The organism is Shewanella baltica, from assembly GCF_900456975.1.
GTDB lineage: Bacteria > Pseudomonadota > Gammaproteobacteria > Enterobacterales > Shewanellaceae > Shewanella > Shewanella baltica.
In genome coordinates this window covers 1-461,373 of record NZ_UGYM01000002.1, presented here as the reverse complement: position 1 = coordinate 461,373, position 461,373 = coordinate 1, and the positions used below count along the sequence as shown (strand labels likewise).

At 46.9% G+C, this 461,373-nt stretch carries 380 protein-coding genes, 5 tRNA genes, 3 rRNA genes, 1 other RNA gene, 8 pseudogenes and 2 riboswitches (1 of these 399 only partly in view); of the genes and pseudogenes, 173 read left to right on the top strand and 224 right to left on the bottom strand.

Annotated features, from left to right (window positions below; all coding sequences use genetic code 11):
• Positions 1-29 carry the end of a GNAT family N-acetyltransferase gene (locus DYH48_RS02070; protein WP_115333919.1) on the top strand. Its footprint begins 385 nt before the window's first position, so only the last 29 of its 414 coding nucleotides appear in the window; its start codon lies off the left edge, out of view; its stop codon occupies positions 27-29.
• A gap of 134 nt (positions 30-163) precedes the next feature.
• Here DYH48_RS02070 and prmC read toward each other — a convergent pair whose 3' ends face one another.
• Genes prmC through hemA form a run of 3 tightly spaced genes read right to left on the bottom strand, consistent with a single transcriptional unit; the run spans position 164 to position 3,371 of the window.
• Positions 164-1,012, bottom strand: a complete 849-nt coding sequence (prmC, locus tag DYH48_RS02065) for a peptide chain release factor N(5)-glutamine methyltransferase (protein ID WP_115333918.1) — start codon at positions 1,010-1,012, stop codon at positions 164-166.
• Between the two features lie 2 nt (positions 1,013-1,014).
• Complete coding sequence (gene prfA / locus DYH48_RS02060) at positions 1,015-2,106, bottom strand: peptide chain release factor 1 (RefSeq protein ID WP_006080259.1); 1,092 nt, start codon at positions 2,104-2,106, stop codon at positions 1,015-1,017.
• Positions 2,107-2,120: 14 nt separating this feature from the next.
• Positions 2,121-3,371: a glutamyl-tRNA reductase gene (gene hemA, locus DYH48_RS02055; protein ID WP_006084077.1), complete on the bottom strand. Its 1,251-nt coding sequence runs from the start codon at positions 3,369-3,371 to the stop codon at positions 2,121-2,123.
• Between the two features lie 253 nt (positions 3,372-3,624).
• Between hemA and lolB the strand changes: the two genes are divergently transcribed.
• From lolB to DYH48_RS02040, 3 genes are all read left to right on the top strand, one after another.
• Positions 3,625-4,269, top strand: a complete 645-nt coding sequence (lolB, locus tag DYH48_RS02050; protein ID WP_006080257.1) for a lipoprotein insertase outer membrane protein LolB — start codon at positions 3,625-3,627, stop codon at positions 4,267-4,269.
• A gap of 1 nt (position 4,270) precedes the next feature.
• On the top strand, positions 4,271-5,125 hold the full coding sequence (gene ispE / locus DYH48_RS02045) for a 4-(cytidine 5'-diphospho)-2-C-methyl-D-erythritol kinase (RefSeq protein ID WP_115333917.1): 855 nt from the start codon (positions 4,271-4,273) through the stop codon (positions 5,123-5,125).
• Between the two features lie 112 nt (positions 5,126-5,237).
• On the top strand, positions 5,238-6,185 hold the full coding sequence (locus DYH48_RS02040) for a ribose-phosphate pyrophosphokinase (protein WP_006080255.1): 948 nt from the start codon (positions 5,238-5,240) through the stop codon (positions 6,183-6,185).
• Between the two features lie 215 nt (positions 6,186-6,400).
• Here DYH48_RS02040 and DYH48_RS02035 read toward each other — a convergent pair whose 3' ends face one another.
• The gene (locus tag DYH48_RS02035; RefSeq protein ID WP_115333916.1) at positions 6,401-8,263 is read right to left on the bottom strand and encodes a methyl-accepting chemotaxis protein; all 1,863 of its coding nucleotides are present in this window, start codon (positions 8,261-8,263) and stop codon (positions 6,401-6,403) included.
• A 438-nt stretch (positions 8,264-8,701) separates the two neighbouring features.
• On the opposite strand from DYH48_RS02035, the gene DYH48_RS02030 reads away from it, so the two are divergent.
• The 3 genes from DYH48_RS02030 to DYH48_RS02020 are packed head-to-tail and all read left to right on the top strand — an operon-like array spanning position 8,702 to position 10,772.
• Positions 8,702-9,235: an RNA polymerase sigma factor gene (locus DYH48_RS02030; RefSeq protein ID WP_115336074.1), complete on the top strand. Its 534-nt coding sequence runs from the start codon at positions 8,702-8,704 to the stop codon at positions 9,233-9,235.
• Entirely contained in the window at positions 9,235-9,819 is a 585-nt protein-coding gene (locus tag DYH48_RS02025) for an anti-sigma factor (protein WP_115333915.1), read from the top strand. The genes DYH48_RS02030 and DYH48_RS02025 overlap by 1 nt, the downstream gene beginning before the upstream one ends.
• On the top strand, positions 9,816-10,772 hold the full coding sequence (locus DYH48_RS02020; RefSeq protein ID WP_115333914.1) for a DUF4097 family beta strand repeat-containing protein: 957 nt from the start codon (positions 9,816-9,818) through the stop codon (positions 10,770-10,772). The genes DYH48_RS02025 and DYH48_RS02020 overlap by 4 nt, the downstream gene beginning before the upstream one ends.
• Positions 10,773-10,848: 76 nt before the next feature.
• Here DYH48_RS02020 and rsuA read toward each other — a convergent pair whose 3' ends face one another.
• Positions 10,849-11,601 carry a 16S rRNA pseudouridine(516) synthase RsuA gene (gene rsuA / locus DYH48_RS02015; protein ID WP_172481136.1) on the bottom strand — a complete coding sequence of 251 codons (753 nt, stop codon included), beginning with the start codon at positions 11,599-11,601 and terminating at the stop codon, positions 10,849-10,851.
• A 77-nt stretch (positions 11,602-11,678) separates the two neighbouring features.
• On the opposite strand from rsuA, the gene DYH48_RS02010 reads away from it, so the two are divergent.
• The 5 genes from DYH48_RS02010 (at position 11,679) to DYH48_RS01990 (ending at position 16,705) form a co-directional block, all read left to right on the top strand.
• On the top strand, positions 11,679-12,233 hold the full coding sequence (locus tag DYH48_RS02010) for a sugar O-acetyltransferase (protein ID WP_012090161.1): 555 nt from the start codon (positions 11,679-11,681) through the stop codon (positions 12,231-12,233).
• Between the two features lie 262 nt (positions 12,234-12,495).
• Positions 12,496-14,580, top strand: a complete 2,085-nt coding sequence (locus DYH48_RS02005; protein WP_115333913.1) for a M13 family metallopeptidase — start codon at positions 12,496-12,498, stop codon at positions 14,578-14,580.
• A gap of 226 nt (positions 14,581-14,806) precedes the next feature.
• A complete protein-coding gene (locus DYH48_RS02000) occupies positions 14,807-15,592 on the top strand; it encodes a RelA/SpoT domain-containing protein (protein WP_115333912.1) in 786 nt (261 codons plus the stop codon).
• A 174-nt stretch (positions 15,593-15,766) separates the two neighbouring features.
• Positions 15,767-16,174, top strand: coding sequence for an SMI1/KNR4 family protein (locus DYH48_RS01995; protein WP_011845817.1), 408 nt, complete (start codon positions 15,767-15,769; stop codon positions 16,172-16,174).
• Between the two features lie 30 nt (positions 16,175-16,204).
• Positions 16,205-16,705 (top strand): DUF4447 family protein, encoded by a 501-nt coding sequence (locus DYH48_RS01990; protein WP_006084089.1) that lies wholly within the window; start codon positions 16,205-16,207, stop codon positions 16,703-16,705.
• 148 nt (positions 16,706-16,853) lie between these two features.
• On the opposite strand, the gene DYH48_RS01985 is transcribed toward DYH48_RS01990, so the two are convergent.
• Both DYH48_RS01985 and DYH48_RS01980 read right to left on the bottom strand, forming a co-directional pair.
• The gene (locus tag DYH48_RS01985; protein WP_115333911.1) at positions 16,854-17,486 is read right to left on the bottom strand and encodes a glutathione S-transferase family protein; all 633 of its coding nucleotides are present in this window, start codon (positions 17,484-17,486) and stop codon (positions 16,854-16,856) included.
• Between the two features lie 159 nt (positions 17,487-17,645).
• Positions 17,646-20,231, bottom strand: a complete 2,586-nt coding sequence (locus DYH48_RS01980) for a TonB-dependent receptor (protein ID WP_115333910.1) — start codon at positions 20,229-20,231, stop codon at positions 17,646-17,648.
• Positions 20,232-20,474: 243 nt separating this feature from the next.
• Between DYH48_RS01980 and DYH48_RS01975 the strand changes: the two genes are divergently transcribed.
• From DYH48_RS01975 to DYH48_RS01960, 4 genes are all read left to right on the top strand, one after another.
• The gene (locus tag DYH48_RS01975) at positions 20,475-21,014 is read left to right on the top strand and encodes a PH domain-containing protein (protein ID WP_115333909.1); all 540 of its coding nucleotides are present in this window, start codon (positions 20,475-20,477) and stop codon (positions 21,012-21,014) included.
• A 151-nt stretch (positions 21,015-21,165) separates the two neighbouring features.
• Positions 21,166-22,437, top strand: a complete 1,272-nt coding sequence (locus tag DYH48_RS01970; RefSeq protein WP_115333908.1) for an NRAMP family divalent metal transporter — start codon at positions 21,166-21,168, stop codon at positions 22,435-22,437.
• Between the two features lie 152 nt (positions 22,438-22,589).
• On the top strand, positions 22,590-23,054 hold the full coding sequence (locus DYH48_RS01965; RefSeq protein WP_006080239.1) for a YehS family protein: 465 nt from the start codon (positions 22,590-22,592) through the stop codon (positions 23,052-23,054).
• Between the two features lie 275 nt (positions 23,055-23,329).
• Positions 23,330-25,018 (top strand): NAD-dependent malic enzyme, encoded by a 1,689-nt coding sequence (locus DYH48_RS01960; protein WP_011845811.1) that lies wholly within the window; start codon positions 23,330-23,332, stop codon positions 25,016-25,018.
• A 128-nt stretch (positions 25,019-25,146) separates the two neighbouring features.
• On the opposite strand, the gene DYH48_RS01955 is transcribed toward DYH48_RS01960, so the two are convergent.
• Both DYH48_RS01955 and DYH48_RS01950 read right to left on the bottom strand, forming a co-directional pair.
• Positions 25,147-25,581, bottom strand: coding sequence for a DUF3069 domain-containing protein (locus DYH48_RS01955; RefSeq protein ID WP_006084096.1), 435 nt, complete (start codon positions 25,579-25,581; stop codon positions 25,147-25,149).
• Between the two features lie 36 nt (positions 25,582-25,617).
• A complete protein-coding gene (locus tag DYH48_RS01950; RefSeq protein WP_011845810.1) occupies positions 25,618-26,142 on the bottom strand; it encodes a phosphatase PAP2 family protein in 525 nt (174 codons plus the stop codon).
• A gap of 155 nt (positions 26,143-26,297) precedes the next feature.
• Between DYH48_RS01950 and DYH48_RS01945 the strand changes: the two genes are divergently transcribed.
• Positions 26,298-28,220, top strand: coding sequence for a tetratricopeptide repeat-containing diguanylate cyclase (locus tag DYH48_RS01945; RefSeq protein WP_115336072.1), 1,923 nt, complete (start codon positions 26,298-26,300; stop codon positions 28,218-28,220).
• On the opposite strand, the gene DYH48_RS01940 is transcribed toward DYH48_RS01945, so the two are convergent.
• Entirely contained in the window at positions 28,217-29,014 is a 798-nt protein-coding gene (locus DYH48_RS01940) for a substrate-binding periplasmic protein (RefSeq protein ID WP_115333907.1), read from the bottom strand. The genes DYH48_RS01945 and DYH48_RS01940 overlap by 4 nt on opposite strands.
• A gap of 175 nt (positions 29,015-29,189) precedes the next feature.
• Between DYH48_RS01940 and queG the strand changes: the two genes are divergently transcribed.
• Positions 29,190-30,377 carry a tRNA epoxyqueuosine(34) reductase QueG gene (queG, locus tag DYH48_RS01935; protein WP_115333906.1) on the top strand — a complete coding sequence of 396 codons (1,188 nt, stop codon included), beginning with the start codon at positions 29,190-29,192 and terminating at the stop codon, positions 30,375-30,377.
• A gap of 98 nt (positions 30,378-30,475) precedes the next feature.
• On the opposite strand, the gene DYH48_RS01930 is transcribed toward queG, so the two are convergent.
• Positions 30,476-31,000: an inclusion body family protein gene (locus DYH48_RS01930; RefSeq protein WP_011845805.1), complete on the bottom strand. Its 525-nt coding sequence runs from the start codon at positions 30,998-31,000 to the stop codon at positions 30,476-30,478.
• A 268-nt stretch (positions 31,001-31,268) separates the two neighbouring features.
• Complete coding sequence (gene metE, locus DYH48_RS01925) at positions 31,269-33,539, bottom strand: 5-methyltetrahydropteroyltriglutamate--homocysteine S-methyltransferase (RefSeq protein ID WP_115333905.1); 2,271 nt, start codon at positions 33,537-33,539, stop codon at positions 31,269-31,271.
• Between the two features lie 200 nt (positions 33,540-33,739).
• Here metE and DYH48_RS01920 point away from each other — a divergent pair, with 200 nt between their 5' ends.
• Positions 33,740-34,645: a LysR family transcriptional regulator gene (locus tag DYH48_RS01920; RefSeq protein ID WP_006080231.1), complete on the top strand. Its 906-nt coding sequence runs from the start codon at positions 33,740-33,742 to the stop codon at positions 34,643-34,645.
• 100 nt (positions 34,646-34,745) lie between these two features.
• Here the strand turns inward: DYH48_RS01920 and DYH48_RS01915 are convergent, their stop codons facing one another.
• The 3 genes from DYH48_RS01915 to DYH48_RS01905 form a co-directional block, all read right to left on the bottom strand.
• Positions 34,746-35,474: an HDOD domain-containing protein gene (locus DYH48_RS01915; RefSeq protein ID WP_115333904.1), complete on the bottom strand. Its 729-nt coding sequence runs from the start codon at positions 35,472-35,474 to the stop codon at positions 34,746-34,748.
• A 284-nt stretch (positions 35,475-35,758) separates the two neighbouring features.
• Positions 35,759-37,720 carry a TonB-dependent receptor gene (locus tag DYH48_RS01910; RefSeq protein ID WP_115333903.1) on the bottom strand — a complete coding sequence of 654 codons (1,962 nt, stop codon included), beginning with the start codon at positions 37,718-37,720 and terminating at the stop codon, positions 35,759-35,761.
• A 109-nt stretch (positions 37,721-37,829) separates the two neighbouring features.
• Positions 37,830-38,063, bottom strand: a riboswitch (cobalamin riboswitch).
• Positions 38,064-38,199: 136 nt separating this feature from the next.
• Complete coding sequence (locus DYH48_RS01905) at positions 38,200-38,868, bottom strand: hypothetical protein (protein WP_006080228.1); 669 nt, start codon at positions 38,866-38,868, stop codon at positions 38,200-38,202.
• A 478-nt stretch (positions 38,869-39,346) separates the two neighbouring features.
• On the opposite strand from DYH48_RS01905, the gene rihA reads away from it, so the two are divergent.
• The 3 genes from rihA to azu all read left to right on the top strand — a co-directional run bounded on the left by rihA (position 39,347) and on the right by azu (position 42,038).
• Positions 39,347-40,303 (top strand): pyrimidine-specific ribonucleoside hydrolase RihA, encoded by a 957-nt coding sequence (gene rihA, locus DYH48_RS01900; protein ID WP_115333902.1) that lies wholly within the window; start codon positions 39,347-39,349, stop codon positions 40,301-40,303.
• A 19-nt stretch (positions 40,304-40,322) separates the two neighbouring features.
• Positions 40,323-41,234 carry a ribokinase gene (rbsK, locus tag DYH48_RS01895; RefSeq protein WP_115336071.1) on the top strand — a complete coding sequence of 304 codons (912 nt, stop codon included), beginning with the start codon at positions 40,323-40,325 and terminating at the stop codon, positions 41,232-41,234.
• 327 nt (positions 41,235-41,561) lie between these two features.
• Positions 41,562-42,038 (top strand): azurin, encoded by a 477-nt coding sequence (azu, locus tag DYH48_RS01890; protein ID WP_006080224.1) that lies wholly within the window; start codon positions 41,562-41,564, stop codon positions 42,036-42,038.
• A 96-nt stretch (positions 42,039-42,134) separates the two neighbouring features.
• Here azu and DYH48_RS01885 read toward each other — a convergent pair whose 3' ends face one another.
• On the bottom strand, positions 42,135-43,319 hold the full coding sequence (locus DYH48_RS01885) for a DUF3103 domain-containing protein (RefSeq protein ID WP_115333901.1): 1,185 nt from the start codon (positions 43,317-43,319) through the stop codon (positions 42,135-42,137).
• A 366-nt stretch (positions 43,320-43,685) separates the two neighbouring features.
• Positions 43,686-43,988 carry a DUF3622 domain-containing protein gene (locus tag DYH48_RS01875; RefSeq protein ID WP_006080221.1) on the bottom strand — a complete coding sequence of 101 codons (303 nt, stop codon included), beginning with the start codon at positions 43,986-43,988 and terminating at the stop codon, positions 43,686-43,688.
• A 370-nt stretch (positions 43,989-44,358) separates the two neighbouring features.
• Here DYH48_RS01875 and DYH48_RS01870 point away from each other — a divergent pair, with 370 nt between their 5' ends.
• Positions 44,359-45,636 (top strand): glycerophosphodiester phosphodiesterase family protein, encoded by a 1,278-nt coding sequence (locus DYH48_RS01870; RefSeq protein WP_115333900.1) that lies wholly within the window; start codon positions 44,359-44,361, stop codon positions 45,634-45,636.
• Positions 45,637-45,961: 325 nt separating this feature from the next.
• Here DYH48_RS01870 and DYH48_RS01865 read toward each other — a convergent pair whose 3' ends face one another.
• The gene (locus tag DYH48_RS01865; protein WP_006080219.1) at positions 45,962-46,528 is read right to left on the bottom strand and encodes a phosphoribosyltransferase; all 567 of its coding nucleotides are present in this window, start codon (positions 46,526-46,528) and stop codon (positions 45,962-45,964) included.
• Positions 46,529-46,813: 285 nt separating this feature from the next.
• Entirely contained in the window at positions 46,814-48,580 is a 1,767-nt protein-coding gene (locus DYH48_RS01860) for an alkaline phosphatase D family protein (RefSeq protein ID WP_115333899.1), read from the bottom strand.
• 255 nt (positions 48,581-48,835) lie between these two features.
• Between DYH48_RS01860 and DYH48_RS01855 the strand changes: the two genes are divergently transcribed.
• Positions 48,836-49,261 carry a CBS domain-containing protein gene (locus DYH48_RS01855; protein ID WP_011845794.1) on the top strand — a complete coding sequence of 142 codons (426 nt, stop codon included), beginning with the start codon at positions 48,836-48,838 and terminating at the stop codon, positions 49,259-49,261.
• A 59-nt stretch (positions 49,262-49,320) separates the two neighbouring features.
• On the opposite strand, the gene DYH48_RS01850 is transcribed toward DYH48_RS01855, so the two are convergent.
• On the bottom strand, positions 49,321-50,682 hold the full coding sequence (locus tag DYH48_RS01850; RefSeq protein WP_115333898.1) for an MATE family efflux transporter: 1,362 nt from the start codon (positions 50,680-50,682) through the stop codon (positions 49,321-49,323).
• A 533-nt stretch (positions 50,683-51,215) separates the two neighbouring features.
• Between DYH48_RS01850 and DYH48_RS01845 the strand changes: the two genes are divergently transcribed.
• The gene (locus DYH48_RS01845; RefSeq protein WP_115333897.1) at positions 51,216-52,133 is read left to right on the top strand and encodes an alpha/beta hydrolase; all 918 of its coding nucleotides are present in this window, start codon (positions 51,216-51,218) and stop codon (positions 52,131-52,133) included.
• Between the two features lie 83 nt (positions 52,134-52,216).
• Here DYH48_RS01845 and lgt read toward each other — a convergent pair whose 3' ends face one another.
• Both lgt and DYH48_RS01835 read right to left on the bottom strand, forming a co-directional pair.
• Complete coding sequence (gene lgt, locus DYH48_RS01840; RefSeq protein WP_006080213.1) at positions 52,217-52,996, bottom strand: prolipoprotein diacylglyceryl transferase; 780 nt, start codon at positions 52,994-52,996, stop codon at positions 52,217-52,219.
• A gap of 226 nt (positions 52,997-53,222) precedes the next feature.
• Positions 53,223-53,693, bottom strand: a complete 471-nt coding sequence (locus DYH48_RS01835) for a cupin domain-containing protein (protein WP_006084120.1) — start codon at positions 53,691-53,693, stop codon at positions 53,223-53,225.
• A gap of 378 nt (positions 53,694-54,071) precedes the next feature.
• Between DYH48_RS01835 and DYH48_RS01830 the strand changes: the two genes are divergently transcribed.
• A complete protein-coding gene (locus DYH48_RS01830) occupies positions 54,072-54,980 on the top strand; it encodes a GGDEF domain-containing protein (protein ID WP_115333896.1) in 909 nt (302 codons plus the stop codon).
• A 158-nt stretch (positions 54,981-55,138) separates the two neighbouring features.
• Here DYH48_RS01830 and DYH48_RS01825 read toward each other — a convergent pair whose 3' ends face one another.
• Positions 55,139-57,328 (bottom strand): OsmC domain/YcaO domain-containing protein, encoded by a 2,190-nt coding sequence (locus DYH48_RS01825; RefSeq protein WP_115333895.1) that lies wholly within the window; start codon positions 57,326-57,328, stop codon positions 55,139-55,141.
• A gap of 259 nt (positions 57,329-57,587) precedes the next feature.
• Positions 57,588-57,818, bottom strand: a complete 231-nt coding sequence (locus DYH48_RS01820; RefSeq protein WP_115333894.1) for a hypothetical protein — start codon at positions 57,816-57,818, stop codon at positions 57,588-57,590.
• A gap of 320 nt (positions 57,819-58,138) precedes the next feature.
• Here DYH48_RS01820 and DYH48_RS01815 point away from each other — a divergent pair, with 320 nt between their 5' ends.
• The gene (locus DYH48_RS01815; RefSeq protein WP_071939915.1) at positions 58,139-59,803 is read left to right on the top strand and encodes a methyl-accepting chemotaxis protein; all 1,665 of its coding nucleotides are present in this window, start codon (positions 58,139-58,141) and stop codon (positions 59,801-59,803) included.
• A gap of 222 nt (positions 59,804-60,025) precedes the next feature.
• Entirely contained in the window at positions 60,026-60,205 is a 180-nt protein-coding gene (locus DYH48_RS01810) for a DUF6435 family protein (RefSeq protein ID WP_028759324.1), read from the top strand.
• A gap of 31 nt (positions 60,206-60,236) precedes the next feature.
• On the opposite strand, the gene DYH48_RS01805 is transcribed toward DYH48_RS01810, so the two are convergent.
• Positions 60,237-60,653 carry a ribosome recycling factor family protein gene (locus tag DYH48_RS01805; RefSeq protein ID WP_115333893.1) on the bottom strand — a complete coding sequence of 139 codons (417 nt, stop codon included), beginning with the start codon at positions 60,651-60,653 and terminating at the stop codon, positions 60,237-60,239.
• Between the two features lie 317 nt (positions 60,654-60,970).
• Here DYH48_RS01805 and DYH48_RS01800 point away from each other — a divergent pair, with 317 nt between their 5' ends.
• The gene (locus DYH48_RS01800) at positions 60,971-61,216 is read left to right on the top strand and encodes a DUF3297 family protein (RefSeq protein WP_006080205.1); all 246 of its coding nucleotides are present in this window, start codon (positions 60,971-60,973) and stop codon (positions 61,214-61,216) included.
• A gap of 92 nt (positions 61,217-61,308) precedes the next feature.
• Here the strand turns inward: DYH48_RS01800 and thrS are convergent, their stop codons facing one another.
• The gene (gene thrS, locus DYH48_RS01795) at positions 61,309-62,508 is read right to left on the bottom strand and encodes a threonine--tRNA ligase (RefSeq protein WP_256613016.1); all 1,200 of its coding nucleotides are present in this window, start codon (positions 62,506-62,508) and stop codon (positions 61,309-61,311) included.
• Between the two features lie 579 nt (positions 62,509-63,087).
• On the opposite strand from thrS, the gene DYH48_RS23635 reads away from it, so the two are divergent.
• From DYH48_RS23635 to DYH48_RS01780, 4 genes are all read left to right on the top strand, one after another.
• The gene (locus DYH48_RS23635) at positions 63,088-64,002 is read left to right on the top strand and encodes a nuclease-related domain-containing protein (protein ID WP_172481135.1); all 915 of its coding nucleotides are present in this window, start codon (positions 63,088-63,090) and stop codon (positions 64,000-64,002) included.
• A 204-nt stretch (positions 64,003-64,206) separates the two neighbouring features.
• Positions 64,207-64,656 carry a DUF6119 family protein gene (locus DYH48_RS24170; protein WP_218565660.1) on the top strand — a complete coding sequence of 150 codons (450 nt, stop codon included), beginning with the start codon at positions 64,207-64,209 and terminating at the stop codon, positions 64,654-64,656.
• Positions 64,614-65,726 carry a TIGR04141 family sporadically distributed protein gene (locus tag DYH48_RS01785; protein WP_218565659.1) on the top strand — a complete coding sequence of 371 codons (1,113 nt, stop codon included), beginning with the start codon at positions 64,614-64,616 and terminating at the stop codon, positions 65,724-65,726. The genes DYH48_RS24170 and DYH48_RS01785 overlap by 43 nt, the downstream gene beginning before the upstream one ends.
• Before the next feature lie 533 nt (positions 65,727-66,259).
• Positions 66,260-66,838, top strand: a complete 579-nt coding sequence (locus DYH48_RS01780) for a hypothetical protein (protein WP_115333891.1) — start codon at positions 66,260-66,262, stop codon at positions 66,836-66,838.
• A gap of 768 nt (positions 66,839-67,606) precedes the next feature.
• Here DYH48_RS01780 and gcvP read toward each other — a convergent pair.
• The 6 genes from gcvP to DYH48_RS01750 all read right to left on the bottom strand — a co-directional run bounded on the left by gcvP (position 67,607) and on the right by DYH48_RS01750 (position 75,627).
• Positions 67,607-70,495 carry an aminomethyl-transferring glycine dehydrogenase gene (gene gcvP, locus DYH48_RS01775; protein WP_115333890.1) on the bottom strand — a complete coding sequence of 963 codons (2,889 nt, stop codon included), beginning with the start codon at positions 70,493-70,495 and terminating at the stop codon, positions 67,607-67,609.
• A 122-nt stretch (positions 70,496-70,617) separates the two neighbouring features.
• Positions 70,618-71,007, bottom strand: a complete 390-nt coding sequence (gcvH, locus tag DYH48_RS01770) for a glycine cleavage system protein GcvH (RefSeq protein WP_006080188.1) — start codon at positions 71,005-71,007, stop codon at positions 70,618-70,620.
• A gap of 25 nt (positions 71,008-71,032) precedes the next feature.
• The gene (gcvT, locus tag DYH48_RS01765) at positions 71,033-72,127 is read right to left on the bottom strand and encodes a glycine cleavage system aminomethyltransferase GcvT (RefSeq protein WP_115333889.1); all 1,095 of its coding nucleotides are present in this window, start codon (positions 72,125-72,127) and stop codon (positions 71,033-71,035) included.
• 254 nt (positions 72,128-72,381) lie between these two features.
• A complete protein-coding gene (locus tag DYH48_RS01760) occupies positions 72,382-73,590 on the bottom strand; it encodes an FAD-dependent monooxygenase (RefSeq protein WP_115333888.1) in 1,209 nt (402 codons plus the stop codon).
• Positions 73,591-73,634: 44 nt separating this feature from the next.
• Positions 73,635-74,861: a 2-octaprenyl-6-methoxyphenyl hydroxylase gene (gene ubiH, locus DYH48_RS01755; RefSeq protein WP_115333887.1), complete on the bottom strand. Its 1,227-nt coding sequence runs from the start codon at positions 74,859-74,861 to the stop codon at positions 73,635-73,637.
• Between the two features lie 190 nt (positions 74,862-75,051).
• The gene (locus DYH48_RS01750) at positions 75,052-75,627 is read right to left on the bottom strand and encodes a UPF0149 family protein (protein WP_006080183.1); all 576 of its coding nucleotides are present in this window, start codon (positions 75,625-75,627) and stop codon (positions 75,052-75,054) included.
• Positions 75,628-75,862: 235 nt separating this feature from the next.
• On the opposite strand from DYH48_RS01750, the gene DYH48_RS01745 reads away from it, so the two are divergent.
• From DYH48_RS01745 to DYH48_RS01735, 3 genes are all read left to right on the top strand, one after another.
• Complete coding sequence (locus DYH48_RS01745; protein WP_006080182.1) at positions 75,863-76,165, top strand: cell division protein ZapA; 303 nt, start codon at positions 75,863-75,865, stop codon at positions 76,163-76,165.
• A gap of 117 nt (positions 76,166-76,282) precedes the next feature.
• A non-coding RNA gene (gene ssrS / locus DYH48_RS01740) (6S RNA) lies at positions 76,283-76,463 on the top strand.
• Between the two features lie 8 nt (positions 76,464-76,471).
• The gene (locus DYH48_RS01735) at positions 76,472-77,179 is read left to right on the top strand and encodes a 5-formyltetrahydrofolate cyclo-ligase (protein ID WP_115333886.1); all 708 of its coding nucleotides are present in this window, start codon (positions 76,472-76,474) and stop codon (positions 77,177-77,179) included.
• Positions 77,180-77,209: 30 nt separating this feature from the next.
• Here the strand turns inward: DYH48_RS01735 and folM are convergent, their stop codons facing one another.
• Positions 77,210-77,956, bottom strand: coding sequence for a dihydromonapterin reductase (gene folM, locus DYH48_RS01730; protein WP_115333885.1), 747 nt, complete (start codon positions 77,954-77,956; stop codon positions 77,210-77,212).
• Positions 77,957-78,239: 283 nt separating this feature from the next.
• Between folM and DYH48_RS01725 the strand changes: the two genes are divergently transcribed.
• A complete protein-coding gene (locus DYH48_RS01725) occupies positions 78,240-78,638 on the top strand; it encodes a thiol-disulfide oxidoreductase DCC family protein (RefSeq protein WP_012588567.1) in 399 nt (132 codons plus the stop codon).
• Positions 78,639-78,734: 96 nt separating this feature from the next.
• Here the strand turns inward: DYH48_RS01725 and mdh are convergent, their stop codons facing one another.
• Positions 78,735-79,670 (bottom strand): malate dehydrogenase, encoded by a 936-nt coding sequence (gene mdh / locus DYH48_RS01720; protein ID WP_115333884.1) that lies wholly within the window; start codon positions 79,668-79,670, stop codon positions 78,735-78,737.
• A gap of 294 nt (positions 79,671-79,964) precedes the next feature.
• On the opposite strand from mdh, the gene argR reads away from it, so the two are divergent.
• The gene (argR, locus tag DYH48_RS01715) at positions 79,965-80,435 is read left to right on the top strand and encodes a transcriptional regulator ArgR (protein WP_006080175.1); all 471 of its coding nucleotides are present in this window, start codon (positions 79,965-79,967) and stop codon (positions 80,433-80,435) included.
• Between the two features lie 140 nt (positions 80,436-80,575).
• Here argR and DYH48_RS01710 read toward each other — a convergent pair whose 3' ends face one another.
• Entirely contained in the window at positions 80,576-81,208 is a 633-nt protein-coding gene (locus DYH48_RS01710) for an NAD(P)-dependent oxidoreductase (RefSeq protein WP_006084142.1), read from the bottom strand.
• Positions 81,209-81,314: 106 nt separating this feature from the next.
• On the opposite strand from DYH48_RS01710, the gene DYH48_RS01705 reads away from it, so the two are divergent.
• The gene (locus tag DYH48_RS01705; protein WP_115333883.1) at positions 81,315-82,217 is read left to right on the top strand and encodes a LysR family transcriptional regulator; all 903 of its coding nucleotides are present in this window, start codon (positions 81,315-81,317) and stop codon (positions 82,215-82,217) included.
• Positions 82,218-82,289: 72 nt separating this feature from the next.
• Here DYH48_RS01705 and DYH48_RS01700 read toward each other — a convergent pair whose 3' ends face one another.
• The 5 genes from DYH48_RS01700 to DYH48_RS01680 form a co-directional block, all read right to left on the bottom strand.
• On the bottom strand, positions 82,290-83,225 hold the full coding sequence (locus DYH48_RS01700; protein ID WP_011845757.1) for a Dyp-type peroxidase: 936 nt from the start codon (positions 83,223-83,225) through the stop codon (positions 82,290-82,292).
• 246 nt (positions 83,226-83,471) lie between these two features.
• The gene (ggt, locus tag DYH48_RS01695; RefSeq protein WP_115333882.1) at positions 83,472-85,184 is read right to left on the bottom strand and encodes a gamma-glutamyltransferase; all 1,713 of its coding nucleotides are present in this window, start codon (positions 85,182-85,184) and stop codon (positions 83,472-83,474) included.
• Between the two features lie 177 nt (positions 85,185-85,361).
• Positions 85,362-86,411, bottom strand: coding sequence for an ABC transporter ATP-binding protein (locus DYH48_RS01690; protein ID WP_115333881.1), 1,050 nt, complete (start codon positions 86,409-86,411; stop codon positions 85,362-85,364).
• Entirely contained in the window at positions 86,411-88,042 is a 1,632-nt protein-coding gene (locus DYH48_RS01685) for an ABC transporter permease (RefSeq protein WP_115333880.1), read from the bottom strand. The genes DYH48_RS01690 and DYH48_RS01685 overlap by 1 nt, the downstream gene beginning before the upstream one ends.
• An 84-nt stretch (positions 88,043-88,126) precedes the next feature.
• A complete protein-coding gene (locus DYH48_RS01680; protein WP_115333879.1) occupies positions 88,127-89,134 on the bottom strand; it encodes a Fe(3+) ABC transporter substrate-binding protein in 1,008 nt (335 codons plus the stop codon).
• A gap of 219 nt (positions 89,135-89,353) precedes the next feature.
• Here DYH48_RS01680 and DYH48_RS01675 point away from each other — a divergent pair, with 219 nt between their 5' ends.
• The gene (locus DYH48_RS01675) at positions 89,354-89,776 is read left to right on the top strand and encodes a hypothetical protein (RefSeq protein ID WP_115333878.1); all 423 of its coding nucleotides are present in this window, start codon (positions 89,354-89,356) and stop codon (positions 89,774-89,776) included.
• 14 nt (positions 89,777-89,790) lie between these two features.
• Here the strand turns inward: DYH48_RS01675 and DYH48_RS01670 are convergent, their stop codons facing one another.
• The 3 genes from DYH48_RS01670 to DYH48_RS01660 form a co-directional block, all read right to left on the bottom strand.
• Complete coding sequence (locus DYH48_RS01670) at positions 89,791-90,387, bottom strand: glutathione S-transferase N-terminal domain-containing protein (protein ID WP_006084149.1); 597 nt, start codon at positions 90,385-90,387, stop codon at positions 89,791-89,793.
• A gap of 84 nt (positions 90,388-90,471) precedes the next feature.
• Entirely contained in the window at positions 90,472-91,221 is a 750-nt protein-coding gene (locus tag DYH48_RS01665; RefSeq protein WP_012090214.1) for a ferredoxin--NADP reductase, read from the bottom strand.
• 113 nt (positions 91,222-91,334) lie between these two features.
• Entirely contained in the window at positions 91,335-91,961 is a 627-nt protein-coding gene (locus DYH48_RS01660) for a DUF5610 domain-containing protein (RefSeq protein ID WP_115333877.1), read from the bottom strand.
• 225 nt (positions 91,962-92,186) lie between these two features.
• On the opposite strand from DYH48_RS01660, the gene DYH48_RS01655 reads away from it, so the two are divergent.
• The 3 genes from DYH48_RS01655 to DYH48_RS23900 all read left to right on the top strand — a co-directional run bounded on the left by DYH48_RS01655 (position 92,187) and on the right by DYH48_RS23900 (position 94,667).
• Positions 92,187-92,804 carry a histidine phosphatase family protein gene (locus tag DYH48_RS01655; RefSeq protein WP_115333876.1) on the top strand — a complete coding sequence of 206 codons (618 nt, stop codon included), beginning with the start codon at positions 92,187-92,189 and terminating at the stop codon, positions 92,802-92,804.
• Between the two features lie 11 nt (positions 92,805-92,815).
• The gene (locus tag DYH48_RS01650) at positions 92,816-94,306 is read left to right on the top strand and encodes an FMN-binding glutamate synthase family protein (RefSeq protein ID WP_006084153.1); all 1,491 of its coding nucleotides are present in this window, start codon (positions 92,816-92,818) and stop codon (positions 94,304-94,306) included.
• Between the two features lie 151 nt (positions 94,307-94,457).
• The gene (locus DYH48_RS23900) at positions 94,458-94,667 is read left to right on the top strand and encodes a hypothetical protein (RefSeq protein WP_006080153.1); all 210 of its coding nucleotides are present in this window, start codon (positions 94,458-94,460) and stop codon (positions 94,665-94,667) included.
• A 157-nt stretch (positions 94,668-94,824) separates the two neighbouring features.
• On the opposite strand, the gene DYH48_RS01640 is transcribed toward DYH48_RS23900, so the two are convergent.
• Complete coding sequence (locus tag DYH48_RS01640; protein WP_006080152.1) at positions 94,825-95,085, bottom strand: hypothetical protein; 261 nt, start codon at positions 95,083-95,085, stop codon at positions 94,825-94,827.
• 80 nt (positions 95,086-95,165) lie between these two features.
• Complete coding sequence (locus tag DYH48_RS01635; RefSeq protein ID WP_115333875.1) at positions 95,166-96,962, bottom strand: ABCB family ABC transporter ATP-binding protein/permease; 1,797 nt, start codon at positions 96,960-96,962, stop codon at positions 95,166-95,168.
• Positions 96,963-97,446: 484 nt separating this feature from the next.
• Between DYH48_RS01635 and DYH48_RS01630 the strand changes: the two genes are divergently transcribed.
• Entirely contained in the window at positions 97,447-97,623 is a 177-nt protein-coding gene (locus DYH48_RS01630) for a hypothetical protein (protein WP_006080150.1), read from the top strand.
• 103 nt (positions 97,624-97,726) lie between these two features.
• On the opposite strand, the gene aroG is transcribed toward DYH48_RS01630, so the two are convergent.
• The 5 genes from aroG to DYH48_RS01605 all read right to left on the bottom strand — a co-directional run bounded on the left by aroG (position 97,727) and on the right by DYH48_RS01605 (position 102,632).
• A complete protein-coding gene (aroG, locus tag DYH48_RS01625) occupies positions 97,727-98,782 on the bottom strand; it encodes a 3-deoxy-7-phosphoheptulonate synthase AroG (RefSeq protein WP_115333874.1) in 1,056 nt (351 codons plus the stop codon).
• A gap of 376 nt (positions 98,783-99,158) precedes the next feature.
• The gene (locus DYH48_RS01620; protein WP_115333873.1) at positions 99,159-100,352 is read right to left on the bottom strand and encodes a tetratricopeptide repeat protein; all 1,194 of its coding nucleotides are present in this window, start codon (positions 100,350-100,352) and stop codon (positions 99,159-99,161) included.
• A 127-nt stretch (positions 100,353-100,479) separates the two neighbouring features.
• Positions 100,480-100,818, bottom strand: a complete 339-nt coding sequence (locus DYH48_RS01615) for a hypothetical protein (RefSeq protein ID WP_115333872.1) — start codon at positions 100,816-100,818, stop codon at positions 100,480-100,482.
• Between the two features lie 214 nt (positions 100,819-101,032).
• Entirely contained in the window at positions 101,033-102,283 is a 1,251-nt protein-coding gene (locus tag DYH48_RS01610; protein ID WP_006080145.1) for an ammonium transporter, read from the bottom strand.
• Between the two features lie 10 nt (positions 102,284-102,293).
• A complete protein-coding gene (locus DYH48_RS01605) occupies positions 102,294-102,632 on the bottom strand; it encodes a P-II family nitrogen regulator (protein ID WP_006080143.1) in 339 nt (112 codons plus the stop codon).
• Positions 102,633-102,976: 344 nt separating this feature from the next.
• On the opposite strand from DYH48_RS01605, the gene DYH48_RS01600 reads away from it, so the two are divergent.
• On the top strand, positions 102,977-103,519 hold the full coding sequence (locus tag DYH48_RS01600; protein ID WP_115333871.1) for a hydrolase: 543 nt from the start codon (positions 102,977-102,979) through the stop codon (positions 103,517-103,519).
• A gap of 81 nt (positions 103,520-103,600) precedes the next feature.
• Here DYH48_RS01600 and DYH48_RS01595 read toward each other — a convergent pair whose 3' ends face one another.
• On the bottom strand, positions 103,601-104,353 hold the full coding sequence (locus DYH48_RS01595; RefSeq protein ID WP_115333870.1) for a putative porin: 753 nt from the start codon (positions 104,351-104,353) through the stop codon (positions 103,601-103,603).
• Between the two features lie 308 nt (positions 104,354-104,661).
• On the opposite strand from DYH48_RS01595, the gene DYH48_RS01590 reads away from it, so the two are divergent.
• Positions 104,662-105,984 carry an IS4-like element ISSba6 family transposase gene (locus tag DYH48_RS01590; RefSeq protein ID WP_115333869.1) on the top strand — a complete coding sequence of 441 codons (1,323 nt, stop codon included), beginning with the start codon at positions 104,662-104,664 and terminating at the stop codon, positions 105,982-105,984.
• 56 nt (positions 105,985-106,040) lie between these two features.
• On the opposite strand, the gene nrfA is transcribed toward DYH48_RS01590, so the two are convergent.
• Positions 106,041-107,444 (bottom strand): ammonia-forming nitrite reductase cytochrome c552 subunit, encoded by a 1,404-nt coding sequence (gene nrfA / locus DYH48_RS01585; protein WP_115333868.1) that lies wholly within the window; start codon positions 107,442-107,444, stop codon positions 106,041-106,043.
• Between the two features lie 225 nt (positions 107,445-107,669).
• Here nrfA and narQ point away from each other — a divergent pair, with 225 nt between their 5' ends.
• On the top strand, positions 107,670-109,505 hold the full coding sequence (narQ, locus tag DYH48_RS01580) for a nitrate/nitrite two-component system sensor histidine kinase NarQ (protein WP_006084161.1): 1,836 nt from the start codon (positions 107,670-107,672) through the stop codon (positions 109,503-109,505).
• Positions 109,498-110,127, top strand: coding sequence for a response regulator (locus DYH48_RS01575; RefSeq protein ID WP_006084162.1), 630 nt, complete (start codon positions 109,498-109,500; stop codon positions 110,125-110,127). The genes narQ and DYH48_RS01575 overlap by 8 nt, the downstream gene beginning before the upstream one ends.
• 90 nt (positions 110,128-110,217) lie before the next feature.
• Here the strand turns inward: DYH48_RS01575 and DYH48_RS01570 are convergent, their stop codons facing one another.
• The gene (locus DYH48_RS01570; RefSeq protein ID WP_041411501.1) at positions 110,218-110,592 is read right to left on the bottom strand and encodes a YacL family protein; all 375 of its coding nucleotides are present in this window, start codon (positions 110,590-110,592) and stop codon (positions 110,218-110,220) included.
• Between the two features lie 197 nt (positions 110,593-110,789).
• Here DYH48_RS01570 and DYH48_RS01565 point away from each other — a divergent pair, with 197 nt between their 5' ends.
• Positions 110,790-111,755 carry a zinc transporter ZntB gene (locus tag DYH48_RS01565; protein WP_115333867.1) on the top strand — a complete coding sequence of 322 codons (966 nt, stop codon included), beginning with the start codon at positions 110,790-110,792 and terminating at the stop codon, positions 111,753-111,755.
• A gap of 105 nt (positions 111,756-111,860) precedes the next feature.
• On the opposite strand, the gene DYH48_RS01560 is transcribed toward DYH48_RS01565, so the two are convergent.
• The 3 genes from DYH48_RS01560 to DYH48_RS01550 all read right to left on the bottom strand — a co-directional run bounded on the left by DYH48_RS01560 (position 111,861) and on the right by DYH48_RS01550 (position 115,200).
• Complete coding sequence (locus DYH48_RS01560) at positions 111,861-112,982, bottom strand: succinylglutamate desuccinylase/aspartoacylase family protein (protein WP_115333866.1); 1,122 nt, start codon at positions 112,980-112,982, stop codon at positions 111,861-111,863.
• A gap of 1 nt (position 112,983) precedes the next feature.
• On the bottom strand, positions 112,984-114,339 hold the full coding sequence (gene lysC, locus DYH48_RS01555) for a lysine-sensitive aspartokinase 3 (RefSeq protein WP_063881752.1): 1,356 nt from the start codon (positions 114,337-114,339) through the stop codon (positions 112,984-112,986).
• A 150-nt stretch (positions 114,340-114,489) separates the two neighbouring features.
• A riboswitch (Lysine riboswitch) is annotated at positions 114,490-114,664 on the bottom strand.
• Positions 114,665-114,765: 101 nt separating this feature from the next.
• A complete protein-coding gene (locus DYH48_RS01550; RefSeq protein ID WP_006084167.1) occupies positions 114,766-115,200 on the bottom strand; it encodes a DUF3293 domain-containing protein in 435 nt (144 codons plus the stop codon).
• A 588-nt stretch (positions 115,201-115,788) separates the two neighbouring features.
• On the opposite strand from DYH48_RS01550, the gene arcA reads away from it, so the two are divergent.
• Entirely contained in the window at positions 115,789-116,505 is a 717-nt protein-coding gene (arcA, locus tag DYH48_RS01545; RefSeq protein ID WP_006080127.1) for a two-component system response regulator ArcA, read from the top strand.
• 337 nt (positions 116,506-116,842) lie between these two features.
• Here arcA and DYH48_RS01535 read toward each other — a convergent pair whose 3' ends face one another.
• Complete coding sequence (locus DYH48_RS01535) at positions 116,843-119,146, bottom strand: S9 family peptidase (protein ID WP_115333865.1); 2,304 nt, start codon at positions 119,144-119,146, stop codon at positions 116,843-116,845.
• A gap of 266 nt (positions 119,147-119,412) precedes the next feature.
• Between DYH48_RS01535 and DYH48_RS01530 the strand changes: the two genes are divergently transcribed.
• The 8 genes from DYH48_RS01530 to DYH48_RS01495 all read left to right on the top strand — a co-directional run bounded on the left by DYH48_RS01530 (position 119,413) and on the right by DYH48_RS01495 (position 127,005).
• Positions 119,413-120,405 carry a class 1 fructose-bisphosphatase gene (locus DYH48_RS01530; protein WP_115333864.1) on the top strand — a complete coding sequence of 331 codons (993 nt, stop codon included), beginning with the start codon at positions 119,413-119,415 and terminating at the stop codon, positions 120,403-120,405.
• 559 nt (positions 120,406-120,964) lie between these two features.
• On the top strand, positions 120,965-121,954 hold the full coding sequence (locus DYH48_RS01525; RefSeq protein ID WP_115333863.1) for a nuclease-related domain-containing protein: 990 nt from the start codon (positions 120,965-120,967) through the stop codon (positions 121,952-121,954).
• Between the two features lie 274 nt (positions 121,955-122,228).
• Positions 122,229-122,606: a hypothetical protein gene (locus DYH48_RS01520; RefSeq protein WP_115333862.1), complete on the top strand. Its 378-nt coding sequence runs from the start codon at positions 122,229-122,231 to the stop codon at positions 122,604-122,606.
• Positions 122,607-122,608: 2 nt separating this feature from the next.
• A complete protein-coding gene (locus DYH48_RS01515) occupies positions 122,609-123,220 on the top strand; it encodes a hypothetical protein (RefSeq protein ID WP_115333861.1) in 612 nt (203 codons plus the stop codon).
• Entirely contained in the window at positions 123,217-123,756 is a 540-nt protein-coding gene (locus DYH48_RS01510; protein WP_115333860.1) for a hypothetical protein, read from the top strand. The genes DYH48_RS01515 and DYH48_RS01510 overlap by 4 nt, the downstream gene beginning before the upstream one ends.
• Before the next feature lie 223 nt (positions 123,757-123,979).
• Positions 123,980-124,996, top strand: a complete 1,017-nt coding sequence (locus DYH48_RS01505; RefSeq protein ID WP_115333859.1) for an IS110-like element ISSba19 family transposase — start codon at positions 123,980-123,982, stop codon at positions 124,994-124,996.
• A gap of 593 nt (positions 124,997-125,589) precedes the next feature.
• Positions 125,590-126,084, top strand: a complete 495-nt coding sequence (locus DYH48_RS01500) for a TIGR00645 family protein (RefSeq protein WP_006084177.1) — start codon at positions 125,590-125,592, stop codon at positions 126,082-126,084.
• A 450-nt stretch (positions 126,085-126,534) separates the two neighbouring features.
• Entirely contained in the window at positions 126,535-127,005 is a 471-nt protein-coding gene (locus DYH48_RS01495) for a hypothetical protein (RefSeq protein ID WP_115333858.1), read from the top strand.
• A gap of 94 nt (positions 127,006-127,099) precedes the next feature.
• On the opposite strand, the gene DYH48_RS01490 is transcribed toward DYH48_RS01495, so the two are convergent.
• The 7 genes from DYH48_RS01490 to DYH48_RS01460 form a co-directional block, all read right to left on the bottom strand.
• A complete protein-coding gene (locus DYH48_RS01490; RefSeq protein WP_115333857.1) occupies positions 127,100-128,344 on the bottom strand; it encodes a dicarboxylate/amino acid:cation symporter in 1,245 nt (414 codons plus the stop codon).
• Between the two features lie 401 nt (positions 128,345-128,745).
• Positions 128,746-129,618 carry a DUF7281 domain-containing protein gene (locus DYH48_RS01485; protein WP_115333856.1) on the bottom strand — a complete coding sequence of 291 codons (873 nt, stop codon included), beginning with the start codon at positions 129,616-129,618 and terminating at the stop codon, positions 128,746-128,748.
• Positions 129,606-130,826 carry a hypothetical protein gene (locus DYH48_RS01480; protein WP_011845750.1) on the bottom strand — a complete coding sequence of 407 codons (1,221 nt, stop codon included), beginning with the start codon at positions 130,824-130,826 and terminating at the stop codon, positions 129,606-129,608. The genes DYH48_RS01485 and DYH48_RS01480 overlap by 13 nt, the downstream gene beginning before the upstream one ends.
• A 48-nt stretch (positions 130,827-130,874) precedes the next feature.
• Positions 130,875-131,528 (bottom strand): hypothetical protein, encoded by a 654-nt coding sequence (locus DYH48_RS01475; RefSeq protein WP_006080105.1) that lies wholly within the window; start codon positions 131,526-131,528, stop codon positions 130,875-130,877.
• Entirely contained in the window at positions 131,528-135,202 is a 3,675-nt protein-coding gene (locus DYH48_RS01470; protein ID WP_115333855.1) for an ATP-binding protein, read from the bottom strand. The genes DYH48_RS01475 and DYH48_RS01470 overlap by 1 nt, the downstream gene beginning before the upstream one ends.
• Positions 135,203-135,562: 360 nt before the next feature.
• Complete coding sequence (locus DYH48_RS01465) at positions 135,563-136,183, bottom strand: response regulator transcription factor (protein ID WP_006080101.1); 621 nt, start codon at positions 136,181-136,183, stop codon at positions 135,563-135,565.
• A complete protein-coding gene (locus DYH48_RS01460; protein WP_115336069.1) occupies positions 136,183-138,135 on the bottom strand; it encodes a sensor histidine kinase in 1,953 nt (650 codons plus the stop codon). Before DYH48_RS01460 ends, DYH48_RS01465 begins: the two co-directional genes overlap by 1 nt.
• A gap of 408 nt (positions 138,136-138,543) precedes the next feature.
• On the opposite strand from DYH48_RS01460, the gene dsrO reads away from it, so the two are divergent.
• The 4 genes from dsrO to DYH48_RS24065 all read left to right on the top strand — a co-directional run bounded on the left by dsrO (position 138,544) and on the right by DYH48_RS24065 (position 145,181).
• On the top strand, positions 138,544-139,326 hold the full coding sequence (dsrO, locus tag DYH48_RS01455; protein ID WP_115333854.1) for a sulfate reduction electron transfer complex DsrMKJOP subunit DsrO: 783 nt from the start codon (positions 138,544-138,546) through the stop codon (positions 139,324-139,326).
• Positions 139,316-140,398: an NrfD/PsrC family molybdoenzyme membrane anchor subunit gene (gene nrfD, locus DYH48_RS01450; RefSeq protein ID WP_115333853.1), complete on the top strand. Its 1,083-nt coding sequence runs from the start codon at positions 139,316-139,318 to the stop codon at positions 140,396-140,398. The genes dsrO and nrfD (DYH48_RS01450) overlap by 11 nt, the downstream gene beginning before the upstream one ends.
• Positions 140,399-140,433: 35 nt before the next feature.
• A complete protein-coding gene (locus DYH48_RS01445; RefSeq protein WP_115333852.1) occupies positions 140,434-143,541 on the top strand; it encodes a tetrathionate reductase subunit A in 3,108 nt (1,035 codons plus the stop codon).
• 329 nt (positions 143,542-143,870) lie between these two features.
• Entirely contained in the window at positions 143,871-145,181 is a 1,311-nt protein-coding gene (locus tag DYH48_RS24065; RefSeq protein WP_115333851.1) for a methyl-accepting chemotaxis protein, read from the top strand.
• A 78-nt stretch (positions 145,182-145,259) separates the two neighbouring features.
• On the opposite strand, the gene DYH48_RS01435 is transcribed toward DYH48_RS24065, so the two are convergent.
• The 7 genes from DYH48_RS01435 to DYH48_RS01405 all read right to left on the bottom strand — a co-directional run bounded on the left by DYH48_RS01435 (position 145,260) and on the right by DYH48_RS01405 (position 154,764).
• Positions 145,260-145,961, bottom strand: a complete 702-nt coding sequence (locus tag DYH48_RS01435) for a DUF3581 domain-containing protein (protein ID WP_006084189.1) — start codon at positions 145,959-145,961, stop codon at positions 145,260-145,262.
• A 211-nt stretch (positions 145,962-146,172) separates the two neighbouring features.
• Complete coding sequence (locus DYH48_RS01430) at positions 146,173-146,403, bottom strand: hypothetical protein (RefSeq protein WP_006080092.1); 231 nt, start codon at positions 146,401-146,403, stop codon at positions 146,173-146,175.
• Between the two features lie 157 nt (positions 146,404-146,560).
• Complete coding sequence (locus tag DYH48_RS01425; protein WP_063881784.1) at positions 146,561-146,956, bottom strand: DUF2391 family protein; 396 nt, start codon at positions 146,954-146,956, stop codon at positions 146,561-146,563.
• 90 nt (positions 146,957-147,046) lie between these two features.
• Positions 147,047-147,325 carry a peptidylprolyl isomerase gene (locus DYH48_RS01420; protein WP_006084190.1) on the bottom strand — a complete coding sequence of 93 codons (279 nt, stop codon included), beginning with the start codon at positions 147,323-147,325 and terminating at the stop codon, positions 147,047-147,049.
• Between the two features lie 152 nt (positions 147,326-147,477).
• The gene (gene mrcB, locus DYH48_RS01415) at positions 147,478-149,802 is read right to left on the bottom strand and encodes a penicillin-binding protein 1B (RefSeq protein WP_172481133.1); all 2,325 of its coding nucleotides are present in this window, start codon (positions 149,800-149,802) and stop codon (positions 147,478-147,480) included.
• Positions 149,803-149,891: 89 nt separating this feature from the next.
• A complete protein-coding gene (gene hrpB, locus DYH48_RS01410; RefSeq protein WP_172481132.1) occupies positions 149,892-152,462 on the bottom strand; it encodes an ATP-dependent helicase HrpB in 2,571 nt (856 codons plus the stop codon).
• An 82-nt stretch (positions 152,463-152,544) separates the two neighbouring features.
• On the bottom strand, positions 152,545-154,764 hold the full coding sequence (locus DYH48_RS01405) for a putative bifunctional diguanylate cyclase/phosphodiesterase (protein WP_115333850.1): 2,220 nt from the start codon (positions 154,762-154,764) through the stop codon (positions 152,545-152,547).
• Positions 154,765-154,963: 199 nt separating this feature from the next.
• Between DYH48_RS01405 and thpR the strand changes: the two genes are divergently transcribed.
• Positions 154,964-155,509, top strand: a complete 546-nt coding sequence (gene thpR, locus DYH48_RS01400) for an RNA 2',3'-cyclic phosphodiesterase (RefSeq protein WP_115333849.1) — start codon at positions 154,964-154,966, stop codon at positions 155,507-155,509.
• Positions 155,510-155,617: 108 nt separating this feature from the next.
• Here thpR and DYH48_RS01395 read toward each other — a convergent pair whose 3' ends face one another.
• Positions 155,618-156,397, bottom strand: coding sequence for a tetratricopeptide repeat protein (locus tag DYH48_RS01395; protein ID WP_115333848.1), 780 nt, complete (start codon positions 156,395-156,397; stop codon positions 155,618-155,620).
• Between the two features lie 430 nt (positions 156,398-156,827).
• Between DYH48_RS01395 and crp the strand changes: the two genes are divergently transcribed.
• The 4 genes from crp to DYH48_RS01375 all read left to right on the top strand — a co-directional run bounded on the left by crp (position 156,828) and on the right by DYH48_RS01375 (position 159,873).
• Positions 156,828-157,463 (top strand): cAMP-activated global transcriptional regulator CRP, encoded by a 636-nt coding sequence (gene crp / locus DYH48_RS01390; protein ID WP_006080082.1) that lies wholly within the window; start codon positions 156,828-156,830, stop codon positions 157,461-157,463.
• A gap of 82 nt (positions 157,464-157,545) precedes the next feature.
• Positions 157,546-157,893 (top strand): PepSY domain-containing protein, encoded by a 348-nt coding sequence (locus DYH48_RS01385; RefSeq protein ID WP_006080081.1) that lies wholly within the window; start codon positions 157,546-157,548, stop codon positions 157,891-157,893.
• Positions 157,874-158,548: a response regulator transcription factor gene (locus DYH48_RS01380; RefSeq protein WP_006080080.1), complete on the top strand. Its 675-nt coding sequence runs from the start codon at positions 157,874-157,876 to the stop codon at positions 158,546-158,548. The genes DYH48_RS01385 and DYH48_RS01380 overlap by 20 nt, the downstream gene beginning before the upstream one ends.
• Positions 158,545-159,873 carry an ATP-binding protein gene (locus DYH48_RS01375; protein WP_012090248.1) on the top strand — a complete coding sequence of 443 codons (1,329 nt, stop codon included), beginning with the start codon at positions 158,545-158,547 and terminating at the stop codon, positions 159,871-159,873. Before DYH48_RS01380 ends, DYH48_RS01375 begins: the two co-directional genes overlap by 4 nt.
• Positions 159,874-159,972: 99 nt before the next feature.
• On the opposite strand, the gene DYH48_RS01370 is transcribed toward DYH48_RS01375, so the two are convergent.
• The 28 genes from DYH48_RS01370 to orn form a co-directional block, all read right to left on the bottom strand.
• Positions 159,973-160,776 carry a DUF1338 domain-containing protein gene (locus DYH48_RS01370; RefSeq protein WP_115333847.1) on the bottom strand — a complete coding sequence of 268 codons (804 nt, stop codon included), beginning with the start codon at positions 160,774-160,776 and terminating at the stop codon, positions 159,973-159,975.
• Positions 160,777-160,984: 208 nt separating this feature from the next.
• Entirely contained in the window at positions 160,985-162,445 is a 1,461-nt protein-coding gene (gene astD, locus DYH48_RS01365; RefSeq protein ID WP_115333846.1) for a succinylglutamate-semialdehyde dehydrogenase, read from the bottom strand.
• Between the two features lie 9 nt (positions 162,446-162,454).
• The gene (astA, locus tag DYH48_RS01360) at positions 162,455-163,474 is read right to left on the bottom strand and encodes an arginine N-succinyltransferase (protein ID WP_115333845.1); all 1,020 of its coding nucleotides are present in this window, start codon (positions 163,472-163,474) and stop codon (positions 162,455-162,457) included.
• Positions 163,475-163,601: 127 nt separating this feature from the next.
• A complete protein-coding gene (locus DYH48_RS01355; RefSeq protein WP_006080073.1) occupies positions 163,602-164,819 on the bottom strand; it encodes an aspartate aminotransferase family protein in 1,218 nt (405 codons plus the stop codon).
• Between the two features lie 308 nt (positions 164,820-165,127).
• Positions 165,128-166,039: an alpha/beta hydrolase gene (locus DYH48_RS01350; RefSeq protein ID WP_011845732.1), complete on the bottom strand. Its 912-nt coding sequence runs from the start codon at positions 166,037-166,039 to the stop codon at positions 165,128-165,130.
• A gap of 55 nt (positions 166,040-166,094) precedes the next feature.
• Positions 166,095-167,240 (bottom strand): HDOD domain-containing protein, encoded by a 1,146-nt coding sequence (locus tag DYH48_RS01345; RefSeq protein WP_115333844.1) that lies wholly within the window; start codon positions 167,238-167,240, stop codon positions 166,095-166,097.
• 204 nt (positions 167,241-167,444) lie between these two features.
• Entirely contained in the window at positions 167,445-169,925 is a 2,481-nt protein-coding gene (locus DYH48_RS01340; RefSeq protein WP_115333843.1) for a S9 family peptidase, read from the bottom strand.
• Between the two features lie 207 nt (positions 169,926-170,132).
• Positions 170,133-170,717: an anthranilate synthase component II gene (locus DYH48_RS01335; RefSeq protein WP_063881804.1), complete on the bottom strand. Its 585-nt coding sequence runs from the start codon at positions 170,715-170,717 to the stop codon at positions 170,133-170,135.
• A 192-nt stretch (positions 170,718-170,909) separates the two neighbouring features.
• A complete protein-coding gene (locus DYH48_RS01330; RefSeq protein ID WP_006080066.1) occupies positions 170,910-171,347 on the bottom strand; it encodes a ClpXP protease specificity-enhancing factor in 438 nt (145 codons plus the stop codon).
• On the bottom strand, positions 171,347-171,976 hold the full coding sequence (gene sspA, locus DYH48_RS01325) for a stringent starvation protein SspA (RefSeq protein ID WP_006080065.1): 630 nt from the start codon (positions 171,974-171,976) through the stop codon (positions 171,347-171,349). The genes DYH48_RS01330 and sspA overlap by 1 nt, the downstream gene beginning before the upstream one ends.
• Before the next feature lie 96 nt (positions 171,977-172,072).
• Positions 172,073-172,768 carry a cytochrome c1 gene (locus tag DYH48_RS01320; RefSeq protein WP_115333842.1) on the bottom strand — a complete coding sequence of 232 codons (696 nt, stop codon included), beginning with the start codon at positions 172,766-172,768 and terminating at the stop codon, positions 172,073-172,075.
• Positions 172,768-173,982, bottom strand: coding sequence for a cytochrome b (locus DYH48_RS01315; RefSeq protein ID WP_011845727.1), 1,215 nt, complete (start codon positions 173,980-173,982; stop codon positions 172,768-172,770). The genes DYH48_RS01320 and DYH48_RS01315 overlap by 1 nt, the downstream gene beginning before the upstream one ends.
• Positions 173,982-174,572, bottom strand: coding sequence for a ubiquinol-cytochrome c reductase iron-sulfur subunit (gene petA / locus DYH48_RS01310; protein WP_006080059.1), 591 nt, complete (start codon positions 174,570-174,572; stop codon positions 173,982-173,984). Before petA ends, DYH48_RS01315 begins: the two co-directional genes overlap by 1 nt.
• A gap of 370 nt (positions 174,573-174,942) precedes the next feature.
• Complete coding sequence (gene hflC / locus DYH48_RS01305) at positions 174,943-175,836, bottom strand: protease modulator HflC (protein WP_006080058.1); 894 nt, start codon at positions 175,834-175,836, stop codon at positions 174,943-174,945.
• 3 nt (positions 175,837-175,839) lie between these two features.
• Positions 175,840-176,979, bottom strand: coding sequence for an FtsH protease activity modulator HflK (gene hflK, locus DYH48_RS01300; protein ID WP_006080057.1), 1,140 nt, complete (start codon positions 176,977-176,979; stop codon positions 175,840-175,842).
• A gap of 36 nt (positions 176,980-177,015) precedes the next feature.
• Positions 177,016-178,323, bottom strand: coding sequence for a ribosome rescue GTPase HflX (hflX, locus tag DYH48_RS01295; RefSeq protein ID WP_006080055.1), 1,308 nt, complete (start codon positions 178,321-178,323; stop codon positions 177,016-177,018).
• 23 nt (positions 178,324-178,346) lie between these two features.
• Positions 178,347-178,619 carry an RNA chaperone Hfq gene (gene hfq / locus DYH48_RS01290; RefSeq protein ID WP_006084207.1) on the bottom strand — a complete coding sequence of 91 codons (273 nt, stop codon included), beginning with the start codon at positions 178,617-178,619 and terminating at the stop codon, positions 178,347-178,349.
• 92 nt (positions 178,620-178,711) lie between these two features.
• Positions 178,712-179,638 (bottom strand): tRNA (adenosine(37)-N6)-dimethylallyltransferase MiaA, encoded by a 927-nt coding sequence (gene miaA / locus DYH48_RS01285; protein WP_115333841.1) that lies wholly within the window; start codon positions 179,636-179,638, stop codon positions 178,712-178,714.
• Complete coding sequence (gene mutL, locus DYH48_RS01280; protein WP_115333840.1) at positions 179,631-181,544, bottom strand: DNA mismatch repair endonuclease MutL; 1,914 nt, start codon at positions 181,542-181,544, stop codon at positions 179,631-179,633. The genes miaA and mutL overlap by 8 nt, the downstream gene beginning before the upstream one ends.
• A 13-nt stretch (positions 181,545-181,557) precedes the next feature.
• Positions 181,558-182,979, bottom strand: coding sequence for an N-acetylmuramoyl-L-alanine amidase (locus DYH48_RS01275; protein ID WP_115333839.1), 1,422 nt, complete (start codon positions 182,977-182,979; stop codon positions 181,558-181,560).
• Between the two features lie 8 nt (positions 182,980-182,987).
• A complete protein-coding gene (gene tsaE / locus DYH48_RS01270) occupies positions 182,988-183,446 on the bottom strand; it encodes a tRNA (adenosine(37)-N6)-threonylcarbamoyltransferase complex ATPase subunit type 1 TsaE (protein WP_006084210.1) in 459 nt (152 codons plus the stop codon).
• Between the two features lie 102 nt (positions 183,447-183,548).
• Positions 183,549-185,033, bottom strand: a complete 1,485-nt coding sequence (locus tag DYH48_RS01265; protein ID WP_115333838.1) for an NAD(P)H-hydrate dehydratase — start codon at positions 185,031-185,033, stop codon at positions 183,549-183,551.
• A 270-nt stretch (positions 185,034-185,303) separates the two neighbouring features.
• Positions 185,304-185,759 (bottom strand): hypothetical protein, encoded by a 456-nt coding sequence (locus DYH48_RS01260; RefSeq protein WP_006080046.1) that lies wholly within the window; start codon positions 185,757-185,759, stop codon positions 185,304-185,306.
• Between the two features lie 492 nt (positions 185,760-186,251).
• A tRNA-Gly gene (locus DYH48_RS01255) sits at positions 186,252-186,327 on the bottom strand.
• A 41-nt stretch (positions 186,328-186,368) separates the two neighbouring features.
• Positions 186,369-186,444: transfer RNA gene (locus tag DYH48_RS01250), tRNA-Gly, on the bottom strand.
• A gap of 42 nt (positions 186,445-186,486) precedes the next feature.
• Positions 186,487-186,562: transfer RNA gene (locus tag DYH48_RS01245), tRNA-Gly, on the bottom strand.
• Positions 186,563-186,596: 34 nt separating this feature from the next.
• Positions 186,597-186,672 (bottom strand) — tRNA-Gly (locus DYH48_RS01240).
• A 270-nt stretch (positions 186,673-186,942) separates the two neighbouring features.
• Positions 186,943-187,488, bottom strand: coding sequence for an oligoribonuclease (gene orn, locus DYH48_RS01235; RefSeq protein ID WP_006080044.1), 546 nt, complete (start codon positions 187,486-187,488; stop codon positions 186,943-186,945).
• A 112-nt stretch (positions 187,489-187,600) separates the two neighbouring features.
• Between orn and rsgA the strand changes: the two genes are divergently transcribed.
• The 4 genes and pseudogenes from rsgA to DYH48_RS01215 all read left to right on the top strand — a co-directional run.
• On the top strand, positions 187,601-188,665 hold the full coding sequence (gene rsgA / locus DYH48_RS01230; protein WP_115333837.1) for a small ribosomal subunit biogenesis GTPase RsgA: 1,065 nt from the start codon (positions 187,601-187,603) through the stop codon (positions 188,663-188,665).
• Positions 188,666-188,727: 62 nt separating this feature from the next.
• Positions 188,728-189,606 (top strand): archaetidylserine decarboxylase, encoded by an 879-nt coding sequence (gene asd, locus DYH48_RS01225; RefSeq protein ID WP_011845719.1) that lies wholly within the window; start codon positions 188,728-188,730, stop codon positions 189,604-189,606.
• A 6-nt stretch (positions 189,607-189,612) separates the two neighbouring features.
• Positions 189,613-190,494: a DMT family transporter gene (locus DYH48_RS01220; RefSeq protein ID WP_115333836.1), complete on the top strand. Its 882-nt coding sequence runs from the start codon at positions 189,613-189,615 to the stop codon at positions 190,492-190,494.
• 68 nt (positions 190,495-190,562) lie between these two features.
• Positions 190,563-193,376 (top strand): annotated as a pseudogene (locus tag DYH48_RS01215) (mechanosensitive ion channel domain-containing protein); the annotation flags it as partial.
• A 19-nt stretch (positions 193,377-193,395) separates the two neighbouring features.
• Here the strand turns inward: DYH48_RS01215 and DYH48_RS01210 are convergent.
• A protein-coding gene (locus DYH48_RS01210) for an IS3 family transposase (RefSeq protein WP_086014843.1) occupies positions 193,396-194,612 on the bottom strand; the annotation gives its coding sequence in 2 pieces (ribosomal slippage) (positions 193,396-194,264 and positions 194,264-194,612; 1,218 coding nt in all).
• A 54-nt stretch (positions 194,613-194,666) separates the two neighbouring features.
• Between DYH48_RS01210 and DYH48_RS01205 the strand changes: the two are divergent.
• Positions 194,667-195,074 (top strand): annotated as a pseudogene (locus DYH48_RS01205) (mechanosensitive ion channel family protein); the annotation flags it as partial.
• A 14-nt stretch (positions 195,075-195,088) separates the two neighbouring features.
• Positions 195,089-195,811 carry a glycerophosphodiester phosphodiesterase gene (locus DYH48_RS01200; RefSeq protein ID WP_115333835.1) on the top strand — a complete coding sequence of 241 codons (723 nt, stop codon included), beginning with the start codon at positions 195,089-195,091 and terminating at the stop codon, positions 195,809-195,811.
• 20 nt (positions 195,812-195,831) lie between these two features.
• Here DYH48_RS01200 and DYH48_RS01195 read toward each other — a convergent pair whose 3' ends face one another.
• On the bottom strand, positions 195,832-196,164 hold the full coding sequence (locus DYH48_RS01195) for a DUF3392 domain-containing protein (RefSeq protein ID WP_006080036.1): 333 nt from the start codon (positions 196,162-196,164) through the stop codon (positions 195,832-195,834).
• 94 nt (positions 196,165-196,258) lie between these two features.
• Between DYH48_RS01195 and DYH48_RS01190 the strand changes: the two genes are divergently transcribed.
• Positions 196,259-197,194 carry a D-2-hydroxyacid dehydrogenase gene (locus DYH48_RS01190; RefSeq protein ID WP_115333834.1) on the top strand — a complete coding sequence of 312 codons (936 nt, stop codon included), beginning with the start codon at positions 196,259-196,261 and terminating at the stop codon, positions 197,192-197,194.
• Positions 197,195-197,317: 123 nt separating this feature from the next.
• On the opposite strand, the gene DYH48_RS01185 is transcribed toward DYH48_RS01190, so the two are convergent.
• Positions 197,318-198,892 (bottom strand): methyl-accepting chemotaxis protein, encoded by a 1,575-nt coding sequence (locus tag DYH48_RS01185; RefSeq protein WP_115333833.1) that lies wholly within the window; start codon positions 198,890-198,892, stop codon positions 197,318-197,320.
• Positions 198,893-199,153: 261 nt separating this feature from the next.
• On the opposite strand from DYH48_RS01185, the gene DYH48_RS01180 reads away from it, so the two are divergent.
• Entirely contained in the window at positions 199,154-199,345 is a 192-nt protein-coding gene (locus DYH48_RS01180; RefSeq protein ID WP_006080031.1) for a bacterioferritin-associated ferredoxin, read from the top strand.
• 327 nt (positions 199,346-199,672) lie between these two features.
• Here the strand turns inward: DYH48_RS01180 and DYH48_RS01175 are convergent, their stop codons facing one another.
• Both DYH48_RS01175 and DYH48_RS01170 read right to left on the bottom strand, forming a co-directional pair.
• Positions 199,673-200,329 carry a thiopurine S-methyltransferase gene (locus DYH48_RS01175; protein WP_115333832.1) on the bottom strand — a complete coding sequence of 219 codons (657 nt, stop codon included), beginning with the start codon at positions 200,327-200,329 and terminating at the stop codon, positions 199,673-199,675.
• Positions 200,330-200,431: 102 nt separating this feature from the next.
• Entirely contained in the window at positions 200,432-200,773 is a 342-nt protein-coding gene (locus DYH48_RS01170; protein ID WP_106651699.1) for a hypothetical protein, read from the bottom strand.
• A 249-nt stretch (positions 200,774-201,022) separates the two neighbouring features.
• On the opposite strand from DYH48_RS01170, the gene DYH48_RS01165 reads away from it, so the two are divergent.
• Positions 201,023-202,831: a protein kinase domain-containing protein gene (locus DYH48_RS01165; protein ID WP_115333831.1), complete on the top strand. Its 1,809-nt coding sequence runs from the start codon at positions 201,023-201,025 to the stop codon at positions 202,829-202,831.
• Between the two features lie 20 nt (positions 202,832-202,851).
• Here DYH48_RS01165 and DYH48_RS01160 read toward each other — a convergent pair whose 3' ends face one another.
• From DYH48_RS01160 to DYH48_RS01150, 3 genes are all read right to left on the bottom strand, one after another.
• Positions 202,852-205,260, bottom strand: a complete 2,409-nt coding sequence (locus tag DYH48_RS01160) for a zinc-dependent metalloprotease (protein WP_115333830.1) — start codon at positions 205,258-205,260, stop codon at positions 202,852-202,854.
• 129 nt (positions 205,261-205,389) lie between these two features.
• Positions 205,390-209,106 carry a response regulator gene (locus tag DYH48_RS01155; protein WP_012090267.1) on the bottom strand — a complete coding sequence of 1,239 codons (3,717 nt, stop codon included), beginning with the start codon at positions 209,104-209,106 and terminating at the stop codon, positions 205,390-205,392.
• 215 nt (positions 209,107-209,321) lie between these two features.
• Complete coding sequence (locus DYH48_RS01150; RefSeq protein WP_006080025.1) at positions 209,322-210,716, bottom strand: PhoH family protein; 1,395 nt, start codon at positions 210,714-210,716, stop codon at positions 209,322-209,324.
• A 406-nt stretch (positions 210,717-211,122) separates the two neighbouring features.
• Between DYH48_RS01150 and rapA the strand changes: the two genes are divergently transcribed.
• Both rapA and DYH48_RS01140 read left to right on the top strand, forming a co-directional pair.
• Entirely contained in the window at positions 211,123-214,029 is a 2,907-nt protein-coding gene (gene rapA, locus DYH48_RS01145; RefSeq protein WP_115333829.1) for an RNA polymerase-associated protein RapA, read from the top strand.
• 257 nt (positions 214,030-214,286) lie between these two features.
• Positions 214,287-215,183 carry a DUF3530 family protein gene (locus tag DYH48_RS01140; RefSeq protein WP_115333828.1) on the top strand — a complete coding sequence of 299 codons (897 nt, stop codon included), beginning with the start codon at positions 214,287-214,289 and terminating at the stop codon, positions 215,181-215,183.
• Between the two features lie 35 nt (positions 215,184-215,218).
• Here the strand turns inward: DYH48_RS01140 and DYH48_RS01135 are convergent, their stop codons facing one another.
• Entirely contained in the window at positions 215,219-216,025 is an 807-nt protein-coding gene (locus tag DYH48_RS01135; protein WP_115333827.1) for a crotonase/enoyl-CoA hydratase family protein, read from the bottom strand.
• Between the two features lie 542 nt (positions 216,026-216,567).
• On the opposite strand from DYH48_RS01135, the gene DYH48_RS01130 reads away from it, so the two are divergent.
• Together DYH48_RS01130 and DYH48_RS01125 are read left to right on the top strand one after the other, a co-directional pair.
• Complete coding sequence (locus tag DYH48_RS01130; protein WP_006080020.1) at positions 216,568-217,563, top strand: response regulator; 996 nt, start codon at positions 216,568-216,570, stop codon at positions 217,561-217,563.
• A gap of 18 nt (positions 217,564-217,581) precedes the next feature.
• Positions 217,582-218,568 carry a sensor domain-containing diguanylate cyclase gene (locus DYH48_RS01125; RefSeq protein ID WP_006080017.1) on the top strand — a complete coding sequence of 329 codons (987 nt, stop codon included), beginning with the start codon at positions 217,582-217,584 and terminating at the stop codon, positions 218,566-218,568.
• Positions 218,569-218,647: 79 nt separating this feature from the next.
• On the opposite strand, the gene rraB is transcribed toward DYH48_RS01125, so the two are convergent.
• From rraB to DYH48_RS01090, 6 genes are all read right to left on the bottom strand, one after another.
• On the bottom strand, positions 218,648-219,058 hold the full coding sequence (gene rraB, locus DYH48_RS01120) for a ribonuclease E inhibitor RraB (RefSeq protein ID WP_107403569.1): 411 nt from the start codon (positions 219,056-219,058) through the stop codon (positions 218,648-218,650).
• Positions 219,059-219,364: 306 nt separating this feature from the next.
• The gene (locus DYH48_RS01110; protein WP_012090274.1) at positions 219,365-220,108 is read right to left on the bottom strand and encodes a 1-acylglycerol-3-phosphate O-acyltransferase; all 744 of its coding nucleotides are present in this window, start codon (positions 220,106-220,108) and stop codon (positions 219,365-219,367) included.
• Positions 220,109-220,269: 161 nt separating this feature from the next.
• The gene (locus DYH48_RS01105) at positions 220,270-221,070 is read right to left on the bottom strand and encodes a metal ABC transporter permease (RefSeq protein WP_115333826.1); all 801 of its coding nucleotides are present in this window, start codon (positions 221,068-221,070) and stop codon (positions 220,270-220,272) included.
• A 4-nt stretch (positions 221,071-221,074) separates the two neighbouring features.
• Positions 221,075-221,983, bottom strand: a complete 909-nt coding sequence (locus DYH48_RS01100) for a metal ABC transporter solute-binding protein, Zn/Mn family (protein WP_172481130.1) — start codon at positions 221,981-221,983, stop codon at positions 221,075-221,077.
• Positions 221,967-223,151, bottom strand: a complete 1,185-nt coding sequence (locus tag DYH48_RS01095) for a hypothetical protein (protein ID WP_107403566.1) — start codon at positions 223,149-223,151, stop codon at positions 221,967-221,969. The genes DYH48_RS01100 and DYH48_RS01095 overlap by 17 nt, the downstream gene beginning before the upstream one ends.
• 82 nt (positions 223,152-223,233) lie before the next feature.
• Positions 223,234-223,524 (bottom strand): hypothetical protein, encoded by a 291-nt coding sequence (locus tag DYH48_RS01090; protein ID WP_006080010.1) that lies wholly within the window; start codon positions 223,522-223,524, stop codon positions 223,234-223,236.
• A 290-nt stretch (positions 223,525-223,814) separates the two neighbouring features.
• Here DYH48_RS01090 and DYH48_RS23885 point away from each other — a divergent pair, with 290 nt between their 5' ends.
• Positions 223,815-223,940, top strand: a complete 126-nt coding sequence (locus tag DYH48_RS23885; protein WP_086010635.1) for a hypothetical protein — start codon at positions 223,815-223,817, stop codon at positions 223,938-223,940.
• Between the two features lie 120 nt (positions 223,941-224,060).
• On the opposite strand, the gene DYH48_RS01080 is transcribed toward DYH48_RS23885, so the two are convergent.
• Positions 224,061-224,390: a hypothetical protein gene (locus tag DYH48_RS01080; protein ID WP_006084232.1), complete on the bottom strand. Its 330-nt coding sequence runs from the start codon at positions 224,388-224,390 to the stop codon at positions 224,061-224,063.
• 245 nt (positions 224,391-224,635) lie between these two features.
• Between DYH48_RS01080 and DYH48_RS01075 the strand changes: the two genes are divergently transcribed.
• Positions 224,636-226,285 (top strand): mechanosensitive ion channel family protein, encoded by a 1,650-nt coding sequence (locus tag DYH48_RS01075; protein WP_115333825.1) that lies wholly within the window; start codon positions 224,636-224,638, stop codon positions 226,283-226,285.
• Between the two features lie 170 nt (positions 226,286-226,455).
• Here DYH48_RS01075 and DYH48_RS01070 read toward each other — a convergent pair whose 3' ends face one another.
• Positions 226,456-228,228 carry a formate--tetrahydrofolate ligase gene (locus DYH48_RS01070; RefSeq protein ID WP_115333824.1) on the bottom strand — a complete coding sequence of 591 codons (1,773 nt, stop codon included), beginning with the start codon at positions 228,226-228,228 and terminating at the stop codon, positions 226,456-226,458.
• 204 nt (positions 228,229-228,432) lie between these two features.
• Between DYH48_RS01070 and DYH48_RS01065 the strand changes: the two genes are divergently transcribed.
• Positions 228,433-229,323: an aldo/keto reductase gene (locus DYH48_RS01065; RefSeq protein WP_115333823.1), complete on the top strand. Its 891-nt coding sequence runs from the start codon at positions 228,433-228,435 to the stop codon at positions 229,321-229,323.
• 80 nt (positions 229,324-229,403) lie between these two features.
• On the opposite strand, the gene DYH48_RS01060 is transcribed toward DYH48_RS01065, so the two are convergent.
• Positions 229,404-230,234, bottom strand: coding sequence for a MaoC/PaaZ C-terminal domain-containing protein (locus tag DYH48_RS01060; RefSeq protein ID WP_011845701.1), 831 nt, complete (start codon positions 230,232-230,234; stop codon positions 229,404-229,406).
• 415 nt (positions 230,235-230,649) lie between these two features.
• Here DYH48_RS01060 and DYH48_RS01055 point away from each other — a divergent pair, with 415 nt between their 5' ends.
• Positions 230,650-231,423, top strand: a complete 774-nt coding sequence (locus DYH48_RS01055) for a methyltransferase domain-containing protein (protein WP_115333822.1) — start codon at positions 230,650-230,652, stop codon at positions 231,421-231,423.
• 34 nt (positions 231,424-231,457) lie between these two features.
• Here the strand turns inward: DYH48_RS01055 and DYH48_RS01050 are convergent, their stop codons facing one another.
• Entirely contained in the window at positions 231,458-232,360 is a 903-nt protein-coding gene (locus DYH48_RS01050; RefSeq protein ID WP_115333821.1) for a TraB/GumN family protein, read from the bottom strand.
• 48 nt (positions 232,361-232,408) lie between these two features.
• Between DYH48_RS01050 and DYH48_RS01045 the strand changes: the two genes are divergently transcribed.
• Together DYH48_RS01045 and DYH48_RS01040 are read left to right on the top strand one after the other, a co-directional pair.
• The gene (locus tag DYH48_RS01045) at positions 232,409-232,717 is read left to right on the top strand and encodes a hypothetical protein (protein WP_006079998.1); all 309 of its coding nucleotides are present in this window, start codon (positions 232,409-232,411) and stop codon (positions 232,715-232,717) included.
• Positions 232,718-232,877: 160 nt separating this feature from the next.
• Positions 232,878-234,635, top strand: coding sequence for a GGDEF domain-containing protein (locus DYH48_RS01040; RefSeq protein WP_115333820.1), 1,758 nt, complete (start codon positions 232,878-232,880; stop codon positions 234,633-234,635).
• Between the two features lie 38 nt (positions 234,636-234,673).
• Here the strand turns inward: DYH48_RS01040 and DYH48_RS01035 are convergent, their stop codons facing one another.
• Entirely contained in the window at positions 234,674-235,198 is a 525-nt protein-coding gene (locus tag DYH48_RS01035; RefSeq protein WP_115333819.1) for a DUF3016 domain-containing protein, read from the bottom strand.
• Between the two features lie 277 nt (positions 235,199-235,475).
• Here DYH48_RS01035 and DYH48_RS01030 point away from each other — a divergent pair, with 277 nt between their 5' ends.
• Both DYH48_RS01030 and DYH48_RS01025 read left to right on the top strand, forming a co-directional pair.
• Positions 235,476-235,784 (top strand): hypothetical protein, encoded by a 309-nt coding sequence (locus tag DYH48_RS01030; protein ID WP_012090285.1) that lies wholly within the window; start codon positions 235,476-235,478, stop codon positions 235,782-235,784.
• Positions 235,785-235,919: 135 nt separating this feature from the next.
• Positions 235,920-236,231, top strand: coding sequence for a hypothetical protein (locus DYH48_RS01025; protein ID WP_115333818.1), 312 nt, complete (start codon positions 235,920-235,922; stop codon positions 236,229-236,231).
• Between the two features lie 16 nt (positions 236,232-236,247).
• Here the strand turns inward: DYH48_RS01025 and DYH48_RS01020 are convergent, their stop codons facing one another.
• Positions 236,248-236,757: a DUF4240 domain-containing protein gene (locus DYH48_RS01020; RefSeq protein WP_115333817.1), complete on the bottom strand. Its 510-nt coding sequence runs from the start codon at positions 236,755-236,757 to the stop codon at positions 236,248-236,250.
• 130 nt (positions 236,758-236,887) lie between these two features.
• On the opposite strand from DYH48_RS01020, the gene DYH48_RS01015 reads away from it, so the two are divergent.
• From DYH48_RS01015 to DYH48_RS00995, 4 genes are all read left to right on the top strand, one after another.
• Complete coding sequence (locus DYH48_RS01015; RefSeq protein ID WP_115333816.1) at positions 236,888-237,268, top strand: hypothetical protein; 381 nt, start codon at positions 236,888-236,890, stop codon at positions 237,266-237,268.
• An 83-nt stretch (positions 237,269-237,351) separates the two neighbouring features.
• On the top strand, positions 237,352-238,149 hold the full coding sequence (locus tag DYH48_RS01010) for a response regulator (RefSeq protein WP_115333815.1): 798 nt from the start codon (positions 237,352-237,354) through the stop codon (positions 238,147-238,149).
• Between the two features lie 159 nt (positions 238,150-238,308).
• Positions 238,309-238,581 (top strand): HU family DNA-binding protein, encoded by a 273-nt coding sequence (locus tag DYH48_RS01005; protein WP_006079990.1) that lies wholly within the window; start codon positions 238,309-238,311, stop codon positions 238,579-238,581.
• 289 nt (positions 238,582-238,870) lie between these two features.
• Positions 238,871-239,563, top strand: a complete 693-nt coding sequence (locus DYH48_RS00995) for a TorF family putative porin (protein WP_115333813.1) — start codon at positions 238,871-238,873, stop codon at positions 239,561-239,563.
• A gap of 85 nt (positions 239,564-239,648) precedes the next feature.
• Here the strand turns inward: DYH48_RS00995 and rimK are convergent, their stop codons facing one another.
• From rimK to DYH48_RS00975, 4 genes are all read right to left on the bottom strand, one after another.
• Positions 239,649-240,554: a 30S ribosomal protein S6--L-glutamate ligase gene (gene rimK, locus DYH48_RS00990; protein WP_006079988.1), complete on the bottom strand. Its 906-nt coding sequence runs from the start codon at positions 240,552-240,554 to the stop codon at positions 239,649-239,651.
• Between the two features lie 161 nt (positions 240,555-240,715).
• A complete protein-coding gene (locus tag DYH48_RS00985; protein ID WP_012090289.1) occupies positions 240,716-242,449 on the bottom strand; it encodes a putative bifunctional diguanylate cyclase/phosphodiesterase in 1,734 nt (577 codons plus the stop codon).
• Positions 242,450-242,458: 9 nt separating this feature from the next.
• Entirely contained in the window at positions 242,459-242,893 is a 435-nt protein-coding gene (locus DYH48_RS00980) for a response regulator (RefSeq protein WP_006079986.1), read from the bottom strand.
• Complete coding sequence (locus DYH48_RS00975; RefSeq protein WP_115333812.1) at positions 242,890-245,043, bottom strand: CHASE domain-containing sensor histidine kinase; 2,154 nt, start codon at positions 245,041-245,043, stop codon at positions 242,890-242,892. The genes DYH48_RS00980 and DYH48_RS00975 overlap by 4 nt, the downstream gene beginning before the upstream one ends.
• A gap of 324 nt (positions 245,044-245,367) precedes the next feature.
• On the opposite strand from DYH48_RS00975, the gene DYH48_RS00970 reads away from it, so the two are divergent.
• Complete coding sequence (locus DYH48_RS00970; RefSeq protein ID WP_006079984.1) at positions 245,368-245,544, top strand: PA3496 family putative envelope integrity protein; 177 nt, start codon at positions 245,368-245,370, stop codon at positions 245,542-245,544.
• Positions 245,545-245,726: 182 nt separating this feature from the next.
• On the opposite strand, the gene DYH48_RS00965 is transcribed toward DYH48_RS00970, so the two are convergent.
• Positions 245,727-246,689, bottom strand: coding sequence for a PDC sensor domain-containing protein (locus tag DYH48_RS00965; RefSeq protein ID WP_006084247.1), 963 nt, complete (start codon positions 246,687-246,689; stop codon positions 245,727-245,729).
• A gap of 278 nt (positions 246,690-246,967) precedes the next feature.
• Between DYH48_RS00965 and DYH48_RS00960 the strand changes: the two genes are divergently transcribed.
• The gene (locus tag DYH48_RS00960) at positions 246,968-248,323 is read left to right on the top strand and encodes a flavohemoglobin expression-modulating QEGLA motif protein (protein ID WP_006079982.1); all 1,356 of its coding nucleotides are present in this window, start codon (positions 246,968-246,970) and stop codon (positions 248,321-248,323) included.
• A gap of 86 nt (positions 248,324-248,409) precedes the next feature.
• Here DYH48_RS00960 and DYH48_RS00955 read toward each other — a convergent pair whose 3' ends face one another.
• From DYH48_RS00955 to DYH48_RS00915, 9 genes are all read right to left on the bottom strand, one after another.
• Positions 248,410-249,786: an alanine/glycine:cation symporter family protein gene (locus DYH48_RS00955; RefSeq protein WP_006079981.1), complete on the bottom strand. Its 1,377-nt coding sequence runs from the start codon at positions 249,784-249,786 to the stop codon at positions 248,410-248,412.
• Between the two features lie 290 nt (positions 249,787-250,076).
• Positions 250,077-251,519 (bottom strand): MBL fold metallo-hydrolase RNA specificity domain-containing protein, encoded by a 1,443-nt coding sequence (locus DYH48_RS00950; protein WP_115333811.1) that lies wholly within the window; start codon positions 251,517-251,519, stop codon positions 250,077-250,079.
• A gap of 117 nt (positions 251,520-251,636) precedes the next feature.
• Positions 251,637-252,521 (bottom strand): DUF2927 domain-containing protein, encoded by an 885-nt coding sequence (locus tag DYH48_RS00945; protein WP_172481129.1) that lies wholly within the window; start codon positions 252,519-252,521, stop codon positions 251,637-251,639.
• A 6-nt stretch (positions 252,522-252,527) separates the two neighbouring features.
• Positions 252,528-253,796 (bottom strand): organoarsenical effux MFS transporter ArsJ, encoded by a 1,269-nt coding sequence (gene arsJ, locus DYH48_RS00940; RefSeq protein ID WP_115333809.1) that lies wholly within the window; start codon positions 253,794-253,796, stop codon positions 252,528-252,530.
• A 10-nt stretch (positions 253,797-253,806) separates the two neighbouring features.
• A complete protein-coding gene (locus tag DYH48_RS00935) occupies positions 253,807-254,820 on the bottom strand; it encodes an ArsJ-associated glyceraldehyde-3-phosphate dehydrogenase (RefSeq protein ID WP_006079977.1) in 1,014 nt (337 codons plus the stop codon).
• A 203-nt stretch (positions 254,821-255,023) separates the two neighbouring features.
• A complete protein-coding gene (locus DYH48_RS00930; protein WP_006079976.1) occupies positions 255,024-255,260 on the bottom strand; it encodes a thioredoxin family protein in 237 nt (78 codons plus the stop codon).
• A gap of 9 nt (positions 255,261-255,269) precedes the next feature.
• Positions 255,270-256,265, bottom strand: a complete 996-nt coding sequence (locus tag DYH48_RS00925; protein ID WP_012090296.1) for a permease — start codon at positions 256,263-256,265, stop codon at positions 255,270-255,272.
• A 168-nt stretch (positions 256,266-256,433) separates the two neighbouring features.
• Complete coding sequence (locus DYH48_RS00920; protein ID WP_011845683.1) at positions 256,434-256,778, bottom strand: metalloregulator ArsR/SmtB family transcription factor; 345 nt, start codon at positions 256,776-256,778, stop codon at positions 256,434-256,436.
• Between the two features lie 501 nt (positions 256,779-257,279).
• Positions 257,280-257,891: a LysE family translocator gene (locus DYH48_RS00915; protein WP_006079973.1), complete on the bottom strand. Its 612-nt coding sequence runs from the start codon at positions 257,889-257,891 to the stop codon at positions 257,280-257,282.
• Between the two features lie 99 nt (positions 257,892-257,990).
• Here DYH48_RS00915 and DYH48_RS00910 point away from each other — a divergent pair, with 99 nt between their 5' ends.
• On the top strand, positions 257,991-258,857 hold the full coding sequence (locus tag DYH48_RS00910; protein ID WP_115333808.1) for a LysR family transcriptional regulator: 867 nt from the start codon (positions 257,991-257,993) through the stop codon (positions 258,855-258,857).
• A 246-nt stretch (positions 258,858-259,103) separates the two neighbouring features.
• On the opposite strand, the gene DYH48_RS00905 is transcribed toward DYH48_RS00910, so the two are convergent.
• From DYH48_RS00905 to DYH48_RS00875, 7 genes are all read right to left on the bottom strand, one after another.
• Positions 259,104-260,111, bottom strand: a complete 1,008-nt coding sequence (locus DYH48_RS00905; RefSeq protein WP_006079971.1) for a GlxA family transcriptional regulator — start codon at positions 260,109-260,111, stop codon at positions 259,104-259,106.
• A 91-nt stretch (positions 260,112-260,202) separates the two neighbouring features.
• Positions 260,203-260,898, bottom strand: a complete 696-nt coding sequence (locus DYH48_RS00900; RefSeq protein WP_011845680.1) for a cysteine hydrolase family protein — start codon at positions 260,896-260,898, stop codon at positions 260,203-260,205.
• A 494-nt stretch (positions 260,899-261,392) separates the two neighbouring features.
• On the bottom strand, positions 261,393-262,280 hold the full coding sequence (locus DYH48_RS00895; RefSeq protein ID WP_115333807.1) for a radical SAM protein: 888 nt from the start codon (positions 262,278-262,280) through the stop codon (positions 261,393-261,395).
• A 28-nt stretch (positions 262,281-262,308) separates the two neighbouring features.
• The gene (locus tag DYH48_RS00890) at positions 262,309-262,635 is read right to left on the bottom strand and encodes a putative quinol monooxygenase (RefSeq protein ID WP_006084260.1); all 327 of its coding nucleotides are present in this window, start codon (positions 262,633-262,635) and stop codon (positions 262,309-262,311) included.
• Between the two features lie 99 nt (positions 262,636-262,734).
• Complete coding sequence (locus DYH48_RS00885; RefSeq protein WP_006084261.1) at positions 262,735-263,190, bottom strand: GNAT family N-acetyltransferase; 456 nt, start codon at positions 263,188-263,190, stop codon at positions 262,735-262,737.
• 163 nt (positions 263,191-263,353) lie between these two features.
• Positions 263,354-264,982, bottom strand: coding sequence for a DHA2 family efflux MFS transporter permease subunit (locus DYH48_RS00880; RefSeq protein ID WP_006079966.1), 1,629 nt, complete (start codon positions 264,980-264,982; stop codon positions 263,354-263,356).
• 1 nt (position 264,983) lies between these two features.
• A complete protein-coding gene (locus tag DYH48_RS00875; RefSeq protein WP_115333806.1) occupies positions 264,984-266,042 on the bottom strand; it encodes an HlyD family secretion protein in 1,059 nt (352 codons plus the stop codon).
• Between the two features lie 94 nt (positions 266,043-266,136).
• Between DYH48_RS00875 and DYH48_RS00870 the strand changes: the two genes are divergently transcribed.
• Together DYH48_RS00870 and mscL are read left to right on the top strand one after the other, a co-directional pair.
• Positions 266,137-267,081, top strand: coding sequence for a LysR family transcriptional regulator (locus DYH48_RS00870; protein ID WP_172481128.1), 945 nt, complete (start codon positions 266,137-266,139; stop codon positions 267,079-267,081).
• Between the two features lie 217 nt (positions 267,082-267,298).
• A complete protein-coding gene (gene mscL / locus DYH48_RS00865) occupies positions 267,299-267,709 on the top strand; it encodes a large-conductance mechanosensitive channel protein MscL (RefSeq protein WP_006084265.1) in 411 nt (136 codons plus the stop codon).
• 92 nt (positions 267,710-267,801) lie between these two features.
• Here the strand turns inward: mscL and DYH48_RS00860 are convergent, their stop codons facing one another.
• The 7 genes from DYH48_RS00860 to DYH48_RS00830 form a co-directional block, all read right to left on the bottom strand.
• Positions 267,802-268,125, bottom strand: coding sequence for an antibiotic biosynthesis monooxygenase family protein (locus DYH48_RS00860; RefSeq protein WP_006079962.1), 324 nt, complete (start codon positions 268,123-268,125; stop codon positions 267,802-267,804).
• 171 nt (positions 268,126-268,296) lie between these two features.
• The gene (locus tag DYH48_RS00855) at positions 268,297-271,503 is read right to left on the bottom strand and encodes an efflux RND transporter permease subunit (protein ID WP_115333805.1); all 3,207 of its coding nucleotides are present in this window, start codon (positions 271,501-271,503) and stop codon (positions 268,297-268,299) included.
• 30 nt (positions 271,504-271,533) lie between these two features.
• Positions 271,534-272,871 carry an efflux RND transporter periplasmic adaptor subunit gene (locus DYH48_RS00850; RefSeq protein WP_115333804.1) on the bottom strand — a complete coding sequence of 446 codons (1,338 nt, stop codon included), beginning with the start codon at positions 272,869-272,871 and terminating at the stop codon, positions 271,534-271,536.
• Between the two features lie 10 nt (positions 272,872-272,881).
• Positions 272,882-274,369 carry a TolC family protein gene (locus DYH48_RS00845; protein ID WP_115333803.1) on the bottom strand — a complete coding sequence of 496 codons (1,488 nt, stop codon included), beginning with the start codon at positions 274,367-274,369 and terminating at the stop codon, positions 272,882-272,884.
• Positions 274,370-274,738: 369 nt separating this feature from the next.
• Positions 274,739-275,191: a hypothetical protein gene (locus DYH48_RS00840; RefSeq protein WP_115333802.1), complete on the bottom strand. Its 453-nt coding sequence runs from the start codon at positions 275,189-275,191 to the stop codon at positions 274,739-274,741.
• Between the two features lie 176 nt (positions 275,192-275,367).
• Complete coding sequence (locus DYH48_RS00835; RefSeq protein ID WP_006079957.1) at positions 275,368-275,577, bottom strand: DUF3012 domain-containing protein; 210 nt, start codon at positions 275,575-275,577, stop codon at positions 275,368-275,370.
• Between the two features lie 36 nt (positions 275,578-275,613).
• Complete coding sequence (locus DYH48_RS00830) at positions 275,614-275,979, bottom strand: SpoIIAA family protein (protein ID WP_011845671.1); 366 nt, start codon at positions 275,977-275,979, stop codon at positions 275,614-275,616.
• A gap of 136 nt (positions 275,980-276,115) precedes the next feature.
• Here DYH48_RS00830 and arfB point away from each other — a divergent pair, with 136 nt between their 5' ends.
• The 4 genes from arfB (at position 276,116) to DYH48_RS00810 (ending at position 278,465) form a co-directional block, all read left to right on the top strand.
• On the top strand, positions 276,116-276,547 hold the full coding sequence (gene arfB, locus DYH48_RS00825; protein WP_011845670.1) for an alternative ribosome rescue aminoacyl-tRNA hydrolase ArfB: 432 nt from the start codon (positions 276,116-276,118) through the stop codon (positions 276,545-276,547).
• Positions 276,548-276,780: 233 nt separating this feature from the next.
• Entirely contained in the window at positions 276,781-277,221 is a 441-nt protein-coding gene (aroQ, locus tag DYH48_RS00820) for a type II 3-dehydroquinate dehydratase (protein WP_006084274.1), read from the top strand.
• A gap of 35 nt (positions 277,222-277,256) precedes the next feature.
• Positions 277,257-277,706, top strand: a complete 450-nt coding sequence (gene accB, locus DYH48_RS00815; protein WP_115333801.1) for an acetyl-CoA carboxylase biotin carboxyl carrier protein — start codon at positions 277,257-277,259, stop codon at positions 277,704-277,706.
• A gap of 81 nt (positions 277,707-277,787) precedes the next feature.
• Complete coding sequence (locus tag DYH48_RS00810; protein ID WP_115336064.1) at positions 277,788-278,465, top strand: SDR family NAD(P)-dependent oxidoreductase; 678 nt, start codon at positions 277,788-277,790, stop codon at positions 278,463-278,465.
• 88 nt (positions 278,466-278,553) lie between these two features.
• Here the strand turns inward: DYH48_RS00810 and DYH48_RS00805 are convergent, their stop codons facing one another.
• Positions 278,554-279,777 (bottom strand): MFS transporter, encoded by a 1,224-nt coding sequence (locus tag DYH48_RS00805; protein WP_115333800.1) that lies wholly within the window; start codon positions 279,775-279,777, stop codon positions 278,554-278,556.
• Between the two features lie 109 nt (positions 279,778-279,886).
• Positions 279,887-280,696, bottom strand: coding sequence for a hypothetical protein (locus DYH48_RS00800; RefSeq protein WP_115333799.1), 810 nt, complete (start codon positions 280,694-280,696; stop codon positions 279,887-279,889).
• A gap of 159 nt (positions 280,697-280,855) precedes the next feature.
• Between DYH48_RS00800 and ubiD the strand changes: the two genes are divergently transcribed.
• Both ubiD and fre read left to right on the top strand, forming a co-directional pair.
• A complete protein-coding gene (gene ubiD, locus DYH48_RS00795) occupies positions 280,856-282,337 on the top strand; it encodes a 4-hydroxy-3-polyprenylbenzoate decarboxylase (RefSeq protein WP_006079949.1) in 1,482 nt (493 codons plus the stop codon).
• A gap of 114 nt (positions 282,338-282,451) precedes the next feature.
• Entirely contained in the window at positions 282,452-283,162 is a 711-nt protein-coding gene (gene fre, locus DYH48_RS00790) for an NAD(P)H-flavin reductase (protein WP_006079948.1), read from the top strand.
• 159 nt (positions 283,163-283,321) lie between these two features.
• On the opposite strand, the gene DYH48_RS00785 is transcribed toward fre, so the two are convergent.
• The 4 genes from DYH48_RS00785 to DYH48_RS00765 all read right to left on the bottom strand — a co-directional run bounded on the left by DYH48_RS00785 (position 283,322) and on the right by DYH48_RS00765 (position 287,559).
• On the bottom strand, positions 283,322-283,855 hold the full coding sequence (locus DYH48_RS00785) for a hypothetical protein (protein ID WP_115333798.1): 534 nt from the start codon (positions 283,853-283,855) through the stop codon (positions 283,322-283,324).
• Between the two features lie 905 nt (positions 283,856-284,760).
• Positions 284,761-285,663 (bottom strand): FRG domain-containing protein, encoded by a 903-nt coding sequence (locus DYH48_RS00775; protein WP_107403486.1) that lies wholly within the window; start codon positions 285,661-285,663, stop codon positions 284,761-284,763.
• A 27-nt stretch (positions 285,664-285,690) separates the two neighbouring features.
• A complete protein-coding gene (locus tag DYH48_RS00770) occupies positions 285,691-286,284 on the bottom strand; it encodes a hypothetical protein (protein WP_115333796.1) in 594 nt (197 codons plus the stop codon).
• Positions 286,285-286,929: 645 nt separating this feature from the next.
• The gene (locus tag DYH48_RS00765) at positions 286,930-287,559 is read right to left on the bottom strand and encodes a flavin reductase family protein (protein WP_115333795.1); all 630 of its coding nucleotides are present in this window, start codon (positions 287,557-287,559) and stop codon (positions 286,930-286,932) included.
• A gap of 262 nt (positions 287,560-287,821) precedes the next feature.
• On the opposite strand from DYH48_RS00765, the gene DYH48_RS00760 reads away from it, so the two are divergent.
• Complete coding sequence (locus tag DYH48_RS00760; RefSeq protein WP_115333794.1) at positions 287,822-290,215, top strand: fatty acid cis/trans isomerase; 2,394 nt, start codon at positions 287,822-287,824, stop codon at positions 290,213-290,215.
• 51 nt (positions 290,216-290,266) lie between these two features.
• Here the strand turns inward: DYH48_RS00760 and DYH48_RS00755 are convergent, their stop codons facing one another.
• The 12 genes from DYH48_RS00755 to sirA all read right to left on the bottom strand — a co-directional run bounded on the left by DYH48_RS00755 (position 290,267) and on the right by sirA (position 303,848).
• A complete protein-coding gene (locus DYH48_RS00755) occupies positions 290,267-292,381 on the bottom strand; it encodes a M13 family metallopeptidase (RefSeq protein ID WP_115333793.1) in 2,115 nt (704 codons plus the stop codon).
• Between the two features lie 233 nt (positions 292,382-292,614).
• Positions 292,615-293,898 carry a winged helix-turn-helix domain-containing protein gene (locus DYH48_RS00750; protein ID WP_115333792.1) on the bottom strand — a complete coding sequence of 428 codons (1,284 nt, stop codon included), beginning with the start codon at positions 293,896-293,898 and terminating at the stop codon, positions 292,615-292,617.
• Between the two features lie 219 nt (positions 293,899-294,117).
• Positions 294,118-294,993, bottom strand: a complete 876-nt coding sequence (locus DYH48_RS00745; protein ID WP_115333791.1) for an ABC transporter permease — start codon at positions 294,991-294,993, stop codon at positions 294,118-294,120.
• Positions 294,990-296,027, bottom strand: a complete 1,038-nt coding sequence (locus tag DYH48_RS00740; protein ID WP_115333790.1) for an ABC transporter ATP-binding protein — start codon at positions 296,025-296,027, stop codon at positions 294,990-294,992. Before DYH48_RS00740 ends, DYH48_RS00745 begins: the two co-directional genes overlap by 4 nt.
• Entirely contained in the window at positions 296,024-297,313 is a 1,290-nt protein-coding gene (gene nosD / locus DYH48_RS00735; RefSeq protein WP_115333789.1) for a nitrous oxide reductase family maturation protein NosD, read from the bottom strand. The genes DYH48_RS00740 and nosD overlap by 4 nt, the downstream gene beginning before the upstream one ends.
• Positions 297,314-297,323: 10 nt before the next feature.
• Complete coding sequence (locus DYH48_RS00730; RefSeq protein WP_006084293.1) at positions 297,324-297,815, bottom strand: nitrous oxide reductase accessory protein NosL; 492 nt, start codon at positions 297,813-297,815, stop codon at positions 297,324-297,326.
• A 109-nt stretch (positions 297,816-297,924) separates the two neighbouring features.
• Positions 297,925-298,872 carry an NrfD/PsrC family molybdoenzyme membrane anchor subunit gene (gene nrfD / locus DYH48_RS00725; protein WP_115333788.1) on the bottom strand — a complete coding sequence of 316 codons (948 nt, stop codon included), beginning with the start codon at positions 298,870-298,872 and terminating at the stop codon, positions 297,925-297,927.
• A 2-nt stretch (positions 298,873-298,874) separates the two neighbouring features.
• Positions 298,875-299,582, bottom strand: coding sequence for a 4Fe-4S dicluster domain-containing protein (locus tag DYH48_RS00720; RefSeq protein ID WP_115333787.1), 708 nt, complete (start codon positions 299,580-299,582; stop codon positions 298,875-298,877).
• A gap of 74 nt (positions 299,583-299,656) precedes the next feature.
• Complete coding sequence (locus tag DYH48_RS00715; RefSeq protein ID WP_115333786.1) at positions 299,657-300,343, bottom strand: tetratricopeptide repeat protein; 687 nt, start codon at positions 300,341-300,343, stop codon at positions 299,657-299,659.
• Positions 300,344-300,410: 67 nt separating this feature from the next.
• Positions 300,411-301,193 (bottom strand): FKBP-type peptidyl-prolyl cis-trans isomerase, encoded by a 783-nt coding sequence (locus DYH48_RS00710; protein ID WP_115333785.1) that lies wholly within the window; start codon positions 301,191-301,193, stop codon positions 300,411-300,413.
• Between the two features lie 89 nt (positions 301,194-301,282).
• Positions 301,283-301,723, bottom strand: coding sequence for a rhodanese-like domain-containing protein (locus tag DYH48_RS00705; protein WP_006084301.1), 441 nt, complete (start codon positions 301,721-301,723; stop codon positions 301,283-301,285).
• Between the two features lie 61 nt (positions 301,724-301,784).
• Positions 301,785-303,848, bottom strand: a complete 2,064-nt coding sequence (sirA, locus tag DYH48_RS00700; protein WP_115333784.1) for a dissimilatory sulfite reductase SirA — start codon at positions 303,846-303,848, stop codon at positions 301,785-301,787.
• Between the two features lie 425 nt (positions 303,849-304,273).
• Here sirA and DYH48_RS00695 point away from each other — a divergent pair, with 425 nt between their 5' ends.
• The 5 genes from DYH48_RS00695 (at position 304,274) to DYH48_RS00675 (ending at position 308,576) form a co-directional block, all read left to right on the top strand.
• Complete coding sequence (locus DYH48_RS00695; protein WP_115333783.1) at positions 304,274-306,349, top strand: heme lyase CcmF/NrfE family subunit; 2,076 nt, start codon at positions 304,274-304,276, stop codon at positions 306,347-306,349.
• Complete coding sequence (locus DYH48_RS00690) at positions 306,349-306,783, top strand: cytochrome c-type biogenesis protein (RefSeq protein WP_115333782.1); 435 nt, start codon at positions 306,349-306,351, stop codon at positions 306,781-306,783. Before DYH48_RS00695 ends, DYH48_RS00690 begins: the two co-directional genes overlap by 1 nt.
• Before the next feature lie 15 nt (positions 306,784-306,798).
• A complete protein-coding gene (locus DYH48_RS00685) occupies positions 306,799-307,383 on the top strand; it encodes a TlpA family protein disulfide reductase (RefSeq protein WP_115333781.1) in 585 nt (194 codons plus the stop codon).
• A 194-nt stretch (positions 307,384-307,577) separates the two neighbouring features.
• Complete coding sequence (locus DYH48_RS00680; protein WP_115333780.1) at positions 307,578-308,156, top strand: nucleoside triphosphate pyrophosphohydrolase family protein; 579 nt, start codon at positions 307,578-307,580, stop codon at positions 308,154-308,156.
• 123 nt (positions 308,157-308,279) lie between these two features.
• On the top strand, positions 308,280-308,576 hold the full coding sequence (locus DYH48_RS00675; RefSeq protein WP_115333779.1) for a helix-hairpin-helix domain-containing protein: 297 nt from the start codon (positions 308,280-308,282) through the stop codon (positions 308,574-308,576).
• Between the two features lie 3 nt (positions 308,577-308,579).
• Here DYH48_RS00675 and DYH48_RS00670 read toward each other — a convergent pair whose 3' ends face one another.
• The 5 genes from DYH48_RS00670 to DYH48_RS00650 all read right to left on the bottom strand — a co-directional run bounded on the left by DYH48_RS00670 (position 308,580) and on the right by DYH48_RS00650 (position 313,948).
• Positions 308,580-309,662: an AI-2E family transporter gene (locus tag DYH48_RS00670; protein ID WP_011845652.1), complete on the bottom strand. Its 1,083-nt coding sequence runs from the start codon at positions 309,660-309,662 to the stop codon at positions 308,580-308,582.
• 223 nt (positions 309,663-309,885) lie between these two features.
• Positions 309,886-310,803 carry a TlpA family protein disulfide reductase gene (locus DYH48_RS00665; RefSeq protein WP_115333778.1) on the bottom strand — a complete coding sequence of 306 codons (918 nt, stop codon included), beginning with the start codon at positions 310,801-310,803 and terminating at the stop codon, positions 309,886-309,888.
• 330 nt (positions 310,804-311,133) lie between these two features.
• A complete protein-coding gene (locus tag DYH48_RS00660) occupies positions 311,134-312,336 on the bottom strand; it encodes a hypothetical protein (RefSeq protein ID WP_115333777.1) in 1,203 nt (400 codons plus the stop codon).
• A gap of 132 nt (positions 312,337-312,468) precedes the next feature.
• A complete protein-coding gene (locus tag DYH48_RS00655) occupies positions 312,469-313,518 on the bottom strand; it encodes an NAD(P)H-dependent flavin oxidoreductase (RefSeq protein WP_115333776.1) in 1,050 nt (349 codons plus the stop codon).
• 34 nt (positions 313,519-313,552) lie between these two features.
• On the bottom strand, positions 313,553-313,948 hold the full coding sequence (locus tag DYH48_RS00650) for a VOC family protein (RefSeq protein WP_006079934.1): 396 nt from the start codon (positions 313,946-313,948) through the stop codon (positions 313,553-313,555).
• Positions 313,949-314,246: 298 nt separating this feature from the next.
• Between DYH48_RS00650 and torT the strand changes: the two genes are divergently transcribed.
• Positions 314,247-315,365: a TMAO reductase system periplasmic protein TorT gene (gene torT / locus DYH48_RS00645; protein WP_256613014.1), complete on the top strand. Its 1,119-nt coding sequence runs from the start codon at positions 314,247-314,249 to the stop codon at positions 315,363-315,365.
• Here torT and ubiA read toward each other — a convergent pair.
• The 3 genes from ubiA to DYH48_RS00630 all read right to left on the bottom strand — a co-directional run bounded on the left by ubiA (position 315,362) and on the right by DYH48_RS00630 (position 320,191).
• The gene (gene ubiA, locus DYH48_RS00640; RefSeq protein ID WP_012197690.1) at positions 315,362-316,222 is read right to left on the bottom strand and encodes a 4-hydroxybenzoate octaprenyltransferase; all 861 of its coding nucleotides are present in this window, start codon (positions 316,220-316,222) and stop codon (positions 315,362-315,364) included. The genes torT and ubiA overlap by 4 nt on opposite strands.
• Positions 316,223-316,360: 138 nt before the next feature.
• The gene (gene uvrD, locus DYH48_RS00635) at positions 316,361-318,529 is read right to left on the bottom strand and encodes a DNA helicase II (protein ID WP_006084318.1); all 2,169 of its coding nucleotides are present in this window, start codon (positions 318,527-318,529) and stop codon (positions 316,361-316,363) included.
• Positions 318,530-319,024: 495 nt separating this feature from the next.
• Positions 319,025-320,191, bottom strand: coding sequence for a hypothetical protein (locus DYH48_RS00630; protein WP_115333775.1), 1,167 nt, complete (start codon positions 320,189-320,191; stop codon positions 319,025-319,027).
• 665 nt (positions 320,192-320,856) lie between these two features.
• Between DYH48_RS00630 and DYH48_RS00620 the strand changes: the two genes are divergently transcribed.
• The gene (locus tag DYH48_RS00620) at positions 320,857-322,056 is read left to right on the top strand and encodes a class I SAM-dependent methyltransferase (RefSeq protein WP_115333774.1); all 1,200 of its coding nucleotides are present in this window, start codon (positions 320,857-320,859) and stop codon (positions 322,054-322,056) included.
• A gap of 25 nt (positions 322,057-322,081) precedes the next feature.
• On the opposite strand, the gene DYH48_RS00615 is transcribed toward DYH48_RS00620, so the two are convergent.
• The 4 genes and pseudogenes from DYH48_RS00615 to DYH48_RS24090 all read right to left on the bottom strand — a co-directional run bounded on the left by DYH48_RS00615 (position 322,082) and on the right by DYH48_RS24090 (position 324,272).
• Complete coding sequence (locus tag DYH48_RS00615) at positions 322,082-322,528, bottom strand: NUDIX hydrolase (RefSeq protein WP_115333773.1); 447 nt, start codon at positions 322,526-322,528, stop codon at positions 322,082-322,084.
• A gap of 51 nt (positions 322,529-322,579) precedes the next feature.
• The gene (gene ypfJ / locus DYH48_RS00610) at positions 322,580-323,458 is read right to left on the bottom strand and encodes a KPN_02809 family neutral zinc metallopeptidase (RefSeq protein WP_115333772.1); all 879 of its coding nucleotides are present in this window, start codon (positions 323,456-323,458) and stop codon (positions 322,580-322,582) included.
• Between the two features lie 130 nt (positions 323,459-323,588).
• Positions 323,589-324,014: a hypothetical protein gene (locus DYH48_RS00605; protein WP_006084327.1), complete on the bottom strand. Its 426-nt coding sequence runs from the start codon at positions 324,012-324,014 to the stop codon at positions 323,589-323,591.
• An 11-nt stretch (positions 324,015-324,025) separates the two neighbouring features.
• Positions 324,026-324,272, bottom strand: a pseudogene (locus DYH48_RS24090) (hypothetical protein).
• Between the two features lie 239 nt (positions 324,273-324,511).
• Here DYH48_RS24090 and DYH48_RS00595 point away from each other — a divergent pair.
• The 5 genes from DYH48_RS00595 to DYH48_RS00575 all read left to right on the top strand — a co-directional run bounded on the left by DYH48_RS00595 (position 324,512) and on the right by DYH48_RS00575 (position 330,461).
• On the top strand, positions 324,512-326,020 hold the full coding sequence (locus DYH48_RS00595) for a helicase HerA-like domain-containing protein (RefSeq protein WP_115333771.1): 1,509 nt from the start codon (positions 324,512-324,514) through the stop codon (positions 326,018-326,020).
• Positions 326,021-326,398: 378 nt separating this feature from the next.
• Positions 326,399-326,521 carry a hypothetical protein gene (locus DYH48_RS23875; protein WP_006079924.1) on the top strand — a complete coding sequence of 41 codons (123 nt, stop codon included), beginning with the start codon at positions 326,399-326,401 and terminating at the stop codon, positions 326,519-326,521.
• Positions 326,522-326,801: 280 nt separating this feature from the next.
• Entirely contained in the window at positions 326,802-327,758 is a 957-nt protein-coding gene (locus DYH48_RS00585; RefSeq protein WP_006079923.1) for a TAXI family TRAP transporter solute-binding subunit, read from the top strand.
• A 201-nt stretch (positions 327,759-327,959) separates the two neighbouring features.
• Entirely contained in the window at positions 327,960-329,993 is a 2,034-nt protein-coding gene (locus tag DYH48_RS00580; protein ID WP_115333770.1) for a TRAP transporter permease, read from the top strand.
• A 42-nt stretch (positions 329,994-330,035) separates the two neighbouring features.
• The gene (locus DYH48_RS00575; protein WP_115333769.1) at positions 330,036-330,461 is read left to right on the top strand and encodes a DUF1850 domain-containing protein; all 426 of its coding nucleotides are present in this window, start codon (positions 330,036-330,038) and stop codon (positions 330,459-330,461) included.
• Positions 330,462-330,488: 27 nt separating this feature from the next.
• On the opposite strand, the gene DYH48_RS00570 is transcribed toward DYH48_RS00575, so the two are convergent.
• Together DYH48_RS00570 and DYH48_RS00565 are read right to left on the bottom strand one after the other, a co-directional pair.
• Positions 330,489-331,472: a sensor domain-containing diguanylate cyclase gene (locus DYH48_RS00570; RefSeq protein ID WP_115333768.1), complete on the bottom strand. Its 984-nt coding sequence runs from the start codon at positions 331,470-331,472 to the stop codon at positions 330,489-330,491.
• A gap of 141 nt (positions 331,473-331,613) precedes the next feature.
• Entirely contained in the window at positions 331,614-331,949 is a 336-nt protein-coding gene (locus DYH48_RS00565; protein ID WP_011845636.1) for an FKBP-type peptidyl-prolyl cis-trans isomerase, read from the bottom strand.
• A 238-nt stretch (positions 331,950-332,187) separates the two neighbouring features.
• Between DYH48_RS00565 and trxC the strand changes: the two genes are divergently transcribed.
• Positions 332,188-332,610, top strand: coding sequence for a thioredoxin TrxC (gene trxC, locus DYH48_RS00560; RefSeq protein WP_086010705.1), 423 nt, complete (start codon positions 332,188-332,190; stop codon positions 332,608-332,610).
• 81 nt (positions 332,611-332,691) lie between these two features.
• Here the strand turns inward: trxC and DYH48_RS00555 are convergent, their stop codons facing one another.
• Positions 332,692-334,092: a DASS family sodium-coupled anion symporter gene (locus tag DYH48_RS00555; protein WP_071940038.1), complete on the bottom strand. Its 1,401-nt coding sequence runs from the start codon at positions 334,090-334,092 to the stop codon at positions 332,692-332,694.
• Positions 334,093-334,702: 610 nt separating this feature from the next.
• On the opposite strand from DYH48_RS00555, the gene DYH48_RS00550 reads away from it, so the two are divergent.
• The 3 genes from DYH48_RS00550 to DYH48_RS00540 all read left to right on the top strand — a co-directional run bounded on the left by DYH48_RS00550 (position 334,703) and on the right by DYH48_RS00540 (position 338,090).
• A complete protein-coding gene (locus DYH48_RS00550; protein WP_012090358.1) occupies positions 334,703-335,869 on the top strand; it encodes an MFS transporter in 1,167 nt (388 codons plus the stop codon).
• Positions 335,870-336,208: 339 nt separating this feature from the next.
• On the top strand, positions 336,209-336,910 hold the full coding sequence (locus DYH48_RS00545; protein ID WP_012090359.1) for a pseudouridine synthase: 702 nt from the start codon (positions 336,209-336,211) through the stop codon (positions 336,908-336,910).
• A 292-nt stretch (positions 336,911-337,202) separates the two neighbouring features.
• Complete coding sequence (locus DYH48_RS00540) at positions 337,203-338,090, top strand: prohibitin family protein (protein ID WP_006079914.1); 888 nt, start codon at positions 337,203-337,205, stop codon at positions 338,088-338,090.
• A gap of 114 nt (positions 338,091-338,204) precedes the next feature.
• Here DYH48_RS00540 and DYH48_RS00535 read toward each other — a convergent pair whose 3' ends face one another.
• Both DYH48_RS00535 and zntR read right to left on the bottom strand, forming a co-directional pair.
• Entirely contained in the window at positions 338,205-339,701 is a 1,497-nt protein-coding gene (locus tag DYH48_RS00535; protein ID WP_115333767.1) for an SO_0444 family Cu/Zn efflux transporter, read from the bottom strand.
• Between the two features lie 2 nt (positions 339,702-339,703).
• Positions 339,704-340,234, bottom strand: coding sequence for a Zn(2+)-responsive transcriptional regulator (zntR, locus tag DYH48_RS00530; protein WP_115333766.1), 531 nt, complete (start codon positions 340,232-340,234; stop codon positions 339,704-339,706).
• Positions 340,235-340,586: 352 nt separating this feature from the next.
• Here zntR and purH point away from each other — a divergent pair, with 352 nt between their 5' ends.
• From purH to DYH48_RS00510, 4 genes are all read left to right on the top strand, one after another.
• The gene (purH, locus tag DYH48_RS00525; protein ID WP_012090362.1) at positions 340,587-342,185 is read left to right on the top strand and encodes a bifunctional phosphoribosylaminoimidazolecarboxamide formyltransferase/IMP cyclohydrolase; all 1,599 of its coding nucleotides are present in this window, start codon (positions 340,587-340,589) and stop codon (positions 342,183-342,185) included.
• 130 nt (positions 342,186-342,315) lie between these two features.
• Positions 342,316-343,614, top strand: a complete 1,299-nt coding sequence (gene purD, locus DYH48_RS00520; protein WP_012090363.1) for a phosphoribosylamine--glycine ligase — start codon at positions 342,316-342,318, stop codon at positions 343,612-343,614.
• Between the two features lie 177 nt (positions 343,615-343,791).
• Positions 343,792-347,025, top strand: coding sequence for an ImpA family metalloprotease (locus DYH48_RS00515; protein ID WP_115333765.1), 3,234 nt, complete (start codon positions 343,792-343,794; stop codon positions 347,023-347,025).
• 171 nt (positions 347,026-347,196) lie between these two features.
• Entirely contained in the window at positions 347,197-347,424 is a 228-nt protein-coding gene (locus DYH48_RS00510; protein ID WP_006079908.1) for a hypothetical protein, read from the top strand.
• An 18-nt stretch (positions 347,425-347,442) separates the two neighbouring features.
• Here the strand turns inward: DYH48_RS00510 and DYH48_RS00505 are convergent, their stop codons facing one another.
• The 3 genes and pseudogenes from DYH48_RS00505 to hemE all read right to left on the bottom strand — a co-directional run bounded on the left by DYH48_RS00505 (position 347,443) and on the right by hemE (position 352,396).
• Entirely contained in the window at positions 347,443-348,246 is an 804-nt protein-coding gene (locus DYH48_RS00505; protein WP_115333764.1) for an SDR family oxidoreductase, read from the bottom strand.
• Between the two features lie 75 nt (positions 348,247-348,321).
• Positions 348,322-350,901, bottom strand: a pseudogene (locus tag DYH48_RS24085) (putative bifunctional diguanylate cyclase/phosphodiesterase).
• A 430-nt stretch (positions 350,902-351,331) separates the two neighbouring features.
• Positions 351,332-352,396: a uroporphyrinogen decarboxylase gene (gene hemE / locus DYH48_RS00495; protein WP_012090369.1), complete on the bottom strand. Its 1,065-nt coding sequence runs from the start codon at positions 352,394-352,396 to the stop codon at positions 351,332-351,334.
• A 457-nt stretch (positions 352,397-352,853) separates the two neighbouring features.
• Here hemE and DYH48_RS00485 point away from each other — a divergent pair, with 457 nt between their 5' ends.
• Together DYH48_RS00485 and DYH48_RS00480 are read left to right on the top strand one after the other, a co-directional pair.
• Positions 352,854-353,333 carry an Rsd/AlgQ family anti-sigma factor gene (locus DYH48_RS00485; protein ID WP_006079903.1) on the top strand — a complete coding sequence of 160 codons (480 nt, stop codon included), beginning with the start codon at positions 352,854-352,856 and terminating at the stop codon, positions 353,331-353,333.
• 303 nt (positions 353,334-353,636) lie between these two features.
• Positions 353,637-353,768: pseudogene (locus DYH48_RS00480) on the top strand (IS4 family transposase); the annotation flags it as partial.
• Here DYH48_RS00480 and DYH48_RS00475 read toward each other — a convergent pair.
• The 6 genes and pseudogenes from DYH48_RS00475 to acnB all read right to left on the bottom strand — a co-directional run.
• A pseudogene (locus tag DYH48_RS00475) lies at positions 353,751-354,083 on the bottom strand (helix-turn-helix domain-containing protein); the annotation flags it as partial. The pseudogenes DYH48_RS00480 and DYH48_RS00475 sit on opposite strands and share 18 nt — an antisense overlap.
• A 164-nt stretch (positions 354,084-354,247) precedes the next feature.
• Positions 354,248-354,324: transfer RNA gene (locus DYH48_RS00470), tRNA-Asp, on the bottom strand.
• 36 nt (positions 354,325-354,360) lie between these two features.
• Positions 354,361-354,476 (bottom strand): 5S ribosomal RNA (rrf, locus tag DYH48_RS00465).
• A gap of 138 nt (positions 354,477-354,614) precedes the next feature.
• Positions 354,615-357,519: ribosomal RNA gene (locus DYH48_RS00460) — 23S ribosomal RNA — on the bottom strand.
• Positions 357,520-357,935: 416 nt separating this feature from the next.
• Positions 357,936-359,480, bottom strand: a 16S ribosomal RNA gene (locus DYH48_RS00455).
• Together the 16S, 23S and 5S rRNA genes with 1 tRNA gene alongside form the textbook arrangement of a ribosomal RNA operon.
• A gap of 872 nt (positions 359,481-360,352) precedes the next feature.
• Positions 360,353-362,950, bottom strand: coding sequence for a bifunctional aconitate hydratase 2/2-methylisocitrate dehydratase (acnB, locus tag DYH48_RS00450; protein WP_041411334.1), 2,598 nt, complete (start codon positions 362,948-362,950; stop codon positions 360,353-360,355).
• Positions 362,951-363,384: 434 nt separating this feature from the next.
• On the opposite strand from acnB, the gene hxpB reads away from it, so the two are divergent.
• Positions 363,385-364,044 (top strand): hexitol phosphatase HxpB, encoded by a 660-nt coding sequence (gene hxpB, locus DYH48_RS00445; protein WP_115333762.1) that lies wholly within the window; start codon positions 363,385-363,387, stop codon positions 364,042-364,044.
• A 115-nt stretch (positions 364,045-364,159) separates the two neighbouring features.
• A complete protein-coding gene (locus DYH48_RS00440) occupies positions 364,160-364,513 on the top strand; it encodes a DUF2845 domain-containing protein (RefSeq protein WP_115333761.1) in 354 nt (117 codons plus the stop codon).
• A 79-nt stretch (positions 364,514-364,592) separates the two neighbouring features.
• Here the strand turns inward: DYH48_RS00440 and DYH48_RS00435 are convergent, their stop codons facing one another.
• The 9 genes from DYH48_RS00435 to ampD all read right to left on the bottom strand — a co-directional run bounded on the left by DYH48_RS00435 (position 364,593) and on the right by ampD (position 382,786).
• Positions 364,593-366,635, bottom strand: coding sequence for a M13 family metallopeptidase (locus tag DYH48_RS00435; protein WP_115333760.1), 2,043 nt, complete (start codon positions 366,633-366,635; stop codon positions 364,593-364,595).
• Positions 366,636-366,853: 218 nt separating this feature from the next.
• A complete protein-coding gene (locus DYH48_RS00430) occupies positions 366,854-369,070 on the bottom strand; it encodes a patatin-like phospholipase family protein (RefSeq protein WP_172481127.1) in 2,217 nt (738 codons plus the stop codon).
• 297 nt (positions 369,071-369,367) lie between these two features.
• The gene (locus DYH48_RS00425; RefSeq protein WP_115333759.1) at positions 369,368-373,840 is read right to left on the bottom strand and encodes an EAL domain-containing protein; all 4,473 of its coding nucleotides are present in this window, start codon (positions 373,838-373,840) and stop codon (positions 369,368-369,370) included.
• Positions 373,841-373,979: 139 nt separating this feature from the next.
• Positions 373,980-375,407, bottom strand: a complete 1,428-nt coding sequence (lpdA, locus tag DYH48_RS00420; RefSeq protein ID WP_006084361.1) for a dihydrolipoyl dehydrogenase — start codon at positions 375,405-375,407, stop codon at positions 373,980-373,982.
• A gap of 147 nt (positions 375,408-375,554) precedes the next feature.
• Entirely contained in the window at positions 375,555-377,549 is a 1,995-nt protein-coding gene (aceF, locus tag DYH48_RS00415) for a dihydrolipoyllysine-residue acetyltransferase (RefSeq protein ID WP_115333758.1), read from the bottom strand.
• A 12-nt stretch (positions 377,550-377,561) separates the two neighbouring features.
• Positions 377,562-380,228: a pyruvate dehydrogenase (acetyl-transferring), homodimeric type gene (gene aceE / locus DYH48_RS00410; RefSeq protein ID WP_115333757.1), complete on the bottom strand. Its 2,667-nt coding sequence runs from the start codon at positions 380,226-380,228 to the stop codon at positions 377,562-377,564.
• An 81-nt stretch (positions 380,229-380,309) separates the two neighbouring features.
• Positions 380,310-381,062 carry a pyruvate dehydrogenase complex transcriptional repressor PdhR gene (gene pdhR, locus DYH48_RS00405; protein ID WP_006083345.1) on the bottom strand — a complete coding sequence of 251 codons (753 nt, stop codon included), beginning with the start codon at positions 381,060-381,062 and terminating at the stop codon, positions 380,310-380,312.
• Between the two features lie 239 nt (positions 381,063-381,301).
• Positions 381,302-382,153, bottom strand: coding sequence for a beta-lactamase regulator AmpE (gene ampE / locus DYH48_RS00400; protein WP_115333756.1), 852 nt, complete (start codon positions 382,151-382,153; stop codon positions 381,302-381,304).
• An 84-nt stretch (positions 382,154-382,237) separates the two neighbouring features.
• On the bottom strand, positions 382,238-382,786 hold the full coding sequence (gene ampD / locus DYH48_RS00395; RefSeq protein ID WP_063884705.1) for a 1,6-anhydro-N-acetylmuramyl-L-alanine amidase AmpD: 549 nt from the start codon (positions 382,784-382,786) through the stop codon (positions 382,238-382,240).
• A 270-nt stretch (positions 382,787-383,056) separates the two neighbouring features.
• On the opposite strand from ampD, the gene nadC reads away from it, so the two are divergent.
• Positions 383,057-383,938, top strand: a complete 882-nt coding sequence (gene nadC, locus DYH48_RS00390) for a carboxylating nicotinate-nucleotide diphosphorylase (RefSeq protein WP_115333755.1) — start codon at positions 383,057-383,059, stop codon at positions 383,936-383,938.
• Positions 383,939-384,618: 680 nt separating this feature from the next.
• Complete coding sequence (locus tag DYH48_RS24050) at positions 384,619-385,044, top strand: pilin (protein WP_115333754.1); 426 nt, start codon at positions 384,619-384,621, stop codon at positions 385,042-385,044.
• A 45-nt stretch (positions 385,045-385,089) separates the two neighbouring features.
• On the opposite strand, the gene DYH48_RS00380 is transcribed toward DYH48_RS24050, so the two are convergent.
• Entirely contained in the window at positions 385,090-386,532 is a 1,443-nt protein-coding gene (locus DYH48_RS00380; protein ID WP_172481126.1) for an O-antigen ligase family protein, read from the bottom strand.
• A 318-nt stretch (positions 386,533-386,850) separates the two neighbouring features.
• Between DYH48_RS00380 and pilB the strand changes: the two genes are divergently transcribed.
• From pilB to DYH48_RS00340, 8 genes are all read left to right on the top strand, one after another.
• Positions 386,851-388,563 (top strand): type IV-A pilus assembly ATPase PilB, encoded by a 1,713-nt coding sequence (pilB, locus tag DYH48_RS00375; protein ID WP_115333752.1) that lies wholly within the window; start codon positions 386,851-386,853, stop codon positions 388,561-388,563.
• A gap of 148 nt (positions 388,564-388,711) precedes the next feature.
• On the top strand, positions 388,712-389,983 hold the full coding sequence (locus DYH48_RS00370) for a type II secretion system F family protein (protein WP_115333751.1): 1,272 nt from the start codon (positions 388,712-388,714) through the stop codon (positions 389,981-389,983).
• A gap of 38 nt (positions 389,984-390,021) precedes the next feature.
• A complete protein-coding gene (locus DYH48_RS00365; RefSeq protein ID WP_115333750.1) occupies positions 390,022-390,936 on the top strand; it encodes a prepilin peptidase in 915 nt (304 codons plus the stop codon).
• 39 nt (positions 390,937-390,975) lie between these two features.
• Positions 390,976-391,593, top strand: coding sequence for a dephospho-CoA kinase (coaE, locus tag DYH48_RS00360; RefSeq protein WP_115333749.1), 618 nt, complete (start codon positions 390,976-390,978; stop codon positions 391,591-391,593).
• Positions 391,586-392,320, top strand: a complete 735-nt coding sequence (zapD, locus tag DYH48_RS00355) for a cell division protein ZapD (RefSeq protein WP_115333748.1) — start codon at positions 391,586-391,588, stop codon at positions 392,318-392,320. Before coaE ends, zapD begins: the two co-directional genes overlap by 8 nt.
• 73 nt (positions 392,321-392,393) lie before the next feature.
• A complete protein-coding gene (yacG, locus tag DYH48_RS00350; protein WP_006083355.1) occupies positions 392,394-392,603 on the top strand; it encodes a DNA gyrase inhibitor YacG in 210 nt (69 codons plus the stop codon).
• Positions 392,604-392,679: 76 nt separating this feature from the next.
• Positions 392,680-393,072 carry an 8-oxo-dGTP diphosphatase MutT gene (gene mutT, locus DYH48_RS00345; protein ID WP_006084373.1) on the top strand — a complete coding sequence of 131 codons (393 nt, stop codon included), beginning with the start codon at positions 392,680-392,682 and terminating at the stop codon, positions 393,070-393,072.
• 230 nt (positions 393,073-393,302) lie between these two features.
• Positions 393,303-393,839 carry a thioredoxin family protein gene (locus DYH48_RS00340; RefSeq protein ID WP_115333747.1) on the top strand — a complete coding sequence of 179 codons (537 nt, stop codon included), beginning with the start codon at positions 393,303-393,305 and terminating at the stop codon, positions 393,837-393,839.
• A gap of 66 nt (positions 393,840-393,905) precedes the next feature.
• On the opposite strand, the gene DYH48_RS00335 is transcribed toward DYH48_RS00340, so the two are convergent.
• Together DYH48_RS00335 and rhlB are read right to left on the bottom strand one after the other, a co-directional pair.
• On the bottom strand, positions 393,906-394,832 hold the full coding sequence (locus DYH48_RS00335) for a Ppx/GppA phosphatase family protein (RefSeq protein ID WP_115333746.1): 927 nt from the start codon (positions 394,830-394,832) through the stop codon (positions 393,906-393,908).
• On the bottom strand, positions 394,833-396,149 hold the full coding sequence (gene rhlB, locus DYH48_RS00330) for an ATP-dependent RNA helicase RhlB (RefSeq protein WP_006083359.1): 1,317 nt from the start codon (positions 396,147-396,149) through the stop codon (positions 394,833-394,835).
• Between the two features lie 152 nt (positions 396,150-396,301).
• Between rhlB and trxA the strand changes: the two genes are divergently transcribed.
• Both trxA and rho read left to right on the top strand, forming a co-directional pair.
• Entirely contained in the window at positions 396,302-396,628 is a 327-nt protein-coding gene (gene trxA, locus DYH48_RS00325) for a thioredoxin TrxA (protein WP_006083360.1), read from the top strand.
• Positions 396,629-396,837: 209 nt separating this feature from the next.
• Positions 396,838-398,103: a transcription termination factor Rho gene (gene rho / locus DYH48_RS00320; RefSeq protein WP_006083361.1), complete on the top strand. Its 1,266-nt coding sequence runs from the start codon at positions 396,838-396,840 to the stop codon at positions 398,101-398,103.
• A 53-nt stretch (positions 398,104-398,156) separates the two neighbouring features.
• Here rho and DYH48_RS00315 read toward each other — a convergent pair whose 3' ends face one another.
• Positions 398,157-399,083 carry a LysR family transcriptional regulator gene (locus DYH48_RS00315; protein ID WP_011848013.1) on the bottom strand — a complete coding sequence of 309 codons (927 nt, stop codon included), beginning with the start codon at positions 399,081-399,083 and terminating at the stop codon, positions 398,157-398,159.
• Between the two features lie 134 nt (positions 399,084-399,217).
• On the opposite strand from DYH48_RS00315, the gene DYH48_RS00310 reads away from it, so the two are divergent.
• Both DYH48_RS00310 and DYH48_RS00305 read left to right on the top strand, forming a co-directional pair.
• Entirely contained in the window at positions 399,218-400,240 is a 1,023-nt protein-coding gene (locus DYH48_RS00310; protein WP_115333745.1) for a zinc-binding alcohol dehydrogenase family protein, read from the top strand.
• Entirely contained in the window at positions 400,237-400,521 is a 285-nt protein-coding gene (locus DYH48_RS00305; RefSeq protein WP_006084381.1) for a putative quinol monooxygenase, read from the top strand. The genes DYH48_RS00310 and DYH48_RS00305 overlap by 4 nt, the downstream gene beginning before the upstream one ends.
• A 49-nt stretch (positions 400,522-400,570) precedes the next feature.
• Here the strand turns inward: DYH48_RS00305 and DYH48_RS00300 are convergent, their stop codons facing one another.
• The 4 genes from DYH48_RS00300 to DYH48_RS00285 form a co-directional block, all read right to left on the bottom strand.
• Positions 400,571-401,302, bottom strand: coding sequence for a fumarate reductase iron-sulfur subunit (locus tag DYH48_RS00300; protein WP_115333744.1), 732 nt, complete (start codon positions 401,300-401,302; stop codon positions 400,571-400,573).
• A complete protein-coding gene (locus tag DYH48_RS00295) occupies positions 401,302-403,308 on the bottom strand; it encodes a fumarate reductase flavoprotein subunit (protein ID WP_115333743.1) in 2,007 nt (668 codons plus the stop codon). Before DYH48_RS00295 ends, DYH48_RS00300 begins: the two co-directional genes overlap by 1 nt.
• A 109-nt stretch (positions 403,309-403,417) precedes the next feature.
• Positions 403,418-404,089 carry a fumarate reductase cytochrome b subunit gene (locus DYH48_RS00290; RefSeq protein WP_115333742.1) on the bottom strand — a complete coding sequence of 224 codons (672 nt, stop codon included), beginning with the start codon at positions 404,087-404,089 and terminating at the stop codon, positions 403,418-403,420.
• Positions 404,090-404,261: 172 nt separating this feature from the next.
• The gene (locus tag DYH48_RS00285) at positions 404,262-404,984 is read right to left on the bottom strand and encodes a fumarate reductase cytochrome b subunit (RefSeq protein ID WP_006083368.1); all 723 of its coding nucleotides are present in this window, start codon (positions 404,982-404,984) and stop codon (positions 404,262-404,264) included.
• Positions 404,985-405,368: 384 nt separating this feature from the next.
• Here DYH48_RS00285 and prmA point away from each other — a divergent pair, with 384 nt between their 5' ends.
• The 11 genes from prmA (at position 405,369) to DYH48_RS00230 (ending at position 415,948) form a co-directional block, all read left to right on the top strand.
• Positions 405,369-406,250 carry a 50S ribosomal protein L11 methyltransferase gene (prmA, locus tag DYH48_RS00280; protein WP_006083369.1) on the top strand — a complete coding sequence of 294 codons (882 nt, stop codon included), beginning with the start codon at positions 405,369-405,371 and terminating at the stop codon, positions 406,248-406,250.
• Between the two features lie 174 nt (positions 406,251-406,424).
• Complete coding sequence (gene dusB, locus DYH48_RS00275; protein ID WP_006083370.1) at positions 406,425-407,393, top strand: tRNA dihydrouridine synthase DusB; 969 nt, start codon at positions 406,425-406,427, stop codon at positions 407,391-407,393.
• Between the two features lie 16 nt (positions 407,394-407,409).
• Positions 407,410-407,715 (top strand): DNA-binding transcriptional regulator Fis, encoded by a 306-nt coding sequence (gene fis, locus DYH48_RS00270; RefSeq protein WP_006083371.1) that lies wholly within the window; start codon positions 407,410-407,412, stop codon positions 407,713-407,715.
• Between the two features lie 116 nt (positions 407,716-407,831).
• Positions 407,832-408,656 carry a DUF6387 family protein gene (locus tag DYH48_RS00265; RefSeq protein WP_115333741.1) on the top strand — a complete coding sequence of 275 codons (825 nt, stop codon included), beginning with the start codon at positions 407,832-407,834 and terminating at the stop codon, positions 408,654-408,656.
• 107 nt (positions 408,657-408,763) lie between these two features.
• Positions 408,764-409,009, top strand: a complete 246-nt coding sequence (locus DYH48_RS00260; RefSeq protein ID WP_115333740.1) for an AlpA family phage regulatory protein — start codon at positions 408,764-408,766, stop codon at positions 409,007-409,009.
• Positions 408,999-409,220, top strand: a complete 222-nt coding sequence (locus tag DYH48_RS24080; RefSeq protein WP_107946369.1) for a helix-turn-helix transcriptional regulator — start codon at positions 408,999-409,001, stop codon at positions 409,218-409,220. Before DYH48_RS00260 ends, DYH48_RS24080 begins: the two co-directional genes overlap by 11 nt.
• 83 nt (positions 409,221-409,303) lie before the next feature.
• Positions 409,304-409,999: a YagK/YfjJ domain-containing protein gene (locus DYH48_RS00250; RefSeq protein ID WP_115333739.1), complete on the top strand. Its 696-nt coding sequence runs from the start codon at positions 409,304-409,306 to the stop codon at positions 409,997-409,999.
• Positions 410,000-410,430: 431 nt separating this feature from the next.
• A complete protein-coding gene (locus DYH48_RS00245) occupies positions 410,431-412,266 on the top strand; it encodes a type I restriction-modification system subunit M (RefSeq protein ID WP_256613012.1) in 1,836 nt (611 codons plus the stop codon).
• Positions 412,266-413,561: a restriction endonuclease subunit S gene (locus tag DYH48_RS00240; protein ID WP_115333738.1), complete on the top strand. Its 1,296-nt coding sequence runs from the start codon at positions 412,266-412,268 to the stop codon at positions 413,559-413,561. Before DYH48_RS00245 ends, DYH48_RS00240 begins: the two co-directional genes overlap by 1 nt.
• Before the next feature lie 86 nt (positions 413,562-413,647).
• Positions 413,648-414,640 (top strand): virulence RhuM family protein/type II toxin-antitoxin system death-on-curing family toxin, encoded by a 993-nt coding sequence (locus DYH48_RS00235; protein WP_115333737.1) that lies wholly within the window; start codon positions 413,648-413,650, stop codon positions 414,638-414,640.
• Between the two features lie 114 nt (positions 414,641-414,754).
• Complete coding sequence (locus tag DYH48_RS00230) at positions 414,755-415,948, top strand: hypothetical protein (RefSeq protein WP_115333736.1); 1,194 nt, start codon at positions 414,755-414,757, stop codon at positions 415,946-415,948.
• A gap of 116 nt (positions 415,949-416,064) precedes the next feature.
• Here the strand turns inward: DYH48_RS00230 and DYH48_RS23865 are convergent, their stop codons facing one another.
• On the bottom strand, positions 416,065-416,187 hold the full coding sequence (locus DYH48_RS23865; protein ID WP_256613011.1) for a hypothetical protein: 123 nt from the start codon (positions 416,185-416,187) through the stop codon (positions 416,065-416,067).
• 2 nt (positions 416,188-416,189) lie between these two features.
• Complete coding sequence (locus tag DYH48_RS00225; protein WP_107946363.1) at positions 416,190-416,348, bottom strand: hypothetical protein; 159 nt, start codon at positions 416,346-416,348, stop codon at positions 416,190-416,192.
• Between the two features lie 259 nt (positions 416,349-416,607).
• On the opposite strand from DYH48_RS00225, the gene DYH48_RS00220 reads away from it, so the two are divergent.
• From DYH48_RS00220 to DYH48_RS00200, 5 genes are all read left to right on the top strand, one after another.
• Positions 416,608-419,709: a type I restriction endonuclease subunit R gene (locus DYH48_RS00220; RefSeq protein ID WP_115333735.1), complete on the top strand. Its 3,102-nt coding sequence runs from the start codon at positions 416,608-416,610 to the stop codon at positions 419,707-419,709.
• Positions 419,710-419,717: 8 nt separating this feature from the next.
• Positions 419,718-420,425: a M48 family metallopeptidase gene (locus DYH48_RS00215; protein ID WP_172481125.1), complete on the top strand. Its 708-nt coding sequence runs from the start codon at positions 419,718-419,720 to the stop codon at positions 420,423-420,425.
• 131 nt (positions 420,426-420,556) lie between these two features.
• Positions 420,557-420,814, top strand: coding sequence for a helix-turn-helix domain-containing protein (locus DYH48_RS00210; protein ID WP_115333733.1), 258 nt, complete (start codon positions 420,557-420,559; stop codon positions 420,812-420,814).
• Positions 420,814-422,046, top strand: coding sequence for a type II toxin-antitoxin system HipA family toxin (locus tag DYH48_RS00205; protein ID WP_115333732.1), 1,233 nt, complete (start codon positions 420,814-420,816; stop codon positions 422,044-422,046). The genes DYH48_RS00210 and DYH48_RS00205 overlap by 1 nt, the downstream gene beginning before the upstream one ends.
• A gap of 183 nt (positions 422,047-422,229) precedes the next feature.
• Positions 422,230-422,577, top strand: a complete 348-nt coding sequence (locus tag DYH48_RS00200) for a hypothetical protein (protein WP_115333731.1) — start codon at positions 422,230-422,232, stop codon at positions 422,575-422,577.
• Between the two features lie 505 nt (positions 422,578-423,082).
• Here the strand turns inward: DYH48_RS00200 and DYH48_RS00190 are convergent.
• On the bottom strand, positions 423,083-423,337 hold the full coding sequence (locus DYH48_RS00190; RefSeq protein ID WP_115333730.1) for a hypothetical protein: 255 nt from the start codon (positions 423,335-423,337) through the stop codon (positions 423,083-423,085).
• A gap of 268 nt (positions 423,338-423,605) precedes the next feature.
• On the opposite strand from DYH48_RS00190, the gene DYH48_RS00185 reads away from it, so the two are divergent.
• Positions 423,606-424,514, top strand: a complete 909-nt coding sequence (locus DYH48_RS00185; RefSeq protein ID WP_115333729.1) for a hypothetical protein — start codon at positions 423,606-423,608, stop codon at positions 424,512-424,514.
• Positions 424,515-424,652: 138 nt separating this feature from the next.
• On the opposite strand, the pseudogene DYH48_RS24075 reads toward DYH48_RS00185, so the two are convergent.
• From DYH48_RS24075 to DYH48_RS00170, 3 genes and pseudogenes are all read right to left on the bottom strand, one after another.
• Positions 424,653-424,841 (bottom strand): annotated as a pseudogene (locus DYH48_RS24075) (type II toxin-antitoxin system Phd/YefM family antitoxin); the annotation flags it as partial.
• 67 nt (positions 424,842-424,908) lie between these two features.
• Complete coding sequence (locus tag DYH48_RS00175; protein ID WP_115333727.1) at positions 424,909-425,322, bottom strand: helix-turn-helix domain-containing protein; 414 nt, start codon at positions 425,320-425,322, stop codon at positions 424,909-424,911.
• A 204-nt stretch (positions 425,323-425,526) separates the two neighbouring features.
• Positions 425,527-426,747 carry a tyrosine-type recombinase/integrase gene (locus DYH48_RS00170; protein WP_115333726.1) on the bottom strand — a complete coding sequence of 407 codons (1,221 nt, stop codon included), beginning with the start codon at positions 426,745-426,747 and terminating at the stop codon, positions 425,527-425,529.
• Between the two features lie 549 nt (positions 426,748-427,296).
• Here DYH48_RS00170 and DYH48_RS00160 point away from each other — a divergent pair.
• From DYH48_RS00160 to DYH48_RS00150, 3 genes are all read left to right on the top strand, one after another.
• Entirely contained in the window at positions 427,297-430,287 is a 2,991-nt protein-coding gene (locus DYH48_RS00160) for a UvrD-helicase domain-containing protein (protein ID WP_115333724.1), read from the top strand.
• Positions 430,288-430,514: 227 nt separating this feature from the next.
• Positions 430,515-431,324 (top strand): iron-sulfur cluster repair di-iron protein, encoded by an 810-nt coding sequence (ric, locus tag DYH48_RS00155; RefSeq protein ID WP_107946350.1) that lies wholly within the window; start codon positions 430,515-430,517, stop codon positions 431,322-431,324.
• Between the two features lie 131 nt (positions 431,325-431,455).
• Positions 431,456-431,959 (top strand): AlbA family DNA-binding domain-containing protein, encoded by a 504-nt coding sequence (locus DYH48_RS00150; protein ID WP_115333723.1) that lies wholly within the window; start codon positions 431,456-431,458, stop codon positions 431,957-431,959.
• A gap of 17 nt (positions 431,960-431,976) precedes the next feature.
• Here DYH48_RS00150 and DYH48_RS00145 read toward each other — a convergent pair whose 3' ends face one another.
• From DYH48_RS00145 to lptM, 7 genes are all read right to left on the bottom strand, one after another.
• Complete coding sequence (locus DYH48_RS00145) at positions 431,977-432,555, bottom strand: HupE/UreJ family protein (protein ID WP_115333722.1); 579 nt, start codon at positions 432,553-432,555, stop codon at positions 431,977-431,979.
• A 123-nt stretch (positions 432,556-432,678) separates the two neighbouring features.
• Positions 432,679-433,410 carry an HAD-IA family hydrolase gene (locus DYH48_RS00140; protein WP_115333721.1) on the bottom strand — a complete coding sequence of 244 codons (732 nt, stop codon included), beginning with the start codon at positions 433,408-433,410 and terminating at the stop codon, positions 432,679-432,681.
• Positions 433,410-434,330 (bottom strand): tyrosine recombinase XerC, encoded by a 921-nt coding sequence (gene xerC / locus DYH48_RS00135; RefSeq protein ID WP_115333720.1) that lies wholly within the window; start codon positions 434,328-434,330, stop codon positions 433,410-433,412. The genes DYH48_RS00140 and xerC overlap by 1 nt, the downstream gene beginning before the upstream one ends.
• Before the next feature lie 57 nt (positions 434,331-434,387).
• The gene (locus DYH48_RS00130) at positions 434,388-435,017 is read right to left on the bottom strand and encodes a DUF484 family protein (protein ID WP_011848049.1); all 630 of its coding nucleotides are present in this window, start codon (positions 435,015-435,017) and stop codon (positions 434,388-434,390) included.
• Complete coding sequence (gene dapF / locus DYH48_RS00125) at positions 435,014-435,841, bottom strand: diaminopimelate epimerase (protein ID WP_006083422.1); 828 nt, start codon at positions 435,839-435,841, stop codon at positions 435,014-435,016. Before dapF ends, DYH48_RS00130 begins: the two co-directional genes overlap by 4 nt.
• Positions 435,842-435,917: 76 nt before the next feature.
• Positions 435,918-437,162, bottom strand: a complete 1,245-nt coding sequence (lysA, locus tag DYH48_RS00120; protein ID WP_012090407.1) for a diaminopimelate decarboxylase — start codon at positions 437,160-437,162, stop codon at positions 435,918-435,920.
• 63 nt (positions 437,163-437,225) lie between these two features.
• Positions 437,226-437,417 carry an LPS translocon maturation chaperone LptM gene (gene lptM, locus DYH48_RS00115; RefSeq protein ID WP_006083425.1) on the bottom strand — a complete coding sequence of 64 codons (192 nt, stop codon included), beginning with the start codon at positions 437,415-437,417 and terminating at the stop codon, positions 437,226-437,228.
• Positions 437,418-437,496: 79 nt separating this feature from the next.
• On the opposite strand from lptM, the gene cyaY reads away from it, so the two are divergent.
• Positions 437,497-437,826 (top strand): iron donor protein CyaY, encoded by a 330-nt coding sequence (cyaY, locus tag DYH48_RS00110; protein ID WP_006083426.1) that lies wholly within the window; start codon positions 437,497-437,499, stop codon positions 437,824-437,826.
• 84 nt (positions 437,827-437,910) lie between these two features.
• On the opposite strand, the gene DYH48_RS00105 is transcribed toward cyaY, so the two are convergent.
• The gene (locus DYH48_RS00105; RefSeq protein ID WP_115333719.1) at positions 437,911-440,322 is read right to left on the bottom strand and encodes a class I adenylate cyclase; all 2,412 of its coding nucleotides are present in this window, start codon (positions 440,320-440,322) and stop codon (positions 437,911-437,913) included.
• Between the two features lie 202 nt (positions 440,323-440,524).
• Between DYH48_RS00105 and hemC the strand changes: the two genes are divergently transcribed.
• From hemC to DYH48_RS23850, 10 genes and pseudogenes are all read left to right on the top strand, one after another.
• Positions 440,525-441,457 carry a hydroxymethylbilane synthase gene (gene hemC, locus DYH48_RS00100; protein WP_011848051.1) on the top strand — a complete coding sequence of 311 codons (933 nt, stop codon included), beginning with the start codon at positions 440,525-440,527 and terminating at the stop codon, positions 441,455-441,457.
• A gap of 4 nt (positions 441,458-441,461) precedes the next feature.
• Complete coding sequence (locus tag DYH48_RS00095) at positions 441,462-442,202, top strand: uroporphyrinogen-III synthase (RefSeq protein ID WP_012090409.1); 741 nt, start codon at positions 441,462-441,464, stop codon at positions 442,200-442,202.
• A gap of 60 nt (positions 442,203-442,262) precedes the next feature.
• A complete protein-coding gene (locus DYH48_RS00090; protein WP_115333718.1) occupies positions 442,263-443,444 on the top strand; it encodes a uroporphyrinogen-III C-methyltransferase in 1,182 nt (393 codons plus the stop codon).
• Positions 443,441-444,607, top strand: coding sequence for a heme biosynthesis HemY N-terminal domain-containing protein (locus DYH48_RS00085; RefSeq protein WP_115333717.1), 1,167 nt, complete (start codon positions 443,441-443,443; stop codon positions 444,605-444,607). The genes DYH48_RS00090 and DYH48_RS00085 overlap by 4 nt, the downstream gene beginning before the upstream one ends.
• Before the next feature lie 422 nt (positions 444,608-445,029).
• The gene (locus DYH48_RS23860; protein ID WP_172481124.1) at positions 445,030-451,569 is read left to right on the top strand and encodes a retention module-containing protein; all 6,540 of its coding nucleotides are present in this window, start codon (positions 445,030-445,032) and stop codon (positions 451,567-451,569) included.
• A pseudogene (locus tag DYH48_RS23855) lies at positions 451,497-459,713 on the top strand (Ig-like domain-containing protein); the annotation flags it as partial. The gene DYH48_RS23860 and the pseudogene DYH48_RS23855, both read left to right, overlap by 73 nt.
• 30 nt (positions 459,714-459,743) lie before the next feature.
• Positions 459,744-460,619, top strand: coding sequence for an Ig-like domain-containing protein (locus DYH48_RS24165; protein ID WP_440591197.1), 876 nt, complete (start codon positions 459,744-459,746; stop codon positions 460,617-460,619).
• Positions 460,612-460,941 carry an Ig-like domain-containing protein gene (locus DYH48_RS00075; RefSeq protein ID WP_115333716.1) on the top strand — a complete coding sequence of 110 codons (330 nt, stop codon included), beginning with the start codon at positions 460,612-460,614 and terminating at the stop codon, positions 460,939-460,941. Before DYH48_RS24165 ends, DYH48_RS00075 begins: the two co-directional genes overlap by 8 nt.
• Positions 460,938-461,141: a hypothetical protein gene (locus DYH48_RS00070; RefSeq protein ID WP_147287756.1), complete on the top strand. Its 204-nt coding sequence runs from the start codon at positions 460,938-460,940 to the stop codon at positions 461,139-461,141. Before DYH48_RS00075 ends, DYH48_RS00070 begins: the two co-directional genes overlap by 4 nt.
• Entirely contained in the window at positions 461,134-461,265 is a 132-nt protein-coding gene (locus tag DYH48_RS23850) for a hypothetical protein (protein ID WP_256613010.1), read from the top strand. Before DYH48_RS00070 ends, DYH48_RS23850 begins: the two co-directional genes overlap by 8 nt.
• Positions 461,266-461,373 lie beyond the last annotated feature (108 nt).

The following is a 461,373-nucleotide window of genomic DNA, read 5'->3' as shown; positions in this document are numbered from 1 at the left end:
GTAAATTCTTTATGGTAAAAGTGTTGTGATGTTTGAGGTTGGCGATTTTAACCTTACATCTGCTTAAACTGACTCTTTAGAAAACAAAAACGCCATTGGCAATAACCAATGGCGTTCGATAAATCGGTATAACAGGGTAAATACCTTCACTTAAAGCAACGCGTTATTCTGCCCATTTACCCATAGTACATCTGTCATTACTGCCAAAGTCTCGCACTGTGGCGACATTTTCATAGCCCAGTTCGATAAGCTTAGCTCTGAGTCTTACCGCCTGTTCAAAACCATGTTCGAGAAGGATATAGCCGTTAGGCTTTAAGTAATCTCGAGCAGTGTTGGCAATATAGTAAAGATCGGCAAAGCCTTCCTCGGCGGCGGTTAACGCGCTTTGGGGCTCGAAACGCACATCACCTTGGTGCAAATGTTCGTCTGCTTCATCAATATAAGGTGGGTTTGAGACGATTAAGTCAAAGTCACGCGACTTTACCGCGCTAAACCAATCGCTTTGAAGAATGTCGACCTGCGGCAGCTTTAAATTCTCACGGTTCGCGATAGCCAAAGCCACGGCATCATCGACTTTATCGACCGCGGTGATTTGCCATGACTCACGCTCAGACGCTAACGCCAACGCAATAGCCCCAGTGCCAGTACCTAAGTCGAGCACTTTGGCATAGGTTGAAAGCGGCAGGTTCAAAGCGGTTTCGACCAGAATTTCCGTGTCAGGACGCGGGATCAAAGTCGTGTCGTTAACGATAAAAGGCAGCGACCAAAATTCACGCTCACCAACAATATGTGCCACAGGCACGCCCTTTTGACGTTTCTGTACCATTTGCTGGAAGCGTTTCCACTGTTCAACCGTCAAGGATTTTTCAGGCCAAGTGTATAAATAGCTGCGACTTTTATTGAGGCAATATAACAACAAAACCTCTGCATCCAGATGAGCGGATTCAGAGGTTGATGCTAACTGCACATAAGCCCATTGCAGAGCTTCGGCTATGCTAGATTGATCTGACAAAACTACCCCTGCTCGTCAGCCAGTGCGGCTAACTGATCGGCTTGATGCTCTTGCATCAGAGGCAATAAAATAGCATCGAGATCGCCTTCCATCACTTCGTTCAAGCGATATAAGGTCAAGTTGATGCGGTGTTCGCTCACGCGGCCTTGCGGGAAGTTGTAAGTACGTACACGTTCGGAGCGATCGCCACTGGCAACCAGACTACGACGGGTCGTTTCTTCGGCGCTACGGCGTTTTTCGTCTTCAAGAGCTTGTATACGTGCGGCCAGTACACTCATGGCTTGGGCACGGTTCTTATGTTGCGAGCGTTGATCTTGGCATTCCACCACGATCCCCGTTGGAATGTGGGTAATACGAATGGCAGAATCGGTTTTGTTAACGTGCTGACCACCCGCGCCCGATGAACGGAAAGTATCTACTTTCAGATCGGCTGGGTTAATTGAAATCGCTTCTGCTTCAGGCACTTCATGTAATACAACCACAGTAACCGCTGAAGTATGCACACGGCCTTGAGATTCGGTTTCTGGCACACGTTGTACGCGGTGACCGCCAGACTCAAACTTAAGTTTGCCGTATACGCCGTCGCCACTCACCTTCATGATAACTTCTTTGAAGCCACCATGTTCGCCTTCGTTACAGCTCATGATTTCGATCTGCCAGCGATTTGCTTCGGCATAACGGCTGTACATGCGGAATAAGTCACCGGCAAAAATCGCCGCTTCATCACCGCCTGCACCTGCACGGATCTCAACGAAGGCGTTTTTATCGTCGTCAGGATCTTTTGGCAATAATAGAATTTGCAGTTCATCTTCAAGATGCTCGAGCTTAGCCTTAGCGGCTTTCATCTCTTCCTGCGCCATTTCGCGCATTTCAGCATCGTCTTCTTCCAGCATTTCTTTGGCAGAATCGAGATCGACCTGCGCTTGCTGATAGGCTTTAAAGCCAGCAACAACGTCTTCTAACTGGGCATATTCTTTCGATAACGCGCGAAACCTGTCTTGATCCGAAATGACGCTAGCATCACCCAGCAAAGCCATGACTTCTTCATTGCGCTCGAGCAAGCCTTCCAGCTTGCGGATAACGGATTCCTTCATTTAACTCGCTAACCTTAGTTTTTATCTAATCCAAGCGCTGATCTTAACTGACCGAGAGTATTCAAATCGCCCTGACGACTCGCTGCCGTGAGGGCCTGTGTCGGTGCGTGGATAAGTTTATTGGTCAGGCGATTGGCTAGTTCAATCAATACCTGCTCAGTGTCTGAGCCCTGGGCTAATTTATTCAGGGCGCGTTCCACTAACTCATCTTTTACCGCCATGCTCTGGCTGCGATACTCGCGAATACTGTCGACCGACTCTAAAGAACGGATCCAATCCATAAATAAGAAAGATTGTTCTTCAGTAATTACTTCAGCTTGCTCGGCGGCTTCTTTTCGAGAAGCCATATTCTGTTCAATAATGCTATGCAGGTCGTCCACTGTATACAGAAACGCGTCATCCAAATCGGCGACTTCCGGCTCAATATCCCGGGGAACTGCTATATCAACCAATAACATAGGTTGATGGCGACGCTGCTTTAGCGCTTTTTCGACCATGCCTTTACCTAAGATAGGCAGAGGGCTGGCGGTAGAGGATATCACGATATCGGCTTTTGGGAGATAATCTGGTATCTGTGCCAGTGTAATAGCTGTTGCACCAAACTCCTCGCACATGCCTTGAGCACGTTCTAACGTCCGGTTTGCCACCACCATTGAAGCCACGCCGTTGTCTTTAAGATGCTTCGCAACCAGCTCTATGGTTTCACCCGCGCCAATCAATAGCACTTTTGTGGTCGATATGGATGAGAAAATATGTTTCGCCATGCTAACCGCGGCAAATGCCACTGACACTGCGGCGGCGCCGATTTCAGTATCGGTACGGACTTTCTTAGCGACCGAAAAGGTATTTTGAAAGAGTCTATCTATGGTTAAGGCAACCGTACCAGCCTCTTTGGCCTTAACGAATGCTTGTTTTACTTGGCCGAGAATTTGCGGCTCACCCAAGATCAACGAATCGAGCCCAGAGGCCACACGCATCAAATGCCTGACGGCATCCTGACCGTGATAATTATAGAGACAAGGCGCGACGTCCTTATGATCAAGGCCGTGATATTCTTCAAGCCACGCAATAATGTCGGCCTCATCGCCGTTGTTGCAATACAACTCAGTGCGATTACAGGTCGAGACAATAACGGCTTCACCCGAGCGTGTACGACTGGCCAGACTCTTCATAGCGTCATGAATTTTGTCCGGAGAGAAGGCAACTTTCTCGCGCAGGTCTACCGTGGCTGTTTTATGGTTAATACCGATTGCTACAAGGCTCATCTGACTCTTTCTAGATTCTTGGCGACTCTCTTAATAAGGGCATTCTACTGAATCGGCCCAACTAAAAACAGAATACGCTTAACAAAACCGAATAAAGGTCTAACTTCTTACCTAAATTTTCTATCAATGATAGGTAAGGCAGGATTTGCCCCGAAGGAACAAATCTAAGTGACCGCCGATGGAAATTTTACGTTTGGCATTGGTATTCTTTCCAAGCCCTCGTATCATAAGGACTTTGGTATATCAGTCATAGATGAATAATTTGAAGCGCCTCACAAAAACCATTTTCTCTTGTTTTACCTTAAGCGCCCTACTCTTGCTGGCGGGGTGTGAAACCTTGCCGCCAATGACTGACCTAAGCCCAATCACAGTCACGGATGCGCGCCAAGCAACCGCTTGGGAATTACAGGGTAAACTGGCGATAAAAACTCCTGACGATAAGCTCAGCGCTAATATCTACTGGCGCCACAGTGAAGATCGCGACGAACTGACACTCACCACTATGCTAGGTACGACTGTGTTGACGCTTAACTCAACCCCGAACTCGGCCCATTTGCATATCGATGGCAAAGACTTTCGCGACGATAATGCCCAACGTTTACTCGAGCGTGTCAGCGGTTGGTCCATCCCCTTGGCCGATTTACCTTTGTGGATCACTGGCCAAGTTGGCCCCAATGATCAGGTCATCGTACGCGATAGCCAAGGCAAACCTAAACAGCTAACCAATACTCAAACCCCGCCACCTTGGCAGGTCGCATTTTTAAGTTGGCAATCCCAGAGCGGCGCCAGTGTGCCCCATCAATTAAAGCTTGAACGTGGTGATTTACAACTCAAACTACAACTGAATCAATGGCAAGCTCTTGGCAAGCCCGCGATCTTAGTCGGAGAACAACCTTAACATGCCCGCTGCAATTTCCCGCAATTGGCCTGCGCCAGCCAAGCTCAACTTGTTTTTACACATTAATGGCCGCCGCGCCGACGGTTACCACGAACTGCAAACCTTGTTTCAGTTTATCGATTGCTGCGACATGCTCGATTTTAAGGTCACTGAAACCCCTGAACTGATTTTGCACTCCAATATGTCGGGCGTTGTCGCTGACAGCGATAACTTAATTCTGCGAGCCGCAAAATCATTACAGCAAACCACGGGCTTTAACGGTGGCGCTGAGATCTGGCTGGATAAACGTCTGCCCATGGGCGGCGGTTTAGGCGGCGGCTCGTCCGATGCAGCGACCACATTAGTGGCATTGAACAAGTTATGGCATACCCAATTATCGACCGAAGAATTGGCTAAAATCGGCCTTAAATTGGGTGCCGATATTCCTGTTTTTATTCATGGTTTCGCCGCTTTTGCCGAAGGTGTGGGGGAACGCTTACAAGCAGTAAATCCGAGTGAGCCTTGGTACTTAGTCATAGCCCCCGATGCCCATGTTTCCACCGCCGACGTATTCCAAGATCCACTTTTACCGCGTGATACCCCGAAACTAGCCATAGATACCTTAATGAACCAACCTTGGGCAAATGATTGTCAAAAACTAGTCGTTTCTAAATACCCTCAAGTTGCCAAGGCATTAGGCTGGCTGCTAGAATATGCGCCGTCGAGAATGACAGGAACAGGCGCATGCGTGTTCGGGAAATTCACACAACAGCAACAAGCTCTCGCAGCCTTGGCGAAATTACCGTCTGAAATGCAAGGATTTGTTGCACAAGGGATGAATCTTTCGCCGCTCATCACGCGACTCAGTCACCCTTAAACTACTTTCTTCTAGAGTAACCACTTAACGATAACGCCTCGGGTTCCTCCCGTCCCTATATCGTCGTTACTCTAGCCACTAAAATATAAAGCAAACGCCTGAGGTTCATACAGTGCCCGACATCAAGCTCTTTGCTGGGAACGCCACCCCCAGTCTCGCTAAAAAGATAGCCGATCGTCTATTTTGCAAACTCGGAGACGCAGTGGTTGGTCGTTTCAGCGATGGTGAAATCAGTGTCCAAATTAACGAAAATGTACGTGGTGCCGATGTGTTCATCATCCAATCCACTTGCGCGCCGACAAACGACAACCTGATGGAACTCATCGTGATGGTTGACGCGCTGCGCCGTGCATCTGCTGGCCGTATCACAGCCGTTATTCCTTACTTTGGTTATGCTCGTCAAGACCGTCGCGTTCGTAGCGCCCGTGTACCTATTACTGCAAAAGTCGTTGCCGATTTCCTGTCTAGCGTGGGTGTTGACCGCGTTCTGACCTGTGACCTGCACGCTGAGCAAATCCAAGGTTTCTTCGACGTTCCCGTTGATAACGTATTCGGTAGCCCAGTGCTGCTAGAAGATATGTTAGCGAAGAACTTAGATAATCCAGTCGTTGTTTCTCCAGACATCGGTGGTGTTGTTCGCGCTCGCGCAGTAGCAAAACTGTTGGATGATTCTGATTTAGCGATCATTGATAAACGTCGCCCACAAGCAAACGTTGCTCAAGTTATGCACATCATTGGTGATGTTCAAGGTCGTGACTGCATTATCGTTGACGATATGATCGACACAGGCGGCACTCTGTGTAAAGCGGCTGAAGCCTTAAAAGAACATGGTGCAAACCGCGTATTTGCTTACGCAACTCACCCAGTGTTCTCTGGCAAAGCGGCTGAAAATATCGCTAACTCAGTGATTGATGAAGTTATTGTGACTGACACTGTTCCTTTAAGCCCAGAAATGTTAAAAGTGGCTAAAGTGACTCAGTTAACTATGTCTGCGGTACTGGCTGAGGCAATTCGTCGCGTAAGCAACGAAGAGTCTATTTCTGCCATGTTCCGTCACTAATAGTTACGTCGCTAATAGTTCAGTCACTAACAGTTCCGTTACTGAACGTTCTGACTAATCTGAGTGGTTCCGATGCACAGTGTGCTGTTTTAACGAATCACTAAGCTTGCAGAGCTAATCACTCAGACATAAAAACGCACTCCTCGGAGTGCGTTTTTGTTAGTGTATTTTCTAAGCTAGCTTCTGCTCATTAGATTAGAGTTGGCTTTTAAATATTAGATTTTAAAATTACTGACCGCACGGAATAAGAATTCAGCCTGCGCTTTCAGCTCATCCGATGCCGACGCATTGGCATCTGCCGCATGGGAGGATTCTTCGGCGATATCGCGGATCACCACCACGTTCTTGTTCACTTCGGCCGCCACCATGCTTTGCTCTTCAATCGCCGCGGCAATTTGAGTACTCATGTCCATGATGTTACGCACATCGGTATTAATAAGCTTGAGTAACGCACCAGCACTAGCAGCCTGCTCCGCACTCTCAACGCCTTGTTTTTGACTCGATTCCATCAATTGCACAATCGAGCGAGTACGCGTCTGTAAGGTCTGAATAATGTTCGCAATCTCTTGGGTTGACGATTGAGTCCGCATCGCTAAGTTACGCACCTCATCGGCAACCACGGCAAAACCACGGCCCTGCTCACCCGCACGCGCCGCTTCAATCGCCGCATTCAAGGCCAAGAGGTTGGTCTGCTCGGCAATACCGCGGATCACATCTAACACGCTACCGATTGTCTCGCTGTCACGTTCCAGCTCATTAACGACCGCTGCCGAGCTATTGAGCTGCTCAGCAAGTGACTGGATTTTATGAATCGTTTGCTCAACTTCTAATTGGCCACTTTGCGCATTATCGTGGGTCTGACCCGCTTTTGATGCCGCTAACTCAGTTGTTTTAGCAATTTCGTCAATGGTTGCGCCCATTTCAGTGATCGCCGTTGCAACCATGTCAGTCTCATTGAGCTGTTGACCTACGCCTTCAGAGGCAAGCATGGCATTTTCGGATACGCGCTTACAGGAGGTGTTAATTGTCGCGACCGACTCAATCACTTGTTCAATCAGTTGCTGGAAGCTACTCACCATACTATTGAAATGCTGTGCAATTTCGCCAAGTTCATCTTGCGTTGACGCATCGCATCTCAAGGTCAGATCTTTACTTACTTCGATGCGAGCAATGATCTGCGTGATGCGCTCAACTGGAGCGATAATACTGCGGATAATCAGATAGGTGATGAAAGATAGCAGCAACGTGATAAAGATAAACACAGCAATACCTACATTAACGCTGCTGCTCTCAGCATCATCAATCGCCTTAAGCGCTAGGTTATGTAAGTCATTCGCGCTGCTTTCAATTTGTAGGTTGGCCGCAACAAGACGCGCCATAGTGCCATCTTTCTCGGTCAAACCGAGTTGCTGCTCTTTATTGGTTAAGCTTTTAAAATCTTTCTGATACTGAGTAATAAGCTCTGCAATTTTATTTTGAGTATCAGCATCTAAGCTCGAAGAACGCAGCTTGTCATTGAACTTGCCAATATTGGCATCGAAGGTTTCAACATAACTTAGCTCACGGCGCAGCATAAAATCTTTTTCATTACGTCTCAGTTGCAGCATAGCCACTTCGAGTTCGAGCTGATTATATTGCTTAAGCAGCGTTTCAACATTGTGCACCGCCGAACGCAATGTGCCGTACAACCCCGTTTTGGGTGTTAAGCCAATCTCCTGCTGTAGCTGCACCACTTCAGAGAAAGCAACTTGATACTGATTTAAATTACTGTCGAAACTTTCAAGCGATGCCTTGGACACGCCATATTCTTTAAAGACTTTCTCTAACTCGGGGACAATGCCGTCGATTGCCATGTGGCTTTTCTTATGTAGCTCTGCATATTTTAAATCCTTGCGAGCGAAGAAATCCTTTTCGTTTTTACGCAGAATTAAGACGTCACGCTCTAACTCAAGCACACTTTGAGCGGCATGGGAGAGCTCAGACTTAACCGAATTTGAATGGAGTTGTAATCCAAACATGGCAACTAATGCCGAAATAGACACAGCTGCACTGAGTAACAACTTTGAGCGGATAAACATAGAAAGTCCCCGAATAAATAATCTATCTTAAAAAGATAGCTGTAAATTAGGCCTTTAACAGCGCAAGTGTAGCAATACATGAAAAGTTCATATCCAATACCTAAGTAGCTTGTGAATTAAAGCTCACATATCGAAAGCACCTCATTATTTTTAGCTTAGTTCATCAAGATGATGCCGACATATTTTTCAAAGTAATGCGTGTTAATTTTGTTAAATATACCGTCTCAACGCCGATATAAACATCACCATACCAATTGGTATAAAATGAATAACTTCATTAGCTTAACTATATATTTTCGGGCGGATTCTACTACAGATTACAAAAATGTTACGCTGGATAATGAATCTTAATAAAATATATTTTTTACAGTTCCAAACCTTTTGCAGCATTCAGAGCGTCAAAACTACAACACTTAATAATTATGGCAGGGAATGACAGTGACGGCAGGGATACTCCCACTCAATAGCGCAATGTCTGACTTTGAACTGGTTACCTTAGCCAGCCAAGGCAACAGAGCCGCCTTTAAACTGCTGTATCAGAGCCATCACCAACGTATTTATGCCTTATCACTGCGCCTTTGTGGTCATAAAACTATGGCGGAAGACATTACCCAAGAGTGTTTTATTTTAGTGTGGCAGAAGTTGCCACAATTTCGAGGTGAGAGTCAGTTTTCGACTTGGTTACACAGCATTTGTGTCAATCAAGCCTTGAGCAGTATTCGTAAACAACAATCATTTTGGGCACGATTTATCCCACTGGAAAATGAGACTGAACCTATGAGTTCAGATGAAAGTTATAGCGGATTAGATAAGTTGATTTTCAAACTGCCGCAGCGGGCTCGCATAGTGTTCGTACTCTGCGCCATCGAAGGTTATCAACACGATGAAATCGCTGACTTACTTGGCATTGCGGTCGGCACTAGCAAGACCCAATACCATAGAGCTAAGCAACTACTACAGGAGATGCTGTAATGACGTTAACGCCGCTTTCCCGTGAACAACAGCTTGAGCGACTGATCAATAGCGCTCCCAACGCAATGCCACCCACCCATGATCTGTGGCAAGGCATTGAAAAGCGCATGGACAAACCGCTGGTGTCCCAAACACGCCAATCCCAGAACGGCCGACAGTGGGCGATAGCTGCCTCCTTTATCATGCTAGTGGCATTGGGATATAGCCAATTGCCTTATTTCAATCAATTAACCACACAGCAGACAGAGCTTGCCCAAAACTCAGCCATGCCAGAGCAACAAGGGGATGCGGCCTTACAGTTACTGTTAACCCAAATCGCGGCATCGCACCAAGCGCAAGTGGATAACCTAGAGCAGACAACGAATGCGCTAGCTTGGCAGACCAGCAGTTTCAGCGCGCCCGTTGAGCAAGGTTTGGCGGAACTAAGACGCGCGGCAACCCAAATTTACCAAGCTTTACAAGCAAATCCAACCGATAAACAACTTTGGCAACTCTGGCTTTGGGTGCAGCAACGTGAGCTCGACCTATTGCAACAGGGCCAAAAACTACCCATTAGAAACTCGACACAAGGAAACACCCTATGAGTAACCTCAATCTCACTCAAGCCAGTCTATTGGTTTCGACACTCTATTTAGGTTTGATGGGCAATGTGTTCGCAGCGCAAAGTGTTGATAAACAGCTTAATATTAGTAGCGACACCCAACTGCAGATCAAAGTACAGCGCGGCGATGTGACGATTCAAACCTGGGATAAGAGTGAAGTCAGCGTCACAGGTACACTCGATGAATTGAGCGAAGGCTTTGTGTTCGAGCAACAGGGAAACAGCCTCAATATCGAAGACAAAATGCCCCGCCACTACAATGGCAGTAATGACAAAGGCTCGCAGCTCACCATTAAAGTGCCAAAGACAGTAAAACTCAGTGCGGATACTATTTCAGCGAATCTGCAAGTCGCAGAAGCCCAAGGTGAACTCGATTTGAATACCGTCAGTGGCGATATCAAAGCTAACAACCTTAGTGGTAAACCTGAGTTGCACACAGTCTCAGGCGACATCATCACTCAAGCACTCGATGGTAAAGTGAAATTAGAGACAATATCAGGAACGATTCAAGACACTGACAGTAAAGGGGAAATGAACTATCGCCTCGTAAGTGGTGACTTAAAAAGTCAAACTCAGGCCGAAAAAGTGACGGTTGAACAAGTTTCTGGCGAAGTGAATGCTAACTTTAGCCTCGCTAAGGAAATCGTACTCAGAACCGTCAGCGGTGACTCAAAAGTGTCACTGGCGAAAAACTTCAACAGAGCCAATTTAGAAAGTGTGAGTGGCGATATCATAGTGACTTTTGCCGATATGCCGGATGCCAGCTTTGACTTAGACGGCGGACCAGGTGGCAAGATCAAAAATACCTTAACCCAAGATGAACCTAAAAAGCAGAAATACGTGCCACGCGCCGAGCTGTCATTCCAAACCGGTTCGGGAGCTGCCAGTGTAAAAATGAACACTATCAGCGGTGATTTGGTTTTAAAGAAACAGTAATTACTTAGGTTTTATCGCGCCAATAAAAATGCCGCCACGAGTCAAACTCGGGCGGCATTTCTGTAGATTCCTTGAGTTATACGGATGCTATTTCTTCGGCGGTCAAATAACGCCATTCACCCAGTGCTAAGGCGGGATCTAATTCAATTTGGCCCACACTTTCACGGTGTAACTCTTGCACGTGGTTGCCCACCGCGGCGAACATACGTTTCACTTGATGGTACTTACCTTCAGTGATGGTGAGTCGCACTAATTGCGGCTCAATAATCTCCAGCAATGCAGGCTTAGTTAAGCCATCTTCACCGCGTAATTCAACGCCAGCGGCAAATATTGCAATCAAGCCGGCATCCACAGGATCGGCGAGTTGCACTAAATAGCGTTTACCGCATTCTTTCTTCGGTGAAGTGATTTTATGCGACCACTGGCCGTCGGAAGTGACCAGCACTAGCCCTGTGGTATCAGCATCTAAACGACCAGCAATGTGCAAGGTTTCAGGCTTGGGCACATCCACTAAGCTCAATACCGATGGATAGGTTTCATCAATCGTTGAACAAATCGTATCGACTGGTTTGTTGAGCATTAAATAACGTACGCCCACTAAGGCAATAGGCTCGCCCTCGAGACAAACACGCATACCTTCAGTCACTTTAAAGCCCGAGTCTTTGACGACTATGCCATCGCAAGTGATGTCACCGCGATGCAGGGCTTTTTTCGCTAATGAGCGAGTCAGTGGGGTACTCTCACAGATAAATTTGTCTAAACGCACGTTAATACTCAACTTCAATAAAGAAAACTGCCATATTATGAGGCCGACCACTTCAAAGGGCAAAGAATTGCTGCTCAGCAAGCGATGTGTTTCTATTTAGCCCTTACGCATTTACGACAGTCACCCTAGGGAAAGATGACATGACTGAATTCCAAAAGATGATCGCTGGCCAAGAATATGATTGCCTTGCCAGCGAACTATTAAGTTTACGAGCTCAACAGCAACGGCTGAATCGACAATTAAATCAAATAATTGACCAAGATACCCCAGAGTACAGCCAACTCTGTCAGCAGCTCATTCCCCATAAATCACCAGCCGCAACGATATCCACGCCGATTTTTATCAGTTATGGCGCCAACCTATCCCTTGCCGACAAAGTGTTTATCAATGTGAATGTCACCTTGCAGGATAATGCGCCTATTTCTATTGGCGAGCAGACTATGGTCGGCCCCAATGCACAATTTTATACCTCGAGTCACCCACTAGATGCCGAGCTGCGTTGCTCAGGTTTAGAAACAGCGAAAGCAATTAGGGTCGGTAAACGGGTATGGATTGGTGGCGGCGCTATCATAATGCCAGGCGTCACTATTGGTGATGACGCCATCATAGGCGCAGGTGCTGTAGTCACAAAAAATGTGGCCGCCAAAACCGTGGTCGCTGGTAACCCCGCGAAGCCGATCAGGCAGCTAATTTGATCGCGTGTAAAAAAGAGAAAGCTAAGTGCTCGCTTACCTCAAAAGGCTTGCATACGGTAACTTTGCCGCTAATGAGCTTAAGACTGTAATTGGTAACCTTTAGTTACATATGACTCAAGATAAATCCGCGATAAAAACTGTAATGACCTTGTTTAGATTCCTAGTAAGGCATTAACATAGTTCATTGCGCCTGAAGCAATCCCATTTTGCAAAAAATAACAGCCCCAATAATGGGCACAATAATAAACTCGAAGGAAACGACATGAGAAAAGTACTCATTGGGGGACTGTGTGCCTCACTTATCGCAGGCCTGACTGCCTGTAATGACAAGCCAGCCGACGTTAAAACACCTGAAACCGCTAAAACAGCCACCGCAGTTATTGTGACTCAGGTACTGGGCTCTGGTATTGAATTCGCTAATTTTGATAAAGCGGTTCGCCCACAGGACGATTTCTACAAATATGTTAACGGCACGTGGCTGAAAAACACTGAGATCCCAGCCGATCGTACTAGCATTGGCGCTTTCTACGATTTACGTGAAAAGTCACGTGACGATGTAAAAGCTATTATCGAAGAAGTGGCAGCAACGCCAAATCTCGCCGTTGGCACAGACGAGCAAAAAGTGGCCGATTTATATCGCTCATTTATGGATACTGACACACTCAACAAACTGGGCGTGACACCAATCCAAGGTGAGTTCGATGCCATTAACGCCTTAAAAGATAAGAATGAATTAGTGAAGTACTTCGCCCACAGCCAAATCACTGGTGCGGGTACGCCTATGGCATTTTATATCGATATCGATGCGAAAAACTCTAGCCGTTACGCGACTCATCTCTATCAATATGGCCTAAGCCTGCCAGAAAAAGACTACTACTTTAACGAGTCAGAACGCTTCGTTAATATCCGTAAGGCTTACCTAGCCCACATAGAAAAGATGTTTACTCTTGCGGGTCTTGCTAATCCTAAAGCCAGCGCTGAGTCTATTCTTGCCCTAGAAACGGCCATTGCCTCTAAGCATTGGGATGTGGTTGAAAACCGCGATAGCACGAAAACTTACAATCTATATCAAGTGAAAGATCTGCCAACACTGGCACCGGATATCGATTGGACTGTCTACTTAACGGCGCTTGGCGCGGACAAGCAAACCGACATCATTATTAACCAGCCTAGCTATATCCAAGGTCTGAACGAGGTTTTAAAAACGACCGATTTAGCCACTTGGAAAACCTACATGCAATGGCAAGTACTGACGCATGCGGCGAACTATTTGAGTGAAGCGCTGGACAACGAAAACTTCGATTTCTTCTCTAAAACCTTAAACGGTCAAGAAGAGCAAGAACCGCGTTGGAAGCGTGGCGTAGCCTCTGTTAACGGCATGCTGGGTGAAGTTGTCGGCAAAGTGTACGTTAAACGTCACTTCACGCCTGAAGCCAAAGACCGTATGCAGGCACTGGTGGAAAATCTTCGGGGCGCTTACGGCGACAGCATCAAAGATTTAACCTGGATGAGCGACAGCACTAAAGTGGCTGCGGCGGATAAGTTAGCAAAATTCAACCCGAAAATCGGCTACCCGAACAAGTGGGAAGATTACAGCAAGCTGAGCATTAAAGCTGACGACTTAATCGGTAACGCTATTCGTGCCAGCGAAGTTGAACATGCTAAGTCATTAGCCAAACTGGGCGCGCCAATCGACAAAGACGAATGGCACATGACCCCACAAACGGTTAACGCTTACTACAACCCAACCATGAACGAAATCGTCTTCCCTGCGGCAATTCTGCAACCGCCATTCTTCAATTTGGCGGCTGATGATGCAGTCAACTACGGTGGTATTGGTGCCGTTATCGGTCACGAAATGGGCCATGGTTTCGACGATCAAGGTGCTAAGTTCGATGGCGAAGGCAACATGCGTGACTGGTGGACTGAGCAAGACTTGAAAGAGTTCTCTGCCCGCGGCCAAGCGCTGATTGCACAATACGACGGTTACTTTGTGTTTGACGATTTGCACGTCAACGGTGGTTTAACGCTAGGTGAGAACATTGGTGACTTATCAGGTGTGACTATCGCATACCGCGCCTATAAGAAATCACTCAATGGTCAAGAAGCGCCGGTCATCGATGGCTTAACGGGCGATCAACGTTTCTTCATCGGTTTCACTCAAATTTGGCGCGCGAAAGCCAAAGAAGAAGCGATGCGTAACCGCGTTGCGACCGATCCACACTCACCTGCGGAATTCCGCGCTCTGGGTGCCCTATCTAACATGCCTGAGTTCTACACCACATATGATGTGAAACCCGGTGATGCTATGTATATCGCACCAGAAAAACGCGTAAAAATTTGGTAAGCCAGATTTAAATCGCCGCTCGGCTGCATAAGCTGAGCAACAACAATGGCGCTCACTGTCACAGGTGGCGCCATTTTTTTTGGCTAAACTCCTCAATCCTGAGTGATGAATGTGAACCCATGCGCAAGATGAACAAGTCTTAATGATTGATTCAGCTTTAATTAAGCAAAAGAAGCCTATGGTGGATGGGTGACCTGTACAACTCACCCATAAGGAAGTAGGCCGCATGACTAAGTTATTTCGTACCTTTTTTATTTTTCTACTCTTATTATCGAGCCGCGCTGGTGTAGCAAATTCTCTCGACGTCAGTGACACAAAAACAGAACGTGGTAATTACAGTGCAAGACAGGCACAAAGCCACGATCTACAAGGTCTATACGCACTCAGCAGTCAGACCTTTGATGCGCCTCGTCAAACCTCGAATGACTTATCCGTTCTCCATCACCAAGCCTATGATGCTCAGGCTGAGCTGGCTCAGTTGCTTACCCGAATTGCCCATCATTCACAGACGCAAGTGATTATTCCTCCGGTGAAGAGTTATCAAAGAGCTGCAGATAAAGTGGCGACAAAATTTAACGGTGACGCCAGCCAAATTACCGACCTGGCAAGGGCAAGTATCGTGACCGACAGCATTCAAGATCTGATGCAGGCTTACCAAGCCTTGAACGAACAGACCCAAGTGGTGAAACAGAAAAACCGCTTTGCTGAGCCCAAAGCATCTGGCTATCGCGATCTCAACTTGCTGGTACGTTTACCCCAATCGGGCATGATTGCCGAGGTGCAATTACACTTGCAGGATATCGCCGATATTAAAAACGGCCCAGAGCACAAGGTATATGAAAAAGTGCAGACGATTGAAGCCAATGCCCGTAAACAGCAAAGGTTACTCAGTGAGTTTGAACTCGCACAGATTGCCAAATTACGCCAAGAATCACACAAGCTGTACCACAAAGCATGGCTTAACTATAAAAGGGTCGATGAAGCCAGTTTATTAAGAGTCTCAGTCGCTTAACCCACAACCACTTCCACTGTTGCGCTGGTATCCTGCAAAGGTGCCAGCGCTTTATTAATATTTTACAGCGCCTGAAAAACCATATTAAAAATAAGCTGAAAAAAGCACTCTCTCGCATCGAACGTCTTTTTAAGTATATAATCCCGCGCCATAGCCCTATCAGCAGGAAACGCCATGCACGACATCATTGAGCAACTCCAAGAACGCAGCGAAACTGTTCCTGTACCACTCGAATTACCCACATTTGAGCAGCTCGTCGAAGTCGAAGAGCAAATCCTGATTTCATTGCCGCGGGAGCTAAAAGAATACCTGCTGTATGCCAGTGATGTGATTTACGGCACGATAGAGCCAGTAACTGCATCGGATCCCTACTCACACACCTATCTGCCTGAAGTCACTTGTTATGCTTGGTCTATCGGCATGCCAAGGGACATGATTGCCATTTGTCAGCAGGGCGATGCCTTTTACTGTATCGACCAAGATGGCCAAGTGCATTTCTGGAAAAACGGCGGCTTTACCGATATCTATTGGGAGTCGTTCTGGGAATGGGTTGAAGAAATCTGGCTAAAGATTAAATACTAATTTTACTTTCACTGCATTGAGAACACGATTATGTCTAAAAACATTGGCTTGAATGCCATCGAAATGAGCTACTTACGCCAATCATTGAGCTTAAGTGCGGCTCAAGTTGGCACGCTAACTAACCATAGCGAAGCCGATGTATTAGCCTGGGAAAGTGGCGAACAAGCGGCACCTGAGCTGGCGCAAAAGAAACTGCTCGATATTGATGACATCATTGAGATGCAAGTACTTAACACCTGCGATGGCATTGAAGAATTATTTAAAAAAGAACCTAAGCGTCATTTAGCTTTCGTGGTGTACCCCACTCAAGCCACTTACACTCAATACAACCCCGAATTTTTAAGTTCATTGCCTTTTACTGAGCTGTACAACACGGCAGCTTGGCGCATCAAGAAAGAGTGCAAACTGGTCCTAGAAGTCGACGTCAGCTTAGTCGCACTGGACGTGGAAGCCTATAAAGCCTTCCGTGAACCGACCAAAATGAGCGAAAGCCGTGAAAGCCGTGCTAAATGGGCCGCGACTCAGCTATAAGCGTGTAAATCCAGAAGCTTAGTACTCGCATTAACAGCAAGGGCAGATATCACTATCTGCCCTTTTTATATTCTCATAATGATTTTCAGATAATGGTGGGAATGCACCTGAATCATTAAAGGCTAAAATAATCAGTGATTTAACCAGATTAGCCTTTCGCAGCCACCACAGCATCCATCTTCAGCAAAGCCGATTGACGCGACGGCAGCGCAGACAACCTATCGCGATAAGCGGCGAGTTTAGGTGGAATGGCTTGTTCGAACAATGTGCCCCACATTAAGGTATGGGCCAGTAAAATATCCGCCACCGAAACGTCATCACCGAGCAAAAAATCACTTTCAGGCAACATGGCTTCGGCCAATGCAGCCGCCTTATCAAACTCCCATACCGCACAAGGCATGATCTGCGGATGACGCTGCTCCTCAGGTAAAGCAAACTTATGCTTACCCAAAGTCCAAAGCGGCTGCTCAAGCTCAGTAATGATGAAGCTCACCCATTGATGGTGCAAACCCGATGCGTTACTCCCTGCGGGTGGCAACAACTTACCCTCGCCATACTTTTCTGCTAGATAAAGGCAAATCGCCGCTGATTCAGATAACACTAACTCATCATCAGTTAGCACAGGCACTTTACCGCAGGGGTTTATCGCTAAAAATGCCGCGCTGCGATGCGCCCCCTTAGTCATATCCACAAAGGAAAAATCCCAATCAACGCCCAACTCTTCCAACACCCAAGCAACTCGTAATGCGCGGCTGCGCGGTGTGCCATATAAAGTGATCATTGCAACGTCCTTTTAGTCCGGTTAATTCGTGTCCTAACGAAGATACACTGAGTTTGCGTTAGTGCAAATCTGCCCATAAAAAACGGCGCTTAATGCGCCGTTTCGATTTCACTACACTTTGATATAAAGTACTTAGCTATAAAGCACGTAGGCTTAATATTAGAAGTTCATAGTGAGTTTAGTGTAGATGTAGCGACCCATAGGGTTATGTACTGAAATAACATAGCCGTAAAGGTCGGTATCACCGTCACCGATCGCAAATGGTGGCTCTTCGTCAAATACGTTGTTTACACCCAATGTCAGTTTGAACATTTCATTGAAGCGATAAGTACCTGACATGTCGACTAAGATTTGAGCATCAACCATACGAGACTTGTTGCTTTCGAAGTCGAGGACGCCATCAAAATTGATATCTGGTGTATCTTCAAACTCGCCGATATAACTCAGATTAATGTTGGCGGCAAAGTTATCCATAGTCCAGTTAGTAGTAAGTAACCAGCGATGTTGAGGGAACTTGTACTCACCGGTGTAATCTAGGCCATCTTTTTCGAAACTATGTAAATAACTGTACTCAAGTCCAAATTTCAGATCACCATAGCTATCCAACTCAACGCCATAATGACTCGAAACATCCATCCCTTGCACATCTTGTGAGCTTAGGTTGATAAAGCTTGAATGGATGATACTGATTGGACCTAAAGTCTGACCCACCTGTGGAGCTAAACGCTCACATACAGTGCTGTTTTGATCATTACAATTTGCGGTATAGATATCGCCTAACGGCTGTTTATCGATTTTGTTATCTTGTGTAATGCTATAGATATCAAAACCAACATCGAATTTCTGGCTTGGCGCCCAAATCATACCGACGTTCCAAGTTTCGGATTCCTCAGCATCCAGCTCCGAGTTGCCTTCAAATTCAGTGTTGTAATCTAAAGCTTCACAATCAACACTATCAGCAGCGCAGCGGTAAGTATCAATGAAGAAACTACTTTCACGCGATGGACCAAGACCTATTTGTGCTAAAGAAGGTGCACGGAAACCCGTAGACCAAGAAGCACGCGCCGTTATCTCGTCAGTCACTCCCCATTGGAAGGCAACTTTAGGGTTAGTCGTTGAACCAAAATCACTATAGTGATCATAACGACCAGCAAGTTGTAGCTCGAAGTTATCCGTTACCGGAATAGATAATTCAACATAAGCTGCATATTGCTCACGTGATGCCGCCGCAGAGACTGCTTCAGTACCAAAAATCAATCCACGTTGGAACTGTTCATCGGGCACATCGCTGACATCTTCTTCACGATATTCAGCTCCAGCCGCCATCATGATATCGCGATCAGCAAGGGTGAATGCCTGACCTGAGATATTCGCGGCATAGGCGGTCATTGTGGACAAACCTTGGCGCACTAAACTAGTGGTAATGTCATCAATGACATCTTGGGAGTTCATGGTGCCACCGAAAGGATTATAGCGACCCGCATCGATTTCACGTTGTAAATAATCGGTTCTGACCCAACCTTGGCTGCGATCCCCCGTTTGAGTGGACTCACTGCGACCTTTTTGCACCGAAGCTTCCCAGTCCCAATCTTTAACTACGCCACGCAAACCTGCGACTAAACGAAGAGTATCAGACTCGATATCCCAACGACGCGCACCCGCATCAACGGTGCGGAAGCGACCAATTTCAATATCTTTCCCCCAAGGGTTATTTGGGTGAGTTCCTGGTACGGTTAAGCCTGCATCCTCATCAAGAGGTGTTGGTGCACCGCCCGCTTCCGACGTGTTGTGCTGGGCAGCTAATTCAAGGAAAGCAGTTAAATCATCATTGAAATGATATTCGAATTGCCCAATAGCTCCCACTCGTTCTGCAGAAGGAATAACAAGGTTATATGGCCCATAATCAAATACACAGCTGCCGCTTGGCGTCGCCCGATCAGGTGGACAGGCTGGATCTATGGTTTTCACCCCATCAACATAAAAATAACCAGGAAAACCACGGGAAGAACGGAAATCCTCACCGCCATAAGGAGTCTGATCTGCACTGCCGAAACGGCCTAAATCAGTCGCAGCTAAGGTACCATTTTTAAAATAATCGAGAATAACGGAGGCACTGCCCTTATCAGACTTCATCCCCCAAACCATGTTCGCAGTGGTTTCATCGTAACCCGTACCTGAAGCATCACCGTAGCCGAGATTGACTTCAATACCCTCAATGTCTTTCTTCAGGATAATGTTGACCACACCGGCAATCGCATCAGAGCCATAAATAGCCGATGCACCGTCCTTGAGTATGTCGATACGTTCGATCGCTGAAACAGGGATATTATTGATATCAACGAAAGAATTAGTAATACCTTCAGCAAAAGCACTCGCAGCAACCCGACGACCGTTAATCAACACTAAGGTCGCATCAGGACCTAAACCACGCAAACTGATAGACGCGCCACCGTTGGCAGTTGAATCTTGGCTATTACCACGGGTAGAAAACGCACCAGCACCGTTCGCAGGCATACGTTCGAGCAATTGCTGTAGGTTATCGAATCCCATATTAGCAATATCGTCTTTGCTGATCGATTGGATCGGGGAAGGGCCTTCGATATCTGTACGTTTAATACGAGAACCCGTCACTTCAATACGTTCAACTTTTTCTGCGCCTTTATCGGCAGCATGGGCTATTGTTGGCGCAAATGCTAAAGCAATCGCGATGGCACAAGCACTGGGTAGAATCTGAGGTCTGTTCATACATATCCCTTGTTTTATCTATTTTATTAAAATTATATTAACCATTAGAAAACCATAAATTAACAATACACAAGGTAATGAGTTACAAACCAAAGTCAATGGGATCATAATGAAAGTTAAACTTTTGTTACATGTTGAGACAATATGCTTTCCTTCTGCGAGAATCAAAAAGGTCTAGGCACTAGAAAATTCAACTAACGAGACAAATCGTGGTACTTGAATATCAGAATTTAAGGAAGAAACATGGAAGACAAGATCATTCATCAAGCAGAGTTTGAGTCCAATCTAGGTTTGTATTGGTTGCTTTCAGGGGCAGCCTATTTCAGCCTCAGCATAGTCGGCATTCCCTTGTTATTGCTTTGGTTTCCAATCGGGCTGTGGGGAACTCGCCGCTATATTCGTAATATGAGTGCCGAGCTCACCAGTAATAAGTTGATTGTGCGCCGCGGAATATTAACTCGTACCGAAAATACAGTGCCTTTGGACAAAATTACCGATATGGCATTGATCCAAGGCCCAATTATGCGCCTATTTGGTCTGCATAAACTCACGGTAGAAACCGCAGGGCAATCGGGCGCAGGCGCCTTGATAAGCTTAGTCGGCATAGTTGATCCGCCTCAATTTAGAACCCGCGTATTAGAACAAAAAGAACGTCTTACTCAGCGCCCACATCCAGCGAGTCCATCTGTACAACCTGATGATGCGTTATTACAAAACGTAGTCGAGATGGCAGCAAGCCTAAAACGAATAGAAGCCTTGCTCAGCCAAAAATTAAATAGATAAATCGAATAAAACGACTTTCAGTTCAATCACTTTCCCTTTAATGTTGAGCCACCCACTTAGCGTTAGCACAGCTTTAGCATGAGCGCAGCCTTAACATAAGGGCTTGTTCGATTCCCCAGATTAATTTTCAACAGGTACTTTTAATAACGACATGACAGAATCCTCAGCAACCTCTTCATCCTCTTGGATGGCACACCTGACGCTTGGCATTAAAGCTATGGGGCCCGGTGTGCTTATGGCCGCAGCGGCGATTGGCGCATCGCATTTAGTTGCCTCGACTCGGGCGGGCGCCGAATTTGGCTGGCAATTGGCTTGGGTCATTTTAGGGGTGAATTTACTTAAGTATCCCTTCTTTGCCGCTGGCGCACGCTACACCGCCGCCACTGGGGAGAGTTTACTGCACGGTTACCTCAAACAGGGCCGAGGTTATTTGCTGCTATTTACTGGACTGAATGTGATCGCCGCCGTCGCCAGCACTGCGGGTGTTTGCATGCTCACCGCCGCTATGTTGACCCAATTTATTCCGCTTCCCATCGATTGGTTAGCCCTGCTGGTATTGCTGAGTTCATTGGCTTTGCTGATCTTAGGCCATTATCAACTACTCGATAGACTCACTAAGATCATCATGTTCGCCCTAACCCTAACCACCTTAATTGCCGTGACCTTAGCTTGGGATCATGCTCAGCCATTAGCGAGCAATTTTGTTTCTCCCTCACCTTGGCAATGGGCCCATGTGGGATTTCTGGTCGCCATGATGGGCTGGATGCCGGCACCGATTGAAGTCAGCGCTTGGAATTCCCTCTGGTTGCTCGAAAAACAAAAAAGCCAGACGGTCACGAAAGCGCAGGCGCTGCTCGACTTTAACTTAGGCTACATCATCACCGCGATCCTCGCGATCGTGTTTCTGTCCTTGGGCGCCTTAGTGATGCACGGCAGTGGTGAGCACTTTTCCGATTCGGGCGCGCAATTTGCTAATCAATTGATCAACCTTTACAGCCAAGTCATGGGCGGCGAGAGTCGTTATCTTATTGGTGTTGTGGCTTTTCTCTGTATTTTTAGCACCACAGTAACCGTTATCGATGGCTACAGCCGCACCTTAGATATGGGCTGGCAATTACTCACCTCAAAGGCCAGTTCAGACAAACGCCTCACTGGGATCATGCTCGCCATCAGTGCCTTTGGCTTATTGCTGATCCTCTTCTTTAAAGGCGCACTGTTGCCGCTACTCGAGTTTGTGATGATTTTGGCCTTTATGACCACAGTCATTTTTGCTTGGTTAAACTACCGCTTAATGACCAGCAAACAGCTCCCCGAAGCCGATAGATATGGCACTAAGATGAAGCTACTCTCTTGGTTTGGCCTGAGTTATCTGCTGATTTTCGCGGCACTGTTTATCTATTGGTACAACGTCATTAAAGGTTGATTGCTAAGATGGCATGACAGCTATTTATGCCAAAGTCATAAATAGCATTCGCTACGCTGCGTTAAATTCCTGCTAAATTCTGCTTTTGAGGCGGTTTGGGTATATAATACCGCCTCTTAAACCAGACAGCGCAGCCGCGCCAAGAGATGACCATGATTAATAATGATATTTTGCGCCGTTTGCGCTTCGTGTTTGATTTCAACAATGCCAAAATGATTAAAATTTTTGCCAAAGCTGGAAGAGAAGTGCCAACAGAAGAGATCATTGCTCTGCTGCACAAAGAAGAGGAAGAAGGTTACAAAGCCTGTAATGACACCACTCTATGTCAGTTCCTAGACGGCCTTATCATCGAAAAGCGTGGCCTACGTGAAGGTGCAGAAATCCCAGCGCCAGTATCGCGTTTAAACAATAACTTAATCTTCAAAAAACTCAGAGTTGCCCTCGAAATGCGTGAAGAAGACATAGTTGCAGCCTTGGCTCTAGCCGAAGTGCAAATGTCAAAATCAGAACTGAGCGCGCTGTTCCGCAATCCGGATCATAAGAATTTTAAAGAGTGTGGCGATCAAATCCTGCGTAACTTTATTCGCGGCTTATCACTTAAGTATCGCGGTGAATAACGCAAAACATAAGTTTGTCACATCAAACGCAGCTTAGGCTGCGTTTTTTTATATCCAATTTAAGCTATACCTAAAGTTGCTTAGGCATAAACAACAGCATAACAATTCCATCTGAAGTACCTCATAAATCCTGTTTAAAACAGCTGACTTTTTTACTGCTGCAAAAAAAACCACAAATACCTCGTTCCACGGACAACAAAGATCACATTTCATGATAACCTTACGTGACTTACAGCACGTATTGACCACTTAAACAATAACTCAAAAGGTTACCCATGGACGATAATAAACGCCCCCTCTATCTTCCGTTTGCAGGACCTGCCATTCTTGAAGCCCCGCTGATTAACAAGGGCAGTGCATTTTCTGAAGAAGAGCGTATTTTCTTTAACCTCGAAGGCTTAGTTCCCTATGCCATTGAAACGATTGAGGAGCAGGCTTCCCGCGCCTACGATCAATTTAGAAGTTTCAACAACGACTTAGACAAGCATATTTACCTACGTAATATCCAAGACACTAACGAGACCTTATTTTATCGTTTAGTGCAAAATAACATCAGCGAGATGATGCCTATCATCTATACGCCGACGGTAGGTTTGGCTTGTGAACGTTTCTCGAAAAACTATCGCCGCAACCGTGGTTTGTTTATCTCTTATCCGAACAAAGATAGGATCGATGACATTCTCAATAACTCGACTCGCCAAAAAGTTAAAATCATCGTTGTTACCGACGGTGAACGTATTTTAGGTCTTGGCGATCAAGGTATTGGCGGCATGGGGATCCCTATCGGTAAGTTGTCACTCTACACTAGCTGTGGTGGCATCAGTCCGGCTTATACTCTGCCTATCACTTTAGACGTAGGCACAGATAATCCGCAGTTATTAGAAGATCCTATGTATATGGGCTGGCGCCATCCGCGCATCGGTGGCGAAGAATACGCCGAGTTTATCGAAGCCTTTATGCAAGCTGTACATGTACGTTGGCCAGACACTTTGATCCAATTCGAAGACTTTGCCCAAAAGAACGCCATGCCGATCTTAGAGCGTTATAAAGATCGCTATTGCTGCTTTAACGATGATATTCAAGGTACCGCTGCCGTTGCCGTCGGTTCATTGCTGGCCGCTTGTAAAGCTGCAGGTACTGAATTAAATCAACAACGTATTGCCTTCCTTGGTGCGGGTAGCGCGGGTTGCGGTATCGCCGAAGCTATCGTGGCGCAAATGGTGTCCGAAGGGATCAGCGACGAGCAAGCTCGCACTCAAGTGTGCATGGTTGACCGTTGGGGCTTATTGTTAGACAACATGCCTAACCTGTTGCCATTCCAGCAAAAATTGGCGCAGAAATGCACCAATATCCAAAACTGGAGTAATTTCAGCGACAATATTTCGCTATTGGATGTGGTTAACAACACTAAGCCGACCGTGCTGATTGGCGTGTCTGGCGTACCGGGTCTATTCACCGAAGAAATTATTCGCGCTATGCACAGCCATTGTGCCCGCCCGATTATTTTCCCACTGTCTAACCCAACCAGCCGTGTTGAAGCGACACCAAAAGACATTTTGCATTGGACTTCAGGTCAAGCATTAGTCGCCACGGGTAGCCCGTTCGAGCCAGTTGTGGTCGATGGTGAAACCTATGAGATTGCCCAGTGTAACAACAGCTTTATCTTCCCAGGTATTGGCTTAGGTGTTTTAGCCTCAGGTGCCCGACACGTTTCCGATGCCATGTTAATGGCATCAAGCCGCGCACTCGCGGAATGCTCACCACTGGCGATCGACGGTAGCGGCCCATTATTACCGAAACTGGAAGATATCCACGCGGTCAGTAAACACATCGCTTTCGCTGTGGGTAAAGTTGCAGTTGAACAAGGGTTAACGCTACCAATGAGCGATGAAATCTTACAACAGTCAATTGAAGGCAATTTCTGGAGTCCAGAATATCGCCGCTACAAACGCACTTCGTTCTAAGCATAGCGTTGCCGCGACTTGAGTCGTGGCAAAGCAGCTTTAGCTAAGCGTTTGTGCCAACAAAAAGCCCGTCACTGCAAAGTGACGGGCTTTTTGATTTTCAGACTCAGCGCTTATTTCAATAAAAACTAAGGCGCCATCACCTGTTTAAAGCTATTGAGCATAGAGCGATCGGTACGTGCCTTTTTCAATTTACGTAGACTTTCTTTGAGCGACTCATCGGCTAAACGGGTAAAGATACCGTTATATTCTTGCTCTTGGATCTCACCATCGGTATCGGCCTGCTCAGAAATCTCTTGGGCAACACGACTCAACTGCAACCAAGCATTCGCAATATAAAAACCATGGAATGCAGCTTGTTCCATGAGATTACGCGCGCTAGCTGGCAAGGATGCCCAAGCTTGGCTAAATTTGCCCTCTCTGTCTTCCAACAGTTCGGCGCACAGGCTTTGATATGCGGCTAATAATCCGTCAGGTAGTTTTGCCATTGGCAGCACTTTATTCGCGACATTGTAAGAAATCTGCTCGGCAGTTTCACGGTAAACAGCTGATAATTCACTCATAAAAAATCTCGATTAACATTCATTCAAAAAATAAACTTAAAACTGACCACTCACATATAAACCATAAACGCCGTTACCCGCTATCGGTGTGACAGTAATACCTTCATAGGGTTGAGTAAAATACCAACCCGCTAGCGCGCCAATTGCAGCACCCGCTAAAACATCCTCTAGGTAATGTTGATCGCTCGCCACTCGGGTATAGCCAACATACGATGCAGCGACATAGGCGGGTAAACCATATTGCCAGCCATAACGTTGCTGAATAAACGTCGCCGCCATAAAGCTATCTGAAGTATGACCTGATGGGAACGAATCGTCGCCACTACCGTCGGGTCTGTCTTTGCTCACACCATATTTTAGGCCTTCAACAATTAATCGACTCGATACTGCCGCCTGAATTAACTGCCAGCTGCCGTCGTAACCGTCTTCATAGAATAATGTCGCGCCCATTGCCGTTGCGGGGAGCAATAGATGCAATACATCGCCCGAGGTTTCTAAATCTGAGCCCGCCCAGCTCGCGCCGCTCATCATGAGTAGGGCAGCACAAAGTAATTTTTTCAAGGGTGATTCCTTTTTAGGATGATTTCCAAGGCGAAGTTTATACCTTGATAGCTAGCTGAATGCAAAATTGCTATGCATCTATATTCAAAATGAACAAACAAGTTATGCTAAGCTCATTATTAGCTATTGATTTCAATGCGAACAGGAAACCATTTTTGCTACGTCCACTTATATCTTTATCACTTACCTTTTGGCTGCTTTTACTGCCGCTCAGTCATGCTATGGCTGAAGAAAAGACTCAGGTTGATAAAATATTTGAAAGATTTGAAAGCGGTGAGACCATGACCCGCGAAGCAATTAAGAGTGATCTTGCGCTATTGAGTAAACTGATTGCAACCGATGATGTCGCCCGCAATGAAAAGCTGCAGCTACTGAAATGTTGGGATCAAAGTGCCGAAACGGATACTGACATAGCGCTGGCAGTTAAGAATACGAGTCAAACACTGACCAATATTCCGCCAACCGCCTCTCCGCATTTCATCACCGACCTCATGCTTTGTCATTCTTGGTTTTTGCAGTTAAATGGTGATGTAGATAGCGCGATGGAAGGTTATAACCTCAGCGTTAAGCGTGCCTATGAGCATGAAGATCTTAAACTCATTGCCGACTCACGTAGCCTTCGCGGCGCCCTGTATTCCTATATTGGCGATTTTTCTGCCGCATTAGACGACCTCATAACAGCGCAAGATCTCTACGAGTCACTGAATTTAACCGGCTGGGCTAACATCAATCTTGCCGATATGGCCACCAGCTTTAGACGTTATGGCGATCCCCAAAGTGCGATCCGTTATTACACTAAACTTAAAGCACTCTATTTAAAGAACAATAACAAAGAACAGGCAATGTATGTCACCTCAGAGATAGGCCTTGCCTTAGATGAACTGGGTGAACATCAACAGGCCATAGATAACTTCTTGCTAAGCTACCAATACTTTAAGGAACATCAGCTGGAAAAAGCGGCCGCCACTATGGCGACAAATATTGCATACAGCTTAATCAAACTTAATCGTCTTAACGAGGCGGAAAAATATTTAACTGAAGCCGCTGCTGTGATTAACGAAAAAGATCTCGCCGATTACAGCTTCATGAAACTCTTTATGGGCAATATCAAGTTTCAACAAGCACACTATGAAGAAGCGCTTACCGAGCTCGAACAAGGGGAAAAAGCCTTTCGTACTCTGCAAAATGATCGGGGACTCACCCAACTATTACAGCTAAAAAGTGACGTCTATGCGGCAATGAATAATTTACCTGCGGCCTATGGCGCATTGCTGGAATTTGTCGCCCTCACCAAAAAGATCGACGACAACTCCTTCTCACATCAAACCACAGAATTAAAAGTGAAGTTTGATACCACTAGGATTGAATCTGAAAATCAACGTTTGATTGAAAACCAAAACCTTAAAGAACAAGAACTCGCGCTACTCGAGAAGAATAAATCATTACAACACATTATTTTATTATTGACGGGCTTTATCCTGACAATAGTGTCGATATTTGCGTATAAACAAGTACAGAGAAATCGCCAACTGCAGGTCATCGCCCTCACAGATTACCTCACCAAGCTCCCTAATCGTCGGCATATTTATGCCCAAGCCGCGCAGTATTTTCAGCAAGCCTTAAAACAACAAAGCCCTTTTTCGGTGATAATCTTTGATGCGGACCACTTCAAGAAAATTAACGATAACTTCGGCCATGAACTGGGCGATCGCGCCTTACTGACGATCGCAAGCGCAGGTAAAGCCCTAACGGGTAATAAAGATCTTATTGGCCGTATCGGTGGTGAAGAGTTTTTAATTCTCTTACCCAACACGGATGCTGAACGTGCTTGTGAACTTGCCCATCAGTTGCAAGCTCATATTAGCCGCCTAGGCGCAGAGGATTTACCCGCTGAACTCAAATTGACCGTTAGCGCAGGAGTCGCAACCTTAGCGCCACAAACAAATACTGAAAATACCTATCAAGACAAAGACTTTGCCAGCCTACTGAAACGTGCCGACGACGCCCTTTATGAGGCTAAAAATGCGGGAAGGAATTGTGTTAAAGCTGCCAAAAATGAGGCTACGTGCGAGAGTTAAACAGCTTTATGCCAAAACACTTGATGCTGTAATGGCGGTGGCAAAGCACCAAACCATGTCTGATATAAACGACTAAACTCCCCTGAGTCTTTCATTTTCTCAAGCTCTGTTTGCCAACTCGTGACCGTGGCCGCCGACGTCCCTTTAGAAAAGGCTAAGTACAGATTAATCTCAGATACGACATACACTTGGCGTATATCTGCCTCACTTGCGCCCACTTCTTCAAGTATCTGCTTAACCGCAAGATCCGCTTGGCACCAGAAACGAATTCGAGAGAACAGTAATTGCTTAGCCGATTGCTGCGGAAAACTCGCCACCAGCAAATTATCCACGCCCGCTTGTTGTAACAGCTGCGCCCCAGCAGATTCTCGATAAACCCCCACAATATCTTTAGATTGAAGCTCGGCAAGTTGATCGAGCGCGATGGGATCTGCCGCCCTCGCATACAAAGCAATTTTGCTGGTTGCAATCGGGCCGATAAAATCGAAATGATCTTCACGCTCGTCATTAATAGACGTCGCAAAAAGTAAGACATTCGCCGAAGTATTGGCAATCGAATACGCCCGTGCCCAAGGTAACACATCAATTTTTTCACTCTGGCCCAGTCTCGATTGCAAGATATTGACTAAGTCCACCGCAAAACCTTGGGGAACGCCATCTTGCTCGTAACTCATGGGAGGCCAAGCTTCGGTCACCAACTTCAACTTGTCAGGCGCCGCAAAAACAAGATCAGGCATCAGACCTAATAAGCTCATCGCAAGAAAACACGCCCTAAGGGGAAACGCACTCAGCATACGGATACCAAACGAGAAACATTAAACCTAATCATAGACTCAATCCCTGCTGCAAATAAACATATGCCCAAAGAAAATAGCCTCTCATTCACGCTCACAGAGTAAACTCGTCCGTAACAAGTGAAAACTTGTTATCATATTGCCACCTAGCCAAGAGCCTCACTGCAATGAATCCATGTCGACTTTAGCCAATCAAATCCCCAACCAATCCTATGCCAGCACACTGTCGCGGCTCGCGCTGCAAATAAAATCGTGGGGAAAAGCACTCGGATTTGCACAAGTTGGCATTTGCGATACAGATTTAACGGCCGAAGAAGCCAAACTCCAAGCATGGCTAGACAAAGGGTTTCATGGCGAAATGGCATATATGGCCACCCACGGGATGATGCGCGCTCGCCCGCAAGAATTGCATCCGGGCACAGTGCGAGTGATATCCGTACGGATGGACTATTTACCACCCGAAGCAGGCTTTGCCACAAATCTCACCGATCCTAACTTAGGTTATATCTCCCGTTATGCGGGTGGCCGCGACTATCACAAGTTGATCCGCGCTCGGCTTAAAAAGCTGGGGGATCAAATCAGTGCAGAGTTAGTTGCGCTCGGTTTCGATGCCGCCGATTTCCGTCCCTTCGTCGACTCAGCGCCAGTACTAGAGCGCCCATTAGCCGAAAAAGCCGGTATAGGTTGGACAGGTAAACACTCACTCATACTCAACCATGAGGCGGGTAGTTGGTTCTTTTTAGGTGAGCTACTGATCAATTTGCCTCTGCCTGTGGATATTCCAATCCAAGAAGGCTGTAACAGTTGCGTCGCCTGCATCACCTCCTGCCCAACAGGTGCAATCGTAGAACCTTATGTGGTTGATGGCAGACGCTGTATTTCCTATCTCACCATCGAGCTGCAAGGCGCTATTCCTGAAGAATTTAGGCCACTTATGGGCAATCGCATCTATGGCTGCGATGATTGTCAGCTCGTGTGCCCCATCAATCGCCAAGCGCCACTCACAGCCGAAACCGACTTCCATATTCGTCCCCAGTTAAAACAGCCCGACCTTCTCAGCCTTTTTGCTTGGAGCGAGGCCGAATTTCTAAAGCAAACCGAAGGCAGCGCCATTCGCCGAATTGGCCATAAACGCTGGCTACGTAATATCGCAGTCGCGCTGGGTAACGCCCCAAGCTCGCCAGAGATAATTCAAGCCCTTAGTATTCGAAAAGAACAAGCCGATGTAGATAACATAGTTAAAGAACATATAGACTGGGCACTGATACAACATCAGAGCAAGAGCCCACAACTGATTACTGCAAGGCGTAAAACCGAACGACTTATACGCACGGTTAAAAAAGGACTTCCGAGGGACGCTTAAGATATCAAGTGCATAACTAAGTATTGTCTCAGTACACTTGTAAAAATGCGCACTCCAGAACGAAGTGCGCAAACGATCATACGTAATTAATTCAAAACTTATGAAGCACTAATTGTTGGATCCCAAACAAAGTAACCTAAGGTATTTATGCTGCCGCTATGATAGTAAAGCACGGCAAATGACACATTGTAATTCTCAGTCCCAGAAGTCACTACATCAGCCGATAAGTAAAAATCATACTGAGGTACGCATAAGTATGTGGGTGGTAACAAAATACTACCCAACCCACCTTCAGGAATAGGGGTTTGTGGTTCCGTCAATTTGCCCTCAACGACTGAAGTCACTTGAGTCCCACTAAAGCGCATAAGATTCATTAGGTCGGCAGAGTAACTTGTATTGCCTGACATCGAGTTCATACGCCAGCGAATGGTATCACCCACATCAGCTGATATTGATAAATCCCCAGTAGCTTGACCGCTTTTAACATAAGCTGTTGGAGCTATCATGTACGCAAAATTGTGGCCAATTGCAGTTGGTGTTGAAGGATCAGTACTTGGATTGGGATATGTTTTCATTAAATTATCAGTATCGACGTTGATGATAACATCTATGATTTCACTCATGTTAATTCTCCTTAATTAAGCATTTATTGTCTGACCTAGATTTGGGAGTCAAACAAGCACGATGCAAGTTTTGCGTCCATGCACCAAACATACTAGTAGACAAAATCAGATAATGCAGGAACAGGGATAAACTTTTTAAACTCAGGTTTAAACAATAAACGTCAAGTTTAAGTAACATGTTTAAGCTAATTTTATATCATCAAATCATTACAAAAAAGCGGAGACCTAGTGTACCCGCTTTCAATGAGGTCAGCTTAGCCGAATGCAATTAGCCAAGGCGGCGACGCAGTTCGCGGGTAGCATCGACCATGTTTTTCAATGCAGGTTCGACTTCATCCCAAGTACGGGTTTTTAGGCCACAATCTGGGTTGACCCACAGTTGACGCACAGGTACTTTCTGCGCGGCTTTCTCGATTAAGTGCACCATGGCCTCCACACTTGGGGTGTTTGGTGAGTGGATGTCATATACACCGGGGCCAATTTCATTTGGATATTCAAAATCTTCAAAGGCGTTGAGTAACTCCATCCGTGAACGCGAAGTCTCGATTGTGATCACATCGGCATCCATGGCAGCAATCGCGCCAATCGTGTCGTTAAACTCGCTGTAACACATGTGAGTGTGGATTTGAGTCTCATCAGTCACGCCAGCAGCGCTGAGTTTAAAGGCATTCACCGCCCAATCTAAATAGGCTTGCCACTCACTTTGTTTCAATGGCAGACCTTCACGGAAGGCGGGCTCATCGATTTGAATAATGCCAATCCCCGCATTTTGTAAATCGACCACTTCATCACGAATAGCCAGCGCCAGTTGTGTCGCAATCGCATCGTGGCTGATATCTTCACGGGCAAATGACCAGTGCAAAATCGTCACTGGCCCCGTCAACATGCCTTTTACGGGCTTGTCGGTGAGACTCTGGGCAAACTTTGCCCACTCGACTGTCATGGCTTTTGGACGACTCACATCACCGTAAATCAAGGGGGGCTTAACACAGCGTGAGCCATAGCTTTGCACCCAGCCATTTTTACTAAAACCAACACCAGCTAACTGCTCGCCAAAGTACTCCACCATGTCGTTACGTTCGGCTTCACCGTGCACAAGCACATCGATACCCAGCTTTAATTGGCGATCGATAGTATCGCGGGTCACTTGCTGTAACTGCTCTGTATATTGCGCATCGTTAAGCTCACCCTTGCGCCAGCGGCTGCGTAGTCCACGAATTGCCGGTGTTTGTGGGAACGAACCTATGGTCGTGGTTGGCAACAGAGGTAATTGGTATTTTCGTTGCTGCACACTTTGGCGCACACTGAAATCATTTGCCCGCTCATAATCTGCAGCGGTTAATGCCGAAACGCGATCAACTACTTGCTTGTCTGCAGCCTGCGCTTTTGCTTGGCGACGAGCGATACAAAAAGCACTGATTTTCTGTGCTTCATCCGAGCTAGACGCCAACAATAATTGGCGAACTTTGCTCAATTCCAACAGTTTTTGCTTAGCAAAGGCCAACTGCTTACGCAGTACAGGTAATAGTTTGACTTCAACATCTAAATCGACTGGGCTATGCAGTAATGAACATGATGTGCCAATCCACAAACGATCGCCTAAATCACGCGCCACAGCGCCAATACGCTCGGCAATCAAATCGATTTCTGCCGCCCACACGTTACGGCCATTAACCACACCCGCTGACAAAATTTGCTCACTGCGCAACGCATTTGCAAACACAACCAGTTGTTCTGGCGCTGTAACTAAATCTAAGTGCAAACCAGCAACTGGCAAGGCAGATACGAGGGCTTGATGATGCGCAATACCGCCATAATAACTCGCTAAGAGAACCTTAACGTTAGCAGTGCTTAATGCTTGATAAGTCTTAGTCATCGCCGCTTGCCAATGCAGGTCTAATTCTAATGCCAACACAGGCTCATCTAACTGTACCCATTCCACACCTTGGGCGGCGAAACGCGCCAGAATGTCAGCATAAGCCGTTAATAAATTCGGTAATAAACTTAACTTATCGAACTCTTGGCCGACGGTTTTAGCAAGGTGCAAGTAACTGACTGGGCCGAGTAGCACAGGTTTGGCTTTATAGCCTAGCGCTTGCGCTTCGCTGACTTCATCAAAAAACTGCTCGTAAGCAATCGAAAACTCTTGGTTTTGCGTCAGCTCAGGCACCAGATAGTGATAATTAGTATTGAAATATTTGGTCATTTCAGAGGCTGGCGCATCTTGGCCCGTTGGCGCTCTGCCGCGGGCAACACGGAATAAGGTATCAAGATCGATTGCGCCTTCACCACGGTGACGCTCAGGAATGGCATTTAAGGTCGCACTTAGGGTTAATACTTGATCGTAAAAGGCAAAATCACCTACGGGTACTTGCTCGATACCCGCTGCGGTTTGCCACTGCCAATGGGTACGGCGCAGTTCGCTCGCCACTTCACGCAGTTCAGCCTGAGTGATCTCACCACGCCAGTATTTTTCTAAGGCAAATTTCAATTCACGACGACGCCCGATGCGGGGAAACCCAAGACTATTTAATTGCATACCCTATCTTCCTTTATTTGAGATAAGCCAAATTCGGCACTTGCACCCACCAGATTGTTTTCTCTTGGCACTTTTCAGCATTTCCGCCTTGATAAATAACAATGGGCGTCTGGACGTCTAGAAGTTTATTGTGTTAGTCTCTATTCCAGCAACCGAATTAATTTCAAGCACAACATGAGCGAAATTCACCTGGAGTGAACATGATCGAACTAAGACATCTGCGAACCTTAATGGCCCTGAAGGAAAGTGGCAGTTTGGCGGGCGCAGCCAAAAAACGTTTTGTCACTCAATCCGCACTCTCCCACCAAATTAAGGAGCTGGAGCAAAGGATTAACTCGCCTATTTTTGTGCGTAAGAGTAAGCCGCTGTCATTCACCCAAGAAGGTGCACGCCTGCTTCATCTCGCGGAAGAGATTTTGCCTAAGGTGTTAGAAACCGAGACAGATCTTAAGAATGGCCTTGAAACCGAAACCAATCAGTTGCGGGTAGGTATTGAGTGCCACAGCTGTTTTCGCTGGTTAATGCCTGTGATGGAGCAATTTAGGCAAGACTATCCCCAAGCGGAGTTAGATCTGTCGAGCCGTCACTTGTTCGACTCGCTCAATGCCTTGGAAATGGGTGAACTGGATATAGTGCTGACCTCAGATCCTGTACCTGGGCATTCACTCGCTTATCAGCATTTGTTTGATTTTGAAGTGAAGTTAGTGGTTGCTAAAGATCATCCTCTAGCAAAAGAAGCCTATGTCACCCCTAAGCAATTAGCACACTTGCCTATTATCAGTTATCCCGTACCACTGACGCGTTTAGACATCTATCGCCACTTTTTAGAACCCGCAGGCATAGAAGCGGGCGAGCAGAAAACCTGTGATTTAACCATGATGTTACTGCAACGCATCGCCTGTAAAGACGGTATAGCCGCGCTGCCAAATTGGTCGATAAATGAAGGGCATGGCCTAAGCCTTACCACAGTGAAGCTCGGGCAAGAAGGCTTGAAACGCCCTTTGTTTGGCGCCTATCGCCGCCATAGCGCCAACTCAGCCTTGATCCAAAATTGGTTACAACTGGTGGCGAGTGAAGGTTTATCCCGCCAGCAGAAGACAAATTAACACAGGTGAAACCTAACAAAAAAGCCTGCTGATGCAGGCTTTTTTATTGAATCTAATGACTATTTCATAGGATCAAACAGTGATTCGTCGTATCGAAATATTACAGCGGATTCATCAATAGACCACGCATAGACAATACGCGGCGCAGGATTAAACCAGGGGAATTCGAATTGCGGGTCTGACGCAAATTATGGGCAATCATAAACTCTTGGCGTAAGTCCTGATCTAAATCTAACGCTTCGAATGATTCTATGGTCAAAGTCTGCTGTTGATTATCAATCAATGACTTAATCACGCTTAAAGGGAATGATTGTTCGGCATTAGCATTTAAATAGGCAAATGCCGTGAGCGCGATAATTTGGCCGAACACACTGAACAGGGCCAAGGTTTGCACCTCATCAGCATCAACCTCAACGCCTTCCATCTCCGCTAAACTGTCCACCGCATCTGTTGCAATATCTTCAGTCAACTTCCAATAACCTTGGACTAACTTTTTATAAGGTTGCGGCAGCTCATCGAGGCGTTCTTTCAGATAAAACGTAAAGGCATAACGATAGATATTCACTTGACCTAAGCGGATCAAAGCTTCTTTCAACGAGCGAGTTTTATGATTTTCCACTACAGCTGCCTGTGTGGAATTGCTGCGCATTAGCATGTGCGCCGCCAATGCGGGATCGCTCGAGATAATGTCGATCACGTTACGAATGTCGCCTTCAGCGAGGATCGCTTTTTTGAGTGGAATTAAAATCCCTCGACGACCTATTACTTGCTCTTCGTTCGCTATGATAGCTCTAACTTGAGTAAAAACCTGTTGCTCAAGATCTGTCATAAGACACTTTGCACCTGTTTATTAACAATAAGATAATTCGGTTACCGTTCACATCATACCCAAAATTTAAAGAATTTCAGCCACAAACAGCAGAGTAATAGATAAATTATTCCTGTTTAGTTATTGCTGCCCGCTAACCACTAAAGATAACGACAATTTAGTCACTCTACTGAAACGATATTCAAGACTATACCTATTTCAAAATTTATTCCTTGAACAGAGCCTAAAAAATAAAAAGCCAGACTGAGTGAGTCTGGCTTTATCGAAATTGAGCGAATCAATGCCTAGAAGCGATAACCAAGGGTAAAACGAATATCGCGGCCTCGACCAGAGTAATAACTATCACCCCAAAGGCCACCGTAATAGCCTGCGCTGACATAGTCTTTATCAAATAGGTTATCGATACGCAGGCTGGCAAGCCAAGCATCACGATTATAATTCAAGGCTACATTACCAAGCACGTAACTGGCCAGCTTATCGCCTTCGTTACCGTTATCGCCTTCAATAAAACGATCACCCGTGTAGATAGCTTCGGCAAAGACTTGGAAATGCTCAGCAAAATCCATGCTGACATAACCGCGTCCTGTGTGTTTTGCCACCCAAGACAGCTCCTTGCCATCATTGATACCGTCAGTAAATTCAGCATCGATATAGTTATACTCTAACCCGAGTTGCATTGCTTGAGTCACCTGCCAATCCCAATCGGCACTCGCGCCATAACGACGAGAAGCGTCGGCATTAACGTTCGCACCTTGGAAACTGCCAAGTTCAGGCTTTTCCGCACTTGGGTCGAAGACAATTTCATCTTCCAAATCGAGACGGTATAGGCTTACTCGTAGAGTTTGGCTCGCAAGAGTCCAATCCCAACCCGCTTCGTAGGAGCGGCCCGTCTGCGGCTTTAAGCCAAACACATTTTTAGAGGTATAAGCTTGCTCATCCACTTTCGCAAAACGGAAGTTTTCATCGCCACGTAGATAGAATCTGTGCTCTGTACTAGGACGGTAGTTCAGGCCAAACTCGAATGCTGTCGCATCTTCATCTAAATCCATGCCATTAGGATAAACTTTGCGATCGACTAACTCGTCGGTCACCCGCGCATAACGACCACCCACAACGTAGCTTAGGGTATGGCTTAAAGGCACTGTGGCTTGTAGATAGGCGCTTTGCATTTGCTGTACATTACTCCGCGCCATAGTGTCAAAATCGGCCTTACCACGGCTGATGTCTAAACCTGTGACTAGATTTAGCTCACCTTGACGGGTACTGTAGTTCGCTAACGCTTTAGGGCTAAACATCAACAGTGAGCGCGTGTTATGGCTGTTCGCCCCCCAATTAAAAGAAGACACTAAGGTATCGCTATAATCTAAATCCGCTGCTAAAGCCCAATTTTGATTAAGCTGATGCTGATAACCCGTGCGCGCCGCAGTGGTCATCTCATGGACATATTCGCTGCTCTTGAAAGATTGGCGTGGGTCTTTATTGAACTGTTCTTCTGTCAATGAGCCAGGATTTTCACGGTCATCGTCGTAATAGCTGGTTTCAATAAAGAACGAATCTGTGGCCGTTTTATATTGAATGCGACCTAAAATCGACCCCGTTTCATTGGCATTATGCTTGCGGTAGTTGTCACCTTGGTTATAGCTACCAGTGAAAAAGTAACGCCAATCCTTGTTGATCGCGCCAGACACATCACCGCGACCTTCATAGGTATCAAAGCTGCCGCCGGATAACTGCACGCTACCACCTGTATTTTCAGGGGATTTAGTGACAATATTGATCACGCCGCCTACCGCTTGGTCGCCATAAAGCACACCCGCACTACCCGATAAAATTTCGATGCGCTCGACTTGGTTAAGCGGTATGGCATTAAGACTAGGGGCAGCGATATCGATATTATTGAGGCGACGACCATCAAGTAAAATCAGCGTGTTATTAACGGCAGTGCTGGCGCTAAAGCCACGCATCGCAAAACTAGTACCGATGTTATTATCCGAAATTTGAATACCACTTTGACCGCGTAAAACCTCAGTCACACTAGTGGCACCGCTCATTTCAATCGCCGCAGCGTCAATCACATTCACATTCGCGGCAATATTTAACGGGGTATTGTCAGAGCGGCCGATCACGACAAGATGCTCGTCGACTTTAGCTGTGCTGGTATCGTCTGCCGCCATAGCGGGCGCGATAACGGAAAAACTGCAAAGGCTACCGATAAGTAGCGCGATTTTTGTTGGATTTGTTCCCATTTTACCTTTAACTCCTGCAAGGAAAACGGGGCATTAGCGCCACGATACTATTCATTCAGTAAAAGATACTGACAGTGACTATCGCATTTTGAGATCTGCCCACCGAAATCTCAAAAACACCTTTAGGGCCGGTCTCCGGACTTAGGCTATGTTAATCCCTTAAAAATTGGATTAACGCGAGACTGACCTTTGACATTCTGACTATCGGGTTCGGTCTTGAACTCACCAATCAAACGCGGTCTTCTCTCACCTTTTACCGTTGCGGGGGCAGTGCCAGAATTCCACTGGCTTCCCGATTATCTCGCGGCTTTCGCACGCAAGCACCTCAGAAGGTTGACTAAAAATTTGATTCATAGGGTACAGCCATCAATAAAACAGCGATACTCCCTTAAGGCTCAGCACATTATAGAGCCTGAGCGCGCGCATTATAGACGTCTATACGGATGAAAGTCCATCAAACTCAAGCGAGCGTCTACAGCCTACTTCAAGGAGAATGGGACTAAAGTGGAGATAAAATCTTGGCTATTATCCGCCTGCAGCGGCGGTTTATCGGCAGAAAAAACGGCACCTCGCATCGACTTATGCAACAGATACAAATCTTTATTGCCACTAACAACCGTATAGTAGCCAATTTCCCCTTGAGGAGTTGAAGCATAGGCTTTGGGATTCAGTGGCGTCACACCGTGCATATTGGGCATGGCTGTACAGCCTAGAATCGCATGAAATCCAGCGTGTCCATCGACTTCAGTGTCGCCTAACTTCTGGTACACCACCTCGCCGTCACAGGTCGATTTATAGGTCTCGGCCATCGCATCTAAGAAGCGCTCAGGGCTAATACTCTCGGCCATATCCTTAAAACCCTGCACGCAAAATAGCGCACTCCACTGGGTTAATGCTTCCTGCTCTGGCACAAACTCTGCCATAAACATGCCTGCTTGCTCCTCATGATAAGCCTGTTTCCAGCCCGCAGGCAGATTGAACCCTAATTGCTGACCAAATACGGGCAATACATGGGTATGAGCAGCGCCGCTTTCGCTCCGGGGCATATCTAATGTGGCTTGAACAGGCTCTGAGCCAATTAAGCTGCAGAGTAACAACACACTGGCACCTTGAAATAATCCAATAGGTGAACACAATGCTAATTTCATACTTATCATCCTTGTATCGCACTTATAACTAATACTAATTAATACGACATCATGAAATTGAACAGAAAACACCCAGCATTCTAGCGAATAACCCAGATTGAAAACAGTCAAAAGCCTAGATTAACTGCCACTTTAAAAGAAATAATCACTGTCACGGCGTAAATAACAGAGAAATACTCCGTTTATCTGCGCCGTGATGGTAAAAGAGGTTAGTGCTATTCGCTAAACAACCACATTTTACCCCGCCACTAAACTAACGAGACACAGTGGTGAAATTAGCTATTGGTAATAATGGACTCCACTAGGGCTTTAGGATGACGATAGTCCACGAGTTACATTGCAGCCAACGACATAGGGCTTGTTAATAAAAAGACGAAAACGCTCACAGTTTGCTCTGCAAGTATTCTCCACAGGCTAGCGCCTAACTGATGGCATGCTATTCTAAGCATCCAGTACCGCTGTTTAAAGGAGTAACAGTATGACTCGTCACATCATTCTTGATTGCGATCCCGGCCATGACGATGCTATCGCGCTGATCTTAGCCTTAGCTCACCCAGACCTCGTTCCCCTTGCCGTCACGACTAGCGCTGGCAATCAAACCCCAGATAAAACCCTCAACAACGCCCTGCGGATCTTAACCCTGTTAAACCGTGGTGATATCCCTGTCGCGGGCGGTGCCACTAAGCCGCTAACACGTGAACTGATTATCGCCGACAATGTTCACGGCGAGACTGGCCTCGATGGCCCAGCATTGCCTGAACCTAGCTTCAGCCCACAAGCCATAACGGCCGTTGAACTGATGGCGCAGCAAATCCGCCAAAGCACACAGCCAGTGACTTTAGTGCCCACAGGGCCGCTGACTAACATCGCCCTTTTACTGGCGAGTCATAGTGAGCTGCACCCTAAAATTGAGCGCATTGTGCTGATGGGCGGCGCCGCGGGTGTCGGTAATTGGACGCCAGCTGCCGAGTTTAATATTTTTGTCGATCCCGAAGCCGCCGATATCGTCTTTAAGTCAGGTATTCCCATCACTATGTGCGGGCTCGATGTGACCCATCAAGCGCAAATCATGGATGAAGACATAGAACGGATTCGCGCCATCCCAAATCCAATTGCTCAGTGCGTCGCCGAGTTATTGGATTTCTTTATGATTTACCACAGAGATCCTAAATGGGGCTTTATTGGCGCGCCATTGCACGACCCTTGTACTATAGCTTGGTTGCTCAAACCTGAACTGTTTGAGGCACAAGATTGCTGGGTCGGGATTGAAACCCAAAGCGAGTTGACCTTAGGCATGACAGTGGTTGATCGCTATCAACTCACAGGCAAACCCGCCAATGCGACTGTGCTATTTGGGCTCGACAGACTCGGTTTTGTCGATTTACTGGTAGACAGTTTACGTGTCTATGATCCAACTTATCTCAATCGCAGATGAAAATAACAGTGAGTTTTCTATGAGCCAGATACTCGTTATCGGCAGTGCAAATGCCGACCATGTGATGAAATTTGAGTACCTGCCCGCTGCTGGGCAAACCTTAATGAGCCGAGATTATCGCCTCGAACTGGGCGGCAAAGGTGCCAACCAAGCTGTCGCCTGCGCGCGCTTAGCCAAACCTGGCTCCCGCACTGACTTTATCTGCCACCTCGGCCAAGACAGTATCGGCGATGATATGCGTCAAAGCTGGATTAAAGATGGCATAAGTACAGAAGGAATTAGCCAAATAGCGGAGCAGAGTACCGGTACCGCGATGATTTTTATCGGTGACAACGGTGAAAATACCATTGGTGTTGCTGCGGGTGCCAACGCCACTCTTTCACCCGATGATTTAGAACATCACTATGCTCTTTTTTCCCGTGCTCAATTCCTTTTGACTCAACTAGAAACGCCTGCAGCCACAGTGGCAAAAGCATTACAAATGGCCAAAAATCTTGGTGTAACGACGGTATTAAATCCCGCTCCAGCGACCGCCCTTGGGCACGATGTACTCAAGTGGGTCGATGTTATTACGCCTAATGAGACAGAAGCAGAAGCCTTAACAGGGGTTGAAATTAATCATCTCGATGATGCCCAAATGGCTGCGCAGCTCCTCCACCGGCAAGGTGTAGGGATTGTGGTGATCACTTTAGGCAGTCGAGGCGCATATATCAGCAGCCCAGGTTTTACTGGGCTAGTACCCGCGCTTGAAGTGCAAGCTATAGATACAGTCGCCGCAGGAGATACCTTCAACGGCGCCTTAGTCGTTGGCTTGAGCGAAGGCATGTCGATTGCTGCGGCGGTGGGATTTGCTAATGCGGCCAGTGCCATTACTGTGACTCGCCAAGGCGCACAGCGTGCTATCCCCTATCGGCAGGAGCTTTCATACTAAAAAAGTAAGCCACTTTGAGTTAGACGCACTGAGTTCGACTTCCTAAATTATCATTTATAAATCAAAGTCATAAATCGAAAATTATAAACAATAACTCCTGAGTACTTAGTTCACGCCAGCTAAGTACTCGCTCGTCTATGTGTACCGCTAGCGATTTTGCCGTTACAGGATGTTGCAGTTACAGACAATGCTGCTTTCAAACGAAAGTTGCATATACATAATTTACACGCTGATTTCATTCCCATTTAATAAAGATTGCTTATGCTGGCAGGCGCATGTCCGAGTCAAAAGGACTCGGCTACCCTTGTTCAAATAAGGAAGTACCAGATGAAAGCAAAAAGCACAGCTTTACGTAACGTGACCAGCACTAGCCTAATCGGCCTCGGATTATTATTCGCTAGCCAAGCGAGTGCCAACGAATGTGAACTGAAAATTGCCGCCACTGATGCAATGCAATTTGACACTAAAGAGCTGTCTGTACCTGCAAGCTGTAAAGAAGTGACCTTAACCTTAACCCACTCAGGCACTTTGCCAAAAGCAGCTATGGGCCATAACTGGGTATTAACTAAGGCTGCCGATATGTCAGCCGTAGCGACCGAAGGTATGAGTGCCGGTCCTGATGCAGCCTATGTCAAAGCGGGTGATACTCGCGTTATCGCTCACACGCCATTAGTGGGCGGCGGCGAATCAACGTCTATCACCTTTAGCACTGCTGGCATGAGCGCTACTGAAGCCTACCAATTCTTCTGTAGCTTCCCAGGTCACTGGGCGATTATGCAAGGTAGTTTCAAGCTAAAAGCTTAAGGTGAATGGCTTAGCCTAACGTTAAGTGATAAAAACAAAAAAGCGGATCTTAGGATCCGCTTTTACATTCCAGCCATATTTAGCCGCAATGATTCATCAGGGTCTTGGTTGGATGACTAATGGCGCAAAGCTCGTCATCGCATTACCGTTAGCCCCGTTCAAGTTAGGATATTCAACCCCTTCCTGTAAGGTGTAATACACGTCGACAAAGTCATCGTCATTGGTGAACCAAGCATCCGGCATCACACTTAAAATACCATTGGTGATTTGCGGGATCAGCGCATAACCCTGAGCTTCAGGATCGGGGATCGACTTTAAGATCTGCTCCGCCGCTTCCAACAACTTAGTGGCCAACACTTTATAGTTAGTGCCATCGTCATGCTCCATTAGGATCATGTCCGCAGCCGCCCAACGATAACGCTCCCAATGGATGATGATTTGATTCGGATAATAGATCGTATCCGCATAATCTAAATAGGGCATTTCGACGATATCGAGCACAGGTTCTTCACGGCTCGGGTTAACCCCTGTCACTATGCCGTAAATCTCGGCACGACCAGAAATCCACGGCTCATGATCATCCTTCAAGGATATTTGTTTGATCACTGTGGTTAAAATAGGCTTGTCTGCCACCGCCTGTGTTTGCGCACGGCTCAGTAGCACGCCATCTTTTTTCGCCGATTGTGCTTCGGCAAATGTCGCCCGCATCACCTCTAAGCCAGCCACAAAGGCTTTTTTACTGTCGATACCGACCACAAACACCGGCTGCTGCGGTAGGTTATACACGTCTAATTGATGAACTTGCCCATGAATATCAAAGGCTTCAATATAATCCCACTGACTCTCGTCACCATCGGGCTCATAGGCAAATAAAGGAGACTCACCTTGCTGCCATGGGGTTAACATGGTTTCATCCGCCAGACGCACTTGCACCAGAGAATCCGCTTTGGCACTTAGGCCCTTCACTCGACGAATCGACGCATCGGCTTTGGTGATCACATTATCATTGAGCCTATGCTGAGACAGAATGTCATCGGCATTTACTGCCAACTGATACTGGTTTATTTCAGTCTGTAAGATAGGCGCAAGCTGCGCATATTGATGGCTCAAATCTAACGCCAATGCCCGCTTAGTATTGGTTAACTGAGCTTGTGCATCCAAACTCGAATCCTTTAGCGACGCCTGTAGCAAGCGTAACGCCTCTCCATCTAAGGCTTGGCCATAACTCATGGTTGCCGAAGCCGACAAACACAGCAATAAACTGGATTGAAGTAGTTTCATAGGAGTTCCCTTACCTTAATAAAATTAAACGTGTGTTCGAATTCTCTACATATGAGCACAGACCCGAATCCAAGTAAACCAAATGATAATAATTATCGTTATTTATTAATGGTATAGAATACGCAATAGTGCTGAAACTCTCTAAAAACAAGACTATAGCGATAACGGCTCTCAATTGACCAAAACGTGCGGAGTGAACAGGAAAAAATGAGTTGATAAGCTCAAAGAGGTTGAGCGACAAAAACACAAAAGGCGTATCCTAAGATCCGCCTTTTGTTATTCATAGCCAGAGTGACGTTTCAGAACGCGTCATGCGCGCCCTAACAATCACACTAGCTTGATAAGACAATACTGAACGAGTGAGTGTTACTCTTCGTCGAAATCATCTTCATCAAGATCTTCGGCATCAGTTGCCGCTTCAGCCGCTAATGCTGCCGCTAATTTTGCTTTAGCTTGTTTCTCTGAACGACGCTTGTTGCGCTCAGTTAACGTGCCTAAAAACACTTGTAATTCAGTCAAGCCCCAAGCTTGCGCTTCGGCTTCGGTCGCAAAACCATCATGGCTCTTAGACACAACCGTTTTAGTTGATGTCATGCGACGAGTGATTTCAGTTTTCCAACCTTTGTCGCCCTGTGTTACGCGAAAATCGTATTTTTTGCCCTTGCTCATTCTGCTCTATTTCCTAAATGATGCTTGTCACGTTTGTCTTATCAAGCGAACCAAACGCTCATCATAAAACAAAAGGAGCGCAGTGTACTTGATTTCGGCCCAGAAAGATCGCCCAGATGAAAATATTCATGCCAGTTTCATCGACTCGCCCAGTGGAGTCAATTCTCAAGTCTAAAACAACACTGCGCATATATCCCGCTCACCCTCTATTGATGGCTGTTTATCGCGAGCTAGCGTGCTTTAGGTAATCGTCGTGCAAACGGTATATATTCTTGTTTATGTCATATAAATAGGCTTTTTTAGTCACATTAACACTTTAGAGTTTCTGATTAATATTAATAATTTACATCATTACTCATAGGTAAATCTGATGAAACTACGCCCTATTTCGTCGCTCTCACTCGGCCTGTTAATTGCCACCAGCGCTTTATTAGCTGGTTGCAATAGTGACGATAACAACACAGAAGTCACGCCACCTGCCAACAAACCTGTTCCAGCTCAAGTGGGAGAAAGACCTTTATTCCTCGTGCGTCAAATGCAAGACAGCACACTTAAAACCCGCTTAGAACAATGCACCACTGACAATTTTTATCGCAGCGAGTTTTCCATCGGTCACCGTGGCGCACCAATGCAATTCCCTGAGCATACAAAGGAATCCTACCAAGCGGCTATCGATTCGGGCGCTGGCATAGTTGAATGTGATGTCACCTTCACCGCCGATAAAGCCTTAGTGTGCCGCCACTCACAGTGCGATCTTGCCAGCACGACCAACATTTTAGCTGTGCCTGAACTGGCTAATAAATGTTCGAGCCCATTCACTCCAGCCGATGCAGCCAATGGCGTCAGCGCATCGGCGACCTGTTGCACCAGCGATATCACCCTCGCCGAATTTAAAACCCTCAAGGGTAAAATGGAGGGCAGCAATCCTAAAGCGACCACTGCGGCCGAATTCATCAATGGCACTCCAAGCTGGCGCACCGATCTCTACGCTGGCAATGGCACCTTGATGACCCATGCCGAAAGTATTGAAATGTTTAAAAAAGCTGGCGTGAAGATGACGCCAGAGCTCAAAGCCGCCAGCGTATCTATGCCATTCGATGGTTTTACTCAGCAGGATTACGCACAAAAAATGTTAGATGAATACACGGCGGCAGGCGTCGATGCTTCGCAAGTATTCCCTCAATCATTTATCTTAGATGACATCAAATATTGGGTTGCCAATGCACCTGAGTTTGCGAAACAAGCCGTATTTCTCGATGACAGATACGATTATAACAGCGCTTTCGATCCACAAAATTCTGCCACTTGGTCACCATCAATGGCAGATTTGAAGATCCAAGGCGTCGAAATTATCGCGCCGCCACTCTGGGTTTTAGTCGCCTTAGATGCGGACAAAAAGATCATCCCTTCGGAATACGCTAAGGCCGCCAAAGGCGCTGGGCTTAAGATCATCACTTGGTCGCTGGAACGTTCTGGTTTATTAAAAAATGGCGGCGGCTTTTATTATCAAAGCATTACCGAAGCCATAGATAACGAAGGCGATACCTTTGAATTACTCGATGTGTTAGCTAAAGATGTCGGTGTGATTGGGGTGTTCTCCGACTGGCCCGCCACTGTGACTTACTATGCTAACTGTATGGATTTATAAGTCGTCGATATAGAAAACAAAAAATGCGTTAACGATTGCTCGTTAACGCATTTTTTATTGCGAAAATAGTCTATATTTCGCCGCGAGCAAGCTCTTTAACTTGAGCTCGGGATAAGCAGAGCCGCTGAATAGGCATCTTTTCGGGCCTCTCTGCGTTGCTCTGTCTAACCATAGCTCGCTATGGCCTACAACAGAGCGCCTTGATATGCGCAAAAATCTGCGCATTCAGTCAGAAAATAGATTTTTCGTTTCAAACAAACCACTTATCTTATTGATTTAATTTGTTAAACTTAGATTTTTCGACACTCATTATCCCGAGTTCAGGTTATTTAAACAGGTGCTGGATATTCTTTAAATCGCCCTTACCTTCGGCAATTTCTTCCGGCGTTAAACCTGTAACTTCATGCGGGAAAACTAACCAGTCTTCAGAGGCATGGATGTAATAGTCAGGCTTTAAAGGCACGGCGGTATTTTTTGGCTTGTAATAAGGGCAAGCGATACGGATATCGGTTGGCATATTCAGGCGCATCAACTGACCGAGTTTTTCTTTTAATGCATGGATACTGCGGCCAGAGTCAAACACGTCATCCACAATCAATAAACCGTCGCTAGCGTTCGCATTTTCAACGATGTAATGCAGGCCGTGAACTTTGATTTCTTTGCTTTGCTTGTCGGTACCAATCCCATAATAGGAAGAAGTACGCACGGCAATATGATCGGTTTCTACTTGTTTAAAGTCGAAAAATTCCTGTACCGCGATCCCGATTGGAGCGCCGCCACGCCAAATACCCACGATAAACTGCGGACGAAAGCCACTCTCATACACTTGCGAAGCTAATAAAAATGAATCTTCCAGCAATTGCTGCGCGGTAACAAAATACTTTTCTGACATGACACAGTCCCCATCACATTGATTTTATTCTTAGGTCGTTAAAGCTTATGACCCCTGTAAGGTCTGTTCGGCGGGTAAAGGTTCCCAAAACACTAAAACAGCTTTGCCTTAGCAAGTGTAGGCAGCCGCCGAATTTTGGGAGTGAATTTTATATCAAAAAAATGCGATGTGCTGCAGTAATAGTAAGAACTTGCGTGACAACAGACATTTATTTTGCCTTTTTAGGCAAAAAGCAACAAAAAGGCCACCCTAAGGTGGCCTAAAAACAACGAATAAATACCTGCGTTAAACGATAGGGGTAATCACATGCTCGCCCACTTTGGCCTTGGCGCTATAGCCACGTGCCGTTGCCGCTTGGAAATCCTTCGACAGAATGGTATCCACATAATGCCAGTCGCTGCGCACCTCATCAGCGGTGAAAGTGAGCGTCATAAAACCGCGATCTCTTAAGTTAGCGTACTTAAGATCTGGCACTAACTCGACGATCGCCGCCTCAGTCGCAGGGATCTGCTCAGCTGGCAGATTCAAATAATACTCAAGACCTGGTGAAGACACTGAGCTGGTCGCAAACTCCACCCCAACGGTATCGCCATTCACATCTTTAAGCTCGTTAGCCCAAGCATTATGGGTATCGCCCGCGATCACGACTAGGTTGAGGTTTTTCGATTTAGCCGTACCTAAAATCACCTCACGCTCGTAGGCGTAACCGTCCCAAGCATCTAAGTTGTATGGAATGGCAGGTAATTGCAGCAGTGCGATAACTTCTGGGGTTAGTAAAGCTTGATTAGCCTGAAGATATTGCAACTCTTGGGCGGTCAGTGTGGGATCATTTGCCGCCGCACGCGCCGCTAGCTTAGCTAACGCGCCTAACATGGCATATTGGGGAATGCTCATCTGCTGAGTCGCAATCGCCGCCGGCAATGACATCTTGCCCATCAAAATCTGTTGCCCTAACACCTGCCACTTGCCCGTTGCTTGCAGCAGAGTGCCCTGCAGCCATAACAATTGCGTCAGACCCAGCATAGTGCGAGTGGTCGAAGTCACATCGGCAAGGAAACGCTCGCCCGCAAACGAACCCGTTGTGGGATCCATATAATCAGCATAATCGAGCTGTTTATCTCGGGCCAATACACGGGTATCGAGCATGTGCAGGTCGACAAGATTGCCGTAACTGAAGCTGCGGTAAATCTCTTCATGGTTCCCTTCGCGCCATGGGCGAATAGGCAACCATTCGAAATAAGCTTGCAGTGCCGCTTCTTTGCGGACGGCAAAATCGCCTTCGCCTTCATTATGATTCTCAGCGCCATCACGCCAAGTATCGTTGGCCACTTCGTGGTCATCCCATACCGTGATAAAAGGCACTTTCGCGTGTAACTTTTGCAGACTCGCATCGGTATGATACTGGCCATAACGGGTGCGATAATCGCCCAATGTCAGCAACTCAGTGGCCGGCAATACTTCACGGCCAAGCTCTGCAGCATGCTCACTGGCATAACCGCCACGGGCATATTCATAGATGTAATCGCCTAAATGCACCACGGCATCTAAGTCATCCTGCGCCGCCGCTAATTCATATACGTTAAAGTATCCGGCTGGAAAGTTCGCACAGGACATCACCGCCAGTTTGACAGAACTCACATCGCCCTCAGGCAGCGTGCGGGTTTTACCCACGGCTGAGGTTTTGTCACCTGTCATAAAGCGGTAAAAGTAGTTTTGGCCAGCACGTAAGCCGCGGGCATCAATCTTAACCGTGTAGTCACGGCTTGCATTAGTGACCATCTCACCCGTGGTCACTAATTGAGCAAAGGCCGCATCGCTTGCCACTTGCCAGCTCACTTTTACATCGCCCTCAGATTCAGGCGTGACACGGGTCCAAAGGATCACAGCGTCAATCGCAGGATCACCACTGGCAATCCCATGTAAAAATTGCGCGGGTACAGAATTATCATCATTACTATCGCTACAGCCCATCAAGCCGTAAGAGATCACAGCAACGCCAACACCTTTGGCCGACATAGCCAAAAAGTCACGACGAGTTACGGTACGATTCATTATTATTATTCCTTGTTAGATAAGGCTTCACTGGTATGAGGTCTAATGAGACCCCGATTGTGAGACATCACTGTTACACATTTGTGACATCTTTGTCAGCCTTTTATGATTTCTATCAATTCAAACACTTATACTGAATGGCGTACTTTATTTATGCAGGACTGGCGCAGCGAACAAGGAAGCTGCTAACATCGGTGCAGGCTAATGCAGCGTGTTAAATGCACGCCTAAGAATGGCAAGAAAAGGAATTTAACAATGAAAGTCAGCGATATTATGAGTGATCAAGTCATCTGCATCAGCGATGGCGCCAGTTTGAAAGATGCCCACCATCTGATGCAAACCCGTGGCGTACGCCACTTACCCGTGATTTCTGAAATTGATGGCACCCTCGTTGGCGTACTCACCCATAAAAAGATGATCGCCAGCGTGATGACTATGTTGAACAAGTACGGCCAAGGCGCGCTCGAGCGCAAAGAACGATACACGCCGATCACAACCGTGATGGACCAAGATTTTCAGCATCTTACCGCCGACGAGCCTTTAACTGTGGTCGTGGAATATTTTATCGAAAACAAACTCGGCTGCTTACCCGTCGTCGATGCCGATAAAAAGGTGCTCGGTATCGTCACGTCATCGGACTTTATCAAGCTATGTCGTACCTTGTTGAAGCAGCAAAGTTAAGCTTATCAAACAAAAAGCGCAGCCTATGTTTGCTGCGCTTCCAATTCACCTCACCAAAACTACACTGCAGTCGCAGCGGGTATGCGAGTAAAACGTTGCCAACGGCACGAGCGCCAGCGATACACCATAATCAGGCCGCGTATCCATTCATCTGCGGCGACGGCCAGCCAAGCGGCGAGTACGCCATAGCCTAAGTGAAGGCCAAAGAACCAAGCCAATAATACCCCTATGCCCCACATGCTAAAGAGGCCAACCCGTACTGGGAACGCCACATCACCCGCCCCTTTTAATGCCGAGATAATCACCAGATTAAACACCCGCCCCGTTTCAAGGGCGATAGAACCTGCCAGTAATAATGCCGTCAGTTGGATGACTTCCTCGTTCTCACTTAACCAGCCAACAATAGTGAATCGCTGCCAGTAGAAGACTAAGACTATGGCCAGCGAAGCGACAAAACCTACCAGACAGTAACGTTGCACTCTCACAGTGATTTCATCGAACCATTGTTTGCCGACATAGTATCCGGTCTGAATTTGCGTCGCCTGCCCGAGCGCCACCGCAAAACAATAAATAAACCGGCTGATGTTTAGGCCATAGGTATAAGCCGTGAGCGATAAAGTCCCCATTTGACTGATAAAATAGATGATGGTCATCTGCGCCACATTGTAAGACAGCATCTCACCGGCATTGAGCAGACCGATACGCATCACACTCCAATAAGTTATGCGCGGTAATAATTTAAGCCGTTGCAGTGGCAGCGGGATCTTTTTATAGCGGATCACCATCAGCATGATCACAGCGCCGATGATCTGGCTGGTGACGGTGGAAATTGCCACCCCTGTTACCCCATAAACAGGCAAGTCAAAGGGAGAATACAGGGCAATATAGTTACCGATGACGTTCATCAAGCCTGTGCTTGAGGTGACTAACATGGCCGAGCGGGTAAAGCCGTAACTCCTTAGAATCGCGGCAAAAGCAATGTTCATGACCAAGCCTATACTCAAGCTGCCGCAAATCACTAAGTAGTCATATCCAAAGCCTGCCACATCGTGTTCAAGCGCAAACAGGCCGATAATCCCCTTAGCGCCGAAGAACATAGAGGCGCCCATGATCAAGGCGAGTCCTAAGCTCAATGCGACACTTGCCACCCCGATATCGACAGCCTGTTGCGACTGGCCTGCACCATTGTTCTGGCTAATCAAAATACTCGCACCTGTGCTCACCATCATGGACATAACCATCATGAAGAACATCAGCTGAGTCGTGAGCCCCACCGCTGCAACCGCATTATCGGAATAGTGGCTAAGCATAAAAATGTCGCTGATCCCAAGCAGTGATTGCAGCAAGGTCTCGACAAAAATCGGCCAAGTGAGGGCGACTATGCTCATGCGTTGTTGCAATGTTTTAGGTGCTTTAGCCACGGAGAATTCCTGCAAATAGAGTACGGATAACGATGTGAGCGCTGGCTCAATGTGTCGCTCAAACGGTATCTTGGCAACCTATATTTTAGCCAAGATACTGAAAGCAACTTTCACAAATAGACAACCTAGTGCTAACCAACACACAATCAGGCGGAAATTTAAGCGCATCCAGCCTAATGGTCAATTGAGTTGGTAATTTTCTTACAAGTCGCCATACAACTCAATCTGTAATATTGAAAATATGCCGACTGCAACCGTATTCATTAATGAGTTGATGGCAGAGCTAAAAACAGGACTCATCACAGTGTGTGAATTTAGGCTAACAAGCATCTAATTAATGAGTACAGAGCCAGAGTGCGCACAACAATCTGAGCAAAAACAAATTGAGCAAAAATAGTTACTGGCAGAAATCATGTCAATGCTGCTAATCCGCTATTGCTTCTCATCACTGCGGCTACCATTTCAATTAAACTGCCGATAAACTCAGCCCATTGCAGAACTGCTAAGCACACAGAAAAATGAGGGAAGATTAAATGAGCCAACTCTATTTAGAAGATGGAATTAAACAATTGGTTAGCGAGTTTATCGCAGCGGGTTGCCCATCTGTGCGAGAGCAAACCATTGAGCAACGTAGGCAAGGTTATATCGCCAGCACGGTACTCGCAGGTGAAGCAGAAGACGTGTTCGAGGTGCGCACAGTTTCCATCGATGGCGCAGACTTGACCCTGTTCAAACCTTCGGCGGCAAACGATTTACCCGTTGTCATTTACTACCATGGCGGCTGTTTTGTCAGTGGCAGCGTTGAAACCCACAATCAACAACTGCGTAAACTCGCCAATGATGCTGGCGCACTGGTTATTGCGGTGAGCTATCGCCTCGCCCCAGAACATGTTTACCCCGCCGCCCACGACGATGCCTGCCATGCCGCCGAAGTTATTTATCAGCATTGCCAACAATGGGGTGGCGATAAGGACAAGATTACCCTGATGGGCGACAGCGCCGGCGGCCATTTAGCCCTCGTCACTTGCCTACGTTTAAAAGCCAAAGGGCAATGGTTGCCACAAAAGCAAGTACTTATCTATCCAATGCTCGATGCCACCGCTAAAAGCCAAAGCTATAGCGACAATGGCGAGAAATACATCATCACCCGCGACACCTTACTCACTGGATTTGATCTGTATTTAGATTGGCACCCCAGAACCGATGCCGAAGCCAGTCCGCTGCGAAGCACTGACCTAGCGGGACTGCCCGAAACCCATATCATCACAGCTGAATTTGATCCGCTCGTCGATGAAGGAGAACAGCTATTTAGGCATCTATTAGAGGCTGGCGTGAATGCCCACTGCCGCCGCTATCTTGGGGTGATCCATGGCTTCTTCCAACTCTCGGGAGTGAGCCGTTCCGCTCGGGATGCCATGGTGCAAGTGAGTAATATAGTGAAGACAGCCTAACGTCATCCTTGATGATTAATTCCTTCATAAAAAAGGCTTTCTATCTAGATAGAAAGCCTTTTTAAACCGTTTGATATTCTGACTTAAACGGCTTTCTTTCGATACGCCAAAAACAACAAGACTATGCCAACGGCTAAAAACGGTAAGCTGAGAAGTTGTCCCGCACTTAGCACTGATTCAGAGTAAGCCGCTTGGCTGACTTTAATCGATTCAATCGCAATTCGCGCACTAAATACCGACACTAGGAACAGGCCGAAAATCGCGCCATGTCGTTGTTTAATCTGCGTAAATTGATATAGAGCATAAAGCGCGACAAAGATAGCTAAATAGGCAAAAGCCTCATAAAGCTGCGCCGGATGCCTTGGCAACATATCAACACGGGCAAATATAATGCCCCAAGGTTGTGTTGTTGGATCGCCTAAAATCTCTGAGTTGGCAAAGTTCGCCATACGCACAAAAAAGCCAAAAATGGCGGTGGCGATAGCGAGTCTATCCAACAAAAACAGGAAGGGCAGCTTCACTTTGCGTTGGTAATAATACAGCGCCAGAATCGCCCCTAAACCCCCACCGTGGCTGGCGAGTCCACCTTCCCAAATCGCCAAAATCTTAAGCGGATGGGCAAAGTAATAAGCCGGATCGTAAAAAATACAATGGGCTAAACGCGCGCCCACTATGATGCCAACCACACAATAAATCAGTAGATTATCAAGGGACTCGACATCGAGGTTTTCCTTGATATAAATCCGCTTCATCACCTGAAAACCGGCAGTGATAGCAACAGCAAACAAGACTCCATACCAATGTATTTTTAGTCCCATAAACGAGATTAATACAGGATCGAGCTCCCACACTAAGTGTTCCAAATTCAATTACTCCTAACACTTGGTACATAGAGGTACGCCAAAAAGCCTGTTTTACGTGGTTAAACGCCAATAGACAAGCCTTGTCGCGGGGATATCTTACTATTGAGCCAAATTTAACGACACTGAGTAGCATTGATTTAGCCGAATGATGTTATTTCGACCGAATCGAACTCTCACTCATTAATGGGTTAATTCACGCTCTAATGAACGCGCTTTTTTTATACCACTATCGGCTCAGACGCTTGATGATTTCGCTGTGCTGCGGATAGTGGGCTAGTAAGGTTTTTTGGCTAAATAACTCGAAATCATCGAAGGTAAAACCAGGGGACACCATGCAGCCCACGAGCGAAAAGCCGGGTTGATTCATCGCCGAACCAAAGATACAGCCCTTAGGCACCAAAAATTGTGGTCGCTCGCCCGCCGCTAAATCGAGTCCCAATTGCGCCGTGGTTAACACGCCATCAGGGGCAATCATATAAATGGTGAGCGATTGTCCTGCATGGAAGTACCACATTTCATCGGCGGTTAGGCGGTGAAAGTGGGAAACTTCCCCCGTGCGCAGTAAAAAATAGATGCTGCTCCATAATGCCCGAGTCTGATCAAACGGCGTTTCAGAACGATAGGATGAGCGGTAATAGCCGCCTTCAACATGCTGTTCTAGTGCTAAATGTTCAATAAAATCATCGGCTGTATGCATTATAAATCCCTGGGTAAAATTAAAACCGCAATTCAGGTTCTAGAGTCTACTCGAAAAACATCTGCTCACTAAGCATTGCGGTTTAGCTTTTTGAACATAAGCACACACGCCAAAGTTCAACATATCACTTTTGACTCGTTACAATAGGAAAGAGAGAGTTATGGCTTGTGGCATCAATCGCGCTAGCGACTTGGCAAAATCGTGACAACAAATAAATTGTACGGCGTGTCGTTATGGTTTGTTGTTCCCACCAAAAGCGGCTAGATTATTATGAGTTAGCGGGATTCATTGGCGGCTAAAGCTCCAAAGAGCGGCTCGTAATGATGACTTGGACACGCAGACATAAAGTTAAGTGATTTTCCACAGGGATCTTAATTGATGATCAATATTGAACAGATGGCGTTAATCCTCGATGCACTGCCAGATCCTGCCTTAATATTGTCAAAAAGTGGTCGGTACGTGGCTGTATTCGGCGGTAAAGATGGGCGTTATTACCACGACGGCAGTGGCTTAGTCGGTTTATACCTTGCCGATGTATTAAACCCCGATAAAACAAATTACTTCTTAGGCATTATCGAACAAGCATTAGCTAGCCGAGCATTACTGATTGAAGAATATGAACTCAGTAATAAAGATGTCAAAGGCTTACCCGACGCGGGCCCAGATCAACCCATTTGGTTTGAGGGGCGAATTCAAGCGCTAGATTTTCTCGTCAATGATGAGCCTGTGGTGCTCTGGGTCGCCAGTAATATTTCCAAGCGACATGAGCTTGAACTGCAACTGCGTCAGCTCAGCGATACCGATCAGCTCACAGGATTATATAATCGCCGCCGATTAGAACGCGACTTAACCGTTCAATTCGACACTTTTCAGCGCCACCGTACGCCCACCTCAATCTTGATCCTCGATTTAGACCACTTAAAGTCTATCAATGACCAGTTAGGCCACCATGCTGGCGATAAAATTATCATCGCCGTTGCTGAAACCTGTCGCACTCAATTTAGAAAAACCGATAGCGCGTATCGTTTTGGTGGGGATGAATTTGTGATTGCCCTGCCCGGTGTCGAACAGTCTCAGGCGGTTAAATTTGCAGAATACCTCTGCGATTGTTTTTACTCGGCACTGCAACAACATGCGGTTAACGGCTTGTTTGCCACCGTAAGTATCGGGGTTGCCAGCATAGAAGCATTGGATACTTCCTATGAAGACACGCTTAAACGAGCCGATGCGGCCCTGTATCAAGCTAAACGTAATGGCAAAAATCGAGTGATATCAAATACAGCCTAAGCGGGTTGAACATTTCAAAGCACACATAGCAATAACAAGCGCCCTTAATAAGTTATAGTCACAAGTGCTCATAAGAAGCACGCATCAAAAGACAGCCAACAAAAAAGCGAACCCTAAGGTTCGCTTTTAAACACATTAAGCTTTGCCAAACAACAGGCTTAATTCAGAGTTTTCGCAGCTTTACGGGCTTGATGCAGCTTTTTATAGCTTTCAATCAATCTTAGATGTGGCTCAATGCCTTCGAGCTGCATGCTAGTCTTAGTCAGGCCATAAAAACGCACTTTACCTGTGACTGAGCCAACGACATTGTCCATCACTTCTTTACCGAACATGCGGTTGAAGTTGTGGATAAAATCATCAAGTTCTAACTCGTCATCTAAGGTCACTTCCAATACAGCATTCATGGCTTGGTAGAACAGGCCGCGTTTAACGGTATTGTCGTTAAACTGCAGGAACTCACCAACTAGCTCAATCGCGTCTTCGTGTGCACCGAGTGCCAAATAAATCAGGATCTTAAGCTCGATAATCGTGAGCTGACCCCAAACGGTATTTTCATCGAATACAATGCCGATTAAGGTGCGGATATCCGTGTAGTTATCGAGTTGGCTTTCTTCTAAACGATTAACCAAATTAACCAGCTGTTTAGTGCTTAACGAATGCAGATTTAGGATATCTTCACGGTATGCCAGCGCCTTGTTGGTATTATCCCAAATCAAGTCATCAACTGGATAAATCTCAGAGTAATCAGGTACTAAAATTCGACATGCCGATGCGCCTAAATCGGTAAACTCGGCGATATACACCTCTTTACCTAACGCTTCTAAGATCCCAAACAGGCCGTCGGCTTCTTCTTCGCTGGTGCCAGAAAAATCCCATTCGCAGAATTCATAATCAAATTTACTGCTAAAGAAACGCCATGAAATCACTCCTGTTGAATCAATAAAGTGCTCAACAAAGTTTTCTGGCTCGCTGACCGCCATGCTGTTAAAGGTTGGTTTTGGCACGTCGTTTAAGCCTTCGAAGCTACGGCCTTGCAACAGCTCAGTTAAGCTGCGCTCTAGTGCCACTTCAAAGCTTGGGTGCGCACCAAATGAGGCAAACACGCCGCCGGTTTTCGGGTTCATCAGGGTCACGCACATCACAGGGAACTGGCCGCCGAGTGAGGCATCTTTGACCACAACCGGGAAGCCCTGCTCTTCTAAGCCCTTAATGCCCGCGAGGATGCTTGGGTACTTTTCGAGTACAGACATAGGCACATCTGGCAGGACAATTTCTTGCTCAATGATTTGACGTTTAACGGCACGTTCAAAAATTTCTGACAAGCACTGCACATGGGCTTCTTGCAGGTTATTACCCGCGCTCATACCATTACTTAAAAACAGGTTTTCAATCAGGTTCGATGGGAAGTAAACCGTTTCACCGTCAGATTTACGGGTGTAAGGAATCGCACAGATACCGCGCTTAACATTACCTGAGTTGGTATCAATCAAGTGCGAACCGCACAGCTCGTCGTCTGGGTTATAAATCTCTAAACAATAGTCATCCAGAATACCCGCTGGCAGCGCATCGTCTTCTTCTAACGCAAACCACTTTTCATTGGGGTAATGCACAAATTCGCTATTAGCGATTTCAGTCCCAAAGAATTGATCATTATAGAAAAAGTTGTTATTCAAACGCTCAATAAACTCGCCGAGCGCTGAACACAGCGCGCTTTCTTTGGTCGCGCCTTTACCATTGGTAAAACACATTGGCGAAGCGGCATCACGAATATGCAGTGACCACACGTTCGGCACGATATTGCGCCATGATGAGATCTCTATCTTCATTCCAAGATCGGCAAGCATGCCCGTCATATTCGCAATGGTCTGCTCCAGTGGCAGATCTTTACCCAGAATAAAGGTGCTCGATGCGCCATTAGGCTGGCCCATCAGCATGGCATTGGCGTCTGCGTCTAGGTTTTCAACGGTTTCAATCTTAAATTCTGGCCCCGTTTGCACCACTTTTTTAACGGTACAACGGTCAATTGAACGCAAAATACCTTCGCGATCCTTATCGGAAATATCTTCTGGCAATTCAACCTGAATTTGGAAAATCTGGTTGTAGCGATCTTCAGGATCGACAATATTGTTCTGCGACAGCCTGATGTTATCCGTTGGAATATCTCGGGCTTTGCAATACACCTTCACGAAATAGGCCGCACACAGGGCTGACGACGCTAAGAAATAATCAAACGGACTAGGAGCAGAACCATCACCTTTGTAGCGGATCGGCTGATCGGCGGTAACGGTAAAATCATCAAACTTGGCTTCAAGTCTAAGATTGTCGAGAAAATTAACTTTGATTTCCATTGAATATGATTTCCACTAAATATGCGAGTCTGTAGCAGCCCATCGACCAAGTCGCGTCATTGGTAATGAGTCATTAAGGGGGAATTATCGGTGTTTTTAGCCCATTAGTCTTGGGTTAATTATGTTAAAAACCACAATCGGGGCATTTACGGCTTAGCTTAGTGGGTTGAATAGCAGGTTTGACTTTGAACTGAGATTGAATAACAGGAAGGCCAAGTAAGCCAATTGATCGCAGAGTAAAACCAAGTACAAGAACAAATTATTGATGTTTTTCAGTCTCTCGCTTAACCAACATAAAGGTTAAATACATTTTAGTCGGTAATGACAACGCCATGCCAAAGGCGACACACATGGCACTGAGAATAATCCCCAGCACGCCCATCGCCTCAACGGTTTCATTAAAGTTATGCAGATAAATACCCAGCGCAATAAGACAAATACCCACACTAATGCAGATTTTCAGCGTTAAAATCAGCTTTTCATTCGTCACTGTTCCGCCCTTACCCTTCGCCGCTATGTCGCTTTGCTGCCGACCCGCTGCAAGTTTAGATACCTGCTCAAGGTTCGCGAAAGTCTAGCCGCCATTTGCATCAAGTTTAACTAATATAGTGAACGCATTTTCCACATAGGGCCTTGATTAAGATCAACCAAAGTGACCCAACTTAAGGTATACCCAACCCATAAGGCATAAGAAAAAAGCGTGCTTTTTGTCATTTACATTATATTTTTGTTAACTTAAGCACTTAAGAATATGGGAAATTAGCTATACTGCCCTGCAATAAAAGGATGTTCATCACGGAGTCATCAAGCATGTCTAATTTCAGTTTACGTAACAAATTACTGCTGTTATCGCTGTTCCCGTTAATCTTGACCCTGTGCATACTCATGACAGTTTCTTACTACGTCGAACAAAGCGCCCTTGCCGATGAAGTCACAACGTTTAGAACTAAGCTTATCGGTGAACGTAAAACCCAAATAAAAGAAGCCACCGAAATTGCCGCTGGCATAGTGCAATATCAGTTGTCTTTAAAAGAAAATGGCAATGTGAACCAAGCGCTTCGTGATATCCGTTTTGGCAGTTCAGGCTACTTCTTTATCTACGACTCCCAAGGCAAAAACCTATTCCATGCCGTCATGCCCAACCTCGAAGGGCAAAATAAAATTGATATGACAGATCCCCGCGGCACAAAAATCATTGTTGGTTTACTCGATGCAGCTAAAAAGGGTGACGGTAACTTCTCGTTCTATTTCCAAAAACCGAATACCAATGAGCAAATTGAGAAAATTGGTTACTCCATGATGATCCCTGGCACAGATTGGATGCTAGGCACGGGCGCTTATATCGATGATATCGACGCTGTCGTTGAGGATTATCGTGCAACGGTCACAGAGCAGATGATCGATAAGTCCTATGCCATTTTGTTGATTGCACTGTTACTCGCTGCGATTACTGCCGTCGTTATTCTCGCCACCGCCCAGCGCATGGTGGCACCGATTAAAAATATGGCGGACAACTTAAACGATATCGCCAAAGGCGAAGGCGATTTAACTAAACGCCTCACTGTGAAAGGTGAAGATGAAATTGCACAACTAGGTCGATCCTTTAACCTGTTTGTCGATAAGCTCCAAACCATCATAGGCGATGTGGCAAACGCGACCGCTAAAGTTAAAACCGCCGCCAACGCGATTCACGATCAAACCAAAGTCATGTCGAGCCAACTCATCAGCCATAACAATGAAACCGATCAAGTAGTTACTGCTATCACTGAAATGTCAGCCACCGCCAGCGAAGTAGCGCAAAATACCACGCAAGTAGCCGAAGCAACCCATGCCGCAACAGGCGATGTGGCCAATGCCCAGCGTTGCGTCGATGCTTCTTTAGAAGAAATATCCGCGCTCATGGCGCAAATCAACAATGCGGCTGGCAATATTCAATCCTTGAGCGAACAATCTAAAAAAATCAACAATGTGCTGTCAGTGATTGGCGGTATTGCTGAGCAAACTAATCTATTAGCATTAAATGCCGCCATCGAAGCGGCCCGCGCCGGAGAACAAGGTAGAGGCTTTGCCGTGGTGGCCGATGAAGTGCGTAACTTAGCGAGTAGAACGCAATCAAGCACTTTAGAAATCAACGAGATGCTATCAGAACTGCACAAGCTTGTGGCGCTGGCGGTGAAAACGATGGAAGAAAGTCAGCAAAGCTGCGTACGCTCGGTAGACTCTTCTCGCGCAATCTCAGAAAGCCTAGGCTCAGTGACATCGGCGGTCACGGCCATTAACGACATGAGCACCCAAATTGCGACAGCGGCCACTGAACAAAGCTCTGTGACCGAAGAAATCAACCGCAACGTGTTCGCCATCCAAGAGATTGTAAATGAGTTACTTCATTCCAGTGAAGATGCTGCCAGAGTCAGCCAAACCGTATCGCAAGAAGGAATTAACCTAGGTAAACTCGTCGGTCAGTTTAAGATTTAAAATATTTTCAATGGGTTGCGAGCTAAATAAGACATTGCAACCCATTGGTTTGCTGAAAATGTAAGATAAAGTCTCTGCCTTGCTGAGGCCGATGGCAGTGGAATTGAAGGATTGTGGATTGTGGATTAGAAGTTGAAGGCGCTACTTTTAATTTCAAAAAGTAAAACTTAAATCCGCTTACCTACGTATACAACTCAAATACTCAACTCAGTAGAAATGACCATGTTTTCAATCTTTAAGAAAAATCCCTTAAAAAAATTAACTCAGCAATATAATGCCAAGCTTGAACAAGCGATGCATGCACAGAGAAAAGGCGATATTCGGTCCTACTCAATGCTGACCGCTGAAGCCGAGCAAATCGAAAATCAAATAAAAGTGTTAGAAACAACAAGCCATAAATAAACCTTCCAAGCAAAAACACTCAGCAGACAAACTACCAAGAGTCGGCTTGAAAACGTGCCAATCTGGCCTCTGTGATAGTGCATTGCGTCAGTTGCATCAACTCACCTAAAGTGATCGCGGGATTGTCTGCGATAAGCCGAATCAACTTAGCGTCTAAGGGCTCTAGCTTGTCCGCATGTTGCAGCAAGGCTGACTCCAACTTTTTAATAAGATAGCCAAACTGGCCATCATTAGCGATTAACTGCTGCGCCAGCAATGGCTCACTTTGTAAATGCGCACTGCAGGATTGGATCTTAATCGCCTCGCCCACCATGCACCAATTCCTCGAACGTCGCACACGCTTAAGCTCGCAATCATATTGGGTTGCAATCACTTGAGCTTGTTTAACCGCCTCCCGCCCAATTCGATGAATAAGCGAAGGCAGCGAGATACTAATGTTGTCGTTCATAACTCTTGATTAATAACTCTGATTAATAGCTGTTGGATAATCGCTGTTGATCTATAGCCGATCGTTTAGAACTGTTGATTTATCGCAGATTTTCATGGCTATAGAATAAAGTCTGCTCGACTTAACATTCAAGCGCCAGAAAATACTACGCGCGAAAGTGTAGCACTGTATCCTCGCAGGCTAATAAGGTTGACGAACAGATGCCGCCATACTTATCCATGCTGCGCAATCAGTCACAGTTAAAGTCTTGAGCGTTGCGCTGGGATTGCCTACAATAGCGCACGCTTTTTCACTATAGACAATGACAGATCACGACCATGACCGACACAACATCATTACCCGCTTTACCGGATCGCCTTTCCGTTAACCCACGCAGCCCACACCATGTGGCAGAAATTTTCGAGCACGATATCGGTATTAAGCTCAACGGCAAAGAACGTTTTGATGTCGAAGAATATTGCATCAGCGAAGGTTGGGTAAAAGTGCCAAGTAAATCCTTGGACCGTCGCGGCCAACCTCTTTTGCTCACAGTAAAAGGCACAGTTGAAGCCTTTTATCGTTAAGCCTTAGCGCAAAGAGCGGGATCATAAAATGAGTAAAGGCTAGCCGTGGGAACCCTAGCTAGCCTTAAATAGCAAATACCATTCCCCTTATATTATTGTTTTCGAACTAGTTTATCCGCAAGATAGTCAGCTAATTCAGCAAGAGGGATGTGAGTCATAACACCATCTTTTCGGCACTTAACTGACACACACTTCTCGGCTTCTTCCTTATCCCCAACCGTTAAGATATAAGGCACTTTTTGCTTGTGAAAACGTTTCATTTTGCGGGCAACTGAGTTTTGACTGATATCAACCAACACTCGCATGTCTCGTGCTAAACATAATGCGGCTAACTGACGGACAAATTGGCTGTTTGACTCATTCACTGAGGCGATAGCAACAGGTACAGGATGCAACCAATCCGGCAGGTGACCCTGTGAGACTTCCAAGAGAATCCCCAGCCAACGCTCGATAGAGCCATACATAGCTTGGTGCATAATCACTGGCCGTTCGAATTCACCTTGCTCATTTGCGTACTGAACATCGAATCTTTCAGACAAATTAAAATCAAACTGAATTGTTCCACACTGCCAGCGTCGCCCCATAGAATCTGTCAGTGACAGTTCAATTTTGGGACCATAGAAAGCCCCTTCGCCAGCTTGATACTCGGCATTAAAGCCCTCAATCTGGCAGGCTGAATCCAATAGCTTTTGTGCTCGGCACCATTGCTCATCGCTGCCTAATGCCTTCTCAGGTTTAGTCGATATTTTTACGTCTAAATCATGGTAGCCATAATCACCATAAACCTGCTTTGCACGTTGGAGAAAACCACGTATCTCCTCCTCTGCCTGAGACCAACAGCAAAAAACATGGGCATCATCCTGAGTGAACTGGCGTGCGCGCAGGCAACCATTTAACGAACCGGAGGATTCATTACGGTGCACCAAGCCAAACTCAAATAGCCGCAGAGGCAAATCTCTATGGCTATGTACTCCGCGCTTAAACAGCAAAATATGGGCAGGACAAGACATGGGTTTTAACACATATTCATCGATGTTTTCCTTCCCACCACCGAAAAACATGTTCTCTGCAAACATGTCCATATGCCCAGACGTTTGCCATAACTCCTTCTTCATAAAAACAGGCGTGTTCACCTCCTCAAAACCATTGCGACGATATACGCGCCTCATGTGCTCTTGAATATCTCGGAATAATGCCCAGCCATTCGGGTGCCAAAAAATCATACCTGGCGCCTGTGGTTCAGAGTGAAACAGGTCAAGTTGTTCTGCAATTTCGCGATGTGTTTTCATCATTCTCTCCTGAGTTAAATCTGAGTTAAATCTGAGCGAAATACAAAACCAAGGTATAAAAAAAACCTCTGGCGATGTCGCTCAGAGGGTTTTTTTAAAGACGCAAAAAACTACCCCCCGAGAATTCTCGTGGTGGTAGTGGTGGTGTTAATTGCGCTTACGTATATTTTGTTCATGGGCCAGTAATAACAAATCATCCCTATCGCGGCAAGCATTTTGTTTAAAAATGCCACAGTATCGCGTTAGCTTCTAGTCACTAACACACTGCGTTTAAACTCAGACAGCCCCGGCCACAAGTCATTATTTAAAATACATTTTTGTGATAAAACGCATTGATTAAACCGTATAGAGCGGGTTAAAGTGTGACCACTAAGTAAAAAGTGTGACCACTTAAGGAAAATGCAGGGCAAACTCGAACTCAATCATCGAAGACGCCATTTAAGGAAGAAAAAGCAAATCAGCAATGTGCGCCCAAACTCTTAGCAGACAACTCTGCCACCACTTTCCAAAACTATAAATAAATTTTATTAGCGGGTTATGTCATCAATTTAACGATTGGCTTGCATTACTTCTGGGACGTAAATGACCGATTTCAGCAACAGTATGTTATCCCTAGCGATAATACTCTCCAGCATGTTTGCCATAGTGGGTGTCATGTATGGCTTGCTGAAATATCGCGATGCAACCGTAAAGCTACCCGTCGATCGTGAACAACTCGCCCGCATTCCCGCTTATGGTTTACAGCAACAAATACAAGATCTGCAGATGGACTTAATCGGAAGTATGCTGATGGGCGCGATGATAGTATCCCTGCCGTTTGCCGTCAGCAGCCTTAAAGCCCACATCACAGTCGGTCAATTTCCGTGGATATCTGTCACAACGGGTTTAATGGGATTAGCTTATTGCGGCTTTAAAACATGGAAAAACTTTTCAAAGCTCACCAAATTACGTCTAGGCCACACAGCAGAAATTGCCACAGCCAATGAACTCATAGGCTTACAAGCACTCGGTTATCAAGTATTTCACGATGTCCAAGCCGACGGCTTTAACATCGACCATCTTGTGGTAGGCAAAAATGGCGTATTCGCCATTGAAACCAAAGGCCGCCATAAACGGAACAAAGACCTACTCCAAACCAATGGAAATGGCCCAGGCTCTGGTAAAAAAGGCTATCAAGTATTTTACAAAGACGGGCGCTTAAACTTCCCCTCGTGGACTGAAACCAAACCCATAGAACAGGCTGAACGTCAGGCAAAGTGGGTCAGCCAATGGTTAACCAAAGCCACAGGAACACCAGTATCCTCAACCCCAGTCCTAGTATTCCCCGGCTGGTATGTCACCTGTCAGACCAAACCACCGTTCCCGATTATCAGCCACAAATTTTTAGTCGGCACTATCCCAACCCTGCGAACCCAAGTACTCAGCCAGCAACAAGTAGAACAGATTATTTATCAAGTCGCACAGCGATGCTTGAGTAAAAGCGAAGCGAGGAAATGATGCCTTTTGAAAAGGTTTGTTCTGTTCCACTGTTTATAATCAGACAGATTCAATCTATATAAGGTCTAATAGTGAATAAAGCAGCCAAATACCAACATTTGAATATATTTCTAGCTCAAGATGATCATAAAAGTGTGTCATATCACAAGTTGCTTAAAGCTAGCGCTGACTATGAAACCTATCAGCTAAAGCCCCCCCCTTGATATCGCCGGTGTTTTATATGTCAAAAAGTCGAAGTCTAGCCCCCCTAGTTGGGCTAAGTTCGCAAAGTCTTTAACCAATACTTCAATAGATGATCTGCAGAATCGTTCAACTTCAGCCGTGTTAATCATAAGAGCTACTAAGGCCACAATGGTTATCACTTTCGGCTACGGTCGCCATTTGTTAGATATGGAATGTTTCGTAACGGATTTTGGTATAAAAACGGCTCTAAATACGTTAAATCACGCAACTCTTCGTAGTGTCGACGTTATTACATTAGACGAACAGGGTGTTCAAAAGAAAGCGCAAGCTTCTCGTTCAACCAGTGTTGAAGTCTTCGGTATCGATATATCTAAAGATCTATTACGAGGTGTTACTGGTTCGCCAAAGAACGGTGTTGATTTTTTAATATATCTGGAAGTGGGACTACATTTTCATTCAGAAAAGAAATAGAAATTACTGATATTCCAACTTTAGTAGACAAAATATATGATTACTATAAAAGTAGTGATTATAAGAAATCTTTTGCCTGGGTGGATAACATACGTCGCTTAGAAGAAAAAAAAGATACAGATCCACTGAATCAAATATTGATTGATGATCTTAAAAATGCTCATCCGAAAATAGTAATATCAATCCCTGAAATGTTGAATTGGGATGAGATTACAGGCTTCAGTTTTACAAGGAGTAAATTAAATGTGAAACCAACCATTGAAAGTGATGACTACTATTCCAACCTAGATAAAGATAGTCTATCCATAGACTCCTTGAAAAGGGATCGCCTGTTTGTCTTTCACACAACCGAAGAAGATATAGAGTATAAATTGTACGATTGCTTTTACTTTGAAATAAAGAAATCAGGGAAAACATACATATTATTTTCTGGTGTATGGTACGAGATCGCCGATAGTTTTGTAGACACCATTGATAAATTACTGGCTGAAGTAAAAGTAGCCACTCTCGATTTTCCAGAAGTTTATATTTGGGAAGAATTAGCCACAAAAGGGAGAAATAAAGGGAAAGTAGTTGAGAAGATTGAAGCTGAAGGTGATTACAATATTCGTGCAGCAAAGGAAAAGGGTTACCATGTTTTAGATAAAAAACTTGTAAAGAGTGATAAAACAACCACTGCTATAGAGTTGTGTGATCTGCTTACAAAAGATAGCCAATTTATTCATGTAAAGCATCGCAAAGGGGGCTCCGCAGGATTAAGCCATTTGTTTGCACAAGGAAATATTGCTGCAGAAATAATGCTTGGAGATAGAAAATTCAGGATTGCTGCTAGAACAGTAATTCGTAATCAGGTTTCGAAAGATATTGTTGAAACTGTACCGTTAGATAAAGTTGATAGCACCAAAATAGAGATCGTGTTCTTAATTCTTGGTGAAGAATCAAGTAGCCTTAAAAATAACCTGCCATTTTTCAGTAAAGTTAATCTCACCAAAACCTATGAAAACTTGAGTCAGAAAGGATTTAAAGTAACGGTTGCTGGCGTAGACAAAATCATAAAGCCGACTACGTAAATTCAAAAATTACACCAGATTAGGCATTGTTGCACCAGTGACCGTCTAAAACATGGATGTTTTAGTAGAGCCTACAGGGGAGATTTTATTTAAACATAAGCACGGCGTGTCACTGGTGTAACAGTGCAAAGCCTGCGGCAGGCAATTGGGAAATGGCGTGATCAAAAGCCATGAAAAGTTTTTAGCACTACTAAGCTCAGCAGAAATACAATTATAACGCTGTTGATTTATGGTCTATGCAATATAAAAATGCTTGAAAGCATTCAATTTTAATAAAAGTATATCTTATTAAATATTTTGAAATAACACTTTCTAAAATGGCAAGCTGATTAAAGGTGAGTCACTCACCCTAAAATTTAAGTTGGATTACACAACCACTTAAAAACACTACCTCAAACAATAAATTTCCTATAATATCATTTATACAAACAGACAATGATGCAGTCTCTAATTTCAAGCACTGATTTTACCCTGCAAACAAACTGCCAAACTATGACATTATGTCTTTTCTAATTTAAATGGATATTTTTAAAATGAAAAAACTATTTTTACCACTTATACTAATAGCATCAGGTTGTGCAGTACAACCTCAAAACTATGATCTAAGTACTTCTGGTTCTTTTCCTCCCATAAAAACTAAACAAAACATTACTAACTTAGAAATTAGCACTTTCAAATACGAACCCCATGTGAGTATTAGCCAAAATACCATATCTCATTTAGGTTGCTTACCTTGTCAAGCCGACGGGAGTTCTGCGGGGCTAGTTTTCTCCACCCCAATTAACGAAATTGTTCAAGCAGAAGTAAAAAATGCGCTTGATGAAGTTATTATTCCTTCAGTAAATCCTGAATGTAAATTAGGAGCAACTATTCATATGGCGGCTTGGGATGTAATGGATGGTGACACTATCGTTGACATTACTTATACCCTAACGAAATTCGATCAAATTAAATATATAAAACGTATTAGAGGGCATCATGATAGTGCCCTATTTGAAACTAACAAAATAGATCGGTTTCTTGCAAAAGCCTCCCGTAAATCAGCAGAATTGCTCGTAACAAACAATGAGTTTTTTCGAGAATGGCAAAGCAACTGCGCAAACGCACAATAAGCACGAAAAGAATGTCAGGACAGGCATAACTTTTCACTCAACGGTTACACCAGATTATGCATTGTTGCACCAGTGACCTTCTAAAACATGGATGTTTTAGTAGAGCTTACAGGGGCGATTTTATTTAAACATAAGTACGGCGTGTCACTGGTGTAACTAATATAAGAGAATGCGAAAGCCTGCGGCAGGCAATTAGCAACACTGCATTATCAGCAACTTATAAAGCTAATTAGCAGCTCAATCATGGCAGAATGAATAACTAACCAACAAAAAAGCGAACCGCTAAGGGTTCGCTTTTCATCAAACGTTAGAACTGAATAACGTGTTATTCAGACCTTACATAATCACATCACAGCCGAAGCTAACTCCCAATAAGGGCTTGCAGTCGCAAGCCCAATGATCAACTGAATTCTAGTTGGAAACTAACTAGATCAGCAGTGTCACAACCCCTTTAATGAACTAGCCAAAGAATGTCAGGACAGGCATAACTCGTCACTCAACGAGTACACCAGAACTGGCATTGTTGCACCAGTGACCTTCTAAAACAGGATGTTTTAGTAGAGCCTACAGGGATGTATGCACGGCGTGTCACTGGTGTAACAGTGCGAGAGCCTGCGGCAGGCAATTAGCAGCACTGTGCTATCAACAACTTAAAAGTTAATTAGCAGCTCAATCTCAGCAGAATAAATAACTAACCAATAAAAAAGCGAACCGCTAAGGGTTCGCTTTTCATCAAACGTTAGAACTGAATAACGTACTATTCAGCCCCTACTCGTAGTCTGATAATGGTGCACACGAACACATCAAGTTGCGGTCGCCGTAGACATCATCAATACGATTCACGGTTGGCCAGAACTTGTTGGTGCGTACTGATGCACTTGGGAACACGGCCACTTCGCGGCTGTATGGACGCGTATCAAACTCTGGGTCCATGATATCGGCCATAGTGTGCGGTGCGTTGTGCAGCGGGTTGTTGTCCACTGGCCATTCGCCCGATTCCACTTTGGCGATTTCAGCGCGGATTGACACCATAGCGTCGATGAAACGATCGAGTTCCACCTTAGATTCAGATTCCGTCGGCTCAATCATCAGGGTTCCCGCAACAGGGAAGCTCATGGTTGGTGCGTGGAAACCGTAGTCATTCAAACGCTTAGCGATATCCATTTCGGTCACGCCTGAGGCTTCTTTCAGTGGACGTAAGTCGATAATACATTCGTGCGCCACGCGATCGTTACGGCCACGGAACAATACTGGGTAGTGTTCAGACAGCTTCTTCATCACGTAGTTGGCGTTTAACAGCGCAGTTTGGGTCGACTTTTTCAGGCCTTGAGAGCCTAACAGCTTAATGTACATCCAACTGATAGGCAGAATGCCCGCGCTACCATAAGGTGCGGCTGATACAGCGCCGTTGTGATCACTTTCACGGCCCGGTTTAACCACAACGTGGCCCGCAACGAATGGGGCTAAGTGCGATTTCACGCCGATTGGGCCCATACCTGGGCCACCGCCGCCGTGTGGAATAGCGAAGGTTTTGTGTAGGTTAAGGTGTGATACGTCGGCACCGATAAAGCCAGGAGACGTTAAGCCAACCTGCGCGTTCATATTGGCGCCGTCTAAGTACACTTGACCGCCGTGCTGATGCACTATGTCGCAGATTTCGCGGATAGATTCTTCATACACACCGTGGGTCGATGGGTAAGTGATCATGATGCAAGACAGGTTTCCAGCCACTTCGGCGGCTTTGGTCTTCAGATCTTCTAAATCGACGTTACCTTGCTTGTCACAGGCAGTAACTATCACTTGCATACCGGCTAATTGCGCCGATGCTGGGTTAGTACCGTGGGCAGATTGCGGGATCAAACAGATGTTTCTGTGCGCATCGCCACGTGACTCATGGTATTTCTTGATGGCTAACAAGCCAGCGTATTCACCTTGAGCGCCTGAGTTAGGCTGGATACACACAGCGTCGTAGCCTGTGATGTTCACTAACCAAGTCGACAGCTCTTCAATCAACTGGGTGTAGCCTTTGGCTTGATCCAGTGGGCTGAATGGGTGCATGTTGGCAAATTCTGGCCAGCTCACAGGGAGCATTTCAACCGCTGCGTTTAACTTCATGGTGCATGAGCCCAGTGAAATCATCGAGTAGTTAAGTGCTAAGTCTTTGCTTTCGAGACGTTTGATATAACGCATCATCTCGGTTTCGCTTTGATAGCGATTGAAGGTTGGGTGGCTTAAAATCGCATCTTGACGCACGAGTGCAGCAGGAATCGATTGGCTACCTTGGCTCACGATTTGCGCGTCTAACGCGGCAACATCTAAACCATGGCCAGCGCCTAAGATCACATCAAACAGCGCGTCGATATCTGTGCGCAATGTGGTTTCGTCTAAGCTCACGCCCACAGTGCCGTCGGCATCGAAACGTAGGTTCATTTCAGCAGCCAGTGCACGTGCATTAACAGCAGCAACATCTAAGCCTTTGGTGCTGATGGTATCAAACCAAGTGCTGTTGACTAAGCTCACGCCCTTCGCTTGCAAACCTGCCGCTAAAATATCGGCAAAACGGTTAATGCGTGACGCGATAGTTTTCAGGCCATCTGGGCCGTGGAATACGGCGTAGAAAGACGCCATGTTCGCTAATAAAATTTGTGCAGTACAAATGTTTGAGTTGGCTTTTTCGCGGCGAATATGTTGCTCGCGAGTTTGCATCGCCATACGCAGAGCGCGGTTACCACGGGCGTCTTTTGACACACCAATGATACGGCCAGGCATAGAACGTTTGTGCTCGTCACGGGCAACGAAGAAAGCCGCGTGTGGACCACCAAAGCCCATTGGTACGCCGAAACGCTGTGCACTACCAAATACCACATCGGCGCCCATAGAGCCCGGTGATTTCAGTAATACCAAAGACATAATGTCGGCGGCCACAGTCACAATCACATTCTTCGCACGCAGGGTTGCGAATAATTCGGTGAAGTCAGTGATTTGACCGAAACGGTTAGTATATTGGAACAAAGCACCAAACAGCTCGTAGTTAACGGCTTCGCTTGCAGGACCAACCACCACTTCAAAACCAAAACACTCAGCGCGGGTTTTCACTACGTCTAAGGTTTGCGGGAACACATCATCGGCAACGAAGAAGATATTGGCTTTTTTCGCTTTAGAAACACGCTTTGCCAGCGCCATCGCTTCGGCAGCAGCGGTTGCTTCATCTAGTAAAGAAGCAGAAGCCAAATCTAAACCCGTTAAGTCCATCGACACTTGTTGGAAGTTTAGAATGGCTTCTAAACGGCCTTGGGCGATTTCTGGCTGATATGGCGTGTAAGCCGTGTACCAACCTGGGTTTTCAAATACGTTACGCAGGATCACGTTTGGCACTTGTGTGCCGTAGTAACCCATACCTATGTAGCTCTTAAATACTTGGTTTTGGTCCGCTAAACCACGAATGTAGGCAATGCCTTCGGCTTCGCCGCAGGAATCACCAATGCTCAGGTCTTGGCTTAAACGGATCGACTCAGGCACGATTTGCGCGGTCAGATCTTCCAGTGACTCAGCACCAACAAAATTCAGCATCGCTTGCTGTTGGTTACTATCTGGGCCGATATGACGACGTAAGAATAAATCGTGCTGTTCTAACTGAGTAAGGGTTTGCTTGGTCATGATAAACCTTGTTCCAGATTTGCCGAAATTCAGAACTGTAGGGTACTGATTAACGGGCTGTTGTTATGTCAATCTTGCGCTAAAACAAACGAAGCCCCTCAGGGCTTCGTTAGCGTCGACGATTAATCTTCGTCGATTACAGCTTGGTAGCCTTCGGCATCCAGCAGGGCGTCGACTTCTGATTCGTCAGAAGGCATTACGCGGAAGAACCAGCCTTCGCCGTAAGCGCTGCTGTTAACGAGTTCTGGAGAATCTTCCAGCGCTTCGTTCACGGCAATCACTTCGCCAGAAATTGGGGCATAAATGTCAGACGCCGCTTTTACTGATTCAGCTACAGCACAGTCTTCACCCGCAGTTACAGTGTCGCCAACTTCTGGGAGTTCAACGAAAACCATGTCACCTAACAGCTCTTGGGCATGTTCAGTGATACCTACTGTGTAGCTGCCGTCTTCTTCCTTGCGGATCCATTCGTGTGAAGAGGCGTATTTCAGTTCTGTCGGAATATTGCTCATTGTTCTTGTTCCTTGTTCCGTTTTTTTAAAATGCTTGTTTACCGTTGCGCACAAAGTTTGGCGCTACTACTCTAACAGCCACACGTTTTTTACGCATTTCGACTTCCGCCGTATCCCCAATTGAGTTAGGAACACGCGCCATCGCAATAGAATAGCCCAATGTTGGCGAGAAAGTACCGCTGGTAATCACGCCTTGGTGCTCAACACCGGCTGAGTCGGTGAAAAATACTGGCATATCATGGCGTAACACGCCCTTTTCTTCCATCACTAGACCAACAAGTTTGTCGGTTCCGGCATCGCGAAGTGTTTCGAGGGCTTTACGGCCGATGAAGTCACGGTCGCTCGGTTCCCATGCGATGGTCCAGCCCATGTTGGCGGCCAATGGGTTGATGGTTTCGTCCATGTCTAAGCCGTAAAGATTCATGCCGGCTTCGAGACGCAGTGTGTCACGGGCACCGAGACCACAAGGTTTAACACCTTGATCTAACAATGCTTGCCACATGGCCTCTGCTTCGTTTTCTGGGACGATAATTTCGTAGCCTGCTTCGCCTGTGTAACCCGTAGTCGCAATAAACAGAGAACCGGCTTGCTTACCGAAGAAAGGTTTCATGCCTTCGATGGCGGCGTTTTGCTCGGCACTGAACACGGCTGCGGCTTTCGCTTTAGCGTTAGGACCTTGAACGGCGATCATCGCCAGCTCTGGACGCTCAGTCACAGTGACATCAAAACCTTGGGATTGCTTGGCGATCCAAGCGAGATCTTTTTCGCGGGTCGCTGAGTTCACTACCACGCGGTAGTTAGTGTCAGTGAGATAGTAAGTGATGAGGTCGTCGATGACGCCAGCATTTTCGTCTAACATGCCGCCGTATAAGGCTTTACCTGGAACTTTAAGCTTAGCCACATCGTTTGCCAGCAACTTACGCAGAAATGCACAAGCGTCGTTACCAATCACATCAACCACTGTCATGTGGGAAACGTCGAACATACCCGCGTCTTGACGCACGGCATTGTGTTCTTCGATTTGTGAGCCATAGTTGAGAGGCATGTCCCAACCGTGGAAGTCGACCATCTTAGCGTTTGATTCTAAGTGCTTGTTAAACAGAATAGTTTTGTTAGCCATTGTTATCCCTTTTTTGCGGCCTTTTTCAGGTCTCTGCCTAGTGTAGGGTGTAGATACTAGGGTCTAAAATGCGGCGAAATTATACCTTGCGTCACAAATTTGTATACAGGAGATTTTTCTAATCCGAAGTCAGTGCCATTAGATTTTCTCATCTTTAACATGTAATTTTTTTACATGCGAAGACCAGATTTGCGCAGCTTGCAGTCAATATGCTGATATTAGCGGCAATTCTGATCACATTAGCGCAACCGAGGCTAACGACATAACTTAGGCAGCGCCGACTTATTGCCCATGGCCTGTTGTATGAACACTGTTTTCAGCCCAGCGACATTATCAACCAGATTTAAGCCCAGATCGCGGATCGCTTTTTTAAGCGGATTCGTCCCTTCGAATAAGCGTTTAAAGCCTTCCATCGCCGCAATCATCTCCATTGCATCGGCTTTACGCCAACGTTCCAGTGCGCGCAGCTGGGCATAATCGCCGATATCTTTACCCGCTTGCTGTAATTCGCTGATGACTTCGATGATGCTGGCCGCATCTAAAAAGCCAAGGTTCACCCCTTGGCCCGCCAGCGGATGGATAGTGTGGGCGGCGTCGCCTGCCAACACTAAACGGTGGCGGGCAAAATGGCGGGCGTAGCGCATCCGTAATGGAAAGGCTTGGCGCTCGCTTTCCAGCTGACAAATCCCCAAACGACCGTCAAAAGCCGCGGTTAAGTTGCGCTCGAATTGCACTTTGTCCATTGCTAATAATTCATTGGCGCGCTCGGGCGGCACCGACCAGACGATGGAGCAGAGATTGTCTTCATACAAAGGTAAAAATGCTAACGGGCCGTCCTTTAAAAACACTTGGCGGGCGGTGGCAAGGTGCGGCATTTCGGTGCGGATCGTCGCGACGATTGCGTGGTGGCCGTAATCCCAAAATGTCAGCGGGATCTTACATTGCTCACGCACCCAAGAGTTGGCGCCATCGGCGGCGATCACCAAGGCGGCACTTACGTTGTCGCCATTGGCGAGGGTCAGCCAAGCTTCGCGCTCGCCAAAGGCAATGCGTTCTAAGCGTTGGTTTTCAATATGAGTGATATTGTCAAACTCACCGACGCGTTTCGCCAGCGCAAAGCTAATGGCATCGTTTTCGATAATCGCGCCGAGACTGGTTTCGCTGATGCTGTTGGCGTCAAAGGCAATTTTGCCGAAACCGTCTTTATCCCACACCGCCATTTTTTGATAAGGCGTGGCACGGGAAGTGTCTAAATAAGTCCATGCACCTAAGTTTTCTAACAAGCGCTGACTCGCCTTATTGATGGCGCTCACCCGTAAACGCGGCTCGCCGACAACGGCATCCGTGTGGCCCGCATCGATAACGACGACATTAAGATTGGCCTGTGCCAATCCAATCGCGGTGGCGAGTCCCACCATGCCGCCACCCACAATGGCGATGTCATAGGCTTGTGAACTTAACATGGGTACATCCTTTTCGCGTTGCGATACCAGTAATGAAAAGCGAGTTATTTCCAGCCCATCGCCTTTTGAGCAACGGGGGTTTTAAGTGGCGGAAACCAAGATAATAAGCGCAAGCCTAAGTTACGACCCAGCGCCATCGGCCAGTATTGGTTTGAAAAGCCACGGACTAAAAATTCGATATTCCGGATAGTGCTGTTTCTGTCGTGCTCGCGGGCATTGAGATAAGCATGGGTCACGGCGGCGGAGCCGATATCATCACCCTGATCTAGCGCCGTTTTGAGCACCTCAAGTAAGCTCACTACATCCCGCAGGCCTAAGTTAAATCCTTGCCCCGCAATTGGATGCAGCGTCTGCGCCGCATTGCCAATAAACACACATCTGTGATGAATTGGCCTTGGCATATACGACAAATTAAGCGGATACGCATGGCGCGCGCTGACATCGATAAACGTGCCCGCACGATAACCAAAGGCCTGCTGCAGCGCCGCTAAAAATTCCGTTTTAGGCGCGGTTTGCATCTGTTTAGCCCGTGCATCATCGAGCGCCCACACCAGGGATAAGCGAGGTTGACCTTGGCTATCGCCCATAGGCAACAACGCTAAGGGACCCGTTTGGGTAAAGCGCTCATAGGCCCAATGTTGATGCGGCTTGTCGGTTTGAATATTGGCAATAATCGCGGTTTGCTCAAAAGCCACTTGGGTCACGGGCAAAGCAAAACTGCTGCGCACTTTGGATTGCAGACCATCGGCGGCGACCACGAGTTTTGCTTTAAGGCGCTCGCCCGTGTCGAGCACTAAGGTGTGGCCTTCAACGGCGGGTTCCACTTGGGCAAGCTTGGCGGGGCAATAGAGTTTTACCTCGCTCTTATTCAACTCGTTAAACAACACTTGGCCGACACGCTCAAGCTCGACCACTTGGCCTAAGGCCTCTAAATGAAACTGCGCGGCATTGAGTTCTGTCATGCCAAAGTGGCCGCGATCCGATACATGGATATTTTCAATCGCCGTGCCCAAATGGGCGAGCTTTGGCCAGAGGCCTAAACGGGATAATTCGAAAATAGAACCATGGGCGATAGCGATGGAGCGAGCATCGAATCCGGGATGTTGTTTATCAGGAAGGTGCGCCTCGATTAAGGCGATGGAAAGCGGCCTAGCTGCGGATAAAGAAAGACGCGCGAGAGCCAACGCGAGCGTCGCCCCCGCCATCGCACCGCCTACAATCGCGATGTCGACGTGTTGAACTGAAGTATCCATGTGATTTGTGGCCGTCATGGGGATCTCATTCAAGCTTTGGCATTTCACTAATGCCATTAAACATCAGTGCTATGCACTCAAAAACACCAGTGCTATGGATTCAAAGGCAGGTTTGCCCGCCTTTGATATCAAATGAAGCCACTACTGCGTTAACTTATTAAGCATTTAACCTAAGCATTAAACCTAAGCGCTAAACAATCGCGGTAAATTAATGCACCACCGCAGTATCGTCAGTCTCGCCAAGCGGGATCTCAGGGCCAAACTCCGAGTAACACATAATGGCGGCGATGCGCACAAACTCGAGTAGTTCAGTGTAAGCGGCTTCGGATTCTTCATCGTCGGCAACATCAAATTCGACTTGGGCAATTTCCGCCAAGTCTTTGATCACTTCACGCACTTCTGCCGAGGCTTGATTCAGTTTCGGCTGAATAATTGCCATGCCAGTCAAAAAGCTTTGGGTCCAAAGGGACAAGGCTTCAACACGTTGGCTGAGCGGCTCTTCTTCTTCGGGCAACAACGGCATGAAACCAAATTCAAAATCCACTAAACGCGCGACAGAATCATTAAACAAATCACACACTAATTGGTGCAACTGCGCTGGCAAAGGTTGACCATCGTTCATCAAGTCAAATAAAGGCTTGATCCAAGTGTCGCCAGTTTGCGCTACACCACCGCAAATTAAACCGACTAAAGCACCGTGAACTTCTACCGGATGTTGGCCGATTTCAGCCGCATCTAAGGCGAGTTTTAAGCTGTCGATACGTAACGAAGGAGGGGTTGCCATGTCAGATCCCAATAAGATTTTTCCAGCAGCAATGCTAGCAGAGATAAAGACTTGAACCAATACTGAATCCCAATAATGGCGAAATCGGCCACACCCTGATAAAAAATTATCCAACTGCTCACACAAACAGCAAACAAAACCGCCAAAGACCAATCCATTTGCGGCTTACCTTGCACTTTTAATATCAGCCCTATATAGTCCGCCCTAAGAGGCTAACGAAAGGATCACCCGCGACATGAGTAACAGTGCTGTTGAAATTACCCTACTTGGGCGCACCTACTCTATCGCTTGCCCGAAAGGTCAAGAGGATGCCTTACGTACGGTAGCGTTGGGAGTTGAACAACAACTCACAGCGTTAAAAACCCGAACCAATAGCCTAAGCCGCGAAGAAATTGCCATTATGGCGGCGCTGAATATTGGACACGAGTTGTTCCAAGAAAAGCAAAAAAATAAGCATTACATGCAACAGATGGACGACAGGATCAGCTTGCTGCAGTCGACCCTCGAAAATGCCTTAGTTGAGCGTTCAACTAAATAGATTTAAACTGTGCGCCTTGGTGATTTAACACCATTTGAGTTAAACCGACTGACGCACAGTGAATGGCTAAACTGGCTTATCTAAATAAACCAATGTTTTAGCGATTCAATACCGTTTTGCTCCCTGGGATGCATGCCAACTGGTAATGTCCCTGTGCCGATAATTTTTATCTCAGGGTGAATGCTTTACTGACATTGTGCATGCTCGGCTTGTACCGAGAAGCCTTAGGAGGTAATCATTTACCCGCCTTGAACCTACGGTTCAAGGGCTACACCGGTAGCGGCATTCTGGGGAGCATCTTAATTTATGTCTACATCCTCCAAACTTTCTCATTTCCCCCCAAAAAGCGACACGGCGCACCTTGCCGTAGAGGTTGCTGCTGTTGGTGAAATGACTGATGTCGCAAGCCATGCGGCAAATATCGCCATTCATACGCAAGAAAGCCGCAATCAGTTACGCAAAAGCATTCGTACCGCCCGCAAATCCCTTTCAGAAAGCGAGCAAACCCAAGCAAGCTTAAGCGCCAGCCAACGAATGCTCGATGCATTGCAGGCCCAAAATGCGCAACATGTGGCGCTTTATCTCACCCACGATGGCGAACTCGCCACGCCGCCGCTGATCGCTGCGCTGTGGCAATTGGGTATTCACACCTATCTGCCAAGGTTGCATCCCTTCAATGCTGGGCAACTGTTATTCCTGCATTACAGTGCTGATACCCCGATGCAGGCGAATCAATTCGGCATCTTAGAACCTAAGTTAGATGTGCGCGCCATTATCCCAGTAACTGAGCTAGATGTGGTTATCACGCCCTTAGTGGCGTTTGATTTAATGGGGAATCGCATGGGCATGGGCGGCGGTTATTACGATAGGACGCTGGCAAACTGGCAGCTTAAAGGTAAACCTTTGCCTATGGGTTATGCCCACGACTGTCAGCAAGTTGTGAGTTTACCCTGCGAGCATTGGGATGTGCCTTTGCCATTCATCATCACCCCAAGTCGCGTACTGACGTTCTAAGCCACTGGCTGTTTTCGAAAAATCAAATGACTATTTTAACTGGCGACCGCCGTCGACATTATGGCAACGACCTGTGACGTAGCGGCTATTAAGTAGGTAGTCCACGAGTTCGATAATCTCCGCATTCCCCGCCTCTTTCGGCAACAGCGCTTTGGCTAAGGTTTTTTGCTGATAGGCGGCGTCATCACCCGTATTAAATAGGATCATCGCCGGCGCAATCGAATTCACTTTCACCTCGGGCGCAAATTTGGCGGCAAAGGATAGCGTCATATTGTGCAGCGCGGCTTTACTGGCGGCATAGGCTATGTGCTTCTGACTGCCCTTCTCTGCCACGTAATCGGTAATATGAATCACATCACTGCCGCCGATTTCATCGCAAGCAGCGACACGTAGCTGCGCCTCTAAGGCCAAGTTCAACTGATAGGGCACGCTCACATGCACTTGCATCATCCGCTGCAGCACTTCGCTCGGCGCAAAAGTGTTACTCTTTAAAGGCTCATTCGTAGTAAGAACAGGATCAGGCAGCCAGTCCGAAGCATTGTGAATAATGGCGCGAATTTGAGGCAGTTGAGTTAACTCATCAATTAAGGCTTGCACTTGGCCATCGTCATAAAAATCGCAGGGATACAGAGTCGCACCTAAAGCGTTCAGCTCATCAATGCTATCGTAATGGCTGCGATAAGTACCAATCACCTGCTGACCTTGGGCGAGAAAATGTTTGGCTAAGGCGTAACCTATGCGTTTACCCACGCCTGTGATTATGATGGGAGATGTCATACCTATCCTTTTGAGTCGTTATTTGTCAGGCTTTACCTTGTTCACTTAAAAGCAAGCAATCAAGTTAACCTTATGAATAACCAAGATGTTACTGTACTCATTTGAATTTAACCTAACAAAAAGCCAAATGAGGCGCGGATTCAATTTAAAATCAGCGTTGATCTAAAATCAGCTGCGATCTAAAACCCTTTAATCTGCGTATAGGTTATAAGAAACCAAGCTTAAGTGCACAAGCCAAGAGCTTAGACCAAGTATTGTGATCAAGTCATCAGAGGTGGACCCGATGGAACTGCGGATTTTTTATGATGGTAACTGTCCATTATGTAGCGCCGAAATGCGTCAACTGAAAGCGCGCGATCCCAACAACTTGATTGCGCTTGAGGATTTAAATGCATCCGACTTTAGTGAACGTTTCAGCCATATCGATAAAGACTACGCCAATACTATTCTCCATGGTGAAACCGCAAAGGGCGAAGTGTTACTCGGGTTAGATGTCACCTGTAAAGCGTGGGCACTGACAGGCACACGTGCTTGGATCCAACTGTTACGCCTGCCCGTGATAAAAACTGTGGCCGATTGGACTTATCTGCGCTTTGCAAAACACAGATACCGAATATCCTATTTACTGACTGGCAAAGCCCGCTGCGACGATAACTGCCAAATTCCCACCAAACGCCGCTGAATGAGCTTTAGAAAGTGTAAAACGCAGGCATAAAAAAACGGAGCTCAATGGCTCCGTTTTTTAATTCGTCATAATCTAAAAAGATTATCCGAAAGATTATTTAACGAAATCAACACCTAGTTTGATATCGCCTTTCAGCGTATCTAACATAGAATCACGAGCGTTAGCTTCGAATGCACTCACTTCACCGTAAGGCAGTACTTTTTCAATACCGTTTTTGCCTAACAGCACAGGTTGTGCGAAGAACTCTGCGTGCTCGCTGCCGCCGTCAACATAGGCGCATTCAACGATGTTAGCTTCGCCTTGCAGACCACGAACCAAAGACAGGCCGAAACGGCAAGCCGCTTGACCCATAGACAGAGTCGCGCTACCGCCACCGGCTTTAGCTTCAACCACTTCTGTACCCGCGTTTTGAATACGAGTCGTCATCGTTGCCACTTCTTCGTCAGTGAAAGTCACGCCTTCAACTTGAGACAGTAATGGCAGAATGGTCACGCCGCTGTGGCCGCCGATCACATTGACTTTAACGTCAGCAACATTCAGGCCTTTTAATTCGGCGATGAAGGTTTCAGAACGGATCACGTCTAATGTCGTGATACCGAACAGACGGTTCTTATCATAAACACCCGCTTTCTTCATCACTTCTGCAGCGATAGCGACAGTGGTGTTGACTGGGTTAGTGATAATGCCAACCAAAGCCGTAGGGCAAGTTGCCGCTACTTTTTCGATCAGGTTGCGAACGATACCAGCATTGATATTGAACAGATCTGAACGATCCATACCAGGCTTACGCGCAACACCAGCAGAAATTAGAACAACGTCAGCACCCACTAGGGCAGGCGTTGGATCTTCACCAGCAAAACCTTTGATTTCAACAGCAGTAGGGATGTGGCTCAAGTCAACCGCAACACCCGGAGTAACCGGTGCGATATCATATAGAGACAAATGTGAACCCGCAGGCAGTTGAGTTTTTAACAGTAGGGCAAGAGCCTGGCCGATACCACCAGCAGCACCAAGTACAGCAACTTTCATAGTTATCTCCGTTATTTCTCGGATATGTGTGACATGGATCTAATTTACGTTGGCGTCACATTACTGGAATGTCACAACAATTTCAATTATCCCTTAGTCGTGGGACAAAAGAATTCCGGAATAAGTTAGAAGCAATGTAGAACAATTACTCAAATTGGTATTTTTAAGCCCCCAGCAAACGCTTAACCACAGGGGATTAGTGAATTTTTATTCAACCAATCTGGTTATTTGTTGACAATTTTTCTAAAAATATTCAAAATGGGCCTGTTTTTTTGAATAACGAATAATAATATTATGCAAACGACCAAGAATCAGGATGACCTTGTTAGAATTTTTAAGTCGATTTTAAAAGAAGAGCGCTTTGGCTCTCAAAGTGAAATCGTCACCGCCTTGCAAGCTGAAGGCTTTGGTAATATTAACCAATCAAAAGTATCACGCATGCTCAGCAAGTTCGGCGCAGTGCGGACTCGCAACGCTAAGCAAGAGATGGTGTATTGCTTGCCGGCCGAATTAGGCGTACCCACCGCGGGTAGCCCGCTGAAGAATTTGGTACTCGACGTCGATCATAACCAAGCAATGATTGTCGTGCGAACTAGCCCAGGTGCCGCGCAGCTGATTGCCCGTTTATTGGATTCTATCGGTAAACCAGAAGGCATTTTGGGCACGATTGCCGGTGATGACACTATCTTTATTTGTCCATCGAGCATCCAAGATATCGCCGATACCTTAGAAACCATCAAATCTTTATTCAATTACGCAGAATAAAAAAACAGGTCAGCTTGCTGACCTGTTCTATTTCATCTGTGCGCATTTCTGTCCAATCTTGCGCTGATTATTTGGCCATTGTCCCGATTACGTTACACATTTAAGCCAATCTCGCGCGCACCGATGTTTATACGCTAAGGTCAGTAAGCCACACTGATGCGCTGATTTGCGTGAGTGCCCTGTTCGGCCTCATCTAACATGGCTTTAGCGTAATCCGTAACAGAAATGCGGCTGCGACCATTAGCATCGGTAAAGAAGCTGTCGCCACCAAGGCGATATGGGCCTTCACTCTCGCCAGGATAAATCTCAGCGGCGGGGCTCACAAAGGTCCAATTAATTGCAGTTTGCGCCGCACGGAATACCTGCAAAGCTTCACCCTGAGCTAACGCCTCATCTTTATATGCAGCGGGGAAATCTGGGCTAGAAACCAGAGTCACACCCGGTGCCACTTCTAAGCTCCCTGCGCCACCAACCCACAATAAACGTGGCACCTTAGCGTTAGGCAGCACATCCAGTAAATGCTGAACCGTACTCGCCACTAGGTCATGATTTTGTTGTGCGCGGCCACCAACAGCGGCAATGACAACATCTACGCCAGCAAAGGTTTGCGCAACTAATGGCTGCTCTAAATCCACAGCATGCACAGCCACATCAGTAGCGGATAACTTGCTCGGATCACGCACTAGCGCTGTTACTTGGTGCCCACGGCTCAATGCTTCTTTTAAAATTGCACCACCAATCCAACCTGTTGCACCTAAAATTGCGATTTTCATTTCGTTAACTCTCTCTGATGACTTACATTGAAGCCAGTTTACTTGCAGTGGTTCCCGTGATAAACATCAATAAATGAGCATGATTGTTTCAGTTTGAGGTACTAATATGGATAAAATTGCCGCAATACGCAGTTTCGTCGAAGTGGCAAACTGTGGCAGCTTTACCAAAGCTGCCGAGCATTTAGACCTCAGCCGCCTGCAGGTGTCCCGCCATATTCAAGAAGTGGAGCAGTGGTTGAGTTTACGCTTACTACACCGTACCACCCGCAGCGTCAGCCTGACTTTGCAAGGCGAAGAAGCGCTGCAATTTTGCCAGCGGATATTAAGTGAAGTCGCCGCCATGGAAAGCCGCGCCCACAGCCATAACAGTGAACTGGTGGGCAGTATTCGTATCGCCACACCAATTGGCCTTGGACAGCACAGCCTGTTTGATGTTGTCGATCGCTTTATTAAAATTCACCCTAAGGTCAGCATTCAGCTGGTGATGTCAGACAGTTTTGCCCAATTAGTGGATGAGCGAGTCGATGTGGCGCTGCGCTACACCGAGCAGCCCGATGAGAATTTGATTGCCCGCCGTTTAATGACCATAGATGCCGTGATCTGCGCTGCGCCGAGTTACCTTGATAGCAACACACCACTTGTCGAGCCCATAGATCTACTGGCTCACAACTGCCTGATACACTCGGCGCAACAAAATTGGCCTTTCCTGAAAGAGCTGCAAGCCGAGCACGTGAAAGTCACAGGCAATCTTAAAGCTAACGACATGGGCGTATTGGTGAGTGCGGCGCTGCGGGGACATGGCATAGTGCGCTTGCCATGCGACTTAGCCAATCAATACCTTGCCAGCGGCCAGCTCAAAGAAGTGTTACCCGACTTTACGACGCCAGGCCAAACCCTATGGGCGGTGTACTTATCCCACAGTTATCAGCAAAATCTGGTGCGCGCCTTTATCGATTTCACTGCCCAGCAATGGCAACTCGATATCAAAAAATGGCTCCCTGCGCATTAGCATAAAAAACGCACTTAGGCGTTAGCGTAAGTGCGTGTTAATTGATGCTGAATCTGCGCAGATATCGAAAGCTTATTCGTCGAATTGCAGCATAAAATCCAATGCGGGGGCAAAGAAGGATGAGCCTGTCATCGCCTTGGTGAAATGCATCAAGTGATCATGGTTACCTTCGCCATCACCAAACATCATGCTATGCAGCATTTTTTCAAAATGCTCAGGCGTACGGCAGTTAGAGATAAACATTAATCCCTGCTCTTTTAGTGAACCATAGGGCATGCTCTGGCGCAGGATTTCCATCGACTGACCATTCGCATCTTTAAGATTCACCCGCTTGATATGGCTGGTCAGTGGCTTATCTTCTGACTCATACTCGATATTATCTTGCTTAGTGCGACCGATAATATCTTCTTGTTTTTTAACCGGCAATCTATGCCATTTACTCAAGTTATGGGCATACTTTTGCACGTGAATATAGCTGCCGCCCCTAAACTCAGGATCTTCATCACCAACCAGAGCGACTTCTTGACGGTGACGCCCCTTAGGATTTTCGGTGCCATCGACAAAGCCGGTTAAATCGCGGCTATCCATAAATCGAAAACCCCGTTCTTCATCGACTAGTTCCACTAAATCTTCAAACATTTGGCTGATTTCATTAGCGACTAAATGCAGAATATCGTAACGATCGCAGCGGATATGCACGAACAAATCATATTCAATTGCCGGTGCTTCACGGCTGCCGACTTGCATCGCAGGGAAAGGCTTAAGCATTTCAGGACGCGCATTAGGATAGAGGCTATCCCAATAGTTAGCGCCAATCCCTACAAAACCATTGAATGCACTGTCAGAATACTGATCTGTCAGCTCATAAATATACTGCGCAACGTTGGCAAGACAGGGACGTAATTGTGACTCTACATTGTCATTGGCATTAAACATCAAATAGACACTGTGTAAGTTCCCCTCTGCACACACACCCAACTGTTCACGCGGCATATTTTGTATATCCATTTGGTTATCACCCTTTTTCTAAATTCATTTTCGGCAATATTATCCGCAACTTTACCTGAAAATGACATTAACTAACGCACAGTTTGTTCTGGTTTATCATGATAATGCTCATTACGCAGCGTTATCGCGCCCAAGATCCCTAAATGTAAAAATTGACGAGACTGTAAAAGTCTCGTCAATCAGTTTAATCGAATAAATGAAGCAAAGCTTACTCTGCCTCAAGCTTACCTTAGCGTGGCGCTGAAGTTAATAACCCGCGGCATGACCATCCTTGCGGCTCTCAGAAGCCGCACGATACACGCCCGTTTCAGCATTAAATCCAATGGCTTGATAGCCGCCAAAATCGCCAAGGCCGTCACGCAGCACATGACCTTTCTTGATAAGCTCACGGCGCGTTTCCACAGGGAAGCCCGATTCCAGACTGACGTAGCCGCCGTCATTCATCACTTCGCCGGTGGGCTCAGTTGAACCCATATGCAAAATTCTGGGGGCATCGCCCGCTTCTTGCAAGTTCATTTTAAAATCAATCAGGTTCATTAGAATCTGCGCGTGCATCTGTGGTTGAGTCGCGCCGCCCATCACCCCAAAGCTGAGCCAAGGTTTACCGTCTTTGGTCACAAAAGCGGGAATGATGGTATGAAATGGACGCTTGCCCGGTGCGTAGGTATTAAAACGCCCCTCAGTTAAATCAAACATTTGCCCACGGTCTTGCAGCACAAAACCGAGATCCGGCGGCGTCATTCCTGAACCCATACCACGGTAGTTACTTTGAATGAGTGACACCATGTTGCCGTCTTTGTCGGCGGTGGTCAGGTATACAGTATCGCCATGTTGTAACGCAGGATTACCCGCATCAACACTCTTGGCCGCTTTATTGGGATCGATTAACTTAGCGCGATCATAATTGTATTGCTGCGAAATCAAATCGTTAACCGGCACTTTATTAAAGGCCATGTCGGCATAAAACTTAGCTCTGTCGGCAAAGGCGAGTTTTTTGGCTTCAACAAATAAATGCACATATTCGGGGCTATTAAAGCCCATAGCAGCCACATTAAAGGGTTCCATGGTTTTTAAGATTTGTAGCGCCGCAATGCCTTGACCATTGGGCGGCAGTTCCCATACATCGTAACCACGGTAGTTCACCGAAACCGGATCTATCCATTCGCTAGTATGGCTCGCTAAGTCATCATAACTTAAATAACCACCTTGGGATTTCATGTACTTATCGATACTTTTGGCGATATCGCCTTTATAGAAAGCATCGCGGCCACCCTTGGCAATTTTCTCATAGGTATTAGCAAGCGCTGGGTTTTTAAAGATTTCGCCCACCGCTGGCATCTTGCCATTAGGCATATAGGTTTCTTTAAAACCGGGGAATTTAGCGAGTTTTTTACCACTCCCCTCAAGGTAATAGGCGATGAGTTCGGACACAGGGAAACCATCACGGGCGTAATGGATTGCGGGCGCAAGATTATCGGCCATCGCTAATTTGCCGAACTTATTATGCAGTTCATACCAGCCATCCACAGCGCCGGGCACAGAAACAGGCAAGGGTCCAAGCGGCGGTAAATAGTCTAAGCCGAGAGATTTAAGCTTTTCTAAACTTAAGGATTTTGGACTGCGGCCCGAAGCGTTAAGACCATAGAGGCGTTTATCTTTCGCGCTCCAGACGATGGCAAATAAGTCACCACCAACACCCGAACCCGTTGGTTCGACTAACCCTAGCATGGCATTCGCGGCAATCGCCGCATCGACCGCACTACCGCCCTGCTTGAGTATATCAATAGCGACTTGTGTGGCGAGTGGTTGACTGGTCGCCGCCATTCCATGGGTGGCATACACTTCTGAGCGCGTCGCAAAGGCTTTACCCGTGATCCTATCCATGGCCATCACTCCTGAAGACGATATTGCCGTCGCCACTGTCACTAAGGTACAAATTGATTTTATTGTTTTTATCATAATTCCTCCCACTCTGGAGAAATTAAGGTAACAAGGATGGTCGAAAATATCACCAACCAATACCGCATAGGCCTAAGTTAAACGTAAGCAAAAATGTCGTACTTTAGTTGGTGATAGCTTATCGCCGTAGCATTAATACCTGACCGCTTAGATTTGCTCTGCACAATATTAATATGCCTAAGATTCAAATAGCACCAGCGAGTGCGGCTCTGTCGTTACCCCGACTTTTTGGCCGATAGTGAGCTGCATCATTTGGCTTCGCACTTCGACATAATAAGCATGGGAGGCGGCTTCAATCTTGACCCAGTAATGACAAAAAGCGCCTAAAAAACGCCGCTCTGTGATCGTGCCCACACCTTGCTCATCGGCGCTGAGCGTCAATTGCTGCGGGCGCAAGAATACCGTACCGCTGAACTCGCTCGGCAACCCTAATGGCGTAAGGCTGGTTAAATGGCCGATAGGAGTGGCAACCCTGTGTCCATCGAGCACTGCGGCGGGTAAGTAATTACCGCTACCTAAAAAGTCCGCCACATAACGGCTGTTTGGCGCGGCGTATAAGGCTTCGGCGCTGCCATGCTGCACTATAATGCCTTGCTTAAAAATCGCCAAAGTATCAGCAAATACAAAGGCTTCATCCTTACTGTGGGTAACAAATACCGCGCTAACATTACGCTGTTTCAAAATACTGCGAATTTCCGCCATCATCTCGTAGCGCACTTGGGCATCGATATTAGAAAAAGGCTCATCGAGCAGTAATAACTGCGGCTCATAGGCAAGTGCCCGCGCAATCGAGACGCGCTGCTGCTGACCGCCAGATAACTCATGGGGATAACGCTGAGCTAAGCCTTCGAGTTTGACTAAGGTTAGCATGTCATCCAACCGTGCCTGACGCTCCGCGGCCGACAATTTAGCCACGCCAAAGAGAATATTCTCCGCCACAGTTAAATGAGGAAAAAGCGCATAGTCTTGGAAAATCATGCCGATACCGCGCTGTTCGCTAGGCACAAACTGGCTGTCGCCACTCACAACGCGGCCATTGATCTGAATTTCACCTTGGCTAATCGCCTGTAAGCCCGCAACTGCTCGCAATAAGGTCGTCTTGCCACAACCGCTGGGGCCTAACAAAGCAAGAATCTCTCCTTGTTCTAGGGCCAAACTCAACCCCTTTAAAACTTGCTGGCCCTGATAATCGCTATGAACTTGCATGAGTTTGAGCGTGTTTGTCATCAGCTGTGGTGCTCCAATGAACGGTTTAAATAAATCAGCGGTACTAAGCCCACCAGCACAATCACAATCGCGGCTAAGGCGCCGTGCTCGAGTTTTTCATCGGATACAAACTGGAATACATAAGTTGCAAGGTTTTCAAAACCGATAGGCCGCAGCAATAACGCCGCTGGCAGTTCCTTCATGCTTTCGATAAACACCAATAACGCGCCCGCAAACAATCCCTTACCAAGTAGAGGTAAATGCACTCTTTGCAGCAACTGCCGCGGACCTTGCCCCATAGTCAGGCTCACCATGTCCAGCGATGGCGAGATGCGTTTATAGCTACTTTCAACGCTGCCGATAGCAATTGCCACAAAACGTACGCAAAAGGCAAAAATCAACGCCACTACGCTGCCCGTCAAAATAAGTCCTGGGCCGTTTAAACCAAGCAGATCCGCTAGATCGTTAATCGCAAAATCGAGCATAGTGAGCGGCACTAATACGCCGATAGCGAGCACAGTGCCGGGCAAGGCATAACCCGTCGAGGCTAAGCGTGAGGGCAAGGCATCACTAGATCTTGGGCTTATCCGGCGTACAAACATGAGCAGCAAAGCGATTAAGCAACAGATGAAGCTAGTGATTAGCGCAAGGCTGAGACTGTTAAGGCTTAACTGCCAAAAGCTCTCATCCCAGCTTTGTTCAAAATAACCAATGGCATAGGACAATAGAATCCCAAAGGGCAACAAAAAGGCTAATAGCAGCAGAGTGGCACAAAAGCTCAGTGCAACTGCGGTTTGCACTGTCGAGAGTCGATACAAATCACTGGCTTGGATGCGCGATTGCTTTTGGAATAACTGCTGTTTGCGGCGGGCGAAACGCTCAAATCCAATCAGGCTAAACACCACCAGCAAGATAATCGCCGACAACTTAGCAGCGGCGGTCAGATTGCCATAACCCAACCAAGTGTCGTACACGGCCGTGGTTAAGGTTGGCAAGGCAAAATAGTTAACCGTCGCAAAATCGGCGGCGGTTTCCATCGCCACCAAGGCCACGCCAACCGCGAGTGCAGGCCTTGCCATAGGCAAAGAAAGCCGCCAAAAACTCTGCCAGGGTGAACAGCCCATAATGCGTGAAGCATGGGCCAAACTTAAGGATTGCTCCATAAACGCGGTACGCGCCAAGAGATAAATATAGGGAAATAACACCAGCGACAACATGCACGCCGCGCCGCCTAAGGTGCGAATATCGGGGAAGAAATAATCCTGCGGTGAACTCCAGCCAAATATCGATCTCAAGCTACGCTGCACTGGCCCCGCATAATCGAGCAAATCGGTATAAACGTAGGCAACAATATATCCCGGCATAGCGAGGGGCAATAATAGCGCCCATTGCAAATAACGCCTGCCGACAAATTCACAGCGAGCCATCAACCAAGCACAGGGTAACGCAAGTAATAACGCGCCCAAACTCACCCAAAAGATCAACAATAAACTGTTGATGATATAAGTTGGCAGAACCGTTGCCATCAGATGGCCAAACACGGCTTCGTCAGGCTGCAGAGCCTGCAATATCAGTGCAACCAGTGGCAACACCAGCAGGGTGGCCACCGCATAACCAGCAAGCGACCAGCTTCTGGCTAATCCTAAAATCATGTCAATCCTTAAAAAGTTACAGCGCCAATCAATGGCGCTGATAACCTAATTCTGCAATTTGTCACTCGTACTTAACGTCAAATGCTAGAGATCAAACTGCACTTCATCTAATAACTTAACCGCCGCTTGGTGATATTCGGCCAGTTTGAAAATAGGCAATTGATCCGACTTAAACTCGCCCCATGAAGCTACTAAGGTTGAAGGTGCCACATCGGCTTTTACTGGGTATTCCATATTCACATCAGCATAGGCCTTTTGAGCCACATCGGCGGATAAGAATTCCATCAATTTGATCGCATTGGCTTTATTCGGTGCATGACGGGTTAATACCATACCAGACACGTTCACATGGGCACCGCGATCGGCTTGGTTCGGGAAGTTAATCGTCACCGCTTCAGCCCAGCTTTTTTGCTCAGGGTCTTGCATCATGTTGCCGTAATAATAGCTGTTGCCGATGGCGATATCACATAAGCCTTCTTTTACCGCTTTCACTTGGGCTCTATCATTACCCTGTGGCTTGCGCGCTAAGTTACTCTTCACGCCTGCCAACCAAGTTTTCGCCTCAGCTTCACCGTGATGGGCAATCATAGATGCCACTAACGCTATGTTGTATGGATGCTTACCACTGCGGGTACAGATTTTGCCTTTGTATTTAGGGTCGGCGAGTTCTTCATAGGTAATTTGCTGCGGCCCTAAACGATCTTTCGCCGTATAGAGATTTCGCACTCGCATGGTCAGGGCGTACCACTGGCCGTCAGGATCGCGATACTGGGCAGGAATATTGCTTTCGAGTTGGGTATTTTTAGCCGGTGAAGTCAGATCTTTATCGACTAATTCAACCAGACGTGAGAAATCAGAGGTCAGCACCAAATCTGCTGGGGATAAACGACCTTCACGGGCGAGACGCTCGGCAATGCCGTCTTTTGCAAAAACCAAATTCACACCTATGCCGGTTTCTTCGGTGAAACGCGTCAGGATAGGCTCCACCAAGAAGGCTTGGCGATAAGAATAAACTGTTAATTTATCATCAGCATTCGCCGAATGCCCAACCGACATTAACCCAACTACTGCTGCGCAAGTTACCCATTTCATTACCGATTTCTCCCCAAAGTGATGACGTGTTCAGCGAGTGTGAACATGGCTGCATTAATGATAATGCTTATCAGTTGCGCAAGAGTAATAGATAGAGAAGTGGAGGGCAATAGTCTATTTAACTTTTTGTTTTTAATGAGTTTAAATTCAAAACTGGTGATTATCTCAAATCAAACTAAACTGAACCTTAATTTGCTTAAAATGCTTTGAGGAGGCGTTATGTTAACTGTTTTGCTGCTAGGCGTAGTCGCAGTGGCGCTATTTGGCTTATTTAAACTCAACACTGGCCACAAGCGGCATAAACACTATGCTAAAGCTGTCAATCAATACGCCGACGGGACTAAGCCGCATGCATCACAAACCCATCATTTTCACAGCGTAAGCATAGTGAATGACGGCAGTTGCTGTAAGCAAGTTGAAACATTCTCTGGAAAACGTTTTTTATCGAAGGATGCGCCGGAAATCCCGATGGAAGAATGCACTATGACCCACTGCCAATGCCGCTATCAACACCATGAAGATAGACGCCAAATAGGGAATGATCGCAGAGTCGAATACGGGGTCACGCGGGATTTATTCGGCGCTTTTGGAGAACAAAACCGCCGTGACAGACCAAAGGGAAGACGCGCAACCGACGGCTGAGCATCTTCATCCTATTACTGGGGACGTGTTTGAATAAATGCGGGTAGATCACGCATCTCACTAAACCAAAGTGCCGTCGCTGGGGCAACCTTGCGCCAATCTAACTCTGGATGTCTAAAGTCCACATAATCAAGCAAGCAAATCAAGGCTAATTGCGGTGCCTGAATCGTGGTTTGGGTGATCACGGTTTGCAGCTCAACCTGCATAAGTCCACGCAACAATGCTTGTTCAAAACGGGCCGTCCAAAAAGCCGATCTCACACCTTCATCTTCACGCATCTGCTCTTGGCGCAATTTTACCGCGCTATCGATTAAGCCTTTTATCAAGGAATACTGACACTCCAACACCCAGTTATGACTTGAGATCCCAAACATCTTACGATCGCCAAGCTCAGCATCTAGGTAACGCATAATCACTTCGCTATCAAATAGTGCCACGCCATCGTTGGTGATAAGACACGGGATCTGTCCTAACGGGTTGGCATCGAGTAATTCAGCGCTGTTTTCAAAGGGATTGACTAGCAGCTCTTCAATATTGTTAATCCCTAAATACTGGATCAACGCTCTAACACAACGGGCATAGGGTGAAGCTTGAGAACTTAACAACTTCATCAAAAATTTCCTTTTATTTGCATTAAACGCTATGGCTATTAAGGGGTGAGAACAGTTTGCTCTCACCGCCCATATAAAATGGGATCACCAATATTTTTCTACTGTAATTTGTCCCGGAGCACGACGTAAGTTCTTCACTAATCCCTTATCGAGTAAGGCGCTTTGGGCACCATTAATCATACCGGGATTGCCGCAAATCATGACTTGGGAATCAGCGGCACTTAAGGTTAATCCTGCCTTTTTCTCGATTTCACCCGAGACTATGCCCTCGGGAATACGACACTGCAACGCATCGGCCAAGGGTTCACGGGTCACACTCAAAACTAATATAAACTGTGCTGGGTATGTGCGTTCTAACTCACGCAGCTTATCAAGGTAGGCTAAGTCCTGCGCCTCGCGCACGCCATACACAAGCACCACTTTTTCAAAACGCTCCCAAGGTTCATGGGTGTCGAGCATAGACAAAAATGGCCCTACCGCTGTACCTGTGGCCAAAAACCATAAGTGCTTGCCTTGGAGCTCACCCTTAGGAATTTCCGCTAAGGTCATAAACCCGGTCGCGGTTGAAGTGATTTCAATTTCATCGCCTATGACAAGGTTGTGTAATTGCGGCGATAACAGACCGTCCTCTACCGCAACGGCGAGCACTTCGGCATAGGGTTTATCGGGGGAATTTACTAAGGAGTAAGCTCTGGCCACACGCTTATCATCTTGCATTTGACTTAACTTGATAAACTGACCAGGAATAAATGGGGCTAACTCGGCGGCGATGCGCAATGAAAATAACTTATCGCTCCAATCAATACGTTCTATAACTTGTCCCCTAGTCCACATAACTTGCCCTCAAGCGAAACGTTAAATAGGCTTCCAGCATAGACTTTTTTCCGCATAACAAAAACCCCTTATGATAAGGGGCTTATGACGATAGAACCGAAAACAACAGAGCGTTAACTGGCACTCGATTGTGTCTCATCTGTCTTCTTGTTAAAGCTATCCCTAAAGGCCTGTAATCCCTCTTGCACTAAACCGTAGGTTTTATCGACGCCATCGGCAATATCACCCTGCAATACTTTAAGACCAGACAGAATATCTTTCGCTTCTTTAAAGCCGTTATCAATTGCACCACCAATAATTCCCATAAAGCTATCGAGTTGATCGCTTAGACTCATACCCGAATTTTGTTGCTGGTGAATGCTAAAAAATTGCGTCGCAAAACTCACGATACGATCTGCAGTCGCTTCTGGTGATGTATCTACGCCATTATCGTAAGCAGTTTGAATCGCGTTCTCGCCCATAGTAGGCGCTAACTCTTTATTAATAGACTCTATCGCAGCGCGATAAAGCAAGGTCATAGACTGATCGCCTGACTTGATATTCACATCTTGCTGTGCCGATAGAATTGCTTGATTCATCAGCTGCTTACTCGTTTGCTGCGCGGTTTGTTTCGAGGTCACTTCGGTGGTTTTCGCGTCCTTCGAATCACTCACTTCGGTACCCTTAGGCGTCGTATTTTCAGCATATTTTTTCTGCGGCAAAGGGGTACTTTGCACTTGAGAGGATTTATTGATTTCCATGATGACTATCCATTCAATTCGGGTCGACTTTATTATCGACCAAAATTTGACCAGCTTTAGTAATTTTTAGAATTGAAGTACCATCGTGACCACAAGGCCATGATAAGGCCCGCATAAATTGAGTGGGTTCATTCTTTATAAATTGCATAAAGCGCCATCCACCCGCATGCAGATCATTACTATCGTCGAGCTTAGAGATGAGCCAATAGAAAAGGATGTTACACCATGGCAGCAGGTCGCAGTTTGAGTCATTTCCGCTTTCACGTGTTTACACGAATGCTTAAGCGCACTACTGAGCACTATATGGGCATTAATATAAAACGCCTTAGTTTGCTCACTGGTCTTATTATCTTAACTTGCCTCAGCCTCGCACCGATTAGCCAAGCCCACGCGGAAAACAGGCTGATTATTTTAGTCAGGCATGCCGAAAAAGCCGACACGCCAGCCAATGATCCACAGTTATCGTCCAAGGGGGAAATGCGCGCAACGTCACTGATCACCGCCTTGAGCCGCACGCCGTTGTCGCAGCTCATTGCAACTCAATACCTGCGAACCCAGCAAACACTCGCGCCTATCGCCGAGGCTCGCCATTTGCCCGTGACGATAGTCGAAGCAGCAAAGCCTATCGAAGAACATATTCAGCAGATTGTCGAACAAGTGCATGCGGTACAAGGCAATACGCTCATCGTTGGGCATTCAAACACAGTGCCATTGATCATCAAAGCCCTGGGTGGACCTGAGATCCAAGCGATCGGCGAAGAGGACTACAGTCAGCTGTTTTTACTCTCTCTCAATGATGGCCAACCCGCAAGCTTGATCTCCACCCGTTACGGACAAGAATAAGGATAAATAACATGAGTGAACTCAATTGGTTTATGTGGGGACTCGATCTGTTTTCAGGACTGTTTTTGATCGTTATAGGACTCGCAGTACTCGCGGTTATTTACATGTATATCGCAGATAAAATGCAGACCAAACAAGCGGTAAGACATAACTATCCCGTGATTGGTCGTTTTCGATATCTGTTCGAAAAACAAGGTGAGTTTTTCAGACAATACTTTTTCGCCCAAGACAGAGAAGAATTGCCCTTCAACCGTGCTGAACGCAGCTGGGTGTACCGCGCCGCCAAGAATGTCGATAGAACCATAGCCTTTGGTTCGACTCGTCCCTTGGATACAGCTGGTACTATCATGTTTATGAATACCGCCTTCCCAACCCAAGATGAAGATATCACTCCTATTCATCCGCTGACGATTGGCACTCACTGTCGTCAGCCCTATACAACTCAAGCCATTTGCCATATTTCAGCCATGAGTTTTGGCGCCCTATCGCGCCCAGCCATCACCGCCCTTTCCCATGGCGCAGCGCAAGCGGGTTGCTGGCTTAACACAGGTGAAGGCGGCTTGAGCCCTTATCATCTCAAAGGTGGCTGCGATCTCGTCTTTCAAATTGGAACAGCCAAATACGGCGTTCGCAATGAACAAGGACATTTAGACGATGAAAAACTGAAAGCGATAGCGATTCATCCTGAAGTCAAAATGTTCGAAATTAAAATGAGCCAAGGCGCAAAACCAGGCAAAGGTGGCATTTTACCCGGTATTAAAGTGACCGCTGAGATTGCCCATATTCGCGGTATTCCAGAGGGGCACGACTCAATCAGCCCCAATGGCCACATCGAATTTAAGTCAGTGAATGATATTTTAGATATGGTCGAGCGAGTTCGTGAAGTTACAGGTAAACCTACCGGCATTAAAGCCGTACTCGGCGATGTGCAGTGGCTGGAAGATTTATGTGATGAAATTGAACGCCGCGGCGAAGACTCAGCCCCCGACTTTTTCACCTTAGACAGCGCCGATGGCGGCACGGGCGCAGCGCCGCAACCGTTAATGGATTATGTCGGATTACCGCTGAAAGAAAGCTTACCTATCCTAGTCAATATCTTGATCCAACGAGGCTTGCGTAAACGTATCAAAGTCATCGCCTCGGGCAAACTTATCGTCCCATCCAGAGTCGCTTGGGCTTTGGCATTAGGCGCCGACTTTATCGCATCGGCCCGTGGCAACATGTTCGCCCTCGGTTGTATTCAAGCCTTGCAGTGTAATAAAGATACCTGCCCAACGGGTATCACGACGCACAATCCAAAACTACAACAAGGGCTAAATCCTAGGGATAAATCGACGCGGGTCGCTAGCTATAATCATAATTTACACCATGACTTAGGGCTGATTGCGCACTCTTGCGGTGTGACAGAGCCAAGACAGCTCAAGCCTTCACATGTACGAATTGTGCTCGATAGCGGCTTATCCATCTCACTCGACAAATTCTATTCGCACATGGATAAATAGCCGCGAACCCTTGCGGTTATTAGCCAGTACAACTTTTGTCTATATGGTTTTTACATAAGGTATATTTGAATGCGCATCACAAAAGAGGTAAGATTCGTGAGGTGAGGCGTTATTCAAATACCTTACCCACAATAGAACTTAAGGAAACACTTTGAAATCTAGCTTCGTAAGCCAACTGCCCCCCAGTAAAACTGTAAGCACGAGCTGTAAGAGCTGTAATCGCCTAACTGAGATCGAAGGCGAGCTTGTGTGTTTTCGTGAAGGACAGATCATCCGACTCACATTGATCGATGAGTCAGCGCCTAAATTGAATCTTTTATGCGAAGGTTGGAAAGCTGGCAAGCTGAACGGCGTAGCTTAATTCGGTAATATTTATCGAGAGTCGCATTCATCTAGAGTAGCTCTAGAGCAAAATCACTCTTCCTTGAGCATCGAGAATAGAAGTTCGCCTCTATCCTCCCACATTCTTATCTAACGCGTGCTTTCTAACGCATTTTCTAGCGTACGGCCTATGATCTCTAGCGCATGCTCATCATATAGTCACTTGTCGGCACGTTCATATCGCGGATCACACCCGCAAGTACCATCTCTGGATTGACCTTAGCCAAAGTAAGGCACCGAGTCGTCACCAGTAGACCCGCATTCAATTCTGCATGAATACGTTGCAGCGAATCATAATCAACACCACGTTTTTTCAATGTCGCCATGATGGCATCCCAATCAGTGGCGACTTTTTCTTCTTTGCCTTCAATGTTAACTCTCAGTGCAATATTTTCCATGCCAGATCTCTTCCGATTGATGTGTTGGCATTTGAGTATAGAGAGCCAAAGCTGAATAAAGACTGAACTGTATTGCGCTATTAACTGCTCAGAGGAGTATGTTGTTGCTCATTTTGTATCCGCCATAATTTGGCATATAGACCATCTGCCAATAGCAAAGTCTGATGATTACCTTGCTCAACAATTTCACCTTGGCTCAAGACGACGATTTGGTCAGCATCGACAATAGTAGATAATCTATGAGCTACCACAAGGCTGGTATGCCCTTTAGCAACTTCCCGCAGTGCCGACAAAATCGCTTGCTCGGAGCGGCTATCGAGTGAAGATGTCGCCTCATCAAACACCAGCACGGGTGAGCCCTTCAAAATGGCCCTCGCTATCGCGACCCGCTGTTTTTCTCCGCCAGAGAGTTTTAAACCGCGCTCACCCACCTTTGTATCCCAACCAAGGGCAAGTGATGCAATAAATTGCTCTAAGTGCGCCAGTTTAATCGCGTTACGTACCTCTTCATCCGTCGCGCCCGGGCGACCATAACGTATGTTCTCAACTAATGAATCGTTAAACAGCACGGTATCTTGCGGCACGATAGCGATGGCCCGTCGCAACGCATCTTGTGTGAGATGACGGATATCTTGTCCATCGATTTTGATCCCGCCTTGGTCTACATCGTAAAATCGAAACAACAATTTAATCAGCGTCGACTTACCAGCACCACTATCGCCGACTACAGCCACCTTTTTCCCCGCAGCAACCTTAAAACTCACGTCCCGCAGAATTTGTCGCTCGTCGTAGCTGAAATTCACATTTTCAAATACCAGCTCACCCTTAGTAGGCTGAAAATCGAGTGCTTGGGGTGAGTCGACTATCATGGGATGCTTATCGAGCAGGCTAAACATGCGCTCAATATTGGCTAAGGCGCCGCGAATTTCGCGATACACGAAACCTAAGAAGTTAAGGGGTAAAAAGAGCTGCATCATAAACGCATTAATCAACACAAAATCACCTAAGGTCATATCGCCATAGGTGACTCGGTAAGCCGCCAGCGCCATCATAGCTGTCATCGCCAGAGCGATAATCACAGCTTGTCCGCCATTAAGCGCAAATAAAGATAAACGGTTTTTACGCTTAGCGACTTCCCACTGTTCGAGCGCTTGATCGTAGCGCTGCGACTCATACTTCTCATTATTGAAATACTTAACAGTTTCATAGTTCAGCAAACTATCAATCGCCCGTGTATTTGATAAAGAGTCAGCCTTGGCGGCATCACGTACATACTCAGTGCGCCATTCAGTCGCGACCACAGAGAAAATAATGTAGGCCAACACAGCAATAAAGGTGATTGCCGCAAACGCAATCCCGTAGTTATAGAAGAAAATACCAATCACCATGACAATTTCGAGCAAGGTCGGCACTATGTTGAACACCATAAACCGCATGAGGAAACTCACGCCACTGGTGCCGCGCTCAATATCACGGGATAGACCGCCGGTTTTGCGCTCTAGATGAAAATCGAGATCAAGTCGGTGTAAATGCTCGAATACCGCTAAGCCTAAACGGCGGATCGCCCGCTCAGTCACCCGACCAAACAAGGTATCGCGGATCTCCCCCGTAATCGCCGTCAGTAAACGAATCGCACCATAGGCCAACACTAATCCCACGGGCACACTGAGGGCTTGCGCGGTTTTATCGGCATCTAAGGTGTCGACCAAATGCTTCAAAATAAAAGGCAAAGCCACGCTGGTCAGCTTAGCGATGATGAGGCATGACATTGCCAGCGCAATACGGCCTTTGTATTCCAATAAGTAAGGCCAAAGCAGCTTCATGACGTGCCAGTTTAATTTATCGACTGGACCTTCAAAATATAACGTTGGGCGCATAGGACATAACCTTGAATGAGTTATATCAATTGTAACAGCACAAACCAGACATAAGCTAAACGAAACGAACAAAGCTTGAATAAAATCAATCAGATTTTCCTGACAGACAAATAGACTTATTCACGACACAATCCGTTGCTATTCTGATCCTATTAAAAGCTAAAACATCATACTTACGTATTACACTGGCATATTCATAATAAATGAATTTATACTGATTTCTGTGCTGACATAAATACCCATAGCTTGCGTTTGACTTGAGCTCTGCGCCGTATAACAGAAGACAAGTTGGCTATGGGGGGAAGGCTTAGCTCAACCTTACTGCTGTTGATTATTTTTGCAGTTTTGCCCAAAATGCCATGGAGGCGGTTATACAAATCGATAGAATTTGTTAACCTCTACGCGCTAGATTTTGCGATTCATACGCCCAATCTCTAGCGAGAACATTAAGACAAACAAATTAAATAAGATCAAAGGAAGCTTTATGTTGGATTCCGCTAAAGTTCAATACCCGCCATTACCACTGATCCAAACTTGGGTGTGGATGATGATCGAATCAGGCAATCCAGAGATACAAGATAAAGGTAGAGACAACCTTATTGCCGCCTTTGGTAGCTTAGCCAAAGCAAATGAATACATTGTTGAAATAAGCAATAAATAGATAAAACAAAGGCGCCGGGATAGCGCCTTTGTTTTTACTTTAGCCGCAATCGTTAACGACTAACTCAGGTATCGTTGCGTTTGATGTTCGCACGAGCAGACAATTAAACCTGACGGCGTTCGATAATACTCTGATTCAGAATGGCCAACAGGCGCTCGGTATCATCCCAACCGATACACGCATCGGTAATACTCTGGCCATAACACAACTCTTGACCTTCAATTAAATCCTGACGACCTTCCACTAAATGGCTTTCTACCATAACACCAAAAATAGCAGTATTGCCCGTCGCCACTTGGCCAGCCACATCTTCGGCAACCACTAACTGACGTTGATACTGTTTACTGCTATTGGCATGGCTAAAGTCGATCATGATGTTGTCGGCAAGTTTAGCTTTTAATAACTGCTGGCTAATTTCAGCGACATGCGGCGCACTATAATTAGGCTCGCGGCCGCCACGTAAAATAATGTGGCAATCAGGATTACCTTTCGTCGAAACGATCGCCGAATGACCCAACTTAGTCACAGATAAAAAATGGTGCGGTGCATTGGCAGCACCTATCGCATCGATAGCGACTTTAATGGTGCCATCTGTCCCATTTTTAAAACCGACCGGACAAGAAAGACCAGAGGCTAACTCTCTGTGCACTTGTGATTCAGTAGTACGGGCGCCGATGGCTCCCCAGCACATTAAATCTGCCATATATTGTGGGGTGATCATGTCAAGAAACTCGCCCGCGGTTGGCATGCCGCTATCGTTCAAATCCACCAATAACTTACGCGCAGTGCGTAAACCATCGTTGAGTTTAAAGCTGTTATCCATGTAAGGATCGTTAATCAGCCCCTTCCAACCCACTGTGGTTCTTGGCTTTTCAAAATACACTCGCATCACGATTTCGAGTTGATCCTTATAACGCTCACGCAGCGCAACCAGACGTTGACCATATTCCAACGCCGCTTTGGGATCGTGGATAGAACAAGGCCCAATCACCACTAACAGGCGATCATCAGTTTTAGCCAGAATATTGTGGATACTATTTCGCGCATTAAACACAGTCGCAGAGGCTTTTTCAGAAGCAGGAAATCGTTCTAGAATCGCGATAGGAGGAAGTAACTCTTTTACTTCTTTAATGCGAACGTCATCATTTTGGTAATACATAATTTTACTGCTCCAACTCTGGTGTTTTAGGCTATTTCTATCGCTGCGATAAGGGATCTCAACTGCAATACTGAGTTCAATTTATCGAGTCTCAAGCGCCAATGCAACCAAGTTGTCTCCATTTCAAAAAATCAAATATAACTTATTGTTTTAATATATTTAAAAAAAATTAAAATTCAAATATGCCAGCTAACTCACAGCCTTGATGAACAAAATCGAATATGGCGGATAAAAAGCAGGCGGGAAATGCTTGCGGCAAGTATGAGTGAGCTATCCATGCCTGTCAGCTAAGGTGTTAACGACTAAACGCTTGAATGAGTGCAATTGATGCCAGCTCTCTATGTAAGAGAACTGGATGCTAAAGAGCTAGCCAATACTAATGGTGCAGCATGACTTGTAACTTGTTCTGATAACGGTGACGCTCTGAATCATCGCGGCTCAAAGCTAGCGCTTTTTCCATATTCAGTTTGGCACGTTTTTCATCCCCCAGCGCCCAGTAGGTTTTTGATAAACCGAAGAAGAATTCATGCCGATAATCGGCCTTAGCCAACGCCCTTTGATACCAAGCCAAAGCCTCGTCGTATTGATGCTCATCAAAGGCTTGCTGCGCCATATCATAGTAGTAATAGGGATTATGTATTCTTGCTAATTCAAGTACTTTATTGATTTCGGCCCACTCATCAAGCCGCCCCTGATCCCCTAAAATCAAAGCTAAGTTATAAAGCGTGGTTAAATTTTTCGATTCAAATTTAAGGGCATAGCGATACACCTGTTCGGCCCGTTTCTCATCCCCTTTATGCCGATAAATGATGGCGAGCGTATTGAGTGAGGGCACAAACTGACCGACGTTTAAACCCGCTTTGATGAGGGCATAGGCTCTGTCTAAATCGCCATTCACTAAAGACTCTGCCGCCATGTTGTTGTAAAACATGCTGATTAAGGTCTGCTTATTCACTCGGGTCTTACCATATCCTCGTAGGGCGCGCTCAGGCATAAAGTCCACTAAGATTGCCGAAGATGACACATAGACTGAATGCAAATTCTCGGGCGGAAGTAAGCGTAAGTTCACATGACCATTGATTAAATAGAAATCCCCTTGCTTGTCCCATACGGGTTCAATAGCGATATCTTGATACTCAGCGCCCACATTCAATATGTCCGCCAGCGCAGAAGTCATTACCACTAAGGACATGCAATTCCCCGCCCTTTGGGCGTAGGTTTCACGGGCAATTTGGGTCAGGTTATCTTGATAGCGAAAATCAATTTTAGCGCTATTGGTTTGACTGGCATTGATATAACTGGCTAACCATTCGTTGGCTAACATGGCGTTATTGTGGGAAAAAGTGTATTTGTCATAGCTACGCTTTACGTCTGTCACCACCTCTGGCGGCAAATAAAAAATATCCGCAACTGAAGGAATATCGGCGACAGGGGAAAACAGTGAATCGGCAAGTAGCGACTCAAGATCAGACGGATCAGGCTCGATGGTCGTCGAGCTACAGGCAAACAACTGACTGAGTGCAGTGCCCATGATGGCACTCAGGTATACGGCTCGGAATAGTTTCGACATATGTCCTCCCACACCATTAGCTCCTATTTGAGCTTATTACAAATGGCGAAAAAGACGACATAAAATGGTTACAAAAAATGACAATCGCTATCGTTAAAAAATAACGGTAAGTGATTTAGCAAGTTAGCTACTGCGAAGGTCGATCAACCTCTATGTATAACTCGCGCTGCTGGTAATTGTACGGCCGATAGTTATGTTCCCCACAGGTGAAATAGCGATAGGGCTTCATCACAGTAATACAACCTAAAGGTAAAGCCTGCAGAATTTGGATCTGCTGCTGACGACGCAGCGACTCCTGCCACTCAAAATCCTTGAGCACTTGATCGCGCACAGCAAAGGCATCGACAGACTCACTCGAGCGGTTAACTATGACTTCTCCTGCTAAGGCAGATACTGATATCAAGCCAGAAATGACGATAAGACTGAGTCGCGTAAATTGACCGACAGCTGTGGCATTTAAACTCATAGTTCACTCCTTTATTCGTGCAGTAAATGGTGCAGGTAAATAATGCTGCAAGGAAACAGTAATACTCGGCAACCGACTTATGCCTTCCCCCTTAAACTAATTGAGCTTCAACCATTGCGATGACCCATATAAAAAGCAGAGCCTAAGCTCTGCTTTACTATCCCTCGATCCACGCTAGGCATCAAGTTGAATCACAATTAATTCGCCAGTTTACTTAGCCAGCATTTTTAACCGTAACAAACTCTGGATACGCATCGATACCGCAATCAGACGCATCCATACCATTGTATTCTTCTTCCTCTGTCACACGGATCCCCATGGTTTTCTTAATCACATACCAAACCACAAAGGATGAACAGAATACCCAAGTAAAGATGAAGGCTGCACCGGTCAACTGCCCAGTAATAGTCGCATCAGCGTTGGATAATGGCACACACATTAGACCAAGGAAGCCAGCCACGCCGTGTACTGAAATCGCGCCCACTGGATCGTCAATCTTAATGCGATCTAAGCCCACAATCGAGAACACCACCACGCCGCCCGCAACTAAGCCAATCACACCCGCCATTAGCAGTGAAGGTGAAAGAGGATCTGCAGTAATCGCCACTAAACCCGCCAAAATACCGTTGAGTATCATGGTTAAATCCGCTTTACCCCAAATCATCTTACACACGATAAGCGCAGAGATAGCACCGAATGCCGCCGCAGTATTGGTATTAACAAACACTTTTGCCACTGAGCTCGCATTCGCCGCATCCGACACCATTAATTGCGAGCCACCGTTGAAGCCAAACCAGCCCATCCACAGAATAAACATACCTAAGGTTGCCATCGGCAAATTAGAGCCAGGGATAGGATTCACTTGACCGTTAGGGCCATATTTACCCTTACGCGCACCGAGCAACAACACACCCGCAATCGCCGCCGTCGCACCTGTCATGTGCACAATACCGCTACCGGCAAAGTCCACAAAGCCCAGTTTAGAGATAAAACCTTGGCCCCAAGTCCAATACCCTTCTACTGGATAGATAACCGCTGTCATCACCACAGAGAAGAACAGGAAAGCCCATAACTTCATCCGTTCCGCCACAGCGCCAGAGACAATTGACATCGCCGTTGCCACAAACACCACTTGGAAGAAGAAGTCAGATTCTAATGCATGGCTCGCATCTGATGATTGAGAACCGATTAAGGTACCAATCGATGGCAACCAACCCCCTTCAGTGTTATCCACATACATGATGTTGTAGCCAACCAGCAGATACATCACACAGGCAATCGCGTACAAAACAACGTTCTTAGTTAAAATTTCAGTGGTGTTTTTAGAGCGAACTAAACCCGCTTCTAACATGGCGAATCCCGCCGCCATCCACATAACTAACGCACCAGAAATCAAAAAGTAAAAGGTATCGAGTGCAAAGCGTAGTTCAGTGACTGTGCCGCCTAATTTTGTTAATTCTTCCATTGTCAGCCCCTTATAGCGCTTCTGTATCGAGTTCACCCGTACGGATACGGATAGCTTGTTCTAAGTCGACGACGAAGATCTTACCGTCGCCAATTTTCCCCGTATGGGCCGCAGTGGTAATGGCCTCAATCAACATGTCGAGATTTTCAGCCTTAGTGGCAATTTCTAGTTTTACTTTTGGCAAAAAATCCACCTGATACTCGGCGCCACGATACAGCTCTGTGTGCCCTTTTTGACGGCCAAAACCTTTAACTTCGGTCACCGTCATGCCTTCAATACCTATTCCGGCGATAGCTTCACGGACATCATCCAACTTAAATGGCTTGATGATAGCGCTGACTAGTTTCATCCTGACCTCCAAAAAAACGCGATTGTTATTAACTTGTATCAAAGTTAATTCAATCATTAGGCCAACAATTTAACTTACTGATTATTTTAAACTTTAACTAAAAAATGTTATTTTTAAAGGTTAAAAATGCACCATAATCGAGCACAAACAAGTGCAACGCACTCTTTTAGTGAGCAGTTTAAGTGCAGCAGCTATTCGACCTTAGGCCTATTGGTAACAAGGTTAAATTGGGGTCTACTGGGGGAAGCGTAAATCGAGATGAAACCTGAGCATCACAGCACAAGCTCTTAGACAAAAGCGAAGATCATCACTAAGACAATCATCAAGCGCAGAAGGAAGGCCCGATGTTAAAACCCGAAGAATGTGTTCTCGTTATCGTCGATGTGCAGGGAAAACTTGCACAAATCATGGATAACAGTGACAAGCTGCACCAACAACTACAGACCTTAATCCAAGGTGCACAATTATTTGAAATACCCATACTGTGGTTAGAACAGCTACCCGATAAACTCGGAGCAACCAGTCCAGGGCTTCAAACCTTACTGGAGAAAACCGGCTCCCCCATTGCCAAGCAACATTTTAGCGGTTGGCACTGTGAAGAGTTTGCGCAGGCACTCACTAAGACAAATCGTAAACACGTCATACTGGCGGGCATTGAAACCCATGTGTGTGTTTATCAAACCTGTTGTGACCTTATAGAACAGCAATATTCGGTGCATCTCGTGGCAGATGGCGTCTCGTCACGCAGTGCCGATAATAAACAACTGGGTATTCAGATGATGACGACCAGAGGCGCCTTATTAACTAACGTGGAATCGCTATTATTTGAATTACAACATCAAGCCCAAGGCGAGCGCTTTAGGGCATTATTAAAACTGATAAAATAGTCTTAAATTCATTTAGAGTAAAAGAATAAGGGTCACATTAACTTGTGACCTTTATATTAAATAATCGTTACAAAAATTAAATTAGAAACGACCAGTCAAACCTAAACCAATAAATACACCATCAGCATCTGAATCTAATTCTCTAGCTAACTCAAAGTTTGCAGAGAAGCTATCAGACAGACGTAACCAATAAGCGGTTTTCAATACGAAAGTATCATCATGACCATCATCGGTATAGCCTAGACCAACAGACCATGACTTAGTCACATACCAATCAGCACCTAAATTGAATGTGTCGTCAGAATCTTGATGTGTCCAGTTTGCGCTCAAATCAACACCAGTGGTTGATTGCAGTGCAATAAAGCTACGCACTTTTAAACCGTATGACTCTTCGATGCTATCGCTGCCATCGTTATAGAAAGCAGATACTGCAGAGCTATCGTTGAAGTAATAACCGACTTCTGCACCGTAAGTGTTCCAGTCAAAACTGCCGATTTCAGAACGTTGATAGTTAGCAGCAATAAACCATTTAGAAGCAAATACATAAGCGCCATCAACACCAATGGTATCTAAATCTGATTCATCATAATTGCTGTAATTAACGCCAACATTAGACGTTTGAGCTAAAAATCCATTAAGCGCATAAGGACCTTTAGTTTGGTCAACTGGGCTAATGTAGTAACGATAATTCGCGTTCCACAGACCATCGCTGAACTCTTCAGAATTTGCGCTATATTTTAGGCCTGCTTCATGCTGATATGGATTATCTTGTGCAGCAGCGGCATTAACACTTACGAAACCTAATAATATTGCTAGCGCGGTAATTTTTTTCATCAAAGTATTCCCTTATATGATTATAAGCTAGGAGTAAAAGATGAAGATAACGAAGAAACAATCTCAGTATTGCTTATTCCATTATCATTAATATCCATTTAAATTTATATTTAAACGAACCTGCTCTCCTAGCGGCGCACACCTTAATGCAAAAAATATATAATTGAAATAAAAATTTAATATTTATCCTTTAATAAAGGATATAAAAAAGCTCCCTATATAGGTAATGCCGATCAGTTAAGACAGATCACTTGACGATCTCGCTGAAAAGATCAAAATCCGATGACCTCTTGTCATCGGATTTTTTTATGCAACTCTCAGAAGCACTCGCCCGCACTCATATTACCCGCCTAACCGAATTCACCTGCTTAGCTGATGTGTTAGAACCTGAGTTAATTCAATCTTGTTTGGACTCTCAGGGCGTTGCGACATTAAGACGGCGTAAATTGCCGATGGATGCGATGATTTGGGCCGTTATCGGAATGGCTTTGTTCCGAGGGGAATCTATTCGGTCACTCATCAACAAACTCGACATTGTTTTGCCGCAAGAGATTGATTATGTTGCACGCAGCGCCGTGACTCAGGCTCGAAAACGATTGGGCAGCGAGGTTATTCGAGAAGTGTTTAGTCGCAGCGCTAATACCTGGCACGCGAGAGCTGAACATCCTCATTGGTGCGGTCTTAACTTGTATGGTGTTGACGGTGTAGTGTGGCGGACACCCGATAGTGTCCAAAATCAAGCCGCCTTTGCGCGCACCGCAAACGCTTCAGGCGAAGCGGCTTATCCGCAAATTCGCATGGTTTGCTTGATGGAGTTAAGCAGCCATTTGTTGGTCAACAGCGCCTTTGATTCGGTTGCCGAAAATGAAATGAACTTAGCATCTCAGCTCATTCCTAGCATTCCCAATCACAGCCTAACCCTATTTGATCGAGGATTTTACTCGCTCGGCCTGTTACATGCTTGGCAGCAAGCGCAACCTGATAGCCACTGGTTGTTGCCATTGAAGAAAGGCACTCAATATGAGGTGGTTCGAACATTGGGAAAACATGACCAGTGGGTGAAACTCACCACCACGCCTCAAGCCAGAAAGAAATGGCCGCAGCTCCCTGATACCCTTGAAGCGCGTTTACTCACTAAGACAGTGAAAGGTAAGTCAGTCGCCATTTTGACCTCGTTGACAGACCCGATGCGTTACCCCAGCGAAGACATCGTCGACTTATATGCCCATCGATGGGAAATCGAACTGGGCTACAGAGAGATGAAACAACATCTGTTGGAGAGTCGTTTTACGCTACGCAGTCAACTACCGGAGCTGGTGACTCAAGAGTTGTGGGGCGTGCTACTGGCCTATAATCTCATTAGATATAAGATGTTGCTGATGGCTAAAAGCTTGCCATCGGTCCATCCTAATCAACTGAGTTTTAGGGATGCGGCGAGTTATATCATCTTCAAGTTGACACAACTGCCATCACAAACACCGGGGAATGTCCCGAGAGACGTATTGGATATAGAACGCAATGCACGGCAATTTAAGTTGGATGGTAAACGGGAAAGGGCTTATCCAAGAGTCCTTAAAATGAGTAAAAACAAGTTTCCGGTTAGACCAAAGAAAAATGCCGTTCACTCTTAAGTGAACGGCATTACCCTATATAGGAGCTTTTTATTATTTTGAAGTCTACTTAAGTATTATTTATAAGTGGCCTCGCGTTTTTTCGCTTCTTCATCCCACTTAGGTAACATGTCTTTCTTAAATACTTCTTTCTCTGCATTCATTTTTTCCATGTCCATACCTAAAGCGGCTTGTGCCTTGGCTTTAGTAGAAATATCTGGGATCGCGATAGGATCTGTGATGCCTTTTTTCGCTAACAGTTGCGCTAATTTAACCCGCGCATCTGCCGCTTTATCTACCGCTGTGCCTAGGATGCGTAAGACTTCTTCAGGGGCATGCGCAGCAGCGCCGTGTGAAGCAATCGCATAGTCCCAACGCCATTGTGAATGACGGATATCGGTTAGAATGGGCTTCATTTCCGCTTCAGTTGCACCGGCTTTCCAAGCGGCAGCGGCTTCAAAGTGCGCTTTCACCAGTTGCGCTTCGGCGCGGCCTTTTAGCTCTTTCACTTTAGCTTTACGTTCGTTGGTCAGACCGACTAAGAACTCTTTACTTTGGCTGTGGCACGTCGCGCAGGTTTCTTCAAAACGATCAAATGGGTTACCCACTTTATGATCTGTGTACTTACGACCTTTGTCGTTGGTCACTTTTGGCATGTGGCAATCAACACAGCTCACATCATTCTTACCATGAACACCGAGTTTCCAAGTTTCATAGCCAGGGTGCTGCGCTTTTAACATAGGGGTTTTAGACAGCGCATGCGTCCAGTCGGAGAACTCAATACCGTCGTAATAGGTTTCCATTTGCTCAACGGTTGTGCCCATATCCCAAGGGAATTTAACGAAACCTTTTCTGCCTTCTTTTTTCTCGAAGTAGTATTCAACGTGGCACTGACCACAGACCATTGATTGCTTGTCTTTTTTAGACGCTTTGGCAAAGGGTGTGCCTAATGCTTCCATACCACGTTCAGCAAAGGGACGGGAGATACGCAGTTTTGGCGTGCCTTTTTCATGGCAGTCACCACAGCCTATAGTATTGACGACTTCTGGGCCGCCCTTGGCCCATTTACCTTTAAAGTAACCATCTTCACCTTGCTCTTCAATTAAGCGAGGTACATCAGGGCTCTTACAACTCCAACAAGCCATAGGCATTGGACCATCTTCCGCGTTGGCTGGTGCGCCAGTACGCAGAGTGTTACGCACATCCGTAATGGCATACATGTGGCCACGTGGTGCGTTGTAATCTTTCGCAAAACCATAACCTGCCCACAGCACGACTAAGCTCGGGTCCGAGGCTAACACATCGGTATTCTCAGTGCTTTTATCTGTGTCATGCCAACTGGCGTATTGATTAGCAAATTTGTCTTTATAAACTTCGTTACGAGGCTCTGTTTTATCACTCGCCATTGCGCCCGCCGCCATGAAGCTGGCGGCAACCAGTGCACTTAGTGCAAAGGACTTACCTGTCATCTTCTTCATCATCTCATCTCCGTGTTGCATTATTGTTGTAAATCACGACATCTCCATGGTCAAACTTAGTGACTTAATCCCGCTAAACATATACCTCTTAGGGGGTATCTAGGTCGAAGTTTGCGCTAGATCAAAATGTAAAGGTGTTGTTGTTCACACTTCTATACTTTTGTTAATGTATTACATTATTTTCTAATGTAAAAACCACTGCAAAGTGCCATAACAGCGGCCATTAAAATGAATAGCGGATTAATGAAACGAGGCAGTCTAACCTCAAAAATCTTAGGATTAATGTTAGTACTCATTCTGCTTTCTAGCAGTTTATCGACCTTTGCTATCATCAATTTGTCTTACAGCTTGGGCGACGCTAAGGCGATTAACGCCTCGGGCTCTTTGCGGATGCAAAGCTACCGATTGATGTTTTACGCCAACTCTGGCAGTGATGCTGCGCTCGATAAAATCATCGAATTCGAAAACACCCTCTATTCCGATACCTTAAAGCCTTCAGATAGTTGGTTTAGTCCACGTAAGATTGCCGATCAATATCAGCTCGTGATCGATAAATGGCTGGTGATGAAATACTACATAGAGCAAGAAAACTCCCGCGACTATGTGGCGTCACTTAAGGACTTTGTCGACACCATAGATTTACTGGTATTGGAGATGGAGCACCACGCCGCCTTTAAACTCAGGCTCCTCGCCGCCAGCCAAATATTAGGCTTAAGCGTCATGCTCATTATCGCCTTTGTGGCGGTGCGTTTTACTAAGAAGAAAGTGGTAATCCCACTGCAAAAGCTTATGGAATCGGCGAATACTATTTCTAAGGGCAATTTTGAAATCGAAATGCCCGAAACCGAATATATCGAACTTACAGCGCTCACCCATGCCCTGCAAAAAACCGCCAAGGAACTCGCTATGCTTTATGGCGATTTAGAGTCGCAGGTGGCAGAGAAAACCTTGGCACTCACTCGGGCCAACAATGAGCTGGCATTTCTATACGATAACCTGCTGACATTAAACGCAAATAAGCTCGATTACAAAGCGCTCAAAGCGGCACTAAATCAGTTAAAAGGCTATGAGTCACTCGACTACCTTAGGCTCATTATCCAGTATCCAGAGCAAGAGCTTGAAGTGATTGAGGCCGATGGCGGCTGGCCAGATATGACTCAAGAGAGTACCCGCTTCCCACTGCAATTTGAGCAGGCTAATTTAGGCTATTTAGAGTTAATTGCCGACCAAACACCGAATATCGCGCTATTTAATAATTTCGCGATTATGTTGACCCGGTCAATCGTGATCCACAACGCCACGGAGCAAAGACAACAACTGGCGCTAATGGAAGAACGCGGCGTGATCGCGCGGGAGCTACACGACTCTTTAGGGCAAGTGCTGTCCTTCCTCAAAATCCAAATTAGCTTATTACGCAAAAACTTAGATTGCAGTTGCCGCAGCCCGATCGTTGAGGCGCAATTAACCGAAATCAACGAAGGCGTGAGCACAGCCTACGTGCAACTCAGGGAATTGCTGTCTACCTTTAGACTCACAATTAAAGAACCCGATCTAAAAAGTGCCCTAGAGGCTATGCTCGAGCAGCTCAGAGCCAAGACGAATATCAAGATCACCTTAGACTATAAACTTGCACCACAATGGTTAGAGGCAAAGCAGCATATTCACATACTGCAGATCACGCGAGAAGCGACTCTAAACGCCATCAAACACGCCGAGGCCAGCCTCATCAATATCCATTGCTATAAAGATGATAAAGGCATGGTCAATATCGATGTTTGTGATAACGGCATAGGTATTGGACACTTAAAAGAACGAGATCAACACTTTGGCATAGGGATTATGCATGAGCGAGCCAGCAAACTTTCAGGTAAAGTCGTATTTAGCAACAATGAAATAAGCCGATTTAACGCAGCGACGACTACCACGATTGAGCAAGGAAGCAATAAACAAGACGATGCACTCAAGCCTAACCATTCATTCGACCTTGCGCAGCAAAGCAAAGGTTCAAGTGGCACTCGAGTAACACTTATTTTCCCCTCTCAACAGGAGCCTTCAAATGGGTAAACCTTATTCCGTACTTGTGGTCGATGACCATCCCCTGTTACGCAAAGGCATCTGCCAGCTCATTGCCTCAGATCCTGATTTCAGCCTTTTTGGTGAAGCTGGTGGCGGTTTAGACGCATTAACCGCTGTCGCCACCGATGAACCCGACATCATTTTGCTCGATCTGAATATGAAAGGCATGACTGGCCTAGATACTCTCAATGCCATGCGCCAAGAGGGCGTCACCTCGCGCATAGTGATACTCACAGTTTCCGATGCCAAACAGGATGTGATCCGCTTATTACGCGCAGGAGCCGACGGCTATTTGCTCAAAGATACTGAGCCCGATTTACTGCTCGAAAAGCTCAAAAATGCCATGCTTGGCCACAGAGTTATTAGCGATGAAGTGGAGGAATACCTCTACGAGCTTAAAGATGCGACCGATGAGCAAGAATGGATTTCGAGCTTGACGCCAAGGGAGCTACAAATTCTTGAGCAACTGGCGGAAGGCTTAAGTAATCGGATGATTTCAGAGCATTTACACATTAGTGAAGGCACAGTCAAAGTGCATGTGAAAAACCTACTGCGTAAAGCTAATGCCAAGTCGAGAACCGAAATGGCGGTACGCTACCTTAATCAGTAATCCCTGAGTTTAGCGAGGTATCGCGCAAACAATAAAGGCAATCCTATGATTGCCTTTATGTTTTTAATCGAACTGGACTTAAATGGATGATTACAGACCTTTCTCGACAAACTGCTGCCAACTCAGTAGCGCCTGCTCAAAGTCCTCTAAGCCACAATAGGCCTCAGACTCAGCATCATAGAGTGACATAGCCTCTTCTAACTCATACTCTTGCTCAAAACCTAAGGTATTCGCAAACACCCGCGCCTGTTCACGCTCTAACTCTAAGGTAAAATCATTACCAACGAGGCGCCATGCACCGCGTTTATCGGTTTGAATGTCTTTAATCATGCCCAACACTTGCTGAATTTTGGCTAAGTCTGGCCCCAATTCTTCTGTAAACCACTGCCCCAGCACTTCATGATCCATGCTAAAGCTGGCCAGAAAAGTGCCGGTTAAACTGTTACGCCGAAATTCGTATTCCATTTTATTGTCTCTTTGCTCTAAGCCTACTAATGCTAATTTTAACCTATCCTTGCCGAAGTTGCTCGCCCCACGCAGCACAGCCGATTTAACTCTATTGGCGTTGGCCTCTTATCCGTTAAGCACGAGTACTGACTTCATTTTCATGACAAAATCAGTTAGCTTGTTTATATGATTTTGAAAGAGATATGGAATGCGATATGCACGAAGGATTTATCTACAGCTTAGTGCTGAGTGGCGCCCAAGCGGGTTCTACCTTAAGCCTAGAGCAAATTGAAAAATGGAACCCGCAGGATGGCCTACTCTGGTTGCATCTTCGCTATCGCAATAAAAAGGCGCGCCACTGGATACTCAATAGCGGCCTGCCGAAGGTCGAGAGTGATGCCCTACTCGCCCAAGATACTCGCCCCCGCGCCGTTATCGCCGGCGAAGGCATATTGCTCGCGTTACGCGGCGTCAACCTCAACCCCAATTCGGCTCCCGAAGACATGGTGGCCGTGCGTATTTATGCCGATAAACAGCGGATCATATCCACCTGCGATCGCGAGTTACAGTCGGTCAAAGATGTCGCCGAGTTGATCCTTGAGGGCAATGGGCCTGCAACTACGGGTGACTTTATCGTCGCTGTCTGCGAGCGACTCACTAACCGTAAAGTCGAGTTCATCGATAAGTTAGAAGAACAACTCTCTGATTTAGAAGAGCTCGTTGTCTCTGGCAATGTAAAAGACTTACGCACCGATATCGCCGAACTGCGCCGCCAAACTGTCGCCATTCGCCGTTATTTAGCGCCCCAGCGTGAAGCCTTTTCAAAAATGATTTCCGAGCAAGTTAGTCTGTTTAACGATTCGGAGCGACTTAAACTCAGGGAAACAAACGATAAGCTTATCCGCACCATTGAAGATCTCGATGCCCTGCGCGACAGGGCAAATGTGACTCAGGAAGAATTACTCAGCCAACAATCGGAACAGCTCAATAAACGCTTATATTTCTTATCCTTAGTGTCGGCAATTTTCTTACCATTAGGCTTTTTAACCGGCTTACTCGGGGTCAATATTGGCGGCATACCGGGCGCCGACAACACTTGGGCCTTCGCCACCTTCTGCGGCATATTAATCTCACTCGTCGCCCTACAGATGGCACTGTTTTATCGATTTAAGTGGTTATAGCCTCCTTAAAAACAACAACGCCAATCGATTAGGATTGGCGTTGTTTCTTCTCTCATTCTTATAAACTAATTGTTATGCTCTAATGCTTTTGATCTAGGCTGGCGATTATGTCGTCGGCAACTCAAACACATGAGTCATGACTTTATAAAGCTCTGTTCCTTGGTGCACAGACGCCGAAGCAAAGTGCAAAATCGGCACGCAGTCCTGCGGCAAACGGACCGTCTTTAGCTCATCTGCCGTACCGTATAAATCCATACGCAGTAAATTGACTAAGGGCTGTCCCGCAGCCAGTGGTTCACCCACTGGCGCGCGGTACTCCACTAACCCTGAACTTGGCGCGTGATACTTTTTATAGTCCTTAAGGTAACAACCAAAGCGCTGCATTTTAGCGGGCGCAACGGTTTCAGCGATCACGCCGCGGTGACTTAAATACGCCAAAATCCCTTGGGCATCAACCAACGCATCCTCAAGACAGACGCGCTCTTGGCTCGCCAATTCTAAGGTTAACGCTGACACAGCAACGGCTAAATCTCGCCCCTGCGCTTTTGCAAAATCACTTAATTGCCACCAAGGACAAAACGCCGCCTCATCCATGGCACCACCAAAGGTGTTGGGGATAACAAGCGTATAAGGGATCGACAAAAACTGCGCAGCAGCTAAGTCATATTCAGGACAATACAAGTGCTTACAAGACTTAGGACCTGTGTGCAGATCGAGCACTATATCCGCGCTGTGGGCCATAATCTGCAGATTAACCGCGAGTCTATGGCCAGTAGTAATGCCCCACTCATGCCGCAACTTTTGCTGACAGGCTTCAACCAAAGTACTGCGATAAGCTTGGATCAGCTCGTTATCACTGAGCTTGGCATGTTCGCTATACCAAGTCGGCAAATCGATTGCATGATTCAAATACTCACGATTCCAATTCGCGCCTGTAATAGGGTCAAATCGGCCGAGGGTAAACTCACCACTTTTTTGGTTGATCCCGAGTGGATTCGCCAATGGCACTAAGGTGATTTCACCGCGGATGTCACAGAGTTCAAGCTGCTTCATCAACTGATAAATCACCGCATTACCTTGCACTTCAGCGCCGTGGACATTGGCCTGAATATACACTTTGGGGCCAGTCGCCTTATCGTCGCTCGGCTTAAAATGGTAAATAGGCAAGGTAAGCGCTTGCCCTGCGGCAAGCTCGCCAATTTGCAGAGACGATGTTGTCGGCAGCATATTAAGCGCCTTCGAACAGATTTTGATGCAGCGATTTCACCACTTGTGCCGCTTCCGATTCTGCCACTAACACACACAGATTATGTGGGCTGGCGCCTTGGCAAATCATCCGCACATTGTGTGGTTCTAACACTTCAAACACACGGCGACAAATACCCGGCGTGGTCGCAATGCGGTTACCGATAATCGCCACTAAGGCTAATCCATCTTCGACGCGCACCCGGCAATGCTGTGATAATTCTTGCAACAATGCCTCACTCAACAGACCTTGACCGCTAGAATCTGAACCGGTTTTATCGAGGGTTAGAGACACGTTCACTTCTGAGGTGGTAATTAAATCCACACTGATCTTATGTCGCGCCAATGTCGCAAAGGTTTCCGCTAAAAAGCCCTGCGCATGCAACATTTGCAAGCTGTGAAGATTTAACAGGGTTTGATCGCGGCGCAAAGCCACAGCGCGGAATACGGGCGCATCTTCCACTTGATGACGGATCCAAGTCCCGCCCTTTTCAGGCTCTTTACTTGAACCAACAAACACTTGAATTTGTTGACGAACAGCAGGAAGAATGGTCGCAGGATGCAATACCTTGGCACCAAAGGTCGCCATCTCGGCGGCTTCATTAAAGCTGATCTCGGCAATCGGAAAAGCATTGGGCGCAAGACGCGGATCGGTTGTATAAATCCCCGCTACATCGGTCCAAATCTCGACCGCTGAGGCGCGTAACGCTTCGGCTAACAGGGCTGCAGAATAATCACTACCACCGCGGCCTAATGTGGTCGTTTGACCTGCTTCATCGGCACCGATAAAGCCTTGTGTGACAATCACTTGTTCCGCTAACAGTGGCTGTAGATAATCACGAGCTAAAGTCGCAATCTGCTCAACCTGGGGTTCCGCGCGGCCAAAATGGCTGTCGGTACGTAATACTCGACGCACATCGAAGGCACTAGAGTTAACACCTTTCTCGCGGATGACTGCTGAAAACAACGCCGAAGAACATTGCTCACCGAGGGACAACAACTCATCCATGGTCGCTTTGCTGCGTTGTGATGCGAGCGCGTCACTCAATACTGACATGCGACTCAATAATTTATCTAATGCGGCGGCCACATCGTTAGGACGACCGAGCTTATCTAAAATCGCATATTGAATTTGGGCAATTTGTTTTAATCGCTGTAATCGACCATCGTCGTTGATGGATTCTTGCGTCAATTCAACTAACAGATTGGTCACGCCACTCGATGCGCTGACCACGACTAAACGACAATGAGGATTAGCTAACACTATGTCGGCACAGCGATTCATAGCGTTATAGTCGGCGACTGAGGTGCCACCAAATTTTGCGACAACGAGGGACATTAGCGCACCTCCGTGAAACACGTAGGGCAACAAATAAATGCAGATTGAATAAGATATTGATTAACTAACATGATCACACTCCGAACTGACTTCGTTCGAAGAGCCTGGTGCTCAATGATAACGCACCCCAAAAGAAGGGAAACAGCAATCGTCACCAGAAGCTCTCCACCAATTACAGGTGACAATCGTCAGGATTCAGCCTGAGCGACCGACATAAACATGCAGCAACCATATCTATGCCTCGGCGTTAATCTCCCTCATCAGTCATCGCTGGAGTTTGTGCTCCTCTGACCGACTACCTAGTTAACGCTCCTCTTCTGTTCCTTTCCTAGGGAAAGGGACGAAAAAAATAGCAATAAACCCCTAATGAAGTCAATGCTAATTTCATAACAAATGAATAATTTAAATAAAATCTTTTGAAAACAACTAAGTGCTTAAATCGGGTAACTCGTATACCAGCTGCACATAATCACTAAATTTGCCTAAACACACTTCATCATGTCCGGCCAAGGTGCAAGGCACTAAGCTCACATCCCCTTGTTCGACCACATAAATCGCGTATTGATTAAATTTCTTCCCCAATTGCAGCGCCATCGTTCTATCGATAAACACGGCCCAGCTTTTTTCCATGTGGGATAAATCCGGCGCCGCGCCCACTAAAGCACGATAGGGACTGCCGAGTAATTCAATTTCACGGAGAAGTTGGCGATCGAGTAAACGGTTTTGACTGGGAGAAAGCAGCTTTGAAGCGGGATTATGAGCGGTAATAACAGCAAAGGAAAAATCACAGGATAATGCTTGAGTCAGCAAAAATAACGGCGCTTGGTAACATTGCCACAAATCTTGAGTCGTATTGTCCATTGGTAGTCTAATCGAAAAATGAACCCAGGCTAGTGTAGCAGAGTGATTGTAAAATCCAAAGAGGCGTGAACTGGCTCACAGGAATCGCAAATACATTAGTTATACTAATCAATAGCTAAAGTAAATATCATGGTAAAAACCTCGACTCACCTAAAATTTGTTAACATTTCATTTGTTAACAAATGACTAAAACGAGTACAATGTACGTACTGGTGAGTTGAAACAGATTGAGCAAGATGCTTATCGTTCAATACAGTTTGTTACATATATCGCTTTAAGTAACGTGAACTGACCGGGCATCTGTTTAAAATGTGTTCTACATTTGATTTGTCTTTTAAACATTTAAAAAAAACAATAGTTAAGGAACTTATTCTAACTATTGCTTATCGAAGTTGGTACTGATTACGTTTTCTCGTATTACACTTAAACGTGCACTTAATCTACATCCAGATATAGATGTCACCGTAAAGATTTTCCTTTTGAGCACAAAGCAGTTCAAGGAAGTATCAACGCTTTTATGAATATAAGAGCCCGAAGTAAGTTGCTCTTATTGGTTAGTATAAACTGATTAAAATTTAGGTAAATAATATGCAAAATCCGCACATTCTGATCGTTGAAGATGAAGCCGTTACCCGTAACACGCTGAGAAGTATTTTCGAGGCAGAAGGGTATGTGGTAACTGAGGCCAATGATGGCGCAGAAATGCATAAGGCTATGCAGGAAAACAAAATTAACTTGGTCGTTATGGACATTAACTTGCCAGGCAAGAATGGCCTGTTGTTGGCACGTGAACTACGTGAAATCAACAACATCGGTCTGATCTTCCTGACAGGTCGTGACAACGAAGTCGACAAAATCCTTGGACTTGAAATTGGCGCGGACGATTATATTACCAAGCCGTTCAACCCACGTGAATTGACGATTCGTGCTCGTAACCTTCTGACTCGCGTCAACAGCGCTGGTGCCGAAGTCGAAGAAAAGAGCTCAGTAGAATACTATCGCTTCAACGATTGGAGCTTAGAGATCAACAGCCGTTCATTAGTGAGCCCACAGGGTGAATCTTACAAACTGCCACGTAGCGAATTCCGCGCTATGCTGCACTTTGTTGAAAACCCAGGCAAAATTTTGACTCGTGCTGATCTACTGATGAAAATGACTGGCCGTGAACTTAAGCCACACGATCGTACTGTAGACGTGACTATCCGTCGTATCCGCAAGCATTTCGAAAGCTTGCCAGATACGCCAGAAATCATCGCGACTATTCACGGTGAAGGCTATCGCTTTTGCGGTAACTTAGAAGGCTAATTGCCCGCTAAGCGACACTCGCATTAGCAACAGGATTGATTCGATAAGCATCAATTCACAAAAAACCAGATCCTAGGATCTGGTTTTTTTATGTCTAAAATTTAGCGAATCAGATTAATAGGCGATACTTACAGAGTTAAGAGTCAGGCTGATGGCAAAGCCGATGTCCAAAATAGAGACGAAAATCTTCTTATAAAACAGAAGTATAATTATAAAACAAGCTCCACCTATCAGCGCTAATGAGAGCGAGTGATGTAAGAGCTAAACAAGGAGCGAGCCTACAAGGTATACGTATGGCATAGCAGCATACGCAAGCAGGCCCGCTCTCTATCTCGCGCTACTTAGCGCTTTTCAGCTGTCTATCGAGGAAATCCGCTAATGAGCGGTATAAGTGATTACGCACTTTCTCGCCACGCATCGAATGTTTAGATCCCGGATAATCGATCATCTGGAATAATTTACCTTCATCCTGCAGCGCTTTATAAACCCGAGTGCTGTTTTCAAACAAGACGTTATCGTCAGCCATGCCGTGATACATCAATAGACCCGCTTGATAGTTTTTCACGTAAGGGAACACGCTACTGGCTTCATAACCCTTTTCATTACCTTCGGGATGACCTAAATAACGCTCAGTATAATGGGTGTCATACAAGCGCCAGTCGGTCACAGGTGCGCCCGAAATCGCGGCTTTAAAGTAATCTGGCGCCTTAAATAAACTCATCAAAGCCATATAACCGCCGTAGCTGTGGCCGTAAATCGCCACATTATCGGCATCGACAAAGGCTAAGCTACGCAGATACTCCACCCCCACTTTTTGATCATTCACTTCAGCTTCGCCCAAGTGACGGTAAATCACCTGCTCAAACCGAGTGCCTCTGTGGGCGCTGCCGCGGTTATCTAATTGGAATACCACATACCCTTGTTGCACCAGATACTGGGTAAAGTAGTCCTGCTCGCTCCAACTATTAGTCACTAACTGGGCGTGCGGCCCACCATAAACCCGCACTACGACAGGGTATTTCTTGCTTGCATCGAAGGGAACGGGTTTGAATAAACGGGTTTGCAGCACTTGGCCATCTTCGGCTTTCAGTTCACCAAATTCAGGGATTTGCCACAGCCCCGCATAGTCATATAAAGGATGACCTTGCTTGACCGCATTTTGCTCGACCCAAGCCAGTTGCTGGCCCTTGTCACCGTGTAAACTGATTTGCGGTGGCTGAGATAAGCTATTGAAATAATCCAGATATACGCTCTGATTATCGGCGAAAACAGGATTGTGCATCCCCGCTTGCTTGCTCACGCGCTCAACCTTGCCGCCCGCTAAAGGCACGCGATAAAGCTGTTTTTCAATTGGCGTGTCTTTACGGCCGGTGAAATACACCCAGCCTGCGGTTTCATCTATGTATTCCAACTCATCGACAGCCCACTCGCCCTTAGTCAATTGCGTTTTGAGTTTGCCTTTTAGGTCAAACAGATACAGATGATTAAAACCATCACGCTCAGACGCCCAAATAAAGGCCGACTGTTGCTTTAAGAAATGCAGATCGTTATTAAGGTTTACCCAAGCATCGCTGCGTTCTTTCACTAAGGTTTTTGGTTTAGTCAGCGCATCTAACGCCACTAACTGTAAATCGAGCTGGTGCTGATCGCGGCTCTGCCACTGAAACGACAGGTGTTTGCTACCCGGCAACCAATCGACCCGCGGCAGGTAAATATCCTTATTTTTATCATCACTTAAGGTTACCCAATTAATCGCCTTATCTTTTAGCGTGACCACAGCTAATGCGATGTCGACGTTGTTTTTGCCGGCATAGGGATAACGCTGCTCAGTAAGCTTTATACCATCGGCATAGATCTCGTTACGGGTCACTTGCTCGACCGCAGATTCATCGATACGGGTAAAGGCGATGGCCGATTCATCGGGCGCCCACCAGTAGCCAGTCATGCGATCCATTTCTTCTTGAGCGACAAACTCGGCCATGGCATTTTTAATCGCCCCGCCGCCATCTGTGGTCATAGCCTCAAGTTTTTTGCTCGCCAGATCTAACACATACAGATTTTGATCCCGCACGAAAGATACAAAATTGCCCTTAGGCGATAGACGTGCATCTGTAGCGAACCCTTCACCAATCGGCAATTGAGTCACGCTCTTGTCGGCAAGGGAGAAGTAATACAGATTCCCAGCAGCGGGGATTAATAGCGCTTGGCTATCATCGGCCCAGAAGTACTCCATAATGCCTTCGCCATAAATACGTTGGCGCTCGCGGCGGGCTTTTTCTTCATCGGATAATTCATTGGTCGCGAGTTTATCGGCATTTAATAGCAGGCTCGACTCACCGGTTTTGACATCCATCTGCCAGAGATCATAAAAACTTTGATTATCTTTACGGCCAGCAAGATAGGTAACCCGCAGGCCATCGGGGGACAATTTCAAACCACGGGGACTGGTGCCCGCTAAGGCAGGCGAGGCATTCATTCGCTCAATCGTCAGTGGCTGTTTGCCACCTTCCATTGCCAAAGCAGGGGTCGTTGCTGAAATCATAGCTGTCGAAATCATGGCAATTTGGCTCGCTATCAGTAAGGGAACGGCGCGCACCTTAAGCGAGCCCGCAGGGAACCAAGTTAACTTATTTTTAATCATTATTATTCCTTGGAAGTATAATCGCCTAAGATGTCAGCGATTAAAAACAAGCCGACATTGTGCCAGAGGCAAACCCCAAATAGAAATAGCATGCAATATGCCGATACAAATTAGGATCATCTCGTAGACTCAGTCCAAATAATCCCTAAAAGCCCTAATATTCGCTAAAAGCATCAGCAACATCGCTGAAATTGTCGACTAACTGAGTTATCATTCGCGGCAAATAACGAAATTGACCTCATTGTTGAACCTCTAAAGGACATAACATGCAGACTCTGGCCCAGCACCTGACCTCACAGGCAGTGAACGACTCCCTTTCCCACCTGATTTTAACCTTAGCCGACACCTCAAAAGCCATTAGCCATGCCGTTCGCCACGGTGCGCTTGCAGGCGTGTTAGGCGCGACTGAGCAAGAAAACGTCCAAGGTGAAACCCAGAAAAAACTGGATATCATCACCAACGACATGCTCAAAGATGCATTAAAAGCTGACGGTACAGTGCGCGGTTTAGCGTCGGAAGAAGAAGATCATGTGGTTGAAGTCAGCCAAAATGGTCAATATCTGGTGTGTTTCGATCCGCTAGATGGCTCATCTAATATTGATATCAACTCGTTAGTCGGCACGATTTTCTCTATCCTGCCCGCCCCTGCTGGCGAGTTGACTGAAACCAGCTTTTTACAATCTGGCCGTGCGCAATTAGCCGCAGGTTATGTACTTTATGGTCCATCGACCATGCTGGCATTAACCACTGGCCAAGGCGTGCAACTGTTTACTTTGCACCCAGAAACCAATGAGTTTTTACTGACTAACGCCGCCATGAGCATTAGCCCAGATACCCAAGAGTTTGCCATTAACATGTCGAACCAACGTTTTTGGGAAGCCCCAATGCAAACCTATGTTGCCGATTTACTACTCGGTAAAATTGGCCCACGCGAAAAATCATTCAACATGCGCTGGATTGCGGCCATGGTCGGCGACGTACACCGCGTGCTATCGCGTGGCGGTATTTTCACCTACCCAACCGACAATAAAGATCCTAAAAAACCGTACAAACTGCGCTTGATGTACGAAGCCAATCCAATGGCTTTCTTAGTCGAGCAAGCTGGCGGTAAAGCCTCAACGGGTTACGAAACTATTTTAGACATTACTCCAACGCATATTCACCAACGTGTTGCCGTCATCCTAGGCAGCAGCAATGAAGTCGACGCTTGCCTGAGCTATCACGGTATTGATTACAGTGAAGAACCAAATATAGAGTAAGCAGAATCGCTTAGCTTCCTGATTTTTATGATAAAAGCCACTGACCACAGTGGCTTTTTTATTGTCGCAGAATGCGACATTTTGAGTTGTGATTGCGAAATCAGGGATCTGTAAAGTTTTAGCGATGAGTTTCACATTTGGAGTTTATGCGGCCTAACGGCCGAGGTGAATCAAAGTCGTGGTTCTTCAACCCACACCCGACCAAGAGGGGATCAACAGCAATTCCCTCTTGGATCTCCCTTGCCGCCCCTTGCGAAGTTACATGCATTAGAGACTGGCTTAGTGCTTATTCGAAAATAGCTAACGCTTCCGATGGGGCGTCCCTTCCCCCCGAAAGCTACGCAGACGTCCTGTCTGCATCACGCTATTTCCTTCAACGCCCTTCAGCAACTTCGCAGGGGAAGGTGAACTTCTGTAGCTACTGTACGAACTATTAATCCCCAAAGATTTATGCTTGTACCAGCTTTAACGTTCAGCTATTTTTGTCTTTATCTTTGAACGGCAAAGTGGGTATTATGAGGCTGATTATTATCAAGTTATGAATGGATGCTGTTGATAAATGATTCTAAAAACCAAATCACTTCAAAATACCCAAACACCACAGGCTATCGCGGGTCAAAAACAAGAACAGGATGTTGCCTTCTATTTACGCCGCGCCTTCAAAGATCATCCACAAGTGTTGGTCATCAATGATTTTCGATTCACCTTTAATGACGAAACCGCGCAAATTGATCACTTAATTATCTACACCTACGGTTTTGTGCTAATTGAATCCAAGAGCATAAAAGGCCATGTGGAAGTCAATCAACAGGGTGAGTGGACGCGCAGTCACGGAAGTAAATGGTTTGGTATGCCGTCTCCTATCAAGCAAGTTGAACTACAACAAGCACTGCTTAAAGAAATGCTAAAGCAGCATAGAAGAGAAATTCTAGGAAAATTACTTGGTATAAGACAACAAAGTTTTGGCATGCGTTGCTGGGGCCATGTGTGCGCAGTATCAAGCGATGCGGTAATCAACAGAGATACTATGCCAACGGCCATTTCTGAGTTGTTAGTTAAAACAGAGTTTTTAGTCGATAAACTTGATAAGATCATGAATCTAAAAAGTAAGTTCATGCGCATTATAAATGTAAGCGACACCCGCCCCGACTTTAATCAACAAGAACTCAATTCCATTGCCAATTTCTTAATCGATCAACATATAGACCCACATAAATCAACGAGTGAAATAACGCTCGCGCAAACACAACAAATCAATGAGCCTGTTGCACACTTTGAAGTTAACAAAGCAGTTGAAGTCATAACCCAACCAATAACTCAATCTGCCACACACAGCATTCTTAGCTGTAAACATTGTGGAGAATCAACAAACTACACCCCAATGTACGGTAAGTTTGGTTACTACATCAAATGCAACCAATGCACTAAAAACACGCCAATGAAACAAGCCTGCCCACAGTGCCAAAGCAAAAATATCAAAATACAAAAACGCAGCCAGAGCTATACCCTCACCTGCCAAGATTGCAGTCATAGCTCACAGGTGATTTAAGCGCAGGCTAATATTTGTTTAAATTACATTATTTAGAATAAAGGTAGGTCTATGATAAATATAATAAGCAGAGATTCATGCCTGCCCGCCATTATATTTATCTTATTGTTTTTTTAATGATTTATAGTGCTAACTTTGATTATTCGAATGAAACTAATACATATAGAGCCATAAATGTTAAGTGCTAGCTAAAAAACTAACATATCCTTATTGAATTTATGGTTTTAGACCCCATTGATAAGTGTTGTATTTACATTAATTTAAGTGATCTTATATGACCCTAAAGAAAGAGAAACCGAAGAACAGAACTGTTTACTATTTTCGTTGTGAATTCGCCAAAATTGAAGGTGCTGCTGTTAAAGATACACTTGAAACAATGACGAAGTCCGCTTGGCTAAAACTGAACTCAACTGAAGAACGTACTTTTTATATAGGAGAAGAACGTTCTGTCGTTGGCATGAAGCTATCTAGCCGTAAGGCTAAACTAAGTTATGGAAATAGGGATTGTACTCTTTTCTCTGTGGGTCTGTATGAAGTATCAATAAACCATCAAAAGCAAGTGCAGAGCTTGAAGCTGGTACTTATGATGCTCCTATTGATCAAGAGTTTCTCGATGGTGAAGGATTCGTTTGTATTTTTGGTAATCACTTAATCATGAGCCCTGCTGCAACTTTTAGAGCAAGTGTTATTAATGGATTTTTATCATCATTGATAGAAAAAGGCGGTTACGTAAAAGAATCAAATGTAATGGACATACAGCAGGTTGCGGATATTGATGTAGTCAAGACAATTGAAGATGAAGGTGTTAGCAATATAGTTGTCAATGCGGTGTCATATCTTTCCACTTTAGAGTACATTAAACGTATTGATCCTAAAGAGAAAGTTTCAGGAAAATTACAAAAAATCACCAAAATGGTAAAAGGTGTTTTAGATGTATTGAGAGATGACGACACTGATGCTGAAATCCTCGAAAAAGAAGGATTAAATGCTAAGGTTGTAATTTCTCATGATGGTCGAACATCTGGTAATGATGCTGATATTGGTCAAGAACACGCGAAAAATACAGCTAAGTTATTGGCTTCAACCAATGTTGGCGGATATGTGATAACAACCAAGAGCGGTACTAAACTTACTAATGAAGATACAGTCTTAAAACATACAGTAAAGGTAAAACGACACGGTAAGTCCGTTGATAGAGATAAAATGTGGCTTAAGCTAGTTAAATCGTTAGAAGCATATGAGCGTGAAGGCATATTAGAGCAATGAGTAACTGGAAAAAGTACAGAAAAAAAACAATATATTTACTGCTAACTATTGTTTTCAGTGGTATTTTTGCTGTGCTTTTACAACCATTTTTAACTGATAAAGCCCTTGATGTCTTAGTTAATATTTATTCTATTTTGGCTGGTTTTTTAGTAGGTGTGATAGCACTCATTGGTGATCCTAGTTCTCTTCCCACAGGTTCCTGGCGTGTTGCTGAAAATGCAACTCAAAATACTTTTCGGAAACTTCGTAGTACTAAAAACTTACTCTATGTGTATCTTCTGACGTTATTCGCTATATTTTCTTACAAGCTTCTAGCTGTGCCTCACGCTCTTGACGTCATTAAAACCACGCATTGGGGGCTTGTCATTCTCCCTTATTTATCTGATTTTAAAGTATTTGTAGAACAGGTCATTCTATTTCTATCATTTATAGCATTTTCGTATTCATTTACTCTACCAAATAGTTTATTTAACATTCAGAAAGCGCGAGTAGAGAAAGAAATTGAAAACCGAAGAGAACAAGCCAATATCAAATAAACCAGAAAGATCGAAAAAATGGGACAGGCGTAACCCTTTCAGGATTTTCAGCCCACACACTAGCCACAGAAGTTCACCTCCCCTGCGAAGTTGCTGAAGGGCGTTGAAGAAAATAGCGTGAGCGAGGCATGGATAATGGAATGGACCCATCCACTTTTAATCGGCCTCACAGTGGGCCACGATGTAGTCGCTAAAACTCATCAGAAAGAGGACGGGTCCACTTATGAAGATTACTACAATTGGTTTAGATATCGCAAAGTCTGTTTTTCATGCTGTTGGTGTCGATAAAGCAGGCAAGTTAATCAAAAAGAAAATGCTTAGACGCAAGGACTTACTTTCCTTTCTTGCTCAAATTGAGCCGTGTCTGATTGTGATGGAAGCCTGTGGTGGAGCAAATTACTGGGCCAGAGAATTTGAGCTGTTGGGCCATAACGTCAAGCTAATCGCACCTCAATTTGTGGTGCCTTTTCGGCAAGGTAATAAAAATGACTACAACGATGCGCTAGCCATCGCTGAAGCTGCGCAGCGACCCAACATGCGGTTTGTAAAACCCAAAAGCGTTGAGCAGCAAGATGTGCAACTGCTCCACCGCATGCGCGAACGATTAACTAAACAATCAACCGCCTTAATCAATCAAGTCAGAGGGATGTTAGCGGAATACGGCATTGTGATAACCAAAAGTAAATCGGCTTTTAAAGTACAGTTTCCAGATATTTTAGCGGATGAAACCAATGCGCTGACTACCAAAGGTCGGGCCATTTTTTATCAGTTATATGAAGAGTTTAGTGATATAGAAAAACGGCTTAAGGGTTGTGACGTTCAAGTGCTCACTGAAACTAAGAACAATGTGATTTGCCAGCGTTTAGAAACTATCCCAGGTATTGGTCCAGTCACCGCTACCGCCTTTTATGCCGCCGCAGGTGATGGTAAAGATTTCAGTAATGGTAGACACTTTTCAGCTTGGTGTGGCTTGGTTCCCAAGCAACACAGCAGTGGAGGTAAAGATAACCTCCTTGGAATAAGCAAGCGGGGAAATGCTTACTTACGTACCCTGTTCATCCACGGCGCCAGAGCTGTGTTACAGCACAGTTGTCATAAACAGGATAAATTTAGTTGCTGGGCAATCCAGTTAGCAGAACGCCGAGGTTTTAACCGAGCCTGTGTAGCCGTCGCCAATAAACTCGCGAGAATGGCATGGGTTATCGCGGCGCATGACGAAGAATATCGACTTCCAGTATAGTGCTGAATAGATTCAATAAACGTTAATAATTAACCAACCAGCAAGTTGCTAAGACACTTGAATTGATGATGAGACAGTCAGACTGATCTACTGAAAACCTTAGCTCGGTATAGGCTCATAATGAAGCCGCAAGGATGATAAGGACAGTAGAAGCAGATATCCATCAGGGCCAGAGGCATACCTCAATAACAGGCCGAATATATGGGTGCAATGAACTCTTCTCAAAATCGCTATCGAATGTCTTGCAAACCGGATGGGTCCATATATGCCGAGCTAGCTTTCGGGGTACAGGATGTACCATCGGAAGCGTTAGCGATTTTCGAATAAGCACGAAGCCACTAATCAATGCATGTAACTTCGCTAGGGGCGTCATGGAGCATCCAAGGAGGATAGGACGAGCAGCCCTCCTTGGTCGGGTGTGGGGTGAAGCCCCACGACTTTGATCCACCTCGGCCGCAAGGCCGCATAAAGAGTTTCATACCATTATCGAATTGAAAAACTATCCGCCGATAGCGCGGCTTTAACCCAGTATGTTATTGTTTTAGCATCATAGATTCGATTTTTACGCTTTAACCACTAAGGGTTTACTCCATATGGAACAAATATTTGAAAAATTGATGTATGCATCTCGCTGGATTATGGCGCCGATTTACTTGGGACTAAGCCTAGTCCTAATCGGTTTAGGCATTAAATTCTTCCAAGAGATCTTCCATATTCTACCGATTATTTTTGAGATAACCGAAGTCGATCTGGTGCTGGTCACCCTATCGCTGATTGATATAACCCTAGTGGGTGGCCTTATCGTGATGGTGATGTTTTCTGGCTATGAAAACTTCGTGTCACAATTAGATGTGGGCGAAGACAGTGAGAAGCTCAGTTGGCTCGGTAAGTTAGATTCTGGCTCATTAAAAAACAAAGTCGCCGCTTCTATTGTGGCGATTTCATCCATTCATCTGCTGAAAATCTTTATGGATGTGAAGAATATCGATAACGATAAAATCATGTGGTACCTATTAATCCACATCACCTTTGTGTTGTCAGCCTTTGCCATGGGCTATTTAGACAAAATGACCCGCGCTGGTAAGTAGCAAGTTCGAGCCTTAGTAAGTGGAGCGATCACGGTGTTAACGCTGTGGAAGGTTTTGAGAGCAAAACCTAAACGAAGATAACGTTTCATTCGTTTCTGCTAAATTAAAAAGCCACTCTTTTGAGTGGCTTTTAACAAAGTCAAACCGTAAAGCAAGCTTAATAGAAACATTTCCCCATTATTTAACGCGTGACTGATTCAACACATCCCAACTTAATTTCACCTTATTGACTCGTTAATCAGCACTCATTTAAATCTTAATACGGCTATTTGTAATGTCTATTCTTTCAACTTGTTGCGTTAAATATTTAGATATCAGTCATACGGTTTAAATCTATTAAAATACTTACCCAAAAGTGTCAAAAAACTCTATAATCGCCACCCTTTTGACAAACTCGTCACTAACGCATCCATTCGTAAGTAAACATTACTGTAAGCGCAAGGTAGTAAAGTGAAAACACAGTTACTGGCTCTCATGCTCGTCAGCCATATTGGCTACGCCCATGCCAAGGAAGATTTGGCCTCAACTCTAAACGCAGAAGGAATACCACTGAAGAGTCATAGCATCGATTTTATCGATAAAAATCTCAAATTAACCTTGGCCTGTTCCGTTGGAGATCTGCAACCTAGCATCAATGTCACTATGTCGGAATCCTTCGCATTTAATGGTGATCCTAGCGTACTCATCATTACCAGTGGCGAACAGGCTAAGCTGAAATTGCATGGCACTGGCTCACTGATGAATTTCAGCAGCGGGGGCACAGCCAACCCAGATCTATGGGGAAGTTTAGGTGAGCTCCAATCTCAAAAATTACACCTTGAAGCGGTATCTTTTCGCTCTAGTAAATATACTAGTTCAGACTTAGTCGCCGTAGGCTTTGCCGATGCTGTGGCTAAGCTCAAACAAGATTGTGTCCAGTAGGCTTCTCAGCCAGCATTTAATAGAACAATATGAACAAAAAAGCCACTGATGACAGTGGCTTTTTGTTTTTATAGCATATGACTTAACGTCCAGATTAGCTCTTCGCTAGTTCAACCTGATGCACTTTTTCGGTTTGGTCCACTATGGTCAATACCGCAGCATCACCTACCACGTTACAAGAGGTCAGCACCATATCGATAATGCGATCTAACGCCGCGACTATGGCGAAGGCTTCTATCGGTAAACCCATTTGATGGATTAACACGCCTATCATTACCATGCCGCCGCCGGGCACACCGCCTGCACCGACAGAGAGCAGGAAGATGCTAAATAACAGCGAAGGCAATTGATCAGAGGTGATAGGCATACCAAAGGCGTTAGCGACAAAGAAAATCGCGATAGTGATGTAAATCGCCACGCCGCCCATGTTCATGGTCGCGCCGAGCGGCACCCCAAAGCCAGCTACCGCGCGATTCACACCTAACTTTTCGGTTAAGGTACGCATAGTCACAGGAATCGTCGCATTCGAGCTTGCGGTCGACAGTGAAAACAACACTTGCTCTTGGGTCTTCTCGCGGAAGGTTTTGGCCGAAATTGGGGTAAATATGCCCACCGCCATTGGGTAAACCACAAAAATCCACAGTAGTAGCAGCGCGAGGATCAGCACCATGTACTCAACTACGCTCATAAACACGCCAGCATCTAAGGTCGCGCCGAGCTTGAACATCAAGGCAAATACACCGTAGGGCGCTAGGCTCATCACCACAGAAATCAGCTTCATCATGATTTTATTCGCGGTTTGAAAACCATGCACTGCGCCAGCGACATGCTCACCGAGTGACTTAATCACGCCACCAAGCATTAAAGCCATAAAGATCACTTGCAGCATATTGCCCGACATAAAGGCCGCTACAGGGTTACGTGGGACTATGTCGATCACCAGTGCCATCAAACTTGGCAGCTCAGTCGCAGTAATCGCCAGGCCGTCTGTACTGCTCATATCGACACCTTTACCAGGGTCGAGTAACAGCACGACTAATAATGCCGTCGCGATCGCGACAAAGGTATTGATGATATAGAAACCGAAGGTCTTACCGCCTAAACGGCCAAAACTTTTGAGATCTTGCAGCTCACAGACACCACAAACAATACTCACAAACACTAATGGCACGACTAGCATCATGATCATATTGACGAACATAGTGCCAACGCCGCCAGCAAGCTCGACCAAATTGTCCGAGAAGAAGCCGATATCGTTTAAGAAGTACTGCACTATTGTGCCGAAAATAAGACCCGCAAACAGACCTATAAAGATCCGCGTCGAAAGTGATTTCATCATGCTTGTGGTTTCCCCAGAAATGTAGTTTTTTGTTATTCATCTTCCATGATGAGCACAATTGCCAATCCATTTTTGGCTTAGGCAGGGGATAGTGAAACATGCTAGCCGTTAATTCAATGAATAAATTTCACTTTTTCATCTTAAATTAAGCTAACCGCATCACGGAAAATTAGTAATAAATTGATTTTAAATGACAAATAATAATTATGCTCAATCAATGAGCAGACTAAAGACTTATTTAAAACAGCATATTTAAACAGAATGAAAACCAATAAATCACAATGCAAACATATTAAAAACAATTAGAAAATCAACCTCAGTCTTAATGACTAAAATTAAACTTATAAAAGAATTTAAAACTAGATAATTACACTAACGCAGAGAGATGGCATGCGTGATGGCTAAATATATGGCACTAACACTAGTTCAAGCCCGTGAGCTAGCAGGTGTTGCTGTTTGATGCTAATACTGTGTTGAGTTAACCAAAAAGCTAATTCTTGCCAACGCTTTAAATCGGCATGCTGAAGATATTTGGTCTGTTTCGCTTGCTTGTCGAAATCATAGGTTGAATTAATTTGCCCAATGCCCAACAACTCGGCAGCAGCCGTCAGCGCAAGTTGCGGCACAAGGCAATGGGTCACCCCCATTAAGGTATGGGCGATTTGCAGCCCTGCGGGATCTAAGTCGGTAAAGGCGATAATCGGCAGCTCGCCTGCCATAGCTTGCAAAAAATGCCGCACACCAAGCGGTGAATGATGACCGCTGCCACGGTAAATAACCATGAGGTTCGTTAGATCCTCAGGTAAACGCGCTTGATGGATAACATCAAACACATCCAAGTTTTCAACCACTAAGATGGCTGCGACATGAAGTTCACGGCAATGCTTTTGTGCTTCATCCAAAGAAATACGCAGCGAGGATAAAGCGGATATTGCAACAGGTGGCGATTGAAAGCCCAGAAACTTGAGTAACACATACTCGGCTTCTGGGCGGATCTTGGCTAGCTTCTCATTATGACTTTTGGCGGACATCGCCATGCGATCGACGTTGAAATCCAGATCCCGGAGATCAAGTCCCATTAGCGCCAACACGCCTTGCCTTAACAGATCAAAATCTCGGGGCGCAAAGCACAAATGCTTTTCAGACTCGTCTAACTCACCCACTTCTAACTCGCGGTAAATCGCGCGCCAGTTAGCCGTGAGCTTAACCTTTGGAGAACGCTTAATAAAAGCCTTCTCCAACAGCTGCAGTTGTTGCTGGCCTAGGCGAGCCATAACTCAACATCGCGAATGATAAAGTTACCGCTATAGATGGGATGCGGCTCACCTAATGGCTCAAGCTCAAAGTAAGCTTTGTGTTCATCGGGTAGGCCTTCGTAGCCGCCAATCACTTGATAAATCCAGCTCTCGGCTTCCCAAGGCAATGCCTTATCCACCAGATATTCCAGCGCAGATTGGCGCAGGCCAGACTCAATTACATCGACAAAATACTCATCCACCGCCTGTTTAAGTGGATTATCCGGCACATCAAAATCTTCACTTTGGGTGAGTGACACGGACGCATCTCGCTCACGTACCGCTTCAATCACAGGATGACGGCTGATGGCCTTGATATGCGCGACTATGCCCATCAACTCCAACTCTTGGCTGGCGTTGTGCACATCTACCGCAGCAGGCGCGAGCAAGATTTCGGCGCGATTGAATAGACTCGGAATTTCCTTGTGGGATACATGGTCCGCAGGACGATAATCCGGATGCAAGTCAGTGTAGAGTAACCAGCCCTTAAGCAAACGGGTACGGCCACGGATTTGCCTAAAGCGACCTAAGAGTTCGAGTAAACGCCCCTGCACTACGCTCAGTTCCTGGGCGCAGTCGCTCATGGTTTCTTGCAAAGTCGTCACTAAGAGTTTGCGCAGCTCTCGGATATCGCCGGCGATTTCGCCAAGCTCACTAAACTGGAACATCTCTAAGCCATTAAGCAATTCAGAGACTTGGCTTTGGGCTAATTCGTTTTCGCGGATCTTTGCGTTGATCGTACCGACATAACCGAACTCGTTATTGATCCGGCCCCAGAGCACACGAATCGAATAACGCAGACTGTCGGCAAAGCTATAAACATGCTCGCTCAAATCCGACAAATAGGCTTCAGCAGCGCTGTAATCTGAGCTGTGACGGGCTTCTTTGTAATGGTCGGCCAAGGTTTTAATGGTCGCGAGAGCCGAGCCGACGTTAGAGTCGATTTGGCGATTACGCTCGTCACTTAAACCTTCTTCGAGCAAGGCACGAACAGAACGCTTAAGCCGCAGCTCCTGATCTGGCTCTGGCCGCCACAAAATGCCGGCCTGTTTGAGCTTTTCAACCACGCTTGGATCGTGGGCATCCTCGTTAAGAGAACCCGCCAAATAGGCGTCCATAATGATGTCAGCATGGCGACCTAACTGCTTGAGCAGCTTAACCCCCGCCTGATGTAAGTTACTGCTCATCACGGCCTCCTTGGTCGCAGCTTTTACCTAGGTTTAATCGTGCCAACATTAGATTAAGTCCCGCTGAGTCGCCGTTTCTGCCTGCGCTTCTAGGCTTAGGCCTTCGGTTTCGTCGATAAACCGAATGACTTCATACAAATAATCCAGCTTGCCCGTGGCGATATAGATTTGCTTCTCCGCATTGGGGCGTACTAAATAGCCGAGTTCGACTAAGCGTTTGAAGACTAACTTGATTTGCGCATCGCTGTTGGTACTGGTCGAGCCAAATAAACGATATTGGCTGAGCTTGGCTAGCTGTTCACGAAACGCCGGCGTGTCTTCGATGCGACTTTGCAGCTCAGTCAAACGCACGGGCGCGCCTTCGCTCAGTGGCGCATCTTGACCACTAGCTTCTTGCACTAATACCAGCCATTCCACCAGCGGGATCAATGCCTGACAGATATCTTTAAACTGCGATGAAATCACTTTGCGTTCGCTATCGCCGAGCTGCAAATAACCGCAGAAGAACACATCACCTTCGGCGGCGGACGCCACGGTACGGTTAATCTGGTTTAAATAGGCTTCGACCCGCTCGCGGGTGCTACTATTTTTAAGGGCGCGCCAGCCTTCTTCATTGGTGGTGCGGCAAATAAACTCGCCCTTGAGTAACAGCTCAATCAAAGCGCCAGTGCCAACTAATACGGTTTGGGTTGCATCACTCATTAGATGGCCTCCTTCGACAAACGCTTGTTCAACATGTCTGCTATTGGGTTGACCTTAGGTTTTACCACCTGCAACTTCTTAGTTTGTTTGTTGATAATGTAACGGTTGGCGAACAAGTTCAGCACCTCAGACTCAGGGTTCGGGAAGGCGCCCAGCACACAAATATTGTTATTTTCGCAGGCGTCGAAAATCTTCTTCACGTTGGTATGGTGCAAAGTGCCCAACTCATCAATTGGCCAGTGAATGGTCACATCGGCGCGGCCACGCAGCAAGCGCGTGAATGCCAACAGGAACTTACACAAAATCAGATACGCCATACCATGGCTTGAGGATTCGTTAAGCTGTCTGTCGGTGCGGATAATTAAGTCGCTGTTACCTTCTTTAAGGCGCAGCTCGATTTCCAGCAACTTAGAGATGCCCCCAGTTAACGCGGCGCGGCCGATAATGTCTAAGGCGCGGCGCATGCTGTTGGTGTAATCCTCATCGGGCAAGCCATTAAAGCCATCGGCTTTCCAATGTTTAAAGGCTTTGACGAACTGCTCAAGCTCAGGCCAGAACTCTAACTCGCTGATGCGCGAACGAATACGTACCGCCGATTCAGACACGCCCTCAAGGAATAACTCTTCACCCACTTCGCGGGTAATACGCGCACTTTGGGACGCGATGCGACGGTCGATATCGGCTAATACATCGTAGAAGGCAGTTAAGTCGACACCAAAAATTCGTCCTTGCTCACGCAGCGCAGTAATCGACTGCGGCACTATCACGTTCAGCAATTGCTCAAGCTGTGGCACTAACTTGCGGTAATCCAACAGACGAATGCCTTTGTCGTTGATAAAGCTCGATTCCTCACGGGCACGCTCCCAGGTTTCCGCAAGGCCCGAACCTGACTTGCTGGCGATCACTGAGTCGAAATGCTCCACATATTGCTTCACTGACCCCATCAAGTAATCGCGTTTCAGCAGCAAATCTTCACCTTGGCGAAGACGCTCGCCTAGGCTGCCTTGGGCTTCTTCGTTATTGGTCGGCAACTTAAGCTCGGCGAGTTTACGCATTACTGCACGTAACTTCGTTAAGTTTTCTGAGGCTTCAACCTGCGCCGCATCGGACGCTTTACGTTCGGTTTCAAGTTGTTGACGGCGAGTCTTCACATCTAAGGTTTTCGCCTTTAGCTGTTGATCGATTTCCGATACCGCGCGCTTCACATCGGCAAGCTGAGTTTGCAGTTTAGGTTTGCGCGCAAGCCAAGTATGTTGATACCAATCATCGAAACGCAGTACGTCGCTGCGACGCTGCTCAGCGCGGCTGATTTGGGTTTCTAACTCGCGAATTTGTTGCTTGAGTTTGAGGATATTATCCTCATCCACACCACGGGATTTAAGCTCGTTTTTGTACCACGTCTCGCAGGCTTTCTGCTCGATTTTGGCACTTTCACGGCGGCCTTCAATGGTCGCTTTAATTTGGCCGAGTTGATTGTCGAGCGCGCCGATCACTTCCTGCCAATAGGCTTGTTTTTCCATGCGCGCTTCGAGCGCTTGCTCTTTTTGCTCTTCGAGCCAGAGTTCGTGCTGATGTTTAAGCTGTTTCAGCTCGCCATCCAACTGGGTCAGTCTTTGTCCCGCATGGGCTTTGCGATCGCTCAATGCTTTGTTGATTTTATCTTGCTCACTGCGCTTTTCATCGAACAGACGACGCAGATCGTCACGGCTATTTTTATACGCTGTGCGGGCAAAAGTGAGTTCACGGCTGAGATTATCCAACTCGCCATTAATCGCCACTAGCTGAGATTCGGCCTCGGCCTGCATTTCTTGGGCGCTAGTGTGAGCTTCTTCGGCTTTGCTTAACCGAATCCGCAGCTCTTGCTCGGAGGCGGCATATTCAGGCACATCGATCGCTTTAAGATCTAAATGTACGCCAAAGAAAGCTTCGCTCGATTCAGTCACTAAGCTTGGATGTAAATCAGTGCGATGCAGTAGTTCAGGCGCGATCACTTTACCTAAACTTTGCTCCCAACCCTGGGCTTCCTTACGCAGAAACTCCAAAAGGGTATGGGATTGCGGGAACAGCATATGGTGCAGTTCATCCAGCGCAGTTTGACGCTCGTTCACCCTTAAGGTGGCGATACGCAAGGCTTCGTTGGCTTGGTCGCGTTTGGCTCTAAGCTTGCGCTCATCGCTGCTTAAGCGCTCAACCTTGGCATTGCAGCTTTCTTGTTCTTCATCGGCGCGGTGAATACGTTCGTCGAAAATCGCGAGACTCAGCTTTTCTTCTTCGGTGTAAGTCACGCCGTCGACTCGTAATTTAAGCTCGGCGGCAGTGAGTTTGAATTGGTATTCCTGCTCGCTAAAGCTGGCCTTACCCGCATCCATTTGGTTGCGCCATTGCAGCTCTAAGGCGTCAATATCGGTGCGCGCGACTTCGCGTTGCTTATCGCGGGCTTCGCGCTGCTTGTCTTGGTCGCTATGCAGCCCCTCTAACTCGCGGTTTAGCTGCTCGCCAATCTTACTGCGACGGGCATTGTAGGCCGCCTCGATATCTTGGTGCTTCTCGGTTTGCAGCTTATGGCGTTCACTTAAGTTTTCAACATCGGTGCGCCAGTTCGGCAGCATCTCGAGATCGGCCTTAGCTTGCTCTATGTTGGCATCTAAAAAGGCGCTGTGCTGATCTTCAATGGCATCGAGTTCGTACTCGCACTTGGCCACATCGCCTTTGGCGGCCGATAAATCGAGGTTGAGCTCATCGCGCTGCTCTTTCCATTCATCGTCGAGCAATCTGAGTTTTAAATTCAGCTCTTTAGATAAGGTTTGCTGAATATCTTGGCGATCGGCTTCTAAGGTTTCATCGTTACGATAACCACGGGACAAGCTTGATAAGCGCAGTTCGGCGCTGAGCAGTTGGTTAAATTCTTGCTCGAGTTTTTCAAACTCAGGGCGAATGACTTCAAACCCTTGGATAAGTTGGCTTTCACGGATCCACGCTTCAACGCGCTGCGGATTTAAGCGAGAGCTGGGCGGATTAACCCCGTCTTCCTCCAAAATAGCGGCGATCATGGATTTGACCGTCTCCATCTTGCCTTCTTTGGAGTGCACCGCTTTGGCGAGTTTTTCGATGTGGCGCAGGGAATGCTCGTCCTCACACAGGGCAAATTGACGGGCATAGCCGCGCAGTTCGCTGCGGTTGCTGCCCGTGCTTAATAGGGTGCGATCGTTTTGAATAATGGCGCGATATTCGCGGGTGTTGAGCAAGTTAGTGGTGGCGATGCCGGCACGTTTTAAATCACGGCCTAATTCCGCCATGGTGTGGCACAGAATAGTGTCGCCATTTTGCGATTTAATATAATCGCTTAGCTCAAAACCTTTGGCGATAAAGCGATAATTAACGCCCTTGCCATCGCCCGCCGAGGCCAGCACGGCTTGATACAGTAAGCCATCGGCTTTTTGATATTCGTAAATGATGTAGCTTGAATCGTGTGGCAAATACCAACGCTCGAAACTGTCGCGGGTCGAAGGCACCACGCGGCTTGGGTATTCGCCATAAAAAACAGGGACTAGACGTTGTAATGTCGTCTTACCTGAGGCGTTAGTACCACAAATGTTGGTATGGCCATTGAGGGCGAGTTCCACAACGCCCGGAAGGTGCGTATCAATCAGCACAATACGAATCAAGCTTGCCATTTCATTCCTTATGCAAACGGGAGCGTCTTATCTAAGCTGCAGAAGCCTTCTACAGGACAAAGAGAAAACAATCCAAGAGGGCCACAGACCTTAAAAAAGCACTGTAAAAAGTGATTTTAAAATCATGACCTAAAAATAGTGCCCCTAAAATAAGGCAATCGCGGTGTATTGGCAATTAAGCGGCGCAGCACTAATGCCATGGCTCACAATCTTTACGCCCAGAATTGGGCCCAGAACTAAGCTCTTCTTTAAGCCCAGAACTAAGCTACTAGCAAAGCCAATACTAACCGCCAATGATACGACAACTTAGCCAAAATAGGCGGCTAACAAAGCGGCAATTAGCGCAGTAAAAGGTAAATTTTAGCGGTTATCTTCAAGGCGCAGGCGATCAGCGATCCGGCTATAGATCAGCATCATTTCCGCCAACGATCCCACTTGCATGCCTTTCATCAAATTAGCGCGGTGGATCTCGACCGTGCGCATGGCGATGCAAAGGCTATCGGCAATCTCTTGGTTCTTCAACCCTTGAGCAATCAGGTTGAGTATCTCCCGCTCCCTTGGCGTGAGCGCTTGATAAGTCTCAAGATACTGATTGTCTTGATGATGCGCCTTGGTATGCTCCAACGCTTTGAGTACCGCTTCGGCTAACTTAGCGCCATCGGCGGGCTTTTGGAAAAAATCCACCGCACCGAGTTTGAGCGCTTCAACCGCCATAGGCACATCGCCATGTCCGGTCAAATAAATCACAGCTAACGGACTATTTTTGGCGACTAATTCAAGATGCAACTGCGGGCCGCTCAAGCCCGGCATACGCACATCAACCAGCGCACAACCCGGCAGGGTTAAGTCAACTGCGGTAAAAAAGGCTTCGGCGCTATCAAAGTCGGTGATCTTGAGACCATAACTTTCAAGCATAAAACGCAAAGAACGACGCACTGAGTCATCGTCATCGATTAAATACACAGGTAACGCAAGACTCATTAAAGTGCTCCATTAGGTTCAGGTTTACGCGGTATAGCCACCTGCGCTTGGCAACCGCCACCCATTGCGCTTTCTAGGCTAAACGTCCCGCCATGGCTCTCGGCAATATCGCGGCAAATCACTAAGCCTAAACCTAATCCCTCTGATTTAGTGGAATAAAAGGCTTGCATCAGCAGGCTGGCGGCTTCGCTTAAACCCGTGCCATTATCCGTGACTGTCAGCAAGAGTATGCGTTCTTGGTAGCGAAGATCGATATCGATCGTCGGCGTGTATGGTTTTTGCGTGATGATCTGTTCGGTGCCACTGGATTCAAGCTCTAGCCGCTGAACACAGGCATCGGCGGCGTTTTTCAGCAGGTTAAGCAACAACTGCTGCATGCCGACTTCATCGAGGGACTGTAAATAGGGCTCGCCGCTCACGTTTACGGCAAGATTAATTTGATGTTGTTCAAACTCATAGGCGAGCAGCGGCACAGTCTCATTGACCAGCTCATGCAAATACAAAGGTTGTTTCGATACAGGCCGTTTCTTCAACAGGTTGCGTAAGCGGCTGATAATGCTGTCGGCTCGCGTGACTTCCTGCTGGATCAGCGTCAATACCGATTGCAGTTCCTCAGGGCTAGTCCCCCGCTGTAATCGCACTTCGGCGCCATGACAATAATGGCCAATCGCCGCCAAAGGTTGATTCAGTTCGTGGGAGAGACTCGCGCCAAGTTCGCCAGCAATCGCAATGCGCTGGGCATGTTCCAGTAGCGCGCGGTTTTCATTGAGCTGGCGCTGAGTGTTAATCAACTCGCGGCCGCGACGGCTAAAGCGATACTCCAACCAGAAATGGTACGTATTGAGCAGCACCAGAATCGCCAGCACAAACCAAGCCCATTGTTGATGTAACTTGACCCACTGCCACGCCCTTTGCCACCAAGGTGTTTGTAATGGATGCATGTCGAGATCTTTAAGTAACTGATCGATCGCCAGCTGACTCACGGCCGTGGTCCAGCCCGCAGAATCGGCCGTCTTAGCGGCGAGGTGATCTTCGGGCAGTGCCAGCAGCGCTTGGGTCACGCTTTTAGCTAGAGATTGCGAGGCGCGATTGGTCTTCGCCATGGACCAGTTGGGATAAAGACGAGTCGAGACTTGGCAATGAAATCCCACCGGAGTTTGGTTATCGAGCACCCGATAATGGTCGATATTAATCAGGCCTTCTGCCTGCATCTGCTCAAGCTGACACACAGGCACTACAGCCGCATCCAGTCGATTGTCTTTCGCCGCATCATTACCACTTTTTTGATCGTCTAACTGATACAACAGATTATCTAGCGGGAACCCCAGCGGAATGATCTCACCCACAAAGCGAGGCAAATCTATGCCTTTTAGCTGCGCTTCGTACACTAAGGTCAAGTAACCACCAAAGGCATTTTTCGACACTATCCCGAGTCGACGTCCCTTGAGATCACTTAAGGTGTGATAGGGTGAATCGGCGCGCACCACCAGCGCCGAACCCACTTGCATTGCCGCGCCATTATTTAACGGGCTGCGCAGGGTTGCCAACCAAGTGAGAGAATATTGCCGCGCCAGCAACACAGATTGCCCTGGGTTGGTGATCACAAAATCGAGCCCTTGGGTTTCAACGCCCTTAGCGAGCTCATCGAGGGTGAGAGGATGTAACCTAAAGTAACTGTTGGGAATTTGGGTTTCAAGCCAACCCATTAACGGCTGCCAGCGGTTGATGGTCGCCTTATAACCGCGGATGGCTAACACACCCACATCGACCACTTGATAACCAGGTTCTTCGGTAGAGACTGGCGCAACAACCTCAGCGTCCATTACATCCGAAGGCGCACTTTGATTCTGCGGCTCTACGGCAAACACGTTTGCCGAAGCGAACAAGCACGCTAATAACGTGATGAACACCTTAGTCCTAAGTGACATCCTTAAAATCGTTCGCTGTGTCATCTTAGGCTCGATTGAACCTTGAATTGATAACGGCCACTTGAGTGACATCCCTGAGCTAAACACTGTTTTCATCATCCTAAATAACGTGAAGTGCAATCCTTTATCCCCAATCACTCAAATTCAACTCAAGCTCAACTCAAGCTTAAATCCAGTTAAAAGCAGATCCAATTCAAATTGAAAGCGGGCCAAACTTAAGTTTAAAAGCCGTAAAAATAAAACCCTATCATTTTGAAGGCTATTCTAACGGATATTTGTTGCGCTAGATCAAATCCACACCCGATATGTGGAAAACCACTATAGTTATGCCGCCTCGCCTTTTACAGAATGCCTGTAAACCTCGCCATAAACCTTAACGCTAGGTCTATGAGCCAGTTTATTCGCCATCTGCAAGTAGTGAAGGAAATCTGTATGGACAAGAGTAAACGTCAGTTTCTCGGCAAAATGGCCAGCGTCAGTGTTGGCGCCGCACTCATCCCTGTGGTGCAAGTGTATGCGCAGGATAATCAACGCGGCCCTCAAGTGCACAGCGCCAGCGAAGGCCAAGTGGATAAACGTTACGGTATGGTAATTGACTTGCGCCGCTGCGTGGGCTGCCAAGCCTGTACCGTCGCTTGCACTATCGAGAATCAACCGCCCCTAGGGCAATTTCGCACCACAGTGCAGCAGTATGAAGTCTCGCAGCAGGAAGATACCACGCCGCCTGCGTTTTTAATGCTGCCAAGGCTTTGTAATCACTGCGAAAACCCGCCCTGTATTCCAGTTTGTCCTACGGGGGCTACCTTCCAGCGCAAAGACGGCATAGTGGTCGTCAATAATGAATGGTGCGTTGGCTGTGGCTACTGCGTGCAAGCCTGTCCCTACGATGCGCGCTTTATCAACCACGATACTAATACCGCCGACAAATGTACCTTCTGCGCCCATAGGTTGGATGCGGGATTACTGCCCGCCTGCGTCGAAACCTGTGTGGGAGAAGCCCGTGTGATTGGCGATCTTAACGATCCCCACAGCCAGATAAGCCAACTGCTCGCCACCAATAAAACCGATATAAAGGTACTCAAACCGACGGCCAACACTGCGCCACGGGTGTTCTACATCGGCATGAGCAGTGCCTTTGTGGACAAGATCAGCGGCCAAGCCCCCGTTAGAACCTTACTTACCGATACTGGCGAGGAGATCCACCATGGTCATTAAAGAAATCTTTACCCCAGATATCGCCATTACTTGGCTACCTTGGGCGGTGCAATACTTTTTTATGATGGGGCTCGCCTATGCCAGTGTGTGGGTCGCGACAATACACTTGTTTAGTCACGCAAAACCCGATGACAGACTGCTGAAACTCTGCGCCTGTTTAATGCTGACCGCAGGTATCGTCGCGCCTATTGCCTTGCTCGCCGATTTACACCAACCGCTGCGGGCTTGGCATTTTTATGCGCAAGTTCGCCCCGATTCTTGGATGTGGTATGGCGCCTTTTTACTGCCGGTATTCTCGGGCACCAGCGCGTTGTTTGCTTGGCTATTACTGCGTCAATATCTGCCTAAGCACACCGCAAATCAAGACTCTGATTGGCTGAGTCGTATCGGCCAATTACTGAGAGTCGGTGATTGGAACAGTGACAAATTCATCAAGCCGATCGCGATTATCACAGCCCTGAGTGCCTGCAGTATTGCCCTCTACACTGGCATGGAAACCATGGCCATTAAGGCGCGGCCACTGTGGCATACCTATTGGCTACCACCTTTGATGGCGATGAGCGCCCTGCTCGCCGCCTGCGGCACTTTGGCTGTGTTGAATCGACTATTAAAAGGCTACCAACAAAGTACCCAAGACAAGCTATTGCTCTGGGTAAGGGCCAGCTTTGGTCTGTTCGCCCTGTGCCTTATCGGCTGGGCATTATTCGATAAGGGCTCGGCCCCTGAAGCCGCGTTATTGCTTGAAACCAGCCCAAGCTGGCAACTTGCTGCAATTTGGGTACTGGTCACACTCGCCGTGCTGGCACTGATGCTCGCCATTCGTCACTTACCCAATGTTGCAATGCTAATCGTCAGCCTCACGGCCATTCATCTCGCGTGGGGGTTTCGCTGGATAGTGTTAATTCAAGCGCAAACCGATCCTAAATACGGCGCAGGAACTTACCTCTATCAACTGCCTTGGGGACCCGAAGGACTATTAGGCATAGCCGGCACCTTCGGTCTCTGGCTGGCATTAATGGCGCTGGTCTCCGAACTTATTCGCCACACGCCTTCGGCAAAGCTTGCTCGCTGAGTACCCAATTAGTTTACAGAATTAAGGAGTCCATCATGGATAAGAGTAAACGTCGTTTTATCAAAGGGGCCGCTGTCACGGGTGGTGTGGGATTATTTGCCGCGGGTTATAGCCATACGTTAGCGCAAATTGGCAAAGGTGTCGTCAATGGCACCTCGGGGAAATCGACCCAAGATCCGCTGCACGGCAATTCCTTAGCGCCTGAATACAAAGTCGATTTACAGTCAGGTCAGCTGATCAGCAATGACGATCAGCGCGTCGCCAATACTATGTGCTTAGGTTGCTGGACCAAATGCGGCGTGCGCGCTCGTATCGATCAAAAAACCGATAAGATCATCCGCATCAGCGGTAATCCTTATCATCCGTTGTCATCGCGGGAACATATCGATTTCGATACGCCAATCAAAACCGCATTTGTCGGACTAAGCGCCTTTCAAGAACAAGGTCTGCAGGGGCGTTCCACCGCCTGCGCTCGCGGTAATGCCATGTTAGAACAATTGGATAGCCCGCATCGTGTTACCCAATGTCTTAAGCGCGTGGGTAAGCGCGGCAGTGGCCAATGGCAGAGCATTAGCTTTGAGCAGTTGCTGAATGAAGTCGTCGAAGGCGGTGATTTATTTGGCGAAGGCCAAGTTGAAGGCTTAAGAGCGATTCGAGATATCGCCACGCCGCTCGATGCCAATAATCCAGAATACGGCCCTAAGGCTAATCAGTTACTGGTCTCGAACGCCTCCGATGAAGGCCGCGAAGCCATTATCAAACGTTTTACCTTCAACAGCTTTGGCACCCGCAACTTTGCCAACCATGGTGCCTATTGCGGGTTTACCTACCGCGCTGGTGCAGGCGCTTTATTGGATGATTTGAAAAAATACGCCCACTTGAAGCCCGATTGGGACCATAGCGAATTTTTACTCTTTATCGGCACCTCGCCGCAGCAATCGGGCAATCCCTTTAAACGCCAAGCAAGACAACTGGCTAACGCGCGGGTAAATAACAGCAACTTCAGTTATGTGGTGGTGTCGCCCATGCTGCCCAATACTTCGAATCAACCTTGTGCGGGTAACAATACTTGGCTGCCGATCCGCCCCGCCACCGACTCGGCCCTCGCCATGGGCATGTTGCGCTGGATTATCGATAACCAGCGCTACGCCGCCGATTTTTTAAGTGCGCCCAATGTCGATGCCGCAAAAGCATCAGGTTACCGTGGTTTTAGTAACGCAGGCTTTTTGATCGTCAGCGACCCCACCCATCCAAGATATGGCCAGTATCTTTTTGCCAGCGATCTTGGCTTACCTTTCGAGGGCAAAGCCTACGGCGAGCAAGACTCGCAGTTGGTTGTCGATGCAACGAGTGGCGAGGTAGTTTTGGCTAACCAAAGCCTGAAAGCCAAGCTCGACGTTAATCAAAGTGTCGACACACCTAAAGGCGCGATTGCGGTTAAATCTAGCTTCCAACTGTTAAGTGAAGCGGCGCACAGCTTCGAGATGGCACACTATGCCAAGGAGTGCGATATCAGCGAAGCGCAGATTATTGCCCTCGCGGATAAATTCACCAGCCATGGCACTAAGGCTGCGGTGATCTCCCACGGCGGCACAATGAGCGCCAATGGTTTCTATAGCGCGTGGGCGATCATGATGCTCAACGCTATGATAGGTAACATCAACTTAAAGGGCGGTGCATTAGCCTCCGGCGGTTCCTTCCCCGCCTTTGGTAAAGGCCCAAGGTATAATCTGCAGGAGTTTGACGGCATGGTCGAGCCTAAGGGCGTATTCCTATCGCGATCTAAATTCCCCTACGAGAAAACCTCAGAGTATCGCCGTAAAGTCGAAGCGGGCGAATCGCCTTATCCCGCTAAAGAGCCTTGGTTTCCGATTTCATCGCCCTTGCTTGGCGAACATTTAACGGCGGCGGTGCACGGTTATCCCTATCGACTCAAAGCATGGATTAACCACATGGGCAATCCAATTTATGGTCAAGCGGGTTTAGGGGAAGCTATTGGTGAGCAACTGAAAGATCCTAAGGTGCTGCCGCTGTTTATCAGCATCGACAGCTTTATCAACGAAACCTCGGTGCTGTCGGACTACATAGTGCCCGACACCTTAACGTACGAGTCTTGGGGCTGGACCTCAGCATGGCAAGGCACGCTAACCAAAGTTGCCACAGGTCGTTGGCCGATTGTCGAGCCAAGAGTCGCGAAAATGGCCAGTGGCGACGTGGTGTGCATGGAGTCTTTCTTGAGCCAAGTGGCGATGAAGTTGCAACTACCCGGCTTTGGCGAAAATGCCGTTAAGGCCGCCGATGGCAGCTTACACCCGTTAACGCGCGCAGCGGATTACTCACTTTACGGCGCCGCCAACGTGGCCTATTTAGGTAAAGCCGTCGCCGATATCAACGCCGAGGACATGTATCTTAGCGGTGTAAGCCGCATTCAAAGTGAACTCAATACCAGACTCACGCCTGATGAAGTCAAAAAAGTCAGTTACTTATTTGCTCGTGGAGGCCGTTTTGAAGAAATGCGCGGTGCACGCGATGACGTGGGGAATCCGAGTAAAGTCTGGCCTAAACCTATGATGCTGTGGAATCCCGACGTCGGCAGTCGTCGCAACAGCCTAACAGGGGAATTTATGAGTGGTTGTCCGCGCTTATATCAACCCGCCTTGGCCGATGGTACGCCGCTCGATAGGGCGTTTGATAAGTCACAGTGGCCTTTGCTGATCAGCAGCTACAAGTCCCATACCATGAGTTCTATGAGTATTGGCTCAGATCGTTTACGCCAAGTGCACCCTAATAATCCGGTGCGACTGAACGAGAAAACCGCCACTCGCCTTGGCATCAGCACGGGCGACACAGTAAAAATCAGCACGCCTAACGGCAGCGTGATTGCCTTAGTGGAATGTGTTGCCGGAGTGCACCCTGACTGCATCGCTATCGAACATGGCTATGGCCATAAAGAACTCGGCGCGCGGGACACTGTGATTGACGAGATTAAAATCGTCGCCAATCCACTGATCCGAGTCGGGATCAACATGAACGACTTAAATCTGTTCGATCCCAGTCGTCACGGCCGCTATCCGCTGGTAGACTGGGCTAGTGGCGCCTCGGCAAGACAAGGCCTACCCGCTAAGATTGAAAAACTAAGCTAACCGCCGAACATAGATAACACTTAAGAAGCTGCCATTGGCAGCTTTTTCTATGGCATTCATTCAACCTAGATTACTCGAGTAGCATGCTAAAATTCGTTATCCGCTCTGCCGCTACGTCTGGTCGGGCTAAAACCAAAGCATAGTCGAGCTAAAACCAAAGAAAAGTGATCTTCTTTTGCTCAATTTAGGTATATAGATCCCGATCACGTGTTTAATAGAAATAAACCACACATTAAAATCACAGCTATATTTATCTGTGTATCCAGCTCGTTATATCGAGCTTTCAATAAAGACCAGCGGTTTTTGAGTCAGTTAAGCTCATCAGGAGTATCTCAGTATTCAATTCTTCATTACGTAAAAGCCTAGAAGTGAGCGAAAACAAGCGCCAAGAAGCGGAGTCGGTCATCGACGCCATTAAGCAAAGTATTGCCACGGTAGAATTTACGCCTGAAGGAAAAGTGCTCGATGCGAATGCCTTGTTTTTAAAAGTAGTCGGTTATTCGCTTAATGAAGTTGTTGGTCAACACCATAAGCTGTTTTGCTCAGCGACCTATGCTAATTCTCCTGCCTACCAACAATTTTGGAGTAATTTAAAAGCCGGTCATCCACAGGAGGGACATTTCGCGCGAGTGAATAAAAATGGCCAAGAAATCTGGCTAAGGGCGACTTACTTTCCTGTAAAACAGGCGGGGAAAGTCGTGAAGATAATGAAAACGGCTTCTGAAATTACCCAATATAAGCAACAGCTTGACGATCAATCCGCCATCTTTGATGCCCTAAATCGCTCCCAAGCTATTATTGAATTTACCCCAGATGGCACTATCCTGAAGGCAAATGCCAACTTTTTAAAAACAATGGGATACAGCAAAGAACAGATCTTGGGTAAGCATCATAGAATTTTCTGTTTCGATGAATTTTATCGACAAAATCCTCACTTTTGGGACGAGCTTAAGCAAGGTCGCTATAGCAAAGGGCTATTTGAGCGCAAAAATGCCTATGGCGACTCAATTTGGCTGGAGGCGGCTTACAATCCCATTATGGATGAACATGGAAAGGTCGTTAAAGTTGTTAAGTTCGCCAGTGATATCAGCAAGCGGATCGAGCAAAGCCACGCTGTGCGTGAAGCCGCAAATATTGCGCTCACCACATCGCAACGTACCGTTGAGCAAGCGGAACAAGGCGTTAAGTTGCTTAATGCGACCGTCAATACCTCCAATGCCATTGCTGAGCAAACCCATAAAACGACTCGGGCGATTACTCAACTGAATGAGCAATCCCAAAGTATTCAAGCCATAGTCGCGACCATTAGCTCGATTGCCGATCAAACCAATTTGCTGGCATTAAATGCCGCAATTGAGGCCGCGCGTGCGGGTGAACAAGGCCGAGGTTTTGCGGTTGTCGCCGATGAAGTGAGGCAGCTCGCTTCCAGAACCAGTAAATCAACCAGTGAAATTGCCGCCGTCGTCACTAAAAATACCCAGCTCACCACAAGTGCAACGGACATGATGAACGAAGTTGAAGGTATCGCACAGGAAGGGAAACAACAGTTAGCCGAGGTCACTTTGGTGATGGGAGAAATACGCAACGGAGCAGAAAACGTCTCACAAATCGTCTCTCAACTTTCAATCAACGGTCATTAATCCCCTCGCATTTCATCACGCAAGGATTGCATGGCGTTTTATCTAAAAGACAAAAACGCCATGTGATTGTTCCGTCAATCAATAATCAGTTTTACTACCTTCATAGGTGGCGCACATTTGCTGCGCCAGCGCCTCGTCGTAAGGACGTAAGCCACTCATGACTAAGGTTTTGATACCTGTGCCGACTAAAGTATCGCCACTGTGTAATTCAAAGTGCAGTGTCACATCGCCACGTTTACCATCGATTTTTAAATCTTGGTCAACGAGTGATAAGGTCACTTGCACAAAATCGAGGGTGGTTAAATCAAACGACATGCTTTCGTAAATCACTAAAGGTCGGTCTGGGTTGATCATCACTTGATGTTGTTTCATCAAAGGGATCAGGATATCGATAAAATTATGCCCAGAGAAAGCAACATATTGACGAATAAAGGATTCTGTCTGCGCATCGCAACAACTTACATCGCCTTGACGGCTCACATTAAGATAGGTTTTTTCGCGGCCATCGCGAATTGAAAAACTCTCGCTCACTTGTTCCGGGAATTGCAGTTCGACACTCGCGCCCACCATACCCGCAAAGCTAAATTTCATGCTCTGACTCAGACCATATTGAGTCAATACTATGGCAAACAGTAAATCTCCCGGCACGCAAAAGCGTTTTGCGCCCACATTGTGTATGGGATTAAAGTCCTGCGCAATTTTCTTCGCGAAGTCGCTGGCTTGTTGTGCGGATACGGAAATGGCTTGATTTTGCTCGGAAAAATAAGGCGCTAGAAACATATAAACTCTATTTGTAATAACTCAATACAGGGATGGATAACAAAATTATCACGAGTCTACCTTAAATTAGGTATTTAACTCACCCGATGACTTGATCCCACGGAAGATGTACAAAGTAACACCATGCCCACATTTGTAAAGCCAAACAAATTACAAGGGTATTAACTTAGGTTAACAGGCTAGCGCCTTCCATTGGACAAGGAACAAATAGTTAGACTTGTTTAAATTCACGCTTCAATTGAAAACTATCGTCAGTGACCAGCTGTTCTAGCACTTCGACACGCTGACGCAGTGTAGCTAACTCGGCCCGCAAGGCTTGATTTTCGGCCTCTTGTTCACGGCTCGACACACCTTGCTTGTCGCGGATTTTCATAATCGCCACCACATATCCGCCAACAATGGCGAGTATCGGGATAAGTAAAGCGAGGGCTCCAGTATTCATAGTCATTTCCTTTATCTATTGGCGTTATCGTTATCGGCTAAAAACTCAGGCTTATTTCGACTCTAGACATCAATCAAAGTCAGAGTATGGGAATGAGTATGCGCAAAATAACCCTAATCCACCAGTGACAAAAGTCATGAGGTTTGGCTAAGGTGTATTATTCCTTATCAAAGCTATCCACAACAATGGCGCCCATAGAGGCTGGCATAGTGATGACGATGATCCGTTTGATCGAGGTCAGCGGGTCTTCAAAAAATGGCACTTTATCGAGGCACAGCAGGACGAGGAAAACCACCAGCGCGGTGAGCAAATACGCCACCACGATACGGAAAATAAACACAGGGACTCGGGCACTAATATTTTGCTGGAACACACTGTGGTAAGTAAAAACCCCTAGAAATAACAGCGATAAACTAAAGAGCATGGCAATATTGAGCACAGGCAAGGTTTCGCCGAGATGCCAGGCTTCCTCTGAAAACGCCACAGGCACCGCCAGCGCAAATGCCCCCACGCAAACTTGGCTCGCATCTTCGGTATTAAAACTAAAGGTCATGCTCATCGCTCCTTAATATTCCAATCCATTTGATTAGCCGAAAATAACGTTCGGCTAAGACGCGCTACATAAGGGCTTAATCCTGCTGTATTAAGTGCGATAAAGCACTTTAACCACATGCCAGCCAAACTTAGTTTTAACTATGTGCGGCACTAATAACTCGCCCGAAAAAGCCACTTTATCAAACTGGGGCACCATTTGGCCTTTTTTAAACTCGCCTAAATCGCCGCCTTTTTTGGCCGAAGGGCAAGAAGAAAAACGCTTGGCGAGTACCGCAAAATTAGCGCCATTATTCAGCTGCTTAACTATATCCTCAGCCTGCTCTTTGTGTTTCACTAAAATATGCACGGCGGCAGCGGTTTTAAACATGTTATTTCTCACTTTGGGTTAACGACCTAGGCTAAGGGAAGATGGCGTCACGCGTGTACTCTCGATAACGCCATTTCCATTCGCATAGGTTCTACTACTTAAGATTTTATATTCAACGCACAAATGCGTGAGTGATTGGTCGATTATCAAGCCTATTGGCCGAGTATTTTCTGCCACCATTGCAAAGGCTCGCCGCAATTATTCACCGGACGATAAGTCGCGGTTAATGCCGGAAGCGCATCAACATTGCTGCAATCCGATTCCTTCGCCACGCCGGTATCTCGGTCAAAAAAGCCCTTCACGACGCCATTCACTTGGATAGAACGCAAACTAATAGGTGGACGTTCCTTTAAGAAGGCAAGATACACGGCCATGGCGCCACTGCTGCCATACAAGCTGGTTTTGCCGTTATCATCACGCCCCACCCAAATGGCAGCGACGTTACGCTCATCAAAGCCCGCAAACCAAGAGTCGCGGCTATCGTTACTTGTGCCTGTTTTACCCGCCAGTCCAACGCCTGGGAAGGCATTGCCTAAGCGCGTCGCGGTACCCGTATTCACCACTTGCTGCATAGCGTACTGGATCAAAAAGTCAGTATCGGGTGAGATGGCTTGCTCTTTAGGTAATCGCGTCACGGGCAATGGATTTTTATCAGCATCCAACACAGCCGTCACTGTGGTTAATTTACGGTAAACCCCGCTATCGGCTAAGGTTTGGTACACCTGCGCCACCATTAATGGCGAGCCATTGACGGCGCCAAGTAACATAGAAGGATACTCGTTTAATGGCTCCTGCCAGCCCGACTTAGCCAAAGTTGTCGCGACGGCATCCACGCCCACCGCAATCCCAAGATTTACTGTCGGGACGTTCATCGACTTTTTCAGCGCCGTTAACAAAGGCACTTGGCCGCTGAACTTCTTATCGAAGTTTTGCGGTGACCATGTCTTACCTTGCTCACTCTTTAAGGTAATAGGCTGATCTTTAAGGGGAGTCGCTAAGGTAAATTGGCTATTGGGTGCCAGTGCAGTGGCGTACACAAAGGGCTTAATTAACGAGCCAATCGGACGACGAATTTCAACCGCACGGTTAAAGCCATCAAATCCAGGGGTTTTATCGCCGACCATTGCCGCGATACCGCCCGTGTATTTGTCGGTAACCACCATGCCTACCTGCAATGACTTGTTGCTCTTATCTAAGCTCTTAAGGGTTTGAGTCACCGCAATTTCGGCGGCTTCTTGGGCCATAGGATCGAGCGTGGTATAGATTTTCACCCCAGATTGCTTCAGTAACGCATCGCCATAACGCTCGTTCACTTCCTGTTTTACCAGGGCGAAGAAGGAAGGTAATTTCTGGTGTGCGGGTTTATTAAGATTACGGATCGCCAGAGGTGACTCTACCGCCGCCTTGTACTCGGCCGTGGTTAAATCGCCCGCATCCATGAGTAAACGCAATACCAGATCGCGACGCTCTTGAATGCGATCCGGATATCGCCATGGATTGTAGTAAGACGGTCCCTTAATCGCAGCCACTAAAAATGCCTGCTGGGCGATAGTCAACTCACTGATTGGACGGCCGAAATAGAAACGCGAGGCCAAACCCATACCATGAACGGCGCGGGATTTATCCTGCCCCATATACACTTCGTTAAGATAGGCTTCGAGGATTTCGTCCTTGCTGTAACGAAAATCGATAATCACTGCCATCAAGGCTTCGCGCACCTTACGCAGTAAAGAACGCTCACTGGATAGGAAAAAGTTTTTCGCTAACTGCTGGGTTAACGTTGAGCCACCTTGCACTGTGCGACCGGCGCTAATGTTTACAAACGCGGCGCGTGCAATCGCGAAGGGATTTACCCCATGGTGTTCGTAAAAGCTGCGGTCTTCCACCAGCAGTAACGCCTGCACAATCGACTTAGGCATTTCTTCGGTCGGCACAAACAGCCTGTCTTCACCGTCGCCAGTAATAATGCGATCGAGCAACACAGGCTCAAGATGGAATACGGCAAGCTGGCGTTTGTCCGACACTCGGGTGACCGAACTGACGCCATTGCTGTCGAAGCTGATCATGACTCTTTGTTCGACTTGATCGCCTTCAGGATGCAAGAACGGTCGACGCCACAATTCGATACGAGTGCTCGATGCCGAAAACTCTCCCACTTGGCGTGGATTCGCGACTTTGCGATAGCCGAGCAACTTAAGCTCAGCCATCATTTGCGGATGACTGACCGCCGCGCCGGGATACAGCGCCATAGAACGGCTGAACACCTGCGCGGGCAAGTGCCATTTTTGGCCTTCAAATTTTTGCGCAATAATTTGATCGAGATAAATGCTGTAGAACGTCACTACAGCTAATCCGGCTAAGCCTAATTTCCAAGTGATTGACCACATTCGTCGAAATAAACCGCGGCCATTATTGGCCCTACGGGAAGCGGGTGTTTTTTTTGTCGTCTTAGTCGTCATATCTACTTCATCATTCATGCATTTAAAGACATCAGCCACAGGCACAACAGTGAGCGAGGTGCGAATCAAGGCGTGTTATCACGCTATTTAAAACCAGCAACACTGCGCTATGGCTGAGCTAAACCCAAGGTTTTCTTCTTGGTAAATTTTGTCGGTAGTGTATTCACAGGATCGTCCGGCCACAGATGTTTTGGATATCTGCCGCGCATTTCCTTTTTCACTTCCACATAAGGTCCCTGCCAGAAACTGGCTAAATCCGCCGTCAAAGCCAATGGACGTTGAGCGGGAGAAAGTAATTCCATCGTCACCTTTAGCTTGCCCTGCGCCAACATAGGACTCTGCGCCATGCCAAAGGTTTCTTGCAGTCGCACCCGTAGCAGCGCACGCCCAGACTCATCGTATACGATTGGCGCAGAGGTACCGGTGACTAACGGCCAAGAGGTTGGCAATAATTCGTCCAGTCGCTGTTTCTGCTGCCAGCTCAAACAGTTTGCCACAAAACCAAAGCAATCGAGCTTAACTAATTGCGGCAGATTATTCACATTTTCGAGGTAAGGCGCCAGCCAAGTTTCTAGGCTCACTAATAACGCCCCATCATCGACCTTGGGCCAGTCGCTGCCTGCGTCGAACTCCGTCGCGAGTTTGAGCCTGTATTGAAATTGCTCTAAGTTATCGTTCCAATTGAGAATTTGTAATCCTTGCTGGCGAATATAACCCAGTAAGGCCGCGACAATTTGCTTGCGCTCAGGCTTAGCAATCGTCTCGGTTTTCACTAAAATTTGTCCGACCTTGTATTGGCGCTCGGCAATGACTCGGCCTTTGCCTTCATCCCAGCCACAGATCTCGTGGATTTCCAGCAAGTCTTTTAGCTCGCTATCGAATAAGCTCAGCTGAAACTGACTCGCCAAGTAAATCCGTCCAGCGTTTCGGCCTTCAGTTTCTTGGAAATCCGCCACCACCATCCAAGGCGTTTGCGACAAGGCATCTTCGGCTGCCAACACCACGCCAGTGCCATTGGCTAATTGATAACCCTCAACGCCGCGCGCTTTGGCGATGCGATCTGGATATGCCAGCGCCAGCAATAATCCCACATCACTGTGGTGAGCATGGGTCGCGACCTTCACTAAGTCAGCAGTTAAACCGAGCTTTTTCTGCCACTGTTTCGCCTGCTGTCCCGCTTGCCCCTGACAGGCAAAGTGCAGGTAATTCATGATATCGGCGCCCTTTTTAGGCAAACCGCGCGCCTCTACAATCCCCGACAGCAAACAGGCCAAACTGCCCAATTGCCCAGTTTGCTCATTAACATTGTTTACGCCTAAGCTTTTCACACTTAAGCTTTTCGCGCCCAATAGCATATGGGCAAGCCTGGGGTGACACCCCAGCTCATAGGCCGCTTTACCGTGGGGAGTGAGTTTATTGTCACCATCGACCATGCCTAAGCGCTGCAGTAATTGCCACGCCAGCGCCTCATTCACACTAGGTGGCGGCGTTAACAACATCAAGTCGCTGAAGGATTTTGCGCCCCAGTAAGCACAATCGTGGGCCATAGCCACCAGATCCGCTTGGCTGATCTCGGGTTCATCGGCTCTGAGCATACGGCCATGTTCTTCTTGGCTCCACAAACGCACGCACACGCCCGCAGATAAACGTCCGGCGCGGCCACTGCGCTGAGTTGCCGAAGCTTGGCTAATGCGTTTCAAACCTAAGCGGGTGACGCCGGTTTTAGGGTTAAAACTGGCCTGACGTTTATAGCCGCTGTCGATGACAAAACCTATACCTTCAATGGTTAAGCTCGATTCCGCCACGTTAGTCGCTAGCACGATTTTGCGCCTGCCATCTGTGGTTGCCGCAATCGCGCTATCTTGCTCAGCACCCGAAAGCTCACCATAAAGGGGGCAAATCAGAAAGGCATCTTGGGCTAAGCGCTCACGCAGAAACTGCTGCAGTCGTGAGATTTCGCCTTTTCCCGGTAAGAAGACGAGCACGGAGTTATTGCTAGCCGTTTTATCAACGTTGGCACTACTGGCAGAGACCAGATCGAGTACGCAGCGGCCAAGATGATCGATCCAATGCTGCTGCGTCGGCACAGGGCGATATTCAACCTCAACGGGAAAACTGCGGCCTTCACTGTGCAAGGTCACGGCCTCTGGCATCAATTCGCCCAAGGCAAGGCCAGATAAGGTGGCCGACATGGCCAATATCTTTAAATCGTCCCGTAGTGAAGCTTGCACTTCGAGCGCTAAGGCTAAGCCTAAATCGGTAGTGAGGTGGCGTTCATGGATCTCATCGAAGATGATCATTCCAATCCCAGTTAATTCGGGATCTTGCTGGATCATCCGCGTGAGTATGCCTTCGGTGACAATCTCTAAGCGGGTATTGGCGCTAACTTTAGCTTCACCGCGCACGCGATAGCCCACTTCTTGCCCCACCTTTTGCTGGCGACAATGGGCAATATAGTGCGCCACACTGCGCGCAGCGACACGCCGAGGTTCGAGCATTAAAATGCGTCCGCTGATTTCGGGCCAATCCAGCATAGCCAAAGGTAACGCGGTAGATTTACCCGCACCAGTCGGTGCCTCGAGGATCACTTGAGCGTGACGAGAAAAAGCCGCACGCAGCGGTGCTAATAAGCTATGAATAGGTAGAGAGTTCAAGAAAAAGACATCAGCGGCCAACACAGGCCGTCAGTGTACTAACAATCGACGGTGAGTACCATTTCACTGCAACATAATCCGGCTCGGTAGATAAGTGTACCAAACACTAGAGTTGTGGATAGGCCGCAAAGGTCTCACGTTTTTCGAGCCAAGGCTGACTAAGTCCAGACTGTAATTCAGCTAACTGTATCGGTTTATTGATGGCGTAACCTTGGGCATAGTCGACGCCAAGGATTTGCAGTTTCCGGCCAATATCTTGGGATTCGACAAATTCAGCAACCACATCAAAGCCCATATCTTGGCCGAGTTGGCAAATCGATTTAACGATCGCCTGATCCGCACTGTCTTCGCAGATGTTCACCACAAACTGGCCATCCACCTTCACAAAGTCCACATTAAGGCGCTTAAGGTAGGCGAAGCTAGAAAAGCCAGCCCCAAAGTCATCAAGGGCTAACTTACAATTAAGCGGGCGCAGTATATCGAGTAACTTTGTCGCTTGATCGAGCTGACTCACGGCCGCGGTTTCAGTGATCTCGATGCAAAGCTTGTCCACCAGCTCAGGTTCGGCCATCAAACGCATTTCTAGCCAGTTCATAAACTCAAAGTCGCCCAAAGAGGTCGCCGACAAATTCACCGACACGAGATCCAATTGCTGCCAGATATCTAAATGGCAACCGCCCCACTTGAGCAAGTTATCGATCACCCACAAATCGACCTTAGAAGCTAAGTTATATCGCTCGGCGGCGGGCAAGAAGATGGCTGGTGACACAATCGTGCCGTTGGCCTGCACCATGCGCAGTAAGATCTCTAAATGCAGACCAGACTCCTCGCGGTTTAATGGCACTATGCTTTGAAAATAAAGCTCAAATTGGTTTAACGCCAGTGCGCCGACTATGTCCACCGACGCCATCATCTCAGTATAAAGACGGTTCATTTTAGGATCGCTCGCACTGTATAAATGCCAGCCATTGCGGCCTTGATCCTTCGCCAAGCGACAAGCAGCATCGGCCTGACTCATCACGGTATAAATGTCGGCGGCTTTTTTATCGAGTTTAGCAATCCCCATGCTGACACTGACATTGTGGCTGCGACCTTCCCAAATAAATTCATGGTTAGCCAATTGGGTACAGATACGTTTAGCTATTTGTTTTGCCGAGTCCACATTGCAGTAATGCATCAAGATACCAAACTCATCGCCACCTAAACGGGCGACGATATCGCCCTTACGCACGAGCTGTTTTAAGCGTAATGCCACTTGGCAAAGCAGCTTATCGCCCGCCTGATGGCCACTGATATTGTTGATGACTTGGAATTGGTCTAAATCGAGAAACGCCACGCAAATGGGCATATCGTCGTGGGCGTGCAGCAGGTTTTCTAATAGGGCTTCGAAATGCAACCGATTGGGCAATCCTGTGAGCGCATCATAATTGGCATGGAACGACAGCTCATCGGCTAGGCGATACTTCTCGCTGACATCTTCGGCAATCATGACTAAGGTATCTTTATCGCCACTGATCTGGCTAAAACTGAGTTTCAACCAAGCCAATTGATGGATAGATTTCAACGGTAATTCACACCAAGCCTGACCAAGTACGCCTTCACGTACCACATGCAAGGTATCGGTTAACATGGCATGTTCTTCCTCACGCACCATGTCGAATAAATCATAACCATGTTGGATTGGCAGCGTTTGCAGGGCGACTTTATTGAGCATAGTCAATTGATTATATTTATCTAATAAGGCGCAGGCTAAGGGTAACTGATTGAAGACTTCACAGTATTTATGCTCACTGGCGAGCATGCTCAGGGCGATACGCGTCAGTTCCATCGCCGAGCCAATCATCACAGCGGCGTGGTTAAACTCACTTATAAACTCTTCGCTCCATTCGCAACACTCAGAGCAATTCACCGCGCCCAGCGCAATACGCGTTTCGCCAAATACCACAGGTGGCAATACCAATAGACTCTTCACGTCCCAGTCCCTTAATAGGGCTCGCTCGGCCTGCGCATCGGCAGGCAAGGTATTCACATCGGACAGATTTAATAGTCGCGGGGTGCGGACAAGGGAGCGAAAGAATGGCATGCGTGCCAAGGGCCAGACTCGGGTTTGTTGGCCTTTGGCAAATTGGGGTTTTAGATACAAATTACGCGTGCGTAAACGATCCAGAGACTGGCTGCCGGTCAATACAAATACCCCGTCACAATGCAGCTGCAATGTGATGGTCTCAAGTGCTCGGTCAACATTTTGCTCTAAGGTTTCTAGCGGAGACTCACTAAAAATACTTACCAAGGCCTGTTGGAGTGGATTTGCTAAACCTACTAACATGAAAAGTGACTTCCTTACCTAAAAATCCATTTAAGGTATTATCGACGTATATTGAGTATAGGCTCACAGTAAATTAAACGTCTGCTTGAGTCGCAAATTAGCCGATAAATTCAACAACTAGATTAACGCTCAAAGACGCTAAACGTCAAAGTGTTCCCAGAGATAATCCGTGTTGAACGCCACAAAGGACGATAATCAGATGCAACAAAGGCTGTTTCTCGGCTTCGCGCCTACCGCAGCACAAATGACAAGGCTGAGTGATGTACAACAGCAGCTAATTTGTCACCTCAATCCTGAGGCGAAAGCGGTTAGCGTCAGTAATATGCATTTAACGCTCTACTTTTTAGGGCAAGTTGACGACGAGCAACGCATCGCCCTCCTTGATGCGATTGACTGCTTAGCTAAGCCTAGATTCAGCGTTCAACTTAACCAGCTCGACTTATGGCCCAATGCCCAAGTTTGTTGCTTGAAAGGCGATGACGTTGAGCCGCCATTAGCGCAATTAGCTAAGCAGACGCAAGCAATCGCAGGCCGCCTGCAATTGCATAGCAGTGAACACCACTTTTGCCCGCACATCAGTTTATTTAGGAAGGCTAAAGAATGGACGCTAAATGAGTCGGCGTTATTGCAACTCAAGGACATGAATACGCTAACGTTAACGCCCGAATGTTTGCATTTATATCATTCAAAAAGCACAAGCACGGGTGTGGAATATCACATCCTACATTCTTGGACGCTCGATTAGCGTGGATCAAAAACAAAAAAGCCCGAGTATTAACTCAGGCTTTATTTTCAACTTCAATCAATACGCGGATTAATTAATAGAACTTAATTAAAGAGCATAACCAATGCTTTATTCGAGTAAACGTAAGGTTTCGCGATACGCACGCTTTTGCTCGTAGGTTTGTAAACGCTGCATAAATTCATCTGTCTTAGTCATTTCGGCGCTCATCTTTAACGCTTCAATTGCTTTTTTCTGCGTCGAAATTGCCGCACCAAAATCGCCGACTTCGGCATAAGCCGCCGCCAGATTATCTAAATTTGTCGGGTCGTTTTCATTCACTTTGAGCAACTTTAAGGATAACTCGACCGCTTTATTACCATCGCGATACTCAGCTTCGGGGCAAGTCGCTAAAATCCACGCCACATTACCTAATGCAACATCATCACCCACTTGGGAAAATTGCTCGACCGCTTTACCACAGTTGCGCTGCACCCCATCGCCGCCAGAGGCATAAATAAAGCCCAAACGGAATTGTGCCCAACGACTACCCTGCTCACTCAAGGCTCGATACCAATGCTCGGCCACGGATAAGTCACGCTTGATCAATTGGCCTTCAAAAGACAGGTCGGCTAAGGTTTGCTGGGCTTTTTCATGTTGCTGCTCGGCGGCAAGTGAAATCCAGTGCAAACCAGAGGGCACTTCTTGCGCCACAAAACGGCCAGAAAGATACATTAATCCCAGCAAAAATTGGGCATCGGCGTCGCCTTGCTCTGCCGTCACCTGTATGTGCACAAACTTACTGGCTGCGAGCTCGGCAGCAGGCTGCGGGATAGAAAATGCGTGCGCCGCAGAGCTCAGCCCAATGGTTAAGCTTAAACCTGCACCTAAAACCCATAATCTGTATTTCACTTGCTTACCTCTCTTGAAAGCGACTGCCCACAAAGTTAGCCAGAATTAACCCCATAAGTCGAGCCTAAATACACACAAACCTCAGGATAATGGGGGAAGTTGAAGCAAATAAGCGCCGAATTTAAAAAGTGAAACATCTTATACTGTAATTTAGGGGCCTGTTTTATCCATAATCTATAATAAAACGGCTTAATTAGACTGGTAAGATGTGATTAACTCGACAGAGTTAAGTGAATCCAGCGAGTTTCACGCCGATTTAGTTGACTTAAATCACTAAAGTAGCAAAATAAGCTCTAATTTTAGATGGTTAATTGCATTTATTCACTTATCCTAAAGTAAGACTTCCATCAAGTTTTTGTTAGTTTAATTGACGTAAAATGCTTATTTAGAATACTCTTACTTTCGTTTTAATCAATCGAGGAACACCAACATGGCTCTGATTGGTAAGCCAAAACCTGATCCAACTTTGGAATGGTTTTTATCACACTGTCACATTCATAAGTACCCTGCAAAGAGCACTCTTATTCATGCTGGTGAAGATTCAGATACTCTTTATTACATAGTAAAAGGTTCTGTAGCGGTATTGATTAAAGATGAAGAAGGTAAGGAGATGATCCTTTCTTATCTGAATCAAGGTGACTTTATCGGTGAACTAGGTTTGTTTGAAGAACAAGCCGAACGTACTGCATGGGTTCGTGCTAAGCAAGCTTGTGAAATCGCTGAGATTTCATATAAGAAATTCAGACAGTTAATTCAAGTTAACCCTGAAATTCTGATGAAGCTGTCTGCGCAAATGGCCTATCGCCTACAAAGCACCAGCCAGAAAGTGGGTAACCTCGCATTCTTAGACGTGGCTGGCCGCATTGCCCAAACGCTGTTACATCTGGCGAAACAGCCTGATGCTATGACGCATCCTGATGGCATGCAGATTAAGATCACTCGTCAAGAGATAGGCCAAATCGTTGGCTGTTCACGGGAAACTGTGGGTCGTATCTTGAAGATGTTAGAAGAACAGAATTTGATCCAAGCTCATGGTAAGACCATCGTGGTATACGGTACCCGTTAAGTTAGTCTTCAGCTTGATTTAAGCCTGCCTTATTAAAGTGGCCTAGAATAAATTCTAGGCCATTTTTTATTGGAGAGCTCAAATGAAACGGCTGTTTTTAATCTGTTTTTTCAGCCTGTTCACGCTGGCGCATCCAATGCAATTGAATGCCGAACCTATTGAATTAGAACACTATCAAGCCAAGGCACTCGTCAACTCTGGGCAAATACTGTCCTTAAACGGTACACTCGCCGTAGTTAATCAGTTTTGCCAAGGTGAACTAATTGATGCTCATCTCTATCAAGAAGATCATAAATGGCGCTATGATTTGCAAATCAAAGTTCAGCGTGGCCAAATCGTCAATCTCAGTATTGATGCAACCAATGGCCAAGCCGATCACTCAATAGCATTACCGAGCGAATGTCGAAAACATGAAACTGTTACTCGTTGAAGATAACCCAATGCTAGTCACCGAGCTGGAGAAACAACTCAAACTCGCTGGCTATGTGACCGATATTACAGACAAAGCGCTTGAAGCCGATTATCTGATCAAAGAAACCCAATATGATTGCGTAATCTTAGATATCGGCTTACCCGACGGCAACGGCCTCGAACTGCTCGAAGGCTGGCGTAATCAAGGGATCAGCACTCCAGTCATCATGCTGACCGCACGCAGCCAATGGCATGAAAAAGTCGAAGGCTTTAATGCTGGCGCCGACGATTACTTAGGTAAACCTTTCCACGCACAGGAATTATTGGCGCGTATTCAAGCTCTTATCCACCGTGCCCATGGTCGCTTGAACACTTCTAGCAAGCAATTGAGCTATGGCGGCGTGATATTAGACGAAGCCGAGCAAACGGTGAAAGTGGCAGACCAATTATTTGAATTGACGGCGATGGAATTCAGACTGCTAAAAATCTTCCTGATGTCGCCTAAGAAGCTGTTATCTAAGACACAGCTCACCGATAAGCTGTATCAGTTTGACGATGAAAAAGAGAGTAATGTGGTCGAGGTTTATGTGACCCACTTACGTAAAAAATTAGGCAAAACCGCTATCGAAACCCGTCGCGGCCAAGGTTATATCTTCCACGGCATTATTGAATGATCTCGATCCGCACTAAGCTCAGTTTATGGTTAACGGGCTTACTGGTAATAGGCACAGTCATTGGGCTCATCTTGTTTGAGTCCATGCTGCGTCAGGCGTTTCATGATTCTATTATCAATCGCTTAGAAGAAGATCTCGAACATATTATGCTGGCAACCCATATTCACGATGGGGACATCAGCATAGATCAAAGCCAGCTTTCCAGTTTCTACAAGCCCGCCTATTCAGGCCGCTATTTCCAACTTAACCTGCCCAATGAAGTCATTCGCTCGCGCTCCCTGTGGGATATGCAGTTAGATATCGAGCCACTCGCGCCTAATAAAACCCGTGTCTGGCAAGCTAAAGGGCCAAAAAATAACGATATGCAGCTGTTATCACTGGGATTAAATTCCAGTAGCGCCAATGTCAGTGCCACCTTAACCGTTGCCCAAGATTTGAGTATCGGCAGACGCGTGTTTAGCGAAGTCTATGGCACTAAGCTTGGGATCAATCTGGCGATGTTGGTTGCTATGATCGCGGGGATCTTCCTCATCCTGCGCCAATCCTTTAAGCCAGTTAAACATATTCAGCACGCGCTTTCGCGACTAAGAGAAGGCGAGATTAACGCGCTGGAGCTAAATAATATCCCCCCCGAAGTGCAGCCACTCGCTAAGACTTACAACGAGTTACTCGAGTACACCGCCAAGCAAATTGAGCGTAGCCGCAATAACTTAGGTAACTTAAGCCATGGGCTTAAAACCCCGCTGGCCGTGATGCAGCAACAGGTCGAAGCCCTTGGTCTTAAAGATCCCGAAACCGCCATTGCCTTGCAGCAACAGCTGGATTCTATCCACAAGATGGTCGAGCGCAAACTGGCGGCGGCAAGGATCACAGGCGATATGCTTCCTGCGGCGCAATTGGTTATCCCAAGGGATTTACACAGCCTAGCCAACACCTTAAACAAGGTTCACCGCAATAAAACCATCGAATGTGATTTCGAACTCGACCCTAATATTCTCAGGCTGCCGATCCACAGGGAAGATGGCATGGAGCTCCTAGGCAATCTGCTGGACAACGCCTTTAAATGGGCCCAGAGCCGAGTCAGTATTCAGCTATCACGCCAACAGGAACGTCTCTGCCTTTGTATCGATGATAATGGTCCTGGGGTTGCCGATGATGAACTCGATAAACTCACCCAAAGAGGCACTCGATTAGATGAGTCTGTCATGGGTCACGGCTTAGGCTTGTCGATAGTGAAGGAAATTGCCGAACAGTATGAGATTGGGCTTAAGTTTAGCCACAGCACTCGCTTAGGTGGACTGAGGATCGAACTGACCTTCAGTTAGTCTCGCTTAACATGCTCAGCGTTAAATGCTCTCTTTAAAATACTCATAAAAAAACGCCATCAAATTGATGGCGTTTTTTATGCTTAATGTCTGATGACGTTAGGCTTTATTCACGTTCGTACTTTCAAAAATCTTGTCGGCAGACGCAGCCACAAAACCAGTATACAGCTCACCATTGGCCATAGGATAACGCAGCGCAAACTCATAGAAACAACTTGGAATTTCCACTGTCGCATCGGTGAATTCAAGGCCAATCTTATCGGCCATAGTCGACGATTGCTCTAATAACACTTCTGGCGAACCTTTGATCTCGCCACCTGAACCATTGAGCACAAAACCCGCTTGCTTCAGTGCATCATTCACTGACTCTAAGGTTTCAAAACCGTCGAGGTGATTGATAGACACAGTGAAATGGTTAGCGCGATAACCAAAAGCCGCTACCCAAGCCGCATATTCGCTCTCAGTTAATAAATCCTGATAGGTTTTAGAATCTAAAGACCAATGGCGACCTGAGTAAATAAAGTTGTCCGCCGTTGTCGCCGCTACATCCACTTGGGCGATTAAGCCTTGAATGGTCTCTTGTAGCGCTGGGCTAAATTCTTCAACTAATAGCTCAGAGATAAACACTTTAGGCTGAGTCGAGTCAGGGTGTTCAAAATGCTTAGCGATCAGCTTTTTCTGTTCAAACTTATAATCACCGCAAGCAACATAACCTAACGAAGTGAAATGCTTAGCAAGCACGTCCAAATTCACCTTAGCGATGTTGAAAGTACGCAGGGCAATATGATCGTTGATGATTGGCTTACCATGGCCCAGCAGCGCGTGCACTTTTGCCGCCGAAGGGGTCATTTGAATATAGTCTTGCCACAGGGCGGCAAATAACGCGTTGATGTCGGTATGCATAAAAACTCCTTTTATTGTGCTGCGGTTATTGCTGTTATTTTGCCGCGAACACTAAATGTAACGACCTAAATGCCACTGTTGCAGCGTCACACATACCCACAGTAGAAGCTCAAGTTACGTTACTGTTTGTTATTAAAAAGGAAGAACATTCGTCCTTCCTCCTCTTTACCACGTAATCTTTACCAGATAAAAGTAAATCTCTACCCGCTTACAAGCTCAAACCTGGGCTTAATGTCGCAGGTAAGCTCACTGCATCGGCCTCGACCGAAGCGACGGGATAAGCACAGTAATCGGCGGCATAGAAAGCGCTCGCCCTATGGTTACCCGATGCACCTACGCCACCAAAAGGTGCCGCGCCCGATGCGCCAGTGATTTGTTTGTTCCAGTTAACAATCCCTGCACGAATGCGCGCAAGGAAATAGTCATAATCTTCACGGCTATCGGCCAGTAAACCCGCAGACAAACCATAACGCGTTTGGTTAGCCAGTTTAATCGCTTGATCGAAATTGCTATAACGCACTAGCTGTAGCAGAGGTCCGAAGTATTCTTCATCTGGCAAGACATCGATAGCCGTCACATCGATAAGGCCTGGAGAGACTAAACCCGTACCCGCTTCTAAATGGGTTAACTCGACTAACGATACGCCGCCCAAGCTCAGCAGATTCGCCTGCGCCGCAACCATACCTTTGGCGGCAGTTTCAGAAATCATTGAGCCCATAAAAGGTTGTGGCTGCGCGTTCCAAGGACCGACTTTAATCTGCTTGACCGCATCAGCTAACATGGCAATCAAGGCATCACCCTGCTCGCCTTGCTCTACATATAGACGGCGCGCACAAGTACAACGTTGGCCAGAGGAGATATAAGCCGACTGCAAAATATCGTGCACGGCAGCTTTGATATCCTGCACACCTTTAATGATCAGTGGGTTATTGCCACCCATCTCAAGCGCTAGAATCTTGCCCGGATGACCGGCATATTGTTGATGTAAAAAATGACCTGTGCGTGAGCTGCCAGTAAAGAACAGACCATCGAGCTGCGGGTGAGAAGCCAATGCTTTACCCGTATCCACTTCACCTTGAACTAAGTTGAGCACGCCAGCAGGCAGACTCGCTTTATCCCATAGGCTAACCATCAGCTCGGCAACTTTAGGCGTCAATTCAGAAGGTTTGAAAATCACCGTATTCCCAGCCAGCAGCGCCGGGACTATGTGACCGTTCGGCAAATGACCAGGGAAGTTGTAAGGACCGAACACCGCCACAACACCGTGGGGTTTGTGACGGATAACCGCGCGTCCCGCTGGTGTATCGTTAGCTTCAGTGCCCGTACGTTTATTGTAAGCCGCGGCTGATAGTGCAATTTTGCCTATCATGGCGCCGACTTCGGTCGCCGTTTCCCACTGAGGTTTACCCGTTTCTTGGGCAATCGTTTCAGCCAGTTCCGCTTTGTTGGCTTCAAGTTGACTGCGATACGCTTCGACTATGGCTAAGCGTGCATCGAAACCTAACATAAACCAATCAAACTGTGCGGCGCGCGCGGCATCAACGGCGGCGTTAACTTGTTCTGCTGTAGCCGTTTTACCTGTCCAAATAGTTTGAGCATTGGCAGGGTTAATTGAGGCCACGTCATGACCTTTGCCAGCATGCCACTGACCTTGAATATAATGTGTCATTTGTTATTCCTACATTGCCAAAATACGGATTTGATCGCCTTTTGCGAGCAATAAACCCGCTGCCAGCTCAGGGCTGATAATGATGTTTTCGGATTTGTCGTCCACAGCCAGTGCGGCAGACGTCGCTCGATAATTGGCTAATTGAGTATTTGAGATAATAAATTGAGTGTCGGCTTCAACCATGTCACCAATATCGACGGTTAATAAACGGCTTTCACGCACGCCGCGAATATCCGATAAACGACACTCAACCGTTGGACCACCATCAAAAATATCCACATAACCGCGGCATCTAAAACCTTCGGCCTGCAGCAGACTTAATGCGGGACGGGTATTGGTATGCACTTCGCCAATCACTTTCTGCGCTTCTTCCGGCAATAGACAAACGTATACCGGATTTCGTGGCATCATTTCGGCCATAAATGCCTTTTTACCTAAACCAGAAAGATAATCCGCCTGAATAAAATCAATGCCTAAAAAGTGTTTTTGCAGCCAGCCATAGAAAGGTGAATGACCATCGGCATCGCTCACACCGCGCATTTCGGCAATCACAGTTTCGCCAAAACGCTTTGCATGTTGCGCCAAAAACAGAAAGCGACTGCGGGATAACATGCGGCCATTGTTGCCCTTGCGATACGCTTCACGCAAAAACAGGGTGCACATCTCGGCGGCGCCAGTGTAATCATGGCAAAGGGTGAGGGTTTCGACCTCGTTACGCACGTCAATTTGTTCGGAATGATAGACTTCGGTACCGAGTCGATAATGGTAGAAAGCATCTTCCATTCCCACGGCCGCTTCGATAGCGCACGTCCCCACCACTTCTCGGGTGTCGGTATCTTCCAGCACCATCAGATAACCTTCATCGAAGGGCGCATCGACGGTTTTGACGAATGAGGCTTCTGCTCGCGCAATTTTATGTCTGAGCAAATCGGCATTCACGGGTAATGACGTAAAACCATGACCAGACTCTTCGGCAATTTGATATAAGGCTTCAAAATCGCCAGCCTGAATAGGACGTATGATTAACATCTTAGTGTCTCCTCACTTTGGCTTGCCGTGCATCAAGGCGCCTCTCTTCAAAAAGACAGGTAATGATGCACGTAAGTATTCCCTGACAAAAAAGGAGTGCGAATAAATTCAGCACTCCTTTGGTCATTTAGGCGGCAGCTATGCTCGCCACAGCACGTTCAAAACGAGCTAGACCTTCAGCAATATCTGCCTCAGGGATCACCAGAGAAGGAGCAAAACGTACCACGTTAGCACCCGCCATCAGGCTCATTAAGCCTTCAGCGACAGAGGCCACCAAGAAGTCGCGTGAACGGCCTTGGTATTGTTCATTAAGAACTGCCCCTAACAGCAAACCTTTACCGCGTACTTCTGAAAATACATGATATTTTTCATTAATTTTGTTCAAACCATCGCGCAATAACTGCTCGCGATGTTTAACGCCGTCTAACACTTCAGGGGTGTTCACTACGTCTAACACAGCATTACCGATAGCGCAGGCTAATGGGTTACCGCCATAGGTAGAACCGTGAGTGCCCACTTTTAAATGTTCAGCAATCTCAGCCGTTGTCAGCATAGCTGCGATAGGGAAACCACCGCCGAGTGCTTTAGCTGTGGTTAAAATGTCAGGCACGATTTCGGTACCCATGTAAGCGTACAGTTCGCCAGTACGACCCACACCCGTTTGCACTTCATCAAAAATCACTAGCGCATTGTGCTTGTTAGCCAATTCACGCACAGCTTTTAGGAATGCAGGATCGGCATCAATAATACCGCCCTCGCCTTGCAGTGGCTCAAGCATGATGGCACAGGTTCTGTCCGTTACTGCAGCTTCTAATGCAGCAACATCGTTAAATGGCAGGTGAGTAATGCTCTGTGGCTTAGGACCAAAACCATCGGAATAGGCAGCTTGCCCACCAACGCTCACGGTAAAGAAGGTACGGCCGTGGAAGGCTTTATCAAACGCTATGATTTCGTCTTTCTCAACGCCGTGTTTTTCTAAGGCGTAACGACGGGCAAGTTTCAATGCGGCTTCGTTGGCTTCGGCGCCAGAGTTGGCAAAATACACTTTGTCGGCAAACGTGCTGTTAACTAATTTAGTCGCTAATTCTAAGGCAGGCTCGTTCGTCATTACGTTTGACAGATGCCATAATTTTTCGCCTTGTGTTTTAAGGGCATTCACAAGAGCAGGATGACAGTGACCTAAGCAATTTACCGCAATACCGCCAGCAAAATCGATAAACTCATTACCCTCTTGGTCCCAGACTCGGCTTCCTTCGCCACGAACAGGGATCACAGCAGCAGGCGCATAATTAGGCACCATCACTGCGTCAAACTGGGCACGGTCTAACTTCATATCAACGCTCATTCTTCTTCGTCCTTTCTGTTTGTTTAACGGCGCCTTGCACCGTCAGAGTCCCATAGGTATCTTTATCTAGAGTTAGTGATACTGGGATTGCTTGTGTCTATTAATAACCATTATTAGCGAAAATGTGATCAAAATACCAGTTTTTCACAAACATCAATCCTCGCACTTCCACCCAAAGTGCATAAAGATTGCGGTTTAAGAACTATACAAGCGGTTATGCCCGTGGCTTTCAGCATAATTAGTCATAAAAAAAGTTATTTACCCCTCATTTTGCTAGCTATTCACTGAATGTGAATAACTACACCATTTTAACGAATCAAGTGTGAAAGCACAAAATGGCTAATTTTCGACCTCACTTCAAGGGCTTCGGGCAATAAATTGAACAAGGGAAACACATGGGGCATGTTAGGGTAAAAACAGCCCGTTATCTCGCCACCGCTAGCTTTGACTTGAGCGACTAAGCGCTCAGAATCCTGCAATAACAGCTCCCGCGTACCCGCAATCACTAAGATGGGCGGCAGATCTGCCAAGTCCCCCTGCAAGGGTGAAACTTTTGCTGACATGGGGTCGGCACCCGCAAGATAAGCGCCACGTAAACGCAGCAAAGCTTCGATGGTGAAGAAGGGATCGTCAGCCGCGAGTATCAACTCAGTATCCCCCGTTAGTGCTAAATCCAACGCGGGCGATAACAAGATACAAGCCGTCGGCAAAGGCAGGGCTAAACGCTTTAATTCCAGCAACAAACTCAGGGCTAAATTGCCGCCAGCAGAGTCGCCCATGAGAATCACATTCTCAGCGCCCTTAAGCGCGATTAATCGCTTATAGGCTTCAAGCACATCATCAAATGGCGCAGGAAAAGGATGCTCAGGTGCGAGACGATAATCAGGAATATAGGCATCCAATTTACAACGCTGGCTGATATCCGCGATCAATCTTGCGTGGGCATGGGGCGTTTTAAAACAAAAACCTCCGCCTCGGATATAAAACAGATTGCCAAGGCGAGTTTGTTGATTGAGAAGCACATAGTGCAGCAAGCTAGAGTGTTGCAAAGGGATGGTGGCACTAACTAACTTATCCGGCCAAGGAAGCCAACGTTTATCGAGATCAAGCAACTTTTTACGCACTTGCGCTAGAGGGACTTTGGCCTTGCCGCGACTGATGGATGGCCTAGCGACATAAGATAAAATAGTATTCAGTACAGATGCTTGCCAGCTTGGCATATCCCTTCCTCTACTTAAACGCCGCCATCCCGACGCTCAAGTCGCAGGTCGTGGATTACAGCAGATCTAACTTCCTATAATTCTGTGCTTTTAAGCGCAGCACTTCTTGCTCAGTTAACTCGTAATAATCGAACATTAAACGCTTTTCTTGGGGATCGATTTGACGCATCTCTTCGAGTAACACCACCTTAGCATAACAGTTTGCCCGCGCGACTAATGCGGCCTGCGGTGACAATTCTCGATAGCTTAAGGTCAGGTCTAACTCCTTCAATAACCCAGTCAAAGGGCTCGCTTCAAACTTAAGTAACTCTAATAGCTGCCAGTTAAGTTTATGACCATGGCTTAACACTTGTTCAAACACAGCTTTGGCCGGAAACTCAGTGGCAATCACCGCATCATACACTTCCTTGTCACGGCTGCTGCTGGCTTCCCTTATCCACGCTCCCCAGGTTTGATCGAATAAGCGGGCACTCAAACTCAGCACAACCGAGGTGCCTAATTGATTGAGCAAGGCACTACTATAAACTAAGGCTGAGTCAGTATTATGAAGCTGAGCCAACGCATTGGCCGCGATACCACTGACTATGCTGTAGCGCCACAATTTACGGGTAGTCCACAACAACTTAGCATTGGCGCTCGGCAGCCAATTACGCAGGCAAAAGTAAGGGATAATCGTTCGCAGGTTTTCGATGCCGATGTAATTCATCACCAATTTAATATCAGTGACTCGCACATCTGAGCTCTGAGGCCGGCGGGCACGAAAAGACGGGCTGTTGACCATATTGGTTAAGTCGCGGCATAACCAACTTAAGTTACTGATAAGCGGTCTTAATCGCGTCGCATCAAGATTTTTTGCCAGCAGTAATTCCAGCAACAGAATTTGCGATTCATTGATCTCTGACTTAGCCAGAACCAGTTCGGGGGACGCGAGTTGATGATCGATGGCGTTATTGACCGTTTCATGCAGCTGGCTCGATACGGCTTCGAACACTTCTTTGGCTTTAATTTGTTTCATCAAACGCGCTAAAATCGCTTCGCGCTCAACATCTAACTTATTCGCATCGGCCTCTAATTCAAGGTCGAGGTCATCCAAAAGAGTCGGGCTCGCTTTATGCTTTCCGAGGATCAATTGCTGATAGAGTCTGTGCTCTATCTCTATAATTTTGCCGGGTCTTACACCGCCCGCAACCGAAATCGCCACTATAAATCTTTCCTATATCGCTAATGCCCGAGTGACGTCAAAACAATCAAACTCTCAAAATCATAACAATTTCAGCACATACACTTAATCTTAGCAATAACGCAAAGTCGCAGAACACAAACATAGTGTTATATCGGATATTTCCTACTCAGTTGGCCAATAAAAAGGCCTCACATAGAGGCCTTTACAGGAAATAGAGCTGAGTTATTTGAGTTCTTGTTCGAATAGCTTATAGATACGGCGGTATTCGTCTAACCAGCTAGAAGGCTGACGAAAACCATGGGGCTCGACAGGATAAATCGCCGTTTCAAAGGTCGGTTTTTCCAGTTCGATCAAATGCTGCACCATACGCACGCTGTCTTGGAAGAAAACGTTGTCGTCCATAACACCACTCATAATAAGCAGTGGTTTCGTTAATCCTTGGGCATGCTCAATCGGAGAGCTGCGCTCATAGGCGATAGGATCGACATCAGGCGTATTTAAGATGTTAGAGGTATAAGGTGCATTATAATGTGCCCAGTCAGCCACAGGACGCAGTGCGGCTCCTGCTTGGAACAGGTCTGGTGCAGTGAACAATGACATAAAGGTTAAGAATCCGCCGTAGGAACCACCATAAGTCCCGACACGTTGAGTATCGACATTCGTATTGGTTTCCATCCAGCTAACGCCATCCTTTAAGTCTTCCACTTCTGGATGACCCATATTGCGGTAAATCGCGGTGCGCCAATCTCGGCCATAACCTTTAGAGCCACGGTAATCCATGTCCATCACCACATAACCTTGCTGAGTCAGCAGGTTGTGGAACATAAACTCGCGGAAGTAACCGCTAAAGCCATAGTCAGCATTTTGCAGATAACCAGCGCCGTGGTTGAAAATCACCGCAGGGTATTTCTCGGCGCGGGATTTATCATAGCCTTGTGGCAAATAAACGCGGGCGTACACCTTGCCGGCGCCATGGCTTGAAGGTACAGCGACCACTTCTGGTGCCTGCCATGGATAGTTTTTAAAGGCATCACTGGTATAAGACGTCAGCTGCTTTAACTCACCGCCAATGGGTTGAACATAAAGCTCATTTGGCTGTGTGCGGCGTGAAGCATTAAGTAGTAGCTGAGTGCCATCAGGACTTAGGCTGTAATCTAAGTTGCCATCCCACTGCGTTAATTGCTCATTTTTACCTGTGGCTAAGTTCACCCGGTGAACGTTATAAATGCCAGGGTGAGTTTGGTTAGCTTTGTAGTAGATGTAATTCGCGTCCGGTGACAGCTGGATGTCGCTCACTACAAACTTACCTTGGGTTAGGGCGCGCGGCTTTTCACCGAGTCCTTTCACATAGAGCTGCGAATAACCTGATTCTTCCGACAAATAGTACAGCGAATCCGTCCCCGACAACCAACCGAATTGGTTATAGTCGTAATTCACCCAAGCGTCATCATGTAAACGATGTTCGGTGGTTAATTTACCCTTAGTTAAATCGACACTGGCGATCCAGCGATCTTTGTTATCGGTGGCTTCTAGCATCAGGGCTAATTTATCTTCCGATTCATGCCACTGAATCGCGCTCTGGGTCCAGCCCCAATCTTGCATCAGCTGAATTTTGCGTGGCGCTTTAGTGCTTTGGTAAGTTTCGCCTTTCGCTTTAGCATTCTCAGCTTTCACTTTGGCAAGCACATCTTCATCAAAACCAGTCAGGCCCTCGATAGTAATATCGACTTGTTTATGCTGGTTTAAATCAAGCACTACAAAGCGTTGTCCTGGCGGCGTATCTTCAGCCACACGTGCACGTACGGGTACAGGGTCGATATAACCGTCGCTGCCTAAGTAGTTAGGCATGATGTCGTGTTCGCTACTACCGGTGTAATTCTTGTCGGTCAAGGCGAGTAAAATATAGCGGCCATCCGGTGACAGGCTAAGCTCTGACACCACTTCGCTATCGCCTAAATACCAAGTGCTGGCGGCGAGCGTCGGGTCGCTTTTTTGCAATTCATCTTTGTACTGTGCTTTGGCTTTAGCATTCTCTTGCTGCAGCGCCACATACTTAATCAATCTGTGCTGTTGCTTAGCAATATAAGACGTTGGCTCTTTAACACCTTCTGGCGCTTTCGCCATTTTAATTTCAGCAAGCTGCTCGACTAAGCCTGAATCTTGATGAATTTGGAAAACATTGTCGCCCTGCCAATAGGCGATATCGCCATTATTGAGATAACGCACACCATCGATCGCACTGCGCTGACGAGTCAGTTGGCTGATTTTACCTGTGCTTAATTGCTTAACAAAAATGTTGCCCTGATACAGATAAGCCTTGTGGGACTTAGCGCGATCAAACACGCCAAACTGCTGATCTGCCGCGTGTAATTTATCAAGCGCTAGCTCGACGGCGCGACTGTCATTGATGCCTTGCTGATAATAACTGCGCAGAGGTGAAGCACTCGCTTGGCGGGCAAACAGCACGCTTTGGCTATCGTCGCTCCAGTAAGCCTCTTTGGCGAAAACCCCCATCCAATCGGGATTTGCCATAATCTGATTAAGCGTAAGCGCCTGTGAAACCTGTGGCGGTTGGGCTAAGGGAACTTGGAATGCTTGCGGGGATGATGCAGGAGGTGCTGTTTCAGTCGATGTCGCTGCGCAACCTGCCAACACGGCAACCGCTAACGCACTTAAACCCAAATTTCGCATTACGCTTCTCATTTGTCCTTCCTTTTATTGTTATCGCAATGGCTAAATGACCCAGTCTAGCTTACCTGCTGGTTTTGCCTATTCGCGTAGTTTTGCCGAAGTTATAGCATAGTTAATTGCTAAACTTGCTTAAAAAAAGGATAAATCTTGTAACAGAAATTGATAGTACGAATATAGTGCAGGGAGTTTTTGGGGTGAGGAGTTTTTAGGGCGAGGAAATTATACAGGCACAGCCGATTGCGCTAAAAAATTGGCTAATAGTTCTAGACCTTGCTCAGTAAGAATGGATTCGGGATGAAATTGCACCCCATACAGCGGTAAGTCTTGATGGCTCATGGCCATGATTTCTCGGCCATGGATCGGATCATCAAACCAAGCATCGAGGACAAAACCTTCAGGCACAGCATCTACCAATAACGAGTGATAACGTGTGACGGTTAAGGGCTGATTTAATCCCTCAAATAACCGCTGGCCAGTATGCGCAATGGCGCTGACCTTGCCGTGCATTACCCGCTCGGCACGCACCACATTGGCACCAAAAACCTGCGCCATCGCCTGATGCCCTAAACACACACCTAGGATCGGCATGCGCGTGGCAAAATGTTCAATCGCCGCAAGGGAGATGCCCGCCTCATTGGGAGTGCAAGGGCCGGGCGAAATCACCAGATGAGTAGGCGCAAGCGCCTCGATTTCGGCGATGCTAATTTCGTCATTACGTTTAACCACTATCTCTTGCCCTAGCTGCTGAAAATACTGCACTAAGTTAAAGGTAAAAGAGTCGTAATTATCGATCATTAGCAACATACAAGATCCATTGGCCTAAATGGGTAAAGGTAACGCATATCCGACGGATGAATGCGGGCGCAAATGCTACCACACCTTATCCTCAAGGTTTAGCCAATTACGGCGATAAAATTCAGCGACAAAAAAGCCAGTCATAGGACTGGCTTAGTTTTAAAACAACTTGGGCATTTCACCACAGCTATTTAGCGGTCGTTATTTTACGACGGTTAAATGGCTGCGACGCTTAGGCGGTTCATCAGTCGGTTCAGGCGCTTTATCGTTTGTTTCAACAACCGATAAAGATGAATCGACTTCATCGTCCACCAGGTAAGCATCTTCAATATCGAAGACAGTGCCAGCACCGTTTTCACGGGCATAAATAGCGACAATCGACGCCATTGGCAACATCACCTGCTGGGGAACACCACCGAAACGCGCATTGAACTCCACAAACTCATTGCTAATTTGCAAATTGCCCACTGCGCCAGCAGCGATATTCAACACTATCTGGCCATCCTTCACGTATTGCTGCGGTACTTGAGTGCCTTCAACAAAGGCATCCACCACAACGTGAGGAGTCAATTGGTTATCCATCAACCAATCATAGTAAGCCCTTAGTAAATAAGGACGATTTGGAGTCAAAGGTTTCATTACATACCCATGCGCATTTCGCGTTCAGCTTCAGTTAGAGAAGCTTTAAACGATTCACGCTCAAAAATACGTGTCATGTACGCTTTGATATCTTTAGCTACACGGCTATCTAGCTCAATACCTAATACAGGTAAGCGCCACAACAACGGGCCAAGGTAGCAATCCGCTAGACCAAATTCTTCGCTCATGAAGTAAGGCACTTCACCGAAGATAGGCGCAATAGCGATCAAGCTTTCAGTCAGCTCTTTACGAGCGGCTTCAACACGATCACCCTTACGGATACGGTCAACTAGCGAATACCAGTCTGTATCTATGCGGTGCATCATCAAACGGCTTTGGCCGCGAGACACTGGATAAACTGGCATCAAAGGCGGATGAGGAAAACGCTCATCCAAATATTCCATGATAATGCGTGATTCGTATAAAACGAGTTCACGATCTACCAAAGTTGGCACTGAGTTATATGGATTTACTTCGAGCAAATCCTCAGGCATTTCGTTAGGGTCGACCTGTAAAACATCAACAGTAACCCCTTTCTCAGCTAACACGATACGTACTTGATGGCTATACAGATCATCAGCACCTGAAAACAGTGTCATGATAGAGCGTTTGTTGGCAGCAACAGCCATTGATACCCTCCAGAATCGAAATAAAACAAAAGTAAACGAGGGGCTAAGCCCCCCGTTTACACTATGCGGATATTACATTTTACCCGTTATTGGTGCCTAGTGTACATCTTTCCAATACTCTTTCTTCAAGAGGTAGGCCACAATAAAGAATATAAACAGGAATCCGAGTACCCACCAACCCATAGCTTTACGCTCTAGTTGGACAGGTTCAGCCGAATAGACTAAGAAACCCGTGATATCACGAACCGCTTGATCGTACTCTTCCGCATTTAATTTACCGCCAGTAACCACAACAGTGCCATCTTCTTGCTTGACTGGTGTGCCTTGTAACTCTTCGAGTACATGTGGCATACCAACAGATGGGAATACTGTGTTATTCACACCAAATGGGCGACTAGGATCTTTATAGAAGCCTTTCAGATATGAATAAACCCAATCTTCGCCACGAACGCGGGCAACCAAAGTTAAGTCTGGCGGTGTAGCACCAAACCACTTAGCCGAATCTTTGTGTGGAATCGCGTTTTGCATCAGCTCACCAATTTTTGCATCGGTGAACATATACTTGTTACGCATATCATCCGCAGAGATACCGATATCGGTAGCGACACGTTCATAACGTTGATACTGAGTGCTATGACAACCAGAACAGTAATGTTGGAACAGGTCCACACCACGTTCTAAGGAAGCTTTATCATGCAGATCAACATTGGCTTTATCTAAATGTACGTGCTCGGTCGCAGCAGTAGCCAGCGTCGGCAACAGTGTAACTAATGCAATCAGTAATTTTTTCATCAGTGTGTCAACCTCGCTGGAACAGGCTTAGTTTTCTCATTCTTGCTGTAAATGAACAGCAACAAGAAGTAGCCAAAATACGTCACAGTGAAGATACGCGCAGCGATCGTCAGCTCAGGTGTTGCAGGCACAGCGCCTAAATAACCTAAGACGATGAAAGAAATCGCAAACTGAGCAATGTTCAGCTTGTGTAGCGTGCTACGGTAGCGAATTGACTTCACTTTACAACGATCTAACCAAGGCAATACGAACAGTACTGCAATCGACAGTCCCATCATCACCACACCAGTCAACTTGTCTGGAATCGCACGAAGGATGGCGTAGAAAGGTGTAAAGTACCACACAGGTGCAATGTGCACAGGAGTCTTCATCGGGTTAGCCGCTTCGAAGTTCGGGCCTTCTAAGAAGTAACCACCGCCCTCTGGTACGAAGAACATGACCCAGCAGAATACGATCAGGAACCCAGCGACGCCCATGATGTCTTTTACTGTGTAGTATGGGTGGAATGGAATACCATCAACTGGCCAGCCATTCTCGTCTTTGTTCTTCTTAATTTCGATACCGTCAGGGTTGTTTGAACCCACTTCGTGTAACGCAATTAAGTGTAAGAACACGAGGACCACTAATACTAACGGCAGTGCAATCACGTGCAGCGCGAAGAATCGGTTCAGTGTTGCGCCAGAGATCACGAAGTCACCACGGATCCACAGGGTTAAATCGTCACCAATAACAGGGATAGCACCAAACAGAGAGATAATTACCTGCGCGCCCCAGTATGACATTTGACCCCATGGTAGCAAGTAGCCCATAAAGGCTTCAGCCATCAACACGAGGAAAATCAACATACCGAACAACCACAGTAGCTCTCTAGGCTTCTGATATGAACCGTAAATCAAACCACGGAACATGTGCAGATAGATCACTACGAAGAACGCTGAAGCACCGGTAGAATGCATATAACGCAGCAACCAACCGTATTCAACGTCACGCATGATGTACTCAACAGAAGCGAATGCGCCTTCTGCTGTTGGTACATAGTTCATCGTCAACCAGATACCCGTCAGTAATTGGTTAACCAATACCAACATCGCTAGTGAACCGAAAAAGTACCAAAAGTTAAAGTTAGTTGGCGTAGCATACTGACCCACGTGACGGTTATAAGTCGCCGTCATTGGGATACGAGCATCAATCCAATTAATTAAATTCTTAACCATTACGCCACTCCTTTATCTACACCGATAATCACGGTGCCATCATCAACGTATTGATGTGGAGGGATAACTAGGTTCAATGGAGCAGGTACGCCTTGGAACACGCGACCAGCCATATCGAACTTAGAGCCATGACATGGACAGAAGAAACCAGAAGTGACACCTTCAACTTGCTCACCAAATGAATCTGGCAAATAAGTAGGTGAACATCCGAGGTGGGTACAAATACCGACAGCAATAAAATACTCTGGCTTAATTGAGCGCAAAGGATTTGTTGCATAATCAGGCTGCTGCATTTCGGCAGAAGCAGGATCTCTTAACTTATCATCATGTGTTGGCAGTTCATTGATCACAGCATCTGTGCGACGGACAACCCATACAGGTTTTCCACGCCACTCAACACGGATCAGCTGACCTGGCTCTACTTTACTGATATTTACTTCGACCGGTGCACCTGCAGCTTTCGCTTTGGCACTCGGATTCCATGACTTGATGAAAGGAACCGCTACAGCGACGGCACCAGCACCACCTACTACGGCGGTTGCGGCTGTCAGGAATCTGCGACGTCCGGTATCGACTGGCGCATTGCTCATCCACTTATCTCCCAGAGGGTGTTGGAATTTTTATATTTCAAAGACTTTCGGCCCTTAGTCATCACTAGGGTCAAAAATCGAAGTTTGAAGCGGGGCTCATTATAGCTAAAAATTAGAAGCAGATCATAGTGAAAACACGCAAGTAAGTTAGGGAGATTGCGTGTTTTTTAAAAAAAGTCTAAAAAAGACCCAACTATTAACCCGTTTTAATCCATTTGGAACATATTTTGAGCATCTTGTCTGTGACATCGGCATAAAGCATGCATCGCTAATATAAATTAGCCCTGACTTTTCAATCTAAGTTAACAATCGCCAGATAAAAAAATAGGCCCTGGGTAACAGGGCCTATTAGATCAATACTTTTAACGTATTACTTCTTAGGTGCAGTGCTCTTCATATACTTGAAGAACTCGCTATCAGGCTCTAACACCATGATATCGGACTTGCCTGAGAAGCTGGCACGATAGGCTTCTAAGCTACGAACAAAGCCGAAGAACTCAGCATCTTTGCTGTAAGCATCAGAATATATCTTCGCAGCTAATGCATCACCTTCACCACGTATGGTTAAAGCTTTACGCTCAGCTTCAGCAATCTTCACTGTTACATTGGCATCAATCGTTGCACGAATGATTTCAGATTGCTCTTTACCTTGTGCTCTATGCTCTTTTGCCACAGCTTGACGCTCGGCACGCATACGTTGGTAAATACTGTTACTGACGTTAGCAGGTAAATTGATTTGCTTTACACGCACATCGACAACTTCAATACCTAAGTCTTTGGCGCTTTCTGAGGCGTTTTCTAACGCGTCATTTTGCAATTCATCACGCTTACCAGACACAATCTCTCTGATAGTGCGACGACCAAACTCAGTACGTAAATCGTTGTTGATCTTACGTTGTAATAGCGATTCTGCATTCGACTTAATACCACCGTTTGTAGACAGGTAATATTTTTCGAAATCTGCAATACGCCACTTCACATAGGAATCGACCATAAGATCTTTCTTCTCTGAAGTCACAAAACGATCAGCAGCACCATCAAGTGTTTGAATACGGGCATCGAGTAATTTTACTTTATCGATCACAGGCACTTTAATGTGCAGACCTGGACCGTAGACGCGGGTGACTCGATTACCGTCAACGTTGTCTTTTAAAATTTCCCCGAAACGCGCCACAATTGCGCGCTCACCTTCATTCACCACCATTAAAGATGACAAACCAATACCTAAGAGTACGGCGATAAGAATAACGCTTAATCTACCCATGGATTACTCCCTCCCTTGGCGAGTACGATCATCGCGGGATGGACGTCCACTCAAAGGCTCATTCGCGCGAGTCGTTGATACAGATGAAGAATTGACATTTTGCTGTGGCTTAGCTTCCAGCTCAGTTGTCGCAGGCTTCTGCTGAATTAACTTATCTAGCGGTAGGTACATTAAGTTGCCGTTGTTCTTGGCATCAATCAGCACTTTATTCGTATCTGTCATCACTTGCTGCATTGTATCGAGATACAAACGCTTGCGAGTCACGTCAGGCGCGGCTTGGTACTCAGGTAATAACAGCTCAAAACGAGCCACTTTACCGCGAGCTTCTAAGACTTCACGCTCTTTATAAGCATTCGCTTGTTGTGCCATACGTTCAACTTCACCACGAGCTTTTGGTTCAATTTCACGGGCATAGGCTTCAGCTTCACGAATAAAACGTTGTTCATCTTCTTGAGCAGAAATCGCGTCATCGAAGGCGTCTTTCACTTCTTCAGGCGGACGCGCCGGTAAGAAGTTGACGTCAACAACAGCAAGACCCAATTTGTACGGTTCAAGAATGCGCTCTAACTCTTTCCACGTATCGCGACGAATAGCATCACGGCCAGTAGTCAGAATATCATCCATCTTATTATGTCCAATGACATAACGCAGTGCACTGTCAGTCGCTTCACGCAAACTGGCGTTCGCATCGACGGCACTAAATAGATATGAGTAAGCATCTAAAATACGATACTGAACATCAAGCTCAACTTTCACGACGTTTTCATCGGATGTCAGCATGCTACCAGACGCAGGAATAGAGCGAACCGATTGAATGTCGACGGGATAAATTTGGTCGATAAATGTGGCTTTCCAATGAAGTCCAGGGCCAATTTCGCCAGCGTGTTTACCAAATCGCAGTGCCACACCACGCTCAGCTTCTTTAATTGTATAAAAACCCGAAAGTCCCCAAACAACTACAGCAACAGCAAGAATGATGATTAGGCTAAACGAGCTAAAAGATTGGCCTGAGCCGTTTCCTTTGCCGCCAAAGCGCTTTGAAAGATTACGAAAAACCTCGTCAAGGTCCGGTGGTCCTTTGTCGTTACCACCTTTATTTCCCCAAGGATCATTACCCTTGTTACCGGGCTCGTTCCAAGCCATTTAGCACTCCATAAGTGGATGAAATAAATTAGATTATTAACAAACAGCCTCATCTATCGAATCTTCGTAGATAAAGGTTTCTAACTCACCCTGACTCTGTTTAGCTAATCGGCGCCAATCGGCGTCCGATAAACGAACAGACAAAATACAGTTCCCCAGATCGTCGTACTCTTTCTGCTGTATCGCATCCAGTCGATAAAACTGGCCAAGATAATGTCCAGCAGTTGCCGGAATTCTAAGTGTTAGCTCTTTAATCACCTCACCGATTAGCTCAGTGATGGCTTTCAACAGCAAATCAAATCCCAAACGCTTCTGTGCCGAAACCCAAACTCGAACGGGTTTGCCTATGTCGTTATATTCAATTCTTGGGGTTACATCCTCGAGTAAATCGATTTTGTTACACACCACGAGTTGCATGACTTCATCGGCTTCGATGTCTTTCAGTACAGATTGAACCTGATCAAAGTTATCCGCCATGTTTTCATCTGCACAATCAACGATATGCAGTAGTAACTCAGCTTGCCTTGTCTCTTGTAAGGTTGCCTTAAATGCAGCAACGAGATCATGGGGCAAATGACGAATAAACCCTACAGTATCCGCTAATATCACGGCACCATCGGGTAAATCTAACTTTCTTAGCGTGGGATCGAGTGTGGCAAACAACTGATCTGCAGCATAAACATCGGATGATGTTAGGGCATTAAACAGCGTTGATTTACCCGCGTTTGTGTAGCCGACTAATGACACTGTCGACAAATCACTGCGCTTACGTGCACGTCGACTCTGTTCACGTTGTTTATCAACTCGCTCTAAACGCTTGTTGATATTTTTAATCCGTCCTCTGAGCAAACGTCTATCGGTTTCGAGCTGGGTTTCCCCTGGACCACGTAAACCAATACCGCCCTTTTGCCTTTCAAGATGCGTCCAACCACGGATCAGGCGAGTCGACATATGGCGCAATTGCGCTAGCTCCACCTGCAACTTACCTTCGTGAGTACGCGCTCTTTGGGCAAAAATATCGAGAATAAGCGTCGTACGGTCGAGTACTCGACAATGACACACTTGCTCAAGATTACGCTCTTGGGCTGGACTCAATGCATGATTAAAAATCACCACATTGGCTTCGGTCGCCGCCACTAATGCGGCTAACTCTTCGGCTTTACCAGAACCCACAAAAAATTTGCGGTCCGGCGAACGTCGACTTCCAGTAATCACCCCGACTGATCGGGCTCCAGCTGATTCCACTAATAGCTGCAGCTCGACTAAATCTTCTCGGCGTTCCTCATCGGAAAAGTCGATATGGACAAGAACCGCAGTTTCTCCCGCCTCATAACGATCAAACAAGAAGTAAACTCCTTAGATATAGCTTATTCGCCACTAGGCGCATCATCTTGAGCACCATATCCGCCTTGGGCATTTTGGTGACCAGTGACGTTGAATGGGCGTGCTGGCACTACAGTAGAAATAGCGTGTTTATAAACCATTTGGCTCACTGTGTTTTTCAACAGAATGACAAATTGATCAAACGACTCTACCTGTCCTTGGAGTTTAATGCCGTTCACCAAGTAAATTGATACAGGAACGCGCTCGCGACGCAATGCGTTCAAAAATGGGTCTTGTAAAGATTGCCCCTTAGCCATTTTATTATTTCCTTTTTAATTTATATAAAATAAATCGATATCAGTGATAGTTTTTTGTTTAGTTTTAGTATTATACAGCAAGGGCTAATAAGCTAGCGGCATTGACGCATAAGTGTAACTAAATTCCCCTCAGCACCACTTTCGAGCCAATTCAACTCTGGCCAACTGCGCAACCATGTTAATTGACGCTTAGCCAATTGCCTAGTAGCAGCAACCGCTTTTTCGACCATAGTATCATAGTCAAACTCACCATCGAGATATTGCCAGCACTGTCGATAACCCACACAACGCATTGAAGGCAAGTCTAAATGCAGGTCTCCACGGGCTTTCAGCTCTGTGACTTCCTCAAGAAAGCCCTGCTTGAGCATAATCGCAAAACGTTGCGCAATTAAGTCATGTAACACTTTGCGCTCACGCGGTGCAATAGCAAACTGCACTACGTCATAGGGCAAGGGAGCAGACTTGGTCTGAGTCAGCTCAGTCATACTCTTGCCGCTTATTCTATAGACTTCCAGCGCTCTTGAAAGTCTTTGTGGATCATTAGGATGAATTCTTTCTGCCGACACGGGATCTATCTCCCTTAATTGGTCATGCAGTGCTTCCCATCCCTTTTCATCCGCCTCAGCTTGGATTTCGGCTCTAATGGCCTCGTCCGCACTAGGCAAAGGTGATAAACCTTCGAGTAACGCTTTGAAATACATCATGGTTCCGCCAACTAATACTGGCGTTTTACCCATGCTGACAATGTGTTCTATCTCGGCTATCGCATCGGCTCTAAAGTCGGCTGCCGAATAACTTTCACTAGGATCGCGAATGTCGATCAATCGATGTGGCCCACGGGCCAGTTCGTCGGCGGAAGGCTTGGCACTGCCAATGTCCATACCGCGATAAATTAATGCTGAATCGACCGAAATGATTTCACAGTTATGCTTTTCGGCCAATTCTAATGCTAAAGCAGTTTTGCCTGAGGCCGTTGGCCCCATCAAAAATATCACTTTAGGCTGTAATTCTTTATTCACTTGCTTGCTCTTCTAGCCACGATTGCCAAGGTAATAATATTGCTTTGTTGGCAATAAGCTGTCTTTTCTCTTCAGCTAACTGCGAAAATGCTGCCCAGATTTCTGGTGCCGAAACGAATCCCGTTAAACTGTGTTTTGCCAACCAAAATGCCAGTGCGCTTGGCGCAGGTGTTTCAAAACGCAGCGATTGTAACCACTCAGGGATCACTTTTGCTAACTGGCTCTCTCTGATATATGGGGGCACTTTTTTAATAATCAACTGCTGGTAACGAATTGTTAGTTCTAAACCTAACTGGCGGATCAGCGTGTCATGTTCATCGAGCACAGCCTGCCAATCTGCATCGGCCGCGACAGACACTGGCATCAATAAAGGCTGGCCAATTAATCCGGTCGCTAGCTTAGCCTCAATCTCTTGGCAGCGCGTCGCCAATGCTACTGATTTTATTGGCAATAGACTCAGTTTATCCGCCGTCACCATTACCCAATATTGGCTATCTAAAATCGCAGGCATAGGCAGAGATGGCTGATAATCTTGATCTTTTACACTGTAAGAAGGTGTTTGCAATAAAGCACCATAACTTGCAATTGCCGCTTTTGACGGTAATTCAGTTCGTTGCCGAGATTCACCAGCAGAATAACTGCCGCGACTATTGTCCCTTGGCGTGGCCATGCTGCCAAAGGCATTCGTTTGAGTGCCAAAACTGGTGCCTTCTCGTCCTGCGCCGGCAGATTTTACTTGAACGGCAGAGGCAACTAACGGTTGAGCAGACTCAAGTGTATCAGCTGGCACATTAACTTGAGCTGAATCAGCACCAAGTACAAAAGGGGCTGAGATTTCAGTGGCGCTTGTCGGGGCATCCACAAACACATCTTCAACTTCATCCAAAGAGCTTGAGTGAACGAAGTTGAGTTCCCCTGCTTCTTCCAGCGCCGATTGCAATGCTTGCAGAATATAATCATGCACATAGCGACTCTGATGGAATCGCACCTCATGCTTAGCGGGATGCACGTTAACATCCACTTGATGGGGATCGATATCCAACATCAACACATAGCCGGGTTGCTCCAGTTCCGCTTTTTGGGCAAAAGCTTGGCGCACCGCGTGATTGACTAAGCGGTCACGGATTAAGCGTCCGTTGACATAAAAGTAATGGGTATCACTGATAACGGGTGACCAAGGTGACTGCAAATAGCCACTAAGGCGCAAATCATCGTGCTGGCATTCAATCTTAAGCGCTTGCTCGGCAAATGGACGGCCACTTACTTGCGTCAAACGTTGTAAATACTGGGCCTCATTCATGGCGGGACGATAATTGCGTACCGTCTTGCCGTTATGAGTTAGCGTGAAATGGATATCGCCGCGCACTAATGCAATGCGCTTTAACCATTCATCGATATGGGTAAATTCGGTTTTATCGCTCTTTAAAAAGCGTCTGCGAGCTGGCGTATTGAAAAATAAATCCACCACTTCAATCGTAGAACCAACAGGATGCGCGGCGGGCATGACTTTAACCGCCATGTCGGCACCTTCAGCATGGGCTTGCCATGCTTCGGTTTGATCAGCAGTGCGCGAGGTTAAGGTTAAGCGTGAGACTGAGCTGATACTCGCTAACGCTTCACCGCGAAAACCAAAACTGAGGATCGCTTCGAGATCGTCTAAGGTGTGTAACTTTGAGGTCGCATGGCGCGATAAGGCCAGCGCGAGTTCATCTTTGGGTATACCAGATCCGTTATCGCGAATTTTAATCAGCTTGCTACCGCCTTTGTCGATTTCAATATCGACTCGGCTCGCTCCTGCGTCGAGACTATTCTCGACCAATTCTTTGACTACGGAAGCAGGTCTCTCAACCACTTCCCCCGCCGCAATTTGGTTGGCTAATTGCGGTGGCAGGATCTGAATGCCCATCATGCTTTCCTATTTAACTCTGGGGTATGACTAACGTTTGACCTAACTGCACCACATCGGACTTCATCCCATTCGCTTGTTTGATGCTAGACATAGGCACACGGTAACGCTGCGCGATGGCCGACAAAGACTCGCCACGACTGACTTTATGTTTGACGTTCGATGACGTTGAACTCCCCACATAAGCGGTTGGCGTTCTCTCTTTAGTCGATTTAGCACTGCTAGAACTTGCGCCGCCACGTTGGGCAAGCAAGGTATCCGCTGGCGGATTATTGTGATAGTAACGACTCACACCCTTATAAATAGCATTGGCGATATTTTCTTGATGGCGACTACTCGATAGCAAACGCTCTTCTTTCGGATTCGAAATAAAGCCCGTTTCCACCAAGATTGAAGGAATATCCGGTGATTTCAGCACGGCTAAACTCGCAGACTCGGGGCGACTCTTATGTAAATCAGTCACGCCGCCTAAATCCTTAAGAATATCGCCAGCGACTGAATGACCAATGGCCATCGAACTGTTCATCGACATATCGAGCAGCGTCATGGCTAAATACTGTTCATTATCCGTGTTTTGGATAATCTCACCCGCGCCGCCAAGTAACTCAGAATGCTTTTCTTTTTGCTCTAACCAACGGCCAATTTCACTGTTTGCGCGACGCATGGATAATACCCACACAGAGGCGCCGCGCGGATTAGGGGAAGTAAAAGCATCGGCATGGATAGAAATCAGTAGATCGGCCTTACTGTTGCGGGCCAACTCAGAGCGCTTATTCAAATTCACAAAATAATCGCCGGTGCGGATCATCACAGCGCGCATGCCGGGCGTGTCATTGATTTTACTCGAAACACGTCTGGCGATTTCTAGGGCAACCTTTTTTTCGTAAACGCCAGAAGGGCCAATGGAGCCGGGGTCGTCGCCGCCATGACCCGCATCGATAGCAATCACGATATCGCGGGATGATTGTGCCGCTTGGGTAACGGTTTTAACGGGTGTGGATGATACGACTGCAGTTGCGGTTGTTAAGGTTTTATCTTCTAAATCAACCACGAGACGATTGCCATAAGGCGCGGTCACAGGTAACGAGAACAAGCTTGCATTCAGAGGCTTCAACAAATCGATCACTAAGCGTAAATCCCCCTTAGTCGGCGACTTACTGACTCGCACGCCCTTGACTAACTTACTGTTGTTTTCAAGATTTTTAAGCGCAACTTTAGTGGCGGACTTTTTTAAATCCACCACTAAGCGATTAGGGCCATCTAAAGAGAAATAGGTGTAATCTGGCGCTTCACTTAAATCAAACACGATTCGAGTCGACTCAGGCGCAGCCCAAATACGTACGCTTTCTAACTGATTAGCCGCATGGGCCGCCACAGATAAAAAAGAACATAAAGAAAGAATAATAATTTGAAAATAAGGGTTATTTTTTATCATTTTAGTTTTTATTTTATCGCTTTTAATAACTTTTCACCTGGCTCTGACAAGGCCTCTATGCGTATTTCACGCCCACTATTTTGATAACTTAAATGCATATGGACATCGGCATCGGGCAATAAACCCTCTCCCTTATCTGGCCATTCAACAATGCACAGACTCTTATCCGTGAAGTAATCACGAATACCCATAAACTCGAGTTCTTCTGGATCGTTTAAACGATACAAATCAAAATGATAAACTTCGACACCCTCTAGCTCATATGGTTCAACTAAAGTGTAAGTCGGGCTTTTAACTGCCCCTTTATGGCCCAAACCTTGAATTAAGCCGCGACTCAGCGTCGTTTTACCGGCGCCTAAATCACCCGTAAGATACAGAGTCAAAGGCGCTTGTACATGGCGGGCTAATTTTTGCCCAACCGCAATAGTGTCGTCTTCGTTGTCTAAGAAAAAAGTTAACTCTGTCATATCCGCTTATATCACTGCTGTTATTAATGGAGAAGCGACTCAACCCTAAAAAGGCGCAGGGCACAGATCAAAGTCCAGCCCCGCTTGAGTCTCACATACCGCCTAGAGTAAATCACTATTCACTAATTGGCGAATAAAAGGCATTAAATCGCTCGCTAACATGCCACGTTCTCCCTGTATTGCCGCAAGATCGGCGGCGCAACCATGTACAACAACACCCAGCACAGTCGCCTGCATGTTATCCATTCCTTGAGCCATGAGCGCGCCTATAATACCAGATAACACATCGCCACACCCACCACTGGCAAGCCCAGGATTACCGACAGGTGCAACAACCATTTGTTTGCCATCAAAAATGATCGTTCCCGCGCCTTTTAACAGTACAACACCGCCATACTTTTGCTGTATAGCCCTTACAGCCGCAAACCTATCCTGCTCAATTTCTGCCACAGAGCAGCGGAGTAGACGCGCAGCCTCACCTGGATGCGGTGTTAGCACCCAATTGGTTTGCCGGCGCGGTTCATTGCTCAATAGATTTAAGGCATCGGCATCCAAAACACAGGGTTTATCGCTTAAGCCCACGGCTTTAAACAAGTTATAGCCCCAGTCATGCTTACCTAAACCAGGGCCAAGTACGATAACCTGCGCCCAACCAAGGCGCAGATACACTTCCATATCGACTAAGTCACAACCCCAGAACATCAATTCAGGACGGGAAACATTCACAGTCAATTGATGCTCAGGTCGACTGATCACTGTGACTAATCCTGCACCGGCACGCAAACATGCCTCACTTGCCAGTCGCACGGCGCCAGCCATGCCCATATCACCGCCAATAACAGTGACCTTACCCGACTGGCCTTTATGGCTATCGCGCGCTCTGGCGGCAAAGTAATCCTTAAGCGTCTCTCTTCCTACTCTTTGTGCACTCGCTTCAGCGAAGAAAGGCGTTAATCCTAAAGCGGCAAATTCAAGTTCGCCGCTGTAATGCCGCGCCTTACCCGTTAACAAACCTTGCTTCCAGCCACCAAAACACAAGGTGACATCCGCCATCACAGCAACACCCGCCACAGCGCCGGTATCGGCAATCACTCCAGACGGTAAATCAAGGCTCAATACCCAAGCTGCATTGTCATTGATGGCGCAAATATACTCAGCCATATCGTCGCGCACGGCATCTCGCACACCTGTGCCGAGTAAACCATCGACGATGATCTTGGCCGCAAGAATGGGCGCAACGGCTTTCGGCAGTAACTCTCCGCCGTCTTTAAGATAATGGGCCAATGCTTGCTGACACTCAGGCGTGCCTGCCGCTGACGTCATCATCACTGAAACGGCCATACCACTGGCAAGGGCTAGACGGGCGCACACTAAGGCATCGGCACCATTGTTACCGCTGCCAGCGAGGATAAATACAGAAGAGGCATTGGGGTTATGTTTTGTTAAACATTCAAAAGCCGCCGCGCCAGCACGCTCGACCAATTCATAGAGGCTAGAGGCTCCCTGCGACACAGCACTCAGTTCAGCTTGGCGAACTTGTGCTTGGGTAAATAAAGCCTTGGGGAATTGCGATAGATCTTGTGCCATGAAGGATCTCCTTAGACGCCAACGACTTCATTCCACAATGAGTTACCTCACCATAGGAGTCTTGGCAGCATTGAGCAAGGCCGATAAAAAAATCAGCCAATAGATCAAGAAAGTAGCAAGAATCGGATCGGGAAATTATGACGTAAATCAGTTCAGGCGCAGATACCCGCCCAAATGGAGCAAAGTAGTGCAAAAGTCGTCGATACACAGATGAAACAAAGACAAAAGCCAGCACTAGGCTGGCTTTGGGAATTGAGAAGCGATGACGGTTTAGATATCGTCCATCCGAATCGTGCTGTGGACCAAACGTTGTTGCTGAGTTTTCTCTACTCGGATCAAGTTGGCTAACGCATTACGCGCATCTTCGGCAGTGGTTGAGTTAACCGTTTTTTCTAACAAACCAATCAGACGATTTTCTAAGTCTAAGTGCAAGTTGAGCACATCGTCTTCATTCATGTTCGCGGGCAACATAGTATCTTGGCAACGCTTGGTAAAGTCTTCAAAGGTGAAATCTTTGTACCAAGTATCAAGAATACGATGTGGCGCTTCTTCTATATAATCGCGCAGTTTCTCCGCCATGGTTTTTTGATGTGACTCAAAATAATCCAGCATCATTTTCACACGGGCCGAGTCAGCTTGATTATTGAGTCGGCCATAGAGTTGCGCCATATCTAAGCGGCAATTTGCCACATACTCAAGTAGATCACGTAATTGTTGAATACGCATATAATGCACTCCACTGTCAGGCCAACTACTTGGCGCTATTAATTTTGTCTAGCTTCATTATGTGAGTAAAAGCGTTACGAATATTTGAACAAGGTCATAATTTAACTTTCGCGAAGCTATCTAATTTAGGAAAACTTGAAGAAACACGCTACAGATCACGCATCTAAATCCTATCACACTGTTTTGTATAAGAGAGAAAAGCCAAAAGAGATCTCAAAACACTTAGCCTAAAAGGTTGGAGTAAAGTCTTTGGTTGTGCATGATGAATCAAAGATAGAGGGTTTGCAGTGGATAGTAGTTAATAAAGAAAGGAATAGATGAGCTAATTGAGGGAATGACGTGAGAAGTACAGCGAAATGATTTTTAAGCGGAAGTGGTTCGAGCAATGACCTATACCTTGACTAATTTAACAATCACAAAGGTATCGCCATATCAAAATCACAACTGAGCTAATGTTAATTGAGTAATATGGTAGTGGAATATTTAGGAAATTGGAGCGACATATCGGGTTCGAACCGATGACCTATACCTTGGCAAGGTATCGCTCTACCAACTGAGCTAATGTCGCATAATCTGTATAATGATTTGGTAAATCACTAAGTTTTAATTTGGAGCGACATATCGGGTTCGAACCGATGACCTATACCTTGGCAAGGTATCGCTCTACCAACTGAGCTAATGTCGCATAATCTGTATTAATGATTTGGTAAATCACTAAGTTTTAATTTGGAGCGACATATCGGGTTCGAACCGATGACCTATACCTTGGCAAGGTATCGCTCTACCAACTGAGCTAATGTCGCATTTCACATTTTAAGACTGTGACAGTCTAGAATTTGGAGCGACATATCGGGTTCGAACCGATGACCTATACCTTGGCAAGGTATCGCTCTACCAACTGAGCTAATGTCGCCTTTCGTATTGCTGCTACATTTGCCTTCAACATTGACAAAGGTATCGTCTATCAACCTTTAACAACTGAGCTAATGTCGCCTTTTGTATCGCTGCTACATTTGCCTTCAACATTAAAAAAGGTATCGCCTATCAACCTTTATCAACTGAGCTAATGTCGCATTCAATCTAAATGACCGTACATCTCTGTTCGCATCAAAAAGTTGAGGCCGCATTATATGAAAAATTCATGCGGCTGCAACCCCTTCTTGCATATTTATCTACTGATCGGTCAAATTTTAAATACTTTGCTACGATAATACTGCAATTCAGCGATCGACTCTTGGATATCCTGCAGTGCTTGGTGAGTGTTTTGCTTCTTAAAGCCCGCCATAGTTTCTGGGCTCCAACGCTTCACTAGCTCCTTAATCGTACTGACATCCACATTGCGGTAGTGGAAATAATCTTCCAGCTCGCGCATATAACGATTTAAGAAGCGTCTATCTTGGCCAATACTGTTACCACACATTGGAGAAGCGCCCTTAGGAACATACTGTTCTAAGAAGGCAATCGTCTTAGCCACGGCTTGCGCTTCGGTTTCTTGGCTAGCACGAACGCGGTCAATCAACCCTGACTCACCATGGTGCTTTTGATTCCAATCATCCATAGCGGCCAGCACGTCATCCGATTGATGAATCGCGATAACCGGACCTTGACCGATAATATTGAGTTCTTGATCTGTCACTAAAGTGGCAATTTCAATGATCCTGTCGACGTCGGGCTCTAACCCTGTCATTTCCAAATCGATCCAAATGAGATTATTTACATCTGCCGTCATAAATCAGCCTTATCATGTCAGTTAGCCTAAATTCAGGCTTTTTTATTCAAGAGCGTGTATCATACTGCTTTTTTCCGACACAAAAAATCACCTAATTGACGAAGACGAATCAGTGAGTAAAAAGAAACCCCTAAGCCAAGGTCAATTACGCCGTATGCGCGCTAATCACGAGAAGCGACTCAATCGTGATAGTGGCAATAAAAATACGCCAGAGTTACAGGATAGTTCATTGGGGCAAGAACAGCCCGGTACTGTGATTTCTCGTTTTGGCCAACATGCCGACATAGAAACCGAAAGCGGCCAAATTGTGCGCTGTAATATTCGCCGTGCCGTCACCAGTTTAGTGACTGGCGATAAAGTGATCGTACGCTTAGCCATTGAGAGCCAAGCCAATAGCGGTATCGCAGGTATTGTTGAAGCCGTTCATCCACGTCGCTCATCACTCACACGCCCAGATTTATACGATGGCGTGAAAATCATCGCCTCGAATATCGACCAAATTTTAATTGTGTCCTCGGTATTACCCAGCTTTACCACCCAGATCATCGACCGTTATTTAGTGGCCGCTGAAGATACCGATATTCCGCCTATCATCATTTTGAATAAAATTGACTTACTCAACCCCGATGAAGCGCAGGCAATCGATGAAGCGCTGCAGCGTTATAAAGATATTGGTTATCCAGTTTATAAGGTCAGCAGCAAGTTAGGTGATGGTATCGATACCATCAAAGACATACTCAAAGATAAAGTCAGCGTATTTGCCGGCCAATCTGGTGTGGGTAAGTCATCGATCATCAATGCCCTATTACCCGATGCCGAACTGGTGATTGGTGATGTTTCCGATAACTCAGGTTTAGGTCAACACACCACCACCACAGCCAAACTGTTGCACTTGCCTAGTGGCGGCGATTTAATCGACTCCCCAGGCGTGCGCGAATTCGCCCTTTGGCATCTTCCTGCGCAACGTGTAGGCTGGTGTTTTATCGAGTTTCGCGAGTATCTTGGCGCGTGTAAGTTCCGCGATTGTAAACACGGTGACGATCCCGGCTGTGCACTGCAAGAAGCTCTGAGCCAAGGTAAGATCAGCGCAGATCGCTTTCATAATTACCATAAAATTATCGCCAGCTTAGATGAACAACGTCATGCCCGCCATTTCCGCGCGGCCACTGACGAATAACGACTTATTGATAAATAACAACAGTCTCAGCAAAGATTGAGCAGTAAGAAAAGGAATTAAAATTGGATAAAGTCAAAATAGCGCTGCAGTACATGCTGCCGAAACACTTATTATCTCGTTTAGTGGGTAAACTGGCCGCCGCAGAAGCGGGCGCGTTAACCACGGCCGCTATCAAGTGGTTTATCAAGCAATATAAAATTGATATGAGCGAAGCGGCGCAGAGTGAGCCTGAAGCCTATAAAAGCTTTAATGCCTTTTTTACCCGCGCCCTTAAACCCGGTATTCGTCCGTTAGATATGGACGCCGATATCATGGTGCATCCCGTCGATGGTGCAGTAAGCCAATTAGGCCCAATTAAAAACGGCCGCATCTTCCAAGCTAAGGGTCACCACTATTCATCGTTAACCCTGCTTGGCGATCAAGCTGAAGATGCTAAACGCTTCGAAGGCGGTGATTTTGCGACTATCTATCTGGCGCCTAAAGACTATCACCGTATTCACATGCCGATTAAAGGCACGTTATCAAAAATGACTTACGTACCTGGTGAACTGTTTTCAGTGAATCCGTTAACGGCCAGAAACGTACCCGGTCTCTTTGCCCGTAACGAACGTGTGGTGGCGATTTTCGAAACCGAATTAGGTCCATTGGCCATGGTATTGGTTGGAGCAACGATTGTTGCCAGTATCGAAACCGTCTGGGCAGGCACAGTCACGCCGCCGACAGGTAAGCAAGTCTTCACTTGGGAATATCCAACCCAAGGCCCCGATGCCATCACCTTAGACAAGGGCGAAGAAATGGGTCGCTTCAAGTTAGGCAGTACTGTAGTGATGTTGTTTGCTAAAGATGCTATTGCGACCTTTGCTGAAGGCGTCGAAGCCGAAGCAGTAACACGTATGGGACAAGCCTTCGCTAACCTGAAAGATGTTAAGCAAGCGGATTAACCCTTCTTGAGTTCTGCTAAACCTTCGGGATTAATTGAATTACATTTGGCTGTGCTGCTATTTGGCGGCACAGCTTTGTTTTCTAAATTAATCCCACTCAGTGCCCTCGACATCACCTTCCTACGCTGTATCGTCGCAGCCACTGTGTTAGGTTTGCTGGTCAAACTCAGCCGTAAACGGCTAACGCTGGCCAGCAAACAAGATTATCTGGTCGCCATCGGGCTTGGGGTTATCGTAAGCCTGCATTGGGTCACGTATTTTGCCGCCATGCAGCTCTCGTCGGTCGCCATTGGCATGATTGCGTTTTTCACCTATCCGGTGATGACAGTGATTGCCGAGCCGTTGCTGACAGGCAGTAAAATAAAATTACTCGATATGATCAGCGGCGTGTTAGTGCTGATAGGGGTGATATTACTCATCCCTGAGGCCAATTTAGGTAACGACACTACGCTGGGCATTGCCATCGGCATAGTGTCCGCCATCTTGTTCACCGCCCGTAACTTATTGCACAAACGCTACTTTTCCCAGTACAGCGGCCCACATGCCATGTTCTACCAAACCTTGGTCGCCGTCGTGTTCCTAATGCCGTGGCACCAAACGGAACTGAACAGCATCTCACTCGAAGTGTGGGGGTTAATTATTTTACTCGGCGTCGTCTTTACCGCCGCGCCCCACGCACTATTTACTTCCGCACTGAGGCAACTCAGCGCCAAAACGGTTGGGCTAGTCTCTTGCTTACAGCCCTTCTATGGCGCCATGTTAGCGCTGATTATTTTGGGTGAAGAGCTCAATCTTAATACCGTAATCGGCGGCACTATCATAGTCGCGACCGCCATCTTCGAAACCCATCAATCGCACCAGTCACAGCGGCGAAAAAAGAACGCCTGAAACATACCAATCTCAACGCAATTTGGCTAATATGGAGCGTCTTTCGCCCCTAAATGTCTTTAGCCCATATGCCACGTATTTTATTGTTCGTTATTGCTTTTTTCTCATTTTCCGTCCTAGCCAATTCGCCTTTGCAGTTGGACAAACGTCTTGGCATGAACAAGCAAGATCAGCAACAAAATCTCAGCATTGATGAACAAATTAACGACCTAAAAATTAACATAGAGAAGCTCGCCGCCAGTGCGACCAGTTTCCAACAGGCGCAGATCGATTTTGAACAACACAAGAAGCGCACCAACCAAGCGCTGAAAGAAGCCTATAAACCTCTATCACTGGAAAAAGGCACAGACCTCAGCCAGCAAGCTTCTATGGCCTATATTCGTTTGTCTGAGCTTAAAGAAAGCGAATCTACCCTTGGCCGACAAGTAAACGATTTATTACAGCGCCACAACGACTTACCTACTGTGATCGCCAGCGCGAGGCAGAGTGTCGCCCAAAACAAAAAGGCTGAACTCGCCCCACTTGATACCCCAACGGGTGAGTTACAACAAACTCAACGACTCTTCTTTGAACAAAGCCTTGCGACCAATGAGGCTGAACTCGCCAGCAGCCAAAAACGCATTGAACTGACGCAATTACAATTACAGCTAGTACGGCAACAACTGGTGCAGCAAGAAGCCTTGATTGAAACCATCAACAAGGCGATCAATAAACAACGTCAGCAACAAACCGATGCCACTTTAGCCAAAAACTTAGTCAACACGGGCAAAGTCGTCGATCCTATTACCCGCAACATTGCCGACACTAACCAGATTTATGGCCAAAAACTGCAAACCTTAACCTTGCAGATCAACAATGTGGTCGAGCAACAAGAGCAGTCGGAAACTCAATATCAATCCCAAGCCAAACAGTTGGCGAACATCCAAGAACAGATCACTTGGGTCAAAATGAACTCCGCCTTTGGTGAGCGCTTTTTGCAGATGTTGCAATCGCTACCTAAGCCGCCAAACCACGAAAAACTGCAAACCCTGATCGCCGATGCGCGCTTAGACAGATACCATTTAGAGCAGCAACAAGCCCTCAATGATCAAGAGTTAGAACAGCCCGGCTTATACAATGAGCAGCAGATTAAGCTACTGCACTCCCAGCAAAGTTTGATCTCGCAGTTGATGCAAAGCTATGACCAATACTTGAGTGAATTAGGCAAGTTGAAGGTCAACTATCAACAACTGAGTCAGCAACATCTCACCCTTAAAAACACCCTAAACGAGCATTTATTCTGGGTGCCTAATGCTGCCAGTATCAGTAAGTTATGGTTAACCGACCTTGAACGCAGCGCGGTTTGGCTAGTGCAGCAAGCGCAGTGGGATGAGCTGGGTAAAGCGTGGGAAGAGCAAAACGATTATTGGTCTTGGTGGATCATATTGCTGGTATTGTGTTTAGTCGTACAGGACTTAATCACGCCTAAATTCAATCGCTTGCTAAATCATTACACCACTTATGTGGGCAATGTGACCCAAGATAAATTCATTTACACCCTCAAGGCACTCGCCTGCAGTGTCAGTTATGCCTTGATAAAACCCTTCCCAGTGATCATGGCGGGATTGATTTTTTATCAATCCGATCGCAACTTTGTGCAAGCAGTGGGCATGGGCATACTGGCGATTGGTTTAGTTTACCTCTTGTATCGCTTCATCTTTATTCTGACGCTCGACAAAGGCGTACTTGTGGGCCATTTCAAACGTCCCTCGAAACTCATTCAAGCCGGACAATCACGACTCAGACACTTTGTGCTGGTCGCCAGTCCATTATTGGGCTTGATGGGCTTTACCGAAGTGCTCGACACCTCACTGGTGCGCAACAGCATAGGCCGTGGTGCCTTTATTGTTTTCTGTATCGTTTTATTCTTGTTATACAAAGACATCTTAATTCTTAGCCGTAAAAACTCGGATGCCAAGAAAGACGGTAAAAACAAAAAACTCATTCAGAAGATCCTCTGGACCTTGCTGATTTCTGTACCTTTGTTGAGTGCCGGATTAGCCTTTAGGGGTTACTACTTCACCGCTTTCCAAATGCTGTTACAACTGCAATTGTCGATCGTACTTGGTCTCGGTTTCTTGCTGTTATACCAACTGATCAAACGCTGGATGTTGATTGAACGTCGTCGTATCGCCTTCGATCGCGCTAAGGCAAAACGTGCCGAACGCTTAGCACAAAGGGAAAAAGGTGAAACCCATCATCTCTCCGCCGATGGACTCGATACCTACGAAGAACCCGTGGTCGATCTGGAAACCATTTCGAGCCAATCCCTCGGCCTAGTGCGTTCGCTGTTGTTATTGGCCTTTTTAGCCAGCTTGATTGGTCTGTGGACTCAAACCCACACGGCGCTGTTTTCTTTCCTCGATGGCATTACGCTGTGGACGACCAATACCAGCGTTAATGGCCTAGAACAACAGTTGCCCATTACCATGAAGTCCTTGATGTTTGGGCTGATAGTGGTCGGTTTCTCGCTGATGATTGCTACCAATCTCCCCGGCCTACTTGAGCTAATGATCCTGCAAAGGCTCGATCTCTCCCCCGGCACAGGGTTTGCGATCACAACCGTCAGTCGTTATCTAGTGGTTTTCCTCGGACTATTAATCGGCTTCTCTAATCTCGGGATGGAATGGTCTAAGTTGCAATGGCTGATTGCCGCACTGTCGCTCGGTTTAGGTTTTGGTTTACAAGAGATTTTCGCCAACTTTATTTCGGGTTTGATCATTTTGTTTGAAAAGCCAGTGCGGATTGGCGACACAGTGACGATTCGCGATTTAACGGGAACCGTGAGTAAAATTCAAATTCGGGCGACAACGATTATCGATTGGGTGTCTCGTCCTGAAATAAGTTGACACTTATTTCTACCTAAAACGCCTGATGAACCTCATCGGGCGTTTTATATTTTAAGGCCAAATGTGGCCGTCGTTGATTATATATGGCGACCGCTTCTGCCACCATCTGTCGCGCCTCCTGCAGCGTTGCTGGCTTATGTGTTAAAAACTCCTGCTTCAATATGCCATTTACGCGTTCTGCTAATGCATTTTGATAGCAGTCATATCCGTCTGTCATTGAGCATGTCACACCATGATGTGTGTGAACCGCTTGATAAGCGTTTGAGCAGTATTGTATTCCTCGATCTGAGTGGTGTATCAGCGGTTTATCTTTGTCTTGCCGCTGCCTCAGTGCCTGTTTGTACGCTGTTAGCACACCATCTGTTTTGAGATTATCATCAACATGATAGCCCACGATTTTTCGTGACCAGGCATCGGTCACCAGGCTTAAGTAGGCTTCATTATTTTGCAGTGGCAGATAGGTAATATCAGCCACCCAGACTTGCTCTGAGCGAGTGATGTCCACTTGTTGCTCACTGGGCTTAAGCAAGTTGGGATGACACCTAAATCGATGATGACTGTGAGTCGTTTTGTGGTACGCCCGTTTAGGTGCGACCAACAAACGATGCGCTCTGAGGCTGCTAAATAACCGGTCTCGCCCAATCACTATTTGATGTGATTTATTCAGTAAATACTGCAACTTGCGTGTACCTATTCGTGGTTGAAATAACCGTTCATATTGCACCGTTTGCAACACGTGTTGCTCCCTCTGCTCTGATACTTTTTGCCGCTGACATTGCTGATAATACGCCTGACGGCTAATCCCGAGGTAGCGACAGCATTGGGTGACGCGATAACCTATGGCCGTTTTTTCCTGGAGCGTTTCGCTCGTGGCTTTTTTACGACAGAAATCCCGTAGTCAGTTCTAAGTTTTTCGACAATGGCTTCGAAGAACGCGGCTTTCATGCGGGTATCTTCAAGTTCGGCTTCGAGTGCTTTTATCTTTTGCTCGGGAGTGAGTGTGGTGGGCTCAGTCATTAAATGTCCTCGCATTGATGTAGATGGTGTTCCTTGGGACCAATCCAGTTTTCCATGTTTGCGAAGCCAAACTAACACGGTGGAACAACCTTGAATACCGTACTTGTCTTGGGCCTGCTTATAAGTCAGCTCGCCTTTTTCCACTTGGTCGACAACGGCCAATTTAAAAGCGAGGGAATAATCACGTTGAGTTCGTTTAATTGTTGAAGTCATTACACTCTCCAAAATGAGTTTGAAAAGTGTCAACGCTATTTAGGACGGGTCAGGGATAGAAAAGAAATCATCATCCCGAACAAGGCCTTTATCACAGAGCAGTTGATCAACTGGTCTTTGTCAGATCCTATTACGCGGGTCATTGTTTATGTGTCGGTGGCGCGGGATTCAGACCCTGCCAAAGTTGAAGCGACCCTGTACCAAGCGGTGCAAGAGTGTGAAGATGCACTTGCCAGCCCAGAACCTGAAGTCTGGTTTGCAGGCTTTGGTAAACACACCCAAGATTATGAAGTGCGCGCCTATGCGAAAGATATGTCGGCACGTTGGCCACTGCGCCATGATTTACATAAACGAGTGACTAAAAAACTCAAAGAAAACAATCTCGAACTCGCCTATCCGCAGATGGAAATCCATATTAAGAATGGTCAAAGTCGAGAGCAACAAGGCATTATTAGAAGCTAATAGGATCGCAGAACATGCTTATTTTTGCTCACCGCGGCGCCAGCGGTTATCAGGCCGAAAATACCTTAGCCGCCATGGCTAAGGCGTTAGAATTAGGGGCTCAGGCCGTCGAGCTCGATGTGCATAATGTCGAAGGTGAGTTAGTCGTGTTCCACGACCGAAGGCTTGATAATAAAAGCTCGGGCTCTGGCGTGATCCATTTAGTGAGTAAGGATTATCTGGCGAGCATCAATGTGAAAGGCGAACCCATACCAACCTTATGGCAGGTACTTGAGCTGATTGCGGGGCGCTGCATAGTCAATATTGAATTAAAAGGCATTAATACCGTCACGCCGTTAATCGATTTATATCCAAAGGCCTTGAGTCAGCTTGAGTTTACCCAGGAGCAGTTACTGATCTCCTCCTTTAATCACCCCTATCTGCGCGAACTTAAACAAGCTTTGCCCGAGGCTTTAGTCGCGCCGCTGCTGGCCAGTATTCCACTTGATAATGCCGCGGTTGTCAGTGAGCTAAATGCTTACTCGCTGCACTTAGATCTCAGCTTTATCAGCCAAGCCTTAGTGGATGACGCCCACAACAGAGGCGCTAAGGTTTATGTTTATACGGTCGATCATAGCGACGATATTCATGCACTTAAGCAGATGGGCGTCGATGGCGTGTTCAGCAATTATCCCGACCGTGCCATGCAAGCCTTAGATCAAGTGGCCACGGCCGATTACTGTGGTTACTTTGAATAACGACAGCCTTGATATCGATATTAAGCTTGGCTATTTCGCTGAGCCCAATAGCCGATAAAAATAAACATGGCCACAATTAACAGAAACATCCAATGGGATGGCATAGCCACTATGTGTCTTGCCACCCAAGGTGTGGCTTTCACGATCAATAGGCCATAGCCAAAGGCATTCACAATAATAAAAACAAATGTTCGCAGCACAAAAGAATGCCCCAACAAATGACGCCTTAGGATACGATTGACATCCGCTGAAAAAACCAAAATAAGACACACCACCATAGCGGTAGCAATATCAAAAGCCCAAGGGCGAAGCATGTTACCCAACTGGGCAATAAGGGCGACTAACTGATCCATAATGACTCAACCTAAAAAGATGCTGCACAATCCCTCGACGTGGCCGCGACAGCACATTGAAAAATAACAATAACCAAGCATAAAGGGAGACGCCATGGGGCACAAGTTACTCTTGCTAACGAAGGCAAATCAACAGTATCGCGATTTGATTGAGGCGCAGGAACTCCCTGATTTAGAGATACTCGACGATAATCCAGCGGGCATAATTGAAGCGGATATTTGGTTAGCCGAACCTAAACTCGCCGCGCCCCTATTACCCCATGCTAAAAATCTGCAATGGTTACAATCAAGCTTTGCAGGCATAGATGCTCTGATGAGCCCAAGGGGCAGAAAAGACTATCAACTCACCAATATTAAAGGCATTTTCGGCCCGTTGATGAGTGAGTTTGTGTTCAGTTACTTACTCGCGCATATCCGTGGCCATGGCTTTTATCGCCAGCAGCAACAGCAAAAACAGTGGCAAGTTCAACCTCCCATACGTCACACAAGTTTACAAGGAATGCGATTGCTCTTACTTGGTACTGGCTCAATTGCCCAGCATCTAGCGCAGACGGCAAAACACTTTGGCATGCATGTCACAGGGATCAATCGTAGTGGTAATACCGTTGAAGGTTTTGATGCTATTGAAGCGATGACCAATTTAGCCCAGACGTTGATGCAAACCGATGTGGTGGTCAATTTACTGCCCAGCACTCCGGCAACCCAGAACCTGCTTAACGCTGAAACCTTAGGCAGACTAAAAGATGATGCAGTGCTGTTTAACGTCGGCCGCGGTGATGCACTCGATCTCGATGCGCTTAATGTCCAGCTTATCGCTAAACCTGCCCAACAAGCGATTCTCGATGTTTTTGCTCAAGAACCTTTGCCCAATAGCCATCCCATTTGGGAGCGGGAAAATGCCATCATTACGCCGCATATTTCTGCGCCAAGCCATCCCGCACAAATCGTCGAGATTTTTAGCCAAAACTATCGCCGCTACATTAGCGGTGAGCCACTGCAGAATCGAATCGACTTTAGTAAGGGCTATTGAGTTAGCGCTCAGGAATTGATGCCAAGAGCAGAAATGAAGTTAGAGAATTGAAATTGAGTCAGGGAGCAGAAAAAGCAAAGGCAATAGTCAGACTATTGCCTTTTTATCTTAAGTTTTAGGTGATTACACCCTAAAGCTGCGCTTTAAGAATTGATCAACCAAGACTGAGTGAGAATCCATCTCGCGAGTCACTTCATCGTTCAAGCCGACCATTTCACTGCCAAGTTGATGGCTAGAATGGGTAAATTGCGACACATTCACCACGCTGCGATTCATCTCATTTGCCACACTCGATTGTTCTTCAACCGCGCTGGCAATATGGTGTGTCATATCGGTAATGGTCGAAATGGCCTCACGAATCGTACGCAATGCCGTACCCGCTAAATCCGCCGTTGAAATGCATTGGGAAGCGGCAACCACGCCTTGCTGCATGCTGACCACAGCTTTATTGGTCCCCTGCTGCAACAGGTTAATCATGCTTTGGATTTCCTTGGTGGCATCGTGGGTACGTTGCGCCAATGCCCTAACCTCGTCAGCAACAACAGCAAAACCACGGCCTTGCTCACCCGCACGCGCCGCTTCAATCGCGGCATTTAATGCCAGTAGATTCGTTTGACCCGCAATACTCTGAATGACATCTAGCACAGTGCCGATATCTTTACTGTGGGCTTCTAACTCAGTAATAACCTTCGACGTTTGTTGCAGTTGCTCCGCCATAGCTTGAATCGAGCTAATGGTGCTCGACACGGTTTTATCACCATTGATGGTTTCAGCTGATGCCATTTGCGTGGCACTGGCGGCATCGGCACAATTGGAAGACATATCGCCTAATGTGGCGGTCATCTCCTGCATCGCCGTAGCAACTTGTTCTATTTCAGATAATTGAGCCTGACTGGTACTCTGAATTTGTTTACCCTTGGCGGCAGATATTTTGGCCTGTTCAGACACGTTATAACAGGAATCCGATGCACGCCCCAGAATCGACTTAAGCTCAGAGGTCTGCATTTGGAGCGCCAAATCAATCGAGCCAAGATCATCAGAGCTTCCACTGTAAATATGCGCCATCAAGGGGTTATCGTAGATATGCTTTGCCTTAGCCACTATCGCGTAATAACGACTCAGCACCAGATTACCGCCCACCAGCAATACTAGGATGCTTATCGCTAGGGCAATAAAGCCCATTAAGCCAATTTGCAGAGCAAGGTAAAGCATCGGCAGCATGGCAAGTAGGGCTAGTAATAGCAATTTGGCGGGCATGCTCACTGTACGTTTTAACGCACTGACACTGCCCTTTTTGTTCAGCTCTGCATAAGCCGTTTCTGCACGTTTAACCTGCTCGCGGGTAGGTTTAGTGCGCACAGATTGAAACTCGACGACTTTGCCATTAACTGAAATCGGGGAGACATAGGCATCAACCCAATAGTGATCGCCATTGGCACAGCGATTTTTCACTATCCCTTTCCAAGGCTCACCTTTTTTGATGCAGCGCCACATATCTTCAAACGCATGGGGAGGCATATCTGGATGACGCACCATGTTGTGGGGCTTACCTAACATGGCATCGAGTTCAAAACCGGCAACGGTACAAAAGGATTGGTTGGCGTAGGTAATATGACTTTGAGTATCCGTGGTCGACAATAAAATCCAATCCGCTGGATAATCATATTCTCGCTGTGTAACTGGTAGATTAGTTCTCATGAAACCTTATGGATCTTTGATTAATTCTTCGTTATTCATCCATGAGTTATCCATCCGTGAGGCATCATCACCCTGACTCTATATTCCTGAACCTACTTCTAAAACTGCCTAGCAGTGTAATGCTAAAACACATCTAGCATAGACGATAAAACGTGCGCCATGTAACAAAAACGTTAATGTATGAAAATCACTCAAAAATCATGATTGCATTTGATAAGCGTTTTCATTTAGAATTAGCGCAATTCCTTTGGAGACTAATATATGTACGTTTGTCTTTGCCATGCGATCACCGATACGCAAATTAAAAATGCAGTAAGCCAGGGCGATAGCTCGCTTGCTGACGTGAAAAAGCGCTTAGGTGTTGCCGATCAATGTGGCAAGTGTGCAAGAATGGCGGTACAGATCATCCAGAATCAATTAGAGCGTGAGCCTAATTATTACGAAGTCGCGTAAATTGAATCGCGAATAGGGTGGTAAGGGGAACTCGCTAACGAACACACTTTCGACAAGCTAAAACCACGCTGATTCAAGCAAACTCAATCCAGCTAAAGCAAACTCAATCCAAAAAGTCCCGCGACAACAAAGCTTTCTATCCGTCACTTCGTCTTAAATAGTTTTGCCAGTTTAGAGCGTCACTTCGTCTTAAATAATCTTGCCAGTTTAGACTTTAGATATGATGTTTTAATGACAAGCCCCCACTGAACTCCAAGCTCGAAAGCCGCGAATAATTCAATGGGGTTGCAGATCCACTTTCGAGCCAATTCTACTTACGTTTCAATCCTACTTACGTTTCAACAAATAGGCGGCTTCATTAAGCCAAGGCACGGCTTTTTTAATAAAGCGGGGATTGTCGGCCAACACATCTTGGGAGGCTAATACTTCAATGTCAAAGTCATCACTCAGATGCTGTTCAACCCAGGTTGGGGATACGGCGAAAGGAGGGCCAATTAAGGCTTCCTGCGGATAATCTAAGGTCACTAATAAGCCGACACTGCCACTAGGTAACAAGCTCGCGAGCTGCTTGGCATATTGTGCACGCATGCACTCTGGCCATGCGATCAACGCAGCGCGATCATAAAATGCTGTCACTTCTTGAGTGATAGCCTTAGGTAAAGTGAAAATATCACCTTGATACAAACTGATCTGCTCAGTGTGATAATGCTGATGCTCACCCACGGTCGTTTGCGTCATCTCGAGTTGGATATCGCTGAAAAATTGCTGCACCGCCAATTCATTCAACTCACAACCTATGACCTGATGCCCTTGTTCGGCCAAGAAACACATGTCTAGCGACTTGCCGCATAAGGGCACAAAAACCTGTGTATCTGCGGGTAATCCAAGCTTCTGCCAATACTTAACGAGGAAAGGATTGATGTCTTGCTGATGAAAACCTATTTGCTGCTGGTGCCACTTTTCATGCCAAAAACCGGGTTCCATGGGTGTATCTCTATTCGCTAAAGTTGTCCTTACTCTAATGACATTTTAAAGCGGATGCAAAGCTCCCTGCCATTCGACAAACTCAGCAATGTAAAGACTCACTTACTGATCTAACGTGGCTTGCACTTTACGCAGCCAAACACAGTTATCACATTGACATTGACGGCGTGATAAATGGTGCGGGCTTAACGATGAGTCAATAAAATCCACGGCGATCAACAACTGCTGTTTTAACTCGGCAATCGATTTTTCGTTCACGGCCACCAGCTCGTCGTTCTGGTTCATCCAGATACATTCCATGCCCTGATGACAAGTTAAACATTGCTCGTCGCTATCATTAAAAAATACCGCATGTGGGCAATGGGTCACTTCCATTGACTGCAAAATTCGCTTACGCGGATATTCCAATAGCTCGATCAACAAGGCTTTATATTGGGTGGGCATATGCCCTCCTTAGCTGCACTTTGTCTGTAGGTTAATTAACAAAAACTGATTCCATCTCATGTCCCAAAGATTACCTATAGTCGCGAGGATTTAACTTGATGTAAGTCAAAGTCAGTGACGAAATGATCGGTTAGGTAAACCTCGCCTGACGCTGATCACTAATGCCGCTCTGAATCCTAAAATAAAGCCAGCCGCTATTTGATTATCGCCCCCGCTTACTGGTTAAATGGACAAAACAAGGAGCACAATTTGCAAACACCTCAGCTGCAGCATTTTTATATTTCTGAAGAGCAATCCATTTACTTGCTCAAAGCCAATGATGCCCGTAAACACAAGGCGTGGATCCGCCTCTGTAAACAGCAGCTGAGCAAGTTAGGTTATACCGATATTGAATTGGTCGGCAAAGGCGCCTACGGTTTCGTGTTTGCGGGTATCAATCAAGCGGGCGATGCCCATGTGTTTAAGTTCTCGCGGATTAATCTGCCGCAACATATTCAAGATAGGCTCGAAGAAGAAGCCTTTATGCTGTCCTTACTCAAGCATCCCAATGTGCCGGGCGCGATCAAATTTGAGCGAGTCGGCAAGCAAGGCATACTCGTGATGGAGCGGGCAAAAGGCGAAGATCTCGACCAACTTTGCCGCCGTATGGGCGCCCTGCCCACAGCTATGGTCATGAGCATCGCCCGCCAACTCGCCGATATCTTGTATTACCTGCGCACGGGCAAGCCCTTAGTGCACGGCGATATCAAACCTTCTAATCTGGTTTACGACATTGAACAGCAACACTTATCGTTGATCGATTGGGGATCGGCGGTGTTTGCCCAGCGAGATGAATATAACAAGCCCGTCGAAGACAATGTGATGGCGTTAATGTCGAGCGATCAACAACATACCAACGCCCGCATGGGCGATGTGTACTTTATCGGCGAAGAGCAACTCAATGGGGCACTCTCCAGCCCGCGCTTTGACGAACAAGGCGTTGCTGCAACTCTGTATGCTCTTGCCTCAGGCCAAGCAAGCCGCTTCGGCGCACAAGTTATCTCGCCCACCAGCATTGGCTTACCAATGGAATTAGCCCGTACCTTAGAGGGCATGCTCAGCACAGATCCTAAGCAGCGCAACATTGCCGGCGATTACTTTTTGAAAAGTATGCGCCACAGCCACAGACTGCATTTACCAGAACTGCCCAAAGCTGAGTTACAGGGTGAAATTCCTGTGTGGGTGCAATCCCGCGACAAAGATGTTGAAACCGTCAGCTACAGCTCGCGTAAGTCCTTTTTGAAGGAACATAACGCCCAAGATCCTATCGCTAAGATGGATGATATTCAGCTCGAAAAATATTACCGCAACTTCCTCGCGGGCATGGGCGATACCGAAAAAGGTTTTATCGCCGCAGTGGGTCGGTTAGCGCAATATCCAATCGTGGGCGGTCTCGCGATCCACTGGCAAGAAACCGGCGTGTTTATCGACTCCAATCTTGCGATTTACGATGCAAAACAAAAAAGTGCCTTAATTATTGCGGTCAACAATATGGTAGATCTGGCGCGGGGAATTAAACGTATCGGGGTGTTTAAGGCCTGTTTCTTTAACGCCAAAGACACGCTGCATATCGAGCGAACAGATATCAGCGAGCCGTTTGTTGCCAGCGCCGATCTGCAATTGCCCTTTGAAGTCGGTGATGTGCCCACCTTAGAAGATAAGTCACGGTTACACTCTTACTTTGAAGACGGTAAAGATCCCGACGAAAACCTCGAATTGCCGCTGGAGATCATGGAAGAATTAGCCCGCATCAACCAAATTCACCACACAGGCTGCATCATTTTTGAGGCACTGCCGAATCACTTGAAAATCCACAGTTACTTGAAGCTGCTCAACCCCCGTAAGCAAGCGGCGTTTCGCGCCAGTCTAGATCGCATCTTGCATCATGTCGGCAAAATCCAAGGCCACGGCGTGTCGGGCTTTATGAAACTACCCTACAAAAACACCCGCCGCTTTACCCATCTAGAGCGTAAAGCCGATCACTTTTATCCGAAAAATCCAAAAGAAATAGGCGCCTAATGGCGCCTATATTCATCAGATTAAATCGGCGATCCCGGCGGTAAGGTCAATGGCTTAGAAATCAGCTTAACCTTAGCATCGGTTAAGCCCGCAGCCAGACCCTGTTGCAACCAAGTATAATGGGCCGCAAGACTTGCATTCGCTCGATTCGACTTCGCTTTCAATTGCTTAATCACAAACTGAGCGCGATCGTTGATCGCAGCCCTCACCTCTGGTGAGGTTTGAGGATCGTGCAACGTTGCCAGCACTTCATCAATCACCACAGCGTTCACTCGCATCCACACGCCTTCGACCAGCCCAAGCTTGTCCTCTTGATACAAGGTCGCCGCGAATAACTTATCCAGTAATGTCGTCACCGATAACTGCTCGCTATCCGCCATGGATGCTTGGCTGACACGATTCAAACGTTTAGGCATCAATAGCAAGCTCACGGTATGACGGCTAAATACTTCAGCCATACCGAGAGGATCGTTAATTGCGCCTAAACCTGAGTCGAAGGATTCCCGCGTAGCATGATAATTCCCCGCCTTTGGCACTAAACTGTCGAGCAAGATTTGCGGCACAGTTAAACTCGCCGCATCTAAGGTTTTAAGCAGTGCGTCTAAACCTGTTAACTGCAACTGCGGCGCAATATAGCTCCAGCGGCTGCCTTCACCTATGGATTGATAGTTATAGTCAGTGCCGCCAATAAACTTAGCAACCGCATCGATTTGATAACGCGTCAGCAAATAAATTGGCGCAAAGGCATCCGCTAGCTCGCCCAGTGGCTCATTGGGTAACAAAGCCGCACTAGAGAAACCCGCAATCGCCTTAGTGCGAATGTTGTCGAGCTTACCTAGTTGCTCGATCGGATCGTCACCACTATCCCACAAACTGGCATAGGCCTGACTCGCATCCTTTTGGCGAGAATCGGCCTCACCGATATAACGTAAGCCACGTTTCGCCACATCGGCCAGTAAGTCGACTTGCAGTGCTTGTTGGGTACGGGCATCACCTTGTTCGCTATAACCATAGGCGATAGCAAAATCATCCCAAGGGCCAACACCTGTAGTGTAAGGTGCTGAAATATCAATATCATTGCCCTTTAGCAGGATTTTCGGATGGGGATAATCCATCACAGAGGCATCCTGATTTGTCGAAGCGGCAAAGTTATGATCTAGCCCTAAGGTATGGCCGACTTCATGGGCGGCCAGTTGGCGAATACGCGCCAGCGATAAGGCTGTCGCCGCTTTCTCGGCCGCCAGTCTATCCTGCCAGCCTGCGGTTAAGCCTTTAGCAATCAAGTAATCCTGACGCACACGCAAGCTGCCGAGCGTGACTTGACCCTTAATGATTTCACCAGTGCGTGGATCGGTCAGTGCGGCGCCATAGGACCAACCCCGCGTCGCCCTGTGCACCCATTGGATCATGTTGTAGCGAATATCCTGCGGATCGGCATCTACCGGCAATAACTCAACTTTAAAGCCGTTAATAAATCCGGCGCGAGTAAAAGCCGTCTCCCACCAGCGCGCGCCATCGAGCAAGGCCGAACGCATCGGCTCTGGCACACCGGGATCGAGATAATAAGTAATAGGTTTAACGACTTCACTTGGCGCTGGGCCTGGATGCACTTTCTGTAAACGGTGGCGCAGGATAAAACGCTGCACTAAAGGTTGGTCAAAGGGCGTCGCATAGTCTTGATATTCATCTGACAAATAGCCGCTCATAGGATGATAAGCCCGCGGCTGGTAATCAGTATCGGGAAGCTCAACAAAGGAATAACGCATCCGCACCGACATTAAGGTGCCGTCGGGGGTTACCTGTGCGACCTGTGCGCCTGCGACATCGCCTTTAAAGGTGAGTTGCACATCCACATCGGCATTTTTCTCAAAGGATTTTATCCCTTTGGGTAGGATGACAGAACGGCTCAGATCCAGCCGATAATTGCCCTGCTCTGTTTGTTGCAATACGGAAGATACGCCGTGTAAATCATTGAGCACCAGATCGTTGATCGCCACCAGATCGGGCTTGCCTTCTATCACTTTGCCCTGCCATAACACAGAATCGGCAAAGGCTTCTGCAACCGCTCTTTGCTCGGCAGCGTCAGTCGTATTAGCACGATATTGGGTATTGAGTTGCTTGAGTAAAATATAGGGGCCTTGGCGTTCAAACTGCACCATGCGGGTCTGACCCAGTTGGCCGCGATCGAGACCAATGTCGTTCGAACCTACGCCCTGCGGCAAACTAGTGACCAAGAGAAAAGGCTGATTTAAGCGATTGACCTCAAGGTATAACTCTCCCTGAGACTCCTCGTAATAGAGATTAAGAAACCCTTTCGCCTCTTGGCTTTGCTTAATGATCTTGGCGCTAGGCGCGGCTGCTGCGACGGTAACGGTGGGAAATCCTAATAGCGCTATGGATAGGGCTAAGGCTAAACTTTGGGGTTTCATCTTTCCTCCTGATACGGCTGGCTGCGTTATTTACCTTAATAAGTCATTGGCATCTTTGATGACTGCTTATCTCAAGCGATTGCTTAAAAGTAAATAATGCGAGGCCATCACTGGCCCCGAGCAAATAAATTAACGATTCTGATGCTGATTCTTATGTTTGATCCAGTGATTTAATGTTTCAAATAATTCGTTGAGCACTATGGGTTTAGTAATGTGGGCATTCATCCCCGCCGCTAAACTCTTCTCCCTGTCGCCCGACATGGCATGGGCTGTCATGGCAATAATGGGCAGTTCATCGGCACTAAAACGCTCACGCAATGCCCTTGCAGCCGTTAACCCGTCCATCACTGGCATTTGAATATCCATTAACACAGCATCAAACGGCCGCGAGTCGATGGTATCCAGCGCCACTTGGCCATTGCCGGCCAGCACCACTTCATAGCCTGCACTTTTAAGGAGTTCAGTCGCCACTTGCTGATTGATAAAATTATCTTCCACCAGCAGCACTAAACCTGTGTGTTCGCCGTCTTCAACTTGGACTTCAACCATAGGCTGAACCACATTCAATCTCGGCTCATCGGCAAAGGCGGCAATGATCTCATCGAACAGACTCGATGCCTTGAAGGGTTTTTGCAGTACGGCGAACACATTGGCACTATCAACTTCATGCTGCAAAGGCTCTGCTGCATAGGCCGTCATCATAATAATCACCGGCCGTTTCGCTAAGCGGCCTTCTGCGACCATAGTATCTATGGCGCTGACCACATCACTGCCGTCCATTTCTGGCATCATCCAGTCGAGCAATAACAGATCGATTGGCGCCCGCGACAGTTTATACAGCGCTTCGGCCCCGCTAGCGGCAGTATCGACTTCGAAGTGGAAATCTCGCATCAAGGTCGAATAAATTTGCAGTGCAGTCGGGTTATCGTCAACGACTAAGGTGCGTAAACTATTGAGTTTTTCGGGCACGACGAAAGGCTCAATCTTAGCGGCTTCGGCAATCTCAAAGCTGATGGTAAAGCTAAAAGTACTGCCGACCCCAAGCTCACTCTGCACTTGCATCTTACCGCCCATCATAGACACCAGATGCTTGCTGATCGATAAACCTAAGCCAGTGCCACCGTATTTGCGGGTGGTTGAACCGTCGGCTTGGGCAAAGGCATCGAACAACTTATCCTGCTGATCTTTACCTATGCCGATACCGGTATCGCGCACCCAGAATTTCAAGGTAATGCGATGATCGCGCTCGCCGACATCTTCACAACCCAGCTCAATTTCGCCAGATTGGGTAAATTTCACCGCATTAGATAACAAGTTAATCAGCACTTGGCCTAAACGCAGTGGATCGCCCTTAAGAATGAGTCCCGCAGTCACTGGGGCATACAAGAGTAACTCAACGCCCTGTTCCTGTGCCTTGAGCGCATTGAGATCGAGGGCATGATCGAGCACTTTATCCAGCGGGAATGGCACCCGCTCAAGCTCCAACTTACCCGCCTCAATTTTAGAGAAGTCGAGAATATCGTTAATAATCCTCAGCAGCGATTGCGCCGAGAAACCAGCTTTTTCGAGGTAATCTTTCTGCTGCGCCGTTAACGAGGTGCGCTGTGCCAACTGCAACATACCGATAATGGCATTCATCGGCGTGCGGATCTCATGGCTCATGTTGGCCAAGAATTCACTCTTGTAGAGGTTAGCTAATTCGGCGTCTTGCTTGGCTTCCAAAAGCGCCACTTCGTTACTCTTATGGCGGGTAATATCCTTATGGGTACCGAGCATACGCTTAGGCTGACCTTCGGCGGTGAACTCCACCACACGGCCACGGGATAACACCCAGTGATAGCCGCCATTTTTACCTAACATACGGAATTCGATTTCGTAAGCGCCGACAGGGTCCGCTAAATATTGAGCACGGTATTCCTCAACGCGAATCCGATCGTCGGGATGGGATAATTCATCAATCGTCGACACAAGAGCTGGGAATTCATTGGTTTTATAACCCAGCATAGAATAATACGCTGGGTTACAAATGATCTGTTCAGAGTCTAAATACCAATCCCACAGGCCATCCTCCACCGCATCCATAGCTAAGTGATAACGCTCTTCGGACAGGCGCAATTGTTCGGCGGACTCGTATTCGCGCGTCACATCACGCCACACGGCAATCAGACCCTGCAATTCGCCGCGGCGATTATAGAAAGGCAGTTTAAGGGTATCGAGCAACACAGGTTTACCCGCAAGCTCAACCTTTTCTTGGTAGCGCAGCGGCGTGCGATCTTTTAAGACTTGTTCGTCTTCGGCGCGGATACGAATGCCCATTTCTGGCGAGGTCAGATCCTCAGATGATAAACCTATCATCTCGCTCTCTGTGTAACCCAGCATGCGTTCAGCCGCCTTGTTACAACCTAAATAGTTGCCTTCTTTATCTTTAAAGACAATGGCCTCGGGAATCGAATCAAGCAGGGATCGCAGTAACGCATATTCGCGCTCACGCCGCTCTGTGGTGTCTTTTAAGCGTTCAGTACGCCGCGCCACTAGCTTATCGAGCCGCTTATTCTGCTCCGCTAAATGGTGGGTATATTGTTTGTTTTCCTCAAAAATCCGACTCACCAGCAAGAACCAAGGTTCCCAGCCGCGGGTGATTTTCTCCGGTGGCTTACGCGGCTCTTGCGAGCAACCCTCAAGGTGCGACAGTAGTCGCGAGGCAGGGCTCACAAAAGATCGACGCGTCTGCCAATGCACTATCGTCACCAACACAGACAGGGCGATAACCACTAAAATAAAGGTCAGCTGCAGTTTTTCCCACGAGTCTTGGAATAGGTCGTCTTCATCCTGCAAATACAGTAAACGCCAAGGCGCGTTATGCAGGGCAACCGAATGGATGTAATAGCCGTTGCGGATGATGCCATCGTGGGCATCGAACAATTCCGACTCAGGCAAAGAATGCAGCTCAGAGGGAATACGTTGGCTGATGTGATAAACCCGATTGATGTCTGAGCTATCAAAATCGCTGTGGGATAAAATATTGTTCTGTTGGTCGAGCAAAATCACTGTGCCCGGCATCTTAAAGTAGACCCGAATTTGCCGTGCTAACGAGGCAAGCGTCATGTCTAAGTTAATTGAGCCAATGAACTCATCGTCCAAATAAACGGGCACACCTAAAGTGGTCAATAAGCCTTTGCCCGTGGAGTCGACATAGGCTTCGCTCCAAAACACACTGCGCTGCGGGTTCATTGCCGGGGTGGCGTATTGGAACTGTTTCTTGTTGAGTAATTCGTCCCTAAAACGTTGATCGTCATTAGACCAAGGGAAATAGGACATGATCCTACGTTTTGACAGGTAATAAATTGCCGAGGCTTTCGGCGCGGCTTCTTTGGCGACGGGGAATGACAGCGACAGCTCAAACAACATCTCAAGCTCTTGATAGAACTTGTCGCTGCGGCCATCGAGGGAACCTGCGCCAGTGATCCTACCCATGTTAGTAAAAGGCTCACCGCTCTGGGCGTAGCTAGGTTCTAAGGTAAAATACTGGCCGCTTTCGTTGAATTTACCGTATTGGGGTAAACGTTCTTTACGGACGAGTTCGCCTAAGCGCAAATGATCCACGGCGACGTTACGTAAGCTTTTTACCGCTCTAATGCTCGACTCGAGTAGCAAATCGATTTGCAGAACATGGCGCTGAACCTGTTCTTCACGCTGTTCCATCTGCTGCGCTTTTTGGCGGTCGAAAAACATCCATGCGGTCAACAAAGACATGACGATAACGCCAATGTACGTATAAAAAACGGCACGGTTGTAGTTCTTCTGGATCGGCGATTTTAGTTGCAGATCCGGCTCACTCGATTTCATCCACTACCCTTGATTGCAGCGCTTGATTTCAGCCAACGGCGGCAAAAGCTATGAGCTCCATATAGTAGCAGGAAGAAACTACCAATCACATAAAATAATTGCTGGATAAAGGCTACTCATACCACTGATAAGTCGATTAAAAATCTACTACTCCCTAAAACTAAGGCCTCAATATCTGAGGCCTTGGTCATTACTCTAAATTAAACCGACACTCTTTAGAGATGCTCTTCGGCGTATTCCGCTAAGCGTGAACGCACCACGCCATTGAGATACACGTTGGCGCTGCCTTCAAAGTCTTTAAAACGTTCAACAATGTAGGTTAAACCTGAGGTTACTGCGGTTAAGTAGTTAGAGTCGATTTGCGCTAAGTTACCGCAACAAATCAGCTTTGTGCCCTCGCCCATACGGGTGATCATGGTTTTGATCTGCGATGCGGTGAGGTTTTGACATTCATCCAGTAGCACGATGGAGTTTTGGATCGAACGCCCACGCATAAAGTTGATCGACTTAAACTGAATGTTAGCCTTCTCCATGATGTAGTTCATGCTGCCCGTGGGATTAACATCATTCTTGTGCAGCACTTCGAGCGTGTCAGTAATGGCGGCCAGCCACGGCATCATCTTCTCCTCTTCGGTGCCGGGCAAGAAGCCGATAGATTCGGCGATTTCTGGGGTGTTACGGGTAACGATCACTTTGTCGTAGCGATTACGCTCGACCACAAGTTCCAACGCCGCCGCCATGGCGAGCAAGGTTTTACCGCAACCGGCGGGGCCGGTTAAGATCACCAGATCGATATCGGGATCGAGCAATGCTTGCAGCGCCATACCTTGATAGACGTTTTTAGGTTTAACGCCCCACGCTTCGAGGTTTTTCACTCGCTCACGACCAAGATCTAAAATGTGCAGATGGGTGTCAGTGCGCTCGGTAACGCGACCGCAAAAATCAGACTCAGTGTCGATAAGGTATTGGTTGATGTAAAACTTATCATTTTCGAGATCTTTGAGCGGCACTTCATGCACTGTGTGTCTACCATGGCGCTCGGTGGAGACCTTATTCAAGTGCTCCCAAAAATTACCTTCGAACTGGTAAAAACCTTTGCTGAGGAAGCGAATGTCATCGATCAACTGGTCAGTTCGATAATCTTCAACCAATTGAATGCCCGCGCCCTTAGCTTTGAGGCGCATATTGATATCTTTGGTGACTAAAACAACGGTACGGGGTTGATGCAGGTTTTGCAGATGTAGGGCGGTGTTAATAATGCGATTGTCGTTTCCATCTCCCGGCAGGGCGCCTAAGGTAAAATCGACAAGGTGGTCAGGGAAGATTGAGAGCGAACCGACCGCATCGGCATGACCCTCTCGGCTGGGCAAAGGGACACCATTGATAATCTGTTCTGGGGTGGTTTCACCGCCTAGGGTATCTTCCAATGCCCTGATGGCAACTCTAGCATCCCGACTCACATCACTCTTTCGATCTTTAATCTGGTCCAACTCTTCTAGCACTGTCATAGGAATGACCACATCGTGCTCTTTAAACGAATAGATCGCCAAAGGTTCATGTAGTAACACATTGGTATCCAGTACAAACAACTTTCTGTCGTCTTGTTCCATGGCGCCTCCAGAGTGCTTCATTAAAGTTTAAACAAACTTTTGAGTCTCAATAAAAGTTACCCAACTCCTATTACTGGCAAAGCATATGGCAAAGAATGATCATAAGGTTCAAGTTGATAGCACTTTACTCGCACTTAAACCTTAAGTTGATATTGGCACCAAACTCACGAGATAACAATACAGCAACCATTGTTTACCATACAGACTCGAGGCAGTGTATAACCGCGGATGTGACATTAGCGTGACAATTTCATGTACTGGCACGACAATTTTGTCGCTTGTACAATTTGTAATCTAGCACTCTGGGAATTAGGCTCTAACGGGTGAGAGGGCGATTTAAATATCACGAGTATTGGTATAACATACGCGCCCTTTGTTAGAGTCCGCCTAGAAATGAGAATTTAAGATGCCGTTCGCCTTAGGTCAACGTTGGATAAGTGATACCGAGTCAGAGCTTGGTTTAGGAACTGTGGTTCAAGTAGAAGGCCGTATGGTCACTGTTTTATTCCCTGCCACGGGTGAGAATCGCATGTTCTCCCGAGCAGAAGCCCCTCTGACACGCGTTATATACAATCCCGGCGATTCGGTTGAAAGCCATGAAGGCTGGAGCCTTGCGGTCAGCGAGTTGACCGAGAAAGACGGGATAGTGATCTATCACGGCATTCACAGTGAGACAGGCGAGCAAGTTACCCTGCGTGAAACCCTGCTGAACCACAATATTCGTTTCAATAAACCCCAAGACCGTTTATTCGCCGGCCAAATCGATCGCCTCGACCGTTTTGGTGTGCGTTATCAGTGCCAAATGTTGCGCCACAAACTGGCCTCATCGGATTTGCTTGGTCTGCAAGGTCCACGCGTTGGACTTATTCCGCATCAAATGTGGATTGCCCATGAAGTCGGTCGTCGCTATGCACCGCGTGTACTGCTGGCCGACGAAGTGGGCTTAGGTAAAACCATTGAAGCGGGTCTGATTATTCACCAACAACTGCTGACCGGCCGCGCCGAACGTATCCTGATTATCGTGCCCGATACTCTGCGCCATCAGTGGTTAGTGGAAATGCTGCGCCGCTTTAACCTGCGTTTTTCAGTATTTGATGAAGATCGTTGCGTGGAAGCCTATGCCGATCACGACAATCCTTTCTACACAGAACAATTAGTGATTTGTTCACTCGAATTACTGCGTAAGAAAAAACGTCTCGATCAAGCCCTAGATGCCGATTGGGATCTGTTAGTGGTTGACGAAGCTCACCACTTAGAATGGACCGAAGAAGCGCCAAGCCGCGCCTATCAAGTGGTTGAGGCATTAAGCGAAGTGATCCCAGGCGTTTTACTGTTAACCGCAACGCCGGATCAACTTGGCCATGAAAGTCACTTCGCCCGTTTGCGTCTGCTCGATCCGGATCGTTTCTACGATTACGATGCCTTCCTAGCCGAAGAAGACAGCTATAAAGACGTCGCCATTGCCGCTGAAGCGCTAGCTGGCAACGCTAAAGTACCCGACGCCGCCATCAACAGCTTGACCGAATTACTGGGCGAGAAAGACATCAGCCCAAGTATTCGTTTAATCCAAGCCGACGGCATTGATGCTGAAGTACAGCAAGCCGCCCGCAGCGAATTACTGCAAGAATTACTCGACCGTCACGGTACTGGCCGCGTCTTGTACCGCAACAGTCGTGCCTCGGTAAAAGGCTTCCCTAAGCGTTTCTTTAACGCTTACCCACACGCCATGCCAGATCAATATCAAACTGCCGCACGCGTCAGCGGCATGATGGGCGGACACAAGTCATTAGAGGCGAAAGCGGCGCAAGCCCTGAGTCCTGAAAAACTGTATCAAGAATTTGAAGATAACAGCGCCAGTTGGTGGAAGTTTGATCCCCGTGTGGATTGGTTAATTGAGTTCTTAAAATCACACCGCAGCAAAAAAGTGCTGATCATCGCCAGCCAAGCGGAAACCGCCCTGAGCTTAGAAGAAGCCCTGCGCACCCGCGAAGGGATTCAAGCGACGGTATTCCACGAAGGCATGTCGATTATCGAGCGCGATAAAGCCGGCGCTTACTTTGCTCAAGAGGAAGGCGGCGCACAGGCACTGATCTGTTCTGAAATTGGTTCTGAAGGCCGTAACTTCCAGTTTGCCAGTCACTTAGTCCTGTTCGATCTGCCGCTAAACCCAGATCTATTGGAACAGCGCATCGGTCGTTTAGATCGTATCGGCCAGAAAAATGATATCCAAATTCACTTGCCGTACCTTGAAGACACCGCCCAAGAACGTTTGATGCAGTGGTATCACCAAGGGCTAAATGCCTTCGAACTGACTTGTCCGAGTGGCCACGTGCTTTACAGTGAATTTGCCGAAGATCTGTTAAACGTGCTTGTGGTTGATGACAGCGACGAGCTGACAAACCTGCTCAATCACACCCAGAGCCGTTATAAAGAACTCAAGCACGCCATGGAGCAAGGCCGCGACAAACTGCTGGAAATCAACTCACACGGCGGCGAGAAGGCAATGGCTATCGTCCAACGCCTCGCCCAGAATGATGGTGATACCCATTTGATCGGTTCAGTGATCCGTCTGTGGGATATTATCGGTGTCGATCAAGAAGATAAGGGTGAAAACTCGATCATTCTGCGTCCAAGCGAACACATGATGTTCCCAACCTACCCTGGCTTGCCAGAAGATGGCGTGACTGTGACCTTCGACCGTGACACAGCGTTATCTCGCGATGATATTGCGCTGATCACCCAAGAGCACCCACTGGTACAAACGGGGCTAGATCTGATCACAGGTTCAGAAACCGGCACCACCAGCGTCGCGATTCTGAAGAATAAAGCCCTGCCTGCAGGTACCTTATTCTTAGAACTCATCTACATGGCCGATGCTTCTGCACCTAAGTCGAGCCAGTTGTATCGTTATTTACCACCGACACCCATTCGCGTGTTGCTGGATAAAAATGGTAACGACCTGTCGGCTAAAGTGGATTACGCCAGTTTCGATAAGCAATTGAGCGCGGTGAATCGTCACATTGGCGGCAAGTTAGTCACCGCATCTCAGCCAATTCTGCATCCGTTATTTGCTAAGGGTGAGGAATATGCTCAAGTGGTTGTGGATGAAATGGTCGCCCAAGCCAGAGAGAAAATGACTCAGCAACTGAGCGCAGAGCTAAGTCGTTTAGAGTCACTCAAGGCGGTGAACCCCAATATCCGTGAGGAAGAATTGGAATACCTGCGCAATCAGATGCAAGAGTTAAACACTTATCTGGATGCCAGCCAGTTACAACTCGATGCGATCCGTATGGTGCTCGTTAGCCACGTATAGGCCCGAGCGAAACCACAGGTTTCCATCAATTAGCCCAGCCAAAGCGCTGGGCTTTTTTATGCCCTTTAGCTTTCGATTCAAAGTGGTTTTCTATAATAAGCGGTTTTTGATGCTCAGCGGCGTCACTTCAACTGACTTGGTTATCCGAAATGATGAGGCATGACCCTTTGGCGAGGAAAGTTCACTTTTTGGTAATTGTTCAGGTTATACTCAAGCACTGATGAATTTATGAGACTACACAGGTGGTTATCAATTCTATGGCACGCATTATTTCACTTCTCTTTTGCCTCCTACTTGGTTTCACTACCATCTCTTCCCGCGCGGCAGACCCAGCAACAGCTGCGCCAACGCCAGCCGAAGTCAGTGCTAAAAAATTAAATAACCGCTATTTACCCGAGAATGAAGTCAAACAAATCACCATAGACAATCAGCCCTACGATTTGTTAGTACGGCCATGGGAAGGAAAAAAGAAACTCGGCGCGGCAATCATTCTGCCCGCCACCAACGGCACAGCAGATGCGCCGGGATTGATGGCGTTTGTGCGCCGTAATATCAATCCTGCCGGTTGGGCCAGCTTAAGTTTAACCCCGCCAACTGAACTGCCTGCGGCCAATTTTGCCACCGCCGCCACCGAAGTCACCTCGCCCGGCGCCGCGCAATTAAGCTCACCGTCCAACAAACCTAGCCCTAAAATCAAGCCCGAAGATAACAGCAAACATCTGCAAGAGCAGGAAGACTTTCTCGTCCAAAGCATGTCGCAATTAGATGCGGTCGGCGCAGATTATGCGGGCAAACGCATTTTGATCACCGCCGACCAAAGCGCAGGATTATTGATTAGCCTATTGAGCCAAAAGAAGATTGCCGATCCCGATGTGCTGATCGTCATCAATCCCTATCGTGAGGATGAAAAGCTCAACCAAGCACTCGCGGAACAACTGGCGAAACTCACGCTGCCGATTTTAGATATCCAATCGCCAGACGGTCATCCCGCCTCATTAGAAACGGCCGCTAATCGTAAGATTTTAGCCGTGACCTTAAAAAGCCCTAACTACCGCCAAACCAGCTTAGCGCTCAATTTAGATAACGAGAGCGCATGGCAGAATTGCTTAAATGCGATTAAAGGCTTTTCCGCCCGCATGAGCGGCGCGCAGTAAAAACGGTGATCCAAGCTAATTCAGACAAAATAGCATTACCAACCCGACTGGCGATCTTGGTAAGGTTTCTGCGGATCTTTCAACTGACGCGTCGCCGCTATCTTGCAATTTTTGCCTAACAATAACCGAATCTGACTAATCGACTCACGGCAAAGCAGGCTACGCACCGATGCCGTCCAACTGCGGTTAATGCTGAGTTTGATGGCCGCTGCCGCATCTGGTGAGGTTTGCATCAGTTGCTGCGCCAATTGTTGAGCCGCTTCCATCGGCGTCTCGCTCACTTGGGTCACGAGTCCTAATGCCTGCGCTTCATTGCCCTCAAGCACTTTTGCCGTCAGGCTCAGCAGCATGGCTTGATCCTTAGGCATGATTTGCCTTAACGCGACCAACCCCGCCATATCGGGCACGAGTCCCCATTTCGCTTCCATAATCGATAACTTACAGTCATGGCTGGCAATGCGTACATCTGCGCCCAAGGCGATTTGCATACCGCCGCCATAGCAACAGCCCTCAAGTACGGCAATCACAGGTACGGGCAAGTTTTGCCAACCTAATGACACCCGCTGGGCCAAGTTCGCATTCCCCGGTAAGCCCTTAAACAGTAACTTAACCGCCTGCATGGGTGCCGACATCACGCTTTTGACATCGAGCCCTGAGCTAAAATTGCCCCCCGCACCCGAGACGATCACCGCTCGCACCCCACGATTGGATTTGATCTGTTTAATTGCACGGTCGAGCTCACTAAACATTAAATAATTAATCGCATTCATTTTTTCAGGACGATTAAGCAACACATAGGCGATGCCATCATCGATTTTGACTTGTACACTTTGGCCACTCATGAAATATTCCGTTACTGGTCAGTCCAGAATAAATGTTAACACGTTTGGAATAATTCACTAAAAGATATAACATGAGCCTGTTTTTTGACTTGAGTCAAAATATTGCCAATTCAAACATGGACTGAAGGCAACTTATGTTAGGCTGTCGCCACTACGTGCGGTAATCCTAATGTATCTTTCGATGAGATAGTCTTATCGAACTCGGCAACGAAGTTACCTCGCCGCCAACATCGACACTTATGTAGCACTGTACTTGCCGCTAAGGATAAAGTCGCAAACAAATGGACTCAATCGTCCTTTTTTATGCGCTACATCCTTGTTATTTGCTAAAAATTAGCCAGCTCGATTTAAGATTTTGCATCATATGATTCAATAATGAGTCAAATTTTAATGTCAGCGAAAAAACGAAATTAATCAATAATATCTATAAGTTACATCTAGAAGATATAAATCAGACTTGCCCGAAGAACGCAATTCGTCAGTCGGACCTGAAAAATAAGTGTTATCTTCAATTAATGGGCAAATAAGGATCACTAGTCAGCATGTCAATATCTGTACTCATCTGTGACGATTCCGCCATGGCACGTAAGCAAATGGCCCGCACGCTCCCAAAAGAGTGGGATGTGGAAATTACTTATGCGACCAATGGTGCCGAAGGCCTTGATGCTATCCGAGCCGGAAAAGGCGAAGTGGTGTTTCTCGATCTCAACATGCCAGTGATGGACGGTTATGAAGTACTGCAAACTGTGCAGCAGCAGGATCTCCCTGCGCTGATCATTGTGGTCTCTGGCGACATTCAAATCAAAGCTCACGAGCGAGTCAAAGCCTTAGGCGCATTAGATTTTATTCAAAAACCCGTTAGCGCCGATGCCATCAGCAACATTTTGCAAGATTACGGCATCTTAACCCTGACGCAGAAAGATATCGCCGACGAAGTCCCGATGATCAAAGTCGACATGCGTGACGCTTGCCAAGAAATTGCCAACGTCGCCATGGGCCGCGCCGCCGATCTGTTAGCTAAGTTACTCGATGTATTCGTGTTACTGCCCATCCCCAATGTGAACGTGCTTGAGGTGAGTGAGTTGACCATGGCACTCAAGGCCACGGAAGAAAGCTCGACCGTATCGGCTCTTTGCCAAGGTTTTATTGGGGCGGGGATTGCGGGTGAAGCCCTGCTTTTGTTCCATGATTCCAGCTTTAAAGACATGGCCAAGCTGATGGGATTAGCCAATCCTGAAGATAAAAATACTGAGATAGAAGTGCTGATCGATACCGGAAACGTGCTGATCGGCGCCTTCCTTAACGGCATTTCTGAACAGCTCGACATGAAATTTAGTCAGGCTCACCCTGTCGTGCTAGGACGGCACTGCACGGTTAACGATCTGATCCATGATAATTCAGAAAAATGGCAGCGAACTTTGGCTATGGAGATCAACTATCGGATTGAAGATCATAATATTCAATGCGATTTGTTACTGCTCTTCACCGAGGATTCTATCCCCACGCTTAGCTATAAACTCGGCTATTTACTCGATTAACCAGTTGGATTTTATCCTATGTCAAATGACCAAAGCGCAATGAACGAACTACACTGGCTCATCGATATGGTGCAAACCATAGAGGTGGGGTTAGTGGTATTAGATCGCCATTACAATATCCAGCTGTGGAACGGTTTTATGGAGAATCACAGCGGTGTTTCCCCTAATTCGATCAAAGGTCAAAACCTGTTTACCCGCTTCCCCGATCTGCCCGCCACTTGGTTAAAGCAGAAAATGGAATCGGTTTTTATGCTTAAAAACCGTGCATTTATTAGCTGGGAACAACGGCCGTACGTTTTCCAATTTAAAAACTACCGCCCGATCACGGGCCGTGCTGACTACATGTACCAAAACGTGACCTTGTTGCCACTGGCATCGCTCACGGGACAAGTGACCCATATCAGCGTGATTATTTATGACGTGACTGATATCGCCATCAACAAGTTACAACTTAAAGCAGCCAACGAGCAACTCGAGCGCCTAAGCCAAACCGATGGCCTGACTCAGCTGCATAACCGTCGCCATTGGCAAGAATGTTTAGACCATGAGTACGATATATATGCCCGCTACTCAGGCATGGCAAGTTTAGTGATGATAGATATCGATAACTTTAAACATATCAACGACAGCTATGGTCATGTTGCGGGTGATAAAGTGATCCAGCATATCGCCCACTTACTCAGCCAATCCCTGCGTGAGACCGATTGCGCCGGACGTTATGGCGGCGAAGAATTTGCAGTCGTATTACCCAAAACCAGCGGCGCCGATGCCATGTATTTCACCGAGCGACTCAGGGAAAAAATCGCCGCATCCGTCATTCTGTATGAAAGCCTGAAGATATCAGTGACTGTGAGTTTAGGTGTGTGCGAAATTGGTTCCCACATCACCAGCAGCTCAAGCTGGATTTCTTGCTCCGATAAAGCGCTGTACGAAGCCAAGCAAAAAGGCCGTAATTGCAGCGTTTTGCATACCAGTACCAGTGTGAACAAAACGACCCAAGACTAACATATCAAACCAATAAAAATGCCCATCATAGATGGGCATTTTTATTTAAAACGGTACAGATTAGATATTCACGTACGAATTAATGAGGGAAACCATCATCTTCTTCGTCGTCTTCATCTTCTTCGTCATCCATTTCATCACCGACGAAATAGGTGCCCCAACCGTCATATTCCACTTTCTGTTTTACCGCTAATTGCAGCAGTTGTTCTGCGGCTTTATCCAGTAATTCAACTTCTAGTTTGTGGTGCGCGACAGCATCGAAACAGAAAATAATTGAACCATCTTCCAGTTCCATTTCTTCAGCGTCGTTTACCTCAAAACCTAATTTAAAGGCATCTACTGCGGCTTTTTCGAGACGATCGAAATTGGTCGATGAAAAGTGATGCTCAATAATATATTCCGCATCAGGCTCTGAGCCATCGTCAAGCAGGGCTTGCACTATGTCACGATTCTCTGCAAGTTGGGCTTTTAACTGACTTTCAATAGACATGGATTTGTCTCCGTTAAGGTAAATCTGGCTCAAATTGGCATTATACCCAAACAACCTGAAGATGCAGGATTCAGCGGGAATTTAACGCACTTTAGGCAAGGCGGTTATTTGCAGACCTAGCGGGCTAAGTTAAAAATAACCAACTCAGCATAAAGTGCGTTAAAACCCGCCGGGACGGAGCGCCTAGGGCACTCCATTTCCGTGTTGCATCAATTCAAAAGGTGACCGACATTCTTTCATTGATGCGCCTTGAATTGAAGCACCCTAGGCGCTCTGAAACTCGTATCTTCAGGTAGCTTGGGTATATTATACGTCATCACTCGCGAGAGTTTTACCCATAAGTGCTGCCGCCTCTTGATTTATCTCAGCAAATCTCGCCGACATGCTGGCATGGATTTGCGCAGAAAAGTTTTTCACATCGGCTTTATCTAAACCAGCTGTCGGCACAGGTGCCATCATATCGATAATGACTACACCGTTATTCCAGCGATTGAGCTTAATGTGGCTTTGGCACGAGGCCAATACCGGCACAACAGGCACTCCCGCCGCAATCGCAGTATGGAAAGCGCCCGCTTTAAAAGGTAACAAACCGCGACCACGTGAACGTGTGCCTTCAGGGAAAATCCACACAGACAAATTCTTCTGTTTAATTTTTTCCACGGTTTTCGCCATAGTATCAAAGGCACTATGACGGTTTTTGCGGTCGATCAGAATATTCCCTGACAACCAATAGATTTGACCGAATAATGGCATCCACGCCAAACTCTTCTTGCCCAAACTCACAGTGCCTTTAGGTACCGCTGTCGTGTGAGTGAAAAGATCGAAGTTATTCTGATGATTTGCGAGGAAAATATAGGGGCCATCCTGCACATCTTTATGTCGACGTACAATCACTTTGATCCCAAGGATCGGAGCGACCGATGAGAAGATCTTGGCGAACATATGTACATTGTCGCGGTGCCGAGGTCTTAATAAACACACTAAGCCACCAAAAATAAAGGCAAGCAACAATGACACCGCCAACAGCATTGATCTGACGATTAAAAGCACGATTTACTCCGACTATAAAAGTGGCGACAGTATATCCACCATGGCTTTGGGACTCAATATATTGTTTACATCTGTAAGCTGACTTGCTAACAAGCAAGCAAAAAAGCCCATCGATATACTGAAAATCCAGTGTATCTATGGGCTTTTATATCAATATTTATCTAAGCGTGGTGCTTTGGCAGGATTTCAGATCCCGTTGCCTGAGGCGCAACTTTAGCTAACACAAAACGGATGACTAAGGCGCTCGCGGCCAAAGTCGCGACAATCGCCGCACCGCTGGGCAGATCTAACGTCGCCGACAGGACTAATCCTAGAACATAGCCCAACAAACCGACGAGGTAAGCGTAAAATAACCGACCTTTACCGCGGTACTTGTTCAGTGCTAAAGCGGGCAATATCAAGGTACTGAACACCAGATAAACGCCCACTAATTCAACCGACAAGGTAATGACCAGCGCAAATAGCAGATAGAACCCTGCACCATCCAACATCTGGGGACGCAGGAATATCGCCAATAACACCAGTGAATACACCACTGCCGGCAAAATCAGTTGTGACCAACTCACCCACAGGATCTGACCTGACATCAATTGCTTTAACAGCTCGGCGCCGTGTGGGTCGTTCGCCAGCAGCAACATAGCCGCTACCGCAGACAACACATAAAAGCAGCCGATCATTGCCTCCAACTCACCCGCCATCCGCTTAGATAACCAAGCGATAAACCCTGCGCCCGCGAGGGCAAACAGCGCTGGCATCCACACATTAGCAAACGGCATGTCTTCTAACCTGTGGTCCATGTGAGCGACAATCGCGCCTAAGGCGGCAACTTGCGCTATCGCTAAATCGATAAAGATGATGCCACGCTTAAGTACTTGTCTTCCAAGTACAATATGCGTCGACAACACTAAGATCCCCGCTGCCAATGCAGGCAACAGAATCGACATCAGTTCAAGATCAAACATAGGTTTATTTCACTCCATTTAAGAGGGAAATCACGCTGTCATAAAGGCTAAATAAATCTTGGCTCTTATCGTTGCCACCCACAGACATAGGCAACATCACCACGGGCAAGTTCGCTTTTTCACCCAGCCATTTTGCACCGCGCTCGTCCTGATAAGAGGCCACGACCACCGCCAGAATATCTCCCTGTTCAGCGCGCGTCAGCAGACTCGCTAAGTGGCCGCTCGTTGGAGCTAAACCCGGTTTAGGCTCTAAATCTGCCACTTGCTCGATACCAATCCAGTTGAATAAGTATCTGAAGCTTGAGTGGTAAGCGATCACTTTTTTACCTTGTAATCCCTTAGCTTGCTCTTCCCAACGCGGGACTGCGGCTTGCCAGCGAGTGGTAAAATCTGCCAGTGACTTTTGATAATCGGCTGCGCCAGCAGGATCTAATTGAGTCAGCTTAGCACTCAGTGCTGTGGCAACTTTTAACAGTCGCGTCGGGTCGAAATGGATATGCGGATTACCTTGGGCATGCACATCACCCATGCTGCGATCGACACTGGCCAGCTTATCTAAGGTCTCGATTTGATCGGCCGCGAAAAATAAGCCTTGATCGGTCGAGCGCACATTCGCGTTTGCCGACTTCATTTGCAGCATAGGCAACCAACCCACTTCAAGATCGGCACCAGCGCAGACCACAAGATCCGCCTGACGCATTTTGGCGATCAAACTCGGACGCGCCTGCACTTGATGCGGGTCCTGCAATGCCGTTGTTGCCGAATAGATGCTCGCCGTAGGAGCCAGCTCCTTCGCTAATGCCGCATATTCAGGTTCACAGGCAAACACGTTCAGTTCGGCGTGGGCCAAACCGGTATAAGTGATAGATAAGGCCACTGCGGCCAATTTAGCTAAATTAGAATTGATGCGCACCGTGAGCCCCCAGAGACATAATATATTGAATAGTGAAGATGTTATCGTCTTCAATTCCGTCGAAGTTAGTACCCTTTTGATTGGTATACTGGAAACGAACCGTCGAGAAATGGCTAGAATGCCAAGCCAAACTCACCTCAGATTCTTTCAACTTCTGCCCATGGAAATGATCGCCATGGAGCTCTTGCGTATCCGCTTCACCATAACGCACACCCGCTGACCAGCTCGGCGTGAATTGGTACACACTGCTCAGATACCAACCTTGGTGGTAATCTTGGCTTGGCGCATCCTCAGGATGTAGATCGACAGGGGTAAAATCGCTCACCCGATAATACTCGCCGCTCACAGTAAGATTTTGATATTTGTAGTTACCGTTAGGCGCCCACTTATAAACAAAATCAGCACCATAGGTATTTTTACCTGTGTAAGATGCGGCGTGGCTATGGCCTGCGTGCTCATCACCATGGGCATGCTCATCTTCATGTTCGCCTTCTTCATGGGCGGTCACTTGGCCATTCTCGTTACGCAGGTAACTTAAACCCGCTTGCCATGAACTGTTATCGCCGATGTCGCCACCGATTTTTGAGTACAAGGTATAAACGCCGACCTTCTTAAACTCACGCTCACCATGCTCATCAGCGGCACGTAAACTGTCGCCCTTAAAGGCTTCAACGCCCATAGTCCAATACAAGTCAGTCGGCGCTACGTAGTTGAAACGTATACCATCATCAAAATAATGGCCGCCTAAGAATGCACGGTAAACCACTGGACGGTCGGTGAAAGAATCTGTGTGTAAATGTTGGTTATTGAGGTAACCAATGTCCGATAGGAAACGACCACCGCGGATAGAAAAGCCCGCTGGCATCGCCATGGTTTGAATGAAGGCTTCTTCAAGATTCAGCTCAGTGTCACCGTCATGCATCTCAACCACAGCTGTGACTTTACCGTAAAACATATCATCGATATTGGCGCTCAGGGCCAGCTCAGTCTCACCTAAACCAAAGCCATCCGGGCTCTCGGCTAATGGACGCTCACCCGTTTGATAGTAACCATTTAATACGGCGCTGATCGCTGGGTTAGTGAGGCTCGAATCTTCAGCCAATAGGCTAGGCGAAACAAACGCACACGCCAAAGCCACCAAAGAAATTCGGGTATTTAAAACAGTCATGATATCTCCAAAATACAACTAGCACTCGACGACTAATATAAAGTCATCAAGAAATACAATAAGTTAAAATGTTTGAGTTGATTTAGAGCGTAGCAGGAGGTGCACGACTGCGATAAACACTAACGTGTTCAGAAATGGAGGGGGGTAAAATAAATTCGACCACATCGAAATGCTGCACGCCTAAATTGAACGTCAGCGGTTGGGTCAATAAAATCTTGTTGAGCTGGTGCTGATGGAAGCACAGGGTACAGTGGGTCTTAGCCCCATCGTCAAGATGGGTCACACTATGGGCTGAGGCGGCAAAAGACAGCAATATCAAGATGGCCGAAAGCCATATCGAAATCGTGCGTCTAATGTGACGTTTAAGTCTCACTCAGTCGTCCCCATAGTTAAAAAGTTGCATAAGTCTATGTCAGGGCCATAGCAAGTTGCAATAAGGTAATTACTTTGCAAAAGGTTACAAGATATTTGAGCAGGGTAATCTTAGCAGCAACTTGCCTCGTACATAACGGCGAAACCTTACGGGAGTGCTGGTAAAAGAGTGCATTTAAGATTAGCTTAAGTGAGTGTAACTATAGTGTATTTAGTTTTTATGTCAGCGAGCACAACGGCGAAATTGAGCTCGATATGGCGTCCGTTTTCAACCACCAAAAGGCAACTCTCATGCTAGCATTTTTTCGTGAAAACTTAGGGCTTATCTTAGGGATAGTGATTTTCAGCGTGGTGATATTTGGTGGAATTTATTACGTTGAGCATTCCTTAGCGGCCCAAGAACAAGTCGTTCAGTAAACCTAGAGTCACACTCTGTGGCGGTAATTCGCCTGGGTAAACTCCTTCTTCGCTATACCTTGAGCGCCCGCTAAAGGCGCTCGAATCATTTCTGCCTCAGCAGATTGTCTTATTGCTTTGTTATCGGTACTTCTGTCTTTGGTCACTATCATCGACGGGTTCCGGCGCTTCAATGGTGATCACTTGGTCCATAAAGTGACTCACGAACAACAACATCAGCGAAAAAATCATCACAGGGATCGCAAAGTGCCGCACTGAGGCATCAAAATAACTGTATCCCGCCGTAAACACACTCAAATAAAAGCCTAATAACTTAAGCTTAGCCAATGTTGGGCTACGGCCTAACCAAGCGGTGCAGTGAGGACAACGCACTTGGGCGTCAAAGCCTTTGCCTCTTTGTTGGGTGATGTCACTGACCTTGATGTACTGATTACAATGGGAACACAACATGAAAACACGATTCCTAAATAGCGATGCGCAAGTTTACCAGATCCCTGCCAGAGTACGGCCTGCAAATGCTGATAAAAGGCTAATCTTGTCGAAAATGCGGATAAAACCACGAGCCCTACAGCAAGCCAAATAAACCCCTGCGGCAAAAAACCTTAGCTCGGAAGCAAATTTCACTCGACGACGTTTTACAGTCAATCCGGCAGCCACTATCATACTCAGACATATTTCTATTTAAGATCACACCTATGCATCGCTACCTCGCTCTAGTGTTTGCCCTGTTTATCCCATTATTAAGTCTCTCATCCCCAGCGCAAGCCGAACCTGTCGCGGCAACCGAAAGTACATCAACCACAGCTGTGGCGGTCAAAGCCGAACTGGCTATGTTGCAACAGGCTATCGATACCGATATCCATAAGCTGAAACATGCCAAAGGTGAGTTGAAAACGATTGTCGAATATCGCATTCAAAACAAAACCTTACAGTTACGTAATAAGATTAAAGATTTGCTCGAAGCAACGCCGATCGACAGTGCTTTTCTGCAGCCATTGATCCAAGGGCAACTGAACTACATCCAACAGATTGATACCTATATCGATGACAACATTGATAAATTGGAGCTGCAACTAGGCTCGGGTACAGATGATGCGATTCTGCTCGATATATCTAAGCGCGAATTAGACAAAGACACCTATTACAAACAGCAACTCGAGACACTCAATTGGCTCGAACAGGTTGGCCAAGATGTTAGCGAAGCACAAGAGTCCCTGCTGCAAATCTTGATTGCGCGTGCAGATATGCTAGAAAGTTTAGTGACTTACACCCAGCAGCAACTGCAAGCCGCGGTCGATACCGCAACCAATGCCGGTAAAGATGTCACGTCGGCGCAAACTAGCCATGTGATGATGCTAAAGGAACGTTTGGCCCAAAATAGCCAAAGCTTAAATATCGACATCAACTTACTCGATGCTTTAGGCCAAGACACCGCCGCGCTGAAAAAGACCTTGTTCAGTGTGTCAGGCGATATTACTCAGGACGTGTTGAGCTTTGATGTGGCCTCGAGCTTAGTCGAGCAGTGGCTGAATACAGCGCAGGAACAAGCGATAAATCATGGCCCTACCGTCGTGTTTAAGTTGTTTGTATTCTGCTTGATCTTAATTATCGCGGGTCTAGCCGGCAAGTTAGCCAAACAGATCGTGAAGAATACCGTTAGCAATTCTAAGTTGAATTTGAGCAAGTTATTACAAGACTTCTTCACCTCGCTATCAGGCAAAGCCGTCTTTACCATAGGACTGTTGGTCGCCCTGTCCCAGCTTGGGATCGAACTTGGGCCGCTACTCGCAGGCTTTGGTATTGCGGGTGTGATTATTGGTTTTGCCCTGCAAGATACCCTGTCGAATTTTGCCTCTGGCATGATGATCTTAATTTATCGTCCCTACGATGTGGGTGATTTAATCAACGCCGCTGGCGTCACGGGTCGAGTAAGCCACATGAGTCTGGTCTCGACTACGATTAAAACCATGGATAACCAACGTCTTATTATTCCTAACAATAAGATTTGGGGCGACACTATTAACAACATCACGGCCGAGCACCAACGTCGAGTGGATATGACATTTGGTATTGGTTACAGCGACAATATCGAACATGCTGAAGCGATTCTCAAATCAATCGTCGAGGCGCATCCAAAGGTGCAAGCACTGCCAGCGCCAACGATTAAACTGCATCTGCTGGGGGAATCTTCGGTCGACTTTATCGTGCGCCCTTGGGCGAAACCGGAAGATTATTGGGAAGTGTATTGGGACATTACCCGTGAAGTGAAAATGCGTTTCGACGCCGAAGGGATCAGCATTCCGTTCCCGCAGCGCGATGTGCATATCTATCAAACCACGAAGTAACCTTTCTAAAACTAGCGCTAAAACCTTAAACCAGCCAAAGCGTTAAACCAGCATTAGCACGTTAAACCAGAGTCAAAGGGCGTAGCAGCAAGCTCGCCCTTTTTTATCTCTGCAGCGCTTTTGCATCTAAGCGTGAGTTTTCATTGAAATGTTAGTTTCGAATCTAAACCTTAGCCTAAACCGACTATCTCACCTTTGGCATCAATATCGATTTTCAAGAAACCCGGCTTAAGCCCAAGGCCTGGCATAGTCATCACATTACCCACTAAGGCAGTTATAAATCCCGCCCCCGCATGTAACACTAACTCTCGCACTGGCACCACAAAATCCTTAGGAACGCCCTTTAAGCTAGGATCGTGACTAATGGATAACGGCGTTTTGGCCATACACAAAGGCAAATGTCCATAGCCAAGCGCGGTCAGTTGCTGCGCCTGTTGTTTCGCCTCGATAGACAGACTCACGCCTGCAGCGCCATAACCCACTTCGGCTAAGGTGGATAACTTTGCCTCCAATGACGCTTCATCTGGATATAACAGCTTGAACTGACTTTCAGTTTCAGCGGCGCGAACCACAGTCTGCGCTAAGGCGATAGCGCCCGCTTCCCCTTGGATGAAGGCATCGCTAATTTCACAGCTAAAGGCGGCACTCGCGTTGACGGCTTCCATTAGCCATTGCAACTCAGCATCGGAATCAGTGGCGAAACGGTTAATGGCAACCACCACAGGAATGCCATAACGCGCCACATTGTTGATATGCCAGTTTAAATTTGCAAAGCCCGCTTCGAGTCGAGCCTGATCTGGGGCATTGATATTTGTCGCATTGCTGTATGTCGCACTGATGTTTGGCACATGGATATTTGATACATTGCTATCCACCTCAGTTGCCAAGCCACTATTGGCCTTCAGCGCTTTTAAAGTCGTCACCAAAACAGCGGCGGCTGGCGCCTGACCCGATTGACGTACTTTGATATTACAGAACTTTTCAAAGCCCATATCCGAGCCGAAACCGCCTTCAGTCACCACAAAGTCCGCCAGCCTAAGGGCGATATCATCGGCAATGATCGACGAGTTACCGTGGGCAATATTGGCAAAGGGTCCTGAGTGGATCAGACAAGGCGAGCCATTTAAGGTCTGCATTAACGTCGGCTTTATCGCATCGGCCATGATGGCAGTCATCGCGCCAGCGACACCTAAATCTTCGGCGGTAATTACTTGCCCTTGGATATTTAAGGCCAACACTAGACGACCGATCCGCGCCCGCATGTCAGCCAAATCATGGCTTAAGGCTAAAATCGCCATCAACTCAGAGGCGGCGGTAATATCAAAACTGGAGCCGTACTCTGGGCCGTTATTATCACCTAAGCCCACATGAATTTGCCTAAGGCAGCGATCATTATGATCGACCACTCGGTGCCAGCGGATCTCGTTGGGATCGATAGCCAAAAACGCTTGTTCAGATTGCGCTTCAAATTCTGTTTTACCTAAGCGCGTCTCGTGGAATAGCCGCGCCGCAATCGCCGCCGCCCCTAAGTTGTGGGCACTGCTGACGGCATGAATGTCACCCGTGAGATGTAAGTTCATCTCCTGCATGGGCACTACTTGCGCATAACCGCCACCCGCAGCACCGCCTTTTACCCCAAACACAGGTCCCATACTGGGCTGGCGAATACAAGCACAGGCCTTTTGGCCTATTGCATTTAACGATTGTGTTAAGCCAATGCTCGTCACCGTTTTACCTTCGCCGTGGGGCGTAGGCGTAACTGCGGTGACGATAATCAATTTACCTTTGCGTTGCCCCGCTAAACGCTGCAACACACTGAGCTCCACCTTGGCTTTGGTGTGACCAAATAGCATCATCTCTTCGGGTAACAGGCCTAAGTCGGCGCCCAATTCTGTGATGTTTTTAAGGCTTGCGCGACTCGAAATATCCATATCTGTCAGCATGCGTCGATTTCTCCCTTTCAGATACGCTTTGGTTTAGTATGAGGGGTTGCTAAGCACAACACTCATTGAATAGGGCGGATATTAGGTGATTGGCTTTAAGATATATAGCCATCGAAAGGGTTAATGAGCGATTCCTTAATCTGCATCAAATATTTTACCCTGCGCCCTATAAATCCAAAGCACACAGTCCCAAAGAGGAACAGCATGAGCGAGTCCCATTTTACTTTTTCTGAATTTGTTGCCGGTTTCTGGCGAATGGAAAGCTGGGACATGACGCCCATGCAGCGCCTTAGCCTGATTGAGCAATACCTAGAATTAGGCGTGACCACTATGGATCACGCTGATATTTATGGCGAATATCAATGCGAAACCTTGTTTGGCGAGGCATTAGCCTTAAAGCCAGCACTGCGCCAACAGATGCAAATTGTCAGTAAATGCGGTATTAAACCCGCGTTTGCCTGCCGCCCTGAGCGCTATGTTAATCACTACGACACCTCCTGTGAGCATATTATTGCCAGTGTCGAGCATTCCCTTAAACAGCTCAATACTGACTATTTAGATCTGCTGCTGATCCACAGACCCGATCCCCTAATGGACGCTGATGCGGTCGCCGAGGCATTTAAGAGCCTCAAGCAAGCAGGCAAAGTACAACATTTTGGCGTATCGAACTTCACTAATGCACAGTTTTCCTTGTTGCAATCGCGCTTAGATGCCCCTTTAGTCACCAATCAAGTGGAACTCTCGCCACTGGCGATGAGCACCCTACACGACGGTACGCTCGATTTGTGTCAGCAACGTCGTATTCGGCCTATGGCTTGGTCGTGCTTAGCAGGCGGAAAGATTTTTGAAACCACAAATCCACAGGCAGTTCGCTTGCATCAAACCCTCAAGCTCATCGCCGAGCAAGTGGGAGCCCAAGATATCAGCCAAGTGATTTATGCCTGGGTTCGTATGCTACCAAGCCGACCGGTGCCGCTTATCGGCAGTGGCAATATCGAGCGGATCAAGAGTGCCGTTGCCTCCAATGAGATCCAGCTCGATCGCCAGCAATGGTTCAGTATTTGGCAGGCATCTATGGGTCACAGCGTACCTTAATTTTCACCTCCCAAACGCAACAACCATAAACAACAACGGCGCCAGAAGGCGCCGTTGTTGTATGCATTATTGAGTGCGACTTAAAACTGCACATCGCCACTTAAATGCGGGCGACGGCCTTTGCTGTCACGTAATTCAAATACCATATTATCGGTGTTCTGCTCATAGCCAAATCCGACATCGGCAGGCATTAGCAGTGGCAATTTAAAAGTCACATCCACGGTAAATGGACGATCGCCAATACTTGGCATCAACTCCGCCAAACAACGGGCCTTAGACCACATACCATGGGCGAGCACGCGATCAAAACCAAAACGCTTTGAGAGCACAGGATGCAAGTGGATCAAGTTATAGTCGCCAGACGCCTTAGCATAACGACGACCTAAATCTTCACTCAAGCGCCAGCTTTGCGGCGTTTCCCACGCCATATCAATGGCTTTAGGTGGACGAACCCGGCGTCCAGCAACATCGATACGATATAAATAGGTGGATAGCGATTCCCAAACGAGTTCTTCACCCACAAACGCCTTAGACACAAATTCAAACTCTAAGCCGGAATCAGTCTCACGGCTTGTGGTCAAGGCGCACTCGAGGGAGAAAGTCTCGTCAACCGTCACTGGGCGATACACTTGAATGCGGTTCTTAAGGTGGATCATCCCAAGCAGCGGGAAAGTGATGCCGTCGTGGGTAAAAATCACCGCATGCAGGCGAAATGCCATCACATAGAGATAGGTTGGCGGCAGCACTTTACCGTCAAATTGAAAACCACACACCTGCGCATATTGGCTTACTTTAGTTTCAGACACAGTCACATGCGGCGCGGTCACCTTAATATGGGGCAGCGGTTGCTGATCCCAACCCGGCTTACGGCCAAAGAAGATCTTGCGATAAAGAGAAAACAGCGACGGCATCGCGTTCAATTCAACACAATATGCATTATTCAAGTCTGAGTACCTTTTAATTAACTATCCCTTGGCACATAAATGCATTGCCATAAATTACCCCGCACAGACGAGTAACGTCTGCTCAATCAAGTTGATAACGAGTGTAAAACAGGCCACGCTGCGTCTTAATAAGGGCTGATGCTGACTCACCGAATGGATAGCTATAGAGTCAGGTTTGTCGAAAACGGCGTGATTATAACCCAGAGGACAGAGTTCTGTGTATCCCTAAGTTTAGTAGGAATAATTACTACCAATAAAATCAATAGATTAAAATATCACGATGTAAATCTGTCCATCTCGATTCGGCAATAACATCTCCTGAGTGCGAAAAATTTACGTCTGTGCCACACTATCGTTCCACTCTCTTTAACCTAGTTATCACGTGCAAGATAAGAATTTTGACAAGCTCGCGCAAAAATTTGCGAAAAACATTTATGGTACGCCTAAAGGCGACATTCGTGCCGCGGTACTATGGCGCGACCTCGCACCTGCGCTAGCAAAACTGGGGAATAGAAAACTCAGAGTATTAGATGCAGGCGGTGGTTTTGGTTACTTTAGCCAAAAATTGGCCCGCCTCGGCCACGAAGTGGTGCTGTGCGATATCTCAGCGGAGATGTTGGCGCAAGCGCAAGAACAGATAGATGCCTCGCCTGAACCATTAGCTATCCAGCTTATCCATGCGCCTATTCAAGCTCTGTCAGTTGAGCACCATGGCTATTTCGATATCATATTGTGCCATGCGGTCGTCGAATGGTTAACAGATGCTAAGCCCACGATGGCGGGCCTACTCACTATGCTTAAACCTGCGGGATTATTCTCTTTGATGTTTTACAACAAAGAAGCCATGCGCTTTCATGCCTTAGTGTCGGGTAATTTCGATTACGTCGCCGCAGATTTAAAAGTGAAAAAGAAAGTGCGGCTAACACCCACTCATCCACTTTATATTCAAGAGGTTAAAGAGTGGTTTAGCGACTGGAAAATGTCACTCATCAGCCAGTCCGGCGTGCGGGTGATCCACGACTATTTGAAAAAGAGTCAGCCCGCCGATTTCGATTATCAAAAACTGCTGCAAATGGAGCTCGAGTATTCACAACGCGAGCCCTACATTTCACTCGGCCGATATGTGCACTTTTTAGGGCAAAGCCCCGCAGTTTAAACCCGCATGGTTATAAACCCTGTGTCCTAAGCGATTACTGACAGGTCTGTTTCCAGCAGGCGCTCACTTTGGCGCCTGCTTGTTCTAGCAATTGCACCACACTTTTATCACCCACAACATGACCCGCGCCAACCACTACAAATAATGGTGCAGTTATTTCAGTCGAGCCCATTAACTTTATAATGCCGTCGGCCATCACATGGTTTCGCCGCCAGAGAATTTTCTCTAGCATCTCAGTGTCGCCCTCGCCGCCCATTTGCTCCTGCATTATGCTATCAAGCTCAGCTTCATTACCCGAACGCCAAGCCGCAATTAACGACAAAAGGTCTGCATCCGACGTACTAATCGCCTCACGCACCATAGACCACTGCGCTTGGCTATCAAAGGACGCTAATAACTGAAATTGCGACTCGGCGGTTTCTAACTGATACACAGGTAAAGCCGCATGGCGGGCAATCAACTGCATATCAACGCCATAATCCGTGCTGTAACCTAAGTTGTTATAACGTATTAAGTTAAGTTGCGTGGCTTGCAGCCAAGGCGCAAAGGATTGAATCGACTGGCAAACATTGGCCGTGGCAGCGCAATAGGGCGTCATGCTCTCAACCGTTTGTTTATCTCGGCTCTGCCAATCTAAACCTTTGGTTTTATCGGCGCGGCCGTATTGGCGCAGCAAGGCATTGCTATCGGCTTTATTCATATCGACTTCCACGACTAAGCCCTTCGCTTTGCCAAGCGCGGTTTCAATTGGGGTGGGTAAAGGATAAAAATCGGCACGTCCAATATGAATCGAACCCAGTAGATACGCGCTCTTTCCTTGCCATTGCACTTGATAAAATGGCGGCTTATCGGTTTCGGCACTCACCGCTTTGGTGCTCCAACCCGTCAACGCCAGAAAACAGATTGCTGCAATTAATCGCCATTGGCTTGTTGCCATATCCTTTGCCCCTTATAATTCCTGCAAATTTTGCAATGAGACGCTGTTATGCCACATACCAAGGTTATAGAGCAACTGAAAGAGAATCTTCAAATCGCCTATCGCCAAGCCATAGACGCCGACGCTAAGTTAGATGAGCTAAAGAAAGCTGGCCATGGAAACTTCACCAGCATATTCACGGCAGAACAAGGTTTTATCGCTTCGAGTAATCGTTTTCTGCCCTATGTACAAGAGTTGGTCGATGACTTAACTCGCATGGAAGAATATGAAGCACTCGATCCTAAAGAACTCGAAACCTATGTACGCCAGCTCGGCGCTTTACTGCAAACGCTGCAGGCCTTCAAGACACAAAGCTAACCTAGATAAAGAGCTGAAACTCGCCAGTAGCCTTCAGCTCTTTTCATCTGCTATCCACTCAAAACCCCCGCATCGCTGGCGTTAAGCTCCCTCAAAATTGTCATCATTTTGTCATTTCTAAGTCATAGACTCCGCTCACATAGACGAAAGGGCTGACGTAATGACAAGTTTAGATCTGGCTAAAGAGCTCGATAAAATAATTTCTAAAGCGGCAATTAATCCCTTATTTCAGCCAATTTTCAATATATTAGAACATAAGATCCACGGTTTTGAAGCCTTGAGCCGCGGCCCTGAACACAGCCCGTTATACTCCCCAGTGCCGCTATTTCAGACCGCCGAGCATGAAGGCAAGTTAAGCGAGTTAGAAACCCTTTGTCGGCGCATTTCACTCGAGCAATTTAAGCTGCGTCAGTTCCAAGGCAAGCTGTTTATCAATATCTCGCCCAAAGCGTTGTTAGACCCTGCGCACCCCAAGGGCATGACCTTACAGCTGTTGCAACAACTCGGCATAGCGCCATCGCAGGTGGTGATTGAGCTGTCAGAGCAATATCCCGCCGATGATATCGACTTACTTAAATCTTGCTTGAATCATTATCGCAGCCAAGGTTTTTTAACGGCCATCGATGACTTAGGCGCGGGTTATTCCGGTTTAAGGCTCTGGTCAGAATTGTCGCCCGACTATGTCAAAATCGACCGCCACTTTATCCATGAAATTGATTCGACCCCTGTCAAACAAGAGTTTGTCCGCTCGATTGTGGAGTTATGCCAAAGCTTAACCTGCAAAGTGATAGCAGAAGGGATTGAAACGCAAGAGGAATTAGCCGTACTCAAACAACTGGGTATCGTCTATTGCCAAGGCTATTTGCTAGGTCGTCCAGAAGTGCTCCCCTGCCGCGCGATGAAAGCGACCTTAGTGCCAAACAATACTCAGATTCAACCTAGATACAGCGAATCGGCCGAAAGCCTGTGCACGAATGCCATCACAGTGGCGCCCGCACTCAAACTCAAATTTTTAAGTGACACCTTTAGCTCGCAACCCGCACTGCAGGCGGTTGTGGTAGTCGATAATCAGTTGCCGCTGGGGATTATCAGCCGCGCGACCTTACTCGAACTTTTCAGTACGCCCTATGGTCGTGCCTTGCATGAGAATCATGCCGTAAGTGAAGTGATGGACCCGCAGGTCATCCAAATTGAGGCCAACGAACCCTTATCTACTGTGAGCCAATTGCTGACCTCAGAGACAGCCAATACAGTTGCTCAGCAGTTCATCATACTTCGCCGAGGCAAACTGCTCGGCATAGGCCACACTAAAGATTTACTGCAAAGGATCACAGAGCACAGAATTAAGATGGCCCGCCATGCAAATCCTCTGACAGACTTGCCGGGCAATGTGCCCATTCAGGAGGAATTAAAACGCCTTAAAATCCAAAAGAAACACTTTTACCTGGCCTATTTTGATTTGTGTAACTTTAAGCCCTATAACGATATTTATGGCTTTTGTCGCGGCGATGAAGTGATTTGTGAAGTGACTAATCTGTTACTGAAATATAAAAGTGACAATTGCTTTGTCGGCCATGTCGGCGGCGATGACTTTGTGATTATCAGCACCTGTGAACATATGATCAGCCGTTGCCAACGAATTCTAGCGGACTTTGAAACCCATAAGCATTTGTTTTACAGCGCCGAGCATTGGCAAGCTCAAGAGATGCTCGCCGACGATAGACAAGGCGAAGCCTGCTACCATCAATTGATCAGCCTGTGCGTGGGTATCTTGCCACCAGCACAGACCTTTAACGCCAATGAACATAGCCTGTCGACCTTAAGTGCCCGGGCAAAAAAACAGGCAAAATCCGCGAATAACGGATTTTACCTGTTAGAAAATCACCTTACTATCGAAACTCAAGCGCTCAGTGCTTGAGTCTTGAGTGACCGATTTAACGATTGAAAGATTGACGATTAAAGTTGTGGGGCAATCGTCTTCTTTAACCAATCAGTCAACATTTTGGTTTCGTACATGAAAGGTTTGTCACTTAGAGACTGTATCCCCCCCATGAAACCCATATCCGTCAGTTTTTCATCACCTGCAATAATCACTTTATCGTTTTCTAAAACTTGATAGGAAAAAGTTATACGCGGTGGATAAATGTCTTTAATAATGCGTAAATCATTGGCGGTCGCGCCAAAGGTTGGGCGCATATCACCCGCCAGATCAACATCGGTGATAGTCATTTCAAGCTTTTGATTCGACTTTAAAATCTTCGCCGCTTCTTTATTGATGTTTTCTGTTAAGGTCTCAAATAAACGCTTCTCATAGCGGGATTGGATTTCCCCCGATGATTTGATATCGCGAAAATCCTTAGGACTTTGCCAAACAATTTTAACCACCCCATCTTCGGTGACGGGATTTACTGGCGCTTCATCGGCCGCCCAAGCCGCACTGCAACTTAATACACCTGCGAGTAAAAGGGACTGAATTTTCATGTTTGCCTCCAAGGCCTAGATAACTTTCTGAGAACCACAGTACAAAATCTAACCTGAACTAGAGCTTAACGCAAAACTGATATAAGTACAGCTAATGCTGTGTAAGCTTTTGTATAAATACGTAAATTTTATCTGAGAACCACAATTGACACGTATCTTTTTGTATCGAGACTGCACTAAGTAAGTGCATAGTTATCAATTTGTGAACATTTTACGCGCATAACCACAAAAAAAACGTTATCCTTCCGCTATTGTTTACATGGCTCACTTAATAAAAATGAAATTCCCCGTTGTACCTGTGTTCATTCTTATCCTGTTTACCTGCGTGGTTAGTGCGATTTGGTTTATCTCTCCGAGTGATAAAAATACCGGCCCTAAAACTTGGTCTGCCTTTATCTATAACCATGGCTATGACTCTGGAAAGTATAAAAAAACGGATAACTTTGACAGCTATGAGACCTGCCGCGATTTTGCTCGCGAACAATCGGCCTTTTACGACGATGTACCTTGGGAATGTGGTTCTATGTGCCAGTTCGATACACGCAAGCAAGGCTTTCAATGCAAAGAAATGAAAAATGAGCGCTAACTAACCGTTCAGCATAGGTTCAATATTTATACAATAAGCTAAGCCCCTCACAGCACAACTCGTTTTCTTTACCGTCTAAGGATGCACGATTTAGAACTGACGTGTTAAACGTAATTTTTAATTTGGAGCTTACCTATGAACCTAAAAACAGCAAATTTATCAAATTCTTACTCACGTAAATTCACTTTACTCGCCCTGCTAACAATCGGAACTAGCATTAGTCTTTCAAGCCATGCAGCGCCATTGACCATCAGCCAACAACAGGCGGTTAACGCTCATTTTAGCAAATTGGCTCAGGCGCAACATGCGGCTGAAAACCAAATGACTGAGCAGCTTAAGCAAGATTTTACTCAGCAATTAACCGCGCAAGAACATGAGTTTATGAATGACATCTGCCCTAAATACGGCATGACCTTCGATGTCACAACCAATGCCTGCTTACGCTAATAAGCGATGACCAAGATTAAAATGGAAAACGGGCGCTGAGCTCAGGGTATTGCAGCTTTAAATCCTTGGGCTTAGTGCTAAATTTTTTCCCCGCGGGCGTCGCCTTGCCCGATGGCATAAAGGGCAACTCATCACCGGTTCTATCTTCGTATAATTGCCCTGCAATAAGATCGTATTCATCCACAAAGGGATAAGCATAGGCGTCTCGCTCTGGCCAAGCGGCTAAACGCGCTAAAGTGTCAGGCTGATTAACCACACCATCGTAGATTTCTTTGCCGAGTGAAATCAAAAAACACCTGAATTCGGCAAAGGCATATTCAGAATCACAGCCAGTAATAATGTAAGCCGCGCCCCAAACCGACCACAAATAGCTACGGCGCATCTGCTGACCAAATATTTTATCGAAGGCTTTTAACTCTTCATTACTCAGTTCGGCGAGTTTCTGCTTCAGTGCTTGAGCCAAAGACTCCTGTGATTGCGCCGCTTCCGTACGCGTGACTAAACTCCAAAACTCAACTTCTGTCATAAACTTCACCTAGTAGAATAAGCCTTTCGCAAAAGGCTTATTCTACACGATATTAAGGTTATGCTGGACTCGGATTAGGGCATTTCCTACACTTGCTCATCTTCTTCGCTACCTGTCTACATATCCATCTATGCCTAAACGTCTTATGCTACTGATCTCTTTATATTGCCTCTTCAGCATTGCCGCACTTTTACGGGCTGTGACAACGCAATCCTTTGATGTATTCACCCTAGGCGTCCTCCCTGTGCTCGTTGGCATAATGATGCGCACGCCGTGGTCGAGCTTAGTATTGAAGATTTATATCGGCATGCAAACCTTAGGATTTTCAGCCCTAGGCATGACAGCGATTATTGCCTACCGTATTACCCCTGAAGATGTAAAAGTGGTTGTTTCTGGCCACAATATTCCTATGTTGCCGCTGACAATAAGCATTATTGTCATTTTACTCTTGCAGTATTGGATCGCATTTTCTAAGGTCACGAGTCATTATTTGACCCGTCAAACACGGTAATGGACATTTGTTGCTAAGCTGTTACTAATCGCGTAGCTTAGCGACCCAATAAAATACTTGCGACTCTTAACTTGAAGTAGACTATGAGCCATTTATCGCCCAGCGAACTTTCCATTCTTTTGGTAGAACCTTCAGATATCCAGCGTCGAATTATTATTCAACGCTTACAACAGGAAGGTATTCTCAGCATTCAAACCGCAGAAAATATTGAAGCGGCTAAAGATATTATTGCTCGCCACAAACCCGATCTTATCGCCAGCGCCATGCATTTTGATGATGGCACCGCCATCGAACTCTTAGGCTACTTAAGGGCTAGCGCTGACTGCAAAGATATTCAATTTATGCTGGTCTCGAGCGAGTGTCGCCGTGAGCAACTTGAGATATTCCGCCAATCGGGTGTGGTCGCTATCCTACCTAAGCCCTTCAGTGCCGAGCATTTAGCCACAGCCTTAAATGCCACTATCGATCTGCTCAGCCACGATGAACTCGACCTCAGTAATTTCGATGTGCAGGATGTGCGCGTATTAGTGGTCGATGATAGCCGTATGGCAAGAAATGTCATTAAACGTACGATTGGTAACTTAGGGATGAAACTGATTACCGAGGCTGAAGATGGTGCACAGGCCATAGCGTTGATGAAAAACAATATGTTCGACTTAGTGATCACTGACTACAATATGCCCAGCGTAGATGGCCTTGCGCTGACTCAATATATCCGTAATGAAAGCCAACAATCACATATTCCCATCTTGATGGTGTCTTCCGAAGCCAACGATACCCACCTCAGCAATGTATCCCAAGCGGGTGTGAATGCCTTATGTGACAAGCCCTTTGAACCCAAATTGGTTAAAAAATTACTCTATCAACTGTTAGAAGAATGAAACCAGAATAAAACTTAAGTCACGAACTGAGTAAATATTCTGCGCTTTACCGAACATCCTGCGGCAGCTTAGACGCAAAAGGCTTTCCAAGCGCTGAACCTTATGGCATGTTAGGCACGCTTATTTCAAATAAATCTACGGAAAGAAGAGACAATAAAAATGAACAAAACTGAACTTATCGCCAAAATTGCAGAAAATGCCGATCTAACGAAAGTAGAAGCCGCACGCGCATTGAAGTCTTTTGAAGCAGCCATTACCGAATCAATGAAAAATGGTGACAAAATCTCCATCGTAGGCTTCGGTTCGTTTGAAACTGCGACTCGTGCTGCTCGCACCGGCCGTAACCCACAAACGGGTAAAGAAATTCAAATCGCTGAAGCGACTGTGCCTAAGTTTAAAGCGGGTAAAACCCTACGCGACAGCGTAAACTAAGCGAGAAAATTCAAAACAACGCCTCCATTGTGAGGCGTTTTTTTTGCTTTCTTCCAGTGAAACCCTGAATACTTTTTGCACAACAAGAGTGCGCCTCTGCCCCATAAGCTGGCAAATAAAAACATTTCATTAACACTTGATATTCTAATATCTTGTTTTACATAGAATTGTAATAGTGGCATGTGATTAGCAAATCCCTTCTTAGAAAAAACCAAGATGCACTAATGACCACTGCTTACTTAAGTGCGCCAATGGTGAATCGATAAATAAGTCAATCGAGGGGATGAGCATGAAGAAATCACTGTATAGCGTTTTGGCCTTATCGACGGGAATGTTACTGGCTGGCAATGCCTTTGCAGCCGTATCAGGCAACATTGGTGGTACCTCTAATTACCTATGGCGCGGTGCGACCCAAACTAAAGATGCAGTCGCAATCCAAGGTGGGATTGACTACAGCCATGATTCTGGATTTTATGCCGGCACTTGGGCATCGAATGTGGATTTTGGTGACGATACGAGCTACGAGCTAGATCTCTACGCGGGTTATGGTGGCAATATTACCGAAGATATCAGTTACGACTTTGGCTACCTCTACTACGCCTACCCAGACGCTCCTGGCAGCATTGATTTTGGTGAACTCCATGCTGCAGTGACTTGGAAGTGGCTTGAACTGGGTTACTCCCATGTCATCAATGCCGGTGACGATGTCGCCGCCGATCCGTTAGATAATAAAGATCTCAGCTATCTTGCCGCGACTGTCTCTGTGCCTCTCACTGAAAAACTCAGCTTATCAGTGCACTATGGCTACTCAAGCGGTGATGTTGTGCAATCTTGGTTTGGCGAAGATAACTATGCCGACTATAACGTCACACTCAGTGCAGATACCAGCATGGGCACAGTGTCGTTCATGGTTTCTGATACCGATCTCACCGATGATGATGCCAAACTGATACTCGGCTATTCCTACAGCTTTGATCTCTAAGATCTAACATTTAGGATCTTACGTCTAAGCTCTAAGCATAAAAACGCCACCTTAAACGGTGGCGTTTTTTTAGCGTAATCAACTATTAGGCAATAATAGGTCTATTGGTTTTACGGGCAGCGACCATTTTCTCGATATATTCAACAATAGGCTCAGTCACTGAAATCCCTGTGGTTTGTTCAATCCCTTCAATGCCTGGCGCCGAATTCACCTCAAGGATCAAAGGACCACGATTAGAGCGTAAAATATCCACCCCAGCGACCACCAATCCCATCGCTTTCACCGCCGCAATCGCCATTTTACGTTCCACTGCAGTGATTTTAACCACCTCACCACAGCCACCCAAATGCAGATTAGAGCGAAAATCACCCTCAGGTCCTTGGCGCTTCATAGAGGCGATGACCTTGTCACCGACAACAAAACAACGAATATCACTGCCATTGGATTCTTTAATGTATTCCTGCACTAAGATATTCGCTTTCAGCCCCAAGAATGCTTCTATCACGCTCTCAGCAGCCGTTTTCGTCTCGGCTAATACCACGCCAATCCCTTGAGTACCTTCGAGTAACTTAATGACTAACGGAGCGCCACCCACCATATTGATGAGATCGGGGATATCATTCGGCTTATTGGCAAAGCCTGTCACTGGCATGCCAATCCCTTTACGGGAGAGCAATTGCAGCGCCCGCAATTTGTCCCGAGAACGCGCAATAGAGATTGAATCATTCGCCGCATACACGCCCATCATTTCGAACTGACGTACAACGGCACAACCATAGAAAGTCACGCTGGCATGAATACGCGGAATGATGGCATCAAAGCCAACTAATTCAGTGCCTTCGTAATGAATGCTAGGCTTAATGGAATTAATATTCATGTAGCAGTTCAGTGTATTGATCACAACCGCTTCATGTCCGCGGCTTTGACAAGCCTCCACTAAACGTTGTGTCGAATACAACTGGGGGAATTGGGATAAAATACCTATTTTCATTGCTGAGTGACCAACTTAAGCATGAGTGAATAAACCGTTCTGCGGCACTAAAAGCACAGCGACAGAAAAAGGGGCTGATATTTGTCTATTGCTCAGTGTAAAGCAAGAAAATATTCCTCACCAGACGAAATCACTATGCTATTGAAATAGTTCGAGACCTCTCACACTGGGAGCTGAGTTTGGGTTAGTAGTGGCAGAATATACTTGGCCTCAAACGCCGCGGCATCTAAGGGGCGCGAAAATAAATACCCTTGTAAAACAGTGCAATGGCGAGCAGTGCAAAACTCTGCTTGCTCAAACGTTTCAACACCCTCCGCCACAGAAATAACATTAAACCCATAGGCAAAGTTGAGTAAAGCAGCGAGCAATCGGGTGTCTTTTTCATCCTTATCGTAGGAAGCGACAAAGCTTTTATCGATTTTCAGCACGCTGATCGGAAACAGTTTGATGTGTTCTAATGACGAAAAACCCGTCCCGAAGTCATCGAGGGCAAAACGCACCCCTAATCCGGCGATTCTATCGAGCACTTTGGCATGTTCATGGGGATCTTCAATAAGGCAATTTTCTGTAATTTCAAGCTCTAATGCTCCAGCAGGCAGGCCTGTCTTCGTCAGTGTATGCACGATTTTATCAAACAGGTTCTCATTTCCAATTTGAGAGGCTGAAAGGTTTACTGCGATAGTGAATTCTTGGCCTAGGGGCTGTAATTGGGCTAACCAAACCTGTGCCTGGGTACAGGCTTGTTCAAGCACCCAATCATCAATGTCATCCATTAATCCAATTTCTTCGGCTATGGGCAAAAATTGATCTGGGGCGATAATACCATCCACTGGGTGCTGCCATCGGATAAGAGCTTCCATCCCTACCAGCTGATGGGTTTTCGCATTAACCTGTGCTTGATAGTGGACCTTAAACTCATTTCTTTTTAAGGCCATACGCAAACTTGATTCGATATGATTGCGGTAGCGCACCTCTTTGTCTAAGGCTTCGGAATAAAACTGGATCTGGTTTCGGCCCATCTTTTTAGCACGATACATGGCGATATCGGCGCATTTCATCAGCTCAGAACTGTTCGAAGCCGCTTCATTATAAAAAGCCACACCGATACTGGCACCGATAAGCACATCGTTATCACCGAGGCAAAATTCATCCTCAAAGACTTTGAGCAGTCGATTGGCCACTATCATGGGGAAATATTTATAATCGTTATCTGTCACCAGTACGACAAATTCGTCACCGCCTAAACGGGCAATAATGTCGCCATCTCGCAGCACTTCACTTAATCGAGCCGCCACTTTGAGTAACAGCACATCACCCGTTTGGTGGCCTAAGGTGTCGTTAATCGCTTTGAAATCATCGAGATCCAGTAAGATGACCGCTAAATAGTCGTGACAGCGTTTCGCCCTTGCGATCGCTCGATTAAGACACAGTTCAAAACCATAGCGATTAACCAGCTTAGTGAGCGAGTCGTGCTCGGCCAGCTCTTTTAGTTTTTGATGGCTATTCCGTAACGCCAATGCCATTGAAGATCTTTGTTTCGCGTAGCGAATCGCACGGGTTAAGATCCGCGAGTTAACCTCATCCTTAAGCAGAAAATCCTGCGCACCTAATTCAATGCAGCGCTGGGCCAGTTTCTCATCTTCATAGCGACTCAGCATCACGACCACAGTCTGATCTTGCGTCATGGCATTGAGCTTAATTAACACTTCTAACCCATTGGCATCGGGCAATAAATAATCCAATAGAATGCCGTCGAAATGACGTTCTAAGGCAAGATTCAAACCATCAAATGCACAATTGGCTTCGATCACATTAAACGTCAACTTTGACTGCCTAAGTGCTCGGATAATTGCCGTTCTATCGACTTCATCATCATCGATCAGTAGTAAATCCATATACTCACCTTATGCGGATGGGAGCTCGACTATTCGCCAGTAACCTTCAAGCATATTAAAAATATTGTTAAAACCGTCCTTTATGTCAGTTTTAACCATGTAGCCAGCCACATGATGGCTATAGGCTTTCATTCTATCTTCATCGGTACTCGACGTCGTGAGCATAAAAACGACAGATGATGAAAGTGAAGGATCTGAACGTATCCGCTCAAGAAACTCAAAGCCATTCATTCTTGGCATATTAAGGTCGAGCAAAATAAGATACGGGCCTTTAATCGTGTCTAAGCTGGTGAGAATCGCTAGTGCCTCAATGCCATCCCGCGCTCGTACTAAGGGATTGAGTAACCTAAGCTGTCTCATCGCCCGCTGCACGGCCATGTAATCCACATCATCGTCATCAACTAATAAAATGGTGACCTGTTGATATTGATCTGCTGCTCTCATAGAAGCTCCTTTTTCACTATTTTCTTAGGCCAAGTAAAGTAAAAACAACAGCCTCTGCCCTGCGATTTGAGTTGAATATTCCCACCTAAACTTTCAACTGTTTTCTTCACAAGTGATAACCCTAAACCACTGCCCTCGACTTCATCCCTAGGTTTAAGTGTTTGAAACATTTCGAAGACTTTATTCTGATAGGCACTTGATATACCAGGGCCATCGTCTATCACACTGAAGAGATAATGTTTATCCGCAGCCTCACATAAGACAGTGATCACACCTGTGCCTAAGTCATGGTGTTTAATGGCATTGCTGATTAAATTTCGTATCACCAATTCCAACAGTGCGCGTACAGTATGGAAATTTGGAAACTCCCCTTTTAGAACTAACTCAAACCCCTGTGGCGGCGCGACGAGCGCAAACATGTCTTCAGCCAGTTGCCGACTGTTGACCTCGGTGGTTTCAGTATCGACACGGCCAATACGGGAGAACATCAATAGCCCATCGAGCAATAACACCATGCGATGAATACGACTTTGGATCAGCCCGAGATATTTCTGCACGTTTTCATTGGTGTTATCGGATAAATCCTCTGCTAACCAAGAAGTTAACTGCTCGATACCCCGTAGTGGGGATTTCAAATCATGGGAGGCGATATAGGCAAAACGGTCGAGTTCTTGATTAATCCGCTCAAGCTCTTGCATGTGTTCTGCACGCTGGACTTCAATGCGCTTACGTTCAGACACATTGTTAATCGTCGCGAGAATGAAAATGCCATTACTGAAATGAATAGGCGTCAGCCCCACTTCTATCGCGAGTCGACTGCCATCTTTACAACAGCCAAATAAGTCATCCCGCATCGACATATTTTTCGCAATGGGCTGCACTAAGTAATTATTCATGTGCTGCTGATGCGCATCCCTCAGCGCGTCTGGCAATAACATATTGATAGAGCGGCCGAGTAACTCGTCTCTGGCATAACCAAATAAGCGTTCGGCATGGGTGTTCACTAACGTAATAACCCCAGCCTTATCGACCATAAATAGTGCGCTTGGGGAGGCTTCAATGACGAGTCTAAAGCGTTTTTCATTCGCGATTAGCTCAGAGGTAAGCAATGACTCTTTATATCGATTACGCGCCATGATTAGCACAGAATAAAACAACGCCAAAATGAATGCACAACCGATAAATTGCAGCCAGATACCTTGGGTCTCTTCCGATCTTGAGATAAAACGCGATTGTGATGAAATGTCCAAGCGCCACTGCTTACCGCCAATCAAGTCGGTCTGTGACTGATAGAACACATCTTTTTGATTTGGCAGTACTTTACTGCTAGTAAACATTAAACTGTCAACACTTGCCTGTGGGTTTTCATAAATGGCGAGCTTCAAACCTGAGAATCGATCCCCCATAATTCCTTGCATGAGGTCGTCCATCCTAAACGCCGCATACACGAGTCCAATCGCCTGCTGTTTCCGTTCAGCCTCCGTTGCCACAATCCCTTGATAAATTGGCAAATACATCAAAAAACCTGCTTTAGCATCTTCGGGTGTATCTTGCACTAAGGCGACCTTGCCTGAGATAGTTGGCTGACCAGTGGTAATGGCTTGATCTATGGCTTTGCGACGATTAGCCTCGGAGCACATGTCATAACCAAAGGCTCTTTGATTGCGCCAATCAAAAGGCTCTAAATACAAGATCACGCAATACTGATCACGAACTCCTTCAGGGTAAATTTTATAGTCTTTAAAGCCTTCGGCCTGAACTTGTTGGACGTGGGTATCTAATGTGTCAGGTTTAAGTAACTGAGCATAGCCAAAGCCTTGGAAACCCGGGTAATACTCGGATAAATGCGCATTGACAACATAGGTTTGCCATTCCTTGCGGGTCACATTATTCGAAGATAATAACAAGCCGACACCACCGCGTAAGACTTGCTCGTAGGCAAGCATTCTGCGATTCACCGCTTCGGTTAACTCTTGAACACTGTTCTCGAAACGCTCTTCACCCCTATCTCTAAGATATTGCTCCAGCACATACCAAGAGATGCCCATAAAAAGTAAAGCAGCGACAATCATCAGCCAGCTAGAGCTCAGCACGCTAAAGTAGATATTATTTGATGGGCTATGCGATTTAGAAAACTCATCCTTGTCCATATGAGCCAATTCCCTAGCAAACGAACAGCAATAAACAATGTTACAAGTGTTGTTGTAATTACGCCTAAATTCAAGTTTATCCTACTATTTAACTAGGAATTAACCCGAATATATCGATGACGATGTTGTGCTCTCAATCACAAAATAAGCAAGAACTAAATTAATCAAATAGGCAATCCCAGTCTTGGCTTGACGCTAAACCGCAGCGGGCTGAATTATCCGGCTCACGGGCAGAAAATTTTACCCTGACTACCAAAATTATTTGCTTTTCTACCATACTCTTTTTAGTTAGAAAGTCGTTAGGAACAACAAGAGGAATTCGTTATGGCTCATATTACTGAAGTCGTGCCCAACGATACTGAACTTGAGGCAATGACCACACCGAGAAACAGCAAAGCCGCTGAGGCAATGCAACATAGACGTGAAGTCAAAAAGCGTTTAGAAGACTACCTCGAACGGGCGGAGTTAAAGCGGGCATTAGGAGATGACGATTTTTTCTAGCCTATTTGATCTCACTATCTAGTGGGCAAAATTAGGGTGATGCTGCGTTAAATCGCAGAGTGTTTATCTAGAACTCACACAGTTCGTGTCCACTCAGACCTAATATCTCACCCAGCCCTTAGTGCTGGGTGTGACTTTGTTTAGTCCTCTTAATCACCACCTTCAAAGCTACATCATCCTTGTCACTTTTTACCGCTTTTATAGGCTTGAGTTTTAATCAGCAACCATTCGGCCTTAGCACCTAAGTAAACGTAAGCACCTAATCCTACGAGTAAACCGACAACGGCTAACATCATCCAGATCGCGGGTTCAATATATTGTTTCTCACCGAGTGACGCCTTGAACATAGTCAATAAGGCCTCAATGGAAATGGCAATGAGGATGGTAGAAACAAACCGCGTAATGGTTCGCCGCGTTGAGCTGTGGCGAAAGATATCCTTATGCATTAGGACTTCTTCTTCGAGAATGGTTTTCCCGAGATCGAAAATCGCTAAAGCTAACGTCATAAAAATAATGATCCCAAAAGGTTGCAGCGGATCTTGGCCAATTCGCTCGACCGTAAAGAGTCCGTAAATATCCCTCAGTGCGGTCCAGAGCAATACCGTGACCAGCACAAACAACCCAGCCACAATCACGCCATAAACCGCTTTAAATGCCGGCGTTACACGCCGCCGTGCACTGTCGCCCATCATAAATTCAATCAAACGGGTCAAGTCCACATCCACCACTAAATAACCCAATTTTTGCTCCTGTTGATAAATGGCTAAGGAGGCAGAAAGGCATAAATTACCGCTGGCATTGGATAAATAGGGACGCGTAATGTTCACGCCATCGGACTCATCACGATTAATGAAATAGGGTCTTTGGCTGCGATCGCGATTGCCACCTAACGGAATTAACTCGATCTGATGGTCTACCACGGCGATATTTTGGCTTATCTGCAATCCTTGACTATCGAGTAAATACATCAGTTCAACAAAGGGATAGCTCTTTGCAATTCCTTTCATCGCTTTGACATCGACCTTAGGTTGTTTAAATAACTCGGCGTCGGCAATCCCTGTAAGAATCGATTCCATCAGTTCATGCACAGTGGCCTCGTATTCGTGATACCGCTCGATCACACTCAAATAACTCATCGCTGCCATGTTTCGCTCCAATCAACCGATTTCTAAGTCCAGAACAAAGCAGCTTTAATGCCATATCAATAAAATAATATTAAACAAATAGTTACCAATTCATGACTCATAAACACAGCGCTAAAATAGTTACAGGTGCACCAAAATGATTCACAAAACCGATAACAGTTAATTTATGTAATCGGTATATTTCCTCAGCTAGCCTGCGAATCAATATGAATAAATGAGGTTTAAGGCTATGATTAGCCACATCTCTCTCGCTGAAATTACCTGCAGGATATACGGGAATGTCTGAGTCGTTAGCCCAATATCAACAAGATCTACGCCGTTTTTCCGATGAATTAATTCGCATCCAAACGCCAATAAAAATCTTAGATGCCATCAAATGGCCGCGGGAAATGGAGGAGCGCTTTCTCTCGAATAAGGGCACTGTACTTCCGGCTATCAAGCAAGAGTTCTATCAAAACATTGCCTTACCTTTTGACCCCGTCAAAACCCACGCAGAACTCGCCTCCCTAAAACAGGATATCCATAGACGTTTAGGTAAACGGGATAAACTCGGCAAGATATTGGTGGCTAACGTCGATCAATATCGCCTTGTGGTCGATATGCTCGAAAACAGAGGCACGCCGACCTTTGGTAAACTTAGCCAAGAATTATACGGCAGCGCGAGTCACAGATTGCACGGCGATCGTCATACGCTGCGACAGTTAGGCGATAAACTCAGTTATATCTTCTCGCTGCCGGCAGCGAGACACATGAATAAACATCATCCTAAGATTATTAGCGCCCCCGAAGCGGTTCACGTGCTCAGTCAACGCTTAGAGAAATACTTCCATAGCGATGACATGCGCGTGCGCCTCAGTGACGGTATCGTCTCCGATGCCGCTGTAGGTGGCGATACCGTTAAGCTCAATAGCAAAGCCATGTTCAGCGAGTCGGATCTCAATGTATACGAGGTTCACGAAGGTTGGGTGCATGTCGGCACAACGCTAAATGGTCGAGCCCAACCCCACGCCACTTGGCTCAGTGTCGGTTCGCCGCGGGTAGCCGCGACTCAAGAGGGTTTAGCTGTTTTACTGGAAATGCTGACCCTAAGTTCAAATCCGGGACGAGCTCGGCGTATTAGCGATCGTGTCGCCGCGGTCGATATGGCAGAAAATGGCGCCGACTTTATTGAAGTATTTAATTATTTCAGAGGATTAAACCTGAGTGCGACCGACAGTTATCGCGTCACCCAAAGGGTTTTCCGTGGGGGTATGGTAGAAGGTGGTAGCTTCTTCACTAAGGATATTTCCTATGTGCGCGGCTATGTGGAAAACATTAACTTTATCCGCAGTGCTATCACCTCGGGCCTTCCCGAACTTATCCCTATGTTATTCCTCGGTAAATTGGCGATCGAAGATATCCCGGTGTTATACCAAGCTTGCCAAGAGGGCATACTAACGACACCGAAATATTTACCGCCCATGTTCGATAACTTTAGTGGTCTTTATGCTTGGTTTGGTTTTGCTTCAGGCTTAGCAGGAATCGATTTGAAAGGCGTACAACGTCACTTCACTCGCCTGTTTAAAGATGTACCGAACGTCGAACCAGCCTTTGAGTTCCTCGACGATACTGAGTTCGACAACAACTCGGATTAATACGTAAATATTATTGATTTAAATGAAAAAAGCTCACAACTAGGTGAGCTTTTTTATTCTAACGTGACTCAACTTTATTCATCAGATTAAGATTGGGCCTTTGCTGCTTCATCGGCACGCTTTTTAATGAAGTATTCCCGCGTTAAACCAAAGACCACAGGGCTTAACAGTGCCAAGGCGATTAAGTTGGGAATGGCCATCATGGCGTTTAAGGTATCAGCCAATAACCAAATAAAATCTAACGAGCTAACGGCGCCTAGTGGCACGGCTATGGTCCATAGCAACCTAAAAGGTTTTACCGCTTTGATACCAAAGAGATACTGCACACATTTTTCGCTGTAGAAGCTCCAACCAATAATGGTGGTGAAGGCAAAGATAGACAAGGCGATAGCCACGATATAATTACCCAGAGGCAAGGCATGGGAGAAAGCGTATGACGTCAGCGCGGCGCCATTTTCACCCGAGGTCCAAGAGCCTGAAACCACAATTGCCAGCCCTGTAATCGAACAGACCACGATAGTATCGATAAAGGTGCCGAGCATAGCCACCAGCCCTTGCGCCACGGGATTATTGGTTTGTGCCGCAGCATGGGCTATCGGCGCGCTACCTAAACCCGCTTCGTTGGAGAATACGCCGCGCGCTACACCAAAACGAATCGCCGCCCACACAGCGGCACCGGCAAAACCACCTTGGGCCGCAACAGGATTAAAAGCACTGTGAATAATTAAGGCGAATGCCGCTGGCACATCTTGAATATGCACCACCAACACACCTAGGCCAGCAGTGATATAAAAAATCGTCATAAATGGCACTAACTTACCGGCGACTTCAGCGATACGCTTAATGCCACCCATCAATACCGCGCCGACCAGCAGCATCATCACCACGCCAGACACCCAAGCCGGAACGCCGAAGTTACTGCTTAATGCTGCTGCCACTGAGTTGGCTTGTACCGTGTTGCCAATACCAAAGCCAGCAAGTGATCCAAAAATCGCAAACAGTGTGCCCAACCAAGCCCACTTTTTACCGAGACCATTTTTAATGTAATACATAGGGCCACCGACATGGTTACCCTGATCGTCCACTTCACGGAATTTAACCGCCAGCACAGCCTCAGAATACTTAGTCGCCATGCCCACTAATGCGGTGCACCACATCCAAAATAACGCGCCTGGGCCACCGACAAAAATCGCCGTCGCCACGCCAGCGATATTACCCGTACCAATAGTGGCTGAAAGCGAAGTCATCAGTGCATTAAACGGACTCACATCCCCTTTCACATTTTTATCTTTGTCGGGAATACGGCCAGACCAGAGTAACTTAAAGCCTGTGCCTAACTTCAGAATAGGCATTAATCTCAGCCCGAGGGAAAGAAACAAACCAACGCCTAAGATCATCACCAACATAGGTGTGCCCCAGACAAAGCCATTAATCAGGCCAACAAACTCCGTAATCGCTTCCATTCAAACCTCGTGATTGCTTGTTATTGTTATAGTTTGACTGACGCCGTCGGATTAGGACTTGGCCTAATGAACACGACATATCAAGGAGCCAATCTAACAGTTGCACCTCAGATTACAACGAATAGTTAACAATTGGAAATCTAAATCATGTGCTAATTTATTTGAAATGGATTGGCACGCAGAGTCGCTGTCGAGCGGTGAGATATTGATTTTCAACACAAATAAAAACTCCCCGCATTGAGTATGTAGGGAGTTTATCGAGCAGTACGTCGCTAAGTAGGATGGTTAACTTAAGCTGGTTTCCACACTAACTGTGGCAGCGCGGTTAAATCTAACCTGTCGCCATGGGTCGCAATCGCGGTGGCTTGAGGTTTAGTCTTAGGATCTTGGTTAACCACATCGACCAATCCATGCTGCGCATCGGGTTCTCCGTGGACTAAAATCAGCGGCGGTTGGCCTTCAAAGTGGCGATACCAACGTAATAACTCAGCTTGATCCGCATGGGCAGAAAGCCCGCCAACTGTGTGTAATTTTGCCGCGACTTTGATGCTATTTCCGTGGATAGTCAGCTCCCCAACACCGTCGACCAAGGCACGTCCCGGTGTGCCAAGGGCTTGATAACCACAGATAATCACATCGCATTCAGGACGCCATAAATTGTGCTCTAAGTGGCTACGAATACGCCCACCGTTACACATGCCGCTCCCCGCAATAATGATCAATCCCTTATGCACTTCATTCAGCGCCATCGACTCTTCGGTCGTCTGGATAAATTCGACATTCGACAACAGCGGATGCTGCCCAGGATGTTGGCGGGTAAAGCGTTTAAAATCCTCATCCATCAGCGGATAATTATTGACGTAGACGCGAGTCGCCTCAATCGCCATGGGGCTATCTAGGCAGATTTTCCAGCGACCGAGATCCCATTCTTTAGCATATAAATGAAAGAGATATAATAACTCCTGCGCCCGTCCAACCGAGAAAGCTGGCAGCAAGATATTGCCTTGGCTCTCGTTGACTGTCTTAGCAAAAATGTCTTTCAACTCGGCTAAGGTTTCCGTCCAACTACGGTGAAAACGGTTGCCGTAGGTGCTTTCCATTAACACTAAATCCGCCGTATCCACTAAGGTCGGATTGCGTAAAATCGGCATCCCCGCACGGCCAAGATCGCCACTGAAGACGACTTTCTTCTGGGACTTGCCCTCGCCTAACCATAGCTCGACTAAGGCCGAACCTAAAATATGCCCCGCATCTGAGAGACAAATATCCACATGGGGAATAACTTGAGTTACTTGGCCGTATTCCAGCGGTACAAATTGGGTAATGGCTTGTTCGGCATCTTCAACAGTGAAAAGCGGTTCTAGGGGTTCAAGATCATGTTTAGCGCGCTTTTTATTGACCCTTTCGGTGTCGCGAGTCTGCAGCATGGCCGCATCTTTGAGCATAATGGCGCACAGTTCTGCCGTGGCTTTATGGGTGTAGATTGGCCCATCAAAACCCGCTTTAACTAAGAGTGGTAAACGCCCTGAATGGTCGATATGGGCATGGCTGAGCACAACAGCGGAAATAGACTCAGGGTCGAAGGCGAAGGGATCATGATTACGCAGTTCATCCGCTTTACCACCTTGGATCAAACCACAATCAAGCAATAAGTGTTCATGATCGACCGAGAGTAAATGGCACGAGCCGGTCACTTCCTCTGTCGCTCCTAAAAACTGCAGTGTCATTCGCATGGTGTCCCTCCAACGTTTTTACCTTGTATAAAGCTAGACTATGCCCTTATTCCTCAAAGAAAAAGAATTAATTGGTCGCATGCGAGCAATGTCAACTTTCGCAGTAACACTCAAGCATCAATAACCTAATAAAGGGTATAACTGCCCTTGACGCACGGTTTTATCGGCATGGGTAAGTGTGCCATCACGCTGCCATTGTTCGAGCAAGAACTGCAACGGCGCTTTGACCTCAGCGGCCGTCATACCAGCGCGAATACTCGGGTTATAGAGCAGTTTAAGCAGAATGAAATCGAGCCCTGTGAGTAAATCCTGCGGGGTTTTATCGTTAAAGATGGAGGGAAATACTTTTTCAGAATCATTGGGTAGCCCAAGCACTTGAGTAATTTCCTCAACTACACAAGCCACTAACTTACCGTGCATTTGCGCCTGATCGACGGGAATGATCACCCATGCGCGTTCAATTTCACTCTTAGCATTAAGGGCAAACTTGGCCATACACACTGAGCCATGGACATTCTTCGCCGAACTTGGCCCCATTAAGCGCATAACCTCGCTCTCCCATTGGGATTGACGGGTAAACACTAAGTGCAGATTCGCATCCAAGAGCGTATCCACCAGCTGAATATCATGACCCGTAATCTCGGCTAAGTGCGCTAAGTGCATCTGCACTAATTGGGTGTGCAGCGCCCTGTCGCCCACTTGATGTTCGACAAATACTCGTACCGGAATTCGCCACTTACGCACCCTATGTTTCGCCACGTCATACTCATTTTTAAGGGCGATTTCACTAAAAGCTTGGGTAATGTAAGTTAAGTTTTTCCAATCACTTGCTGGTGTTAATGTCGGAATTAACGCGGGCTGCGTTTGAGCGGCGTAAAGAGGTAAGGCTAACAAACTTAAGCACAAGCCTAAACTCATACACAGGCTGCGCCAAAAACGCCGACACGCAGGTAACATTAACCCTTTGTAGTAATGTGTTGATGCCTTGAGCCACGTTTGCATTAGCACTTATTCCACAGCTTGCCGAGGTAACTTAATCGAAATCATAGCAGTGATGCCGATAAAAGCGGTCGAAATCCACAAACAGGCAGCTAAACCATAGGCTTGATACACTAAGCCAGACAGCACAGTGCCGACTAAACGCCCCATAGCATTGGCCATGTAATAGAAACCCACATCCAGTGACACCGCATCTTCACTGGCGTAACTCACAATCAAGTAACTGTGCAGCGATGAGTTCACCGCAAACAGGGCACCAAATAACATGAGACCCAACAACAAACTGGCCTCGGGATAAAAACTAAACTGTATCGCGCAGGCAATCAGCGCTGGCACAAAGGCCAACATACTGGCCCAAATTAACGCGCTGCGGCCATCGGGGGCTGTATCAGTTAACTGACTTTGCGCTTGGCGATTGCCCGTGATCTTAGGTGCTAGGGTTTGCACTATGCCGTAACCGATAACCCACACGGCTAAAAAGCCGCCCACTGCCCAATGATCCCAGCCTAGTTGGCTGGCTAGATACACGGGCAGCGCCACCACAAACCACACATCTCTGGCGGCAAACAGGAATAATCGCGCCGCCGAGAGAATGTTTACGCTGCGACTCTTAGAGAAAATCTCCGTAAATTTGGGCTTATTCTTGGCTTTACCTAAATCCTTTTTCAGCATCACTAGACTGAGTAACCAGACGAGTCCGAGCAAGATAGCCATAGTGGCGATTGCCAGCTCAAACCCGAGCAAGGCAAGCAAGGCGCCGCCGAGGAAAAATCCCGCGCCTTTGAGGGCATTTTTAGACCCCGTTAATAGGGCAACCCACTGGTAAAGTTTGCCCTGCTCGCCTTTTGGCACCAACAGTTTGATCGCGCTTTTGGCACTCATCTTATTGAGATCTTTAGCGATCCCAGATAACGCCTGCGCCGCCATCACCCAAGGCACGCCTGCAAGCCACAAAGGTAAACTCGCCGCCGGCACTAACAGCATAGCTAAGGCAAACACTTGCATGCCAAGACCCAAGTTCATGGTGCGATTTAACCCTAAACGCGCCCCTAGCCAGCCGCCAATCAGATTGGTCACTACGCCAAAAATCTCGTAGAACAAAAACAGCATAGCGATCGCCAGCGGACTGTAGCCAAGATCGTGAAAATGCAGCACCACTAACATCCGCAGTGCGCCGTCGGTTAAAGTAAAACTCCAATAATTGAAGGTGATCAACAAATATTGCCGCACGGCAGCAGGCAATTGCATCAGTTGTTCAAATGGCTTGGCGGCAAACAATTGAGCTCTCCTAGCGCGGCAAATCAAGCTGGCCGACTAAACGGGCAAGCTCAGCGGTGCGATTGGCGTAGCCCCATTCATTGTCGTACCACACATAGAGTTTAAGTTGAGTGCCATTAATCACCATGGTCGAGAGCGCATCTATGATGCTTGAGCGCGGATCTGTCTTGTAATCCACCGACACCAGCGGCCGCTCTTCATAACCTAAAATGCCCTTAAGCTCACCTTCGGCGGCGGTTTTAAGTAGCGCATTCACTTCTGCTTCGGTAACGGCGCGCTCAAGCTCGAATACACAATCGGTCAGCGAAGCATTAGCCAGTGGCACCCGCACGGCGTGGCCATTAAGCTTGCCCTTAAGCTCAGGGAAAATATGGGTAATCGCAGTCGCGCTGCCCGTGGTGGTTGGGATTAAACTCAAACCACAGGCGCGGGCACGGCGTAAATCCTTATGCGGTGCATCGAGAATAGTTTGCGTGTTAGTAATATCGTGGATCGTGGTCATAGATCCGTGCTTGATGCCGATCTGCTCGTGGATCACTTTCACCACAGGCGCAAGGCAGTTAGTAGTGCAAGATGCGGCGGTCACAATAGGATGAATGGCAGGATCGTATAACTGATGATTAACCCCGATCACTACGTTTAGCACGCCTTCTTCTTTCACGGGAGCGGTGACAACCACCCGCTTAACACCTTGATCTAAATAAGCTTGCAGTAATGCTTTGGTTTTCATCACGCCGGAGGCTTCAATCACCACATCGCAACCGGACCAATCGGTATCGGCGATGACTTTATTGCGCGTGGTGCGAATGATTTTATCTTGGATCTGGATCTCATCGGCATTCGCCGTCACGGGATAACGCCAGCGACCATGGACAGAATCAAACTCGAGTAAATGTGCCAATGTATGGGCGTCGCCAGCGGGATCGTTGATCTGCACAAACTCCACCTCATCCCAGTCCCATGCCGCGCGCAGTGCTAAACGCCCCATACGCCCAAAGCCATTAATGCCGATTTTGATTGCCATGATGATATTCCAATATGTTGATTTTAAATTTTTATGTCTTTAATTTTTTTATATTTTCTTAACGCTACTAACGGTTTACTTAAACGATAACACCGCCATTGCCAAAGACTGAGTATGGCAATGGCGTGTATTTATTAGCTTATGTTTCTTAACTTATGTGCTTGGCGAACGAGCAACCTTGATTGACTAAAGCTGACTACAACTTAGTCCCTTAACCATCCTTCAATTTCGTCACGAGTCGGTACTGAGCCGCTGTGTATGAGCTCACCATCGATCACTACCGCAGGCGTCTTCATCACTTTAAATTTCAACAGGGTTTGAGGATCTGTGTCCTTTTTCACAATCGCATCCACGCCCATTTCTTCTGATATGTCCGCAATCATCTCGGCGGTTTTACTACATTTAGCGCAACCACTACCTAATACTTTGACTTGTTTCATGTTATTTCCTTAAAGATACGGTGCTGCAAAATTAAAAATCCAACCTACTAACGTAAATGCCGTCAATAGCACAACCAACAGCACCGCCAAAAGGCGCCACTGCATCACTTGTTTCAGTAAAATAAATTCGGGGAAACTGGCAGCCACTGTGCTCATACAAAACGCCAGCGTAGTACCAATAGGCAGGCCGTTCGCCAGCAAACTTTCCATCACAGGAATAATGCCAGTCGCATTGGAATACAGGGGAATGCCGACTAATACGGCCGCAGGCACAGACCACCATTGGCCTTGGCCTAAATGGGTTTCAACCCACCCCTCGGGCACAAAACCGTGCAAGGCAGCGCCAAGACCCACGCCGATAATGACCCATTTCCAGACGCGGCCAAAAATCTCAAGCGCCTCAGCTTTAGCAAATTCATGACGTTCAGATAAAGATAAGACCCGCTCAGTGGTAGAAACCTCATTCGATGCCGCCATCTGGCGTCCACGAACGAGGGCTTCGGCGGCGAAGGACTGCAACCAACGCTCGGCCTTAATCGCATCTAACAATAGTCCGCCGAGCATACCCACTGTCATGCCCACAGCCACATATAGCAAGGTAAATTTCCAGCCGAGTAAACTCATGAGCAGCAGGACGGCGACTTCATTGATCAAAGGTGAAGTGATCAAAAAGGCCATAGTGATCCCAAGGGGGATCCCGGCCGAGGTAAAACCTAAAAAGACAGGGATACTCGAGCAAGAACAAAAAGGCGTGATGGCGCCAAAAATCGACCCCAGCAAGTAACCTACTCCCTTATTCTTACCCGCTAAATAATCTCGAACTCGCTCAACATCTAAGGAAGCCCGCAGTAACGCGATGAAATAAATCATCACCACCAGCAATACAAAAATTTTACTGACATCTTCAACAAAAAAATGCACAGCTCCGCCCAAGGCCGAACCCGCCTCTAGGCCAAACACGCCGTACACTAGCCAAGTCGCAAAATCAGTAAATATTTGGAACATATTGATCCCTACACTGACGGTTTACTTGCTTAAATGTCGCTAGAATCGCGCGAGTCTGCTCGACCCTAAACTCACAATTGACTAAGACTCTACTCACTTAGACTCAGCACGAAATGACAGAGCACCGCTTATCACTGCCCCCTGTCACGACTGCTTAACAGCAGTCGCTTAGCAACAGGCCGTAACGCGATCGGGTCGACCGCCCATCTGACAAAGATTACGCACGTTCTCCTGCAAAAAGCTGTCGTTATCATCACAGGTTTGGCCAAGTACCTGCTGGCACCAAGGCGCGATCTCAGCATTGATCCGATAAAACACCCATTGACCTTGGCGCCTATCGACCAACAACCCAGCCTTTTTCAACTGAGCCAAGTGGCGCGAGACCTTAGGCTGACTCTCAGACAGCGCAGCCATAAGCTCACACACACACAATTCACCTTCACGCTGGATCAGCAGCAGGCATTTAAGCCGAGTCTCATCGGCAAGTGCCTTAAAAAATGCGACGGGTTGCATCAATTGCTCCCAAAGTTGATTGGAGTATATATGGTAAATAATATATATGAAAAAACGTATGTGTTGAGTTATTTTTTACAGAAATGTGAGATGCATTGACGAGGAGGATTGATTATTGGAAATCAGAATTGATACAACTCAATGAAAATATTATCGAAAATACTGTTGAAGGCTATCCGCTGGAGTTGCAGTTTTTACTTCTTGTTCAGCCAACAGTTATTGCTCTAGCAAGATAATTTTATCGTCAGTTGTGCGACATTCATTGTCATTGTTTCCCAGTAACTCGCCATCCGTTTCTTTTATAAGAAGTATCCATGATGGCTCAGTTCAAACATCCCTGTTTTAAAAGGTCGCTGGTGAAACAATGCCAATCCTAACTAATCCTTTAGCAGTCCATTTAGCTAAAAAGTAATTGTCCTAAAGTGAGATAAATTCATTATTTAGTGAGTGTAGGTTCCACTGAATTTACAACATATTTCCTTAAGGTGTGAAAGGTGTTGTTTAGGCATTGGTTGACAGTATCGCGCCAAAAGCAATGAGACCAAAACCGCACGCCTGATTGATTCTATGACCAAACTTTTTAAGCATGTTACTCGCGTGTTTTGATGTCACTAGGTAAGCAACTATACAAAACCAAGCTGCATGTAAAAAAGCAATGTAAAAACCATAGGTAATGGCGAAAGACATGCTTTCATTATCAGATGAAATGAGTTGGCTGAAGACGCTAAGAAAGAAAATCATCGTCTTAGGATTCAATGTATTACATAAAAAACCTTGAAATATATACTTTCTAGTTTGTGTGGGTTGAACGTTTGTTTTTTCATAGTCTAGATCTAACTTGGAACTGACTAATCCTGTCACACCAAGATAAATTAAATACGCTGCACCAACATACTTCACTATGCTAAATAAAACCGCATTTTGAGAAACTAAATGACTGATCCCAATAACAGAATAGGTAATATGTACACAAACACCTATCCCTATCCCAAGAGCCGTTAAAACGCCTGCTTTTCTGCCATAGATTGCACTATTTTTAAATACCAAAACAAAGTCAGCTCCAGGACTTACCACGATTAAAAGCCCAAACACTGCAAAACTTAATAACTCCATTTAATCTCCTCACTTTTCATAATTTTGAGGTAATTGTATAGATTTATTGATGAGTTATAATCGAAAAAAAGGCATCCTAAATGTGAGAAAAAATCACAGATGAGACATTTAAAAGCATTCTATGTATTTCATGTTACGGCAGAGTCATCGAATTACAGTAAAGCAGCAGAGAAACTTCATATCACTCACGGAGCAGTAAGTAAGCAAATTAAATTGCTGGAGAGTCATCTATCGCAGATGCTGTTTTACAAGCAAGGCAGAGGAATGTGTCTAACGCAGGAAGGTGAATTGCTCAAGCAGTACACTGACATTGCTTTTAATGCTTTAGATAATGGAATTAAGAAGTTAACAAGGGAAAGTAACAAACATCTTGAAGTTTCCTGTGAACCAACATTAACGATGCGCTGGCTGATGCCTCGACTGGCCAGTTTTTTTCGGCTTACGGGTATTGATGTTCGGCTATCAACCGCTGGAGGACCTGTAGATTTAGATGAAACAGGATTATCTTTAGCCATTCGGCGCGATGACTTCGATATTAGCCCTGAATATACAGCGCACAACTTAGTCAATGAGTGGGTTGGTCCTGTTTTTTCCCCTGAATATTGGAGAAAATCTCAGAACAACTTAGGTGATATTGTTCTTCTTCATAGTGAAACGAGACCTTCTGCATGGTCAGATTGGTCATCACGCTCAACACATACCTTTTATACGAACAAGTCCAAATCCTTTGAGCATTTCTATTTCTGCTTACAGGCAGCAGTTGACGGTTTAGGGGCTGCGATTGGATCATATCCTCTTATAGTAGATGACTTGAAAAGTGGGAGACTGGTCGCTCCATTTGGATTTACCCAATCCGGACATAAGTACTTACTGCTCAGTCATACAGAAAGACTGGGAAGCAATGAATTAGAGTTCTTAACGTGGTTAGAAAAAACCATGTCTTTATGCCAACCAGAAACTCCTTAGTTCAGATTTTAGGTATGGAACGCTAACTTAGAAATATCCCAAGCCGTTCAAATCTCACATCACCTTAATAACTGATTTTTTACCCAGCGAGCAGACAGACCATGTCTATGCGTCAGTTAAGTTTTAGAGGAAATCTCAAGCTGAGATAAGTTCAGTCTGTTAACACAGCGGAGGGTTAGTGACTTACCTAAACCTTGATAAGTCATCACATCAAAGTCAGTGCTGATTTTAATGATAAAACAACTTTCATTCGCTAGCCTTACTCTTTCCCCTAAATACAAATCGGTAATTCGATGGGGAAATATCAAACTGTTGACGGAAGTGGCGCCGAAGTGAGGTGGTAGAGGCGAAACCGGCTTGTTCGGCGATACGGTCGATGGAGTGGTCTGTCGTTTCTAAATATCGTTTCACCATAATAAGCCGTTGATTAACCAACCAGAGTGAAAAACTGGTACCAGTGGCTTGTTGAAAACGCCGAGTAAAATGGCGGCGACTGATGCAGGCTTTCTCAGCCATAGTGTCAACCGTCAGCGGCGATGCAATATTTGCTATCGCCCAATCCATGATGGCGGATAAAGGCTCGCGCTGATTAACGGCTGGAACGGGAATATCTATGTATTGAGCCTGACCACCTTGGCGGTGCGGTGGCACAACGAGATGGCGAGCGACTGCGTTAGCCGTTTCAGATCCCCACATTTGCCGAACGATATACAAGCAGCAATCAATGCTCGCGGCAGTGCCCGCAGAGGTGACCACATCACCATTATCGATATACAGCACCTTCTCATCGACAAACACATTCGTGTGCAGATTACGGAAACATTGTGCCCAGCGCCAATGGGTGGTCGCGGAACGTCCGTCGAGTAATCCTGCGGCAGCCACAACAAAAGCGCCCATGCACAGGCCTATGATGCGCGATCCATTGGCGTGCGCTTGCTGCAAGGCATTAATAATACAGGGTTCTGGCTCGTGTGCAGGATCATCCCAACTCGGCACTATGATGATGTCTTTTGAGCTTAATTCATCCAGCCCCTTTTCTACTATCATCGAAAAGCCTGCGCTGGTTTTGAGTATTCCGGGTGTGGCGGCGCAGATGGTGATTTCGCAGGCGGGCGTGCCATCGGCCTTGAGCACTTTTTCAAAGACTTCATAGGGAACTGACAGATGAAATGGAATGATCCCATCAAAGACCACTATGGCTATGGTCACTTTTGAAGCTGTTTCTATCTCACTCTGGTTCATCGTATTTATCATCGTCGGCTCAAACTATTCTTAATGTCGCTCACTCAAAGATACCAGCTAATACTCATTTATGTATTAACGGGTATCTTGCGATTGTTGGCCGTTATAGTCGCACCACTGGCATGTTGAGCACCGCTTGAGTAGTTTTAATCTCAGCAAAAACATCGGCAACACCCGCTATTGCAGCACGTTGCAGCGTGGCGTGATCTACGATAGATCCGTCCCAAGTTGCCAGATCGCGAGTGGCGGTGGCATCTTCTGCAATGATCACATCATAACCCATAGGCACAGCATCACGCGCTGTGCTCGACACGCACATGTGCGTCATCAGCCCAGTAATCACCAGTGTTTTGATGCCCTTCTCTTTCAGTTGTTGATCAAGATTAGTTCCCACAAACGAACTCGGCGTCGCCTTATTGATAACAAAATCAATATCTAGCGGTTGTAGATCCTGATGAAACTCAGCGTTAACGCTACCTTCCGCAAATAGTGGCCCAGCAGCGGGTCCTAAATGACGCACAAAATAAACTGGCATCGCATTCTGGTGCGCAAATTTAACCACTTGCTTGGCTTTGCCCAACGCTTGCTTGCCGTTCGGGATCGGCATGCTGCCAGTGAAATATTCGTTCTGAAAATCAATCACCAATACAGCTGTCGTGTTCGCATTCAGTTCAGTTGGCGCTTGCGCCTGAGTCATGGTGCGAATTGTTGGTGCCGATACTTTATTACTTGTCTCTGCGCTGGCCGTTGCACTCGCCATCGAAAGTGCCAGAGCACTGCATATTGCTACTTTTTTCATCGTAAATATCCTTGCATATTCTGTGTCACGGGCCGTATTGCCAAGTGATGCGGGCATTATGCAGAGCGCTTAGCGATACGAATAGGCGGCTTTGCGACGAAAAACAGTACTTTTGGGCCAAAGTGGCCGCATCGAACAACTTAGGCCATCAACCAGACGACCAAGGTGATATTTTTCGCGGATTTCAATGCGCAGCACTGTGCCATAACTTAGAAAGGTAAGGAAAGGGAAGAACAGTGCTATAGCATTCAACACTGACCTGAACGATGTGGCATAACAACCTCTGTGCAATATCAGCTTGGTTCGCTTTGTGAGTGATTGACTGTGTGGCAGCGATGTCGGCCCACAGATGTTGAAGCTTGATGTGACATCACGACATTGTATCGATGCGATGTATGCAAACGATACTCTGCAGCAGTTGCAAGCAAGGGGGCGTTCACTCAGTTAACACCGCAGGGGCTACCAACTATGCTAACCCCTGCAAAATCATACGCTCACAGTCCGCGCTGCCATTCTTGTCTTAGGGGAATGCTGCGCGGCGCATTGATGGCGAGTGCAACCTGTGCCAGCAATTTCGCCTTGTCCTTACCTAATACGCCCTTGAGCACGAGGTAATTAGAGGCATGGTCGGATCTAAATATCGTCTGATCTAATTCCAAATGCTCCAATAAGGTATGCATTTCTTGGAACAAGCCCATTTGATCCGGCAACTGAAATTGACCGCCAAATACCGCGTCCATTCGCTCTGTGCCTAAGGGTAAAGTCACCACTAAAGTAGAGAGATAATCCGGCTGGGCGGCATTCATTAACTTGGCCGAATTAACCGCATGTTGATGAGATAGCGCGACACCGCCTAAACCATTAAGGATCATCACAGATGACTTCATCCCCGCCGCACGGATTTTAAGCAGTGCCGCTAAGGATGATTCGAAGGTTTCGCCCTTTTGGATTTTGGCGAGCACTTCGTCATCGCCACTTTCGCAACCCACATAGAGTAAAGACAGCCCGAGTTCGCGCAGACGTGCGAGTTGCTCTGGGGTTTTATTATTCAGATTGCGCGGCAAACAGTAACTGCTGATGCGCGTAACCTGCGGCAAGTGGCGGTTGATCAGCTCACAAATCGCTTCGAGACGTGCAAAGGGCAAACTCATGGCATCGCCATCGGCCAAAAATACCCGAGAAACGGGGGCGCCAGACCGCGCAACGGCCAGAATATCCTGCTCAACCTTGTCGAGCTTTTGTGCCCGAAAGGCTTTTTGCGGCTGGGTATACATGTCGCAAAAGCTGCACTGGTTCCAACTGCAACCATTAGTCACTTGCAGTATCAATGACTTCCATTCGGATGGCGGTCTAAATACTGGCTCGATATAGTTAATCAACACTGCAAGCTCCTAATAATTGGTCTCACGGTTAAACAATGATTTGGTGATAGGTTTCCACATGGAACGACTCAACCAATTCGGGCATCACTTGGTGGAAATAATGTTGAATGGCGTCTTTAGCACAGTGCTCATCGAAGGCGGCAATATCGACAAACTTCTCTACAAACGTCACACGGCGTGGTTCATCACGGCTCACATTGAGCTCGTAACGAATACAACCCGCTTCGCGGCGCGTGTCAGGAATAAGGCTCGCGAGCGCCGCGATCAGCGCTTCGGTTTTGCCCTCTTTAGCCAGAAAACTCGCCACGCAGGCAATTTGTTGTTGATTGATTTTATAGTCCGTTGAAGTCGACATCTCGGTTCCTTATTGGCTTAATGTTGAATGCTTATGTGCCTAGCTTTTGTTGATCGCTTATGTTGATAATTGATGTAGATAACTCATATTGATAGCCGCTTATGCTGAATGGTAGCGCATATCTAAATGGGGAATACCATCTTCTAAGTACATCTCAGAGCAGGCGACAAAGCCGAGCTTTTGATAGAAGGCTTTAAGGTAATCTTGGGCGCCAATTTGGATCCCCGCATCGGGCCAAGTCGTCAATGCCGATTCGATAGCGTGTTGCATTAAAGGCATGGCTAGCCCTTTGCCCCGTCCCGCCGGCGATACCACCACGCGGCCGATACTCGCCTCTGGATAACTCAGCCCCGGCGGTAAAATACGCGCGTAGGCAAGCAGTTCTCCGTCTGGCGATAAGCCAATTAAATGCTGGGTTTCTGGGTGCCTATCTTTATCATCAAGTTCAGGATAAGCACAGGCCTGCTCGACCACAAACACATCGACTCTTAACTTCAATATGTCGTATAGGGTATTGGCATTTAATTGATTAAATGTAAGATTTTGCCACTGCAAACGATTATCCCTCTGCAAATCATCGAAAAAGAGCTTTGAGTCTACCACAGCATAAAGACCATAAAAAAGCGCCTTAATCCGCGAGGACTAAGGCGCAAAACTGTTGCGCAAACCAATAGATCTGGGGAAATCTATGGCGACAACAGGATAACGAAAAACGTTATTACTCGACCATGGCATCGTGGGCCACAGGCCCAGTCGGTTTTCGGATCAGCAGCACGGCGAACACAGCGATAAGTAGCAGAGCGCCCATGATGTAAAACACATCGTTATAGGCCTGAATATAGGCTTGCTGACTCATGGTTTTGCCCAGCAAAGCTTTCGCCTGCGCGGCTGCGGTATAGGGATCTGAACCACCCGCCTGCAACATGCTTGCGCTTTGGGCTAAATAGTCCTGTGCCTGCGTGCTCACTGCGGGTAAGGATTCCTTAATATGGGCCAAATGCCCGCGCGCCAGCGTGTCTGATAGGGTCGCGACCAGCGCAATACCAAAGGCGCCGCCTAAGTTACGCATCACGTTTAATACCGTCGACGCCGAAGCATTTTCATGGGGTTTCAAATGCATGGTCGCAAGCATACCAATAGGCACCAGAATAAACGGCTGACCTAAGGCCCGCACCACTTGCGAGGCGATCATCTGCGGTCCGGCATAATCTGCGGTCATCTGGCTATTCATGTAATAGCTAATAGCGAACATTAAAAAGCCAAAGGCGGCGAGATAACGACTATCGAAGCGCTCCATTAATTTTGGCACTAAAGGCAAAACTAATAGCTGCGGAAATCCCATCCACATAATCACGCCACCAATCTCTAACGGTGTGTAATCATGGACTTGCGATAGATAAAGCGGGATCAAATAGATAGCGCCGAATAGTGCCATCCCCAGTAAAAAATACGCCACAGTGGAGAGCACAAAATCACGCTTACCGAGCAGGCGCAAATTCACTAACGGTTCTTTACGCCTTAACTGGATCCAAACAAACAACACCAGATTGACTACGGCAATAATGGCCAGATTACGAATGAGCTCCGAGCCAAACCAATCCTTGCGGTTACCTTCTTCAAGCACCACTTCAAGGCAACCCATACCCAGCGCCATAGTGACTATGCCCGCCAGATCGACATTCTTCAGTTTATCCCAAACGACCGACTGCTTTTCTAAACCGTAGGCCAACATCGCCATCACCAACAAGCCTGGTGGCACGTTGATATAAAACAGATAATGCCAGCTAAATTGCTCAGTCAACCAACCGCCTAAGGTCGGGCCGATTGAAGGCGCAAAGGTCGCCGTCACGCCAAATAATGCCATGCCGACGGCACGCTTGTTATCGGGTAAAAACTCAAGGATAAGCCTAAAGGCCAGCGGAATAAGCGCACCGCCAAAGAAGCCCTGTAGCGCCCGAAAGGCGATCATGGCCTCTAAGTTCCACGCCATAGAACAAAGCACAGAAGCAAAGATAAAAGCAGCCGTGGTCCATAACAGATAACGCCTGACCGACAATCCCGTACTTAGCCAGCCAGAGAGCGGGATCGCGATCATTTCAGCCACCAGATACGCGGTTGAAATCCAACTGCCTTCTTCGAGCGTTGCCCCAAGACTGCCTTGAATCTCCTTCATCGATGCATTGGTGATTTGAATATCGAGGATCGCCATAAAGGCGCCGATCAACCCACCAAATACCGCGATCCATGAGCGGCGACTGCCACGCTCATAATCGGTAGGCTTGTTAGGGACACTGATGCCCTGCGCCTCCATACCAGCAGACGCAGTGATAGAGCCAGTTGCGCTCATACTAACGACCTGTATTTGCAGCAATTGCCGATATTGCAGGACCCGACGCCGTATTCACTTTCACAACCGCACTTAAGCCCGGTAGCATGTGTGCTTCTTCCTCAGACAAATCTAAGCGAATACGCACGGGAATACGTTGGACGATTTTAGTGAAGTTACCTGTAGCATTTTCCGCCGGCAGTAAACTGAATTTGGCTCCGGACGCCGGTGACAGACTATCGATAACACCTATAAAGGTTTTGTCGGGAAACGCATCGAGACTGACCTGCACCGACTGTCCTGGTTGCATGTGTTGGATCTGGGTCTCTTTAAAGTTCGCCGTGATCCACACTGCCCCATCCGGAACCAAACTGTAGAGTGCTTGGCCGGGTTGCACGTACTGCCCCACCATAGCGCCACGTTTACCAATCACCCCAGAAAAAGGTGCGGTCACACGGGTATCATTTAATTGAATTTTCGCCAATTCTAAGGTCGCATCGGCCTGTTCTACCACAGAACCTGCCTGATCTAATTGGGCATTAAAAACCGCTAACTCGCGTTGCTTTGCCACTAACACGGCTTTGGCTTCATCGAGGCGGGCGGCGGCAGAATCGAATCCCGCTTGCAGTTGATCGACATCATCTTGGGAGCTGTAGTTACTGACTTTAAGCTTTTTCGAGCGGCTCAATTGTTGCTGTGCACGTATTTTATCTGACTCAGCCGCCACGACACCGGCACTGGCTTGGGTGATTAACGCCCGTTGTAACTCCACCTTAGCGGCTAAGGTTTGCAAGTCCGCCTTCGAACTTGCAAGTGAGGCTTCGGCTTGGCTCACTTTGGCGCTAAATTGGTTATCTTCGAGCTGAGCTAATAGCTCACCCTTTTGCACATGCTGGTTATCGGTCACATCGCTTAACACAACGTAACCGGGCACTTTAACGCTGATATGGGAAATATCGGCCTCAACATAAGCGTTATCAGTGGTTTCAATAAAACGTACCTGTGTCCACCAGTAATAACCGCCTCCCGCAACCGCAGCGAGTAACAGTGGAACGGCGATAATGAGTTTACTTTTGGACATGAATGACTCCTTGATTAGTGATATCTAGTGTACTACTGTCTCACTAAGTTTATTAGCCAGTAAAAAATCAACCCACTGTTTCACAGGTGTAACAATGATGGATCTCAATCGCGTGCAAATTTTCGCTCAAGTGGTCGAGCAAGGCAGCTTTACTGGCGCCGCCAAAGCCCTTGGGATCACTAAGGCAACCGTCAGTCGCAAGATAGCCGAGCTCGAAGCCGATACCGGCACACAACTACTGTTTCGCACCACCAGAGCCCTAAAACTCACCGAGGCAGGATCGAGTTATTACAATAGGATCAATAAGATCCTCACCGATCTACAGAGCGCCGAAAATCAGCTCAGCGCCCAACAGCAATTGATCAAAGGCAATCTAAAAATTGTCTGCCCGATTGAATTAGGCCAATTGTTTTTAGGGCCTATTTTCGCGCAGTTTTTAACGCTTTACCCCGATATCACCATAGAGGCCGAACTCACCAATCGTAAGGTCGATGCCATAGAAGAAGGTATCGATCTGTTATTTCAAATTGCCGATTCGGGTGACACTCGCCTGCAAAGCTATGCCTTAGTCAACGCCCATAAATCGTTAATGGCAAGCCCTGCTTATTTAGCCGAGCACGGCACCCCAAAAGTGCCACAGGATTTAGCCAAACATAAAGCGATCCGCTTACAGTCGGCGCATATTGAAGGAGCATGGAAGTTATTCGATGGCAAAACTTGGATTGTCGCCGAGCCCATGACTCAATTGACGGTAAACAATGTAACTCTGGCTCGCGAGGCCGCCATTGCGGGGCTTGGGATCACAGCTGTACCCTCCATCATTGCCCAAGTAGCATTAGAAAAAGGCTACTTAATCCCGCTGCTTGATGACTATCCTATGGTCCAAACTAAGGTCGTGCTCAGTTATCCCCAGCGTGCCTACTTACCGCGAAAATACCGTGTCTTTATCGAGTTCATCTATTCCGCATTATTTAAACGTTGGGGATCGCAAGTATTGGAAGTGCCCGATTTTATCGGCCAAGCCGATCAGGGCGAATAAACAAAATAGATCAAAGAAAGCGATCAAAGCAGTAACAACTATAACTTTGTAAAGCTTAAATCGCTGCCATAGGGATAAATCCGCTATGTCATAATTGCCTTAATCCTTAAGCCTCTATAAGCTTGGCAAGGTAACAGGCAGCAAAAGACCTTAGGTTTTCCTGATACAGTTTGCATAATAAAATTTAACATTTAATCTCAATTTTGGAGGAAACCTAATGAGCTTAATTAAAGAGTTCAAGGCTTTTGCGTCCCGTGGCAATGTGATCGACATGGCCGTTGGTATCATCATAGGTGCCGCATTCGGCAAGATAGTCTCGTCCTTTGTGGCCGATATCATAATGCCACCGATTGGTATCATTTTAGGCGGAGTGAATTTTAGTGATTTGAGCATAGTGCTGCAGGCAGCTCAAGGCGACGCGCCTTCTGTGGTGATTGCTTATGGTAAATTCATTCAAACCATTATCGACTTTACGATTATCGCCTTCGCCATTTTCATGGGCGTCAAAGCAATCAATCGCTTAAAGCGCAAAGAAGAAGTCGCGCCTAAAGCACCCGCGGCACCGACTAAAGATCAAGAACTGCTGTCTGAGATCCGCGATCTACTGAAAGCTCAGCAAGAAAAATAAGCCTAATCTAAAGTGCAGATCATAAAAAACCCATCGAACTCGATGGGTTTTGTTTTTATATCGGCGATGTTTCACATCAAACAGATAAGCGATTACTCAGCTTCAATGTGCACAGTTTCACTGTAATCTTGCACCACTTCTGCCACTCGAATGCGGTAAGAGTTAAACAAACACGGCACTATGCCCGTTTGCTCGGCAATACTGTGGGCCATCTGATTGCGCCATTGGGTGATAGAAGCTTGGTCTTCCCAAAACGACAGGCTCAGCACTTTGCCATCGTCGGTTAAACTCTGAAAACGTTCGATCGAAATTAATCCCTTACGGCCTTCTAAATATTGGCGCATTTCAGCCGCCACGTGCAGATACTCTTCCTTCCCTTCTTGTGTCGGGATGACTTCAAAAATTACAGCGATCATAACGCTCTCCAGAAATTAACGTCCTTAAATGTCGACTTTAAGATTAGCCCAACCACGGCGCGATAGCTCGCTGATTTTTAGACTTTTAGTCAATGTGATAACTCTGTCTACAATGTGGGCAATAACCCGAAATATAACAAGTTATTGCCCACGTTGTCGGCTTACTTGAGGTTAATCAAGCTCATCGATGCGCTTGTCGCCACGATATAACCAGCGATATAAGGTCGGCAATACTAGCAAGGTCAGCGCCGTCGAGCTAAACAAGCCACCAATAATCACCACTGCCAGCGGCTTTTGGATCTCACTGCCAACCCCCGATGACAATAAAATCGGGATCAAGCCTAGGGCCGAGGTCAATGCTGTCATCAACACAGGGCGCAAACGCCCAACCGTACCCTCATAAACACAATCATAAAGAGCTTCGCCGCTTTGCCTGCGCTGATTAATCGAATCTACCAGCACCACACCGTTGAGCACGGCCACTCCAAATAAGGTGATAAAACCAATTGAGCTAGGCACAGATAAATAAGTGCCACTGACATACAGGGCCACTATGCCGCCAATCAAGGCTAAGGGCACATTCGCCATGATGAGTAACACTTGCTTGAATGACCCAAAGGAGAAGTACAACAGCAAGGCAATCAAGGCGATAGAAATCGGCAGCACTAGCATCAGCTTTTGCTGCGCCCGCTGCTGATTCTCATACTGGCCGCCAATGATCACTGTATATCCCGCGGGTAAATCCGCCTGTGGCACTAAAGCATAAATGTCTTTCACCACAGAGCCCATATCACGCCCCGCCACGTTGGCCTGCACTACCACTCGGCGCTGCACGTCGTCACGGCGAATATTCGGCGGCGCCATTTCCACTTCGACGCTGGCGACTTCGCCTAAGCGCACAGTGGCGCCATTCGTGCCGCTGAGTAACAAGTCCTTAATCGCATCTGGGCTAGTGCGAAACTCGGCCGCGAGGCGCACATTGATGTCGTATCTGGCGTTGCCATCAATCACTTGGCCTGCACTCGCGCCGCCAATGCCTTGGCTGACAAGGCTCATCACTTGATCGACACTAATGCCGTAGCGCGCCAATAACTCGCGCTTTGGCCGCACAACCAATTGCGCCTCGCCGCTCACTTGCTCTAATGACACATCCACGGCACCGGGGATTTTCGCGACAAGATCGGTGAGCGCTTGGCCTCTCTCCGATAACACGGCTAAATCTGGGCCGAAAATTTTGATCGCTAACTGGGCTTTTACCCCCGAGAGTAATTCATCTACCCGAGTTGCTATCGGCTGCGAGAAAGTCAGCAAGAGTCCGGGGAACACACTGAGTTTTTCCTCCATCAAACGTTGTAACTCTAAGCGCGAGCTTGCCGATTGCCATTCAGATATTGGCTTAAGTCCAATATAAACCTCGATATTACTCACAGGCTCAGGATCGCCGCCAAGCTCAGGCGCACCAATGCGGCTCAGGGCATATTCCACCTCGGGAAACGCCAGCAAGATAGCTTCAAGCTTGGGCGCGACCGCCAAAGACGTGCCTAAACTCGCGGTTGGCGCCAGCGTGACCCTGAGGTTAATCGTGCCTTCCTCCAGCTCGGGCACAAATTCAGTGCCCAGCCTTGGCAGTAACAATAAACTGAAAGCAAACATCAATAAGGCGCTGAGCATCACTACCTTTGGCCTAACAAGTGTTGCCGTCAGTAGCTTGCGATAAGCGGCATCCAGCGGCGCTAAGACCACGCTTTGTTTGAGTACCACACCGCGCTTAAACAGATACACAGCAAGGGCTGGCACGGCAATCAAGGCCACCAGCAGCGCTGATATCATTGCCAGAATGATACTGACCGCCATCGGCTGGAACAGCTTGCCTTCAACGCCTTCGAGGGCAAACAAGGGCGCAAATACCACTATGATAATCGCCGTCGCAAAGAAGATTGGGCTACACACCTCTTTGGCCGCGAGCATGATGCGCACAGCCATATTGGCCTGCTGACCACCGTCCTCATAGCTATGATATGGGTCTGCCTCACCATCGGCGCGCGTTCTCGCCTCCAGCAAATGTCGACGATCCGGCTGAGTTAAGTGTTTGAAAATGTTCTCTACCATCACCACAGAACCATCGACTAACATACCAATCGCCACGGCTAAACCACCCAGCGACATCAGGTTTGCCGACAATCCATAGTAGGACATCACCATGAGCGCGAGCCCGATAGACACAGGAATAGACAAGAGCACCAGCAAGGTCGCGCGGATATTGACGAGGAACAGCGCCAAGATCACCACGATAAACACAAAGGCCATTAACAGCGCATCGCGCACTGTCGTTACGGCCTTATCGACCAGTTCGGCTTGATCGTAAAACACTTCAAAAGACACGCCATCGGGCAAGGCCTGCTCGATAAGACTCACCCGCGCGCCAATATCATCGATAGTCGCTTTGGTGTTGGCGCCCATGCGTTTAAGCACGACCCCCGCCACCACTTCGCCGAGGTTTTGTACGTTGCCAGCCTCATCGCGGCGCGTCATAGTCACAGCGCCAACACGGATTTCACTGCCAAAATCAACCAGAGCGATATCACCCACCCGCACGGGCGTGCCTTTATCCTCCGTAAGCGGGATCTGTGCGATCGCCGCTAAGCCTTCTGCTCCTGCGGGCAACATGCCGTAGCCGCGCACCACAAGTTGCTCTTGGCCTTGGTCCATAAACCAACCGCCAGCGTTGCGGTTATTGCTCTCTAATGCCTCGGTAACTTGCGCCATCGACAAGCCATAGGCGCGCAATTTATTCGGGTCTACCTGCACTTGGTATTGGCGCACATCGCCACCAAAAGACAAGACTTCCGTCACGCCGCCGACGGGCATCATGATGAGTTTCACAAGGTAATCGTTCAAACTGCGCAGCTCGGCAGCATCGATACCTGAGCTAGGTTCAGCGCGCAGAATGTACTGATAAATCTGTCCTAATCCCGAAGTATTCGGGCCGATCTCGGGCACACCGACGCCGCTTGGGATCATCTCCCGCGCCGCTTGCAACTGCTCAAACACTTGCTGACGGGCGAAGTAAATATCCGTCCCTTCGGCAAATACCACAGTCACAATCGACAAGCCAGTGCGCGATAACGAGCGCACCTCCGTCACGGCTGGCAAGGCGTACATAGCCGATTCCACCGGATAACTAATGAGCTTTTCCACCTCTTCTGCGGCTAACCCTTCGGCCGCAGTATTGATAGTCACTTGCACGTTAGTCACATCGGGAAAGGCATCGAGATTCAATTTAGGCAGCATCACCACGCTTGCCACTATCATGGCGAGCAAGGCCAACACCACTAACAGCCGATTTTTAATCGCGGCTTCGATCACTTTTTGTAACATAGAAAATTCCTCAAGCGTTCAGTGGCAACATTAATGGTTATGGATATCAAAGCCTGCTTTCGCCTGCTCGGACGCCAAGAAAAATGCGCCAGCTACCACCACCTTGAGCTTTGCCTGCTGGGCTTTTTCAAGCTCAGCGCCGCGCACTAAACTCAAGCCGCGCTGACGCTGCACCAGTTCTACCTCAATGGACTCGAAGCCATCTTCATCTTGAATAAAAATCTGCCAGTCGCCATCGCCGCTGCGGGTGAGCGCCGCATCGGGCAGCACGATTCCACCAGCCTTATCAGCAGAGTTGGCGACAGTATTGGCAAAGTAGAGTTCGGCAAATTGCCCCGCATGCAGCACATGATTAGGATTGGGCATACTCACCAGCACTTGTTCGGTGCGCGTCACGCTATCGAGTTCATGGGAGCGACCTATGATCTTGCCCGCCAGCGTCTTATCCCCCACTTGCACTAAGGCTGCACTGCCGACAGTGATATGCGCGGTTTGGGTAGGCGTTAACTGCGCCTCAACCCACAGATAGGACTCGTCGGTCAGCTGCATTAACGGCGTGCCCGCACTAAATACTTGGCCTAACATGGCGATATCTTGCTGCACTCGTCCGTCAATCGGCGCTAAAAGTTGATAACTGCCGATGGCTTCGGGCGTCGATTCCAGAGCGCGAATTTGTGTTGGCGTCATCTTAATCGCCTCTAAAATCGCCCGTTTAAGTTCGGCATCCACCTGCGCCTGCATACGGCGGCTGACACTCACGGCGCCTTCGCTCATGCGTTTGACTCGGCTCCATTCGGCGGCGGCATTGATGTAATCCGCCTGTGCCTGCGCAACGGCTGCGCCGCCCAAGGTCAGTAAAGGCTCACCTTTTTTGACTTCTTGTCCCGGCACCACATGACGCGCCAACACGCGCGCATCGAGCTGCGGTGCAAGGGTCGCAGTTCGATCGCGATCCACCACTAAGGTGGCCGTCGCCCTGATATCCAGATTCAAATTGGCGATATTCAAGCTATCGCTCGACAGGGGTAACAAGCTAATGCCCGCCAAAGCTTGCTGCACTTGGGTCAACTTAAGCGCCTGTGCACCGTGTTCATCCGCTTGCTCAGTTTGAGTAGCTGAACCGTGATCGTCCCCTGCCCATGAAGGTTGGGCGGTGAAAAGCGCAGCAGAGCCGAGCACACATAATGCGAGGGCGAGTGTCGACAACGTGAACTGCCGCTTTGCAGGTACTGTAATTTGAGGCGCAATGATTTCAGGTGCTGTGATTTCAGGTGCTGTGATTTGAGACGTAATGATGTCAGGTGCAGCAGTGTCTGACATTGCAACTGGATAAGACTTAGTAGCGTTAAAGTGATTATGTGAATTCATTTGGGTTACCTCATTGGTTTACTGTGCGCACGGCGGCATTTGGCATGTGTGAAGGTGCTTGGCAGATCTGTTCAGCCGTACCATTCAAAAAGGGCATAAGCTGACCGCTTTCGCCCATCCACGTTAACCAGCTCTGATAAATGGCCGTTTCTAGGTTCAACCCCACCAAATAACTGGCGGCCAACTGACGGCGACTCTGCAAGTACTCGCTGGTACTCACATCGCCCGCCTGCCATTGTTGGCTTAAGGATTTAGCAGCTTTGGCACCGGACACTTGTACTAACTCGCGCCAGTCTTGGTAACGCTCAAGCAAACGCGGTAACGCGTATAGGACGTGTTTTTGCTTGGCGGTAAGTACTCGCTCACGAGCAAGATAGCCTTGCTCCGCGATCGCGATGCCCTTATCGGCCACGGCTTGTAACTCACTGTAGTTATTGCGAACTTGCAGGGGAATCGATATACCGACCCCAAGCTTATTGTCCGTGCCCTCCTTTTCAGCACCTAGACTAATGGTCGGGTCCGCTGACGTATCGGCCTTCACTTGCATGGCATTGACTCGCGCCAACAACACTTGTTGGTAAGCGCTCGCCAGTGCTGGCAAAGTTGATTTGGTGGTGCCCAACTCGAGCGCTGGCGCTTGCTTAGCCTGAGTCACGAAGACATGGATCTCTTTGATGAACTCACTAAAGGCGAGATTATTATCCCCAAGCAACTCAATTACTTTGCCGTCGGCCACTAAAGCTGCCTGTTCGGCTAAGGCATAATCGGCGGTATTGGTTGCTAACTCGAGTTGCATCAAATGCAGCTCGACGTTAGACAAATCCCCTGCCGCCAACCGCTGCTTGGCAATGCCGAGCTGCGCCTTAGTAAACCTGAGTTGCTGCTCGGCAAAGGTCAGCGACTTACGACTTTGCGCCTGTTCTGCCAACGCTAGTAAGCGTTCGGCCAACATTTGGTTACGCTCTAAACCTATATCAGCGAACAGGATTTGGGCTTCAAGCTCGGCACGTTTTGTCGCCACGCCGCGCTTATCTCCCCAATCTAAGGTTTGACTCAGGCCTAAGCTGTAGGAATCTGTGTCGGCATTTTGATAGTTAAGCCCAAGCTCAGGGTTATACACGGCGCGATCCGCCGCCTGAATGGCAAGCTCTGCTTGTTGCTGCCGTGTAAGCTGCGCCTGCACTTCAGGTAACTGATTGAACTGTGTGAGTAACGCGGGCAACCATTGGCCGAAGGCAACATATGGCGTGTCGGTTTCTTTGGCGGGTAAGCCCAGTGATTGAGCTTTAAACACCTCGGCTTCAGGAGCTTTGATTTCAAGCGCATTGGTTTCCAAGGGATTGGTTTCAAGGGCTTTGGTTTTAAGGAAGACTTCAAGAGTGTCATTTTCTGCCGCGAGGGCAAAGGCTAGCAATCCGGCAGCCAATACTAATCCGCAGCTCAGCAAGCCCGATCGAAACAGGCAAGCCAAGGTACGGGCGAGAGTCGTTTTGTTCATCGCAAATCCTAACAATATCGAATGTGGATCGGCTGACTTTTGCGCCCAATGTGAGACAGCTAGATTTGAGCTTCATTTGAAATAGCTCAATGCAAAGCAATCCTATCGTTCTGAGCATGGCAAATAAGCGCCGATCGAATCATCCCGCCAAGCAATACATAGCTAACACTATGCGTAACTTAAGCTATGCATAACCAACACATCGCATGGCTAAGGCCGATGGCCGGCACAACAACTCACGCTGCTGAGCATCAGTTAAATCGCATTTGGGGAATGAATATAAAAGGCTTATCGCGCGGCGAAATAGATTGAGATCCAAGAAGATGAATCAAGATCCTTAGACCGAGGAATAAGCTGGATATTGGGGGATTAAGCTATTGGAGGACGGTACTTAGGTAAATTATCAGGCGGGAAATAGGATAAATTAGCAGCGAGAAAGACGCTTTCTAACGCTTGCACAGGCTGGCTTAGCCCAGGAGATAACAGCGCCACATGGCCGCCATGGCATTGGCAATCGAGGCACAGGTCAAAATCTTGTAATTCAGTGGTTTTCACTAAGTGGGAATGCAATTCGCTGGCATGATTCTCGCCCACGTTATTGCCTAACACTTCGGTACTTGCATCAATGTCGGTAAAGCCTAGGGCTTGCTCACTTGGGCAAACGCAATCGACACATTGGGCTAAAGTGGTCACTTGGGCGCTAAATTGCAAATGGGGATGATTGTCGGCTTCTTCCGCGCCATTGCCCGCATGTAACTGATGCGCACCCAAATTCGCGCCAGCAAATTGCAGCACGATAATGGCTATCAGTAAGATCACCATTCGAGTAAAAAATGGCTTAGCGGTAGAATTCAAATATCACCTATAGCAAATAACGGATAACGGATAACGGATAACGGAACATCTGACCCGTATGATAAACATAAGTTCACAGCTCGCAAGCAAAGTCTTTCAAGCTGTGATCTCTAAAGGCTAACGCTGACTTAAATACTCAGTGCTTATTTAAACACGCAGTGTTTAGCGTAATCGGCGGCTTCATTAGCAGTCCAATCGCCAGACGGCTTATCTTTCATCTGCTTGCACCAAGCATCGCTACCGACTTCTGGCGCGCAGGCACTCAGCCCAGCGGTAAACGCCAGCACCAACGCAATAGCACTGATTTTAGAAACATTTTGCTTAGAAAAAGCGCGCGATTTAAATAAAGACATACTTCATTCCTTGTAAATACGGTCTACATAAGACCATTAGATATTCGAACGCTTAGTGATCCAAGCAATCGCTTTGGTTTTCTGTTCTAGGGGAAACCATGCCACTTCGCCCTGCATAAAAGGCCCAAGTAAGCGCACAGCATTTCCAACCCAATCAGGGCCGCCTACAAATACTAAGGCTTCAAAATTAGGTAATTGGACTTCACCACTACCGGTGAGTGACTCAAATTCCCAGCCCTCGAGTAACACGTCCGCCTCAATATACAGGCAAACTTGGCCCCAATCCTTACGATAACTCTTAATCGCTGGCTGTAAACGGGTCCGATAATCGGTGGAGGATAGTCGGCCACTGGCAAAAAGACTGATAACACCCTTAGCAATATCGGGGATTTGGCATAACATAGAGGCACTCCGAATCGAGAACACTTTTGCAAGCAATGGCCTTGGCCAATGCAGTGGCAAAGAATGCGCCCGATGATAACAAATCTATTGAAAAGCCATAAGTGATTATTGATAGCTTCTCAATCCATGCTGAAAAATGCCTAAGTTTGCCATGATAAAAATCTCAAACCGTGTGGAACTTCAGGAAAATGAAATCGAGTGGCAATTTATCCGTTCGAGTGGCGCTGGCGGCCAGCACTTAAATAAAGTGTCTACCGCTGCGCAGCTGATCTTCGATATTAAAAGCTCATCATTACCCGAGTTTTACCAAGAACGTTTGCTCAACAAGGCCGATCACCGCATCACTAAAAGCGGCAAAATCATCATCAAATGCCAAGCGAGCCGCAGCCAAGATGCCAACCGCCAAACGGCGTTGGAGCAATTTATCGCCTTAGTCGCCAGTGTCGGTGAAGTGCAAAAAAAACGCATCCCTACCCGCGCGACTAAAGGCAGCCAAACGCGGCGATTAGAGTCCAAGAAACAAAAAGGCGCCACTAAAGCCATGCGTCAGCAAAAGACTGACTATTAGCTTTAATAATTAGTCGCGCTACTAGCTTAGATAGAAGTTAGGCCGCAGTTGAAATCGGCCGACAATGGCGCAGAATTTCAATGGCATAGTCGGCTCGTACATGATCAGCTCGCACACAATCGACTAACGGATAATGCAAAATCGATTTGAACAGGTTAAGTTAGTGACCTATCAACAAAACTAAAAAATGCCTCCCAGCTTTAATCCCAAGGCATGTCGTAAAGGAAAGCGCAATGAGTCACAAAATTTTGCTCGTCAATGGCCCCAATCTCAACCTCTTAGGTCGCCGCGAGCCCAGCGTTTATGGTCATCAAACCTTGGCCGACATAGTGGCGGAGTTAAATCAGCAGGCAAAGTTGGCGGAAGTTGAGCTCGAGCATATTCAGTCCAATGCCGAGTTTGAGTTGATCAACGCGATTCATGCGACCGATGCGCAGATGATTATTATCAACCCCGCCGCCTTTACCCATACTAGCGTTGCCCTGCGTGATGCCTTGCTTGGTGTCGCAATTCCGTTCTTTGAAGTGCATTTATCCAATGTGCACGCCCGTGAAGCCTTCCGTCACCATTCCTATTTTTCCGATAAGGCGATAGGCGTGATTTGCGGTTTCGGTTCACAGGGTTATGAGTTTGCGCTGGCGGCGGCCATTAAGCGGCTCAACCAGCCACAGTAATCCCATTCAATAGCGTGCTTTGCAAGGGCAGATAAATGGCAATGGATCTTCGTAAAATTAAAAAACTCATTGAGTTAGTACAAGAATCTGACATAGCAGAACTGGCGATCACCGAAGGTGAAGAATCAATTCGCATCACTCGCTACAGCCCTATGCCAGCCAATGTGCAGTCATCGCAAACGCCAGCCACAGCACGCGTGGCACCTTTGAATGCACAGGCAAAGCAAACAGGCATTTCGCCAAGTATGGAAGGTTTTGTACAAGTCTCGCCTATGGTCGGTACTTTTTACGCGGCGGCAGAACTCGATGATGTGCCACTGGTTAAAGTCGGTCAACGAGTGAGCCAAGGTGAAGTTGTCTGCATTATCGAAGCGATGAGAATGATGAATCCCATCCAAGCCGAGCGCGATGGCGTGATCAGCGCTATTTGGGCCAAAGACGGCGATGAAGTGGCATTCGATCAACCGCTATTTACCTTAATCTAACCGCTCGCCTTATCATGAATTGAAGCGCACTTGAGTTTAAGCTGCGGTTTTCAAGCAAAGGCAGCATTAACCGAGGTCACTATGATATTAATTACCGGCGCCAGCAGTGGTTTAGGCGCGGCGCTAGCATCGCTCTACGCCAAAGAAAATGAACCGCTAACACTTACGGGCCGCAATGCCGAGCGTCTACAAACCGTCGCCAATGCATTAACGCCCTTCTCCAACAAGCCTATCGCCGCGATCACCGCCGATCTCGCCAGTGAATCGAGTCTCGAAGCCCTGTTCGATGGCCTAACGCAAGCCCCTAAAACCGTGATCCACTGTGCGGGCAGCGGCTACTTTGGTGCGATTGAAACCCAAGGGGCGAGCGATATCCACAGCCTGCTCAATAACAATGTCACCTCGACGATTTTGTTAGTGCGCGAGCTAGTGAAACGCTATAAAGATCAAGCGGTCACTGTGGTTGTAGTCATGTCCACCGCAGCACTGGCCGCCAAAGCGGGAGAGTCCACTTACTGCGCGGCAAAATGGGCGGTACGAGGATTTATCGAGTCGGTGCGATTAGAGCTTAAACAAAGCCCAATGAAGTTGATTGCCGTGTATCCCGGCGGCATGGACACAGGCTTTTGGCCAAGTAGCGGTAAAGCATTAGATACCACCAGCTTTATGTCCGCCGATGAAGCGGCTGGCATGCTCAAGCAAGCATTAATCGCCACCCAGCACGGTTATATCGCCGATATCACCATACAAAGAGCCTAGCTCTAGCCGAAACTGAGGTTGGCGGATTGCGCACAAAACAGGTTCGAAACGCAGGATAGCAGCACCTCGAACCTGAGTGTTCCACTTGCTAGTCAGCGCAGTTAGCTGTGTTTAAGCTTACCGCGCGGCGACTCTCCCTGTGGGTCAACCACCACATCACAAGTCCTCCTAATGACAACAAAGACGCCGCATAACCTGTCGCGGCAATCCCTTGTCCAGAAAGGATCACTAAACTACCCACCCAAGGGCCAATTGCATTGGCAAGATTAAAGGCGCATTGCACTAACGCACCTGTCATGGCCTGCCCATCGGGCGCCACATCCATCAATCTTGCTTGCACTATGGTGGCAAGTCCCAAGCCACAACCGACAAAGAATACTACGGGCATCAGCGCCCAATAATGTCCGGTCAAACTCGGGTAAATCGCTAATACCACAGTGCTTAACACTAACGACCAAAACGCCGCCGCTAAGGCCGACTTATCCGCCGCCCAGCCACACACTAGCGTGCCCAGTGTTGCGCCAATACCAAATACCGCCATCATGATCGGGATCTTAAACGGCTCGACTTGCGTCACTTGGATTAAGGTTTCAGCCAGATAGGTATACACGCAAAAGATACCGCCAAAGCCAATCGCAGCGATGCCAAGCGTCAACCAGACTTCACGATTCTTCAGGGTTTGTAGCTCTTTTCTGGGACTCGCATCAGCGGCCACGGCCTGATCAGGCGCTAAAAAATACACCATCACAGCGGTAATAGTCGCCAAAATCGCCACTATGCCAATGCCCGAGCGCCAGCCCACGGTTTGCCCCATCCAAGTCGCAAACGGCACACCGATAATCGTCGCCAGTGTAAGGCCAATAATCACCCGCGATACGGCGCGAGCCTTCATTTCTGGCGGCACTAAAGAGGCCGCGAGCAACATAGCCACACCAAAATAGGCACCGTGGGGCAAGCCGCTGAGAAAACGGAAAAAGATTAGCCAATTCAATGATGGCGCTAACGCACTTAAGCCATTGGCCACCGCCATTAAGGCAGCTAGAGCAATCAATAGTGTGCGCCGCCTGACCCTAACCGCCAGCACCATAATTATCGGTGAGCCGATCACGACTCCCAACGCATAGGCACTAATGGCATAACTCACATGGGCAACTTCCACCCCTAAATCGCTAGCGATGTAAGGTACTAAAGTCATGGAGGCAAACTCTGTGGTACCTAAGGCAAACGTCCCGAGCGCTAAGGCGAGCAACACCCACAGAGTACTGGCTCCCTTAGCCTTATTTTGAGCTGCCTGATTTTGAGCAATGTCCAAACGTCTTCTCCGCTATTCTATAAAATGATATTAATTAAAAAGTTAAGTGCTAAAAATAAATTGGAGCCCACTATGGGGCTCCGATTTTCAGTAATTAAGTGATTTGAATCTATCGTGCTAACTGCTCTTGATAGGTTTGACTATTCCAGTCGAAGGCATAAAGCGTGCCTTGCCACTCGTAAAGTGTACGGCCATCTTGCTGCACAATTCTGGCATTGCTCGGCAAGCTAGACACACTGTGCGCCGCCCGTGGACGGGGAGTCGCAGCCGTCTTGCTTGCGGCATTGCTAGCTTGCGACACCAGTTGCCCAGTCGATTGTCCGGCCATATTTACAGGCATACTCGATACCATACGGCCTTCACTCGCAGAATATTGCATACTGGTTGTGACCCGCACAGGCACAGAAATCGCCACAGGTTCATCGTCGTAGCGCATAGGAATCGACAATCCTATGCCCGAATAGGGCGAGTTCCAGTAATTTCGAGCGTAAGCGTCACGCGAAGTATTCCAGCCCCAATCATTGTTCCACTGGCTGTTCACACCATAACCGACATTCCAGCCAGAACCCCAACCCGTAGTGAGCCCTAAACCCAGTCCTAAACCCCAAGGGTAATAAGGTCGGTAGTAGGGACGATAGTGGCGATTATCGTTGCGCACATGGCGGTTATCGTAATGGTTGTCATGACGATTGTTGTAATGACTTTCTCCACGGCTGTGGCTATCACGATGACCTTGGCGCTCGCCTTGCTCCGAATGGTCCCGATTTCCGGCAACCGCCGCAGTCGACATACTGAGCGCGCCCAAGAGTGATATCCCCACAGCCAGCGACAAAACCAAGCACTTTAGCGGCCGCTTATGCACGCCATGTGATTGACTTTGAACACACTTTCCTTGAGTAAACGTTACTGGGATATTCATATAAACCTCGAAATAAAGGGCGTAAGCGAGATCAATCGTGACTTACTGGCATCCATTTTACGCTTCCTAAGCTTGAAGATCACTGAATTGGTTAACCCTAAAACAGAAAAATGCTATAGTGCGCGCCACACAGATTTTCATTGCAGAGGCTATTTCCACATGAGTTTTAAGGATTTACGCAGCTTTATTGATCATCTGGAAGCCAATGGCGAACTCAAACGCATTAGCTACCCAGTTGATCCTCATTTAGAAATGACAGAGATCGCCGATCGCGTATTACGCGCTAAGGGCCCTGCGCTATTATTTGAAAATCCCAAAGATCATCACATGCCCGTGTTGGTAAACCTGTTCGGTACGCCAAAACGTGTGGCCATGGCGCTCGGTAAAGACGATCCCTTAGCGTTGCGAGAAGTGGGCGAACTGTTAGCCTTTTTAAAAGAACCCGAACCACCACGGGGCTTTAAAGACGCGATCGCTAAGATCCCTATGTTCAAGCAAGCCTTGAATATGCCGCCAAAGACAGTGCGCAATCCCCCTTGCCAACAAGTGATCAAAACCGGCGATGAAGTCGATTTGACCCAATTACCTATTCAGCATTGCTGGCCGGGCGATGTCGCACCACTGGTGACATGGGGCTTAACCATCACCAAAGGCCCGCGCAAGAGTCGCCAGAATTTAGGTATTTATCGCCAACAATTACTGGGTAAAAACAAGCTGATCATGCGTTGGTTATCCCACCGTGGCGGCGCGTTAGACTTTGCTGATTTTAAACAACAATTCCCCGGTGAGCGTTATCCTGTTGTCGTCGCACTCGGCGCCGATCCTGTGACCATTTTAGGTGCCGTCACCCCAGTCCCCGATTCCATGAGCGAATACGCTTTTGCCGGTTTACTGCGCGGTGAACGTACCGAAGTCTGCAAGGCATTAAGCTGTGACTTAGAAGTGCCCGCCACCAGTGAAATCATCCTCGAAGGTTATATCGATCCTGAGGAACTGGCGGAAGAAGGCCCCTACGGCGATCACACGGGTTACTACAACGAAACCGATAAGTTTCCAGTATTTACCGTTACCCACATCACTCACCGTAAAGATGCCATCTACCACAGCACTTACACTGGCCGTCCACCGGATGAGCCCGCCATGCTGGGAGTTGCATTAAACGAAGTGTTTGTGCCGATTTTGCGTAAGCAATATCCTGAGATCGTTGATTTTTATCTGCCGCCTGAGGGTTGTTCGTACCGCATGGCAGTGATCTCTATTCGTAAACAATATCCGGGACACGCCAAACGGGTGATGATGGGCGCTTGGTCTTTCCTGCGCCAATTTATGTACACCAAGTTTATTGTCATCGTCGATGAAGATGTGAACTGCCGTGACTGGCAGGATGTGATCTGGGCGATCACCACCCGCATGGACCCAAAACGCGATACTGTGATGATCGAAAACACCCCGATCGACTACCTCGATTTTGCCTCACCCGTCGCGGGCTTAGGCTCAAAAATGGGACTCGATGCCACCAATAAGTGGGAAGGCGAAACCAACCGCGAATGGGGCACGCCAATCGTGATGGATCCAAAAGTAAAACAAAAGATCGACTCAATCTGGGATGAGTTAGGCATAGACGACAGCCCAACCCTATAATTCAGCTTAAGCCGTTACTCAAATATCGGCTTAAGCCAAGAGAATAGGCCAATAACAGGCCGCTAAAGCGACACCTAGACACATACTGTTGAAGAAAGGTGCAAAGGAAGTTTGATGAAAACCATACGTTGTAAGATAGAGAAAGTTAGCCCGTTTAACGATGCCGTATATCAAGTATTGTTAAGGCCAGAAACCGCCTTCGATTTCCAAGCGGGGCAATACTTATGTGTTGTCATGGGTGAAAAAGATAAACGTCCCTTCTCTATCGCATCAGCGCCAAACGCCGAGCTGATCGAATTACACATTGGCGCCGCTGTCAGTGAAAGCTACCCAATGCAAGTGGTCGAGCGCATGAAAGCCTGCGCCATTGATGGCAGCACTATCGATATCGAAGCCCCAGGCGGCGAAGCCCATCTGCGCCACGAAAGCCAACGCCCTCGCCTATTAATCGCCGGCGGCACTGGTTTCTCTTACATTAAGAGTATCGTAGAGCACCAAATCGCCATTGGCCAACAGGTTAAAACCACCCTGTATTGGGGTTGTCGCACCCAAGATGCCATGTATTTTGAAGCCATCGCCCGCCAATGGCACGATGCCCACCCTTGGTTGAACTTCGTCCCAGTGATCGAAGAAGCCCCAGCTAATTGGCAAGGTAAAACCGCCAATCTGTTAGCGCAAATCAAACAAGACTTTGTCAGCTTAAATGGCTACGACATCTACATCGCCGGCCGTTTCGACATGGTGGGTGCAGCACGGGAAATCTTCCGTGAGATTGGTGTAGAAGAAGCGCATCTCTACGGTGATGCGTTCGCGTTTATCAAATAACGCGCTGATTTGTTAGCTTGGCTGGCTAACGTTGCCAGCATAGGCTCAAATAATAAACCCCAGTTTTTACTGGGGTTTTGTTTTTACTTTCAATAAGAAAATGACACTTGCTGCATCTTCGTGATGACGTCAATCATTATCCTTTTAGGATAAAATTACCTATTGAAGCTCAATCGATACCACATTGGTGACGCCTCTAGCCAAGGTTATCATGCCTGATGTATAGAATTTGCTGCTGCTATTATCCTCAGCCTTCAGGTAATAGGCGCCGCTATTGATAATCATGGTTTCTGGGCGATGCATCGTCATTGGCTTATCACTTAACCAACCATTACTGTCTACCGCATAAAGGTAATTAGTACTTTCCATCGCCGCGCCACTGTCTTGATGGTATGCCAACACCCTGACCATAGTCATACCCTTAGGATTTTTCTCCTGAGTAATAGAGCGGATCGCACCGCGTTCCGGAGACATCTTAGTATTCTTAGTAATATTGAATGGTTCAGAATTATTCGAGTATTGCTGAGTCTGATGTTCGTAAGCGGGGATGGAACTACTACCGGAAGTGCCGCCTGAAGTACCTGTGCTAGCGATGCCTGCGATATCAGACACAGAATCGGCGATGTTTCTTACATCTGTACTCTTACAAGCAGCAAGACTTAAAACAAGGGTACATAAGATCATTTTTTTCATTGCGTTTAATCCATTAAGTTATTGTCTATCCATACCGCACATTGTATTAAGCTAGTTAAGCTCATCACAAAGTACTACTTAGGTAACCTATTATTACCAATGATTTTTTAAGTAGGGTAAATTATCAATGAGAATGTCATTAGTCAATAACCTAACAAACACGTAACCAATAAATCATAATGATTGAGATGATTTCACTATATCTCGAGAGTGATTGGTGTAATGGACGGCACATTACGGTGATGCGATCGCATTGATCAAATAACACGATAATTTGTTAGCTTGGCTGCTAACGTTTGCCAGTTGGGCTGCAAAAAATAAACCCCAGTTTTCGCCGTATTTCACTTTGAATACGGCCTTACGGTCAAGAAAATCTACATATCCAAACTTCGTTTGTTATTTTAAATCAAAGTCAAAGTCGTGGGGCTTCACCCCACACCCGACCAAGGAGGACTGCTCGTCCTATCCTCCTTGGATGCTCCAAGACGCCCCTAGCGAAGTTACATGCATTAGTGACTGGCTTCGTGCTTACTCGAAAATGGCTAACGCTTCCGATGGGGCGTCCCTTCCCCCCGAAAGCTACGCAGACGTCCTGTCTGCGTCACGCTATTTTCTTCAACGCCCTTCAGCAACTTCGCAGGGGGAGGTGAACAACTGTAATCTCGGTGTCGGCTGTTTATCCCAAAAGAGGTTTGCCTGTCCTATCTTTTTTCTAACGCTTCCGATGGTACATCCCGATTAATTAAATAAAGAATCCGAAAGCTAGCTTGGCATCCATGCCAAGCTCACGCGATTTCTTCAACACTCTTCAGCAACTTCGCAGGGGGAGGTGAACTACTGTAATCTCGGTGTCGGCTGTTTATCCCAAAAGAGTTTTGCCTGTCCTACCATTACTGACCGCGCAATTAATGCTGAGTGCCCACTTCTTTTCTGTTCTTATCCATCTTATCGATTGTCCATGAGTTTATTGAATCCTGTACTGCTTTACCTGCACCATCAGCACTAGGGTAGATTGTTGCACCGTTAATTCCTGCTTTTAAACAGAGGTAATACAAATTAAGAGCTTCGTCGACAGAAAGTGTCAACTTTAATAATGGTGAGTTTGGCAATGAAGAAAACCCATGCTCAAGGCCTTCGACTTCAAATTCCTCGTTTCGATAGCCAGAATGCGGATGAACTGTAAATAGGCCAGACTGAGCTGATACATGATGTGACGTACTACCTGGCACTTGAACAATATTTACATTTTTGTATAAGTTAACTAGCTCTGTATTTAAAACCCAAATAGTAAGTTTAGTGTCAAGGTTCCAGTTTTTGTGGTTAGCCATAGCACTAGAAACTGCAAAATATACAGCCACATATGGCTGCCTCGTCCAATCAAGTAACCGAGTAGGCACTCCATGGTGCTGTGCTAAGGCCATTAATTCAACAAGTTCTGGATTCGGCCAGAGTTCAGGTCGAATATAGTATTTGTCCTGAACTTGAGAATTCAAGACATCTGTACGGAACTTCATAGAATCATTAGGGATGCGAATACCAACATTGTCACAATAACTTGCAAACTCCTCGAGCAAACGAACCTCAGTAAACACTAGCTCGTCAGCCCTACTTGGTCGTCCCATAAACTTCAAAAGTGGATTTGACGTTTTATTTCGTAACAACGATGGAATCAAACCCCACTCAGCATCAGCTTGCCCACGATATATAAGTTTATAAGGTTCTTTGAAGAAAGACTTAGTTGGGCTTAAAGCTTCCCAAAGCTCATTTGCAGTCTCGTAATTAATTTCCTCAAATGCTGGATACCTCATATTTCCTCCTACGTTATAACGTTTGAACTAAGCCACGCCGTTTTTTGGCGTCGGCTTGAACAAATTATACGTGATTGCCTCGAATTCGAGTCCTGTTAACTTCTCTGCAATGAGCAACATCTTTGCGCTCTCTGTCACGATGAGCATTCGACTACGGCTATTACCAGAGCCGAAAACAACATCAGTAGCCGATAGGTCAGATTCTGGTTCCTTCAAGAGAAATGCGGGCGTTGCACCTGCGACGGCCTTATGGAAACCACACTCGACACAAAAGGATTCAAATCTTGTTTTCCTTGCTACAGAGTCAAACGATGTTAGCGATGTTGGCTTTATAACAAAGAATTCAGGGTCTGATGGAAGGGCAATAAATTCAAATCCCTTCAGTTGTAGCCGTTGACATGCCTCCTTGAACTTCAGTGATGCCACATAGTAACCGTCATAGGTTGAAGATAAGTCGTATACCCTTCTTTTGACGCAAAATGATGGATTAACAAAGTAGAGATCGGTCTTATAACCACATACGGAACAAATAGGAATGTCTGTTACCTCCTGAAACAGGCGGTCGGAGGAGCCACACATATTTGAAGCGTTGTCACAAGCGTGAAGGGTATATGCAGTCATTTACTCCCCTTAATGCCTAACATTTGTATCATGCGAATGCGCATAAACTCACCCCCGACCACTTGATAAAATTACGAATAACCCACTGATTTAAATTTTAATTTACACAATAGCAAAAATCATTTTAGGTAGAAAGTGAGCATATGAATGATATCTGCTTATTTTATTTTGAGTATTGTTCGTAACCAATCGAGCATTAAGACTAGATATAAAAATTGAACTAGCAGAAGTTTTTGGACCAGCTGTACTGTTTTGAGATTAATAGCTAACCCCGAAATAGCAGGAGTTCACCTCCCACTGCGAAGTTGTCGAAATACGCAGATAAAAATGCCGTGGCGACATCATGGATGATGGCGCAGGCTCGGGGGGACAGGGATGTCCCATCTGAGCCGTTAGGCAATTTTTATTGGAGTATGAGACCACTAACCAATGCATGTAACTTCGCTAGGGGCGGCAAGGGAGATCCAAGAGGGAATTGCTGTTGATCCCCTCTTGGTCGGGTGTGGGGTGAAGCCCCACGACGTTGATTTTTCTTTAAAAAAAGCTTAAGTCATGTATTACTCTGCCATGAGATACCAAAACTCATAATTCAAAAACTCAAACGAAGTTTAAAAACCCACAGCCCTGCGGCGCCTGAGCAGCCCCCTACACTTGTGGTCTATGTAAATCGAAACGCAGATCTTCTGAGATCCCATAATAGGCCGATGGGCCGCCGGCACGTAATACGGGCTCGGCAAGTGCAGTTTGATAAATCCCCTCGGCATTGAGTAAATGATTGGCAATATGCACGGCCACCACTTCTCCTAACACTAACCAAGTATCAATCTTGTCGCCATTGGCGGCGGTTAACTGGATACATTGGGACAACTTACATTCAAAATTCACTGGGCTTTCAGCCACTAAATCGGCCTTAACAATCGTGCCTGCTTTAGCCGTGAGTCCGGCAAAGCTAAACTCATCTTGACCGCGTGGCAGCATGGCGGAGGTTTGATTCATTTTCTCGGCTAAGCCGCGAGTGGTGAGGTTCCACACAAACTCCCCTGTTTCGACGATATTGGCCACACTGTCTTTCCAACCTGTGCTGGCAAAGCCGATGATGGGCGGTTTGTAGTTGAAACAATTGAAAAAGCTGTAAGGGGCGAGATTGCGTTGCCCCTCGGCATTCCGTGATGAAATCCAGCCGATCGGTCGAGGACCCACAATTGCATTTAAAGGATCGTGTGCAAGACCATGGCCTTTGCTCGGTTCGTAAAAATAGCGGTTATCAGCGGTCATACTTGATCCTTTTGTTATTGCCACATTGTTATTGCCACAACCGTGACTTGAGCGATTAACACAGCCATCACTGGCACACTTTTATGGTCGCTATCTTACCTAAGTTCCTTGGATGTCGCCAAAACTCTGCGGCATAAGTTAAGCGAGAGCGAGGATAAAATCAGGCTGCAAATTTTAGATCCAACACACTTTTCTGCTAAAGTGATGCTGATCAGTGGGCTAAATGGCTAACTCTGCTAGGTGGCAAATAAAGGAGTCCTGAATGGATGCGATAAAAAGAATATGGAAAAGGTTGTTATTGGCCACAGTGCTGTTGGCGACGGGTTGTGCCAGTGTAGCGCAAATCGATTTCAATGCTCTGTTTGGCACTAGCTCACCTCAAAAGCGCGTCGAGAATGCACAGCTTAACAACCAATTTGTTCAACAGGCCGAATTTGTGCACAAAGAAGTTGAACCAATCCTCAATAGCCGCTGCGTGGTGTGCCATGCCTGCTACGATGCTCCCTGCCAGCTCAAAATGACCTCAAGCGAAGGCATAGAACGCGGAGCGAGTAAGGAAAAAGTCTATCAAGGCACACGTTTAGTCGCCGCCACGCCCAATCGCTTATTTGTCGATGCCTTTACCCCAGAAGCTTGGCGTCAACGCGGGTTTTACCCCATGTTAAACGAGCGCAATCAAACTCCAGAAGCCAATACCCAAGCCTCGGTATTGGCCAGAATGCTTACGCTTAAGCAAATGCATCCCCTGCCTGAAGATAAGATTTTAGATAAGCGTTTTGATTTCAGCCTCGACAGTGTTCAGCAATGCGCCAGCCTAGAGGAAATGGACAAATACGAGCAAAGCCAACCGTTTGCGGGTATGCCCTATGGCTTGCCAGCGCTGAATGCGAATGAACATCAAGTGTTGATGCACTGGCTCGAACAAGGTGCGCCATTGCCATTCGCACCATCGCTAGCCCCTGAATTTATAACGGAAATCACCCATTGGGAGCAATTCTTAAACGGTGACAGTTTAAAAAGCCAATTAAGCGCACGCTACATCTACGAGCATTTGTTTGCCTTTCACTTATATTTTGAATCTTTAAATCAGCCAAACGCCCAGCCTCTGTTTTTCGAGTTAGTTCGTTCGAGGACGCCGCCGGGGCAAGCGCTGGATATTATCGCCTCCCGCCGCCCCTTCGACGATCCTAAGGTGGAACGTGTCTATTACCGTTTTCGACCTTATCGGGCGACCATAGTCGATAAAACTCATATCCCCTATGCCTTAAATACCGGCTTGCTGCACGACTGGCAGCAATGGTTTATCGATGCGGATTACTCAGTGACTCAGCTGCCGAGCTACCAGCCGAGCATTGCGGCCAATCCCTTCGAAGCCTTTATTCAAATTCCTGCCGGTGCGCGCTATCGCTTTATGCTGAACCGCGCCCAAGACACCATTATGGGCTTTATCAAAGGCCCAGTGTGCCGTGGTCAGGTGGCGCTCAATGTGATTAACGACAGATTCTGGGTGTACTTTGTTACCCCAGATTATATGGACGACACGGATTTTAGGACCTTCTACCATTCCCAGATTGAAAACCTACGAATGCCAGCGGAGGAAGAAAGCACTGCACTCGCCGTAACTTGGGTGAAATATGCCGCCAAGCAAGGCAAGTACATGCGGGCGCGTAATCAGTTCTTGAATGAGAAGTTTAAAAACGGCCAACACCTCACTATCGACGGGCTCTGGGATGGTGACGACAACAATGATAATGCTAGCCTGACAGTGTTTCGCCACTTCGATAATGCCACAGTGGTCAAAGGTTTAGTTGGTGAGCCGCCCAAAACCGCTTGGATTATCGATTACGCCTTATTGGAGCGTATCCACTATTTGCTAGTCGCAGGTTTCGATGTGTATGGTAACTACGGCCACCAGCTATTAACTCGCTTATACATGGATTTTTTACGCATGGAAGGGGAATCAAATTTCCTGACCCTGTTACCGCAGGAGGAAAGGCGCAAACAATTTAGTGATTGGTATCAAGGGGCTGGTACTCAGCTCACGGCGTTTATCGCGGGGGATATCAACACCTTTAATCAGCCCACGGGCGTGCTCTACTATAGCGATGACCTCAAGGGCGAGCTGTATCAAAAACTCGGGCAGAAGGTCGCTAAGGTACAGCCGAATAGATATCAAATAGAAAACAGTCACTTGCAAGCCAACAGCAAGGCACTGTTGCAGGCATTAGGTCGATTAAAAGGCACCCAAGCGACCCTGTTACCAGAGCTGACGATGATCATGGTCGAGCCCGAAAAAGCGGGTAAAGCTGAGGTCTTTACCTTCGTTCGCAATAGTGCCCATCGTAATATTTCGAGCCTGTTTAATGAGGCCAGCAACCGCGAACCCGCAAAGGATGATGTCACCTTAGTGCATGGTTTATTAGGTAGTTACCCAGAAGCCTTCTGGCTGGTGAAAGAACAAGATTTACCTAAAATAGTGGCGGCGGTAGAGCAAATGCAAACCGAGAAAGACTATGAGGCACTGCTCGATGTTGCGGGTGTACGCCGTAGCGATCCCACCTTTTGGGCCTTTAGTGACAAACTCAATCAGATCTTTTTCGACAATCACCCGATAGAAAGTGGTTGGCTGGATTATAACCGCCTGCAAAATCGTTAATAAAAAGGGGAACGCTAGCGTTCCCCTTGCTTTCAAATCCACCCAGTAAACTTACCAGATCTTAACGCGATCTTCTGGCGCTAAATACAGCTTGTCGCCAGGCTTAACATCGAATGCGCTATACCAAGCATCTAAGTTACGCACTGTCAGCGCGCGGTACATGCCGGGTGCATGGCCATCGGTTGCCACCCGAGCCCGCAGCGCTTCATCACGCATCTTAGTGGCCCAGGTTTGCGCAAAGCCGATAAAGAAGCGTTGATCGCCCGTAAAGCCTTCAATCACTGGGGCTTCTTTACCCTTAAGCGAGGCATGGTACGCATCAAGTGCCGCGGCTAAACCCGCCACATCGGCAATGTTTTCACCTAAGGTCAGCTTGCCATTCACGTGTAAATCAGGGAAAGGTGCATAGGTATCAAACTGCCCTGCTAACGCATCACCTTGCTTAGCAAATTGAGCAAAGTCAGCTGGCGTCCACCAGTTACGCATAGCGCCAGTCGAGTCAAATGCCGCACCATTGTTATCAAAGCTATGGCTGATTTCATGGCCAATCACAGCACCAATCGCACCATAGTTGTAGGCGGCATCGGCCTTAGCATCGAAGAATGGTGGCTGTAAAATACCCGCAGGGAAGTTAAGCGCATTTTGCACGGGCAGGTTCACCGCATTCACCACTTGCGGCGTCATCCACCACTCGCCTTTATCCATTGGTTTGCCAATCTTGGCGAGTTGATGGCTGTACTCTACTTTTTCACCATTGATGGCATTCGCGTAGGCATTGGTCGCCGTCACAGCATAGCTGTCGTAGTTGCGCCATTTGTCGGGATAACCCACGCCCACTGCCATAGTCGCCACTTTCGCTAAGGCTTCTTTCTTAGTGGAAGGGTCCATCCAATCGAGTTTTTCCACTCGCTGACCAAAAGCAGCCACTATGTTATCCACCATAGTGCTGACTTCAGCCTTGGCCGAAGCAGGGAAATATTGCTCGGCATAGGCATGGCCTACGGCATCACCTAGGTATTGATCGAGTGCCGCTAAAGCACGTTTATCGCGGCCGCGCTGTTCTGGCGTACCAGAAAGCTTAGTGCCGTTAAAGGCAAACGAAGCATTGTCTATGGTCGTTGGCAACACATCGGCGTGACTGTTGATCTGGTGGAACACGAGCCAATCTTTCCAGGCTTCTAAAGGCTCAGAGGCCACCAGCGCAGAAAGTCCCGTAATCGCCGTCGCATGGTAAGCTGCAAATTTTGGCTGATTGCCCAATTGTGCCGCCGCGAGGAAGGCAGTCCAATCGATGCCCGGTGCTTTAGCATCAAAGTCAGCACGGCTCCACACGCCCGAAGATTTAGCGAAATCTTCACTATCTTCACGGCTAGCGTGGGCGGCAGCTATCTTGCTCTCAAGGGCAAAAATACGATCGGCACGGGCAGCGGCATCGCTCACGCCCGCATCTTTGAGCAAGGTTTCAATATAAGCACGGTAAGCGCTGCGAATGTCGGCCATTTTAGGATCGGCAGACAGGTAATATTCGCGCTCAGGTAAGCCTAAACCGCCCTGCAAAAAGTAAGGCAAAACTTCGCCCGGCGTGGCTAAACCTTGAGTTACGAAGATCCCAAACAGGTTTTCGGTATGGAAATCGGTCGCGTTGAGAGGGTCAACATCGGCGCGCAGGTTTTCACCTAATACTGCGGATAAATCTTGCTTGCTCGCAATGGCCTCATAACGGGCGATATCCGCCTCGGCAGGTTTCATTCCAGCGGCATCAATGGCGGCAGTATCTGTGTAAGCCTTGTAAAAATCGGCGATACGCGCTTCGTCGCTACCCGCAGCATGCTGCGCTTTCACCAGTTCGGCAATCAAACTGGTTTTATGCTTTTCGGTCGCTTCAAAAGCAACGAGGAAAGCGCCAGTGCTGGAGCGATCGGCAGGGATCATCGTCGTTTTCATCCATTCGCCATTGGCGTAGGTATAAAAATCATCCCCCGGTTTTACCGTTGGCGACATAGCCGCCACATTAATACCTACCGGCATTTGAGCGGCAACGTCTTGGCTTTTAGGTGCGCTTTCGCTGGTTTTAACGGTGTTTTCTGTGGTGTTATCACTGCAAGCAGTTAGCCCCGTCAGTACTGAAGTAGACAGTAACAGCGCGGGAATAAGACGGTCCGACATGAATGACTCCTCTTTCTTTTATTATTGTATTTATCTTGTGATGATTAAGTTTGGCAGTGTAACTGGCTCTGAATGAAGAAGTAAAACAAAGCCACTTTTTATGATAAAAAGTTAATGCAAACATTTTGAGCCGCAGCGTCTCAACCAATCACTTAATGCCATCAAAAATCCCCTCATTGCAGACACAAAAAAGCCGACTTTATGTCGGCTTAATCAAGTGTGGTTTAAGGTTACTATAACTTGAGCTGATTGTACTGAGTCCATGCAAGCACTTGTCCCATTTGAGGAATAATCCATACCGCCGTATGCTCATTTTGATAAACACGATAATAGAATAATTCTTCATCGCGGATATCATGCTTACGAATTTCACGATAAAACTGCATGGCAGAATTGCTCACTTCATCCGGTTTTGTCAGCTCTTTTTGTAACACTTTAACGTAGAAAACATCGACTTTAAGATCATTAATCTCAGTTTGGTACTGTTCAAACTCACCGCGGATCGTGTACTTAATCGGTGTCGTTAAGCAATCTTGATCTGTTATACAAGAGGTTGAATAGAAATTTCCCCGATTCTCCCCTTCATACACCAGAGACATGCTGAGATCGTTCCGAACTAAGAGTTCACCCGCGACAGGAAAATAGATATCCGCATGGTAATTATGCTCAACTAACTCCCCCTTACCCTTGTCATCCGCAGGGAGAACAATGCGGTTATAACGAATCCGCTGCTCCATCTTTTGACTCAGCGGAATAAATTCCGTCATATTTAAGCCTGCAGGTTTCGCATCTATTGCGGTGATATTAATCATACCGCGACCATTACAAGCCTCTGCATCTAGCTCTGGACAAATTGCCATGGAATAGTTTTTACCATCCGTGGCTGCAAAAGCACTGAAATGCTTAATACTGCTGATATGATTTCCCTCTGGCGCCAAATGTTTTTGCCACCAAGAGGGATGTAAATGCTCCTCATCGCCAATATAGAAAGTTTGCGCCGTTCCCAGAGTCCCACCGATATTGAGGCTGATGTATTTATCTGCATGCCACTTAGCCACTTGTTTAACCACTGCATGGTGATCACTCATATACCAGAAGATCGCCAAGATCAGGCCCAAGAAAGCAATACCTGCAAATTTGGTCCAAGCCGATACCCCAACTAAAGCATCACGGATTGCATCTGCATCGTTTATAGCCAACATCTTTACATGGGATTGCTCAGCGATATGCAATTGATAACCGCGGCGCGCCACGGTTTTGAGCTGTACTTCAGTATAAGGCTCGAGTTTTTTTCTTAGGGTGCTGATGCACTGTGTTAGTGAAGTCGGTGCCACGACGCGGTCTGGCCAACCCACCTGCAACAAGGCTTCTTTCGTCAATATGGCGTTGGGGGAAGATAACAAGCGTACCAATATAGCCGCTTCAGAAAAAGTCAGGTCTATGGATGTGCCATGCACTTGATCAACTAGTTTTTTAGCCTGTTCATCTAAAAATAAATATGAAGTGATTTTATGCATGTTAAACGCCCGAAAACTCAGCAAAAGTAGATAAGGTATGATTGCGCTAACGGCGGGCAAGCAGATTGGGACCATGTTTTCCCAAAAGCACTGTGACTTGCAGCCACCTATCTAAGATGGTTTATTTTACTTTTTAACAACATAAAATACTGTGACTGCATGCTCAGTTTAGTTATTGTTTAATAAGCACAAAATTAGACTAATACAGGATTTGCTAAACTAAATTTCTTGACGTTTGAAGACCCAAGAGCACCCCAATAATAGAACAATAATCCAGCCGCCTAACAAACCATACATCATGGGTAATCCCAATCCCGTTTGCGCGATTAAGGAAAGGCTACTTTTAGCTGCTAGTGTATCCGAAGGTGCGGCAAGCAAATTTAAGGCACGGAACAAGTCGGTAGGATTCAGTAAAATGAGTAGATTAAATAGATTGCGATTAAGCATTTCACTCATTCCAACCAAAACACTGAGCAAAATAAGGTCATAAACCAGCACAAGCACAAACCATAAAATAAGTAACGTTCCCAGTGCCTTGGCTTTTTCTCGCACACACAGGCTAACCCAATAGCCCAATAGAACAAACACTAATGACAACAAAATACTGCTTATTATCAAATGGGTAAATCCGATAACTATCGCGAATTGAGCCTGAGCATCGCCAAGTAGTATCAGTAATAATCCTGTCACACCAAAACCTAAGATACAGGCGATAGTCATTACGCACGCATGGCCCAAAAACTTGCCGCAGACAAGATGCCAACGCTCCAATGGATAGGTCAGTAATAACAATAAGGTGCCAGATTCTTTCTCACCGACAAAGCTGTCATAGCTCAACAAAATCGCGCCTAATGGCAGCATAAATACCGATAAAGTCACAAGCCCAGAAAGGATCTGCGCAGGCTCAAATACTACTAAGCTGCCCGATATTACGCTCCCCATAAAACTCACACTAAGGGAGAGCAGCAACAATACACCCGCCATCATCCATAGCCATCGATTGCGCAAATTGTCCTTAAACTCCTTGGCAGCTATGGTACTCACTATATTTAGAGCACTTAAATGACCACACTGCAAAACCTCTGATTGACTCATACGGCGGCCTCCCACTTAACGCCTTGAGCCATATCTGTTACTTGAGTGGTATCTGCAGATACAACCTGGGGCAGAGAATGACAAACGGTTTCCATATAATGATGAAACACAGACTGCAAACTCGGAGGCTCAACAGAAAAATCCCCTGCCGGCACTTTTTGCAATAGATGATGTAAAACACCTGACTTTTGCCCCTGCGGTACAGTCAGTTTTAATCCCTGCGGCGAACTCATCTCAACACAGCTGGCTAAAATAGGATCTGCGAGCACCTCTAGCCTTTGAGTGTGAGACAAAGAATACAAAAAAAACTGGTTTGGCAACCGAGTTGCAGATCTAAGGGCGGTTAAAGTTCCCGAAGCTAACATTCGTCCTCGGCCTAAAATCAAAGCCCGATCCATTTGATCTTGAACTAATCCTAACTCATGGGTACTGATGATAATCGCGCAGCCTTTCGCCTTAAGTTGGGCTATTTTTTGATACAAAAAAGCCGATGCTAAGGGATCTAGACCGACAGTCGGCTCATCAAGTAACAATATCTGAGGATCAGCCAATATTGCCTGAGCGAGCCCAAGACGCTGCCGCATTCCCTTGGAAAATGTACTCAGACGTTTATCTTTAGCGGCTTCTAAACCAAATTCGGCAAGTAATTCATGTACTTTTGCAAGAGCGACGCCTTTAAGTTTAGCGAAATAGCCGAGTAATTCGAGAGCGGTCATGTTGTCATAAAAGCTCACATTTTCAGGTAAATAACCTAAAGATAAACTCAACCTGACATTCATAGATCCCACATTGTGCCCTTGAACTTGGATCTGGCCACGTGTAGGAGTTAGCAATCCTAAAATAAGCTTAAGTAACGTAGACTTACCTGCTCCATTATGGCCAAGGAGAGCAACAACTTGGCCCTTTAGAACCTCAAAATTCACGTCCTCCAATGCCTTAAAGTTGTTATAAAATTTACTGACATTTATCGCTTTAACGGCAATATCAGCACTGGCCACAGGCTTATTCGTCGAGAATGTGAAAGTCTGATTCATTGCGTACCTCCATCAATAAGTGCGGGCGAGACCGATTGCATTAAGGGAAAACTATCGCTAATTCCCGTCGTCATTCGGGGCTGAAATTGGCGTTCAACCCAACGCAGCAGTAAAACAACTGGACTTTCCATTAACAGTTTTGCCTCAGGATAAAGCCAAAATAGTTTGTCTAAGCTGTCATTGGGCCTATGGGCCAAATCACCTATCCCATCTAGATCCAGATCCCAGCCTTGGTATTCTGACCAATAATTGCCTTGTCCTTGATAACTCCACTCTAACTGTGTGTCGCCGACATATTTCACTTGGTTTTGATTCGCAATGATTCGATTATGCCAAAGACGGTTTTCCTCTCCGCCCATGGCCATACTGATCCCAGTATCGCTATGACTAAACTCGTTATCTTGAATACGGTTATTTTGAGCAGCGTAAATAAAAATGCCTTTGCCTTCGTTACCCAGCTCCACTGTGCCCTTAGAATTATGGATGTCACTGGCAACATTGGCCTGCACATGGGAAGACTCAGTAATATTGAGCAAAATGCCGAAGTCCCGAGCCTGAGTCACGCGGTTGTGGTGCAGATAAATATTCGTTGAATTCATTAAGGCATAGCCACCATCAACCGCAATAGCTTGGTTTTGCCATGCTTCATCGGCTTGGGTATACATGTAGTGAATGCCGTATTGCAGTTTAGTAAATTGATTTTCAGAAATGCGGCTGCGGGTGACTGACTCTAAATACACCCCATCGCGGACAAAAATGAGTTGGTTTTTATGGATTTGCGGGGCAACGACCTGCTTAAGATAAATGCCATCCCCTCTGTCTAACACATACATAGCACCGTTGCCGCTGATACTATTACCTACGATCTCAGGGGCATAGATTTGCTCACCATAAATACCAAAGCCATCACCTACAAAACGATTTTCTTTAATTTGTACTTTATCCGCTCCTTGTTGCAGCAAGATCCCCGCATCGCGGTAATAGAGATCCTTCCCCCAATGCCGAATATTAAGCCCCTCAATCCTCACCTTCGCCGCGGTAACAATCAGCGCACTACCTTGATACTGTGCATCTAAGGTAGCGCCAACTTCGCCTTGTAAATGAATGGATTGAGTGACTCGAAAAGAGCCGGTATACACACCAGTAGCCAGCAATAACGTGTCACCATTTTGAGCCTTACTAAGGGCAAGTGTAAGCGCATCTGTGTCTGTCACCCGGATCAGTGCCGCCCAACTATTAAAAGAAGTAATGTACAGCAACCAAAACAGGAGTGAACGCAGCTTCATTTTCACAGCCTTACTTATCACCTGCGAGCAGTTCTAGGGTAATCTCATTGAAGGCCAAAACTCGGCCGCCGTATTCTGTGGCAAAAGCTTCGGCTGCAGCCTTAGTGCTAAAAGGTGCGACGGCAGGCCCCATGACCGCCTTTTTAGTCGTGCCGTAAACATAGAACGCACTCTGTGCATCAATAAAAGCACCATCGTCCGGCCGATCCCAGTCGGTCGAGCCAGCATCATGCACCATCATGTAATCGATCTGACGCTTGTTTTCACTCTGAAGGGCAAAGTTAAACATATCGCGACTAGAGCAAAACTTAGGCACGATTTTTTCAGCCTTAAGATGTACTTGCCCTTTAGGTCCAGGATATTTAGTGATCACCATGCCGCACAAATGACAACGGTCATGTTCATGAATCATCTCAGCTTTATGAACTTGGTCGGTTGCCTCACTCTTATTACAACCAAATAGCAAAGGCATTAACAGTAACAACGAATAGAACTTCTTCATCCTATTGATCCTTTTTGATAAAAGTATCAACACCTCGCCTAGGCACCTTGCAGGGACAGACCTTAAGACGAGGGTCGATAAAATAGTGATATCGATTTAAATCAAAATATTAAATCGCGTAATTTTGCCCAGCGTAGAGGATAAAAAGCCTCAAACACATCATGCCGCTAACAGCACACAAGCCTGATATATAAAAGGCTTTGGCTGAATGACTAAAGTGTTTACCAAGTGCGAAATTAAGTAATAAGGGCCCGACGAATCCGACACCAATCACCCCTAACCAAAACACACTTGCCCAAGTCCCTTCATGGAAAGCGGCAAAGGCCATTTGAGCGCCTTCATTCCCCGTCATCAGGGCTGTTGCTATCATGAAAATGAACATGGCTTCGGCGAACATGATTGGCCACTCGGCACCATGGAGCACCTTCATCTCAGCGCTATGTAATTGCTCTTTAAAGAAATACACAGCGACCATCTTGGCCGATGCCGCCCCAGCGGATATGCCAGAGGCGATAAATAACGCAGGTAATACCGAAGTGTTAATGATAGGAAAGCGGATCAAGGCCGAGATCAAGAACCCAGTGTAAGCACAGACAGAGATAGCCAGCACTAAGACTACAACCTCAATTGGACGACGAAATGCCACTAACTTGTCGATAATCGGCTTTAAGAACCCCAGTGCAGAGACAGATAACAGCTCTTTTTCGAGGGCAAATAGGGTCAAAATTGCCACGAGCGGGATATAAACACTCAAAGCGATAACACCAATCGACATCACGGAGTTGAGGTTGTAATAAACTAAAATTCGCCAGAAAAATAATGGGTTAGTTAAATCAACAACGAGACATAACATACCGAGACTAATAGTGATAAATGCTACTAGCGCTGCCGCCTTTAAAAAGGCAGTGTTTTCCACTTGGCCCTTATAAAAACGTAGTACAAGCGCAGTCGTTAACGCGCCACCCGAAATCCCCGCAAAAAACAGGTAAACGGCAATGGGCCATGGCCAAGCAACACCTTCGGAAAGCCCTAAGGTAAATTCCATACTGGTATCCATCTTTACACTCCCAGTTTCACGATAGGTATGTAACGTAAGCTTGGTTCTGTGCCAAAGTGCGGCTTAATTCGCACTGAGTCCTTTACCGCCAATAACTTACTGACATAAGACTGAGGATCATTGGCATCGCCAAAGACCAAAGCATCGTACTTGCAACTCTGTACACAGGCGGGTAATTCCCCCTTGGCTAGCTTGCTGTGCAAACAGAAGTCACAGTTATCCGCAACATCTGTTGCTTCATTAATAAAGCGAGCGTTGTAGGGACAGGCACCAATACAATACTTACAGCCAGCACACTTACTGGCGTCCATAGTCACTATTCCTGTTGCAGGATCACGGTGAGCTGCGCCCGTTGGGCACACTGTCACACAAGGTGCATTTTTACATTGTTGGCAAGATACGCGGACAAACTTACGCTCACAATCACAGGCCATCTTGCCGCAGTGCGGGCAGGCTTGCCCTTCAACACGGCCACTTTGCTGCTCAAGCAATACGCGAGATTTTCCCTCGGGTAAGTGGTTTGCTTGGTTACAGGCAGTTTTACAATCGCCACAACCGACACATTTAGTTTGATCAAACACCATGACGTAATGGGGTTTATGAGCGCTATCACCGTCCTCTTTGACTGAACACCCACCTAAAGGAGTTAAGATCAAAGTGCACATTCCAGCGCTTTTAAGGAACCTCCGTCTCTCTATATTTTCACTCACATCATCCTCCATCTATCGGTTTTCAACCGACGTTTTTATTTATATCGTTATCGACTTAACTTGCCTGAAAATGACTAGCGACTTGGTTTATCTCCACTTTCATTCAATTTGATTTGTGCTTTTATAATCGCGTTATTGATGGCTTCACGATTAATACTGCTGCTTGGTTGTGCCAGCAGTAACCGCCAATGATCTATAGCTACTTGGTAGCGAGCGTGCAGATAGGCATCGGTAGCGAGTAATAACTGTGTCTGTGATTCAAAGGGTGAGTGCGCTAAAACCTTGGCAATCACCTGCTGGGTTTCTGGTGTTATTTGCCGACGTTCACGGTAGTAAAGTGCGTTAGCCTTAGCGCCCAAAACTTCTGCATCGTCTTCAGATAGCATGAGCAACTTATCCAAGGTCAGCACAGCATCCGAGTACAAACCACCCGCGCTATAAGCCCGAGCTAAAGACATGAGTGCCTCAGTATTTTGTGGTTCTCGTTCTGCCAAACGCGTGGCTTTGGTAATTTCTGCAGCTACTAAATAATCAATATTTTCATCAACTTTTCCTTTTTCCCAATCTTGAAAACGCCCTATTTGGCTATAAATGGCTAAGGTCAGTAACACGAGTATTAAGCCCATGGCAAAGGGCACTTTGCTCGACATTGACGGCAATTGAGCCATAGCGAATGTCAATTTCAAGCGGCCGTGATGCCAATAAATATAAGCAATGAACAGACCTAAACACATGCAAATAACTAACCCTAAACTGACCATCTCATTCCCCAAACAGGTCATAGCAAGTGACACATTTACCCAAGCTAAAGCTAACTCAAACGGTGCACTAACCGTGGGCAGGCATCATGCTTTGATGCTTCATCTCTTTAATTTCACTAGGTTTTTCGATGTTTTTTAGCTCAATTTCAAAGATAAGTGCTGACTCGGGCGGGATAATGCCCACGGCTTCTGTGCCATAGGCCAGACTAGCGGGAACCACAAATCGGTATTTAGATCCCATAGGCATCAATTTCAGTCCCTCTTCCCAACCGGGAATGACAGTCATTAATGCAAACCGAGTAGGCTCTTTGCGGCCGACAGTATTTTCAAACTCTGTACCGTCGATGAGCGTGCCAACATATTCCACAGTGACAACATCTTCAGGGTTTGGCTTTTGACCAGAGCCTTGGGTTATCACTTGGTATTGCAGACCGGAAGCTGTGACTTTCACATTTGATTGCTTGGCATTTTGTGCAAGGTAGTCAGCGCTAGCTTTTTTCGTTTCCGCCATTTCTTTTTCAGCAAGGATTTTTCTGGCAGCATTAAGCTCTTCAGCCCTTTGATTGAGATAGGTCACGACCTCCTCATCCGTCAGTTGTTGCTTATCCTTCAGCGCATCCACAAAACCTTGCACGACTAGATCAATATTGACCTCAGACCCTAATTCAACTTGGTTATAAACTTGGCCTGAAATGTAATTGCCAATGGACGCGCCAATACTGTAAGAGGTTTTATCCGCATCACTTTTTAGGCTAGGGGCAGCAAAACTTGTCACAGAAACAAATAGCGCAGCACAGGTCGCCACGGTTAACGTTTTTGGGATAAAAGAAGTTGGCATACGTGTTTTCATTTTATGTTCTCTACAATGATGAACCCTGTGGGTTTAGCCTCTTGGCCCTGCAAACAGATCTTCTAGAAAATCAGTTCGCGTGTTCTTTACTATGGTTTTTCTGTTACTCGTCCAGATAAACGCCAGCCATAAATACCGTCGGCCATATGGCGCACACCTGTGTAACCTAGCTTCATGGTCTCTCTGGCAGCCATATTGCTGGCGGTACAAAGACGGTTGGCACAATAAAACACCATGACTGCATCTTTATTCTTTGGAAGTAACTCTCTCCAATTTTGAACATTGAAAAAAACCGCTCCGGGGATAAAACCTTCCGCCCATATCTCCAGCGTATTTACATCGAAAAAATAAACGCCTGACTGAGCAACTAATGTCTCGGCTTCCATCATCGAAATCGGATTAAGTTGGATCTCGTTGTAAGGCGCTTCCGATATCTCTGAGCCGCCACCTGCAAGCACAGGCAAAGCTACAGCGCCTAGGGCCAACACAATTAGGGTGTGAGTTAGGCTTTGACGAATCACTTTATTCATAATTTGGCTCTCGAATTCCCCGACACCCAGAGGTGTCGGGGATACTAGGACTCAAGTTGAACTACATTTTTTGTGCACTCAGACCTTTACCATCGATAATGGCTTGAGCTTGGGTGACATAGGTCAATGCTGCGTCTAAGCGTTTTTGTGAGTAACGTGGACCATGGACGCCCCATGAACCATCAGCTTTAATCAGCTTAATGACGTCTTGGGCTTTGTCGGTCAACATTAAGACTTGCGTCTTGTCTTCTACCGATAACTTTGTCACTTCAAGCAACTTATCGATGCGGGCAAGCGCTTGTTCAACTAAAGCAAAGGTTTCCTTCACGGGTTTTTGCCACTTCTGCACTTCGCCGTAAATTTCCATTTGGTCTTCGAAATGTAAGCCCACTTCGAGTTCAGATTGGAATTGGCTATGGCAACCTTTGTTCTCTGTCACGTCATGGTCAGATACCGAAGTACGGGCACAGGTCCACATCAAATCGAGATAGTTATGGCCGTTTTCATCCTTGGCAACTGTCCAACCTTTAGTCGCTGAGTCGCGGGGTTTTCCTTCTGGAGGGTTTAGTGTTTTACGCAGAGGATCGACATCGATTTTCCACATATGTGACTTACGCACGTTGTCGAAGCCTGCCATATCAGGGAATTGGATAGCGGTGAAGTTTTCACAACTTCCCATATTAGGCATGTGACAGCTTTGGCAAGTTTGGTTGCTGTGGGTTTGAGTATTGCTGGCGATTTCAGCCTGCGCTGTGTGGCAGTCAGTACACTGTTTTACTAACTTAGGTTTAGTAATACCTGACTTCCAATCACCGTCGGTGACTTCATGTGGATCGTGACAGGTAGAGCAGCGCATACCCTTATCATAGTGGGATGAAGCAAACATCTGCGAACCTTCTGTACCACAAGATGGGCACGAAGATTTCATCTTCACGTTGAAGGCATATTCCAACTTTTCTTTACCCTGCGGCGTTTGCGCTAACTCTTCTACAAAGTTAAAACGCTGGTGACAACGTTCACAATTTGAAGGCATGCCACCACCAATACCACCGTCTAAATGACCGCCTGCGCCATGACACTCTTCGCAGGTAATCCCAAGTGATACGGTATGTTTTTGCAGTTCTTTCGGGTTACCTAAAGCAGCAAAGAATTCATCCTTAGTCTTAAAATCAAACTTAAAGGTATGGCACATTTCACAGTAGGAACTCGCAGGCTGGAACAGGAATTCTTTTTCGTATTTCGCACCATATGAGCTCATACCCCATTGGTGCGAACCACTCGTGCCAAAGCCTTCCATGGTTGTTGGGAATTCAGGTACAACTTTCTGAATTTTCTTGGCCATTTCAGGCGTTAGCCATTCAGCCCAACCACGGGAGAATTGGTTACCACCGGCGACCATAGTCCCAGTACCATCTTTTAGTAAACCATCTTTCACATGGAAAGTACCGCGTACTAAGTAGCTGTCGATAAAGCCGTATTTGGTTCTTGGCGTTCCCACTGTCGCATAAATTGCATCGGGGGTAATACCGTCTGGCAGGATGGAAGTATCCTTTGTGCCATACATGGTTTTATTTAAATCATTATCGACTTCAGGGTGATTCCCAGGGAAACGTAAAGTTTTTGAATGGCGTGAACGTTTCCATTTCTCATACTGTGGACCATGGCACTCACCACATTTTTCTGGGCCAACAAACTTATTCGGGAAATCTAAAATCGACTTAGCACCAAGTCGATATTGCAATGCCATAGGGCGATCGCCTTCCTGATGTTGACTGTATTTCTGGCTATCACCACCGTGTAAATATTCTTCCCCACGGTCGCTGACTTTATAAGTTCCTTTAAGTCTTCCCGCTTCGGCATATTTAAATACGGGATGATTTTCGAACAGGAATTCAAATAACTCTTTTTCCTGAACGATATAATCCTGCAAAGTTCGAACACCGCGTGATTCCATGGTCACATCGGGATTAGCCATAATAGCTTGCGCTTCAGCACTCTGTTGTTTGTTGCCATAGCCAGGTTTGACTTCTCCCGGTTTAGCGTCAGACGCTATTCCTGTCGCACTGACGATAGTTCCTAAACAAAACAGCACACCTAAGGCTGTTTTGGATTTCCATCGTTTCATCATTCACTCCTAATTATCATTAGTTTTATATTTTCCACTGAACCTAACTGTTCACTGAACGACACAAACAATTGACCAGTGGCTGCATGATGGAGAAGACAAACCATTAAAAATCGGAGCTAGTGCACATTAAATTTTTATTAAAAAATAAAGATGGCTAAGTGAAATTAATACATTTAAATACAGTTACTTAATTAAGAATTCATATCAGTTTTTTAGATGTGAAAGCGCAGTTTTTAATTATAAAAATAACTAAAAATACATTTTATCTTTCAAAAACTTAAGATCGTTTAAACAATGGATTTAATAACGAAATAGATCACATTATGAGAAGTACCATTCAATTAATCTCGCCGTTAGCAATTAAAAATTCTCGTTTAACCATTAACTAAAATTTAATTCACACTATCCGAATGGAATAAAATATGACCACTATACTTCCAGAAATAGGCCATATATTGCTGATTATCAGCACTGTCATTGCACTATTATCTGCAATGGTACCTTTAGTGGGAATTTATAGAGATAATGCTTACTTAACAGGCTACAGCCCAGCATTATTTAGAGCATTATTTACCTCGATATCCGCAGCACTCCTTTGCTTAATTTATAATTTTATCAGTGATGATTTTTCTGTTGCCTATGTTGCCAATCATTCCAATAGTCAATTAGCCCTTGGGTATAAAGTGGCTGCGGTTTGGGGCAGCCACGAAGGTTCAATGCTCTTTTGGGTATTTGCAATCGCACTCTGGGGCGCCATTATCAGTTATCGCCTACCAATAACGGATTGCACTCAGGCCAAAGCCAGCAACCAATACCAAGACGCTGTTTACTTTGCGAGATTGCTGGCGATTTTGTCGCTAGTGATTCTGGGGTTTAACTTATTTTTACTTTTTACTTCGAATCCTTTTGCCCGCTTGCTACCCAATATCCCCATAGAAGGACGCGATCTCAACCCAATATTGCAAGACATAGGCCTTATATTGCACCCACCTATGCTTTTCCTCGGGTATGTCGGACTTACCGTTTGTTTTGCCGCCGCCTTAGCATCGCTGCTCGGCGGAAAGTTTAATGCTCGTCAAGTTAACCACTTAAAGCCTTGGGGGTTACTCGCATGGATTTTTTTAACGGGCGGAAATGCCTTTGGATCTTGGTGGGCCTATAACGAATTAGGCTGGGGAGGATGGTGGTTTTGGGATCCAGTAGAAAACGCCTCTTTTATTCCTTGGCTTGTCGCCACCGCATTAGTCCATTCTATTGTCCTGACTAAACGCACTAATGGCTTTCAAATTACAACTTTGCTGCTGTGTATATTGGCTTTCTCACTCAGTTTACTCGGCAGTTTTTTAGTGCGTTCCGGCATAGTGCAATCGGTGCATGCCTTTGCCGCCGACCCAACACGTGGCATGTCAATCCTCTGTTTATTAATACTTTTTATTGGTGCAGCTCTGCTCATTTTCGCACTTAAAGCCAATAACCTAAGACACTCAGTCCAGCATACGATTTTCAGTAAAGAAACGCTGTTATTACTCGGTATTGTAATATTAGTCGTCGCTGCATTTTCAGTTCTACTCGGTACCTTCTATCCCTTGATCTATGAACTACTCGGTTTAGGTACACTTTCTGTCGGTGCCCCTTATTTTAATGCGATCTTTGTACCACTGACCTTCTTACTCGTACTCTTGATGGGTGTAGCCCCTTTAGCCCATTGGCAAAAAACATCCAAAGCTCAAGTTAAGCCTTTAATCATTCCTGGCACGCTGATTTTAATTTCGGCTTTGTGGATAAGCTTGCAGGCAGCTACTGGCAATAGTTTATTTCTGTTACTTGGTACTGCAGCAGCACTTTGGTTACTGATTTGCTTATTATTAACACTGATCGCAGCATTAGGATTGAACAAGCAAACTCATCAACATAAACAGTCAGTTAAAGATGCCGTGAACATGGCTAAGCCTACCTCTAAACGACGCTTCATGGCCATGCTGCTCGCTCATTTAGGTGTTGCTGTAACAATAATAGGTGCGACGGCCGTCTCTTTCTTTGAACAAGAAGCCCTGCTAAGAATGGGGCCTGGGCAAGGAAAACCTCTGGCAGGTTATGTCTTAGTTTATGAAAGTACTGAGAATATTGAGACCAAGAGTTTTACTGCCATTCAAGCCAATATCAGTATCCGTGATGCAGCCCAAGATGAGCTGGTAATAGGCTATATCACCCCACAACGACAAACCTTTAAAAGCAATGCCATGGAAATGTCCCATGCGGGAATTGACCACGGCCTATGGCGGGATATTTATGTCTCGATGGGATTGCAACTTAGTGATAACGAATACCTGATCCGTATCAGCTATAAACCTCTTGCTAGTTGGATCTGGCTTGGGGCACTGCTAATGATGTTAGGCGGAACTGTCGCTGCTTGGCCTGCTCGCAACCTTTGTTATTACCCGAAATCAGAAACCTTAGCTGACCCATCCCATTCATTGAAAAGGGAGACACTTGCCTAATGAATCCATTTTTTCGCTCACCTTACCTCTGCGCTTTTACATGGTTGCTCTTTACCACACTATTTTTAGGAGGGACTGCATTCCTCGCGGTGGCTCAAGAGCAGCCCATCTCTAGCCCTTCTCATAAACAACAAGCTATGAATATCACTAAAGTGCTGCGCTGTCCTATGGCAACTAATCTGAGTCTGTTTGAATCACAAGCTCCTATCGCCCATGAGCTTAAAGCTCAGATATTTTCGATGTTGGAACAAGGATATAGCCAAGATGAAATCATTCTATTTATGGTAGAGCGCTATGGTGAAAAAATTCGTTATCAACCCGAACTTAAAGGTTCTACCGTCGCACTTTGGTTTGGCCCATTATTCTTGCTATTACTCGGTGTAGGTCTTTGCCTTGGACTCATTAAACGCCGAGCACTGAGCTCCCCTTCCTAAAAATAAGGATTCACCATGAAACGATATTCTCTGCGACTAATTCTGCTGTGCAGTTTTGTCCTGTTAAACAACGCAGTCCAAGCCCATTCATTGCAGAATAAGCTTTACGACACTGGCGAAACGATTCCTAAACCTAGGGTAATGACTGGCTTCGTTGAAATGCAGCATGCACGCGGCGTACCGGAAGTGCCTTTTATTGATGAAGCGGGGAAAACTCAAACCCTAAAACAACATCAAGGTAAACTGGTTCTCGTTAATCTTTGGGCGACTTGGTGTGCCCCTTGCCTACGTGAAATCCCAGAACTTCAGCATCTTAAAAAGGATTATCAAGGGAAAAATATTGCCATTGTCCCAATATCCATCGATGAAGATCCTAAGGATGTGCGACCTTTCCTCACTCAACATAATTTTAGTGACTATCAAACTTGGTTCGATCCAACACAAAACATAGAACAGATCATTCCGGCAAACGTCGTTCCTGCGACGTATTTTTTTGATGCTAAAGGTAATCTTGTTGGTTTCGTACGCGGGTATCTCGATTGGGGCGATAAAGACGTCGCCCCTTATCTTGACCAATTGATCGCTAAATACGGCCAATAATCATTCTGTACTAAGAAAGCTAGTTTACATCTCCGTTCGGTAGCCCACCCTACATTTGCCGAAACCCGCTGCACCCGAATTTGCAGCGGGTATTTTTACACTTCTGAACAAATACCTGAACTTTGTATTCTGCGGCGCATTTCTTTAAAATTGCCGCCAACTACTTATTGTTTATTGATCCCAAGGCAATCCAGATGAAACTCACCAGCTTAACTCAACCTATTTATGACCACTTATATCGTGATATCAGTGAGTTTCGCAGCACCTTCGACTTGCCAGTTAGTGATGTTGATTCTTTGGATGATAAGGCCGACACCTTACATACTTCATTGATTATTGAAGAGTTAACTGAGCTAGCAGAAGCCGATAGCCGTATCGAGCAGGCCGATGCCATTGTCGACTCTGTGTATGTCTTAATGGGACGTTTAGTGCATTTAGGCGCACAAGCCATGACCGACAGACTCGAAATCAGTTACTTAATCGACTTGTTGCTATGCGTCGCTAAAAACCGTGAAATCGACTTTATTCGCTGCTGGGACGAAGTCCATTCAAGCAATATGAGTAAAGTGTGCCGCAACGAGCAAGAATTGGCTGAGACAGTTGCCTTTTATGCTAAGCAAGGTGTTGAAATTGTTGGTAGTCAACAAGGCGACTTCATCATAGCCAAATGCGCTAAAGATGTGGAAATGTCGGGTAAAGTGGTTCGCCAAGGCAAGGTACTAAAATCGGTATACTACCGCCCAGCAGATCTGACTAAGCTGGTTAAAGCCTAGATTTTATAGCTTTGTTTAGAGCCTGTTATTTACAGGCTCTTATTTCGCCAAGGCAATTATCTCGCCTAAGCGATTATCCAGCAGTAATGACTTTTCAGCGTGTGTTTTAACGAGGCAATCCGTATGAATCCTGCGAAAGTAGTGCGTGCTGAGGTGAAGCAATTAACTGATTTGCCGAATATTGGCAAAGCCTGTGCGGCGGATTTACGTTTGCTCGGTCTAGATAAACCTGAGCAACTGCTGGGGCAAAATCCCTACGACCTATATCAAGCACTCAATCGTTTGACCGGAAAAACACACGACCCGTGCATGATAGATGTATTTATCTCCATCACCCGTTTTATGGCGGGCGAAGATGCTAAACCTTGGTGGTTTTACACCGATGAGCGCAAAAATACCTTAGGGCAGACTAAACCTTAGCTTTTAGCTTCCCGCCTGTTTATCACTTTGTATTATTTCAGGTTCTTCCCTTAACCATTCCCGCCAAATCGCCACCAGCAAGGCCATCAATACTGGGCCGACAAACAAACCGACAAAACCCATGGTTTTCACGCCGCCGATCAAACCGAAAAAAGTCGGTAAGAAAGGCAATTTAATCGGCCCGCCGACAAGATTGGGGCGCAGGGTTTTATCAACAATAAACAGCTCTATGCTGCCCCAAAGGAACAAGCCGACGCCCGCCGTCATATCGCCAGTGCCGACAAGATAGAGTGAAATCAAGGTAAACATGGTTGGCGCGCCGCCGGGAACCAAGGCCATAAAGGCGGTTAACACCCCAAAAGCCACGGCCGATGGCACACCCGCAATCCAATAGGCAATCCCCAGCACTATGCCCTCACCAATCGCGATAAGCGTCATGCCGATTACCGTCGAACTGACCGTCGCAGGCACCACACGGGAGAAGCTATGCCAGCGGGCAGGCAATACTCGCTCGCCGACAATATCTAACTGTTTGGCCACTTGCTCGCCATCTTTATAGAGGAAAAACAACGTAATAAGCATAAAGAGTAAGGTCAGTAGCAGGCCTAGCGTGTTCCAGCCCAATTGCAGCACCCAGCGAGAAATGCCACTTAGGTTCTGACCACTGATGGCACTGATGATTTTGCCTAGCTCGTGGGGTTCACCGATAAATTGCTGCCATTGCAGGGTTAACCATTCACCCATCCAAGGTAAATCTTTGATCCACAAGGGCACGGGCGAACCGTGTTGGTTAGTAAACACCAACCAATCAACCCAAGTTCTAATTTCTTGTAACGCATAGGAAAATACAAACACCAGCGGGATAATCAGCCCGAGCACAATACAACATAGGGCAATGGTTGCCGCCAACGCCGAGCGGCCACCGCATTTTGCCAATAGTTTTTGATAAAGAGGCCAACTCGAAAAACACACAATCAAGGCGGCTAAGGCAGGCACTAAAAAGTCGATAAAAAAGAATACACCAGCGCATAAGAGCAAAATCAACAAACTACGACCAATCGCGGCATTACTGAAAATCGGCGTCATAGTGCTAACACTCCCCACAATACAATCCAACGATAAGATGGAAAACACTCGGCATTGTGCCAACCGTTAACGTTTGAGTTCAACCCGTTCTGCGAGTCAGTTTATTGCGCAGTGCTTCCCATGGGCAACCACTTTAATACCGAATATTGCGTTATGTATCGATTCAATCTTTTAAGAAAAAGGCCTTTGGCTATCTATCAAAGGCCGAACAGTTGAAATGAGCTTATTGCGCCGAGAGTTGCTTAACGAGCTGCTCTGGTTGACTAAAATCGGTAATGCGCTGAATGACTTTCCCGTCCTTAACCCAAAGTAACGTCGGGATATTGCGGATTTTAAAATGATTAAATAACACGCCTAACTCATCGATACTAAAATCAATTTTAGTCTGATAAAGCTGCTTAAAATCTTCGAGCGCTTTATCGTCTGTCCACAGGTGATTGACCACACCGTGCCACGCTTTATTCGGCACTTTTTGCGCGAGATTATTTAAGCCTTTTTGGACGGCAATACACTCTTTCGACATTTCTGGACGGCTCTCAGCCAAGTACCAATCACACCAAGTTGCAGTGAAAAAGAGTAAATGCTCACCTTGTTCCCAAGGCTTGAGTAACTTAGCCGTTTGCTCGGCACTGGGCGCCTCTGTTGCCTGCGCCGTCAACTCTTGGCCATTCGCCAACATATCAATAAATTTATCTAAATTAGCGTCTGACTCATGGCTAGTGTAAACCACATCACCCGCACGATTGATCAATATACTATAGGGCGTACCGACCAAGCCTAAAGCCACACCCAACTCACCTTCATTATCCAACCACACGGGCATAGTGAGCCCGAAGCGCGCGATAACGTCAGCGATCTTAGGCTGCTCTTCATTAATATTGATGTTCACTGCGACGATATTAATCTTGTCCTGATACTTCTTCTGCAGGACTTCAAAATGCGGCATTTGTTCCATACAGGGCTGACACCAAGTTGCCCAAAACTTTAGATATATCGGCTTGTCACCCGCAACGCTGCCTAAGGTCACTTGCTGCTGATCGGGATAGGTTTTAAGTGCAATATCTTGATAGGCTTTGTCGCCCGCAAACGTAGCAAAACTCACGACGGCAAGGCACATAACAATGATTTGACGTAACAACATAGTGTTTTCCTTAAATTGATAGACCACTTGCATCCACGACTATGGGGCCAGTGATTTGCAGCCATTAACACAGAAAATACATAATCAAAGGGAGCGACAGTCTACCCAGCAACCAACCTTTAAACAGTGAGTATAAACTAACAAGCCGCTAATTTAGCCATGTAAAATGTAAGCCTTGGTGAGCATATCAATGCCCAAATTATCGCGGCCTTTACTCATGACATTATTTGATATCCAAAGTGATCAATTCAAATATTCAAGTGAATAGCATCATCTAATATCTAAACAAATCAAAATCTTGAAATACAATCCCATCATGATGAATCCAGTCTACGATGCTTTCTGCAAGTTGTGGATATGGCCAAACGCATCAGCGAATACTTGAGGATCATCTACAACGAGGTTGACCATACTTAACGACTCAGGCAATTGTCCCATTCCGCCATAATAAGTTTGGGGATGCTTAAAAATCAGCTGCACATTCGCGACATCACCCCGTCCTATCGTCAAGATTTCTGGTGCAGCGATTGCCACAGATGTGTCGACAGAATTACCAAATGAAGTACCAATAGGAATGCCGCCCACTTGCTGTGGTTGCACGTGAGTCACAAATGCCCCAAATTTCAGTTCACTTATCTGGGTTAAATCAATCGCCATAAAACCCCAGATACCATTATTGATAATGAGCTTACCTTCCCTTTGATACAGGGAGTAATAACGACTGATTCGGTAATTGGCTGCGATTAATACCACTGAATATAAGATCAAACCAGAAACGAATACGGCAACAATATGACTCACATAATCGAGTAGTATGTAACTCAGTGTGGAGGCCACGATTAAACACATTATGATGACTAAAGCATGCCAAGGTTGGGCACTCAGTAACTTAAGCGGTGTGATCGATGCTGGGTGGCGACGGGAAAAATAAGGGATAGCGTAATACCAACTCGCGGGTTCGGTAGCGAGTATTAAACCTAAGGTCAGCTTCTTATCGTCAGGCATTTGATTCTTTGGCAAATCAGTGTTTGATGCGCCCTCAATATTAAGCGTTCTAAGTTCATTTGCCCCATTACCCAGCTCTTGCTCCACAGTGGCAGCATATTGAGCAATGATCGCTAATCTTGGATCGCCTGAAGCCTTCCTCGCCTGCCACAATCCCTTAATAATGCTCACCATCAAGTACAATTCGATGAGCAGTAATACCGTGATAATAGGGAAACGCAGCCAAGCGATAAACTCGAAATACTCTGCAATTTGAGGAGGGTAGCTGAGGCGAGCCATGAGGCTGCTCAAACTGAGAATGACTAATATTTTCCAGCTTTTTTGCGCACCAATTTTGATAATCCAATACCAATAAAGCAGAGGTAACAACACAAAATATAGTGCACTGACGACAGCCAAAGACAACTGCTCACTTGTTTGCGTTAACTGTTCTGGCAGTAAATTAAACCCAAGCCAATACACAATAATCATCAAAATGAGAAAATAAATTCGATATTTAGCTGGGCGTCTTAGTCGAATTTTTAGCATTTAACATCCTTGTCAGTTGATCTAGCCAAGCCTATGCGATAGTAAAAACCCAAAAAAGTAGCTTGGCTTATCAATAACATGATGGATAAAACCATGAATACAATGCTGGCTTAAAAACGTTCAAACTGATCATTAGACCATCAAACCTAACGCCAATTGTCTTGTTAGCTCTGCGGCGGGAATAGCCTGACAGCCGGTTGCATTTTGGCCGCACCAAAGTGGGCTAAAATCGCCGAACCCTTGTTGCTCGGCGGCGCTTCGCAATCCTGCGACGGCACTGGAGGCGAGCGGAAAATCCGGTACTGCGTTATTGATAGGTCCAAGTTCAGCCATAAAACGATTCACTATGCCGCGTGCGGGGCGACCAGAAAATAAGTTAGTCAGAGCCGTATGCTGCGCCGCCTCGCTTTGCAGTGCGGCGCGATGGATCTCACTGGTGGTGCATTCAGGGCAAAGTAAATAAGCCGTCCCAACTTGCACCGCCGAAGCGCCCATCGCCATGGCGGCGCGCACGGTTTTGGCATCGACTATGCCACCTGCGGCGATAACGGGCACATCAACGGCGGCAATGATTTGCGGCAATAAACTAAAAGTGCCGTGTTGCTCAGTCAAATCATCGGATAAGAAATGTCCTCTATGGCCGCCAGCTTCTAAGCCCTGCGCAATAATAGCATCTACGCCACGCGCTTCTAACCAGAGCGCCTCTTCTACTGTGGTCGCCGTCGAGATGATCTTAGATCCCCAAGATTTTATCTCCAGCAACAAGTCTTCATTGGGTAAACCAAAGTGAAAACTCACAACCTCAGGTTTGAATTTCGCTAACACTTCAGCCTGAGCGCTTGTGTAGGGCGCGCGTTGTGCTCCCGCAGCTTGGGTATCAGAATGGATACCCAGCTCAACAAAATAAGGCGCGAGTTGCTTGAGCCATGCAGCTTGTTTCGCCGCTTGCGGTTCGGGCTCGTGATGACAAAAGAAGTTTACATTGATGGGCTTAGTCGTCTGGGCGCGGATTTGTGTCAACGCGGCATCTAAGGCTTCAAGGGATAACATGGCGCAGGGCAAAGATCCCAACGCACCGGCTTGCGACACGGCTATCGTTAAGGCACTGCCCTGAACACCCGCCATAGGCGCTTGAATAATTGGCAATTCGATTCCAAATAATCGGGTTAACTGGCACGGCATACATCATCTCCTTTGACTGGTTATCACTTGACGATCAATCCTGATATGGCCCTGCGGCTAAACGTTGGGAGATCCACCACAAATTGCCCACGGGATCCCGCACTCCACCTTGGCGATCGCCATAGGGTTTATCCGCCACTTCCATGATTAACTCGCCCGCAGCAGCGAGCGCCTGAGCCACCGACTTATCGGCATCTTCCACATACAAATAGTAGGATGCTGGCATTGGCGGAAACGCTTCACTCGCCTCGCTTAACATAAATAGGCAGTCGCCGATTTGCATCTGCGCATTGGCTATTTTGCCATCCAATCGATGGGAAATATGTAGCGCTTTAGCATCAAAGGCTTTTTGCATAAAGGCTACTAAACTATCGGCATTGTTGATAATCATATACGGGCTAACCCGTGCAAATCCTGGCGGAATAAACATAACGACTCCTTGTTACCCAAGCATGATGTTGACAATAGAAAGCCACTATAAGTCATGCACTATAGACCAAGCACGAGGGCGAAAACTAGCCCGCAGCCATTAAGCCTTCAACGTGAAATGTAAACTTAAGCATTCAGTGAACGAGCCAAAGCGTAAAGCCTGCGGATGCTTTGCCCCACGGCGTTTAAGTCATTTTATATCTTTGCGACCAAACCATAACAGTACTGCTTTACGCTTGTTATTAAACAATAAATTAGCTTTATTTAACTATGATTAAGCAACTACGGATCCTTGTTCTATGCTTAGTTCACTGTTCACTTACCATGATGAGCCTATGCACTTGACTGCATTCTTCGCCCGTTCCCTCAGGATTTGCCTCCTCTTAACCCTCAGTAGTTTCGTCTTTGCAGTGCAGGCAGCTTGGTATCCCGCCGATGTCATTGCCGACGGTCAAAAGACCCTCTACACGCCACTCACTAAGGCCAATAAAGCATGGCGGATCTGCGCCTTACTTCCCCACGGTAAAGATCAATATTGGTGGGGCGTCGCCTTTGGATTATCACAAGAAGCCGAGCGCCAAGGCGTAACGCTTGGCATTTATGATGCTGGTGGATATGACAAGATTGAGCAGCAAAAACAGCAACTCCATGATTGTTATGCACTCAAGGCTCAAGCTTATATTATTGCCGCCAATACCGCTGACGGACTGATTGCGGATATTGAACAACTCAGCGCTGCGGGCATTCCGGTTATCGATTTAGTCAATGGTATCGCGACCGACAAACTCACGAGTCGATCCTTAGTCAGCTTTGAAGATATGTCCGTTGCGGCGACAGAATATATTGCGGCGCAGCAGCGAGAAGCTATCAATCAGGAGTCACCTAAGCTTAAAGTGGCGTGGTTTCCTGGTCCTAAGGGCGCCTCGTGGGTAATGGCGGCGGAACAAGGATTTAGACGGGCGGCAGCTAAACAAGAGTTCGACACAATTGAAGGCGGTTACGGTACGACGGAGTTATTCGTTCAAGCGGATTTGGTGCGAAAAGTACTTGCAAAACAAAGCGTAGATTATGTAATTGCCAATGCGGTGGCGGCCACGTTCGCGGCGCGCTTTTTAGATGGACGCCGGAATCAAACCGGCAAAGTCATCGCATTTTACTCTAATGCGCAAACTATAGAATTAGTGCAGAAAAAGCAGCTACTCGCGACAGTCAGCGACTCACCGGTATTGCAGGCTCGAATTGCTATCGATCTGGCGGTGCGCGCACTCGAAGGTGCGCCTTATCCCCGCAGAGTGAGCCCTGTTATCAAGGTCATCTCCCAAGACAACATCCACCAAATCGATTTAGAACAAATATTAGCACCGGAAAATCAGTGGATGATCCATCAGGATCTGCCCAGCGTAAACGGTACTCGTTAAATCAAATAGTCCGCACCCAGCCCAACAAATAAGGCTAAACCTGCCCAGTTATTATTGAGGAAGGCTTTAAAACAAGGGGCTCGTTCACGATCAAAAATCAGCATTTGCTGGTAAGTACTAAAACCGACAAAAGTCAGTATGCCTAAACCATACAGCAAACCACGGTCAGCGCTCCAACCGGCGGCGATAAAACAAGCCAACGCGGCAAGCTGAAATAAGCCTATGATTTGGCGATCATATTTACCAAACAAAATCGCAGTAGATTTAATACCCACTTTTAGATCATCGTCCCTATCGACCATGGCATACATAGTGTCGTAGGCGACAGTCCAACACCAATTGGCGGCAAATAACCACCAAGCCTCCATCGGCACTTCACCCGTTTGCGCGGCGTAAGCCATAGGGATAGACCAACTCCACACTATGCCTAAAAACATCTGTGGCATGTTGGTGATGCGTTTAGTGAAGGGATAAATAATCGTGAGGATAATACCGACAACGGATAATTTAACGACTAATCCATTGAGTAATAAAACTAAACCAAAAGCGGATAAACCTAAAATGACGAACAGTATCAGCGCTTCTTTGGTGCTGATTTCGCCACTGGCTAGCGGGCGTGATCGAGTGCGTTCAACAAAAGAATCGAGATCGCGATCGGCATAGTCGTTAATAATGCAGCCACAGGCACGCATGATCACTACGCCAATAATGAAGATAACCAATACCTTAAGATCCGGCATACCACCCGCAGCTAACATTAGCGCCATCAAACATGGCCACAGCAATAATAGCGTACCTATGGGGCGGTCGATTCGAGTAAGACGGGAATACACATCCCACTTTTGCTTTAAATTCATTAACTAGGTACTCCCAATACCCTCAAGTTTCCACTCGTTTTCAGGCTTAGCATCATATACCCATGCTTCTCCCGATGCGAATTCATCCCCTAAAAGCGTGTCACAAAAAGCTGACATTTATCGTGATGATGGCAGTCATCACAGCGCTTCTAAACGAGCGTAAGCCACGACTAACCACTTGCTGCCAAAGTCAGTAAAGCTGACTTGCACGCGCCCTTGGGCACCGCTGCCCTCAAAGTTGGTCACCTTGCCTTCACCAAATTTAGGGTGATTGACTCGTTGGCCGACGTTAAAACCGGTATCGTTTGTGGCAGCCGACTTTTGAGTGCTAAAACGATTATTCGCCATTGGGGTTGAAACCTGCGCTTTGAGGCGGATTTCATCCACATATTGCGGTGGGATCTCTTTGATAAAACGCGATGGCCTGGCGTAATCTTCGCGGCCATAAATACGGCGCGATTCCGCATAGGTAATGTAGAGTTTTTCCATGGCGCGGGTCATGCCCACATAGCAGAGACGGCGTTCTTCATCGAGTCTATCGCCCTCTTCGAGCGCCATTTTACTCGGGAAGATCCCTTCTTCGACACCCGCCATGAACACCATAGTGAACTCTAGCCCTTTGGCAGAATGCAGCGTCATTAGCTGCACCGCATCGGTAAAGGCATCGGCTTGGCCTTCGCCTGCTTCGAGCGCCGCGTGGGAGAGGAAACCGTTAAGTTCGCCCATGTCCTCTAGCTCTTCTGGCATTTCGAAGGTACGTGCCGCTGTGACGAGTTCTTCTAAGTTTTCGATTCTAGCGTGAGCTTTTTCACCCTTTTCGGCCTCATACATGGCCTTAAGACCCGAAGCTTGGATCACAGTATCAGCCATGCGATACAGCACCATATCTTGAGTGTCTTCACGCATCGTCATGATTAAGTCCATGAAACCACGCACAGAATTTGCTGCGCGGCCCGCAAGCACTTTCTCGTCGAGCAAACGCACACTCGCCTGCCACAGGGTTAACTCATGCTGACGCGCCGTGGAGCGCAAAATATCCAAAGTGCGATCGCCAATGCCACGGGGCGGCGTGTTAACCACACGCTCAAACGCCGCATCGTCGTCTTTGTTATTAATCAGACGCAGGTAACCCATGGCATCTTTAATTTCTTGGCGTTCGAAGAAGCGTAAACCGCCGTAGATACGATAAGCTAAGCCTTTGTGTAATAAGGCTTCTTCCAATACCCGCGACTGAGCGTTAGAACGATATAAAATCGCACAATCACTGAGGTTGCCGCCCTTTTCGTGCCAATCATTAATCCGACCGACAATAAAACGCGCCTCGTCCATTTCATTAAAGGCGCAATAGAGCGAAATTGGATCGCCATCGGCTTCATCCGTCCACAACTCTTTACCCATACGCTCTGGGTTATTGGCAATTAAGGCGTTGGAAGCTTTAAGAATATTACCCTTAGAGCGATAGTTTTGCTCGAGGCGAATGGTGGTCGCCGTCGGGAAATCTTTTAAGAATCTATGTAGGTTTTCAACCTGAGCGCCGCGCCAGCCGTAAATCGATTGGTCGTCATCACCGACTATCATCACATTGGCGGTTTGACCGGCGAGCACGCGGATCCACGCATATTGGATCGCGTTGGTATCTTGAAACTCGTCCACCAAAATATGCTTAAATCTGTCTTGATAATGGGCCAACAAATGCGGCTTATTGAGCCATAACTCATGGGCACGTAACAGGATTTCGGCAAAATCGACTAAACCTGCGCGGTCACAGGACTCTTGGTAAACCTGATAGATTTTTAACAGATTCTGCTCAAGCGGAAAACCGCCCGCATCGATATGTTTAGGGCGTAATCCTTGGTCTTTTTTACCATTGATATAACCCTGAGCTTGGCGTGGAGGATATTGTTTCTCATCCAAATTCAAGCTTTTAAGAATACGTTTGATCAAACGCACTTGATCGTCAGAATCAAGGATTTGGAAGCTTTGCGGTAAACCCGCATCTTGGAAGTGAGTGCGTAACAAGCGATGCGCCAAGCCGTGGAAAGTGCCAATCCACATGCGGCCCATATTGGTGCCAGCGACTTTTTCAACTCGCTCGCGCATCTCAGCCGCAGCTTTATTGGTAAATGTCACCGCAAGAATCGAGTAAGGACTCTGCTGTTCAACCTGCATCAGCCACGCAATGCGGTGGGTCAACACCCGAGTTTTACCACTGCCCGCGCCCGCCAACACTAACATGCTAGATTGCGGTGCCGCGACAGCCTCGCGCTGCTTATCATTCAGGCCGTCTAGTAAAGAAGATACGTCCATTCTCGCCTCCAAAAAATCGAGGGGGCATTATAACAGAAGAAAACCCGCCTGCGCGTTTGCTCCACAAGACGAGAGCCATAAGGTGAGTGATATGTTGCCGCATCTTGCTTTGCGCTTGTATTGTAATGACGACATTGATTAAGCACTGTCATTCCCACAATGCTCATGGGTGGGAATCCAGCGTTTCGGTAACAGATCTTTGTTTTTGGGTAGGAATTGAACAAATACAAGGCTGTATTAATTGCTCATAGAGAGGGTGTTCATCATTCTGTTTCAACGATTACGCACTGTCATTCCAGTGACACGCCGTGAATATGTCCCTATAGGCTCGACGACGGCATCCATGCCGTCAACGGTCACTTCCATGACAGTGCTTAATCTTGCCAACCCCTACAGTAATTTGAACCACTTCTTACAAGCATGCACTCTGTAAATTTAAAGATGGATGGCTCGTTAATTCCTGCACAGAAAATTTTATAGTCTCATCATTTTTTACTACTGCTGTTTTCTCTGCACTCGATCCCATTCAGCTTTGAGCATTAAGGGTACGATGCGCTGAAACTCTGCGAGTTTTTCTTTGATACGAGATTCGTTTGTAAGAGCTTGATATACCCTTTCCTCTGAGATAAATGCATCATTTATAAAGGTAACTAATCCTAAAATCTTATTATCAAAAGCTTTATCATTTAAACTATTTGCATCTTTATCTGGGTTAAGCATAAAACTAATCTTAACTGTCTTTTCAATTAGTTCAGATTCAAGTTTCTTAAGCTCTGCATACGTGGATTTGACACTGTCAAAATATTCTCTTGCTTGCCTCTCGTAAATCATTAATTCTCTATAATCATTATTGTTTTCTTCAGAGAGGATTCGCGGCAATCCGCTATTTTCTTCACGGAATTTAGCTCGAAACACAGCGCACCGTCTTTCAGCACTTTTCAAATTTTTAACTATCTCAAGCATATCTTTCTCGATTTTATAGAAATAGAGTAGTTGAATTGCGACTCTGACATAACTACTAGCTTCATCTCGAAAGGTGTTAATCCACTTTTGACGAAATTCGTCAATTACGACTTTGTGACGTTCTTTCTGTTCATTTTTAGCAAGTTGAATTTTGCTTTCTAATGAATCATTATGTTGTTTCTCTTGAGTTTTAAGAAGTTCTAGATGTTCTTCCATACGCTTACTTGCATCTATTTCGATTTGTTCAACCTGCTTATCTGTTTCTCTTCGTAGAGTCCGATGAAGAAAATAGAGTGAGAGTCCAATCGAGCCTACGATACTAACTATCGCCGCCCCAAAATTAATCCACGCGGGTTTGTCAGGTGAGTCCATAAAAAGATGTAAATCGACATCTCTCTTTTCAAGCGATTCATAGTTAACTTTTTGTTCTTTAAGATATTGAGCTATCTCTGTATTTTTCCGGTTGATTTGAGTAACTTGCTTTTTGGCTTCCTCAATATTTGGAATAATAGAATTTTTAAGCTCAGTATTATCTTTAGATACAGCCTCAAGCTTTGCTGTAAGCTCTTTAAGCTGTATTGAAAGTTGTTCTACTGTGACAAGTTCGTCTGCCGATTTTAATGTTGTCTGAGAGTTCTCTGAAGCGTTTACTGCTGTTGATAGAATTAGCGCTATAAAAAATAGGGTTCTTGTTATCATATTATGCTTTTGGGAATGAAGTGCATCATGACGGCACGCTTAGTTAAATAACCAATGAGTTTAACACTTTAACGGTGAAACAAGACATCCACAACTCTTCAATGCTTTAAGTGGCCAACAGACAACTCAACAATCAAAGGAATACGCCATCCCCTCGGAGTTGCCGCAGGGCGAATAGACAAATTGCGTGAGTCTCGCCATGGATGGCGAGCTAGCTTTCGCAGGTGCAGGGACGCATCCTTCGGAAGCGATAGCAAATTTGGCAATGAGCACAAGGGGCTTTCAACTCCGTTGGGGGCGTCATGGAGCATCCAAGGAGGATAGGACGAGCAGTCCTCCTTGGTCGGGTGTGGGGTGAAGCCCCACGACGTTGACTTTGATTTTTATTAAAAAACTCAAAAAAGTCTAGGTAAAATTCCATTAGCAAATAACCAACGCAGAATGGCGAATTTCAACTTATGGATCAGACTCACCTACTATCAAGCTACATCTTCAATTAAGCACGTCACTAGAATGACTATGCTTAATCACTACAACCTGAATAGATAGATCAGCAGCGGAGCTCTGCCCCAACCCCCTTTCTCGATGAGAATAACTTTAGGTAGCGGCGGATCGCGGTTAGAATACTCACCCTGTTTTTCTTGGTTACTTTTTCGGAAACAATAATGTCCCATTCAGCGCTTAATTCTTTTGATGATTTTTACCAGCTTTTGGCTGACAGCTTAGCGAAGAATAGTCTGATCAAACTATTATTGAGTAAGTACCGAGGGGCAGATAAAAGCTTGCAGCGCATTACGATCCGGCCGATCAGTTTGCAGAATGAACCTATGCTGTCGTTTGTGTATCAACACCAGACGAATCACATCACTAAAAACCTGAGTTATGACGAAGGGTTAGCCAGCATAAAACTGTTACTCGGTAACGATTTTAAGAGTGCCCACTTAGCCACGGCGCAGGCAGAAGTTCAGCTTGAGATCAGCAAAAAAGGTAAAGTCCAAATCAGCACACATAATGTTAAACAGGCCGTCGCGGCGCCGTTAGAACATGACCGTGAGAAAAAGCGTTTTGTGGATATCGAACGTCCCTTCCTGACCAAGCTAGGGGTGACTGACAGCCAACATAATCTTATCCCTGCGATGTCGCGCAAATGGAAACAAATCAATAAATTTATTGAGGTTTTCAGCCAAGCACTCGAAGCGTCACCCCACAAGAATGACCAACCGATCAATGTGGTCGATTTTGGTTCAGGTAAAGGCTATCTCACCTTTGCAATCCATGATTACCTGCGCCACAGCCTACACAATGATGCGCAGGTGACTGGGGTGGAATTACGCCAAGCCTTGGCCGATTTATGTAATGAAACGGCGGCTACGCTGGATCATCAAGGATTGTCGTTTGTCTGCGGCGATGTGAGAACCCATGCGCCTAAGCAAACCGATGTGATGATCGCCCTGCACGCCTGCGATATCGCCACTGACTATGCGATTCATTATGGTATTCGCGCCAATGCCGACATCATCATGTGCTCGCCTTGCTGCCATAAACAAATTCGCCCGCAGATGCACAGCCCAGAATTGTTTAAACCTATGCTGCAATATGGGGTGCACATGGGCCAACAGGCTGAAATGGTGACCGATTCATTACGGGCGCTATTTTTGGAAGCCAACGGTTATGCGACTAAGGTGTTTGAGTTTATCAGCCTAGAACATACCAATAAAAATAAGATGATTTTGGCCGTTAAAAAGCCACAACATAATCAGAAAGACAGCGCCGCAATCCTCGCGCAAATAGCTGACATCAAAGCCTATTACGGTATCAAGGAACATTGCTTAGAAACCTTGCTCGCGCAAACCCAAGCCGATTAACGGCCGGCGGTTTGCCAGTAAAGCACTAAAACTTTGCACTCATCACAACTCCGTTGAAATTGAGGCAATCTTTAATTCTTTGCTGCTGAACCGCGCTAAGGGTGTCGATATCGTGGAAGGCAAACTCTGAATGTTCGTGACTTAAGTGGATCGGCAGTGGCTCACCTTCTACCCCATTTTTTGCCACCTCATGTCCCTCAGGCAATAGCAGTTCACAACGAAAGATAAAAGCTTGGGATTGATAGGCACTGTGATAATACACGCCGCTCAAATAGTTGACCCGCACACTTAAGCCTAATTCCTCTTGGCATTCGCGTACTAAGGCCTCGTGAATCGTTTCACCAGGCTCGAGTGCGCCGCCGGGCAAGCCCCAAGCAAAATTACAGTAATTAGCCTTAAGCAACAGCACTTGCCCCTGCGCATTAGTAATAACCGCGTGGCTGCTCAGTCTAAAGGTGTCGTTAAAGGCCACTCAGTTATCCTTGCATTTATGTTCGGTACGTATTTGAGATATCAAACAAAATCACTTCGCCGCAAAGGTATTACAACTGGCGAGATTACCCGAATCAAACCCTGTCTTAAACCATTTCACCCGCTGCGCCGAACTGCCGTGGGTAAAAGCATCGGACTGTACGGCGCGACCCGCCATCTGTTGCAAGCGATCATCACCCACTGCACTGGCGGCGGCAATGCCTTCCGCTAAATCGCCCGCTTCAAGTAAGTTAAGTTGTTGATTGACATAATGCCCCCAAATACCCGCGTAGCAATCCGCCTGTAATTCAAGCGCGACACTCAATTGATTAGCCTGCACTTTACTGCCAGATTGCTGTGCTTGACGCACCTTAGTGCTAGTGCCCAGCAGGTTTTGCACATGGTGGCCTACCTCGTGGGCAATCACATAGGCAAAGGCAAAATCACCGGGCGCACCTAAGGTTTTAAGCTCATCGAGAAAGCTAAGGTCGATATATACTTTGCTATCGGCGGGGCAATAGAAAGGCCCAGACTGCGCCTGTCCCATACCGCAGCCAGTGGAGGTCATATTGCGATAAAGCACTAACTTAGGCTCTCGATATTTCCCCTTGAGTAACTGGCCCCAAACGGTTTCTGTGGTGCCTAAAATGGCCGCCACAAACTGGGCATTTTCATCCTGTACCGCAGTCGTTGCGCTAGATTGGGATTGGCTAAGATTAGCTTGAGTGCTGGGGTCAAGTGACAGGCCACCAGTAAAATACTGAAAAGCGAAATAAATGCCGCCGATGAGCAACACCACACGGCCAAGTTTAGTTCTCAGCAAAAAGGGCAAGAACCTAAGTAACAAAGCACTCGGCACACCCGCAGATGCCATTTGCTGGCCGCGCCTGTCTTCGATATTGGAGCTTCTGTCAGTGTCACGCCAACGCATCGCATTCCTTCACTCTGTAATTAAAACTTTCGTTAAACCGCTATTAAAATCGCTTAAATGCACAGCTCTTATTTCGGATTTGCACTCTAGCGCCTAGTGGTTAAGAGTCTAGTGATTAAGTGTCTAGTGATTATTTCGCTTGTGTATCGCTTGTGGGCGCGTCTTTCAGTGAGCGTAAAAACAATCCCAAACCACCAAAGGCCAAAACGAGGATCACGATAAGTTCAAAGGCCGACATGGATTTAAAGTGGAATTGAATCGAGCTAATAACCCCCACAATCAAGGCCGTTAGCGAACCTAAACTCAGCAGCCACGCTAACTTACTCTTAGCGTCAAAAAACACCATCACAATGCCGATAATAAACGGTAGCATCACCATGCCAGTGGTAATCGACATGCCTTGCCCAAAGGCATTCACTCGATATAAACCATAGCCTAGCCCAAAGCTAGAGCTCACTTGTATTGCATTGAACAATAGATAAAATCCGCCACACATCATGGCAAGACCCATAAAAAATTGTCCCGTCCCGCCCTGTGTTCCGCCAGCACCTTTCATAGATATCCTTTCTAGATTAACGATTTTTGAGTGACTTGTTCTATGGCCGTTTTCAGCCGTTGTTTTTCTTCCGCTGCTTTTGCCTTTTGCCTTTTGGTACTCGTCGAGATTTTTATCCGCCTAGGCAACACTGCGCTGTTTATCTCGCATAGGCTCATAGGGATCGACATCAATTCTGCCAGAACATGCTAATTCGGCGCAGCCAGACGTCAACAAAGTAGAGCACAAGACCAGCATAATCAACGGAGTTTTCATCATCAAGCACGCCTCAGCCAATCACAAAAAATAACACATCTTCACCATTAACAAGGAGCATATTGCCAATCCCACGCGCAGGCTCAGTTATCTCAAGCTTATTCGCGCCCTATGTTGACATAAATTACGCTAAGGCCAACACTCAATGGTGAATTTTTATACCCATATACGACGCACTACCGTGGCTTAAATAAGGCTCTGCAATCTATGTGCAGACGCTAAAGTTAACATAAGGAATGCCCTTGAATACTCTATTGATTGGGAAAGGTGAGCAACAGGTTCACTTAAATCTTAAGTATGCTAATCGTCATGGATTAATTGCCGGCGCCACTGGGACAGGCAAAACCGTGTCGCTGATGAGCCTAGCCGAAGGTTTTTCACGCCAAGGCGTGCCGGTTTTTATCACGGATGTTAAAGGTGATATCTCGGGTCTTGCGATGGCGGGCACCCCAAGTGAAAAGCTGCTACAAAGGGCGGCGCAAATTGGCATAGAGGATTATCACAACGAAGCCAACCCTGTGGTGTTATGGGATTTAGCGGGCGTTCAAGGCCATCCACTGCGTACCACCATCAGCGAAATGGGCCCGACCTTACTCAGCCGAATTTTAGAATTAAATGACACCCAAAGCGGCATCTTAGACATAGTGTTTCAACTGGCAGACGACCAAGGGTTATTGTTGCTCGACTTAGATGATCTGCGGGCCATGCTGGCTTTAGTTGCTGAGGAGCGCAAAGAAGTCTCGGCCAAATATGGTTTGATCAGCGCCCAATCCCTCGCCGCGATTCAGCGCTCAGTGCTAGGACTTGAGCGCGATGGCGGCAAAGACTTTTTTGGCGAACCCGCGTTACAGCTTGAAGATTTAATGCGCACTAATTTGCAAGGGCGCGGCATCATCAATTTGTTAGCGGCGAATAAGCTGATTTTAACGCCACGTTTATATTCGAGTTTTTTACTCTGGCTACTGTCAGAATTATTCGAGAATCTGCCCGAAGTCGGCGATCCCGAAAAACCTAAACTCGTGTTCTTTATCGATGAGGCACATTTACTCTTTGAAGGTTGCCCACCGAGTTTATTAAAACGCGTCGAACAGATCATGCGCCTTATTCGCTCAAAAGGCGTAGGCGTTTATTTTTGCTCGCAATTTCCTGATGATGTGCCGGGCGAAATTCTCGGGCAATTAGGTAATCGCATTCAACATGCCCTGCGAGCTTACACGCCAAGGGATCAAAAGGCGGTCAAAACCGCCGCAGAAACCTTTGTGCCTAACCCCAAACTGGTAGTCAGTGAGGTTATTTCCCAGCTCGGCGTGGGCGAAGCTTTAGTGTCTATGCTGGCCGACAAGGGCGTGCCGACTATGGTCGAGCGCGCACTCATCGCACCGCCGCGTTGTCGCATGGGACCCGCCACGAGTGAGGAATTACACCAAGTCCGCGCCCAAAGCCCGATTGGTGGCAAATACGATCATTCCATCAACCGCGAATCGGCCTACGAACTGCTTAACCAAAGACGTACCGGCGTTGCCACCAGCAACCCCACATCCACAGCAAGTAATACAGCAAATGATGGCCAAACGGGTCAAAAAGCCGAAGAACAAGGTTGGTTCAGTGAACTTATTTTTGGTAATAAACGCCGCCAAGGTTTAGCAGAGACCTTGTCAAAGCAAGCGGCACGCACTGTCGGCAGCCAATTAGGCAAACAAATTTTGCGCGGCATATTAGGCGGGATGTTAGGTAAATCGAGCCGACGCTAGGCATATAGTGCTAAGTGAAGTTTTAGTTCGAGCGCACTCATTCGATCGCACAAAATGACAAACTCGAATGAAAATAGGAGTACAGTGTTATAGATCGCATATTTCTTATACAGGTTAACGCTAGCATTAGCGTTAATTATTCTAAGTGATAGATGGATCATGGTACGGAATTCGGTGATAAGATTATTTTGCTGTAATCGCTCATTGAGGCAAATAAATTCACAGATAATTATCAATGATTTTAAATATTTGTAATTTTAAAATGTTGTAATTCGAGATCAAAATTTCGCTTCAATCAGGACATCATGGAACAGGTTCAATTGAGTACGGCTTACATGATTAGCCTGATGAATAACCAAAGAGTACATGGAGTTTTATATGAGTAAAGAGCAAAAAAACCGTAAAGAATCGAAGAAACAACCGCTGTTGTCTGCTAAAGAAAAGAAAGCAGCAAAACACGCGAAAAATGCCACTAAAGGTTTCTTAGATAACACTAAATAGTGTCTTGTTATTCAAAGGTTCATCCTCAAATAACACAAATAGGGTTAACTCAGGTTAGCCCTTTTTATTGTCCGTTTTTCCTTAAACCGACCTCGTTAAGCCCCACGATACCGCCGCAGCAAAACCGCCTAAAATCTTCGTTTTATGATGCAAAAGTAGCAGCTATCGACTATAGCCTAATTGACCTTTTTCAGGTTTTATGTAGTTATATTCAGCAGGCTAAGGTATTCCAAGCTCGAAAGACCCTACATAACATTATAAAAAATAAGGATATTTCACAATGAAAATCAAAAAACGTTTTGTCGCCGTAGGCGCTGCCGTGACACTCACACTCAGTGCCGCCGCTATGGCCGCCGCACCCGCTTTTATTAACATACTCACGGGTGGCACCAGTGGCGTGTATTACCCTATTGGTGTAGCTCTATCGCAACTCTATGGCACAGGAATCGAAGGTTCTAAAACCTCAGTTCAAGCGACCAAAGCCTCGGTAGAAAACCTCAATCTACTGCAAGCGGGTCGTGGCGAATTAGCGCTCGCGCTAGGTGACTCAGTCGCAGCCGCTTACCAAGGTGATATTGATGCGGGCTTTAAAACGCCACTGGATAAAATCCGTGTGCTCGCCTCTGCTTACCCTAACTACATTCAAATTGTTGCCAATAAAGAGTCTGGCATTAAAACCTTGGCCGATTTAAAAGGGAAACGTATCTCTGTCGGCGCACCTAAATCGGGTACCGAGCTCAATGCCAGATCAATTTTTAAGGCGGCCGGTTTAAGCTACGAAGACATGGGTAAAGTCGAGTTTTTGCCCTATGCAGAATCCGTTGAACTCATCAAAAATCGTCAGTTAGACGCGACCTTGCAATCGTCAGGTCTCGGTATGGCAGCCATCCGCGATTTAGCGGCGACTATGGCAATCAACTTTGTTGAAATTCCAGAGGATGTGATCGCTAAGATTAACAACCCTGCCTATCAACACGGCGTGATCCCAGCATCGACCTATGAAGGCCAAACCACTGACGTTTCTACCGTTGCCATTCAAAACCTGCTAGTGACGCAAAGTGGCGTATCGGATGATTTAGCCTATCAAATGACTAAGATCATGTTCGAGCACTTAGATCGTCTCGGTAACGCGCACTCAGCCGCTAAATCTATTAGCCTAGAGAAAGCGACGAAAAATCTGCCGATACCGCTTCACCCAGGTGCAGAACGTTATTACAAAGAAGTTGGCGCACTCTAAGTTTTGCTGATATCTGTGCACCCTATTCCAAACTAAGCGATCGAGATGCCGTTGAATAACGGCATCTTTTTATATCCAAACAGCCTCAAACGGTAGAATTCAATCATTGATGCGCCTTGAATTGAAGCGTATCTGAAACTCGTATATTGAGGTAGCTTGGGTATATATCGCCCTCTGTAGTCTAATGCTGTGAGGCATAATATGAGTGATCCCCAACAAGGTCTCAGCGCTAATACAGGCGATTGGCCCAAGGCGCTGTTTTATACCGCCTTAATTTTTTCTATTTTTCAAATCATCACTGCCGCTTTTCATCCCGTGTCGACGCAAGTGCTGCGCGCCACCCATATTGGCTTTTTGCTGCTCGTGGTTTTTTTGAGTTATCCCGCCAGAGGTAAATCACAACCTTGGCAACCGCTCGCTTGGCTACTCGGTTTAGCAGGCATGGCAACGGCGGCTTATCAGTGGTATTTCGAAGCTGACTTAATTCAACGTTCTGGCGAGCTGACCGATGCGGACATGGTGATAGGTATCACTTTGATCGTATTGGTATTTGAAGCGGCGCGCCGAGTCATGGGCTGGGCACTACCTATTATCTGCGGCATCTTTTTGGCCTATGGCTTATTGGGTCAATACCTACCCGGCGATTTGATGCACCGCGGCTATGGCTTCGATCAAATTATCAACCAATTAGCCTTTGGCACCGAAGGCTTGTACGGCACACCAACCTATGTGTCGGCGACGTATATTTTCCTGTTTATTCTTTTCGGCTCCTTTTTAGAACAAGCCGGGATGATCCGTTTATTTACCGACTTTGCCATGGGATTGTTCGGCCACAAGCTCGGCGGCCCAGCTAAAGTCGCAGTGGTCTCATCGGCGCTGATGGGAACGATTACGGGCTCAGGAGTGGCCAACGTCGTCACTACAGGCCAATTTACCATTCCATTGATGAAGCGATTTGGCTATCGCTCCGCCTTCGCCGGTGGCGTGGAAGCGACCTCAAGTATGGGCAGCCAGATCATGCCACCGATCATGGGCGCCGTGGCCTTTATCATGGCCGAAACCATTAACGTGCCCTTTATCGAGATCGCTAAAGCGGCATTGATCCCTGCACTGCTTTATTTTTGCTCAGTATTCTGGATGGTGCACTTAGAGGCCAAACGCGCCAATCTTTGTGGCCTGCCAAAAGATCAATGTCCCGATCCTTGGGCGGCGATTAAAGAACGTTGGTATCTCCTTATCCCCTTGTTTATTTTGGTCTACTTGCTGTTTTCTGGCAGAACGCCGCTGTTCTCTGGCATGGTTGGTTTAGCGCTTACCTCGATAGTGATCTTAGGCTCGGCAATCGTCCTGCGGTTGTCATCAATGGCGATGCGGATTGCCTTTTGGATTGCCCTTGGGGTGTTATGTGCTGGCTTCTTCCAACTCGGGATCGGAGTCGTGTTTGGGGTTATCACCCTGCTAGTCGCCATTTGTTGGTTTATTAAGGGCGGCAAAGAAACCCTCACCGTTTGCTTACACGCATTGGTTGAAGGCGCGCGTCATGCTGTGCCTGTGGGTATTGCCTGCGCCTTAGTGGGCGTGATTATCGGCATAGTGTCACTCACAGGGATTGCTTCAACCTTCGCGAGCTACATTCTCGCCGTTGGCCAAGACAACCTGTTCTTGTCACTCGTGTTGACTATGATCACTTGCCTAGTGCTCGGCATGGGGATCCCGACGATTCCTAACTACATTATTACCAGCTCAATAGCCGCGCCCGCATTGCTTGACTTAGGCGTGCCCTTGATTGTGTCTCACATGTTTGTGTTCTATTTCGGCATCATGGCCGATCTCACGCCACCCGTTGCCTTGGCCTGCTTTGCCGCAGCGCCCATTGCGAAGGAATCCGGGCTTAAGATCAGTCTCTGGGCGATTCGTATTGCCATTGCAGGTTTTGTGATCCCCTTTATGGCGGTTTACGATCCAGCCTTGATGCTCCAAGGTGATAGCTTATTAGCGACGAGCTTTGTGGTGCTGAAGGCAACGGTCGGTATTGGTATTTGGGGCGTGATCTTTACCGGATATCTACTACAAAAACTCTATTGGTGGGAACGCGTTATCGGCTTCCTTGCGGGGGCAAGTTTGATCCTTGCGACGCCATTGAGCGATGAAATCGGCTTTGGACTCGCGCTGTTGTTTATCGTGCAGCACAGTTGGCGCGCACGCAAACTCAAACGTCTAGCAGAGCAAGGATAACCCCTTGGGATTGTCAGTCGTTAATAAGTCTAAGGTAAAGCTATGCTAGGCCTATGTTTAGGCCTAGCAGGTACCCTGTGGGCGCAAGTGCCCACAGACCACTTCACCTTGGCATGGAACCACACCATAGAGAAAATCCGCTGGGAGGAAGACTATCACGTCACACCTCAAGGCTTAGTGCTGGTCGAAGCGAGAGTAAAAGGCACTGGCGCGGGCATGGACATCCCAGATGATGCCTATCTTAAAAATGGCAGCTGGCATTATCGGCCCAAGCTACCCACTCTGCCTAAATTACGTTTAGGCCGCACACCCGAAGCAGGAGATTTTGATATTTGTTTTGCGCAGGCTTCTGGCAAGGTGCAATGCCAAGCCATGAGTCATTGGATTGGTCAGCCGAACAAGCAAGATGCCGCCGTTGAGGTGTGGGGTTGTGAACAGGCAAATGTCGCACCTATTGATGTTCGCTAGACGAGTAAATGACTGGCGGGTTAAGGGTTAGCAATCATCAGCTTGCTGGTAAAAGCGATAACCATTTTTCCCTTGGTGTTTCACGCGATACATAGCAGCATCCGCGCGATCGCAGCTTTTGGCAAAACTATCACCATAGCTAAATATATCGATACCGATACTCAGACCTATCTCCACGTCACAACCTTCAAGCAAAAAGCCCTGTCGATAAACATCGAGCAAGGATTGTGCGAGCATACCTAAAGATTCAATATCCGAGGACGGCAGTATGATCACAAACTCATCGCCACCTAGCCGAGCGATCTTCGCTAACTCACCCGAGTGAGACACTAACGTATGCGCCACATGCATCAATAAATTGTCGCCAAACTTATGGCCGTGACGGTCATTTAAGGCTTTAAAACCATCCAGATCGATAAAAAATAATGCACCGCGCATCTCAGGTTGCAAACACTCATCGAACGCTTTGGCTATGGCTTGGCGATTCATTAAGTTGGTGAGGGGATCGCTGTGCGCTAACAGTGCCAGATCAAGTTCGTAGCGTTTTTCTTGGGTGATATCGATATGACTGCCCATCATCCGCAGCGGCGTGCCATCGGCAAAACGTTCAACAATGCGCCCACGGTCAGACACCCAAGTGACGCTGCCATCTTTATGCAGCATTCTGTGTACTGCCTGGTAGTAATCGGACTTGCCACTGACATGATCTTCAAAGGCTTTTATCACCCATGCTTTATCTTCTGGGTGTAACTTACTTTTCCAGATATCAACGTGGGCGGCTAATTCTTCAGGACTAAAACCGAGCATTTCGCCCCAGCGCATATTGAATATCGTTAAATTCCCGCTTGGAATATGCTGTTCCCACAGACACAAACCATTGCCATCGAGGGCGGCAAACAGTTTTTCTTCGGCACGACGATTCAACGCCGTTAACTGAGCGTTTTCGCGTTTGAGCTGAGCAATTTCAGCCTGAAGTTGCTTGATGTGTTCTGCTGCCGTATCCGATGCCACGAAAAATCTCTTTCATTAAAGCGGGAAATCTTGTCCAGTGTAAAACACTCAATGCCGAAGCAAGATAGCGAGGAGTGCAAGATGAGCCAAAATCATATTGGCTCAATCGAGCTTACACAGACTATCGCTATCATGCCACGCTTAGTCGCGCGTCAACACTTCAAGCAATTCGATTTCAAAGGTGAGATCTGAATTTGGTTTAATATGCGCACCGACTTGGCGCTCGCCATAGGCTAAATGAGCTGGCACTAATAACTTACGTTTACCACCGACTTTCATCCCCATAATGCCTTGGTCCCAGCCTTTAATCACACGGCCAGTGCCAATCACACATTGAAATGCCTGACCGCGATCATAGGATGAATCGAATTGGGTGCCATCCTGCAAAAAACCACGGTATTGGGTGGTGATCAGCGCGCCTTTTACCGCTTCTTTTCCTTCGCCCACTTGCAGATCGATTACTTCTAATTCCGTCATTTCTTCACTCTCTTTTCTTTTCGTACTTAATAAATGGCGCGATATTCAACTTTGTGCAGGATTTTATCACCGACGACCACGCTTGTCGGCGCTATTGCCACATTTCTGCGGCTCGGTTCACTGCTTTATTCTTGAGAATAAGGTCACCATGGGCGATAACATCATCACTCCCCCTTTAAATAACCGTCCGTTAACCCAATATATTAGCCGTATAGACATTTTATTTTGGAGCTTTGCCATGATTATTGCCTGCCCCCATTGCGATACGTTAAACCGCGTTCCCGATGAGCGTGTCAACCAGCAACCCACTTGCGGTAAATGTAAGCTCAGTGTCTTTACGGCTGCGCCGATTGAACTCACTAGCGCAAACTTTGCCAACCATGCCAATAAATCAGAGCTTCCCCTAGTCGTTGATTTTTGGGCCAGTTGGTGTGGCCCCTGTAAAAGTTTTGCCCCGGTATTTTCCGCGGCAGCTAAGACGTGGGAACCTCAATTTCGCTTCGGTAAAATCAATACTGAAGAACAGCAGGCCCTCGCAGCGCAATTTAATATTCGCTCGATTCCCACTCTTATGATTTTCAAGCAAGGGAAAATACTCGCACAGCAAGCGGGCGCTTTACCTCAGTCAGCCTTAAATCAATGGTTAAAAAGCCATAGTTAATCGCAGATAACTATTTCGCTCCCATAAAAATACCCAGACTCGCTGGGTATTTTGTTTTACGTGGTTCTCAATCTACTGACATCAGATATCCCAAAAAACATGGGCGATAATGCCTAGCACTATCATGCTGATAAAGTTGATGATCATACCAACTCGCACCATTTCCGATTGCTTGATATGGCCAGAACCATAAACGATCGCATTGGGCGGCGTCGCCACTGGCAGCATAAAGGCGCAGGACGCGGCGATACCAATCAGCACAGATAACATCACAGGCGATACGCCTAATGCCTCGGCAATCGCTGCAAATACAGGCACTAACAGTGCGGCGCTGGCAGTGTTACTGGCAAACTCGGTCAGCATCACCACAAAGGCAATCACAGCAAAGACGAACAACGACATGTGCGTACTGCCGAAAATATCTGTCATCCAGTGGGCTAAAAACACACTAGTACCTGTGGTTTTCAACACTGCGCTTAGCGTTAAACCGCCGCCAAACAGTATTAGTACTCCCCAATCTGTGGTCGATTCAATCTTCTTCCAGCCAACTAACCCTAAGCCCGCGAGCAAAACAACCGCGCCTAACGCTACGATAGTATCGAACTGAGTGATGCCACCTAATGCCTTGGCTAATGGCACACTGAAAATCCAGCAACATACTGTCGCGAGGAAGATAAGCAGGGTGAATTTACCTTGGAACGTCAGCTTCTGCGCTTCAACTTGCACATCGAACTTGGCAGAAAGATCCGGCTTAAAATACCAATACAAGGCAATCAACATTAACGGCAACATGAGGATAACGGTCGGAATACCAAACTTGAGCCAGTCACTAAAACTCAAGCCAACTTGCGCCGCAGCAATCGCATTCGGTGGACTGCCCACTAAAGTACCGATACCGCCTATGTTGGCCGAATAGGCAATCCCGAGCAGTAAAAACACATAAGTGCTGTGGTATTTTTCGCGGTCTAGTTGCTGCAAAATCCCGAGTGCCAATGGCAACATCATCGCCGTGGTGGCGGTATTGCTGATCCACATAGAGAGCAGTGCCGTCACCCCAAACAGCATAAAGCAAGCGATACTGAGTTTGCCCTTAGAGGCCAAAAGCAGCTTTTGGGCGATTAAGGTATCAATCTTTTGATGGTGCAAAGCCGCAGCCAGTACGAAGCCACCGAAGAATAAATAAATGATGGGATTAGCAAAGCTACTCATTGCTTCCTTGGTTTCAAACACCCCAAAGAATACGGCTAGTATAGGCACGAGAATCGCAGTGATACTGATGTGGATCGCTTCGGTCAACCAAAGAATGCCAGCGAAAACCAGAATCGCCAGACCCGTGTTCACCCCTTGTTCGAAAGGTAAGCCGTAATAGAGTGCAAATAACAGCACAATATCCGCCGCTAGGATCAGCATTTTCTTTTTATCGAGCCCCTCGCTGACCGGAGCTTTGTTAGGTGGAACAGTGCTTGAATCTGTTGATGACATGGTTACAACCTTAATACCATTTTATTTTGACGCAAATTTAGGGCATAGATCACACTTGGCAAAGCGGTTTATTTTGTAATTTTATCACCCAGCAACAACATTTATTGCTGAGACAGCGCGCAGAAATAGCCGATTCGCGACAATAATCACCAAATTCTGATCGACACCTTTGTTTTTAATTTTCAAACGAGCAAAGTTCGAACAAAACCTTACCTATGCTGTAATTTTATTAATGTTTAAAACTGCGACATAGATCACGCCACGCTTTCTATCAAGGTGATAAACAGCCAATTCATCATACCTTCTTATTATTTGTAGGATTCGGTATGAGCCTCCAAATTTGGTACTAAGTTGAATGTGTTTGGCGCTAAATCGAATATAGCTGTCGTTGAACAAGCACTAAAACAGCGATGCAGTGAAACCACGCGTTCAACACAAACCCATTGCAACAAAGCAACATAGAAAACCCAATATCTACATGAATAATAAACACAAATATTATTCACCACCACAGTCAATCTAACTCACTTTACCCTGTCAGCGATCCAGCCTAAAGTCGCGACCGCAACCCTGCCTAGCGTATAATATTTGTCTGTTTTCGGAACCGCCCGTGGAAAAAATTGCCTTAACTCAGTCGGCTCAAAAGCCCAGTCTTTTCGTCCCCGTCGCAGGGTTAAGTTTGTTTGCTTTGGCATCTGGCTACTTGATGAGCTTAATCCCACTGTCACTCACTTTTTTCGAACTCAGCACTTCACTTGCCCCATTACTTGCGAGTATTTTTTATTTAGGTTTACTGCTGGGAGCGCCTTGTATTGCTCCCATTGTTACCCGTATCGGTCACAGTAAAGCCTTTATCCTTTTTTTGAATATCCTGCTTTGTAGCGTTGTCGCTATGATATTAATCCCCAAAAGTGGCGTCTGGTTAGCCTCTCGACTCGTCGCGGGATTTGCGGTTGCAGGGATTTTTGTGGTGGTTGAATCATGGCTATTAATGGCCGATACCCAAAAGCAACGCGCTAAGCGGCTTGGGCTTTACATGACAGCGCTTTATGGCGGTACTGCCATAGGACAATTAGCCATAGATTATTTAGGTACAAAGGGCAATCTACCTTACCTAGTGGTCATGGGATTATTAGCCGCGGCAAGTTTACCTGCGTTATTGGTAAAACGCGGTCAACCTCAGGTAAGCGAACAACAGTCAATGTCATTGTCTGCACTAAAAAACCTAAGTCAGCCTGCCATTATGGGATGCTTAGTCTCTGGATTATTGCTCGGCCCTATCTATGGTTTACTGCCCATTTATGTGGCACTGGATATGGGGCTTGATCAGCAAACAGGACAATTTATGGCCCTCATCATAGTGGGTGGCATGCTAGTACAGCCTTTAGTCAGTTATTTATCTCCTATATTTAACAAAAGTGGCTTGATAGTGAGCTTTAGCCTACTGGGCATCGCGGCATTATTACTACTCAGTCAGCATTCAAGTATGACGCTGATTATTGGATTTCTATTGCTTGGCGCCAGCGCTTTTGCCCTTTACCCGATAGCAATCAGTCTAGCTTGTGACAACTTGCCTGCTAGCCAAATGGTTTCAGTGGCGCAAGTGATGCTGCTGAGCTATTCGGTGGGGTCAGTGATAGGGCCATTAGTTGCCAGCAGCTTTGGCCAAACGGAGTTCGGCTTACTCATTTATTTAGGCATATGCTGTATTCTGAGCAGTATTTACATTTTTGCTCAATTGCTTATTAACACTAAGCCCAGTTTTTCTTCGCCTTAAAAGTCCCCATAAAACACCTTGCACTGCTACTTAATAGACAGCTACTTAATTGGAAGCGACTTAATAGACAGGCACTCAATAGGTAGGCACTCAATAGGTAGGCACTCAATAAGCCGCCACTAAATGAACGGCATGTTCATCGAGTGGCTCAAATAGAAACACCTGCGCTAAAATCAACACAAAAAGAGCTGCAAGATGATTATCAAAGGTCATTAGTTAGAAAATATAATAAAATCAACACGCTTAGTTTTAACATTTATACAGAGCAGTTGCTTATCCTCCCTGAGTCGCGATAATACCGCTTACCCGTGCTCACCGCTCTGCCTGAGATCTTTCACTATGCGCCTCGATAAATTCCTCTGTAAAAGCACAGATCTTGATCGTGATGCCGCAAGTGTCGCCATTCTTAGCGGCTCAGTCACAGTCAATGGCGTTATCGCGACAGACTGCGCAATGCAAGTGCATGAAAATAATGCCGTCTGCTTTAATGGAAAGTCGCTAGTGCCACGTCCATCCCGCTATTTCATGTTGCACAAACCCGCCGATACCTTGTGTTCGAATGTAGATGGCGCCTACCCTTCGCTGTTTCATCTGCTCGATATTGAGCGTGCATTTGACCTACACATCGTTGGTCGCTTAGATGCCGATACCACGGGCTTAGTGCTACTCACAGACGATGGCCGCTGGTCGTTTAATATTATCTCGCCTCAATATCAGTGCAAAAAAGTCTATCGTGTCCAACTGCGAGATCCACTCGACAGCGAGGCGACTGCAGCCATAGCCGCAACGTTTACCGCAGGGCTGCAATTACAGGGCGAAACTGCCCTCACTCTGCCAGCAACACTGCAGCAAGTGGATGACAAAACCGTGCTACTCACGCTCACCGAAGGCAAGTTTCATCAAGTTAAAAGGATGTTCGCTGCCGTGGGCAATAAAGTGGTTGCCCTGCACAGGGCACAAATTGGCGCAGTTACCTTAGATGTGGACGTTGGAGAATGGCGCGAGTTAACCTTAGCCGAGATAGCCTCCTTCACAGCCTAAGCTTTTATAAAAAAACAATTTCCAGCGATCATTTCAGTGTTGTTCATTCAACCATTCCTACAATGTCATACCTACAAACAGCCTTGAGCTGGGTACTGAATTCCATCACTAAGACGCAGCAAATACATCGCATGTCCCGTCATTCCGACAGTTATCGAATTGTTGCCACCACTTCACCATTCAGTTACATTGCTTTTTAAAACACAGCTCACTTAGCCGCCTTGTTGAAGGCTAATCGAGCACCACGCCTGACTCACGCTTTATCGATACTGTTACCAGCAAAGGAAGCTAAATGATTAAAAATGAACTCAATCTACCGAGCTCAATCGGCCTCAGCAAGATTATTCCCATCGTTATTCTGTTAATCCTCTTTATCTCTTTATTTGGCAGTTGGTATACGGTTGACCAAGGTGAACGTGGCGTACTGCTGCGTAACGGTAAAGTTATCGGAACTGCAGAACCTGGGCTCGGGTTTAAAATCCCACTGATAGACACTGTGGTGAAGATTTCAACCCAAACGCACACCACCAGTTATACCTCGCTGCAAGCCTATAGCCGCGATCAACAACCCGCGACACTTAACGCATCGGTGACGTTTAGCGTACCGCCAGACCGCGTCGAAGAAGTGTATGCTAACTTCAAAAGTATCGATGCCATGGTCACACGCCTGCTCGACAGACAAGTGCCAACTCAAGTCGAAAACATCTTCGGTAAATACACGGCGATTTCAGTCGTACAAGAGCGGATCAAATTCGGTATTGATGTGACCAGCGCGATCACTAACTCGATCAAAGGTCCGGTAGAAATCAACTCAGTGCAGATTGAGAATATCGACTTTTCCAACGCCTATGAAAAATCCGTCGAAGACAGAATGCGCGCCGAAGTCGAAGTGCAAACTCAACTGCAGAATCTAGAGAAAGAACGCGTCAGCGCGCAAATCGCCGTCACCCAAGCGCAAGCACAGGCCGACTCGCAATTGGCCCGCGCTAAGGCTGAAGCCGAAAGTATTCGTATCAAAGGTGATGCAGAAGCCTCTGCGATTAAGAGCCGCGCCGAAGCGCTGGCACAAAATCAAAACTTAGTTGAATTAACCAAAGCGGAAAAGTGGGACGGCAAACTACCGACGACTATGCTGCCGACAGGCACTCTGCCCTTTATCGATGTGAAAAAAGGCAACTAAGCTTAGGTTTAGCCCGAGCAAAAACATCAATCGACAATAAAAATCCCAGTGTTAGCGCTAACACTGGGATTTTTCGTTATTCGCTCGATAATTACTGAGCGGAATATGAGCCGATTAAGAACAGCAATCGTTGCGGCGGATCCAGCTTCGAGGAATTTTTTCAAACACCACTTTCGCCATGAGTAACGCCAGTACTATGCCAGAAGTTGCCACTAGCCACTGAGGTAACATTTGGTGCTGCTCACCAATCTGTGGCATCACCACAAAGCCAAAGCTATCCACCAGATAATTGACTAATATTCCCGCGATTAAGGCCACGCCGATCACGCCGCCCAAGTATCCCCACAACGCACGCTTACCTAACTCTTTAGCCACCACACCTAAGGTTGCGATATTAGTCGCAGGACCCGCCATCATAAACACTAAAACGGCACCCGGTGACACACCCGCCAGCAATAGTCCGGCAGCAATCGGTGTCGATGCCGTCGCGCAGATGTACATAGGCACAGAGACCAACACCATCACTAACATGGCTAAGATACCGTCGCCCCATTGCGCCAAAAAGTCAGCAGGGACATAGGTTTGCACCAGCGCGGCGAAGAATAAGCCCACCAGCAGCCACAAGGTAGTGTCACGCACTAAATCCGTTGCCGCATATTTAAGACCAATACCGACGCGGCTTAATACGGATTGCGACTTTAACTCAGTCGCCATATCTTGGGTCGAAGCGCAGCAGCTATCCGCTTCACCTTGTGCTTGAGGAGCATGGGCACTGTGATCATGTGTTTCAGACTCGGCTTTGTTTGAAGTGCCGCAACAGGCGCCCTTTTTTACCACAAGGATTTTCTCAGGGGTGACAGATTCAGCTGTGTTACTGGCGCAGCAGGATACTGTTTTCTCAGTTTTTATCACACCGACGTTCGCAATACTTCCGCCATGAGCCGTCATTAGGCTAGACGTTGCAGCCATAGGCGTCATTTTGATCGCACTCTTAGGCTCAGTCTTCTGCTCACTATCAGTATGACTTTCAGTGCCGCAGCAGGATGCAGCCGCTTTAACAGGCACTAAAGTTGGCTCTTTAGTTGATGAGCAACAGCTTTTAAGCGGTTCGGCTTTAACAGCTTGAGACTGAGTCGCAGATTTCAACGCACAGCAGGCCGCCACGGGTGCGTCGCTAGCTGACTTGGACTCTGATTTAACCGCAGGCTTGCCATCGTCGTCATCGCGGCCAACGAGTAAGCCAGCCACAATCGCACTGGTAATCGCAGCAATCGGTCTGACGATCGCCATAAAGGGGCCGAGTAACACGTAGGAAACGGCGATTGAATCGACGCCTGTTTCTGGCGTCGACACTAAAAAGGAGGTAGTTGCCGCTTTAGAGGCTCCTGAACGGCGTAACCCTACCGCCGCAGGAATCACGCCACAAGAACACAAAGGTAAAGGTGCACCGAGCAACGCCGCCTTCACCACAGTTTTAAAACCGTGACCGCCGAGCTGCTTTTGCATCCACACCATTGGTACGAATACTTTTAATAGCCCAGCCAGGATCAGGCCTAATAACAACCAAGGCGCCGAGTCTAAAAACAGATCGATAAAATTCTTCAGTAACATAATTAATTCCCTGACTCATCATGGATTGTTTTGCCGTGAGTATGCTGGTGCGACTCATTTTGATGTGCTTTGTGCTGATGCGTTTCGTGCTGATTTCCATCATGAGAATGATGCTCTACGCGTACCCGCTCAGTACTGGATTCCAACGCCTCTAAAATCGAGCAATGTTCGGCGCTGCGCGGCCCGCCACAACAGGCATCGGACAGACTTTGTAAACTGGTTTGAAAATGATTCAGCTCGGCGATTTTGGCCTGTACTTGGGCCAATTTAATATCGACCATACCCTTCACATCGGCGCAGACGCGATTAGATTTATCAAGTTCGATTGAAAGCAATTCACTGATTTCATTGAGGGTAAAACCCACGGCCTTCGCCCGTAAGATAAAACGCAGTCGCGCGGCATCGGCCTCGGTATACACTCGATAGCCTGACTCGGTACGGCTCGACGGCGCGAGCAGACCGTGCTTCTCGTAGAATCTCAACGTGTCGGCTTTCACCTCACACAAATCCGCCAGTTCACCAATACGATACATGTCTTCATCCTTTGCGAAATCGCGCCCAACTCAGGGGGAGTTTCCAGCATACAACTCAATAATGCGAGTATAAACCTTGGAGCCTACTCCAAGGTCAAGGGGTAATTCATACTTTACATAAAGTCGGCCGAGTCACGTCACTTTGTTCTGATATGAATATTGTGAAATCACGCAGAAAAAACACCCGCAAATCGAGTTTTACGTTAGAATACGCGCGCCGTGATGAAGGGATAAAAAGTTAGCTAATAAAGTAAAAATAGGACCAAGGGACTTTTGGAAAGCGGTGCAGCGCTAAGGCTGTTCTGTTTTCCGAAAGATCCTTGAAACTAAAATAACTGGACCCTGTACCCAAATGACTGCTGCAAATAATGCCAGACCCATTCGTCGCGCGCTGTTAAGCGTTTCAGATAAAACCGGAATTCTCGAGTTCGCCAAAGCACTTCACGCCCAAGGTGTGGAGCTGTTGTCAACTGGCGGCACCGCTCGCCTGTTAGCGGATAACGGCGTGCCTGTTATCGAAGTATCTGATTACACAGGACACCCTGAGATCATGGACGGTCGCGTTAAGACGCTGCACCCTAAAGTGCACGGCGGCATTTTGGCGCGCCGCGGTCTTGATGAAAGCGTGATGGCCGACAACAATATCAATGCCATCGATCTGGTTGCGGTTAACCTTTATCCTTTCGCTGAAACTGTGGCTAAAGCCGGTTGTACCTTAGAAGACGCTATCGAAAATATCGATATTGGCGGCCCAACTATGGTGCGCGCAGCGGCAAAAAACCACAAAGACGTCACCATAGTCGTTAATGCCGCCGATTACTCACGCGTACTGGCAGAAATGACGGCTAACAATGGCAGCACGACCCATGCGACGCGTTTCGACTTAGCGATTGCGGCCTTTGAGCACACTGCGGGTTACGATGGCATGATCGCCAACTACTTCGGCACTATGGTTCCTGCGCATAGCACGGACGAATGCTTTGCTGATTCTAAGTTCCCACGCACGTTCAACACCCAATTAGTGAAGAAGCAAGACTTACGCTATGGCGAAAACAGCCATCAAGCGGCGGCCTTCTATGTCGATACGAAAATTGATGAAGCCTCTGTGGCGACGGCAATTCAGTTGCAAGGCAAAGCCTTGTCTTACAACAACATTGCCGATACCGACGCCGCTCTTGAGTGCGTAAAAGAATTCTTGGAACCCGCCTGCGTTATCGTTAAACACGCTAACCCATGTGGTGTGGCCTTAGGTAAAGACTTGCTCGATGCCTATAACCGCGCTTATCAAACTGACCCAACCTCAGCCTTCGGTGGCATTATTGCTTTCAACGGCGAGTTAGATGCCGCGACGGCGAGTGCTATCGTTGAGCGTCAATTCGTTGAAGTGATTATCGCCCCAAGCGTCAGCCAAGCGGCGCGCGATGTGGTGGCGAAAAAGACCAACGTGCGTTTATTGGAATGTGGTCAGTGGAACACTAAGACCCAAACCTTAGACTACAAACGCGTTAACGGCGGCTTGTTAGTACAAGATCGCGACCAAGGCATGGTCGGCTTAGAAGACATCAAAGTGGTTTCTAAACGTCAACCAACTGCAAGCGAACTGAAAGACTTAATGTTCTGCTGGAAAGTGGCGAAATTCGTTAAATCTAACGCCATCGTTTATGCCAAAGACGGCATGACTATCGGTGTCGGCGCAGGCCAAATGAGCCGCGTTTACAGCGCTAAAATCGCTGGCATCAAGGCCGCCGATGAAGGCTTAGAAGTAGTGAACTCTGTGATGGCATCCGATGCTTTCTTCCCCTTCCGTGACGGTATCGATGCCGCAGCGGCTGCGGGCATTAGCTGCATCATCCAACCGGGTGGCTCAATGCGCGATGCTGAAATCATCGCTGCAGCAGACGAGCACGGCATGGCCATGGTGATGACGGGCATGCGCCACTTCCGTCACTAATCGCCACTAAGCAGCCAGCACTCAATCAGTACTGGCTGCTTTTTTGTTTTACCACTCTTTGTTTTACCGCACTCTGGTTTAGACCACAGTGTGCCTACACAGAACATAAAACTCTAAGGGATGACTTAACATGAAAGTATTAGTTATTGGTGGCGGCGGTCGCGAACATGCCCTAGCGTGGAAAGCTGCACAATCGGCTCAAGTTGAAACTGTCTATGTTGCGCCAGGCAATGCGGGCACAGCCCTAGAACCTAATGTTGAAAATCTGGCGATCAGCGCCACTGACATTCCTGCTCTGCTCGATTTTGCAAAAACCAACAAAATTGAACTGACTATAGTCGGCCCAGAAGCGCCATTAGTGATGGGCGTAGTTGATGCATTCAACGCCGCAGGTTTACCGATTTTTGGCCCAACTAAGGCGGCAGCTCAGCTCGAAGGTTCAAAAGCCTTCACTAAGGACTTTTTAGCCCGCCACAATATTCCAACAGCGGGTTACAAAAATTGCACTGAAATCAGGGATGCTAAAGCCTTCGTGCGTGAATTAACGGCCACCACTGGTTATCCAGTGGTCATTAAAGCTGACGGTTTAGCCGCAGGTAAAGGCGTGATTATTGCCCAAGACCAAGCTGAAGCCGATGCTGCGATTGATGACATGCTCGCCGGTAACAAGTTTGGCGATGCGGGTTCACGCGTGGTCATTGAAGAATTCCTTAAAGGCGAAGAAGCCAGCTTCATCGTAATGGTCGATGGCAAAAACATTCTGCCAATGGCGACCAGCCAAGATCATAAAGCCCGCGATAACGGCGACTATGGTCCAAACACGGGTGGTATGGGCGCTTACTCGCCAGCACCTGTGGTGACTCAAGCGGTACACGATTGGACTGTGGCAAACGTGATTCGTCCAACGGTTGATGGCATGGCGGCAGAAGGCAATATCTACACAGGCTTTTTGTATGCTGGCTTGATGATATCACCCGATGGCAGCGCCAAAGTGCTTGAGTACAACTGCCGCTTTGGCGATCCAGAAACTCAGCCAATCATGATGCGGTTAAAGTCTGACTTAGTGGAACTGTGTTTAGCCGCCACCCGTGGCGAGTTAGATAAAGTGACAGCTGAATACGACGAGCGCGCCGCCGTGGGCGTGGTATTAGCCGCTGGCGGTTATCCAGATGAGTATCGCAAATTTGATGTGATTGACGGTCTCAGCCTTGGTGATAACAATGGCAAAGTGTTCCATGCTGGCACTGAGATGAAAGACGGCCACGTGGTCACCAACGGCGGTCGCGTACTCTGCGCGACTGCACTGGGTAACACAGTGACCGAAGCGCAAAAAGCCGCCTATAAATTGGTTGATGAAATCCACTGGGATGATGTGTATTTCCGTACCGATATTGGCTACCGTGCTATTGCACGTGAACAGCAAGACTAATTGCTAGGCGCGTTAAAAAACCGGCCAGAAGCCGGTTTTTTTGTGTCTGAATTTTGACGAGCGTCAAATATAACGTCATGATTTTCAATAAAATTACATAATTAATTCTATTGAAAATTGGAGCAACGAGATACAATGTCAACCAAATGTTAAATACCTAAATATAAAGGACTCCCAATGAGGATTAGACTGCTGTGCGCCTCCATCGCCATACTGCTTAGTGGATGCGGTGGTGGCTCAGAAGATGCTGGCACGACCACACCACCGACTCAGCCGCCAGTCCAACCTCCCGCGCCGGTGCAATACATTGCTAGTAGTGTGTCAGCAAATGGCGGAGCCTTAGATCCAAGCAGTCAAAAAGTGGAGTCAGGTAAAAGCGCTATTTTTAGCATTACTGCCGATATTGGCTTTGCACTCGAAGGCATTACTGGCTGTGGTGGCACGCTAAATGCGCTAACTTACACCACTGCGTCCATGACGGCGGATTGCACTGTCACGCCGACATTTATTGCTAACGCCGAAAATGCCATTAAGCATCAAGACCACAGGCTTGCCAGTGCGAGTGAGTTAATTGATTTCAGCATCGCCAAACTCGCTAGTATCGACATCAAACGTAAAGCCCAGATAAATCAGCTATATCAAGGTGTCGGTAGCAGCATCTCTTGGCACCCGACTCACGACTCAATTACCTTTTCGAGCTTTATGCCAGAGAACAATTTTACTGTTTTGCCATCGAATATCGATGGCAGTGGTGCAAGCGCGGCTCGCGGTTTAGTGATGGCGGGCGAGCAACAAGGGCAAAGATATGCGGCCATGGGAGGAAATCTCTTTTCCGTCAACACTTCAGCTCAAACCGATACTTTGCTGAAAAATCTTTTAGGCTGGCTGACCAAAGGCGCCGATAAAACCGACGGCCTCAGTATAGTGACCACGCAAATGCCGAGCAAAGCCGACAGTTGGTACTTTCCCCATAACGAAGATATTCGCACTTGGCTTGCAAACAACTACCCCGCAGCCCATAGCATTAATGCGGCAAACACCTGTGACTACAGTGAGTTAAGCAACTGTATCGACACACTCAAGCCCGATGTGATAGTGATTAGTGACATAGACCGTCAGTCCCTCGGTTTTGCAGGCATTAAAGCTGCTATCGCTAAGGCCAAAGCGGCGGGCATTCCCTTGCTACTCTCAAACTACTGGCGCAATCAAAGCCCAATGCTATCGCCGCTTTATCTTGAAATGGGGCTTTCAACCTCAGGTAATTATTGGTCAAAGCTGAATGCCAGCGACCTCAGTGTGACTGATGTTTTGGCCGAAGATACCGCCCTGACCAAGGTAAATAATTTGCTCGGCAAGCTCAATGAAGCAAGCTTCGATACCTCAGTGCTTAACGACTGCACAGGTAATTATCTCAGTTGTAATGCTGCCGCCTTTGTTGACTCGTTCAAAGCGGGTGCTGATTGGTATCGAGCCAATGCCGAAACCTTAGATAACAATGCAATTGATGTGTTTACCAAGGCAGACTTCCCTTTGATGAAGGCCGGACTGTTACTCGCCGATAAGTATCGCAGCGAGATTGATTACCCCATAGCCTACAGCGAGCACGCACAATGGCAGCGGGCACTGTTTGCCGATTGGACCGTCAGCTATGCCCGCGTCCATAACTTAGCCCAGCCTGATTTGGGTGAATATGTCACCGACAGAGCTAACCTCAGCAAGGGCAGCAATGCGCACTACGCTTATCCTGCGACTGTCACAGAACGTAAAACCATTAGCGTGCCCTATACAGGCCAATGGACGACTACAGGCTGGTATGCACTGCCGGGTCAAACCATCAAATTTACTCGCCTCGATAGCAGCGCTGCGAATGTGGAGATCAAACTCAACTACCACAGACGTAACACTAACCGCGCCTATGAGCAGAAAATCTATCGCGGCCCATTGGAGTTGACACAGCAACGCCTGCGCTTAGCACAAGGAAAAAGTATTGAGTTTTCCTCCCCCTACGGCGGGCCGATTTATCTATACATCAATAGTGATGCTTCGAGTGTTGATGGCGCGTTAAGTGTTGATGTCAACGCTGAGCATGTCGCTAAACATCCGACCATTATGGATTTCTCCAATCCAGCTGAAATCGCGGCCTTTAACGAACGCATTCAGAATACCGAATTACCCCATGTGGACTTGCGCACCGATGGTGCAGAGCAGCATCTACGTCGCGACCGCTTCTTAAACGCCATCGGTACCGATATGCCTGATGTCAACGCGCTGCTCAACAGCATTGTCGATGACCATATCAACAGCGTTTACACCTTAGCTGGCCTTAAAATTCAAGGTAACAGTCTAAGTGAATCCTTACCCGCCGATGTGCTAGCGGCCTGCAAAGGACTGTTTGGCGACGACTGTATCGACAATAGTCTGCATACCCGCACTATTATTCAACACGCCAATTATGACCAAAATGCCCAGTGCGGAGCCGGTTGTAGTGGTAATCCTTGGGATGCGGCATGGAATATCGACCCAACGGGCTGGGGTGATAACCATGAGTTAGGCCATAATCTGCAAACGAACCGCCTCAATGTGCAATATGCCGCGGCAAACAATAGTGACAACTGGGCAGGTTATAGTAGTCGCGCGGGGGAAAACTCCAACAATATCTTCCCTTATGTAGTGAAGTGGAAAACCCATTATCTGCGCGATAATAATACCGATACGGTTACTGATGGCCACATGAACCATAAAGATCTCTTCTATGTGTTTATGTCCGATGCTGCGGGCACAACAGATACCAGCGGTAAGCGCGTGGTGTTTGGCGCTAACTGTAAAGTGCTCGATGCAGGTGAAGACAGATACACAGCGCCTTGGGCCAGCAATGCATATGCTGTGCATAACGGCTATCGCATGGCGTTTTACATCCAAATGGCACTAAAGGCCCACGGCATGACGCTGAGCGATGGCACCATGCTGAACAATGGCTTTAATCTCTTTACCTTGCTGTATCAACACAGTCGTATTTTTGGCAAATATGCCAATAACGCCAGTGATTGGGAAGCGAACCGCAGCAAACTGGGCTTTAGCCAATTTCCGTTTGACGGCAATAGTGTCTACGGCGAAAAAACCGTGAAAGATATCCCCGGCAACGACTTTATGCTGGTGTCTTTGAGTCAGCTCACAGGCAAAGATTGGCGTAGCCACTTTGATTTGTTGGGTCTGCGCTACTCAAGCCTTGCAGCCGCGCAAACGGTCGCTAATGCGACCTCGAGTACTATGCCCATGGGCATGTATGAGCTAGAAACTGACTTGCCGCCAGCGAACATGAGCCAAGGTTTAACCTTTGTGTCACTGTCACTCACTGATGGCACTACACAGTGGAAAGGCGTGGGTTCGCCAACCCAGTGCACCAAACCATAAGTGCACTAAGCCTTAATCGCGCTAAGATACTAACGCAACTCATAAACCTCGCTCTGGCGGGGTTTATTTTTACCTGAAAAATGTGACCTAAAGCACATACCTAGGCTCAGATGACGTGCACCATTTAACTTCTTATATTTTTAACAATCATGAAATTAATGAGGTAAATATATGGGTTATTCGATAAAAGATCTTATTTATCAAGGCGAAAAATCAGGTGTGCACAACTGGGGAACGCTAGAAGGAAAGAGTTTTTACTGGCATCCAGATTGGTTCCATATTGCAGAGGATATGACGGGTCATATGGCCACTGCAACTATCGATAAACAAGGGGAAAAAGCAACGCAAAGCGAGGCTGAACAGTCAATCATTAAGCATCTCAATAAGAGTGGTAAATAGCTTGTAGTGGCAAAGATTTTAGTGCCCGGAGGCGATCGCCCTGCGGGCAATTTTGTCGATTAAACCTGGCGCGATCAGCTTAAGCCAACGCCCCAAACGACCGCGAAGTGAAGTGATAAGTTGTCGGCCTCGAGTCGCAATCACAGGTAACATCATATTGGCGCATTGCTCGGCCGTCAGTATCTTAGCTTCTTGCATCGGTGACTTGCCTAAAGGATTACCCGCACCATCAAGGGCGCGTTTGTGAATTTGTGACACCACAAAATCAGGGCAAATTACCGTCACCGCCACATTATCGTCCGCGAGCTCAATCCGCAGTGAATCGAAAAAGCCAATCACAGCATGTTTAGATGCAGCATAACCGCTACGAGTGGGTACGCCCGTTAATCCAGCGACTGACGCCACAACAACCACTTGGCCCTTACTGGCTTTTAAATGGGGTAAAGCGGCATGGGTCAAATACGCAGGTCCAAGATAATTCACCCGCATAATGTCTTCGAGTACAGACAGTTGAGTAAGCTCATCGAACCGTGACCACATGGTCATGCCGGCATTATTAATTAAAATATCGAGATGTCCGTAATGCGCGACCGTGGCTTCAATTAAGGCTTCGCACTGTTCAGGACGAGAAACATCGGCAGCAAATACAAAGGGAGGTAAACCATAATTAGCGATTTCTAAGGCGAGTGAAGCGAGACGTGTTTCATTGCGTGCACTGATCACGAGCTGGCAGCCCATTCGCGCCATTGCCACAGCGAGTGCTCGACCAATACCTTCTGAGGCACCCGTGATGATCACGACCTTGCCAGTGAGTCCATCCATAGTCATTCCTTTGTTATCGCTATGTTAATTACGCCTTTGGCTAAATTGGCATAATCACGCTAAAAGCGCAATCCTTCACGCGCGTTGTGCAAGCCTCATCTCATATTGTTCACGATAATTAGCTAAGGGTTGTGGACGTCCTATTGCATAACCTTGCGCGTAGTTAATGCCGATGCTCAATAATCTGTCGATAATATCTTGATTTTCAACAAACTCGGCTACGGTTTCAATCCCCATGACCCGACATACATCTTGAATCGATTTAACGATGGCGTAATCTTTAGCGTTCACGGCAAGATTCTTGATAAAACAGCCATCGATTTTGACATAATCGACAGGTAATTCACGCAGATAGCCGTAAGAGGCGAAACCACTACCAAAATCATCCAAGGCAAACGAGAAACCAAGCTTACGTAACTGCTTCAACATTTCCATACCACGATTGCGATTTTGGATCGCGGTGGTTTCAGTAATTTCAAAGCAAATACATTGACTTGGAATATCAAAAATATGCTGCTGCTGGGCGATATATTCCACCATACCTTCGGCGCCTAAACTATTGCCCGAAAGGTTGATCGAAATACAGTGATCAGGCCAAAGCACCGGGTGCAAAGATAACCATAAAAAGGCTTTGCGGATCACTTCTTTATCTATGTCCGGCATCAGCTTAAAGCGCTCAGCCGCGGCAATAAACTGCGCAGGCGCCAAAATACGGCCACAGGGTTCTTGAATTCGCAGCAGGATTTCCATGCGTTGTCGCTGCGGACCACTGCCTAACCCACGGATCGGTTGGTAATACAGAATTAGCTCGTTTTCTTCAATCGCCTGCGCGATACGTACCGCCCACTTAGGCGCATTTCTCTGGTAAGTGAGCTCTTTATCTTTATCATCGTAAAAATGAATTTGATTGGCGCCCTTAGCTTTAGCGGCAATGCAGGCAATATCCGCGTCTTTCAATAATTCTTGTGCATCAATATAGGGCGCACGACCAAAGGCGACACCTATGCTGAGGCCGACTTTATAGTTACAGTTTTTGTCATTCAGCACTTGCAGCGAGACTTGTGCGATCATTTGTTTGAGTAATTGCGCCACAGATAAAGCACTGCGATTACAAATCACTAAACCGAACTCATCGCCACCAAGGCGCGCCAACAGCTCCTTTGGCCCAAGACAAGCCTGCATAGCCTTAGCCACCATAGCGAGCATACGATCGCCTGCAGTATGGCCACAGCTGTCGTTAATCAACTTGAATTGCTCCAAATCGAGATAACAAACGGCGATGGTTTTAGCTGAGGCGGCAAATTGAGGGAGCTGTTAATCAAACGCCTGACGGTTTAGCAGCCCTGTAATGCTATCGAAATTTGCCCTTTTTTGTAGCTGGTGTTTAAGTAACTCTTCTTGAGTGATATCCCGCAATACCACGACAGTACCAACAATTTCTTTATCGTGATTGCGCAGATTGCTGATACTGCGCTCCATAATCCGAGGCGAAGCAGTTAATAGCTTGATTTTCTCGACCTGTGGTGATGATTCGCCAAGACGAATACAAGTGAAGACCGCCTGATTCAACTGATCGCCAGCCTTTAACAGGCTCGCAAGGCTCTGATCTAGGGCATAACAACTGGCGACATCCAGAAGCGACTCGGCCCGCGGATTCATATAAATCACTTTGGCATCGACGTCGGTTAAGATCACGGCTTCTGCAATGGATTCTAAGGTGATTTTCGCGCGCTCTTTCTGCTGATAAATTCTGGCCAGTAAGCTATTAACGCGGCTGGCAAGCATTTCTAATTCCTCATTACCCTCACTGGTGACGGGTTGATAGACACTGGACATAGGATCGACCAACGCCAATTGCCGCATCAAGTTTTTAAAGGGTTTGAGTAAACCAGAGCGCAGCCAAATATAGCCAAGGCCAACAATAAATACGCCAAACAGAATAAACCCGAGCGATACCCAATCGAGCTTAAATTTCACCTCTTGGAAGGGCCCCTCGGAGAACTGCACTTGCAGGTAAACAGGCTTGTCTTTTAACAGGCTGGGTATTTCAATGGTGTCACTATGAACGCCCTCAACACTTGCCGTGACAGCGTTAGAATGACTCATAGTCACTTTAGTCACCAATAAGGCCTGCGCATACTCTAGTAAGTCATTATTAGTCAACTGGCGCACTAGCAGCACAGACTCATTAGGCGCAGAAGCCACGGCGGTGATGACATAAGTCTGCTCACCAATCAAATAAGCGCCTGCCACACTGGGTTTATTAGCATTGATGATAGCGCTGGCGATTTCATGCAACTTATCAGAGGCAAAGGGATTTTCATTGGGGAAAAAAGTGTGCAGCTCGCCTTGGCGTAAAATATACCAACTGAGGTTGGCCGACATTGAGCTATCGTGCCACGAGGATTCTAGTTTCTTAAGTTGCTCTTCGTCTAACTGAGACAAAGGTAAGGCGTAGATATTCGTGAGAAAGGTTAAGCGGTCGACATCAATGTGAAACTGCTGCTGGATATTAGCAAGCTCACGGTTAGCGCTGTCTTGGCGCAATAGCTCGACGCGATGGTCATACCAACAACCCAGACAATAGGAGACAATTACCACCGCAGGGAGACAAAAGCCCGCAATAAATACCAATATTTTCTTGCCAATGTGCATCTCATACCACGGCTTATTTTGACTAAATCGATCGACGGCTTCGCATAATCCTTCACTGCGCCATGCAACATATCTCATTTGCGAATAGTATTAAACATCACTTAGCTTTAGTCGTTGCTAAAGTAGACATTATTATGCAATTAAATCAATTTAAGCGCTTTGATTTAACACATTAAATTGATTAATAAACACTGACGACATTTATTTTATCCAGACCCTATGCGATAAATCAGGTGTAACAAGAGAGTATTGAAGTTGTTTTTTAAACGTAATACTCATTAAGCTCGCCGACAAGATAAACCACCGCATACGCTAATCCATAAAGGCAAATCCATAAAGATAGCTGCGAGAGAAATTTTCAATTTTATCAACTCTAAATGTCAGAAATAAAACAGGCCCGCAAGCGGGCCTGTTTTCGCAAATCTGAAAATTACTTATGGTATTGCTTTGATTGTGCGTGAACCGCCTTAATAAAGGCGCCAGCATGCTCAGGATCGACATGCTGATGGATACCATGGCCTAAGTTAAATACATGACCAGTACCTTCACCATAACCTGCTAGGATATGGCCCACTTCTTCTTCGATGCGTGGAATAGGGGCATACAACATTGAAGGGTCCATGTTGCCTTGCAGGGCCACTTTATGGCCTACACGGCGACGGGCATCAGCAATGTCTACCGTCCAATCTAAACCGAGCGCATCACAACCCGTTTCTGCCATGGCTTCTAACCATAAACCGCCGCCTTTAGTAAACAGCGTCACAGGCACTTTACGGCCATCGGCAAAGCGTGTCAGACCATCAATAATCTTCTGCATGTAATGTAAAGAGAACTCACGATAAGCTGAGTGCGATAACGCACCGCCCCATGAGTCAAAAATCATCAAAGATTGTGCGCCATTAGCGACTTGGGCATTCAGGTATAAGATCACTGAATCAGCTAGCTTGTCTAACAGCATGTGTAATGCCATTGGCTCAGCGTAAGCCATCTTCTTAATTTTTTCGAAGGTTTTGCTCGAGCCGCCTTCAACCATATAAGTGGCTAAGGTCCATGGCGAGCCAGAGAAGCCAATTAACGGTACAGCGCCATTTAGCTCACGGCGAATAGTGCTCACGGCTTTCATCACATAGCCAAGCTCATCTTCTGGATCTGGGATTGATAGCTTTTTAATTGCATCGATAGTGTCTGTAGGGCGCTCGAAACGTGGGCCTTCACCCGCCTCAAAATACAAACCTAAACCCATAGCATCAGGCACAGTTAAAATATCGGAAAACAGAATCGCCGCATCAAGATCATATCGGCGTAGAGGTTGCAGCGTGACTTCACAGGCAAGCTCGTGGTTTTTACACAAAGACATAAAGTCACCCGCTTGTGCGCGCGTGGCTTTATATTCAGGAAGATAACGGCCAGCTTGACGCATCATCCACACAGGGGTCACATCCACTGGCTCTTTTAGTAGGGCGCGTAAATAACGATCATTCTTTAATTCTGCCATTGGGCTTGGTTCCTAGTCTTATTGAGATCCGCTGGGTCGGTAGTTTAGCATTTACGCGAATAATGTAACCTTTATGTGCTAATTTATGTGAGCTATTCCCCATCGCTGGCGTCGATTTGACCACATAAACCGGAAAATGTTATCCAGATAACATACTGTTCATTTATTCGTAACCAAGTCACACTCAGACAGAAAAAAGTTGCGCCGGTTCCCAGCCTTTGGTATAAAAAGTCTGCGCTAGCAAGAACAATCAAGAAGCTCGTCGCATCGAGCCTGCTATAAACTTTACTCGCCCAACGATAGGTTTCTATCGTTGGGCTTTTTATTTGTATTTTTTGATGCAAAACAGCTGGTTTGTCCATTTCGTCATTCACGCAAATTCGCATGAAAAGAGTTGATCGATTAGCGACTTGTCCCTACATTAGAGTTATGTGCTGGCACTTAAATGGAATGCATCATGCTGAGAGAACTCGAAAAAGCAGAACAGAAGTGGGGCGGTTCAAATAAGCTTATTGATCAATGGCTAAAAAACCGTCGAAAACTGTTAGTGCATTACTGCCAAATTGCCGGACTTCCGCCTTACGGTAAATCTGAAAAATCGCTGCCCTCGTTCGAACACGTTAAATCTTTCTGTGACTTATTAGTCGACTATGTCTCTGAAGGCCATTTCGAAGTTTACGACAGAGTCGTTAATGCCTGTAGTGAGTATGGTGAATCGAGCAAAACGCTCGCGCAACAAGTATTGCCAAAGATCACCCCAACCACGAATGCGGCATTAGATTTCAACGATAAATATGCGGAAACCCAAGATGATCTCGTTTTATATCAACTAGATAAAGATTTATCTGAGCTTGCCCATAACATGGAAACTCGCTTCGAGCTCGAAGATGAACTACTCGAAGTGCTCCACCGCAAGCATTCAGAACACACCCAGTAAGCCTCAATCAATTCAAGCGCACTTTGTTGTATTCTGTGCGCTTATCTTGTCACCAATACTTATAACAGCCGAAAAATACCCACACAAACTCACGATTAATGACTCACAATCAGTCAGCGGCGAAATGCTTGCTCAAATAGTTAAACATAGAATACCTATATGTCAGCTAATGATCACATGAGTACGCTATAACGCCTTTGTCTAGCGAATCCCTAGATAAATTCGATGGGATTCAAATAAGTAGACACGCATGATGCTGTTTGATCTAATCAATTTCGCCAAAAACCTACTAGATCCAACATCATGCGTAATATCGACATATTACACGATTTACTCAAAAAACAATGCCCTCAAATACACCAAAAACGCCTTAATTCTCTGATGGTTGCTACTGAGTCTTTACTTGATGGCAATCAGGATAAAATGACTGACATCCTTGGCCATCAACCTGCCACCCTTTTCAGATAAGCTTTGGTGCTGTATGAACATTTTGAGCTTAGCTTGTTGTACGGAGGACAATGTAGCCGGGCGGCCCGGATTAGGCGTATCGTCTAGACCGCTCAAACCTTGGGTTAAATAGGCGGTAATCAATCGATTCACACTGGTTCTACTGACCTTGAGCATGCTTGCGATAGCGGTACGAGAATGACCTTCGCTGAAATGGAGCAAGGCAAGATATCGCATACGTTTGCGTGCGCTTTTTTCCGATTTCACTAAGGCTGCGATGTTGGGATTGTTCGTATTTTGTATGATTAAAAAACTGATAATCAATTAGATCACACAATTAATTTAAATAGTATAATACGATTGGTATGAGCAGGGATGCTGTCGGACGGGACGGCCGCGTCGATTGAAATAGATAAATTCCAGACACGAAAAAGCCCTAACATTGCTGTTAGGGCTTATCGAAATGTTGGCGGAGCGGACGGGACTCGAACCCGCGACCCCCGGCGTGACAGGCCGGTATTCTAACCAACTGAACTACCGCTCCTTTAGTCTAACGTTTGCACGTTAACCTAAATTAGGCGCTTGGCGATGACCTACTCTCACATGGGGAGACCCCACACTACCATCGGCGCGTTTGCGTTTCACTTCTGAGTTCGGGATGGGATCAGGTGGTTCCACAAGGCTATTGTCACCAAGCAAATTCTGTTTATTACCGTGTCCATCTCTGGACCACGTTAATAATAATTCGGAAAGCTGATTTGCTTTGTTTGAGTTCGCACTTCATCAAGTGTCGATATTCTGTCTAAGGCTTTCAGTAAAACCCATCTGGGTTGTATGGTTAAGCCTCTCGAGTCATTAGTACATGTTAGCTCAACGCCTCACAACGCTTACACACCATGCCTATCAACGTCCTAGTCTCGAACGGCTCTTTAGAGGAATTAAATTCCTAGGGATGACTCATCTTAGGGCTCGCTTCCCGCTTAGATGCTTTCAGCGGTTATCGATTCCGAACGTAGCTACCGGGCAATGCCATTGGCATGACAACCCGAACACCAGCGGTTCGTCCACTCCGGTCCTCTCGTACTAGGAGCAGCTCCCTTCAATCATCCAACGCCCACGGCAGATAGGGACCGAACTGTCTCACGACGTTCTGAACCCAGCTCGCGTACCACTTTAAATGGCGAACAGCCATACCCTTGGGACCGACTTCAGCCCCAGGATGTGATGAGCCGACATCGAGGTGCCAAACACCGCCGTCGATATGAACTCTTGGGCGGTATCAGCCTGTTATCCCCGGAGTACCTTTTATCCGTTGAGCGATGGCCCTTCCATTCAGAACCACCGGATCACTATGACCTACTTTCGTACCTGCTCGACGTGTATGTCTCGCAGTTAAGCTGGCTTATGCCATTGCACTAACCGTACGATGTCCGACCGTACTTAGCCAACCTTCGTGCTCCTCCGTTACTCTTTGGGAGGAGACCGCCCCAGTCAAACTACCCACCAGGCACTGTCCCTAATCCCGATAAGGGACCTAGGTTAGAACATCAAAACTACAAGGGTGGTATTTCAAGGACGACTCCATCATGACTAGCGTCACAACTTCAAAGTCTCCCACCTATCCTACACATGTAGGTTCAATGTTCAGTGCCAAGCTATAGTAAAGGTTCACGGGGTCTTTCCGTCTAGCCGCGGGTATACGGCATCTTCACCGCAATTTCAACTTCACTGAGTCTCGGCTGGAGACAGCGTGGCCATCATTACGCCATTCGTGCAGGTCGGAACTTACCCGACAAGGAATTTCGCTACCTTAGGACCGTTATAGTTACGGCCGCCGTTTACCGGGGCTTCGATCATGAGCTTCTCTTGCGATAACCCAATCAATTAACCTTCCGGCACCGGGCAGGCGTCACACCGTATACTTCCTCTTGCGAGTTTGCACAGTGCTGTGTTTTTGATAAACAGTTGCAGCCACCTGGTATCTGCGACTCCCGTCAGCTTAGAGAGCAAGTCTCATCACCAACAGGAGCGTACCTTCTCCCGAAGTTACGGTACCATTTTGCCTAGTTCCTTCAGCCGAGTTCTCTCAAGCGCCTTGGTATTCTCTACCCGACCACCTGTGTCGGTTTGGGGTACGATTCCCACTAACCTGAAGCTTAGAAGATTTTCCTGGAAGCATGGCATCAACTACTTCAGTCCCTTAGGACCTCGTCATCAGCTCTCAGTCTGCACACTAAAGTGCGATTCCCCGGATTTGCCTAAGAAATCAACCTACCACCTTAAACGCGGACTACCAACGCCGCGCTAGCCTAGCCTTCTCCGTCTCTCCATCGCAGTTAGCGGAAGTACAGAAATATTAATCTGTTTCCCATCGATTACGCCTTTCGGCCTCACCTTAGGGGTCGACTCACCCTGCCCCGATTAACGTTGGACAGGAACCCTTGGTCTTTCGGCGAGGGGGTTTTTCACCCCCTTTATCGTTACTCATGTCAGCATTCGCACTTCTGATACCTCCAGCGTGGGTTACCCCTTCACCTTCAACGGCTTACAGAACGCTCCTCTACCGCGCATCTCTAATGAAATGCACCCGTAGCTTCGGTGACTAGCTTAGCCCCGTTACATCTTCCGCGCAGGCCGACTCGACTAGTGAGCTATTACGCTTTCTTTAAATGATGGCTGCTTCTAAGCCAACATCCTAGCTGTCTAAGCCTTCCCACATCGTTTCCCACTTAGCTAGTACTTTGGGACCTTAGCTGACGGTCTGGGTTGTTTCCCTTTTGACGACGGACGTTAGCACCCGCCGTCTGTCTCCCGAGTAGTACTCATTGGTATTCGGAGTTTGCAAAGGGTTGGTAAGTCGGGATGACCCCCTAGCCTTAACAGTGCTCTACCCCCAATGGTATTCGCTCGAGGCGCTACCTAAATAGCTTTCGAGGAGAACCAGATATCTCCCGGTTTGATTGGCCTTTCACCCCCAGCCACAAGTCATCCGCTAATTTTTCAACATTAGTCGGTTCGGTCCTCCAGTTGATGTTACTCAACCTTCAACCTGCCCATGGCTAGATCACCGGGTTTCGGGTCTACACCTTGCAACTAAACGCGCAGTTAACACTCGGTTTCCCTACGGCTCCGCTATTCGCTTAACCTCGCTACAAAATGTAAGTCGCTGACCCATTATACAAAAGGTACGCAGTCACGGTCTCAAGAACCGCTCCCACTGCTTGTACGTATACGGTTTCAGGTTCTATTTCACTCCCCTCACAGGGGTTCTTTTCGCCTTTCCCTCACGGTACTGGTTCACTATCGGTCAGTCAGGAGTATTTAGCCTTGGAGGATGGTCCCCCCATATTCAAACAGGATGTCACGTGTCCCGCCTTACTCGTTTTCATCAATGGTTAGTTTTCATGTACGGGGCTATCACCCTGTGCCGCTGTGCTTTCCAACACATTCCACTAACACCCCACTGACTTAAGGGCTAATCCCCGTTCGCTCGCCGCTACTAGGGGAATCTCGGTTGATTTCTTTTCCTCCGGGTACTTAGATGTTTCAGTTCCCCGGGTTCGCCTCGCAACACTATGTATTCATGTTGCGATAACAGCTTATGCTGCTGGGTTCCCCCATTCGGACATCGTTAGCTCAAATGCTTGTTACTAGCTCGCCAACGCTTTTCGCAAGTTACTACGTCCTTCATCGCCTCTGACTGCCAAGGCATCCACCGTATACGCTTAGTCGCTTAACCATACAACCCAAATGAGTTTCACTCACCTGGGTCGCATTGCGACCAGCTTGGTTTTACTTGTCTCACTTCTGACCAAAGAAGTGGACGCGCCTTAGACGTAAACTATTCAATAAAGAATAATTTACTTTTGAATATTCAAGACACTTAATAAAGTGTTTGAGAACTCATGATGCAAACGTTTCCACGTTTACATCGGTTTGTAAGTAACATGACGACAGACATCATCACGTTACATACTATCAGCTTTCCAAATTGTTAAAGAACAATGCGTACCGGCTAGCGGCGCATTCAGCTCTGACTTCTCCTAAGAGAAGATAAACAAGCAATCTGTGTGAACACTCAAAAGGTACACGGATGTACCGAATGTCGAAAATGCAGGAGCATTTTTCGACCAAGAATTAAGTTAGTCGTATAGGTAAGGAGGTGATCCAGCCCCAGGTTCCCCTAGGGCTACCTTGTTACGACTTCACCCCAGTCATGAACCACAAAGTGGTGAGCGCCCCCCCGAAGGTTAAGCTACCCACTTCTTTTGCAGCCCACTCCCATGGTGTGACGGGCGGTGTGTACAAGGCCCGGGAACGTATTCACCGTGGCATTCTGATCCACGATTACTAGCGATTCCGACTTCATGGAGTCGAGTTGCAGACTCCAATCCGGACTACGACGAGCTTTGTGAGATTAGCTCCACCTCGCGGCTTTGCAACCCTCTGTACTCGCCATTGTAGCACGTGTGTAGCCCTACTCGTAAGGGCCATGATGACTTGACGTCGTCCCCACCTTCCTCCGGTTTATCACCGGCAGTCTCCCTAGAGTTCCCACCATTACGTGCTGGCAAATAAGGATAGGGGTTGCGCTCGTTGCGGGACTTAACCCAACATTTCACAACACGAGCTGACGACAGCCATGCAGCACCTGTCTCACAGTTCCCGAAGGCACACCTGTATCTCTACTGGCTTCTGTGGATGTCAAGAGTAGGTAAGGTTCTTCGCGTTGCATCGAATTAAACCACATGCTCCACCGCTTGTGCGGGCCCCCGTCAATTCATTTGAGTTTTAACCTTGCGGCCGTACTCCCCAGGCGGTCTACTTAATGCGTTAGCTTGAGAGCCCAGTGTTCAAGACACCAAACTCCGAGTAGACATCGTTTACGGCGTGGACTACCAGGGTATCTAATCCTGTTTGCTCCCCACGCTTTCGTGCCTGAGCGTCAGTCTTTGTCCAGGGGGCCGCCTTCGCCACCGGTATTCCTCCAGATCTCTACGCATTTCACCGCTACACCTGGAATTCTACCCCCCTCTACAAGACTCTAGTTCGCCAGTTCGAAATGCAATTCCCAGGTTGAGCCCGGGGCTTTCACATCTCGCTTAACAAACCGCCTGCGCACGCTTTACGCCCAGTAATTCCGATTAACGCTCGGACCCTCCGTATTACCGCGGCTGCTGGCACGGAGTTAGCCGGTCCTTCTTCTGTAGGTAACGTCACAGTAATAGCGTATTAAACTATTACCTTTCCTCCCTACTGAAAGTGCTTTACAACCCGAAGGCCTTCTTCACACACGCGGCATGGCTGCATCAGGGTTTCCCCCATTGTGCAATATTCCCCACTGCTGCCTCCCGTAGGAGTCTGGGCCGTGTCTCAGTCCCAGTGTGGCTGATCATCCTCTCAGAACAGCTAGGGATCGTCGCCTTGGTGAGCCATTACCTCACCAACTAGCTAATCCCACCTAGGTTCATCCAATCGCGGAAGGCCCGAAGGTCCCCTCCTTTCCCCCGTAGGGCGTATGCGGTATTAGCAGTCGTTTCCAACTGTTATCCCCCTCGACTGGGCAGATCCCTAGGCATTACTCACCCGTCCGCCGCTCGCCGGCAAAGATAGTAAACTACCTTCCCGCTGCCGCTCGACTTGCATGTGTTAGGCCTGCCGCCAGCGTTCAATCTGAGCCATGATCAAACTCTTCAATTAAAGTTTTGTTGCTTCCGTCTTGCGACTTCAGCGGCTCAATGAATTCTGATTTTTTGTTTCTCGCTAAAAGAAACAAACTGTACATATTGCTATGAACACTCATTGTTACATTGATTTAAATTTTTGACTGCCAACCCGAAGGTTAAGCAGTTTCGATTAACTCAACACCTGTGAGTGTCCACACAGATTTCTTGTTTTATCTTGTTAAAGAGCAACTCAATATCCGTAAGAGGACTTGAGTACCACACTGAGCGCCGAACGCTTCCAGCTGGCTAGGGCTGCGTATTCTACGCATTTCCCGTTTCGCGTCAAGGAGTTTTTTCAACTTCTTGCTGCGATTGAATTAAGTGCCATTCTCAACAGAGAGTAAGCCATTCAATTCAACCTAACTCGCCAGCTTGCTTTCGCTGTCTGCCGTGTCAGTGGATGCGCATTATAGGGAGCAGGAGATTTTGTGCAACCCCTATTTTAAGGAAATTTGCAGTTAATTCATATTCTTCAAGCTAGCCACATGATACTAACTACTTACCCCCAAAGTTATCCACAATTCAGTCAAAATAATGCCTTTGCTCGACATTATCCTTCTCAAAAAGCCATTAGATGATTTGTAGGTAAGTATGTAAGTAGAAGAATTTAGTCTTTCAAAAGGAAGATTAAGCGAGGTGAAGCCTGATACTTATTAGGAGCACGCCTTAGTTAATTGCCTAATAACAATGTTAGCCATTTATGAAAACCGAGCCTGTTATATGGGAGAGCCGAGACATCAATATTTAAAGGGGTTATTTGTACATATATATGTGGAGGAGAAACTGACCTACAAAAAAGCCAGCTTGCGCTGGCTTTTTACATCAAGTTACCTTAACGGCAATCGATTACACGGTAGTCTGGAAAATCACTTCCGATGCCTTTTGTGTATAAGACTCGATTTGATCGAAGTTCAAGTAACGGTAAGTGTCAGCCGCTGTGGCGTCTAACTCTTTTGCGTATTCTTGATATTCTTCAGGTGACGGCAGACGACCTAACAGTGCAGCAACCGCAGCCAGTTCAGCAGAGGCTAAGTAAACGTTAGCGCCTGTACCTAAACGGTTAGGGAAGTTACGGGTAGAAGTCGATACGACAGTTGCACCTTCAGCTACACGTGCTTGGTTACCCATACACAGTGAACAGCCTGGGATCTCGATGCGCGCGCCTACACGACCGAAAATCGCGTAGTAGCCTTCTTCAGTCAGCTGATCTCTGTCCATCTTAGTCGGTGGAGCAATCCACAGACGGGTTGGCAGGGTTTTAGCGAACTTGTCTAACATCTTACCGGTTGCGCGGAAGTGACCAATGTTGGTCATACAAGAACCGACGAACACTTCGTCAATCTTAGTTTGCGCAACAGATGACAGCAGTACTGCATCATCAGGATCGTTTGGCGCACACAGGATTGGCTCTTTGATGTCGTTTAAATCGATTTCGATAACTGCAGCGTACTCAGCATCTTTATCGGCGCTCATCAGTTCAGGATTCGCTAACCACTCTTCCATGCCTTTGATACGACGTTCAATCGTACGACGATCGCCGTAACCTTCAGCGATCATCCACTTCAGCATGATGATGTTTGAGTTCAGGTATTCGATGATAGGTTCTTTGTCTAACTTGATAGTACAACCGGCAGCAGAGCGCTCAGCTGAAGCATCAGACAGTTCGAAAGCTTGTTCAACTTTCAAGGTTTCAAGACCTTCGATTTCCAGTACGCGACCAGAGAAGATGTTGACTTTACCTTTCTTCTCAACGGTCAGCATGCCCAGTTCAATGGCTTTTAATGGGATAGCATGTACCAGATCACGCAGTGTGATGCCGGGTTGCATTTTGCCCTTGAAGCGCACTAATACTGATTCCGGCATGTCGAGCGGCATAACGCCAGTCGCCGCAGCAAACGCCACTAAGCCAGAACCCGCTGGGAATGAAATACCAATTGGGAAACGCGTATGTGAGTCACCACCCGTACCAACGGTATCTGGCAGCAGCATACGGTTTAACCATGAGTGGATAACACCGTCGCCTGGACGCAGTGATACACCACCGCGGTTCATGATGAAATCTGGCAGAGTATGATGCGTGTTCACATCAACAGGCTTTGGATAAGCCGCAGTGTGACAGAATGACTGCATAGTCAAATCAGCACTGAAACCTAAGCAAGCTAAATCTTTCAGCTCGTCACGGGTCATAGGACCTGTGGTATCTTGTGAACCAACAGAGGTCATCTTAGGTTCGCAGTATTGGCCAGGACGCACGCCAGCTACGCCGCATGCTTTACCAACCATTTTCTGTGCAAGCGTATAACCTTTACCCGTATCAGCCACGTCTTGTGAACGCACGAATACGTCAGATACGTCTAGGCCTAATACTTCACGGGCTTTGTCAGTTAAACCACGACCGATGATCAGTGGAATACGACCACCAGCACGAACCTCGTCTAACAGCACTTCAGTTTTTAAGCTGAATTCTGAAATCACTTCGTCGCTGTCGTGACGCTTAACCACACCGGCATATGGGTAGATGTCAATCACATCGCCCATTTCCATTTTGTTTACGTCAAGCTCGATTGGCAGTGCGCCCGCATCTTCCATAGTGTTGAAGAAAATCGGTGCAATTTTACCGCCAAGGCAGAAACCGCCAGCGCGCTTGTTGGGTACGAATGGAATGTCATCGCCCATAAACCACAGTACTGAGTTAGTCGCTGATTTACGTGATGAACCTGTACCCACAACATCGCCCACATAGACCAGTGGGAAACCTTGCGCTTTTAACGCTTCGATTTTTTTCACTGGGCCAACGGCGCCAGCAACGTCAGGCTCGATACCATCACGGGCGTTTTTCAGCATAGCTAACGCGTGTAATGGAATATCAGGACGTGACCAAGCATCGGGTGCTGGTGACAAGTCATCGGTGTTGGTTTCACCAGAGACTTTAAATACTGTCAGAGTGACTTTGTCGGCCAGTTTTGGACGGTTTAAGTACCAATCTGCATTCGCCCACGCTTCAACTACTTGCTTAGCAAACTCATTGCCCGCTTCCATCTTCTCAACCACATCGTGGAAAGAATCAAACATCAGCAGAGTGTGAGATAAGGCTTTAACAGCTAAAGGTGCTAACGCTGGGTTATCCAGCTGCGCGATTAGAGGTTCGATGTTGTAGCCGCCTTGCATAGTGCCTAATAACTCAGTAGCACGCTCAGCAGACAAAATAGGTGATTTTTCAGTGCCTTTGGCAACCGCATCTAAGAAAGCAGCCTTAACATAAGCGGCTTCATCAACACCTGGGGGAATTCGATTTTCAAGCAGGTCGAGAACGAAAGCCTCTTCACCTGCGGGTGGGTTTTGAACTAACTTAACCAGTTCAGCCACTTGATGTGCATCTAATGGCTTAGGGACTACGCCCTCTGCAGCACGTTCTGCGACGTGTTTACGATATGCTTCTAGCACGGCAACATTCCTCTTTGTTTGGCGCTCTAACAACGAAACTGCACGTCTTCTTAATTGAAGCTGACAGTCCGACATGATCGACCCGTATTTCCGGCCTGCAGTATACTACAGCTTTGCAAAAGTATGAATCAGGTCACACTCGGCAAAAAGCGAAATAAGGACTAAATCCGGCGGCGAATGCCAACTTACGGGAATATTAAAACAAGTGAAATTAGACAATAGTTTGAAAACAGACAAAAAACCATACACTACAAATAGTTAACAATGTTTCATTAATTTTAAATCGAACAGGCAATTTTCAGCGCCCTAGATCAAATATGTGTATATTTTTCTCATCTTGCGGCATTTTGGCTTTTAAGATGCAGTGCGAGAACTTACACTCAGGCTTAATTTACTGCATATCTCAGTTATTTCCCCAGTCCATCGGAGTACCAATGACATCCCTTAGCATTCAAGCCGTTATTTTTGATATGGATGGCGTTTTAATCGATTCAGAACCCCTATGGCAGCAGGTCGAGTATGAAGTGTTATCCGCACTTGGCGTGCCCGTGACCATAGAAACGATTCAACAAACCACAGGTTTACGCATCGACCAATGCGTCGATTATTGGTACCACAAGGCGCCTTGGCCTCACTACGATAATGCCAAGGTCAGCCAAGCGATTGTCGATAAGGTCGCCAGTGAAATTCTGGTTAGCGGCGAAGCTATGCTGGGCGTTCACGAAGCGATTGACCACTGCCAAACGCTGGGTCTTAAAATCGGCTTAGCCACCTCCTCGTTTTACACTATTATCGAGGCGGTGCTCTCTAAGTTAGGACTCAGCGATAAATTTATGGCGGTGCAATCTGCCGAGGGCCTCACCTACGGCAAGCCACACCCTGAAGTATATTTGAATTGCGCTAAGGCGTTAGATGTCGATCCCCGCTATTGTCTTGCGATCGAAGATTCTTTTAACGGCTTAATTGCCGCCCGAGCGGCCAATATGCAAACGCTTGCGATCCCCGCGCCAGAGCAAAGAGGCGATGCTAAGTGGGTTATCGCCCACCATCAGGCTGAGAACTTATTGGCCTTGCCGACACTCTTAGCTCAATAACGCCATAACACGCCTAGCCTTAGCTGGGCGGATAAGCTGAATTTTGACCATATGGATAATGAGTTTTTACCATATGGATGAATAGCAGAATGATGTATATACGAGAGGGGAGCCAATGAAGTACCTGTCTTTATTATCACCCGTATTATTACCCATGGGCTTAATACTCATGTCCGTCAGCTTGTCCGCTAATGCGGGTGGTGCTATGCACTGCAAGCAACAAGTGGTCAACACTGGCGATACCTTAACGACTGTGCTGGAGAAGTGCGGCTCGCCCAGCGATATTCGCCAGTACAATCTGCCAGCGACTTATCTCAACTCAGACGGCGACCGAGTGATCGATCCCAGCAAGTTGCCGACTGAGTATCAAGAATGGACCTATGACTTTGGACCGACACGCTTAATGCGCCGGCTTTATGCCACTGATAATAAAGTCACTAAAATCGAATCCTTAGGTTACGGACATTAATCAGCAGCATCCTAGATTATTGTCATCAATAAAAAAGCCAGACATTGTCTGGCTTTCTTATTTCAATCAACTGAATGTATTACCAAATTTTTACACGTTCATCTGGCGTTAAATACATTTTATCGCCTTCTTTCATTTCGAAGGCTTTATAGAAGGCTTCCACGTTACGCGGCGTACCCATAGCGCGGTAGTGACTCGGTGAATGCGGATCAGTCAGCAAACGACGGCTCAGCTCTTCATCACGGTAGTTACGACGCCATACTTGCGACCAACCCACAAAGAAGCGTTGCTCACCCGTTAATCCATCAAGCACTGGCGCTGGTTTGCCATTAAGGCTCATTAAATACGAGCGTGCCGCTACGGTTAAGCCGCCTAAGTCGCCGATGTTTTCCCCTAAGGTCAAATCACCGTTAACAAACTTGCCGGGCAGTGCTTCATAACCTGAGTATTGCGCTGACAGTTGTTTACCACGTTTTTGGAACTCTTCGCGGTCTTTATCTGACCACCAATCACGCAGGTTACCGTCGCCATCGTACTTAGCGCCTTGGTCATCGAAACCATGGCTGATTTCATGGCCGATCACAGCTCCGATACCACCGTAGTTAACCGCATCATCGGCATCCATATTGAAGAATGGCGGTTGCAGAATCGCAGCAGGGAACACGATTTCGTTTTTCACTGGGCTGTAATAAGCGTTCACCGTTTGTGGCGTCATGCCCCATTCGGTACGATCGATTGGCTTGCCAAGCTTGTTAATCATATCTTGATATTCAAACTGAGCGTAACGCATATAGTTACCCACTAACTCGTCAGCCTTGATATCTAAACCTGAGTAATCTTTCCACTTATCTGGATAACCGATTTTATAGGTAAACTTAGCCAGTTTTTCTTGGGCGGCGACTTTGGTTTCTGGCGTCATCCACTCAAGTTCATTGATGCTGACCTCGAAACCTTTGATCAAGTTTTTGATCATAGTTTCCATACGCGCTTTAGCTTCTGGCTTGAAGTATTGCTTAACGTACTCTTCGCCCACTAACTCACCAATCACTTGGTCGGCGCCATCAACCGCCTTTTTCCAGCGTGGTTGTTGCTCTTCGATACCCATTAAGGTTTTGCTCTTAAAGGCGAAGTTCAAATCAACAAAGTTTTTGCTCAGTAACTCGGCGTAGCTATCTACTAGATGGAACGCGAGATAATCCTGCCAAGCCGATACTGGGAATGTCTCGAAACCTGCACCGAGTTTTTCGAAGTAAGAGGGTTGGCGCACTATGATGTCAGTGACTTTGTCGCCTAAACCTGCGCTGGTCGCGAAGGCATTGAAATCAAATTGACCCGTTAACTTTTGCAGTTCAGCGCGATCTAACTTGTTGTAAGCCTTATTGGCGTCGCGAGATTCCACTCGGCTCCACTGGCTTTTGGCGATCATCATTTCAATATCGGCAACGTTTTTAGCCGCGCGTTTAGCGTCCTTGTAACCCGCTTCGGTCAGTATGTCTGTCACATACTTAGCCATGGCTTGGCGATTAGCGGCAAACTTAGGATCATCTTTCAGATAATAGTCTCGGTCCGGCAGCGTAAGGCCCGACTGGCTTAGATATACGGCGTACTGAGTTGAGTTTTTGGCGTCGTTATTGACGTAAAAACCAAAGGGAATACCAGAACCGGTCGTCAGCAATTTACCCATAACGGCAGGTAAGTCAGCGTGTGTTTTGGCGCCAGCAATATCGGCCAGCAATGGCTTAAGCGGAGTAACGCCTATGGTTTCAAGCAAATCGGTATTCATAAAGCTAGCGTTGAAATCACCAATCTTCTGCTCATTAGAACCTGCCGCTGGATTCTTTTTAGCAGCCGCTTCATCGATGATCTTTTTCAATGCATCTTGGCTTTGATCGTACAGCACAGAAAATGCGCCGTAGTTAGACTTGTCGGCTGGAATAGGCGTATTCGCCAACCATTTACCGTTAACGCTGTAATAGAAATCGTCTTGATGGCGAACTGAGGCATCAAAGTTTTGCAATTCAATGCCAGAAATCGCGGCGACTTCAGTTTTAGGCTCAGTACTACAAGCGGCTAAACCTAAACTCAGGGCGATACCCAGTGCCAGTGTGCTTATCTTCTTCATTGTTTTCCCCAGCTTCCTTAAGAATTATTATTTTTCCCGCAAAACCTTAGCATCTTGGCACGCCTCACAGTAGTAAGATTTTGTAAAAGGATATGACACTTTAGCGTCGCGCGAACCGATTCAAGCACTATGCCATCAAGGCCGTTTAGGATTTTCATCGCACAAAAAATAAGGGCACAACCTCAGTCATGCCCTCAAGACCTCACATGCATCACTCGCTAGAAGTTTTTACCCACAAATAAATAGAAGGACTTATCGCCAAGATCTGTGATCCCAAAGCCGATTGCCGCAGGTCCCATGGAAGTATCAGTACCAATGTAGAGACTCGATGCATAAATCAGATCAGTGAGAGTGACTTCAGAGCGCTCATCCCAGACATTGCCCGCTTCCAAACTCCAACCTAAATACAAAGGATAATCTGTCATTCCGAGCGCATCACGCCCGAGATCATATTGATAAACAAAGGCGCCAAAGACTTTATGCGCCCCAGTCAGTGAGTCTTTATGGTAGCCAGATAGATTTAAAAATCCGCCCAGTTCAGATAGATGCAGTGTATTCATCCCATCATTATCGTTGGTTGAAATCGATGCCTTACCCACAAAAGCATGATTGCCGACACTCAAGGCGCCCTTCCAGTCGGCCTCTATCTGCACACTGTATTCGTTTTGGTTATCGTCGATAATGTCATCGAAATCTTCATTACGCACATAGACGTTTAAGGTCACGCGATTACCCGATGTCGGAAAACTAATACTGTCTAAGCTGTCGTAGCCGAATCTAAAGTAAGCTCCATAGGAGCTAAAATCCAAGTCCCTTGAAAGCCAAGCATCATTAATTATTGCGCCCTTCTCCGCCACTAAACCCAGTTCAATCGTGCCCTGTGATGTGTAGTTGTAGCCGATACCCAGTTCTATGGTGTGGGTTTTCTTGTCGAAGGTTAGCAGACGATTATTATTATCGTATAAGTCCCAATTACGGGTATCGTATTGATAACGGGCGCGGCTAAAGAATTGTTGGTCTCTGTCTAAGGGCTGATAGAACTCAGTCGCAAACAATTTTTCCATACCGAGTTTGATTTCATTGCGCCACTCGCCGCCATTGAAGGTCAAATCCGTCATGGTATAGGCCATGTCAAAACTGATGGAAGATTCAGAGTTAAAATCATCCTCCCAGTTAAAACCCAATTGGAAATAATTTGGCCCCCAAGACTTAGCTTTAGTGGTCACCGTCAGTACACGGCCGTCTTCACCCTCGACAAACTCAGCATCGACACGCTCAAACTTATTGAGGGAATAAATACGCTTTAACGCCTCATTCAGCTCGTCCTTAGACACAGCTTGCCCAGGTTTAATGTTCAAAGTTTCCGTTAAGAGATTCAGACTCACCTTAGATTGGTTATCGAAGACAATTTCATTAACAGAATGACGCACATCCGCCATTAACAACTTACCTTTGGCTTTTTTGGCCTCGACATAGGCGGCATATTCCTCAGGGCTAACGCTCATGCTGCTCAGCTTATCAAGCTGTCCGTTAGCGGCTTCTTTGCCGAGGGTTAATGCCAAGGGCATGATAGTGAAATCTGTAGTGCTCAAGGCGTCGATCGCGGGACGGATCAACACGTCTTTATCAGTCAGCAGCAGTTTTTGTTTTTCGGTGCTGGCATTGGTCAAAAAGTTGGAGAGCTGATCGAGCACGGCAATAGTGCTGTCTAATTTATCTTTTTTGACCAAAGGTGAACCAATATCGACGGCAATAATAATATCGGCGCCCATGGCCTTAACGACATCGACAGGCATATTGTTGGCAATACCGCCATCGACCAATAACTTACCGTCAATTTGAGCCGGCTGCAGCGCACCGGGAACTGTCGCAGAGGCTTGCATGGCTTTGACCATGCTGCCGTGACTGATCACCACAGGTAAGCTGGTTTCTAAATCGGTCGCCACTGCGCGGTAGGGAATGGCTAAATCATCGAAATTACCAAACTGCTGTACTAGATCGGTAGACTGACGCAGAAGTTGCGACATAGTTTGACCACGCAGCAACCCACTTGGCGCCCTTACTTGGCCTTCGTTATAACCAATGTTCAGTGGAATGTTGTAGCGATCGCGTAACTGTTTATCCCTATAACTCAAAATATTGCGCGGGATAGTATCCGAGTAGCCACTGTCCCAATCAACACCCATCATGATTGCTTCGACTTCGCTGGCGCTGTAACCCAAGGAGTACATGCCTGCGACATAGGCACCGATACTGGTGCCCGCAATGTAATCGACCGGGATGTTATGTTCTTCTAATATTTTGAGCACCCCCACATGGGCAGCGCCTTTAGCACCGCCGCCACTGAGTACGACACCAATTTTAAGGCGGTCTGCCGCCATCGACGGAGTCATGCACAAACACAAAATAATAGAAGCGAGTAGTTGACGCATCATGGTGAGGTTACTTTTTTATGGGATAAAAATCCGAGTTATATTACCAAACTTATCGATTTAACCGTCAGTCATATTTTATCTGGACCGACTAGTGATAAGACTGTGTACTATTTACACAAACAGATGCAGTTTAATTGAATAAATAACGAAACAAAATATCAATCATAGCTGAATATTTTGTCATTTAAATTTTAAGGACGCTGGTTTATATCTTGCTCGTATGGCCTATCGCCAATACAAATATCAAGGACGCATGATCAAACATAAGCGAGCCGATAATAGGTTATATGGTCTAGCTTAATGCTCAATAGCGAAGATTCTGTTATCTGTTTCTAAATAGCGTTCAAAATCATCCACGCACATAGGCTTAGCAAAATAATACCCTTGAATAATATAACAGCCGCGGCTAAATACTTGCTCTAACTGCTCGACCGTCTCAATCCCTTCGGCAACCACATTTAATTTAAGGTTACGGGCTAATTCAATAATACTGCTCACAATCGCCTGATCGGCCTTATTGGTGGCGATATCAATCAAGAAGGAGCGATCGATTTTTAAGGTATTCACCTCAAAATGGCGTAAATAAGCCAGAGAAGAATAACCTGTCCCAAAGTCATCAATGGCAACTTCAATCCCCAAGGATTTCAATCGCGAGAGATGATCTTTAGCGACGTGCAGCTCTTTCATCAATACGCCTTCAGTGATTTCTAAGCCTAAAGACGATGTCGGCATTTGGGTTTCATGCAGAATTCTTTGTATGTCTTCAATAAAATCGGGCTGCCTGAAATGCACCGCTGAAATATTAACCGACAACTTAAAGGTAGCGCCATAACGCTTTGCCCAATATGCTCCCTGCACACAGGCTTGCCTTAACACCCAGCGGTCAATATCGACAATTAAACCGCAGGCCTCGGCGACTTTGATGAAAATATCGGGACGAATAAAACCATCCTGCGGATGTTTCCAGCGAATTAATGCTTCCATTCCTATGAGCTTATCGTTACGCAAAATATCAATTTGCGGCTGGTAATAAAGCTCGAACTCTTGCCGCTCTATGGCTTTACGTAAATCGGCCTCAAGCCGTAAATGATAGAGGGCTTGGGCATTACGCTCAGAGGAATAATATTGGAAATTCCCCCGTCCTTCTTCTTTGGCGTGATACATAGCAAGATCGGCATTCTTGATAAAGGCCTCGGGTTGCATTGCATCATCGGGCCAAATACTGATGCCAATACTGGTCGAAATATAAAACTCACGACCATATAACTTAAAAGGCGCCACAATTTGTTCCAGCAGCCGCTCGGCAATGTGGTTTATCTCGTCAATACTGTTGGCATTTCTGAGTAAAATCACAAATTCATCGCCGCCAAAGCGGCAGAGCATATGCTCGCTAGCAATACAGGATTGTAGTCGGCTTGAAGCTTCGACCAGTAAGGCATCGCCCATGCTATGACCATAGGAGTCATTAACATGCTTAAATCTATCGAGATCCAAGAACAATAGCGCCAATTTCTCGCCCGTTTGCTGCGCGGCCTGAATAGACTGTAATAGGCGACTAGAAAATAAGGAGCGGTTTGGCAATCCCGTAAGCACATCGTAATTGGCTAGGCGGCGTAAATCGGCTTCGGTTCGTTTACGTTCGGTAATATCCGAGAATACCACCACATAATGGGTCACTTTCCCGTTGGCACTTTGCATCACAGATACGTTTAACCACACGGGACAAGGTTGCTGACTGGCGTTAATTAACTCACGCTCGCCCGTCCAAGACTGGCTATCACTGAGGAGTTGCTTGATTTCCGATGCCAAACCGTCATTCATCTGTACAAATTGGGTAAAAGATTGGCCAACTAAGTCAGCAGAATCGATGCCGATAATTTGCTGTGCCGCGTAATTCGCCACGCGAATACTGCCTTCGACATCTAAAATCAGTACACCTTCAGATGTGTTACCAAACGCTTTTGCCAGTAAATTCACTTCATCTTCTAACTGGCGTTGCACGGTAATATCACTATAAATACCCGCGACCCGCTCAATCTCATTGGAGTGCTTATTACGGGCAACGGGCCGCCCTCTTACCCTTAACCAGCCCCAATTACCGTCTTTGCGCTGATAACGATACTCGGCTTCGAATCTATCTATCTCCCCCGATATCATACTATCCCACTGAGCGAGCGCTTTTTCCCTATCCTGTGGATGCACAGGCAACTCTGCTAAGCTCACAACAATCTCATTGGCATGGGTACCGAGAACGGCACCGCGATTATCAAGATGAAATGCCTGAGTATTTTTATGCCATTCCCAGAGATCCGAGTCACTACCGCGCAAAGATTGCCTCAGCCTGTCATCACTCTCAGTTAATGCCAGATTCATCAGCTTAAAGGTATTGATCTGGCGTTGCCGATACCAAGCAAGACTTAAGGCAATAATAGAAAGTAACAGCAGTAAAATGCCTTTAAAACCTTGAGATAACCACCAATGCTGCTCAACATAAAAGGGATAGGTAAAAGGTTTATCGGACCATATTCCATTGACCTGACTCAAAATATCTAAAACATAACCACCTGCAGCTAAACCTGCGAGGTTAATCTGCGACTCCCCCTGAAGCAGCACATAATTGCTCTCTTCATCTTGAGAGCGTAATCGGTATTTAAATTGGATGGGCGAATCATCGAGATAATCTAAGTTAGTGATTTGAAAACTGACCATATTGGCTTCGGGTTTTATGGTCATCAGGTTGCGCGGCAACAGGGACACTTCGGTCGTGTTGTTATAGTACACAGAGACAGATTCAAGCATCACATGGTCATCGGTAATGCGATTGGCCAGCCTATCGACATCGAGTCGCATCACGCCCTCGGGCGTGCCTAAGTAAAAGCCTGTTTTAGGTGAGTAAAAATAGGCGCCTTCGTTCATCTCATCGGAAATTAAACCATCGAGCTGATTGAACATAGCAATCTCGCCCGTTTGGATATCCTGTCGCACCAAAGAATCCGAGCAGCCCACAAGATTAGACTTGGGCGTTTTTTGAATAAAAAACACTGAACTACAATTTAATTGCCACTCGGAGGTCAATGAAATTAACGATCCCGTTTGCTGATGGTATTCAAATAAACCTTTTTCATAGGAGCCAAACCAGATCACCCCAGGTGACATTTCTTCAATGTGACTGACCGTGGGTTGTGCAGCAAAAGCATTAAACAACTGCCGCTGATCATGAAACTCATTTTGGCTGTCGATGTAACCAAAGACTTTTTTACCGCCCACCCACAAACGACCGTCGGAGGTGCGATAAATAGTGCGGATCACGGGGCGCTTAGGGCCGTCAAACTTGTTCGATGACTTATCAATATCAAAGGGCTGAGGTTCGTACAGTCCCATTTCCCAAAAATACAGCCCTGTTGTCGTCGCAATCCAAACACGTCCTTTCAGTTTGGGGTCACGATAGGTTTTATAAATAAGCTTATTTTTAAAATCATCATTGCCGTGAGTCCATTTAGAAAAGCTACTGCCTTGCAAAGTGTCTTTATCGACAACAAAGAGGCCGCTGGTCGTCGATAACAGTAAATAATGCCCCTCAAACGCACTGATATCGTAAATACTTTCATGGGGATTAAATCCCTCAATTGGCACGTTAAACGCTTTGCTACTGCCTTTTGCAATAAAATCTAAACTGGAAGAACCTAACCAAACCCCTTCATCACTGGCATGCACTGACCAAGTCATGGCATCGCTCAGTTGATAGGGTTCATCGCCAGTATAAGTATCGAGGATGAAATCAGGCTGTGACGCCAATAAAGCCAATCCATCGCCTGAGCCTCCGACCCACATCAAACCTGCATCATCAAACAACATGGCTTTCAGCGTTTCCATGTTGGCCTCAGCCTTCAACTCTTTTTGATAGTTTTCAATCTGCCGCGTTTCGGGCGACCATTTCAATAAGCCGATACGACTAGAAAACCACAGATCCCCTTTAGCATCCTCAATGATCACTGTGCTCCAATCGGGCAATTCTGGCACGGGGATAATTTGCCTAGAAATTGGATCTAATTGATAAACGCCGCGTCCGGTCGCAATCCAGAACCTATTTTGAGAATCCTCTAACATATCGAGAATACTGCCCATAGATTCGGTCCAAGAGTATTGGAACACTCGCTCGCCATTTTGCTCCAGCAACTCTAATTGCAAGGTTCCCGCGACCAGCATTTGACCGTTAGGCATGACCAGCAATTTGCGCCAAGGAAGATCGCGATTAACTGGCAACTGAGTAATGAGGCGCAGTTCGGACTTTGAAGGGGAGAATTCATAAATCTGGCCATTATCAATTAATAATCGCCATGTTTTACTATTCTTTCGGGCTGCCGAGACCAGCGCACCACCGGGAAACTGCGGGAATAAATAGGGAGAACCAAAGGCGGTAAATTGATTTTGGACAATATCGTAGAGGTAAATTGCGGCGTTGGTGCTAACCAATAACTTGTCACGGTCGATGTTTACTACTGAGGTTAAAAAGTCATCTGACAGTCGCGATTCGGTGCCGATTTTATCGATACGCCGCACCTTAGAATTACTAACTCGATACAAGCCCTGCTCAGTTGCGGCCCATACAAAACCGTAATCATCTAAGGCCAAGCCTCGGATACTGGTGACCGCTAAACCGTCCCTATCAGTAAAAACTCGCTGCACAAAACCGCCCGCCCAAGCCGAGTGGACGCAAGTCAATGAAAGGATGAAACATGTCAGAATTGTTCTAATTATTTTTGTTTGCATGTGACGGCTTACTTCATACCATAGTTGTACTGTAGCAGCTCAATCCTATCAATTCATCCGCTTGTTTACATAAAAGTTACAAAAAAATACAGGCAATAAAAAAGCGCTCAAATGAGCGCTTTTTTAATCGACAGCTAAATTACTTTTTCTTTGCCTTTGGGTTTGGCAAATCAGTAATAGAACCTTCGTACATTTCAGCCGCTAAGCCCACTGATTCGTGCAGTGTTGGGTGAGCGTGAATGGTTAATGCTAAATCTTCAGCATCACAACCCATTTCAATCGCTAAACCGATCTCGCCTAACAGCTCGCCGCCGTTAACACCAACAATCGCACCACCGATTACGCGATGAGTGTCTTTGTCGAAAATCAGTTTAGTCATGCCTTCACTCGCATCAGATGCGATAGCGCGGCCGCTTGCTGCCCATGGGAAAGTTGCTGTTTCGTAAGCAATACCTTGCTCTTTCGCTTCTTTCTCAGTTAAACCAACCCAAGCGACTTCTGGGTCAGTGTAAGCAATTGATGGGATCACTTTTGGATCGAAGTAGTGCTTCATGCCAGCGATAACTTCAGCCGCTACGTGGCCTTCGTGCACGCCTTTGTGAGCCAACATAGGTTGACCAACGATGTCACCAATTGCATAGATGTGCGGTACGTTAGTACGCAGTTGCTTATCAACCTTGATAAAGCCACGCTCATCAACGTTAACACCTGCTTTTTCAGCATCTAACGACTTGCCATTAGGTGCACGGCCAATTGCTACTAAGACTGCATCGTAACGGACAGCTTCAGTTGGTGCGCTCTTACCTTCCATAGAAACATAAATACCGTCTTCACGGGCTTCTACCGCTGTGACTTTAGTTTCAAGGATCAGGTTGAATTTCTTCTTGATTTGCTTAGTGAATACGCGAACAACGTCTTTATCAGCTGCTGGGATCACTTGGTCGAACATTTCAACCACGTCGATTTCACTGCCTAAAGAAGCGTACACAGTTCCCATTTCTAGGCCGATAATACCGCCGCCCATCACTAACAACTTGCCTGGAACTTCTTTCAGTTCTAATGCGTCAGTCGAATCCCAAATACGTGGATCTTCATGCGGAATGAATGGCAGTTTGATTGGGCGAGAACCCGCAGCAATGATAGCTTGCTCGAATTGAACCACTTTGACAGTGCCATCTTCAGCAGTCACTTCTAGCGTGTTAGGGCCAGTGAATTTACCAAAACCGTTAACCACGTTAACTTTACGCATTTTGGACATGCCGCCCAATCCGCCAGTTAATTGGCCAATGACTTTTTCTTTAAAGCCACGTAACTTATCTAAATCGATAGTTGGCTCGCCGAAAACCACACCGTGAGCAGCAACGGCTTTGGCTTCTTCGATAACTTTAGCAACATGTAATAGGGCTTTAGATGGGATACAACCCACATTAAGACACACGCCGCCTAAAGTGCTAAAACGTTCAACGATAATGGTTTCTAGACCTAAGTCCGCTGCACGGAAAGCCGCAGAATAACCTGCAGGACCTGCACCTAATACCACTACCTGAGTTTTGATTTCGTTACTCATGTTTTCCTCTAATTCTCATTCAATCCGTTGGAGGAGCTATCCTGCCAACCGAAAATGCGCCAGCGCGTAAGGTGGGCGCATTTTAACCTGTGTTTGATACTGATCACAATAAACAAAAGGCCACTCAAGATGAGCAGCCTTATATGCTTACAGAACCAAAGTACGAATATCGGACAGAATTCCTGACAGCGTCACACTAAAGCGTGCAGCCATAGCACCATCGATCACACGGTGATCGTATGACAGCGACAAGGGCAACATCAATTTAGGTTCGAACTCTTTACCATTCCACTTAGGCTTAATTTCAGATTTAGACACACCTAAAATCGCCACGTCTGGGTAGTTAACGATAGGCGTAAACGCTGTACCGCCAATGCCACCTAAACTTGAAATAGTAAAACAGCTACCTTGCATGTCAGCAGATTTCAGCTTGCCATCACGGGCACGGATAGAGATGTCAGCCAGTTCACGAGATAACTCGATAATGCCTTTCTTATCCACGTCACGCACGACTGGCACAACCAAACCGTTTGGCGTATCAACCGCCACACCAATGTGGAAATACTTCTTCTGGATCAGTGATTCGCCATCGCTACTTAAGCTTGAGTTGAACACTGGGAACTGTTGCAACGTTTTAGCCACAGCTTTTAGCATAAACACTAAAGGCGTGATCTTGTAATCGGCTTTCTTCTTCGCCGCTACATCGTTTTGCTGCTTACGGAACTCTTCCATTTCAGTGATATCAGCTTCATCGAACTGAGTCACGTGCGGAATAGTTACCCAGTTGCGGTGTAAGTTAGGGCCAGAAATCTTCTGGATACGGCTTAATGGAATTTCTTCCACTTCACCAAACTTACTGAAATCAACTTTAGGTGCTGCAATCACTTGCAGACCGCCGCCGTTACCTGAACCCACAGAGGTTGCCGCAGTCGCTTTCGGACGAGACAGTTCGTATTTCACATACGCCTGAACGTCTTCTTTCATAATGCGACCTTTACGGCCAGAACCTGTCACTTGGGTCAAGTCGACACCAAATTCACGGGCTAAACGACGTACCGCAGGAGACGCATGTACCGCACCGGTAGACACAGGTGTACCTGCGCTTGGATGGTGTGGCACTGGAGGACGGCTTGCAGGTGTTGGGGCAGCAACGGGCGCCGCGCTCACTGGAGCAGGAGCTGCCGCTTGAGCAACCGCTGCTGGAGCTGCACCCACTGTGACAGTTTCAATCGTTGCAATAACGCTACCTTGAGAAACCTTGTCACCCACTTTAACAGTCAAAGACAGCAGTTTACCGGCGAATGGCGCAGGCACTTCCATGGTGGCTTTGTCAGTTTCAAGGGTAATCAAACCTTGGTCAGCAGTGATTTCATCACCGACAGACACGAGCACTTCGATCACATCGACATTGCTGGCATCGCCAATATCCGGCACTTGAATTTCTTTTACCGCAACCACACTTGCCGCTGGTGCAGCAGGTGCTGCGGCCACTGGCGCTACCATAGCGGCAGGAGCCGCTTGGGCAGCAACAGTTGGCGCGGCTGCAGGTGCAGCGCCGCCCACTTCAAGCATGATGACTAAAGAGCCTTGCGACACTTTATCGCCAACTGCGACTTTAACGTCTTTAACCACACCCGCGAAAGGTGATGGCACGTCCATGGTCGCTTTGTCTGTTTCTAGGGTAATTAAACCGCTATCCACTTCAATCTTGTCACCGACAGCAACCAGAACTTCGATAACCGACACATCAGTGTCGCCACCGATATCAGGTACAGTCACTTCAACCACTTTGGTTGCGCCCGTCGCAGCAGCAGCCACTGGGGCTGGAGCCGCTTGAACTGGTGCAGATGCTGGTGCCGCCTGAGCGGGTGCTGCAACTGGAGCCGGAGCGGCAGCTGCCGCGCCCGCCGCTTGCATCATAGCAATCAAAGTACCTTCAGATACTTTATCGCCCACAGCCACTTTCAATTCGGCTAAAACACCGGCGAAAGGCGCTGGAATATCCATAGTCGCCTTGTCGCTTTCGACGGTAAGAATCGATTCTTCTGCCGCTAGGGTATCACCCACAGCCACACAAATTTCGATCACTTGCACTTCATCGCCGCCGATATCAGGAACAAAAACTTCTTTTAATTCAGCCATTTTTATTGCCTCTTACGCGTACTGTGGATTGATCTTGTCAGCGTCGATACCATATTCTTTAATGGCTTTTGCTAACACATCGACAGGCAGCTCTTTGCGATCAACCAGTGATTTCAGTGCCGCAATAACGATGAACTTAGCATCCACTTCGAAGTGGTGACGCAGATTCTCGCGGCTATCTGAACGACCGAAACCGTCAGTACCTAACACTTTGTAATCGGTAGGAATGTAAGCACGTAACTGTTCGCCGTAAATCTTCATATAGTCAGTCGCTACGATTGCAGGTGCATCACTTGAAATCACTTGGCTGATATAGGCTTGTTTTGGCGTTTCGGTTGGGTGCAGCATGTTCCAACGTTCAGCGGCTTGACCATCGCGAGTCAATTCGTTGAAGCTAGTTACGCTAAATACGTCGGCAGTAATACCGAAGTCTTTCGCCAGTGCTTGCGCCGCTTTACGGGTTTGTTCAAGGATAGTGCCACAGCTCATTAACTGAACTTTGCCTTTACCTGAGCCCGCAACCGTTTCTAACTTATAGATACCTTTCACTATGCCCACTTCCGCGCCTTCTGGCATGGCTGGTTGCTCATAGTTTTCGTTCATTGTGGTCAAGTAGTAGAAGATATCTTCTTGATTCTCGCCGTACATACGACGGATACCATCTTGTACCACAACGGCAATTTCGTAACCGTAGGTTGGATCGTAAGAAATACAGTTAGGGATAGTGTTCGCCAATACGTGGCTGTGACCATCTTGATGCTGTAAACCTTCGCCGTTGAGCGTTGTACGACCTGAAGTACCACCGACTAAGAAACCACGAGCACGCATGTCACCCGCTGCCCAAGCCATGTCGCCAATACGTTGGAAACCGAACATTGAGTAGTAGATGTAGAACGGGATCATAGGTGTATCGTTGACAGAGTAGCTTGTCGCTGCCGATACCCATGAAGACATAGCACCGAGTTCGTTAATCCCTTCTTGCAATACTTGACCGGTTTTATCTTCACGATAATAAGCCACTTGGTCAGAGTCTTGCGGTACGTATTTTTGGCCTTCGTGAGCATAAATACCCACTTGACGGAACAGACCTTCCATACCGAAAGTACGGGCTTCGTCAGGAATAATTGGCACAATGTTTTTGCCAATTTTCTTGTCTTTCAGCAATGCTGTCAGCACGCGAACGAATGCCATAGTCGATGAAATTTCACGGCCGTTTGAGCCCTGTAAAATCGAATCGAAAATCTTCAGTGACGGCACTTCCATCTCTTCAGTGAACTTTTGACGACGTTGTGGCACGCTACCATGCAGCGCTTCACGACGGCTCATCATGTACTTCACTTCTTCAGAATCTGGACCTGGGTGATAGAAAGGCAGATCTTCTAACTGGTCATCAGGGATCGGGATATTGAAACGATCGCGGAAGTAACGGATAGACTCAACGCCCATCTTCTTCACGTTGTGAGCGATGTTTTTACCTTCACCCGCATCACCTAAGCCGTAACCTTTAACGGTTTTCGCTAGGATAACTGTTGGACGGCCTTTGGTTTTTTGTGCATGTTCCAGTGCAGCGTAAACTTTAACTGGATCATGACCGCCACGGTTTAAGCGCCAAATGTCATCATCTGACATGTTAGCAACCATTTCGGCTGTTTCAGGATACTTACCAAAGAAGTGTTCGCGCGTATAAGCGCCACCTTTGGCTTTACAGTTTTGGTATTCACCGTCAACGGTTTCTTCCATTAACTGCAGTAGTTTACCGCTGGTGTCACGGGCCAATAATGGATCCCAGTAACGACCCCAAATCACTTTCACCACTTCCCAGCCTGCGCCGCGGAATTCGCCTTCAAGTTCTTGAATGATCTTACCGTTACCACGTACAGGGCCATCAAGACGCTGTAAGTTACAGTTAACGATGAAGACTAAATTATCTAATTCTTCACGGGCCGCTAAACCGATAGCACCTAAGGCTTCTGGCTCATCACACTCACCGTCACCTAAGAAACAGTAAACAGTTTGTGCTGAACAATCCTTCAGACCACGGTCAGTCAGATATTTTAAGAAACGCGCCTGATAGATGGCTTGGATTGGACCTAAGCCCATAGAAACCGTTGGGAATTGCCAGTAATCTGGCATCAGTTTTGGATGTGGGTATGAAGACAGACCCTTGCCATCCACTTCTTGACGGAAGTTAGCCAGTTGGTCTTCGCTTAAACGACCTTCTAGGAATGAACGCGCATAAATACCAGGGGCGATATGGCCTTGGAAATACACGAGATCGCCACCGTCTTTTTCATTCGGTGCACGGAAGAAGTGGTTAAAACATACGTCATAGATAGTCGCGCTTGAAGCGAAACTTGAGATATGGCCGCCCAACTCTAAATCTTTCTTAGAACCACGCAGAACCATAGCTAAGGCGTTCCAACGGATGATAGCGCGAATGCGACGTTCCATCTCTTGGTTGCCAGGCATGTGCGGCTCTTGACCCGCAGGAATAGTGTTCAAGTAAGCCGTTGTGGCATTGTAAGGCAAGTGAGTGCCATTACGACGCGCTTTATCGATCAGCTTCTCTAGTAAAAAATGCGCGCGCTCTGGGCCTTCCTGTTCCAACACGGCTTGCAGGGCATCAACCCATTCCTGAGTCTCTAATGGATCTACGTCTTGTAGCATATCTTCAGACATGACACTGTCCTTCTCTATATACATGATAATGAATGGTGTTTGCGGCATATTCCGATTTAGCAGGCAGCTAAACTACAGAACTTAAGCGCCACTCTTTAAACGGCGCAAGCTTCGCTGCAACCGGCTATCTTCTTCCCGCACAGATAACATCACCTCTTCGATGTAACTTAAGTGTTCATTCGAGGCTTCTCTGGCGGCTTCGGGATCACGACGAACGATGGCAGCGAGCAAGGCCCGTCTGTGATCGTTAGCCATAGTAGAAGCTTCTTCGCGGCGGCTTAAAAGCTCCAAGTTTTGCGCCACATTTTGATGCAGCACAGGGGTTAAACTGAGAACGAGGTGTAACATAGCCACGTTATGTGACGCTTCGGCAACGGCACGATAAAAACGCACAATGGCGGCGGCTTGTTTTTCAATATCGGTGGCGGCTTCCACCTCGAGGATCATACGTTTGATATTTTGCATATCGGCGTCAGTACCACGCAGCGCCGCAAAATAAGCCATCATGCCTTCTGTAGCATGACGAAACTCCAGCAAGTCGTATTGACTCTCTGGATCAGAATTCATAAGTTCAACGATAGGATCGGCAAGGCTCTGCCAGAGTTGCTCTTTGACATAAGTACCACCGCCTTGGCGGCGCATTAACAGTCCTTTTGCCTCAAGCTTTTGGATAGCTTCACGCAAAGAAGGTCGAGACACTTCAAACTGGATCGCCAGTTCGCGTTCAGGCGGTAACTTCTGACCGGGCTGCAAACTGCCCTCTAAGATCATCTGCTCTAATTGAGCCATGATCACATCAGAAATTTTTGGCTGATTAATTTTACTATAGGCCATCAGGCGCTCAGCTCCGTTGTAAATTGGTCTTACCAATTTTTTTGAGTGAGCGCACTTTATCAAATCAGCGTTTTGATGTCCAGATTGAAGATCACTCCTTAAAAGCGATCTCGATCGAAAGCACTCACGAAGAGAGAGCATAGCGGAAAAAAATGTCTATGGGGTCAGACCATTTGACAGTGCTGAGCTATCTCAGCTCAGACTGCCAAATTCAGCTATCGCTGTGACGCTGATATTGCTTAACTCACCAATCCAAAAATGGTCAGCAGTGATAGTACCGCGACGATAAGTGTAAAGTTGCGTTTACTCAGTACTAATAATGCCAAGGTTGACTGTACACATATAGGTGCACTTGCGACCTCAGGTAAAGGTTGCGCTGCCAATGCCGTCTCAGCAACCACAGTGCGAGCACTGGCATTTAGAGTCAAACCATGATGGCGCCACGCAGCTAACCCTTCGCTAAATTGGCCACTTAACGCATATCCAAAGGCAAAGATGCGGCTAGGCAACCAATCCAATACACTAATCACTTCATTGACTAAGGGTAGCTCTAGAGATTTACGGGCATTTTCTTCAGCATAGAAACGCACAGTGCAATACAACACGGCGCCGACTGGCCCCAGAAAAATGAAGAACAAGGCAACGGCGCCGTAATAACGATAGTTAATCCAAGCGACACTTTGACCCACTTTGGCGCCAAGGTCTTTCTCGGAAACCGCATCCAAACACTCGCTACAATCGAGCTCAGCGGCATAATGGTAACAAGCTTGGACGTCAGAACGACAAGCCGCTTGCATATATTTCTTGAAAATATCACGCTGTTTCTGATGGTTAAAACAAACCACCGCTACGACAATCCATAGCGCTAAACTTAATAAGCCCCAAAACATCCCCGCCACTAACCAAGACAACACATACACCAACAGGGCTGGCAGCACTAACGCCAGCGCCATCATAACGCTCGTCAGTGAGGCTTTATCACCAAAAAACGTCGTTTGGTAGGACTGCAGTAAACGATCAAATTGCCATGATGAAGGAAGAAATTTAAGTCGCTCCACTAAAATGGCGACCAAGAGTGAAAATAATGCCATGGGCTGTACCTCTATAATTTGTCCATAAATAGTCTAGGTTTGTGTGAAATACGTCTAAAATCCAAAAACCTAAGAGCGCAACGCCTAAGTATATTCCTTTAGCTTCCCTAAATATCTTTCCCAATCAAAACTTTGTCCAGGGTCTGTTTTGCGCATTGGCGCAATATCACAATGACCCACAATTCGTTCGGTACTCAGCGATGGATACTCAGCCAACAGTGCTTGCGTCAACGCTGTCAGTGACTGATATTGCTCAGGTGTGTAAGGCTCAGTATCTGTGCCTTCCAGTTCAATACCAATGGAAAAATCATTACAATTCTCTCTCTCTCCATAACGAGAAAGCCCTGCATGCCAAGCCCTGTCGTTACAACTCACGTACTGCACCCGCTCGCCATTGCGGCGGATCAAAAAGTGCGCCGAGACTTCCAAGCCCTGCAGCTGTGCAAAACTGGCATCCGCATTAGTATCTAAGCACCCTTGAAATAATTGATCAATATAAGGCAATCCAAAGCAACCTGCTGGCAGGCTAATATTGTGGATCACCAACAAACTCACTTCACCCAAGGGACGTTGATTAAAATGTGGTGACTCACAACGCCTTGCACCCTCACACCAACCCGTATCAAACCGCATTATGAGCTTATCCTCTATGCCACATAAACTGAGTTACTCTAACAGTATTCAGCCAAGCAAAGAAGAAACCCAGCACACGGAACTGACTGACCTCATCATCTTTTAATATTGAGATCATGGAGCAAGCCATTCACTCCCAACTTAAATAAGCCAGAGGTTAAGTCCTGCCGCACAATCTTCCAAGCTGTTCCGTGAGACCTAAGGCCGTGGTAATCTTAACCTAAGATGCAAGTAGGTCGTCAGTAATTAAAGAATGCAAGGACCCCGCTCATGTTAGAAAACGATATTCGCCAGTCAGTAAAATCCGCACTCAGTGAAGACTTAGGCGGCACCGAAATCAACGATCAAACCAAGGCCATCGCTTATGGTGATATCACAGCAATGTTGATCCCTGCTGATAAGTACGCTGAAGCCACCCTTATTACCCGTGAAGAAGGCGTTTTTTGTGGAAAAGCATGGGCCGAACAAGTTTTTAATCAACTCGGTGGGGAAGTCGCACTGCATTGGCATGTGGATGATGGCGATCTGGTGTTACCTAACCAACTACTCTGTGAACTCTCAGGCCCAGCACGCACGATTCTCACCGGCGAACGCACGGCAATGAACTTTATCCAAACCCTGTCTGGCGTTGCGACCTTAACTAAGCATTATGTAGATAAACTGGTGGGCACTCACACTCGCCTATTAGATACTCGCAAAACCATTCCAGGCCTGCGCACTGCCCAGAAATATGCTGTCACCTGCGGCGGCGGCAAAAACCATCGCATTGGCTTATATGATGCTTTCTTGATTAAAGAAAACCACATTATGGCCTGTGGTGGCATTCGCCAAGCCGTAGATACCGCCCGCAGCTTGTACCCGAACAAACCCGTTGAAGTCGAAGTGGAATCACTCGAAGAGCTCGCCTTAGCACTCGACTCTGGCACAGATATCATAATGTTAGATAACTTCGACATCACTAAAATGGTCGAAGCGGTTGAAATGAACAATCAATATAAAGCAAAAGACGCAGGCGCTAAGCTTGAAGTCTCCGGCAATGTCACCTTAGACACTTTAGCCGAATTTGCCAAAACCGGTGTCGACTATATCTCAGTTGGTGCGCTCACTAAGCATGTTCGCGCCCTAGACTTGTCGCTTAGATTGAAAGCTTAAAACCGACTTAAAGTAAACCGTAACATTTGTTACATCACAAAACGCTTTGCATGTACCAGACTCAAAAAGCAAAGCGTTTTGCCCTTATGATACGAATATCAGCAATGGCTAAACACCTTCAAAAATCAATCGAAAATCCGCCATCACCTTGACTCTAACGCGAATACCAGTCAATCAAACTGACATTGTCAAAATTTTGTTATAACACAATGTGTTTAATCTCCTATTTATTAGACAAATGAATCATTTTATTAGTACTTTATGAGTAAAAGTTGTTTCATTTTATGCAACTTTGTACTAACTTTTACAAAGGCGAGATGGCCGTTTGGTCAACCTCACCTAAGGTCAGCACTGGAATGTCTGTCAAAATACTCTAATTTGCGTTTTAAAGAGCACATCTTGAGGGACATTAGCCTAAGGTGCGGTTACCGAAAGGATTTATTCAAACAGACATTAGCTCAGTAAAGTGGCTTTGGATAAATCAGCATGAGTCATTACACATGGGTCATTCAAGATCATCGGTGTACTGTTAATGTTACATAGGTCATATAAATGATTTTATTGACATAAATGAGTAAAAAAGTTTGATGAAATAAAACAATTTATAGAGTAAAAAAGCGGTTAGGTTAAACACTCTATTCAACCACAGTAAGTCACTAAATAGTTAGCTGGAGAGAAAAATGAAGGCCATGAATTTAAACACAGCATTAAATAAAAAAGCTCAGGGTTTTACTCTGATCGAACTAATGATCGTAGTAGCCATTATCGGTATTTTGGCTGCGGTAGCATTACCTGCCTATCGTGATTATATTGTTACCGCTGATGGCGGGGCCGCAATGAAAACTGTTAGCGGTTTATCTTCAACTGCAGCAGCTTGTGTGAGTTCAGGTATTGGTTGCGATACTGTAAATGCTAATATTACAGCTGCTGGTGCTGACGGTACAATGACTGCTGAAACTGATAGTGAATATTCATTCAGCTCATCTCGATGTAAAATAACCGCTCAAGTTGCAACTACTGGCGCAGTGACTTATGCCGTTGAAGCTGTTGGTGATAATGATGTAAAACTTTGCGAACAAGGAGCAGGTGTAAAAGCTAGTACCTAATCTTATTATTTTATTGCCAAAGCCCCTTCCTGGGGCTTTTTATTTTTATCCATTTATTATCCCAGTCAACCATAATCTTGGATAAAGTTGCTGATTAAGCGCGGCATCACCCAGGCTAGTGATTAACAGTGCACCACAGATTATCACTATTGCCACTAAAGCAACTTTTAATGGCAGTGCTATTGCTCGCGGTTGATATTGGCGGCAATTAAGCGCCAATAACGCCATCAATAATGCTTGGGATAATGGCATCACAATTACCCCATCGAACATGGCATAAACCCATACTGCGCAAAGAGCAAATACCAACACAATATCGGTTGTGTCTATGCCAGAGTCTGTATCGAAACTTTTGCCGAGGCTTTTGTTAATGCAGCTTTGTGGTTTTGCAGCCAAATGCTCACTCGACTTTGCCCCTAATAATTTAAACCTCTTTAATATTGCCCGTAATTTTATTAGCGACCAACTCGCCAGCAAGATAAACACAACTACACCAAACTCATATAAAAACTGTAGCAGGGCATTATGAGGGTGAGCACTAGGCAAAGGCCTTGCCTCTGCCCATGCAAAACTCATTGGCCCGTAACCTAACCAAACATGTTCGGGGATCGTTTGTAAAATATAAATCCACATGTCAATGCGACCTGAGCTATTGGTCCTTAGCTGCCAAATTTGGCTATCAAAAAGAAACAGTGGAATAATAATGATCAACACTAACCACAAAAGCGTGCCTAAAGTCACAGCCTTCATAATTGGGCGAATAAACGCTTTACGCAGGTCAGCAGATAAAAAGCTATACACAACAAACGCTGCCACCACCATTGCGAGTAATGCCCCGCGAGCCTCTGATTGCAGCAAGATTAACCACAACACACTAAAAGCAAGCATGGCTGCCCGTTTATATTTTTTAAGTTGTTCAATATAAAAAGATAAGCACAATAGTGGCAGCAGCATAACTTGCAACTGATTGAAAAATCTTACATTCATAAAGCCAGCAACTAAAGAATGCACATCGGGTCGATTAGCATCGAGGGCATGAAAAAGCAGTAGCAAAAAAAACTTAACTGAAATACAAACCGAAAAAAATAATGCAAACCAAAAAAAATATTGCAGTACAACAGTTTTGCCTATATCCGCAATCAGTACACCGACGATGTAAAACAAGCAGAGCAACAATAAAAAGTTGGCTAACTCAAGCAATGACCAAAATGGGTGTTTACTATTTAATGCAGAAATAAAACCCAAAATAAATATTACACTGACAACCCAACATGTGTAAGGAGAAAGTATAGCTATCGGTACAGATTTTCTGTATGAAAGCAACACCATAGCGACCATCACAAATACGATAACTAAAATCCGTTTCAGATCATAAGAGTTACCCAGTCCAGCGAAACCACTGAGATAGCCAGAAAGAAGAGAACCCATAAAAAAAATGGCAAAAAATAAAAAAAGAATTATTCGAGAAAAAGCATGAGAGAGTATCAACTTGAACATCCTTATTGACGACTTAGATCATAGCAATGATTATTAAATATCATATTGTTGATTTTAAAAGGAAACTATATTTTCAAAAAGGACTTTATTCATATAAAACAATAAAAGTCGATTTTAAAATGCCCCCAATCAGAACACTAATAAAGATCCGATAGTAGAAATTAACGGTATCTGCTCGCGACAGCATATACATTAAACCGCATCTCTATGATGAACATCATTTTTCTGCGATTATGGAGCCTTTATTATAAATGACAAATGCTTTTTTTGGCGCTATTATGAGCTACTTTATCAAGATAGGAGTATGTTATGCCATCTACAGGCCTTCACTTAGGGCTGTCGACCCTTTTTATCCGCAAAGGTCTGCTAAATGAAGAGCAGATGGCTAACGCTATCACTAAATCTCGACAAAACAAACACGCCCTTGTAAGCACCTTAGTTCAAAGTAAGCTAATCTCTGCCCGTGCAATAGCCGAGCTTTGCTATGAGGAATATGGCACTCCACTTCTCGATCTCACTGAATTTGATCTTGCTTCCATCCCTGAAGAATTTCTTAATAAAAAACTCATTGAAAAACACCGCTGCTTACCCTTGTTCAAGCGTGGGAATCGCCTCTATATAGGCACATCCGACCCAACCAATATTGCCGCCCTTGAAGATTTCCAATTTAGTGCAGGCCTGCATGCCGAAGCGATTCTGGTTGAAGAAGATAAACTTGCTAAAGCGTTGGAGAAAATTCTCGAAGAAGATATTAGTGGTCTCGATTTAGGCGGCATGGACGAAGCAGCGCTGGCAGCGATAGAAATTACTGATACAGACAGACGTAGCGAAGAGTCTACTGGTGAGAGTAGTGACGATGCGCCTATTGTCATTTATATCAATAAAATTTTGACCGATGCGATTCGTAAGGGTGCGTCGGATCTACACTTTGAACCCTATGAGAAACGCTATCGCATACGGTTTCGTATAGACGGTATTCTGCACGAAGTCTCTGAACCACCTATTAGCCTCGCTGGTCGTTTATCGGCGCGCCTAAAGGTAATGTCGAAACTCGATATCGCCGAACGGCGCGTGCCACAAGATGGTCGAATTAAGATGAAGCTTTCCCGCACTAAATCTATCGACTTTCGGGTTAGCACTCTGCCGACCCTGTGGGGTGAAAAGATTGTAATGCGGATTTTGGACTCGTCCTCAGCACAACTAGGCATCGAAAAACTCGGCTACGAGCCCGACCAAGAAAAACTCTACCTTGAGATGCTGGCAAAACCCCAAGGGATGATTTTAGTGACGGGTCCAACCGGTTCAGGTAAGACCGTCTCCCTTTACACTGGGTTAAATATTCTCAATACCGAAGAGCGTAATATTTCCACCGCTGAAGATCCGGTTGAGATTAACCTTGAGGGCGTGAATCAGGTTCATATTAATTTAAAAGCAGGGTTAACCTTCGCGTCCGCTTTACGTTCATTTCTACGCCAAGACCCCGATGTGGTGATGGTCGGGGAAATCCGCGATCTTGAAACTGCTGAGATTGCCATTAAAGCGGCGCAAACGGGTCACTTAGTCTTATCAACCTTGCATACTAACTCGGCAGCCGAAACCTTAACCCGTTTAATCAATATGGGTGTTCCAGGCTACAACATAGCTAGCTCTGTGAATCTGATTATTGCCCAGCGCTTAGCGCGTCGTCTATGCCCCGAATGTAAACAAGCGGAAGTGATCCCCGAGCATGAATTACTTCGTCTAGGTTTTGCCCAAGCACAAATTACTCAAGGCTTTACCACCTTTAAACCTATTGGCTGCGAGCACTGCTCTGCGGGCTACAAGGGACGGGTTGGCATTTATGAAGTAATGAAAATGTCCGATGAAATTGCCCGCACTATCATGGAGGGTGGTAACTCATTGCAAATAGCCTCCCAAGCTAAAGCGCAAGGAATGCGAGATTTACGACAATCCGGGTTATTGAAAGTGATTCACGGTGTCACTAGCATTGCAGAAGTTAATCGTGTAACCAGCTTTGGCTAAATCCAATCTTTATATCTAAAGTAACGTCTAAAATTCAGGTAATAGCGCATCATTACTCGCATATTTGATTCTAAGAGTCCAAACTATTTCACAAGCACAACGCTCAGTTAACTAGAAATCAAGAACGATTTATTTACAGGAATAATTTATGGCTACGGCAACGACAACAAGAAAGCCTCGCACCAAGAAAGCCGAGCAAAAGAGCCAACCCAAAATCTATACCTTCGAATGGAAAGGTGTTAATCGCGACGGCAAGAAAACAGCAGGTGAGCTTAGAGGCGCAACCGCCGCCGAAATCCGTAGCCAGTTAAAATCCCAAGGCGTTACCCCAAAGAGCGTTCGTAAACAGTCATCTGCGCTATTTAAACTAGGTGATCCGAAAATCACCCCTATGGATGTTGCTGTAATGACTCGCCAAATTGCGACTATGCTAGCGGCGGGCGTACCTTTAGTCACCACAATTGAACTACTCGGCCGTGGGCACGAAAAAGCTAAGATGCGGGAACTTTTAGGAAATATCCTCAGTGAAATTCAATCGGGTATTCCTTTATCAGATGCTATGCGCCCCCATAGGCGCTACTTCGATGAACTATATGTCGACCTAGTCGCTGCAGGTGAACATTCAGGTTCACTAGATTTGGTCTTCGATCGCGTTGCTACCTACAGAGAAAAAACGGAAGCACTCAAATCCAAAATTAAAAAGGCCATGTTCTACCCTGCAGCAGTTGTAATGGTAGCCATTTCAGTTACAGCGTTGTTACTTCTTTTTGTCGTGCCGCAATTTGAAGAGATCTTCAAAGGATTTGGCGCTGAACTGCCCGCCTTTACCCAACTGGTACTGCATATTTCACGCGGCTTACAATCCTCTTGGTACATCTTTTTAGCCGCCATTGTCGGCGGAGTATTTTTGTTTGTACGGGCGCACCGAAACTCACAAATGGTGAGAGATAGAGTCGATGAAGCTGTGCTTAAAATCCCAGCCATTGGGCCTATTTTACACAAAGGTGCCATGGCTCGATTCGCTCGTACTTTAGCAACCACTTTCGCTGCGGGCGTTCCGTTGATTGATGGTTTAGAATCCGCCGCTGGCGCATCGGGTAATGCGGTCTATCGAAAAGCGATTTTAAAAATTCGTCAAGAAGTCATGGCGGGGATGCAGATGAATGTGGCTATGCAGACCACTGGACTTTTCCCCGACATGTTAGTGCAAATGGTGATGATAGGCGAAGAATCAGGTTCACTAGATAACATGCTCAATAAAGTCTCTACTATCTACGAAATGCAAGTAGACGATGCCGTAGATGGCTTATCAAGTCTGATAGAACCGATTATGATGGTGGTCATCGGTACTGTCGTCGGCGGTTTAATTGTTGCTATGTACTTACCTATCTTCCAGATGGGTAAAGTTGTTAGCGGCTAGTATTATATCTAACCCTCAAATATAAATAAGAACATTAAATGTCAGAATTCATCTCCATTTTGGGCCAGCACCCTTATCTTTTTATGGCTCTAAGCTTTATTTTTGCCGCTACCATTGGTAGTTTTTTAAATGTGGTGATCCACAGATTTCCTGTGATGATGAAACGGGAGTGGCAGCAAGAATGTAATCAGTATTTGCAGGAATACCACGAAGACATAGTCAAAAAAATCGGTATAGAACAACTCAATAAACCTATAGATGCATTCCCTGAAAAGTATAATCTTGTTGTGCCGGGCTCAGCCTGCCCTAAATGTAAAACGGCGATTAAACCTTGGCATAATTTACCCGTATTAGGCTGGTTAATGCTCAAGGGAAAATGCGCCGCCTGTCACGCCCCTATTTCAGCCCGCTACCCTATTATTGAATTCATCACAGGGCTACTTATCGCGACTTTAGCTTGGCATTTTGGTCCAAGCTGGCAGTTTGTTTTTGCGAGCATACTCACCTTTGTGCTTGTAGCACTGACGGGTATCGATCTTGATGAGATGTTACTCCCAGATCAAATGACGTTGCCGTTACTTTGGCTAGGCTTGATAATCAACCTAAATCATACCTTTGCGAGTCCAACCGACGCCATTATGGGTGCGGCAGCAGGCTATTTAAGCTTGTGGTCTATTTTTTGGCTATTTAAGATCCTTACAGGCAAGGAAGGCATGGGCTATGGCGACTTTAAATTACTCGCCGTGTTCGGTGCTTGGCTTGGCTGGCAAATGCTGCCGCTGGTGATTTTACTTTCGTCCCTCGTTGGCGCAGTCGTTGGCATCACTATGATTGTCAGTAAACGCCTGAAACAAGGGAATCCAATCCCATTTGGCCCTTATATTGCCGCCGCAGGCTGGATAGCCTTGCTATTTGGGCAACAGATTGTCGATTGGTACCTCTCAACACTGTAAGATCTAGCAAATTAAGCACAAAGCTATCCGGAGTATGTGATGTCAAAGTTTGTTGTTGGTCTTACTGGCGGTATCGGCAGCGGTAAGACGACTGTTGCCAATTTGTTCTCCGCCGAAGGAATAACCTTAGTCGACGCCGATATCGTTGCCCGCGAGGTCGTCGCTCCGGGTTCAAAAGGACTGGAAGCGATCGTAACTCATTTTGGTGCTGAGATATTAACACCAGAGGGTGAACTCGATCGCGCCAAGTTGCGGCAGCGGATATTTAGCCATCCTGAAGAGCGCGAATGGCTAAACCAACTATTACACCCCATGATCCGCCAAGAAATGCTAGCGCAGGTAGAAAAAGCGACCTCTGCCTATGTAATTATGGTCGTGCCCTTGCTATTTGAGAACGGGTTAGATAGGTTAGTCAATCGGACTTTAGTGGTGGATATTTCACCTGAGTTGCAAATAAATCGCACCGTAAAACGTGACAATGTTGATGCATCTCAAGTTAATAACATCATTAGTAGCCAATGTAGTCGCAGCGAAAAACTCGCCAGAGCCGACGACATTATTGATAATCAAGGAGAGATATCAACCTTAAAACGAGAGGTGCTAGCATTGCACCAGCGATATTTACAACTTTCTGGTACCGATAAAGCCCATGACTGAATTAGTTTACGAACAGCCCCTAAACGAGAAAATTCGCAGCTACTTGCGGCTCGAATACCTCGATATACAGCTGCAAAGTAACCTAAATCATGACCACCAACATAGATGTTTTTATCCGCTGTTTTCCCTCTGTGAATTGTCCGAACGCTGTGATTATCGTAATGAAGTATTAAAAGACATTGAACGGCACTTGCTGCAACTCAGCAAATGGCAAGAATTAGATCACGTCGACCACCAGCAAATCGATCTTTATATCAACGCCCTCACCCAAGCCCGCGAACCGTTGCAAAAGCCAGAACGCTTCGGCAGCCAACTAAAACAAGACAGATTTATTTCTGCGCTACGACAACGCTTTGGCATGCCGGGCGCCTGCTGTAACTTCGATCTGCCGCAACTGCATTATTGGCTAGCTAAACCTTGGGAAGAAAAACAACAAGACTACCGCTCTTGGATATCGCATTTCGAACCTTTACTCACCCCCATCACCCTATTGCTCCAACTCACCCGCAGTACAGCCCATTACGACAATGCCGTTGCCCATGCTGGTTTTTATCAGGGTGACAGCGCTCAAGCACTTGCTTTGGTGCGAGTTAAAGTCGATGCCTCCCACGGGTGTTATCCTACGATTAGCGGCCATAAAAACCGTTTTGCAATCCATTTTGTGCAGTTTGAACAACAACGCCACTCCGACCGTTCGATTGATTTCTTACTGGCTACCTGTGCATGAAGCCTTTACACTAATGGCCTGAAAGACATTAGTATTGGCGGCAGCTGTATCGCCGTTAACCAAGAGAACAATTATGCCATTGACCGTTAACTGCCCTATCTGCAAAGCCCCTGTCGAGTGGGTGCCACAATCTGCATTTAAACCTTTTTGCAGCGAGCGCTGTAAGCTCATCGACCTCGGCGATTGGGCGTCAGAAAAGCATGTCATCCCAGTGAAGGCCGAATTTGATCCCGAAGCATTTGATGAATTTGATCTCGATGAAGGCGACTTTTTTAAAGAATAATGCGAAGCGCTAGCTGCACAGCTTACGCCATCACAGCGATTAATTTACCCAACTCTCTACTCAATAGATAAATATTATGACTAAACGCATCCATGTTGCCGTCGGCATTATTACTAACTCGGCCGGTGAAATTCTGTTGGCAAAACGCCCAGACCATTTACATCAAGGTGGAAAGTGGGAATTTCCTGGCGGCAAAGTTGAGGCGGGCGAAACGGTCACTCAAGCGCTGATCCGTGAACTCAAAGAGGAAGTTGCACTCGATGTCACCGATAGTCAGCCATTTATGGCGCTGAGTTTCGATTATCCCGATAAACAAGTGCTACTCGATATCCACTCGGTCACTGAGTTTAACGGCACAGCCCAAGGCCTCGAAGGTCAGCTTATCGCTTGGGTCACTAAAGCCGACTTAGTTAATTACGACTTCCCCGACGCTAATAAGCCTATTCTAGAAAAAATTCTCGCTCAGTAATCGAGCCATTTAGCTTATTATTTCAATGCGCTCTATCCCCGAATCGCGATTCGGGGATGAACTTTTTCAATGCCTTAACTCCGCAAACCATGCAATCCTGTGATCGTTAAGCTTATAGATATTAGCAATGCGTGATCTAGCTTGCAGCAAATCAATGATCCGCTTTAATCGCATCGAGAATAATGTTTGAATCAAGCTTCATTCTTTCTCTTCGATTTTAAGGGCGCATCATGCACAATAACGTTAAGGCATTCATAGCCACTACTGCCTTATTTTTTAGTTGTCAGGTACTAGCCAATGGTGGCTGTGGATTTGAAGAACAACAACAGGGTTTAATTGCGACCTGCAGTGAGGAGAAACAAGAAGTGATTTTAACTGGCATAGTCGAAGCACAACATTTAGTCACAGATCTCAATGAGTTTGCCGAAGGGTATAAAAGCTACCAGGTCGACACTGCGGCAATCACTCCGCTTAAAAGCGTCACCGAACCAACTGAAATTATTGTGATCATTGGTACTTGGTGTCCAGATTGTCACCGTGAAACACCGCGCTTTATCCGTATCATGGAAGAAGTCGCCAATCCCAATATCAAAGTGACCTATATTGGTGTCGACCGGACGAAGAAAGATCCCGAAGGCTTAGCTGCCAAATACGACTTTACCCGTATTCCAACCTTTATTGTGCTACAGCAAGGTAAAGAAGTTGGCCGTATCGTAGAGCGCCCAACCGTTTCCTTAGAAAAAGATCTGGCCGATTTATTGAAATAATCGCCACAGTACACACAATAAAGGCCGCATAGCGGCCTTTGGTTTTTATCATGTTTCAATAAAATATTAGCTGACTTCGTCAATAATTCGCTGCGCTAACATCACTAAAACACCTTCACGTAATGCGCCGCCAGATAAGGCTAAATGCTCTATCCCCAGCAACTCAAACAAAGCCAACAAAATAGCGACACCCGCTGCAAAAGTCGGCGCCCGCTCGCTACAAAGCCCAGCGATCCCCATTAAGCCAATGTCTTCTTGGGCGAGAATTTCAGCCTTCAGCTGAGTGAGCACATCGAGCGTTATCGTCTCAGATAAGCCACGGTGAAGCAGTACTTCAACCACAGATTGCACCGCGCCAGAGGCACCAACAACACAATGCCAACCTAAATCGCGCAGGGTTTGTCTATGCTCAGCTAATGCGGTTAGCACTTGCTGCTTGGCATCATCGAAATCTAACTGTTGCAGCGGCAAGCTACTAAAAAATTGGCGATTATAAGTCACGCTACCAAAGGGTAAACTGGTTTTGAACAACACTTGATGCCCATCACCGATAATAAACTCAGTACTCGCCCCGCCGATATCTATCACTAAACGACGGCCTTGACCACAGGTGGTCGCCACCATGCCTTGATAGATAAGCTCAGCTTCACGCATGCCTGAGATGATTTCAATCGGATGACCAAGGAGTGGCAATGCACGCCGATTAAACTCATCGGCATTGCTGATACTGCGAAGGGTTGCGGTAGCAATCACAGCGACATGATTTGCTTCAATCTTATGTTGCACCAACATTTGGGCAAACATACTCAAACAGTCGAGGCCGCGCTGCATCACGTCATGGCTTAAGTTGCCATCGTCGCCTATACCTTCGGCGAGCCTCACCTTGCGTTTATATTTCGCAATAATATGCGGCTGACCACCACGAGTTTTGGCGATCAGCATATTAAAACTGTTTGAGCCTAATGTTATAGCGGCATAAGCGGGTGTTGGCATTTACGAATGTCTACGTGTCCTATCATGACGAGGAGGGCGAGCACCACTGCGTTGCGCACCTGGACGACTTGTCCCAGAACGATCACGCAGGTTTCGAGTGCCGCTCGGGTGTTTACGGTGGATCTTCGCTGGCGTAGGAATATCGGCCAATAAAGCTTCACTGTCGTAATTACTCACTGGAATCGAATGATTAATATAGCTTTCGATTGCTGGCAAGTTCAACGCGTACTCTTCACAGGCAAAGCTTATCGACATGCCCTTATTACCCGCACGACCCGTACGACCGATTCGGTGTACATAGTCTTCACAATCATCAGGTAAATCATAGTTATACACGTGTGAAACGTCAGAAATATGTAAACCGCGAGCCGCCACATCGGTAGCAACCAATATATCTAATTGGCCACTGGTAAACTGCTCAAGAATACGAATACGTTTTTTCTGTGGCACATCACCCGTTAACAAACCCACGCGATGTCCGTCACCTTCAAGCCAAGACCAAAGCGTTTCACAACTGTGCTTAGTGTTAGAGAAAACGATGGCTTTTTCTGGCCAATCTTCTTCAATCAAGGTCAACAGCAAACGCATCTTCTCTTCTTGCGAAGGATAGAAGATTTCTTCTTTGATGTTTTTGGAGGTTTTTTCTTCAGGGGCGATTTCGACTTTAACTGGCTCGTTCATATGATCGTAAGCCAGCTCTTGCACTTTCATCGACAAGGTTGCCGAAAATAGCATATTAAGACGTTGATTTGCCTCAGGCATACGTCTAAACAAGAAGCGGATATCTTTGATAAAACCTAGATCGAACATACGATCGGCTTCATCTAATACTACAGCCTGAATCGAATTCAGACCGATAATGCCTTGGCGAACGTAGTCGATAATTCGACCCGTAGTACCAATCAAGATATCAACACCTTGATCTAATACTTTACGCTGTACATCGTAACTTTCGCCGCCATAAACAATACCCACCTTTAAGTGAGTGTGTTTAGCGAGTAAAATCGCATCTTTAGCAATCTGAATCGCCAGTTCGCGAGTCGGAGCCATAATGATGGCGCGGGGCTGATTAATCAGTCGACCTTCAGGTACGGGAGTCGATAATAAGTGATTAAAAGTGGCGACCAAAAAGGCCATTGTCTTGCCAGTGCCCGTTTGTGCCTGACCAGCGATATCTTTTGATTGAAGTAATACAGGCAGTGATAACGCCTGGATCGGCGTACAAAATTCGAAGCCATTCTCGGCAAGGGCCTGTTTAACCTCAGGATGTAGAGGTAGGTCGGCAAACCTTTGGGTAGATAGATGTGTTTCGCTCATAGCGCAAGCTTACCTGTTGAGGTTGCAATAAGATACTCGATCGTTTGAAATAGCCACATTGTAAAAAGGTAACTTGAAAAGCTATTTTTCAGCCCCAATATACATGGTAAGCCATTAACAAACCAGCAATGGCACCCAAACTGGAGAACATCATGAGCGATAAAATTATATACCTGAGTGACGACAGCTTCGAAAACGACGTATTAAAGTCTGATTTGCCAGTATTGGTAGACTTCTGGGCCGAGTGGTGTGGTCCTTGTAAAATGATCGCTCCAATTTTAGACGATGTGTCTGAAGAATATGCAGGCCGCGTGACTATCGCTAAATTAAACGTTGACCAAAACAATGTTTCTCCAGCGAAATATGGCGTTCGTGGCATCCCAACTTTACTGTTATTCAAAAACGGTGAATTAGCCGCAACTAAAGTTGGCGCACTATCAAAAACGCAATTAAAAGAGTTTATCGACGCGCAAATCTAATTTGATGTGGTAATGAGTGACCTCCGGCACAAGCTATAAATTAATTGTGCCGGAATTTCCCTAAATTTCTGGACGCCCCGCTTTGTTAGTGCTACTTTAATAACCAGATTCTTTCTAATAACCTCTTCTCGCTCGTCAATCACTATCCTGAATTACATCCTTACTGATTGATCGCGGTAAGCTTTGTCGCGTAACACAAGACCCCCAAAATGAACTTAACTGAATTAAAAGACACGCCGATTTCTGACCTAGTCTCGCTAGCTGAAAATATGAAGCTCGAAAATATGGCCCGCGCTCGCAAGCAGGACATTATTTTCTCAATCCTTAAAGCCCACGCAAAAAGTGGAGAAGACATTTTCGGTGGTGGAGTATTAGAAATACTCCAAGACGGTTTCGGCTTCTTACGCAGCTCAGACGGTTCTTATTTAGCTGGTCCAGATGACATCTATGTCTCACCAAGCCAAATTCGCCGCTTCAACATGCGAACGGGTGATACCATTTTTGGTAAAATTCGCCCACCGAAAGAAGGCGAGCGTTATTTTGCCCTATTGAAAGTCAACGAAGTTAACTTCGATAAACCTGAAAACTCCCGTAATAAAATCCTCTTTGAAAACTTAACCCCACTCCATGCAGAAGAACGTATGCGTATGGAGCGTGGCAACGGCTCAACTGAAGATATTACCGCACGTATTCTGGATTTATGCTCACCGATTGGTAAAGGTCAACGTGGTTTGATCGTTGCACCACCAAAAGCCGGTAAAACGCTATTACTTCAAGGTATTGCTCAGAGCATCAGTTACAACAACCCAGAAGTGGTGTTGATGGTATTGCTGATCGACGAACGCCCAGAAGAAGTAACTGAGATGCAACGCCTTGTTAAAGGCGAAGTAATTGCATCAACCTTCGATGAGCCAGCCAGCCGTCACGTTCAAGTTGCCGAAATGGTGATTGAAAAAGCCAAGCGCTTGGTTGAACACAAGAAAGACGTGGTTATCCTACTCGATTCTATTACCCGTCTAGCCCGTGCCTATAACACTGTTATCCCGTCATCGGGCAAAGTGTTAACTGGTGGTGTGGATGCGAACGCCCTGCACCGTCCAAAACGCTTCTTCGGTGCGGCACGTAACATCGAACACGGCGGCAGCTTGACCATTATCGCCACTGCTTTGGTTGATACTGGTTCTAAGATGGACGAAGTGATCTACGAAGAATTTAAAGGTACAGGTAACCAAGAGCTACATCTGTCACGTAAAGCGGCAGAAAAGCGTGTGTTCCCAGCCATTGACTTCAACCGTAGTGGTACGCGTCGTGAAGAAAAACTCACGACTCAAGAAGAACTGCAAAAAATGTGGATCCTGCGTAAAATTTTAAATCCTATGGATGAAGTCAGCGCAATGGAATTCTTAATCGACAAATTGGCTATGACCAAGACTAACGAAGAATTCTTTACCGCCATGAAACGCGCTAAGTCTTAATCTCAGCGAGTCGCTAAAAAGCCGCATCATGCGGCTTTTTTGTTTCTTAAATCCTAAGATTTTTTTACTGCCAGTATTTGACCTAAGCTTTTACTCAAAGCCTGTGTGCGCTGCCGCAGCATTTCCCGCAACAATAAAACGACAGGCGTGACATGCTCGCGTCCTGGGCACACTAAGTACAAATCGACCGGCTCACCTTGATACTCAGGCAACAAACGCACTAATCGCCCTGAAATTAAGTCATCGGCCAGATCTAGACTCGACTTAAATACCAATCCTTTACCCGCCACAGCCCAACGGCGGGCAATTTCTGCATCGTTAGCACTGCGGTTGCCCGTGACACGCACTTTATATTCTTGCCCATCGCGCCTAAATTGCCATTGGTCGTGGGTTCGCTCATCTAACTTATAAAACAAGCAATTATGCTCTATCAGCTGTTCTAATGAATCTGGCACACCAAACTCGGCCAGATATTCAGGTGAGGCGCACAAGACACGATCAACACTGCAGAGCGGAAATGCCACTTGGTTTGAGTCCTGCGGTTTGCCGTAACGCACCGCGACATCAATTTTATCGTGATAAAAGCTGCTGATATTATCGCCAAGATGCAAGCGCACTTGCAATTGTGGGAAATCGAGCAAGAACTCATCGAGCCAAGGCACAAACAGATTACGGCCAAAATCCGAAGAAACCGATAAGCTCAAGGTGCCGGATATTTTACCTTTGTCACTGGCGATGGCCTGCTCGCCGAGCGCTAAATCGCTTAAGGCTCGTCGACAATGAATAAGATAACGCTCACCTTGTACTGTCAAACGTAAGCTGCGGGTCGTGCGGATAAATAAGCTAGTATCAAGCTGTTTTTCAAGCCGTTTTATTGCAGCGCTGGCAGAAGCAGCCGAGATGTCCATCTCGGCCGCAGCAGCAGAAATATTGCCACAATCGGCGACACGCACGAACAAAGCTAAATCATTAATCAACATGATTATCAAAAATCCTTTGAAAAAATTACAAACTTTACCCTGTTTATCTCTTGGCTAATATTCCACACAATGGCTACACGATACAAGTACACTCAAACAAGTAGACTCCAGCAAGTACACCCAGAGGAATAAACATGAAAGCCATTGGTTACCAGACAGCGGGTGCAATCACAGCGCCCAATGCATTAGAAGACATCACGTTAGCCGAACCGACGGCAACAGGTTTTGACCTCTTGGTGGAAGTCAAAGCCATTTCCGTCAATCCGGTCGACACTAAAATCCGCGCATCTAGCTCGGCACCTGCGGGCGAATATAAGATCATCGGCTGGGATGCCGTCGGCGTCGTCAAAGCAGTTGGCGAAAACGTCAGTCTTTTCAACGTCGGCGATGAAGTGTGGTACGCGGGCGATATTAGCCGCAGCGGCAGTTATGCCCAATATCAATTGGTTGATGAGCGAATTGTCGGCCATAAACCTAAGAGTTTAACTTATGCCCAAGCGGCGGCATTACCCTTAACCGGAATTACAGCATGGGAGATTCTATTCGACCGCTTAGGTCTACCCCAAGATGGTTCGGCAACTGACGCCCGTATTTTAATTATCGGCGCGGCAGGTGGCGTTGGCTCTATCATCACTCAGCTGGCGGTAAAACTCACAGGGGCAGAGGTGATTGGCACTGCTTCTCGCCCAGAATCCACCGCTTGGGTGCAAAAACTCGGCGCCGATGCGGTCATAGACCACACTCAATCGCTCTCGGGCGAACTTGCCAATATTGGCATTACTGATGTGACCCATGTGATTAGCCTGACCCAAACCGATCAACACTTTGATGAGATCGTACAAGTGCTTAAGCCGCAAGGGAAACTGGCGTTAATCGATGATCCTAAGAGACCATTAGATGTGATGAAACTCAAGCGTAAGAGCCTGTCATTGCATTGGGAGCTGATGTTTACCCGCAGCCTGTATCAAACCGAAGATATGGTAGCCCAGCATCACTTGCTCAATCGCTTAAGCACACTTATCGATACAGGCGAGTTACAGAGTACGTTCGGCGAGCACTACGGCACAATTAATGCGCAGAACTTAATCAAGGCCCACACTCAGATTGAGTCAGGCAAAGCCATAGGTAAAATTGTTTTGGAAGGTTTTAACCAATGAAAATAACAGTATTTGCCCAAATCATAGCGAATCAAGGCCAAAGCGACGCGCTATTTAAGATACTCAAGCAACTCGTGACAGACACGCATACCGAGGCTGGCTGCATCGAATACAAACTGCATCACTCATTAGATGATGAAAATATCTTCTGGATGTACGAAATTTGGCAATCCCAAGCGGCATTGGATGAACATATGGCGAGTGCGCATTTCCAAGCATTTGTCGCCCAAACGGCTGACTTAATCAGTCGAGCTGACATCCATAAAAGCTACGCCTGTTAATCAATAAAAAGCGCCAAACGAGTTGGCGCTTTTCATTTTTCATAATGAATTAAATCAAAGTCATGGCCATCTTGCGGCGTAAATAGGCGATTTGCTGCATGTGTGGCAAATCCTTAGGACAGTTGTCTTGGCAGCCGAGTAAAGTCATACAACCAAACACCCCATCCTGATTGCCAATTACATGATAAAAATCTTCGGCACTGCGCGCATCACGGCTATCCATCTCGAAACGGGCAATTTTCATCATACCTACGGCACCGACAAAGGTTTCACGCATTTGTTTGGTCGCACAAGCTGAAACACACACGCCGCACTCAACGCAGCGCTCTAGCTCATACAGTCGCGCAGCTTCGTCTGGATCCATTGGATCTTCGAGGCGATGCACGCTGATATCATTAGTCTTAGGGTGTAACCACAGCTTTAAGCGTTCGGCGAGTTCACGCATAAATTTACCGGTATTGACTGATAGGTCGCCAATCAACTCAAAGCCTGGCAGCGGCATTAGAGTGATTTCGCCCTTAGGGTATTTGGCGGTTAAGGTACGACACGCTAACGTCGGGAAACCGTTAATCACCATAGCGCAACTGCCACAAATGCCCGCACGACAAACAAAGTCGAACTGCATCGAGGTATCTTGTTCTTCCCTGAGTTTATTGAGGGCGATAAAGACCGTCATACCCGGCGTTTCAGTGAGCTGATATCGCACCATTTTCGGCTTATCGTTTAGCTCCTGCGGATCATAACGAAAGATATTAAAGGTTAACTGACGACCTTGGCTCATTATGATTTTTCTCCTAACGCATTGGCGGACGGGCTTTTTAAAGTATCACTTAAACGTTCATTATTAGGTTGTAAGCTTTCGGGTAATTCAAAGGGCATAAGCGCCCGCTGGCGTTGATAACGGTCCGCATCATCACCTAACTCAGCTAAAATCTCGGCAATCTGTTGCTCACGTTTTTCGGTATCCGGATGCACTATGGCGTTGTTAATGCCATAACCACGATAACCCGGCGGGAGTTCCATCTTCATCACATCGAGCGCTTCGTAATTAAGCACAGGTTCGAGCGCATCGGGATCGGGCCAACTGGCTAAGGTACGATTTAGCCAATCGCGATCATTGCGCTGTGGATAATCTTCTCGAGCATGGGCACCACGACTTTCGGTTCGTGCCGCTGCGCCGCAGGCCACAGTCAGCGCTACTTTGAGCATACGCTTGACCCGCAGGGCTTCGACCAGCTCAGGATTGGCGTGACGTTTCTTACACTTAAGCCCAAGCTTACGCGAACGTTCGAGCAGCACTTTAAGTTCAGCGACGGCTTTATCAAGCTCAGGGCCATTACGGAAAATCCCCACATAATCCATCATGATGCGCTGCATTTCGCGTTTGAGGGCAAAGGCGCTCTCGTGACCATCACCTTCGATCAGCAGATCAATTTCACTCAGCACCTGCTGCATAAAGCGTTCAGCAAGCTGAGTGTCTATCTCTAGGCTATTGTTCTCACAAAAATCGGCAACATATTTACCAATAATCATGCCACCAACCACGGTTTCGGCCAGCGAATTACCGCCTAAACGGTTAAAACCATGCATGTCCCAACACGCCGCTTCGCCGACGCTAAACAAGCCTTTAAGCTGCGGGCTTTCACCCGTGGCATTGGTTCGAATGCCGCCCATGGAATAATGCTGCGTTGGCCGTACTGGGATCCAATCCTTAGCGGGATCGATACCGAGGAAGTTCTCACAAATTTCCTGCACTTCCCTAAGGTTAGTTTCGATGTGCTTGCGACCTAGAAGGGTAATATCCAGCCACAAATGCGGCCCATAGGGGCTATCGACGCCCTTCCCTTTACGTATGTGTTCTGTCATGCGGCGCGATACCACATCCCGCGATGCCAACTCTTTTTTATCGGGCTCATAGTCTGGCATAAAGCGATAACCGTCTTTATCACGCAATAAGCCGCCATCACCACGGCAACCTTCTGTGGTTAAAATGCCCACGGGAACAATGGCGGTAGGATGGAATTGTACCGCTTCCATATTGCCAAGCCTTGCCACGCCCGTTTCCAACGCGAGTGCTTGACCAATGCCTTCGCAGATAATCGCATTGGTCGACACTTCATAAATGCGGCCATATCCGCCAGTGGCAATAGTGGTGGACTTAGCCACATAGGCCCTGAGTTCACCGGTTATCAAACAGCGGGCGATCACCCCATGGCAACGTTTACCATCGTGAATCAGTGCCAGCGCTTCGATACGTTCATGGACGGGAATATCCATAGAAATCGCTTTGTTATCCATAGCGTATAACAGCGAATGACCCGTACCATCGGCCGTGTAGCAAGTGCGCCATTTTTTTGTGCCGCCAAAGTCACGGGCGTTAATCAGTCCATGGGCTTCCTGCGCCTCATGCAGCGTCACTTTTTGCGCGTTCACAATCACGTCTCTTGGGCCTGCACTCACCCTTGACCAAGGCACGCCCCACGTCGCTAATTCACGCACAGCCTTGGGCGCACAGTGAGCAAACATCCGCGCCACATCTTGATCGCAGCCCCAGTCGGAACCTTTTACCGTATCTTGAAAATGTACATCCTCATCATCGCCCATACCTTTTACGGCATTGCCTAAGCTCGCCTGCATACCGCCTTGGGCGGCAGCTGAGTGGGAGCGTTTCGCAGGAATGAGTGACAGGACTAAGGTATCGAGTCCACGCTCTTTGGAGGCGATGGCGACCCTTAAGCCAGCGAGTCCGGCGCCTACCACTAATGAATCGGTATAAATCAGTTTCACGCCTGCTCCTTAATCGGGTCTGTTGTGCTTGTGCCGTTTGCTGTGTTCGACATTCTATTCATTAATAAGCTTAGCCATTGATTTACTTATTCATTAATTTCTGGAGGAGTTAACTCGCATGGGGTAAAAACGCCAGCAGCGAAGCTATGCCTACGGTGACAAATAGCACGCTCACTATAGTTTTGATCTTACGTAATCGGTTGCGACTATTGAGATCCCTCGCAGCGCCCCATTTCAAGGCCACACGGTAAATACCAATCGCCGCATGTAACTCCACCGTGAGCAGCAACGGCAGGTAAACCATCCACACACCTTGGTTCCAAATACGGTCGGCGCTCCCTTGGGGGCCAATGGTTTCGGGGGCTGAGCCAATAAGCCACAGATGCACAGGCAACAGCAGTAAAATCACCACACCGGTAATGGCTTGCCAGCGCCACAGACGCGTATCACTGTGGTTGATCACCTGCATTTGTTGCCGCAGTGCCCTTTGCTGGCGCAAACTCATAGGTAACTTTTGCAGCGCAACTAATACATGTACTAACGCAAGAGCAGCAATACCCATCGCAATAGCCGTCACCACCCAGGGATAACCGTGGCCATCGTCAGAAAGAAAACTCAACTCCATAGTGCGCGCCACCCAATTCATGGCATCGCTACCCAGTAAAATCGATGACACTAAGACTAAGTGGGTCCACAGAAAGACCGCGAGGATGACGCCAGACACGCTCTGACTTAAATCCAGCCAAGCACTCCATTTTTTAATCGTTAGTTTGATCGCCATCCTATCGCCTCACGCCGTTGACCTTATCGAGCCAATCTCATTAAGTCTTACTGCAAATTAATATCGCTCACATATCCACATGAAAACGTGAGCCAGATCAATTGAGTGCTGAATAATTAACCTAATGCTTAAATAATAGCAGTGAAACAAAATCCTGCTGCCAGCTCAAAGCCTACTCAGGCACAAAGGGCTGCACAGGAATACCCAGCTCACTACCGATAAACAGATAGGACACTAGGCTCGCAGTCCCCAGACATAGCAGATAGATAATCAACACCTTAGCTACTTTTCGTAGACCTGAGCGTTTGGTGGTTATGCCCCACTTTACCGCGACGCGATACAGACCAATCATGGCGTGCACAACCACAGCAGGCAGCAACAGCGCATATAACAACCAAGCATTGTCGTGATACACCCGCTCGGCCGATAAATGCGGACCAATTTCGGGATTCAAAATCATAGTGAAGAGATGAACAGGAACGAGAAAAAATAAGATAAAGCCGCTGATCAGTTGCCAAAACCACGCATGGGTGTCCTTGTGGTTGATGCTGCCCATGTGCGAGCGCAGGGCGCGCCATTGCCCGAGCTGCGCCGGAAAACGCCGCAGTGCTACCGCCGCATGTACTATCACCACCAATAGCATAAACACTGAAAACACTTTAGTGACTATGGGGAAACCGTGTCCTGTGCTGCTGAACATGCCACCTTCAAGCAACTGCACCACACGATAAAAGGCCTCTTTTCCCAGCAAAATGCTCGACTCAAAATGCATATGCAGCAATAAAAAGCTGCCGAGCATAATCCCTGTCGCGCTCTGTAGCCTGTCAGCCTTTGCCGACCAAGGATGACCTAGCGGCGTACTCACCCTATTGTGAACTCGAGTAATGCTTGTCATCTTAGATTCACCTATGTCGTTCGTCGTTGGCACCTCTTGGCAAACTACACCATAGCAGCAACGTAGATCCGGCCTCAGTGTCACAGATTTAAAGCGTGAGCCAACTCACCTGGCTGAGTGCAACTCTTAGAAGAAGATCACAAAAAACACACCAAACCAAACAAAGGTAAAACCAATTAACCAATATATTTCAGAGTGTTATATCAAATATTAAAACTGACAATTCGTTTTTTAATACCAATCAATGCGCGTTCGCTAACACCTTGTCTACGCAGACAAAAACGCTATGCCACGATAGTCAGTCGCAGAACCTTAAGCCATGGTTTACAATAGCGCGATATTTTGAACCCTTAGCTTTTGCACACTCAGCCACAGGATGCCCCCATGCCTTGGATCCAACTCCGTATAAACACCAATAGCGATGACGCTGAAACCATCAGCGACTTGCTCATGGAAGAAGGCTCAGTCTCTATCACCTTCGAAGACGGTAAAGACACCCCTATTTTTGAACCTAAACTGGGCGAAACCCCACTGTGGCGCGATACCGTTGTCGTTGCCTTATTCGATGCAGAAACCGATCTGACACCGACCATCGCCATGTTGAAAACCTTGCCTTTCCTCGGCGAGAACTTCAGCCATAAGGTCGAACAAATTGAAGATAAAGACTGGGTGCGTGAGTGGATGGATAACTTCCACCCAATCCAATTCGGCACGCGTTTGTGGATCTGCCCAAGCTGGCGCGAGATCCCCGATCCAACTGCAGTCAATGTGATCCTCGATCCCGGTCTTGCCTTCGGCACAGGTACTCACCCTACGACAGCACTGTGTTTAGAGTGGCTAGACAGCTTAGATTTAAGCGATGAAGAAGTGATCGACTTTGGCTGTGGCTCTGGCATCTTAGCCGTAGCAGCACTGAAACTGGGCGCGAAAAACGTCACAGGTATCGATATCGACTATCAAGCCATCGACGCCTCACGTGCCAACGCCGAGCGCAATGATGTCGCCGACAAGCTAGCCTTGTACTTGCCAGAAGACCAACCCGCCGATCTCAAAGCCGACGTTCTGGTCGCCAATATTCTTGCCGGCCCACTGCGTGAATTAGCGCCTTTGATCGCAGAACGCGTAAAAACCGGTGGCAAACTTGCCCTTTCCGGTCTCCTCAAAGAACAAGCCCAAGAAATCTCTGACTTTTATAGCCAATGGTTCGATATGGACGCAGCGGCTCACAAAGAAGATTGGAGCCGCTTGACAGGCAAGCGTAAATAGCGCTAAAGGGTGGCGCAACATGCGCCACCGCTGGCTTCTAACTATTCAGCCTCTGACTTCTCGCCGATTAAAAGTCAAGAAAAAAAATTACATCTAGGTCATTTATTGACCTTTTCACGGCCAACAAAAAGGGCTACTATAGCGCCCCTTTGAAGAGCTAAGGTGAAACATAAAATGCAGATTGGACCCTATCAACTGAACAATCAGCTGATCGTGGCACCAATGGCAGGTGTCACCGATCAAGCTTTCCGTAATCTTTGTCTTCGTTATGGCGCAGCCCTAGCGGTTTCCGAGATGCTTTCGTCCAATCCTGAGGTTTGGGATACAGATAAAAGCCGCCAGCGCATGACGCATTCTGGCGAGGAAGGCATCCGCTCAGTGCAAATTGCAGGAGCCGATCCTGATTTAATGGCGCAAGCCGCGTTGTTCAATGTTGAACAAGGCGCTCACATCATTGATATCAATATGGGTTGCCCCGCGAAAAAAGTGAATAAAAAGTTGGCTGGCTCAGCGCTGATGCAAAACCCGCCGCTGGTAAAAGAAATTTTACAAGCCGTGGTCGCCGCAGTGAATGTGCCCGTCACGTTAAAGATTCGCACCGGCTGGGAGCCAGAACACAAGAATGGTGTTCAAATCGCCCAGATTGCCCAAGATTGTGGCATCGCCTCGCTCGCCGTTCACGGTCGCACGAGACAATGTATGTACAGAGGCGACGCTGAGTACGACACGATTAAAGCAATCAAACAGAATGTCTCGATTCCTGTCGTCGCTAATGGGGATATCGACAGTCCGGAGAAAGCCCGCTTTGTGCTGGAATACACCGGTGCCGATGCCTTGATGATAGGACGGGGTGCTCAAGGACGGCCTTGGATTTTCAGAGAAATCCAGCACTACTTGGAAACGGGTAATAAGCTAGCGCCCATTGAGGTTGCCGAACAGCGTCAAGTGATGCTGGAACACCTCACCAAACTGTATGATTTGTATGGTGAATACAAGGGTATCCGCTTCGCCAGAAAACATATGGGATGGTACCTAGACCAAGAAGCTCAGCGCCAATTTAGGGCTGACTTTAATCGGCTGGAAACCGCTGCAGAACAGTATTCCCTCGTGGAATGTTATTTTGATGAATTAGTACAGAATTAATAAAGAGCAGAATAGAATGTTTGATCAGACAACTAACACAGAAGTTCACCAGCTTACCGTTGGCAAAATCGAAACCGCAAACGGCACTATCAAGCCCCAGTTATTACGTGACGCAGTAAAGCGTGCCGTAACTAACTTCTTCGCACAGTTGGACGGTCAGGAAGCACAAGAAGTTTATGAAATGGTGCTAAGCGAAGTTGAAGCGCCTCTGCTTGACATCATCATGCAACACACTCGTGGCAACCAAACCCGCGCAGCAAACATGCTAGGTATCAACCGTGGTACTCTGCGTAAAAAATTGAAAAAATACGGCATGAATTAATCCGCAAGGATTAAGTGATTGTTAGGAAAGGGGTTAACCTGTAAGGGTTAGCCCCTTTTCACATTATATGTACCCCCATATGTACCCCGAGAGAATTCCTAGTCGAGCTTTTATCAATGAAAACGCCTATACCTATCTCAATACGAATTAAAACATCAGACCATCCCAAATGGCCTAAATGGTTTTCAATTAAGAACTATGATTGCCTAGCAGACCTCACCGCTGCACAATTTCTTAATGAGCTAGAATTCAGGTTGACCCTTCACAACTCACCGACTTTACCTAATGGTAGAAAGCTGACTGACAGTAAACGGTGGCAACTGATCCAGAAGGGCTATGTCATCATCAATTCAAATCCGGTCACACAACCAGACTTTCCGACAGTCATCGCATTGAACCATGTTGATCTTCTCGGGATAACTGAAGAGATTAAACTCCGCAGTGGTGATCACTACTTAGACTTAGAGCCGCAACTACTAATGCCTTTGCTGGGGCAGAATCTAGACTTAACTGTGGTAGGCATAGACTTAACTAAACCCAATAAAGCGATATTGGGTGACTGTGAGTTCCTGATTAATCAGTTGCGCAAAACCCTATCAATCCCCGAACCCAAAGCGCCTGATAATTTTCAAGCAAATGAGAAAACCTTCAAAAAGCTGCTGACTTATAAGTTGATCCCCTACCTTGATCTCATGATGTATTGCTATAACCATGTCCCTTTTTATGAAGATAATTGGCAAAAGCTGGAATTTACACAAAATGTGCTGAGTGAATTACTGCTTGGGGAAGAATCTAAACAAGATCCTAGAATCGAGCTATATAAAAAAACCTATGCACCGTTTTATCGCAAGATTCTCAGCAACGAATCTCATCTAATGCAACTGCTTGCGAATATTAGGCAAAATACGTGGGTGTTAGGCACTAAAATGCAGGATATTTAAGGGATTAAATTTGGGGTAAAAATCAAATTTTATTTTTACCCCGAAATCACAATTGCAAACAGGCAAGATGCTCCTAGGTCAAACAGAGACAATCTTTAGGAGCATTCATGTCCATTTTTAGTATCAATCAATCAGCTATTCAAGACCGTATCGTGCGTGAATCAGAGCGTAAACTCATCACCTCAATCAGCCGTTCGCAAGCTTTCCAATTAGAAAGACTTAACCGTTTCCCTAAACGAATCAAATTGGGAAGCCGTTCCGTCGGTTGGCGTCTATCAGAGCTTATGCAATGGGTTCACTCAGGAGGTGGGCTATCCGAGCAATTAGCTCAGGGAGCCGGATATGAAGGCTAATGCAAGAGCCCAATACGCTCAATTGCTCCAGCAACGACCGATGGAGCGAATAATCAGAATCACAGAAATGAGCCAATTACTCGGCATAGATAGAACAACCCTATACCGACGAGTAAAAAGAAAGGCCTTCATTCAACCCATAAAAAGCCACTGCCGAACCATCGGCTGGTCAGAATCGAGTTACATTAACTGGCTAAACAGCACTAAGTAACATCTATCAAAGGCGGCATTTGCCGCCTTATTTTGGCCTGTAAACGCAACAAATTGCGACAAAGTTCAATCGAGTGCGATTAAATGCTGACAAATGCAAACTCAAAACCACGTTTAACCAGCAAAATAAAGCAATCTGAACAGCAGCAATTCGATGGCAATACTGGTCTTACCCCAGATTCCTACTCTAATAACAAGCAGGTTATTTATAATATTTCCGCTCGTCGCTTTACCTTAGGAAGCTTTCTATACCAGAACACCTTGTTTCAAGTTTTGAGCTTTGAGCACGGCATCAACTCCAGCATTATGAATACAATGATCGATCAACTGCTAACAGCGCTAGATCATTATTCTAAAATCCTACTCGTCAGATTTGATCTACATGTCTATACCGAAACACCCAATAACAGCTTAATCAGCAAATACCGAAAAACCTTACTGAGATACCTCGATAAGCACTACCAATCTAAGGTCTGGTTTTTTTGGGTACGGGAGCAAACACCAAGAAGTGATAAAGCCCATTATCACTGCTTTATTCTGCTCAATGGACATAAAGCGAAGTCAGGCTGGGGCGCATTTCAACAAGTGCAAAAAGCCTGCTGTATGCATCCAGATACTTTAGCACGGCTGCCCGAATCGGCGAGCTACAAAGTTGAACGTAAAGGACTTAAAGGCTTAGATTCTGCAATTCTGCGGATCAGTTATCTTGCCAAGAACTACAGTAAAGAACTCACCCCAAATAAAGTAAAACGCTTTCAAACGAGTTCAAGCCGAGCATAGAAAAGCCAACAAGTTTAAAACAATTAGGCTTGGGCTGAAGTGGATCTCACACTGAAGTGTGGATCAGCCATGAGTGGATCACAATAACATCAGCTTAAAACCAGACGCTCATTAAAATTCATACAAAACAAAATCATACCCTAGTGAAAGATGAGCAAGACTCAATGAAAAACAGCTTGAGATCCAAAATAGGGATACGGTTGACATTTAATTAACAATTTATGTTATCAATTTGTACAGTCACTTTCGAGTGAGTAAAATCTGTAGCAATCAAGCACCAACGGCACGACTTTGCCGTACAGCGCATATTTCCCCATCATAGCGTTGTACCCTTCCTCCCTTATAAGTACACTTTGGCGCATCAATGCACAGGGGACTTTTATCAGCATCACTTAACCCACAGTGCTAACCAAATTCATTAGAGAAAATCAGTGTCAAATCAAATCACTCTTCAACAGTTAGAATCGTTTCTCTGGGAAACGGCGGATATTCTACGCGGCAATATGGATGCGTCGGAGTTCAAAGACTACATCTTCGGCATGATGTTCCTTAAGCGTTTATCGGATTCATTCGATGAAGCCCGTGAGCAGGTGATCGAATACTATCTTGCCAAAGGTAAAACCCAAGCACAGGCCGAAGCCTTAGCCAGTGATGAAGATGAATACGACAGCACCTTCTATATTCCTGAAGTTGCACGCTGGTCAGCGCTTAAAGATTTAAAGCACAACATTGGTGAGGCGCTCAATACCGCCGCTGAAGCCATTGAAGAACACAACTCAAACCTTGAGGGCGTGTTAGTCACTATCGACTTCAACATTAAAAACAAGCTCTCCGATAATAAGCTGCGCGACCTGCTCAGCCACTTCAGCAAATACCGCCTGCGCAATAGCGATTTCGAACGCCCCGATTTACTCGGCACAGCGTACGAATATTTAATTAAAATGTTTGCCGACAGCGCAGGTAAAAAAGGCGGTGAATTCTATACCCCAAGCGAAGTGGTGCAATTGCTGGTGGCACTGCTTAAGCCCCATGCGGGCATGCGAATTTACGACCCTACCGCAGGTTCGGGCGGTATGCTGATCCAAATGCGTAACTACCTTGCGACCCATAATGAAAACGCCGCGAACCTATCGTTATACGGCCAAGAGATGAACCTCAATACATGGGCAATCTGTAAGATGAACATGTTTTTGCATGGGGTACAAAGTGCCGACATTCGCAAAGGCGATACCCTGCGCGAGCCTAAGCATACTATTGATGGCAGCCTTATGACGTTTGATCGCGTGATTGCCAATCCGCCGTTTTCGTTATCCAAATGGGGCAAAGAAGACTGCGATAACGATAAATTTGGCCGCTTCCCCTATGGCACACCACCAAAAGACTCTGGCGACCTCGCCTTTGTGCAGCACATGATCGCCAGCACGAATGATGATGGTATGGTCGGTGTAGTCATGCCCCATGGCGTGCTGTTCAGAGGTTCCAGCGAAAAAGACATTCGTAAAGGCATACTCGAAGACGACTTATTAGAAGCGGTGATCGGCCTGCCATCAGGCCTATTCTATGGCACAGGTATCCCCGCCAGTTTGCTAATTATCAATAAACAAAAGCCGAGCGAGCGCCAAGGCAAGGTACTGTTTATTAATGCTGAACTCGAATATCAAGAAGGCAAAAACCAAAATAGTTTACGTCCGCAAGATATTAATAAAATCGTCGCAACCTTTGACAGCTTTAGCGAAATCAAACGCTACTCAGCCGTAGTCAAACTAAAAGATATCCGCGATAACGACTACAACCTCAATATTCGCCGCTATGCCGATACCTCGCCACCCGCAGAGATTTTTGATGTGCGCGCCATTCTCCACGGCGGTATTCCACTTCGTGAAGTGCAAGACGATTATATTCAAGAGGAAATCCTTAAAGGCTTTGATGTGAGCTGCGTATTTGAGCCTAAGGGCGAAGGCTATTATCAATTCAGAGCGGAAATCGAAACCAAAGAGCAGATCCGTGAACATGTTAGCCATGCTGATACAGAGGTTGCAGCCAGCATCATCAAGCAACTTGAACGCTGGTGGGATAAATACCATATCTCACTCCACCAGCTAGATGCTGAAGTTGCCGAAGCTGAACAGGTGATGCAAGGTTACTTGAAGGAGCTGGGTTATGATGTGCTCGACTGCAAGGATGCAGGAAGTAGAGCAACGTCTGGAACGGTTGTTGAGGACCAACAAGTGCCGCGAGCGAAAGGATGTGCAGGAGCGACTGAGTAATGCCCAATTTGAACATTGTTCCTAAAATATGGTTAGAAGAACGACTAGATAATCTTGCTAAGGTTGTTGATTCTGCACACCAAACTCCGATATTTTCAAACGCAGGTTTCCCAATGGTTCGGGTTGGAGATATCAAAGGAGGAAAAATATCTCTAGCTAATACAGTGACTGTAAATGACGAGGTTTTTTCTATCTTTACAAAGAACTATAAACCTCAGTTTGATGATATTCTAATGACTAGAGTTGGTAGTTATGGTCGTTCTTCAATTGTTAAAACACATAAGACTTTTTGCTTAGGTCAAAACACAGTAGTTATTAATCCACAAATAATAGTTGCTGATTATTTATATCAATATCTTCAAGCTGAAAACATTCAAGCTCAAATTGACGATACAGTCAGCGGATCTAGCCAAAAATCTTTAAGTCTATCGGCAATTAAAGCATTACGTATTTCTAGCCCTCATCCCCCCGAACAGCAAAAGATTGCTGCGATTTTGACTTCTGTGGATGAGGTAATTGAAAAAACACAGGCGCAAATCGACAAGCTCAAAGATTTAAAAAGTGGCATGATGCAGGAGCTGCTCACCAAAGGAGTTGGCATCAAGCAAGGTGATAAATATGCGCCCCACACCGAATTTAAAGACTCCCCCGTTGGCAGAATCCCAAAGGGCTGGGCAGTTACTAAACTAAGTAAGCTAATAAATGTCATGGAGTCAGGCTGGAGTCCTCAATGCGAGTCTACTCCTGCTCCGAACGGTGAGTGGTGCATTCTAAAAACTACAGCTGTATCTTGGAATGGCTTTAATCCTTCAGCAAATAAAAAACTTCCTAATGAACTAGAGCCGAGACCTCAAATACAAGTCAAAGCTAACGATATTTTAATAACACGAGCGGGACCAGCTGAACGTGTAGGAGTTATTTCACACGTTGACTTTGTGCCTGAAAAAGTAATGCTTTCCGACAAAATTATTAGAATACAAACCAACCGTTGTATTTCAAAATTTCTATCATTGTGGCTAAGTAGTTCTTTTGTGCAAAAATATTTAGCAAGCAGAGTTTCTGGTCTAGCTATGTCGCAGACGAATATATCTCAATCAATTCTACAAAATATTTTTTGTGTGATTCCCCCGCTTGAAGAACAGCAAGCGATTACCAACACAATAAATTCATTAGAAGTAAGATTTATAGCTACAGAGAAGAAACTTAATAGCCTGATATTGATGAAAAAAGCCCTTATGCAGGATCTATTGACGGGGAAAGTGCGGGTTAAGGTCGATAATGATTTAGTTAGCTAATCCCTAGGAACGGCAAAGCATTGACCGCTACAGCAAAGATACACAGCATAAGCGCAGTACAGCCCCTTGAGTTAAGAGGATAAACAGTGGATCACCAACTATCACAACATGATATTTTTATCAGTCAAGATGGTCAGCTACAGCTGACTGTGGCTGTCGATACCGAGACGGTTTGGTTAACCCAAGCGGAAATTTGTGTATTGTTCGACCGTGAGCGTTCGGTGATCACTAAGCACATCAACAACGTCTTTAAAGAGGGCGAACTTGAGCGGGATTCAGTATGTGCAATATTTGCACGTACTGCGGATGATGGTAAAACCTATCAAACTCAATACTTTAACCTTGATGTGATTATTTCTGTTGGCTATCGGGTAAAGTCTAAACGCGGCGTGCAGTTCCGCCAATGGGCAACCAATACCTTAAAGCAGCATTTACTCCAAGGTTACACCCTAAACCAGCAACGCCTTGTACAACGTGGTATTGAGTTTAACCAAGCATTAGCGCTCCTTTCAAAAACCTTAACCAACCAAGCCTTGATCAATCCAGACGGCCAAGCGGTTGTGAACGTGATTGCCGAGTACGCCCGCTCTTGGTCACTGCTACAAGGGTATGATGAGCAAAGCCTAACGGAAATCACTCATAAACAGCAACACATGCAGCCTTTGGCGCTTGATGAGGTATTAACTGCGATTGCAGCCTTAAAAACTAATCTGATAGCAAAAGGTGAAGCGACTGACTTGTTTGCTCAACTACGGGGTAATGGCTTAGCTTCCAGCATTGCGACCATTGAACAAGGGTTTGGTGACGAATGGTTTTACCCGAATGTGGCTAGCCGCGCCGCCCATCTATTGTATTTCATCATCAAAAATCATCCCTTTGCCGATGGTAATAAGCGCACAGGTTCATTTCTCTTTTTGTGGTACTTACAGCAAAATCAGCATCTGTTAGCTAAACCCGTGAGCGAGCAAATTAATGATACAACCTTAGTGGCTTTAGCTTTGCTGGTGGCCGAAAGTTTGCCAGACCAAAAAGAACTGATGATCCGCTTGATTGAACACTTTATTTTATTGAAAGAGTAAGCCTATCTAGTTCATATTTATCCCTATCACAGGTGACGGTATCATCAAGTAACCTTGCTCATTCACCTTGGGCATAAACCGCTCGTATAACCCGTAATAAGCTAAAGGAAGAGTATGTTTAAGCCAAACAAGGATGGTAAGTATGTGCTTAAATCCATAAAGTTTGAGAGTGTGTTTCTACCTGCGCCAAGTACCGTTACAGAGTTACTTCAGCTACCCAATAACTTTATAAAAGTAATCCCATTCATTGAAAAACAAAGCGGCATACTTTTAAACATTGGCAGAAGCTCACGTTCAAATTTGGCTACTGAAGGCATAGCAAAACCCAGCATTAACAAGCTCACTTCTTGGGCTCAAAAATTACCGATACCATATCAAAAACTTCAATCATTCTCGTTGCTTTTAAAAACAATCAAAGCCAGTAAAGTAAGCTCAAATGCTTGTGTTTGGTGGCCTTTGGTGAATGGTTTTAAACAATCAACCTATGATACAGAACTGAATACCTTGCTTGATTTTCTACAGTTACGGGCAGATGCCGATTACCGTATGATGAAAGCAATAAAGCAACAGATTAAACAAGGGAAAATAGACAAGGACGATAGCAATGCCATTTGGCAAGCCCAGCAAACTACATGGCAACACCAAAGCTTAGTTTCGGTTGAAACACTCAATATTTATAGCGAATTCGCAGCCTCACCCGACAACCCCAAGTATCAACAAGATGAAAATGCAACATTACTCATAGGAGCAGTTTATCACCTGATATTTGACTTTTATCTTAGTGCAATTGCCCACTTTGAAATAGGCATTGCTCTATATGAAAACAGGCACTATGGAAATATTAAACCTGATGATTGCAAAGGAATTTTTTCAACAACTTTAGATGTTTACTCGCATAACAGCTATGCCTATACCTGTTTCAGTGCCATGCTGGAGGCAATAAAACAGCGGTTAGCTGATCATGGCACGGTTTTAGGCTGGCGCGAAATCGCCACCTTTATTTATATAGAAGATTCGGGAGAAAGTGATGAACTGCTCAACGACCGACAATACAATCGGCTCAAAGATTGGCGAAAAGGCATCAACATGCCATCAAATGAAAAGATGAGACTTTTTATTGAAGCTTTAGTAAAAAAGCTAGGCGACTATAACCCTGAGCCAATCATTGACTATTTTCGTATTGCTAGAGCTGTAGATGATTTTTTAGCATTACAACCAGATAAACGAGTTATTCCGATAATAAAGAGTGTGCTTGCTTACTACCCGACATACTTTAAACACTATCATTCAGCGCTTATCAAAAAATAAAAGGCCATTTCATCACCATGGCCTTTTACCTATTACCGCTGGAGACACCATCTTTTGGTTGAACGCTGTAACGCCGTTAACTTTAGTGGTGATTTAGCGCCAACAACTTGTTCCTTTCATTCATCATCAAGTTGTTCTTGCCAATCGTCTGGACGCTCATCTTCACCGCGACTCTGCCAGTAAGCGTCATTGTTGGGATTAAGCTGGTTGCTATGATTATCGTCATCATGTTGAGACATAATTACTTACCTCCCTGTTTACCATTACCAGAATTCTTTGCCGCCGCACTCTGCGCTTTTGCAGCAAAACTACCCTTAGCTACAGTACCCCCGTTTTGATTTGCAGTTGAGCTTTGAATACGCGCGGCTGCTTGCGGGGTCATTGGTGTTTTATTGCTCATGTTATTTCTCCAATTTAGGGTTACGTTGGCAGGAGCCCCTACCAACGAGAGAGATTGTGCCTGAGCTTTTTGGGCTTGCAGTGGGGGGGAAATCGTCCAAATTGGTATATTTTTGAATTAGCCCCGTATTCCATTGATATTGTTAGCTGCTATTCGTGCCATGCCTCTGTAATATAAGAGCCTGTTAGATTGCATAAAAATCAATCGTATAAAAATCAGATACAAAAGATGTCGTTAATCATCTGGTAAAGGGATAGATATGGATCAGGATGAGCTACATAAGGTCGAGTTACCCGCTATTGCGCAATTATCGCTATTAGGTTGGCAGTACGTGGCGGGGACTAAACTCACGCCTGAATACCATGAAAGACCCTATCTACGGGATGTCGTGCTGGTGGGACGGCTCGAAGCCGCCATTAAAAGAATTAACCCTTGGATTAACGATGAAAACCTGCGCAAGGTTTGCCGTGATATCACCCATCCAAACTTTGTCGGCTTGATGGAATACAATCAGGCCATCTATCAAACCTTAGTAAATTACCTTTCGGTAGAGCAAGACGTTGGTAAAGGGCGTAAAGGCCAAACGGTAAAATTGATTGATTTTGATAACCTTGAGGCCAATGAGTTTATCTGTACTTCACAGTTTAAAGTGGAAGGCGTAAACCAAAGTATTATCCCTGATATTGTTTGCTTTATTAACGGCTTGCCACTCGCGGTCATCGAATGCAAATCACCCTACATTTCAGCGCCGATGAGCGAAGGAATTAACCAATTACGCAGATATGCAAACCTGCGCAATAGCGTCGATGATGAAGGCGCACAGCGGCTTTTTTGGTACAACCAACTGATGGTATCGACCTGCCGCGATCAAGCCAAAGTGGGCACAATTAGTTCCAATGCATCCCACTATGCCGATTGGAAAGATGCCTATCCCTTTACCGATGACACGTTAAGCGAACAGAATTTATCTCAGGCTTTTAGCCGTAGCAGCCTCAACGATATGCAGGTTAACGATAACTCTGCACTTTATACCGCCACCAGCTCAAACTACGATGCAATCACTGCGGTGACCGCACAGCAAAGGCTGATTGCAGGCATGTTTAGCCCTGCTAGCTTCCTCGATATCCTGCAAAACTTCATTTTATTTGAGCCAGTTGAAGGCAAGCTTATCAAGAAGGTTGCACGTTACCAGCAATATAGAGCGGTAAATAAAGTCATTGAGCGCCTTAAAACAGGTCAAGACCGCAAAGAGAAGTCGGGCGTGGTATGGCATACCCAAGGCAGTGGCAAATCGCTGACCATGGTCATGCTTGCCGTTAAAATGCGCCGTGATCCGGTACTTAAGCAATACAAACTCGTATTTATTACTGACCGTACTCAGTTAGATGAACAGTTATCTAGCACCTTCCGCGCTGCCCAAGGTGAAACCATTTATAACGCTGGCTCAGTGACAGAATTAAAAGCACTACTGAAAAAAGACAGTTCTGATCTTGTGACTGCTATGGTGCAAAAATTCTTAGAGCTCGAGAAGGAACTGAGTACCGACAATGAAAACGGTGGTTTTGCTAACTTAAACCCGAGTGACAAAATCATCGTACTTGCCGATGAAGCCCATAGAACTCAGTTTGGTGGCCTTGCCATGACCATCAACGCTGCCCTACCTAACGCTCCTAAAATTGGGTTTACAGGTACACCACTACTGAAAACCCAGAAAATGGATAAAGCTTTTGGGGGCTATATTGATGAATACAAGATCAATCAAGCGGTGGATGATGGCGCAACCGTTCGTATTTTGTATGAAGGCCGCCAAGTAAAGACCGAAGTTGCAGGAGAGTCATTAGACAAACTGTTTGAGGCTTATTTTGGCAGCTATAGCAAAGAAGAACAGCGAGAGATTAAACAGAAATATGGGGTTGAGCGCGCCGTTCGCGAAGCGCCTGCCCGCATTCGCTGGGTTTGCATGGACTTACTTGAACACTACCGCAAGCACATACAACCGGACGGTTTTAAAGCCATGATAGTGGTCGGTAGTCGCCATGCAGCTACTTTATTTAAAAAGACCTTAGATGAGTTAGACGCTCCACCTAGTGAAGTGATTATCTCAGGTGATCACAACGATGAAGCCTATATTGCTGTTCATACCGACAAGACAAAGCAAAAGAAGATAATCCAAGATTTTACTAAGCCGTTATCGGAAAACCCAGTCGCATTCTTAATCGTGAAAGACATGCTACTGACGGGGTTTGACGCGCCGATAGCACAGGTGATGTATATCGATCGTAAGCTACAAGACCATACGCTGATGCAGGCCATCGCTCGAGTAAACCGCACCTATGCAAAAAAAGAATGCGGCTTTGTAGTCGACTACTTTGGTCTATCGAACTATCTTATCGAAGCCATGGAAATGTTCAGCAGTGATGATGTCGACGGCACTTATCAAAGCCTCAAAGATGAAATCCCCAAGCTAAAAGCAACACATACTCTCGCCATTTCATTTTTTAGACATATCAAGAATAAAGACGTTGATAGCTATGTGCTTGCACTAAAAGATGAAGCCATTCGAGCACAGTTTGATATGGCATTTAAGCGATTTGCAAAGCAAATGAACATCATTCTGCCCGATGTAGCCGCAGCGCCATTTTTAGCGGATATGAAACTGCTAGGTAAAGTCCATAATTCTGCACGAAACCAGTACCGAGATGCAGGTTTGGATATGAAGGACATTGGCGCTAAAGTCCGTAAGCTGGTGGACGAGCATATTTTAAGTACAGGCGTTGATCCCAAAATACCGCCTATTGACCTACTGGCCGCAAATTTTAAAGAAAGTATTCGACCAGAAAAATCGACTGAATCTAAAGCTTCTGAAATAGAAAGCGCGATTAAGCACCATATTACCGTCAAGCTTGAGGAAGACCCAGAGTATTACAAATCCCTCAGCTTAAGACTCAGAGACATTATCGAGAAGACCGCAGGGCAATGGGAACAGCAATTAGAGCTGTTATTGTCTATGGTCGACACGATTGAGATTGACCGTCGTAGAGCCGCTAAAGATGCAGGGCTTTCCGAAACTGAGTATGCCTTTTACAACATACTTACCGCTGAAGTGACCAAAACAAGCGACATTGAAGTCATAGACGAGCACCAGTTAATTGAGATAAAGACGATCACTCAAAACCTTGTTGCCATGTTTGATGAAGCGACTCAAATAGTCGACTTTTTCAACAAGGGAGATGAGATAAAACGGTTGAAAAAAGAGATAAAACGCGCCGTTATTGATGCATCATTTAGCAACGTAGAATTGATCTCCAACCTGCAAGATAGATTTATGGAATTGGCAAAACACAAGTTTAATAAGCAATGACCACCAGCATGAAACAAGCCGAATTCATTCAAGCTAAAGGGTATCAAGCACGCATTACCCGAACCACGAGAGCCAAAACTGCCTCCATTAAAGTTGAAGAAGGCATGGTTAGCGTGGTCGTGCCCAAGGCATTACCGATAGAACGAATCGAGCGAATATTACAAGAAAAACACCAATGGATTATCGATAAGATTGCCCTGCACAAGGTACTCACTACCTCATCAGAAAAGCAGTTTGTCTCTGGTGAGGCAATGTCATACCTTGGCCGAAATTATCGTTTAAAAGTACATGCAGGCAGTTTTGAGCCAGTAAAGCTGGTGCAAGGACGGTTAGTCGTTACTGTTCCCGAAGGTTCCGCCCGTTCAAATTTAGTGAGAGAAGCACTCATAGGCTGGTATAAACGCAATGCATTGCTCAAGCTTAAGGAAAAGGTGCGCCGTTATGTAAAAGTAATGGGAGTCGCGCCTAAATCAGTCAATATCAAAACCTTTAAAAGCCGTTGGGGTAGCTGCAATCCTAAAGGTGATTTAGATTTTAACTGGATTATTGTTATGGCTCCTAACCGCATCGTCGACTACGTGGTTGTCCATGAATTATGCCATCTAAAGCAACTAGACCACTCCCCACTATTTTGGAAAGAAGTAGAACGGATAATGCCTGATTACGTAGAATGCAAAGAGTGGCTGAGGGAGAACTCCCAGTTGTTGGTTGTATGAGCGGAATGCCTAACACAGTTATTCTTCTGGGTTAATCGCCTTATTCTATACGAAGAATGTTAGCCATATAGCTAACATTTACTTTTCACACTATGATGTTAGCCATATAGCTAACTTTTGCTGGTGGATATATGTCAGATAGACAAGAGATTGGTAACGCAGTAAGTGGGAGTAGAAAGTCGCTAGGTTATACACAGCAGCGTTTAGCTGAACTCACTGGTATCAATAAAACGACTATTTCTGAGATTGAAAATGGCCACTTCACTGGCTCGTTCGATATCTTTGAACGCTTGCTTGATGCCGTTGGTTTGCAGTTTGACGTGATACCAAAGCAACACAAACTGCCAGATTGGGATGAAATTGATAGTTTGTTTTCGGAGGATAAATAATGGCCTCTGAATCAAGCTTACCCAATAAAATCAACAACATCACGGTTTGTTCCGACAATACAGAGCTAGGTGTTTTAACCCATGGCTCAGTGCATCATTATCAGCCTACGCAAGATAAACATTACGTATCACTTACCATGACCCAGAAAGGTATGGATGGTTATTCTTCTGGCGCATTGCATCCAATATTTGCGCAAAACCTACCTGAAGGCTTTAACCGCCGTTTCATCGCAGAGAAACTAGCGCGATATGCAAAAGTAAACGACATGTATTTACTTGCACTGCAAGGCGAACATAGCGTTGGCATGCTTTCTTATCAAAGTGAGCTAGCCTTGCCTGAGACTGAGTCCGTTTCGCTTAGTGATATCTTGTCATACAACAGCGCAGAACCGCTGTTTCCTCAATTATTAGAAAAGTATTACCTCAGAAACTCACTCGCAGGTGTACAGCCGAAGGTTAGCATCCCGAGTGCTGGCACGATTAAAACCAGTCGAACCATTGAGCAAAAAGATTTAATTGTTAAATCATTCGACGCCGAGTTTCCGCTATTAACGGTTAACGAGTTTGTTTGTATGGAAGCTGCGCGCCATTGCGGACTTGAGCCACCTAGAACCTACCTATCAGAAAGTTTAGAGACATTTGTGATCGAGCGCTTTGATAGGGCAGATGATGGCACAAAGCTAGGTTATGAGGATTTCACCACCTTACTGAAGAAGTCCAATGACCCAGACGCTAAATACAGTAGTAGCTATGAAACTCTGCTCAAGGCGACACACTTGTATACCAACAGCCAAGCGGAAGTTGAGAAAATATATCAGTACATTGTATTTAACTGCTTAATTGGTAATGGTGATGCGCATTTGAAGAACTTTGCGCTGCAATATACCTCTGACATGTCCCATATTTTTGTATCGCCACCGTTTGATATCACCCACACTCTTATTTATGACGCTATCGATAACAAAATGGCGCTCAAACTGTCGAATAGTAAGGCTTTTCCTGATGAGTCACATTTGCTGAAATTGGCTGAAGGTGAACGGTTTAGGATCAGAAAGGCAAAAGAAATTATTGAGTCCACCTGCGATGGCATTATGGACTACCTAAAATACTCTAATGAAGTTCAGCTCTTTGGAGGATTACGTGAGTCAATTGAACGCTCAGTATCGAGTGTTCTCACACCAACTTACTCAACTAAAAATTACCGCCATGATAGGAAAAAGAAGTTTGAATAAAACCGTTAATTCAAACCTCAGCTGATACCTACACTATAAAAACAAGGAGCTAGATAGCCGAAAGTCTGCACCAGAATAATCTATTGTCGATCCTATCGGTCCACAATCAGTGGCAGCGCCACCAGACAATAAACAACATATCAAAGCCGGACAAAAGCATACAACTAACTTAAGGATCTGAAAATGCTATTTATCGTAAATGGTATGGTGGATTTCTTTGATATAAGAACCACCGATTTTGAATCAATATATGAAGCTGTTACTTATGAGATTTACCCAGTAAGTATGAAGGCGGCAGTAAAATCACTTCTGGTCGGTAAACATGACGGCCTTGGTGGCGCAATAATGGATGACAGCGGCTCTCCATTTGCTATATATCAAGCGCTTATAGCTAGTGGCTACGAAGTTGTTACGTTTGATGATGAGTTTCTGGAGCAACTGCAAGTTCATAACGAATCAATGGACATTATTGATGATGAGCCTGAAGGCGTTGAAGATGGTCGACACCCACTTGACATTACGATGTATTAAAACTGAATCATTCAAGAAATATGTGCCAGAAAAAGTAAAGCGACCCAACACTCATTTGAGCCGCTTTCGTTCTGTTATTTTAAACGTTTACATAGATTTCAATTTTTGCCGAAGTTCCTGAAAACTAGCCCCCCAGTAATAACGTTGATTACCACACATAGGACAAGAACAAGTACATGGCGTTTTTAAACATATACCTAAAAACTGTGCAGAGCCTTTAGGGCTACCACCCCAATAGGTAACCCGAGATTTTTTGAGTCGCGCTTTGTGATGGCGACGAATTGCACGTTTTGAAATTTTCACTTTTATACTCCCGAACAGGACTTACTATTCGGGTGGCCACTCCTTCGAATGACCACCACAGCCTGAGCCGAGATTTATCTGAAAATGCCATACTTTACGTCCGTAAATATAATTTTATGTAAGAGGGCTTCCTGCGCATAAATCTGCTACAACATCTTGTTATTTATATAGATGTAGCAATTCCCGCAACCAACAGTGCACATCACTTGTACTTTTCTGGAATTATAACTAGAAGAGGGCCTTCTACATCGTCATCATCAAAAAAACTTGTCTCTGAATTAGCATCTTCATAATCAACACCTCGTTTCAATATAAAATCATCGCCCACTGATTCCGTATTTACGAAAAAAGATGTCCAATCTTTACTAGTCGCCTGTGCAAGCTCATATGCATGTTTAGTATGATGCTCAGCAAGACCTTTCAAAGGACCGCTTCCTTTTGATAGCTTCCTATTCATAACCAAACCCCATATATGGTACACCACTAAAAATAATTATCATTAAAAATAAATGCTTAACTAAAATGCACATGCAACTGCCACGCAACCAAAAAAAATCTTGACCTGTCATATATCAAAATATAAAGTCGTCAATGGTAGACGCAAACCAGCCAGCCCACAGGCAAAGTATATTACAGCGTACAAAAATCTATGTTTTAATTTTATGACACCTTAATTTTGGCTATGTGAATGTGGGCCAATTAGCACTCTATCATTAAGGAATGTTATGAACACTTCAAATCTGAACATTGAAAAAAACTTCTTTCCGCCTCTATACAAAATCAATCAACATGCTAAATTTTTATCGAAAAATTTGCCAGTGACATTATGCCAAGCCCAAGAAATGGTAGCTTACTATCAACACTGCAACAGTTGGGTAGAGTTAAAAAACTCTATTAAAAATGGGCATGGTTTACGAGGACGACATACCGAAAAAGCAACTGGGATTTGTCACTTAAAGGCCTCAGAATTTAGGAGGAAACTTTTAACCTTACTAAATTCTGATTGGGATAGTAATATTGAGCACTTACATAATACCTCGCTTATTGAGCAAACCATCTCTCACTCAATTTATAACAAGAAATTAGATTGGCTATTAGATGAAGAGGTCTGTCATCTTTATTACAGCCTATATGAGGAAGATAATGACACACCTCATAGCAATCTTCTTGAGATGTTATACTACTATGATAATAACTTCTTAAATTTATTCCACAATTTCAAAGAATCAATGATAGGACGTCATTTCTATGACTATCGATATGGATTAAGATTATTTTGCCACAAAAATAAACACGATGGGCATGTACTGTATATTATCAGAGAATTTGACACTTACTTCTATCCACCATGCAATGACTACACTAAGAAGATACATTTTAGGTCCCAATGGCTAGTAAATTATGTAGTGGGTTACATCAATAGATTAATCGAAATACTAAGCAACGATGGTCAAAGTGGGGAAATAGTTCTACACAGGGTAAACAACGAAGATTGCATTAGCAGCAATTCAATCAATAGTTCACAAGGCATATTGGAAATTTCAAATAGATTACAGAAGCAGGGTGCTATTAAGTGTAAATTTTTTGGCGCGGACGATCCCCGTATAGGATTATCTCTTTCATTCGGTAAATAATTTCAAAAACCTAATAATGGGGCAACTTTTCTCAAAAAAATAAGCTTATGTTGAGCTTCCTTCTTGAGAAAGAGCGCCCCTGCAATGACGTTCATTACAACAGATAAAACATAGAATTAGATAGTGTATTTAATAATTTCACTCATAAAACAGTTTATAAATTTCACTATTATTATAAAAACTATCGCTTATAACTATCTGTCCCTTTAGCAATCCTAGCGGCCGTGGCTGCATCGTTTTCTCATATTGAACCAATTTGACAACTGGCTCACCAGCCTGAGTGATAATGACTTCTTCACCATTAGCAGCAAGATCCACCAGCTTAGATAAGTTCGCTTTGCCTTATTAATGCTTATTTGCATAGGTTACACCACAGACAGTGACATTGGACTTTTTAGAGTAAATCCTCAACTTTGCATTGGTATAGTGAAGCCATCTTTTGCTTCGTTTTTGCTTGCAAGGTTGCGCCTTTTGTTTCCATTCGACTGAGAGTTGACTGGCCTATATTCAATCTGCTTGCGGCCTCTGACTGACTAAAACCTCGATATTTTCGCCAAGCTGCAGCGGGAGATACGTCTTCTAGCTCAATCATTTTGACAATTATATGTGGAATAGTTGCCTCTTCAATATCGCCAACACTTGAAAGCAGAGCTGTATCTAGCTCGTCTAGTTCTTCTTCAGGCAAGCTCGCTAAAAAAACACCAAGCTTGTCCTCAACCTCAAGCAAATGTTTTACTTTCTCGTAATCCGCAATCGGTAAGACCGCAAACAGAGCCTTATTGTTGCTATCAAAAATAAGTTGGATCATAGTAGCTCGCACTCTTACAATTCTATTGCCCTATCAAACTTAAGCCAAAGCTGACATTTAAACAGTCTTAAGAATGGGACTATAACTAACGAGCCCCAACTATCTTAGATTGATACGACAAATAGCATTTTTTGCATAACAAAGACATAATTAAATCATAACTAGGTATTTTCAGCTATTCACTTTTTAATCAAAGCACGATTTTTATGCTGTTCGCTTCAATATAGAAACGTTATCCGGCTTATCCGTCAGAAGATCTAAACGCTCTACCCACATATCTAATGCCGCTTTCTTTTCTGGAAGGTATTGGCTGCGGTTGTAAATTGCCATAACTCCACCAAGAGCGTGACCTAGAAGCTGTTCAACCACATATGGCGCAACACCCAAATCATTCAGTTTAGTCGCAAAGCTTCGACGTAAATCATGCAATGTCCAAGATTCTTGATGCTTTAACCAACTACATATTTTCCGACCGGAACCACTTACGGTTTCAGCACTTTTTAGCTCACCTAAAAGATAGCCAGTTTGACCATGACGCCTATATAAAAACTCGATCAAGGGCTTAATTCGCTCAGGTATTGGGCGAGTAATGAGAGTATTAGTCTTACTGTGGCTTTTAGGCACAGTCCAAATTCCTCGATCTAAATCCCACTCGTCAAACTGAGATAATCGTAACTCTTGAGTACGCGCACCGAAAACTATCAATAATTTACATAATTGACGCATGTAGAAAGAAACCTTACGCCCCTCAAGCAAAGTAAGCAGATCAGTCAACTCAATATCTGACAGCACTCTATCCTTTTTATTTTGCTTTTTGCCTACGTCCGTACCGATAAGATCGTCAAGTGCATGAGTGATTGCATAACGCCGCACACGACAAAACCTCAGAGCCTGCTTAGCACTTTGTAATACGTAACCCGCAGCAACAGGTGCAGGTCTTTGTTTGAGGCTAGGTACGCCTCGTCTTATACGGTCAAAGCACTCTATCCAATGACGAGTTTCAGTGTCCACAAGCGAATAATTCCCTATATAGGGATAAATATGTTTTGCAAACTGCGCTCTATTCTTATCAACATTGACTCTATTTTCTTCAGCATATTCTTTAAGCCAATACTCTAGGGCTTGCTCAACAGTGACGGGTAGTAACGACTCTTGCCTTGTCATACTTCGCTTTAGCTTTGGATCATGCCCTTGGGCTAACCATGTACGACACTCTTCCATTGCATCTCTGGCTTGCCTGAGAGATAAGTCTGGATAGTCGCCTAAATCTATTCGTTTATTTTGTCCATTGATCTTATAGCGAAACTGAAATCTTAATTTACCAAGTACTGAAACACGAACTCCCAATCCTTTACCGTCTGTTAGGGTAAAAGCTTCAGTCTGTGGCTTCCCGTTATATGAACGTAAAGTGGTCTCATAAATCATAAGTTTTGAGCTCTTTTATGGTGAGATTTGGGCTCTATTCCATGACCCCCATATGTACCCCCATTTAACCATAGCAACCAAAACAAGCCAATACCTACAAGAACAAGAAAACTCACTAACCATTGATAAACAAAGGAATAAATCGACAAACCAATAAGTATAAAAACAACCAAAAACACCGCTTTCGATTGTACGGCATGAATTAATCCGCAAGGATTAAGCTGTTGTATTGAGAAAAGAAAAGGCCTGAAGAGATTCAGGCTTTTTTGCTTTCTGATACACGGTTTTCTAATGTATGCCTTTCTAATGTGCGCCCTTCTTATACACATAGTTACACAGTCACCATAATGCTTGGTTTGCCACGCCTCTCACGCCAACTAAGACATCATTCACCAACACTATGAGCTTGGCTGCGTCTGGTGACCAAAATCAATAGAAAACCCACACAGACCCATAGCATAACCTTGACACGAGCTATCGGGTTTTAAGTTATAATGCATTTAAAAATCAGCCTGTTAATTCTAAAACTTTTTAGCCGTAGGTTTTACATTGTCATTGACTCACTCTGAACAAGATATCAAGCACAGTTGGTTTGGCCATTTCTTTATTGGCAAAGCTGATGCAGTAAAACTCAGCGCCAGTGGTATTAGCATTAATCGCACTAAAGGCGGCTTTTTTGTTCACTCTCGCAGCGCTAACAAAGTAGCCGCTGACGAATGCTTTACCTGGCAACAGCTCGACTCCCCGCCGGTTTTCACCTTGAGTCCGCTCGGATACTTGCTCGGTTTCACTGTATCTGGCAAAGCCTATCAACTGCCGTTTCTAAGCTATTTTGCGCAGCATCAATTTGGCAACGAAATCGCACTGCTTTGGGCGAATGCTAATGGGGCGCGCATTGCTGAGTTAGTGGCGAAAGTCGATAAAATACTGGCACACACTTATTTACGTGAATCACGTTTAGAAATGATACAAGCCAGAGTCGCGCGCGAATATCAGCGTTGGTTCCCTTGGTGTGAAAACCTGCCCTTGGCGGCAAATCTACACACAGTGTTAGCGAGGCTTAAGCAAATCCACCGCTGGACCCGCGCCGATGTAAAGCAGCTGCGTGAAGAGTACGTTCAGTCACAGCTCGTTAAATTTGCAGACTATTTTGAGTATGTAGAATCTAATCCCTTAACCGAAAAACAGCGCCGAGCTTGTATTATTGATGATAACAATAATTTGTTATTGGCAGGTGCAGGCACGGGCAAAACCAGTGTGATGGTCGGGCGAGCCGGATATTTGCTTAAGAGTGGTCAAGCAAAAGCCGATGAAATACTGCTGTTAGCCTATGGTCGTAAAGCGGCTGACGAGATGGATGAGCGAATTAAAAACAAGCTTGGCACGGAGGATATCAAGGCAAGTACTTTCCACAGTTTAGGCTTAAAAATTATCGCTGACGTTGAGCGCGCTAAACCCAGTTTGTCCCCTTGGGCAGAGGATGACAAAGCCAAAGAGCTGTGGGTGCACAATATCCTTGAGACTTTGATTGAAAATGCGGCTTACCGTAAGCAACTTTTCGAGTACTTCAGCCGTTTCTATTATGTTGAAAAAAGCCCGTTCGAGTTCGATGTGGAAGGCGAGTATTTTCAATACTTGAATGACAACGATATTCGCAGCCTTAAAGGTGAGCGAGTCAAAAGCTTTGGTGAGCTCTACATTGCCAACTGGCTATTTAGCAATGGCATCGAATATGTTTATGAAGCTAAGTATGAGCATGATGTGCGCAGTATTGATTTTCGTCAGTATCAACCCGATTTCTATCTGCCTGAATACCAAGTTTATCTTGAATACTATGGTATTGATGAACACCAGCATACCGCCCCTTATATCGATAACCAAAAGTACTTGGAATCGATGGCATGGAAACGCCAGCTACATAAAAAACATGGTACTAAGTGTATTGAGCTATTTTATTACCAACATAAAAACGGGTCGTTAATCGGTAAGCTTGAGCAAGCTTTACAGGTCTTTAAAGTGCAATACGCGCCCTTACCCGATGAAGCCATACTCGCCACCCTGCATGAACTAGGCCGCGTGACTGAATTGGCAAAAATGTTTAGTCAGCTGATTGGGCTGTATAAAGCAGCTTGCCTTGATGAACATGGCCTTGAGGGTATATTTGCCCGCGCCGCCGATGCTCAGCAGACCCGTAAGGCATTCGAACTGCTTGAGCCCATACTCACGCGCTATGAGCAACATTTAACAATAAATGGCGACATTGATTTTGAGGACATGATTGGCAAAGCGCTGACGTATCTACAACGCGGGCAATTTATTAGCCCGTGGCGTTTTATTATGGTGGATGAGTTCCAAGATATTTCAGAACCACGTGCCCGCTTAGTGCGTGCCTTGAGGGATTCCTGTACGCCCCATTCTAAAGCGCAGGCGTCTTTATTTTGTGTCGGGGATGACTGGCAGGCGATTTATCGCTTTAGCGGCGCAGATGTGAGTTTAACTACGCATTTTACTCACTATTTTGGCCCAACAGCCCAAAGCTACTTAGATCTGACTTTTAGGTTTAACAGTAGTATTGGGCAAGTCGCCACTCAGTTTGTTACCCAGAATCCCACACAATTGAGCAAGGACATTCGCTCCCTCATGCAGGTCGCCTCCCCCGCGGTTTCAATATTACGCCGCGGAGAAAATGAACCACCCAGTAAAGATGAGCCAAGCCCAAATGCATTGGAACAAGCATTAACGGCGATAAGTGCAAGGATAAACGCCGGAAGTGACAAACTTAACAGCGTACCTAGCGTCTATTTGCTGGCACGTTTTTGGTTTCAGTTACCCGATAAAACCCAAGTTAACCAACTCAAGGCGAAATATCCCAACGTGAAGATTGAGTGCCAATCATTTCACGCTTCGAAAGGGAAAGAGGCCGATTATGTGGTGATCATGGGGATGAAGACAGGGATACATGGTTTTCCGTCGATGAAAATCACGCCGCCGATACTGGATGCTTTTTTACCTAAAACTGAAGCGTTTGAATTTGCAGAGGAACGCCGACTGTTTTATGTCGCGTTAACGCGGGCAAAACATCGTGTCTATGTGATTGCCGATATGACAGATGTGAGTCCTTTCGTCACTGAACTGCTTACAAAAGGCTACGATATTGCACAAGATGAGTTCAGCACCTCTTTAGTGCAAAGGTTATTTGAAGAAGTAAAATGCGTGCGTTGTAGCACGGGAACGCTTAAGCCTAGAATGGGGAATTTTAAATCGTTTTATTCTTGCTCACACTTTCCCCTGTGCGATCACAAGGAGCAAGACTGCGAACTCTGCGCTAGCCCAATGACGCGTAACCGTTTTGCAGGCTTTAAGGTGTGCCTAAATGAGGCTTGTGGACATATATCACCGCTTTGTAACCTCTGCGGCGGCGATATGCTGTTGAAAGATGGTCGATTCGGCCCCTTTTGGGCCTGTCGCAATTACCGCGGGCAAAACCTACCCAGTTGTACGAATACACTAAACAAGGCCAAGTTATCGCTACCAAATTAAGTGATAAAAAGCGAAACACTTTGGCATTTTCGTCAATCTGTATTTCAAGGTTACGAGAGCCAATTTGCAACTCCAAGCTAAGGCGGCCACCTACTCCTTAAGAGATATTTTATTCAGTTAACTGTGACATCATCAGCAAATCCTGAGTATTTTAGTCGGGTTTAGTTGCTACGCATTAAAGCTGCAAATAATATGAATGTAAATTTATTGCTGCTTTGGAGCTATTCATGTCTGCTACTTCTACCCCAAAAGATGCACAAGCCACTGGCCATGGAGTGGATTCTCAACCTCGCCATGATGCACAACTTGGTCAAGGTTTTCCGCTTAGTGAGAGCGCTCAGGATAACCACTGGCTGGAAAGAAAAGTCGGTGAGTTAGTTGCCGAAGATTTTCGCCGCGCCCATGTGTTCAGCCAATTTGGTATCGATTTCTGTTGTGGCGGCGGTAAACCGCTGTCGATCGCCTGCGAGCGTGCAGAAATAGATCCCGCAAAAGTGGTTGCTGCGCTGAATGCGGTAACACTGACTGGCAGCAAAGAAGATGAATTGAATCAATTACCCTTAGATCTACTTATTGAATATATAGAATCAACGCACCATCAATACGTGCGCGAAAAAGCACCGTTATTGGTCGAATACTCCGAGAAGATGGTCCGCGCCCACGGTGAGCACTATGCCGAAATAGTTCCCTTTGCGGGTTGGGTACGTGCTTTAGTAGAAGACCTGATGCCGCATTTAATGAAAGAAGAGAAAATACTGTTTCCGGCGATACGTGGTTTAAGTCAAGCAGAGCACATTGAAACTTGCTTTGGCCATATTGGTAATCCCATCAATGCGATGCAGCACGAACATGAAGAAGTCGGTTTGATCTTGCAAAAATTACACGAGCTCACGAACGACTTCACGCCACCGGAACATGCTTGCACTACGTGGCGTGTGTGTTATGCCACGCTAGCGGAATTTGAGGCTGATTTACATCAGCATATTCACTTAGAAAACAATATTCTATTTCCTAAGGCATTAGGTCTCGCTCAATAATCGATTAAATGTTGCTGCTGTGATGCCCCTGAATTACGGTCATCCGCAGAATCTTGAGGCCGGACCTAAGTCTGGTCTTTCAATTGTTGACGTGCTACAACAAGTCATGTGTCGCTGACGGATAAGCTGCCATGACATTTCAATCATTTGCACTTGATGATATTGCCGATTTACACGAATCGGCCCAAGTAGAGTTTAAACTCGCAGGTGGCCGCGACGGCCAAGGTCAATTACCCGAAGATATTTGGGCGACTTATAGCTCCTTTGCCAACACTTTAGGCGGCGAGATCATCCTAGGGGTGCGCGAAGAACGTGGCCATTTCAGCATTCAAGGCATTCCCAATCCGCTTCCTGTTTTACAAGCGTTTTGGGAGATACTCGATAATCCTAGCCGTACTAGCCATAATATTTTGGCGATTTCAGATGTGCAGATTATTGAAATTATGAATAAAAAGCTGATTCGTATCCGCGTACCGCTGGCGCCTGAGCAACTCAAACCTATTTATGTCGGCGGCGATCCTTACACTGGGAGTTATTTTAGGGTGGGAGATGCCGACATGCATGCGAGCCGTCGGCAGGTCAATCTACTGTTACGCCGCGCCCATCTTTGCATGAAGCAACTCAAGGCGCGTTAATTCGGCATGCTATTACGTCAAAATCCTGCTAATAAATAACCGCCCATGGCCGCAATCGCTGCGCCCGTGACACGCATTAAGTTGCGTTGTCCTGTCATCCGCTGCATTCCAAGGCCTATCATTACGCCGCCTAAATGGATGACCGCAGTGCCAAATAAAAATCCTAGGGCATACAAAACCGGGCTTGCCAATGCTGGCATTTCGGCGCCGTGGGCATGCCCGTGGAAAATCGCAAATACGCCAACAAATGCCATGGCGAATAACAGTGGAATTTGACGATCAAAAGCGATGGCAAGACCGAGTAACAATACCGAGAGGGCGATGCCGATTTCAACGAAGGGAACGGCAATGGCGTATAAACCTAAAATCCCGCCAACCAACATAAAGACAACAAAAGCGAGGGGCACTGTCCAAATCGCGCGGCCACCGAGCTGGGTGCTCAACATGCCCACACTCAACATTGCCAGCAAGTGATCAAATCCCAAAACGGGATGATTAAAACCTGACATGAAACCGCCACCCGAATGGATCTCATGGGCCGATACCGGCGCGATCCAACATAAAGTGAGCAGTAATAACAACCCGATACGCGCCATAACACAGCCTTAGTCAGTGACTTCAGTAATATTAGGCTTCACTCTAGTGCAAATTTTGGGAACAAACCTTGATCTCAATCACTCTGGATTAGCAAAGATACAGATTCAACACTGCCCACAGAGTTAGTTTGCGTCGATAGCCAGCACTTTGATTAACGCATCAAGAGCATTAATTTCTAAATGGGGTAACAAGGCCGCAATAGGTAAGGAATCGACTCGGCCAAAACTCGGATTCAACCACACAGACTGACATCCTGCCAGCCGCGCCCCGCGCACATCGGAATTCATACTATCGCCAACATGCAGTAAATGTTGCGGTGCAATATTTAGTCGCGAGCAGGCCAATTCAAACATGTCTTTAGCGGGTTTCATATGCACGCCATTGCCTGGATGCAACACAAACTCGAAGGTATCGCCTAAACCAATTCGCTCGGCATCCACATTGCCATTGGTGATGCCGATTAATCTAAAATGCTGCGATAGGCGTTTGAGTAACAAGAGCACTTCGTCAGATACTTGAAAATGGCTGCGATGAAAATAAAAACACGCCAATCCTTGCTCGGCGCCGCGTTCGGCTTCGACGGCCGAATACCCTAGCTGTATTAGCCCTTGGCGAAGCGTTGCCAAACGGGCAGCGCTGGTGTCGTGGGCTAGCTCGCGATTTTGCTGCAGCAGTTGCAGTTTTAGCCTGCGCCAATCATGGGTTTTCCACGCCTGCGACAATGGATAAGTCTGCAACAGAAACGTCGCCAGCTCAGCTTCGGCATTTAAAATATGCGGTAGATTATCGTACAGGGTATCGTCGAGATCGAAACTGATCGCTTGAATATTTTGAGGTCTAAGATAGCAACGCATTATTTATCCTGTGTTTTTTTCGCTCTAGGATGGGCGTTATCATACACCTTAGCTAAGTGTTGGAAATCCAAACTGGTATAAATTTGCGTAGTCGCTAGGTTCGCATGGCCCAATAATTCTTGCACCGCCCGCAGATCGGCGCTCGCTTCTAACATGTGAGTGGCAAAGGAGTGGCGCAGTTTATGTGGATGCACGCGCACCGATAATGCCTGCTCTTGCCCCCATTTAGCCATCCGCGCCTGAATACTACGATGGGAGAGTCGCTTGCCCTTTTCGGTCACAAATAAGGCGTTATCTTCACAGGAGATCTGCTTTCGGCAATTGAGCCAATTCAGCAAAGCAGCAATCGCCAAACGACCGACAGGGACGATACGTTCCTTATTGCCTTTACCTAAGACTCGCACTTCTTTCAAATCGTATTGCACACTGGATAAATTGAGCGCAGCGAGTTCAGCTAAACGTAAACCACTGGAATAAAACAACTCCATCATGGCCTTATCCCGCAGACTCAAGGGATCTGTACCTTCAATGTCGAGCAAATGACTGATGGCATCGACATCGATATTCTTCGGCAGCGGTTTGGCTTGTTTGGGAGCACTTAAGCCTTTGGCAGGATTAAGCTCGATCACACCTTCGCGCAGCAAAAATTCACCCCATTGTTTTACCGCAGATAAACACAGAGAAAGCGATCGCGGGCTTAAGCCTTTGCGGTGCAATTTGGCTAACACTTGCTGCCAATGCTCGCGACTCACATTGAGTAGATGCACGCCGTCAGGCAAGAGATCACTACCGCGATTAAGCTCGTAAAGGTAATTACGTACTGTATGGGCCGACAACTGCCGCTCGGTACTCAGATAGCGTTCAAAGGTTTGTAACCATTGAGTATTAAGCGCCGACACTTCGGCTGTTTGCGTACTCATATCGGTTTCCTCATGGGTTTTGCTAAGCCTTAGGTGAGCACAATCGCTCAACAGCCGTTACAGCTTAGCGAGCATGTGCGCCAGCAAACGCCGCAGTTGTTCCAGCAGCATGTTATCCATATCGGGGTGAAAATGGGTGGCATCTTGGCTGGCAATAGCAAAAATGACTGGGTTGTCTTCCGATAATTTCGTCAGTGCCACCGACCCCACTTCGCTACCAAATAGGCGTTTAGCCTCTTGCTGCGTGAGTCGGCCAAAATAGTGACCTTTATGCAGCCTTTGATCCCATATTGCCTTCATATCGGTATCGAGCACGCTGATCAAACGCACATGACTGAAATTAAACTGTAATTTTAAACTGTCGGCCAACACTTCTTTGAGTGACACAAGATCGGCACAATTTAATAGCTGGAAGGATAACTCAGTATTGAATTGGTAAATCTTCTCGTTACGCGCCGCCATGGTTAACAGGCTAGTGATTTCTTCTTCCAACTGGCTCACTCGCTGGCGCAGCATTTCTTGGCGACGTTCCACCAAAGAGATAGCGCCACGTTCCATGTGAGGCAAGCGCATTGCCAGCAGCAGCTCGGGATAGCGATTAAAAAAGTCAGGATTATCCAGCAGATATTCGCGAATAATCAACTCATCGAAAGGCACATCCGTCTGCGGCATCAAGGGCTCTGTCATAACTGAATTTGTCCATCGTAAACGTGCTGCGCGGGGCCCGTCATCCACAAAGGTTTACCCTCGCCTTCCCAGTTGATGGTTAAGGTGCCGCCGGGTAAATCCACCCGCACTTGCTGACCGAGCTTTCCTTGCACTTGACCCACAACTACAGCTGCACATGCGCCTGTGCCACAGGCCAAGGTTTCGGCCGCGCCGCGCTCATACACCCGCAGCTTAATGTGGCCGGAGTCTACGACCTGCATAAACCCCACATTCACGCCGCGCGGAAAACGCTCATGCTTAGTGAGCATGGCACCAATTTCAGCAACAGAAGCACTCGCCACATCTTCAACGTCGAGCACGCAATGGGGATTACCCATAGAAGCCGCGCCACATAAAAAGGTTTGCATCGGTGTTTGCAGTAAATAGGTTTTTTCAGGTTTCTTGGCTTTGAAGGGGATCTGACTCGGTTCGAGGATCGGCACGCCCATATTCACGGTAACAGTACCGTCTCGCTCTAAGCGCAGAGTCATCTTGCCAGACGAAGTACTGACACGGATTTTGCTCTTATTTGTCAGGCCTTTATTACGCACAAAACGAGCGAAACAGCGGGCGCCATTGCCGCATTGTTCGACTTCAGTGCCATCGGCATTGAAGATGCGATAATGAAAATCTAAATCGGGATCATAGGGCGGCTCAACTAAGAGTAGTTGGTCGAAACCTATGCCAAAGTTACGGTCGGCTAAACGGCGGATCTGCTCAGGCGAAAAGAACACGTTCTGCGTGACCCCATCGACCACCATAAAATCGTTGCCCAGTCCGTGCATCTTAGTGAATTGGATCAAGATACTTATCCTTTAAGCCGAGGCGCCGCTCATAAAGTATGAAACCAAGCGCCTGAATCAATATAATTTTTCTAGTTTACGGCAGGAGTTGCTCACCTTGCCAGAGCTGAGACAATTTTTCTCGCTCACGCACTAAGAAAGCCTGCTCACCATCCACCATCACTTCAGCCGCACGAGGACGCGTGTTGTAGTTAGAGGCCATGGCAAAACCATAGGCACCACTCGAACGCACCGCCAGTAAATCACCCGCGGCTAACGCGAGCTGGCGATTTTTACCTAAAAAGTCACCGGTTTCGCACACTGGGCCAACAATATCAAACTCATAGGCTTCTGAGTCCCTTGGCACGACTGGGATAATATTTTGCCATGCACTGTAGAGTGCGGGACGAATCAAGTCATTCATCGCACCATCGACAATCGCAAAACGTTTGTCGCTGTTTTCTTTAAGATACAGCACCTGAGTAACAAAAATCCCCGCATTGGCGGCAATCGCACGGCCCGGTTCGAAGATCAGCTTCAGTTGACGGTCGCCCAAACGCGCCAATATGGCGGCAGCATACACATCAGGATGTGGCGGCGTTTCGGCATCATAGGTCACCCCTAAACCACCACCCACATCGAAATGCTCAATAACGATACCCTGCTCGGCCAAACGGTCGATCAAGGCGAGCATACGATCCATCGCATCGAGGAATGGTTTGATTTCAGTCAGTTGTGAGCCGATATGGCAATCGACACCTTTCACTTTTAAATGTGGCAACGCATGGGCACGGGCGAAAACGATTTCAGCCTCATCCATAGCAATACCGAATTTGTTTTCTTTAAGGCCAGTCGAAATGTAGGGATGGGTTCCCGCATCAACATCGGGATTAATCCGCAGGGACACAGGCGCCACTTTACCTAAACGACCAGCGACCAGATTTAACTGCTCAAGCTCAGCACTCGATTCAACGTTAAAGCAATAAATGCCCAGATTAAGTGCCTGTTCCATTTCAGCCGCAGTTTTACCCACGCCAGAGAACACCACTTTGGCGGGATCGCCGCCCGCTTCCATCACTCTTGCTAACTCACCGCCCGACACGATATCAAAACCACTGCCTAAACGTGCCAGCACATTCAGTACAGCCAAGTTCGCATTGGCTTTAACCGCGTAACAAATCAAATGTGGATGATCTGCCACGGCATTATTAAAGGCATGCCAATGGCGCTCTAGCGTGGCGCGGGAATAGATATACAGCGGTGTGCCATAGGTTTGAGCTAAATAGGCAACCTGGCAGCCTTCGGCGTGCAGGGCATTTTGTTGGTAGAGAAAGTGATCCAATGTCTGATTCCTTACTGCGCGTTATCGCTGCGATAGTGATGGTCGTTTTAGTTATAGCGATTGTTATTGTTGTGTTTTTTGTGCTTCGATGGCTCTAATTTCGGTTTTAATCTCTTCCACTTCAGGCACAGTTTTAGCTTCATCAACCTTTTTAGGTTGATTCACCTCTGTGGCGGGCGATCGATAGAGGGGGCCCTTCTGGCCGCATGCCGTAATGAATAGGCTACCAAGCAATAACAATAAAAACAGTCTCATTTTTCTCAACATCTGTGCATCTGGTGACTAATGGCCTTATAATCGCACCCATCTTGACGAAAGCAAAGGACAGAAATGCATGGCCATTACAGATACAGAATTTCACCAGCTCGCCGATGACATGTTCCAAGCCATAGAAAATGCGATTGAAACTGCGATTGATGAGCAAGATGCCGATGTTGATATCGATGCCAGTGGCAACGTATTGCAATTAGAATTTGTTGATGGCTCTAAGATAGTGATCAACAAGCAAGAACCTTTGCATGAGATTTGGGTAGCCACACGTTTTGGTGGATATCATTTTGGTTTTGTTGAAGGTAAATGGATGGACGGACGTAATGGCGGCGAGTTTATGCCATTCGTGCAAGAGTCTATCGAGCGCCAAGGCGGAATTAAGCTTAGCTTTTAATCTAAGCCAGTCGTAGCGCAAGCCATAATAGTGCAAAACAATAATGGGAGCCTTGGCTCCCATTATTTATGTTAAAAAACCAGCTTAAAACTCAGTGTCTTGGTCACTCATATCGATGCCGAACGGCGCCACAGTTAACTCCCCCGCCACTCGTACTAGATGGAAAAACTGCGGAATATTGAATCGTGCCCGCGAAGCATAATGCTCATCGAACACATAGTGATGACTGACTTTATTCACTAACTCGGCCATGTTTGATCCCGCCTGCACATAGTGATTCAGCTGGTTTTCCTCATCGAGAATAAATACATCTAAGTTATCGACTCGTTGACGTAGGAAATATTGAATCGCCCCTTTCGCCGCATAGTTCTGCACCACTTTAGGCATGCTCGAAAAGGGATCGTCACCCAATTCAGGCCGTGGCAGCAGCACAAGATGACTGCGGGATAACTGCTGATAAAAAGACTTAGCATCACTCAAATCCTGATAGGCCATGCCTAAGGGATTAAAAAAGATCCCATAGCGGGTATGCCTTATCTGCAGCGGCTGCACTAAGGTGCTGGATTGCTGCACTTTTTGGCACAAACGCATGGTTTGCTTAAGTAGATTTTTCACCGCTAACTTGAGCTGTGGCCGCAATTTTTGCGAGCAACTGATCACATCCATGTCCACGGGTAAGCTGGCCCGCCGGAGTCCTGGGGTCACAAAGGCTAAGGCTTGCAATACCGCAGTATCGCCTTCGAAACGATGACACTGCCACTCACCCCAACTATTCAAACAAATGGCATCTAACGCCCCAAGCATATTGGCTTTTTTACGCCCGAGTGAGAACACGTTAGCATTCATCACATCGACCATCATTTCCTGTCCGCCCCATTCAATGGTGGGATCGCAATCCAGATTAAGCACAAAAATCAGCTTACGAAAATGCCACGGCTGGCATAAGTCCCGTTTCGACACGCGCCAATCGTGGTCGATAAAATTCAGTAACCGCTTAGACGCTTCGGTAAGCCGTTTCGACTTGGCCTTACTCTGACCGTATTCGTGCCATTGTGTTTCAGGTGTCGAAATTCCGTTTAGACATGCCCAGATCATCAAGGCGGACGGGGTTTTGCCCTTACATATCGCCGACTCACCTAACAAATTTTGTGGCAGCGGCTCCTGTCGATAAAGATAATATTGCCGCTCGCGCGAGCTTGACACAATAGTCACGTCGGACTCGGCGACCGAGGCACTCCACAGCAGATTCAGCTTAGCGATTTGGTCTTCATCTTGGCTAAAATAGGTGTGTAATTTACGGGTGAGCATGCCCAGCTCTTCAATCCGCAAGCCTTCATTGAGCTCATGGGTCGATGCGAAGCGCAGCAAGGTTTGATAGCTCGCCAACAAGAGCTCATTCAGCTGCTCGTTAAACCAATTGAGCTGACCACTGTGCCAATGTTCACAATCATCTAAAGTGCTGATCAAACTGTCGGGCCATTGCCAATCCTGCACCAATTTTTGCAGCTTAGGATAACGCCAATCTTTGCCCTCTTGCGTGCGGCTCAAGTGCACGCCACATTTTAGATAAAAGCAGCGCCGCGCAATCTCAAGCCGACGGGTATCATTCTGCTTGAACAAATAGGTTTCGATAATCTCGTAGATAGAGTAATAAGCATCGTTCGACGTCGAAAAATCACCGGCTAAGGTTTTCTGCCAGAGGCGATCACAAAGCACCGTTGAATTGGGATAATCGCTGGCATAGGCCTCGAGTAGCAATACTTTAATCAACGCCTTATGGGGCTTTTCTAAACCTTTATAAAGCTGCCATAAGGAAGCACCAAAGTACTCACTCGCAGGTAATTCATGCACATCGCCTAAAAACAAGAGTGCAGGATTGAGTTTAGCGTCAGGCCACCATGCAATGGCTTTACCCGCCAGACGAATTTGACTGCGATAAAACTCTTCCAGTAACAACCAGTGCTGGGTGCTGCCACTGTGCTCATGGGCCATAGTTGACAGACAACCACGCAGAGTTTGATCACCACAAAACTGTTGTGGGTGGACTAAGTAAAAGTTCACCTCAAACTGATACTCGGCAAACCATGCAGTCAATCTATCGGTTTTAATCCTGATCAGCGCTAACTCTTCAAGGCTTAAATCTGCCCTATGCACTAACCAAACATCGACATCGCTCTTGGTATTTTGGCCAAAGCTGCCAGTACTGCCCATGGCATAAACGCCATCAAAGGCATTGATGTCCGCTTCTTGATTAATAAAGGGTAGCGAGAAAACATCGCAGGCTTGGGATTCAATTTCGCTAAGCTGATACTCATTAATTCCGCAGGGCGTATTAGCGGCATGATAGCCGGGATACTGAACGCTGTTCTGGTGGATTAAAAAGGGGATCAAATGGAATAAGTGTTTTTGCAGCGGCGATAGCAAAGCCAAGGCGCGCGCAATGCGGACCTTATTAAGTCGTTCAGCTATATCAGGAAACTGTATTTGCCGATCCATTCAAAAACACAACACTTAGACACTTATGAGAAGTGTGCTCATGTTAACACTTTTGCAAACACGAGCAACTATATGTGAAGCGCATCACACTTTCACGCCATGTAGAACATCGCCGACTTCAAAGAATCGATACGGCTTCCTTACATAAACGATTTGCCAATGTTAGCATTGGCGCAACTAAGATCTTTGATGGAAACTAGGCATGTCTGAGAACCGCATACGTATCGCAACCCGCAAGAGTCCGCTGGCCATGTGGCAAGCTGAATTTGTTAAAGCCGAATTAGAACGCATTCACCCAGGTATTGTGGTGGAATTGCTGCCAATGAGCACTAAAGGCGACGTTATCTTAGATACGCCGCTAGCCAAAGTGGGCGGTAAAGGTTTGTTCGTCAAAGAGCTTGAAGTCGCTATGTTAGACGATCTTGCCGATATCGCAGTGCACTCAATGAAAGACGTGCCAGTCGACTTCCCTGAAGGCTTAGGCCTTGAAGTGATTTGCGAGCGCGAAGATCCCCGCGATGCCTTTGTATCGAATTTATATAAATCGATCAGCGAATTACCATTAGGCGCAACTGTGGGCACCTCGAGCCTACGTCGTCAATGTCAGATACGTGCATCACGTCCCGACCTCATCATCAAAGATTTACGCGGTAACGTTGGAACTCGTTTAGCTAAGCTTGATAACGGCGAATACGATGCCATTATTCTTGCCGCTGCTGGCTTAATCCGTCTGAAATTGTCTGAGCGTATTGCCAGCTTTATTTCTGCAGAAGAATCCTTACCCGCCAACGGCCAAGGCGCTGTGGGTATCGAATGTCGCATCAACGACGAACGTGTTAAAGCGCTACTGGCGCCATTAGAGCATTTAGAAACTCGCTACCGTGTTCTTGCCGAGCGCGCGATGAACACTCGCCTTGAAGGTGGATGCCAAGTGCCGATTGGCGCATTTGCTGAAATCGATGGTGACGAGATGACGCTACGCGGCCTAGTCGGTAACCCAGATGGCAGTGAAATCATCGAAGGCGTGATCACAGGTCCAAAAACCGAAGCCACGCAATTAGGGGTTGCCCTTGCTGAAGAGTTACTCAGCAAAGGTGCCAAAACCATTCTCGACGCCGTTTACGCTAAAGCCTAAGTCAATGAAAGTCTTACTGACGCGCCCCGAGGGGCGCAATCAGTCCATGGTCGATGCCTTGAATGAACGAGGTATTGCCCACTGGGTCACACCTCTGCTGTGTGTCGAAGCAACGCCCGCTATCGCAACGAATACCCCGCATCCTTTGGCACACGCCGATATGATTATCTGCATCAGCGCCAATGCAGTGACTTTTGCGGATAACGCCTTAACTACTACAAATCCACCCCATAAAGCTTGGCCTCCAGCTCAATACTTCGCGGTAGGGCATGCGACTTGGGACGCATTAGACCAACTTGGCATTTCGGCCCTCGAAGCCCCTGATGATTGCCAGCAAACCGAAGGGCTGCTCACTCTCGCGCCGCTGCAAGAGATTAAAGGTAAGCAGATTACTATTATACGTGGTGTCGGTGGCCGCGAAGCCTTAGCAGAACAACTGGCTGCGCGCGGTGCACATTTGCGCTATTGGGAAGTGTATCAACGAGCTTGCCCGCCACTCGATGGTCAACAGTTAGCTCTGCAATGGCAAGCCTTCGGGATAGACACGATTGTGGTGACCAGCGGTGAAGTACTGGATAACCTGATTAATTTAGTGCCAAAAGAGTTATTTGCATGGCTGCGCTCATGTCATATCATAGTCCCAAGTAACCGAGTAGAAGCTCAAGCTCACGCCTTTGGTATGACCCAAGTCACCAATGCCAATGCCGCCAACAGCAAAGCCGTGCTAAACGCCCTTAAACTCTAAGCGCTATTTAGCCCGATTTTACTCGAATTTCGGCAGTAGCATGTTTTCAAGGACTGTTAAATGGATAACAACAAGCACGACGCAAAGAGCCCAGAATCAGAGGCTACCGCTATTATTGTGTCACCGGAAACAACCGATGATACGCCCGCAACATCAGCGTCATCCACCGAATCCCAAACAGCCAAAGCCACCCCTTCAACCGCGCCGAGCCAAACGCCAGCATCCAGTAGAAGCTCGTGGGCGATTCGCTTTGGGGTTTTATTAGCGCTGGGTTTAACCGCTTGCACCCTTGGCGGCGGTTTTATGCTGTACCAACAAATGCAACAGCAACTACTGGCGCAGGATGCGAAAAATATCGCCCTGCAGGACCAATTACAGCAAGCGCTGTTGCAGCCAAATCAACGTATTGGCCAGCTTGAACAGCAACAACTGAATGATGCTAAGACTTACCAAGAATTAACAAAATTGGCAGCAGACCAAAATCAACTGCAGGACAGGGTCAATAAACTGGCCCAGCGCAGCCCAACGCATTGGATGGCCTCTGAAGCCGAATATCTAGTGAATATGGCGGGCCGTAAACTTTGGTTAGAGAAAGATCCCCGCACCGCCACCGATCTATTAAAGTCGGCGGATGAAACCATCGCCGCCATGAACAATCCGGCGTTACTGCCTATTCGTAAGGCATTAGCAAAAGACATCGCCGCCACGGCCAGCATTAAAACCACAGATATTGATGGCAATGTATTGGCGCTCGATGCCTTAATTGAACAACTCGATAAACTGCCGCTGAATCGCACCGATGCAGAAACTGATGCCCCAGAAGATACGACGATTACTGGGGATTTGAATGATTGGCAGAGCAATCTGGGCAAAACGTGGAAAGCGTTAACCCAAGACTTTATTACCATACGCCACAAAACCGCCGATGCGCCCGCTTTACTCGCACCAGAACAGCAATGGTATCTGGTGGAGAACATTCGCCATAAACTGCTGCAATCGCAACTTGCGTTATATCGCTATGACAGAGCGGCTTATCACCAATCATTGATGATGGCGCGCAAATGGCTCCAAACCTATTTTGATACGCAAGATCACAAGACAGCTGAGGCCATCGCCGAAATCGATAAATTAGCAACCTTAGAACTTGATCCTATTACCCTGAAATCCTTTGCGGCTAAACCTCTGTTATTACAGCTGACTAGTTATGGCGAGCTGACCTCATCAGAGGATGTGCCACTATGATCAAAATATTAATTTTCTTAGGGATAGTGCTAATAGGGCTCTGTATCAGCCCTTGGTTGGTTGGTAATACAGGTTATGTCTATATCGCTGCCGGTGACTACCAGATTGAGACCAGCTTAGTCTTTGGGATCATTGCGTTAATTGTATTTTATGCCGTATTCCAAGTACTCGAATGGCTAGTGATTAGCGCCATCAATCTGATGCTGCGCAGTCGTTTTATTCCCCATCACTGGCGCCGCCGCTCGGCTAAAAAACATACCTTAATGGGTGCACTGGCTCTGGCTGAAGAAGATTGGCCAGCAGCTGAACGCGCCATGATAAAAGGTGCTGACAACGGTGAGCTCCCAGCACTTAATTTACTTGCAGCGGCCCGTGCCGCTCAGTATCAACAAAAAATAGCCGAGCGAGATCAATATCTTGATCGCGCTGCAGCGCAACCTCTTGCCGCGAATGCCGTAGCAACCACTCGCACTCGATATCTGTTAAAACAAGGAGAGTTAACTTTAGCCCGCGCCGAGCTGGATAAATTAGCACCGACGAGCAAGAGTAAAGCGCCAGTACTCAAACTCGCCCTTGAGTTATACCGAACCCAAGAGGATTGGGATGCGCTCAAGCTGTTAATGCCTATTTTGAAGAAGCGTCAGATCCTCGATGATGCTCAGCTGAATGAGCTCAATATCGCCACTAATTGCGCGTTACTCAAAGCCGCAGCCATCAAAGGTGAAGAAGCCTTAGAGCAATGCTGGCAGTGGTTATCCCGCAGTGAACGCAATCAGTCTGATTTTCTGGCGATTTATGCCATGGGTTTATGCCGCTTTAATCGCAAAGACCAAGCGCTGAAACTAATCGCGAAAAAGTTACGAACCTCTCCCGAGTCAGCACTTTTACATGCAATTCCTGAAATCGCGACAGCCCAAGACACAGAGATCCGTAAACAGTTACTCAAGCATGAAGTCACCCATGAGAATAATGCGGACTACCAGATGTGTTTGGCTAAGCTTTATCAGCAAACGCGGGATATGAAAGAAGCCAGAAGCTGCTTGCAGAATGTTTGCCGACTCGAACCAACAAAAGCCTCATGGCTGGCGCTCGCTCGCATTCAAGAACAGTTAGGCGAACAAGGTAACGCCAATCAAAGCTACCGTCAGGCAGTTAACCTGTAGCTCTACGACATCAATAAAGATGACGCCGTGATTTGCACACGGCGTTTACCACTCACGAAGGTTCTTGCTTCATTCGAACTCAAAAACGAGACTCACTAGGTCGGTTTGTGTCGTTTTCATAAAAAATTAACCTTCCAATCCTAATTAATTTGTTATAAATATACTTAACTACGAAGTTGAAAAATACTAAATGCAGCCCTTTTTATAAATATATCTACTACATCTAGTTACACATCTGAATCCTGTCTTTTTTATATCCAACATCTCGCAAACCCCAGTCAGAACAAGCAATACAGATGTGTCAAAAAATTGACTTGTGACACTTTGTTAGCTAAAATTCGACCACTTGTATCACAACCCAGCACATATGTTGGATTTGTGCGTCTGTGGAATTAACACACTTTGGCTGTTGGGAGCTCACTATGGGATCGGTAATTACATCAAAGAAAGGTTTGCTTAAGTTAGTAAAAGGGCAAATCAATGTCGAAGTTGATGGTTCAAATCAACCCGCTAAGGATGGCGAACAACTCCCAAAAGGTGCTGTGCTCCATATTGACGAAAACGCGACCTATGAGATCACCTTCGACGATGGCACTAAGCTATCGAACGAAGTTGCTCCCAACGAATCAGCAGTAGCCACCAACGCCACTGACGCGGCTGCCTTAGATGAAATCCAAGCATTACAAGATCTAATTGCCTCTGGTGAAGACCCAACTCAGAACCTTCCAGAAACCGCAGCAGGGAACACTCCAGGCCGTGACGGTAACTCTGGCTATGTCACTCTCGCTCGCAGTGGTAGTGAAGTCTTAGCCACATCAGGATACTCAACCACTGGTCAAGCACTGACAGGCACAACGGTCAATGATCCACAACTGACCATTGCTGCAGATTCTCCTTCGGCACTCGCCAATGACAGCAATACGACCGATGAAGATAACATTGCCACTGGCAATGTGCTCGATAATGACAGCGATGTAGACTCAAGCTTAAGTGTTGTGAGTTTCGAAGTCGGCGGTACCACTTACGCAGCAGGTACCGAAGTCACGCTTGAAGGCGGCACTTTAGTGTTAAACGCCGATGGCTCATATACCTTTACACCCAATGAAAACTGGAATGGCCAAGTTCCTGTTATTACTTACACCACTAACACGGGTGCAAGCGCAACTCTTACCATTAATATCTCGCCTATAGATGATCCATCTGTTCTGGCCAACGATTCAAATACAGTCGATGAAGATACAGCTGCTACAGGCAACGTACTTGATAATGACAGTGATGTGGACTCAACCTTAAGTGTTGTGAGTTTCGAAGTCGGCGGTACCACTTATACAGCAGGAACTGAAGTCACGCTCGAAGGCGGCACTTTAATCTTGAACGCCGATGGCTCATATACCTTTACGCCCAATGAAAACTGGAATGGCCAAGTTCCTGTTATTACTTACACCACCAACACGGGTGCAAGCGCGACCTTAACCATCAATATATCGCCTGTAGATGATGCATCTGTTCTGGTCAACGATTCAAATACGGTAGATGAAGATACAGCTGCTACAGGCAACGTACTTGATAATGACAGCGATGTGGACTCAACCTTAAGTGTTGTGAGTTTTGAAGTCGGCGGTACGACCTACGTAGCAGGTACCGAAGTCACGCTCGAAGGCGGCACTTTAATCTTGAACGCCGATGGCTCATATACCTTCACGCCAAATGAAAACTGGAATGGCCAAGTACCCACCATTACTTACACAACCAATACTGGCTCTTCAGCAATATTAACCATCAATATCACACCAGTCGCCGATGGGGGACCTAGTGTCACTATCAATACAGATACAAACAATGATGGTTTTATCAGTAACGAAGAGCTAGCTGGCAATACTGAAGTCAATGTCACTATTGGCTTAGATGGCACAGGTGCAAATGTTGGCGATACGCTGACTGTTAATGGTGTTGACTACACACTGACTCAGGAAGATATCAACAATGGCTTTGTGAATCTCAACCTTCCAGCCCCCGGTGAAGGCGAAACGATTACAGTTGTAGCGACTATCACAGACAGTGCCGGTAACACATCTCCAGAAGGCAGTGATTCAGCATTACTCGATACAACTGCGCCAACAATTACTGTTGATGCACCTGATGATACCCAAGATACAACACCAACGATCACAGGTTCGACTGATGCACCGCCAGGTAGCACTATTACGATTGTAGTGACCGATAGCACAGGTGCAGAGCAGACTCTCACCACAACAGTAAACCCTGATGGCACCTATTCCGTAGATGTCACTACCCCACTCGCTGAAGGCGGCTATACCGCTGTAGCAACAGTGACAGATCCAGCTGGTAATACAGGTGAAGCTACTGATAATGGTAATGTTGATAACACAGCACCAAATATTACCGTCGATGTTCCCGATGCAACCAATGACACAACCCCGACAATCACGGGCACTACAGATGCCCCTCCAGGTAGCACCATAACAATTGTTGTCACCGACAGCACAGGTACTGAGCAGACGCTAACCACCACGGTTAACCCTGACGGTACTTATACTGTGGATGTTACCAATCCTGTCGCCGAAGGCTCTATTACAGCAACAGCGACAGTTACAGATCCTGCAGGTAATACCGGCACAGCCACAGATGACGGTAACGTGGATATCACAGCACCTAACATCACTGTTGATGCACCCGATAATACACAAGATACCACCCCTACTATTACTGGTTCGTCAGATGCAACGCCAGGTAGCACAATTACGATTGTTGTCACAGATAGCACAGGTGCAGAACAGACATTAACAACGACTGTTAATGAAGATGGCACCTACGCAGTGGACGTCACAACCCCTCTGGCTGAAGGTGATTATACCGCTGTAGCAACAGTGACAGATCCTGCTGGTAATACAGGTAAAGCCACTGATAATGGCAATGTAGACACCCAAATTGACCAAGATGGCGACGGCAACACCGTGGCGATCACCAGCATTACCGATGACACCGGCGCCTCGGGCAGCGACTTCATCACCAACGACAACACCTTAGTGTTCAACGGCACGGTCGATTTGGGTGACAACAGCACCTTGGCCGTCACCATCAATGGCGTGGTCTACACCACTGCCAACGGCTTGGTGATTGATGCCAGCGGTAACTGGAGCATCGACTTAACCGGCACCACCTTGGCCGATGGCACTTACCCTGTCAGCGCCACGGTCACTGACCTGGCGGGCAACAGCAAAACCGTCACCCAAGACGTGGTGATTGATACCAAGATTGACCAAGATGGCGACGGCAACACCGTGGCGATCACCAGCATTACCGATGACACCGGCGCCTCGGGCAGCGACTTCATCACCAACGACAACACCCTGATTTTCAACGGTACCGTCGATTTAGGTGACAACAGCACCTTGGCCGTCACCATCAATGGCGTGGTCTACACCACTGCCAACGGCTTGGTGATTGATGCCAGCGGTAACTGGAGCATCGACTTAACCGGCACCACCTTGGCCGATGGCACTTACCCTGTCAGCGCCACGGTCACTGACCTGGCGGGCAACAGCAAAACCGTCACCCAGGACGTGGTGATTGATACCAAGATTGACCAAGATGGCGACGGCAACACCGTGGCGATCACCAGCATTACCGATGACACCGGTGCCTCCGGCAGCGACTTCATCACCAATGACAACACCTTAGTCTTCAACGGTACCGTCGATTTAGGTGACAACAGCACCTTGGCCGTCACCATCAATGGCGTGGTCTACACCACCGCCAACGGCTTGGTGATTGATGCCAGCGGTAACTGGAGCATCGACTTAACCGGCACCACCTTGGCCGATGGCACTTACCCTGTCAGCGCCACGGTCACTGACCTGGCGGGCAACAGCAAAACCGTCACCCAGGACGTGGTGATTGATACCAAGATTGACCAAGATGGCGACGGCAACACCGTGGCGATCACCAGCATTACCGATGACACCGGCGCCTCGGGCAGCGACTTCATCACCAACGACAACACCCTGATTTTCAACGGTACCGTCGATTTAGGTGACAACAGCACCTTGGCCGTCACCATCAATGGCGTGGTCTACACCACCGCCAACGGCTTGGTGATTGATGCCAGCGGTAACTGGAGCATCGACTTAACCGGCACCACCTTGGCCGATGGCACTTACCCTGTCAGCGCCACGGTCACCGACCTAGCCGGCAACAGCAAAACCGTCACCCAGGACGTGGTGATTGATACCAAGATTGACCAAGATGGCGACGGCAACACCGTGGCGATCACCAGCATTACCGATGACACCGGCGCCTCGGGCAGCGACTTCATCACCAACGACAACACCCTGATTTTCAACGGTACCGTCGATTTAGGTGACAACAGCACCTTGGCCGTCACCATCAATGGCGTGGTCTACACCACTGCCAACGGCTTGGTGATTGATGCCAGCGGTAACTGGAGCATCGACTTAACCGGCACCACCTTGGCCGATGGCACTTACCCTGTCAGCGCCACGGTCACTGACCTGGCGGGCAACAGCAAAACCGTCACCCAGGACGTGGTGATTGATACCAAGATTGACCAAGATGGCGACGGCAACACCGTGGCGATCACCAGCATTACCGATGACACCGGTGCCTCCGGCAGCGACTTCATCACCAACGACAACACCTTAGTGTTCAACGGCACGGTCGATTTGGGTGACAACAGCACCTTGGCCGTCACCATCAATGGCGTGGTCTACACCACTGCCAACGGCTTGGTGATTGATGCCAGCGGTAACTGGAGCATCGACTTAACCGGCACCACCTTGGCCGATGGCACTTACCCTGTCAGCGCCACGGTCACTGACCTGGCGGGCAACAGCAAAACCGTCACCCAAGACGTGGTGATTGATACCAAGATTGACCAAGATGGCGACGGCAACACCGTGGCGATCACCAGCATTACCGATGACACCGGCGCCTCGGGCAGCGACTTCATCACCAATGACAACACCCTGATTTTCAACGGTACCGTCGATTTAGGTGACAACAGCACCTTGGCCGTCACCATCAATGGCGTGGTCTACACCACTGCCAACGGCTTGGTGATTGATGCCAGCGGTAACTGGAGCATCGACTTAACCGGCACCACCTTGGCCGATGGCACTTACCCTGTCAGCGCCACGGTCACTGACCTGGCCGGCAACAGCAAAACCGTTACCCAGGACGTGGTGATTGATACCAAGATTGACCAAGATGGCGACGGCAACACCGTGGCGATCACCAGCATTACCGATGACACCGGCGCCTCGGGCAGCGACTTCATCACCAATGACAACACCTTAGTCTTCAACGGTACCGTCGATTTAGGTGACAACAGCACCTTGGCCGTCACCATCAATGGCGTGGTCTACACCACCGCCAACGGCTTGGTGATTGATGCCAGCGGTAACTGGAGCATCGACTTAACCGGCACCACCTTGGCCGATGGCACTTACCCTGTCAGCGCCACGGTCACTGACCTGGCGGGCAACAGCAAAACCGTCACCCAAGACGTGGTGATTGATACCAAGATTGACCAAGATGGCGACGGCAACACCGTGGCGATCACCAGCATTACCGATGACACCGGCGCCTCGGGCAGCGACTTCATCACCAACGACAACACCCTGATTTTCAACGGTACCGTCGATTTAGGTGACAACAGCACCTTGGCCGTCACCATCAATGGCGTGGTCTACACCACTGCCAACGGCTTGGTGATTGATGCCAGCGGTAACTGGAGCATCGACTTAACCGGCACCACCTTGGCCGATGGCACTTACCCTGTCAGCGCCACGGTCACCGACCTAGCCGGCAACAGCAAAACCGTCACCCAGGACGTGGTGATTGATACCAAGATTGACCAAGATGGCGACGGCAACACCGTGGCGATCACCAGCATTACCGATGACACCGGCGCCTCGGGCAGCGACTTCATCACCAACGACAACACCTTAGTGTTCAACGGCACGGTCGATTTGGGTGACAACAGCACCTTGGCCGTCACCATCAATGGCGTGGTCTACACCACTGCCAACGGCTTGGTGATTGATGCCAGCGGTAACTGGAGCATCGACTTAACCGGCACCACCTTGGCCGATGGCACTTACCCTGTCAGCGCCACGGTCACCGACCTAGCCGGCAACAGCAAAACCGTCACCCAAGACGTGGTGATTGATACCAAGATTGACCAAGATGGCGACGGCAACACCGTGGCGATCACCAGCATTACCGATGACACCGGCGCCTCGGGCAGCGACTTCATCACCAACGACAACACCCTGATTTTCAACGGTACCGTCGATTTAGGTGACAACAGCACCTTGGCCGTCACCATCAATGGCGTGGTCTACACCACTGCCAACGGCTTGGTGATTGATGCCAGCGGTAACTGGAGCATCGACTTAACCGGCACCACCTTGGCCGATGGCACTTACCCTGTCAGCGCCACGGTCACTGACCTGGCGGGCAACAGCAAAACCGTCACCCAGGACGTGGTGATTGATACCAAGATTGACCAAGATGGCGACGGCAACACCGTGGCGATCACCAGCATTACCGATGACACCGGTGCCTCCGGCAGCGACTTCATCACCAACGACAACACCTTAGTGTTCAACGGCACGGTCGATTTGGGTGACAACAGCACCTTGGCCGTCACCATCAATGGCGTGGTCTACACCACTGCCAACGGCTTGGTGATTGATGCCAGCGGTAACTGGAGCATCGACTTAACCGGCACCACCTTGGCCGATGGCACTTACCCTGTCAGCGCCACCGTCACTGACTTGGCGGGCAACAGCAAAACCGTCACCCAAGACGTGGTGATTGATACCAAGATGGCGACGGCAACACCGTGGCGATCACCAGCATTACCGATGACACCGGCGCCTCGGGCAGCGACTTCATCACCAACGACAACACCCTGATTTTCAACGGTACCGTCGATTTAGGTGACAACAGCACCTTGGCCGTCACCATCAATGGCGTGGTCTACACCACTGCCAACGGCTTGGTGATTGATGCCAGCGGTAACTGGAGCATCGACTTAACCGGCACCACCTTGGCCGATGGCACTTACCCTGTCAGCGCCACGGTCACTGACCTGGCGGGCAACAGCAAAACCGTCACCCAGGACGTGGTGATTGATACCAAGATTGACCAAGATGGCGACGGCAACACCGTGGCGATCACCAGCATTACCGATGACACCGGCGCCTCGGGCAGCGACTTCATCACCAACGACAACACCCTGATTTTCAACGGTACCGTCGATTTAGGTGACAACAGCACCTTGGCCGTCACCATCAATGGCGTGATCTACACCACTGCCAACGGCTTGGTGATTGATGCCAGCGGTAACTGGAGCATCGACTTAACCGGCACCACCTTGGCCGATGGCACTTACCCTGTCAGCGCCACCGTCACTGACCTGGCCGGCAACAGCAAAACCGTCACCCAAGACGTGGTGATTGATACCAAGATTGACCAAGATGGCGACGGCAACACCGTGGCGATCACCAGCATTACCGATGACACCGGCGCCTCGGGCAGCGACTTCATCACCAATGACAACACCTTAGTCTTCAACGGTACCGTCGATTTGGGTGACAACAGCACCTTGGCCGTCACCATCAATGGCGTGGTCTACACCACTGCCAACGGCTTGGTGATTGATGCCAGCGGTAACTGGAGCATCGACTTAACCGGCACCACCTTGGCCGATGGCACTTACCCTGTCAGCGCCACGGTCACTGACCTGGCGGGCAACAGCAAAACCGTCACCCAAGACGTGGTGATTGATACCAAGATTGACCAAGATGGCGACGGCAACACCGTGGCGATCACCAGCATTACCGATGACACCGGCGCCTCGGGCAGCGACTTCATCACCAACGACAACACCTTAGTGTTCAACGGCACGGTCGATTTGGGTGACAACAGCACCTTGGCCGTCACCATCAATGGCGTGATCTACACCACTGCCAACGGCTTGGTGATTGATGCCAGCGGTAACTGGAGCATCGACTTAACCGGCACCACCTTGGCCGATGGCACTTACCCTGTCAGCGCCACGGTCACTGACCTGGCGGGCAACAGCAAAACCGTCACCCAAGACGTGGTGATTGATACCAAGATTGACCAAGATGGCGACGGCAACACCGTGGCGATCACCAGCATTACCGATGACACCGGCGCCTCGGGCAGCGACTTCATCACCAACGACAACACCCTGATTTTCAACGGTACCGTCGATTTAGGTGACAACAGCACCTTGGCCGTCACCATCAATGGCGTGGTCTACACCACTGCCAACGGCTTGGTGATTGATGCCAGCGGTAACTGGAGCATCGACTTAACCGGCACCACCTTGGCCGATGGCACTTACCCTGTCAGCGCCACCGTCACTGACCTGGCGGGCAACAGCAAAACCGTCACCCAGGACGTGGTGATTGATACCAAGATTGACCAAGATGGCGACGGCAACACCGTGGCGATCACCAGCATTACCGATGACACCGGCGCCTCGGGCAGCGACTTCATCACCAACGACAACACCCTGATTTTCAACGGTACCGTCGATTTAGGTGACAACAGCACCTTGGCCGTCACCATCAATGGCGTGATCTACACCACTGCCAACGGCTTGGTGATTGATGCCAGCGGTAACTGGAGCATCGACTTAACCGGCACCACCTTGGCCGATGGCACTTACCCTGTCAGCGCCACCGTCACTGACCTGGCCGGCAACAGCAAAACCGTCACCCAAGACGTGGTGATTGATACCAAGATTGACCAAGATGGCGACGGCAACACCGTGGCGATCACCAGCATTACCGATGACACCGGCGCCTCGGGCAGCGACTTCATCACCAATGACAACACCTTAGTCTTCAACGGTACCGTCGATTTGGGTGACAACAGCACCTTGGCCGTCACCATCAATGGCGTGGTCTACACCACTGCCAACGGCTTGGTGATTGATGCCAGCGGTAACTGGAGCATCGACTTAACCGGCACCACCTTGGCCGATGGCACTTACCCTGTCAGCGCCACGGTCACTGACCTGGCGGGCAACAGCAAAACCGTCACCCAAGACGTGGTGATTGATACCAAGATTGACCAAGATGGCGACGGCAACACCGTGGCGATCACCAGCATTACCGATGACACCGGTGCCTCCGGCAGCGACTTCATCACCAATGACAACACCTTAGTCTTCAACGGTACCGTCGATTTAGGTGACAACAGCACCTTGGCCGTCACCATCAATGGCGTGGTCTACACCACCGCCAACGGCTTGGTGATTGATGCCAGCGGTAACTGGAGCATCGACTTAACCGGCACCACCTTGGCCGATGGCACTTACCCTGTCAGCGCCACCGTCACTGACCTGGCGGGCAACAGCAAAACCGTCACCCAGGACGTGGTGATTGATACCAAGATTGACCAAGATGGCGACGGCAACACCGTGGCGATCACCAGCATTACCGATGACACCGGCGCCTCGGGCAGCGACTTCATCACCAACGACAACACCTTAGTGTTCAACGGCACGGTCGATTTGGGTGACAACAGCACCTTGGCCGTCACCATCAATGGCGTGGTCTACACCACTGCCAACGGCTTGGTGATTGATGCCAGCGGTAACTGGAGCATCGACTTAACCGGCACCACCTTGGCCGATGGCACTTACCCTGTCAGCGCCACGGTCACTGACCTGGCGGGCAACAGCAAAACCGTCACCCAAGACGTGGTGATTGATACCAAGATTGACCAAGATGGCGACGGCAACACCGTGGCGATCACCAGCATTACCGATGACACCGGCGCCTCGGGCAGCGACTTCATCACCAACGACAACACCCTGATTTTCAACGGTACCGTCGATTTGGGTGACAACAGCACCTTGGCCGTCACCATCAATGGCGTGATCTACACCACTGCCAATGGCTTGGTGATTGATGCCAGCGGTAACTGGAGCATCGACTTAACCGGCACCACCTTGGCCGATGGCACTTACCCTGTCAGCGCCACCGTCACTGACCTGGCGGGCAACAGCAAGACCGTCACCCAGGACGTGGTGATTGATACCAAGATTGACCAAGATGGCGACGGCAACACCGTGGCGATCACCAGCATTACCGATGACACCGGCGCCTCGGGCAGCGACTTCATCACCAATGACAACACCTTAGTCTTCAACGGTACCGTCGATTTAGGTGACAACAGCACCTTGGCCGTCACCATCAATGGCGTGGTCTACACCACCGCCAACGGCTTGGTGATTGATGCCAGCGGTAACTGGAGCATCGACTTAACCGGCACCACCTTGGCCGATGGCACTTACCCTGTCAGCGCCACGGTCACCGACCTAGCCGGCAACAGCAAAACCGTCACCCAGGACGTGGTGATTGATACCAAGATTGACCAAGATGGCGACGGCAACACCGTGGCGATCACCAGCATTACCGATGACACCGGCGCCTCGGGCAGCGACTTCATCACCAACGACAACACCTTAGTGTTCAACGGCACGGTCGATTTGGGTGACAACAGCACCTTGGCCGTCACCATCAATGGCGTGGTCTACACCACTGCCAACGGCTTGGTGATTGATGCCAGCGGTAACTGGAGCATCGACTTAACCGGCACCACCTTGGCCGATGGCACTTACCCTGTCAGCGCCACGGTCACTGACCTGGCGGGCAACAGCAAAACCGTCACCCAAGACGTGGTGATTGATACCAAGATTGACCAAGATGGCGACGGCAACACCGTGGCGATCACCAGCATTACCGATGACACCGGCGCCTCGGGCAGCGACTTCATCACCAACGACAACACCCTGATTTTCAACGGTACCGTCGATTTGGGTGACAACAGCACCTTGGCCGTCACCATCAATGGCGTGATCTACACCACTGCCAACGGCTTGGTGATTGATGCCAGCGGTAACTGGAGCATCGACTTAACCGGCACCACCTTGGCCGATGGCACTTACCCTGTCAGCGCCACCGTCACTGACCTGGCGGGCAACAGCAAGACCGTCACCCAGGACGTGGTGATTGATACCAAGATTGACCAAGATGGCGACGGCAACACCGTGGCGATCACCAGCATTACCGATGACACCGGCGCCTCGGGCAGCGACTTCATCACCAATGACAACACCTTAGTGTTCAACGGTACCGTCGATTTAGGTGACAACAGCACCTTGGCCGTCACCATCAATGGCGTGGTCTACACCACTGCCAACGGCTTGGTGATTGATGCCAGCGGTAACTGGAGCATCGACTTAACCGGCACCACCTTGGCCGATGGCACTTACCCTGTCAGCGCCACGGTCACTGACCTGGCGGGCAACAGCAAAACCGTCACCCAGGACGTGGTGATTGATACCAAGATTGACCAAGATGGCGACGGCAACACCGTGGCGATCACCAGCATTACCGATGACACCGGCGCCTCGGGCAGCGACTTCATCACCAACGACAACACCCTGATTTTCAACGGTACCGTCGATTTAGGTGACAACAGCACCTTGGCCGTCACCATCAATGGCGTGGTCTACACCACTGCCAACGGCTTGGTGATTGATGCCAGCGGTAACTGGAGCATCGACTTAACCGGCACCACCTTGGCCGATGGCACTTACCCTGTCAGCGCCACCGTCACTGACCTGGCCGGCAACAGCAAAACCGTCACCCAAGACGTGGTGATTGATACCAAGATTGACCAAGATGGCGACGGCAACACCGTGGCGATCACCAGCATTACCGATGACACCGGCGCCTCGGGCAGCGACTTCATCACCAATGACAACACCTTAGTCTTCAACGGTACCGTCGATTTGGGTGACAACAGCACCTTGGCCGTCACCATCAATGGCGTGGTCTACACCACTGCCAACGGCTTGGTGATTGATGCCAGCGGTAACTGGAGCATCGACTTAACCGGCACCACCTTGGCCGATGGCACTTACCCTGTCAGCGCCACGGTCACTGACCTGGCGGGCAACAGCAAAACCGTCACCCAAGACGTGGTGATTGATACCAAGATTGACCAAGATGGCGACGGCAACACCGTGGCGATCACCAGCATTACCGATGACACCGGCGCCTCGGGCAGCGACTTCATCACCAATGACAACACCTTAGTCTTCAACGGTACCGTCGATTTAGGTGACAACAGCACCTTGGCCGTCACCATCAATGGCGTGGTCTACACCACTGCCAACGGCTTGGTGATTGATGCCAGCGGTAACTGGAGCATCGACTTAACCGGCACCACCTTGGCCGATGGCACTTACCCTGTCAGCGCCACGGTCACCGACCTAGCCGGCAACAGCAAAACCGTCACCCAGGACGTGGTGATTGATACCAAGATTGACCAAGATGGCGACGGCAACACCGTGGCGATCACCAGCATTACCGATGACACCGGCGCCTCGGGCAGCGACTTCATCACCAATGACAACACCTTAGTGTTCAACGGCACGGTCGATTTGGGTGACAACAGCACCTTGGCCGTCACCATCAATGGCGTGGTCTACACCACTGCCAACGGCTTGGTGATTGATGCCAGCGGTAACTGGAGCATCGACTTAACCGGCACCACCTTGGCCGATGGCACTTACCCTGTCAGCGCCACGGTCACTGACCTGGCGGGCAACAGCAAAACCGTCACCCAGGACGTGGTGATTGATACCAAGATTGACCAAGATGGCGACGGCAACACCGTGGCGATCACCAGCATTACCGATGACACCGGCGCCTCGGGCAGCGACTTCATCACCAACGACAACACCCTGATTTTCAACGGTACCGTCGATTTAGGTGACAACAGCACCTTGGCCGTCACCATCAATGGCGTGGTCTACACCACTGCCAACGGCTTGGTGATTGATGCCAGCGGTAACTGGAGCATCGACTTAACCGGCACCACCTTGGCCGATGGCACTTACCCTGTCAGCGCCACCGTCACTGACCTGGCCGGCAACAGCAAAACCGTCACCCAAGACGTGGTGATTGATACCAAGATTGACCAAGATGGCGACGGCAACACCGTGGCGATCACCAGCATTACCGATGACACCGGCGCCTCGGGCAGCGACTTCATCACCAATGACAACACCTTAGTGTTCAACGGTACCGTCGATTTGGGTGACAACAGCACCTTGGCCGTCACCATCAATGGCGTGGTCTACACCACTGCCAACGGCTTGGTGATTGATGCCAGCGGTAACTGGAGCATCGACTTAACCGGCACCACCTTGGCCGATGGCACTTACCCTGTCAGCGCCACGGTCACTGACCTGGCGGGCAACAGCAAAACCGTCACCCAAGACGTGGTGATTGATACCAAGATTGACCAAGATGGCGACGGCAACACCGTGGCGATCACCAGCATTACCGATGACACCGGCGCCTCGGGCAGCGACTTCATCACCAACGACAACACCCTGATTTTCAACGGTACCGTCGATTTGGGTGACAACAGCACCTTGGCCGTCACCATCAATGGCGTGATCTACACCACTGCCAACGGCTTGGTGATTGATGCCAGCGGTAACTGGAGCATCGACTTAACCGGCACCACCTTGGCCGATGGCACTTACCCTGTCAGCGCCACCGTCACTGACCTGGCGGGCAACAGCAAGACCGTCACCCAGGACGTGGTGATTGATACCAAGATTGACCAAGATGGCGACGGCAACACCGTGGCGATCACCAGCATTACCGATGACACCGGCGCCTCGGGCAGCGACTTCATCACCAATGACAACACCTTAGTCTTCAACGGTACCGTCGATTTAGGTGACAACAGCACCTTGGCCGTCACCATCAATGGCGTGGTCTACACCACCGCCAACGGCTTGGTGATTGATGCCAGCGGTAACTGGAGCATCGACTTAACCGGCACCACCTTGGCCGATGGCACTTACCCTGTCAGCGCCACGGTCACCGACCTAGCCGGCAACAGCAAAACCGTCACCCAGGACGTGGTGATTGATACCAAGATTGACCAAGATGGCGACGGCAACACCGTGGCGATCACCAGCATTACCGATGACACCGGCGCCTCGGGCAGCGACTTCATCACCAACGACAACACCCTGATTTTCAACGGTACCGTCGATTTAGGTGACAACAGCACCTTGGCCGTCACCATCAATGGCGTGGTCTACACCACTGCCAACGGCTTGGTGATTGATGCCAGCGGTAACTGGAGCATCGACTTAACCGGCACCACCTTGGCCGATGGCACTTACCCTGTCAGCGCCACGGTCACTGACCTGGCGGGCAACAGCAAAACCGTCACCCAGGACGTGGTGATTGATACCAAGATTGACCAAGATGGCGACGGCAACACCGTGGCGATCACCAGCATTACCGATGACACCGGCGCCTCGGGCAGCGACTTCATCACCAATGACAACACCTTAGTCTTCAACGGTACCGTCGATTTAGGTGACAACAGCACCTTGGCCGTCACCATCAATGGCGTGGTCTACACCACCGCCAACGGCTTGGTGATTGATGCCAGCGGTAACTGGAGCATCGACTTAACCGGCACCACCTTGGCCGATGGCACTTACCCTGTCAGCGCCACGGTCACCGACCTAGCCGGCAACAGCAAAACCGTCACCCAGGACGTGGTGATTGATACCAAGATTGACCAAGATGGCGACGGCAACACCGTGGCGATCACCAGCATTACCGATGACACCGGCGCCTCGGGCAGCGACTTCATCACCAACGACAACACCCTGATTTTCAACGGTACCGTCGATTTAGGTGACAACAGCACCTTGGCCGTCACCATCAATGGCGTGGTCTACACCACTGCCAACGGCTTGGTGATTGATGCCAGCGGTAACTGGAGCATCGACTTAACCGGCACCACCTTGGCCGATGGCACTTACCCTGTCAGCGCCACCGTCACTGACTTGGCGGGCAACAGCAAAACCGTCACCCAGGACGTGGTGATTGATACCAAGATTGACCAAGATGGCGACGGCAACACCGTGGCGATCACCAGCATTACCGATGACACCGGTGCCTCCGGCAGCGACTTCATCACCAACGACAACACCTTAGTGTTCAACGGCACGGTCGATTTGGGTGACAACAGCACCTTGGCCGTCACCATCAATGGCGTGGTCTACACCACTGCCAACGGCTTGGTGATTGATGCCAGCGGTAACTGGAGCATCGACTTAACCGGCACCACCTTGGCCGATGGCACTTACCCTGTCAGCGCCACGGTCACTGACCTGGCGGGCAACAGCAAAACCGTCACCCAAGACGTGGTGATTGATACCAAGATTGACCAAGATGGCGACGGCAACACCGTGGCGATCACCAGCATTACCGATGACACCGGCGCCTCGGGCAGCGACTTCATCACCAATGACAACACCCTGATTTTCAACGGTACCGTCGATTTAGGTGACAACAGCACCTTGGCCGTCACCATCAATGGCGTGGTCTACACCACTGCCAACGGCTTGGTGATTGATGCCAGCGGTAACTGGAGCATCGACTTAACCGGCACCACCTTGGCCGATGGCACTTACCCTGTCAGCGCCACGGTCACTGACCTGGCCGGCAACAGCAAAACCGTTACCCAGGACGTGGTGATTGATACCAAGATTGACCAAGATGGCGACGGCAACACCGTGGCGATCACCAGCATTACCGATGACACCGGCGCCTCGGGCAGCGACTTCATCACCAATGACAACACCTTAGTCTTCAACGGTACCGTCGATTTAGGTGACAACAGCACCTTGGCCGTCACCATCAATGGCGTGGTCTACACCACCGCCAACGGCTTGGTGATTGATGCCAGCGGTAACTGGAGCATCGACTTAACCGGCACCACCTTGGCCGATGGCACTTACCCTGTCAGCGCCACGGTCACTGACCTGGCGGGGCAACAGCAAAACCGTCACCCAGGACGTGGTGATTGATACCAAGATTGACCAAGATGGCGACGGCAACACCGTGGCGATCACCAGCATTACCGATGACACCGGCGCCTCGGGCAGCGACTTCATCACCAACGACAACACCTTAGTGTTCAACGGCACGGTCGATTTGGGTGACAACAGCACCTTGGCCGTCACCATCAATGGCGTGGTCTACACCACTGCCAACGGCTTGGTGATTGATGCCAGCGGTAACTGGAGCATCGACTTAACCGGCACCACCTTGGCCGATGGCACTTACCCTGTCAGCGCCACGGTCACTGACCTGGCGGCAACAGCAAAACCGTCACCCAAGACGTGGTGATTGATACCAAGATTGACCAAGATGGCGACGGCAACACCGTGGCGATCACCAGCATTACCGATGACACCGCGCCTCGGCAGCGACTTCATCACCAACGACAACACCCTGATTTCAACGGTACCGTCGATTTGGTGACAACAGCACCTTGGCCGTCACCATCAATGGCGTGTCTACACCACTGCCAACGGCTTGGTGATTGATGCCAGCGGTAACTGGAGCATCGACTTAACCGGCACCACTTGGCCGATGGCACTTACCCTGTCAGCGCCACGGTCACTGACCTGGCGGGCAACAGCAAACCGTCACCCAGGACGTGGTGATTGATACCAAGATTGACCAAGATGGCGACGGCAACACCGTGGCGATCACCAGCATTACCGATGACACCGGCGCCTCGGGCAGCGACTTCATCACCAACGACAACACCTTAGT

What these genes read in the sequence shown, in the direction of transcription:
- prfA (WP_006080259.1), bottom strand. Translation starts at nt 2,106, where the DNA reads ATGAAGGAATCCGTTATCCGCAAGCTGGAAGGCTTGCTCGAGCGCAAT.
- hemA (WP_006084077.1), bottom strand. Translation starts at nt 3,371, where the DNA reads ATGAGCCTTGTAGCAATCGGTATTAACCATAAAACAGCCACGGTAGAC.
- lolB (WP_006080257.1), top strand. Translation starts at nt 3,625, where the DNA reads ATGAATAATTTGAAGCGCCTCACAAAAACCATTTTCTCTTGTTTTACC.
- ispE (WP_115333917.1), top strand. Translation starts at nt 4,271, where the DNA reads ATGCCCGCTGCAATTTCCCGCAATTGGCCTGCGCCAGCCAAGCTCAAC.
- DYH48_RS02035 (WP_115333916.1), bottom strand. Translation starts at nt 8,263, where the DNA reads ATGTTTATCCGCTCAAAGTTGTTACTCAGTGCAGCTGTGTCTATTTCG.
- DYH48_RS02025 (WP_115333915.1), top strand. Translation starts at nt 9,235, where the DNA reads ATGACGTTAACGCCGCTTTCCCGTGAACAACAGCTTGAGCGACTGATC.
- DYH48_RS02020 (WP_115333914.1), top strand. Translation starts at nt 9,816, where the DNA reads ATGAGTAACCTCAATCTCACTCAAGCCAGTCTATTGGTTTCGACACTC.
- DYH48_RS02010 (WP_012090161.1), top strand. Translation starts at nt 11,679, where the DNA reads ATGACTGAATTCCAAAAGATGATCGCTGGCCAAGAATATGATTGCCTT.
- DYH48_RS02005 (WP_115333913.1), top strand. Translation starts at nt 12,496, where the DNA reads ATGAGAAAAGTACTCATTGGGGGACTGTGTGCCTCACTTATCGCAGGC.
- DYH48_RS02000 (WP_115333912.1), top strand. Translation starts at nt 14,807, where the DNA reads ATGACTAAGTTATTTCGTACCTTTTTTATTTTTCTACTCTTATTATCG.
- DYH48_RS01995 (WP_011845817.1), top strand. Translation starts at nt 15,767, where the DNA reads ATGCACGACATCATTGAGCAACTCCAAGAACGCAGCGAAACTGTTCCT.
- DYH48_RS01990 (WP_006084089.1), top strand. Translation starts at nt 16,205, where the DNA reads ATGTCTAAAAACATTGGCTTGAATGCCATCGAAATGAGCTACTTACGC.
- DYH48_RS01985 (WP_115333911.1), bottom strand. Translation starts at nt 17,486, where the DNA reads ATGATCACTTTATATGGCACACCGCGCAGCCGCGCATTACGAGTTGCT.
- DYH48_RS01980 (WP_115333910.1), bottom strand. Translation starts at nt 20,231, where the DNA reads ATGAACAGACCTCAGATTCTACCCAGTGCTTGTGCCATCGCGATTGCT.
- DYH48_RS01975 (WP_115333909.1), top strand. Translation starts at nt 20,475, where the DNA reads ATGGAAGACAAGATCATTCATCAAGCAGAGTTTGAGTCCAATCTAGGT.
- DYH48_RS01970 (WP_115333908.1), top strand. Translation starts at nt 21,166, where the DNA reads ATGACAGAATCCTCAGCAACCTCTTCATCCTCTTGGATGGCACACCTG.
- DYH48_RS01965 (WP_006080239.1), top strand. Translation starts at nt 22,590, where the DNA reads ATGATTAATAATGATATTTTGCGCCGTTTGCGCTTCGTGTTTGATTTC.
- DYH48_RS01960 (WP_011845811.1), top strand. Translation starts at nt 23,330, where the DNA reads ATGGACGATAATAAACGCCCCCTCTATCTTCCGTTTGCAGGACCTGCC.
- DYH48_RS01955 (WP_006084096.1), bottom strand. Translation starts at nt 25,581, where the DNA reads ATGAGTGAATTATCAGCTGTTTACCGTGAAACTGCCGAGCAGATTTCT.
- DYH48_RS01940 (WP_115333907.1), bottom strand. Translation starts at nt 29,014, where the DNA reads ATGCTGAGTGCGTTTCCCCTTAGGGCGTGTTTTCTTGCGATGAGCTTA.
- queG (WP_115333906.1), top strand. Translation starts at nt 29,190, where the DNA reads ATGTCGACTTTAGCCAATCAAATCCCCAACCAATCCTATGCCAGCACA.
- DYH48_RS01930 (WP_011845805.1), bottom strand. Translation starts at nt 31,000, where the DNA reads ATGAGTGAAATCATAGATGTTATCATCAACGTCGATACTGATAATTTA.
- metE (WP_115333905.1), bottom strand. Translation starts at nt 33,539, where the DNA reads ATGCAATTAAATAGTCTTGGGTTTCCCCGCATCGGGCGTCGTCGTGAA.
- DYH48_RS01920 (WP_006080231.1), top strand. Translation starts at nt 33,740, where the DNA reads ATGATCGAACTAAGACATCTGCGAACCTTAATGGCCCTGAAGGAAAGT.
- DYH48_RS01915 (WP_115333904.1), bottom strand. Translation starts at nt 35,474, where the DNA reads ATGACAGATCTTGAGCAACAGGTTTTTACTCAAGTTAGAGCTATCATA.
- DYH48_RS01910 (WP_115333903.1), bottom strand. Translation starts at nt 37,720, where the DNA reads ATGGGAACAAATCCAACAAAAATCGCGCTACTTATCGGTAGCCTTTGC.
- DYH48_RS01905 (WP_006080228.1), bottom strand. Translation starts at nt 38,868, where the DNA reads ATGAAATTAGCATTGTGTTCACCTATTGGATTATTTCAAGGTGCCAGT.
- rihA (WP_115333902.1), top strand. Translation starts at nt 39,347, where the DNA reads ATGACTCGTCACATCATTCTTGATTGCGATCCCGGCCATGACGATGCT.
- rbsK (WP_115336071.1), top strand. Translation starts at nt 40,323, where the DNA reads ATGAGCCAGATACTCGTTATCGGCAGTGCAAATGCCGACCATGTGATG.
- azu (WP_006080224.1), top strand. Translation starts at nt 41,562, where the DNA reads ATGAAAGCAAAAAGCACAGCTTTACGTAACGTGACCAGCACTAGCCTA.
- DYH48_RS01885 (WP_115333901.1), bottom strand. Translation starts at nt 43,319, where the DNA reads ATGAAACTACTTCAATCCAGTTTATTGCTGTGTTTGTCGGCTTCGGCA.
- DYH48_RS01875 (WP_006080221.1), bottom strand. Translation starts at nt 43,988, where the DNA reads ATGAGCAAGGGCAAAAAATACGATTTTCGCGTAACACAGGGCGACAAA.
- DYH48_RS01870 (WP_115333900.1), top strand. Translation starts at nt 44,359, where the DNA reads ATGAAACTACGCCCTATTTCGTCGCTCTCACTCGGCCTGTTAATTGCC.
- DYH48_RS01865 (WP_006080219.1), bottom strand. Translation starts at nt 46,528, where the DNA reads ATGTCAGAAAAGTATTTTGTTACCGCGCAGCAATTGCTGGAAGATTCA.
- DYH48_RS01860 (WP_115333899.1), bottom strand. Translation starts at nt 48,580, where the DNA reads ATGAATCGTACCGTAACTCGTCGTGACTTTTTGGCTATGTCGGCCAAA.
- DYH48_RS01855 (WP_011845794.1), top strand. Translation starts at nt 48,836, where the DNA reads ATGAAAGTCAGCGATATTATGAGTGATCAAGTCATCTGCATCAGCGAT.
- DYH48_RS01845 (WP_115333897.1), top strand. Translation starts at nt 51,216, where the DNA reads ATGAGCCAACTCTATTTAGAAGATGGAATTAAACAATTGGTTAGCGAG.
- DYH48_RS01835 (WP_006084120.1), bottom strand. Translation starts at nt 53,693, where the DNA reads ATGCATACAGCCGATGATTTTATTGAACATTTAGCACTAGAACAGCAT.
- DYH48_RS01830 (WP_115333896.1), top strand. Translation starts at nt 54,072, where the DNA reads ATGATCAATATTGAACAGATGGCGTTAATCCTCGATGCACTGCCAGAT.
- DYH48_RS01825 (WP_115333895.1), bottom strand. Translation starts at nt 57,328, where the DNA reads ATGGAAATCAAAGTTAATTTTCTCGACAATCTTAGACTTGAAGCCAAG.
- DYH48_RS01815 (WP_071939915.1), top strand. Translation starts at nt 58,139, where the DNA reads ATGTCTAATTTCAGTTTACGTAACAAATTACTGCTGTTATCGCTGTTC.
- DYH48_RS01810 (WP_028759324.1), top strand. Translation starts at nt 60,026, where the DNA reads ATGTTTTCAATCTTTAAGAAAAATCCCTTAAAAAAATTAACTCAGCAA.
- DYH48_RS01805 (WP_115333893.1), bottom strand. Translation starts at nt 60,653, where the DNA reads ATGAACGACAACATTAGTATCTCGCTGCCTTCGCTTATTCATCGAATT.
- DYH48_RS01800 (WP_006080205.1), top strand. Translation starts at nt 60,971, where the DNA reads ATGACCGACACAACATCATTACCCGCTTTACCGGATCGCCTTTCCGTT.
- thrS (WP_256613016.1), bottom strand. Translation starts at nt 62,508, where the DNA reads ATGATGAAAACACATCGCGAAATTGCAGAACAACTTGACCTGTTTCAC.
- DYH48_RS23635 (WP_172481135.1), top strand. Translation starts at nt 63,088, where the DNA reads ATGACCGATTTCAGCAACAGTATGTTATCCCTAGCGATAATACTCTCC.
- DYH48_RS01780 (WP_115333891.1), top strand. Translation starts at nt 66,260, where the DNA reads ATGAAAAAACTATTTTTACCACTTATACTAATAGCATCAGGTTGTGCA.
- gcvP (WP_115333890.1), bottom strand. Translation starts at nt 70,495, where the DNA reads ATGACCAAGCAAACCCTTACTCAGTTAGAACAGCACGATTTATTCTTA.
- gcvH (WP_006080188.1), bottom strand. Translation starts at nt 71,007, where the DNA reads ATGAGCAATATTCCGACAGAACTGAAATACGCCTCTTCACACGAATGG.
- gcvT (WP_115333889.1), bottom strand. Translation starts at nt 72,127, where the DNA reads ATGGCTAACAAAACTATTCTGTTTAACAAGCACTTAGAATCAAACGCT.
- DYH48_RS01760 (WP_115333888.1), bottom strand. Translation starts at nt 73,590, where the DNA reads ATGTTAAGTTCACAAGCCTATGACATCGCCATTGTGGGTGGCGGCATG.
- ubiH (WP_115333887.1), bottom strand. Translation starts at nt 74,861, where the DNA reads ATGACGGCCACAAATCACATGGATACTTCAGTTCAACACGTCGACATC.
- DYH48_RS01750 (WP_006080183.1), bottom strand. Translation starts at nt 75,627, where the DNA reads ATGGCAACCCCTCCTTCGTTACGTATCGACAGCTTAAAACTCGCCTTA.
- DYH48_RS01745 (WP_006080182.1), top strand. Translation starts at nt 75,863, where the DNA reads ATGAGTAACAGTGCTGTTGAAATTACCCTACTTGGGCGCACCTACTCT.
- DYH48_RS01735 (WP_115333886.1), top strand. Translation starts at nt 76,472, where the DNA reads ATGTCTACATCCTCCAAACTTTCTCATTTCCCCCCAAAAAGCGACACG.
- folM (WP_115333885.1), bottom strand. Translation starts at nt 77,956, where the DNA reads ATGACATCTCCCATCATAATCACAGGCGTGGGTAAACGCATAGGTTAC.
- DYH48_RS01725 (WP_012588567.1), top strand. Translation starts at nt 78,240, where the DNA reads ATGGAACTGCGGATTTTTTATGATGGTAACTGTCCATTATGTAGCGCC.
- mdh (WP_115333884.1), bottom strand. Translation starts at nt 79,670, where the DNA reads ATGAAAGTTGCTGTACTTGGTGCTGCTGGTGGTATCGGCCAGGCTCTT.
- argR (WP_006080175.1), top strand. Translation starts at nt 79,965, where the DNA reads ATGCAAACGACCAAGAATCAGGATGACCTTGTTAGAATTTTTAAGTCG.
- DYH48_RS01710 (WP_006084142.1), bottom strand. Translation starts at nt 81,208, where the DNA reads ATGAAAATCGCAATTTTAGGTGCAACAGGTTGGATTGGTGGTGCAATT.
- DYH48_RS01705 (WP_115333883.1), top strand. Translation starts at nt 81,315, where the DNA reads ATGGATAAAATTGCCGCAATACGCAGTTTCGTCGAAGTGGCAAACTGT.
- DYH48_RS01700 (WP_011845757.1), bottom strand. Translation starts at nt 83,225, where the DNA reads ATGGATATACAAAATATGCCGCGTGAACAGTTGGGTGTGTGTGCAGAG.
- ggt (WP_115333882.1), bottom strand. Translation starts at nt 85,184, where the DNA reads ATGATAAAAACAATAAAATCAATTTGTACCTTAGTGACAGTGGCGACG.
- DYH48_RS01690 (WP_115333881.1), bottom strand. Translation starts at nt 86,411, where the DNA reads ATGACAAACACGCTCAAACTCATGCAAGTTCATAGCGATTATCAGGGC.
- DYH48_RS01685 (WP_115333880.1), bottom strand. Translation starts at nt 88,042, where the DNA reads ATGATTTTAGGATTAGCCAGAAGCTGGTCGCTTGCTGGTTATGCGGTG.
- DYH48_RS01680 (WP_115333879.1), bottom strand. Translation starts at nt 89,134, where the DNA reads ATGAAATGGGTAACTTGCGCAGCAGTAGTTGGGTTAATGTCGGTTGGG.
- DYH48_RS01675 (WP_115333878.1), top strand. Translation starts at nt 89,354, where the DNA reads ATGTTAACTGTTTTGCTGCTAGGCGTAGTCGCAGTGGCGCTATTTGGC.
- DYH48_RS01670 (WP_006084149.1), bottom strand. Translation starts at nt 90,387, where the DNA reads ATGAAGTTGTTAAGTTCTCAAGCTTCACCCTATGCCCGTTGTGTTAGA.
- DYH48_RS01665 (WP_012090214.1), bottom strand. Translation starts at nt 91,221, where the DNA reads ATGTGGACTAGGGGACAAGTTATAGAACGTATTGATTGGAGCGATAAG.
- DYH48_RS01660 (WP_115333877.1), bottom strand. Translation starts at nt 91,961, where the DNA reads ATGGAAATCAATAAATCCTCTCAAGTGCAAAGTACCCCTTTGCCGCAG.
- DYH48_RS01655 (WP_115333876.1), top strand. Translation starts at nt 92,187, where the DNA reads ATGGCAGCAGGTCGCAGTTTGAGTCATTTCCGCTTTCACGTGTTTACA.
- DYH48_RS01650 (WP_006084153.1), top strand. Translation starts at nt 92,816, where the DNA reads ATGAGTGAACTCAATTGGTTTATGTGGGGACTCGATCTGTTTTCAGGA.
- DYH48_RS01640 (WP_006080152.1), bottom strand. Translation starts at nt 95,085, where the DNA reads ATGGAAAATATTGCACTGAGAGTTAACATTGAAGGCAAAGAAGAAAAA.
- DYH48_RS01635 (WP_115333875.1), bottom strand. Translation starts at nt 96,962, where the DNA reads ATGCGCCCAACGTTATATTTTGAAGGTCCAGTCGATAAATTAAACTGG.
- DYH48_RS01630 (WP_006080150.1), top strand. Translation starts at nt 97,447, where the DNA reads ATGTTGGATTCCGCTAAAGTTCAATACCCGCCATTACCACTGATCCAA.
- aroG (WP_115333874.1), bottom strand. Translation starts at nt 98,782, where the DNA reads ATGTATTACCAAAATGATGACGTTCGCATTAAAGAAGTAAAAGAGTTA.
- DYH48_RS01620 (WP_115333873.1), bottom strand. Translation starts at nt 100,352, where the DNA reads ATGTCGAAACTATTCCGAGCCGTATACCTGAGTGCCATCATGGGCACT.
- DYH48_RS01615 (WP_115333872.1), bottom strand. Translation starts at nt 100,818, where the DNA reads ATGAGTTTAAATGCCACAGCTGTCGGTCAATTTACGCGACTCAGTCTT.
- DYH48_RS01610 (WP_006080145.1), bottom strand. Translation starts at nt 102,283, where the DNA reads ATGGAAGAATTAACAAAATTAGGCGGCACAGTCACTGAACTACGCTTT.
- DYH48_RS01605 (WP_006080143.1), bottom strand. Translation starts at nt 102,632, where the DNA reads ATGAAACTAGTCAGCGCTATCATCAAGCCATTTAAGTTGGATGATGTC.
- DYH48_RS01600 (WP_115333871.1), top strand. Translation starts at nt 102,977, where the DNA reads ATGTTAAAACCCGAAGAATGTGTTCTCGTTATCGTCGATGTGCAGGGA.
- DYH48_RS01595 (WP_115333870.1), bottom strand. Translation starts at nt 104,353, where the DNA reads ATGAAAAAAATTACCGCGCTAGCAATATTATTAGGTTTCGTAAGTGTT.
- DYH48_RS01590 (WP_115333869.1), top strand. Translation starts at nt 104,662, where the DNA reads ATGCAACTCTCAGAAGCACTCGCCCGCACTCATATTACCCGCCTAACC.
- nrfA (WP_115333868.1), bottom strand. Translation starts at nt 107,444, where the DNA reads ATGATGAAGAAGATGACAGGTAAGTCCTTTGCACTAAGTGCACTGGTT.
- narQ (WP_006084161.1), top strand. Translation starts at nt 107,670, where the DNA reads ATGAATAGCGGATTAATGAAACGAGGCAGTCTAACCTCAAAAATCTTA.
- DYH48_RS01575 (WP_006084162.1), top strand. Translation starts at nt 109,498, where the DNA reads ATGGGTAAACCTTATTCCGTACTTGTGGTCGATGACCATCCCCTGTTA.
- DYH48_RS01570 (WP_041411501.1), bottom strand. Translation starts at nt 110,592, where the DNA reads ATGGAATACGAATTTCGGCGTAACAGTTTAACCGGCACTTTTCTGGCC.
- DYH48_RS01565 (WP_115333867.1), top strand. Translation starts at nt 110,790, where the DNA reads ATGCACGAAGGATTTATCTACAGCTTAGTGCTGAGTGGCGCCCAAGCG.
- DYH48_RS01560 (WP_115333866.1), bottom strand. Translation starts at nt 112,982, where the DNA reads ATGCTGCCGACAACATCGTCTCTGCAAATTGGCGAGCTTGCCGCAGGG.
- lysC (WP_063881752.1), bottom strand. Translation starts at nt 114,339, where the DNA reads ATGTCCCTCGTTGTCGCAAAATTTGGTGGCACCTCAGTCGCCGACTAT.
- DYH48_RS01550 (WP_006084167.1), bottom strand. Translation starts at nt 115,200, where the DNA reads ATGGACAATACGACTCAAGATTTGTGGCAATGTTACCAAGCGCCGTTA.
- arcA (WP_006080127.1), top strand. Translation starts at nt 115,789, where the DNA reads ATGCAAAATCCGCACATTCTGATCGTTGAAGATGAAGCCGTTACCCGT.
- DYH48_RS01535 (WP_115333865.1), bottom strand. Translation starts at nt 119,146, where the DNA reads ATGATTAAAAATAAGTTAACTTGGTTCCCTGCGGGCTCGCTTAAGGTG.
- DYH48_RS01530 (WP_115333864.1), top strand. Translation starts at nt 119,413, where the DNA reads ATGCAGACTCTGGCCCAGCACCTGACCTCACAGGCAGTGAACGACTCC.
- DYH48_RS01525 (WP_115333863.1), top strand. Translation starts at nt 120,965, where the DNA reads ATGATTCTAAAAACCAAATCACTTCAAAATACCCAAACACCACAGGCT.
- DYH48_RS01520 (WP_115333862.1), top strand. Translation starts at nt 122,229, where the DNA reads ATGACCCTAAAGAAAGAGAAACCGAAGAACAGAACTGTTTACTATTTT.
- DYH48_RS01515 (WP_115333861.1), top strand. Translation starts at nt 122,609, where the DNA reads ATGAGCCCTGCTGCAACTTTTAGAGCAAGTGTTATTAATGGATTTTTA.
- DYH48_RS01510 (WP_115333860.1), top strand. Translation starts at nt 123,217, where the DNA reads ATGAGTAACTGGAAAAAGTACAGAAAAAAAACAATATATTTACTGCTA.
- DYH48_RS01505 (WP_115333859.1), top strand. Translation starts at nt 123,980, where the DNA reads ATGAAGATTACTACAATTGGTTTAGATATCGCAAAGTCTGTTTTTCAT.
- DYH48_RS01500 (WP_006084177.1), top strand. Translation starts at nt 125,590, where the DNA reads ATGGAACAAATATTTGAAAAATTGATGTATGCATCTCGCTGGATTATG.
- DYH48_RS01490 (WP_115333857.1), bottom strand. Translation starts at nt 128,344, where the DNA reads ATGATGAAATCACTTTCGACGCGGATCTTTATAGGTCTGTTTGCGGGT.
- DYH48_RS01485 (WP_115333856.1), bottom strand. Translation starts at nt 129,618, where the DNA reads ATGGCTCGCCTAGGCCAGCAACAACTGCAGCTGTTGGAGAAGGCTTTT.
- DYH48_RS01480 (WP_011845750.1), bottom strand. Translation starts at nt 130,826, where the DNA reads ATGAGCAGTAACTTACATCAGGCGGGGGTTAAGCTGCTCAAGCAGTTA.
- DYH48_RS01475 (WP_006080105.1), bottom strand. Translation starts at nt 131,528, where the DNA reads ATGAGTGATGCAACCCAAACCGTATTAGTTGGCACTGGCGCTTTGATT.
- DYH48_RS01470 (WP_115333855.1), bottom strand. Translation starts at nt 135,202, where the DNA reads ATGGCAAGCTTGATTCGTATTGTGCTGATTGATACGCACCTTCCGGGC.
- DYH48_RS01465 (WP_006080101.1), bottom strand. Translation starts at nt 136,183, where the DNA reads ATGAGTCTTGCGTTACCTGTGTATTTAATCGATGACGATGACTCAGTG.
- DYH48_RS01460 (WP_115336069.1), bottom strand. Translation starts at nt 138,135, where the DNA reads ATGACACAGCGAACGATTTTAAGGATGTCACTTAGGACTAAGGTGTTC.
- dsrO (WP_115333854.1), top strand. Translation starts at nt 138,544, where the DNA reads ATGGACAAGAGTAAACGTCAGTTTCTCGGCAAAATGGCCAGCGTCAGT.
- nrfD (WP_115333853.1), top strand. Translation starts at nt 139,316, where the DNA reads ATGGTCATTAAAGAAATCTTTACCCCAGATATCGCCATTACTTGGCTA.
- DYH48_RS01445 (WP_115333852.1), top strand. Translation starts at nt 140,434, where the DNA reads ATGGATAAGAGTAAACGTCGTTTTATCAAAGGGGCCGCTGTCACGGGT.
- DYH48_RS01435 (WP_006084189.1), bottom strand. Translation starts at nt 145,961, where the DNA reads ATGTTTCTAGCGCCTTATTTTTCCGAGCAAAATCAAGCCATTTCCGTA.
- DYH48_RS01430 (WP_006080092.1), bottom strand. Translation starts at nt 146,403, where the DNA reads ATGAATACTGGAGCCCTCGCTTTACTTATCCCGATACTCGCCATTGTT.
- DYH48_RS01425 (WP_063881784.1), bottom strand. Translation starts at nt 146,956, where the DNA reads ATGACCTTTAGTTTTAATACCGAAGATGCGAGCCAAGTTTGCGTGGGG.
- DYH48_RS01420 (WP_006084190.1), bottom strand. Translation starts at nt 147,325, where the DNA reads ATGTTTAAAACCGCTGCCGCCGTGCATATTTTAGTGAAACACAAAGAG.
- mrcB (WP_172481133.1), bottom strand. Translation starts at nt 149,802, where the DNA reads ATGAATGATGAAGTAGATATGACGACTAAGACGACAAAAAAAACACCC.
- DYH48_RS01405 (WP_115333850.1), bottom strand. Translation starts at nt 154,764, where the DNA reads ATGTTAGTAGGTTTAGCAAATCCACTCCAACAGGCCTTGGTAAGTATT.
- thpR (WP_115333849.1), top strand. Translation starts at nt 154,964, where the DNA reads ATGCAACAAAGGCTGTTTCTCGGCTTCGCGCCTACCGCAGCACAAATG.
- crp (WP_006080082.1), top strand. Translation starts at nt 156,828, where the DNA reads ATGGCTCTGATTGGTAAGCCAAAACCTGATCCAACTTTGGAATGGTTT.
- DYH48_RS01385 (WP_006080081.1), top strand. Translation starts at nt 157,546, where the DNA reads ATGAAACGGCTGTTTTTAATCTGTTTTTTCAGCCTGTTCACGCTGGCG.
- DYH48_RS01380 (WP_006080080.1), top strand. Translation starts at nt 157,874, where the DNA reads ATGAAACTGTTACTCGTTGAAGATAACCCAATGCTAGTCACCGAGCTG.
- DYH48_RS01375 (WP_012090248.1), top strand. Translation starts at nt 158,545, where the DNA reads ATGATCTCGATCCGCACTAAGCTCAGTTTATGGTTAACGGGCTTACTG.
- DYH48_RS01370 (WP_115333847.1), bottom strand. Translation starts at nt 160,776, where the DNA reads ATGCATACCGACATCAACGCGTTATTTGCCGCCCTGTGGCAAGACTAT.
- astD (WP_115333846.1), bottom strand. Translation starts at nt 162,445, where the DNA reads ATGACACATTATATTCAAGGTCAGTGGCATGCTGGCAAAGGTCATGAC.
- astA (WP_115333845.1), bottom strand. Translation starts at nt 163,474, where the DNA reads ATGTTAATCATACGTCCTATTCAGGCTGGCGATTTTGAAGCCTTATAT.
- DYH48_RS01355 (WP_006080073.1), bottom strand. Translation starts at nt 164,819, where the DNA reads ATGAGCGTTGATATGAAGTTAGACCGTGCCCAGTTTGACGCAGTGATG.
- DYH48_RS01350 (WP_011845732.1), bottom strand. Translation starts at nt 166,039, where the DNA reads ATGCCAAGCTGGCAAGCATCTGTACTGAATACTATTTTATCTTATGTC.
- DYH48_RS01340 (WP_115333843.1), bottom strand. Translation starts at nt 169,925, where the DNA reads ATGAGAAGCGTAATGCGAAATTTGGGTTTAAGTGCGTTAGCGGTTGCC.
- DYH48_RS01335 (WP_063881804.1), bottom strand. Translation starts at nt 170,717, where the DNA reads ATGTTGCTAATGATCGATAATTACGACTCTTTTACCTTTAACTTAGTG.
- DYH48_RS01330 (WP_006080066.1), bottom strand. Translation starts at nt 171,347, where the DNA reads ATGAAACCTTTGACTCCAAATCGTCCTTATTTACTAAGGGCTTACTAT.
- sspA (WP_006080065.1), bottom strand. Translation starts at nt 171,976, where the DNA reads ATGGCTGTTGCTGCCAACAAACGCTCTATCATGACACTGTTTTCAGGT.
- DYH48_RS01320 (WP_115333842.1), bottom strand. Translation starts at nt 172,768, where the DNA reads ATGAAAAAATTACTGATTGCATTAGTTACACTGTTGCCGACGCTGGCT.
- DYH48_RS01315 (WP_011845727.1), bottom strand. Translation starts at nt 173,982, where the DNA reads ATGGTTAAGAATTTAATTAATTGGATTGATGCTCGTATCCCAATGACG.
- petA (WP_006080059.1), bottom strand. Translation starts at nt 174,572, where the DNA reads ATGAGCAATGCGCCAGTCGATACCGGACGTCGCAGATTCCTGACAGCC.
- hflC (WP_006080058.1), bottom strand. Translation starts at nt 175,836, where the DNA reads ATGGGTAGATTAAGCGTTATTCTTATCGCCGTACTCTTAGGTATTGGT.
- hflK (WP_006080057.1), bottom strand. Translation starts at nt 176,979, where the DNA reads ATGGCTTGGAACGAGCCCGGTAACAAGGGTAATGATCCTTGGGGAAAT.
- hfq (WP_006084207.1), bottom strand. Translation starts at nt 178,619, where the DNA reads ATGGCTAAGGGGCAATCTTTACAAGACCCATTTTTGAACGCATTGCGT.
- mutL (WP_115333840.1), bottom strand. Translation starts at nt 181,544, where the DNA reads ATGGGCATTCAGATCCTGCCACCGCAATTAGCCAACCAAATTGCGGCG.
- DYH48_RS01275 (WP_115333839.1), bottom strand. Translation starts at nt 182,979, where the DNA reads ATGATAAAAAATAACCCTTATTTTCAAATTATTATTCTTTCTTTATGT.
- tsaE (WP_006084210.1), bottom strand. Translation starts at nt 183,446, where the DNA reads ATGACAGAGTTAACTTTTTTCTTAGACAACGAAGACGACACTATTGCG.
- DYH48_RS01265 (WP_115333838.1), bottom strand. Translation starts at nt 185,033, where the DNA reads ATGGCACAAGATCTATCGCAATTCCCCAAGGCTTTATTTACCCAAGCA.
- DYH48_RS01260 (WP_006080046.1), bottom strand. Translation starts at nt 185,759, where the DNA reads ATGCGTATTCAACAATTACGTGATCTACTTGAGTATGTGGCAAATTGC.
- orn (WP_006080044.1), bottom strand. Translation starts at nt 187,488, where the DNA reads ATGACGGCAGATGTAAATAATCTCATTTGGATCGATTTGGAAATGACA.
- DYH48_RS01200 (WP_115333835.1), top strand. Translation starts at nt 195,089, where the DNA reads ATGCTTATTTTTGCTCACCGCGGCGCCAGCGGTTATCAGGCCGAAAAT.
- DYH48_RS01195 (WP_006080036.1), bottom strand. Translation starts at nt 196,164, where the DNA reads ATGGATCAGTTAGTCGCCCTTATTGCCCAGTTGGGTAACATGCTTCGC.
- DYH48_RS01190 (WP_115333834.1), top strand. Translation starts at nt 196,259, where the DNA reads ATGGGGCACAAGTTACTCTTGCTAACGAAGGCAAATCAACAGTATCGC.
- DYH48_RS01185 (WP_115333833.1), bottom strand. Translation starts at nt 198,892, where the DNA reads ATGAGAACTAATCTACCAGTTACACAGCGAGAATATGATTATCCAGCG.
- DYH48_RS01180 (WP_006080031.1), top strand. Translation starts at nt 199,154, where the DNA reads ATGTACGTTTGTCTTTGCCATGCGATCACCGATACGCAAATTAAAAAT.
- DYH48_RS01175 (WP_115333832.1), bottom strand. Translation starts at nt 200,329, where the DNA reads ATGGAACCCGGTTTTTGGCATGAAAAGTGGCACCAGCAGCAAATAGGT.
- DYH48_RS01170 (WP_106651699.1), bottom strand. Translation starts at nt 200,773, where the DNA reads ATGCCCACCCAATATAAAGCCTTGTTGATCGAGCTATTGGAATATCCG.
- DYH48_RS01160 (WP_115333830.1), bottom strand. Translation starts at nt 205,260, where the DNA reads ATGAAACCCCAAAGTTTAGCCTTAGCCCTATCCATAGCGCTATTAGGA.
- DYH48_RS01155 (WP_012090267.1), bottom strand. Translation starts at nt 209,106, where the DNA reads ATGAAATCGAGTGAGCCGGATCTGCAACTAAAATCGCCGATCCAGAAG.
- DYH48_RS01150 (WP_006080025.1), bottom strand. Translation starts at nt 210,716, where the DNA reads ATGGAACAAGACGACAGAAAGTTGTTTGTACTGGATACCAATGTGTTA.
- rapA (WP_115333829.1), top strand. Translation starts at nt 211,123, where the DNA reads ATGCCGTTCGCCTTAGGTCAACGTTGGATAAGTGATACCGAGTCAGAG.
- DYH48_RS01140 (WP_115333828.1), top strand. Translation starts at nt 214,287, where the DNA reads ATGGCACGCATTATTTCACTTCTCTTTTGCCTCCTACTTGGTTTCACT.
- DYH48_RS01135 (WP_115333827.1), bottom strand. Translation starts at nt 216,025, where the DNA reads ATGAGTGGCCAAAGTGTACAAGTCAAAATCGATGATGGCATCGCCTAT.
- DYH48_RS01130 (WP_006080020.1), top strand. Translation starts at nt 216,568, where the DNA reads ATGTCAATATCTGTACTCATCTGTGACGATTCCGCCATGGCACGTAAG.
- DYH48_RS01125 (WP_006080017.1), top strand. Translation starts at nt 217,582, where the DNA reads ATGTCAAATGACCAAAGCGCAATGAACGAACTACACTGGCTCATCGAT.
- rraB (WP_107403569.1), bottom strand. Translation starts at nt 219,058, where the DNA reads ATGTCTATTGAAAGTCAGTTAAAAGCCCAACTTGCAGAGAATCGTGAC.
- DYH48_RS01105 (WP_115333826.1), bottom strand. Translation starts at nt 221,070, where the DNA reads ATGTTTGATCTTGAACTGATGTCGATTCTGTTGCCTGCATTGGCAGCG.
- DYH48_RS01095 (WP_107403566.1), bottom strand. Translation starts at nt 223,151, where the DNA reads ATGACTGTTTTAAATACCCGAATTTCTTTGGTGGCTTTGGCGTGTGCG.
- DYH48_RS23885 (WP_086010635.1), top strand. Translation starts at nt 223,815, where the DNA reads ATGCTAGCATTTTTTCGTGAAAACTTAGGGCTTATCTTAGGGATAGTG.
- DYH48_RS01080 (WP_006084232.1), bottom strand. Translation starts at nt 224,390, where the DNA reads ATGTTGTGTTCCCATTGTAATCAGTACATCAAGGTCAGTGACATCACC.
- DYH48_RS01075 (WP_115333825.1), top strand. Translation starts at nt 224,636, where the DNA reads ATGCATCGCTACCTCGCTCTAGTGTTTGCCCTGTTTATCCCATTATTA.
- DYH48_RS01070 (WP_115333824.1), bottom strand. Translation starts at nt 228,228, where the DNA reads ATGCTGACAGATATGGATATTTCGAGTCGCGCAAGCCTTAAAAACATC.
- DYH48_RS01065 (WP_115333823.1), top strand. Translation starts at nt 228,433, where the DNA reads ATGAGCGAGTCCCATTTTACTTTTTCTGAATTTGTTGCCGGTTTCTGG.
- DYH48_RS01060 (WP_011845701.1), bottom strand. Translation starts at nt 230,234, where the DNA reads ATGCCGTCGCTGTTTTCTCTTTATCGCAAGATCTTCTTTGGCCGTAAG.
- DYH48_RS01050 (WP_115333821.1), bottom strand. Translation starts at nt 232,360, where the DNA reads ATGGCAACAAGCCAATGGCGATTAATTGCAGCAATCTGTTTTCTGGCG.
- DYH48_RS01045 (WP_006079998.1), top strand. Translation starts at nt 232,409, where the DNA reads ATGCCACATACCAAGGTTATAGAGCAACTGAAAGAGAATCTTCAAATC.
- DYH48_RS01040 (WP_115333820.1), top strand. Translation starts at nt 232,878, where the DNA reads ATGACAAGTTTAGATCTGGCTAAAGAGCTCGATAAAATAATTTCTAAA.
- DYH48_RS01035 (WP_115333819.1), bottom strand. Translation starts at nt 235,198, where the DNA reads ATGAAAATTCAGTCCCTTTTACTCGCAGGTGTATTAAGTTGCAGTGCG.
- DYH48_RS01030 (WP_012090285.1), top strand. Translation starts at nt 235,476, where the DNA reads ATGAAATTCCCCGTTGTACCTGTGTTCATTCTTATCCTGTTTACCTGC.
- DYH48_RS01025 (WP_115333818.1), top strand. Translation starts at nt 235,920, where the DNA reads ATGAACCTAAAAACAGCAAATTTATCAAATTCTTACTCACGTAAATTC.
- DYH48_RS01020 (WP_115333817.1), bottom strand. Translation starts at nt 236,757, where the DNA reads ATGACAGAAGTTGAGTTTTGGAGTTTAGTCACGCGTACGGAAGCGGCG.
- DYH48_RS01015 (WP_115333816.1), top strand. Translation starts at nt 236,888, where the DNA reads ATGCCTAAACGTCTTATGCTACTGATCTCTTTATATTGCCTCTTCAGC.
- DYH48_RS01010 (WP_115333815.1), top strand. Translation starts at nt 237,352, where the DNA reads ATGAGCCATTTATCGCCCAGCGAACTTTCCATTCTTTTGGTAGAACCT.
- DYH48_RS01005 (WP_006079990.1), top strand. Translation starts at nt 238,309, where the DNA reads ATGAACAAAACTGAACTTATCGCCAAAATTGCAGAAAATGCCGATCTA.
- DYH48_RS00995 (WP_115333813.1), top strand. Translation starts at nt 238,871, where the DNA reads ATGAAGAAATCACTGTATAGCGTTTTGGCCTTATCGACGGGAATGTTA.
- rimK (WP_006079988.1), bottom strand. Translation starts at nt 240,554, where the DNA reads ATGAAAATAGGTATTTTATCCCAATTCCCCCAGTTGTATTCGACACAA.
- DYH48_RS00985 (WP_012090289.1), bottom strand. Translation starts at nt 242,449, where the DNA reads ATGGATTTACTACTGATCGATGATGATGAAGTCGATAGAACGGCAATT.
- DYH48_RS00980 (WP_006079986.1), bottom strand. Translation starts at nt 242,893, where the DNA reads ATGAGAGCAGCAGATCAATATCAACAGGTCACCATTTTATTAGTTGAT.
- DYH48_RS00975 (WP_115333812.1), bottom strand. Translation starts at nt 245,043, where the DNA reads ATGGACAAGGATGAGTTTTCTAAATCGCATAGCCCATCAAATAATATC.
- DYH48_RS00970 (WP_006079984.1), top strand. Translation starts at nt 245,368, where the DNA reads ATGGCTCATATTACTGAAGTCGTGCCCAACGATACTGAACTTGAGGCA.
- DYH48_RS00965 (WP_006084247.1), bottom strand. Translation starts at nt 246,689, where the DNA reads ATGGCAGCGATGAGTTATTTGAGTGTGATCGAGCGGTATCACGAATAC.
- DYH48_RS00960 (WP_006079982.1), top strand. Translation starts at nt 246,968, where the DNA reads ATGTCTGAGTCGTTAGCCCAATATCAACAAGATCTACGCCGTTTTTCC.
- DYH48_RS00955 (WP_006079981.1), bottom strand. Translation starts at nt 249,786, where the DNA reads ATGGAAGCGATTACGGAGTTTGTTGGCCTGATTAATGGCTTTGTCTGG.
- DYH48_RS00950 (WP_115333811.1), bottom strand. Translation starts at nt 251,519, where the DNA reads ATGCGAATGACACTGCAGTTTTTAGGAGCGACAGAGGAAGTGACCGGC.
- DYH48_RS00945 (WP_172481129.1), bottom strand. Translation starts at nt 252,521, where the DNA reads ATGCAAACGTGGCTCAAGGCATCAACACATTACTACAAAGGGTTAATG.
- DYH48_RS00935 (WP_006079977.1), bottom strand. Translation starts at nt 254,820, where the DNA reads ATGGCAATCAAAATCGGCATTAATGGCTTTGGGCGTATGGGGCGTTTA.
- DYH48_RS00930 (WP_006079976.1), bottom strand. Translation starts at nt 255,260, where the DNA reads ATGAAACAAGTCAAAGTATTAGGTAGTGGTTGCGCTAAATGTAGTAAA.
- DYH48_RS00925 (WP_012090296.1), bottom strand. Translation starts at nt 256,265, where the DNA reads ATGTTCCAAATATTTACTGATTTTGCGACTTGGCTAGTGTACGGCGTG.
- DYH48_RS00920 (WP_011845683.1), bottom strand. Translation starts at nt 256,778, where the DNA reads ATGCAACCCGTCGCATTTTTTAAGGCACTTGCCGATGAGACTCGGCTT.
- DYH48_RS00915 (WP_006079973.1), bottom strand. Translation starts at nt 257,891, where the DNA reads ATGGAGTTATTAAGTTTTGCAGTGTTTGGGCTTTTAATCGTGGTAAGT.
- DYH48_RS00910 (WP_115333808.1), top strand. Translation starts at nt 257,991, where the DNA reads ATGAGACATTTAAAAGCATTCTATGTATTTCATGTTACGGCAGAGTCA.
- DYH48_RS00905 (WP_006079971.1), bottom strand. Translation starts at nt 260,111, where the DNA reads ATGATAAATACGATGAACCAGAGTGAGATAGAAACAGCTTCAAAAGTG.
- DYH48_RS00900 (WP_011845680.1), bottom strand. Translation starts at nt 260,898, where the DNA reads ATGAAAAAAGTAGCAATATGCAGTGCTCTGGCACTTTCGATGGCGAGT.
- DYH48_RS00890 (WP_006084260.1), bottom strand. Translation starts at nt 262,635, where the DNA reads ATGTCGACTTCAACGGACTATAAAATCAATCAACAACAAATTGCCTGC.
- DYH48_RS00880 (WP_006079966.1), bottom strand. Translation starts at nt 264,982, where the DNA reads ATGAGCGCAACTGGCTCTATCACTGCGTCTGCTGGTATGGAGGCGCAG.
- DYH48_RS00875 (WP_115333806.1), bottom strand. Translation starts at nt 266,042, where the DNA reads ATGTCCAAAAGTAAACTCATTATCGCCGTTCCACTGTTACTCGCTGCG.
- DYH48_RS00870 (WP_172481128.1), top strand. Translation starts at nt 266,137, where the DNA reads ATGATGGATCTCAATCGCGTGCAAATTTTCGCTCAAGTGGTCGAGCAA.
- mscL (WP_006084265.1), top strand. Translation starts at nt 267,299, where the DNA reads ATGAGCTTAATTAAAGAGTTCAAGGCTTTTGCGTCCCGTGGCAATGTG.
- DYH48_RS00860 (WP_006079962.1), bottom strand. Translation starts at nt 268,125, where the DNA reads ATGATCGCTGTAATTTTTGAAGTCATCCCGACACAAGAAGGGAAGGAA.
- DYH48_RS00855 (WP_115333805.1), bottom strand. Translation starts at nt 271,503, where the DNA reads ATGTTACAAAAAGTGATCGAAGCCGCGATTAAAAATCGGCTGTTAGTG.
- DYH48_RS00850 (WP_115333804.1), bottom strand. Translation starts at nt 272,871, where the DNA reads ATGAATTCACATAATCACTTTAACGCTACTAAGTCTTATCCAGTTGCA.
- DYH48_RS00845 (WP_115333803.1), bottom strand. Translation starts at nt 274,369, where the DNA reads ATGAACAAAACGACTCTCGCCCGTACCTTGGCTTGCCTGTTTCGATCG.
- DYH48_RS00840 (WP_115333802.1), bottom strand. Translation starts at nt 275,191, where the DNA reads ATGGTGATCTTACTGATAGCCATTATCGTGCTGCAATTTGCTGGCGCG.
- DYH48_RS00835 (WP_006079957.1), bottom strand. Translation starts at nt 275,577, where the DNA reads ATGTCTTTATTTAAATCGCGCGCTTTTTCTAAGCAAAATGTTTCTAAA.
- DYH48_RS00830 (WP_011845671.1), bottom strand. Translation starts at nt 275,979, where the DNA reads ATGTTATGCCAAATCCCCGATATTGCTAAGGGTGTTATCAGTCTTTTT.
- arfB (WP_011845670.1), top strand. Translation starts at nt 276,116, where the DNA reads ATGCCTAAGTTTGCCATGATAAAAATCTCAAACCGTGTGGAACTTCAG.
- aroQ (WP_006084274.1), top strand. Translation starts at nt 276,781, where the DNA reads ATGAGTCACAAAATTTTGCTCGTCAATGGCCCCAATCTCAACCTCTTA.
- accB (WP_115333801.1), top strand. Translation starts at nt 277,257, where the DNA reads ATGGCAATGGATCTTCGTAAAATTAAAAAACTCATTGAGTTAGTACAA.
- DYH48_RS00810 (WP_115336064.1), top strand. Translation starts at nt 277,788, where the DNA reads ATGATATTAATTACCGGCGCCAGCAGTGGTTTAGGCGCGGCGCTAGCA.
- DYH48_RS00800 (WP_115333799.1), bottom strand. Translation starts at nt 280,696, where the DNA reads ATGAATATCCCAGTAACGTTTACTCAAGGAAAGTGTGTTCAAAGTCAA.
- ubiD (WP_006079949.1), top strand. Translation starts at nt 280,856, where the DNA reads ATGAGTTTTAAGGATTTACGCAGCTTTATTGATCATCTGGAAGCCAAT.
- fre (WP_006079948.1), top strand. Translation starts at nt 282,452, where the DNA reads ATGAAAACCATACGTTGTAAGATAGAGAAAGTTAGCCCGTTTAACGAT.
- DYH48_RS00785 (WP_115333798.1), bottom strand. Translation starts at nt 283,855, where the DNA reads ATGAAAAAAATGATCTTATGTACCCTTGTTTTAAGTCTTGCTGCTTGT.
- DYH48_RS00775 (WP_107403486.1), bottom strand. Translation starts at nt 285,663, where the DNA reads ATGAGGTATCCAGCATTTGAGGAAATTAATTACGAGACTGCAAATGAG.
- DYH48_RS00770 (WP_115333796.1), bottom strand. Translation starts at nt 286,284, where the DNA reads ATGACTGCATATACCCTTCACGCTTGTGACAACGCTTCAAATATGTGT.
- DYH48_RS00765 (WP_115333795.1), bottom strand. Translation starts at nt 287,559, where the DNA reads ATGACCGCTGATAACCGCTATTTTTACGAACCGAGCAAAGGCCATGGT.
- DYH48_RS00760 (WP_115333794.1), top strand. Translation starts at nt 287,822, where the DNA reads ATGGATGCGATAAAAAGAATATGGAAAAGGTTGTTATTGGCCACAGTG.
- DYH48_RS00755 (WP_115333793.1), bottom strand. Translation starts at nt 292,381, where the DNA reads ATGTCGGACCGTCTTATTCCCGCGCTGTTACTGTCTACTTCAGTACTG.
- DYH48_RS00750 (WP_115333792.1), bottom strand. Translation starts at nt 293,898, where the DNA reads ATGCATAAAATCACTTCATATTTATTTTTAGATGAACAGGCTAAAAAA.
- DYH48_RS00745 (WP_115333791.1), bottom strand. Translation starts at nt 294,993, where the DNA reads ATGAGTCAATCAGAGGTTTTGCAGTGTGGTCATTTAAGTGCTCTAAAT.
- DYH48_RS00740 (WP_115333790.1), bottom strand. Translation starts at nt 296,027, where the DNA reads ATGAATCAGACTTTCACATTCTCGACGAATAAGCCTGTGGCCAGTGCT.
- nosD (WP_115333789.1), bottom strand. Translation starts at nt 297,313, where the DNA reads ATGAAGCTGCGTTCACTCCTGTTTTGGTTGCTGTACATTACTTCTTTT.
- DYH48_RS00730 (WP_006084293.1), bottom strand. Translation starts at nt 297,815, where the DNA reads ATGAAGAAGTTCTATTCGTTGTTACTGTTAATGCCTTTGCTATTTGGT.
- nrfD (WP_115333788.1), bottom strand. Translation starts at nt 298,872, where the DNA reads ATGGATACCAGTATGGAATTTACCTTAGGGCTTTCCGAAGGTGTTGCT.
- DYH48_RS00715 (WP_115333786.1), bottom strand. Translation starts at nt 300,343, where the DNA reads ATGGTCAGTTTAGGGTTAGTTATTTGCATGTGTTTAGGTCTGTTCATT.
- DYH48_RS00710 (WP_115333785.1), bottom strand. Translation starts at nt 301,193, where the DNA reads ATGAAAACACGTATGCCAACTTCTTTTATCCCAAAAACGTTAACCGTG.
- DYH48_RS00705 (WP_006084301.1), bottom strand. Translation starts at nt 301,723, where the DNA reads ATGAATAAAGTGATTCGTCAAAGCCTAACTCACACCCTAATTGTGTTG.
- sirA (WP_115333784.1), bottom strand. Translation starts at nt 303,848, where the DNA reads ATGAAACGATGGAAATCCAAAACAGCCTTAGGTGTGCTGTTTTGTTTA.
- DYH48_RS00695 (WP_115333783.1), top strand. Translation starts at nt 304,274, where the DNA reads ATGACCACTATACTTCCAGAAATAGGCCATATATTGCTGATTATCAGC.
- DYH48_RS00690 (WP_115333782.1), top strand. Translation starts at nt 306,349, where the DNA reads ATGAATCCATTTTTTCGCTCACCTTACCTCTGCGCTTTTACATGGTTG.
- DYH48_RS00685 (WP_115333781.1), top strand. Translation starts at nt 306,799, where the DNA reads ATGAAACGATATTCTCTGCGACTAATTCTGCTGTGCAGTTTTGTCCTG.
- DYH48_RS00680 (WP_115333780.1), top strand. Translation starts at nt 307,578, where the DNA reads ATGAAACTCACCAGCTTAACTCAACCTATTTATGACCACTTATATCGT.
- DYH48_RS00675 (WP_115333779.1), top strand. Translation starts at nt 308,280, where the DNA reads ATGAATCCTGCGAAAGTAGTGCGTGCTGAGGTGAAGCAATTAACTGAT.
- DYH48_RS00670 (WP_011845652.1), bottom strand. Translation starts at nt 309,662, where the DNA reads ATGACGCCGATTTTCAGTAATGCCGCGATTGGTCGTAGTTTGTTGATT.
- DYH48_RS00665 (WP_115333778.1), bottom strand. Translation starts at nt 310,803, where the DNA reads ATGTTGTTACGTCAAATCATTGTTATGTGCCTTGCCGTCGTGAGTTTT.
- DYH48_RS00660 (WP_115333777.1), bottom strand. Translation starts at nt 312,336, where the DNA reads ATGCTAAAAATTCGACTAAGACGCCCAGCTAAATATCGAATTTATTTT.
- DYH48_RS00655 (WP_115333776.1), bottom strand. Translation starts at nt 313,518, where the DNA reads ATGCCGTGCCAGTTAACCCGATTATTTGGAATCGAATTGCCAATTATT.
- DYH48_RS00650 (WP_006079934.1), bottom strand. Translation starts at nt 313,948, where the DNA reads ATGTTTATTCCGCCAGGATTTGCACGGGTTAGCCCGTATATGATTATC.
- torT (WP_256613014.1), top strand. Translation starts at nt 314,247, where the DNA reads ATGCTTAGTTCACTGTTCACTTACCATGATGAGCCTATGCACTTGACT.
- ubiA (WP_012197690.1), bottom strand. Translation starts at nt 316,222, where the DNA reads ATGAATTTAAAGCAAAAGTGGGATGTGTATTCCCGTCTTACTCGAATC.
- uvrD (WP_006084318.1), bottom strand. Translation starts at nt 318,529, where the DNA reads ATGGACGTATCTTCTTTACTAGACGGCCTGAATGATAAGCAGCGCGAG.
- DYH48_RS00630 (WP_115333775.1), bottom strand. Translation starts at nt 320,191, where the DNA reads ATGATAACAAGAACCCTATTTTTTATAGCGCTAATTCTATCAACAGCA.
- DYH48_RS00620 (WP_115333774.1), top strand. Translation starts at nt 320,857, where the DNA reads ATGTCCCATTCAGCGCTTAATTCTTTTGATGATTTTTACCAGCTTTTG.
- ypfJ (WP_115333772.1), bottom strand. Translation starts at nt 323,458, where the DNA reads ATGCGTTGGCGTGACACTGACAGAAGCTCCAATATCGAAGACAGGCGC.
- DYH48_RS00605 (WP_006084327.1), bottom strand. Translation starts at nt 324,014, where the DNA reads ATGAAAGGTGCTGGCGGAACACAGGGCGGGACGGGACAATTTTTTATG.
- DYH48_RS23875 (WP_006079924.1), top strand. Translation starts at nt 326,399, where the DNA reads ATGAGTAAAGAGCAAAAAAACCGTAAAGAATCGAAGAAACAACCGCTG.
- DYH48_RS00585 (WP_006079923.1), top strand. Translation starts at nt 326,802, where the DNA reads ATGAAAATCAAAAAACGTTTTGTCGCCGTAGGCGCTGCCGTGACACTC.
- DYH48_RS00580 (WP_115333770.1), top strand. Translation starts at nt 327,960, where the DNA reads ATGAGTGATCCCCAACAAGGTCTCAGCGCTAATACAGGCGATTGGCCC.
- DYH48_RS00575 (WP_115333769.1), top strand. Translation starts at nt 330,036, where the DNA reads ATGCTAGGCCTATGTTTAGGCCTAGCAGGTACCCTGTGGGCGCAAGTG.
- DYH48_RS00565 (WP_011845636.1), bottom strand. Translation starts at nt 331,949, where the DNA reads ATGACGGAATTAGAAGTAATCGATCTGCAAGTGGGCGAAGGAAAAGAA.
- trxC (WP_086010705.1), top strand. Translation starts at nt 332,188, where the DNA reads ATGATTATTGCCTGCCCCCATTGCGATACGTTAAACCGCGTTCCCGAT.
- DYH48_RS00555 (WP_071940038.1), bottom strand. Translation starts at nt 334,092, where the DNA reads ATGTCATCAACAGATTCAAGCACTGTTCCACCTAACAAAGCTCCGGTC.
- DYH48_RS00545 (WP_012090359.1), top strand. Translation starts at nt 336,209, where the DNA reads ATGCGCCTCGATAAATTCCTCTGTAAAAGCACAGATCTTGATCGTGAT.
- DYH48_RS00540 (WP_006079914.1), top strand. Translation starts at nt 337,203, where the DNA reads ATGATTAAAAATGAACTCAATCTACCGAGCTCAATCGGCCTCAGCAAG.
- DYH48_RS00535 (WP_115333767.1), bottom strand. Translation starts at nt 339,701, where the DNA reads ATGTTACTGAAGAATTTTATCGATCTGTTTTTAGACTCGGCGCCTTGG.
- zntR (WP_115333766.1), bottom strand. Translation starts at nt 340,234, where the DNA reads ATGTATCGTATTGGTGAACTGGCGGATTTGTGTGAGGTGAAAGCCGAC.
- purH (WP_012090362.1), top strand. Translation starts at nt 340,587, where the DNA reads ATGACTGCTGCAAATAATGCCAGACCCATTCGTCGCGCGCTGTTAAGC.
- purD (WP_012090363.1), top strand. Translation starts at nt 342,316, where the DNA reads ATGAAAGTATTAGTTATTGGTGGCGGCGGTCGCGAACATGCCCTAGCG.
- DYH48_RS00515 (WP_115333765.1), top strand. Translation starts at nt 343,792, where the DNA reads ATGAGGATTAGACTGCTGTGCGCCTCCATCGCCATACTGCTTAGTGGA.
- DYH48_RS00510 (WP_006079908.1), top strand. Translation starts at nt 347,197, where the DNA reads ATGGGTTATTCGATAAAAGATCTTATTTATCAAGGCGAAAAATCAGGT.
- DYH48_RS00505 (WP_115333764.1), bottom strand. Translation starts at nt 348,246, where the DNA reads ATGGATGGACTCACTGGCAAGGTCGTGATCATCACGGGTGCCTCAGAA.
- hemE (WP_012090369.1), bottom strand. Translation starts at nt 352,396, where the DNA reads ATGGCAGAATTAAAGAATGATCGTTATTTACGCGCCCTACTAAAAGAG.
- DYH48_RS00485 (WP_006079903.1), top strand. Translation starts at nt 352,854, where the DNA reads ATGCTGAGAGAACTCGAAAAAGCAGAACAGAAGTGGGGCGGTTCAAAT.
- hxpB (WP_115333762.1), top strand. Translation starts at nt 363,385, where the DNA reads ATGACATCCCTTAGCATTCAAGCCGTTATTTTTGATATGGATGGCGTT.
- DYH48_RS00440 (WP_115333761.1), top strand. Translation starts at nt 364,160, where the DNA reads ATGAAGTACCTGTCTTTATTATCACCCGTATTATTACCCATGGGCTTA.
- DYH48_RS00435 (WP_115333760.1), bottom strand. Translation starts at nt 366,635, where the DNA reads ATGAAGAAGATAAGCACACTGGCACTGGGTATCGCCCTGAGTTTAGGT.
- DYH48_RS00430 (WP_172481127.1), bottom strand. Translation starts at nt 369,070, where the DNA reads ATGATGCGTCAACTACTCGCTTCTATTATTTTGTGTTTGTGCATGACT.
- DYH48_RS00425 (WP_115333759.1), bottom strand. Translation starts at nt 373,840, where the DNA reads ATGCAAACAAAAATAATTAGAACAATTCTGACATGTTTCATCCTTTCA.
- lpdA (WP_006084361.1), bottom strand. Translation starts at nt 375,407, where the DNA reads ATGAGTAACGAAATCAAAACTCAGGTAGTGGTATTAGGTGCAGGTCCT.
- aceF (WP_115333758.1), bottom strand. Translation starts at nt 377,549, where the DNA reads ATGGCTGAATTAAAAGAAGTTTTTGTTCCTGATATCGGCGGCGATGAA.
- aceE (WP_115333757.1), bottom strand. Translation starts at nt 380,228, where the DNA reads ATGTCTGAAGATATGCTACAAGACGTAGATCCATTAGAGACTCAGGAA.
- pdhR (WP_006083345.1), bottom strand. Translation starts at nt 381,062, where the DNA reads ATGGCCTATAGTAAAATTAATCAGCCAAAAATTTCTGATGTGATCATG.
- ampE (WP_115333756.1), bottom strand. Translation starts at nt 382,153, where the DNA reads ATGGCATTATTTTCACTCTTGGTCGCCATTTTAGTGGAGCGACTTAAA.
- ampD (WP_063884705.1), bottom strand. Translation starts at nt 382,786, where the DNA reads ATGCGGTTTGATACGGGTTGGTGTGAGGGTGCAAGGCGTTGTGAGTCA.
- nadC (WP_115333755.1), top strand. Translation starts at nt 383,057, where the DNA reads ATGTTAGAAAACGATATTCGCCAGTCAGTAAAATCCGCACTCAGTGAA.
- DYH48_RS24050 (WP_115333754.1), top strand. Translation starts at nt 384,619, where the DNA reads ATGAAGGCCATGAATTTAAACACAGCATTAAATAAAAAAGCTCAGGGT.
- pilB (WP_115333752.1), top strand. Translation starts at nt 386,851, where the DNA reads ATGCCATCTACAGGCCTTCACTTAGGGCTGTCGACCCTTTTTATCCGC.
- DYH48_RS00370 (WP_115333751.1), top strand. Translation starts at nt 388,712, where the DNA reads ATGGCTACGGCAACGACAACAAGAAAGCCTCGCACCAAGAAAGCCGAG.
- DYH48_RS00365 (WP_115333750.1), top strand. Translation starts at nt 390,022, where the DNA reads ATGTCAGAATTCATCTCCATTTTGGGCCAGCACCCTTATCTTTTTATG.
- coaE (WP_115333749.1), top strand. Translation starts at nt 390,976, where the DNA reads ATGTCAAAGTTTGTTGTTGGTCTTACTGGCGGTATCGGCAGCGGTAAG.
- zapD (WP_115333748.1), top strand. Translation starts at nt 391,586, where the DNA reads ATGACTGAATTAGTTTACGAACAGCCCCTAAACGAGAAAATTCGCAGC.
- yacG (WP_006083355.1), top strand. Translation starts at nt 392,394, where the DNA reads ATGCCATTGACCGTTAACTGCCCTATCTGCAAAGCCCCTGTCGAGTGG.
- mutT (WP_006084373.1), top strand. Translation starts at nt 392,680, where the DNA reads ATGACTAAACGCATCCATGTTGCCGTCGGCATTATTACTAACTCGGCC.
- DYH48_RS00340 (WP_115333747.1), top strand. Translation starts at nt 393,303, where the DNA reads ATGCACAATAACGTTAAGGCATTCATAGCCACTACTGCCTTATTTTTT.
- DYH48_RS00335 (WP_115333746.1), bottom strand. Translation starts at nt 394,832, where the DNA reads ATGCCAACACCCGCTTATGCCGCTATAACATTAGGCTCAAACAGTTTT.
- rhlB (WP_006083359.1), bottom strand. Translation starts at nt 396,149, where the DNA reads ATGAGCGAAACACATCTATCTACCCAAAGGTTTGCCGACCTACCTCTA.
- trxA (WP_006083360.1), top strand. Translation starts at nt 396,302, where the DNA reads ATGAGCGATAAAATTATATACCTGAGTGACGACAGCTTCGAAAACGAC.
- rho (WP_006083361.1), top strand. Translation starts at nt 396,838, where the DNA reads ATGAACTTAACTGAATTAAAAGACACGCCGATTTCTGACCTAGTCTCG.
- DYH48_RS00315 (WP_011848013.1), bottom strand. Translation starts at nt 399,083, where the DNA reads ATGTTGATTAATGATTTAGCTTTGTTCGTGCGTGTCGCCGATTGTGGC.
- DYH48_RS00310 (WP_115333745.1), top strand. Translation starts at nt 399,218, where the DNA reads ATGAAAGCCATTGGTTACCAGACAGCGGGTGCAATCACAGCGCCCAAT.
- DYH48_RS00305 (WP_006084381.1), top strand. Translation starts at nt 400,237, where the DNA reads ATGAAAATAACAGTATTTGCCCAAATCATAGCGAATCAAGGCCAAAGC.
- DYH48_RS00300 (WP_115333744.1), bottom strand. Translation starts at nt 401,302, where the DNA reads ATGAGCCAAGGTCGTCAGTTAACCTTTAATATCTTTCGTTATGATCCG.
- DYH48_RS00290 (WP_115333742.1), bottom strand. Translation starts at nt 404,089, where the DNA reads ATGGCGATCAAACTAACGATTAAAAAATGGAGTGCTTGGCTGGATTTA.
- DYH48_RS00285 (WP_006083368.1), bottom strand. Translation starts at nt 404,984, where the DNA reads ATGACAAGCATTACTCGAGTTCACAATAGGGTGAGTACGCCGCTAGGT.
- prmA (WP_006083369.1), top strand. Translation starts at nt 405,369, where the DNA reads ATGCCTTGGATCCAACTCCGTATAAACACCAATAGCGATGACGCTGAA.
- dusB (WP_006083370.1), top strand. Translation starts at nt 406,425, where the DNA reads ATGCAGATTGGACCCTATCAACTGAACAATCAGCTGATCGTGGCACCA.
- fis (WP_006083371.1), top strand. Translation starts at nt 407,410, where the DNA reads ATGTTTGATCAGACAACTAACACAGAAGTTCACCAGCTTACCGTTGGC.
- DYH48_RS00265 (WP_115333741.1), top strand. Translation starts at nt 407,832, where the DNA reads ATGAAAACGCCTATACCTATCTCAATACGAATTAAAACATCAGACCAT.
- DYH48_RS00260 (WP_115333740.1), top strand. Translation starts at nt 408,764, where the DNA reads ATGTCCATTTTTAGTATCAATCAATCAGCTATTCAAGACCGTATCGTG.
- DYH48_RS24080 (WP_107946369.1), top strand. Translation starts at nt 408,999, where the DNA reads ATGAAGGCTAATGCAAGAGCCCAATACGCTCAATTGCTCCAGCAACGA.
- DYH48_RS00250 (WP_115333739.1), top strand. Translation starts at nt 409,304, where the DNA reads ATGCTGACAAATGCAAACTCAAAACCACGTTTAACCAGCAAAATAAAG.
- DYH48_RS00240 (WP_115333738.1), top strand. Translation starts at nt 412,266, where the DNA reads ATGCCCAATTTGAACATTGTTCCTAAAATATGGTTAGAAGAACGACTA.
- DYH48_RS00230 (WP_115333736.1), top strand. Translation starts at nt 414,755, where the DNA reads ATGTTTAAGCCAAACAAGGATGGTAAGTATGTGCTTAAATCCATAAAG.
- DYH48_RS23865 (WP_256613011.1), bottom strand. Translation starts at nt 416,187, where the DNA reads ATGTCTCAACATGATGACGATAATCATAGCAACCAGCTTAATCCCAAC.
- DYH48_RS00225 (WP_107946363.1), bottom strand. Translation starts at nt 416,348, where the DNA reads ATGAGCAATAAAACACCAATGACCCCGCAAGCAGCCGCGCGTATTCAA.
- DYH48_RS00220 (WP_115333735.1), top strand. Translation starts at nt 416,608, where the DNA reads ATGGATCAGGATGAGCTACATAAGGTCGAGTTACCCGCTATTGCGCAA.
- DYH48_RS00215 (WP_172481125.1), top strand. Translation starts at nt 419,718, where the DNA reads ATGAAACAAGCCGAATTCATTCAAGCTAAAGGGTATCAAGCACGCATT.
- DYH48_RS00210 (WP_115333733.1), top strand. Translation starts at nt 420,557, where the DNA reads ATGTCAGATAGACAAGAGATTGGTAACGCAGTAAGTGGGAGTAGAAAG.
- DYH48_RS00205 (WP_115333732.1), top strand. Translation starts at nt 420,814, where the DNA reads ATGGCCTCTGAATCAAGCTTACCCAATAAAATCAACAACATCACGGTT.
- DYH48_RS00200 (WP_115333731.1), top strand. Translation starts at nt 422,230, where the DNA reads ATGCTATTTATCGTAAATGGTATGGTGGATTTCTTTGATATAAGAACC.
- DYH48_RS00190 (WP_115333730.1), bottom strand. Translation starts at nt 423,337, where the DNA reads ATGAATAGGAAGCTATCAAAAGGAAGCGGTCCTTTGAAAGGTCTTGCT.
- DYH48_RS00185 (WP_115333729.1), top strand. Translation starts at nt 423,606, where the DNA reads ATGAACACTTCAAATCTGAACATTGAAAAAAACTTCTTTCCGCCTCTA.
- DYH48_RS00175 (WP_115333727.1), bottom strand. Translation starts at nt 425,322, where the DNA reads ATGATCCAACTTATTTTTGATAGCAACAATAAGGCTCTGTTTGCGGTC.
- DYH48_RS00170 (WP_115333726.1), bottom strand. Translation starts at nt 426,747, where the DNA reads ATGATTTATGAGACCACTTTACGTTCATATAACGGGAAGCCACAGACT.
- ric (WP_107946350.1), top strand. Translation starts at nt 430,515, where the DNA reads ATGTCTGCTACTTCTACCCCAAAAGATGCACAAGCCACTGGCCATGGA.
- DYH48_RS00150 (WP_115333723.1), top strand. Translation starts at nt 431,456, where the DNA reads ATGACATTTCAATCATTTGCACTTGATGATATTGCCGATTTACACGAA.
- DYH48_RS00145 (WP_115333722.1), bottom strand. Translation starts at nt 432,555, where the DNA reads ATGGCGCGTATCGGGTTGTTATTACTGCTCACTTTATGTTGGATCGCG.
- DYH48_RS00140 (WP_115333721.1), bottom strand. Translation starts at nt 433,410, where the DNA reads ATGCGTTGCTATCTTAGACCTCAAAATATTCAAGCGATCAGTTTCGAT.
- xerC (WP_115333720.1), bottom strand. Translation starts at nt 434,330, where the DNA reads ATGAGTACGCAAACAGCCGAAGTGTCGGCGCTTAATACTCAATGGTTA.
- DYH48_RS00130 (WP_011848049.1), bottom strand. Translation starts at nt 435,017, where the DNA reads ATGACAGAGCCCTTGATGCCGCAGACGGATGTGCCTTTCGATGAGTTG.
- lptM (WP_006083425.1), bottom strand. Translation starts at nt 437,417, where the DNA reads ATGAGACTGTTTTTATTGTTATTGCTTGGTAGCCTATTCATTACGGCA.
- cyaY (WP_006083426.1), top strand. Translation starts at nt 437,497, where the DNA reads ATGGCCATTACAGATACAGAATTTCACCAGCTCGCCGATGACATGTTC.
- DYH48_RS00105 (WP_115333719.1), bottom strand. Translation starts at nt 440,322, where the DNA reads ATGGATCGGCAAATACAGTTTCCTGATATAGCTGAACGACTTAATAAG.
- hemC (WP_011848051.1), top strand. Translation starts at nt 440,525, where the DNA reads ATGTCTGAGAACCGCATACGTATCGCAACCCGCAAGAGTCCGCTGGCC.
- DYH48_RS00095 (WP_012090409.1), top strand. Translation starts at nt 441,462, where the DNA reads ATGAAAGTCTTACTGACGCGCCCCGAGGGGCGCAATCAGTCCATGGTC.
- DYH48_RS00090 (WP_115333718.1), top strand. Translation starts at nt 442,263, where the DNA reads ATGGATAACAACAAGCACGACGCAAAGAGCCCAGAATCAGAGGCTACC.
- DYH48_RS00085 (WP_115333717.1), top strand. Translation starts at nt 443,441, where the DNA reads ATGATCAAAATATTAATTTTCTTAGGGATAGTGCTAATAGGGCTCTGT.
- DYH48_RS23860 (WP_172481124.1), top strand. Translation starts at nt 445,030, where the DNA reads ATGGGATCGGTAATTACATCAAAGAAAGGTTTGCTTAAGTTAGTAAAA.